The 455,928-nt window shown below is 62.2% G+C and carries 419 protein-coding genes, 15 tRNA genes, 3 rRNA genes, 3 pseudogenes and 1 riboswitch (2 of these 441 cut by a window edge); of the genes and pseudogenes, 178 read left to right on the forward strand and 262 right to left on the reverse strand.

Annotation, left to right across the window (positions count from 1 at the left end):
• From truA to leuC, 8 genes are all read right to left on the reverse strand, one after another.
• Positions 1 to 790, reverse strand: partial view of a tRNA pseudouridine(38-40) synthase TruA gene (gene truA / locus LOY22_RS18750; protein ID WP_045195741.1) — the 5' portion only. Its footprint begins 35 nt before the window's first position; 790 of the gene's 825 nt are visible here — the first part of the coding sequence; the start codon lies at positions 788 to 790; its stop codon lies beyond the left edge, outside the window.
• A 120-nt stretch (positions 791 to 910) separates the two neighbouring features.
• Entirely contained in the window at positions 911 to 3,649 is a 2,739-nt protein-coding gene (locus tag LOY22_RS18755; protein ID WP_258594418.1) for a FimV/HubP family polar landmark protein, read from the reverse strand.
• 70 nt (positions 3,650 to 3,719) lie between these two features.
• Positions 3,720 to 4,730: an aspartate-semialdehyde dehydrogenase gene (locus tag LOY22_RS18760; protein WP_258594420.1), complete on the reverse strand. Its 1,011-nt coding sequence runs from the start codon at positions 4,728 to 4,730 to the stop codon at positions 3,720 to 3,722.
• Positions 4,731 to 4,890: 160 nt separating this feature from the next.
• Positions 4,891 to 6,003: an aspartate-semialdehyde dehydrogenase gene (asd, locus tag LOY22_RS18765; RefSeq protein WP_045195108.1), complete on the reverse strand. Its 1,113-nt coding sequence runs from the start codon at positions 6,001 to 6,003 to the stop codon at positions 4,891 to 4,893.
• A 68-nt stretch (positions 6,004 to 6,071) separates the two neighbouring features.
• Complete coding sequence (gene leuB / locus LOY22_RS18770) at positions 6,072 to 7,154, reverse strand: 3-isopropylmalate dehydrogenase (protein WP_258594422.1); 1,083 nt, start codon at positions 7,152 to 7,154, stop codon at positions 6,072 to 6,074.
• A 52-nt stretch (positions 7,155 to 7,206) separates the two neighbouring features.
• Entirely contained in the window at positions 7,207 to 7,971 is a 765-nt protein-coding gene (locus LOY22_RS18775) for a class I SAM-dependent methyltransferase (RefSeq protein WP_093380612.1), read from the reverse strand.
• Between the two features lie 64 nt (positions 7,972 to 8,035).
• A complete protein-coding gene (leuD, locus tag LOY22_RS18780; RefSeq protein WP_045195114.1) occupies positions 8,036 to 8,680 on the reverse strand; it encodes a 3-isopropylmalate dehydratase small subunit in 645 nt (214 codons plus the stop codon).
• On the reverse strand, positions 8,677 to 10,110 hold the full coding sequence (gene leuC, locus LOY22_RS18785) for a 3-isopropylmalate dehydratase large subunit (protein ID WP_258594424.1): 1,434 nt from the start codon (positions 10,108 to 10,110) through the stop codon (positions 8,677 to 8,679). Before leuC ends, leuD begins: the two co-directional genes overlap by 4 nt.
• Positions 10,111 to 10,240: 130 nt before the next feature.
• Here leuC and LOY22_RS18790 point away from each other — a divergent pair, with 130 nt between their 5' ends.
• The 3 genes from LOY22_RS18790 to LOY22_RS18800 all read left to right on the forward strand — a co-directional run bounded on the left by LOY22_RS18790 (position 10,241) and on the right by LOY22_RS18800 (position 15,196).
• Positions 10,241 to 11,125 (forward strand): LysR family transcriptional regulator, encoded by an 885-nt coding sequence (locus LOY22_RS18790; RefSeq protein ID WP_093380610.1) that lies wholly within the window; start codon positions 10,241 to 10,243, stop codon positions 11,123 to 11,125.
• Between the two features lie 61 nt (positions 11,126 to 11,186).
• The gene (locus LOY22_RS18795) at positions 11,187 to 14,483 is read left to right on the forward strand and encodes a PAS domain S-box protein (RefSeq protein ID WP_258594426.1); all 3,297 of its coding nucleotides are present in this window, start codon (positions 11,187 to 11,189) and stop codon (positions 14,481 to 14,483) included.
• A gap of 26 nt (positions 14,484 to 14,509) precedes the next feature.
• A complete protein-coding gene (locus tag LOY22_RS18800; protein WP_258594428.1) occupies positions 14,510 to 15,196 on the forward strand; it encodes a DUF2268 domain-containing protein in 687 nt (228 codons plus the stop codon).
• Between the two features lie 461 nt (positions 15,197 to 15,657).
• Here the strand turns inward: LOY22_RS18800 and LOY22_RS18805 are convergent, their stop codons facing one another.
• The 10 genes from LOY22_RS18805 to gltX all read right to left on the reverse strand — a co-directional run bounded on the left by LOY22_RS18805 (position 15,658) and on the right by gltX (position 21,535).
• Positions 15,658 to 16,104: an Hsp20 family protein gene (locus LOY22_RS18805; protein ID WP_045195122.1), complete on the reverse strand. Its 447-nt coding sequence runs from the start codon at positions 16,102 to 16,104 to the stop codon at positions 15,658 to 15,660.
• A gap of 115 nt (positions 16,105 to 16,219) precedes the next feature.
• A complete protein-coding gene (locus LOY22_RS18810) occupies positions 16,220 to 17,179 on the reverse strand; it encodes a tRNA-dihydrouridine synthase (protein WP_258594430.1) in 960 nt (319 codons plus the stop codon).
• Between the two features lie 49 nt (positions 17,180 to 17,228).
• Complete coding sequence (locus LOY22_RS18815; RefSeq protein WP_045195126.1) at positions 17,229 to 17,669, reverse strand: thioesterase family protein; 441 nt, start codon at positions 17,667 to 17,669, stop codon at positions 17,229 to 17,231.
• A gap of 44 nt (positions 17,670 to 17,713) precedes the next feature.
• Entirely contained in the window at positions 17,714 to 18,547 is an 834-nt protein-coding gene (locus LOY22_RS18820; RefSeq protein ID WP_123567284.1) for an alpha/beta fold hydrolase, read from the reverse strand.
• A 28-nt stretch (positions 18,548 to 18,575) separates the two neighbouring features.
• Positions 18,576 to 19,115 (reverse strand): TetR/AcrR family transcriptional regulator, encoded by a 540-nt coding sequence (locus LOY22_RS18825; protein WP_045195130.1) that lies wholly within the window; start codon positions 19,113 to 19,115, stop codon positions 18,576 to 18,578.
• A gap of 178 nt (positions 19,116 to 19,293) precedes the next feature.
• Positions 19,294 to 19,369, reverse strand: a tRNA-Glu gene (locus tag LOY22_RS18830).
• A gap of 44 nt (positions 19,370 to 19,413) precedes the next feature.
• Positions 19,414 to 19,489: transfer RNA gene (locus LOY22_RS18835), tRNA-Ala, on the reverse strand.
• A 53-nt stretch (positions 19,490 to 19,542) separates the two neighbouring features.
• Positions 19,543 to 19,618: transfer RNA gene (locus LOY22_RS18840), tRNA-Glu, on the reverse strand.
• A gap of 79 nt (positions 19,619 to 19,697) precedes the next feature.
• Positions 19,698 to 19,773 (reverse strand) — tRNA-Ala (locus LOY22_RS18845).
• Positions 19,774 to 20,053: 280 nt separating this feature from the next.
• Entirely contained in the window at positions 20,054 to 21,535 is a 1,482-nt protein-coding gene (gene gltX / locus LOY22_RS18850; RefSeq protein ID WP_045195132.1) for a glutamate--tRNA ligase, read from the reverse strand.
• 144 nt (positions 21,536 to 21,679) lie between these two features.
• Between gltX and LOY22_RS18855 the strand changes: the two genes are divergently transcribed.
• A complete protein-coding gene (locus LOY22_RS18855) occupies positions 21,680 to 22,729 on the forward strand; it encodes an HlyD family secretion protein (RefSeq protein ID WP_045195134.1) in 1,050 nt (349 codons plus the stop codon).
• On the forward strand, positions 22,719 to 24,269 hold the full coding sequence (locus LOY22_RS18860; RefSeq protein WP_045195135.1) for an MDR family MFS transporter: 1,551 nt from the start codon (positions 22,719 to 22,721) through the stop codon (positions 24,267 to 24,269). The genes LOY22_RS18855 and LOY22_RS18860 overlap by 11 nt, the downstream gene beginning before the upstream one ends.
• A gap of 85 nt (positions 24,270 to 24,354) precedes the next feature.
• Here LOY22_RS18860 and uvrB read toward each other — a convergent pair whose 3' ends face one another.
• Positions 24,355 to 26,370, reverse strand: a complete 2,016-nt coding sequence (uvrB, locus tag LOY22_RS18865) for an excinuclease ABC subunit UvrB (RefSeq protein ID WP_213603597.1) — start codon at positions 26,368 to 26,370, stop codon at positions 24,355 to 24,357.
• A gap of 308 nt (positions 26,371 to 26,678) precedes the next feature.
• On the opposite strand from uvrB, the gene LOY22_RS18870 reads away from it, so the two are divergent.
• Both LOY22_RS18870 and LOY22_RS18875 read left to right on the forward strand, forming a co-directional pair.
• A complete protein-coding gene (locus LOY22_RS18870; protein ID WP_093380602.1) occupies positions 26,679 to 27,875 on the forward strand; it encodes an amino acid aminotransferase in 1,197 nt (398 codons plus the stop codon).
• A gap of 63 nt (positions 27,876 to 27,938) precedes the next feature.
• Positions 27,939 to 28,014, forward strand: a tRNA-Asn gene (locus LOY22_RS18875).
• A gap of 105 nt (positions 28,015 to 28,119) precedes the next feature.
• Here the strand turns inward: LOY22_RS18875 and LOY22_RS18880 are convergent.
• The 4 genes from LOY22_RS18880 to LOY22_RS18895 all read right to left on the reverse strand — a co-directional run bounded on the left by LOY22_RS18880 (position 28,120) and on the right by LOY22_RS18895 (position 31,097).
• A complete protein-coding gene (locus tag LOY22_RS18880; protein ID WP_258594435.1) occupies positions 28,120 to 28,680 on the reverse strand; it encodes a DUF1285 domain-containing protein in 561 nt (186 codons plus the stop codon).
• Between the two features lie 10 nt (positions 28,681 to 28,690).
• Complete coding sequence (locus LOY22_RS18885; RefSeq protein WP_258594437.1) at positions 28,691 to 29,296, reverse strand: DUF4823 domain-containing protein; 606 nt, start codon at positions 29,294 to 29,296, stop codon at positions 28,691 to 28,693.
• Positions 29,297 to 29,362: 66 nt separating this feature from the next.
• Positions 29,363 to 30,331, reverse strand: coding sequence for a GTP 3',8-cyclase MoaA (locus LOY22_RS18890; protein WP_045195144.1), 969 nt, complete (start codon positions 30,329 to 30,331; stop codon positions 29,363 to 29,365).
• Between the two features lie 127 nt (positions 30,332 to 30,458).
• Positions 30,459 to 31,097 carry a TetR/AcrR family transcriptional regulator gene (locus LOY22_RS18895; RefSeq protein ID WP_045195146.1) on the reverse strand — a complete coding sequence of 213 codons (639 nt, stop codon included), beginning with the start codon at positions 31,095 to 31,097 and terminating at the stop codon, positions 30,459 to 30,461.
• A 72-nt stretch (positions 31,098 to 31,169) separates the two neighbouring features.
• On the opposite strand from LOY22_RS18895, the gene LOY22_RS18900 reads away from it, so the two are divergent.
• Positions 31,170 to 32,303 (forward strand): aminotransferase class V-fold PLP-dependent enzyme, encoded by a 1,134-nt coding sequence (locus LOY22_RS18900; protein WP_258594439.1) that lies wholly within the window; start codon positions 31,170 to 31,172, stop codon positions 32,301 to 32,303.
• 235 nt (positions 32,304 to 32,538) lie between these two features.
• Here LOY22_RS18900 and LOY22_RS18905 read toward each other — a convergent pair whose 3' ends face one another.
• The 12 genes from LOY22_RS18905 to LOY22_RS18960 form a co-directional block, all read right to left on the reverse strand.
• Positions 32,539 to 33,321, reverse strand: coding sequence for a TatD family hydrolase (locus LOY22_RS18905; protein ID WP_093380593.1), 783 nt, complete (start codon positions 33,319 to 33,321; stop codon positions 32,539 to 32,541).
• 43 nt (positions 33,322 to 33,364) lie between these two features.
• Positions 33,365 to 34,351, reverse strand: coding sequence for a DNA polymerase III subunit delta' (locus tag LOY22_RS18910; RefSeq protein ID WP_258594441.1), 987 nt, complete (start codon positions 34,349 to 34,351; stop codon positions 33,365 to 33,367).
• The gene (gene tmk / locus LOY22_RS18915) at positions 34,344 to 34,976 is read right to left on the reverse strand and encodes a dTMP kinase (protein WP_045195155.1); all 633 of its coding nucleotides are present in this window, start codon (positions 34,974 to 34,976) and stop codon (positions 34,344 to 34,346) included. The genes LOY22_RS18910 and tmk overlap by 8 nt, the downstream gene beginning before the upstream one ends.
• 19 nt (positions 34,977 to 34,995) lie before the next feature.
• Positions 34,996 to 36,141 (reverse strand): endolytic transglycosylase MltG, encoded by a 1,146-nt coding sequence (gene mltG, locus LOY22_RS18920; RefSeq protein WP_093380587.1) that lies wholly within the window; start codon positions 36,139 to 36,141, stop codon positions 34,996 to 34,998.
• 3 nt (positions 36,142 to 36,144) lie between these two features.
• On the reverse strand, positions 36,145 to 36,960 hold the full coding sequence (gene pabC, locus LOY22_RS18925; RefSeq protein WP_093380584.1) for an aminodeoxychorismate lyase: 816 nt from the start codon (positions 36,958 to 36,960) through the stop codon (positions 36,145 to 36,147).
• A complete protein-coding gene (gene fabF, locus LOY22_RS18930; protein ID WP_045195160.1) occupies positions 36,960 to 38,204 on the reverse strand; it encodes a beta-ketoacyl-ACP synthase II in 1,245 nt (414 codons plus the stop codon). Before fabF ends, pabC begins: the two co-directional genes overlap by 1 nt.
• Positions 38,205 to 38,308: 104 nt before the next feature.
• Positions 38,309 to 38,545: an acyl carrier protein gene (acpP, locus tag LOY22_RS18935; RefSeq protein ID WP_003175607.1), complete on the reverse strand. Its 237-nt coding sequence runs from the start codon at positions 38,543 to 38,545 to the stop codon at positions 38,309 to 38,311.
• Between the two features lie 196 nt (positions 38,546 to 38,741).
• Complete coding sequence (gene fabG, locus LOY22_RS18940; RefSeq protein ID WP_038994156.1) at positions 38,742 to 39,482, reverse strand: 3-oxoacyl-ACP reductase FabG; 741 nt, start codon at positions 39,480 to 39,482, stop codon at positions 38,742 to 38,744.
• A 16-nt stretch (positions 39,483 to 39,498) separates the two neighbouring features.
• Positions 39,499 to 40,437, reverse strand: a complete 939-nt coding sequence (gene fabD, locus LOY22_RS18945) for an ACP S-malonyltransferase (protein WP_093380581.1) — start codon at positions 40,435 to 40,437, stop codon at positions 39,499 to 39,501.
• 129 nt (positions 40,438 to 40,566) lie between these two features.
• Positions 40,567 to 41,577: a phosphate acyltransferase PlsX gene (gene plsX / locus LOY22_RS18950; protein ID WP_082075402.1), complete on the reverse strand. Its 1,011-nt coding sequence runs from the start codon at positions 41,575 to 41,577 to the stop codon at positions 40,567 to 40,569.
• A gap of 3 nt (positions 41,578 to 41,580) precedes the next feature.
• Entirely contained in the window at positions 41,581 to 41,763 is a 183-nt protein-coding gene (gene rpmF / locus LOY22_RS18955) for a 50S ribosomal protein L32 (RefSeq protein ID WP_010223221.1), read from the reverse strand.
• Between the two features lie 13 nt (positions 41,764 to 41,776).
• On the reverse strand, positions 41,777 to 42,304 hold the full coding sequence (locus tag LOY22_RS18960; RefSeq protein WP_045195168.1) for a YceD family protein: 528 nt from the start codon (positions 42,302 to 42,304) through the stop codon (positions 41,777 to 41,779).
• 95 nt (positions 42,305 to 42,399) lie between these two features.
• Here LOY22_RS18960 and LOY22_RS18965 point away from each other — a divergent pair, with 95 nt between their 5' ends.
• Entirely contained in the window at positions 42,400 to 42,978 is a 579-nt protein-coding gene (locus LOY22_RS18965) for a nucleoside triphosphate pyrophosphatase (protein ID WP_258594447.1), read from the forward strand.
• Positions 42,979 to 43,030: 52 nt separating this feature from the next.
• Here LOY22_RS18965 and LOY22_RS18970 read toward each other — a convergent pair whose 3' ends face one another.
• From LOY22_RS18970 to rluC, 3 genes are read right to left on the reverse strand one after another with little or no spacing between them, the layout of a single operon-like run.
• Entirely contained in the window at positions 43,031 to 44,023 is a 993-nt protein-coding gene (locus LOY22_RS18970) for a S49 family peptidase (RefSeq protein ID WP_195884749.1), read from the reverse strand.
• Positions 44,016 to 44,708, reverse strand: coding sequence for an HAD family hydrolase (locus LOY22_RS18975; RefSeq protein WP_045195174.1), 693 nt, complete (start codon positions 44,706 to 44,708; stop codon positions 44,016 to 44,018). The genes LOY22_RS18970 and LOY22_RS18975 overlap by 8 nt, the downstream gene beginning before the upstream one ends.
• Positions 44,698 to 45,654 carry a 23S rRNA pseudouridine(955/2504/2580) synthase RluC gene (rluC, locus tag LOY22_RS18980; RefSeq protein ID WP_045195176.1) on the reverse strand — a complete coding sequence of 319 codons (957 nt, stop codon included), beginning with the start codon at positions 45,652 to 45,654 and terminating at the stop codon, positions 44,698 to 44,700. Before rluC ends, LOY22_RS18975 begins: the two co-directional genes overlap by 11 nt.
• Positions 45,655 to 46,398: 744 nt before the next feature.
• Between rluC and rne the strand changes: the two genes are divergently transcribed.
• Complete coding sequence (gene rne, locus LOY22_RS18985; protein ID WP_258594450.1) at positions 46,399 to 49,566, forward strand: ribonuclease E; 3,168 nt, start codon at positions 46,399 to 46,401, stop codon at positions 49,564 to 49,566.
• 66 nt (positions 49,567 to 49,632) lie between these two features.
• Here rne and murB read toward each other — a convergent pair whose 3' ends face one another.
• The 8 genes from murB to LOY22_RS19025 form a co-directional block, all read right to left on the reverse strand.
• Positions 49,633 to 50,652: a UDP-N-acetylmuramate dehydrogenase gene (gene murB / locus LOY22_RS18990; protein WP_258594452.1), complete on the reverse strand. Its 1,020-nt coding sequence runs from the start codon at positions 50,650 to 50,652 to the stop codon at positions 49,633 to 49,635.
• Positions 50,649 to 51,113: a low molecular weight protein-tyrosine-phosphatase gene (locus tag LOY22_RS18995; protein ID WP_258594454.1), complete on the reverse strand. Its 465-nt coding sequence runs from the start codon at positions 51,111 to 51,113 to the stop codon at positions 50,649 to 50,651. The genes murB and LOY22_RS18995 overlap by 4 nt, the downstream gene beginning before the upstream one ends.
• Positions 51,113 to 51,877: a 3-deoxy-manno-octulosonate cytidylyltransferase gene (kdsB, locus tag LOY22_RS19000; protein WP_093380567.1), complete on the reverse strand. Its 765-nt coding sequence runs from the start codon at positions 51,875 to 51,877 to the stop codon at positions 51,113 to 51,115. Before kdsB ends, LOY22_RS18995 begins: the two co-directional genes overlap by 1 nt.
• Positions 51,874 to 52,059 carry a Trm112 family protein gene (locus LOY22_RS19005; protein WP_038994143.1) on the reverse strand — a complete coding sequence of 62 codons (186 nt, stop codon included), beginning with the start codon at positions 52,057 to 52,059 and terminating at the stop codon, positions 51,874 to 51,876. Before LOY22_RS19005 ends, kdsB begins: the two co-directional genes overlap by 4 nt.
• Before the next feature lie 38 nt (positions 52,060 to 52,097).
• Positions 52,098 to 53,108, reverse strand: coding sequence for a tetraacyldisaccharide 4'-kinase (gene lpxK / locus LOY22_RS19010; RefSeq protein WP_258594457.1), 1,011 nt, complete (start codon positions 53,106 to 53,108; stop codon positions 52,098 to 52,100).
• Entirely contained in the window at positions 53,108 to 53,539 is a 432-nt protein-coding gene (locus LOY22_RS19015) for a biopolymer transporter ExbD (protein WP_045195189.1), read from the reverse strand. The genes lpxK and LOY22_RS19015 overlap by 1 nt, the downstream gene beginning before the upstream one ends.
• Positions 53,536 to 54,171, reverse strand: a complete 636-nt coding sequence (locus tag LOY22_RS19020; RefSeq protein WP_176794233.1) for a MotA/TolQ/ExbB proton channel family protein — start codon at positions 54,169 to 54,171, stop codon at positions 53,536 to 53,538. The genes LOY22_RS19015 and LOY22_RS19020 overlap by 4 nt, the downstream gene beginning before the upstream one ends.
• A 70-nt stretch (positions 54,172 to 54,241) precedes the next feature.
• Positions 54,242 to 56,464: a DNA internalization-related competence protein ComEC/Rec2 gene (locus LOY22_RS19025; protein ID WP_258594460.1), complete on the reverse strand. Its 2,223-nt coding sequence runs from the start codon at positions 56,462 to 56,464 to the stop codon at positions 54,242 to 54,244.
• A gap of 143 nt (positions 56,465 to 56,607) precedes the next feature.
• On the opposite strand from LOY22_RS19025, the gene LOY22_RS19030 reads away from it, so the two are divergent.
• Entirely contained in the window at positions 56,608 to 57,150 is a 543-nt protein-coding gene (locus LOY22_RS19030) for a DUF2062 domain-containing protein (protein ID WP_045195193.1), read from the forward strand.
• Here the strand turns inward: LOY22_RS19030 and LOY22_RS19035 are convergent.
• The 3 genes from LOY22_RS19035 to LOY22_RS19045 all read right to left on the reverse strand — a co-directional run bounded on the left by LOY22_RS19035 (position 57,118) and on the right by LOY22_RS19045 (position 59,604).
• A complete protein-coding gene (locus LOY22_RS19035) occupies positions 57,118 to 57,897 on the reverse strand; it encodes an ABC transporter permease (protein ID WP_045195195.1) in 780 nt (259 codons plus the stop codon). The two genes, LOY22_RS19030 and LOY22_RS19035, sit on opposite strands and share 33 nt — an antisense overlap.
• Entirely contained in the window at positions 57,894 to 58,826 is a 933-nt protein-coding gene (locus LOY22_RS19040) for an ABC transporter ATP-binding protein (RefSeq protein ID WP_045195197.1), read from the reverse strand. The genes LOY22_RS19035 and LOY22_RS19040 overlap by 4 nt, the downstream gene beginning before the upstream one ends.
• Positions 58,827 to 58,980: 154 nt before the next feature.
• A complete protein-coding gene (locus LOY22_RS19045; RefSeq protein ID WP_258594462.1) occupies positions 58,981 to 59,604 on the reverse strand; it encodes a glutathione S-transferase family protein in 624 nt (207 codons plus the stop codon).
• Positions 59,605 to 59,787: 183 nt separating this feature from the next.
• Here LOY22_RS19045 and LOY22_RS19050 point away from each other — a divergent pair, with 183 nt between their 5' ends.
• Positions 59,788 to 62,235 carry an acyl-CoA dehydrogenase gene (locus tag LOY22_RS19050; RefSeq protein ID WP_258594464.1) on the forward strand — a complete coding sequence of 816 codons (2,448 nt, stop codon included), beginning with the start codon at positions 59,788 to 59,790 and terminating at the stop codon, positions 62,233 to 62,235.
• Between the two features lie 68 nt (positions 62,236 to 62,303).
• Positions 62,304 to 62,711: a PA2817 family protein gene (locus LOY22_RS19055; protein WP_045195203.1), complete on the forward strand. Its 408-nt coding sequence runs from the start codon at positions 62,304 to 62,306 to the stop codon at positions 62,709 to 62,711.
• A gap of 103 nt (positions 62,712 to 62,814) precedes the next feature.
• Here the strand turns inward: LOY22_RS19055 and LOY22_RS19060 are convergent.
• The 5 genes from LOY22_RS19060 to LOY22_RS19080 form a co-directional block, all read right to left on the reverse strand.
• Positions 62,815 to 62,890, reverse strand: a tRNA-Gly gene (locus LOY22_RS19060).
• A 91-nt stretch (positions 62,891 to 62,981) separates the two neighbouring features.
• Positions 62,982 to 63,057 (reverse strand) — tRNA-Gly (locus LOY22_RS19065).
• A gap of 5 nt (positions 63,058 to 63,062) precedes the next feature.
• Positions 63,063 to 63,138: transfer RNA gene (locus LOY22_RS19070), tRNA-Glu, on the reverse strand.
• Between the two features lie 103 nt (positions 63,139 to 63,241).
• A tRNA-Gly gene (locus LOY22_RS19075) sits at positions 63,242 to 63,317 on the reverse strand.
• Between the two features lie 2 nt (positions 63,318 to 63,319).
• Positions 63,320 to 63,395 (reverse strand) — tRNA-Glu (locus LOY22_RS19080).
• A gap of 335 nt (positions 63,396 to 63,730) precedes the next feature.
• On the opposite strand from LOY22_RS19080, the gene LOY22_RS19085 reads away from it, so the two are divergent.
• A complete protein-coding gene (locus LOY22_RS19085; RefSeq protein ID WP_045195204.1) occupies positions 63,731 to 64,498 on the forward strand; it encodes a hypothetical protein in 768 nt (255 codons plus the stop codon).
• Positions 64,499 to 64,601: 103 nt separating this feature from the next.
• On the opposite strand, the gene LOY22_RS19090 is transcribed toward LOY22_RS19085, so the two are convergent.
• Positions 64,602 to 65,084, reverse strand: coding sequence for a GAF domain-containing protein (locus LOY22_RS19090; protein ID WP_093380555.1), 483 nt, complete (start codon positions 65,082 to 65,084; stop codon positions 64,602 to 64,604).
• A complete protein-coding gene (locus LOY22_RS19095) occupies positions 65,081 to 65,971 on the reverse strand; it encodes an ATP-binding protein (protein WP_045195206.1) in 891 nt (296 codons plus the stop codon). The genes LOY22_RS19090 and LOY22_RS19095 overlap by 4 nt, the downstream gene beginning before the upstream one ends.
• Before the next feature lie 82 nt (positions 65,972 to 66,053).
• Between LOY22_RS19095 and LOY22_RS19100 the strand changes: the two genes are divergently transcribed.
• Positions 66,054 to 68,414 carry a response regulator gene (locus tag LOY22_RS19100; protein ID WP_093380552.1) on the forward strand — a complete coding sequence of 787 codons (2,361 nt, stop codon included), beginning with the start codon at positions 66,054 to 66,056 and terminating at the stop codon, positions 68,412 to 68,414.
• Here the strand turns inward: LOY22_RS19100 and LOY22_RS19105 are convergent.
• Entirely contained in the window at positions 68,407 to 68,892 is a 486-nt protein-coding gene (locus LOY22_RS19105) for a glutathione peroxidase (protein ID WP_045195209.1), read from the reverse strand. The two genes, LOY22_RS19100 and LOY22_RS19105, sit on opposite strands and share 8 nt — an antisense overlap.
• Positions 68,893 to 68,907: 15 nt before the next feature.
• Positions 68,908 to 69,300 carry a peptide-methionine (R)-S-oxide reductase MsrB gene (gene msrB / locus LOY22_RS19110; RefSeq protein WP_045195211.1) on the reverse strand — a complete coding sequence of 131 codons (393 nt, stop codon included), beginning with the start codon at positions 69,298 to 69,300 and terminating at the stop codon, positions 68,908 to 68,910.
• A gap of 167 nt (positions 69,301 to 69,467) precedes the next feature.
• Between msrB and LOY22_RS19115 the strand changes: the two genes are divergently transcribed.
• Both LOY22_RS19115 and htpX read left to right on the forward strand, forming a co-directional pair.
• Positions 69,468 to 70,679 (forward strand): pyridoxal phosphate-dependent aminotransferase, encoded by a 1,212-nt coding sequence (locus LOY22_RS19115; RefSeq protein WP_123567230.1) that lies wholly within the window; start codon positions 69,468 to 69,470, stop codon positions 70,677 to 70,679.
• Positions 70,680 to 70,904: 225 nt separating this feature from the next.
• Positions 70,905 to 71,792, forward strand: a complete 888-nt coding sequence (gene htpX / locus LOY22_RS19120) for a protease HtpX (RefSeq protein WP_045195215.1) — start codon at positions 70,905 to 70,907, stop codon at positions 71,790 to 71,792.
• A 47-nt stretch (positions 71,793 to 71,839) separates the two neighbouring features.
• On the opposite strand, the gene LOY22_RS19125 is transcribed toward htpX, so the two are convergent.
• The gene (locus LOY22_RS19125; protein WP_093380546.1) at positions 71,840 to 72,490 is read right to left on the reverse strand and encodes a thiopurine S-methyltransferase; all 651 of its coding nucleotides are present in this window, start codon (positions 72,488 to 72,490) and stop codon (positions 71,840 to 71,842) included.
• A 104-nt stretch (positions 72,491 to 72,594) separates the two neighbouring features.
• On the opposite strand from LOY22_RS19125, the gene LOY22_RS19130 reads away from it, so the two are divergent.
• A complete protein-coding gene (locus tag LOY22_RS19130; RefSeq protein ID WP_258594469.1) occupies positions 72,595 to 73,362 on the forward strand; it encodes a class III extradiol ring-cleavage dioxygenase in 768 nt (255 codons plus the stop codon).
• A 104-nt stretch (positions 73,363 to 73,466) separates the two neighbouring features.
• Here LOY22_RS19130 and LOY22_RS19135 read toward each other — a convergent pair.
• Together LOY22_RS19135 and LOY22_RS19140 are read right to left on the reverse strand one after the other, a co-directional pair.
• Positions 73,467 to 75,162, reverse strand: a pseudogene (locus LOY22_RS19135) (DEAD/DEAH box helicase).
• Between the two features lie 321 nt (positions 75,163 to 75,483).
• Positions 75,484 to 76,239, reverse strand: coding sequence for a spermidine synthase (locus tag LOY22_RS19140; protein WP_045195222.1), 756 nt, complete (start codon positions 76,237 to 76,239; stop codon positions 75,484 to 75,486).
• A gap of 130 nt (positions 76,240 to 76,369) precedes the next feature.
• Between LOY22_RS19140 and LOY22_RS19145 the strand changes: the two genes are divergently transcribed.
• Entirely contained in the window at positions 76,370 to 77,716 is a 1,347-nt protein-coding gene (locus tag LOY22_RS19145) for a class II 3-deoxy-7-phosphoheptulonate synthase (protein WP_093380541.1), read from the forward strand.
• Here LOY22_RS19145 and LOY22_RS19150 read toward each other — a convergent pair.
• On the reverse strand, positions 77,697 to 78,938 hold the full coding sequence (locus tag LOY22_RS19150) for a winged helix-turn-helix domain-containing protein (RefSeq protein ID WP_258594472.1): 1,242 nt from the start codon (positions 78,936 to 78,938) through the stop codon (positions 77,697 to 77,699). The two genes, LOY22_RS19145 and LOY22_RS19150, sit on opposite strands and share 20 nt — an antisense overlap.
• Before the next feature lie 58 nt (positions 78,939 to 78,996).
• Positions 78,997 to 79,227, reverse strand: a complete 231-nt coding sequence (locus LOY22_RS19155) for a DUF1127 domain-containing protein (protein ID WP_123567225.1) — start codon at positions 79,225 to 79,227, stop codon at positions 78,997 to 78,999.
• A 97-nt stretch (positions 79,228 to 79,324) separates the two neighbouring features.
• Between LOY22_RS19155 and LOY22_RS19160 the strand changes: the two genes are divergently transcribed.
• The gene (locus LOY22_RS19160; RefSeq protein WP_093380535.1) at positions 79,325 to 80,179 is read left to right on the forward strand and encodes a LysR family transcriptional regulator; all 855 of its coding nucleotides are present in this window, start codon (positions 79,325 to 79,327) and stop codon (positions 80,177 to 80,179) included.
• On the opposite strand, the gene LOY22_RS19165 is transcribed toward LOY22_RS19160, so the two are convergent.
• Entirely contained in the window at positions 80,169 to 80,918 is a 750-nt protein-coding gene (locus LOY22_RS19165; protein WP_213603561.1) for a sulfite exporter TauE/SafE family protein, read from the reverse strand. The two genes, LOY22_RS19160 and LOY22_RS19165, sit on opposite strands and share 11 nt — an antisense overlap.
• A gap of 111 nt (positions 80,919 to 81,029) precedes the next feature.
• On the opposite strand from LOY22_RS19165, the gene LOY22_RS19170 reads away from it, so the two are divergent.
• The 3 genes from LOY22_RS19170 (at position 81,030) to LOY22_RS19180 (ending at position 83,060) form a co-directional block, all read left to right on the forward strand.
• Positions 81,030 to 81,986 (forward strand): LysR family transcriptional regulator, encoded by a 957-nt coding sequence (locus LOY22_RS19170; RefSeq protein WP_258594476.1) that lies wholly within the window; start codon positions 81,030 to 81,032, stop codon positions 81,984 to 81,986.
• Positions 81,987 to 82,042: 56 nt separating this feature from the next.
• Positions 82,043 to 82,504: a MarR family winged helix-turn-helix transcriptional regulator gene (locus LOY22_RS19175; RefSeq protein WP_093380528.1), complete on the forward strand. Its 462-nt coding sequence runs from the start codon at positions 82,043 to 82,045 to the stop codon at positions 82,502 to 82,504.
• A gap of 127 nt (positions 82,505 to 82,631) precedes the next feature.
• The gene (locus LOY22_RS19180) at positions 82,632 to 83,060 is read left to right on the forward strand and encodes an organic hydroperoxide resistance protein (protein WP_045195238.1); all 429 of its coding nucleotides are present in this window, start codon (positions 82,632 to 82,634) and stop codon (positions 83,058 to 83,060) included.
• A gap of 69 nt (positions 83,061 to 83,129) precedes the next feature.
• On the opposite strand, the gene LOY22_RS19185 is transcribed toward LOY22_RS19180, so the two are convergent.
• Both LOY22_RS19185 and earP read right to left on the reverse strand, forming a co-directional pair.
• The gene (locus tag LOY22_RS19185; RefSeq protein ID WP_038994110.1) at positions 83,130 to 83,702 is read right to left on the reverse strand and encodes an elongation factor P; all 573 of its coding nucleotides are present in this window, start codon (positions 83,700 to 83,702) and stop codon (positions 83,130 to 83,132) included.
• 48 nt (positions 83,703 to 83,750) lie between these two features.
• Positions 83,751 to 84,881 carry an elongation factor P maturation arginine rhamnosyltransferase EarP gene (gene earP / locus LOY22_RS19190; RefSeq protein ID WP_258594477.1) on the reverse strand — a complete coding sequence of 377 codons (1,131 nt, stop codon included), beginning with the start codon at positions 84,879 to 84,881 and terminating at the stop codon, positions 83,751 to 83,753.
• Positions 84,882 to 85,003: 122 nt separating this feature from the next.
• On the opposite strand from earP, the gene LOY22_RS19195 reads away from it, so the two are divergent.
• The gene (locus LOY22_RS19195; RefSeq protein ID WP_045195243.1) at positions 85,004 to 85,390 is read left to right on the forward strand and encodes a hypothetical protein; all 387 of its coding nucleotides are present in this window, start codon (positions 85,004 to 85,006) and stop codon (positions 85,388 to 85,390) included.
• Between the two features lie 4 nt (positions 85,391 to 85,394).
• Entirely contained in the window at positions 85,395 to 85,877 is a 483-nt protein-coding gene (locus LOY22_RS19200) for a transcription elongation factor GreAB (RefSeq protein ID WP_258594478.1), read from the forward strand.
• Between the two features lie 17 nt (positions 85,878 to 85,894).
• Here LOY22_RS19200 and LOY22_RS19205 read toward each other — a convergent pair whose 3' ends face one another.
• A complete protein-coding gene (locus LOY22_RS19205) occupies positions 85,895 to 86,827 on the reverse strand; it encodes a LysR family transcriptional regulator (RefSeq protein WP_045195247.1) in 933 nt (310 codons plus the stop codon).
• A gap of 123 nt (positions 86,828 to 86,950) precedes the next feature.
• Between LOY22_RS19205 and LOY22_RS19210 the strand changes: the two genes are divergently transcribed.
• Positions 86,951 to 87,700, forward strand: a complete 750-nt coding sequence (locus LOY22_RS19210) for a 3-oxoacyl-ACP reductase family protein (protein WP_258594480.1) — start codon at positions 86,951 to 86,953, stop codon at positions 87,698 to 87,700.
• A 6-nt stretch (positions 87,701 to 87,706) separates the two neighbouring features.
• Here the strand turns inward: LOY22_RS19210 and LOY22_RS19215 are convergent, their stop codons facing one another.
• Positions 87,707 to 88,594 carry a LysR family transcriptional regulator gene (locus LOY22_RS19215; protein WP_258594482.1) on the reverse strand — a complete coding sequence of 296 codons (888 nt, stop codon included), beginning with the start codon at positions 88,592 to 88,594 and terminating at the stop codon, positions 87,707 to 87,709.
• A gap of 106 nt (positions 88,595 to 88,700) precedes the next feature.
• Between LOY22_RS19215 and LOY22_RS19220 the strand changes: the two genes are divergently transcribed.
• Positions 88,701 to 89,894 (forward strand): MFS transporter, encoded by a 1,194-nt coding sequence (locus LOY22_RS19220; RefSeq protein ID WP_045195252.1) that lies wholly within the window; start codon positions 88,701 to 88,703, stop codon positions 89,892 to 89,894.
• On the opposite strand, the gene LOY22_RS19225 is transcribed toward LOY22_RS19220, so the two are convergent.
• Genes LOY22_RS19225 through LOY22_RS19245 form a run of 5 tightly spaced genes read right to left on the reverse strand, consistent with a single transcriptional unit; the run spans position 89,891 to position 96,220 of the window.
• Positions 89,891 to 91,231 carry a TolC family outer membrane protein gene (locus LOY22_RS19225; protein WP_404944443.1) on the reverse strand — a complete coding sequence of 447 codons (1,341 nt, stop codon included), beginning with the start codon at positions 91,229 to 91,231 and terminating at the stop codon, positions 89,891 to 89,893. The two genes, LOY22_RS19220 and LOY22_RS19225, sit on opposite strands and share 4 nt — an antisense overlap.
• A 12-nt stretch (positions 91,232 to 91,243) precedes the next feature.
• On the reverse strand, positions 91,244 to 92,542 hold the full coding sequence (locus LOY22_RS19230) for an HlyD family type I secretion periplasmic adaptor subunit (protein ID WP_093380515.1): 1,299 nt from the start codon (positions 92,540 to 92,542) through the stop codon (positions 91,244 to 91,246).
• Positions 92,539 to 94,281 carry a type I secretion system permease/ATPase gene (locus LOY22_RS19235; protein ID WP_258594485.1) on the reverse strand — a complete coding sequence of 581 codons (1,743 nt, stop codon included), beginning with the start codon at positions 94,279 to 94,281 and terminating at the stop codon, positions 92,539 to 92,541. Before LOY22_RS19235 ends, LOY22_RS19230 begins: the two co-directional genes overlap by 4 nt.
• Before the next feature lie 46 nt (positions 94,282 to 94,327).
• Positions 94,328 to 94,732 carry an AprI/Inh family metalloprotease inhibitor gene (locus LOY22_RS19240; protein WP_249744409.1) on the reverse strand — a complete coding sequence of 135 codons (405 nt, stop codon included), beginning with the start codon at positions 94,730 to 94,732 and terminating at the stop codon, positions 94,328 to 94,330.
• 24 nt (positions 94,733 to 94,756) lie between these two features.
• The gene (locus LOY22_RS19245) at positions 94,757 to 96,220 is read right to left on the reverse strand and encodes a serralysin family metalloprotease (RefSeq protein WP_093380511.1); all 1,464 of its coding nucleotides are present in this window, start codon (positions 96,218 to 96,220) and stop codon (positions 94,757 to 94,759) included.
• A gap of 459 nt (positions 96,221 to 96,679) precedes the next feature.
• On the opposite strand from LOY22_RS19245, the gene LOY22_RS19250 reads away from it, so the two are divergent.
• Together LOY22_RS19250 and LOY22_RS19255 are read left to right on the forward strand one after the other, a co-directional pair.
• A complete protein-coding gene (locus LOY22_RS19250) occupies positions 96,680 to 97,060 on the forward strand; it encodes a hypothetical protein (RefSeq protein ID WP_045195746.1) in 381 nt (126 codons plus the stop codon).
• Positions 97,061 to 97,287: 227 nt separating this feature from the next.
• Positions 97,288 to 99,423: a TonB-dependent siderophore receptor gene (locus LOY22_RS19255; RefSeq protein ID WP_258594487.1), complete on the forward strand. Its 2,136-nt coding sequence runs from the start codon at positions 97,288 to 97,290 to the stop codon at positions 99,421 to 99,423.
• A gap of 45 nt (positions 99,424 to 99,468) precedes the next feature.
• Here LOY22_RS19255 and LOY22_RS19260 read toward each other — a convergent pair whose 3' ends face one another.
• Both LOY22_RS19260 and LOY22_RS19265 read right to left on the reverse strand, forming a co-directional pair.
• Positions 99,469 to 99,984 (reverse strand): hypothetical protein, encoded by a 516-nt coding sequence (locus tag LOY22_RS19260; RefSeq protein ID WP_143013269.1) that lies wholly within the window; start codon positions 99,982 to 99,984, stop codon positions 99,469 to 99,471.
• A 71-nt stretch (positions 99,985 to 100,055) separates the two neighbouring features.
• Positions 100,056 to 100,145 (reverse strand) — tRNA-Ser (locus LOY22_RS19265).
• A 290-nt stretch (positions 100,146 to 100,435) separates the two neighbouring features.
• Here LOY22_RS19265 and LOY22_RS19270 point away from each other — a divergent pair.
• The 3 genes from LOY22_RS19270 to LOY22_RS19280 all read left to right on the forward strand — a co-directional run bounded on the left by LOY22_RS19270 (position 100,436) and on the right by LOY22_RS19280 (position 103,007).
• A complete protein-coding gene (locus tag LOY22_RS19270) occupies positions 100,436 to 101,125 on the forward strand; it encodes a crotonase/enoyl-CoA hydratase family protein (protein WP_045195264.1) in 690 nt (229 codons plus the stop codon).
• Between the two features lie 122 nt (positions 101,126 to 101,247).
• Positions 101,248 to 101,970 carry a 1-acyl-sn-glycerol-3-phosphate acyltransferase gene (locus LOY22_RS19275; RefSeq protein WP_045195267.1) on the forward strand — a complete coding sequence of 241 codons (723 nt, stop codon included), beginning with the start codon at positions 101,248 to 101,250 and terminating at the stop codon, positions 101,968 to 101,970.
• Between the two features lie 65 nt (positions 101,971 to 102,035).
• Entirely contained in the window at positions 102,036 to 103,007 is a 972-nt protein-coding gene (locus LOY22_RS19280) for a magnesium and cobalt transport protein CorA (RefSeq protein WP_045195270.1), read from the forward strand.
• A 9-nt stretch (positions 103,008 to 103,016) separates the two neighbouring features.
• Here LOY22_RS19280 and LOY22_RS19285 read toward each other — a convergent pair whose 3' ends face one another.
• Positions 103,017 to 103,745: an amidotransferase gene (locus LOY22_RS19285; protein WP_093380506.1), complete on the reverse strand. Its 729-nt coding sequence runs from the start codon at positions 103,743 to 103,745 to the stop codon at positions 103,017 to 103,019.
• A gap of 548 nt (positions 103,746 to 104,293) precedes the next feature.
• Between LOY22_RS19285 and LOY22_RS19290 the strand changes: the two genes are divergently transcribed.
• Positions 104,294 to 105,094, forward strand: coding sequence for a cytochrome c (locus tag LOY22_RS19290; RefSeq protein WP_258594491.1), 801 nt, complete (start codon positions 104,294 to 104,296; stop codon positions 105,092 to 105,094).
• A gap of 3 nt (positions 105,095 to 105,097) precedes the next feature.
• Here LOY22_RS19290 and LOY22_RS19295 read toward each other — a convergent pair whose 3' ends face one another.
• From LOY22_RS19295 to LOY22_RS19325, 7 genes are all read right to left on the reverse strand, one after another.
• Entirely contained in the window at positions 105,098 to 105,895 is a 798-nt protein-coding gene (locus LOY22_RS19295; RefSeq protein WP_045195277.1) for a transglutaminase family protein, read from the reverse strand.
• Positions 105,892 to 106,842, reverse strand: coding sequence for an alpha-E domain-containing protein (locus LOY22_RS19300; protein ID WP_045195278.1), 951 nt, complete (start codon positions 106,840 to 106,842; stop codon positions 105,892 to 105,894). Before LOY22_RS19300 ends, LOY22_RS19295 begins: the two co-directional genes overlap by 4 nt.
• Before the next feature lie 3 nt (positions 106,843 to 106,845).
• Positions 106,846 to 108,255: a circularly permuted type 2 ATP-grasp protein gene (locus LOY22_RS19305; protein ID WP_093380500.1), complete on the reverse strand. Its 1,410-nt coding sequence runs from the start codon at positions 108,253 to 108,255 to the stop codon at positions 106,846 to 106,848.
• 177 nt (positions 108,256 to 108,432) lie between these two features.
• Entirely contained in the window at positions 108,433 to 108,765 is a 333-nt protein-coding gene (locus LOY22_RS19310; protein ID WP_010226349.1) for a ribonuclease E inhibitor RraB, read from the reverse strand.
• 190 nt (positions 108,766 to 108,955) lie between these two features.
• On the reverse strand, positions 108,956 to 109,192 hold the full coding sequence (locus LOY22_RS19315; protein WP_045195283.1) for a hypothetical protein: 237 nt from the start codon (positions 109,190 to 109,192) through the stop codon (positions 108,956 to 108,958).
• A gap of 74 nt (positions 109,193 to 109,266) precedes the next feature.
• A complete protein-coding gene (locus LOY22_RS19320; RefSeq protein WP_258594494.1) occupies positions 109,267 to 110,601 on the reverse strand; it encodes a hypothetical protein in 1,335 nt (444 codons plus the stop codon).
• A 128-nt stretch (positions 110,602 to 110,729) separates the two neighbouring features.
• Positions 110,730 to 112,814: an LTA synthase family protein gene (locus LOY22_RS19325; protein WP_045195285.1), complete on the reverse strand. Its 2,085-nt coding sequence runs from the start codon at positions 112,812 to 112,814 to the stop codon at positions 110,730 to 110,732.
• 184 nt (positions 112,815 to 112,998) lie between these two features.
• Between LOY22_RS19325 and LOY22_RS19330 the strand changes: the two genes are divergently transcribed.
• The gene (locus LOY22_RS19330; protein ID WP_213603541.1) at positions 112,999 to 113,472 is read left to right on the forward strand and encodes a methylated-DNA--[protein]-cysteine S-methyltransferase; all 474 of its coding nucleotides are present in this window, start codon (positions 112,999 to 113,001) and stop codon (positions 113,470 to 113,472) included.
• A gap of 13 nt (positions 113,473 to 113,485) precedes the next feature.
• Here LOY22_RS19330 and LOY22_RS19335 read toward each other — a convergent pair whose 3' ends face one another.
• On the reverse strand, positions 113,486 to 113,677 hold the full coding sequence (locus LOY22_RS19335) for a PLDc N-terminal domain-containing protein (protein WP_045195289.1): 192 nt from the start codon (positions 113,675 to 113,677) through the stop codon (positions 113,486 to 113,488).
• Between the two features lie 128 nt (positions 113,678 to 113,805).
• Between LOY22_RS19335 and LOY22_RS19340 the strand changes: the two genes are divergently transcribed.
• Positions 113,806 to 114,747, forward strand: coding sequence for a ZIP family metal transporter (locus LOY22_RS19340; protein WP_045195291.1), 942 nt, complete (start codon positions 113,806 to 113,808; stop codon positions 114,745 to 114,747).
• Here LOY22_RS19340 and LOY22_RS19345 read toward each other — a convergent pair.
• Together LOY22_RS19345 and LOY22_RS19350 are read right to left on the reverse strand one after the other, a co-directional pair.
• Complete coding sequence (locus LOY22_RS19345) at positions 114,744 to 115,274, reverse strand: hypothetical protein (protein WP_258594497.1); 531 nt, start codon at positions 115,272 to 115,274, stop codon at positions 114,744 to 114,746. The genes LOY22_RS19340 and LOY22_RS19345 overlap by 4 nt on opposite strands.
• Positions 115,275 to 115,334: 60 nt before the next feature.
• A complete protein-coding gene (locus tag LOY22_RS19350) occupies positions 115,335 to 115,859 on the reverse strand; it encodes an ankyrin repeat domain-containing protein (RefSeq protein WP_045195295.1) in 525 nt (174 codons plus the stop codon).
• Positions 115,860 to 116,133: 274 nt separating this feature from the next.
• Between LOY22_RS19350 and LOY22_RS19355 the strand changes: the two genes are divergently transcribed.
• Positions 116,134 to 116,406 carry a DUF3509 domain-containing protein gene (locus tag LOY22_RS19355; protein WP_045195296.1) on the forward strand — a complete coding sequence of 91 codons (273 nt, stop codon included), beginning with the start codon at positions 116,134 to 116,136 and terminating at the stop codon, positions 116,404 to 116,406.
• Positions 116,407 to 116,466: 60 nt separating this feature from the next.
• Here the strand turns inward: LOY22_RS19355 and LOY22_RS19360 are convergent, their stop codons facing one another.
• From LOY22_RS19360 to aroC, 3 genes are read right to left on the reverse strand one after another with little or no spacing between them, the layout of a single operon-like run.
• Positions 116,467 to 116,985, reverse strand: a complete 519-nt coding sequence (locus LOY22_RS19360; RefSeq protein ID WP_258594499.1) for an acireductone dioxygenase — start codon at positions 116,983 to 116,985, stop codon at positions 116,467 to 116,469.
• The gene (locus LOY22_RS19365; protein WP_045195299.1) at positions 116,972 to 118,135 is read right to left on the reverse strand and encodes an MFS transporter; all 1,164 of its coding nucleotides are present in this window, start codon (positions 118,133 to 118,135) and stop codon (positions 116,972 to 116,974) included. The genes LOY22_RS19360 and LOY22_RS19365 overlap by 14 nt, the downstream gene beginning before the upstream one ends.
• A 38-nt stretch (positions 118,136 to 118,173) precedes the next feature.
• Positions 118,174 to 119,265: a chorismate synthase gene (gene aroC / locus LOY22_RS19370; protein WP_045195301.1), complete on the reverse strand. Its 1,092-nt coding sequence runs from the start codon at positions 119,263 to 119,265 to the stop codon at positions 118,174 to 118,176.
• Positions 119,266 to 119,398: 133 nt separating this feature from the next.
• Between aroC and LOY22_RS19375 the strand changes: the two genes are divergently transcribed.
• Positions 119,399 to 120,361, forward strand: a complete 963-nt coding sequence (locus LOY22_RS19375; protein WP_045195303.1) for an alpha/beta hydrolase — start codon at positions 119,399 to 119,401, stop codon at positions 120,359 to 120,361.
• Positions 120,362 to 120,467: 106 nt separating this feature from the next.
• Positions 120,468 to 121,265 carry a hypothetical protein gene (locus LOY22_RS19380; RefSeq protein ID WP_045195305.1) on the forward strand — a complete coding sequence of 266 codons (798 nt, stop codon included), beginning with the start codon at positions 120,468 to 120,470 and terminating at the stop codon, positions 121,263 to 121,265.
• Positions 121,266 to 121,310: 45 nt separating this feature from the next.
• Here the strand turns inward: LOY22_RS19380 and prmB are convergent, their stop codons facing one another.
• Positions 121,311 to 122,219, reverse strand: coding sequence for a 50S ribosomal protein L3 N(5)-glutamine methyltransferase (gene prmB, locus LOY22_RS19385; RefSeq protein ID WP_045195306.1), 909 nt, complete (start codon positions 122,217 to 122,219; stop codon positions 121,311 to 121,313).
• Positions 122,220 to 122,408: 189 nt separating this feature from the next.
• On the opposite strand from prmB, the gene LOY22_RS19390 reads away from it, so the two are divergent.
• The 5 genes from LOY22_RS19390 (at position 122,409) to LOY22_RS19410 (ending at position 125,049) form a co-directional block, all read left to right on the forward strand.
• The gene (locus LOY22_RS19390; protein WP_093380478.1) at positions 122,409 to 122,999 is read left to right on the forward strand and encodes a cysteine hydrolase family protein; all 591 of its coding nucleotides are present in this window, start codon (positions 122,409 to 122,411) and stop codon (positions 122,997 to 122,999) included.
• A 76-nt stretch (positions 123,000 to 123,075) separates the two neighbouring features.
• A complete protein-coding gene (locus LOY22_RS19395) occupies positions 123,076 to 123,396 on the forward strand; it encodes a hypothetical protein (protein ID WP_045195308.1) in 321 nt (106 codons plus the stop codon).
• 52 nt (positions 123,397 to 123,448) lie between these two features.
• Entirely contained in the window at positions 123,449 to 124,006 is a 558-nt protein-coding gene (locus tag LOY22_RS19400) for a Smr/MutS family protein (protein ID WP_038994072.1), read from the forward strand.
• A gap of 69 nt (positions 124,007 to 124,075) precedes the next feature.
• The gene (gene folE, locus LOY22_RS19405; RefSeq protein ID WP_045195310.1) at positions 124,076 to 124,621 is read left to right on the forward strand and encodes a GTP cyclohydrolase I FolE; all 546 of its coding nucleotides are present in this window, start codon (positions 124,076 to 124,078) and stop codon (positions 124,619 to 124,621) included.
• A 59-nt stretch (positions 124,622 to 124,680) separates the two neighbouring features.
• Positions 124,681 to 125,049, forward strand: a complete 369-nt coding sequence (locus LOY22_RS19410; protein WP_045195311.1) for a glutathione S-transferase N-terminal domain-containing protein — start codon at positions 124,681 to 124,683, stop codon at positions 125,047 to 125,049.
• A gap of 4 nt (positions 125,050 to 125,053) precedes the next feature.
• Here the strand turns inward: LOY22_RS19410 and LOY22_RS19415 are convergent, their stop codons facing one another.
• On the reverse strand, positions 125,054 to 125,656 hold the full coding sequence (locus LOY22_RS19415) for a glutathione S-transferase family protein (protein WP_045195312.1): 603 nt from the start codon (positions 125,654 to 125,656) through the stop codon (positions 125,054 to 125,056).
• Between the two features lie 147 nt (positions 125,657 to 125,803).
• On the opposite strand from LOY22_RS19415, the gene LOY22_RS19420 reads away from it, so the two are divergent.
• Positions 125,804 to 126,991 carry a benzoate/H(+) symporter BenE family transporter gene (locus LOY22_RS19420; RefSeq protein ID WP_045195313.1) on the forward strand — a complete coding sequence of 396 codons (1,188 nt, stop codon included), beginning with the start codon at positions 125,804 to 125,806 and terminating at the stop codon, positions 126,989 to 126,991.
• Between the two features lie 17 nt (positions 126,992 to 127,008).
• On the opposite strand, the gene LOY22_RS27135 is transcribed toward LOY22_RS19420, so the two are convergent.
• The 3 genes and pseudogenes from LOY22_RS27135 to LOY22_RS19430 form a co-directional block, all read right to left on the reverse strand.
• Positions 127,009 to 127,890: a methyl-accepting chemotaxis protein gene (locus LOY22_RS27135; protein ID WP_408980601.1), complete on the reverse strand. Its 882-nt coding sequence runs from the start codon at positions 127,888 to 127,890 to the stop codon at positions 127,009 to 127,011.
• Positions 127,870 to 128,979, reverse strand: a pseudogene (locus LOY22_RS27140) (HAMP domain-containing protein); the annotation flags it as partial. The pseudogene LOY22_RS27140 and the gene LOY22_RS27135, both read right to left, overlap by 21 nt.
• An 85-nt stretch (positions 128,980 to 129,064) precedes the next feature.
• Positions 129,065 to 130,462 (reverse strand): PLP-dependent aminotransferase family protein, encoded by a 1,398-nt coding sequence (locus LOY22_RS19430; RefSeq protein ID WP_258597831.1) that lies wholly within the window; start codon positions 130,460 to 130,462, stop codon positions 129,065 to 129,067.
• 113 nt (positions 130,463 to 130,575) lie between these two features.
• Between LOY22_RS19430 and LOY22_RS19435 the strand changes: the two genes are divergently transcribed.
• Positions 130,576 to 131,745, forward strand: a complete 1,170-nt coding sequence (locus LOY22_RS19435) for an MFS transporter (RefSeq protein ID WP_093380470.1) — start codon at positions 130,576 to 130,578, stop codon at positions 131,743 to 131,745.
• On the opposite strand, the gene LOY22_RS19440 is transcribed toward LOY22_RS19435, so the two are convergent.
• On the reverse strand, positions 131,738 to 132,499 hold the full coding sequence (locus LOY22_RS19440; protein WP_045195319.1) for an SDR family oxidoreductase: 762 nt from the start codon (positions 132,497 to 132,499) through the stop codon (positions 131,738 to 131,740). The genes LOY22_RS19435 and LOY22_RS19440 overlap by 8 nt on opposite strands.
• Before the next feature lie 230 nt (positions 132,500 to 132,729).
• Here LOY22_RS19440 and LOY22_RS19445 point away from each other — a divergent pair, with 230 nt between their 5' ends.
• Positions 132,730 to 133,734: an NADP-dependent oxidoreductase gene (locus tag LOY22_RS19445; RefSeq protein WP_195884787.1), complete on the forward strand. Its 1,005-nt coding sequence runs from the start codon at positions 132,730 to 132,732 to the stop codon at positions 133,732 to 133,734.
• Here LOY22_RS19445 and pyrF read toward each other — a convergent pair.
• Complete coding sequence (pyrF, locus tag LOY22_RS19450; RefSeq protein ID WP_038994059.1) at positions 133,724 to 134,425, reverse strand: orotidine-5'-phosphate decarboxylase; 702 nt, start codon at positions 134,423 to 134,425, stop codon at positions 133,724 to 133,726. The genes LOY22_RS19445 and pyrF overlap by 11 nt on opposite strands.
• Before the next feature lie 179 nt (positions 134,426 to 134,604).
• On the opposite strand from pyrF, the gene LOY22_RS19455 reads away from it, so the two are divergent.
• On the forward strand, positions 134,605 to 134,772 hold the full coding sequence (locus LOY22_RS19455) for a DUF2897 family protein (RefSeq protein ID WP_010224101.1): 168 nt from the start codon (positions 134,605 to 134,607) through the stop codon (positions 134,770 to 134,772).
• 30 nt (positions 134,773 to 134,802) lie between these two features.
• Here the strand turns inward: LOY22_RS19455 and LOY22_RS19460 are convergent, their stop codons facing one another.
• On the reverse strand, positions 134,803 to 135,597 hold the full coding sequence (locus tag LOY22_RS19460) for an SDR family oxidoreductase (protein WP_093380462.1): 795 nt from the start codon (positions 135,595 to 135,597) through the stop codon (positions 134,803 to 134,805).
• 151 nt (positions 135,598 to 135,748) lie between these two features.
• Positions 135,749 to 136,063: a helix-hairpin-helix domain-containing protein gene (locus LOY22_RS19465; protein WP_045195325.1), complete on the reverse strand. Its 315-nt coding sequence runs from the start codon at positions 136,061 to 136,063 to the stop codon at positions 135,749 to 135,751.
• A 220-nt stretch (positions 136,064 to 136,283) separates the two neighbouring features.
• On the opposite strand from LOY22_RS19465, the gene LOY22_RS19470 reads away from it, so the two are divergent.
• Positions 136,284 to 137,585: a right-handed parallel beta-helix repeat-containing protein gene (locus LOY22_RS19470; RefSeq protein WP_258594507.1), complete on the forward strand. Its 1,302-nt coding sequence runs from the start codon at positions 136,284 to 136,286 to the stop codon at positions 137,583 to 137,585.
• A gap of 65 nt (positions 137,586 to 137,650) precedes the next feature.
• On the opposite strand, the gene LOY22_RS19475 is transcribed toward LOY22_RS19470, so the two are convergent.
• Positions 137,651 to 138,292 carry an O-antigen ligase gene (locus LOY22_RS19475; RefSeq protein ID WP_258594509.1) on the reverse strand — a complete coding sequence of 214 codons (642 nt, stop codon included), beginning with the start codon at positions 138,290 to 138,292 and terminating at the stop codon, positions 137,651 to 137,653.
• A gap of 13 nt (positions 138,293 to 138,305) precedes the next feature.
• On the opposite strand from LOY22_RS19475, the gene LOY22_RS19480 reads away from it, so the two are divergent.
• Positions 138,306 to 138,662, forward strand: a complete 357-nt coding sequence (locus LOY22_RS19480) for a hypothetical protein (protein ID WP_258594511.1) — start codon at positions 138,306 to 138,308, stop codon at positions 138,660 to 138,662.
• 272 nt (positions 138,663 to 138,934) lie between these two features.
• Here LOY22_RS19480 and LOY22_RS19485 read toward each other — a convergent pair whose 3' ends face one another.
• The 15 genes from LOY22_RS19485 to LOY22_RS19555 all read right to left on the reverse strand — a co-directional run bounded on the left by LOY22_RS19485 (position 138,935) and on the right by LOY22_RS19555 (position 154,917).
• On the reverse strand, positions 138,935 to 140,308 hold the full coding sequence (locus tag LOY22_RS19485; RefSeq protein ID WP_082075420.1) for an undecaprenyl-phosphate glucose phosphotransferase: 1,374 nt from the start codon (positions 140,306 to 140,308) through the stop codon (positions 138,935 to 138,937).
• Positions 140,309 to 140,502: 194 nt separating this feature from the next.
• Positions 140,503 to 141,630, reverse strand: coding sequence for a glycosyltransferase family 4 protein (locus LOY22_RS19490; protein ID WP_258597833.1), 1,128 nt, complete (start codon positions 141,628 to 141,630; stop codon positions 140,503 to 140,505).
• A 58-nt stretch (positions 141,631 to 141,688) separates the two neighbouring features.
• Positions 141,689 to 142,984, reverse strand: a complete 1,296-nt coding sequence (locus tag LOY22_RS19495) for a hypothetical protein (RefSeq protein WP_213603527.1) — start codon at positions 142,982 to 142,984, stop codon at positions 141,689 to 141,691.
• The gene (locus LOY22_RS19500) at positions 142,981 to 144,216 is read right to left on the reverse strand and encodes a hypothetical protein (protein ID WP_213603525.1); all 1,236 of its coding nucleotides are present in this window, start codon (positions 144,214 to 144,216) and stop codon (positions 142,981 to 142,983) included. Before LOY22_RS19500 ends, LOY22_RS19495 begins: the two co-directional genes overlap by 4 nt.
• 2 nt (positions 144,217 to 144,218) lie before the next feature.
• A complete protein-coding gene (locus LOY22_RS19505) occupies positions 144,219 to 144,968 on the reverse strand; it encodes a hypothetical protein (protein ID WP_213603523.1) in 750 nt (249 codons plus the stop codon).
• Entirely contained in the window at positions 144,965 to 146,299 is a 1,335-nt protein-coding gene (locus tag LOY22_RS19510; protein WP_213603521.1) for a capsular biosynthesis protein, read from the reverse strand. The genes LOY22_RS19505 and LOY22_RS19510 overlap by 4 nt, the downstream gene beginning before the upstream one ends.
• 3 nt (positions 146,300 to 146,302) lie before the next feature.
• Positions 146,303 to 146,830 carry a DapH/DapD/GlmU-related protein gene (locus LOY22_RS19515; RefSeq protein ID WP_249744408.1) on the reverse strand — a complete coding sequence of 176 codons (528 nt, stop codon included), beginning with the start codon at positions 146,828 to 146,830 and terminating at the stop codon, positions 146,303 to 146,305.
• Entirely contained in the window at positions 146,827 to 147,714 is an 888-nt protein-coding gene (locus LOY22_RS19520) for a phytanoyl-CoA dioxygenase family protein (protein WP_213603520.1), read from the reverse strand. Before LOY22_RS19520 ends, LOY22_RS19515 begins: the two co-directional genes overlap by 4 nt.
• A 48-nt stretch (positions 147,715 to 147,762) precedes the next feature.
• Positions 147,763 to 148,821, reverse strand: a complete 1,059-nt coding sequence (gene pseI, locus LOY22_RS19525) for a pseudaminic acid synthase (RefSeq protein ID WP_249744407.1) — start codon at positions 148,819 to 148,821, stop codon at positions 147,763 to 147,765.
• Positions 148,818 to 149,438 carry a UDP-4-amino-4,6-dideoxy-N-acetyl-beta-L-altrosamine N-acetyltransferase gene (gene pseH / locus LOY22_RS19530; protein WP_258594517.1) on the reverse strand — a complete coding sequence of 207 codons (621 nt, stop codon included), beginning with the start codon at positions 149,436 to 149,438 and terminating at the stop codon, positions 148,818 to 148,820. Before pseH ends, pseI begins: the two co-directional genes overlap by 4 nt.
• Positions 149,377 to 150,489: a UDP-2,4-diacetamido-2,4,6-trideoxy-beta-L-altropyranose hydrolase gene (gene pseG / locus LOY22_RS19535; RefSeq protein WP_258594519.1), complete on the reverse strand. Its 1,113-nt coding sequence runs from the start codon at positions 150,487 to 150,489 to the stop codon at positions 149,377 to 149,379. Before pseG ends, pseH begins: the two co-directional genes overlap by 62 nt.
• Before the next feature lie 90 nt (positions 150,490 to 150,579).
• Positions 150,580 to 151,266, reverse strand: coding sequence for a pseudaminic acid cytidylyltransferase (pseF, locus tag LOY22_RS19540; RefSeq protein WP_093380444.1), 687 nt, complete (start codon positions 151,264 to 151,266; stop codon positions 150,580 to 150,582).
• Positions 151,263 to 152,423 carry a UDP-4-amino-4,6-dideoxy-N-acetyl-beta-L-altrosamine transaminase gene (gene pseC, locus LOY22_RS19545; RefSeq protein WP_258594521.1) on the reverse strand — a complete coding sequence of 387 codons (1,161 nt, stop codon included), beginning with the start codon at positions 152,421 to 152,423 and terminating at the stop codon, positions 151,263 to 151,265. The genes pseF and pseC overlap by 4 nt, the downstream gene beginning before the upstream one ends.
• Before the next feature lie 3 nt (positions 152,424 to 152,426).
• On the reverse strand, positions 152,427 to 153,425 hold the full coding sequence (gene pseB / locus LOY22_RS19550; protein WP_045195347.1) for a UDP-N-acetylglucosamine 4,6-dehydratase (inverting): 999 nt from the start codon (positions 153,423 to 153,425) through the stop codon (positions 152,427 to 152,429).
• 181 nt (positions 153,426 to 153,606) lie between these two features.
• On the reverse strand, positions 153,607 to 154,917 hold the full coding sequence (locus tag LOY22_RS19555; RefSeq protein WP_052676505.1) for a Wzz/FepE/Etk N-terminal domain-containing protein: 1,311 nt from the start codon (positions 154,915 to 154,917) through the stop codon (positions 153,607 to 153,609).
• On the opposite strand from LOY22_RS19555, the gene LOY22_RS19560 reads away from it, so the two are divergent.
• Positions 154,907 to 155,248 carry a hypothetical protein gene (locus LOY22_RS19560; protein ID WP_177329135.1) on the forward strand — a complete coding sequence of 114 codons (342 nt, stop codon included), beginning with the start codon at positions 154,907 to 154,909 and terminating at the stop codon, positions 155,246 to 155,248. The two genes, LOY22_RS19555 and LOY22_RS19560, sit on opposite strands and share 11 nt — an antisense overlap.
• A gap of 1 nt (position 155,249) precedes the next feature.
• Here the strand turns inward: LOY22_RS19560 and LOY22_RS19565 are convergent, their stop codons facing one another.
• The 24 genes from LOY22_RS19565 to mtnA form a co-directional block, all read right to left on the reverse strand.
• Positions 155,250 to 155,807: an O-acetyltransferase gene (locus LOY22_RS19565; protein WP_093380442.1), complete on the reverse strand. Its 558-nt coding sequence runs from the start codon at positions 155,805 to 155,807 to the stop codon at positions 155,250 to 155,252.
• Positions 155,808 to 155,905: 98 nt separating this feature from the next.
• Positions 155,906 to 157,909, reverse strand: coding sequence for a nucleoside-diphosphate sugar epimerase/dehydratase (locus LOY22_RS19570; protein WP_045195352.1), 2,004 nt, complete (start codon positions 157,907 to 157,909; stop codon positions 155,906 to 155,908).
• Positions 157,910 to 158,041: 132 nt separating this feature from the next.
• Positions 158,042 to 158,635 (reverse strand): sugar transferase, encoded by a 594-nt coding sequence (locus LOY22_RS19575; protein ID WP_045195354.1) that lies wholly within the window; start codon positions 158,633 to 158,635, stop codon positions 158,042 to 158,044.
• The gene (locus LOY22_RS19580) at positions 158,628 to 159,791 is read right to left on the reverse strand and encodes a DegT/DnrJ/EryC1/StrS aminotransferase family protein (RefSeq protein ID WP_045195356.1); all 1,164 of its coding nucleotides are present in this window, start codon (positions 159,789 to 159,791) and stop codon (positions 158,628 to 158,630) included. The genes LOY22_RS19575 and LOY22_RS19580 overlap by 8 nt, the downstream gene beginning before the upstream one ends.
• A 4-nt stretch (positions 159,792 to 159,795) precedes the next feature.
• Positions 159,796 to 160,422 (reverse strand): N-acetyltransferase, encoded by a 627-nt coding sequence (locus LOY22_RS19585; protein ID WP_184959555.1) that lies wholly within the window; start codon positions 160,420 to 160,422, stop codon positions 159,796 to 159,798.
• A complete protein-coding gene (locus tag LOY22_RS19590; protein WP_176794229.1) occupies positions 160,412 to 161,605 on the reverse strand; it encodes a glycosyltransferase family 4 protein in 1,194 nt (397 codons plus the stop codon). The genes LOY22_RS19585 and LOY22_RS19590 overlap by 11 nt, the downstream gene beginning before the upstream one ends.
• Before the next feature lie 59 nt (positions 161,606 to 161,664).
• Complete coding sequence (locus LOY22_RS19595; protein WP_258594525.1) at positions 161,665 to 163,068, reverse strand: mannose-1-phosphate guanylyltransferase/mannose-6-phosphate isomerase; 1,404 nt, start codon at positions 163,066 to 163,068, stop codon at positions 161,665 to 161,667.
• On the reverse strand, positions 163,065 to 164,114 hold the full coding sequence (locus tag LOY22_RS19600) for an EpsG family protein (RefSeq protein WP_045195365.1): 1,050 nt from the start codon (positions 164,112 to 164,114) through the stop codon (positions 163,065 to 163,067). The genes LOY22_RS19595 and LOY22_RS19600 overlap by 4 nt, the downstream gene beginning before the upstream one ends.
• 69 nt (positions 164,115 to 164,183) lie before the next feature.
• Entirely contained in the window at positions 164,184 to 164,651 is a 468-nt protein-coding gene (locus LOY22_RS19605) for a GDP-mannose mannosyl hydrolase (RefSeq protein ID WP_045195367.1), read from the reverse strand.
• A complete protein-coding gene (locus tag LOY22_RS19610) occupies positions 164,651 to 165,616 on the reverse strand; it encodes a GDP-L-fucose synthase (protein ID WP_093380434.1) in 966 nt (321 codons plus the stop codon). Before LOY22_RS19610 ends, LOY22_RS19605 begins: the two co-directional genes overlap by 1 nt.
• A 2-nt stretch (positions 165,617 to 165,618) precedes the next feature.
• The gene (gmd, locus tag LOY22_RS19615) at positions 165,619 to 166,740 is read right to left on the reverse strand and encodes a GDP-mannose 4,6-dehydratase (RefSeq protein WP_045195372.1); all 1,122 of its coding nucleotides are present in this window, start codon (positions 166,738 to 166,740) and stop codon (positions 165,619 to 165,621) included.
• Positions 166,741 to 166,755: 15 nt separating this feature from the next.
• Positions 166,756 to 168,090 (reverse strand): glycosyltransferase, encoded by a 1,335-nt coding sequence (locus tag LOY22_RS19620; protein WP_258594529.1) that lies wholly within the window; start codon positions 168,088 to 168,090, stop codon positions 166,756 to 166,758.
• A complete protein-coding gene (locus LOY22_RS19625) occupies positions 168,087 to 169,340 on the reverse strand; it encodes an O-antigen translocase (RefSeq protein WP_093380428.1) in 1,254 nt (417 codons plus the stop codon). The genes LOY22_RS19620 and LOY22_RS19625 overlap by 4 nt, the downstream gene beginning before the upstream one ends.
• Complete coding sequence (rffA, locus tag LOY22_RS19630; protein ID WP_093380425.1) at positions 169,337 to 170,476, reverse strand: dTDP-4-amino-4,6-dideoxygalactose transaminase; 1,140 nt, start codon at positions 170,474 to 170,476, stop codon at positions 169,337 to 169,339. Before rffA ends, LOY22_RS19625 begins: the two co-directional genes overlap by 4 nt.
• A 135-nt stretch (positions 170,477 to 170,611) precedes the next feature.
• Positions 170,612 to 171,664 (reverse strand): LPS O-antigen chain length determinant protein WzzB, encoded by a 1,053-nt coding sequence (locus tag LOY22_RS19635; RefSeq protein WP_093380422.1) that lies wholly within the window; start codon positions 171,662 to 171,664, stop codon positions 170,612 to 170,614.
• Positions 171,665 to 171,772: 108 nt separating this feature from the next.
• A complete protein-coding gene (locus LOY22_RS19640) occupies positions 171,773 to 172,015 on the reverse strand; it encodes a lipopolysaccharide assembly protein LapA domain-containing protein (RefSeq protein WP_258594532.1) in 243 nt (80 codons plus the stop codon).
• Between the two features lie 20 nt (positions 172,016 to 172,035).
• A complete protein-coding gene (gene ihfB / locus LOY22_RS19645; protein WP_045195381.1) occupies positions 172,036 to 172,332 on the reverse strand; it encodes an integration host factor subunit beta in 297 nt (98 codons plus the stop codon).
• A gap of 245 nt (positions 172,333 to 172,577) precedes the next feature.
• Positions 172,578 to 174,257 carry a 30S ribosomal protein S1 gene (gene rpsA / locus LOY22_RS19650; protein ID WP_045195383.1) on the reverse strand — a complete coding sequence of 560 codons (1,680 nt, stop codon included), beginning with the start codon at positions 174,255 to 174,257 and terminating at the stop codon, positions 172,578 to 172,580.
• A 125-nt stretch (positions 174,258 to 174,382) separates the two neighbouring features.
• Positions 174,383 to 175,069, reverse strand: a complete 687-nt coding sequence (gene cmk, locus LOY22_RS19655; RefSeq protein ID WP_093380420.1) for a (d)CMP kinase — start codon at positions 175,067 to 175,069, stop codon at positions 174,383 to 174,385.
• Positions 175,066 to 177,306 carry a bifunctional prephenate dehydrogenase/3-phosphoshikimate 1-carboxyvinyltransferase gene (locus tag LOY22_RS19660; protein WP_045195387.1) on the reverse strand — a complete coding sequence of 747 codons (2,241 nt, stop codon included), beginning with the start codon at positions 177,304 to 177,306 and terminating at the stop codon, positions 175,066 to 175,068. The genes cmk and LOY22_RS19660 overlap by 4 nt, the downstream gene beginning before the upstream one ends.
• 43 nt (positions 177,307 to 177,349) lie before the next feature.
• On the reverse strand, positions 177,350 to 178,444 hold the full coding sequence (gene pheA / locus LOY22_RS19665) for a prephenate dehydratase (protein WP_093380418.1): 1,095 nt from the start codon (positions 178,442 to 178,444) through the stop codon (positions 177,350 to 177,352).
• Positions 178,444 to 179,529, reverse strand: coding sequence for a 3-phosphoserine/phosphohydroxythreonine transaminase (serC, locus tag LOY22_RS19670; RefSeq protein WP_258594534.1), 1,086 nt, complete (start codon positions 179,527 to 179,529; stop codon positions 178,444 to 178,446). Before serC ends, pheA begins: the two co-directional genes overlap by 1 nt.
• A gap of 101 nt (positions 179,530 to 179,630) precedes the next feature.
• Positions 179,631 to 182,273: a DNA gyrase subunit A gene (gene gyrA / locus LOY22_RS19675; RefSeq protein WP_213603501.1), complete on the reverse strand. Its 2,643-nt coding sequence runs from the start codon at positions 182,271 to 182,273 to the stop codon at positions 179,631 to 179,633.
• 278 nt (positions 182,274 to 182,551) lie between these two features.
• Positions 182,552 to 183,628, reverse strand: a complete 1,077-nt coding sequence (mtnA, locus tag LOY22_RS19680; RefSeq protein WP_093380413.1) for an S-methyl-5-thioribose-1-phosphate isomerase — start codon at positions 183,626 to 183,628, stop codon at positions 182,552 to 182,554.
• A gap of 108 nt (positions 183,629 to 183,736) precedes the next feature.
• Between mtnA and LOY22_RS19685 the strand changes: the two genes are divergently transcribed.
• The 4 genes from LOY22_RS19685 (at position 183,737) to LOY22_RS19700 (ending at position 187,321) form a co-directional block, all read left to right on the forward strand.
• On the forward strand, positions 183,737 to 185,068 hold the full coding sequence (locus LOY22_RS19685) for a TRZ/ATZ family hydrolase (RefSeq protein ID WP_258594536.1): 1,332 nt from the start codon (positions 183,737 to 183,739) through the stop codon (positions 185,066 to 185,068).
• Positions 185,069 to 185,129: 61 nt separating this feature from the next.
• The gene (ubiG, locus tag LOY22_RS19690; protein WP_045195398.1) at positions 185,130 to 185,828 is read left to right on the forward strand and encodes a bifunctional 2-polyprenyl-6-hydroxyphenol methylase/3-demethylubiquinol 3-O-methyltransferase UbiG; all 699 of its coding nucleotides are present in this window, start codon (positions 185,130 to 185,132) and stop codon (positions 185,826 to 185,828) included.
• A gap of 2 nt (positions 185,829 to 185,830) precedes the next feature.
• Positions 185,831 to 186,502: an N-acetylmuramic acid 6-phosphate phosphatase MupP gene (gene mupP, locus LOY22_RS19695; protein ID WP_258594538.1), complete on the forward strand. Its 672-nt coding sequence runs from the start codon at positions 185,831 to 185,833 to the stop codon at positions 186,500 to 186,502.
• A 78-nt stretch (positions 186,503 to 186,580) separates the two neighbouring features.
• Positions 186,581 to 187,321, forward strand: a complete 741-nt coding sequence (locus tag LOY22_RS19700) for a YciK family oxidoreductase (protein WP_045195402.1) — start codon at positions 186,581 to 186,583, stop codon at positions 187,319 to 187,321.
• Between the two features lie 2 nt (positions 187,322 to 187,323).
• On the opposite strand, the gene LOY22_RS19705 is transcribed toward LOY22_RS19700, so the two are convergent.
• From LOY22_RS19705 to LOY22_RS19735, 7 genes are all read right to left on the reverse strand, one after another.
• Positions 187,324 to 188,118: a TenA family transcriptional regulator gene (locus LOY22_RS19705; protein ID WP_093380409.1), complete on the reverse strand. Its 795-nt coding sequence runs from the start codon at positions 188,116 to 188,118 to the stop codon at positions 187,324 to 187,326.
• Between the two features lie 36 nt (positions 188,119 to 188,154).
• Entirely contained in the window at positions 188,155 to 190,611 is a 2,457-nt protein-coding gene (locus tag LOY22_RS19710) for an EAL domain-containing protein (protein WP_258594541.1), read from the reverse strand.
• A gap of 105 nt (positions 190,612 to 190,716) precedes the next feature.
• On the reverse strand, positions 190,717 to 192,549 hold the full coding sequence (locus LOY22_RS19715; protein WP_093380404.1) for an ABC transporter ATP-binding protein: 1,833 nt from the start codon (positions 192,547 to 192,549) through the stop codon (positions 190,717 to 190,719).
• Positions 192,542 to 193,174, reverse strand: coding sequence for a DsbA family protein (locus tag LOY22_RS19720; protein WP_045195409.1), 633 nt, complete (start codon positions 193,172 to 193,174; stop codon positions 192,542 to 192,544). Before LOY22_RS19720 ends, LOY22_RS19715 begins: the two co-directional genes overlap by 8 nt.
• A 3-nt stretch (positions 193,175 to 193,177) precedes the next feature.
• On the reverse strand, positions 193,178 to 194,116 hold the full coding sequence (locus tag LOY22_RS19725) for a rhodanese-related sulfurtransferase (protein WP_045195410.1): 939 nt from the start codon (positions 194,114 to 194,116) through the stop codon (positions 193,178 to 193,180).
• 109 nt (positions 194,117 to 194,225) lie between these two features.
• On the reverse strand, positions 194,226 to 194,525 hold the full coding sequence (locus LOY22_RS19730; RefSeq protein WP_045195412.1) for a BolA family transcriptional regulator: 300 nt from the start codon (positions 194,523 to 194,525) through the stop codon (positions 194,226 to 194,228).
• 15 nt (positions 194,526 to 194,540) lie between these two features.
• Positions 194,541 to 195,065, reverse strand: a complete 525-nt coding sequence (locus LOY22_RS19735) for a DUF2059 domain-containing protein (RefSeq protein WP_093380399.1) — start codon at positions 195,063 to 195,065, stop codon at positions 194,541 to 194,543.
• A gap of 156 nt (positions 195,066 to 195,221) precedes the next feature.
• Here LOY22_RS19735 and LOY22_RS19740 point away from each other — a divergent pair, with 156 nt between their 5' ends.
• Positions 195,222 to 196,616: a class II fumarate hydratase gene (locus tag LOY22_RS19740; RefSeq protein WP_045195415.1), complete on the forward strand. Its 1,395-nt coding sequence runs from the start codon at positions 195,222 to 195,224 to the stop codon at positions 196,614 to 196,616.
• 1 nt (position 196,617) lies between these two features.
• On the opposite strand, the gene LOY22_RS19745 is transcribed toward LOY22_RS19740, so the two are convergent.
• Positions 196,618 to 197,574: a DMT family transporter gene (locus LOY22_RS19745; protein ID WP_093380397.1), complete on the reverse strand. Its 957-nt coding sequence runs from the start codon at positions 197,572 to 197,574 to the stop codon at positions 196,618 to 196,620.
• Between the two features lie 140 nt (positions 197,575 to 197,714).
• Positions 197,715 to 199,208 (reverse strand): polyphosphate:AMP phosphotransferase, encoded by a 1,494-nt coding sequence (gene pap, locus LOY22_RS19750; protein ID WP_045195420.1) that lies wholly within the window; start codon positions 199,206 to 199,208, stop codon positions 197,715 to 197,717.
• A gap of 135 nt (positions 199,209 to 199,343) precedes the next feature.
• Here pap and mnmC point away from each other — a divergent pair, with 135 nt between their 5' ends.
• The 5 genes from mnmC to LOY22_RS19775 all read left to right on the forward strand — a co-directional run bounded on the left by mnmC (position 199,344) and on the right by LOY22_RS19775 (position 206,539).
• Positions 199,344 to 201,359, forward strand: coding sequence for a bifunctional tRNA (5-methylaminomethyl-2-thiouridine)(34)-methyltransferase MnmD/FAD-dependent 5-carboxymethylaminomethyl-2-thiouridine(34) oxidoreductase MnmC (gene mnmC, locus LOY22_RS19755; RefSeq protein WP_093380395.1), 2,016 nt, complete (start codon positions 199,344 to 199,346; stop codon positions 201,357 to 201,359).
• 150 nt (positions 201,360 to 201,509) lie between these two features.
• A complete protein-coding gene (locus LOY22_RS19760) occupies positions 201,510 to 203,297 on the forward strand; it encodes an N-acetylglutaminylglutamine amidotransferase (RefSeq protein WP_045195423.1) in 1,788 nt (595 codons plus the stop codon).
• A 3-nt stretch (positions 203,298 to 203,300) separates the two neighbouring features.
• Entirely contained in the window at positions 203,301 to 205,046 is a 1,746-nt protein-coding gene (gene ngg, locus LOY22_RS19765) for an N-acetylglutaminylglutamine synthetase (RefSeq protein ID WP_045195425.1), read from the forward strand.
• A 14-nt stretch (positions 205,047 to 205,060) separates the two neighbouring features.
• Positions 205,061 to 206,245, forward strand: a complete 1,185-nt coding sequence (locus LOY22_RS19770; RefSeq protein WP_045195427.1) for an osmoprotectant NAGGN system M42 family peptidase — start codon at positions 205,061 to 205,063, stop codon at positions 206,243 to 206,245.
• A gap of 66 nt (positions 206,246 to 206,311) precedes the next feature.
• Entirely contained in the window at positions 206,312 to 206,539 is a 228-nt protein-coding gene (locus LOY22_RS19775; RefSeq protein WP_045195429.1) for a YheU family protein, read from the forward strand.
• Between the two features lies 1 nt (position 206,540).
• Here the strand turns inward: LOY22_RS19775 and csrA are convergent, their stop codons facing one another.
• The 3 genes from csrA to LOY22_RS19790 all read right to left on the reverse strand — a co-directional run bounded on the left by csrA (position 206,541) and on the right by LOY22_RS19790 (position 208,060).
• Complete coding sequence (csrA, locus tag LOY22_RS19780) at positions 206,541 to 206,723, reverse strand: carbon storage regulator CsrA (protein WP_045195430.1); 183 nt, start codon at positions 206,721 to 206,723, stop codon at positions 206,541 to 206,543.
• Positions 206,724 to 206,858: 135 nt separating this feature from the next.
• Positions 206,859 to 207,191, reverse strand: a complete 333-nt coding sequence (locus tag LOY22_RS19785) for a YnfA family protein (RefSeq protein ID WP_045195432.1) — start codon at positions 207,189 to 207,191, stop codon at positions 206,859 to 206,861.
• Between the two features lie 53 nt (positions 207,192 to 207,244).
• The gene (locus LOY22_RS19790) at positions 207,245 to 208,060 is read right to left on the reverse strand and encodes an SDR family oxidoreductase (protein ID WP_195884810.1); all 816 of its coding nucleotides are present in this window, start codon (positions 208,058 to 208,060) and stop codon (positions 207,245 to 207,247) included.
• 241 nt (positions 208,061 to 208,301) lie between these two features.
• On the opposite strand from LOY22_RS19790, the gene LOY22_RS19795 reads away from it, so the two are divergent.
• Complete coding sequence (locus LOY22_RS19795) at positions 208,302 to 208,454, forward strand: DUF3309 family protein (RefSeq protein ID WP_010224169.1); 153 nt, start codon at positions 208,302 to 208,304, stop codon at positions 208,452 to 208,454.
• Between the two features lie 129 nt (positions 208,455 to 208,583).
• On the opposite strand, the gene LOY22_RS19800 is transcribed toward LOY22_RS19795, so the two are convergent.
• The 3 genes from LOY22_RS19800 to LOY22_RS19810 all read right to left on the reverse strand — a co-directional run bounded on the left by LOY22_RS19800 (position 208,584) and on the right by LOY22_RS19810 (position 211,590).
• A complete protein-coding gene (locus LOY22_RS19800; RefSeq protein WP_045195438.1) occupies positions 208,584 to 210,242 on the reverse strand; it encodes a cation acetate symporter in 1,659 nt (552 codons plus the stop codon).
• Complete coding sequence (locus LOY22_RS19805) at positions 210,239 to 210,550, reverse strand: DUF485 domain-containing protein (RefSeq protein ID WP_038994010.1); 312 nt, start codon at positions 210,548 to 210,550, stop codon at positions 210,239 to 210,241. The genes LOY22_RS19800 and LOY22_RS19805 overlap by 4 nt, the downstream gene beginning before the upstream one ends.
• 191 nt (positions 210,551 to 210,741) lie before the next feature.
• Positions 210,742 to 211,590, reverse strand: coding sequence for a glycine betaine ABC transporter substrate-binding protein (locus LOY22_RS19810; protein ID WP_045195441.1), 849 nt, complete (start codon positions 211,588 to 211,590; stop codon positions 210,742 to 210,744).
• A gap of 224 nt (positions 211,591 to 211,814) precedes the next feature.
• Here LOY22_RS19810 and LOY22_RS19815 point away from each other — a divergent pair, with 224 nt between their 5' ends.
• Positions 211,815 to 213,371 (forward strand): beta (1-6) glucans synthase, encoded by a 1,557-nt coding sequence (locus LOY22_RS19815; protein WP_258594545.1) that lies wholly within the window; start codon positions 211,815 to 211,817, stop codon positions 213,369 to 213,371.
• Positions 213,372 to 213,469: 98 nt separating this feature from the next.
• Here LOY22_RS19815 and LOY22_RS19820 read toward each other — a convergent pair whose 3' ends face one another.
• Entirely contained in the window at positions 213,470 to 213,826 is a 357-nt protein-coding gene (locus LOY22_RS19820) for a hypothetical protein (protein ID WP_093380385.1), read from the reverse strand.
• Between the two features lie 242 nt (positions 213,827 to 214,068).
• On the opposite strand from LOY22_RS19820, the gene LOY22_RS19825 reads away from it, so the two are divergent.
• Together LOY22_RS19825 and LOY22_RS19830 are read left to right on the forward strand one after the other, a co-directional pair.
• Positions 214,069 to 215,367, forward strand: a complete 1,299-nt coding sequence (locus tag LOY22_RS19825) for a hypothetical protein (RefSeq protein ID WP_045195447.1) — start codon at positions 214,069 to 214,071, stop codon at positions 215,365 to 215,367.
• Positions 215,360 to 216,163 carry a VacJ family lipoprotein gene (locus tag LOY22_RS19830; RefSeq protein WP_045195448.1) on the forward strand — a complete coding sequence of 268 codons (804 nt, stop codon included), beginning with the start codon at positions 215,360 to 215,362 and terminating at the stop codon, positions 216,161 to 216,163. Before LOY22_RS19825 ends, LOY22_RS19830 begins: the two co-directional genes overlap by 8 nt.
• Positions 216,164 to 216,169: 6 nt before the next feature.
• On the opposite strand, the gene LOY22_RS19835 is transcribed toward LOY22_RS19830, so the two are convergent.
• Both LOY22_RS19835 and LOY22_RS19840 read right to left on the reverse strand, forming a co-directional pair.
• Positions 216,170 to 217,327 (reverse strand): patatin-like phospholipase family protein, encoded by a 1,158-nt coding sequence (locus LOY22_RS19835; protein ID WP_258594547.1) that lies wholly within the window; start codon positions 217,325 to 217,327, stop codon positions 216,170 to 216,172.
• Between the two features lie 103 nt (positions 217,328 to 217,430).
• Positions 217,431 to 218,363: a lipid A biosynthesis lauroyl acyltransferase gene (locus tag LOY22_RS19840; RefSeq protein WP_258594549.1), complete on the reverse strand. Its 933-nt coding sequence runs from the start codon at positions 218,361 to 218,363 to the stop codon at positions 217,431 to 217,433.
• A gap of 121 nt (positions 218,364 to 218,484) precedes the next feature.
• Here LOY22_RS19840 and minC point away from each other — a divergent pair, with 121 nt between their 5' ends.
• From minC to LOY22_RS19875, 7 genes are all read left to right on the forward strand, one after another.
• Positions 218,485 to 219,234: a septum site-determining protein MinC gene (gene minC, locus LOY22_RS19845; RefSeq protein WP_093387360.1), complete on the forward strand. Its 750-nt coding sequence runs from the start codon at positions 218,485 to 218,487 to the stop codon at positions 219,232 to 219,234.
• 97 nt (positions 219,235 to 219,331) lie between these two features.
• Positions 219,332 to 220,144, forward strand: coding sequence for a septum site-determining protein MinD (gene minD / locus LOY22_RS19850; RefSeq protein ID WP_045195453.1), 813 nt, complete (start codon positions 219,332 to 219,334; stop codon positions 220,142 to 220,144).
• A gap of 3 nt (positions 220,145 to 220,147) precedes the next feature.
• Entirely contained in the window at positions 220,148 to 220,402 is a 255-nt protein-coding gene (minE, locus tag LOY22_RS19855) for a cell division topological specificity factor MinE (protein ID WP_010224188.1), read from the forward strand.
• 108 nt (positions 220,403 to 220,510) lie between these two features.
• The gene (locus tag LOY22_RS19860; RefSeq protein ID WP_093380382.1) at positions 220,511 to 221,146 is read left to right on the forward strand and encodes an RluA family pseudouridine synthase; all 636 of its coding nucleotides are present in this window, start codon (positions 220,511 to 220,513) and stop codon (positions 221,144 to 221,146) included.
• A 121-nt stretch (positions 221,147 to 221,267) separates the two neighbouring features.
• Positions 221,268 to 222,557 carry a M18 family aminopeptidase gene (locus LOY22_RS19865; protein ID WP_045195457.1) on the forward strand — a complete coding sequence of 430 codons (1,290 nt, stop codon included), beginning with the start codon at positions 221,268 to 221,270 and terminating at the stop codon, positions 222,555 to 222,557.
• Between the two features lie 119 nt (positions 222,558 to 222,676).
• Positions 222,677 to 222,841: a hypothetical protein gene (locus LOY22_RS19870; protein ID WP_176794228.1), complete on the forward strand. Its 165-nt coding sequence runs from the start codon at positions 222,677 to 222,679 to the stop codon at positions 222,839 to 222,841.
• Positions 222,842 to 222,889: 48 nt separating this feature from the next.
• Positions 222,890 to 225,049, forward strand: a complete 2,160-nt coding sequence (locus LOY22_RS19875) for a mechanosensitive ion channel family protein (RefSeq protein ID WP_093380379.1) — start codon at positions 222,890 to 222,892, stop codon at positions 225,047 to 225,049.
• Here the strand turns inward: LOY22_RS19875 and phnR are convergent.
• Positions 225,046 to 225,759: a phosphonate utilization transcriptional regulator PhnR gene (gene phnR / locus LOY22_RS19880; RefSeq protein WP_213603493.1), complete on the reverse strand. Its 714-nt coding sequence runs from the start codon at positions 225,757 to 225,759 to the stop codon at positions 225,046 to 225,048. The genes LOY22_RS19875 and phnR overlap by 4 nt on opposite strands.
• A gap of 290 nt (positions 225,760 to 226,049) precedes the next feature.
• Here phnR and LOY22_RS19885 point away from each other — a divergent pair, with 290 nt between their 5' ends.
• From LOY22_RS19885 to LOY22_RS19910, 6 genes are all read left to right on the forward strand, one after another.
• Positions 226,050 to 227,114 (forward strand): ABC transporter substrate-binding protein, encoded by a 1,065-nt coding sequence (locus LOY22_RS19885; protein ID WP_093380373.1) that lies wholly within the window; start codon positions 226,050 to 226,052, stop codon positions 227,112 to 227,114.
• A 119-nt stretch (positions 227,115 to 227,233) separates the two neighbouring features.
• Entirely contained in the window at positions 227,234 to 228,040 is an 807-nt protein-coding gene (locus LOY22_RS19890) for an alkaline phosphatase family protein (protein WP_093380371.1), read from the forward strand.
• 5 nt (positions 228,041 to 228,045) lie between these two features.
• The gene (locus LOY22_RS19895) at positions 228,046 to 228,879 is read left to right on the forward strand and encodes an ABC transporter permease subunit (protein ID WP_176794327.1); all 834 of its coding nucleotides are present in this window, start codon (positions 228,046 to 228,048) and stop codon (positions 228,877 to 228,879) included.
• On the forward strand, positions 228,866 to 229,663 hold the full coding sequence (locus LOY22_RS19900) for an ABC transporter permease (RefSeq protein ID WP_093380368.1): 798 nt from the start codon (positions 228,866 to 228,868) through the stop codon (positions 229,661 to 229,663). Before LOY22_RS19895 ends, LOY22_RS19900 begins: the two co-directional genes overlap by 14 nt.
• Before the next feature lies 1 nt (position 229,664).
• Positions 229,665 to 230,654 carry an ABC transporter ATP-binding protein gene (locus LOY22_RS19905; protein ID WP_093380365.1) on the forward strand — a complete coding sequence of 330 codons (990 nt, stop codon included), beginning with the start codon at positions 229,665 to 229,667 and terminating at the stop codon, positions 230,652 to 230,654.
• Between the two features lie 25 nt (positions 230,655 to 230,679).
• Complete coding sequence (locus tag LOY22_RS19910; RefSeq protein WP_213603491.1) at positions 230,680 to 231,333, forward strand: HAD family phosphatase; 654 nt, start codon at positions 230,680 to 230,682, stop codon at positions 231,331 to 231,333.
• A 75-nt stretch (positions 231,334 to 231,408) separates the two neighbouring features.
• Here LOY22_RS19910 and LOY22_RS19915 read toward each other — a convergent pair whose 3' ends face one another.
• Positions 231,409 to 232,371 carry a zinc-binding dehydrogenase gene (locus LOY22_RS19915; protein WP_093380360.1) on the reverse strand — a complete coding sequence of 321 codons (963 nt, stop codon included), beginning with the start codon at positions 232,369 to 232,371 and terminating at the stop codon, positions 231,409 to 231,411.
• A gap of 140 nt (positions 232,372 to 232,511) precedes the next feature.
• Between LOY22_RS19915 and LOY22_RS19920 the strand changes: the two genes are divergently transcribed.
• The gene (locus tag LOY22_RS19920; protein WP_176794227.1) at positions 232,512 to 234,599 is read left to right on the forward strand and encodes a carboxy terminal-processing peptidase; all 2,088 of its coding nucleotides are present in this window, start codon (positions 232,512 to 232,514) and stop codon (positions 234,597 to 234,599) included.
• Positions 234,600 to 234,721: 122 nt separating this feature from the next.
• Positions 234,722 to 236,500 carry a bifunctional diguanylate cyclase/phosphodiesterase gene (locus tag LOY22_RS19925; RefSeq protein ID WP_045195476.1) on the forward strand — a complete coding sequence of 593 codons (1,779 nt, stop codon included), beginning with the start codon at positions 234,722 to 234,724 and terminating at the stop codon, positions 236,498 to 236,500.
• Here LOY22_RS19925 and LOY22_RS19930 read toward each other — a convergent pair.
• The 8 genes from LOY22_RS19930 to LOY22_RS19965 all read right to left on the reverse strand — a co-directional run bounded on the left by LOY22_RS19930 (position 236,476) and on the right by LOY22_RS19965 (position 247,373).
• Complete coding sequence (locus LOY22_RS19930) at positions 236,476 to 236,847, reverse strand: hypothetical protein (RefSeq protein ID WP_010224211.1); 372 nt, start codon at positions 236,845 to 236,847, stop codon at positions 236,476 to 236,478. The two genes, LOY22_RS19925 and LOY22_RS19930, sit on opposite strands and share 25 nt — an antisense overlap.
• Positions 236,844 to 237,182, reverse strand: a complete 339-nt coding sequence (locus LOY22_RS19935; RefSeq protein ID WP_045195479.1) for a helix-turn-helix transcriptional regulator — start codon at positions 237,180 to 237,182, stop codon at positions 236,844 to 236,846. Before LOY22_RS19935 ends, LOY22_RS19930 begins: the two co-directional genes overlap by 4 nt.
• Before the next feature lie 98 nt (positions 237,183 to 237,280).
• Entirely contained in the window at positions 237,281 to 237,721 is a 441-nt protein-coding gene (locus LOY22_RS19940) for a YkvA family protein (protein WP_258594559.1), read from the reverse strand.
• A 280-nt stretch (positions 237,722 to 238,001) separates the two neighbouring features.
• The gene (locus tag LOY22_RS19945) at positions 238,002 to 238,730 is read right to left on the reverse strand and encodes an FKBP-type peptidyl-prolyl cis-trans isomerase (protein ID WP_045195483.1); all 729 of its coding nucleotides are present in this window, start codon (positions 238,728 to 238,730) and stop codon (positions 238,002 to 238,004) included.
• A gap of 220 nt (positions 238,731 to 238,950) precedes the next feature.
• Positions 238,951 to 239,883 carry a pca operon transcription factor PcaQ gene (gene pcaQ / locus LOY22_RS19950; protein WP_093380356.1) on the reverse strand — a complete coding sequence of 311 codons (933 nt, stop codon included), beginning with the start codon at positions 239,881 to 239,883 and terminating at the stop codon, positions 238,951 to 238,953.
• A 508-nt stretch (positions 239,884 to 240,391) separates the two neighbouring features.
• On the reverse strand, positions 240,392 to 240,757 hold the full coding sequence (gene nirD, locus LOY22_RS19955; RefSeq protein ID WP_093380354.1) for a nitrite reductase small subunit NirD: 366 nt from the start codon (positions 240,755 to 240,757) through the stop codon (positions 240,392 to 240,394).
• Positions 240,757 to 243,315 (reverse strand): nitrite reductase large subunit NirB, encoded by a 2,559-nt coding sequence (gene nirB, locus LOY22_RS19960; protein ID WP_258594562.1) that lies wholly within the window; start codon positions 243,313 to 243,315, stop codon positions 240,757 to 240,759. The genes nirD and nirB overlap by 1 nt, the downstream gene beginning before the upstream one ends.
• 278 nt (positions 243,316 to 243,593) lie before the next feature.
• The gene (locus LOY22_RS19965; protein WP_258594564.1) at positions 243,594 to 247,373 is read right to left on the reverse strand and encodes a bifunctional nitrate reductase/sulfite reductase flavoprotein subunit alpha; all 3,780 of its coding nucleotides are present in this window, start codon (positions 247,371 to 247,373) and stop codon (positions 243,594 to 243,596) included.
• A 296-nt stretch (positions 247,374 to 247,669) separates the two neighbouring features.
• Here LOY22_RS19965 and map point away from each other — a divergent pair, with 296 nt between their 5' ends.
• From map to LOY22_RS19980, 3 genes are all read left to right on the forward strand, one after another.
• Positions 247,670 to 248,458: a type I methionyl aminopeptidase gene (map, locus tag LOY22_RS19970; RefSeq protein ID WP_045195491.1), complete on the forward strand. Its 789-nt coding sequence runs from the start codon at positions 247,670 to 247,672 to the stop codon at positions 248,456 to 248,458.
• 90 nt (positions 248,459 to 248,548) lie between these two features.
• On the forward strand, positions 248,549 to 249,244 hold the full coding sequence (locus LOY22_RS19975) for a DUF1266 domain-containing protein (RefSeq protein ID WP_093380348.1): 696 nt from the start codon (positions 248,549 to 248,551) through the stop codon (positions 249,242 to 249,244).
• Entirely contained in the window at positions 249,241 to 251,940 is a 2,700-nt protein-coding gene (locus tag LOY22_RS19980) for a DUF805 domain-containing protein (protein WP_093380346.1), read from the forward strand. Before LOY22_RS19975 ends, LOY22_RS19980 begins: the two co-directional genes overlap by 4 nt.
• Here the strand turns inward: LOY22_RS19980 and LOY22_RS19985 are convergent.
• The 3 genes from LOY22_RS19985 to LOY22_RS19995 form a co-directional block, all read right to left on the reverse strand.
• Positions 251,934 to 253,625, reverse strand: a complete 1,692-nt coding sequence (locus LOY22_RS19985) for a molecular chaperone HscC (protein ID WP_045195497.1) — start codon at positions 253,623 to 253,625, stop codon at positions 251,934 to 251,936. The two genes, LOY22_RS19980 and LOY22_RS19985, sit on opposite strands and share 7 nt — an antisense overlap.
• A gap of 157 nt (positions 253,626 to 253,782) precedes the next feature.
• Positions 253,783 to 253,859 (reverse strand) — tRNA-Asp (locus tag LOY22_RS19990).
• A 16-nt stretch (positions 253,860 to 253,875) separates the two neighbouring features.
• Positions 253,876 to 253,951 (reverse strand) — tRNA-Val (locus LOY22_RS19995).
• A 160-nt stretch (positions 253,952 to 254,111) separates the two neighbouring features.
• Here LOY22_RS19995 and rdgC point away from each other — a divergent pair.
• A complete protein-coding gene (gene rdgC, locus LOY22_RS20000) occupies positions 254,112 to 255,032 on the forward strand; it encodes a recombination-associated protein RdgC (protein WP_045195499.1) in 921 nt (306 codons plus the stop codon).
• Positions 255,033 to 255,207: 175 nt separating this feature from the next.
• Positions 255,208 to 255,525: a quaternary ammonium compound efflux SMR transporter SugE gene (gene sugE / locus LOY22_RS20005; protein WP_038993957.1), complete on the forward strand. Its 318-nt coding sequence runs from the start codon at positions 255,208 to 255,210 to the stop codon at positions 255,523 to 255,525.
• A gap of 15 nt (positions 255,526 to 255,540) precedes the next feature.
• Here the strand turns inward: sugE and LOY22_RS20010 are convergent, their stop codons facing one another.
• Positions 255,541 to 257,421, reverse strand: a complete 1,881-nt coding sequence (locus LOY22_RS20010; RefSeq protein ID WP_258594569.1) for an MFS transporter — start codon at positions 257,419 to 257,421, stop codon at positions 255,541 to 255,543.
• Positions 257,422 to 257,500: 79 nt separating this feature from the next.
• On the reverse strand, positions 257,501 to 258,646 hold the full coding sequence (locus tag LOY22_RS20015) for a TDT family transporter (protein WP_093380339.1): 1,146 nt from the start codon (positions 258,644 to 258,646) through the stop codon (positions 257,501 to 257,503).
• Between the two features lie 164 nt (positions 258,647 to 258,810).
• Here LOY22_RS20015 and LOY22_RS20020 point away from each other — a divergent pair, with 164 nt between their 5' ends.
• A complete protein-coding gene (locus tag LOY22_RS20020; RefSeq protein ID WP_093380337.1) occupies positions 258,811 to 259,995 on the forward strand; it encodes an MFS transporter in 1,185 nt (394 codons plus the stop codon).
• A 78-nt stretch (positions 259,996 to 260,073) separates the two neighbouring features.
• Here the strand turns inward: LOY22_RS20020 and LOY22_RS20025 are convergent, their stop codons facing one another.
• Positions 260,074 to 261,264 carry an MFS transporter gene (locus tag LOY22_RS20025; protein WP_213603483.1) on the reverse strand — a complete coding sequence of 397 codons (1,191 nt, stop codon included), beginning with the start codon at positions 261,262 to 261,264 and terminating at the stop codon, positions 260,074 to 260,076.
• Between the two features lie 91 nt (positions 261,265 to 261,355).
• Here LOY22_RS20025 and LOY22_RS20030 point away from each other — a divergent pair, with 91 nt between their 5' ends.
• A complete protein-coding gene (locus LOY22_RS20030) occupies positions 261,356 to 261,901 on the forward strand; it encodes a TetR/AcrR family transcriptional regulator (RefSeq protein ID WP_093380335.1) in 546 nt (181 codons plus the stop codon).
• Positions 261,902 to 262,021: 120 nt separating this feature from the next.
• A complete protein-coding gene (locus LOY22_RS20035; protein ID WP_093380333.1) occupies positions 262,022 to 265,498 on the forward strand; it encodes a PAS domain-containing hybrid sensor histidine kinase/response regulator in 3,477 nt (1,158 codons plus the stop codon).
• On the opposite strand, the gene rmuC is transcribed toward LOY22_RS20035, so the two are convergent.
• A complete protein-coding gene (gene rmuC, locus LOY22_RS20040; protein WP_176794326.1) occupies positions 265,470 to 266,858 on the reverse strand; it encodes a DNA recombination protein RmuC in 1,389 nt (462 codons plus the stop codon). The genes LOY22_RS20035 and rmuC overlap by 29 nt on opposite strands.
• 183 nt (positions 266,859 to 267,041) lie before the next feature.
• Positions 267,042 to 267,470, reverse strand: coding sequence for a tetratricopeptide repeat protein (locus LOY22_RS20045; protein WP_093387352.1), 429 nt, complete (start codon positions 267,468 to 267,470; stop codon positions 267,042 to 267,044).
• A 969-nt stretch (positions 267,471 to 268,439) separates the two neighbouring features.
• Here LOY22_RS20045 and LOY22_RS20050 point away from each other — a divergent pair.
• The 3 genes from LOY22_RS20050 to LOY22_RS20060 all read left to right on the forward strand — a co-directional run bounded on the left by LOY22_RS20050 (position 268,440) and on the right by LOY22_RS20060 (position 270,809).
• Complete coding sequence (locus LOY22_RS20050; protein WP_045195514.1) at positions 268,440 to 268,664, forward strand: hypothetical protein; 225 nt, start codon at positions 268,440 to 268,442, stop codon at positions 268,662 to 268,664.
• A 256-nt stretch (positions 268,665 to 268,920) separates the two neighbouring features.
• Positions 268,921 to 269,403 carry a hypothetical protein gene (locus LOY22_RS20055; RefSeq protein ID WP_045195516.1) on the forward strand — a complete coding sequence of 161 codons (483 nt, stop codon included), beginning with the start codon at positions 268,921 to 268,923 and terminating at the stop codon, positions 269,401 to 269,403.
• Positions 269,404 to 269,549: 146 nt separating this feature from the next.
• On the forward strand, positions 269,550 to 270,809 hold the full coding sequence (locus LOY22_RS20060; RefSeq protein ID WP_045195518.1) for an OmpP1/FadL family transporter: 1,260 nt from the start codon (positions 269,550 to 269,552) through the stop codon (positions 270,807 to 270,809).
• A 42-nt stretch (positions 270,810 to 270,851) separates the two neighbouring features.
• Here LOY22_RS20060 and LOY22_RS20065 read toward each other — a convergent pair whose 3' ends face one another.
• Positions 270,852 to 271,784 carry a LysR family transcriptional regulator gene (locus LOY22_RS20065; protein ID WP_045195520.1) on the reverse strand — a complete coding sequence of 311 codons (933 nt, stop codon included), beginning with the start codon at positions 271,782 to 271,784 and terminating at the stop codon, positions 270,852 to 270,854.
• Positions 271,785 to 271,898: 114 nt separating this feature from the next.
• Here LOY22_RS20065 and LOY22_RS20070 point away from each other — a divergent pair, with 114 nt between their 5' ends.
• Positions 271,899 to 272,162 carry a DUF2798 domain-containing protein gene (locus LOY22_RS20070; protein ID WP_093380331.1) on the forward strand — a complete coding sequence of 88 codons (264 nt, stop codon included), beginning with the start codon at positions 271,899 to 271,901 and terminating at the stop codon, positions 272,160 to 272,162.
• A 6-nt stretch (positions 272,163 to 272,168) separates the two neighbouring features.
• Here LOY22_RS20070 and LOY22_RS20075 read toward each other — a convergent pair whose 3' ends face one another.
• From LOY22_RS20075 to cobO, 14 genes are all read right to left on the reverse strand, one after another.
• Positions 272,169 to 272,720, reverse strand: coding sequence for a glutathione peroxidase (locus LOY22_RS20075; RefSeq protein WP_093380328.1), 552 nt, complete (start codon positions 272,718 to 272,720; stop codon positions 272,169 to 272,171).
• A 42-nt stretch (positions 272,721 to 272,762) separates the two neighbouring features.
• Positions 272,763 to 272,885: a hypothetical protein gene (locus tag LOY22_RS20080; RefSeq protein ID WP_256326709.1), complete on the reverse strand. Its 123-nt coding sequence runs from the start codon at positions 272,883 to 272,885 to the stop codon at positions 272,763 to 272,765.
• On the reverse strand, positions 272,882 to 274,084 hold the full coding sequence (locus tag LOY22_RS20085; RefSeq protein WP_045195526.1) for an MFS transporter: 1,203 nt from the start codon (positions 274,082 to 274,084) through the stop codon (positions 272,882 to 272,884). Before LOY22_RS20085 ends, LOY22_RS20080 begins: the two co-directional genes overlap by 4 nt.
• Positions 274,085 to 274,146: 62 nt before the next feature.
• On the reverse strand, positions 274,147 to 274,551 hold the full coding sequence (locus LOY22_RS20090; RefSeq protein ID WP_045195528.1) for a MarR family winged helix-turn-helix transcriptional regulator: 405 nt from the start codon (positions 274,549 to 274,551) through the stop codon (positions 274,147 to 274,149).
• A gap of 50 nt (positions 274,552 to 274,601) precedes the next feature.
• Positions 274,602 to 275,330 carry an adenosylcobinamide-GDP ribazoletransferase gene (locus LOY22_RS20095; RefSeq protein ID WP_093380326.1) on the reverse strand — a complete coding sequence of 243 codons (729 nt, stop codon included), beginning with the start codon at positions 275,328 to 275,330 and terminating at the stop codon, positions 274,602 to 274,604.
• A 1-nt stretch (position 275,331) separates the two neighbouring features.
• Positions 275,332 to 275,901: an alpha-ribazole phosphatase family protein gene (gene cobC / locus LOY22_RS20100; protein ID WP_093380324.1), complete on the reverse strand. Its 570-nt coding sequence runs from the start codon at positions 275,899 to 275,901 to the stop codon at positions 275,332 to 275,334.
• Positions 275,898 to 276,953, reverse strand: a complete 1,056-nt coding sequence (gene cobT / locus LOY22_RS20105) for a nicotinate-nucleotide--dimethylbenzimidazole phosphoribosyltransferase (RefSeq protein WP_093380322.1) — start codon at positions 276,951 to 276,953, stop codon at positions 275,898 to 275,900. The genes cobC and cobT overlap by 4 nt, the downstream gene beginning before the upstream one ends.
• Positions 276,950 to 277,471, reverse strand: coding sequence for a bifunctional adenosylcobinamide kinase/adenosylcobinamide-phosphate guanylyltransferase (gene cobU, locus LOY22_RS20110; RefSeq protein WP_213603476.1), 522 nt, complete (start codon positions 277,469 to 277,471; stop codon positions 276,950 to 276,952). The genes cobT and cobU overlap by 4 nt, the downstream gene beginning before the upstream one ends.
• Before the next feature lies 1 nt (position 277,472).
• Entirely contained in the window at positions 277,473 to 278,927 is a 1,455-nt protein-coding gene (locus LOY22_RS20115; RefSeq protein ID WP_045195538.1) for a cobyric acid synthase, read from the reverse strand.
• A complete protein-coding gene (cobD, locus tag LOY22_RS20120) occupies positions 278,924 to 279,916 on the reverse strand; it encodes a threonine-phosphate decarboxylase CobD (protein WP_093380313.1) in 993 nt (330 codons plus the stop codon). Before cobD ends, LOY22_RS20115 begins: the two co-directional genes overlap by 4 nt.
• A complete protein-coding gene (cbiB, locus tag LOY22_RS20125; RefSeq protein ID WP_045195541.1) occupies positions 279,909 to 280,817 on the reverse strand; it encodes an adenosylcobinamide-phosphate synthase CbiB in 909 nt (302 codons plus the stop codon). The genes cobD and cbiB overlap by 8 nt, the downstream gene beginning before the upstream one ends.
• A complete protein-coding gene (gene bluB, locus LOY22_RS20130; RefSeq protein WP_176794226.1) occupies positions 280,817 to 281,470 on the reverse strand; it encodes a 5,6-dimethylbenzimidazole synthase in 654 nt (217 codons plus the stop codon). Before bluB ends, cbiB begins: the two co-directional genes overlap by 1 nt.
• Positions 281,461 to 282,756, reverse strand: coding sequence for a cobyrinate a,c-diamide synthase (locus LOY22_RS20135; RefSeq protein WP_045195546.1), 1,296 nt, complete (start codon positions 282,754 to 282,756; stop codon positions 281,461 to 281,463). The genes bluB and LOY22_RS20135 overlap by 10 nt, the downstream gene beginning before the upstream one ends.
• Positions 282,753 to 283,364, reverse strand: a complete 612-nt coding sequence (gene cobO, locus LOY22_RS20140; RefSeq protein WP_010220352.1) for a cob(I)yrinic acid a,c-diamide adenosyltransferase — start codon at positions 283,362 to 283,364, stop codon at positions 282,753 to 282,755. The genes LOY22_RS20135 and cobO overlap by 4 nt, the downstream gene beginning before the upstream one ends.
• Positions 283,365 to 283,526: 162 nt before the next feature.
• A riboswitch (cobalamin riboswitch) is annotated at positions 283,527 to 283,751 on the reverse strand.
• 147 nt (positions 283,752 to 283,898) lie between these two features.
• On the opposite strand from cobO, the gene LOY22_RS20145 reads away from it, so the two are divergent.
• A complete protein-coding gene (locus tag LOY22_RS20145) occupies positions 283,899 to 284,477 on the forward strand; it encodes a hypothetical protein (RefSeq protein WP_045195550.1) in 579 nt (192 codons plus the stop codon).
• 68 nt (positions 284,478 to 284,545) lie between these two features.
• A complete protein-coding gene (locus LOY22_RS20150) occupies positions 284,546 to 285,862 on the forward strand; it encodes a sorbosone dehydrogenase family protein (protein ID WP_258594579.1) in 1,317 nt (438 codons plus the stop codon).
• Positions 285,863 to 285,873: 11 nt separating this feature from the next.
• Here LOY22_RS20150 and LOY22_RS20155 read toward each other — a convergent pair whose 3' ends face one another.
• The 6 genes from LOY22_RS20155 to LOY22_RS20180 all read right to left on the reverse strand — a co-directional run bounded on the left by LOY22_RS20155 (position 285,874) and on the right by LOY22_RS20180 (position 290,968).
• On the reverse strand, positions 285,874 to 286,521 hold the full coding sequence (locus LOY22_RS20155; RefSeq protein ID WP_258594581.1) for an O-methyltransferase: 648 nt from the start codon (positions 286,519 to 286,521) through the stop codon (positions 285,874 to 285,876).
• Positions 286,522 to 286,538: 17 nt separating this feature from the next.
• Positions 286,539 to 287,072 (reverse strand): C40 family peptidase, encoded by a 534-nt coding sequence (locus tag LOY22_RS20160; protein ID WP_093380304.1) that lies wholly within the window; start codon positions 287,070 to 287,072, stop codon positions 286,539 to 286,541.
• A gap of 134 nt (positions 287,073 to 287,206) precedes the next feature.
• The gene (locus LOY22_RS20165; protein WP_045195558.1) at positions 287,207 to 287,842 is read right to left on the reverse strand and encodes a C40 family peptidase; all 636 of its coding nucleotides are present in this window, start codon (positions 287,840 to 287,842) and stop codon (positions 287,207 to 287,209) included.
• Between the two features lie 115 nt (positions 287,843 to 287,957).
• Positions 287,958 to 288,662 carry a DnaA regulatory inactivator Hda gene (hda, locus tag LOY22_RS20170; RefSeq protein ID WP_010220358.1) on the reverse strand — a complete coding sequence of 235 codons (705 nt, stop codon included), beginning with the start codon at positions 288,660 to 288,662 and terminating at the stop codon, positions 287,958 to 287,960.
• 157 nt (positions 288,663 to 288,819) lie between these two features.
• Positions 288,820 to 289,893, reverse strand: coding sequence for an AI-2E family transporter (locus LOY22_RS20175; RefSeq protein WP_045195560.1), 1,074 nt, complete (start codon positions 289,891 to 289,893; stop codon positions 288,820 to 288,822).
• Positions 289,894 to 289,918: 25 nt separating this feature from the next.
• Entirely contained in the window at positions 289,919 to 290,968 is a 1,050-nt protein-coding gene (locus LOY22_RS20180) for a DUF2066 domain-containing protein (protein ID WP_093380302.1), read from the reverse strand.
• Between the two features lie 346 nt (positions 290,969 to 291,314).
• Between LOY22_RS20180 and purM the strand changes: the two genes are divergently transcribed.
• The 4 genes from purM (at position 291,315) to LOY22_RS20200 (ending at position 294,169) form a co-directional block, all read left to right on the forward strand.
• Complete coding sequence (purM, locus tag LOY22_RS20185) at positions 291,315 to 292,373, forward strand: phosphoribosylformylglycinamidine cyclo-ligase (protein WP_258594584.1); 1,059 nt, start codon at positions 291,315 to 291,317, stop codon at positions 292,371 to 292,373.
• Positions 292,373 to 293,026, forward strand: coding sequence for a phosphoribosylglycinamide formyltransferase (purN, locus tag LOY22_RS20190; RefSeq protein ID WP_093380297.1), 654 nt, complete (start codon positions 292,373 to 292,375; stop codon positions 293,024 to 293,026). Before purM ends, purN begins: the two co-directional genes overlap by 1 nt.
• An 8-nt stretch (positions 293,027 to 293,034) precedes the next feature.
• Entirely contained in the window at positions 293,035 to 293,745 is a 711-nt protein-coding gene (locus LOY22_RS20195; protein ID WP_045195566.1) for a DUF3108 domain-containing protein, read from the forward strand.
• 241 nt (positions 293,746 to 293,986) lie between these two features.
• On the forward strand, positions 293,987 to 294,169 hold the full coding sequence (locus tag LOY22_RS20200) for a hypothetical protein (protein ID WP_038993913.1): 183 nt from the start codon (positions 293,987 to 293,989) through the stop codon (positions 294,167 to 294,169).
• Positions 294,170 to 294,215: 46 nt separating this feature from the next.
• Here LOY22_RS20200 and LOY22_RS20205 read toward each other — a convergent pair whose 3' ends face one another.
• From LOY22_RS20205 to LOY22_RS20235, 7 genes are all read right to left on the reverse strand, one after another.
• On the reverse strand, positions 294,216 to 294,755 hold the full coding sequence (locus LOY22_RS20205; protein WP_045195569.1) for a DUF2058 domain-containing protein: 540 nt from the start codon (positions 294,753 to 294,755) through the stop codon (positions 294,216 to 294,218).
• A gap of 23 nt (positions 294,756 to 294,778) precedes the next feature.
• Entirely contained in the window at positions 294,779 to 295,609 is an 831-nt protein-coding gene (mazG, locus tag LOY22_RS20210) for a nucleoside triphosphate pyrophosphohydrolase (protein WP_093380294.1), read from the reverse strand.
• Between the two features lie 78 nt (positions 295,610 to 295,687).
• Positions 295,688 to 297,928, reverse strand: coding sequence for a GTP diphosphokinase (gene relA / locus LOY22_RS20215; RefSeq protein WP_045195574.1), 2,241 nt, complete (start codon positions 297,926 to 297,928; stop codon positions 295,688 to 295,690).
• A gap of 99 nt (positions 297,929 to 298,027) precedes the next feature.
• Complete coding sequence (gene rlmD / locus LOY22_RS20220) at positions 298,028 to 299,386, reverse strand: 23S rRNA (uracil(1939)-C(5))-methyltransferase RlmD (RefSeq protein ID WP_093380291.1); 1,359 nt, start codon at positions 299,384 to 299,386, stop codon at positions 298,028 to 298,030.
• The gene (cysM, locus tag LOY22_RS20225) at positions 299,386 to 300,288 is read right to left on the reverse strand and encodes a cysteine synthase CysM (protein ID WP_093380288.1); all 903 of its coding nucleotides are present in this window, start codon (positions 300,286 to 300,288) and stop codon (positions 299,386 to 299,388) included. The genes rlmD and cysM overlap by 1 nt, the downstream gene beginning before the upstream one ends.
• A gap of 173 nt (positions 300,289 to 300,461) precedes the next feature.
• Complete coding sequence (locus tag LOY22_RS20230) at positions 300,462 to 301,802, reverse strand: sensor histidine kinase (protein WP_258594589.1); 1,341 nt, start codon at positions 301,800 to 301,802, stop codon at positions 300,462 to 300,464.
• Position 301,803: 1 nt separating this feature from the next.
• On the reverse strand, positions 301,804 to 302,520 hold the full coding sequence (locus LOY22_RS20235; RefSeq protein WP_045195578.1) for a response regulator transcription factor: 717 nt from the start codon (positions 302,518 to 302,520) through the stop codon (positions 301,804 to 301,806).
• Between the two features lie 212 nt (positions 302,521 to 302,732).
• On the opposite strand from LOY22_RS20235, the gene LOY22_RS20240 reads away from it, so the two are divergent.
• The 4 genes from LOY22_RS20240 (at position 302,733) to LOY22_RS20255 (ending at position 307,422) form a co-directional block, all read left to right on the forward strand.
• Complete coding sequence (locus LOY22_RS20240) at positions 302,733 to 305,486, forward strand: response regulator (RefSeq protein ID WP_045195580.1); 2,754 nt, start codon at positions 302,733 to 302,735, stop codon at positions 305,484 to 305,486.
• Positions 305,487 to 305,562: 76 nt separating this feature from the next.
• Complete coding sequence (locus LOY22_RS20245; RefSeq protein WP_213603472.1) at positions 305,563 to 306,552, forward strand: 2-hydroxyacid dehydrogenase; 990 nt, start codon at positions 305,563 to 305,565, stop codon at positions 306,550 to 306,552.
• A gap of 31 nt (positions 306,553 to 306,583) precedes the next feature.
• On the forward strand, positions 306,584 to 307,021 hold the full coding sequence (locus tag LOY22_RS20250; RefSeq protein ID WP_045195583.1) for a hypothetical protein: 438 nt from the start codon (positions 306,584 to 306,586) through the stop codon (positions 307,019 to 307,021).
• Positions 307,018 to 307,422, forward strand: coding sequence for an META domain-containing protein (locus LOY22_RS20255; protein ID WP_371128638.1), 405 nt, complete (start codon positions 307,018 to 307,020; stop codon positions 307,420 to 307,422). The genes LOY22_RS20250 and LOY22_RS20255 overlap by 4 nt, the downstream gene beginning before the upstream one ends.
• 81 nt (positions 307,423 to 307,503) lie before the next feature.
• On the opposite strand, the gene LOY22_RS20260 is transcribed toward LOY22_RS20255, so the two are convergent.
• Complete coding sequence (locus LOY22_RS20260; RefSeq protein ID WP_093380276.1) at positions 307,504 to 307,968, reverse strand: TlpA disulfide reductase family protein; 465 nt, start codon at positions 307,966 to 307,968, stop codon at positions 307,504 to 307,506.
• Between the two features lie 86 nt (positions 307,969 to 308,054).
• Between LOY22_RS20260 and arsC the strand changes: the two genes are divergently transcribed.
• Genes arsC through LOY22_RS20275 form a run of 3 tightly spaced genes read left to right on the forward strand, consistent with a single transcriptional unit; the run spans position 308,055 to position 309,419 of the window.
• A complete protein-coding gene (arsC, locus tag LOY22_RS20265) occupies positions 308,055 to 308,408 on the forward strand; it encodes an arsenate reductase (glutaredoxin) (protein ID WP_258594593.1) in 354 nt (117 codons plus the stop codon).
• Positions 308,405 to 309,010 (forward strand): NAD(P)H:quinone oxidoreductase, encoded by a 606-nt coding sequence (gene wrbA / locus LOY22_RS20270; protein ID WP_093380271.1) that lies wholly within the window; start codon positions 308,405 to 308,407, stop codon positions 309,008 to 309,010. The genes arsC and wrbA overlap by 4 nt, the downstream gene beginning before the upstream one ends.
• Positions 309,003 to 309,419, forward strand: coding sequence for a DUF2069 domain-containing protein (locus LOY22_RS20275; protein ID WP_093380269.1), 417 nt, complete (start codon positions 309,003 to 309,005; stop codon positions 309,417 to 309,419). Before wrbA ends, LOY22_RS20275 begins: the two co-directional genes overlap by 8 nt.
• Positions 309,420 to 309,516: 97 nt before the next feature.
• Here LOY22_RS20275 and LOY22_RS20280 read toward each other — a convergent pair whose 3' ends face one another.
• Together LOY22_RS20280 and ttcA are read right to left on the reverse strand one after the other, a co-directional pair.
• A complete protein-coding gene (locus LOY22_RS20280) occupies positions 309,517 to 310,188 on the reverse strand; it encodes a DNA-3-methyladenine glycosylase I (RefSeq protein ID WP_093380267.1) in 672 nt (223 codons plus the stop codon).
• A gap of 5 nt (positions 310,189 to 310,193) precedes the next feature.
• Positions 310,194 to 311,018, reverse strand: coding sequence for a tRNA 2-thiocytidine(32) synthetase TtcA (gene ttcA, locus LOY22_RS20285; protein ID WP_038993896.1), 825 nt, complete (start codon positions 311,016 to 311,018; stop codon positions 310,194 to 310,196).
• A 267-nt stretch (positions 311,019 to 311,285) separates the two neighbouring features.
• On the opposite strand from ttcA, the gene LOY22_RS20290 reads away from it, so the two are divergent.
• Positions 311,286 to 311,885, forward strand: a complete 600-nt coding sequence (locus LOY22_RS20290) for a Yip1 family protein (RefSeq protein WP_093380265.1) — start codon at positions 311,286 to 311,288, stop codon at positions 311,883 to 311,885.
• A 138-nt stretch (positions 311,886 to 312,023) separates the two neighbouring features.
• Positions 312,024 to 312,518 (forward strand): SprT family zinc-dependent metalloprotease, encoded by a 495-nt coding sequence (locus LOY22_RS20295; protein WP_045195598.1) that lies wholly within the window; start codon positions 312,024 to 312,026, stop codon positions 312,516 to 312,518.
• Between the two features lie 122 nt (positions 312,519 to 312,640).
• Here LOY22_RS20295 and LOY22_RS20300 read toward each other — a convergent pair whose 3' ends face one another.
• The 4 genes from LOY22_RS20300 to LOY22_RS20315 all read right to left on the reverse strand — a co-directional run bounded on the left by LOY22_RS20300 (position 312,641) and on the right by LOY22_RS20315 (position 316,981).
• Positions 312,641 to 313,963 carry a dicarboxylate/amino acid:cation symporter gene (locus LOY22_RS20300; protein ID WP_045195599.1) on the reverse strand — a complete coding sequence of 441 codons (1,323 nt, stop codon included), beginning with the start codon at positions 313,961 to 313,963 and terminating at the stop codon, positions 312,641 to 312,643.
• A 271-nt stretch (positions 313,964 to 314,234) separates the two neighbouring features.
• Entirely contained in the window at positions 314,235 to 315,590 is a 1,356-nt protein-coding gene (locus LOY22_RS20305) for an ATP-binding protein (protein ID WP_093380262.1), read from the reverse strand.
• On the reverse strand, positions 315,587 to 316,264 hold the full coding sequence (locus LOY22_RS20310) for a response regulator (protein WP_045195602.1): 678 nt from the start codon (positions 316,262 to 316,264) through the stop codon (positions 315,587 to 315,589). The genes LOY22_RS20305 and LOY22_RS20310 overlap by 4 nt, the downstream gene beginning before the upstream one ends.
• Before the next feature lie 114 nt (positions 316,265 to 316,378).
• On the reverse strand, positions 316,379 to 316,981 hold the full coding sequence (locus tag LOY22_RS20315) for an outer membrane protein (RefSeq protein WP_045195603.1): 603 nt from the start codon (positions 316,979 to 316,981) through the stop codon (positions 316,379 to 316,381).
• Between the two features lie 142 nt (positions 316,982 to 317,123).
• On the opposite strand from LOY22_RS20315, the gene LOY22_RS20320 reads away from it, so the two are divergent.
• Complete coding sequence (locus tag LOY22_RS20320; protein WP_093380259.1) at positions 317,124 to 317,921, forward strand: dienelactone hydrolase family protein; 798 nt, start codon at positions 317,124 to 317,126, stop codon at positions 317,919 to 317,921.
• Positions 317,922 to 317,983: 62 nt separating this feature from the next.
• Entirely contained in the window at positions 317,984 to 318,685 is a 702-nt protein-coding gene (locus tag LOY22_RS20325) for a 4'-phosphopantetheinyl transferase (protein ID WP_258594596.1), read from the forward strand.
• A 3-nt stretch (positions 318,686 to 318,688) separates the two neighbouring features.
• Here LOY22_RS20325 and fhuF read toward each other — a convergent pair whose 3' ends face one another.
• Genes fhuF through LOY22_RS20340 form a run of 3 tightly spaced genes read right to left on the reverse strand, consistent with a single transcriptional unit; the run spans position 318,689 to position 321,557 of the window.
• Positions 318,689 to 319,225, reverse strand: a complete 537-nt coding sequence (gene fhuF / locus LOY22_RS20330; RefSeq protein WP_258594598.1) for a siderophore-iron reductase FhuF — start codon at positions 319,223 to 319,225, stop codon at positions 318,689 to 318,691.
• Positions 319,222 to 320,838 carry an ATP-binding protein gene (locus LOY22_RS20335; protein ID WP_093380250.1) on the reverse strand — a complete coding sequence of 539 codons (1,617 nt, stop codon included), beginning with the start codon at positions 320,836 to 320,838 and terminating at the stop codon, positions 319,222 to 319,224. Before LOY22_RS20335 ends, fhuF begins: the two co-directional genes overlap by 4 nt.
• Complete coding sequence (locus LOY22_RS20340) at positions 320,835 to 321,557, reverse strand: response regulator transcription factor (RefSeq protein WP_045195610.1); 723 nt, start codon at positions 321,555 to 321,557, stop codon at positions 320,835 to 320,837. The genes LOY22_RS20335 and LOY22_RS20340 overlap by 4 nt, the downstream gene beginning before the upstream one ends.
• A gap of 768 nt (positions 321,558 to 322,325) precedes the next feature.
• On the opposite strand from LOY22_RS20340, the gene LOY22_RS20345 reads away from it, so the two are divergent.
• The 4 genes from LOY22_RS20345 (at position 322,326) to LOY22_RS20360 (ending at position 329,443) form a co-directional block, all read left to right on the forward strand.
• Positions 322,326 to 325,214 carry a ribonucleoside-diphosphate reductase subunit alpha gene (locus LOY22_RS20345; protein ID WP_045195612.1) on the forward strand — a complete coding sequence of 963 codons (2,889 nt, stop codon included), beginning with the start codon at positions 322,326 to 322,328 and terminating at the stop codon, positions 325,212 to 325,214.
• A 232-nt stretch (positions 325,215 to 325,446) separates the two neighbouring features.
• On the forward strand, positions 325,447 to 326,694 hold the full coding sequence (locus LOY22_RS20350; protein WP_045195614.1) for a ribonucleotide-diphosphate reductase subunit beta: 1,248 nt from the start codon (positions 325,447 to 325,449) through the stop codon (positions 326,692 to 326,694).
• Between the two features lie 161 nt (positions 326,695 to 326,855).
• Entirely contained in the window at positions 326,856 to 328,634 is a 1,779-nt protein-coding gene (locus tag LOY22_RS20355; RefSeq protein WP_258594602.1) for a hypothetical protein, read from the forward strand.
• Between the two features lie 281 nt (positions 328,635 to 328,915).
• The gene (locus LOY22_RS20360; protein ID WP_258594603.1) at positions 328,916 to 329,443 is read left to right on the forward strand and encodes a Bro-N domain-containing protein; all 528 of its coding nucleotides are present in this window, start codon (positions 328,916 to 328,918) and stop codon (positions 329,441 to 329,443) included.
• An 8-nt stretch (positions 329,444 to 329,451) separates the two neighbouring features.
• Here LOY22_RS20360 and LOY22_RS20365 read toward each other — a convergent pair whose 3' ends face one another.
• Positions 329,452 to 330,372 carry a LysR family transcriptional regulator gene (locus tag LOY22_RS20365; protein WP_258594605.1) on the reverse strand — a complete coding sequence of 307 codons (921 nt, stop codon included), beginning with the start codon at positions 330,370 to 330,372 and terminating at the stop codon, positions 329,452 to 329,454.
• Positions 330,373 to 330,471: 99 nt separating this feature from the next.
• Between LOY22_RS20365 and LOY22_RS20370 the strand changes: the two genes are divergently transcribed.
• Complete coding sequence (locus LOY22_RS20370) at positions 330,472 to 331,134, forward strand: NADPH-dependent F420 reductase (protein WP_093380247.1); 663 nt, start codon at positions 330,472 to 330,474, stop codon at positions 331,132 to 331,134.
• A gap of 373 nt (positions 331,135 to 331,507) precedes the next feature.
• Entirely contained in the window at positions 331,508 to 331,810 is a 303-nt protein-coding gene (locus LOY22_RS20375; protein ID WP_045195772.1) for a hypothetical protein, read from the forward strand.
• Positions 331,811 to 331,863: 53 nt separating this feature from the next.
• Here LOY22_RS20375 and LOY22_RS20380 read toward each other — a convergent pair whose 3' ends face one another.
• From LOY22_RS20380 to LOY22_RS20405, 6 genes are all read right to left on the reverse strand, one after another.
• Positions 331,864 to 332,856 (reverse strand): asparaginase, encoded by a 993-nt coding sequence (locus tag LOY22_RS20380; RefSeq protein ID WP_258594608.1) that lies wholly within the window; start codon positions 332,854 to 332,856, stop codon positions 331,864 to 331,866.
• Positions 332,857 to 333,184: 328 nt separating this feature from the next.
• Positions 333,185 to 333,300 (reverse strand): 5S ribosomal RNA (gene rrf / locus LOY22_RS20385).
• A gap of 135 nt (positions 333,301 to 333,435) precedes the next feature.
• A 23S ribosomal RNA gene (locus LOY22_RS20390) occupies positions 333,436 to 336,325 on the reverse strand.
• Positions 336,326 to 336,539: 214 nt separating this feature from the next.
• Positions 336,540 to 336,615 (reverse strand) — tRNA-Ala (locus tag LOY22_RS20395).
• Positions 336,616 to 336,644: 29 nt separating this feature from the next.
• Positions 336,645 to 336,721 (reverse strand) — tRNA-Ile (locus tag LOY22_RS20400).
• Between the two features lie 66 nt (positions 336,722 to 336,787).
• A 16S ribosomal RNA gene (locus tag LOY22_RS20405) occupies positions 336,788 to 338,324 on the reverse strand.
• The 16S, 23S and 5S rRNA genes sit together here with 2 tRNA genes alongside, the layout of an rRNA operon.
• Positions 338,325 to 338,990: 666 nt before the next feature.
• Here LOY22_RS20405 and LOY22_RS20410 point away from each other — a divergent pair.
• A complete protein-coding gene (locus tag LOY22_RS20410) occupies positions 338,991 to 339,884 on the forward strand; it encodes a formate/nitrite transporter family protein (RefSeq protein ID WP_213603466.1) in 894 nt (297 codons plus the stop codon).
• On the opposite strand, the gene LOY22_RS20415 is transcribed toward LOY22_RS20410, so the two are convergent.
• Positions 339,881 to 340,981, reverse strand: coding sequence for an MBL fold metallo-hydrolase (locus tag LOY22_RS20415; RefSeq protein ID WP_093380238.1), 1,101 nt, complete (start codon positions 340,979 to 340,981; stop codon positions 339,881 to 339,883). The genes LOY22_RS20410 and LOY22_RS20415 overlap by 4 nt on opposite strands.
• A 129-nt stretch (positions 340,982 to 341,110) precedes the next feature.
• On the opposite strand from LOY22_RS20415, the gene LOY22_RS20420 reads away from it, so the two are divergent.
• Positions 341,111 to 342,184, forward strand: coding sequence for a diguanylate cyclase (locus tag LOY22_RS20420; protein ID WP_093380235.1), 1,074 nt, complete (start codon positions 341,111 to 341,113; stop codon positions 342,182 to 342,184).
• Positions 342,185 to 342,242: 58 nt separating this feature from the next.
• On the forward strand, positions 342,243 to 344,825 hold the full coding sequence (locus LOY22_RS20425) for an EAL domain-containing protein (protein ID WP_258594611.1): 2,583 nt from the start codon (positions 342,243 to 342,245) through the stop codon (positions 344,823 to 344,825).
• Here the strand turns inward: LOY22_RS20425 and LOY22_RS20430 are convergent.
• A complete protein-coding gene (locus LOY22_RS20430) occupies positions 344,822 to 345,403 on the reverse strand; it encodes a TetR/AcrR family transcriptional regulator (protein ID WP_093380232.1) in 582 nt (193 codons plus the stop codon). The two genes, LOY22_RS20425 and LOY22_RS20430, sit on opposite strands and share 4 nt — an antisense overlap.
• A 105-nt stretch (positions 345,404 to 345,508) precedes the next feature.
• Here LOY22_RS20430 and LOY22_RS26915 point away from each other — a divergent pair, with 105 nt between their 5' ends.
• Positions 345,509 to 345,715: a hypothetical protein gene (locus LOY22_RS26915; RefSeq protein WP_309475567.1), complete on the forward strand. Its 207-nt coding sequence runs from the start codon at positions 345,509 to 345,511 to the stop codon at positions 345,713 to 345,715.
• Complete coding sequence (locus LOY22_RS20435; protein ID WP_309475568.1) at positions 345,703 to 346,950, forward strand: amidase; 1,248 nt, start codon at positions 345,703 to 345,705, stop codon at positions 346,948 to 346,950. Before LOY22_RS26915 ends, LOY22_RS20435 begins: the two co-directional genes overlap by 13 nt.
• Positions 346,951 to 346,984: 34 nt before the next feature.
• Here the strand turns inward: LOY22_RS20435 and LOY22_RS20440 are convergent, their stop codons facing one another.
• Positions 346,985 to 347,308, reverse strand: a complete 324-nt coding sequence (locus tag LOY22_RS20440) for a DUF2025 family protein (RefSeq protein ID WP_045197857.1) — start codon at positions 347,306 to 347,308, stop codon at positions 346,985 to 346,987.
• A 189-nt stretch (positions 347,309 to 347,497) separates the two neighbouring features.
• Here LOY22_RS20440 and LOY22_RS20445 point away from each other — a divergent pair, with 189 nt between their 5' ends.
• Positions 347,498 to 348,712, forward strand: coding sequence for an ATP-binding protein (locus tag LOY22_RS20445; RefSeq protein ID WP_045197854.1), 1,215 nt, complete (start codon positions 347,498 to 347,500; stop codon positions 348,710 to 348,712).
• Here the strand turns inward: LOY22_RS20445 and LOY22_RS20450 are convergent.
• The gene (locus LOY22_RS20450; RefSeq protein ID WP_258594615.1) at positions 348,651 to 349,568 is read right to left on the reverse strand and encodes a LysR family transcriptional regulator; all 918 of its coding nucleotides are present in this window, start codon (positions 349,566 to 349,568) and stop codon (positions 348,651 to 348,653) included. The two genes, LOY22_RS20445 and LOY22_RS20450, sit on opposite strands and share 62 nt — an antisense overlap.
• A gap of 125 nt (positions 349,569 to 349,693) precedes the next feature.
• On the opposite strand from LOY22_RS20450, the gene LOY22_RS20455 reads away from it, so the two are divergent.
• Positions 349,694 to 350,452 carry an SDR family NAD(P)-dependent oxidoreductase gene (locus LOY22_RS20455; protein WP_258594617.1) on the forward strand — a complete coding sequence of 253 codons (759 nt, stop codon included), beginning with the start codon at positions 349,694 to 349,696 and terminating at the stop codon, positions 350,450 to 350,452.
• A gap of 4 nt (positions 350,453 to 350,456) precedes the next feature.
• On the opposite strand, the gene LOY22_RS20460 is transcribed toward LOY22_RS20455, so the two are convergent.
• The 7 genes from LOY22_RS20460 to LOY22_RS20485 all read right to left on the reverse strand — a co-directional run bounded on the left by LOY22_RS20460 (position 350,457) and on the right by LOY22_RS20485 (position 355,299).
• Positions 350,457 to 351,326, reverse strand: coding sequence for an HlyD family secretion protein (locus LOY22_RS20460; protein ID WP_093380221.1), 870 nt, complete (start codon positions 351,324 to 351,326; stop codon positions 350,457 to 350,459).
• 11 nt (positions 351,327 to 351,337) lie between these two features.
• A complete protein-coding gene (locus LOY22_RS20465) occupies positions 351,338 to 351,544 on the reverse strand; it encodes a DUF1656 domain-containing protein (protein ID WP_258594619.1) in 207 nt (68 codons plus the stop codon).
• The gene (locus tag LOY22_RS20470) at positions 351,531 to 353,519 is read right to left on the reverse strand and encodes an FUSC family protein (RefSeq protein WP_093380218.1); all 1,989 of its coding nucleotides are present in this window, start codon (positions 353,517 to 353,519) and stop codon (positions 351,531 to 351,533) included. Before LOY22_RS20470 ends, LOY22_RS20465 begins: the two co-directional genes overlap by 14 nt.
• Before the next feature lie 180 nt (positions 353,520 to 353,699).
• A complete protein-coding gene (ccoM, locus tag LOY22_RS26920; protein ID WP_010221102.1) occupies positions 353,700 to 353,816 on the reverse strand; it encodes a cytochrome c oxidase subunit CcoM in 117 nt (38 codons plus the stop codon).
• A gap of 134 nt (positions 353,817 to 353,950) precedes the next feature.
• Positions 353,951 to 354,115: a hypothetical protein gene (locus LOY22_RS20475; RefSeq protein ID WP_093380215.1), complete on the reverse strand. Its 165-nt coding sequence runs from the start codon at positions 354,113 to 354,115 to the stop codon at positions 353,951 to 353,953.
• A gap of 76 nt (positions 354,116 to 354,191) precedes the next feature.
• Positions 354,192 to 354,521, reverse strand: coding sequence for a hypothetical protein (locus tag LOY22_RS20480; RefSeq protein WP_045197844.1), 330 nt, complete (start codon positions 354,519 to 354,521; stop codon positions 354,192 to 354,194).
• A 91-nt stretch (positions 354,522 to 354,612) separates the two neighbouring features.
• On the reverse strand, positions 354,613 to 355,299 hold the full coding sequence (locus LOY22_RS20485; protein WP_258594623.1) for a M949_RS01915 family surface polysaccharide biosynthesis protein: 687 nt from the start codon (positions 355,297 to 355,299) through the stop codon (positions 354,613 to 354,615).
• Positions 355,300 to 355,418: 119 nt separating this feature from the next.
• On the opposite strand from LOY22_RS20485, the gene rapA reads away from it, so the two are divergent.
• Entirely contained in the window at positions 355,419 to 358,265 is a 2,847-nt protein-coding gene (gene rapA / locus LOY22_RS20490; RefSeq protein ID WP_258594625.1) for an RNA polymerase-associated protein RapA, read from the forward strand.
• A gap of 116 nt (positions 358,266 to 358,381) precedes the next feature.
• Here the strand turns inward: rapA and LOY22_RS20495 are convergent, their stop codons facing one another.
• Positions 358,382 to 359,734 (reverse strand): MFS transporter, encoded by a 1,353-nt coding sequence (locus LOY22_RS20495; RefSeq protein ID WP_093380206.1) that lies wholly within the window; start codon positions 359,732 to 359,734, stop codon positions 358,382 to 358,384.
• A gap of 278 nt (positions 359,735 to 360,012) precedes the next feature.
• On the opposite strand from LOY22_RS20495, the gene LOY22_RS20500 reads away from it, so the two are divergent.
• Positions 360,013 to 362,289 carry a bifunctional diguanylate cyclase/phosphodiesterase gene (locus LOY22_RS20500; protein ID WP_258594627.1) on the forward strand — a complete coding sequence of 759 codons (2,277 nt, stop codon included), beginning with the start codon at positions 360,013 to 360,015 and terminating at the stop codon, positions 362,287 to 362,289.
• Here LOY22_RS20500 and LOY22_RS20505 read toward each other — a convergent pair.
• Complete coding sequence (locus LOY22_RS20505; RefSeq protein ID WP_258594628.1) at positions 362,189 to 363,076, reverse strand: NAD(P)-dependent oxidoreductase; 888 nt, start codon at positions 363,074 to 363,076, stop codon at positions 362,189 to 362,191. The genes LOY22_RS20500 and LOY22_RS20505 overlap by 101 nt on opposite strands.
• Before the next feature lie 201 nt (positions 363,077 to 363,277).
• Here LOY22_RS20505 and LOY22_RS20510 point away from each other — a divergent pair, with 201 nt between their 5' ends.
• Complete coding sequence (locus LOY22_RS20510; protein WP_045197831.1) at positions 363,278 to 365,458, forward strand: hypothetical protein; 2,181 nt, start codon at positions 363,278 to 363,280, stop codon at positions 365,456 to 365,458.
• Positions 365,459 to 365,637: 179 nt separating this feature from the next.
• Here LOY22_RS20510 and LOY22_RS20515 read toward each other — a convergent pair whose 3' ends face one another.
• The gene (locus LOY22_RS20515; protein ID WP_045197829.1) at positions 365,638 to 365,943 is read right to left on the reverse strand and encodes a DUF2288 domain-containing protein; all 306 of its coding nucleotides are present in this window, start codon (positions 365,941 to 365,943) and stop codon (positions 365,638 to 365,640) included.
• A 362-nt stretch (positions 365,944 to 366,305) separates the two neighbouring features.
• Here LOY22_RS20515 and LOY22_RS20520 point away from each other — a divergent pair, with 362 nt between their 5' ends.
• The 6 genes from LOY22_RS20520 (at position 366,306) to LOY22_RS20545 (ending at position 371,697) form a co-directional block, all read left to right on the forward strand.
• Complete coding sequence (locus LOY22_RS20520; RefSeq protein WP_045197827.1) at positions 366,306 to 367,433, forward strand: branched-chain amino acid ABC transporter substrate-binding protein; 1,128 nt, start codon at positions 366,306 to 366,308, stop codon at positions 367,431 to 367,433.
• 227 nt (positions 367,434 to 367,660) lie between these two features.
• Complete coding sequence (gene livH / locus LOY22_RS20525) at positions 367,661 to 368,584, forward strand: high-affinity branched-chain amino acid ABC transporter permease LivH (RefSeq protein ID WP_028943524.1); 924 nt, start codon at positions 367,661 to 367,663, stop codon at positions 368,582 to 368,584.
• Complete coding sequence (locus LOY22_RS20530) at positions 368,581 to 369,837, forward strand: high-affinity branched-chain amino acid ABC transporter permease LivM (protein WP_045197825.1); 1,257 nt, start codon at positions 368,581 to 368,583, stop codon at positions 369,835 to 369,837. Before livH ends, LOY22_RS20530 begins: the two co-directional genes overlap by 4 nt.
• Complete coding sequence (gene livG / locus LOY22_RS20535) at positions 369,834 to 370,601, forward strand: high-affinity branched-chain amino acid ABC transporter ATP-binding protein LivG (protein ID WP_045197823.1); 768 nt, start codon at positions 369,834 to 369,836, stop codon at positions 370,599 to 370,601. Before LOY22_RS20530 ends, livG begins: the two co-directional genes overlap by 4 nt.
• The gene (locus tag LOY22_RS20540) at positions 370,602 to 371,303 is read left to right on the forward strand and encodes an ABC transporter ATP-binding protein (RefSeq protein WP_045197821.1); all 702 of its coding nucleotides are present in this window, start codon (positions 370,602 to 370,604) and stop codon (positions 371,301 to 371,303) included.
• Positions 371,304 to 371,448: 145 nt separating this feature from the next.
• Positions 371,449 to 371,697, forward strand: coding sequence for a hypothetical protein (locus LOY22_RS20545; RefSeq protein ID WP_258594632.1), 249 nt, complete (start codon positions 371,449 to 371,451; stop codon positions 371,695 to 371,697).
• Between the two features lie 3 nt (positions 371,698 to 371,700).
• Here LOY22_RS20545 and LOY22_RS20550 read toward each other — a convergent pair whose 3' ends face one another.
• Positions 371,701 to 372,609, reverse strand: a complete 909-nt coding sequence (locus tag LOY22_RS20550; RefSeq protein ID WP_093380195.1) for a LysR family transcriptional regulator — start codon at positions 372,607 to 372,609, stop codon at positions 371,701 to 371,703.
• Positions 372,610 to 372,716: 107 nt separating this feature from the next.
• On the opposite strand from LOY22_RS20550, the gene LOY22_RS20555 reads away from it, so the two are divergent.
• The 3 genes from LOY22_RS20555 to LOY22_RS20565 all read left to right on the forward strand — a co-directional run bounded on the left by LOY22_RS20555 (position 372,717) and on the right by LOY22_RS20565 (position 375,781).
• Complete coding sequence (locus LOY22_RS20555; protein WP_045197815.1) at positions 372,717 to 373,316, forward strand: short chain dehydrogenase; 600 nt, start codon at positions 372,717 to 372,719, stop codon at positions 373,314 to 373,316.
• Between the two features lie 70 nt (positions 373,317 to 373,386).
• Entirely contained in the window at positions 373,387 to 374,061 is a 675-nt protein-coding gene (locus tag LOY22_RS20560; RefSeq protein WP_045197813.1) for a COG3650 family protein, read from the forward strand.
• 106 nt (positions 374,062 to 374,167) lie between these two features.
• A complete protein-coding gene (locus LOY22_RS20565) occupies positions 374,168 to 375,781 on the forward strand; it encodes an NAD(P)/FAD-dependent oxidoreductase (RefSeq protein WP_045197811.1) in 1,614 nt (537 codons plus the stop codon).
• Positions 375,782 to 375,904: 123 nt separating this feature from the next.
• Here LOY22_RS20565 and LOY22_RS20570 read toward each other — a convergent pair whose 3' ends face one another.
• Positions 375,905 to 376,999: a PLP-dependent cysteine synthase family protein gene (locus tag LOY22_RS20570; RefSeq protein ID WP_045197810.1), complete on the reverse strand. Its 1,095-nt coding sequence runs from the start codon at positions 376,997 to 376,999 to the stop codon at positions 375,905 to 375,907.
• A 223-nt stretch (positions 377,000 to 377,222) separates the two neighbouring features.
• Here LOY22_RS20570 and nhaA point away from each other — a divergent pair, with 223 nt between their 5' ends.
• On the forward strand, positions 377,223 to 378,404 hold the full coding sequence (gene nhaA, locus LOY22_RS20575) for a Na+/H+ antiporter NhaA (protein ID WP_093380192.1): 1,182 nt from the start codon (positions 377,223 to 377,225) through the stop codon (positions 378,402 to 378,404).
• A 67-nt stretch (positions 378,405 to 378,471) separates the two neighbouring features.
• Here nhaA and LOY22_RS20580 read toward each other — a convergent pair whose 3' ends face one another.
• Entirely contained in the window at positions 378,472 to 378,936 is a 465-nt protein-coding gene (locus LOY22_RS20580) for a glycine zipper 2TM domain-containing protein (RefSeq protein WP_010221079.1), read from the reverse strand.
• 148 nt (positions 378,937 to 379,084) lie between these two features.
• Between LOY22_RS20580 and LOY22_RS20585 the strand changes: the two genes are divergently transcribed.
• Positions 379,085 to 379,321 (forward strand): hypothetical protein, encoded by a 237-nt coding sequence (locus LOY22_RS20585; protein ID WP_038999159.1) that lies wholly within the window; start codon positions 379,085 to 379,087, stop codon positions 379,319 to 379,321.
• Here the strand turns inward: LOY22_RS20585 and pdxH are convergent.
• The 5 genes from pdxH to dinG all read right to left on the reverse strand — a co-directional run bounded on the left by pdxH (position 379,318) and on the right by dinG (position 386,800).
• Entirely contained in the window at positions 379,318 to 379,965 is a 648-nt protein-coding gene (gene pdxH, locus LOY22_RS20590) for a pyridoxamine 5'-phosphate oxidase (protein WP_045197804.1), read from the reverse strand. The two genes, LOY22_RS20585 and pdxH, sit on opposite strands and share 4 nt — an antisense overlap.
• 18 nt (positions 379,966 to 379,983) lie before the next feature.
• Positions 379,984 to 380,964: an OmpA family protein gene (locus tag LOY22_RS20595; RefSeq protein WP_093380189.1), complete on the reverse strand. Its 981-nt coding sequence runs from the start codon at positions 380,962 to 380,964 to the stop codon at positions 379,984 to 379,986.
• Between the two features lie 99 nt (positions 380,965 to 381,063).
• Positions 381,064 to 382,209: a serine hydrolase domain-containing protein gene (locus LOY22_RS20600; protein WP_258594637.1), complete on the reverse strand. Its 1,146-nt coding sequence runs from the start codon at positions 382,207 to 382,209 to the stop codon at positions 381,064 to 381,066.
• A gap of 107 nt (positions 382,210 to 382,316) precedes the next feature.
• On the reverse strand, positions 382,317 to 384,575 hold the full coding sequence (locus LOY22_RS20605) for a beta-galactosidase (protein WP_258594639.1): 2,259 nt from the start codon (positions 384,573 to 384,575) through the stop codon (positions 382,317 to 382,319).
• Positions 384,576 to 384,655: 80 nt separating this feature from the next.
• On the reverse strand, positions 384,656 to 386,800 hold the full coding sequence (dinG, locus tag LOY22_RS20610) for an ATP-dependent DNA helicase DinG (RefSeq protein ID WP_045197794.1): 2,145 nt from the start codon (positions 386,798 to 386,800) through the stop codon (positions 384,656 to 384,658).
• Positions 386,801 to 386,896: 96 nt separating this feature from the next.
• On the opposite strand from dinG, the gene LOY22_RS20615 reads away from it, so the two are divergent.
• Entirely contained in the window at positions 386,897 to 387,355 is a 459-nt protein-coding gene (locus LOY22_RS20615; protein ID WP_213603449.1) for a CopD family protein, read from the forward strand.
• 70 nt (positions 387,356 to 387,425) lie between these two features.
• Here LOY22_RS20615 and LOY22_RS20620 read toward each other — a convergent pair whose 3' ends face one another.
• The 4 genes from LOY22_RS20620 to LOY22_RS20635 form a co-directional block, all read right to left on the reverse strand.
• Positions 387,426 to 388,184: a collagen-like protein gene (locus LOY22_RS20620; RefSeq protein ID WP_213603447.1), complete on the reverse strand. Its 759-nt coding sequence runs from the start codon at positions 388,182 to 388,184 to the stop codon at positions 387,426 to 387,428.
• Positions 388,177 to 388,452: a DUF1145 domain-containing protein gene (locus LOY22_RS20625; RefSeq protein WP_045197789.1), complete on the reverse strand. Its 276-nt coding sequence runs from the start codon at positions 388,450 to 388,452 to the stop codon at positions 388,177 to 388,179. Before LOY22_RS20625 ends, LOY22_RS20620 begins: the two co-directional genes overlap by 8 nt.
• 109 nt (positions 388,453 to 388,561) lie before the next feature.
• Complete coding sequence (locus tag LOY22_RS20630) at positions 388,562 to 389,281, reverse strand: OmpA family protein (RefSeq protein WP_093380174.1); 720 nt, start codon at positions 389,279 to 389,281, stop codon at positions 388,562 to 388,564.
• A gap of 90 nt (positions 389,282 to 389,371) precedes the next feature.
• Positions 389,372 to 390,064 carry an OmpA family protein gene (locus LOY22_RS20635; RefSeq protein WP_045197785.1) on the reverse strand — a complete coding sequence of 231 codons (693 nt, stop codon included), beginning with the start codon at positions 390,062 to 390,064 and terminating at the stop codon, positions 389,372 to 389,374.
• A 160-nt stretch (positions 390,065 to 390,224) separates the two neighbouring features.
• Between LOY22_RS20635 and LOY22_RS20640 the strand changes: the two genes are divergently transcribed.
• From LOY22_RS20640 to LOY22_RS20690, 11 genes are all read left to right on the forward strand, one after another.
• Complete coding sequence (locus tag LOY22_RS20640) at positions 390,225 to 390,719, forward strand: DUF6231 family protein (RefSeq protein WP_258594643.1); 495 nt, start codon at positions 390,225 to 390,227, stop codon at positions 390,717 to 390,719.
• Positions 390,720 to 390,723: 4 nt separating this feature from the next.
• A complete protein-coding gene (locus tag LOY22_RS20645) occupies positions 390,724 to 391,200 on the forward strand; it encodes a YchJ family protein (RefSeq protein WP_093380168.1) in 477 nt (158 codons plus the stop codon).
• 4 nt (positions 391,201 to 391,204) lie between these two features.
• Positions 391,205 to 391,675, forward strand: a complete 471-nt coding sequence (locus LOY22_RS20650) for an LEA type 2 family protein (RefSeq protein ID WP_258594645.1) — start codon at positions 391,205 to 391,207, stop codon at positions 391,673 to 391,675.
• A gap of 6 nt (positions 391,676 to 391,681) precedes the next feature.
• Complete coding sequence (locus LOY22_RS20655) at positions 391,682 to 391,882, forward strand: SEC-C metal-binding domain-containing protein (protein ID WP_010221064.1); 201 nt, start codon at positions 391,682 to 391,684, stop codon at positions 391,880 to 391,882.
• Between the two features lie 176 nt (positions 391,883 to 392,058).
• Positions 392,059 to 394,500, forward strand: a complete 2,442-nt coding sequence (locus LOY22_RS20660; RefSeq protein ID WP_045197777.1) for a penicillin acylase family protein — start codon at positions 392,059 to 392,061, stop codon at positions 394,498 to 394,500.
• A 194-nt stretch (positions 394,501 to 394,694) separates the two neighbouring features.
• Positions 394,695 to 396,734, forward strand: a complete 2,040-nt coding sequence (locus tag LOY22_RS20665) for a c-type cytochrome (protein ID WP_213603445.1) — start codon at positions 394,695 to 394,697, stop codon at positions 396,732 to 396,734.
• A 164-nt stretch (positions 396,735 to 396,898) separates the two neighbouring features.
• A complete protein-coding gene (locus tag LOY22_RS20670; RefSeq protein WP_093380157.1) occupies positions 396,899 to 397,681 on the forward strand; it encodes a transporter substrate-binding domain-containing protein in 783 nt (260 codons plus the stop codon).
• Positions 397,682 to 397,745: 64 nt separating this feature from the next.
• Positions 397,746 to 398,474: an ABC transporter permease gene (locus LOY22_RS20675; RefSeq protein WP_258594648.1), complete on the forward strand. Its 729-nt coding sequence runs from the start codon at positions 397,746 to 397,748 to the stop codon at positions 398,472 to 398,474.
• Positions 398,471 to 399,181, forward strand: a complete 711-nt coding sequence (locus LOY22_RS20680) for an ABC transporter permease (protein WP_038999132.1) — start codon at positions 398,471 to 398,473, stop codon at positions 399,179 to 399,181. The genes LOY22_RS20675 and LOY22_RS20680 overlap by 4 nt, the downstream gene beginning before the upstream one ends.
• Before the next feature lie 7 nt (positions 399,182 to 399,188).
• The gene (locus tag LOY22_RS20685; protein ID WP_093380152.1) at positions 399,189 to 400,304 is read left to right on the forward strand and encodes a succinylglutamate desuccinylase/aspartoacylase family protein; all 1,116 of its coding nucleotides are present in this window, start codon (positions 399,189 to 399,191) and stop codon (positions 400,302 to 400,304) included.
• A 23-nt stretch (positions 400,305 to 400,327) separates the two neighbouring features.
• Entirely contained in the window at positions 400,328 to 401,092 is a 765-nt protein-coding gene (locus tag LOY22_RS20690; protein WP_045197766.1) for an ABC transporter ATP-binding protein, read from the forward strand.
• Positions 401,093 to 401,095: 3 nt separating this feature from the next.
• Here the strand turns inward: LOY22_RS20690 and LOY22_RS20695 are convergent, their stop codons facing one another.
• Together LOY22_RS20695 and dcd are read right to left on the reverse strand one after the other, a co-directional pair.
• Positions 401,096 to 401,329: a hypothetical protein gene (locus LOY22_RS20695; RefSeq protein ID WP_213604360.1), complete on the reverse strand. Its 234-nt coding sequence runs from the start codon at positions 401,327 to 401,329 to the stop codon at positions 401,096 to 401,098.
• A 99-nt stretch (positions 401,330 to 401,428) separates the two neighbouring features.
• Positions 401,429 to 401,995: a dCTP deaminase gene (gene dcd / locus LOY22_RS20700; RefSeq protein WP_028943496.1), complete on the reverse strand. Its 567-nt coding sequence runs from the start codon at positions 401,993 to 401,995 to the stop codon at positions 401,429 to 401,431.
• A 351-nt stretch (positions 401,996 to 402,346) separates the two neighbouring features.
• On the opposite strand from dcd, the gene LOY22_RS20705 reads away from it, so the two are divergent.
• On the forward strand, positions 402,347 to 402,556 hold the full coding sequence (locus LOY22_RS20705) for a cold-shock protein (protein WP_010221054.1): 210 nt from the start codon (positions 402,347 to 402,349) through the stop codon (positions 402,554 to 402,556).
• A gap of 130 nt (positions 402,557 to 402,686) precedes the next feature.
• Here the strand turns inward: LOY22_RS20705 and apbC are convergent, their stop codons facing one another.
• Positions 402,687 to 403,781 (reverse strand): iron-sulfur cluster carrier protein ApbC, encoded by a 1,095-nt coding sequence (apbC, locus tag LOY22_RS20710; RefSeq protein WP_045197762.1) that lies wholly within the window; start codon positions 403,779 to 403,781, stop codon positions 402,687 to 402,689.
• Between the two features lie 156 nt (positions 403,782 to 403,937).
• Between apbC and metG the strand changes: the two genes are divergently transcribed.
• The 8 genes and pseudogenes from metG to LOY22_RS20750 all read left to right on the forward strand — a co-directional run bounded on the left by metG (position 403,938) and on the right by LOY22_RS20750 (position 410,523).
• On the forward strand, positions 403,938 to 405,977 hold the full coding sequence (metG, locus tag LOY22_RS20715) for a methionine--tRNA ligase (RefSeq protein ID WP_045197760.1): 2,040 nt from the start codon (positions 403,938 to 403,940) through the stop codon (positions 405,975 to 405,977).
• Between the two features lie 90 nt (positions 405,978 to 406,067).
• Positions 406,068 to 406,649: an Rnf-Nqr domain containing protein gene (locus LOY22_RS20720; RefSeq protein WP_045197758.1), complete on the forward strand. Its 582-nt coding sequence runs from the start codon at positions 406,068 to 406,070 to the stop codon at positions 406,647 to 406,649.
• Positions 406,646 to 407,482: pseudogene (gene rsxB, locus LOY22_RS20725) on the forward strand (electron transport complex subunit RsxB); the annotation flags it as partial. The gene LOY22_RS20720 and the pseudogene rsxB, both read left to right, overlap by 4 nt.
• A gap of 4 nt (positions 407,483 to 407,486) precedes the next feature.
• Complete coding sequence (locus tag LOY22_RS20730; RefSeq protein ID WP_093380146.1) at positions 407,487 to 408,467, forward strand: RnfABCDGE type electron transport complex subunit D; 981 nt, start codon at positions 407,487 to 407,489, stop codon at positions 408,465 to 408,467.
• Positions 408,464 to 409,081, forward strand: a complete 618-nt coding sequence (locus tag LOY22_RS20735; protein WP_093380143.1) for an RnfABCDGE type electron transport complex subunit G — start codon at positions 408,464 to 408,466, stop codon at positions 409,079 to 409,081. The genes LOY22_RS20730 and LOY22_RS20735 overlap by 4 nt, the downstream gene beginning before the upstream one ends.
• Positions 409,074 to 409,598 (forward strand): Rnf-Nqr domain containing protein, encoded by a 525-nt coding sequence (locus LOY22_RS20740; protein WP_045197749.1) that lies wholly within the window; start codon positions 409,074 to 409,076, stop codon positions 409,596 to 409,598. The genes LOY22_RS20735 and LOY22_RS20740 overlap by 8 nt, the downstream gene beginning before the upstream one ends.
• A gap of 4 nt (positions 409,599 to 409,602) precedes the next feature.
• Positions 409,603 to 410,241, forward strand: coding sequence for an endonuclease III (gene nth / locus LOY22_RS20745; protein ID WP_045197747.1), 639 nt, complete (start codon positions 409,603 to 409,605; stop codon positions 410,239 to 410,241).
• Between the two features lie 105 nt (positions 410,242 to 410,346).
• Complete coding sequence (locus tag LOY22_RS20750) at positions 410,347 to 410,523, forward strand: PA3496 family putative envelope integrity protein (RefSeq protein WP_045197746.1); 177 nt, start codon at positions 410,347 to 410,349, stop codon at positions 410,521 to 410,523.
• Positions 410,524 to 410,585: 62 nt separating this feature from the next.
• Here the strand turns inward: LOY22_RS20750 and LOY22_RS20755 are convergent, their stop codons facing one another.
• Complete coding sequence (locus LOY22_RS20755; protein ID WP_045197743.1) at positions 410,586 to 411,212, reverse strand: response regulator transcription factor; 627 nt, start codon at positions 411,210 to 411,212, stop codon at positions 410,586 to 410,588.
• Positions 411,213 to 411,667: 455 nt separating this feature from the next.
• On the opposite strand from LOY22_RS20755, the gene LOY22_RS20760 reads away from it, so the two are divergent.
• Positions 411,668 to 412,228 carry a hypothetical protein gene (locus LOY22_RS20760; protein ID WP_258594655.1) on the forward strand — a complete coding sequence of 187 codons (561 nt, stop codon included), beginning with the start codon at positions 411,668 to 411,670 and terminating at the stop codon, positions 412,226 to 412,228.
• A 54-nt stretch (positions 412,229 to 412,282) separates the two neighbouring features.
• Here the strand turns inward: LOY22_RS20760 and LOY22_RS20765 are convergent, their stop codons facing one another.
• Together LOY22_RS20765 and LOY22_RS20770 are read right to left on the reverse strand one after the other, a co-directional pair.
• Positions 412,283 to 413,500 carry an argininosuccinate synthase gene (locus tag LOY22_RS20765; protein WP_038999115.1) on the reverse strand — a complete coding sequence of 406 codons (1,218 nt, stop codon included), beginning with the start codon at positions 413,498 to 413,500 and terminating at the stop codon, positions 412,283 to 412,285.
• A 129-nt stretch (positions 413,501 to 413,629) separates the two neighbouring features.
• Positions 413,630 to 414,583, reverse strand: coding sequence for an OmpA family protein (locus tag LOY22_RS20770; RefSeq protein WP_045197739.1), 954 nt, complete (start codon positions 414,581 to 414,583; stop codon positions 413,630 to 413,632).
• 130 nt (positions 414,584 to 414,713) lie between these two features.
• On the opposite strand from LOY22_RS20770, the gene pyrC reads away from it, so the two are divergent.
• Positions 414,714 to 415,760: a dihydroorotase gene (gene pyrC, locus LOY22_RS20775; protein WP_093380133.1), complete on the forward strand. Its 1,047-nt coding sequence runs from the start codon at positions 414,714 to 414,716 to the stop codon at positions 415,758 to 415,760.
• A 56-nt stretch (positions 415,761 to 415,816) separates the two neighbouring features.
• Entirely contained in the window at positions 415,817 to 416,428 is a 612-nt protein-coding gene (gene rnt / locus LOY22_RS20780; protein WP_267954172.1) for a ribonuclease T, read from the forward strand.
• A 61-nt stretch (positions 416,429 to 416,489) separates the two neighbouring features.
• On the opposite strand, the gene LOY22_RS20785 is transcribed toward rnt, so the two are convergent.
• Positions 416,490 to 417,092: a peroxiredoxin gene (locus LOY22_RS20785; RefSeq protein ID WP_010221038.1), complete on the reverse strand. Its 603-nt coding sequence runs from the start codon at positions 417,090 to 417,092 to the stop codon at positions 416,490 to 416,492.
• Between the two features lie 234 nt (positions 417,093 to 417,326).
• On the opposite strand from LOY22_RS20785, the gene LOY22_RS20790 reads away from it, so the two are divergent.
• Positions 417,327 to 417,545 (forward strand): bacterioferritin-associated ferredoxin, encoded by a 219-nt coding sequence (locus LOY22_RS20790; RefSeq protein WP_010221037.1) that lies wholly within the window; start codon positions 417,327 to 417,329, stop codon positions 417,543 to 417,545.
• A 198-nt stretch (positions 417,546 to 417,743) separates the two neighbouring features.
• Positions 417,744 to 418,214, forward strand: a complete 471-nt coding sequence (gene bfr / locus LOY22_RS20795) for a bacterioferritin (RefSeq protein WP_045197734.1) — start codon at positions 417,744 to 417,746, stop codon at positions 418,212 to 418,214.
• Positions 418,215 to 418,283: 69 nt separating this feature from the next.
• Here bfr and grxD read toward each other — a convergent pair whose 3' ends face one another.
• Together grxD and LOY22_RS20805 are read right to left on the reverse strand one after the other, a co-directional pair.
• On the reverse strand, positions 418,284 to 418,619 hold the full coding sequence (grxD, locus tag LOY22_RS20800; protein ID WP_045197731.1) for a Grx4 family monothiol glutaredoxin: 336 nt from the start codon (positions 418,617 to 418,619) through the stop codon (positions 418,284 to 418,286).
• Positions 418,620 to 418,711: 92 nt separating this feature from the next.
• A complete protein-coding gene (locus tag LOY22_RS20805) occupies positions 418,712 to 420,820 on the reverse strand; it encodes a molybdopterin oxidoreductase family protein (protein WP_258594659.1) in 2,109 nt (702 codons plus the stop codon).
• A gap of 377 nt (positions 420,821 to 421,197) precedes the next feature.
• Between LOY22_RS20805 and argF the strand changes: the two genes are divergently transcribed.
• Both argF and LOY22_RS20815 read left to right on the forward strand, forming a co-directional pair.
• Positions 421,198 to 422,118, forward strand: coding sequence for an ornithine carbamoyltransferase (argF, locus tag LOY22_RS20810; RefSeq protein ID WP_045197728.1), 921 nt, complete (start codon positions 421,198 to 421,200; stop codon positions 422,116 to 422,118).
• Complete coding sequence (locus tag LOY22_RS20815) at positions 422,115 to 423,224, forward strand: ABC transporter ATP-binding protein (protein ID WP_213603439.1); 1,110 nt, start codon at positions 422,115 to 422,117, stop codon at positions 423,222 to 423,224. Before argF ends, LOY22_RS20815 begins: the two co-directional genes overlap by 4 nt.
• Positions 423,225 to 423,305: 81 nt before the next feature.
• On the opposite strand, the gene LOY22_RS20820 is transcribed toward LOY22_RS20815, so the two are convergent.
• Both LOY22_RS20820 and ybaK read right to left on the reverse strand, forming a co-directional pair.
• The gene (locus LOY22_RS20820; protein ID WP_195884872.1) at positions 423,306 to 424,088 is read right to left on the reverse strand and encodes a PhzF family phenazine biosynthesis protein; all 783 of its coding nucleotides are present in this window, start codon (positions 424,086 to 424,088) and stop codon (positions 423,306 to 423,308) included.
• A 93-nt stretch (positions 424,089 to 424,181) separates the two neighbouring features.
• Positions 424,182 to 424,652 (reverse strand): Cys-tRNA(Pro) deacylase, encoded by a 471-nt coding sequence (ybaK, locus tag LOY22_RS20825; protein ID WP_093380125.1) that lies wholly within the window; start codon positions 424,650 to 424,652, stop codon positions 424,182 to 424,184.
• 283 nt (positions 424,653 to 424,935) lie between these two features.
• On the opposite strand from ybaK, the gene LOY22_RS20830 reads away from it, so the two are divergent.
• The 11 genes from LOY22_RS20830 (at position 424,936) to LOY22_RS20880 (ending at position 437,076) form a co-directional block, all read left to right on the forward strand.
• Positions 424,936 to 425,787, forward strand: coding sequence for an MIP/aquaporin family protein (locus LOY22_RS20830; protein ID WP_045197720.1), 852 nt, complete (start codon positions 424,936 to 424,938; stop codon positions 425,785 to 425,787).
• Between the two features lie 67 nt (positions 425,788 to 425,854).
• The gene (gene glpK, locus LOY22_RS20835; protein WP_258594662.1) at positions 425,855 to 427,354 is read left to right on the forward strand and encodes a glycerol kinase GlpK; all 1,500 of its coding nucleotides are present in this window, start codon (positions 425,855 to 425,857) and stop codon (positions 427,352 to 427,354) included.
• A gap of 126 nt (positions 427,355 to 427,480) precedes the next feature.
• Positions 427,481 to 428,236 carry a DeoR/GlpR family transcriptional regulator gene (locus LOY22_RS20840; RefSeq protein ID WP_045197716.1) on the forward strand — a complete coding sequence of 252 codons (756 nt, stop codon included), beginning with the start codon at positions 427,481 to 427,483 and terminating at the stop codon, positions 428,234 to 428,236.
• A gap of 183 nt (positions 428,237 to 428,419) precedes the next feature.
• The gene (gene glpD, locus LOY22_RS20845) at positions 428,420 to 429,958 is read left to right on the forward strand and encodes a glycerol-3-phosphate dehydrogenase (protein WP_093380119.1); all 1,539 of its coding nucleotides are present in this window, start codon (positions 428,420 to 428,422) and stop codon (positions 429,956 to 429,958) included.
• A 287-nt stretch (positions 429,959 to 430,245) separates the two neighbouring features.
• Complete coding sequence (locus LOY22_RS20850; protein WP_258594665.1) at positions 430,246 to 431,178, forward strand: glutamate/aspartate ABC transporter substrate-binding protein; 933 nt, start codon at positions 430,246 to 430,248, stop codon at positions 431,176 to 431,178.
• A 100-nt stretch (positions 431,179 to 431,278) separates the two neighbouring features.
• The gene (locus LOY22_RS20855; RefSeq protein WP_045197710.1) at positions 431,279 to 432,025 is read left to right on the forward strand and encodes an amino acid ABC transporter permease; all 747 of its coding nucleotides are present in this window, start codon (positions 431,279 to 431,281) and stop codon (positions 432,023 to 432,025) included.
• Positions 432,022 to 432,690 carry an amino acid ABC transporter permease gene (locus LOY22_RS20860; protein WP_176794325.1) on the forward strand — a complete coding sequence of 223 codons (669 nt, stop codon included), beginning with the start codon at positions 432,022 to 432,024 and terminating at the stop codon, positions 432,688 to 432,690. Before LOY22_RS20855 ends, LOY22_RS20860 begins: the two co-directional genes overlap by 4 nt.
• Positions 432,687 to 433,421 carry an amino acid ABC transporter ATP-binding protein gene (locus LOY22_RS20865; protein WP_045197706.1) on the forward strand — a complete coding sequence of 245 codons (735 nt, stop codon included), beginning with the start codon at positions 432,687 to 432,689 and terminating at the stop codon, positions 433,419 to 433,421. The genes LOY22_RS20860 and LOY22_RS20865 overlap by 4 nt, the downstream gene beginning before the upstream one ends.
• Before the next feature lie 65 nt (positions 433,422 to 433,486).
• The gene (locus LOY22_RS20870; protein ID WP_093380110.1) at positions 433,487 to 435,394 is read left to right on the forward strand and encodes an ATP-binding protein; all 1,908 of its coding nucleotides are present in this window, start codon (positions 433,487 to 433,489) and stop codon (positions 435,392 to 435,394) included.
• Positions 435,391 to 436,716, forward strand: a complete 1,326-nt coding sequence (locus LOY22_RS20875) for a sigma-54 dependent transcriptional regulator (RefSeq protein ID WP_093380107.1) — start codon at positions 435,391 to 435,393, stop codon at positions 436,714 to 436,716. Before LOY22_RS20870 ends, LOY22_RS20875 begins: the two co-directional genes overlap by 4 nt.
• Positions 436,717 to 436,749: 33 nt before the next feature.
• The gene (locus tag LOY22_RS20880; protein WP_176794324.1) at positions 436,750 to 437,076 is read left to right on the forward strand and encodes a GlpM family protein; all 327 of its coding nucleotides are present in this window, start codon (positions 436,750 to 436,752) and stop codon (positions 437,074 to 437,076) included.
• A 22-nt stretch (positions 437,077 to 437,098) separates the two neighbouring features.
• Here the strand turns inward: LOY22_RS20880 and LOY22_RS20885 are convergent, their stop codons facing one another.
• Positions 437,099 to 438,091: an alpha/beta fold hydrolase gene (locus LOY22_RS20885; protein WP_093380104.1), complete on the reverse strand. Its 993-nt coding sequence runs from the start codon at positions 438,089 to 438,091 to the stop codon at positions 437,099 to 437,101.
• Positions 438,092 to 438,292: 201 nt separating this feature from the next.
• Between LOY22_RS20885 and LOY22_RS20890 the strand changes: the two genes are divergently transcribed.
• Complete coding sequence (locus LOY22_RS20890; protein ID WP_258594668.1) at positions 438,293 to 443,704, forward strand: dermonecrotic toxin domain-containing protein; 5,412 nt, start codon at positions 438,293 to 438,295, stop codon at positions 443,702 to 443,704.
• Positions 443,705 to 443,746: 42 nt separating this feature from the next.
• Here the strand turns inward: LOY22_RS20890 and metE are convergent, their stop codons facing one another.
• Positions 443,747 to 446,056 (reverse strand): 5-methyltetrahydropteroyltriglutamate--homocysteine S-methyltransferase, encoded by a 2,310-nt coding sequence (gene metE / locus LOY22_RS20895; protein WP_258594670.1) that lies wholly within the window; start codon positions 446,054 to 446,056, stop codon positions 443,747 to 443,749.
• 110 nt (positions 446,057 to 446,166) lie between these two features.
• On the opposite strand from metE, the gene metR reads away from it, so the two are divergent.
• Positions 446,167 to 447,084: a transcriptional regulator MetR gene (gene metR / locus LOY22_RS20900; protein WP_213603431.1), complete on the forward strand. Its 918-nt coding sequence runs from the start codon at positions 446,167 to 446,169 to the stop codon at positions 447,082 to 447,084.
• Positions 447,085 to 447,087: 3 nt separating this feature from the next.
• Here the strand turns inward: metR and LOY22_RS20905 are convergent, their stop codons facing one another.
• Positions 447,088 to 447,726, reverse strand: coding sequence for a LysE family translocator (locus LOY22_RS20905; RefSeq protein ID WP_045197690.1), 639 nt, complete (start codon positions 447,724 to 447,726; stop codon positions 447,088 to 447,090).
• A gap of 22 nt (positions 447,727 to 447,748) precedes the next feature.
• The gene (locus tag LOY22_RS20910) at positions 447,749 to 448,162 is read right to left on the reverse strand and encodes an NUDIX domain-containing protein (RefSeq protein ID WP_258594672.1); all 414 of its coding nucleotides are present in this window, start codon (positions 448,160 to 448,162) and stop codon (positions 447,749 to 447,751) included.
• A gap of 118 nt (positions 448,163 to 448,280) precedes the next feature.
• Here LOY22_RS20910 and LOY22_RS20915 point away from each other — a divergent pair, with 118 nt between their 5' ends.
• Positions 448,281 to 452,609, forward strand: a complete 4,329-nt coding sequence (locus tag LOY22_RS20915) for a DEAD/DEAH box helicase (protein WP_258594673.1) — start codon at positions 448,281 to 448,283, stop codon at positions 452,607 to 452,609.
• Here LOY22_RS20915 and LOY22_RS20920 read toward each other — a convergent pair.
• Positions 452,602 to 452,865 carry a type B 50S ribosomal protein L31 gene (locus LOY22_RS20920; RefSeq protein WP_045197685.1) on the reverse strand — a complete coding sequence of 88 codons (264 nt, stop codon included), beginning with the start codon at positions 452,863 to 452,865 and terminating at the stop codon, positions 452,602 to 452,604. The genes LOY22_RS20915 and LOY22_RS20920 overlap by 8 nt on opposite strands.
• Before the next feature lie 201 nt (positions 452,866 to 453,066).
• On the opposite strand from LOY22_RS20920, the gene LOY22_RS20925 reads away from it, so the two are divergent.
• Positions 453,067 to 454,686, forward strand: coding sequence for an FMN-binding glutamate synthase family protein (locus tag LOY22_RS20925; RefSeq protein WP_093380093.1), 1,620 nt, complete (start codon positions 453,067 to 453,069; stop codon positions 454,684 to 454,686).
• Between the two features lie 12 nt (positions 454,687 to 454,698).
• Here the strand turns inward: LOY22_RS20925 and LOY22_RS20930 are convergent, their stop codons facing one another.
• Positions 454,699 to 455,928 carry the 3' portion of a glucosyltransferase domain-containing protein gene (locus LOY22_RS20930; protein ID WP_258594675.1) on the reverse strand. Its footprint extends 297 nt past the window's final position, so only the last 1,230 of its 1,527 coding nucleotides appear in the window; its start codon lies beyond the right edge, outside the window; it ends in the stop codon at positions 454,699 to 454,701.

Raw genomic sequence — 455,928 nt, forward strand, 5'->3', positions numbered from 1 at the left:
GTGGGCCGATGTAACGCTCGGGCAGTTCGAACTCGTCGTGGTACTCGACCTGCACCAGGTACAGCCCATACGGATGCGCGGTCACCCCACCGGCGCGCCGCTCGCGGCTTTGCAGTACTTCCAGGGCCCACTCCGGCGGGCGCTCGCCAGCGCCGATGGTCATCAGCACGCCGGCAATGTTGCGCACCATGTGGTGCAGGAAGGCGCTGGCGCGGATGTCGAGGACGATCATCTGGCCGTGGCGGCTAACACGCAGGTGATGGAGGTTCTTGACCGGCGACTTGGCCTGGCACTGGCCGGCGCGAAAGGCACTGAAATCGTGGGTGCCGACCAGGTACTCGGCGGCCAGGGCCATGCGCTCGGCGTCCAGCGGCCGGTGGTTCCAGGTCACCTCTTCGCCCAGGTGCGCCGGGCGGATCTGGTCGTTGTAGATCACGTAGCGGTAACGCCGGGCAATGGCCTTGAAGCGCGCATGGAAGTGCGCCGGCATCTGCTTGGCCCAGGACACGCTGATGTCGTGCGGCAGGTTGATGTTGGCGCCCATGGTCCAGCCCTTCATGCTGCGCACCGCCTGGGTGTCGAAATGCACCACCTGGCCGCAGGCATGCACGCCGGCATCGGTGCGCCCGGCACAGTGCAGGGTGACCGGCGAATCGGCCACCCGCGACAAGGCTTCTTCGAGGGTTTGCTGCACGCTTGCCACGCCACTGGCCTGGCGCTGCCAGCCGCGGTAGCGCGAACCTTTGTACTCAACGCCCAGGGCGATACGAAAGAAGCCTTCGGCGGCCACTTCGGCAGCCGCGTTATCAATGATTTCCAAGGGGATACAGCCTGTCGGTTTAGCAGATGGCGGCAATTATAACGACAACGGCAGCCACTTGGGCTGCCGTTGGTTTTACACAGGGTGAACTCAGACCAGGCGCGAGAGCAGCTCGTCGGCTTCCTGGCGCTGGGCATCGCTGCCGTCCTTGCGCACTTCGTCGAGAATGTCGCGGGCGCCGTCATGGTCGCCCATGTCGATATAGGCCCGGGCCAGGTCGAGCTTGGTGGCCACTTCGTCGGCGCCGCCGAGGTAGTCGAAATCATCGTCGAGGTCGTCGCTGATCGCGGCGTCCGCTTCGCTGAAGTGCGGCTCGATCGACGGCTGCTCCAGGCTTTGCGACAGCTTGTCGAGTTCGGCGTTGACGTCATCGAGCTCCGAGGCAAAGTTTTTATCCGCCTGCGAGTCCTCCAGCGACAGCGACAGGTCGAAGTCTTCCGGCAGGTCCAGCTCGCTCAGCGGGTCGAACTCGGGCATGGTTTCATCGAACGCCGCCAGCTCTGCGGCGATATCGACGGTCTCGCTGTTCGGCGCCAGCGCCGGCTCGTCGCCAGCGACGTCGAGGTCGAAATCGGCGAGGTCGTCCAGGGCCTGCTCAGGCTCGGCAAGATGCTCTGCGAGCAAGGCGTCGAAGTCCGGTTGCGCCGGGCTGGCTTCGCTCGCGACTGCTTCGGCTTGTGGCGCTTCAACAGCCAGCGAGGGCTCGTCGAGCAGTGGCGGCGCGTCCAGCTCCAGGCCTTGCAGGTCGTCATCCAGGCTCAGGTCGAAGGCACTGTCCAGGTCGTCTTCAGGAACAGGCTCACGCTCGGCCAGCGATTCTTCAACCACAGGTTCAGGTTCAGGTTCAGGCTCGGCCCCTGCTTCTGGCTCAACGGCTGGCTCGACGGCTGGTTCGGCTTCTGCCAGCGGTTCGGCTGGCGCCTCGTCCTGCAGCAGCTCCTGGACATACTGGGCATCCAGTTCAGCCGCCAGCGCCGCCGCGCTGACGCCCGCCGCCGCGACGGCGAGCATGGCCGGGAAGCGGTTTTTCAGGGCTTCGACATCGGCATGGTTCTGGCCGGTGGCAATCAGCTGCCGCTCGTGGCCGACAAAGGCATCGCGATCACCCTGGCGGGCATAGACTTCCATCAGCTTCAGGCGCAGGTCGCTGCGCTCAGGGGCTGCGGCAACCGCAGGCTCGAGCAGTTCGGCGGCGTGATTGAGGCGACCACGGGCTATGCTCAACGCTGCTTCGTCGAGCACAGCGTCGCCGGTCGGGGCTGCCGGGCTGGCCGCCGGAGCAACCAATGGCGCGGCAATCGGGCCTTGCACCGGCTTGCTCGGCGCTGGCTCCGCCACCACAGGCGCCGGCTCTTCGGCAGGCAAGGCGGCGGCTGTGGCGGCGGCGGCAGATGCCGCGACCACTGCCGGTGCCAGGGTCACGCTCGGCGGCGCGATGTCCAGGCCTTCAAAACTGCTTGGCGGCAGGTCCAGGTCTGGGGCGCGCTCGCCCTCTTCGGCCAGGGCGCGGGCCATGCGCAGGTGTTTTTCCGCTTCCTGGTCGGCCTTGCGCTTGCGGGCCAGCAACAGCAGCAGAAGCAACAGCACCAACAACGCGGAACCGGCGATCAGCGCCAGCAACAACGGGTTGCCGAGCAGATCGTCGAGCATCTTGTTCGAGTCGGCCGGTGCCTGGTCGGCAGCAGGCTGCGCCGGATCAGCCGGTGCGGTATCGACCGCAGCCGGTGCCGGGGTGACCACCGGTTCGGCAGGAGCCGGCTGCAACTCGGCGGCAATGGCCGGCGGCTGGGCCGCGGCAGCTTCAGGTGCTGGTGCGTCGACGGCGCCCTGGGCTTCAAGCTTGGCCAGTTGGTCGTTTTTCAGCGCGATCAGGCGCTGCAGTTTGTCCAGCTGGCTCTGCAGGTCGGCCATGCGACTTTTCAGTTCTTCGTTGTCACGACGGCTGGTGTCCAGGCTTTCCTGGGCCACAGCCAGCTTGTCGTTGAGACCTTTGCCGTCCGCAGCGCCCTTGCTGCCGGGGGCAACCAGCTTGAGGTTGTCCTGGTTGGCGATACGTGCCGGCGCCGCCTCGGTGCCGCTGCGCCGGGTGGCGTCCAGCTGGCGTGCGCGCGGGCCCAGGCGCCGGCCTTCGCGCCAGGCAGCATACTGCTCGGCCACTTCGGTAACGGCCTGGGCCTGGGGAATACTGGTGATCTGCTGTTGATCGGGCAGGCGCAAGACCTGGCCGGTTTTCAGCAGGTTGATGTTGCCGTTGATGAAGGCATCCGGGTTCAGCGCCTGAATGGCCAGCATGGTCTGCTGCACCGACCCGCCCTGACGGGCTTTCGAGGCGATTTCCCACAGGGTGTCGCGACGCACGGTGGTGTAGTTGGCCGCGGTTACCGCAGGCGCAACGCCGGCCGGCGCCGGTTGCCCGGCCGGAGCGTTGAACTTGGCCGCGTCAATCAGCACGCTGTAGTCGCGCAGCAGGCGACCGCTCGGCCACATGACCTGGACCAGGAACTTGACCATCGGCGCCGGCAGCGGCTGGCTCGAGGTCACCCGCAACACGCTCTTGCCGTTGGGGTTGATCACCGTGGTAAAGGTCAGGTCATTGAGAAACGCCTGGCGCTCGACACCGGCCTTGGCGAACTCTTCGGCCGGCGCCAGGCTCGGCGCTACTTCGGCCGCGGTCAGGTCGCGGACATCGAGCAGTTCGATCTCGGCATCCAGGGGCTGGTTCTGCGCTGACTTCAAGGTCAGCTCGCCCAACCCGAGGGCATGCGCCATACCGGACGACAGCGCCGACGCCGCGGCTATTGCTAAGACCAGTTTGCGAATTCGAAGCATGACCTCTTCCTTTGAATGAACCTTCCCCGGCAAGCGAGAACAAGTGGAGCAAATTGTCGGCAAGTATCTTTTACACAAGGCCTTTTATCAACAATTGCGCCAGCTGGACCGCGTTCAGGGCCGCACCTTTGCGCACATTGTCGGTGGTCAGCCAGAGGTTGAGCTGCTCAACCTCGTCAATTCCACCCCGTACCCGTCCAACATAGACCACGTCCTGGCCCACTGCGTCACCCACCGGCGTCGGATAATCACCCTCCTCCACCAGTTCGATGCTGTCAGCGGCTTCCAGTGCGGCGTTGACCGCCGCCAGGTCGACCGGCGTGCGGCTTTGCACGGACACACTGTAGCTATCGCCGAAAAACACCGGGACTTGAACGCAGGTCACCGAAATCTTCAGTGAAGGCAAGCCGAGCACTTCGCGCAACTCACTGACCAGGCGGCGTTCAAGGGCGCCATGGCCGTCAGCATCGCTGGCACCGACCTGGGCCAACAGGTTGAAGGCCATTTGCCGGTCGAAGAAGCGCGGCTCCAGCGGGCGGGCGTTGAGCAGCTCGGCGGTCTGCCGGGCCAGCTCGTTGACCGCCTCGCGACCCTGGGCCGAGACCGCCAGGCACGCGGTGACATTAATGCGCTGAAGCTCCAGCAAGCCCTTAAGGGGCGCCAGGGTTACCGCCAGGGCAATCGCTGCGGCGCTTGGGCTGCTCAGTTGCTGCGGCGCCTTGAGGCTGTCGAGCACTGCCGGGTTGGCTTCCGGCACCACCGCCGGCGCCTGCTCGGCCGGCAAGCCGCCGGACAGGTCGATGACTGCGCAACCAGCCGCCTGGGCCCGTGGCGCGAAGCTGCGGGTCACTGCCGGGCCGGCGGCGAAGAAGGCCAGCTTGACCTTGCTGAAGTCGAAGCTGTCGACCTCGCGCACGCGCAGGCTCTTGCTGCGAAACATCACGCCGCTGCCCGCCGATTCGTTGCTGGCCAGCAGGTGCAGGGTGCCGACCGGGAAATCGCACTCGTCAAGGATCTGCACGAGGGTTTCACCGACAGTACCGGTGGCACCGATAACGGCGATATCAATAGGCTGGCTCATGGAAAAATCCTCTGCTGAAACGGCGGGAGCGGCACTTTACTTGGATTCTCATGCGCGGAACACCTGAATCGCGGGTCAACCCCGCTCCCACAGCGTGGACCACCCACAAAAAAGCCCGTGCTGTTTCCAGCACGGGCTTGGGTTCAACACTGCCTGGCGATCAACGCTCCAGGAGGATGCGCAGCATGCGCCGCAGTGGCTCGGCCGCGCCCCACAGCAGCTGATCACCAACGGTGAAGGCGCCCAGGTACTGGGAACCCATGTTCAGCTTGCGCAGGCGACCCACCGGGATGTTCAGGGTACCGGTGACGTTGGTCGGGCTGAGCTCCTGCATGCTGATTTCACGCTGGTTCGGCACCAGTTTCACCCAAGGGTTGTGCTGGCTGATCATGCCTTCGATGTCGGCAATCGGCACGTCCTTGTTCAGCTTGATGGTCAGTGCCTGGCTGTGGCAACGCATGGCGCCGATGCGCACGCAGATGCCGTCGACCGGGATCGGGCTCTTGAAGCGGCCGAGGATCTTGTTGGTCTCGGCCTGGGCCTTCCACTCTTCACGGCTCTGGCCGTTAGGCAGCTCTTTGTCGATCCACGGGATCAGGCTGCCGGCCAGCGGCACGCCGAAGTTCTCGGTCGGGTAGGCGTCGCTGCGCATGGCCTCGGCAACCTTGCGGTCGATGTCGAGGATGGCGCTGGCCGGGTTGGCCAGGTCATCGGCGACCGCGGCGTGGGTCGCGCCCATCTGGCGAATCAGCTCGCGCATGTTCTGCGCACCGGCGCCGGAGGCTGCCTGGTAGGTCATGGCGCTCATCCACTCGACCAGGCCGGCTTCGAACAGGCCACCCAGGCCCATCAGCATCAGGCTGACGGTGCAGTTGCCGCCGATGTAGTTCTTGGTACCGGCGTCGAGCTGCTGGTCGATGACCTTGCGGTTGACCGGGTCGAGAACGATGACCGCATCATCCTGCATGCGCAGGCTGGAGGCGGCGTCGATCCAGTAGCCCTGCCAGCCGGCTTCGCGCAGCTTGGGGAAGACTTCATTGGTGTAGTCGCCGCCCTGACAGGTCAGGATCACATCGAGGGTCTTGAGCTCTTCAATGCTGTAAGCGTCCTTGAGCGGAGCAATATCCTTGCCCACTGCCGGACCCTGGCCACCGACGTTGGAGGTGGTGAAGAACACCGGCTCGATAAGATCAAAATCCTGCTCTTCCAGCATCCGCTGCATGAGCACGGAACCGACCATACCGCGCCAACCGATCAGACCTACACGTTTCATCGCAACTACACCTTTGCTAAAAAGTGGGCCGCTGCTTCACTAGGAAAAACAGCAGCGGGCCCGAGAGATTACAGATTCCGCAGCGCTGCGACTACTGCGTCGCCCATTTCCTGCGTACCTACCTTGCTGCAACCGTCCGACCAGATGTCGCCGGTACGCAGCCCCTGATCCAATACCAGGCTGACGGCCTTTTCAATGGACTCGGCTGCCGCCTGCTGGTTGAAGCTGTAACGCAGCATCATCGACACCGACAAGATGGTCGCCAGCGGGTTGGCGATGCCCTGGCCGGCGATGTCCGGTGCCGAGCCGTGGCAAGGCTCGTACATGCCCTTGTTGTCGGCATCCAGCGACGCTGATGGCAGCATGCCAATGGAGCCGGTGAGCATGGAAGCCTCATCCGACAGGATGTCGCCGAACATGTTGTCGGTGACCATCACGTCGAACTGCTTGGGCGCACGCACCAGTTGCATGGCGGCGTTGTCGACGTACATGTGGCTGAGTTCGACGTCCGGGTAGTCCTTGGCGACTTCCTCGACGATCTCGCGCCACAGCTGGCTGGAGGCCAGGACGTTAGCCTTGTCGACCGAGCAGAGTTTTTTACCGCGCACGCGGGCCATGTCGAAACCGACCCGGGCGATACGGCGGATTTCGCTCTCGCTGTATGGCAGGGTGTCGTAGGACTGACGCTCGCCGCCTTCCAGCTCGCGGGTGCCGCGGGGTGCGCCGAAATAGATGCCGCCGGTCAGCTCGCGAACGATGAGGATGTCCAGGCCGGCGACGATTTCTGGCTTGAGCGACGAAGCGTCGGCCAGTTGCGGGTAGAGAATCGCCGGACGCAGGTTGGCGAACAGGCCCAGTTGCGAGCGGATTTTCAGCAGGCCGCGTTCAGGGCGAATGTCGCGCTCGATCTTGTCCCACTTCGGCCCGCCAACGGCGCCGAGCAGCACGGCATCGGCCTTGCGAGCGCGCTCCAGGGTCTGGTCGGCCAGCGGCACGCCGTGCTTGTCGATGGCGGCGCCGCCGATGACGTCGTGCTCCAGGCTGAAACCGAGCTGGAACTTGTCGTTGGCCAGTTCCAGCACCTTGACCGCCTCGGCCATGATTTCCGGACCGATGCCATCACCTGGAAGAATCAGAATCTGCTTGCTCATGCTTTCCTCTATTCAATTCAAGCGGCACGCCCTGTTGGCCTGCCGGAAAAACCTAGCGTTCGGCCCAGAGCACCACGACATCGGTGCTGAACGAGCCGTCGGCTTCAATCTGGTAATACTGCCGTACTTCTTCGCCCATCGCCTGCTGCAATTGGCGGATGGCGCCACGCATCACTTCAGGGGTGCGCATGCGCTCGACCCACGAGCTGTACTCCAGGCGCAGGCGCTGGCGGCTGTGGCTGCGGGTGAACAGGCCGGCTTCGCTGACCTGCTGCAGCCATTCGCTGGCCGAATAATCGCGTACATGGCTGGTGTCGCGCAGCACCTCGACGCTCTGCAGGTAAGTGTCGAGCAACGGGCTGCCCGGCGACATGACGTCGATGAAGGCTGCCACGCCGCCGGGCTTGAGCACCCGTTTCACTTCCCGCAGCGCCAGGCCCAGGTCGCTCCAGTGGTGCGCCGAATAGCGGCTGAAGACGAATTCGAACGATGCGTCAGCGAACGGCAGGCGCTCGGCGGCGCCGCGTTCGGTGACGATGTTCTCGAAGCCACGTTCGCTGGCAGCGGCGGCGACCACATCCAGCATCTGCTGCGACAGGTCGTAGGCCACCACTTCACGCACCAGCGGGGCAACGTGGAAACTCACATGGCCGGCGCCACAGCCAAGGTCCAGCAGGCGTGCCCGGCCTTGGCCGGCAAGTTCGGCCTGCAACAGGGCGAACTCGCTGCCCTGGGCATGCACGGCGCTGCTCAGGTAGGCACTGGCCTGTTCGCCGAACTGGCGCTGGACGACGTCCTTATGGGTGGTGCTGGTCATCTGCATCTCCTGGGGCCTTATCGCGGGGCATGTGAGAGCGGGCTTGCCCCGCGATTGGCATCAATCAAGCGTCACGAAACAACCAGGGCTGGCTGGCCCGGTGCTTGGCTTCAAAGGCGGCAATCGCATCGCCATCCTGCAAGGTCAGGCCGATGTCATCCAGGCCGTTGAGCAGGCAGTGCTTGCGAAATGCATCGATCTCGAAGGTCAGCACCTTGCCGTCCGGGCGGGTCACGGTCTGAGCCTGCAAGTCGATGCTCAACTGGTAACCCGGATCGGCTTCAACCTGCTTGAACAGCTCGTCGACTTCCTCATCGCTGAGGATGATCGGCAGCAAGCCGTTCTTGAAGCTGTTGTTGAAGAAGATGTCGGCATAGCTCGGCGCGATGATGCTGCGAAAGCCGTACTCTTCCAGAGCCCACGGCGCATGTTCACGGCTTGAGCCACAACCGAAGTTCTCGCGGGCGAGCAACACGCTGGCACCTTGATAACGCGCGTGGTTGAGCACGAAATCCGGGTTCTGCGGGCGCTTGCTGTTGTCCTGGTACGGCTGGCCGACATCCAGGTAACGCCATTCATCGAACAGGTTGGGGCCAAAGCCGGTGCGCTTGATCGACTTCAGGAACTGCTTGGGAATGATCTGGTCGGTGTCGACGTTGGCACGGTCCAATGGCGCGACAAGGCCGGTGTGCTGGGTAAAGGCTTTCATGCTGCGCTCCCTTGGATCAACTCGCGTACATCGACAAAACGGCCGGTAACGGCGGCGGCGGCGGCCATGGCCGGGCTCACCAGGTGGGTACGGCCACCGGCGCCCTGACGCCCTTCAAAGTTGCGGTTGGAGGTCGAGGCGCAATGCTCGCCACTCTCCAGGCGGTCGGGGTTCATCGCCAGGCACATCGAGCAACCCGGTTCACGCCACTCAAAGCCCGCTTCGAGGAAAATCTTGTCCAGGCCTTCTTTCTCGGCCTGGGCCTTGACCAGGCCCGAGCCCGGCACCACGATCGCCTGCTTGATGGTCGCGGCCACCTTGCGGCCCTTGGCGATCTCGGCGGCGGCGCGCAGGTCTTCGATGCGCGAGTTGGTGCAAGAGCCGATAAACACCCGGTCGAGCTGGATGTCGGTGATCGCCTGGTTGGCATTCAAGCCCATGTACTTCAACGCCCGCTCGATCGAGCCACGCTTGACCAGATCGGCCTCGGCAGCCGGGTCCGGTACGCGCTGGTCGACGGCCAGGACCATCTCCGGCGAGGTGCCCCAGCTGACCTGCGGCTTGATCTGCGCAGCGTCCAGCTCGATCACCGTGTCAAACACCGCATCGGCGTCGGAGACCAGGTCTTTCCAGGCTTCGACCGCTTTCGCCCACTGCTCGCCCTTGGGTGCATAGGGGCGGCCCTTGACGTACTCGACGGTTTTTTCATCGGTGGCCACCAGACCTACCCGGGCGCCGGCTTCGATGGACATGTTGCAGATGGTCATGCGCCCTTCGACCGACAACTCGCGAATCGCGCTGCCGGCGAATTCCATGGCATGGCCGTTGCCGCCGGCGGTGCCGATCTTGCCGATCACGGCGAGGACGATGTCCTTGGCAGTGACGCCGAACGGCAATGTGCCTTCAACGCGCACCAGCATGTTCTTCATCTTTTTGGCCACCAGGCACTGGGTAGCGAGCACGTGCTCGACCTCGGACGTACCGATACCGTGGGCCAGGGCGCCGAAGGCACCGTGGGTCGAGGTGTGCGAGTCGCCGCAGACCACGGTCATGCCCGGCAAGGTCGCACCCTGCTCCGGGCCGATGACGTGGACGATGCCCTGACGCACGTCATTCATCTTGAATTCGACGATGCCATACTCGTCGCAGTTTTCATCGAGGGTCTGAACCTGCAAACGCGAGACCTGGTCGACAATGGCGTCGATACCGCCCTTGCGCTCCGGGGTGGTCGGCACGTTGTGATCAGGCGTGGCGATGTTGGCATCGATGCGCCAGGGTTTGCGATTGGCCAGACGCAGGCCTTCGAAGGCTTGCGGCGACGTCACTTCGTGAATGATGTGACGGTCGATGTAGATCAGCGCCGAACCATCGTCGCGCTGCTTGACCAAATGCGAATCCCAGAGCTTGTCGTAAAGCGTTTTGCCGGCCATCAGACTGTTCCTCATCAGCGTCTTTCTATGCCAATAACCCCTTGGCTTGTACGGACGATGCTATGCCGGTAGATTGAATAACTCAAATTCATAATTTTTATGCTTTGGATAACCAAAAGGAATTCGAGTAGTGGACCTGGCCAACCTCAATGCCTTTATCGCGATTGCCGAGACTGGCAGCTTCTCCGGGGCCGGCGAGCGCCTGCACCTGACCCAGCCGGCAATCAGCAAACGCATCGCCGGCCTTGAGCAGCAACTGGATGTGCGCCTGTTCGACCGCCTCGGCCGCGAGGTCAACCTGACCGAGGCCGGGCGCGCCCTGCTGCCGCGCGCCTACCAGATCCTCAATGTGCTGGACGACACCCGCCGGGCGCTGACCAACCTCACCGGGGAAGTCAGCGGGCGCCTGACCCTGGCCACCAGCCATCACATCGGCCTGCACCGCCTGCCGCCGCTGCTGCGAGCCTTTACCCGCCAGTACCCGGCGGTGGCGCTGGATATCCAGTTTCTCGATTCGGAAGTTGCCTACGAAGAAATCCTCCATGGCCGCGCAGAGATCGCCGTCATCACCCTGGCCCCGGAGCCGCACCATCTGGTGCGTGCCGTGCCGGTATGGGACGATCCGCTGGACTTCGTCGCCGCCCCAGAGCACCCGCTGGCACGCAAAGGCGCGGTCAGCCTGGCCGACATTGCCCACCATCCGGCGGTGTTCCCCGGTGGTAACACTTTCACACACCATATCGTCCAGCGCCTGTTCGAAGCCCAGGGCCTGACGCCGAACATCGCCATGAGCACCAACTATCTGGAAACCATCAAGATGATGGTCTCCATCGGTCTGGCATGGAGCGTGCTGCCGCGTACTATGCTCGACGAGCAGGTTGCGCCCATCGCCTTGCCGGGCATACAGCTGTCGCGCCAGCTAGGCTACATTCTGCACACCGAACGAACGTTATCGAATGCCGCCAGGGCCTTTATGGCATTGCTCGACAGCCATGCAAGCCCCTTGAACCACTGAGGTAGTACCCGGGCACACCTGCCCGCTCAAGGACGCGTTATCTGCCAAAGGTCTGGTATCGATGCCCAAATCAGCAAACCGTTTTCCGCGCATGCCCCGAATTCATGCAGCGGACCCCCAGGAATCGGAGCAAACCTGGGAAAACGCCCCGCAACTGTTGGCGGCGCTTAACGGTGCGCGCCTGGGTGCCTGGTTCTGGGATGTCGAGACCGGGCAGATCAGCTGGTCGCGCGGCACCCAGGCGCTGTTCGGCTTTGACCCGCACCAGCCGCTGCCCAATGACCTGGACTACCTGGAACTGGTGCCCATGGAAGACCGCGCCCGCGCCCTGCAGGCCTTTCATGCGGTGGTCAACGGCGAGCCGGCCGAGCAAGCCCTGCGCCATCGCATCCGCTGGCCCGACGGCAGCCTGCACTGGCTGGAAATCAACGGCAGCATGACCAAGGACCGCAACGGCCGGCGACAGATGGTCGGGGTGATTCGCGAAATTACCCGCCAGCGTGAACGGGAAGCGGCGCTGATCAACTCGGAAAAGCGCTTTGCCACGCTCTTCCACCTGAGCCCCAATGTCATCCTCCTGACCCGCCGCGCCGACGGCATGATCTACGAGGTCAACCAGCACTTCGAGAACATCCTCGGCTGGCCGGGCCACCAGATCATCAACAAAAGCACCCTCGAACTTGGCCTGTGGGTGCATCCACAGCAGCGCCTGCAGGTGCTGGCGGCGACCAGCGGCACCAGCGGCCCGGTGACCCTCGAAGTGCAGTTTCGCGGCAGCAGCGGCGAAGTCCACGACGGTCTGCTCTGTACCCAGAACATCGACCTGGAAGGCACCGCCTACCTGCTCAGCACCTTCGTCGACACCAGCGAGCGCAAACGCGCCGAACAAGCGCTCAAGGACAGCCAGGAACGCCTGGACCTGGCCCTGGACTCGGCACAACTGGGCACCTGGGACTGGCACATCCCCAGCGGCATGCTCTATGGCTCGGCGCGCGCCGCCGAACTGCACGGCCTTGAGCCGGTGCCGTTTCACGAATCCTTCGAGTCGTTTTTCGAAGGCGTGCCGGAAATGGAACGCAGCAGCATGCGCCAGGCCTACCGCAGCCTACGCGAAGGTCCGGCCGGCAATTACCAGATCACCTACCGCATCCAGATGGAAGACGGCAGCTCGCGCTTCATTGAAAGCCGCGCGCGCCTGTACCGCGATGAACAGGGCAACCCGCTGCGCATGGCCGGCACCTTGCTGGACATCACCGAACAAGTGGAGCGCGAGCAGCGCCTGACCAGTTCCGAAGAAAAGTTCGCCAGCCTGTTCCAGGCCAGCCCCGACCCGATCTGCGTGACCCGCCAGGACAGCGGCCAGTTCATCGAGATCAACCCGGCCTTTACCCAGGTGTTTGGCTGGAACGCCGAACAGGTACTGGGCAACACCGCCGAACAGATCGGCCTGTGGGCCGAGTCGGCCGAACGCGCCCGGCGCATCGAACGGGTGATCCGCGACCAGGCCTTGAACAACGTCGCCGTGGTGGTCAACCACAAGGACGGGCAGCCGCTGACCTGCGTGATTTCCAGCCGCCTGATCAAGGTCGACAACCAGCCCTGCAGCGTCACCACCCTGCGCGACATCACCCAGCAGCAGCGCGCCGAAGCGGCGCTCAAGGCCAGCGAAGAGAAATTCGCCAAGGCCTTCCATTCAAGCCCCGACGCCATCACCATCACCGAACGCGACAGCGGCCGCTACTTGGAGGTCAACGACGGTTTCTGCCGCCTGACCGGCTACAGCGCCGCTGAAGTGATCGGCCAGACAGTGCACGACATCGGCATCTGGGCCGACGACAAACAGCGCGCCGCGCTGCTCAACGAATTCCACGACAAAGGCCGCGTGCATCACCGGGAAATGCTCGGGCGCAACAAGCGTGGCGACATTCTCACCGTCGAGGTTTCGATCGAGCCGATCAACCTCAACGAAACCGAGTGCCTGCTGCTCACCGCCCGCGACGTCAGCCAGTTGAAGAATGCCCAGGCGCAGATCCGCCACCTGGCCTACCACGACCCGCTGACCAACCTGCCCAACCGCGCCCTGTTGATGGACCGCCTGAGCCAGCAGATCGCCCTGCTCAAGCGCCACAACCTGCGTGGCGCCCTGCTGTTTCTCGACCTCGACCACTTCAAGCACATCAACGATTCGCTTGGCCATCCGGTCGGCGACACGGTGCTGAAGATCATCACCGCGCGCCTGGAAGCCAGCGTGCGCCTGGAAGACACCGTCGCGCGCCTGGGCGGTGACGAGTTCGTGGTGCTGCTCAGCGGCCTTGAAGGCAGCCGCGAGGAAGTCACGGAAAAAGTCCGCGAACTGGCCGACACCCTGCGCGAACTGCTGGCCGAGCCAATGTCGCTGGACGGCCAGCGCCTGCAGGTGACGCCGAGCATCGGCGTGGCGCTGATCCCCGACCACGGCTCGACCCCGGCCGATTTGCTCAAGCGTGCGGACATCGCCCTGTACAGGGCCAAGGACTCCGGGCGCAACACCACGCAAATGTTCCACACCACCATGCAAAAGGCTGCCAGCGAACGCCTGCGCATGGAAAACGACCTGCGCCTGGCCCTGGCCCGCGGCGAACTGGCCCTGCACTTCCAGCCCCAGGTCGACGCCCGCGACAACCGCATCGTCGGCGCCGAAGTGCTGTTGCGCTGGCACCACCCGCAACTGGGCCAGCAGCCGCCGGCGCAGTTCATTCAGGTACTGGAAGAAAGCGGGCTGATCCTCGAAGTTGGCAGCTGGATCCTCGACGAAGCCTGCGACGCCTGCGCCGGTATGCTGCGCGACGGCCTGATCGACCCCGACGACTTCAGCCTGTGCGTGAACATCAGCCCGCGCCAGTTCCGCCAGAACGACTTCGTCGAACGGGTAATGCGCAGCCTTGACGACTACCGCCTGCCGCACAAGATCCTCAAGCTGGAAATCACCGAAGGCATCGTCATCCAGAACCTCGAAGACACCATCAGCAAAATGCGCGAGCTCAAGGCCTTTGGCGTGAGTTTTGCCATGGATGATTTCGGCACCGGCTACTCCTCGCTGACCTACCTCAAGCGCCTGCCGGTGGATGCCCTGAAGATCGACCAGTCCTTCGTCCGCGACGCCCCGATCGACCCCAACGACGCCGAAATCGTCCGCGCCATCGTCGCCATGGCCCGCAGCCTGGACCTGGCGGTGATTGCCGAAGGGGTGGAGCTGTCGGAGCAACTGGAGTTTCTTGAGCGGCTGGGCTGCCACTTGTACCAGGGCTATCTGCATAGCCGGCCGTTGCCGCTGGGGGAGTTTCGGGCGATGTTGCTTGAGGCGCCGGCGGACCATTGATTGACCGGTACATCCGAGGGGGAGAAATGAATCCAGCAGGCTCAGCCAACTGGACGCTGCATTGGCTCCAGGCAAGTGGTGACCTGAGCAACTGGCAATCAGCGATAACCGAACAAGCTGTCGAGGCCAAAAACGCCATCGAGCGTCTATTGCCTGCCCCCGCTCTGGACATTCTGGTTCAAGCTCTGCCGGGCCAGGTCATTCCCGAAATCGGTCTTGTGGGATATGCCTTTCGCCACAACCTGTTCTCTCTGACGGTCGACCCGCAGAATCGCAACTTTGCTGCCAGCCTGAACAACGGCACTTTGCTGCGCCAGATCATCCACGAAGCGCATCACTGCCTGCGCATGGCCGGACCGGGATATGGTCACACCTTAGGTGAAGCGCTGGTAAGCGAAGGCCTGGCGGGGCGTTTTGTAAGCTATCTGCTTGGCAGCGAGCCAGAGCCCTGGGAGCGCGCTATTGGCTTGCCGGACCTCCTTGCAGCGCCTCCAGACAACAGCCAGCTGGCAAGGCGTGATTATGATCACGCTGCATGGTTCTTTGGCACTAACAGCGATTTCCCGCGTTGGCTGGGGTACAGCCTTGGGTACCAACTGGCTGATCATTGGCTTGCGCAGTCACCTGCCGTAAGTGGCGAAGAATGGATTTCAGTTGCTGCGGATACAGTAATTGCCGCTGGCATTCGAGCAGGGTTGGTTATCAAACCGTAGGGTACGCGGGTCGACGACTCGACTTGCCCTGCAATCGCGTCCTGCCTGCCACATCGCATCGCGGGTCAAGCCCGCTCCCACAAAAGCAACTCGAATCGTGCTCTTGATCTGCTTTTGATCTTGATCCACCTGGCCCCGTCAACCAGAAGGGCCGAGTGCAGGTGTTGCGAAGGGGCTAGTGCGCAGCACCTTCGGCGTTAGCCGAAGTTGCGAAACGTAGAGTTGCTTGCAACTCGTAGTTCGCAATGCCCCGTAGCGACACCGGAGCGAGGGAACCCGAAGCGCAGCGTAGGGCCCACTGGTGGGGCGAGAATTTTTGCTTACTTTTTTTTCGACTGAAAAAAGTAAGCCGCCGTAAGGGCGGAAAGGTGACTCAGCACCACCAAAACAATCGGATCAACACCCAAATCTCAGAGCCAAAAAAGGGTGCCCGAAGGCACCCTTTCCTGAACAAACAACAATCAATTCAGAGCAGGCTTGCTCTCACCATTGATAGGAATCCGCTTGGCCTTGGCCTCTTCCGGCACAATCCTCAGCAGATCAATGCTCAGCAGCCCGTTCGCCAGACCAGCCGCCTTGACCTCGATATGGTCAGCCAACCGGAACGACAACTTGAACGCCCGTTGGGCGATGCCCTGATGCAGATAGGTAACGCTATCAGCGTTGCTGTCACGCTTGCCGCCAGTCACGGTCAAAACGCCTTTCTCCACCTGCAGGTCCAGATCCTGCTCCTGGAAACCGGCCGCAGCAACGACGATTCGATAATGGTCATCGCCATGTTTTTCAACGTTGTAGGGAGGGTAGCTGCTACCCGCCTCATTACGCGCCGCAGATTCGAACAGGTCATTGAAACGGTCGAAACCCACGGAATGGCGGAACAGTGGAGCCAGAGAAAAAGCAGTAGTCATGATGCATCTCCTGAAAATCAGCGAGGTTGTGTAGTAGCGCGACCCGACTTCGGCATCGCGTACTCCCTAGATAAGGACCCTCGCCTGCTTTTCAAGCAACCCTGCAAAAATTTTTTCAGGCCGCCTCGCTGACCGGTACACCAATCAACTGCCCGACCCGATCGCAGTCGGTTTCCCGACGCAATTCGGTGAACAGCGCCACCGCTTCGGGGTAGGTGCGGGTCAGCATTGCCACCCATTGCTTGAGTCGCCCCGGCGCCTGGCGCGGGGTCATCTGCGCGCGGGCCTGGCCCCAGAAGTCCTGGATCAGCGGCAGCAAGCTCTGCCAGTCCATGGGCACGAACTCGACGCCATCGCGTTCGGCGGCAATCTGCCGGGCCAGGTCCGGGCGCGAAACCAGGCCACGCCCCAGCATGATGTCTTCAACGCCACTGACTTCGCGGCAGCGCCGCCAGTCTTCCAGGGTCCAGACCTCGCCGTTGGCATACACCGGCACCTTGACCACCTCTTGCACCCGCGCCACCCACTCCCAATGGGCCGGCGGCTTGTAGCCGTCAACTTTGGTCCGCGCGTGCACCACCAACTGCTCGGCGCCGCCTTCGGCCAGGGCCCGGGCACAGTCCAGGGCGCCGTCGGGGCTGTCGAAACCCAGGCGCATCTTGGCCGTGACCGGGATATGCGCAGGCACCGCGCGACGCACTTCACGCAAGATCGCGTGCAGCAGTTCCGGCTCCTTGAGCAGCACCGCCCCGCCGCGCGACTTGTTGACGGTCTTGGCCGGGCAGCCAAAATTGAGGTCGATCACCGGCGCGCCCAGCTCACAGGCCAGCACTGCGTTGTCGGCCAGGCACACCGGGTCGGAACCGAGCAATTGCACCCGCAACGGCACCCCGGCCGCAGTGCGGGCGCCCTGGCTCAGCTCCGGCGCGAGCTTTTCGAAGGTCGCCGCCGGCAGCAGGCGGTCGCAGACCCGAATGAACTCGGTGACACACCAGTCGATGCCGCCCACCTGGGTCAGTACGTCGCGAAGAATATCGTCGACCAGCCCCTCCATCGGGGCCAGGGCAATTTGCATGGGTTGCATCTCGGCTGGAAAAGGCCGGCAGTCTAGCAAAATCCGCGGCTTACAGCGCTCCGGCCATCAGCGCCGGGCCATAGCCGTCGATAAACTCGGCCGGCATGCGCTTGGGTCGCCCTGTGGATAACTCGATGCAGACGAAGGTGGTTTGCGCACGCAGCAAGGTGGTGCCGTCGCTGGGGCGGACCAGCTGGAAGCGCCGGGTCATTTTCAGCCGCTGGTCCCAGTCGACGATCCAGGTTGCCAGTTGCAGCTCGTCGTCTTCGTAGGCAGCGGCCAGGTAGTCGATTTCGTGGCGGACCACCGCCATGGCCCGGTCCAGGCGCCGGTATTCGGCCAGGTCCAGCCCCAGGCGCTGGGAGTGGCGCCAGGCGCAGCGCTCGAGCCAGGTGACGTAGACCGCGTTGTTGGCGTGGCCGAGGCCGTCGATGTCGTCGGCAGCGACCCGCAGGTCGATGATGAACGGTGTTGCCAGGTCCCAACTCATGCCCGCTCCAGATCCGTGGTTAACGGGCAGAGTGTACCGGATGCTCAGGCCGATTGCCGGGCCGGTGAACTGCTGCGCTGCAGCAGCGCCAGCACCCCTTCGCGCACTTGTGGGTCAGCCAGCACCCGCAGGTGACCACCGTCGGGCAGGCGCAGCAGGCGGCTGTCGAACCAGGCGCGGTGGATGGCGTCGGACTCGTCTACCGGTACCAACTGGTCGTCCTCGGCATGCACGATCAAGCCGGGCAGCTCCAGTTGGTAGCCGCTGACATCCAGGCGAGAAATCTGCACGCCGACATCGCGCTCAATCTGGCGAATGAACGCCGCCCGCGCCCGCGCCGGCATGCCCAGGTGACGAGCGAAACCGCGGATCACGCCAAGCAACTGCGCCGGCGCGGCGATGCTCACCGCCACTTCGGCGCGCAGCCCCCACTGCAACGCCAGGAGCATGCTGGCGCCGCCCATGGAATGGCCAACCACGGCCTTGAGCGGCGGCAGTTCGGCGGCGGCTTCCAGCAAGGCACGGGCGAACAGCACCACGTTAGCTTCGTTGCCCGGCGAGCGGCCATGGGCCGGGCCTTCCAGGGCCACGGCGGTGTAACCGGCGTCGACCAGGCTGTCGATCAGGTGGGCGAACTGGGTCGGGCGCCCTTCCCAGCCGTGCATCAGCAGCACGGTCGGGCCCTGGCCCCAGCGCAGTGCCGAGAGGCCGAAACGCAAGGTGATGCGCTCGGCGCGGGCCAGCAGCGGCAGCTCCCAGTCTCGCGGCGGCCGGTTGCGCGGGGTCATGAAGGCACGGCGCATCTTGCGTGCGATATGTTCCGGCGCCAGATGCCCGAGGGTGCCGTTAACACTACGAATCCAGCTCAAGGTATTCATCGCTTCACTCCGGTGGATATCGCGTAGTTCAGACAACCGCCGACTTGGCGGCGCGCAGGATGCGGTCAGACAGCTCGTCAGTGCCCAGGGCCCGGGCCAGGGCCAGGCCACCAATCATCAGGGCCATGTCGGCGAGCACCTTGTCGGCCTCTTCCGGGCTGTCGGCGAGGTTGGCCATCATCAGTTCAATGTGTTCGGCCAGCACTTCGCGGAAGGCTTCCGGAAGGCGCGCCATTTCGCCCAGCGAGGTGGGCAGCGGGCAGGCACGCTCGGTGGCGTCGCGGTGCTTGCGCGACAGGTAGAAGGCGGCAACCAGAGCCCGGCGCTCCTCGCCGCTCATGTTCGGGTCTACTTCGGCGAGCAGCGCCCGACGCTCGCCCAGCAACTGGCGAAAGGCTTCGAGCATCAACGCGTCCTTGCTGTCGAAATGGGCGTAGAAGCCACCGACGGTCAGGCCGGCGGCGCCCATCACCTGATTGACGCTGGGCTCGGCGGGGCCATGCTGGATCAGCGCACTGCAGGCAGCATCGAGAATCCGTTCGCGGGTCTTGGCCTTTTTGTCGTTCATGCTCGCCTCCAAAATATTATGGTTAGAATATTATTCTCATCATATTTTTTAGCAAGCAGAAATTGCTGCCGCTGGTCGCGTCAGGCAAGAAAGGCGTGAGGAGAAGTTTTTTCAAGACAAAAACAAAAGGCTCATTCAATAATCGAATGAGCCTTGAAATCCCACAAAGTGGGTAAAATGGCGTCCCCTAGGGGACTCGAACCCCTGTTACCGCCGTGAAAGGGCGGTGTCCTAGGCCACTAGACGAAGGGGACTTGTAACCTTCGTGCAGATCCGTTTTCACGAATCCTGGCAAAATTGGTGGAGCTAAGCGGGATCGAACCGCTGACCTCCTGCATGCCATGCAGGCGCTCTCCCAGCTGAGCTATAGCCCCAGATTTCTAGCCTCGCGGCCCAGCGACTTCTTTCGATGTCGCTTGTGTAAAACTGGCGTCCCCTAGGGGACTCGAACCCCTGTTACCGCCGTGAAAGGGCGGTGTCCTAGGCCACTAGACGAAGGGGACGAACCTTCTTACCTTACCAACCCGGTCGCTGGAACCCGGTTGATTCCGCAGTCAGTCTAGCTGACTGCGAATCGGAATTTGGTGGAGCTAAGCGGGATCGAACCGCTGACCTCCTGCATGCCATGCAGGCGCTCTCCCAGCTGAGCTATAGCCCCACAATGTCGCTTTGAACTTGAATCGCTTGGCTGGGTGCTTCGCGTTTCGTTTTCGTTCATCGCTGTGGACGGGGCGCATATTAAGATCGGATGGCGAACCTGTCAAATATATTTTCAACAAAATTCAAAAAAAATTTCCGAGATAACAAACACTTACCGCCCGAGCGGATGAAACACCCCGGTTTTACAGGGGTTTACGGGCCTCTTCGCGGGGCAAGCCCGCGCCTACTGAACAGGTAGGAGCAGGCTTGCCCCGCGAAGTTTTACCAAGGTCAGACAATCAGGCGATGGTGCCCAGGAGCTTTTCCCACTCTTTGTTTTCTTTCTTCGACACACCACCGAGCAGGTCCAGAGCCTGGCGCAGGCGGTAGCGGGTCAGGTCCGGGCCGAGGATTTCCATGGCATCGAGCACCGAAACCGAGCTGGCCTGGCCGGTGATGGCGGCAAACATCAGCGGCATGGCATCACGCAGCTTCAGCTCCAGGGCTTCGACCACCGCCTGGATGCAAGCGGTGATCCGCTCTTTTTCCCACTGGCGCAGGCTTTCGAGCTTCCACAGGATCAGCTGGATCACCTGGCGTACCTGGTCGGCCGAGAGCTTTTTGCTTTCGAACAGCTTGGCGTCGAGCTTGAGCGCACCTTCAAAGAAGAAGCCGCCCAGCGGCACGACCTGGCTGAAGGTCTCTACCCTGCCCTGCACGTGCGGCGCGATCTGCATCATGTAGTCGCTGTTGAACGCCCATTTCTGCAGGCGCGCAGCGAATTCCTCTACCGGCAGTTCGCGCAGCCACTGGCCATTGAGCCACGACAGCTTCTCGATGTCGAAGATCGGCCCGCCGAGGGACACCCGCGACAGGTCGAAGTGCTCGACCATCTCGGCCAGGGAGAATTTCTCGCGCTCGTCCGGCATCGACCAGCCCATGCGGCCCAGGTAGTTGAGCATGGCTTCGGGCATGAAGCCCATGCGCTCGTAGAAGGTCACCGAGGTCGGGTTCTTGCGCTTGGACAGCTTGCTCTTGTCCGGGTTACGCAGCAGCGGCATGTAGCACAGGGTCGGTTGTTCCCAGCCGAAGTACTCGTACAGCTTGATCAGCTTGGGCGCCGACGGCAGCCATTCTTCGCCGCGCAGCACGTGGGTGATGCCCATCAGGTGGTCATCGACGACGTTGGCCAGGAAGTAGGTCGGCAGGCCGTCGGTCTTCATCAGCACCTGCATGTCCATGCGGTCCCACGGGATTTCGACGTCGCCACGGAGCATGTCCGGGACCACGCAGACGCCTTCGCTCGGCACCTTCATGCGGATCACGTGCGGCTCGCCAGCGGCCAGGCGGCGCTGCACTTCTTCAGCCGACAGCAGCAAGGCGCGACCGTCGTAGCGCGGGGTTTCGCCGCGGGCCATCTGCTCGGCACGCATCTGGTCGAGCTCTTCGGCGGTGCAGAAGCACGGGAAGGCGTGGCCAAGGTCGACCAGTTGCTGGGCGTACTGCTTGTAGATATCGCCCCGCTCGCTCTGCCGGTAAGGGCCATGCGGGCCGCCGACGTCCGGACCTTCGCTCCACTCGATGCCGAGCCAGCGCAGAGCGTCGAAGATTTGCTGTTCCGACTCGCGGGTCGAGCGCAACTGGTCGGTATCTTCGATACGCAGGATGAACTCGCCGCCGTGCTGCTTGGCAAAGCAGTAGTTGAACAGGGCGATGTAAGCGGTGCCGACGTGGGGATCGCCAGTAGGCGAAGGCGCGATACGCGTGCGAACGGTGGTCATGGACAGTCTCGAACTAGAGATGAAACAAAGGCTGGATGTTAACAGGGAGCGGGCACCGGGCTCCAGCAATGGGCGCGATCGGCACTTGTAAGCACGGCTGCAAACGCTGTTAAATTTGCTTACATTTTTACAACGATCGTACCCATGCCTGCCCAACTCAAGCGTCGCCTGCTGATTTTTCTTGCCCTTGTCCTGCTGATTGCCCTCGCCTTCCTGGCCCACTGGTACTTCAAGGGACGCTTCTATGAAAGCACCGACAACGCCTACGTGCAGGGCGAAATAACCCGGGTTTCCAGCCAGCTGAGCGCGCGCATCGATCAAGTGCTGGTACAGGACAACCAGCACGTGGCCAAGGGCGACCTGCTGGTGCGCCTTGAGCCCGAAGATTTTCGCCTGGCCGTTGAACGCGCCCGCGCCGCCCTCGATACCCGCGAAGCCGAACGCCTGCAGGCCGAAAGCCGGCTCACCCAACAAGCCAGCCTGATTGCCGCAGGAAAAGCGCAGGTTGCCGCTAACCAGGCCACCCTCGGCCGTGCGCAACTGGACCTGAACCGCGCCGAGGCCCTGCGCAAACCGGGCTTTGTCTCGGAAGAACGGGTCACCACACTGTCAGCCGAAAACCACGTCGCCCGCTCCCAGGTGAGCAAGGCCCAGGCCGACCTGCAAGGCCAGCGCCAGCAGGTCAACGCCCTGGCCGCCGAGATCAAGCGCCTCGATGCGCAGATCGTCAACGCCCGCGCCGACCTGGCCCAGGCCGAGCTGAACCTGACCCGCAGCGAAATCCACGCCCCGATCAGCGGCATCATCGGCCAGCGCGCCGCGCGCAATGGCCAGGTGGTCCAGGCCGGCGCCTACCTGCTGTCGATCGTCCCCGATGAAGACATCTGGATTCAGGCCAACTTCAAAGAAACCCAGATCGGCCACATGCAGCCCGGGCAAAAGGCTGAACTGCTGTTCGACAGCTACCCGGACACCCCGATCGAAGCGCGGGTCGACAGCCTGTTCGCCGCCTCCGGCGCGCAGTTCAGCCTGCTGCCGCCCGACAACGCCACCGGCAACTTCACCAAGGTGGTGCAGCGCATTCCGGTAAAACTGACCTTCGCCGCCAACAACCCGCTGCACGGCAAGATCCGCCCGGGCATGTCGGTAACCGCCACCGTTGATATCCGCGACAACGCCGACCATGGCCGGTGACCAGTTGATCCGTCCCGCCGGCGAACCCAGCCGGCGCGACTGGATCGCGGTAATGAGCGTGATGCTCGGCGCCTTCATGGCGGTGCTGGACATCCAGATCACCAATTCCTCGCTCAAGGACATCCAGGGCGCGCTGTCGGCAACCCTGGAGGAAGGCTCGTGGATTTCCACCTCCTACCTGGTGGCCGAGATCATCATGATCCCGCTCACCGCCTGGCTGGTGCAGCTGCTGTCGGCGCGGCGCCTGGCGGTGTGGGTGTCGCTGGGCTTTCTGGCCTCATCGCTGCTCTGCTCCATGGCCTGGAACCTGGAGAGCATGATCGTCTTCCGCGCCATGCAGGGCTTTACCGGCGGCGCGCTGATCCCCCTGGCCTTCACCCTGACCCTGATCAAGCTGCCCGAGCACCACCGGGCCAAGGGCATGGCCATGTTCGCCATGACCGCCACCTTCGCCCCCTCGATCGGCCCGACCCTGGGTGGCTGGCTGACCGAGAACTGGGGCTGGGAGTACATCTTCTACATCAACATCCCGCCGGGGCTGATCATGATCGGCGGCTTGCTGTACGGCCTGGAGAAGAAAGAAGCCCATTGGGAACTGCTGAAAAGCACTGACTATGCCGGTATCGTCACGCTGGGCGTCGGCCTTGGCTGCCTGCAGGTGTTTCTAGAGGAAGGCCACCGCAAGGACTGGCTGGAATCGAGCCTGATCGTCACCCTGGGCAGCATCGCCCTGCTCAGCCTGATCACCTTCGTGATCCTGCAGTTTTCCAAACCCAACCCGCTGATCAACCTGCGCATCCTTGGCAACCGCAACTTCGGCCTGTCGAGCATTGCCAGCCTGGGCATGGGCGTGGGTTTGTACGGTTCGATCTACCTGCTGCCGCTTTACCTGGCGCAGATCCAGAACTACAACGCCCTGCAGATCGGTGAAGTGATCATGTGGATGGGCATTCCGCAGCTGTTCCTGATTCCGCTGGTGCCGCAGCTGATGAAGGTGATTTCACCGAAGATCCTCTGCACCCTGGGTTTCGGCCTGTTCGGCCTGGCCAGTTTCGGCTCCGGGGTGCTCAACCCGGACTTTGCCGGCGAGCAGTTCAACCATATCCAGATCATCCGCGCCCTCGGCCAACCGATGATCATGGTGACCATCTCGCTGATTGCCACCGCGTACATCCAGCCACAGGACGCCGGCTCGGCCTCGAGCCTGTTCAACATCTTGCGCAACCTGGGTGGCGCCATCGGCATCGCCTTGCTGGCGACCTTGCTGGATGCACGTACCAAGGTGTATTTCGATTACCTGCGCGAGTCGATCGTGCCGAGCAACCCGCAAGTCGCGGAGCGTCTGGCGCAACTGGCAGAGCGACTGGGCAGCGATGCGGCGGCGCTGGGCAAGCTGAGTGAAATCACCCACCAGCAGGCGATGATCATGGCCTATAACGATGCCTTTCACTTTGTCGGCATCGGCTTGGCGATCAGCATGCTGGCGGTGGTGATGACGCGCAAATTGCCGCAGGGGTTGAAGGCTGGGGAAGCGCACTAATCGCGGCGCCTTATCGCGGGTCAAGTCGAGGCGTCGCACCGCCGCTCCCACAGGTAAGGCAATCATAGGGCCAGCGATAAGGCCCTCAGGTGGTGATCATCCGCTCGCGCAGCGCGGTAATCTCGTCGCGCAACTGCGCCGCCGCTTCGAACTCCAGGTCCCGCGCCAGCTGGTACATTTTCTCTTCCAGCTGCTTGATGCGCTTGGCGATCTCGCCCGGTGAGCGCAGTTCGGCTTCGTAACGGGCGCTCTCCTCTGCCGCCTTGGCCATGCCCTTGCGCTTCTTGCTGCGCGAGCCAGGCACGTTGGCGCCTTCCATGATGTCGGTGATGTCCTTGACCACGCCCTTGGGCACGATGCCGTTGGCGGCGTTGAAGGCGATCTGCTTGTCGCGGCGCCGCTCGGTCTCGCCAATCGCCCGCTGCATGGAGCCGGTCATGTTGTCGGCATAGAGGATCGCCCGGCCATTGAGGTTACGCGCCGCGCGGCCGATGGTCTGGATCAGCGAGCGCTCGGAACGCAGGAAACCTTCCTTGTCGGCATCGAGAATCGCCACCAGCGATACCTCCGGCATATCCAGGCCTTCACGCAGCAGGTTGATGCCCACCAGCACATCGAAGGTACCCAGGCGCAGGTCGCGGATGATCTCGACCCGCTCCACTGTATCGATGTCCGAGTGCAGGTAGCGCACGCGCACATCGTGGTCGGCCAGGTAGTCGGTGAGGTCCTCGGCCATGCGTTTGGTCAGGGTGGTGACCAGCACGCGCTCCTCCACGGCCACGCGCTTGCGGATCTCCGAGAGCAGGTCGTCGACCTGGGTGGTGGCCGGGCGCACTTCGACCTGCGGATCGACCAGGCCGGTTGGGCGTACTACCTGCTCGACCACCCGGCCAGCATGTTCGGCCTCGTAGTTGCCGGGGGTCGCAGAAACGAAGATGGTCTGCGGGCTGACGTTTTCCCACTCGTCAAAGCGCATCGGCCGGTTGTCCAGCGCCGAGGGCAGGCGAAAGCCGTACTCGACCAGGGTTTCCTTGCGCGAGCGGTCGCCCTTGTACATGGCGCCGACTTGCGGAACGCTGACGTGGGATTCGTCAATTACCAGCAGGGCATCGTCCGGCAGATAGTCGTAAAGAGTCGGTGGCGCTGCCCCGGCCGGGCGCCCGGAGAGGTAGCGCGAGTAGTTTTCGATGCCGTTGCAGTAACCCAGCTCGAGGATCATCTCCAGGTCAAAGCGGGTGCGCTGCTCCAGGCGCTGGGCCTCGACCAGCTTGTTGGCCTTGTGCAGGTATTCAAGGCGCTGGGCCAGTTCCTCCTTGATGCCGTCCACGGCCTCGAGCAGGGTCTCGCGCGGGGTCACGTAGTGGCTCTTGGGGTAGAAGGTGAAACGCGGCAGCTTGCGGATCACCTCGCCGGTCAGCGGATCGAAGGCGGCGATGTTCTCGACCTCGTCGTCGAACAGCTCGACGCGGATGGCTTCCAGGTCCGATTCGGCCGGGAAGATATCGATCACATCACCGCGCACGCGGAAGGTAGCGCGGGCAAAGTCCATTTCGTTGCGGGTGTACTGCAGGTCGGCCAGGCGGCGCAGCAGCGCACGCTGGTCGAGCTTGTCGCCGCGGTCCACGTGCAGGACCATCTTCAGGTAGGTTTCCGGGCTGCCCAGGCCATAGATGCAGGACACCGTGGTGACGATGATCGCATCACGGCGCTCCAGCAGCGCCTTGGTCGCCGACAGGCGCATCTGCTCGATATGGTCGTTGATCGAGGCGTCCTTCTCGATAAAGGTGTCCGAGGACGGCACGTAGGCTTCGGGCTGGTAGTAGTCGTAGTAGGAAACGAAGTACTCGACGGCGTTGTTCGGGAAGAATGACTTGAACTCGCCATACAGCTGCGCCGCCAGGGTCTTGTTCGGCGCCAGTACCAATGTCGGGCGCTGCACCTGGGCGATCACGTTGGCAATGCTGAAGGTCTTGCCTGAGCCTGTCACCCCGAGCAGGGTCTGGTGCGCAAGGCCCGCCTCGATTCCTTCGACCATCAGGCGAATGGCCTCGGGCTGGTCGCCGGCCGGCTGGAAACGGGTGACGAGCTGGAACTCGGACATGACAAACCTCTGTGTGATCGCGATGGTTTCATCGCTGGCGCGGGCAACTGTATTTATAGACAGTAGTTATACCGAATTAAGGGCCCATTGCGCCAGTTTCAACTGAGTAACCCGGGCATTTCTGAGTATGGACCGGTGAAATCGACTAACGGTCGAAAAATATTCGGTCAAACAGCAGGAAAAGCTGCGGCAGACTGTCGCCGTGACCGAGCGGTATCACTATACTGACTCCCCGTTTGTGCACCGCTCTAGTGCAAGCGACTGGAGCGTGCGACCTCTTCCACTCTCCATTCAGAGCCAAGGTAATAATGAGCCTGTTTTCCGCTGTCGAGCTGGCACCACGCGATCCCATTCTGGGCCTCAACGAAGCTTTCAACGCCGATACCCGTAGCAACAAGGTCAACCTGGGTGTAGGTGTTTACTGCAACGAAGAAGGGCGTATCCCACTGCTGCGTGCAGTGATCGAAGCCGAAACCCAGCGCGCTGCCCAGCACGCTTCCCGCGGTTACCTGCCGATCGACGGTATCGTCGCTTACGACCAGGCCGTACAGAAGCTGCTGTTCGGTGCCGAGTCGCCACTGCTGAGCGCCGGTCGCGTAATCACCACCCAGGCCGTCGGCGGTACCGGCGCCCTGAAGATCGGTGCCGACTTCCTCAAGCAGCTGTCGCCGAACGCCGTCGTCGCCATCAGCGACCCGAGCTGGGAAAACCACCGCGCCCTGTTCGAAACCGCTGGCTTCCCGGTCCAGAACTACCGCTACTACGACGCCGCCACCCACGACGTCAACCGCAGCGGCATGCTCGAAGACCTCAACGCCCTGCCGTCCGGCTCGATCATTGTGCTGCACGCCTGCTGCCACAACCCGACCGGTGTCGACCTGACGCCAGAAGACTGGAAAAACGTCCTCGAAGTGGTCAAGGCCAAAGGCCACGTGCCGTTCCTCGACATGGCCTACCAGGGCTTTGGCGCCGGCATCACTGAAGACGCCGCCGCGGTACGCCTGTTCGCCGAGTCGGGCCTGGACTTCTTCGTCTCCAGCTCGTTCTCCAAATCCTTCTCGCTGTACGGCGAGCGCGTTGGCGCCCTGTCGATCGTCACCGAGTCCAAGGAAGAGGCCACCCGCGTGCTGTCGCAAGTCAAGCGCGTGATCCGCACCAACTACTCCAACCCGCCGACCCACGGCGCGACCATCGTCGCCACCGTGCTCAACAGCCCAGAGCTGCGCAAGATGTGGGAAGACGAGCTGGCCGAGATGCGCCAGCGCATCCACGGCATGCGCAAGCAGATGGTCGAGCTGCTGGCCGAGTACGGCGCCAAGCAGGACTTCAGCTTCGTCGGTCGCCAGTGCGGCATGTTCTCCTACTCGGGCCTGACCGTTGAGCAGGTCGCGCGCCTGAAGAATGAGTTCGGTATCTATGCTCTGGATACCGGTCGCATCTGCGTCGCCTCGCTGAACCAAAGCAACATCCATGTGGTGACCAAGGCGATCGTCGAGGTCCTGTAATTTACTCAATTGCATAGGGGAGGCTTGACTTCCCCTTAGCAATCAGTAAGATACGCCACAGATTCCGCGATAGCTCAGTCGGTAGAGCAAATGACTGTTAATCATTGGGTCCCAGGTTCGAGTCCTGGTCGCGGAGCCAAACACCTGAAAAACCTCCAGTTGCCCTGAGCACTGGAGGTTTTTTCGTTTCTGGCAGATTAAATCGCACAGCCCGGTCACCCCTCAGGGAAAACCGGGCGGACGATCAGGTCCGGCCGATGGGGTAGAAACAGCCACTACTCCAGACGCCCAGCCACTGCTGGCCATCGATCTGCCTGGGCACCGCCAGTTCGACCAACTGGTAGAAGACATTGCGATGGATCAACGCTTCGAGGTTGCTACGCATGTGCACGTACGGCGAAGGCTCCTGGGTCTGCGCGTCGATTTCAAAGCGCAGCGGATGCTCGGGGCCGGCCTCGACCTGGTCGTCGACATTGCTGGTAAAGCGCAACAATTGCTGCTCACCCTCGCCATGCACCTCCAGGCTAACCGCAACAAAGGGCGCGTCATCGACCTTGATGCCGACCTTCTCCACTGGCGTCACCAGGAAGTAGTCGTCACCGTCGCGGCGGATGATGGTCGAGAACAGCCGCACCATCGGCTTGCGCCCGATCGGCGTACCCAGGTAGTACCAGGTGCCGTCACGGGCGATGCGCATGTCGATGTCGCCGCAAAAATCCGGGTTCCACAGGTGCACGGGCGGCAGGCCCTTTTCTGCCTTGGGAATCTGCGCCAGCAGATCATTGGCCTTGCCGGTGTCTTGCATCACCCTCTCCTTAACGACTCATGCCCAACAGACTGCGAGCGTAATCCTCGAGTGGCGGGCGGAGCAAATCTTCCGGCTTGTTGTCGTGGAACGTCAGCAAACCGCCGCGGCTTTTGATCCGCGCGGTGTCGATCAGGTAACGGGTGCTGGTTTCAATCAGCATCAGCTGCACCACTCCAGTATCGATACCCAGACGATCGACCGCCTGCTCGTCATACCACTCATCGCCATTGCCGATGCGATCGTCGGTGCGGGCAAAACGGGTGTACAGCAGGTAATGGGCGCCGACTTCACGCGCTTCGATCAGCGCTTGCTCAAGGCCCAGCGGCGCAGGGGCACGGCGAACCAGCGGGAAGTACTCGACAAAGCCCTTGAAGGCTTCTTCAGCCACGACGTTGGGCCGCGGGTACGGGCCCTTGCCTGATGGCACGAAAGCACCCTGGCCAATGTAAATGAATGAATCAGGCTGCAGGCGCACCGACAGCGAACGACGGGTGTCGCTGTGATCGAGCAGACCGGCATCGCTCATGTGATAAAGGGCACCCTCGCCCATATCGCTGACATTCATGCAGCCGCCCAGCGCCGTCAGCGCCAGCAGCAAAACCAGGCTACGCATCTATCCTCCAGTGGCCGGTGACGGAAAACCGGCGAACAGCTGGCAGATGCAGCTTTTGCGCCAGTCTTAGCCGCCGATGATTTTCATCACCGTCGCGCCGCCCGAAAACGCCACCGGCTGCTTGTCGCCAAGGGCTTTGACCAGCAAGCCCTGTAGCGCCGGCAAGGCCTGGTGGCGCGGCTTGTCGAGCAGGTCGCCGATATAGTGACGGTTGCTCGACGACAGGCAACCGTGCAGCCAGCCGGTGGAGGACAGGCGCAAACGCGAACAGGTACGGCAGAACGGCACGCTCTCGTTGGCGATCACGCCAAAATAACCCTGGCCCGGGATCTGGTAGCGCAAGGCGGTGGCATCCACCGGCGCGTTGGCCTGCAGGTACTCGTACTGCTCGCCGATCAATTGCAGCAAGTGCTCAAGGCTGACGAACTGCTGCAAAAAGGCATTGCTGTCGCGCGCCAGGTGCCCCATGCGCATCAGTTCGATGAAGCGCAGCTCGTAGCCGTGGGCCAGGCAGTACTCCAGCAGCGGCAGCACCTGGTCGAAGTTCTGCCCGCGCAACGGCACCATGTTGACCTTGATCTGCATGCCGGCGGCGCTGGCCTGGCTCATGCCGTCGAGCACAGTGGCCAGGTCGCCGCCACGGGCAATACGCCGGAAGGCATCCGGATCAAGGGTGTCGAGGGAAACGTTGAGGCGACGGATACCCGCCGCGCGCAGCAACGGCAGCTTGCGCGCCAGCAACTGGCCGTTGGTGGTCAGGCTGATTTCATCCAGGCCCAGATTGGCAATGGAGCTGAGGAAGGTTTCCAGCTTGGGGCTGACCAGCGGCTCGCCGCCGGTGACGCGCACCCGCTCGATACCGGCGGCCTCGACCAGATAAGCCACGCCGCGGGCCATGGCCTCGGCCGAGAGCTCGTCCTGGGCCGCGACCAGACGCTTGCCGTCGGGCACACAATAGGTACAGGCGTAGTTGCAGGCAGCCGTGAGGCTGACACGCAAATTGCGAAAACGCCTGCCTTGGCGGTCGACGATCATGGGTGACTCCGGCATGGGTGAATCGGGCCTGCAAAACCTGACTCAAAAATCAGGTTTTTGCAAGCCTCATACCTGAGTATATTCCTCGCCACCCAATCCCAGTAGCGCCATGGTTTGGCTGAATGTCTCAGCTACCGGCGGTATCCGGGTCGCGCTTGCGCTTGTTGCCCATGCGCACGCCAATGTCCATGAGGAACTGGAAGAAGCCTTCCTGATCTTCCAGGACGTTGCTCCAGAACGGCGAGTGGTAGAGCGCCACGGCCCCATGCACAAGGGCCCAGGCCGCGCAGTAGTGGAAGTACGGCGGTACGTCCTCAAGCTTGCCTTCGCTGATGCGACCCTTGATCAGCAGGGTCAGGCGGTCGAAGTTGGAGGCGCGGATCTTGTGCAACTCCTCGACCATCTCCGGCACCTGGTTGCCCTTGACCACCTTCTCTTCGAGACGGTCGAACAGGCGGTAGCGCTGCGGATCACGCATGCGGAATTCGAAGTAGGCGCGCGACAGGGCTTCCTTGTCGCGGTCGACGTCGGCAGAGTGCAGCAGTTCGTTCAAATCGCGCTCGTAGTCGAGCATCAGGCGCAGGTAGATCTCCGCCTTGGATTTGAAATGCTTGTAGATCGTGCCTTTGCCGATACCGACGGCATCAGCGATCATCTCGACGGTGACACTGTCTTCACCCTGTTCGAGAAACAGCTTGAGCGCGGTATCGAGAATTTCTTGCTCTCGGCGACGAAACTCACGGACCTTACGAGGTTCTTTCTGCATAAGAAGGACTGGATCAAAATCGAAGCCGGTTATTATGCCTAACTTGCGCCAAAATGCACGGATCATCCAACCATGTCTATGTTTCTTGATGAGTTTGAACAGGCCCCGGGGCTTCGTTATCTGAACCATGCCGCGGTCGCACCCTGGCCCAAACGCGCCAGCCAGGCGGTTTCGCGCTTCGCCAGCGAGAACGTTTTGCTCGGTGCAAGGGACTATCCGGACTGGATGGCCATGGAGCAGCGTTTACGTGAACGCCTGATGCGCCTGACGAATGCACCGTCGACGGATGACATCGCATTGGTCAAGAACACCTCCGAAGCGCTGTCTTTCGTCGCCTTCGGTATCGACTGGCAGGCCGGCGACCAGATCGTCATCAGCGACGAAGAATTCCCCTCCAACCGGATTGTCTGGGAAGCCCTGGCCGACAAAGGCGTCAGCGTCATCCAGGTAAGCCTCAAGGGCAGCGACCCGGAGGCGGCCTTGCTCGCGGCCTGCGGCCCCAAGGTGCGCCTGCTGGCAATCAGCGCCGTGCAGTTTGCCAGCGGCCTGCGCCTTGACCTGGTGCGTCTGGGCCAAGGCTGTCGTGAGCGTGAGGTGTTGTTCTGCATCGACGCCATCCAGCAATTGGGCGCCCTGCCCTTCGACGTCCAGGCCTATCAGTGCGACTTTGCCATGGCCGATGGGCACAAATGGATGCTCGGCCCGGAAGGCCTCGGGGTGTTCTATTGCCGCGCCGAGGTCCGCCCGCTGCTCAAGCTCAGCGAGTACGGCTGGCACATGCTCGAACACATGGGCGACTACAGCCGCAGCGAATGGCAGCCGGCCCACAGCGCCCGGCGCTTTGAATGCGGCAGCCCGAACATGCTTGGTGCAGCGGCGCTGGAGGCAAGCCTGGCGCTGCTCGAAGAAGTGGGCATGGATCAGGTGGCCACAGCGCTGCTGGAGCGGGTGCACTGGCTCAACGAAGGCCTGGCAGCGATCCCTGGGGTCCGCGTACACAGCCCGCAGGAGCCTGCGCGTCGCTCAGGGATCGTGTCCTTCAGCATTGAGGGCGTCGAGAACGCCCAGGTTTATCAGCGCCTCAAGCAGGAACAGGTGATCTGCATTCCGCGTGGCCCCGGGGTGCGATTTTCCCCGCACTTCTACACACCTAGGCAGATAATCGACGAAACTCTGGCCATTGTGCGCGAGATCGCAGAGCGATGAGTGCTCAGCAGCGGCAGGCGTATTCCAAATCTGTTTAAAAAACGACCAGCTGTGGCTGGCGGCGCGTCAATCCTGGCCAATACTTCAGGTGTTGGCGCAGCGCATCCCCCCATGTGGCGCGCCGATAAAGGTGCTCAGGGACCGCGTGCCTTTGTTTTACTCCTAATGGTCTTAACCCGGATTCACCCCCCAGAACCCGGGTTTTTTTTGCCTGCGGTTTTTACCGCCCGCGGGCTCAGGCCACCCGCGCCAACGGAAACAGGCGCTTGAAGTTGGCCGTGGTCTGTTCAGCCAGTTGCTCATAACTTTCACCGCGCACCATCGCCACGAACTCCGCCACTTCACGCACGTACTCTGGCAAGTTGGCCTTGCCGCGGTAGGGGATCGGCGCCAGGTACGGCGAGTCGGTCTCGACCAGTAGCCGATCGGCGGGCACCTGGCGGGCCACATCGCGCAACGCATCGGCATTACGGAAGGTGACGATGCCCGACAGCGAAATGTAGTAGCCCAGGTCCAGCGCCGCCCTGGCCATGTCCCAGTCTTCAGTGAAGCAATGCAGAACGCCGGCCTGCTTGAGGTCCGCTTCACGCAGCAAGGCCAGAGTGTCGGCGCGCGCCGCGCGGGTATGGATGATCACCGGCTTGCCGGTTACCCTGGCTGCCTCCAGGTGCAGGCGGAACGAGTCCTGCTGCACCTGAGCCGCGTCCGGCTCGTAGTGATAGTCCAGGCCGGTCTCGCCAATCGCCACCACATGCGGGTGCTCCAGCTCCTTGAGCAGCCAGTCCAGCGGCGGAGCGCCATCGGGGGTGAGGTCGAGCGGGTGGATGCCCACCGAGCAGTCGACATCACTGTAACGCTCGCTCAGGTCCTTGACCGCCTGGGCGTTGTCGGCGCTGATGCCGATGCACAGGAAGTGGCCGACGCCGCGCGCGCGGGCAGCGTCCAGGGCCGCATCCAGGGAGCCCTGGTGGGCGGTGAGGTCAAGACGGTCGAGGTGGCAATGGGAATCTACAAGCATGGGTACATGACAACGCTGAAAAGAAATGAAGGAACGGCACAGCTCAACGCTGGCCCGGCAACATCGCCCAGGACGCCAGCAGCGCCTCGAGCAACAGCACCCGATTGAGGTTGGCCTTGCCCAGGACCTTCTGGCGCTGGGCCAGAATCCAGTCCTGGATCTCCAGGACCCTGGCCTGGCTGCTCTTCTGCGCCAGGTACTGGACCACCTTGCGCATATCGCTCAAGCCTAAACCCTCCTCGTCCTGGGTCAACTGATAACGCAGGACCAGGCTGGACCAGTCGCAGAACCAGTCGAACAGTTGCAGCAAGGGAATAGCATTCCAGGCGTCGGCCAGCTGGCTAGGCGATTGCTGCTGCTTGAGCAGCTTCTTCACCCCATCGACCACCAGCGCGCGCTGCTCGCGCACACCCTGGGCCTGCAGACTGACGGCCGCCAACGGCGAGCCGGCGGCCAGGCTGAGCAACTCCAGGCGCTCTTGCTCGTCGCAGTCGGGCAAGGCCTGTTCGAGCCAGGCCAGGCTTTGCTCGCGGCTCGGCAGCGGGCAGGCCTGCTGCTGGCAGCGGCTCTTGATGGTTGGCAACAGGCGGCTGGGCTGATGACTGACCAGCAGCAGAACAGTATTGCCCGAGGGCTCTTCAAGGCTTTTGAGCAAGGCGTTGGCGGCGTTGACGTTCATCGCCTCGACCGGCTCGATCAAGATTACTTTGCGCCCACCCAACTGCGCAGTCTGCACCACGAAAGACACCAGCTCGCGGACCTGGTCGACCTTGATCGGCTTGTCGGCCTCTTCCGGCTCCAGCACGTAGTTGTCCGGGTGGCTGCCGGCTGCGAGCAACAGGCATGACTTGCACTGCCCACACGCCTGCAGCCCTTGCACACGCTGGCACAGCAGCAAGGCCATCAGGCGCTCGGCCAGGGCCCGCTTGCCAATGCCTTGCGGACCGTGCAGCAGATAGGCATGGGCATGCTGGGTGCGCCCGGCCAGTTGCTGCCACAGCGCCTGCTGCCAGGGAAAGGCCTCAGCCACGGCAACGCTCCAGAATCTGCGGCAGCAAGGCGTCCAGCGCCTGCTGTACCTGGGCCAGCGGCAAAGCGGCATCAATCAGCCGGTATTGCTGCGGCGAAGCCTGGGCGCGAGCCAGGTAGGCCTGGCGCACGGCCTCGAAGAAGGCCTGGCCTTCCTGTTCGAAACGGTCCAGGCGGCCGCGGGCGGCAGCGCGCGACAGACCGATCGCCACCGGCAGATCGAACACCAGGGTCAGGTCCGGGCGCAGATCGCCCTGGACGAAATTCTCCAGGGTGGCGATGCGCTCCAGCGACAGGCCGCGCCCGCCGCCCTGATAGGCGTAGGTGGCATCGGTAAAACGGTCGCACAACACCACCGCGCCACGGGCCAGGGCCGGGCGAATGACTTCGGCCAGGTGCTGGGCACGGGCGGCAAACACCAGCAGCAGCTCGGTGTCGGCATCCATCTTCTCTTCACTGGGGGCCAGCAGCAGTTCGCGGATTCGCTCGGCCAGCGGCGTGCCGCCCGGCTCGCGGGTCAGCACGACATCCAGGCCGGCGCCGCGCAGGTGCTCGGCGAGGTACTCGCGATTGGTGCTTTTGCCCGCGCCTTCAGGGCCTTCCAGGGTGATAAACAAGCCGCTCACAGGCAGTCCTTACAGTGGGTCATTGCGGGGAGGCCGCGTCGCTGGCCGGCGCCGCTTGCTCGGTCGCCGGCTCAGGGCTGACATCCGGCGATTGCGGCGCCGACGGCTGGGCCTCGGGTTCAGGTTCGGTAACCGGGGCCGGGCTCGAACGGTAGTCGGCACGGCGCTTGATCTGGTACTCGCGCACGGCCGAATTGTGCGCATCGAGGTCATCGGAGAACACATGGCTGCCATCGCCACGCGCCACGAAATACAGGCTGCTGCCCGGCGTCGGGTTCAACGCGGCATGAATGGCTTCGCGGCCAACCATGGCAATCGGCGTCGGCGGCAGGCCGGCGTTGGTGTAGGTGTTGTACGGCGTCGGCTCGCGCAGGTCGGCGCGGGTGATCTTGCCGTTGTAGCGTTCGCCCATGCCGTAGATCACCGTCGGGTCGGTCTGCAGCAGCATGCCGATGCGCATGCGCCGCACGAACACCCCGGCAATTTGCCCGCGCTCTTGCGGTACGCCGGTTTCCTTCTCGACCAGCGACGCCATGATCAGCGCCTGGTACGGATCGCGATACGGCACATCGCTGGAGCGCTCAGCCCATTCCTTGGCCAGCACTTCTTCCAGGCGCGCGTAGGCCTGCTGGAGGAACTCGACATCGCTCATGCCACGCACGAAGCGATAGGTATCGGGGAAGAACCGACCTTCAGGGAACACCCCCGGATGGCCGAGCTTGTCCATGACCTCGGCATCACTCAGGCCGTCGATGGTTTTCTTGATCTTCTCGTGCCTGGCCAGCGCCGCACGCACCTGGCGGAAGTTCCAGCCCTCGACCAGCGTCAGGGTGTACTGCACCACATCACCGCGACGCCAGACCTCGAACAGCTCGCGCACGGTCATGCCCGGGGTCATGCGGTACTCGCCGGTATGCAGCGGCACGCCAGCCATGTTGAAGCGCCAGTACAGGCGTAGCCAGAAGGCGTCTTCCAGCACCCCGTCGTTCTGCATGCGGTAGAACATGCGGTTGGGGGTGGTACCGGTGGGCACGTCGAGCAACTGCTCCTGGGACACGTGCAGGGTCTGCTCCAGCGCCGATTTTACCTTCCAGGCCGAATAGCCCAGCGTCAGGCCGGCCAGGATCAAGCCGATCTCCAGCAGCACCAAGAATTTACGTCTCACAAATCAGGCATCCAGTAGCGTACGGGCAATGGCCTGCAGTTTACGGGTGAGCGGCCCCGGCGGCCAGTTCAGCGATGTAAAAGCCTGTACCGGCCAGATGCCGTAGACGCTGTTGCAGACAAACACTTCGTCAGCTTGCTGCAGGTCCTGCAGGCTCAGGTCGGTAATCTGCACAGCGATTGCGGCGTCCCTGGCGTGATCGAGCAAGGCTGCGCGCATGACCCCGGCCACGCCGCAGCGGCTCAGGTCGGCAGTCTGCAGTTGGCCGTCGCGCACCAGGAACAGGTTGCTGTACACCCCCTCGATGATGCGCCCGGAAACATCGCGCATCAAACCTTCGGCGTGCGCGGCATCCTGCCACTCGGCACGGGCCAGCACCTGCTCGAGGCGATTGAGGTGTTTCAAGCCTGCCAGCAAGGGTTGCTCAGCCAGACGGGTCTGGCAATCGAACAAGCGAACGCCCTGTTCGGCATGCCCTGCGGGATAGGTGGGCAAGGGATTGCCCTGGAGAATTCGTCGTGGCGCCACGCCAGCGGCCGGCGCGTAGCCGCGCTGGCTGTCGCCGCGGGTAACAATGAGCTTGAGCACGCCGTCACCCAGCAAGCTGGCATAACGGCATAGCTCGTCGCGAATCAGGCCGTGATCGGCGCTGATCGCCAGGCGCTGGCAACCCAGCGCCAGGCGCTCGAGGTGGTACTCGAGCAACGATGGCCGACCGGCGCGCACGGCGATGGTCTCGAACAGACCATCGCCATAGGCCAGCCCCCGGCTTTGCAGGGTTAGTGCATCTGCCGGCAGGCCATCGACCCAGCTGTGCATCAGCCGGCGAACCGGCGGAACACCAGCGAGCCGTTGGTGCCACCAAAACCGAAGGAGTTGGACAGCACCACCTCGATCGGCATGTTGCGCGCCTGGTGCGGCACGAAGTCGAGGTCGCAACCTTCGCTCGGCTCGTCCAGGTTGATGGTCGGTGGCGCCACCTGGCTGTTGATCGACAGCACGCTGAAGATCGCCTCGACGGCACCGGCAGCGCCAAGCAGGTGCCCGGTCATCGACTTGGTCGAGCTGACGGCCAGCTTGTAGGCGTGATCGCCAAACACCGACTTGATCGCCGAGCTTTCTGCCAGGTCGCCGGCCGGCGTCGAGGTGCCGTGGGCGTTGATGTAATCGACTTCGCCGGGGTTCAGGCCGGCATCACGCAGGGCGTTGGCCATGCAGCGCGCGGCACCGCTGCCATCTTCTGGCGGCGAGGTCATGTGGTAGGCATCGCCACTCATGCCAAAGCCTACCAGCTCGGCATAGATGGTCGCGCCGCGGGCCTTGGCGTGCTCGAGCTCTTCGAGTACCAGCGCACCGGCACCGTCGGCGAGGACGAAGCCATCACGGCCCTTGTCCCACGGACGGCTGGCGCGGGTCGGGTCGTCGTTGCGGGTCGACAGCGCCCGCGACGCACCGAAACCACCCATGCCCAGGCCACAGGCGGCCATTTCCGCACCGCCGGCGATCATCACGTCGGCTTCACCGAAGGCGATGTTGCGCGCAGCCATGCCGATACAGTGGGTACCGGTGGTGCAGGCGGTGGAAATAGCGTAGTTAGGCCCCTGTACACCCAGGTGGATCGACAGGAAACCGGAAATCATGTTGATGATCGAACCCGGCACGAAGAACGGCGAAATACGCCGCGGGCCCTGGTCATGCAAGGTCCGGCTGGTTTCTTCGATGTTGGTCAGGCCACCGATACCCGAGCCCATGGCCACGCCAATGCGCTCGCGGTTGGCATCGGTCACTTCCAGGCCGGCGTTACGCACTGCCTGAAAACCGGCTGCCAGGCCGTACTGAATGAACAGATCGAGCTTGCGGGCTTCCTTGACCGACAGGTACTGCTCGACTTCAAAGCCCTTTACCGAGCCGCCAAAACGGGTGGAGTAGGCAGACAGGTCAGTATGCTCGATCAGACCTATGCCACTGCGGCCAGCCAGAATGCCCTGCCAACTGCTCGGCACATCCGTACCCAGTGGCGACAGCATACCCATACCGGTGACCACGACGCGTCTACGCGACACAGCACTCTCCTTATTCAATTGACTACATCTCTTGTAAAGAAAAAACCGCACGCCGGCGAAGGCAGTGCGGTTTTTCCATGACAAGAAGCGACGACTACAACGTCTTAGGCCTGGTGGCTGGTGACGTAGTCGATAGCAGCTTGAACAGTAGTGATCTTCTCGGCTTCTTCGTCAGGGATTTCGGTCTCGAATTCCTCTTCCAGAGCCATCACCAGCTCAACGGTGTCAAGGGAATCGGCACCCAGATCTTCGACGAAGGAAGCAGTGTTCACTACTTCTTCTTCTTTAACGCCCAGTTGCTCGGCGACGATTTTCTTGACGCGTTCTTCGATGGTGCTCATACCTTGTTTTCACTCCTAATGGACATATGTCAGGCAGCTGGCCGGTGTGTAAGTGTATAGAAAGACGTCTGCTTTTCAAGCGCAACACGCCTTGCAAGACCACACCTGCCAACCGACTAGAATCTGGTTGCAGCTTTATAACGGATTTTAGACAGCTCGTATGACATTTTTTTGATGCAATCCGTCACATTCAATTTTACATGTACATGCCGCCGTTGACCGGAATGGTCGCGCCGGTGACATAACCTGCACCTTCGGAGGCCAGGAAAGCCACCACATTGGCGATCTCCTGAGCCTGGCCCAGACGCCCCAGGGGGATCTGGGTCTGTAGCGCTTCACGCTGAGCTTCAGGCAGCTCGCGAGTCATGTCGGTGTCGATGAAGCCCGGGGTCACCGAGTTGACGGTGATCGCGCGGGAGCCGACTTCACGCGCCAGGGCGCGGCTGAAGCCCTCCAGGCCGGCCTTGGCGGCAGCGTAGTTGACCTGGCCGACGTTACCCATGGCACCGACCACCGAGCCGATGCTGATGATACGACCCCAGCGCGCCTTGGTCATGCCGCGCAGCACGCCCTTGGACAGACGGTAGAGGCTGTTCAGGTTGGTGTCGATGACGTCGAACCACTCGTCGTCCTTCATGCGCAGCATGAGGTTGTCGCGGGTGATGCCGGCGTTGTTGACCAGAATGGTCGGCGCACCGAACTGCTCCTGGATCTTGGCCAGGGTAGCGGTGACCGACTCGTCGCTGGTCACGTTCAGCTCAAGGCCAGTGCCGGTGATGCCGTGCTCCTTGAGGGTCGCGGCGATACGCTCGGCGCCCGAAGCGGAGGTGGCGGTACCGATCACGGTAGCGCCCAGACGGCCCAGCTCCAGGGCGATAGCCTGGCCGATACCACGGCTGGCGCCGGTAACCAGGGCAACTTTACCTTGCAGGCTCATGCAAGTTTCTCCTAAATCAGGCCAGCGCCGCACGAGTGGCGGCGACAGCATCTGGGGTATTGAGGTTGTAGGTGGTCACGCCATCGGCGCAACGCTTGTTCAGACCGGCCAGAACCTTGCCCGGGCCGCATTCGACCAGGTTGACCGCACCATTGGCGACCAGGGTCTGCACGCACTCGACCCAACGCACTGGCTTGTACAGCTGCTCCAGCAGATCGCGCTTGAGGGTGTCGAGGTCCGCGGCAACGGCAGCGCTGACGTTTTGCACCAGCGGGATTTGCGGGGCCTGCCAGTCGATGGCATTGACCGACTCGGCAAAGCGCTCGGCTGCCGGGCGCATCAGCTCACAGTGCGACGGCACGCTGACCGGCAGTGGCAGTGCGCGCTTGGCGCCAGCAGCCTTACAGGCTTCCATGGCACGCTCAACGGCGGCCTTGGCACCGGCGATGACTACCTGACCTGGCGAGTTGAAGTTCACCGCGCTGACCACTTCGCCCTGGGCTGCTTTTGCGCAGATATCCACGACAGCGGCATCGTCCAGACCCAGGATTGCCGCCATGGCGCCCTGCCCGGCCGGTACGGCCTCTTGCATGAGCTCGCCGCGGCGCTTGACCAGTTTAACGGCGTCACCCAGGCTCAGGCTGCCGGCGGCGACCAGGGCGCTGTACTCACCCAGGCTGTGACCGGAAACGAACGCCGGACGCGCGCCGCCCTCAGCCAGCCACAGGCGCCACAAGGCGATCGAGGCGGTAAGGATGGCCGGCTGGGTTTTGTCGGTTTGGTTGAGTTGCTCTTCCGGACCGTTCTGGGTCAGCGCCCAGAGGTCATAGCCCAGAGCCTCGGAGGCCTCACGGAAGGTATCAATGACCAGCGGATGCTGGCCGCCCAGCTCGGCGAGCATGCCGAGGGACTGCGAACCTTGACCGGGAAAGACGAATGCGAGGGATGCAGACATTGAACAAGCCCCTAGTAATCTTGTCGTCGGAAATTAAGCGCCCAGCACCAGGCTGAGCACAAGAAACTGAAGAGTTGGATGGTAGCGAGGACCAAGCGGTCACATTTAACCACTTCCTGAGGCATATGCCTAAAGCAACAGGTCTTCCAGGCGCCCGTGCAAACGTTGCGGCAGGTTCTCCTGGATCTCGATCAAAGCGCGCTGGATAGCGCTCTGCAAGCCCTGCACCCCGGCAGAGCCATGGCTCTTGATGACAATGCCCTGCAGGCCGAGAAAGCTTGCGCCATTATGTCGCGCCGGCGCCAGGTCAGCCTGCAGGCGGCGCAGCAGGGGCATGGCCACGGCGCCGGCCAGGCGCGCGCCGAGCCCGCCCTTGAACAACGCCTCGATGCGCGAGCCGATCATGGTCGCCAGGCCCTCGCTGGACTTGAGCAGGATATTGCCGACAAAACCGTCGCACACCACCACATCCGCCTCGCCACGGTACAAGCCGTCACCTTCGACGAAACCGATGTAGTTCAGGCCGCGGGCGTTCTGCAGCAGGCTGGCCGCAAGCTTGACCTGCTGGTTGCCCTTGATGTCTTCAGTGCCAACATTGAGCAAGGCTACGCGCGGGCGCGAGATACCCAGGGCCTGGGCGGCCACCGAGCCCATCACGGCAAACTGATAGAGGTTTTCTGCACTGCAGTCGACATTGGCGCCCAGGTCGAGCAGCTGGCAATAGCCGGTCTGGGTGGGAATGGCGGCAACCATGGCCGGGCGATCGATACCGGGCAGGGTTTTCAGCACATAGCGCGAAAGGGCCATCAGCGCACCGGTGTTGCCGGCACTGACGCAGGCCTGAACCTTGCCATCACGCAATAATTCGAGGGCCACGCGCATGGACGAATCGGGCTTGCTGCGCAGCGCCTGTGACGGCCGCTCGTCCATGCCGATCACTTCGCTGGCGGCCACGATCTGCAGGCGCGCGCGATCCGCTGCCGACTGGCCAGCGATCAGATCTTCAAGGAGGGAGGGTTGACCGACAAGGGTCAGGTGCAGCGAGGGGGTAGCCGACAGGCAAGCAATACTCGCCTGAACAATGCTGCGGGGACCGAAGTCCCCGCCCATTGCGTCAATCGCGATGATCTGAGCGGACAAGGATTACTCGTCAGCGCCCTTGTCGATCACTTTACGACCACGGTATACGCCTTCTGGCGATACGTGGTGACGCAGGTGCACTTCACCAGTGGTTTTCTCTACGGACAGAGCGTTTTCCGAGAGGGCGTCGTGCGAACGGCGCATGTCACGGGCAGAGCGGGATTTTTTGTTCTGCTGAACAGCCATAATTGATTAACTCCTAAACGTTTGGGTCACGCTTTAACTGCGCCAATACACTGAACGGGTTGGACCGTGTTACCTCGTCCTTGCTCGGTTCGGGCTCATCGGCGCCCGCCGGCTGCTGGCATTCTTCCGGATGATGAGCAGGCACGATAGGCAAGGCGAGCAGAAGCTCTTCCTCGACCAAGGCCTGCAGATCCAAAGGATCTTCGCCCAGTTCCAGCACGTCATAACCTTTCGGCAACGACTGGGTATTCGCACCCTCCTTCACCACGGCGTAAGTACATTCGCTGTGGATCGGCAGGGTGACCAGCTCAAGACAACGCTGGCAAACCATCTTGACCTCGACGCGCAGGTCGGTGTGGATAACCACAGCCTTCTGCTCGTCGCGCTCAAAATCGAATTTAGCCTGCACCGTACCGACAGTGTCGGAAAGCGGGTCGCAGAGTCTCTCCAAATCGGCGAGCTGCAGTGTTCCTTCGAGGGAAACACCACGATCGGCCAATTTGCGCGGGTCAACGTGAGGTGGAATCGGGTCATTCAACATAGGCGCAGCATTCTAGGGATGACCCCCGCCCCTGTCAAAGGAAATTCGGCTCCGTTCAGCATGTTAGAATCGTTTCACCTGTTCAGGAGTCTATCATGCTGCCTTTATTACTGGCTTCCAGCTCACCCTATCGGCGCGAAATGCTCGAACGCCTGCGCCTGCCATTCAGCTGGGCCTCGCCGGATATCGACGAACATCGGCTGGACGAAGAGCCCGCCCTTGAGCTGGTCAAGCGCCTGGCCCGGGAGAAAGCCCAGGCCCTGGCCGGCAGCCATCCCGGGCAACTGATCATCGGCTCCGACCAGGTCGCGGTGCTCGGCGAGCAGATCCTCGGCAAGCCGCACACTTTCGAGCGCGCCTGCGAGCAACTGCTGGCAGCCAGCGGCAACCATGTGACCTTTCTCACCGGCCTGGCGCTGCTCAACAGCGCCACCGGCCACTGCCAGGTCGACTGCGTGCCGTTCACGGTAAACATGCGCGAACTGGACCTGCCACGCATTGAGCGCTACCTGCGCGCCGAACAGCCCTACGACTGCGCCGGCAGCTTCAAGGCCGAAGGCCTGGGCGTCAGCCTGTTCCAGAGCACCCACGGCGTGGATGCCACCAGCCTGATCGGCCTGCCACTGATCCGCCTGGTAGACATGCTGCTGGCCGAAGGCGTCAGCCTGCCCTGACGCGCACAAAAAAGCCGACCTCGAAGGTCGGCTTTTTCAATGCACCAGGCAATCAACGCAGCGATGGCCCCTGAAAGCCCATCCACATCGCCAGGTGCTCGGCCACACTGGCCCCCAGGCGCTTGGAGAAGCGATCGAACGGCGACTCCTCGACGGTAAAGTCAACCAGCTCCTTCTCCCCTACCACCTCGCGCGCCACGTAACCGGCGCTGCCCAGGCCATCCACCAGGCCCAGGGAGAGGGCTTGCTCGCCCGACCAGATCAGACCACTGAACAGCTCAGGGTGCTCCTTGTCCTTGAGGCGCTCGCCACGACCCTGCTTGACACTGGCAATGAACTGCTTGTGGGTGGTTTCCAGCACGCCCTGCCAGAACGCCGTCTCTTCAGGCTTTTGCGGCTGGAACGGATCAAGGAAGGCCTTGTGCTCACCCGCGGTATAGGTACGACGCTCGACGCCGAGCTTTTCCATGGTGCCGACAAAACCGTAACCGGCCGCCGTTACACCGATGGAGCCCACCAGGCTGGCCTTGTCGGCGTAGATCTGATCAGCGGCACTGGCGATATAGTAAGCGCCGGAAGCGCCGAGATCGCTGATCACCGCATACAGCTTGATCGTCGGGTATTCGGCACGCAGGCGGCGGATTTCATCGTAGATGTAACCTGACTGCACCGGACTGCCGCCCGGGCTGTTGATACGCAGGATCACCGCCTTGGTTTTCGGGTCCTTGAACGCTTCGCGCAGGCCGCTGACGATATTGTCGGCACTGGCCGGCTCCTGGTCGGCGATCATGCCGCGCACCTCGACCAGCGCGGTATGGCTGACGCTGCGCGAGGCCGCCTTGTCCATGTTCATCAAAGGCGTGAACAGGGCAAAAATGCCGAACAGGTAAACAAAGGTCAGCAGCTTGAAAAAGATCCCCCAGCGCCGCGCCCGACGCTGCTCCTGAACACCGGCCAGGAGGGTTTTCTCCAGCAGCTTCCAGCTCTTCTGCTCTTCGTTGCTGTCGTTACTTTCGGCGCTGGGCGCCTTCCACTCGTCAGCCATGCTCACCTACCCTGGAATGTACTGCTGCAGGCGTGCAGCGAAGCCAGGCCTGCAACTGTGAAAAATGATCGATACACACCTGTGGCCCGAAGGCACTCAAGGCCTCAAGCGACATGGCGCCGTAACCCACCGCCACCGAATGCATGCCGGCATTGCTGGCCATCAACAGGTCGAAGGAAGAATCTCCGACCATCAATGCACGCTGCGGTTCGACCTGGCAATGGGCAAGAATCTCCTCAAGCATCTGCGGGTGCGGCTTGCCGCGGCTTTCGTCGGCTGCACGGGTGATATCGAAGTAATCTTCCCAACCATTGGCGCGTAACACCCGATCAAGCCCGCGCCGGGCCTTGCCGGTCGCCACCGCCAGGCGATAGCCCTCGGCCCGAAAGGCCTCCAGCGACTCGACCACGCCCTCGAACAGCGGCGAAGGCTGGTCATCCAGGGCCATGTAGACGTCGGCATAGTGCTGGCGAAACTGCACGATCTGCTCGGCATCCAGCTGCGGATACAACACGCTGATGGCCTCGGGCAACGCCAGGCCAATGATACCTTTGACCGCGTCATCCGCGCAGATGGCATAGCCGGCGCGACCGGCGGCCAGGTGCATGGCCTCGACGATACGGCCAATGGAGTCGGCGAGGGTACCGTCCCAGTCGAAGATCAGCAGGTCGTAATTACGCTGCACCCAGGCGCTCCACGGTCTTGGCCCACATTTCGTCTACCGGCGCTTCGAGCTTGAGCTCGCCACCATCGGGCAGCGGCACGGTCAGGGCGTAGGCATGCAGGAACAGGCGCTTGCCACCCAGATCACGGATCTCACGGGTGAAATCTTCATCGCCATACTTGCTGTCGCCAGCAATGCAATGCCCGGCATGCAGGGCATGTACGCGGATCTGGTGGGTACGACCGGTGATCGGCCGCGCCTCGACAATGGTGGCAAATTCGCCAAAACGGCGCAGCACGCGGAAGATCGTCAGCGCTTCCTTGCCTTCGTCATTGACCTCGACCATGCGCTCGCCGGAGCGCAGGTTGCTCTTGAGCAACGGCGCATTGACCTGCTTCTTGGCGGTGGCCCAATGACCGCGGACCAGGGCCATGTAGCGCTTGTCGACACCGTCGCCGCGAAGGGCAGCGTGCAAATGGCGCAACATGCTGCGTTTCTTGGCAATCATCAACAGGCCCGAGGTGTCGCGGTCCAGGCGATGGACCAGCTCCAGCTCCTTGGCGTCCGGGCGCATCTGACGAAAGGCTTCGATCACGCCGAAATTCAGGCCGCTGCCACCGTGTACGGCGATGCCGGCCGGCTTGTTGAGCACAATCAGGGCCTTGTCTTCATAGACAATCGCCGCCTCAAGGCGCTGAAGCAAGCCCTGAGCCACCGGTACCGGCTCGTCGCGCTCGGGCAGACGAACGGGCGGCACGCGCACGATGTCGCCCGCCTGCAGCTTGTACTCGGGCTTGATCCGGCCCTTGTTCACGCGCACTTCGCCTTTACGCAAAATGCGGTAAATCAAGGTCTTGGGAACACCCTTGAGCTTCGTTACGAGGAAATTATCGATTCGTTGGCCGGCAAGTTCCGGCGCGACCTCGATCAGCTGGACGCCGGAGGTCGGAGGGGCAGTAGTCGTCATTTGCCAATCATAACAATTTTTTATGGATTTGAAGCACTTAATGATTGCTGCTATAGTCGCGAACGCCGCCAAAAGCGGCTGGCCAGCGGACTCACGGCTTTCAGCCGGCCCTGACCGACGCAATTCTCGAGGACGCGAGGCCGTCCGACGGGGCTTTCGCCAGTTTACAGAAATGCCTGGAATCGCCACCAGCGCCGTGCAGAGAAGACCGATAAAAAACTACAAGAGCGGTATTTCACCCTCCCCCACGTTTTTTTCGCTGCCACTCTGTCAGTGCCGTCAATTTCACGCAGTCATGGCGACGGCTTCGGAAATACCAGCCTTGGACATAAAAGGCGCGGGCTCCCGTATGGAGCTGGCGAAAATGCAACCCGTTGCGGATTCAGCGCGCGGCAGCACCCGAATTATCAGGGATACGTGTAGGGTGGAGATGCACAACCGTCGGACCGTGTAGTACTGCGTCCAGTCCACCGGCCTATTGGCCAGGCGACCGGACCCGGTCTTGATCAAGATGCCCCACGGGCGTCCACGGCCGAAGGCTGATTCCTCCTCCTGACTGAGTGCATTTGACACCACAGCAAGCAGGACGCGTCGTCGCGACTTCGGCAGTACTGGGTGACCAGTCGGACTCGAAAGTTGCTGGACACGGGGGTGGCCCGCCACCCCTTGCGCACCTGACACCGACCGTGAGAAGTCGTGTGTGCCGAACGCCGTTTCCGGCAGCCCGGAAACCGACGGTATTACATGAAAAGAATGCTGATTAACGCGACTCAACCCGAAGAGTTGCGTGTAGCTCTGGTGGACGGCCAACGTCTCTACGACCTGGACATCGAGTCCGGCGCGCGTGAGCAGAAAAAGGCCAACATCTACAAAGGCCGGATCACCCGGATCGAACCTAGCCTGGAAGCCGCTTTCGTCGACTTCGGCTCCGAGCGTCACGGCTTCCTGCCGCTGAAGGAAATCTCCCGCGAATACTTCAAGAAGTCGCCAGAAGGCAGGGTGAACATCAAGGAAGTGCTCAGCGAAGGCCAGGAAGTCATCGTCCAGGTCGAGAAAGAAGAGCGCGGCAACAAGGGCGCCGCCCTGACCACCTTCATCAGCCTGGCCGGTCGCTACCTGGTGCTGATGCCGAACAACCCGCGTGCCGGCGGCATCTCCCGTCGTATCGAAGGCGAAGAGCGCAACGAACTGCGCGAAGCCCTCAACGGCCTGGTCGCCCCTGCCGACATGGGCCTGATCGTGCGCACTGCCGGCCTTGGCCGCAGCAGCGAAGAAATGCAGTGGGACCTCGACTACCTGCTGCAGCTGTGGACCGCGATCAAGGAAGCTTCCCAGGACCGCGCCGCGCCATTCCTGATCTACCAGGAAAGCAACGTCATCATCCGCGCCATCCGTGACTACCTGCGTCAGGACATCGGCGAAGTACTGATCGACAGCATCGACGCCCAGGAAGAAGCCCTGACCTTCATCCGCCAGGTCATGCCGCAGTACGCCAGCAAGATCAAGCTGTATGAAGACAGCGTGCCGCTGTTCAACCGCTTCCAGATCGAAAGCCAGATCGAGACCGCCTTCCAGCGCGTCGTCGACCTGCCGTCCGGCGGCTCGATCGTTATCGACCCGACCGAGGCCCTGGTCTCCATCGACATCAACTCGGCGCGCGCCACCAAAGGCAGCGACATCGAGGAAACCGCCCTGCAGACCAACCTGGAAGCGGCTGAGGAAATCGCCCGCCAGCTGCGCCTGCGTGATATCGGCGGCCTGATCGTGATCGACTTCATCGACATGACCCCGGCCAAGAACCAGCGCGCCGTGGAAGAAAAAGTCCGCGAATGCCTGGAAGCCGACCGTGCCCGCGTACAGGTTGGGCGCATCTCGCGCTTCGGCCTGCTGGAAATGTCCCGTCAGCGCCTGCGTCCTTCGCTGGGCGAAAGCAGCGGCATCGTCTGCCCACGCTGCAGCGGCACCGGCATCATCCGTGACGTCGAATCGCTGTCGCTGGCCATCCTGCGCCTGATCGAAGAAGAAGCCCTGAAAGACCGCACCGCCGAAGTCCGCGCGCAAGTGCCGATTCCGGTTGCCGCCTTCCTGCTCAACGAGAAACGCAATTCGATCACCAAGATCGAGCTGCGCACCCGGGCGCGTATCGTCATCCTGCCGAACGACCACCTGGAAACCCCGCATTTCGAAGTCCAGCGCCTGCGCGACGACAGCCCGGAAGCCCTGAGCAGCCAGTCCAGCTACGAAATCGCCGCCGCCGAGACCGAAGAAGTCCAGCCGACTGCCGCTACCCGCACCCTGGTGCGCCAGGAAGCTGCGGTCAAGACCGCTCCGGCCCGCGCCAATGCTCCAGTACCTGCCGAAGCTGCCGCGCCAGTGGCTGCTCCAGTCCACGCTCCTGAGCCAAGCCTGTTCAAAGGCCTGGTGAAGTCGCTGGTCAGCCTGTTCGCCGGCAAGGACGAGCCTGCCGCCGCCCCTGTGGTTGCCGAGAAGCCCGCCACCGAACGCCCGCAGCGCAACGAAGAGCGCCGCAACGGTCGCCAGCAGAGCCGCAACCGCAACGGACGTCGCGACGAAGACCGCAAGCCGCGTGAAGAGCGTGCCGAGCGCGCCCCGCGTGAAGAGCGTCAGCCTCGCGAAGCCCGCGAAGAAGCACCGGCCCGCGAAGAACGTGCACCACGCCAGCCGCGCGAAGAGCGTCAAGCTCGCGCCCCACGTGAAGAGCGCCGCTCCCGTGAAGAGCGTCCGGTCCGCGAACTGCGCGAGCCGCTGGACGCTGCTACCCCGGCGGTCCGTGAAGAACGCCCTGAGCGCGCCCCACGTGAAGAGCGCCAGCCTCGTGAAGAACGTGCTCCACGCGAAGAACGCGCCCCACGTGAAGAGCGCGCACCGCGCGAAGAACGTGCACCGCGTGAAGAGCGTGCCCCACGCGAAGAGCGCGCTCCGCGCCCACCGCGTGAAGAACGCCAGCCGCGCCCGGCCGAACAGGCTGCCGACGCTGCTGAAGAGCAACTGCCGAACGAAGAGCTGCTGCAGGATGACAACCAGGAAGGTACCGAAGGCGAACGCCCCCGCCGCCGCTCCCGTGGCCAGCGTCGTCGCAGCAACCGTCGTGAGCGTCAACGCGATGCCAACGGTAACCTGGTAGAAGGTTCGGAAGACGGCAGCGACGAGCAGCCTCAAGCCAGCGAACTGGGTGCTGAACTGGCCGCAGGCCTGGCCGTGACCGCCGCTGTTGCCACCAGCAACATCAGCGCCGCTGCCGAAGCCCAAGCCAACCAGCAGGCTGAACGCGCCACTGCTACTGTCGAAGAGCAGGCGGTTGTTGAAGTCGCTGCCAGCGAAACCGTCGTCGAAGCAACTCAGCCAGTAGTTGAAGCGGCTGAAGTCGCCGAAGTGGTTCAAGCAACTGAAACAACCGAAGTGGTAGAAGCTGCCCAGGTCGCTGAAGTCGCTGCCGCGCCGGTTGTCGAACAGCCCTTCACTGCCCCGGTCGAAGCAGCAGAAGCCGTAGAAACCAGCAGCGCGCCGGTTATCGAAGCCCCTGTTGCTGCCCCGGCTGAAGTGGTCGAGCCGGTTGCTGCGGTCGAGCCAGCGCCTGAAGTCCAGGCACCTGTAGTGGCCGAGCCGGTAGTCGTTGCTGAGGTGGTCGAAGCGCCTGCGCCAGTAGTTGCCGAGCCTGCAGCGGTTGAAGAGCCAGCGATTGAAGCTCCTGCCAGTGCTCTGACCAGCAACGGTCGCGCACCGAACGACCCACGTGAAGTACGCCGTCGCAAGCGTGAAGCCGAAGCTGCCGCAGCCGCTGCTGCAGTGGCCGCCGCCGAAGCCAGCGCTGCTGTAGTCGCTGAAGAGGCGCCTGCTGCACCGGCTGAAGAAGTGGTTGAAGAGAAAGAAGAGCACAAACCGCTCGTCTGATCTTCCAGGCTGAAAAAAAGCCCCGCCAGGTAACTGGCGGGGCTTTTTTATTGCCGTTGGGAGCGGTTAATAAAGGTTTGGCTCCATCTCCAGCTCAACCCCGAAACGCTCGAGGATATCGGCCTGGATCTTCTGCGCCAACTGATGCAACTGCACACCGGTGGCCTGGCCATAGTTGACCAGCACCAGCGACTGCAATCGGTGCACCCCGGCATCGCCTTCGCGATGGCCCTTCCAGCCCGCCTGTTCGATCAGCCAGCCGGCAGCCAGCTTGAACTGGCCATCAGCCTGTGGATAAGCCACCAGCCCCGGATACTGCAAACGGATCTTGTCGGCCAGCACAGCTGCCACCACCGGGTTCTTGAAGAAACTTCCGGCATTGCCCAGCTCGACCGGGTCAGGCAGTTTTTCCCGGCGGATGCTGCAAATCGCATCACTGACATTTTGCGCCGTCGGCTGGCTGATGCCTTGCTCGTTCAGGCGCTGGCGCACCGGACCGTAGTCCAGGTGGGCATGCATGAGCCGGCTCAAGGCAAAGCGCACCCGCAGGATCAACCAGCGCCCAGGATTGCGCTTGAACAGGCTGTCGCGGTAGGCGAAGGCGCACTCTTCCAGACTGAAGTCGCGCAGCTTGCCCGTCTGGCGATCCAGTGCGGTGAGCCCGGCGAACACGTCCTTGATCTCGACGCCATAGGCGCCAATGTTCTGCATCGGCGCGGCGCCGACCGTGCCCGGAATCAGGCTGAGGTTCTCAAGCCCGGCCAGGCCTTGGGCCAGACTCCATTGCACAAACGGGTGCCAGGGTTCGCCAGCTTCGGCCTCGACCACCACCCGCTCACCATCGTCAGACAAGATGCGCAGGCCACGGCTGGCCATGCGCAGCACCAGCGCCTGGATATCGGCAGTCAGCAACAAGTTGCTACCGCCTCCCACCACCAGCACCGGTAATCCCTGATCAGCCGCCTGGGCCAAGGCCTGACGAGCCTCTTCGTCGTTGTGGGCTTCAGTGAAAAACTGGGCCTTAACGTCGATACCGAAGGTGTTAAACGGCTTGAGCGAAACTTGTTGCTGCCACTGCCCGCTCATAGACGACCCTTGAGTTCGGTGACCAAACGGCTGCAGGCGATTTCGATCAGGTCGAGGACCTGTTCGAAATCCTCCTCGGCGCCGTAGTAAGGATCCGGCACCTCATCCAGCGCGCCGTCATAGCGGCGCAGGAACAGGTCCAGCTCGGCTTTGGCCGTGGCCGGGCGCATGCCCTGCAGATGGCCAAGATTGCTCTTGTCCATGGCCAGGATCAGGTCGTATTCAGCAAAATGCACGGCCTTGATTTGTTGCGCACGCTGCTGCGACAAGTCATAGCCACGAATGCGCGCGGTGCGGCAGGTGCGCGCATCAGGCTGCTTGCCGACATGCCAGTCGCCAGTGCCAGCCGACGCCACTTCGACCAGTTCGGCCAGGCCTTCGGCGCGCAATTGCTGACGCAGCACACCTTCGGCGGTAGGCGAGCGGCAGATATTGCCCAGGCACACGAACAAAACCCGCATCAGGCCTCCAGCAAGCGCCGTACACGCTCCAGGTCTTCAGGGGTATCGACGCCCACGGGCGGCGCATCGATGGCATCGGCAACGTGAATACGCACGCCATGCCAGAGCGCCCGCAGCTGCTCCAGCGATTCGGCCTTCTCCAGCCAGCACGGGCCCCAGGCGACGAAGTCCTGCAGGAAGCCGGCGCGATAGGCGTACATGCCGATGTGGCGACGGTACGGCACGCCTTGCGGCATCTGCTCACGGTTCTGGGCAAAGGCATCCCGCGCCCAGGGCAACGGTGCGCGGCTGAACGTCAGGGCCAGGCCATTGCAATCGCTGACCACCTTGACCGCATTGGGATTGAACAGCGCTTCGACGTCACTGATCGGCTCGGCCAGGGTGGCGATGCCGGCCTCCGGATGGGCCGCCAGGTTGGCCGCCACCTGATCGATGATCACCGGCGGAATCAGCGGCTCGTCACCCTGCACATTGACCACAATGGCATCGGCAGCCAGGCCCAGCTTGGCGGCGACTTCAGCCAGGCGGTCGGTACCGGAGTCATGGTCTTCGCGGGTCATCAGCACTTCAGCGCCAAAGGCCTCGCAGGCCTTGAAGATATCCGCGTCGTCGGTGGCGATTACCACACGGTTGGCGCTGCTTTTGCGAGCCTGTTCCCAGACGTGCTGGATCATCGGCTTGCCGGCAATCGGCAGCAACGGCTTGCCGGGCAAGCGCGTGGAGCGCAGCCGCGCCGGAATCACAACGGTAAAGGCCAGGCTCATTTGTCCAGACGCTCGTCATCGGTCAGCGTACGGGCTTCGCTTTCGAGCATCACCGGGATACCGTCGCGGATCGGATAGGCCAGACCCGCGCCCTTGCTGATCAGCTCGGTCTTGTCGGCGCTGAGCTTGAGCGGGCCCTTGCAGATCGGGCAGGCAAGGATATCGAGCAGTTTAGTGTCCATGGAAATTCCTCAGGCCAGTGGCCGGAAAAAGAAACGAATCAGGAGGGCCGCGACCCGGGCAGCAAGCGTGCAAGCTGTGTGTCGAACCAGGCCTTGAAGGCCGGCGAAGGCACAGCATCGACCGCAAGGTACCACCAGTCGTCGGCAGCGAAGGCGCGGCATTTGACCGCGTCCTTCTCGGTCATGACCAGGGGCAGCGCAGGGCTGAAGCTCAGGGCCTGGGCGCTGTACTGGGCATGATCGGCAAAAGGGTGTAGCACAGGTCGCCAGTTTAGCCCCTGCAAGGTATTGAAGAAACGTTGCGGGTTGCCAATGCCAGCCACCGCGTGCACGGCCTGGCCTGGCTCAAAGAAGTCGAGGCCACGGCGCTCGCCACTGCGCAGGTTGACCAGTGCAGTAGGTTGCAGTGCAAAGGCAAAACCGTCTTCGCGGTCGGTCGTGGCGCCGTTGTAAAGCACTGCGTCGACGTCCTGCAGGCGTTCCACCGGCTCGCGCAGGGGGCCGGCCGGCAGGCAGCGGCGGTTACCCAGGCCACGGGCGGCATCAATCAGTACCAGCTCCAGGTCGCGGGCCAGGCGGTAATGTTGCATGCCGTCGTCACACAGGATCAGGTCCAGCGGCTCGCTGGCCAGCAATGCCTGAACCGCACGCGAACGGTCCGGGTCGATCATCAGCGGCACGCCGCTGCGCTGGACGATCAGCAAAGGTTCATCACCCGCCTCAGCCGCGCTTTGCTCGGCACGCACGCGCCACGGCAACTGTGGCGGCCTGGCGCCATAGCCACGGCTGACCACGCCGACACGCAGGCCCTGCTGGCGGCAATGCTCGATCAACCAGAGGATCATCGGTGTCTTGCCGGTGCCGCCGACGGTGATGTTGCCCACCACGATGACCGGCACCGGCGCGCGGTAGCTGGGGCTCTCGCCACTGAGAAAGCGCGCGCGCTTGCCCAGCACCACGCGACGATAGAGGGCTTCGAGCGGACGCAGCAGCGCCAGGGCCGGATGCCCGGCGTACCAGGCATCGAGCAGACGATCGGCAAAGGCCATCAGGGCGTCCCCTGAGCCGCCTCGACCGTGGTCATGCGCAACTGGCTGAAACCGAGCTTGCCGGCCGCATCCATGGCAGTCACCACCGCCTGGTGCGGGGTCTTGCCGTCGGCGCTGATCGACAACGGCAGTTTGGTGTCCCCTGCGGATTCCTGCTGCAGGGCTTCAATGAGGGTCGCCAGGTCGCTCTTGGGCAACAGGTGGTTGTTCACCGAATAGACGCCGTCGGCGCTGATGGTGATGTCCAGTTGCTTGAGCTCCGAATCCGGTGCCGGCGCGCCGCTGACCGACTCCGGCAGCTCGACACGCAACTGGGTTTCGCGAGTGAAGGTGGTGGTGACCACGAAAAACAGCAGCAGGATGAACACCACGTCGATCAGCGAGGCCAGGTTGATGTCCACGGTCTCCCGTGGCTTGCGCCGGAATTTCACGCCTTGCCCTCGGCCAGGTCGACATCACGGTCGCCCTGCACCACTTCGACCAGCTTGATCGCTTCCTGCTCCATACCGACCACCAGCTCGTCGATACGACGCTGCAGGAAACGATGGAAGAACACCGACGGAATACCGACCATCAGGCCGGCCGCGGTGGTGATCAGTGCCTTGGAGATACCGCCGGCGAGCACTGCGGCATTGGTGGTCATGCCGGTACCCATGAAGGCGCTGAAGATGTCGATCATGCCCAGCACGGTGCCGAGCAAGCCCAGCAGCGGCGCCATGGCGGCGATGGTGCCCAAGGCGTTGATGTAGCGCTCCAGCTCGTGAATGACACGCGCTGCGGCCTCTTCGATGCATTCCTTCATGATTTCGCGGCCATGGCGCGAGTTGGCCAGGCCTGCGGCAAGGATCTCGCCCAGCGGCGAATCGGCGCGCAGGGCCTTGAGCTTGTCACTGGTGAGCTGTTTGTCCTTGATCCACATCCACACCTGGCCCAGCAGGTGCGGTGGCGTGACCCGGCTGGCGCGCAAGGTCCAGAGACGCTCGGCGACGATCGCCATGGCAGCGATGGAACTCAGAATGATCGGCAGCATCATCCAGCCACCGGACTTGACCAATTCCCACACAGTAAGCATCCCCTCGAAAAAGTCCGCCACTTTACCATAGGACCCCAGGGGGCTCATCTGCCGAAGGTCGTCATCTCGGTTCACGCCAGAAACGCCGCTGGGCACGCAACCCCTCAGGCTCGCCGAACACACCCAGGCGCAGGCGCAAGGCACCGTGGTCGACATTGTCATAGGCCTGGATACCATGCGTCCGATAGCGCGCCATGACCTCCGGGTGCGGATGCCCGAAGGCGTTGTAGCGCCCGCGCGAAATCAGCACGCCGCGCGGGGTAGTAGCCTTTAACAAGGCCTCGCTGGAGGAGCTGCGACTGCCGTGATGGGGCGATTGCAGCCAGTCGACCGTGGTCGCCTGCCAGCCCCGCGCCCAGGCCCGTTCGCCACGGGCATCGAGATCGCCGGTGAGCAGCAGTTTTTCGCCGTTTGCCTCGACCAGCAGCACACAGGAATCCTGGTTGCTGTCGCCAGCATCCTGCCACTGCCACAGTGAAAAATTCACCCCGTCCCACTGCCAGCGTTCGCCGCTGCTGCACGGCTGCGCTTGCAGCACTTCAGGCAAGGCCGCAGCCTCACCAGCCTGCACCCGCAGCACCGGCAACCCGCGCTGCACGGCGCGGGCGCCCCCGGCGTGATCGGCGTCGGCGTGGCTGAGCAACATCAGGTCGAGCTTGCTTACCCCCAGCTTGCGCAAGCTGGGAAGCACTACCCGCTCGCCCAGATCGAGATCGCCCATGGCCGGGCCGGCGTCATACAACATGGCGTGGTGCCGGGTGCGCAGCACAAAGGCCAGCCCCTGGCCGACATCCAGCTGCCAGACCTCTACCTGCCCCTGCGGAACGCGCTCCCGGGGCGCAAACACCGCCAACAGCAACAATGGCCAGCCCAGCACCCGCATCGGTATGCCACGCGGCAACAACACCAGCAATGCCCCCAGGCATACCAGCAACCAGGCCCAGAACGGCAATGGTTCTGGCATCCAGGCCGGTTGCCAAACCGCCACATGCGCCAGCAAGCGAAACAAACCGTCGAGCAGGCCGCCGGCAAGCCACAGCAAGCCTTCCCCCAGAACCGGCACCGGCAGCAACACAGTGCCGAGCAACGCCATTGGCAACACCGCAAGGCTGATCCACGGCACTGCCAGCAGATTGATCAGCGGCGCCGTCAGGCTCACCGGCAAACCTTGCGCCAGCAGCACCGGCAACAAGCCGATGGCGATCAACCACTGGGCGCGACTCCAGGCCAGCCAGGGGTTCCAGGCGCCAAGGCGACCGCTGAAGGTGAAGATCAGAATGGCCACGGCCATGAACGACAGCCAGAAGCCCGGCTGCAAGCTGGCCAATGGTTCCCACAGCAGCACTGCATCGAGCGCCAGCAACAACGGCAGCCCGACACCCAGGTGACGAAAGCGCAGGCGCCAGAGCAGCACCATGGCCAGCATCATGCAGGCGCGCTGCACCGGCACCTGAAACCCGGCCAGCAAGCCATAGGCCAGTGCTGCGGCAAAGGCCAGCGCACAGGCCCAAGGCAGCCAGGGTAGCCGTTGCGGCCACCAGCCCAGGCGCGCCAGCCCGGCAATCAAGGTGTATACCAGCCCGGCCAACAGGCCAATATGCTGGCCGGAAATCACCAGCAAGTGCACCGTGCCGGTGGCCTGCAGCGCTTGCCAGTCCTGGCGCGCCAAAGCGCCGCCATCGCCGAGTATCAAGGCCACCAGCGCCGCCTCCCGGCCCTGGGCATCAACGCTGAGCAAGCGCTGGCGCAGATCATCCCGCCAGGCCGCCGTTGCCGGCAGCAGCCGCTCGCCGGCCTTGACGCTGCCGGTGGCGCCGATGCGCCGGGCCAACAAACTGGCCTCCTGGTCCGGGCCGTGAGGATTGAGCAAGCCTGCGGGGCGCTTGAGGCTGACTGCCAAACGCCAGTACTCACCGCTATTGACCGCCGGGCCGCCAAACCAGCTGAGCTGCATGCGCCTTGGCAATTGCCCCCGGCGCGACTCGGCATCGCTCAACTCGAACCTCACCGAGCGCGCGCCCTGCTCCGGCAAGCCAGTAACCCGGCCTTCTATCCACAGGGTTCGCCCATCGAACTGCACAGCCAGGCGCTCATCCAACGCCCATTGCGCCGAGACGCAGGCCCAGCTCAAGCCCAGCAGAAACAGCCCGGCGGGCCACAGCCGCGTAGGCAGGCAGCAAAGCCCGGCAATTGCCAGCAGGACAAGTATCCAGACGGGCGGCAAAGCCGGCAGGAACCCGAGGCTGAGCAGCCCGAGTGCAAGCGCCAACATCCCTGTGCGCATAAGCGTGAAGCTCCAGAAGTAAACCACCCCCTGAGGCTTAGATCAGTGACGGCAACCGCTCGCTAAATAATTGTCACAAAGTCTGAATAAGGCACTTTTAGAATCCGTGCATACTGGCACCCTTCAGATTGCCGAGACCCCACATGCCGCGTCGTCTCTTCAAACGCTACATGCCCGATCCGACCAGCATCAGGGAACACAAATCCTTACGCTTTCTCGGCCGGCTGTTGCACGACCCCAACCTCTGGCACCTCAACCGGCATTCGGTTGCGCGCGCCATGGCTGTCGGCCTGTTCGCCGCTTTCATTCCGATTCCGATGCAAATGCTGCTGGCCGCAAGCCTGGCGATCATGGTCCGCGGCAACATGCCGATCGCGGTCAGCCTGGTGTGGCTGACCAACCCGATCACCATGCCGCCGGTGTTCTTCTGCACCTACCAGATGGGCGCCTGGCTGATGCAGATCCCACCACGCACCCTGCCTGAAGAACTGACCTTCGAGTGGATCACCGACCAGCTGTCGACCCTGTGGCAGCCGTTCCTGCTCGGCTCAGTGGTGTGTGGCGTGCTGCTCGGCGCCCTCGCCTACTGCCTGACCATGCTCTACTGGCGCTGGTGGGTCGGCAGGCAGTGGCGCCGGCGCAAGGTCAAACAATCAGGTGCGCATTCCTCGCCCACTGACCAGTAACCGCGCGCAGCCGATATACAGCACTGCCGTGGCGACCAGCATGAAGCTGATGGCGACGCCGATGCGGATGTCCGACACGCCGAGAATGCCGTAGCGGAACGAGTTGACCATGTGCAATACCGGGTTGGCCATCGACACGGTCTGCCAGAACGGCGGCAACAGGGTAATCGAGTAGAACACCCCGCCCAGGTAGGTCAGCGGCGTCAACACGAAGGTCGGGATGATCGAGATGTCATCGAAGTTGCGGGCGAACACGGCGTTGATGAAGCCCAGCAGCGAGAAGATTGTCGCCGTCAGTAGCACCACGACAATGGTCACGCCCAGGTGATGAACCTGCAGGTCGGTGAAGAACAGCGACAGCAAGGTGACGATCACCCCTACCGCCAGGCCGCGCAACACGCCGCCCAGGGTGTAGCCGACGAGGATGGTATGCGGCGACACCGGCGACACCATCAGTTCCTCGATCGAACGCTGGAACTTGCTGCCGAAGAAGCTCGAGACCACGTTGCCGTAGGAGTTGGTGATCACCGACATCATGATCAGCCCCGGGACGATGTACTCCATGTAGGTGAAGCCGCCCATGTCGCCGATCTGCCGGCCGATCAGGTTACCGAAAATCACGAAGTACAAAACCATGGTGATCGCCGGGGGCAGCAGGGTCTGCGGCCAGATCCGGGTAAAACGGCGTACTTCGCGGTAGACGATGGTATTGAGGGCGACCAGGTTGGCGCTCAGTTCCGAACTCATACCGCCACCTTTGCCAGGTTTTTCTCAACCAGGGACACGAACAGCTCCTCGAGACGATTGGTCTTGTTGCGCAGGCTCTGCACCTCGATGTTCTGCAGCGCCAGCTGGCCGAACAGCGCAGTAATGCCCACTTCCTTGTCAACTTGCACTTCCAGGGTGTGCGGGGTGATCAAGCGGCACGGATAGCCGACCAGGTTTGGCGCCTGGGGCAGGTCCTGCTTGAGGTCGAGCAGGAAGGTCTCGACATGCAGCTTGCTCAGCAAGGCGCGCATGCTGGTGTTCTCGACGATGGTGCCGTGGTCGATGATGCCGATGTGACGGCACAACTGCTCAGCCTCTTCCAGGTAATGGGTGGTGAGGATGATGGTGATGCCTTTCTGGTTGAGCTCGGTCAAAAAGCTCCACATCGACCGGCGCAGCTCGATATCCACACCCGCGGTCGGCTCGTCGAGGATCAGCAGGCGCGGCTCGTGGATCAGCGCGCGGGCGATCATCAGGCGGCGTTTCATGCCGCCCGACAGCGAGCGCGACGGCACATCGCGCTTGTCCCACAGGCCCAACTGGGTCAGGTACTGCTCGGCCCGCTCCTTGGCGACCTTGGCCGGGATACCGTAGTAACCGGCCTGGGTGACGACAATGTCGAAGGTCTTTTCAAACTGGTTGAAGTTGAACTCCTGCGGCACCACGCCGATGCAGCGCTTGAGCGCGGCGGGCTGGCGATCGAGGTCGTGACCAAAGATGTTGACGCTGCCGCTGGTCTTGTTGACCAGGGTCGAGAGGATGCCGATGGTGGTGGATTTGCCGGCGCCGTTGGGGCCGAGCAAGGCGAAGAAGTCACCTTCGGCGACATCCAGGTCAATGCCCTTGAGGGCCTGGAAACCGTTGCCGTAGGTTTTGGTTAGCTGCCTTATGGACAGAGCAGAACTCATAGCGGGTCGCGTACCAGTGTGGAAAGTTCTAGACGCGGCCGGGCGAGGCCAGCCGCAGTGAATAGGAGCATGGTGCTTGTACAGACCAGACAAGTACAGTCATGTGTATCGATATTAACTATCAGCTTGACCGCACTTTCCCGGTAACCGTCAATCAGGTCAGCGCCGTCATCACCGCCGCCTGATAGGCCGGACGCTCTTGCAGGCGCTCATACCAGGCGCGCAGGTGGCGCATCTCGGGGCGCCCGATGGGCATCTCGAACCAGGCGTAGGCAAAGCAGCCCAGGGGGATATCGCCCATGCCCAGCTTGTCGCCAGACAAATACGGCTGGTGCGCCAGGGCCTGGTCGGCAATCGACAGCAACTGCGCGCAGGTCTTGTGTGCGGCATTGATTGCCACCCAGTCCTGCTGATCGGCAGGCGTGCGCAGGATGCCCCAGAACAACGGCCGGAACGGCGTGGCCAGGGAGGAAGTAACCCAGTCCATCCACTTGTCGGCCTCGGCACGCTTGCGTGCGTCCTGCTCATACCAGCCCGACTCGCAGCCGTACTGCGCCGACAGGTAGCGCACAATGGCATTGGACTCCCACAGCACCAGGCCGTCGTCCTCGATCATCGGCACCAGGCCGTTGGGGTTCAGCGCCCGGTACTGCGGCTCGTTGACCAGGCCGAAGGCGCCACCGGCATCGATCGACTCATACTCAAGACCAAGCTCTGCGGCGCACCACAGTGCTTTCCTGACATTCGACGAATTCTTCCTGCCCCAGATCTTGAGCATGTCGTTTCCCTGATGATTTGGCTGGTCGCCCAGTCTACTCCAGGCGCTCGCGCTGGCAATCGTTTGGCGTGCAGGCGAACTCCTGAGGTCATGTCCTGTCACTGTTCAGACAAGCCGTTTAGCCGATGCGGTCTAAGCTTCGATGGATGGCGAAATGCCCCGATGTTTCACGGAGGAATTCCTATGTTGCTGTTGTGGTTAGTGGTCCTGGTGATCGGCGTGGCTTACCTGGCCCACCGTCGCATCGCCGCCTTGCCGGCGTTGGGCATCGTTGCCCTGTACCTGCTGGCGATGGGCATTTTCAGCCACGCCCCAGGCTGGCTGCTGACGATTTTCTGGCTGCTGCTGGCCGCCGTCGCCGCGCCCCTGCTGCTCCCCGACCTGCGCCGCAAAGTGCTCACCGCGCCCCTGTTTGGCTGGTTCCAGCGCACCTTGCCGCCAATGTCGCAGACCGAACGCGAAGCCATCGACGCCGGCACCGTGTGGTGGGACGGCGAGCTGTTCAGCGGCCGACCGGACTGGAACACCCTGCTCGGCTACTCCAAGGCCGAACTCACTGAAGAAGAACAAGCCTTTATCGACGGCCCCACCGAAGAACTCTGCGCCATGGTCAGCGACTGGCAAATTGGCCAGGACCTGGATTTGCCCCCCGCGGCCTGGGAGCACATCAAGAGCCACGGCTTCTTCGCCCTGATCATTCCCAAGGAGTACGGCGGCAAGGGCTTTTCGGCCTACGCCCACTCGCAGGTGGCAATGAAGCTGGCGACCCGCAGCGGCGACCTTGCTTCCACCGTGATGGTGCCCAACTCCCTCGGCCCGGCCGAACTGCTGCTGCACTACGGCACCGACGAGCAGCGCAATCACTACCTGCCGCGCCTGGCCCGCGGCGACGAAATCCCCTGCTTCGCCCTCACCGGTCCGCTGGCCGGCTCCGATGCTGGCGCCATGCCCGACACCGGGATCATCTGCAAAGGCCAGTGGCAAGGCGAGGAAGTCATCGGCCTGCGCCTGAATTGGGAAAAGCGCTACATCACCCTCGGACCGGTCGCGACCCTGCTTGGCCTTGCCTTCAAGGCCTACGACCCCGAACACCTGCTGGGCGATAAAGAAGAACTGGGCATTAGTCTCGCGCTGATTCCCACCGACACCCCCGGCGTCGAAATCGGCAAGCGTCACCTGCCCCTGGGCGCGGCGTTCATGAACGGCCCCAACAGCGGCAAGGATGTGTTCGTGCCGCTGGAGTTTCTCATCGGCGGCCAGGACATGCTCGGCAAGGGCTGGATGATGCTGATGAACTGCCTGTCGGTGGGCCGCTCGATTTCCTTGCCAGCCGTGGGCACTGGTGCAGCCAAGTACACCAGCCTGGTGACCGGCCAGTACGCGCAGATCCGTGAGCAGTTCAACGTGCCGCTGGCGGCCTTCGAAGGTATCCAGGAATCCCTCGCGCGCATTGGCGGCAACGCCTTCCTGATGGACAGTGCGCGACTGCTCACCGCCAAGGCCGTGGACCTGGGCGAAAAACCCTCGGTGCTGTCGGCGATTCTCAAGTACCACCTCACCGAGCGCGGGCGCGAATGCATCCAGCACGCCATGGACGTGCACGGCGGCAAGGGCATCATCATGGGCCCGAACAACTACCTGGGACGCAACTGGCAAGGCGCGCCGATCTTCATCACCGTCGAGGGCGCCAACATCCTCTCGCGCAACCTGATGATCTTCGGCCAGGGGGCGATTCGCTGCCATCCGTTCGTACTCAAGGAAATGGCCCTGGCCGGTCGCGAAGACCACGACCAGGCGCTCAAGGAGTTCGATCACCTGCTGATGCAGCATATTGGTTTTGCCGTCGGTAACGCCGCCAGTACCCTGGTGCTCGGCCTGGGCCTGGGCCATTTCGAGAAAGTCCCGGGCGACGCGTTAAGCCAAGGTTACTTCCGCGCCCTCAATCGCCAGGCGGCGGCGTTCGCCTTGCTCGCCGACCTGTGCATGATGCTCCTGGGCGGCGAGCTCAAGCGTCGCGAGCGTTTGTCGGCGCGCCTGGGCGATGTGCTCAGTCATTTGTACCTCAGCTCGGCGGCGCTCAAGCGTTACCACGACCTGAATTCGCCCGAGTACCTGCAACCGCTGCTGCGTTGGGCCCTGGAGGAGAGCCTTGGCCAAGCCGAAAAAGCCCTGGACCGCTTGCTCGACAACTTCCCCAACCGCTTGCTCGGTTGCGCCCTGCGCCTGGTGGTGTTCCCCTTCGGCCGCCGGCATACCGGGCCAAGCGACGAACTGGACGCGGAGATTGCCGAACTGATCGGCCGCGCCAAGGGTGACCCGGCGCTGGAGGAGCTGCTTGCCGGTTGTTATCGGCCGCAAACGGACGGCGATCCGGTTGCCGCCCTGCAACAGGCCTGCGATTTACTCAGCGCCGGCGCGCCGCTGCGTAAAAAACTGCACCAGGCCGTCAAGAGTGGCCAGGTTGACCCTGCGCCAGGCGAGTCGATTATCGACGCGGCGCTGCACGCTGGCGTGCTGCAAGCCAGTGAGGCGCAAAGCCTGCATACCGCTGAGTCGGCCCGCCGGCGGGTGATCGATGTCGATGCCTTCGACAAGGAGCAACTGCTACCGGCCGACGGCAAGATTCGCTAAGGGCCGGGACATCGGGCGCCGGGAGCCGTATACTCCCGCGCCCGTTTTTGCTCAAGAGGACTGCCTGCATGGCTACCGATCGCCTGGAATACCATCTCGCCCTGCTCACCCACCTGCGCACCATCCTGGTTGCCCTGGGCGAAGCCGAGCAGGTGCCGGAAGAAAGCCACGCGTTGTTTCTGGAGCGCTTCGACGATCTGATGCTGCAACTGCCCGTCGACCCGGAAAGCACCTATCTTGGCCAGGACCTGATGTGCCAGGTCATCCAGCGTTATCCACAGGTCGCGCACCTGGTACCGCGCGACCTGCTGTGGTTCTTTGGCGGCGACTGCCTGCACTTCATGCCGGAGAACGAACTGGACATGTACCAGGAACTGGAAGAGCGCCGCTTCGAGGCCGAGCAGAATGATGAACCCTTCGACTGGAACCAGGAAAAACAGCTGCTGAGCATGTCGGACGACGACAGCAAGCATTAAGCGATGAAGCTGCGCAGGGCTGACAACAGCCCTGCCGCACGCAGACAGCGGATAAAATCGAGACGAAAAAAAACGCCGTTCAAACGAACGGCGTTTCTTTATTTGGAGCGGGAAACGAGACTCGAACTCGCGACCCCGACCTTGGCAAGGTCGTGCTCTACCAACTGAGCTATTCCCGCAAATTTGTAGCGACCGGCCGGACCGGCAAGAACAAGCACTGACGCCCTTGTTCCATCACTACAGCGTTATCAAACGCTGGAGCACCATATTTGGAGCGGGAAACGAGACTCGAACTCGCGACCCCGACCTTGGCAAGGTCGTGCTCTACCAACTGAGCTATTCCCGCAAAAATGGCGTCCCCTAGGGGACTCGAACCCCTGTTACCGCCGTGAAAGGGCGGTGTCCTAGGCCACTAGACGAAGGGGACGACGCCCGAAACATGCAATGCATGCTTCAGTTACCAACTCAAACCATAAAGATCTGACGCTGGGTTTTTACAAGCCCTGCCGTTAAGCAAAGCCTTTGTAAACTGGAGCGGGAAACGAGACTCGAACTCGCGACCCCGACCTTGGCAAGGTCGTGCTCTACCAACTGAGCTATTCCCGCATTGGCGTCCCCTAGGGGACTCGAACCCCTGTTACCGCCGTGAAAGGGCGGTGTCCTAGGCCACTAGACGAAGGGGACACGCTACAACATTCACTCCCTGCCGCGTTCCGCTGTGTGCTTTACGCTGCAAGTGGCGCGCATTCTAGGGATGCTTTGATAAGCCGTCAACCCCTCTGTATAAATTTATTTAAATCAATGACTTCCCGGCGCTTTGCAGCCTTGCGCCAGGGCAACGCGCGCCTGAGGCTTGACGATTATTTTCTGACGCCCTACCCGCCTTCGGCCCAGCAGCCACGGCGATCTACCAGCAAAAGGCCATCAATCGCCCCCGGGCAACCGCCAAACAGCTCTATCCGGCTAAAAGCTTAGCCACTACACTCAAACAGTAAATCATCCTGTATGAGGCGTTAACGGTGACACCACTTCTGATCACCCTGCTTATAGTAGCGGGGATCGCGTTATTGATCGTGATCGGCTACCTGAACAACGTGGTCGAGAACAACAAGCTCGAGCGTGCCCGGCTGAAGATCGAGCTGGCCGAACGTTTGCGCCGTTGTGGCGAAATCACCGAAACCTTTCCTGGCCAGTTGATGACCCCGGCCCTCAAGTTGCTGTTGACCCGCCTGGAACTCAACCTCAACCAGCGCCAGTTGGCCCTGGACAAGCACAGCCGCGATATTCGCGCACGGATCGCCGAACTCGAAGGGCTGATTGCCAAAGGTGAAGCACTGCCGGTGAACAACCCGCCGATGCCGATCCAGACCGAAGCCCGGGCCAAGGATGTGCGTTTTTTGCTGGAAGGCATGCACAACCAGATCACCCGCGCCGCCCAGGAAGGCTTCCTGCCGACCAACGAGGCCAAGTACTGGGTCAAGGAAATTCGCCACATCCTGGTGCTGCTGCACATCGAGTTCTTCAACAACCTCGGCCAGCAGGCGCTGCAACAGAACCAGCCCGGGCACGCGCGCCTGGCCTTCGAGCGTGGCGTGCAATACCTGCGCAAGCAGCCTGACCCGGTGATTTACCGCGAACAACTGGAATACATGGAGAAGCTGCTGGCCCGCGCCAATGCCCAGGTGTTGAGCCAGCTGGAACCGGCCGAGGACGAAACCAACGCCCTGACCGAAGGCCTGAAGACCGATACCACCGAAGACTGGAAGAAAAAGGTCATCTACGACTGAGTTCTAATTGACCCAATCGCCGGCAAGGCCGGCTCCCACAAGGTTCGCTACATACAAGACCTGTGAGAGCTGGCCTTGCCAGCGATCGAGTGCAAAGCGCTCGTCAGCAATCGGTCAGTCGCAGGAAAATCCCCGCCAAACGCTCCAGCCCCGCCTGATCCACTTCACTGAAACGTGCAAGCTTAGGGCTGTCGAGGTCCAGCACGCCAATCAACCGGCCATCCTTTACCAGCGGAATCACCAGCTCGCTGTTCGATGCACTGTCGCAGGCAATGTGCCCGGGAAACGCGTGCACATCTTCCACCCGCTGGGTTTCCCGGCTGGCCGCAGCCGCGCCGCATACACCACGCCCGAACGGGATGCGCACGCAGGCCACCTGCCCCTGGAATGGCCCCAACAGCAGTTGCTCGTTGCGGTTGAGGTAGAAGCCGGCCCAGTTCAGGTCTTCGACCTGACTGTAGAGAAACGCCGAAAACTGCGCGGCGTTGGCGATGAAGTCACGCTCATCGGCCAGCAGGGCTTCCAGTTGTGCCGCCAGCAGACCGTAGCCTTCGAGGCCGGCGCCGGTAGCGTTGAGGTCGATCATGATTTTTGCTCCAACAGTTTCAGTCCCACCCAATAACGGGCGAACTGGTAGGCACAACGGCCGTTACGGTTGCCGCGACCGGTTGCCCAGCGCACGGCGAGAATGTCCAGTTCCTCGTCGCGGCGCCAGGCCAGGCCAGCGCTCTGCGCCAGCTGGGTGATCCAGTGCTCGACCACGTTGAGGAAATGCTCCTGGGTGAAGGGGTAGAACGACAGCCACAGGCCGAAGCGGTCAGACAGGGCAATTTTGTCCTCCACCGCTTCGTTGGGATGCAGCTCGCCGTCAACCATCTTCCAGTTTTCGTTGTCGCTCTGTTTTTCCGGCACCAGGTGGCGGCGGTTCGAGGTGGCATACAGCAGCACGTTATCCGGCGCCTGTTCGAGCGAGCCATCGAGTACGCTCTTGAGCACCCGGTAGTCGCCCTCCCCGGCTTCGAACGAGAGGTCATCGCAAAACAACACGAAGCGTTGCGGCAGTTTCTGCAGTTGCTCGACCACCCGCGGCAGGTCGGCCAGGTGATCGCGCTCGATTTCGATCAGGCGCAGGCCGGCTTCGGCATGCTCGGCCAGCAGTGCGCGCACCAGCGACGACTTGCCGGTACCGCGCGAGCCCCACAGCAATGCGTGGTTGGCCGGCATGCCATCGAGAAACTGGCGGGTGTTGCGCCCCAGTTGCTCGCGCTGCTGATCGACGCCGATCAGGTCGGACAGGCGCATGTCGAGGCTGACCTGCAGCGGCAGCAGGTAGCCGCTACGGCCATCGCGCTGCCAGCGCGCAGCCAGGCATTGCGACCAGTCGATGCTCGGGCGTGGCGCCGGCAACAGGGGCTCAAGGCGCGCAAGTACGGTTTCGGCGCGCTCCAGAAAAGCATTCAAACGTGAGTCCACAAGAATTCCTCAAGACAGATGCAAGGACAAAAGCACAGCTGAATGTGTGACAGGGCGTGCCAGCAGCCGGGACTGATCGGCTATGCTTGCGCAGCGCACGGAACGTGAAACTGGCTCGGGACTCATGGATATCAAGTTCACCAATCGCCTGTCCTACAAGCAAGCCCGGCTGACGGTCCTGGTCGGCTTCATCCTGGGTACATTGCTCAGTCTCATCCAGATCGGTATCGATTATGCCAGTGAAGACGCCTCCATCAACCGCGAGATGCAGGCGCTGCTGCAAATCAGCCATAACCCGGCTTCGCGCATCGCCTATAACATCGATGCCGAACTGGCCCAGGAACTGACCCGCGGCCTGCTGCAATCGCCGGCGATCACCCGCGCCTGGCTGATCGACAACAACGACACCGTCCTCGCCGATGTTCAGCGCCCACGCCAGGAAAGCAGCTACCGGCTGATCAGCGATTTCCTCTTCGGCGAATCGCGCCAGTTTCGCGACCAGCTGTTTCTCAGCCATATGCCCGACGAATACCTCGGCACCCTGTACCTGGACGTCGATACCTTTGCCTTTGGCAGCCGCTTTCTCAAGCGCGCCGAAGTCACCCTGCTCAATGGCTTTGTGCGCAGCCTGGTCCTGACCGGGATTCTTCTCGGCCTGTTCTACATCATGCTGACCCAGCCGCTGGTGCGGGTGATCAGCGCCCTGAGCAACAGTGATTCGCGCAACCCGGCGCAGTCCAAACTGTCGTTTCCACCCGGCCACGAGCAGGACGAAATCGGCGTGCTGGTCAAGGTCGCCAACCAGCAGTTCGTCAGCATGGCCACCGAGATCCAGCAGCGGCGCAACGCCGAAAACCGCCTGACCGACTACCTCAACGAGCTGGAGAACATCGTCTCGGCGCGCACCAACGAGCTCAAGGCCAGCAACACTCGCCTCAGCCAGTCCAACGAAGAACTCGAAGACGCCCGGCGCCGCGCCCTGGACATGGCCCAGGCACGCGCGGCCTTTCTGGCCAACATGAGCCACGAGATTCGCACCCCGCTCAATGGCCTGCTGGGGATGATCGCGCTGTCACTGGACAGCCCGCTCAATGCCGAGCAGCGCCAGCAGCTGTCGATTGCCCACGACTCGGGCAAGGTTCTGGTCGAGCTGCTCAACGATATTCTCGACCTGTCCAAGTTCGATGCCGGGCAACTGGAGCTTGAACGCATTCCCTTCGACCTCGGCGCGCTGGTCGAAGACACCGCCAACCTGCTGTCGCAGAACGCCGCGCCCAGTGTCGAGCTGACCTGCCTGATCGACCCGCAGTTTCCCTCGATGGTGCTCGGCGACCCGACACGGGTACGGCAGATTGTCAGCAACCTGCTGTCCAACGCCTTGAAGTTCACTCGCTTTGGTCGTGTCGATGTGCGCCTTTGCAGCTACGCCGGCGGCGTTCGCCTGGATGTCTGCGACACCGGCATCGGCATCCCCAGCGAAGCCCAGGTACGGATCTTTCAGCCCTTCACCCAGGCCGGCGCCGGTATCACCCGCCAATACGGCGGTACCGGCCTGGGCCTGGCGCTGACCAATAACCTCTGCGAAGCCATGCAAGGGCGCCTGAGCATCAGTTCTGAAGCCGGCTTCGGCAGCCAGTTCAGCGCCGAGCTGCCATTGCCCAGCCATACCGCGGCGGTGCCCGCGCAACCTTTGCATGGCAGCGTTGCGGCCATCAGCAATGCCAGCAGCGGCCTGGCCGAACTGCTGCAGACACTGCTGCCCGGCTGGGGCCTGGACTACCAGCGCTACGACACGCCAGAGCAACTCAAGGACGCGACCCCGGACCTGCTGATCACCGACGACCTGGATTGCCTGTTCAGTTTGCGTCCGCAGATCAGTGCGCCAATCCTGCTGGTTACCGCCTATGGCAATTTCCTGCCCGGCGAACAGGCCGCGCACCTGGCGCCCTTGCAGCAGCAGGCCCGACCGCTGGCCCGCAACGCCCTGTATCAGACACTGCGGCGCACCCTGCACGGCGCCGACCACATCAACCAGTCACCGCTTGGCGGCGCCTCGCACAGCGAACGCCGTGCACGCATCCTGCTGGTCGAGGACAACCCGGTGAACCAGTTGGTGGCCAAGGGTATGCTGGCCAAGCTCGGCTGTGAGGTCAGCGTCGCCGCCCATGGCGCCGACGCCCTCGAACAGCTGGAGCAGTCACCCTTCGACCTGGTGCTGATGGACTGCAACATGCCGGTGATGGACGGCTATGAAGCCAGTCGGCGGATCCGCCAGAGCGGGCGCTGGCCAGACCTGCCGATCGTCGCCCTGACCGCCAACGCCATGCCCGAAGAGCGCGAGCGCTGCCGGGCTGCGGGGATGAGCGACTACCTGGCCAAGCCGTTTCGCCGCGAGGAATTGCTGGCGCTGATCGATCACTGGGTGCCGTTGACGGCTACCTGAGCAGTTTCTCGATCGAACCGGCCAAGGCGTCCGGCTTGGTGCTCGGAGCATAGCGGGTGACCTTGCCGGTGGCCGGGTCGAGCAGGAACTTGGTGAAGTTCCACTTGATGCCTTCGGAGCCGAACAGCCCCGGGGCTCGCTTTTTCAGCTCGATAAACAGCGGATGGGCTCCGGCGCCGTTGACTTCAATTTTGCGAAACAACGGGAAGCTGACCCCAAACTTGAGCTCGCAGAACTGCGCAATCTCGCTCGCATCGCCCGGCTCCTGCTTGCCGAACTGGTTGCAGGGAAAGCCCAGCACCACCAGCCCCTGCTCGCGGTAACGTTGCCAGAGCTGCTCCAGGCCCTTGTATTGCGGGGTAAATCCGCACTGGCTGGCGGTGTTGACCACCAGTACTGCCTTGGCCGGGTAATCGGCCAGGGCTTTTTGCTCGCCGGTCAGGGTAATGCAGGGAATCTTCAGCATTGCGTCGGCCATGACCTTGCTCCTTTGTCAGCGTGGCACCAGGTCCAGGCAGACCGAGTTGATGCAGTAGCGTAGCCCGGTCGGCGGCGGACCGTCGGGAAATACGTGGCCCAGGTGGGCGTCGCACTTGGCGCAGGTGACTTCGGTACGAATCATGCCGTGGGAGGTATCGCGAATTTCGATCATCGCGCTGTCGGCAATCGGCTCATAGAAGCTAGGCCAGCCGCACCCGGAATCAAATTTGCTGCTCGAATCGAACAGCGGCTCGTTGCAGCAGATGCAATGGTAGACGCCGTCGGTCTTGGTGCCGTTGTATTTGCCGCTGAACGGCCGCTCGGTGCCCTTCAGGCGGCACACGTTGTACTGCTCGGGGTCGAGCATGGCGCGCCATTCTTCAAGGGTTTTCGCGAGTTTTTCCATCATCAGGCCTCATCTGTCCAAAAACCCCGCGCCATGGCTTTTCCACAGGGCGGGCGGCACGTATATTATTGCGCCTCATCAGACATCAGTCTGGCACCCGCGTCATACGCATTTCAAACGTTTTCACAGCGCAATGCGCGGCGATCTTTTCTAATCGGGATCACATCATGCAGGTCAGCAAATCGAACAAGCTCGCCAATGTCTGCTATGACATTCGCGGCCCGGTGCTCAAGCACGCCAAACGCCTGGAAGAGGAAGGCCATCGCATCCTCAAGCTGAACATCGGCAACCCGGCGCCCTTTGGTTTCGAGGCGCCGGACGAGATCCTCCAGGATGTGATCCGCAACCTGCCGACCGCCCAGGGTTACAGCGACTCCAAGGGCCTGTTCAGCGCGCGCAAGGCGGTGATGCAGTACTACCAGCAAAAACAGGTCGAAGGTGTCGGTATCGAAGACATCTACCTGGGCAACGGCGTCTCCGAGCTGATCGTGATGTCGATGCAGGCGCTGCTCAACAATGGCGACGAAGTGCTGATCCCGGCCCCGGACTACCCGCTGTGGACCGCCGCGGTGAGCCTGGCCGGCGGCAACCCGGTGCACTACCTGTGCGACGAGCAGGCCGACTGGTTCCCGGACCTGGACGACATCAAGGCCAAGATCACCTCCAACACCAAGGCCCTGGTGATCATCAACCCGAACAACCCGACCGGCGCGGTGTACTCGCGCGAACTGCTGCTGGGCATGCTCGAGCTGGCCCGCCAGCACAACCTGGTGGTGTTCTCCGACGAGATCTACGACAAGATCCTCTATGACGAAGCCGTGCACATCAGCACCGCCTCGCTGGCCCCGGACCTGCTCTGCCTGACCTTCAACGGCCTGTCCAAGTCCTACCGGGTGGCGGGCTTCCGCTCCGGCTGGCTGGCCATCTCCGGGCCCAAGCATCACGCCATGAGCTACATCGAAGGCATCGACATGCTGGCCAACATGCGCCTGTGTGCCAACGTGCCGAGCCAGCACGCGATCCAGACCGCCTTGGGCGGCTACCAGAGCATCAACGACCTGGTACTGCCACAAGGCCGCCTGCTTGAGCAGCGCAACCGCACCTGGGAGCTGCTCAACAGCATCCCCGGGGTCAGCTGCGTCAAGCCGATGGGCGCGCTGTATGCGTTCCCGCGCATCGACCCGAAAGTCTGCCCGATCCACAACGACGAGAAGTTCGTCCTCGACCTGCTGCTGTCGGAAAAGCTGCTGATCGTCCAGGGCACTGCCTTCAACTGGCCGTGGCCGGATCACTTCCGCGTCGTGACCCTGCCACGGGTCGACGACCTCGAGCAGGCCATTGGCCGCATCGGAAACTTCCTGAAGACATATCAGCAGTAACCTACTGCGCATATCGAAACGTCTGCGCCGCCCTCGGCGCAGACCTTTCAGACCCAGCATTCAGCCCTTACATCACCCGCCGCTCTGGCGTGCGGGTTGCTGGAATTCGTCTGTAATAAAGGCAAGTACACAGTTTGAAATAGTCGCCCGGTTGAATCACTGCAGCGCGCACCTTATATACCCCGCATACGTGACACTTTTATCCGTCAGGAGAACGTAACAACCATGATGCGCATCTTACTGTTTGTGGCCACCAACCTCGCGGTTGTGCTGATTGCCAGCATTACCCTGAGCCTGTTTGGCTTCAACGGGTTCATGGCGGCCAACGGGGTTGACCTCAAACTCGACCAGCTGCTGATTTTCTGCGCGGTGTTCGGTTTTGCCGGCTCGCTGATCTCGCTGTTCATCTCCAAGTGGATGGCGAAGATGAGCACCGGCACCCAGATCATCAGCCAACCGCGCACCCGCCACGAACAATGGCTGCTGCAGACCGTCGAGGAACTGTCCCGCGAAGCCGGCATCAAGATGCCCGAAGTGGGTATCTTTCCGGCCTACGAGGCCAACGCCTTCGCCACCGGCTGGAACCGCAACGACGCCCTGGTAGCGGTCAGCCAGGGCCTGCTCGAGCGCTTCTCGCCCGATGAAGTGCGCGCCGTACTGGCTCACGAGATCGGCCACGTGGCCAACGGCGACATGGTCACCCTTGCCCTGGTGCAAGGCGTGGTCAACACCTTCGTGATGTTCTTTGCCCGCATCATCGGCAACTTCGTCGACAAGGTGATCTTCAAGAACGAAGAAGGCCAGGGTATCGCCTACTACATCGCGACCATCGTCGCCGAACTGGTACTGGGCATCCTGGCCAGCATCATCGTCATGTGGTTCTCGCGCAAACGCGAGTTCCGCGCCGACGAAGCCGGCGCCCGCCTGGCCGGCACCAACGCGATGATCGGCGCCCTGCAGCGCCTGCGCTCGGAACAAGGTGTGCCGGTGCACATGCCCGACACCCTCAACGCCTTCGGCATCAACGGCGGCCTCAAGCAGGGCCTGGCCGGCCTGCTGATGAGCCACCCGCCGCTGGAAGAGCGCATCGAAGCCCTGCGCCGTCGCGGCTGATCGGTAGCAGCAATAAAAAAGGGCGACTTCGGTCGCCCTTTTGCATTTCAGCGCTGCAGGCGGTACACCCGCTCAAATAGCATCGGCACCCCGGCCTGAACGAACTTCGGGCTCTCGGCGAGAATATCCCGCGCCTCAAGCTCATGCGGCTGCCAGTCAGCGAACAGTTGCCGCACCTGGGCATCAACCACCGCAAAGGGCGGGCCCGGCAGCAGGGCCTGGTCGTAATCCATGGTGATCAACAGCCCCCGACACCCGGACCCCAGATAGCCACTGAGCAGCGCGGCATAGCGCTGGCGCAACGCAGGCGGCAAGGCAATCACTGCGGCCCGGTCATACAGCGCGGTGCAGTCGGCGATATCCTCGGCGCTCAGGGCGAAGAAATCACCACACCACAGCTGCAGGTTGCCACTGCGATAGGTCTTGAACGCGCCCCGCTGGCCGACTTCGGGCGTCAACCGCTGTTCGTTGAAGAAATCCTCCACCGCCCGCTGGGACAGCTCGATGCCGAGCACCTGATGGCCCTGCCCGGCCAGCCAGGCCAGGTCGAGGCTTTTGCCACACAACGGCACCAGCACCTTGCTGCCGGGCGCCAGGCCCAGGCTGGGCCAGTACTGTTGCAGGTCGCCGTTGACCTGGCGCTGGTGAAAGCCGATCTGGTTGTCTGCCCAACGCTTGTGCCAGAACTCTGCCTGCATGGCATACCTCGAATTATTCGATCAGATTATGCGAAAACTTATATTGGAATCAGATCAATGATCTGCCGGAAGATGGACCCATCTTAACCGCCAGGACCCTCTCCATGCTGCCCAGCCTGTTTATTTCTCACGGCTCGCCCATGCTCGCCCTCGAGCCCGGTGCCAGCGGCCCGGCCCTGACGCGCCTGGCCGCAGAGCTACCGCGGCCCAAAGCCATCGTGGTGGTCTCGGCGCACTGGGAGAGCCGCGAGCTGTGGGTCAGCAGCCACCCGCAACCAGAAACCTGGCATGACTTCGGTGGCTTTCCTGCCGCCCTGTATGCCGTTCAGTACCCCGCTCCTGGCGAGCCGGCACTGGCCGAGCGCTTGATCGGCCTGTTGGGCGATGCCGGGCTAGCCGCGCGCCTCGACCCCAAGCGCCCGTTTGATCATGGCGTGTGGGTGCCGCTGTCGTTGATGTACCCGGCAGCCGACATCCCCGTAGTACAGGTGTCTCTACCAAGTCAGATGGGCCCGCAGCTGCAGGAGCAGGTGGGCAAGGCGCTGGCGCAATTGCGCGAGGTCAACATCCTGCTGATTGGCTCGGGGAGCATTACCCACAACCTGCGCGAGCTCGACTGGCAGGCTGGACCGGAAAGCGTCGAGCCCTGGGCCCTGGCGTTTCGCGACTGGATAATCGACAAGCTGGCAGCCGATGACACCCCCGCCTTGCACGACTACCGCCAGCAGGCGCCGTTTGCCGTGCGCAATCATCCCAGTGATGAGCACCTGTTGCCGCTGTATTTCGCCCGGGGTGCGGGCGGGCGATTCGGGATTGCCCATCAGGGGTTTACGCTGGGGGCGCTGGGGATGGATATTTACCGGTTCGATTGATCCTGTCGCTGGATTGCGACCGATCGCGGGTCAAGCCAACACATCACCTCGTACAGGCAAAAAAAATCCCCGAACCAGTCGGGGATTTTTTTATCGCTCGCGGATCAGTCTTCGCGGTAGCGGCGCAGCTTCAGCTGCTTGCCGGCAACACGAGTGTCCTTGAGCTTGGTCAGCAGACGCTCCAGACCTTCCTCCGGCAGCTCGACCAGGCTGAAGCTGTCGCGCACCTGGATGCGGCCGATCGCTTCGCGGGCCAGGCCGCCTTCGTTGAGGATCGCGCCCAGCAGGTTCTTGGCAGCGATACCGTCACGCGCGCCCAGCGCGGTACGGCAACGCGCACGACCTTCGCCCAGCGGCATGGGTGCACGACGCTCACGCTCGCCACGCTCTGGACGATCGCCAGTGCGCTCACGCGGAGTGTAGGTCGGAACCAGCGGCTGCTCTTTCTCGACCGCTTCCAGGGTCAGGGCCTGACCGTTGGTAGCCTTGCGCAGCAGGGCAGCGGCCAGGGCACGCGGGCTGCAACCGATGTCGGCGGTCAGGCGGTCAAGCAGATCACCGTGGGTCGACTCAGCGTCAGCAACCAGCGGCGCCAGGCTGTTGGTCAGCTTCTTGATGCGGGCATCGAGAACGGCCTGGGCGTTCGGCAGGCGAACTTCAGCAACCTTCTGACCGGTAACACGCTCGATCACCTGCAGCATGCGACGCTCGCGCGGGGTAACCAGCAGCAGCGCACGGCCTTCGCGACCGGCACGGCCGGTACGGCCGATACGGTGAACGTAGGACTCCGGGTCGTACGGCATGTCGACGTTGAACACGTGAGTGATGCGCGGTACGTCCAGACCACGGGCAGCGACGTCGGTAGCGACGACGATGTCCAGGCGGCCATCTTTGAGCGAGTCGATGACGCGCTCACGCTGGTTCTGGGCAATGTCACCGTTCAGCGCAGCGGCTTTGTAGCCTTTGGCTTCGAGGGCGCTGGCCAGGTCCAGGGTGGCTTGCTTGGTACGCACGAAGGCGATCAGCGCGTCGAACTCTTCCACTTCCAGCAAACGCAGGACAGCAGAAACCTTCTGGTCGGCGTGGACCATCAGGTGGGCTTGTTCGATAGCGGTAACGGTCTGGGTCTTGCTCTGGATCTTGACGTGCTTCGGCTCGCGCAGGTGGCGCTCGGCGATGGCACGGATGGATGCAGGCAGGGTGGCCGAGAACAGTACGGTCTGACGGCTTTCCGGCATGGCCTTGAAGATCACTTCGAGGTCATCCATGAAGCCCAGCTTGAGCATTTCGTCGGCTTCGTCGAGCACCAGGTGGTTGACGGTTGCCAGGACTTTCTCGTCGCGACGCAGGTGGTCGCAGAGACGGCCCGGGGTAGCAACGACGATTTGCGCGCCGTTACGGATAGCTTTCAGTTGTGGGCCCATCGGGGCACCACCGTATACGGCCACCACGGTTACGCCCGGCATTTGCTTGGCGTAGGTTTCAAAAGCGGTGGCTACTTGCAGCGCCAACTCACGGGTTGGCGCCAGGATCAGGGCTTGCGGCTCGCGCTTGCTCGGGTCGATGCGGTGCAGGATTGGCAGAGCGAAGGCAGCGGTTTTACCGGTGCCGGTCTGCGCCTGACCGATCATGTCGTGACCAGCGAGAATAATCGGGATCGATTGCTGCTGAATGGCGGACGGCTCTTCGTAGCCGGTAGCCAGCACTGCAGCAACAATGCTCGGATGAAGTTCGAGAGCGGCGAAGCCGCCGGTTTCCTGGGTCATGGGTCTGCCTCTAAGTGCATCCGCAAAGACCCATGCTCCAAAGCTGCACATGCCTTGTAAGACCCGAAGGTCACCCTGGCAGCTTTGTCGGCGGGGATTTGCGAAAACGATTGAAGAAAAAAAGGAACGTCAAGGAGAGTCCGCAGTGCGGACGCGCAGCCGAAGCTGGCTTCGGGGAATTGCACACCTTAAACGAGGTCCGGTGAAAGACCGGCGCGTACTATACCTGAATTCGCCATTCACGGGAGATTTTTTTCATGAAACACGCCAGCGCCAGGCCACGTAACGGCGGGCCCGGAAAGTGGACGACACTGGCGGCTGAATCGATTTTCCGCCAGTGACACAGTGACGCGCCTCAGGACGCCGGGCGAATCGCACCGATCAGCGGTTGCAACGAGTAGCCCAGTTGCGGCGCCAGCGCCTCGGCCCGCGCGGTCAGGCCCGGCAGATCGAGCTGCTGGTCGAGGTCAGCCGGGACCATGAGGATCACATTGCCCTCCTTGACCGGCAATTCCCAGTAATGCCGATGATAAAGGCCGCGCAGCAGCGCCGCACCCAACGGCTTGCCGTCGTCGCTGGCCCACTGGTTGATCACCAGCCAGCCACCAGGGTTCAGGCGTTTCTGGCAGTTCTCCAGAAAACTCCAGGCCAGGTGCGCGACCCCCGGGCCGTGGTCGGTGTAGAGGTCGACGAATATCAGGTCGGCGGATTCGGCCGTCTCCAGCAGTTCCATGGCATCGCCGATACGAATGTACAGGCGCGGGTCGTCATCCAGGCCCATGTACTCGATGGCCAGGCGCGGCACATCCGGGCGCAACTCGATGGCTTCGACGTCTTCCAGCGGCAGGAACTTCAGGCAGGCCTGGGTCAGGGTGCCGGCACCGAGCCCCAGGAACAACGCGCTCTCGGGCTCGGCGTGAGCCAGCGCGCCGATCAGCATGGCACGGGTGTAGTCGTACTCCAGCCAGCTCGGGTCGGCGGTGAACACGCAACTCTGCTCGATCGCCTCGCCAAATTCGAGAAAGCGATAGTCGTCGACTTCCAGCACGCTGATGGTGCCGTACTGGTCCTGCACCTGGGCCAGCAGTCGCTCTACCCGTTCCACTGTCATGCTGTCTCCCGGCAGACGCCGCCGTATCGCGCAAAAAACCGCCATTGTCTGTCAATAGCGCCAGTGCAACAAGGCATGCGCCACCTGTTAACATGGCAGACAGCCCCTTTCCGAACAGATCGAGCCCGCAATGAACCACCCCTGGAGTCCTGACAGCTGGCGCGCCCTGCCGATCCAGCAGCAACCAAGCTACCCCGATGCTGCCCATCTGCTCAAGGTCGAGCAGACCCTGGCCAGCTATCCGCCGCTGGTGTTCGCCGGTGAAGCGCGGGAGCTGCGCCGCCAGTTTGCCGAAGTCACCCAGGGCCGGGCCTTCCTGCTCCAGGGCGGTGATTGCGCCGAAAGCTTCGCCGAGTTTTCCGCAGCCAAGATTCGCGACACTTTCAAGGTCCTGTTGCAAATGGCCATTGTCATGACCTTCGCCGCCGGCTGCCCGGTGGTCAAGATCGGGCGCATGGCCGGGCAATTCGCCAAGCCGCGCTCGGCGGGCGACGAGACCATTGGCGGCGTCACCCTGCCGGCCTACCGTGGCGACATCGTCAACGGCATCGGTTTCGACGAAGAAAGCCGGATCCCCGATCCGGAGCGCCTGCTGCAGGCCTACCACCAGTCCACCGCCAGCCTCAACCTGCTGCGCGCCTTTGCCCAGGGCGGCTTTGCCGACCTGCATCAGGTGCACAAGTGGAACCTGGACTTCATCGCCAACTCAGCGCTGGCAGAAAAATACAGCCAGCTGGCCGACCGCATCGACGAAACCCTGGCATTCATGCGCGCCTGCGGCCTGGACAGCTCGCCACAGCTGCGGGAAACCAGCTTCTTCACCGCTCACGAAGCGCTGCTGCTGAACTACGAAGAGGCCTTTGTACGCCGCGACAGCCTGACCAACGACTACTATGACTGCTCGGCGCACATGCTCTGGATCGGCGATCGCACCCGTCAGCTCGATGGCGCCCACGTCGAGTTCCTACGCGGGGTGAACAACCCGATCGGGGTCAAGGTCGGGCCAAGCATGAACACCGAAGAGCTGATCCGCCTGATCGACGTGCTCAACCCCAGCAACGACCCCGGCCGCCTCAACCTGATCGTGCGCATGGGCGCCGACAAGGTCGGCGAACACCTGCCGGCGCTGATTCGCAGCGTCGAGCGCGAAGGCCGCCAGGTGCTGTGGAGTTCCGACCCGATGCACGGCAACACCATCAAGGCCAGCAGCGGCTACAAGACCCGCGATTTCGCCCAGATCCTCAGCGAGGTCAAGCAGTTCTTCCAGGTGCACCAGGCCGAAGGCAGCCATGCCGGTGGTATCCATATCGAGATGACCGGGCAGAACGTCACCGAATGCATTGGCGGCGCACGCCCCATCACCGAAGACGCCCTCTGCGACCGCTACCACACCCATTGCGACCCGCGAATGAATGCCGATCAGTCGCTGGAGCTGGCGTTCCTGATCGCCGAAACCCTCAAGCAGGTGCGTCGCTAACGTGGCCAGCGGCCAGCGCCACGCGCAAGCGTGCGGCGCTGGCGCGCGGGCAGTGCAACTGCACCTCGGCCAGGCCCAGCCAACTGGCCATGCGCTGCAGGTTGTCGGCCAGGGCCTGCATGCCCGCGTCATCCAGCCCCGGCTGCTCTTCATGCACCGAGTGGATTGCCAGGCAGTCATTGGCACGCTCGGCGCGCAGGTCGACCCGCGCGGCAATGCGTTCGTTGTGCAAAAACGGCAACACGTAATAGCCGTACACGCGCTTGGGCGCCGGCGTGTAGATCTCCAGGCGGTAACGAAAGTCAAACAGCCGCTCGGTGCGCTCACGCGCCCAGACCAGCGAGTCAAAGGGTGAAAGCAAGGCGCTGCTGCTCACTTTGCGCGGCACCTTTGGCGCCTCCAGGCAATACGCCGCTTGCGTCCAGCCCTGTACCGCACAGGCTTGCAATTGCCCCTCCTCGACCAGTTCGGCCAGGCGTGCGCGGCTGTCGCCGGGGGCCAGGCGAAAGTAGTCGCGCAGGTCCTTCTCGGTGGCCACGCCCAGCGCCTGTGCGGCATGCAATAAAAGCCCACGCTGAGCGTCGGCCTCCGGCAGTGGTGGTTGCTCAAGCAATGCAGCCGGCAGTACCCGCTCGGGCAAATCATACAAGCGCTCGAACCCGCGCCTGCCGGCGACATTGACCAACCCTGCGGCAAACAGCCATTCCAGCGCGTGCTTCTCCGCACTCCAGTCCCACCAGGGCCCGGCGCGCTCCTGGCGGGTCGACAGGCTGCCAGCGCCGAGGGCGCCGTGCTCGGTCACCGCTGCCAGCACACGGGTAATGGTCGCTTGCTGCTCGCGGCCAAAACGCGCCAGCTGTTGATAGATCCCCTGCCCCTGGCGCGCACGCTCCATGCGCCAGCGCAGCAGTGGATACAGCTGCAGCGGCAACAGCGAGGCCTCATGCCCCCAGTATTCGAAGAGTTTGCGTTGACGGTTGCGCCCCCAGGCCAGCTGATCGAGCAGCGCCTGTGGATAACTGCCGAGGCGGGAAAACAGCGGAAGGTAGTGCGAACGCACCAAGGCATTGACCGAATCGATCTGCACCACACCCAGGCGTTCGATCATCCGGCTAAGTTGCGCGGCACCGAGCGACGGGCTCGCCTGCCGATTGTTGAAGCCTTGAGCCGACAACGCCAGGCGGCGCGCCTGGGCCAGGGAAAGCGACTGTGTGGTGGGCATGCCCGGCTCCTTGTGAACAAGCCCACTTACACTAGTCGTGGCACCGCCATGATGCGACTCATTTTTTCAGCGGATCATCCCAGAACGGGCGCTCCACCTCGCGCAGGATATCGGCGCGGCTCAAGCCGATATCGTCCAGCGCCGCGTCACTCAGGCGCGCCAGTTCGCGGCGCTCACGGCGCAGTTGGCGCCAACGCAGCAGTTGCTGGGCCGCCCCCTGGGTGAGCTGGTAGATCCAGCTGTGCTGGGACGTTGAGTACTGCAGAACAAGCGATTTCTGACCTTTCATCGTCTTACCCTCCTGTTGGGATGACGACAGTGTCAGCTCGGGCATAAGATCAATCCAACGAATGTTTCTTATGTAATACATCTAGGAGATTGATGCCTTGTCCCAGTACCAGAGTATCGATTCCGACGTGCTGCGCACCTTTGTCGCCATCGCCGAACACGGCGGCTTCACCCGTGCCGGCGAAGTGGTCAACCGTACCCAGTCGGCGGTGAGCATGCAGATGAAACGCCTGGAGGAGGACATCATCCAGCGCCAGCTGTTCGAGCGCGATGGCCGCCAGGTGCGTCTGACCGCCGAGGGCCAGGTGCTGCTGGGCTATGCCCGGCGGATCCTCAAGTTGCACGGCGAGGTGTTCAATACCCTGCGCATGCCGCACATGGTCGGGGTGGTGCGCATCGGCACCCCGGACGACTACGCCATGCGTTTTCTGCCAGGCATCCTCTCAAGTTTTGCCCAGGCCTATCCGTTGGTGCAGGTCGAGGTGCACTGCGAAAGTTCGCGGCAGCTGATGCAACGCCAGGATCTGGACCTGACCATCGTCACTCGCGAGCCTGGCAACGAAATCGGCCAGTTGCTGCGCCGCGAGCGCGCAGTGTGGGTGCAGGCCCAGGGCTTCTGCCCGCATGAGCACAACCCGCTGCCGCTGGCGATGTTCAACTGCGATTGTTACTGCCGGACCTGGGCCTGCAACGCCCTGGATGCCATCGAGAAGGAGTACCGGATCGCCTATACCAGCGCCAGCACCGCGGCGATCATGGCCGTGGTCAGCGCCGGCCTGGCGGTCACCGCGCAGCTGCAGAGCCTGATCACCAGCGACCTGCAGATCATCGGCGAGGCCGAAGGCCTGCCCCCACTGCCCACCGCCAGCATCATGCTGCTGCGCAATCGCACCACGCAGTCGGAAATGACCGACTGCCTGGCCGACTACATCATCGAGGGCTTCAGATCTTGAACGCGAGCATTACCGCGCACAGCACCAGAAAGCCGCAGAACAGCGAACGCAGGACTTTTTCCGGCAAGGCGTGAGCCAGTTTCACACCCCAACTGATGCTCAGCAGGCCACCGATCGCCAGCGGGATGCCCATGCTCCACTGCACGTGTTGATGCAGACCATAAGTCAGCAAAGTAACGGCCGTACTCGGGGCCGCCAACGCCAGCGACAAACCCTGGGCAACCACCTGGGTGGTGCCGAACACGCTGGTCAGCACCGGCGTTGCCACCACCGCCCCGCCGACCCCGAACAAGCCGCCCAGCACCCCGGCGCCGCTGCCCAGCACGCCCAGCCACGGCCAGGGCTGGCGCAGTTCACTGGATGGCTGCGCCGTGCGCATGAACATCCGCGCCAGGTTCCAGGCCGCCAGCGCCACCAGAAACAGCACGAAGCCAAAGCGCATGGCCTGGGCATCGACGCCCACCGCCCAGATCGAACCCAGCCAGGCAAACACAAAGCTGCTCGCCGCCAGCGGCAGCGCATGCCTGAGCTCAATGCGATTGCGCTGGTGATACCGCCACAGTGCCAGCAGCACGTTGGGCACCACCATCACCAACGCCGTGCCCTGGGCCAGTTGCTGGTCGAGGCCGAACAGCACCCCCAACGCCGGAATCGCGATCAGCCCGCCACCAATGCCGAACAACCCGCCTACGGTGCCCAGTGCCGCGCCCAGCGCTATGTATATCGCCCACTCGATCATTGCTGTCTCTCTTAAGTGCCAAGCGCTGCATGCTACCGAGCCGGCGCTAGCGGGGAAACGCACAGCAACGCACAATGGCTGTGCCATTTACGCAAAAGCAGATCTGCCGCCATGAACCCCGACGCCCTGACCGAACAACTCAGCCTGTTTCTCGATGTGCTGGAAACCGGCAGCTTCTCCGCTACTGCCAGGCGTCATCCGTTGACGCCTTCGGCGGTGGCACGGCGTATCGACAGCCTGGAAAGCGCAGTCGGCAGCCGCCTGTTCGTGCGCAGTACCCATGCGCTAAGGCCGACGCCGGCGGGCAATGCCTTTGCCGAGCGCGCCCGGCGAATTGTCGAAGAACTGCGCCTGGCCCGGGCTGAAGCGGTGTCGCTGAGCAATGCCCCGGAAGGCCTGATTCGCATCGACGCCCCGGCCGCCTTCGGCCGCCGCCACCTGGCCCCGGCCATCGCCGATTTCCTCGTCGCCTATCCCGGCCTGGACGTACAACTGCGCCTGATCGACAGCTTCGTCGACCTGCACGGCGCGCACCTGGGCGAAGTCGACCTGGTACTGCGCGCCGGCCCGCTGGCCGACACTCGCCTGGTGGCCACGCCGCTGGCTTATATGGTGCGCATTGCCTGCGCCAGCCCCGGCTATCTGGCCCAGCGCGGCATTCCCGCCAGCCCGGCCGAACTGCCTGAACACGATGGCCTGGACTGGGACGGCCTGGCCCCGCCCTTCGCCTGGCGCTTCGCGGTCGAGGGGCAGATGCGCCTGTACCGCCCGACGCGCATGCGCATGAGTGCCAACAATGCCGAAACCCTGCTGTTCGGCGCCCTCGCCGGCCTGGGCATCGCCCACCTGCCCACCTGGCTGATCAGCGAGTACCTGCTGCGCGGCGAATTGCTGCCGCTATTCTGTGACAACGGATTGCCCAGCGCCGAAAGCAGCGGCATCTATGCCCTGCGCCTGGAACATGAAACGAACTCTCGCAGCCGTTTGCTGCTCGAATTCCTCAAGAGCCGCTTCAGCCCGATCCCTCCATGGGACCTAGCGCTGCAAAGCGAGCTGCGCTGGCAGTAAGTGCGCTAATGACTTGCGTGCTAAATTTAAAGGACTCAACCCATGAAAGGATGTGCATGAACGCCGACCCGAAAGCGCCCGCTCCCTGCGACGAACTGCGCCTGGATAACCAGGTGTGCTTTGCTCTGCATTCGACTTCGCTGCTGATGACCAAGGTCTACAAGCCGCTGCTGCACAAGCTTGGGCTGACGTACCCACAATACCTGGCGATGTTGGTGCTGTGGGAACAGGACGGCCTGACCGTCGGCGAGATAAGCCAGCGCCTGCTCACCGATCCAGGCTCGCTCACTCCCTTGCTCAAGCGCCTGGAAGCCGAAGGCCTGCTCAAGCGTACCCGCAGCCGTGAAGATGAACGGGTCGTGCTGGTGCAGTTGAGCGACCAGGGCCGCGCCTTGCAAGCCCGGGCCAAGGATGTGCCGCACTGCATCCTCGCCGCCAGTGGCGAGAACCTCCAACGCCTGCAAAAGCTGCAGGCCGACTTGCTGGAACTGCGCGCCAACCTGCAAAAAAGCCTCTGAGGGCTATGCTGGTAGATGACCGTTCGTAGGTCAGTCGAAAAATTATCTTGCGCACTAAATAATTGCGCGCTAATTTAATTTCCGTACCCACTCAGCGCCGCGGCGCCACTCACAAGCGAGGCTCATCATGCAAAAAGTCACTCCGCTGTACATTGCCCAAGCCACATCCACCGGTGGCCGCGACGGTAAATCGAGCTCCAGCGACGGCAAGCTGGAAGTCAAACTGAGCACCCCCAAGGAACTGGGCGGCGCCGGTGGTGACGGCACCAACCCCGAACAGCTGTTTGCCGCCGGCTATTCGGCATGCTTTATCGGCGCCCTGAAGTTTGTCGCTGGCCAGCAGAAAAAGGCCCTGCCTGCTGACAGCTCGATCACTGCCAAGGTCGGCATCGGCCAGATTCCGGGTGGCTTCGGTCTGGATATCGACCTGAACATCAACCTGCCGGGCCTGGACCAGGCTGAGGCGCAAGCACTGGTCGACGCCGCTCACCAGGTCTGCCCGTACTCCAATGCCACCCGTGGCAACGTTGATGTACGCTTGCATGTCACTGTCTGAGTGATAAAACCCCAGGCATAAAAAAACCCGGCCAAGGCCGGGTTTTTCGATTGCGCAGGAATGCCAGGCTTAGACCTTGGCACGGCCCTTGTAGGAGCCGCCTTCGCGAGTGTCGATCTCGATCCAGTCGCCGATTTCGATGAAGTCAGCAACGCTCAGCTCGGTGCCGTTCTTCAGCTTGGCAGGCTTCATGACCTTGCCCGAAGTGTCGCCGCGAGCGGAACCTTCGGTGTAGTCAACCTGACGCACGATGGTGGTTGGCAGGTCAACCGAAACCAGGCGCTCTTCGAAGAACACGGCTTCGCAGACGTCTTCCATGCCTTCTTCGATGAACGGCAGAACGGCCTCGATGTCTTCGGCGTTCAGCTCGTACATGGTGTAGTCAGTGGTGTCCATGAAGGTGTAGGTATCGCCGTTGATGAACGACAGGGTCGCTTCTTTGCGATCCAGGATTACGTCGTCCAGCTTGTCGTCGGCCGAGTAGACGGTTTCAGTCTTGTAGCCGGTCAGCAGGTTCTTCAGCTTGGTTTTCATGATCGCGCTGTTACGGCCCGACTTGGTGAACTCAGCCTTCTGAACCAGCCATGGATCGTTGTCGATACGGATCACGGTACCGGGTTTCAGTTCTTTACCAGTTTTCATTGCGATATATCCGAATTTGGATGGATTTACAAAAATCGAGGCCGCATATCATAGCCAATTTCGGTAAAACTGTACCAGCGCCGTGGCAAGGTCCGGCTGAGCGGCCTGCGCGGCGCTCCAGCGGCGGGCGTGCTGGTGGAGTTCGTCCCAGTGCAGCAGCACCTGCTGCCAGGCCTGGCCCATGTCGCAGTCCATGTTCCAGGCGCGCCACAATTGTACCAGCGCGTCGCCTGACGCAGCGCTCAGGCCCTGGATGTACAGATCAAGAAACGCTTCGAGTTTTTCCCAGTGGGCATACTCTTCCTGCACATAAATATGCCAAAGCAGCGGTCGTGCCGCCCATTGCGCGCGAACGAAAGAGTCTTCACCGCGCACTGCATTGAAATCGCAGCTCCACAGCAGCCGGTCGTAATCGTCCTGGCTGACGAACGGCAGGATCTGCACGGTCAGTGCGCCGCGCCGGGCAACACTGCCGACGCACAGCGGCTCGCCGAGCCAGGCCTGAACATCGCCCAGCACCCGGCCTTCGGGCACCAGTAGATGATTGGCGCGGCTGTCGCCAGCCAGGGCCTCGAGCCAGCTGGCCACGCCGGGGTTTTCGTAGGCGAACAGCGAAATCAGGCGGGCGTTTGCCGCTGTCGTCACGCCCAGGCTCTGCAGAAACGCGGTGCGTGCGGCAGGGTCCTGCTGCAGCACGTCGCGTTGTGCCAACAGGTTCGCCTCACGCAGCAAGCCGCCGGTTTTGCGGGTGAAGCCCGGAAAGAAAAACACCTTGCGCAAGCCATTGGCCTGGGGCGACGGCAAACCATGGCAGCCTTCGACCCAGTCTTCGGCGCTGAGATAATCCAGGTTCAGCCACAATGGCGCACGTGGCTGATCGAGCATCGCCTGCACATAAGCGGGCGGCAACTGACAAGCGAACGCGCCAATCACCACCTGCGCTACCGCCGTGTCCTGCCACTCGCCAGGCCATTGGCGCACATCCACGCCCTGTTGCCATTGCTGGGCGGCATCGGCCCGGGCCTCGGGACAAATACGCACGAACGCCTTAAGGTCATCCACCCACAGGCGCACCGCCTGGCCCTGCTCGGCCACCAATTGCCGGGCCAGGCGCCAGGTCACGCCGATGTCGCCGTAGTTGTCGACGACACAACAGAAGATGTCCCAGTGCGCTTTCATCGCGGGCCCCTTGGAAAAAGCGCCGATTGTCCGGGTAAATCATCGCAGACAAAAGCATGGCAGGTAAAAAACCTGCTGCACCATGCGACAATGGCCACCCGTGTCCTGGCCAGGAGGCCATCATGCCCCGCCCTCGCGAACTGAAGATCACCCTCAAGCCGCTGCAACTGATCCTGTGCATTGCCCTGGGCCTGTGGCTTGGCGCCGTGGCCATCGCCCTGAGCCTGTGGCTGGCCGGGCGCCTGCTTCCCGCGACGGTGCCGCCGATCGGCCAGGTGCTTGCGCCGCCCGCCATCGCCCCGGCGCCCCCGCCGGCGGCAGACCCGCAACAGCAGATGTTCGAGCAGTACCAGCAGATCCTGCGCAACCAGCAGGTACAGCAGGCCGAAGAACAGGCACAAGGCAGCATGCGCAACCTGTCCAACCCCAAGTGCCAGTTCTGGCTGCAGCAAAACCGCAACCTGCCCACGGAAAAAAGTCGCGCCCATGTCCTGGAATTTTGCAACTGACACCATGAACAAAGCCGACCTGTTGCAACGCATCATCGATACCCTGACCTTCGACCTGGACGTCGCCCAGCGCGCGGCGCAAACCGCCTATGAAGCGGCCACCGCCGAAGAGAACATCGCCGAGAACAAGTACGACACCCTGGGCCTTGAGGCTTCGTACCTGGCCACCGGGCAAGCCCGGCGCATGGAAGAGATCCGCCAGGCGCGGGCGGCGTACCAGCAGTTGCTGCTGCGCGACTATGACCCGCAACGCGGCATCCAGGTCAGCAACCTGGTGACCCTCGAGGCCGAGAATGGCAGTTGCCAGCAGTTATTCCTCGGCCCCGAAGGCGCGGGCCTGAAGATTGGCCAGGGCGAGCACCTGGTCACGGTGATCACCCCGCGCTCGCCACTGGGTCAGGGACTGCTCGGCAAGGTCGAAGAGGATGAGGTCAGCCTGGTGCTTGGCGGGGTGTCCCAGCGTTACTGCATCCTCAAGGTTCTGTGATCAGGAAGGCTGCGCCTTCACAAAGATCCCAAGGCATCAAAGCGCTGCGCCAACCCCTGGCTGGCAAACTGCTCGATGATAAAATCGACAAAGGCCCGGGTCTTGCCCGGCAACAGTTTGTGTTCGGCGTAGTACAGCGAGATGTTGCCGTCGTCCACATACCAGCCCGGCAACACTCGCAGCAGCCGCCCGGCCTGCAGGTATGGCACGGCAAATGGCATGCTCACCAGCGCTACGCCCAGACCCTGCTCCGCTGCCGCGCAGGCGGCTTCCGAATCGCTCATGGTCATGCGCAGGCGCAGGCTCAACGGACTTTGTTCCCGCTCGCGGCTGGTCAGCGGCCAGGAGCGCACGCGCCCGGTTTGCGGCGAACGGATGAGGATGCCATCGAGTGCGTGCAAGTCGCCAGGCTGGGTGATCGGCGGATGCTGCTGCAGGTAGGCCGGCGCCGCTACCAGAATCCGGTGCGCCGGAGTCAGCTTGCGCGCCACCACGCCTTGCGGCAGATCGAAGCCGCCGCCAATGGCCGCATCGAAACCCTGGCCAATCAGGTCGACCTGGCGGTTATCAAAATGCCAATCAGGGCTGATGGCCGGGTAGCGCCGCAGGAACTCAGCCAGCAACGGCACAATGTACAGACGGCCGAACACCGTGCCCATGCTCACTTTCAGGGTACCGGCCGGCTGCCCTTCGGCACTGGCAAGGTTAGCCACGGCGTACTGGATGGTCTGGAAACTCGCCGCTACCTCACCGAGAAAACGCTGGCCGGCCTCGGTCAGGGTCAGGCGCCGAGTACTGCGCTGGAACAAGCGCACACCCAGACGTGCCTCCAGGCGGGCGACGTTCTTGCCCACTGCCGCCGGGGTCAGGCTCAGGCGCCGCGCGGCTTCGGCAAAGCTGCCGACCTCGGCGCTGCGGACAAAACACTCGATACTGCTGAACGACTCCATCGCGGCGATTCCATACTTTTGGTTTACACAGACTATAGCGATTACTGGCTACCGGCAGGGTAATCAGCGGCCGATACTGAGCACCATCCAAGGCATCCGGCCTTGTTCTTTCGGGAGCACAGCATGTCGACCCAATCCAGCCTCAACGGTAAAGTAGCCCTGATCCAGGGTGGCTCGCGCGGTATCGGCGCTGCCATCGTCAAACGCCTGGCCGCCGAAGGCGCCAGTGTCGCCTTCACCTACGCCAATGCCACGGCCCAGGCCGATGCCTTACAGCAGAGCATCATCGCCGCCGGCGGCAAGGCCCTGGCAATCAAGGCCGACAGCGCCGATGCCAGCGCCGTGCAGCAGGCTGTGGCAAGCACCGTCGAGGCCTTCGGTGGCCTGGATATCCTGGTCAACAACGCCGGGGTACTGGCCGTCGGGCCACTGGCGGATTTCAGCCTGGAAGACTTCGACCGTACCCTGGCGGTGAATGTGCGCAGCGTTTTCGTCGCCACCCAGGCCGCTGCCCGGCACATGGGCCAGGGCGGGCGGATCATCAACATCGGCAGCACCAATGCCGAGCGCATGCCCTTCGCCGGTGGCGGCCCCTATGCCATGAGCAAGTCGGCGCTGGTCGGCCTGACCCGCGGTCTGGCCCGTGACCTCGGCCCCCTGGGCATCACCATCAACAACGTCCAGCCGGGGCCGGTGGACACCGACATGAACCCGGCCCAGGGCGAGTTCGCTGAAAGCCTGATGGGCTTGATGGCGGTGGGTCGCTACGGCCACGTCGATGAGATCGCCAGCTTCGTCGCCTACCTGGTCGGCCCGGAGGCGGCGTACATCACTGGCGCAAGCCTGAGCATTGATGGCGGCTTCGCGGCCTGAGGCCAGTCAATGACCGTCCCTGTCGGCCAGGCGCTGTTCAATCAACTGGACAAAGGCCCTGGCGGCCGGGGTCGGGTGCGTCGACCAGATCGCATAAACGTGACGCACCGGCGCATCCTCAACCGCTACCGACGCCACGCCATTGAAGCCGTTGGCAATTCGCGCCGGCACCAGGCCGATCGCCAGGCCGCGCTTGGCGAATTTCTCCACCAGGCGGATGTTGGTCATTTCGAACTGCACCCGATGGCGCACTCCGGCGGCAGCAAAGGCTTCGTCAGTTTGCCGGCGCGCGCCGCTACCGGCGGGAAAATCCACCAGCGGCTGGGCTTCAAGATCGGCCAGAGACAAGCGAGTCTTGCCTGCCAAAGGGTGCTCGACAGCCATCACCGCCACCAATTCTTCTTCGGCCAGCAGGCGGTACTCGACGCCTTCCAGCCGCTCGCCCGGCCAGATTCCGATAAAACCCACGTCCAGGCGTCGCTCGCGCACGTCGGCGATCAGCAACTCGCTCTTGGCCATCAGCCAGCGGATGTCCACCCGTGGATGTTGGGCATGAAAATCAGCCAGCAGATCGACCAGGTCCAGCTCGGTCAGCGAGGTGATCTCGCCGATCGACAATTGCCCGCGCACTTCACCGCAGGCGGCGGCAACATCCTCGGCAATCCTTCGGGTCGCCTCCAGTGCTGGCCGCGCGCTTTGCACAAAAGCTTCCCCCGCAGGCGTCAGGCGCACGCGCCGCGAGCTACGCTCGAACAGGCTGACGCCGAGGGTTTCTTCCAGCCGGGCAATCTGATGGCTCAAGGCCGACTGCACCACATGGCAGCGCTCGGCGGCGCGGGTGAAGCTGCCGGTGTCGACTACCGCCAGGGCATATTCAATCTGCTTGAGATTCATGGATCGATCTATTTTCAAGATGGATAGAATGAAAACGATACATTGGCGTCATGCTAGCGCATTTCCCATACTGTCACCTCCAACTGCCACTGATTAGAGACGGTCCATGACCTCTGCCACCCACCCCCTGAGCCGCGGCCTGATTTTGCTGATGGCCACTGCCACAGGCCTCGCGGTCGCCAGCAACTACTACGCACAACCCTTGCTGCACAGCATCGCCGAGCATTTCGGCCTGACCACCGCCAGCGCCGGGGCCATCGTCATGGCCGCACAACTGAGCTACGGCGCCGGCCTGTTGCTGCTGGCACCGCTGGGCGACCTGTTCGAACAACGCAAGCTGATCGTCAGCATGATTGCCATCAGCACCCTGGGCCTGCTGATCAGCGCCTTTTCGCCAAGCCTGATATGGCTGCTGATCGGCACCACCCTCACCGGCCTGTTTTCGGTGGTCGCCCAAGTGCTGGTGCCGATGGCGGCAGGCCTGAGTGATCCGGCGCAACGCGGGCGGGTGGTCGGCACGCTGATGAGCGGGCTGCTGCTGGGCATCCTGCTGGCGCGCACGGCTGCCGGCTTCATGGCTGAACTGGGTAGCTGGCGCAGCATCTACCTGTTGGCGGCAGGATTGATGGGGCTGTCGGCGATCGCCCTGCTCCGCGCCCTGCCCGAGCGTCACCAGCACGCTGGGCTCAGTTATCCGGCGCTGCTCGGCTCGGTGTTCCGCCTGTTCGTCGACGAGCCGATCCTGCGTTTGCGCTCGCTGCTGGGGCTGTTGTCGTTCAGCCTGTTCGCCTTGTTCTGGACGCCGCTGGCCTTTCTGCTGTCGGCCGAGCCTTACCACTATTCCGACGCAGTGATCGGCCTGTTCGGCCTGGCCGGTGCCGCCGGGGCCCTGTCGGCCAACTGGGCCGGGCGCCTGGCCGACCGCGGCAAAGGCCCGCTGGGCACCACGGTGGGCTTGCTGGTACTGCTGCTTTCGTGGGTACCGCTGGCCTTTGCGCAGTCGTCGCTGGCGGCATTGCTGGTTGGCGTGCTGTTGCTCGACCTGGCGGTGCAACTGGTGCACGTGAGCAACCAGAACGCGGTGATTGTCCTGCGTCCGGAAGCGCGCAACCGCCTGAATGCCGGCTACATCACCTGCTACTTCATCGGCGGCGCCCTCGGCTCGCTGCTCGGCACGCAGCTGTTCCAGCGCTATGGCTGGGACGGCATCGTCATCGCCGGCCTGAGCATCGGCGCCCTGGCCCTGCTGGTCTGGGGCCTGGCTGAGCGCCAGCGCGCCGTGCGCCCGGGTATCGCCTAACGGCGCACAAAGGCTTCATCGACCCTCGCCAGGTGCTCCTCGCGCAGGGTCCCGGCGTAGTAGTGCAGCTTGATCCAGGCCAGCAAATAGTCGTAGCGGGCCTGGGCCAGGTCGCGGCGGGTGGTCGCCAGTTGCTGCTCGGCATTGAGCACATCGAGGTTGACCCGCTCGCCACCCAGCACACTCTGGCGGGTCGATTGCACCAGCGCCTCGGCCGAAGTCAGCGCGCGCTGATAGGCACGCAGGCGGCTGACGCCGGACTGGCAGGCGTTGTACTGGCGGCGCAGCTCGATCAGGGTGGTACGGGTATTGCCGTCCAGTTCATATTCGGCCTGCTCCAGGTTGCGGCTGGCCTGACGGGTGGCCGCCGACACCCCGCCCCCGGCAAACAACGGCAGGCTGACTTCGATGCCGATGGTGTTGGTGTCATAGCGCTGGTTATAGGTGTTGCCACTGTCGGACTGCATTTGCCGAGAAGTCGCGTAAGCCGTGACCTTGGGCAGGTGCCCGGCCCGGTTGCGCTCCACCTCGAATCCGGCCACTTGCAGGGCCTGGCGCTGGGACGCCAGTTGCGGGTTGTTGGCCAGGGCCAGCTCATGCCAGGCCTCGTAGGTCGCTGGCTGCAGCGCCAGCAGGGCAAAGCCGTCGTTGAGCGGCGCCAGCTCGTCGATGCGCGCCGAAGGCTCGCCAATCAGCGCCCCCAGCTCGCGCAGGGCGGCGTCCTGGTCGTTACGGGCCTGGATCTCCTCGGCGTCGGCCAGCTCATAGCGGGCCTGGGCTTCGAGGATGTCGGTACGGGTGCCCTCGCCCTGCTGGAACAGTTGCTGGTTCTGCTGGAACTGCTGTTGATAGGCCTGCTTGCTGGCGACACTGATACTGATCTGGTCGTCGGCAAACAGCGCCTGGGTATAACTGGTCATCACCCGCACCAGCAGCTCCTGGCTCTTGTCGCGAAATGCTTCATCGGCGAACAGCGCCTGGGCCACGCCCTTGCGGTAACTGGCGTAGGCCTCGTAGTCGAGCAACGGCTGCTGAAGGATGAAGGTCGAGCCGTAGCTGTTGTAGTGGCGGTCTTCATCTTCGCGCCGCGAATCGCCCAGGTAGCGGGCCTTGGAATCGTTGCGGCCCTTGTTGTAGTTGTACGAAAGGTTTGGCAGCAAGCCGGCGCGGCCGATGGCGCGGTTTTCCTGCCCGGCGTCGCGGGCCTTGAGCGCGCCGAGGAACACCGGGTCCTTGCGCAGCGCCTGTTCATACACCTGAAACGGCCCCATGGCCTGCGCGCCCGCCCCTGTTGTCAGGGCGAACGCCGCCAGCAGCCCGGTCATCAAGCTTTTCATCCACGGGCTTCCTTATTGTTCGGTCAACGCGGTGCCTGCCCGGTCGAGCAGGGGTTTGAACAGGTAATTGAGCATCGAGCGCTCGCCGGTACGCACGAACAGTTCGGCCGGCATGCCCGGCTTGATCACCAGCCCGTCCAGGCGTGCCAGGGCCTGCTCACTGACGGTGCTGCGCAGCACGTAATACGGTTGGCCGGTCTTGTCGTCGAGCAACTGGTCGGCGGAAATCAGCGCCACCTCGCCCGACACCCGCGGCGTGCTGCTCTGGTTGAAGGCGGTGAAGAGGATATCCACAGGCAGCTGCATCGCGACTTTATCCACAAGGTTGACCGGCAGGCGCCCTTCCACTTCCAGGGCGGTGCCCTGGGGCACCACCTCCAGCAAGGTTTCGCCGGCGCGCACCACCGCGCCCTCGGTATGCACGCCAAGGTTGACCGCAATGCCGTCGGCCGGGGCGAGGATCTCGCTGTGCTGCAGGTCGAAACCGGCCGAGGTCAGTTGCTGCTCAAGGGTCAGGCTTTTCAGTTGCGCTTCGGCCAACTGGCTGCGCACCTCTTTCTGATATTCCTCGCGCCGCTGCTGCAGGTTCAGCCGCGACTCGACAATGCCCTGCTCCAGCCGCGCGCTGTCGCCGCTGTTTTGCGCCAGATCGCGCTGGACCTGGGACAACTGACGCTGATACTCGAGCAAGCGGTTGCGCGGAATGTAGCCCTGAATTGCCAGCGGCTTGAGGTTCTCCAACTGCTCACGCAGCGAATCGGCCTGGGCCTGCAGGTCGCCACGGGCGCGGCGCATGCCGGCCAACTGAGCCACGGCGCCGTCGATACTGGCGGTCAGCCCGGCCTGCTCGCGGGCCTGGGCATCACGGCGGCTGCTGAACAGCTGGCGCTGGCTCTCGAGCACCAGGCTCAGCTGCGGGTCGGGGTTGCTGGCAAGCTGCGCTGGAAAGATGATTGCGCCGAGGTTGTCGCGCTCGCTCTGCCAGCGCGCCAGGCTGGCCCAGGCCAAGCGGTACTGGGCCTGCAGCGATTGCACATCGGCCTGGACCTGGGTCTGGTCGAGGCGAAACAACGGCTGACCCTGTTTAACCAACTGGCCTTCGCTGACCAGGATGCGGCTGACCACGCCACCGGCCAGAGATTGCACCGCCTTGCGCTTGCCCGAGACCACCACGGTGCCCTGCACGGCAATGCCTTGATCGAGCGGCGCCAGGGTTGCCCAGGCAATGAACCCGCCAAAACCGACCAGGGTCAGCAGCCAGCCCAGGCGCACGTAAAACCGGGCACTGCGGCTTTTATCGACCTGGCTCATGCGCCACCTCCGGTTGCCAGTGCGGCATTTGCGGGCTGGCGCTGGGCCTGCTCCTGAGCCCGGCTCAGGGCCTGCATGACTTCATGGGTCGGGCCAAAGGCCTGCATCCGGCCCTCGCTGAGCACCAGCAGTTTATCCGCCTGGGCGAGGGCGGCCGAGCGGTGCGTAACCAGCACCACGGTGCGGCCCTGGGCTTTCATCTGGGCGATGGCAGTGGCCAGCGCCGCTTCGCCGCTGGTGTCGAGGTTGGAATTGGGTTCATCGAGCACGATCAGGCTCGGCCCGCCGTACAGGGCCCGGGCCAGGGCGATGCGTTGCTTCTGCCCACCGGACAAGTCGCCGCCGTCTTCGCCCAGGCGTGTGTCATAGCCTTGCGGCAGGCGCAGAATCAGTTCGTGCACGCCGGCCTGGCGCGCGGCTTCGACCACCTTGAGGCCGTCGAGCTCGGCAAAGCGGGCAATGTTCTCGGCAATGCTGCCGCGCAGCAGTTCGATGTTCTGCGGCAGGTAGCCGATATGCGGGCCGAGGGCCTCGCGGTCCCAGCGGTGCAGGTCGGCGCCGTCCAGGCGCACGGTACCGGCCAGGGTCGGCCAGACGCCGACCAGCACCTTGGCCAGGGTCGACTTGCCCGAGCCGGAGGTGCCGAGCACGCCAAGTACTTCGCCGGCACCCAGGTTGAAACTGATCTGCTGCAAGGTGGCCACGCGCTTGCCAGGCGGTCCGGCGCTGACCTGTTCGAAGCCCAGGCGCCCGCTTGGCGCTGGCAAGGCCATCGGCGCCGGCGGCTCGGGAAACGCGCGCAGCAGGCCATCCAGGCGCTGATAGGCCATGTGCGCGCCACTCCACTGCTTCCACACGGCAATCAGCTGATCGATCGGGCTGAGCACCCGGCCCATGAGGATGGAACCGGCGATCATCATCCCCGGGGTCATCTGCCCCTCGATCACCAGCAGGGCGCCCAGCCCTAGCACCAGCGACTGCAGGCACAGGCGCAGCGACTTGCTCACCGCGGTGATCACCGCCGAGGTATCGCTGGCCTGGTTTTGCAGGTTCAGAAAGCGCGAATGCAAGGCAAACCAGCGCTGGCGCAAGGCGCCAAGCATGCCCATGGCCTGGATGCTCTCGGCATTGTGCAACTGGCTGCTGGCCAGGTGTGTGGACTGCTGCTGGAAACCGCTGGCCTCGACCAGCGGCTTGTGAGTCAGGCGTTCGTTGAGCACCGCCAGGGCGATCAGCAGCAGCGCCCCGGCGCAGGCCATGACACCCAGCCAGACGTTGAAGAGGAAAATCACTGCCAGATAAATCGGAAACCAGGGTGCATCAAAGAAGGCAAACAGTGCAGGACCGGTGACAAATTGCCTCACTTGCGTGAGGTCGTTAAGTGCTTGCCCGGCCTGCCCGTCGCCTTGGCGCAAGTTACGCTCAAAGGCCGCCCGGTACACGTTGAGGTTAAAGCCCTGCTCCAGCTGGTTGCCAACCCGGATAACAATAAAACTGCGGATCGCTTCCAGCGCGCCGATAAATACGAAGAAGCCGACTACCATCAACGTCAACATCCACAGGGTTGTTTCGTTTTGCGAAGACAGTACCCGATCATACACTTGCAGCATATAAATCGAGGGCACCAACATAAGCAGGTTAATCAACGCGGTAAAACAACCCACACTCAATAGCGTGGACTTGTGATCGGCCAGTGCTGCCCACAGGGGCGCCCCGGCTTTATGAGTCGGCTTGTTCATTGTCCGCCTTTCTATCCCTGAAAAATCGGCAATCGCCTACAAGGCTTTATTCTTTATTCTTACGTTCCAGCAAGAGTATCTTTCCAGATATGGAAGTCCATTTGAAGATATCTGGCTTATAACGGTTAAAGTGCACCATCGCGCTACCGCTGCCATCAAGCAAAGCCAGCGTATCAGTGGTCGGCAGCCAGCCGCTGGGGCGCTGCCCAATCAGCCCTGCTACGCATTCGAGATCGCCGCGCAAGGTTTGCGCTGCATCCAGGTGCATTTTACAACCCGCGGCCCGATCGTTTTCGGGGTAAAGCATCCAGTCACCGGCCAGTTGCGCGGGCGTGGGGAGTAGCAGGCTGCTTGCCATACCGACCTCGGTCATCAACATCAGGGGAATCGCGCCAAGCGCGATCATTCGCTTCAAAGCCATTATCTGCCCGCCTCGGAAAGAGCGGCGCATGTGCGCCGCCCTTTCAGGTTGCTATCAGACCACGATATCCGTGGCGACCGCCTGACCTACAGTGGTCACCAGGAAATCAGACAGGCTGTTGCCGGTGAAGTCGATCGACAGGCTACCGAGGTTGCTTGCCTGATCGAAGCTCAGCACCGCTTCGCCGGCATGGCCGGTGAAGGCATCAACGAACTGCAGCGGCAGCTTGTTGACGGCAAAGGCCGACATTGCCGACAGATCGATTTTGTCCTGACCGCTGACGAAATCCATGATGCGGTCGGGATTGCTCGGGGTCGAATCGCTGCTGGCAGCGAAGATGAAGGTGTCGGAACCGGCACCACCCCAGAGTTTGTCGGCACCGCCGCCGCCGTAGATGATGTCGTTGCCGGCACCACCCTTGAGCTCGTTGGCCACGGCGTTGCCGATCAGCAGGTCGTTGCCCGAGCCACCGATGGCGTTCTCGACAATGGCACCCTTGGCAATGGAAATATTGCCGATCATGCCGCCGACGTCGGAGAACGACGCGTCATTGAGGTTGATCTTCTGGTTCTGGGTAAAACCGGAGAAGTCCAGGGTGTCGTTGCCGCCACCGTCCCACACCGAGAAGACGATTTTCGACGAGGCCGAGGTGGCCGAGTAGAAGTCGCGGTCAGCGGTGGAGTTGAAGCCGTACACGGTGTCGCCGGAGCGGGTCGCGTAGTTGGCGCCATAGAGCTTCTGGATGGCGGCGATGTCATCCATCAGCGGTGCCGAGGAGTACACCTGCACACCGCCCTTGGTGAAGTTCTGGCTGGTATTGCTCTCGCCCCAGTAACTCATGACGCTGTAGCCACGGGTGTCCTGGCCGTAGCTAGCATCGGCATAGGTCGGGTAGCCTTCGCCGGCGTTGTAGTCGCCGGGGTGGGACAAGCCCAGGACGTGGCCGATTTCGTGGGTCAGGGTCTGACGGCCGTAGTTGCCGTTTTCCGGGTTGACGTTGGCCTGGTACTGATTGTTGATCAGGTACCAGGATTCGCCCTTGTGCGAGCCCGGACCGTCGAACGGCAGGTAGGCGAATGCCGCGCCGCCGGTGCTGCCATCGCTGTAGTTGCCGAAGGTCATGTGACCGTCGCCGCCCGAGGCGCCTTCCTTGAAGGTGACCTTGGCCACGTCCGCCCAGGACTGCATGGACAGTTTGGCCTGGGCTTTCTGCTGCGCGGAAAAGGCGCTGAACGAGCCCAGCCCCTGACCATAGAAGTCAGAAGGTGCCTTGGTCAGGAAGGTATAGGTCAGGCTGATGGTGCCGTCCTTGTTCAGGTCTTTCCAGGCAGCGCCGTCGCGCAGCAACTGGGTAGCGGCCTGGTCGACCGAGAACGAAGGTTTGCCATTGACTGTCGCACTGCCGCCGCGATCATATTGATGGCCGAAACTATTGATCAGGCTGTAAGCGGAACTTGCACCGTGCGGTTGCAATACAGAGCCAGCTGAAACAATAGCGCTTTCTTTGACTTTCGACATACAGACACTTCCTTGTTTACAAAAAAGCAGTTGTTGTCCGATAGGACGCTCCTGCGGCGAGATCGTCCTATCACTCGCCTGAATGAGGCGGGGAAAAACTGACACAGGTGGAATTGAACTGTCCAGCTTTTTTTGACGTCAATTTTCAATAAGACTAATTGTTTATTGTCCTACACGCGCAAACCCTTGATTTAGCCAATGCGTATACATTTGCGCAAACGACGATATATCGAGACTGACAAAAACCCCGGCCCTAGACGAAAACTGACCCGACAGTTTTAGTTGCATAATCGAAGTTTAATTATAAGAATGCGACATGCCGTTATAACCCGCTGATTCTGAGCCTTTACTTTTTTGTGACAACTAGCGGGTGACCCTCCGTCGGCTGGCCATTGACTTGTGACGGGCCCGGGCGCTGAGTAGGGATTGGTCAACAGCCCTTTCAACCTGGATGCCACTATGACAAGACTCACGGTTCAATCCGGCGATTTCTTGCAAGGTGAAGGCGAGTACCGCAATGGATCGCTCACACTCAAGACCGCCCGCAGCCCCTCACCTGGCGAGAAAATCGCCCTGACCCGCATTACCGATCTGATCGTCGCCAATCAGGAATCCAGCCGCAGCCTGAGCAGTGCGCTGGGCTGGGGCGTTGCCGGCGCCCTGGTGGCCGGCCCGGTCGGCCTGATCGCCGGCCTTTGGCTAGGCGGCAAGGAAGAAGAAGTGACCTTCCTGGCGACCTTCAAGGATGGTCGCAAGCTGATGGCCATCACCGACAAGAAGACCTGGTCGAAAATCGACGGCAATTGGCGACGCCACAGCCAGGCGGCAGCGAACGGCTGAATCCGCACAGCCCTCGTACGTTCATGGTCATGACAATCGATTGAAAACAGGGGCGCCGCCAACCGGTCGCCCCTGCTAAGATTGCGCCCCCGCCTGCCCGGCGCAATACCCGGCAGGCTTTCGCCACCCGGGCTCGCGCCCCTCATCGCCTATCGGGCAAATACGCCCTGCCGGACAGCAGCCGATCGATAACGGCGCGTTCGCGTTCGTTTTCAAGGAGCTCCTGCATGACCCTGCCTCGCCCTCGCCTGCCCTTGCGCCTGCTCGGCCTGAGCCTGGCCCTGCCGGCTACACACAGCCTGGCCGAGGACAGCATCACCCTGGCCCCGCTGCAGGTGTCGCAGGTCTATAGCGAGGGGTACCAGGCCCGCGAAGCCGCGGTCGGCGGTTTCCAGCCGGCGCCACTGCTCGATACGCCGGCCTCGATTGCAGTGTTCAACGAGCAACTGCTGGCCGACCGCCAGGTGCGCAAGCTCAGTGAAGTGCTGCAAAGCGATGCCTCGGTGGGTGAAAGCTATGCGCCGATCGGATACTACGAAAACTTCAACGTGCGCGGCTTCGAGCTCAACGCCGCCAGCAGCTACAAGATCAACGGCCAGACCATCGCCGGCGAGCAGAACGTGGCGCTGGAGAACAAGCAACAGGTCGAGTTGCTCAAGGGCCTGTCGGGCTTGCAAAGCGGCGTGTCGGAACCCGGTGGCCTGATCAACTACGTGACCAAGCGCCCGGAGGATGTGCGCTCGGTGACGGTTTCAAGCAACGAACAAGGCGAGCGCTACCTGGCCACCGACCTCGGCGGCTGGTTCGGCAGCGAGCGTCAGTTCGGCCTGCGCGCCAACCTGACGCATGAGGACATCCGCAGCTACGTCGACCACGCCGACGGCAAGCGCGACTTCGCCTCGCTGGCCTTCGACTGGCAGATCAACCCCGACGCCGTGCTGCAGCTGGATGCCGAATACCAGCAGCGCGAGCAGCGTTCGGTGCCGGGCTACCAGTTGCTCGGCGGCAACAGCCTGCCCCACGGCATCGACCCGCATGACCGCCTGGCCTATCAGCACTGGGCCAACCCGGTGAGCATCGACTCGCTGAACCTTGGCGGGCGCTTCGAATATCGCTTCAGTGACAACTGGACCGGCAGCGTCAGCGCCTCGCGCAGCAAGGTGGTGATCGATGACTACAGTTCGTTTGCCTGGGGGTCAGGAGGCGGCATGGCTGCCCACTTCAGCCCGGAAGGCGACTATGACGTCTATGATTTTCGCAGCCCCGACGACACGCGCCGCATCGACGAAGCACAGGTGGCGTTGAACGGTCGCTTTGAAATGACCGGGTTGAGCCACGAACTGACCGTCGGCAGCGGTGCACAGCGGCGCACCCTCGACCAGCGACCAACCTTCAACCAGCTCATCGGCAGCGCTAACATCTACCAGGCGACCCCTGCACTGGAGCCGTTCGATGGCGTGCCAGGGCACTCCGAACGGCGCCTGGACAGCCGTCAGTACGGTATTTTTGCCAGCGATCGCATCACCTTCAATGAGCACTGGCAAACCCAACTGGGTGCACGTGTAGTGCGCCTGGACGAAAAAGCCTTCGATGAAGCTGGCAACGACCGTCGGCACACTCGCCAGTACGAACTCCTGCCCAATGCCGCGTTGATCTACAAACCTCGGGCCGACATCTCACTGTATACCAGCTACAGCAAAGGCCTTTCAGCGGGCAGTGCGGCGCCATGGTTTGCCCAGAACAGCCAGGACATCCTCGCCCCGACCACCTCGCATCAGATCGAGCTGGGCATCAAGCGCGACTGGCAACGCCTGAGCCTGAGCGCCGCGCTGTTCCAGCTGCGCCAGGCCTATCAGTATTCACAACCTGACGGTGCCGGTGGTTTCACCTATGTGCAGCAAGGCCAGCAAAAAAACATCGGCCTGGAGCTGGGCGCCAGCGGCTGGCTGACCTCCAACCTGCAGATCAACGCCAGTGCTGCGGCAATTCGCGCGCGGGTCAAAAACAGCGGCACAGCTGACTACGAAGACCACCAGGCGCTCAACGTACCGAACTTGCGCGCTGCGGTGCAGGCCGACTACAGCCTGCCGATCCCGGGCCTGGCCCTGCTCGGCGGTGCGCGCTACAGCGCCAGCAAGTACGCCAATCAGGCTGGAACGGTAGAGGTCGGCAGCTATGCGGTGTTTGACCTGGGCAGCCGTTACAGCACCAGGATTGGTGGTTACGACACGGTGCTGCGGCTGATGGTGGATAACGTCTTCGACAAACGCTACTGGCGCGATGCCGGGGAGTACCTGGGGGATGGTTATCTGTTTCAGGGGGCGCCGCGCACTGCACGGGTTTCGGCGTCTGTGAGCTTCTGAGGGGCTCATCGCGGGTCGACTTGACCCGCGATGAAGACACCGCCGTCAGAACGGCTCGCTACCCTCGCGGATTTCTACTTCCAGCACTTTGCCCAACGCCACCAGCTGCGTCGCCACGTCCCTGGTGGTAATGAAACCGCTGTAGCAGTCACCATCGGTAGACCAGTTCCACAGCACCAGGCCCTGCTTGTGCAGTTCGTCGTGGGCGGTGACCATCAGTTCGGGCACCGTGGTGCCTTCGAGGAAGTCTTCATCTTCCGCGTCCTCAACGCCGAACGTAACGTCGGCATCCCGTGCCTCGGCCAGCTGCTGCACGCTCTGCACAAAAGACTCGGTGTCTTTCCAGTCGACAAAGAACACCGACTCCCAGTCTGCCACGTCCTTGACGATGTACATCAGTTGCTGCGGATCGTCCTCGAATTCCTCGATGTCGTCTTCATCCAGCTCGACCTCGCGCAGGGCCTGGACATGCTGGCTGGCCATTGCCGCCGACGGGCTGACCAAGGTCAGCAATTGTTCGGCGGCGAGGATCTGCGCCTTGGTAAAACATTCTTTGAGCATCTGAAACATCCTTTTTCATGGGCAAAACAAAAAGCCCCCGACCTTGTTCAGGTCGGGGGCTTTTCTAGATATGGCGGTGAAGAAGGGATTCGAACCCTTGATACAGTTTCCTGTATACACACTTTCCAGGCGTGCTCCTTCAGCCACTCGGACACTTCACCGTTTCTCTTCAAGCAGTTCAGCCTGTCGAGGCGCGCTAATGTAGTCGAAAGAGGTTCTGATGGCAAAGGTTTTTTTCAGAATATTCATGCGCTTAAGCCATTCAAGCAAAAAACCACGGTACACAGGGCAAAGCCGCCATTCTCTGGCGTGCTTTGACAGCGCCGATTCACCTACTCCCGTCAGCACGAGCGAACGGGCCGTCAAGCTGACCGGTCAGTCAGTCACAGCGCTTTACCTCGGGCACTTGCCTGAGTAACGTCTGCCCCACTCCCCTTTAAGGAACTCTGTCATGAGTGAGCTGATTACCTACCACCTCGAAGACGGCATTGCCACCCTGACCCTGAACAACGGCAAGGTCAACGCCATCTCGCCTGACGTCATCAAGGCCTTCAATGCCGCCCTCGACCAGGCCGTGCAGGACCGCGCGGTGGTAATCATCACCGGCCAGCCCGGCATTCTGTCCGGTGGCTATGACCTCAAAGTCATGACCGCAGGCCCTAAAGAAGCCGTCAGCCTGGTCACCGCAGGCTCGACCCTGGCCCGGCGCATGCTTTCGCACCCGTTCCCGATCATCGTCGCCTGCCCGGGCCACGCGGTGGCCAAGGGCGCTTTCCTGCTGCTCTCGGCCGACTACCGCATCGGTGTCGAAGGCCCGTTCAGCATTGGCCTTAATGAAGTGCAGATCGGCATGACCATGCACCACGCCGGTATTGAACTGGCCCGCGATCGACTGCGCCGTGCAGCATTCCACCGCTCGGTGATCAATGCCGAGATGTTCGACCCGGTCAGCGCCGTGGACGCCGGTTTCCTCGACAAGGTCGTGCCGGTCGAGCAACTTCAGGAAGCTGCGCTGACTGCCGCCCGGCAGTTGAAGAAGATCAACATGAACGCCCACAAGCACACCAAGCTCAAGGTGCGCAAAGCTCTGCTGGAGCTGCTCGACGACGCGATCATCCGTGACCAGGAACACCTCGGCTGACCCCCTACCAAGGCCTGATTGCAACTAATTGTGTAATCAGGCCTGTCCCGCCCAATGAGCGTTTGCCGATAGAAGTGCACACCCGTACACTGCGCCGCGTTTGCCTGGTGTGAGTCGTACGAATGCTTTTTATTATCCGCATGTTCCTGTTGGGGCTGCATTTTCTCCTGGCCGGTGTTCTTGGTGTGCTGGTCGGCCTGTGCCGACCGTTCAACCCGGACAACAGCCGAATTTGTGCACGCCTTTACGGCCTGCCCGCCACCTGGCTGATGCGCCTTGAGATCAAGGCCGAGGTCGGCCCGCTGTTCGACCAGCCGCCGGGCTGCGTGATCATCGCCAACCACCAGTCCAACTACGACTTGTTCGTGCTCGGCCATGTGGTGCCGCCGCGCACCGTGTGCATCGGCAAGAAGAGCCTGAAATGGATCCCGCTGTTCGGCCAGTTGTTCTGGCTGGGCGGCAACGTGCTGGTCGATCGCGGCAATGCCTACCAGGCGCGCCGGGCCATGCAGACCACCACCCGCACCCTGAGCGAAGACGACACCTCGATCTGGGTGTTCCCCGAAGGCACGCGCAATGCCGGCGAGCATCTGATCACCTTCAAAAAGGGTGCCTTCCACATGGCCGTGGAAGCCGGTGTGCCGATCGTGCCGGTGTGCGTCAGCCGCTATGCCAGCCGCCTGAAGCTCAACGGCTGGCGGCGCAGCAAGGTCATCATCCGTTCGCTGGCGCCGATCGCCACCAGCGGCCTGACCCAGCAGGATGTGCCGGCCCTGGCCGAACAGTGCCGCCTGCAGATGCAACACTGCATCGATCGCATGGAAAGTGAACTGACCCAGGCGTGAACGGTTGCCGAATCGTGCCGGTCATACCAAGCTACTGGCACGGTTAACAGAAGAAGCGGACAACCATGGGTCGAGTCGTTGCGGCGGCGGTGTACAGCGCCGGCAGAAAAGTCACCAATATCAGCCTCGATGAAGGCAGCCAGTGGGCAAGCAAACCCGGGCATTTTGTCTGGATCGGCCTGGAAGAGCCCAACGCCCAGGAACTGGCCAACCTGCAACGCCAGTTCAACCTCCATGAGCTGGCCATCGAGGACGCGCTGGAAAAGCACAGCCGGCCCAAGCTCGAGACCTTCGGCGATGCGCTGTTCATCGTCACTTATTCGCCAGTGCGCCATGAAGGCAAGCTGGAGTTCATCGAAACCCACATCTTTGCCGGCAACGGCTACATCATCACCGCCCGCAACGGCCACTCGAAATCCTACGCCCTGGTGCGCCAGCGCTGCGAGGCCCGGCCGCTGCTGCTCGAGCACGGCGAAGACTTCGTGCTCTACGCCCTGCTCGACTTCGTCACCGAGAACTACCAGCCGGTCAGCGAAGCCATTCATGGCGAGATCGAGGAGCTTGAGCGCAGCGTGCTCAGCGGCTCGCTCAAGGAAGAAGACATCCAGCGCATCCACAGCCTGCGCCGCGACATCCTGCGCCTGCGCCGCTATGTGGCGCCGATGGTCGAGGTCAGCGAAGAACTGCAGCGTCTGACCTTCCCGTTCATCGACAAGAACATGCGCCCGTACTTTCGTGACGTGCAGATCCACGTCACCCGGCAGATGGAGGACCTGGCAGGGATTCGCGACATCGCCAGCCAGACCATCGAAATCGGCATGCTGCTGGAGTCGTCACGCCAGAGCATCGTGCAGCGCAAGTTCGCCGCCTGGGCGGCGATCCTGGCCTTCCCCACCGCCGTGGCGGGGATCTACGGGATGAACTTTCAGAACATGCCGGAGCTGAGCTGGCACTACGGCTACTTTGCCGTGCTGGGCGGGATCGCCGTGGGCTGCACGGCGCTGTACGCCAGCTTCAAGCGCTCCGGCTGGCTGTAACGGCAGGCCTCAGGCCGAACTGCCCTGGGGCTTGTGCGCGACGAAGCGCATCATCCATTCAGCCACCGTGCTGCCCTGGTGCTGCTGCGCCAGGCTGTCGATGCCCTTGCGGTAGACCTCCTGGCCGAGGCTGTCCTGGCGCAGCTCGAGCAGCGCCCGCGAATAGTCGTGGATGAACTCCGGGTGGCCCTGAAAGCACAGCACCTGGTCGCCGATGTGATAAGCGGCGTTCGGGCAGAAGTCGCTGGAGGCAATCACCGTGGCGTTCTCCGGCAGGCGGGTGACCTGGTCCTGATGGCTGATCAGCAAGGTCAGCTCTTCGACCTGTGGGCTCATCCACGGCGCCTTGGCGTTCATCACATAGCGGTGGGTACCCACCCCCCAGCCTTGGTGCGCGCGCTCGCTCTTGCCGCCCAGCAGCAGCGCCAGCAGTTGATGACCAAAACACACGCCAAGCAGTTTGTCGCCACGCTGATAGCGCTCCAGCAGGAACGCCTTGAGCTTGTGAATCCACGGATCATCACCGAACGAGTCGGCCTTGCTGCCTGTAACCAGGTAGGCATCGAACACTTGGTCATCATCGGGGTATTCGTCGTTCAACACGTTGTAGACGCGAAACTCGGCGGCGATTGGCTGGCGGGTAAACAGCTGCTCGAACATCCGTCCGTAGCCCTGATACTGCTCGACCAGCTCCGGTCGCAGGACGTCGGTTTCCAGGATGCAGATGCGTAGCGACATAGAGATAGTCCTGAACGACAAAGGCGGGATTGCCCCGTAAAGCCTGCCCCGAATAAGGCGCGCAGGCAAGTATGATGCTCGGACGAACGGTCATGAGCTTGGGATCCACTTGCCGATGTGGCGCAGGCGTCTAGCAAGGGGAATGCTGGTGGATGGCCAAAGGCCTCATAGCGAAAAACATCTGAAGCGCAATAAGTACAGATTAAAGCGTTCTAAAACACGGGTGACGTTGACCCTAAGGTTAGCTGTATACCCATTAGCAACGGTTCGCGACTTAATGTTTCACCACGTTAAATGATGTTCGCCAGATCGACGACAAGGAAGCCTCTGGGCACTCAGGAATAACAACAAAAAGGCGGTCAGCCATGTTCAAACAACACAAAGTACGTCAAGCCGGGCTCATTCTCTTCGCCACTACGCTGCTGTTGATCCTGCCGAACCTTTCACGCCTGTTCGGCTGAGCGGCATGCCCTCTTCCCGCGGTTTGTGCCTGGCACAAGCCGGTTGTGTGCAGGTAATCTGCCGACCCTGATGGTTGGAGACTGCCCATGCGCCACTGTTTCAGCTTGTTGCTCGCCCTGCTGTGCCTGCCCCTGCAGGCGGCGCAGTTGACCCTCGACCTGGGCAACGGCAGCCGCCACTGGCAGAGCGCCGAGTTGCTGGCGCATCCGCTGGCGCAGGATATCCAGATTGAAAACGACGTTTCCTACAAGCGAACCATGCATTACCGCGCGGTACCACTGGCTGTGCTCCTACAGGGAGTGCAGGCCGATGATCACCTGCAAGCCATTGCCCTGGACGGTTTCGCCGCCGAGATGCCCGCCGCGCCTTTGCTCAAGGACGGCCCTGCGCGGGCCTGGCTGGCCATTGAAGACCCGGCCAGACCCTGGCCGGCACTGGCCAAGGGCAAGCCCGGTGCCGGGCCGTTTTACCTGGTCTGGACCGACCCGCAAGCCGGGCGCATCAGCCCTGAGCAATGGCCTTTCCAGGTCGCCAGCATTCGCCGCCTGGCGGCAGTGGCCGAACGCTTCCCGGCCATGCGCCCGGCGCCAGGCATTAACGCCGACAACCCGGTCAACCAGGGCTTTGCCGTGTTCCAGAAGAACTGCCTGGCCTGCCATCGCCTCAACGGCGCCGGGGACGCCCAGTTCGGCCCGGACCTGAACCTGCCGCACAACCCGACCGAGTACTTCCAGGCCGATTTCCTCCGGCGTTACATCCGTGACCCGCAAAGCCTGCGCCAGTGGCCCCAGGCAAAAATGCCCGGGTTTGCCGCAGCGGTCATCAGCGATAGCGAGCTGGATGCGCTGCTGGCGTACCTGGCCCACATGGCCACGCGCAAACCCTGAGGCTCACTGCTGCTGGGCGTTGAGGGTCGGGGTCACCAGCACCTTGGCGTGCATCTGCTCGAAACCACCACCGCGGCGCATGCCGCGCACCGGGCAGGCATCCAGGTAGTCCAGGCCCACCGCCAGTTTCAGGTGGCGTTCAGGCCGGGCCAGTTGGTTGGTGACATCGAAGCTGTACCAGGCATCCTCCAGCCAGGCTTCGGCCCAGGCGTGGCTGGCCATCTGCTGGCTGTCGCTGTCGAACAGGTAACCGGACACATAGCGCGCCGGGATGCCCAGGCTGCGCGCGCAGGCCAGGAAGGCATGGGTGTGGTCCTGACATACCCCGGCGCCGCCGGCAAACGCCTGGGCGGCGCTGGTATCCACGGCGGTGCTGCCGGGCCTGTAGGCCATGCGCTGGTTCAGGGCATTCATCAGTTCGATCAACGTCGAGCGGTCACGGCGCTTGCGGCATTGCTGGCTGGCGAAGGCACGCAAGGCTTCGTCAGCTTCGGTCAGGCGGGTGAAGCGCAGGAACGGCAGCGGCGATTGCAACTCGTGCTCGGCCTCACGGCTTTCATCAATATCGACCAGGCCACGGGCGCCGATGACCAGGTCAGAATGTGGCTCTTCCAGGCTCAGCACATGCAGGATGTTGCCGAACGGGTCCAGTTGCGCGCGCACCGGCCGCGGCAGGTCCAGTTGCCAACTGAGCACCTGTTGACGCTCGCTGTCGTGAGGAGTCAGACGCAGGTACTGGATGCTGGCACGCACCTGGTCTTCGTAGTGGTAGGCAGTTTCGTGGCTAATGGTCAGTCTCATACGGCCTCCAGGTAGGCGCTGTGAATGGCGTTGCCCAGTTCACGCACCAGCGGGATGTAATGGGTCAGCCAGGGGTGCAGCCCTTCGGCAAGGATTTCATCGATCGAGGTGTAGCGCAGGCGCGCGTCCACCTCGGCGGCCAGGCGCTGGGCCGGGCGGCCGTTGCCGCCGGGCAGGCTGGCGAGGATCAAGTCGATTTCCTCGGTGCAGGCACGCAGCGAGCGCGGCACGTCGGCGCGCAACAGCAGCAGCTCGGCGACATGGCGAGCGGCCGGTGCATCACGGTAGATTTCGGTGTAAGCCTCGAATGACGACAGCGCGCGCAGCAAGGCGCTCCATTGGTAGTAACCGCGCGCCGAGCTGTCGCTGACCGCCTCGGCCTCGTCGCCAAGCATCTCGTAGCGGGCATCGAGCAGGCGCAGGGTGTTGTCGGCGCGCTCGATGAAGGTGCCCAGGCGAATGAAGCGAAAGGCGTCGTTGCGCATGATGGTGCCGTAAGTGGCGCCACGGAACAGGTGCGAGCGTTCCTTGATCCACTCGCAGAAACGGCTCATGCCATAACGGCCCAGGCCTTGCTCGGCGATGCCACGAATTTCCAGCCAGGTGGCGTTGATGTTTTCCCACATGTCGGCGGTGATCCGCCCACGTACCGCATGGGCACTGGCCCGCGCGGCACCCAGGCAGCTGTAAATGCTCGCCGGGTTTTCCGGGTCGAGGGCGAAGAAGTGCAGCAGGCGTTCGGCATGCAGCTGGCCATGGCGCTCGAGGTAGTCGTCGAGGGTACCGGTGATCAGCAGCGGCATGGCCATTTCATCCAGGCCGTCGCCGCGCCCGTCTTGCGGCATCAGCGACAGCGAATAACTGACATCGAGCATCCGCGCGAGGTTTTCCGCCCGTTCCAGGTAACGCGACATCCAGTACAAATCAGAGGCAGTTCTACTCAGCATGACTTAATCCTCGACCACCCAGGTGTCCTTGGTGCCGCCGCCCTGGGACGAGTTGACCACCAGCGAGCCCTCGCGCAGCGCGACCCGGGTCAGGCCGCCTGGCACCACCCGGGTCTCGCGCCCGGACAGCACGAACGGGCGCAGGTCGATATGCCGCGGGGCGATGCCGTTTTCGACAAAGGTCGGGCAGGTCGACAGCGACAGCGTCGGCTGGGCGATATAGGCCGCTGGCCGGGCCTTGATCCGGGCGGCGAACGCCTCAATCTCGGCACGGCTGGCCGCCGGCCCGACCAGCATGCCGTAGCCGCCGGAACCCTGGGTTTCCTTGACCACCAGCTCCGGCAGGTGCGCCAGCACGTGGGACAGTTCTTCAGGCTTGCGGCACTGCCAGGTCGGCACGTTCTTGAGGATCGGCTCCTCGTCGAGGTAGAAGCGGATCATGTCGGTGACATAGGGGTAAATCGACTTGTCGTCGGCCACCCCGGTGCCAATGGCATTGGCCAGCACCACGTTGCCGCAGCGATAAGCCGCCAGCAGCCCGGGCACACCGAGCATCGAATCGGGGTTGAAGGCCAGTGGGTCGAGGAAGGCATCGTCCAGGCGCCGGTAGATTACATCGACCGCCTTGGGGCCGTCGGTGGTGCGCATGAATACCCGCTCGTCACGCACGAACAGGTCGGCGCCCTCGACAAGCTCGACGCCCATCTCGCGGGCGAGGAAGGCATGCTCGAAGAAGGCGCTGTTGAAACGCCCGGGCGTCAACACCACCACGCTGGGGTTGTCCAGCGGGCTTGAGCTCTTGAGGGTATCGAGCAACAGGTTGGGGTAATGATCGATCGGCGCGATGCGCTGGGCAGCGAACAGCTCGGGGAACAGGCGCATCATCATCTTGCGGTCTTCAAGCATGTAGCTGACGCCGCTGGGGGTGCGCAGGTTGTCTTCGAGCACGTAGTAACTGCCATCACTGTCGCGCACCAGGTCGACCCCGGAAATGTGCGAATAGATGTCGCGGTGCAGGTCCAGGCCCTGCATCGCCAGTTGGTACTGCTCGTTGGCCAGCACCTGCTCGGCCGGAATGATCCCGGCGCGAATGATGCGCTGGTCGTGGTACAGGTCGGCTAGAAACAGGTTCAGCGCCTTGACCCGCTGAATGCAGCCCCGTTCGACCACCCGCCATTCACTGGCCGGGATGCTGCGCGGGATGGTATCGAAGGGAATCAGGCGCTCGGTGCCCTGCTCGTCGCCATAGAGGGTGAAGGTGATGCCGGCGCGGTGGAACAGCAGGTCGGCTTCACGTCGACGCTGGGCCAGCAGCTCTGGCGGGGTTTCGGCCAGCCAGCGGGCGAATTCCCGGTAGTGCGGACGGACCTGGCCGTCAGCGGCGTACATTTCGTCATAAAAGGTGCGGATCATGCCGAACTCCTTGTCACCCGTGCACCGGAGCCATCGCAAGCCCCGTGCCAGCGGCACAATTCCTTGTTATTCAGTATGTTGCGTTTTAAACGAAGAACGGTCGCACCAGATCTGTGCAACCGCTGCGCTCGCTTTGACGGCGGCGCCTCATTGCGAAGCGCCGCGCTTGCTTGCCGGTCAAGCCAGTTGACGTTCCTGCTTGACGCCCCAGCCTTCTATTTCTCCGCCCAGCGGGGCGATCACCGCCTCGAAATCCTGTTCGAATTCGCCGATACCGCCATAGGTTGCAAACATCACCTTGCTCAGCTCCAGGTGCCAGGCGCCATCATCACGCTCGTGGACCTGGGCACTGAGTGATTCGCCGCGAAACTTACCTGCCGCTCGCCGCGCCCGTGCCTCGTCCGGAAAGACCGCATAAAACTCGATGGGATGAATCTGCGCGAAGTTGAACCCGCCTTCTTTCATCCGACGCAAGACCGTGCTGCTGATGTCCTCGTATTGGCTGCTCATGAATCGTCCTCCTCATTACCGATGGATAGACTTTCAGTGCAAAACGCACCTGCCCGCCACACAAGCCGTGCGGGGGCAATTCGAGCTGTTGCGTGACGTGGATCGGCAAGCCCGGACAATCAGAAAAAATCGCCCGACCTTGTCTGCAGCGTAGCGCCTGATTGCCCAGCGTGCCAGCCGGCATGCGGGTTCAAGGCCCTTCAGTGATGGCAGTAATCTCCACCCCGTTCTGCTCCTTCAGCCATTTGGCCGTTGGCGAGGTTTCGCGGTCCTGGAAATCATTGAGGTCCAGCTCGCCCAGGACCGGAAACAGATGGGAGCGAATCAGCCGCGCCGCCTCTTCGATACTCGGTTCCAGCTCTGCGCTGAGCGGCAGCGAGGTACGCTCGCCCTTCTGGTCAACGAAGGTAATGACCCATGCTTTCATTGGACTCTCCTCTGTACAGATGTTCAGGGTGAATCGGGCTTACCTTCCGTTGACCTCGATACAGCGGTGGTTGTTCAGTCTTCTTGCGGCTCGAAGCGATGAGCGCCTGGCAGCGCGCGTATGCTTTGCAGCGTGCGTAGAAAATCGTCCCTGGAAGGCTCGAACTGCAGCGGCGGCTCGGAGTGTTCATCGGTCACTCCCAGCACCACAGTGGGCTGGTCGCCGGAGCCCAAGGCGCCGGCGACCATCCTGAACGTTTCTGTGGCCGCCGGCTTCAAACTGTCAGGCTCATAGACGCGAAAGCGTGCACCGCCGAACCTGCCCTTGGCGGCGCCGATCCGCACGCTTGAGGGCCCGAACTTATCGACGCTGATCTGCAGCGGAAACGGGTTGGCAATCAGTCGATCCAGCAGCATCGGCACCATCTCGACGGCCTTGTCACTGTCACTGCTCATGCTCAGGCGGTGCAACAGGTTCGGGTTGTCTGCGGGGTTGAGGCCCAAGGTGATGGCATGGCGCGGCGTGCCATCATCGGCAATGAAGCCGAAGGGCACACAGAAGCCGTTGTCCTGGGGAATTTCGTATTGCTTGCGGATGCGGAACGCGGCCAGCACAGCGCGCGCCCTGGGCTCCAGCCGGGCCAGCGCCGCGGTGTCTGTCGCGGTATTGGCGCCACTGTAGAACTTGAATCGGTAGATGCGTTGATCGCGCCACAGGTAGGCAGTCAGATTGCCTTCATACCAGTTTGCAGAGGCGTCTGGCACACCCAGCTCGATAAAGCGCTCATGCTCGTACTCTACATCGGTCGGCCATTGCGCCTGCTCCTCGAAGAAGGCATCGCGCTCGACCTGCAGCTTCGCCACCGACCGCCCCTCGCCAGTAAATTGCTTGATCATGTCGTCAAGCACCACCAGTTGCGAAGTCACATAGCCTATGCGCTGGAGCTTTTCACGCAAGTCGTAGTACTGATCACTCAGGGCCCTGTAGCGCGTTTCGTCGTCACGGCTCGCAGAGATGGCGGCATCCAGCGCCTCCATCTGCGCCTTCACCACCCGCTCCTGCGCCGGGCCACGGGTGAGGCCCTGCACATAGCGGATCTGTTCGTAGAGTGCACGGGTGGTCAACGGGCTGACCTCAATGTCGACCAGAAAGGGCAGCTCGCCGGTCAATCCTTCGCCGTAGGCAATCTGCTTGTCCCCAGGGGTGATTGTGGGAGTGGGGAGCTCGAAATTGTAGTACTGCCAGTAGCCACTGGAAGTGTGCCAGGCAATGTCCTTGGGCACATCGAACTGCACCCGGCCCATGCATTCGGTACGCCAGCCGGGGGGCGTCTGGTAATCCGCCGGTGCAACATCGGCCAGCGCCAACAGTGAATGGCACAGGCCGGCAAACAATACGAACACGCGCACGCAAAAATCCTTTTTTGATGGGCGCCGTTGCAGCCCCCGCTTCCTCAAGCGCGCGATTTGAGCATCCATGGCCCAGAAAGCCAAGACCCCGGCAAGCCGGGGTCCTGTTTACAGCACCAGCAACGTCGTTATTCCGGGGTGCCGTGCACTACACCCGCGGTGTTATCCAGCAGGCTCTTGGTCGCGGTCTGGATGAACGACTCAAGCTTGTGGGTCAGCTCGGTCTGGTCCGGGGCTTCGATCAGCTCGGCCTTGAAGTTGGCGCCCAGCTCGTAGCGGTACATGCGTGGCGACATGTCCTTGGACTCGATCAGGATCCGGTCGCCCTTGACCAGCCCGACGATCTGCTCGCTGCCCGATGGCTTGATCATGCCGAAGCCCTGGTCACCGGCTGGCAGGTTGAGCAGGTCACGGCCCCAGCACTGGTGACGGGTTTCGCCGCCCAGGCGGCCCATGATGGTCGGCACGATGTCGATCTGGGTACCCACGGTGTGGTTGACCGCACCGAACTTCTCCTGGATACCCGGGGCGATCAGCAGCAGCGGCACGTTGAAGCGCCCGAGGTCGAGCTCGGTGACCTGCTGGTGGTTGCCGAAGCCATGGTCGCCGACGATGACGAACAGGGTTTCCTTGAAGTAAGGCTCCTTGCGCGCTTTCTCGAAGAACTGGCCCAGGGCCCAGTCGGAGTAGCGCATGGCAGTCAGGTGCTCGTCCAGGCGGCCCTGGCCGGTAACCTTCTCGACCGGCAGATCCTTGGGCAGCGCATACGGCGTGTGGTTGGACAGGGTCTGCAGCAGCGCGTAGATCGGCTTCTTGCCATCGTGCTTGGCCAGCTCTTCGTTACCACGGTCGAACATGTCCTGGTCGGACACACCCCAGGTCGGGTCGGAAAACACCGGATTGACGAAGTCGTTACGGCCGATGAAGGTGGTCATGCCCTGGTTGCCGAAGAAACCGGACTGGTTGTCCCAGGCAAAGTCACCGTTGTAGACGTAGACGTCATCGTAGTCACGAGCACTGAGCAGCGCCGGCAGGCCGGACAGCTTGTGGCCACCTTCCGGGGTTTGCATCAGGTATTCGAAGCCCGGCAGGTTCGGGTAGCAGGCCATGGTGGCGAACATGCCCTGGTGGGTATGGGTGCCGTTGGAGAAGAAGCGGTCGAACAGCAGGCCCTCTTTCGCCAGTTTGTCGAAGTACGGGGTGATGTTGTTCGGGCTGCCCAGGGCGCCAACCGAATGACCGGCGAAGCTCTCCATGAGGATCACCACGACGTTCTTGATTGGCAGGGTGTTGTCCGCCGGCGGGGTGAAGTCACGGCGCACGGCGGCGCTGTCGGCATCGACCAGCTTGTCGTTGGCGGTCAGCAGCATGTCGCGCACGGTCTGGGTCGCCAGGCCTTGCTCGATGGTCGACTTCCAGATGTTGGCGCGGTCTTCGCCGAAACGGCTCTTGGCCGCGTCGATCAGGGTCAGGGTGCCGTTCAGGCCCAGCTGGTTGACGAAGTTCGAGTCGGTGGTGAAGGCATCGCCCCAACGCATCGGCGGGCCCTGGCGCAGGGTACCGCGAGCGGCGATGACCGCTACCAGCAAGACCATGAAGAACACCACGCCGCGCACGTACCAGGGCGCAACGCTGCGCGTGCCGGCTACCTGGCTTTCATACCCGCCAGCAGGCCGGGTCAGGCGGTCGATGCCCTTGAACAACAGGCTCAGCAGCCAGGTGCCAAAAGCCCAGGCCAGCAGGTAGCGCACCACCGGGAAACCGTACCAGAGCATGCTCAGCACGGTTTTCGGGTCTTCCTTGACGTACTGGAACACCAGGCCGTTGAGGCGCTGATGGAACTCGCGATAGAAGTCCATCTCCATCAGGCCGAGGAACATGACAATGCTCGAGGCGATGGTCAGCCAGGCCCGGAACAGGCCGCGGGCAGCCATGGCGCGGGCACTGAGGATCGCCAGCAGCAGCGGGATGCTCAGGTACACCACAACCCGCAGGTCGAACCGCAGGCCATTGAGGAAACCCTCGGCTACGGTCGAGGTCGGCGTGTCGCCGATCATGTCGCTGTTGTAGACCAGCAACGCGAGGCGGACCAGGCTGAGCATCAGCATGATCACCAGCCCGCACAGCAGGGTGTAGGCCAGATGCGATTTCAGCGTCGGTTGCAACGGGCGCGACGCAGCCCGCTGTTGACTCAAGGCGTCCGTGTTAGCCATGAATTGGAAGATCCTAGGGTTCAGGTTCGAGGAAGGCGGTAAAACGAATCGGCAAATGTGCCCTAAACGCGAGCGCGTTGCACGGTCATTCGGCGAACGGATAATTGCGCGCGCAAATTGTCGGCAATCGTTTGTGAAAATTTCGTAATAGAATCAGGGTTATCCGCAGGGAGATCATTACCCCATGTTTTTTCGCTACCTACCAAGCCCGCTAGGCCCGCTGCTGCTGGCAGGCGATGAACAGGGCCTGCGCCTGCTGCACATGGACGCCGCCCAGCCCTGGGAGCTGGCCGCGGACTGGCTGCCGGCCAGCAACCAGCTGGACGACGTGGCGCGCCAACTGGACGAGTATTTCGCGCGCAAGCGCGAGACCTTCGAAGTGCGTGTGGCGCCCTGCGGCACACCGTTCCAGCGCGAGGTTTGGCAGGCCCTGCAGCGCATTCCCTACGGCACCACCTGCAGCTACGGCGAACTTGCCCAGGCCATCGGCAACCCCAGGTCGGTACGGGCAGTGGGCACCGCCAATGGCGCCAACCCGATTGCCATCATCATCCCCTGTCACCGGGTGATCGGCAGCAATGGCACCCTCACCGGCTTTGCCGGCGGGATCGAGCGCAAGCAGATCCTGTTGGAACTGGAGGGGACCTGGCTGATCTGAAGATTATCTCGGGCTACAGCCGCACATTGCCCCGCGGCCCGGCTATCGCCCAGATAATCAGGCCCAGCACCGGCAGCAGCAGAATCAGCAGGATCCAGAGAATCTTGGCGCCCCCGCTGGCACCGCTTTTGATCACATTGATGATCGCCCAGATGTCCAGGGCGAGGATGATCAGCCCAACCAGGCTATTGAAGGTAGAACCCATGGTATTGCTCCCTTGGTCGCGTCTGCCCTCAGGATAGCTGGCTATCAGGCCCATAGAGGCGAATCGTTCGCCGCGCCCAGGCAGCGCTGGTTACACTCGAGTGATTGAATTGCGCCAGAGAGGTTCCTATGCCACCCGCCCACAGTCACAGCAGCCCCGCTCCCGTCCCCTTGTGGAACGCCTGGATGCAACAGGCACAAAGCAGCCCGTGGCTCAGCGCAGGTTTGGGCCTGAGCTTGCTGGCGGTGCTCGGCCTGCTGATCGCCAGCGCGTGGAATGCTGTGCATGGCGACCACCAGCAAAACCTGCACATGGCCATGCTCGGCGGCCTCGCCGGATTTGCCGCCACCGCCCTTGGCGCAGTCATGGCAGTGGTGCTGCGCGAGGTCAGCGCGCGCACCCAGGACGTGATGCTCGGCTTTGCCGCCGGGATGATGCTCGCCGCCAGCTCCTTCTCGCTGATTCTGCCGGGCCTCGACGCCGCGCGGGAGATCACCGGCAACGGCCCGTACGCGGCACTGACGGTGGTGGTCGGCATGGGCCTGGGGGTCTTGCTGATGCTCGGCCTTGACCGCTTCACCCCGCATGAGCACGAAAGTACCGGCCCCTGCGGCCCACAGGCGGAGCGGATCAACCGGGTGTGGCTGTTCGTCCTGGCCATCACCCTGCACAACCTGCCCGAGGGCATGGCCATCGGCGTCAGCTTTGCCAACGGTGACCTTAATGTCGGCCTGCCGCTGACCAGCGCCATCGCCATCCAGGACATTCCCGAAGGTTTGGCCGTGGCGCTGGCACTGCGCGCCACCGGTCTCTCGACCTTCAAGGCGGCGCTGGTGGCCATCGGTTCTGGTTTGATGGAGCCCATTGGCGCAGTGATCGGCCTGGGTATTTCCACCGGCTTTGCCATTGCCTACCCGGTGAGCATGGGCCTGGCAGCCGGGGCGATGATTTTCGTGGTGTCCCACGAAGTGATTCCGGAAACCCACCGCAACGGCCACCAGACCTCGGCAACCCTGGGCCTGATGGGCGGTTTTGCGGTGATGATGTTCCTCGATACCGCCCTGGGTTAAACGTGCACGGCCACCCGCAGCGCTTCCAGGGCCGGCGCTGCGGCGATGCCGACTTCGGCACACAGCTCCAGCACCCGCGGCAGGTCATCGTTGCCGACCAGCACCATCTGCAGCTCGTCATCGAGCAACTGGCTGAAGTTCATCAGCACATAGCCGCCGGCTTCCTTGTTCATCGCCCCCATCTGCACCTGGATGCGGTTAAGCGCGGTCAGCGCCTCGACTTTGGCCAGTTGCTTGGGCTTGAGGTTGAACGGCACGCTCTTGTCGAAAGAGTCGGTGATCTGCTGTAACAGGTCCTGATAGCTATCAGCCTGGAACAACACGGTGTCGGGCAGGCTGCCGACGACAATCCACTCACCCAGCGGGATAGGGAAACTGTCGTCGTAGTTGATGTCCGGGTTGGCGGCGAGAAACGCCTGCGGGTCGGCATAGGCCTGGGCGGCTTCGTCGGCGATACGCGCGACTTCGTCCTCGCCCATGCAGCCAGCGCTGATTTTGCCGATGAGTTCGGCCAGTTGGAGTTTCATGAAGGGGCCCTGCGACGCTGAAAAAAGTCGCCAAGGATAGCCGCAAAAGGCCCCGTGGGGTTAGCCGAGCAGCTTGAGCAACTGCTCGGTGGTCTCGGGCGCGCCCATGGTTTGCGCCGCGCCCAGGGCATCGGTGCCACGGGCGTCGCGATGGCGCGGGTTGGCGCCCTGGGCCAGCAGGTAGTCGACAATCACCGTGCGGTTGAACATCGCCGCCATCATCAGCGCGGTGCGTCCATCGGCGGACGCGCCATCGACCTCGGCGCCCTTGTCCACCAGCAACTGGACCATCTCCAGGTTACCCTTGAAGGCCGCGCCGGCAATCGGCAACTGGCCCTTGTCATTGGCGATCTGCGGGTCGGCGCCGTGCTCGAGCAGTACCGCCACGGCATCCAGGTGCCCGTGGTAGCTGGCAAGCATCAGCAAGGTGTCGCCATTGCCATTGCGCAGGTTCACTGGCAAGCCGTTTTCCAGCAAGCGCCCGAGTATCACCGCGTCGCCCTTGCGCGCCCGGTCGAAGACCTCTTCGGCAAACGCTGCCGCCTCGTCGTCGTTCATCGGCGTTGGCCTGCGTTGGTCAGACATGGGGAACCTCCTGGCTATCGGAAAGGCCCAAGTCTTGAGCAGGGAGCGCGGCGGGTCAACGGTGGATAAGTCATGGCCATGACAGAAGAAATCTATTGGCCAAGGCGATACTGCAAAATGCACTGTGCAAAATGCACGACCATGCAGAATGCACGGCACACCTTTCCCAACCAAATCCTAAGCCATTGATTTATAAAGTTTTTCTAAAATCAAAAAGCTGGCACAGTCGCTGCACCTGTCACTCCATGTCTGCCACTAACAGTCAGGAGCTGATATGGACCTCATCCAGGAAAAATTCGCCTCGGTATTCTCCGCCTACGATGTCACCACCCAGGCGCGCCCCGATGGCGGAATTCTGCTGACCCTGCGGGCAGCCGACGGTACCCAGACCAAGCGCTCGATTTCTTATGCCCAGCTGCATAGCGCCGAACAACTGTCGTGGGCGATCAGTGCGATTCGCCGCGACCTGGCTGAACAGGCCAGTGAGCTGCCGGTGATTTCGATGCTGCAAAGCCAGCAGCGGTTTGCCTTGCCGACTTATCGGTAACTTCGCGGGGGCAAGCCCGCTCCTACCTGTAGGAGCGGGCTTGCCCCGTGATGGCGTTTATCAGTCGTCAAGCCGCGGGAACATCTTGGCAATCGAATCGCCAGTAAACCGTACAAGCCCGCCTTCCGGCCGGTTGAACACCCGGATCGCCACGAACCGCGGCTCCTCGCCCATGTCGAACCAGTGCCGAACCCCTGCCGGCACGCCGATCAAATCGCCCTTCTCGCACAACACCGCATAGATGTAGTCCTCGATACGCAGGCTGACCAGCCCGCGCCCGGCGGCAAAAAAGTGCAGTCGCTCTTCGGCACAGGTGTGCTCATCGCGCAGGCTGGTATCCGCTTCGCGGCTTACCTCGACACGGGCGTAACCGGTCTCGGCTTTTAGCGCATCGATACTGGCTTGATAAGCGCCGATCAGTTGCTGGTCGCTGGCGCCCGCCTGAATCGGCGCGCCAGCCTGCCAACGGGCAAAACGCACGCCCTGCTCTTGCAGGGTCGCGGCGATGTCCTCCAGGTGAGTCAGAACCTTGTTTGGGGTGTCCGGGGTGGACTGGTGATACACGCTAAGGCTGCTCATCGGGGCAACTATCCTCTTTCATTCGAAGCGCAATGATAACGGCTGCAGCCAGGGCTGCGATGCTGGCAATACTAAAGGTGGTAGCCGGCCCCAGCAGGTTCCAGCTGTAACCCGAATACAGGGCGCCCAAGGCGCCGCCAGTGCCGGCCAGTGCGGCATATAACGCCTGCCCCTGACCTTGCTGGCGGGCCGCGAAGCTGCGTTGCACGAAGGCGATGGCGGCCGCGTGAAAACTGCCAAAGGTGGCCGCATGCAAGAGCTGGGCGAGCAACAGTACGCCCAAATGTTCGGCAAAATTGCCGAGCAACGCCCAACGCACTGCCGCCAGGGCAAAGCTGGCCAGCAGCACCCGGCGCAGCGATACCCGCGCCAGAATCCAGCTCATGGCCAGGAACATCAGCACCTCGGCCACCACCCCCAGCGCCCAGAGCATGCCGATGGTGCCGCGGCTGTAGCCCAGGTGCTCAAGGTGCAGAGTCAGAAAGGTGTAGTACGGGCCGTGGCTCAGTTGCATCAGCGCCACGCACAGGTAAAACGCGGCAACCCCGGGGCTGGACAGTTGCTTGAGAAAGCCGCCGCCGCTGGCCCGCTCATTCTGCCCCGGCGGCTGGGCATTGGGCACCCAGAGGCTGGCCAGGACGATACCGGCCATGATAATCACCAGCGCCAGCGGGTAGATGTCCAGGCTCAGCCAGTCGAACAAGCGGCCAAGCCCGACTACGGTGAGGATGAAGCCGATCGACCCCCACAGGCGGATCTGGCTGTAACGCGCGGTCTGCCCCTGCAGATGGGCCAGGGTGATGACTTCAAACTGCGGTAATACCGCATGCCAGAAGAACGCATGCAGGGCCATTACCAGCGCCAGCCAGGCGTAGCTCTTGGCGAAGAAGATCAGCGAAAAGGTCGCCAGGGTCGACAACGCCCCCAGGCGCACGATCAGCAGGCGCTGGCCACTGCGGTCACCCAGCCAGCCCCACAGGTTGGGGGCCACGCAACGCATCAGCATGGGAATGGCGACCAGCTCGCCGATGCGCGCGCTGGAAAAACCCAGATGATCGAAATACAACGCCAGAAACGGCGCGGTCGAACCAAGCAAGGCGAAGTAGAACAGGTAGAAGCTGGACAGCCGCCAGTAGGGAATCGCCGCCACGGCTCAGCGAGCCGCAGCGCGATTGGCCGAGGCCGGCATTACAGCTGGCCCAGTACCGGGGTGTTCACGCGTACCTCGGCATTCTGCCCGCGATGGCGCAGCAGGTGGTCCATCAGCACGATGGCCATCATCGCTTCGGCGATCGGCGTGGCGCGGATACCCACGCACGGGTCGTGACGGCCCTTGGTGATGACCTCGACCGGGTTGCCATCGACGTCGATGGAGCGGCCCGGGGTGGTGATGCTCGACGTCGGCTTGAGGGCCAGGTGGGCAACGATCGGCTGGCCGGAGGAAATACCGCCAAGAATGCCGCCGGCGTTGTTGCTGAGAAAACCCTCTGGGGTCAGCTCGTCACGGTGTTCGGTGCCGCGCTGGGCGACGCTGGCAAAACCCGCGCCGATCTCCACGCCCTTGACTGCGTTGATGCTCATCAGCGCATGGGCAAGCTCGGCGTCCAGGCGATCGAAGATCGGCTCGCCCAGGCCCGGCATGACACCTTCGGCGACCACGGTGATCTTTGCCCCGACCGAATCCTGGTCACGGCGCAGCTGGTCCATGTAGGCCTCAAGCTCCGGGACTTTGTCCGGGTCGGGGCTGAAGAAGGCGTTCTGCTCCACCGAATCCCAGGTCTTGAAAGGGATTTCGATCGGACCGAGCTGGCTCATGTAGCCGCGAATGCGAATACCCTGGCTGGCCAGGTACTTCTTGGCGATGGCGCCGGCGGCCACGCGCATGGCGGTTTCGCGCGCCGAGCTGCGGCCACCGCCGCGGTAGTCGCGCTCACCGTACTTGTGGTGGTAGGTGTAGTCGGCGTGGGCCGGGCGGAACAGGTCCTTGATCGCCGAGTAGTCCTTGGACTTCTGGTCGGTGTTGCGAATCAGCAAGCCGATCGAGCAACCGGTGGTGCGGCCTTCGAACACACCCGAGAGGATTTCGACTTCGTCGGCTTCCTGGCGCTGGGTGGTGTGGCGGCTGGTGCCGGGCTTGCGCCGATCGAGGTCGTGCTGCAGGTCGGCCAGGGAAATTTCCAGGCCCGGCGGGCAGCCATCGACAATGGCGACCAACGCCGGACCATGGCTTTCGCCAGCGGTGGTGACAGTGAACAGCTTGCCGTAGGTATTGCCGGACATGCAGGACGCTCCGCGAATCAGCCAGATTTGAACAAGGCCGCCAGTATACGCAGGCTAACCATTCAGTTCATCCCTGACGGCGAACCTTCTGCGCTGGCCCCGGTCCAAACCGCACTCTCTAGATAGTGGCCTGATGATGTTGCGTATTGTTGCAGTTATCGCCCTGCTGTTCAGTGGTCTGGTCCAGGCTGCTGCCCCCGTCGTGTTCCAGCGCCCGCTCAGCCTCGATACCGGCAGCGGCGTGCTGCACGGCAGCCTGCTGTTGCCGCGCACCGAGCAGCCGCCACCGGTGGTGCTGATCATTGCTGGCTCCGGGCCGACCGATCGCGACGGTAACAACCCCTACGGCGGCAATACCGACAACCTCAAGCAACTGGCCCTGACCCTGGCGAAAAACAATATCGCCAGCGTGCGCTACGACAAGCGAGGCGTCGCCGCCAGCCTGGCTGCTACGCCGGATGAGCGTGACCTGACGGTGGAACGCTATGTTGCCGACGCGGTGGCCTGGAGCCAGAAAATCAAGGCCGACCCACGCTTCGGCCGCCTGGTCCTGCTCGGCCACAGCGAAGGTGCGCTGATCGCCAGCCTTGCCGCCGAGCACAGCGGCGCCAGCGCGGTGATCAGCATTGCCGGCAGCGGCTGGCCGATCGACAAGGCGCTGCGCGCGCAGATGTTTGACCGCATCCCCGGGCGCTACATGGCCAGTGCCCATGACATCCTTGACCGCTTGAAAAACGGCAAGACTTCTTCCCGCGTGCCGCTGCCACTGCAGGACGTCCTGCGCCCGAGCGTGCAGCCCTACCTGATTTCGCTGTTCCGCCAGGACCCGGCCGAGGCCTTCGCCAAGGTCAAGGTACCGGCATTGATCATCCAGGGCACCCATGACTTCCAGGTCGGTGTCGATAACGCCGAGATCCTCAAGGCGGCCAAGCCGGATGCCGAACTGGCGTTGATCAAGGGCATGAACCACATGCTGCGCATCGCCCCCGAAGAAATGAGCCAGCAACGCGACAGCTACCTTGACCCGCAACTGCCGCAAGCGGCCGAACTTGGCCAGCGCGTTGTCGACTTCATTCAGCGGTTGCCCGCCAGCTGAGGCCAATTCGCAGAAATTACGCCTCCAGTCCAGGCCAATCCTGCCGATAAAGCGGTGCTGGCATCGTCAATGCGACCAGCCCGCTGCGCACATGAGGATTGCCGTGATGACCGAAGCCGCCCCCCAGGACACCGCCGAGACGACTGCCGAGCAGGCAGCAGCGGAAGTTGCCCCCCTGCCCTGGGCCGATGTTACCCCCGAACATTTCCAGATGCTGCGCCTGGCGCCGTTGCCGACCGACCGCAACAGCGGTGCGCGGCCGCTGCGCTTTGTCCAGTACGGTTATGCCGAACGCCACAGCAAGCAGACCAGCCTGCTGCGCATGGCCATCCAGCTGCCGGCGCAAAAAGTGCGCAAGGAACAGAACCACCTCGATGTGTGGGTCGACCATGAAGAAAAGCATGTGACCTTCACGCCCGACACCGGCTTGCAGATCGAGCCGCTGAACCGCGGCCTGGGGCGCTTTCTGCTCAACCAGGCGGTGCAGTGGGCGCAGCGCAAGTGGCCGCACTACCGGGTCGAAGGTGCGGCCCTGCCAAGCAAGGATGCGCTCAACGAAGACACTCGCCTGCGCCGCGACCATGTGCTGCGCAGCCATGGCCTGGAGGTCGAGTACGCCGATGCCCAGCACCTGAAGGGGCGCTTCGTCGATGTCCAGGTTGGCGAGCTAAAAGGCGGCTGGAACACTGACAAGGTGCAGCGGGTCGAGATCCTCGATGCCGCGCAGATGCTGCAACAGGCCGAGCAGACCTTGCAGGAAAAAGAGGCGCAACTGCGCGAGCGTGACGAGCGGGTCAGCAAGTACCGCCGTGAAGACAGCGGGCTGCGTTTTACCATCACTTGCCTGGTGGCCTTTGCGGTGTTTCAGGCGGGGTTGTTGATCTGGATTGCGACTCACCGCTGAATCTATCGCGGGGCAAGCCCGCTCCTACAGGAGCGGGCTTGGTGCTTACACCTTCGAGGCAAACAGCCCCTGGTGCTGGCGGCACTGCTCAGCCGTGAGCATGAACACCCCGTGGCCGCCGCGCTCGAACTCCAGCCAGGCGAAATCCACCTCCGGATACAACGCCTCGACATGCACCTGGCTGTTGCCCACCTCGACAATCAGCAACCCTTTGTCGGTCAGGTGATCGGCCGCTTCAGCCAGCATCCGTCGCACCAGGTCCAGGCCGTCGTTACCGCAGGCCAGGCCCAGCTCCGGCTCGTGGTGATATTCCTCGGGCATGTCGGCAAAGTCTTCGGCATCGACGTACGGCGGGTTGGACAGGATCAGGTCGAAACGCTGACCCGGCAGGCCGGCAAAACCGTCGCCCTGCACGGTATACACACGCTCTTCCAGGCCATGGCGCTCGATGTTCTGGTTGGCGACTTCCAGTGCCTCGAACGACAGGTCGGCCAGCACCACTTCAGCCTCGGGGAACACTTCGGCGCTGACGATGCCGATGCAGCCGGAGCCGGTGCACAGGTCGAGGATGCGCGCAGGTTCGCTGGCCAGCCACGGTTCGAAGCGTTTTTCGATCAGTTCGCCGATCGGTGAGCGCGGAATCAGCACGCGCTCGTCGACGATGAACGACAAGCCGCAGAACCACGCCTCGCCCAGCAGGTAGGCGGTCGGCACGCGGTCTTCGATGCGGCGCTTGAGCATACGCTGCAGGTTGACCAGCTCGTCGTCTTCCAGCTGGCAGTCCAGGTAGGCATCGGCGACTTCCCAGGGCAGGTGCACCGAGCCCAGCACCAGCAGCCGCGCTTCATCCCAGGCGTTGTCGGCGCCATGACCGAAAAACAGGCCATGCTCGTGGAAACGGCTGACGGCCCAACGGATATGATCGCGCAGGGTGCGCAAGCGAGAAGTGATCACAACAGACTCCTTGAAAGACGACCTGCGATTCTAACAGCCCGGCAAAAGAAATGATCGGCAAAAACACCCTGTAAGGATATCGCCAGGGTGGCTGCAGGCCACTAACGACGCTGCTTGTACGCGAAGCGATTCACATAACTGCTCAGGCAGGGGACAATAGGGTAAAAGCCCTATCCAAAGGAGCCCTTGATGTCTGTTCCAACGACGATGTTCCACCTCAGCGGCCGAGGCTATCCGCCGGCCAAGCTGAACAACGCCAGCCTGGTGATTATCGATGCGCAAAAGGAGTACCTCAGCGGTCCCCTGGCGCTCTCGGGCATGGACGCGGCCGTGGCCAACATCGCTAAAATGCTCGAGGCGGCCCGCAAGGCCGGGCGCCCGATCATCCACGTGCGTCACCTGGGTACCGTCGGCGGCATGTTCGACCCGCAGGGCCCACGCGGCGAATTCATCCCGGGCCTGGAGCCTGTGGGCGATGAAGTGATCATCGAAAAGCGCATGCCCAATGCCTTCAAGAACACCACCCTGCACGAGACCCTGCAAAAGTACGGGCACCTGGACCTGATCGTCTGCGGCTTCATGAGCCACTCCAGCGTCAGTACCACCGTGCGCCGGGCCAAAGACTACGGCTACCGCTGCACCCTGATCGAGGATGCCTGCGCCACCCGCGACCTGCCGTTCAAGGACGGCGTGATTCCGGCGGCGCAGATCCAGCAGAGCGAGATGGCGATCATGGCCGACAACTTTGCCTGCGTGGCACCAACCACCAGCCTGATCTGAGCGACCGCCCGGCAGCCGGGCGGAACCACCTCAAGGCTTTTCGGTCCAACGCCGGATATCCATAGAGGAAATCGGAATGAAAATATCCGATGGTTTTGATGCCAAACGCTTGCGCCCACGCACGCCCCGTAACTGGGGCATGCGCCTGGCGGCGGCGTTTTCGGCGTTGCTGGCAACCGCCGGCGTGCTGCTGGCCATGGCCGGCGCCGCCAGCCTGCTGGGCCACCCCGCTGCTCTGGGCGAGCTCAACGCCAACCCGGCCGGCGCCAGCGTCCTGCTGGGCCTTGGCCTGTTGCTGCTGTACCTGGGTGTGTGGTTCTGGCGCCGCAGCCGCTTGCGCCTGCGCCGCAGCCGCGAGCTCAACCTGTCACCGCACCTGATGAAAAAACACGATTGACTGCACGCTTTGGGGGAGTCGCGTAAACTACGCCGCCCTGGCGGAGGCTTACATGCAAGACGACGATTTTTCCCTGTTCAAAAGCGAGATGCGCGGCGTCAAGCCGATCACCCATGATCGCGCCGAAGTCGGCAAACCCAAGGCCGACCGCAAGAAACTGGCAAGCCTGCGCCAGGCCGCGACGGTCCGTAGCGACCAGACCGTGGTCGATGGCCTGTCGGACCAGTTTGTGATTGATGTCGGCCCCGAAGACGATCTGCACTGGAGCCGTGACGGCGTCCAGGAAAGCCAGATGCGCAAGCTCAAGCTCGGCCAGATCGGCTTCGAAGGCAGCCTCGACCTGCACGGCATGACCGTCGAAAAGGCCCGGGAAACCCTGTGGGCCTTCCTTGCCGAAGCCACCCGCTTCGAAGTGCGCTGCGTGCGCGTCACCCACGGCAAGGCAGTGCGCCTGGATGGCAAGCGACCGATGATCAAGAGCCACGTCAACACCTGGCTGCGCCAGCACCCTCAAGTGCTCGGTTTTACCTCATGTCAGGCCCGCCATGGCGGTACTGGCGCGGTGTATGTCATGCTCAAGCGAACCATGCTCGAAGGCCGTGACGAGTAACGCCGTACTTGCAGCGCCGCCGTCGCCGCCGTACCCTTCGCGTTTGCGATAAATCCCACAGGTAGATCCATGTCCCTGGAACAGAACTACACCGCGATCCTTGGCCAGCTTGGCGAGGATGTCTCCCGCGAGGGCCTGCTCGACACGCCCAAGCGGGCTGCGAAGGCCATGCAGTACCTTTGCCGCGGTTATGAGCAAACCCTGGAAGAAGTGACTAACGGCGCCCTGTTCAGCTCCGATAACAGCGAAATGGTCCTGGTCAAGGACATCGAGCTGTACTCGCTGTGCGAACACCACATGCTGCCGTTCATCGGCAAGGCCCACGTGGCCTACATCCCTGACGGCAAGGTCCTGGGCCTGTCGAAGGTGGCGCGGATCGTCGACATGTACGCACGCCGCCTGCAGATTCAGGAAAACCTCAGCCGCCAGGTCGCCGAAGCGATCCAGCAGGTCACCGGCGCCCTGGGCGTTGCCGTGGTCATCGAGGCCAAACACATGTGCATGATGATGCGCGGTGTGGAAAAACAGAACTCGACCATGATCACTTCGGTGATGCTCGGCGAATTCCGCGAAAACGCCGCGACCCGCAGCGAGTTTCTCAGCCTGATCAAGTAATCGGGCCAGACTGCAAGCCGACCTTTCGTGGTCGGCTTTTTTTATCCTTTGGAGTTGCCATGATCGTCAAAGCACTGCGTGTGGGCCTCGGCCAGTTGATTGTGTTCGGTGACTGGATCAGCCGCCCGGCCAAGCTCAAGCGCGACCCGGCCGCCCAGGCCCTGGTCGAGCAACAGGCCAAGGGCCTGAGCCTGTACCAGTTTCATGCCTGCCCGTTCTGCGTGAAAACCCGCCGCACCCTGCACCGCCTGAACGTGCCGGTGGCACTGCGCGATGCCAAGAACAACCAACAGGATCGCCAGGCCCTGCTTGCCGAAGGCGGCAAGATCAAGGTGCCGTGCCTGCGTATCGAGGAAGACGGCAAGACCACCTGGATGTATGAATCCAAGGTGATCATCGACTACCTCAACAAGCGTTTTGCCGCCTGATCGCTCAACCGAGCATGGTCACATGACGGGGATGGCTGGCCACACGCTCCAGCCATGCCTGGATGCCAGGGTAGCCGTCGAGGTCAAAGCCGCCCTGGTGGGCGACATGGGTGTAGGCGTACAGCGCGACGTCGGCGATCGAATAGCGATCACCCACCAGGTAAGGCGTTAGCTGCAGTTGCTTCTCCATCACCCGCAGGGCCTTGTAGCCGCCTTTGTGCAGGGTCTTGTACTCCTCCAGCCGCTCTTGCGGCAGCCCCAGGTAAAACTGGATGAAGCGTGCCACGGCGATGTACGGCTCATGGCTGTACTGCTCGAAGAACTGCCACTGCAGCACCTGGGTGCGCAAGCGCGGTTCGGTGGGCAGGAACTCGCTACCATCGGCGAGGAAGTTGAGAATCGCGTTGGACTCCCACAGGTAGGTGCCATCCTCGAGTTCCAGCACCGGCACCTTGCCATTGGGGTTCATGGTCAGGAACTCAGGGGTTTCCGTCTCGCCCTTGAGGATATCCACCGAATGCCATTCATAAGGCAGGTCGAGCAGGTGCAACATGAGCTTGATCTTGTAGCAGTTGCCCGACTGGTAGTCGCCGTAAACCTTGTACATCGCTCCCCCTCTTCGTAATGCTGAATCGAACCCGCGCCCATAGTTGGCGACTGTACGGCTAATTGCAATGCCTGCTGTATGGCAAAGATCAACAGTACGCACGGTAGTCTGAAAAAACTGCTTACATCCAGAACAAGGAATGCCCCCATGCCCGACGCCACGTCCGCGCAATTGCGCCCTTTGGCCGACTCCTCGCCGTCTGCGGTGGTGGCCGGCTTCATCGCCATGCTCACCGGTTATACCAGCTCCCTGGTGCTGATGTTCCAGGCCGGCCAGGCTGCCGGCTTGACCACGGGGCAGATCTCATCGTGGATCTGGGCGCTGTCGATCGGCATGGCGGTGTGCAGTATCGGCCTGTCGCTGCGCTATCGCACCCCGATCACCGTCGCCTGGTCGACCCCCGGCGCGGCGCTGCTGATTACCAGCCTGGGCGGGGTCAGCTACGGCGAAGCGATCGGTGCCTATGTCACCTGCGCGGTGCTGGTGGTGATCTGCGGCATGACCGGCAGTTTCGAGCGCCTGGTCAAACGCATTCCGGCCTCGCTGGCCTCGGCATTGCTGGCCGGGATCCTGTTCAAGATCGGCAGCGAGATTTTCATTGCCGCCCAGCATCGGACCGCGCTGGTGCTGGGCATGTTCTTCAGCTACCTGTTGATCAAGCGCGTTTCGCCGCGCTACTCGGTATTGGCAGCGTTGGTGGTCGGCACGGTGCTGTCCGGGGCCATGGGCCTGCTGGATTTCAGCGGTTTCAGCCTGGAAGTGGCCACCCCGGTGTGGACCACGCCGAGTTTCTCTCTGGCGGCGACCATCAGCATCGGCATTCCGCTGTTCGTGGTGGCCATGACCTCGCAGAACATGCCCGGTGTCGCCGTGCTGCGCGCCGACGGCTACCAGGTGCCGGCCTCGCCGTTGATCACGGTGACCGGCCTGGCTTCATTGCTGCTGGCACCGTTCGGCTCCCACGGCGTCAACCTGGCCGCCATCAGTGCAGCGATCTGCACCGGCCCGCATGCCCATGAAGACCCCAGCAAACGCTACACCGCGGCCGTCTGGTGCGGGATTTTCTACGGCATCGCCGGGGTCTTCGGCGCCACCCTGGCGGCGCTGTTCGCCGCCCTGCCCAAGGAGCTGGTGCTGTCGATTGCCGCCCTGGCATTGTTCGGCTCGATCATGAATGGCCTGACCGTGGCGATGAACGAGGCCAGGGAGCGCGAGGCGGCGCTGATCACCTTCATGGTCACCGCCTCTGGCTTTACCCTGTTCTCGATCGGTTCGGCATTCTGGGGGATCGTCGCCGGGGTGCTGACCTTGATGATTCTCAACTGGCGTAAATAGTCGTAGGGACGCCGCTGCTACAGGCGAAAATGCCCGACCATCCCCTTCAAGTCATTGCCCAACTGCGCCAGCTCGATACTTGAGCTGGCGTTGCCCTGCATGGCCAGCGCCGACTGATCGGCGCTGCTGCGGATCTGGGTGACACTGCGGTTGATCTCTTCGGCCACCGAGCTTTGCTGCTGCGCCGCCGCGGCAATCTGCTGGTTCATCTGCTGGATCAACGATACCGCCGCGGCAATGCTGCCCAAGGCGCTTTCCGTGTGCAGGGCATCGCTGACGGCCAGCTTGACCAACTCGGCACTGCCCTGGATCTGCGCCACCGAGGCCTGGGCACCGCTGCGCAAGCTGCTGACCAGGCGCTCGATCTCCTCGGTCGATTGCTGGGTACGCCGGGCCAGTGCCCGCACCTCGTCGGCGACCACGGCAAAACCGCGGCCCTGCTCGCCGGCCCGCGCGGCCTCGATGGCGGCATTGAGCGCCAGCAGGTTGGTCTGTTCGGCGACGCTCTTGATCACTTCAAGTACCTGGCCGATGTTCTGCACTTCGCTGCTGAGGTTGTCGATGCTCTGGCTGGCTGATTCAGCAGAGCTTGCCAGTTGCTCGATACGCTGCATGCTCTGGCGTACCACCTGCTGACCGCTCTCGACCTTGTCGTCCGCCGTTTGCGCCGCCAGGGCAGCCTCTTCGGCGTTGCGCGCAACATCATGCACGGTAGCGGTCATCTGCTGCATGGCGGTAGCCACCTGCTCGGTCTCATCCTTTTGGCTGTTGACCTCGCGATTGGTTTGCTCGGTAACCGCCGACAGCGACTGAGCATTGCTCGCCAATTGCTCGATACCGTTTTGCAGGCCACTGACGATGGCGCTCAAGCCCGAGCCCATCTGCTGCATGGCCAGCATCAGCTGACCGACCTCATCACGCCGATCGATACTGATTTCACCACGCAGGTCACCGGCGGCTATCTGCTGGGCGCGGCCCATCACCTGGCGCAACGGCCCGACCACCGCACGGGTGATCAGCCAGGCCGCCAGCACCCCGACCAACAGCGCCAACAGCGCAGCGCCAAGGATCAGCACGGCATTGCGCTGCAGCTCGCCTTGCATGGCCTGGTCTTCAGCGAGCCGGGCCTGGTCGACCTGGCGGGTGACCTGTTCGGCACGCGCTTGCAATTGCTGCTTGAGCTGTTGCTCACGGCCAAGCAAGTCGGTGTATTCAGCAAGTTTTTCAGTGAAACTGGCGATGTGCGTGCTGACCTCGCCGAGCACGGTCTGATAGCCAGCGTCGGTCACCGCGGTTTTCAATTGCTCGACCAGTGCTGCTGCCTGCTCGGTCTGTTCGATGCGGCCCTGGCGGGCATCGTCGGCGCCCTTGCGATTCTGCTCAAGACGCACGCGCGCTTCGTCCATGGCCTGCAGCATCAGCCGTGCGACTTGTGCCACCTGCCCGGCTTGCTCGACGAACTCGGCGCCCTGCTGGCCCTGGGTGTCCTTCAGGGTATAGGTGCCGTCATCGGCGAGCCCGGACTGCAGCACATCCAGGTTGTTGGCCACGCTTGAGACCGACCAGCTGGCCATGTCCAGCGCCAGCTCCTTGGCCTGGGTCAGTTCGACGAACTGGTCAAAGGCCTGGCGGTAGTCGTTCAGCGCCTGTTCGACGCCGCTCAGTTGCACCAGCGTCCGGGCTTGCTCTTGCAGGGCGTCGAGGCGCTGGTGCACCGCGTCTACCGACTTGGGATCGGAGCGCAGGGCGAATGCCTGTTCCTGCAAGCGGGTATCGAGCAGCGCGGTATTGAGCGCCGCCATCTGCTTCAAGCCATCGAAGCGCTGCCCGACGCCGTGCAGGGCGGCAACCCCCGCTGCCGCCACCACCGCCGTCAGCAGTAGCACCAGGGCAAAGCCCAGCCCGAGTTTGCGGGCCATGCCCAGGTTGGCGAAAAAACCACGCTTGGCCGAACTCATCGCACTACCCCCTGCTGCCCGCAAATGCATCAAGCCTCAAGAGTGGCAATGGCACGGCCAGCGGCACAAGATCCCGGCGTCGGAATAATGGCAAAAAGCTACAGTTGCGTCGTTTTCAGGACTGCCGAGGTCGTCCGGCGCGCTGAAAGAACGCCTGCGCGCGCTGGTCCTGGGCATAGGCGACATTAATCCGCAGCCAGTCACAGGCAGCGCCCTGGGGATCAAAGGCACTGCCCGGCGCCAACAGCACCGAACAGGCCTGGGCCTCGCGGCTGAGCTCGGCAAAACTGCGTCCCGGGCAGCGCGCCCAGACAAACATGCCGCCATAGGGCTCGGTAAACACCTCCCAGCCATAGGCCTCCAGTTGGCCCAGCGCCTTGGCCATGTGCTGGGCCAGGCGCAGGCGCAGACGCGCCGTGCTTTTGCGGTAGCTGCCGTTGCCGAGCATTTGCGCCACCACCTGCTCGGTAAACCGCGAAGTCCCCAGGCCACTGACCATTTTCAATTCCGCCAGGCGCGCAACCAGTTCCGCCCTGGCCACCAGGTAGCCAACCCGCAGCGAACTGCTCAGGGTCTTGGAAAAGCTCGCCAGGTAAATCACCCGCTGTTCAGCGTCCAGGGTTGCCAGACGCGTCACCGCACCGTCCTGAAAGTCCGCGTAGATGTCGTCCTCGATGATCAGCAGGTCATGTTCGCGTGCCAGCTCCAGCAAGCGATAGGCGACCTTGGGCGACAGGCTGCTGCCGGTGGGGTTCTGGTACAGGCTGTTGATGTACAGGCAACGTGGCCGGTGCTGCTTGAGCAGCGCCTCGAGCACCTGCAGATCAGGCCCCTGCGGGGTACGCGGCACTTCGAGCATGTCGACGTGATGCTGGCGCAACAGGCTGTAGAGGTTGTAGTAGCCCGGGCTTTCCACCAGCACCTTGTCGCCGGGCTTGAGCAACGTGCGCACCAGCAAATCGAGGGCATGGCTGGCGCCCTGGGTGGTGAGGATCTGCTCGGGCGCGGCGTCGATGCCGATCTGCCCCAGGCCCTTGTGCAGCTGGGTACGCAGGCTGGCCAAGCCCAGCGGCGGGCAATAGTCGATCAAGTCCTCGACCGCGCCGCGGCTGACCTGGCGCAGCGCCTGGGCAATGGCTTCGGTAGCGCGCCAGCTGGAAGGTACCCAGCCACAGCAGAGCTTGAGCAACTCGCCGGGGTCATCGGTGAACTGCTGCCAGCGGCTGTCGAAGGCCTCGTCATGGATCGGCTGATCAACCAGCGGCGCCTGCAGGCGCTGTTCGGCGACGAAGAATCCGGCGCCATGGCGCGCCTGCAGCCAGCCCGCCGCCACCAACCGGTCGTAGGCTTCGATCACGCAGGACTGGCTGACACCCTGCTCGCGGGCCAGTTGGCGAATCGACGGCAAGCGGCTACCCGGGCGCAGGCGCTGGTGTTCGATCCAGGCCTGCAATTGCTCACTCAGTTGCTGCACGAGCGGGCGGGAGGAGTGGCGATCGAGGCTCAGGTGCATGGCAAAGTGTTCGCTGATTTTATCCGAACAGTTAACCACAAAACCCTCGCCAGTGTGCCTTGTGACGCCCAGGCGATCACCGGATAGTCGGCCCATCGACAAGGAGCCGAACCATGCCCACCCCGCGCCACCCAGCCCTCCTGGCCTTCGCCCTGTGCCTGATCACCTTTGCGGTCAACCTGCAGGCACCGCTGTACACCGCTTACGCCGAGCTTTCCGGTGAGGGCGCCGGGGCCACGGCCATGGCCTTCTGCGGGTATGTGCTGGGGGTAATCCCGGTACTGCTGTTGCTCGGTGGCCTGGCCGACCGGGTCGGGCGGCGGCCGCTGATCCTCATCGCCCTGGCCCTGTCGATGCTTGCCACCTTGCTCATGCTCTTGGCGCCGGGGCTAAAGACCCTGGGCCTGGCGCGCCTGCTGCTGGGCATCGGCACTGCGCTGGCGTCGGCCACCGGCACTGCCTACATGGGCGAACTGATGCACGGCGGCGACAACCGCCATGCCGCCACCTGGGTCACCGCCAGCACTTCGCTGGGCTTTGGCCTCGGCGCGGCGCTGACCAGCCTGTTCCTGCTCAGTGGCCCAAGCCTGACCCCGGGCAGCTTCCACCTGCACCTGGCGCTGGCCTGCCTGGCGATGCTGGCGGTATGGCAATTGCCCGACCGGCGCCTGGCCCCACCTGCCGCGCTGTTGCGCCTGCCCTGCTACCCGGCCGGCAGCCTGCCCTACGGTTTGGCAATTCTGCTGGCCTGGGCCTGTGTCGGCCTGGTGATTGCCTTGCTGCCGTCGATCCTCAAACAGCATGGCCTGGCCAACTGGTCGGGGTTCTCGACCTTTTGCGTGATCAGTTGCGGGTTGTTGTTCCAGCCCCTGGCCAAGCGCCTGGCGCCGGTGCGGGCCACGGCCATTGGCCTGGTGATCTTGCCCTGCAGCTACGCGCTGCTGGCCTGGGGCGCCGACAGCGGCGCGCTGGCGGCAGTGCTGCTGGGCACCATCGCCGCCAGCAGTGCCTGTTATGGCTTTATTTACCTGGGCGGGCTGTCAGCGGTGAACACCCTGGCGGGCGAGGAAAAAACCCGCGCCAGCGCAGGCTTCTTCCTGTTGGCCTACATGGGCTTCAGCCTGCCAGTCATCCTTACCGGGCTGCTGGTCGATCGCCTCGGCCCGGGTAATGCCCTGCTGGTGTTCGGCCTGGTGTTAGTGGTTGGCTGCCTGCTGGTGGGCCTGGCCCTGGCACGCAGCCACAAGGCGCTCGCTCTGCCTGCGCTGGCAGGCGTCAAATAGCCGTGGCGCCGCCATCGACTGCCAGGGCCTGGCCCGTTGTAAACGCCGCACCATCGCTGCACAGGTAAAGCACCGCACTGGCGATCTCCTCGACCTTGCCGATGCGCCCGACCGGGTGCATGGCGGCGGCGAACTCGGCCTTGCGCGGGTCGGCCTCATAGGCGCGGCGGAACATGTCGGTATCGATCACCGCCGGGCACACGGCGTTGACGCGAATCTTCTTCTTGGCGTACTCGATGGCCGCCGATTTGCTCAGGCCGATCACCGCATGCTTGGAAGCGCTGTAGATGCTCATCTTCGGCGCGGCGCCAAGGCCGGCCACCGATGCCGTATTGACGATGGCGCCGCCGCCCTGGGCGAGCATCAACGGCAACTGGTACTTCATGCACAACCACACACCCTTGACGTTGACGCCCATGATCGCGTCGAACTCGGCCTCGCTGCCTTCGGCCAGGCGGCCCTGCTCGATCTCGATGCCGGCGTTGTTAAAGGCGTAGTCCAGGCGCCCGTAAGCCTCGACCGTGCGCCCCATCAACTGCCGCACATCGGCCTCGCGGGTGACGTTGCAACTGACGAACAGCGCCTCGCCGCCGCTGTTGCGGATCAGCTCGACCGTGCCTTCGCCACCTACGGCATCAAGGTCGGCCACCACCACTTTCAACCCCTCGGCGGCAAACGCCAGCGCCGTCGCCCGGCCAATCCCCGCAGCACCACCGGTGACCAGGGCAACCTGGCCAGAAAAACGCATGCTCATCGCTAGCTCCTGCAACAAAGTGAGGTCAGTGATCAGGAGTCTAGGCAGCGATCAGCGCCATTGGGCAGCATCATCAGGGCGCCGGTTGGCGCACTATCGGCCTGGGTGATTGTCTTCCCCAGGATCGATCAGCGCAGTGGATTACCGTGCATTCGCCAGGCGGGTAAACCTTGCCGCCTGGCCAAACAAGGTCTATCAACAAGCATTGCCCTTCAATCGAGAGCCTTGCCATGACTGCCCAGACCAACCGCCGCTTCCTGCTCGCCAAACGCCCGACCGGCGCCGTGACCCGCGACGACTTCAGCTACGAACAGGTGCCGGTGGCCGAACCTGGCGAAGGCCAGATCCTGGTAAAAAACCTGTATCTATCCCTGGACCCGGCCATGCGCGGCTGGATGAACGAAGGCAAGTCGTATATCCCGCCAGTGGCCCTGGGCCAGGTGATGCGCGCCCTGGGCGTCGGCGAGGTGATTGCCTCGAAACACCCGGGCTACGCCGTCGGCGATCACGTCAACGGCGCCCTGGGTATCCAGGACTATTTTGTCGGCGAGCCCCAGGGCTTCTACAAGATCGATCCGAAACTGGCGCCGCTGCCGCGCTACCTGTCCGCGCTGGGCATGACCGGCATGACCGCCTACTTCGCCCTGCTCGACGTCGGCACCCCGAAAGAAGGCGATACCGTGGTGATTTCCGGTGCTGCGGGCGCGGTCGGCAGCATTGCCGGGCAGATCGCCAGGCTCAAGGGCTGTCGTGTAGTGGGTATCGCCGGCGGCAGCGAAAAGTGCCAGTACCTTAAAGATGAACTGGGCTTTGACGGGGTCATCGACTACAAGGCAGAGGACGTCCTGGAAGGCCTCAAGCGCGAATGCCCGAAAGGCGTCGATGTGTTTTTCGACAACGTCGGCGGCGAGATTCTCGATGCCGTGCTCAGCCGTCTGAACTTCAAGGCGCGAGTGATCATCTGTGGCGCCATCAGCCAGTACAACAACAAGCAGGCGGTCAAGGGCCCGGCCAACTACCTGTCACTGTTGGTCAACCGTGCACGCATGGAAGGCTTCGTGGTCATGGACCATGCCGCCAACTACGGTAAGGCGGCACAGGAGATCGCCGGCTGGCTGGCAACCGGCAAGGTGAAGAGCAAGGAGGATGTGGTCGAAGGCCTGGAAACCTTCCCCGAGACACTGTTGAAGCTGTTCAGCGGGGAAAATTTCGGCAAGCTGGTGCTTAAGCCCTGATCTCGGCGACCACTGCTGCCAGCGCCTGGGCAGGGTCGGCGGCCTGGCTGATCGGGCGACCGATCACCAGGTAGTCGGAGCCGGCATCCAGGGCCTGGCGCGGGGTCAGGATGCGGCGCTGGTCGTCCTGGGCGCTGCCGGCCGGGCGAATGCCCGGGGTCACCAGTTGCAGTGACGGGTGCGCAGCCTTCAGTGCCGGCGCTTCCAGCGCAGAGCACACCAGGCCGTCCATGCCGGCCTTCTCGGCCAGGGCCGCCAGGCGTAGCACCTGCTCCTGCGGCTCGATGTCCAGGCCAATACCGGCCAGGTCTTCGCGCTCCATGCTGGTCAGCACCGTCACGCCGATCAGCAGCGGCTGCGGGCCGCTGCGCTGGGCCAGCACCTCACGGCAGGCCGACATCATGCGCAGACCACCGGAGCAGTGCACGTTGACCATCCACACGCCCATCTCCGCGGCGGCCTTGACGGCCATGGCGGTGGTGTTGGGAATGTCGTGGAACTTCAGGTCGAGGAACACTTCGAAGCCCTTCTCGACCAGGGTTTCGACAATGCCCGATGCGCTGCTGGTGAACAGCTCCTTGCCGACCTTGACCCGGCACAGGGCAGGATCGAGCTGATCGGCCAGCTTCAGGGCGGCGTCACGGGTAGGGAAATCCAGGGCGACGATGATGGGCGTCTGGCAGGCGGACATGGGCGGGTCTCTTGGCAAGTCTTGAACGGCGCGCATTGTAAACGAAGCGGCGGCCCGTGGGGGGCCGATGATCGCGAAATGGCCGCGGCCCACCCCTGCCCCTATAATTGAACCAATGAATGATGCTTTGGCTCCAATTTAGTGAAGCAGTGTCATTTGCTGTTTAAAAGGAGAATTACATGCCCTGGTATGCCTGGTTGATTCTGGTGCTCGCAATCGGCTCCATCGTCGGTGGTCTGATGTTGCTGCGCGATACCGCAAAAAAGCTGCCCCTGACCGAGGAGCAGCTCAAACGTGTGCATGAGCGCAATGCCGAGATGGATGCCAAGGATGCGCAGGATCGCTGAGCCTTCTGCACGGCCCGGCAACGCACGGCGTTACTTGTAGCGCGCCGCCGCCGAACTGCGCGAAAGATTCGGCCCCAGCGCATCCCGCGCCTTGATATACGCCTGCCAATCCGCCGCTTGCGGCAATGAAGGAATGGTTACCAGCTCGTTCTGGTCCAGCCCGCTCAGTGCCGCGTCAACCATCTCCCCTACTTCCATCACCATCTGCGGGTCGATCTGGTTCACGTCAAGGCCTGAACGCTCGAAGATTTCCGTACGGGTCACCCCGGGCAGTACAGCCTGAACCTGTATCCCCTTGTCTTTCAACTCACCGCTCAGCGTCTGGGTCAGGCTCAGGACATAGGCCTTGCTCGCGCTATAGACGGCGTTGAACATTTCCGGCGCCAGGGCCACGACTGAAGCGATGTTGATGAGGGTCCCCCGGCCGGCGTTGGCGAACTGTGTCGCAGCAGCAGAAGCCAGGCGGGTGACAGCGACGATGTTGAGTGCGACCACTGCATCGATCTGTTGCGCGGTAACCTCCGCCAGGGTGCCATGCAGGGCGATGCCAGCATTGTTGACCACTACCGCAATGCGGTGGTCGTCACGCAGACGCTTCTCGACCCGGGCAAGGTCGGCGGCTTCGACAAGGTCCGCAGTCAGCACTTCGACACTTACGCCATGACGAGCCTGCAACTCATTCGCCAGCGCCTGCAGGCGTTGGCCGTCCCGTGCGACCAGAAGCAGGTCGTGCCCGCGTGCAGCCAGGCGCTCGGCGTAGACAGCACCGATTCCTGACGATGCACCGGTGACCAGTGCCGTAGTGGTTAATGAAGAATTCGACATGACAGTGATCTCCAAAGGCTCGACGAAAGAGAGGAACAAGTGCGCCAGATAAAAATATTATGATCATAATATTTTATCAACCCGAGCCGACCAAAGGCATCGCACAGCCAAGAAAAAGCCGGTCAATGACCGGCTCCTTCCCTGTGGGTGATCAATTGACCGTGAGCTTGTCCCGATTGCGATCCAGCAGTGCCTTGCCAATACCCTTGATTTCGAGCAGTTCATCCACCGAGGTGAAGGCGCCGTGCTCATCACGGTAGGCGACGATGGCTTCGGCTTTGGTTTTGCCAATGCCGGTCAGGGTGGTTTGCAGGGTTGTGGCATCGGCCTGGTTCAAATCGAGCTTGGCAACCGGCAAAGTGACCATGGCGGCCGTCGGCTCGACTTGTGGTTGCGCCGCCATTGCCGAAAGCGAGACGGCAGTAAACAGTGGCAGAAAGAGGTACGACAGGACGGTGTTGCGCATGGGGAAACTCCTTGGCTATGAATTTGCAGAGCAGCATTTCCTTGGCTGCTACCGAAACCTAGACCGGCAAGAGAGTCGGCGCAAATGTGTCCACAGCGGATTGTTTTACCAAACAAGTCTCAACAGTATTCGAGCGTAGCTGTAGCACAAACGCTTGTGCAAACGCGCCCCACTACAACAGATGTAGTAAACTCCCGCGCACTTTGTGAGGGGGAGTCAAATGCGTAGAAGGGAATTTATTGTTGGCCTGGGCGTGGTTGCCCTGGCAGGGATCGCCACGAAAGTTATTGTTTCGGGTTCGTCGAATGCACTTAAAACACCAACCGGCATGGACTGGCTGCCGTTTGACTTGCTGGCCCTGAATGCCGATGGAACCGTTACAGTAAGTAAAGACGCGGCCAAGATCATGGACAAGATTTCCATGCTGCCGTCGGCCGATGCCGAGTCGCTGGCAGCCGGCGCGCATGATCCTTTCCAGATCCGCATCGACAACGGCTCGGGTGCCAGTGCTCGCAGTTTCATTGGCGCCAGCAATCCAAACCAAGGCCCGTTTGACCTGAGCAAGCTGACCGTCATCCGCGCGCCGGGGCCTGAGCCCAAAGCGCTGGACTGGGCCCAGGGCGGCAAGTTTTATCGCGCGTTGATTCCGGCCGGCTCCGATCCACGGGCCGTTACTGTATCGAATGTGCTGGACGAATACTCCCGGCCAAAGCCGCTGCGCGAGTTCGCCGACCTGGAACAGGCTGGCGAGGAAGGCTGGTTCTTTGATCAGAAAGAACGCACGCTCTATGTCAGCAAAAAACTTGCAACTAATGTCAACGCACTGAAAGATATCCTCGGCATTGTGTATCGCCAGCCCGGCACTACTACAATGCGCGTACAAGGCGGTGAAGCCTATTTCGAAAACCTATTGTTCCTCGGTGTCCTGCCGTGGGTACTGAATGCCTCTGGCCTGGTGTCCAAGGCGGTCTTCAAGAACTGCGCGTTCTGGTATTCCCCGGGTTCAGGTATCGCCAACGAAGGCGGCTATGTTGTTCTCGACAACTGTGAAATCTATCGCAGTCGGGATCATGGCATCAGTTCCCGCAAGAAAGATGACGCGCAACCTAAACATATCGCCATCAACACTAAAGTACGTTATGCCGGGGATATCGACACCCATGGCAATCAGCGCAGTGGCAAAAATGGCATGTCGATGAGCGACGGCGGCCTGGCGGCAGTTCTTGGCTGCGACATTCGACAGTCGCTTGGCACGAACATCGCCGACGGCGGCAGTATCGCTAGCCAGGGGATCTCCTGGTGGTATGGCGTGCATTGCGAAGACAGCCTGAGTGAACACTCGATCAACTTTAGTGTTCAGGGCTCACGTACCGTCTGGATGGAACACTGCAGCGAAGACAATACCCGTGGCATTTCAGTACGGGTTACCGGTGAAGGCTCGGTACTTCGTCACGCCAACAATAGTGTTGGCAAGTACCTGACCGACAATGGCGGTCAAGCTTTACCCTTCAGTGACGCCTGAATACTGACGCCTTGAGACCTTGAAAAAAGTCGCCCATGGGCGACTTTTTTCATGTAGTGAAGGCATCAGCAACGAGGGCCGATCACTCTTTGCCTGTGCAACTTCCGCGGTTTTTTGCCCTGATCAGTAACGGCAAGCAGCACTGCCAATGGCAACCAGACTATGGTCCAGTAATCGCCCGGCCGGGTGAAGATCCTCTCGACATCCGTCAGCATGACGATCAGTGCATAACACAGCGCGGGCAATGTAAGGCAGATCAACGGATCACGGCGCATGCTCCAGGCTTTCTTAAATACACAGGCCAACCCCGCCAATAGCAGTCCCAGCGCGATCAGGCCGCTGTCATACACTTGCTGCAAATACAGACTGTGTGCATGAGGTGACACCGTCTTGCCATCTGGCCAATGATAGGCGAAGGGAGTACCAAGCCCGTGCCCGACTAACCAGGAGCCGGACATACTGGAGAAAAAATACTCCCAGATGGGACTACGCCCGGAGAGACGACGCGTCAACAATTCGTTGAGTACATGATCTTTCCAGATCACCGCGACGCCCAGGGACACTAGCAGACCAGCACCAAGAATCCACCACCCAAGTTTTGAACGCTGGAGCAAAATGGCCACCAGACAACTCGCCGCTAAACCGATCCACGCGCCACGCGCGTAGGTCAACAGCACATAAGCTGCAAGCACCAGAAACACCGCCATCCAGGCAACAGCCTTGCGCAACGAAGTTGTTTCTATCGACTGCAAGCGCAAACGCCCAGCTGGCTATAGCGCCATGAAACATGCCGGCAGCGACCGGATAGCGATAATTGGCAAAGTCGCCGATGCCCAGGCGATCCAGGCGAAAGGCTCGGTAGTGCAAGGGGCGGTCCAGCCAATAGAACTGAAAGAACAACGTAGCCAATGCCCCCAGGGCAACGACGATGACCGCAGCGTAGAGCGCCTTGCGAAAGACCTGGGGCGACCCATTGACGAGGATGTGAACCGCAGCCATGAACAAGGCTATGAACACACCGCGCTTGGCCAGCGCCAGAACATCACGCTCACTACCGGTTGCCCACAAACCGGATAAGGCGACCCACACCAGGTAGCTCGACCAGATCCAATAGCACAAACCAGGCATGCGCACTTTTCTGCTTGCGATGGCGGCTATTGCATACACCAGGGCCGGCAACAGCAAGAGGAAATACACCTGACTGTTACGCGCGCTCCCTGAGGTCAACCATACCTTGCCACTGATCAGCACAAACAAGCCCAGTGCCAACACCCAGCCTGTCAGGTACCGCCAACGATTGTCATCATTCCAGTAGCTACCCATGGTCAGCACTCACATCAAACCGCCTTCTAGAACGCATTTTTGTTGATGAACCCCTTGAACACGGTGCTGGCAATGATCTTCAGGTCCAGCCACAGCGACCAGTTATCGATGTACCAGAGATCATGCTCCACCCGCTTCTGCATCTTCTCGAGGGTGTCGGTTTCACCACGAAAACCGCTGACCTGAGCCCAACCGGTGATACCCGGCTTGACTTTGTGCCGCTGCATATAAGACTCGACCAGGTCCTTGTAATACTCGTTATGTACCAGTGCATGAGGACGTGGCCCGACCAGAGACATGCGCCCCTGAAGGACATTGAAGAACTGTGGCAGTTCGTCAAGGCTGGTGCGCCGCAAGAACGCGCCCACTTTGGTCACACGCATATCGTTGCGCGTCGCCTGGGTTACATCCTTGTCATCGTGGACGACCATCGAACGGAACTTGTACACCTTGAAGCGCACCCCATTGATCCCAGTGCGGTACTGCTTGAACAACATCGGGCCAGGCGAGCTGAGCTTGACCACAATGCCGATGACGGCACATACCGGCAGGATCATCAGACTGATCAGGCCGCCGACCACCAGATCTTCCAGGCGCTTGACGATCTGCGCCGGCCCGTCGATCGGACTGCAGCTCAAGTCCAGCGAATACAGCCCGGCAATGTAGCTGACACGATGATTGAGCAAGCGGATATCGCCCCACTCCGGAATGAAGCGTACTGCCACCGTGTGATGCCTCAAGGCGTACATTACCGCCTGAATACCGCCGCCCTCGCTAAGCGGCAAGCACAGCCAGACTTCATGAGCCCCATGCCTTTCAACTTGTTCGACCAGCTCGGCCAACCAGCTTTCGTCTGCCCGATAGTTGAAGGACGTCGCCACCTTGAAGCCAAACTCGTTCAACTTGCGTGTACGGTTCAGGCGCCGTGCCGTTTCGCCACCGGTGTCTACCAGCAAAACAGACTTCAGGTTCATCCCCGAAGATCGCAGCTGGCGCAGGACCAGATAAACGATCACGCGAAACGACAGGCTGAATACTGCGCCCAGAATCAAGGTCGAAGAAAACCATATCCGCGAGTAATTACCCGACACTTTCAAGAAGAATGACAGCGACAACAAGATTCCCGCAGCAAGACACCAGCACGCCAGAAGAATGCCCAGTTGCCGCCAGATGGATACGCCACGTTGCGATCCATAGCCGCCGCCAAAGGTGATACACAGGACAACAACCGCCGCGATCAGCAGTGTCGTGGTGTTGTAGCGGCCTGCCATGTCAAACGTTGCAAATCGATAATCGTGGGCAAGCAAGGAGGCCACAATAACAATCAACATATCCAGCAACGCTACAACGAACGGTACCGGATAGCGCTCTGAAAACGTGGGCTGATAACGATTGATCAGTTCCATACCCTACACATCCTCCCCCATTCCGGAGCCTGACGGCCTCTTGGCCGCGCCCCGGAAGTCCTATAAAAATGTTGCTTGTTATTGCCCTATGGCGCCTGGGTTCTTTGCCCATGATCGCCATCGATGCAGCCAACCCGAAGTTGACTGGCTGCTGGTCTGCTCCCGACAGCACCAGCTTTCATCACACGTTATTGATGGTGTCGCCAGCCAGCGAAAAACGTCTGGCACTTGTCATCGACAAAACGCTTGAACCTCTCTCGAAAAATCTCGGGAGCAAATTGTTCGGCATGCGCACGAATGCTTGCCGGATCAAAATCCCCAGCGCTTTCAAACTGGCTGATGGCGGCACAAATCGCAGCCTCGGTCTGCTCATAGAAAAACATCCCGGTTTTCCCCTCGACGACGGTTTCGAGGGCACCGCCCTTACCGAAGGCAATGACCGGCGTGCCGCAAGCCTGGGCTTCGACCGGGGTGATGCCAAAGTCCTCCTCGGCAGCGAACACAAATGCCCGACACCGCTGCATATGGTCACGCAGGACCTCGAAAGGCTGATACCCCAGCACCTGCACATTCGGTCCGGCAGCCTGCGTGACTTTATCGAACTGCGGCCCGTCGCCGATCACCACCAGTTTCTTGTCGGGCATGGCACTGAAGGCCCTGACAATCAGGTCCATTTTTTTATAGGGGACCATGCGCGAAGCGGTCAGGTAGAAGTCTTCCTTGTCAGGCGTGAAAGCAAAGTCCTGAACATCCACCCCCGGGTAGATGGTGGTCGCCTCACGTTTGTAGACCTTGCCGATACGGCGGCCGATGTAATTGCTGTTGGAGACGAAATGCTCGACGTTGTTGGCCGTGCGCGCGTCCCAGTTGCGAATTTTGAACAGCAGGTAACGGGCCAGCCAGCTCTTGAGCCCTTCACTCTTGTTGGACTCGATCAGGTACTGGTTCTGCAGGTCCCAGGCGTAGCGGATCGGTGAGTGGCAATAACAGATGTGCAACTGGTCAGGGCCGGTCATCACCCCTTTGGCCACCGCGTGGCTGCTGCTGATGATCAGGTCATAACCCGACAGGTCCAGTTGTTCAATCGCCAGTGGCATCAACGGCAAGTACAGTTGATAGCGCTTGCGGGCCTGTGGAAGACGCTGGATGAAGGTCGTCGTGGCAACTTTGCCACCGATCTTTTTACGCTCGGCGTCAGAAAAGAAATCCACCACAGAGAACAGATCTGCCTGAGGCCAGAGACTGATAATTTCAGCCAACACCTTCTCTGCACCTGCGAATGTCACCAGCCAATCATGAACAACCGCTACCCTGATATTCACTACATCACCATCGCAAATTTTCAAAAAATCAATGTGTTGCCGCGACTGCCTGTTACACCGCGTCAGACGCTTTGAACAACGTTGAATAGAACACGCGGAGTATCAATCCCAGGAGCACTGCGGCAATCATTGCGTACTGCCCGATACCACTGACAAACAGATTGACGACCAGAAAGAACGGCAAGAACGAACAAAAAATCAGGTACATCGGCAACCAGGCGATACCCTGACGGCTCACGGCCCTGGCTACCAGCCCCAGCACCACGGCAAAGATCAGACATGCCAGAGCCCCACCCCAGATGCCAAAGTCATAGACCACGGGCCCGAACAACGTGGTGTAGACACCCGGGCGAATGACACCGTCAATCAACACCTCCTCGATATCCCCTTTACCCAGGGCCGACATGATGATCTTGGCGGGAATGTAGAAGCTCTGCAGCCCATAGGTACTGGCGCCATCAACTAACGAGGCCAGATAGAAAAACTCGTACAACCCGTGGGTGATGTATTGAGAAAAGTGGGTCAGCGCATAAATCAGTCCAGCCAGACCCGAGCTGTCGTTCTGCCCCAGATACTCCACGACCTGAGCGCTGGCTGGGGCAAATCGGGCATAACCGGAAAGCTCCATTGACGCTACCGGATCCAGACCCATTTGCTGGGTACGGATCCAGAAGACCATGCCCCCCAGCCAGATAAAAGCAACGGCCAGTGCAAGGCCAAGCAACAGGTTGCGCAGGGAAAGCCTGACATATCCGGTCATCAGTGCAGCGGTCAACGAAGTCGCCATGAACACCACCAGTCCACTTCTTGAGCCCTGCAGGACCATGTCGAAAACGGCAAACAACAGGCAGCAGAACAACATCGGAAAGTGATACCAGCGGCGCGCGCCGGCCACCCGCATCATGCAGATGAAGATGGGTAAGAATAGAAAGAATGAAGACAACACCGCACCGACCAGCGCAATGCTGCCCGAGCCACCGGTGGCAATCAGCTCGCGGTTTTCCATAAAATCGGAACTGATATTGCCGCCGGCCCGGATAAAGATCCGTTCGATAACCCGAAGCACCAAACCGACGCTTCCAAGGCCATAAACAAGCCACACCAGGCGGCCAATGGAGCGCGCATCACATTCAAGCGTCAGAACTTTCGCCCGGGTCAAGCCAGCCGAAAAAAACAAGGCCAGGAAGAACAGGTAGACATAGGCCACGAGGATAAAGAGCGAAGACGGGCCAGCTTCATACAGGTAGTCAATCGGGGCAAAAAACCAGATCAACAGACAGCACAAGCCACCCCAGAGAAAAATCCGGTAGGGCGGAAACACCGCAAGCCTTATCAACAACGGCGTCATCGCAAACCCACTTTCAATATGTTCTCCAGCCTGAAGGTGAACAGTTCCAGTTTCACTGCCCAATACAGTTGCATGCCCACGATCATCAGAAATCCGGCGATCCAGGCCAGCGTGATCAACCCAGTGAAGCTGACAGTCGGCAACAGGTAACCAATGCCTACAAACAGCACAAATACACTGATCCCCGCGGCGACACACAGGGTTTGCAAGCCCGGTCGTGCCGCACTGGCCAAAACGCCTTCAAGGCTTGCGCTGGTCGCCCAGAGCACCATGACCAGCGCCATGCTACTTACCAACCAGCGATCTTGCGGCAACGGCCAGGGAAGGCCGAGTTCGGCCCCGGGAACAAACCAGAGCACTGTCGCTATAACGGCCGCAGCCAGGGCAACCAGCGTCACGCAAGCCATGATCGCTGTACTTCTGAATGCGACCACGCTGCCATAGACGCGCCGGAAGAACACAGTGTTGATAAATTGATGCACGACAATGGCAATGGACAGCCAGCGAAATACAATTGAAAACGCCGCAACGGTGGTTTCTGTGTCCAGTACCCCGAGCACTATTCGCGGGCCGCCCATGAACGCGCCCATCAACACCCCTCCCAGCAGGAACTTGTAGCTGTGGCGAAATACTCCACGCAACGCACCCAAACGCAGCGCCTCACGCCCGGGCAGTTGCGAGACCTTGAGCAATACCCCGATCATGAGCACGCCACAGAGCGCCATGACCTGCACATAGAAGGCCATGAAGTCCACACCCAGCCAATGTGAGGCCAAGCCAAAAAGCAGGGTGAGATACAGGGCACTCTCGAATATCGACGCCACCGCGCCTTTGCCCAACGCTTTAAGCCGGGCTGAGGTTGCCAGTTGCAGCACGACAAGTGCACTTTGCAAGCCGATAACCGCGGCAGCAGCCAGCGATGGCTCCGTGACCAGATGAAATGCCAGCCAACTCGCAGCCATGACCGTCGCGCAGGCGATAAGCACATACGCGGTGGCAGTTTGTACGCCACTGGCTAAAGGTCCACCCAAGGTGCCGTAGGCGATGACGCCATGCATGCCCAGTGCAAGCAACGGCCCCAGCGCCATCGACACTGATAGCCACCACTCAACCGCACCATACTGGGCATTGCTCAACGTCCAGGCAGCGAGAAACGGCGCGAACAACACTGCTGATTTCGATAACCCGAAAAGACCTGCCTGTACCAGCAGCCGCTTGGCATGGATGAGCAACGCTAAATCCCCGGCTTCTTGTTATAGACCCGCTCCACCAATCCCCGGACTTCGACTTTGGGATGGCGAACCATGGCCTGCTCATAATCCAGGGCGATCCAGCGCAGCGGCTGCGCGACATACAGCCCTGGCTTGAGCAACGATTTGGAAACGCAGGAAGCGGCCCCGACCGTAACCCCATCGCTGATCGACACTGCTGCATTGACCACTGTCATCGAGCCGATGTAGACGTTGTCACCGATACGCACGCTACCATCGACCCGAAAACGATCCAGCCCCGAAGGCGCATGCATGTATCCATGCGTCCAGATCTGGCTGCCCGATCCAGCGAGCGTTGAGTAATCGCCAAAGCGAACACTTCGGGTACAGTCGACGATGTGTTTCGAGGTGATTTTCGAGTAGACCCCAAGCCGCAACACTGCCCGACCCCAGGTAACGCCACGGCGTGCCCGGTACACTTTGTTCATGTTGCCAAGTGCCGCATTCGGCAACAGGAACACCCAGATGTCGCCCTTCACCAGGTTGAAGTGCTGAATGTAAGCCGCCGGCCGCATGACCAGGCATTTGCAGTCCAGGTAGTTACCGTGGCCAACCGAAACCCGTTCGCCGAGCATGACCGATTCGGCACGAATCCAGGAAAAACCGATTCGGCACCCGGCACCGATATGCCAGCCCAGGGCGCGCAGGATCATATTCTTCAGGGCACATGCTGGCAGGCATAACCCCAACAGCGACGCCAAGGTGCGTTTCATCTGTGTTGCTCCGCCACTCGAACCAGGTTGTTTGCAATTTGCCGGACATTGTCCTGGTCGAGCACTGCTGGCAACGATGCAGGGTCGGAGACCAGCCCGGCAAAGGTGGTGGTATACAGCTTGCGGACCAACTGGGTTCTGGCCGCATCGTCGGCAAGCGTGAATGTTCCGCTTTCCACGTCCTGAATAACCTGCGAAATCCCTTCGACATCACTCAACTGTACGTATCCTGGCTCGCCGGCAAGCACGCCTGGACCGAATTGAACCAGTGGCTTGCGCGACAAGACCGCCTCCACGGCAATAGTCCCGGTAACGGTACAGATCAGTTTGACGTGCTCGAGCAGGGAACCCATTGCGACTTCGTAGGGAACCGGGATGATATTGTCCACGGATACGATCTGTTCAAGCAGGGCATCGTCCAGTTCATATTTGGTCTTGGGGTTAAGTTTGACCAGCAGTTTCCAGTGGGCGGGAAGCGCTCGTGCCAACGCTGCAATCAACTCGGCCTGGTTACGGAAATCCTGTCCCCACAGGTCGAGGTTGGATTCGGGTTGCATCTGCATTGGGTACAGCAGGTAATGTTGATCGGCATCCAGGCTGAAGCGCTCGCCACTGAGTTGCGCCCAACGCGCCAGCCGCGCTTTTACCGCCCGGTCCAGCAACCACTTCTTTACCGGTGAAGGCGTATTGAACCGCTCCCCCCCCAGGTAGCTTTTGATCAACGTCAGCCGGTTGGGCCAGGAACCGTGCAACGGAAACACCCGCCCCGGATCCGAAGGCAGGGCGGGACGCATGTAGTCCGGAACCTTCTCGCGCTTGCGAATAGCTTCAGCCAGGGCAAAACAGTCCTCGTCCGCCGGGCAGTCCGCGGACGTACCAATAGCCTCCTTGCTGTCTGCGGCGTAGATGCTGTAGCGCCCTCCCGGATAGCCGGGCATGGAGGGATGAAAAAAGGCTACTCCGCGAGCCTTGCACCATTCTACCGCCAGCAGTTCATGAAACAGCGTGGCCTCGCCAATGACCAGGTCCGGCTTGGCGTCATCCAGCGCCTGCCAGATGGCCTGCCGGTAGTAGTGGTAGTGGGTAGGCTGACCGCCAAAATAATTGACGAAACGATCTGACTGACGTGTCCGGGTGAACAGATCGTCGCCACCCAGCGGGCTGAAGTCCTTCCCTCGGGGAAAGCCGATCAGCCTGGCCTGACCATGGGCCGGTGCAAAAAGCGGGTTCTGTACAATCCACTGGACATTATGGCCATCAGCAATGAAGCACTTGGCCAGCGCATCCCAGAAATAGGTCTTGTACCTATTTTCTATCAGTACAATATTCATAGGTCAGTAGCTTTCTTTCCGCTCGATAAACCTGAATCCCGATCCGACTACGATCGAGTTTTCCGGGACACTTTTGCTGACCACGACGCCGGCACCAATCACTGAGTTACGGCCAATGGTTACCCCGGCCAGTACGATGCAATGCGCGCCCAGCCAGACCCCGTCTTCGATACAGACCGGCTTCGAGACATGCTGATAGGGCAACGGACCATTGATATCCAGGGAGGCCGTTTCAATATGCACACCCTGGGAAAGGCGCACTTCATTACCCAGGTGCACAGGTGATTTTGCCCCGATAACGCAATCGGGACTGATCATGACCCGGCCATGAAACTTGATGTTCTCGGGGTACTTCAGGACGACACTCCAGTGACAGTTGCTACCGCGTGGAATATCGGCGACAGCCCTGATTTTGACAAAGGTCCAGAACCGTCCCAGCAGATCAACTACATGAATCATCGCGCGCACCAGCGCCCTGACCAACGACAGTCGGAAAAAGCTTTCGAACAAGCGCTTCAGCGTGCCTTTCATTTGACGTACAACCGATTGATATAATTATCCAGGGGCGCACCCAGCTCGACGCTTACCGGTGCATATTCGTAAATACCTATGGGATGCAGTGAATACTGCGCCTGAAACAGCAACCGTGGCTTATGCGTCGGCAGTTGCCCCTTGTGCAGGCCAAAGGTGTTTTCCAGGAAGGCACTGCCCTGCTCTCCGGTAAAGTACTTGATCCCGTCTTGACCAAAGGCCTCGATCACTTCTGAATCGCTGTAACGTCGGATCTTGTTGAAACCATCATGTTTGTGACTGCCCGGCACGAAGACGTGGGGACCGGCGCCTTCGTCGACATCTGAAAGGTAGATAAACAACTTGATGAAACGCAGGTCATCAACATCGCGGTGAAAGCACTCGGCCTCTTGTGGGGTGTCATGACCGGGGTAAGACCACCACACGCTGAGGTTCGACAATGTCGGTTTGGCGCCCAGCCAGTTCTCAACAATCGCCAGCACGCGACTGTCGTTGGCCCATTTCAACGCCCATGGCGACTGCGCGATATCGGAATTGAGGAATGGCGCGGTATGGCAATCTGCAGGCGGATGCGCGGGATCGAACAACCCCGACGCCGCATTCCAGCGGTCGAATGCCTGCTTGTCCTGGAAGTATTCCTTCATCTGGGCAACCTGGTCGGAGGTGACCAGGTCGTCGAGCATGACATAACCGTTGCGGCCCAGTTCGCCCAGTTCATGTTGCGGCAATGGGCTCGAAGAAGACTTGGCTGGAAGTCGCTTGCAGGCCACCTCGGAAAGCGCTTCGCGGTGACCAGGCCTGGTGATCAGGCGCTGGGTAAAAAAGGCCAGCCGACGAAACGGATAGACCCTTCCGACAATCTTCTTCAATGTACTCCCAGCCATTTTCAACTCCTTGAACTACGGGTTCGAGCCCAGCGTGCACCGGGTTATTCAGTCAACATCGAGAGAGGCAAAATCGACAGGTGTGTTTTCCAGCACCGCAGTCTTTACTCGCTTGCCAACAACGTCATCGAAGTATTTCGGCGCAACACCACGCCCTGGACGGACGCTGCGGATCGCATCGGCGGTAACCACATCACCTGCGGCCAGTGACTTGACGAAGTAGAGCGAGCGACGGAACTGCACATTGCCCTGCTCGCTGGATTTGCGCGCGTAGTTGACGTCACCCAGTGCCGCCCATGCGGTTTTGCTGTCCTGACACAGCGCCTTGAGCTCCAGTGGCTCCAGCGAGAAACTGTCGTCCGGTCCTCCACCCTTGCGATCCAGGGTGAAATGCTTCTCGACGATCGAAGCGCCCAAGGTAACGGCGGCAATCGCAGTGGTGTTGTCCAGGGTGTGATCGGAAAGCCCGGTGACCAAACCAAAACGGCGAACCATGTCGGGAATGGTGCGCAAGTTGTATTCCGCAGCCGGCGCCGGATAGCCGCTGACACAATGAAGAATTGCCAGCTCCTTGCAGCCGCCCTCACGCGCGGCCTCGATCGCTTCGCTGATCTCTTCGGCATCGGCCATGCCGGTAGAAATGATCATGGGTTTGCCAGTGCCAGCCACATATTTGATCAATGGCAGGTCGATTGCCTCGAAGGAGGCAATCTTGTAAGCCGGGGCATTCAGGCTTTCCAGCAAGTCGACGGCAGTAAAGTCAAAGGGCGAACTGAAAATGGTGATACCCAGTTTGCGGGCATGCTCGAACAACGGCTGGTGCCACTCCCAGGGCATCTGCGCCTCCAGATAAAGGTCGTACAGGGTACGGCCATCCCACAGCCCCCCGTGAATGCGGAACTCTTCAGCATCGCTGTTCAGCGTGATGGTATCTGCGGTGTAGGTTTGCAGCTTGACCGCATCGGCGCCGGCTTTCTTCGCTTCCTCGATGATCCTCATTGCTGTTTCGAGCTTGCCATTATGGTTGGCAGACAGCTCGGCAATGATGTAAGGCGCATGCGCGGCACCGATTGCCCGCCCTGCAATGGATATCATCGGATTCATCATTGGCCTCGAATTAATTTATTCAGTTTTTCTTGCATGACATCACGGTGCATATCCCACTCACGGGACAGCAGCGCCAGCCTGTATATATCGACGTACGCGTCGTCCACACGGTGCTGCTCGCGAAAAATACCTTCCACCTGGAAGGCGAACTTCTGGTGAAGCTTGATGACGGCACTGTTGAATGCCAGCACCTCGCAATTGAGCTTGTTCAGCTGCAGCACGTTGAACGCATGCTCCAGCGCGAGAAACTCCATACGGCTGCCAGTGCCCTTGGCGGCATCCGGGGCGGCATAGAACGCCCAGCTGGCATTGGCGCTGTGGGTGTCGATGTCGGTGAAGCCGACAATCCCCGCAGCCCCCCCCTGCCACTCGTACATGAAGTACTGCTGGTCCTGGCGCTGCTGCAGGCGTTGCCACCATGCCAGGTGTTCCTGCTCGCTGATTACATGCCGGGTGTACATGTTGGCCCGCACGGCGGGTGCGTTTCGCCACTCAAGCATCAGGCCGACTTCGTCAGCCTCGATATTTCGCAGTTTTCCAAATGCCTGCACGTGTTCAATCCTTTTCCGATTCAGCCATAACCTGCGCGACGACCCGGCAGCCGGAGCCGTCGACAATCTTTCGTGCCTGCTGGCTCATTTGTTCCAACATGGACGGATCCCCACTCGCCTGTTCCAGATACCGGGCAAGGTCGCGGCCCAAAGTCTCATCCAGCGCCAGCGTCAGCACGGCGCCGGTAGCTGCCAGTTGTCGGGCGGCAAATACCTGGTTTTCCGCCAGCACAACCATCAGCGTCGGCAAACCCAGGCAGCAACGCTCCCATGAGGTTGCACCGGCCGCACCGATAGCAAGGTCAGAGGCAGCCATCAGCTCTGCCATGTTGCTGACATTGGTCTTGACCTCGGTGCTGAATGGCAGGGTCCGGGCTTGGGCACGAACCTCTTCGAGCCAGGGCGCGGTAGCCCCCATCACTACGGTTACCCGGGAGATAGTGGCCAGGGAAAGCGTTTCCAGGACCGATAAAATGCGTCCCGTGACGTTGTCCTTATCGACGCCACCCATGGTGATCAACACGTTCCTGAGGGCAAATGCCGCCCGGCGCTGCAGGCTATCGCCCCGCAACGCGGAAAAATCCGGTCGCAGCAATGCATGCTGTACACCGCACAGTAACCTGCAGTGCGCAGGCACCCATCGGCAATAATCCTGAGGCGAACGTCCCAACGACTGATCAAGCAACAGGTCGCACTGATGGGCTCGATCGGCTAGGTCGTCTATGACCATCAACTTGCGGGACAACCCCGCAATACTGCCCTCCCATTGCTGGTCCAGAGCGTAATGATCAACAACCAGCCAGTCCGGCCTGATGCTTTCAAGCAGCGCAGCACACGCAGCCGCATCCTCTGCCTGGCTGGCCCCCAGCCAATAACCGTAGATTCCGCGGTCCGCCCCCGGATTGCCGGCAATGCCGGTCACCACTTGCAGCGGATGGACCTGATAGCCGCGGGACCTGATCTGCTCGATCAGATTCCCGGTATGCGCCCGGCAAATGAAGTGACAGTGCGCGCCCTGTGCGGTCAGCTCATCGGCCAGGGTCAGGCAGCGCATGACATGCCCGATGCCAATCTCGACGGAGGCGTCTGCACGGAACACAACTTTCAATCGATCCACCCGCCTACCTCAATGATCTTACGCAGCATCACAACAACCCTGGCAACTTACCCTGAAAGCCCTTTCGCGACTCCTGAGCCGGATCAAGGTTTACCGGTTCATTTCCCGGAACATCCATTCAGCCCGAACCCAATCTTCAAGCGTGTCGATATCCTGGACCCTGTGGCCTGGCAGCACTACCGGTACCGAGCCGGGCCCAAACACGGGCTTGCCCAACCGCCAGGCCTGCGTACGCCCCCAATAGAACTGGCCAGCGTCATGAAAGGTTTCCTGTAGATCTTGCGAGCGGGTATTGAATTGCTCCGGATAGATCATTTCAATCCGGCCCTGGGTGTTGATCCGTACTGCCCGCTGGACAGGAAATGCATAGCGGGTAACGGCAAAGGCAAAATCGCATTGTTCACGGATCAAGGCGTCGAGCCCTGCCTGCAAATCCTCGGGCCTTACAAAGGGTGCCGTTGCGTAAAGGCAGCACAGGTAATCGATCTGCTGCCCGTCCTGTTCGAACCACTCAATGGCATGCTGAATCACCGGCACTGTGCCGCTGTGATCGTCAGCCAGTAGCGCGGGACGGATAAATGGCACCTGTGCCCCGGACTGGCGGGCCACCTCGGCGATCTCCAGATCGTCGGTCGAGACGATCACCCGGTCAAAAACACCGCTATTGAGGGCGGCCTCGATCGACCAGGCGATCATCGGCTTGCCGCAGAACATCTTGATGTTCTTGCGCGCAATACGCTTGCTGCCGCCACGGGCGGGAATGACCGCCAGTTTCATGCCTGCAAGGCCTTGGTCAGTGCAGCGACGACCACGTCCTGCTGAGACTCGCTCATGGTCTGGAACATCGGGATGCTGATGGCGTCCCGGTAATAGGCTTCAGCTTCAGGGAAATCGCCGCGGGCAAACCCCATGGCGGTGTAGTAAGGCTGGGTATGTACCGGAATGTAGTGAAGATTGACTCCGATACCCTGCTCCCGCAACAACTCGAAAACCTGGCGATGGGTCTTGTCGATCTTGTCCAGTTGCAGGCGAATCACATACAGGTGCAATCCGGAATAACTGTCTGGATGCTGCCACGGCAGGGTCAGCGGTAATGCTGCCAGCAGTTCATTGTAGCGCGCCGCCAGTTCATGCCGGCGAGCGATGAACTGATCGAGGCGCTGCATCTGGCTCACACCCAAGGCCGCCTGCAGTTCGTTCATGCGGTAGTTGAAACCCAGATCGATCTGCTGGTAGTACCAGGGCCCATCAGCTTCATGGGTCATCTGTTGCGGGTCGCGGGTGATGCCATGGCTGCGCAGCAAGGCCATCTTTTGTGCCAATGCGTCGTCGTTGGTGACCGCCATACCGCCTTCGGCGGTGGTGATGATCTTCACCGGATGGAAGCTGAACACAGTAATGTCACTGTACTTGCCGTTACCGATGAACTCGCCCTGGTATTGGCCACCAATGGCATGCGAGGCATCTTCGATGACTTTGAATCCGTATCGCACGGCCAACGCATGGATCGCCTGCATGTCGCAGGGCTGACCACAAAGATGCACCGGGACCACAACCTTGGGCAGCGTCCCCGCTTGCTCCGCCAGCTCCAACTTGCGCGCCAGGGCTTGTGGGCAGAGGTTATAGGTGCGTGGGTCGATGTCCACGAAATCGACCTGCGCCCCACAGTACAAGGCGCAGTTTGCCGATGCGACAAAAGTAACCGGGGTAGTCCACAAACGATCACCAGGCCCCAGCCCCAGGGCCAGGCAGGCAACATGCAATGCCGACGTTGCACTATTGAGCGCAAGTGCGTGACGCGCGCCTACATGCTGTGCAACCCGCTGCTCGAACTCCGGCACCATTGGGCCCTGAGTGAGAAAGTCGGACTGCAGGACGCTGACGACAGCGTCGATATCAGCCTGGCTGATGTCCTGGCGACCATAAGGGATCATGGCTCAGATGCTCCCGATTTTTTCTTTGTTGATGGTGATCCACTCTTGCAGATCGGCATCACTCATCCACTCCGTGTTGTTGTCACTGGCGTAGACGAAACCTTCCGGCACTTTCTTGCCGTCCTTGATGCGCTTCTCGCAGTTGGCCCAGTCATTGATGACCGGCAGGATCTTGAAGTGCTCGGCATACTCGTAGGTGTAATAAGCGTCTTCAGCACTGATCATCTGTTCATGCAGTTTCTCGCCCGGGCGGATACCGACGACTTTCTGCCGAGCCTCGGGAGCGACAACCCGTGCCAGGTCGGTCACCTTCATGGACGGGATCTTCTTCACATAGATTTCGCCGCCTTCCATATCTTCGAAAGCATGCCAGACCAGTTCCACGCCCTCTTCCAGGGAGATCATGAAGCGCGTCATACGCTCATCGGTGATCGGCAACTCACCCTTGTCCTTGATCGACATGAAGAACGGGATGACCGAACCACGCGAGCCCATCACGTTGCCGTAACGGACCACCGACATGCGCGTGTCATGGCCGCCAGCGTAGGAGTTACCGGCAACAAACAGCTTGTCGGAAGCCAGTTTAGTGGCGCCGTACAGGTTAACCGGGCTGCTGGCCTTGTCGGTGGACAACGCCACGACCCGCTTCACGCCCTTGTCGATGCAGGCGTCGATCAGGTTCATTGCACCATTGATGTTGGTCTTGATGCATTCGAACGGGTTGTACTCCGCAGTCGGAACAATCTTCGTTGCCGCCGCGTGCACCACGTAATCGACGCCATCCAGCGCCCGGTACAGACGATCCTTGTCACGCACGTCACCAATGAAGAAGCGCACGCGGGAATCACCTTCGAATTTCTTCGCCATGTCCCACTGCTTCATTTCATCACGCGAGAAGATGATGATCTTCTTGGGGTTGTACTTGGCCAGTGTCATCGGCACGAACGTGTTGCCGAAGGAGCCGGTACCACCTGTGATGAGAATGGTCTTGTTAGTGAACATGTAACGCGTCCCTATGTAAAATCTGACCAGTTGGTCTTGATGAACTGAATAATGCTGGCCGCGGCCCTTCAAGAAAGCCGTCTGCCGTGCACATTAACTTGAGAAGTAACCATGCCCCTTTCACGGAGCCAGGCAGCGGACCTGCCCGCAGCCCGTACAAGGGCTGCGAACCTGTGTTGACTTACTGGGGATTGCCCAATGGCTCGCCGCCCTTTGCCACCTTCGTCATCCGCAAGACGACAAAGTAACGAATGATCGCCAGCAACACCCCCAACATCCCCCCCACGGCCAGGCCCGCTAGAATCATCAGCGACTTTTTCGGCCAGACGGGTTTGAGTGGCTCCAGCGCGTACTGGTCAATGGTGACCAGATTCAAGCGCATAACATCGATATCGAGCTTTTTCAAGCGGGCCATTTCAGAACGCAACGGTTCGATGTTCTGCAAGAACACATCTTCGTTCTCTCGCTGTTTCAATGATTCGATCCGGCGATTGTTCTTCAGCAGCATGAGTTCTTTGCCGATCTGCGCCACCCGCGGGTCGGTGAAGTCATCGGAAGTTCGCTGACGGAGGGCCTTGCGCTCGGCCTCCAGGGCATCGGTACCCATGAAGTACAGCGGGATCTGCTGGTTATTGACCTCAGTACGGATCACATTGCCACCAGACTCGCCTTCGCTGGCCATGGCCGAAGGGGTAGACGGCTTCTTCAAGCCCAGCGAACGGGCGATGCTGATGGCTTCATCCAGCTGGGCGATTCGGTCGGCACGGCGCGCCTTGAGCTGAACGCGCAGTGCCCGAAGTTCATCTTGCAGTTGCGCGCGCGTGAGATTGTCCTTCTCCAGCAGCGTGGCAATTTGTGACTCCTTGCCTGCTTCATATCCGGCACGGGCTGCGTCGAGCTTGCCATCCAGTTCATTCAAGCGGTTCTTGATAATGACCGACAAGTCCGAGGCCACTTGCTGGCGCTCGCTTTCAATGGCGTATTTAACGAAGCCGTTGAGGATCTCGTCACCGTCGACATTCTTTGGATAGCGCAACTCCATGCCAATGTAGGCGCTGAGCAGGTCAACCTTCTTTTTGGGGTCCGGCTGCACCAGCTTGATGGAATTGCGGTTGAACTCTTCGAAAGCTTGTTCGTCGGTCTGGCCAGGCATGCGCAAAGGAGCGAAAAGCTGAGGATTGGCGCGAAAGTAACCCAGGCGCACATCGTAGGAATCAAGCGCGGCGCCGACGCGGGTGAGCGCCTGCTCACGCGGCAGCGAGTAAACACCAGAGCGGTTCAGGGCATCCAGATCGTTGAGCGCAGCAGGGCGCAGCGTGGTGCTGACCTGATACTCGGGAGTGGTGAGGAAGGCATAGGCTCCCGCCGCCGCCCCAACTGCCAGAGTGACAGCAACGATCAGAAATTTCTGCTTCCAGAGGCTTTGAACCACGGCAAAAAAATCGATATCGCTACTTTGGCTTACGGGGGGTATACGGGAAATGCTGGTCACGCACATGCCTGCCTGGTCGAGTAACAATGGCTCCAACGACAAGCGAGGTGTCACCAAAATCCTGGTAAGCAGCGCTCCCTGCCCCATTGACTCGATCCCGGAGAAACTTCCCTGTCATCAGACGAGAAAGGCGCGCATTGTGACAGTTTATGCAAAGGCAAACCACTCTCTGGCCAATCTTTGTAGGAAAAGTTCCCGACCAAAAGGTCGCAAAGCCCAGCAAAATAGGCACTTTTTCGGGTTTGCCCGTCAGAAACAGACGAACGGCAGGCAAGGTATTCCAGCACAATTGATCGACAATATCCTGGCGCGCCAGGGCGGCGCGTTTTGACTCAGGGTGTTGACAGGTACTGCGTTTCCAACTCGAGCAGGCCCTTGTTGCGATTCTTGATTCGCTTGGCCGGGATTCCGAAATAGATACCCCAGGCTTCAGTGGATTTGGTCACCAGGGTCATCGCCCCGACAGAACAGCCATCCTCGACGTTGACTCCGGGCACTACGATCGAGGAGGTGCCGATGATCACGTGACGACCAAGTCGGACCGCGGCCTTGGTTTCGCCCTTGAACTGCGCGGGGACCGTGGGATTGGTCATGGTCTTGCCGGAATAGTCATCGGACTGGGCAAATACATGACAGCCATAGGCCAGGCCGGAAAAATCTTCCAGGGTGATACCTGGCTCGCCCCCGGCAACATTGCAGAAAACGGCGATATGCACATTGCGACCGATCGACACCTTACCGGAGACGACACAGAAATCGTCAATTCGGGAGTTATCGCCGATCTCGATCTGGTCGCAATTGTAAATAGAGGCCTTGTCACTGATCAGTACGTTGGAACCCAGTTTCTTGAACCCTTTTGACGCCAGTTCAGCAGGTGTAAGGAATGCCATTAACGCCTCACCGTTTTATACGCTTCACGAAGAACCACCCTATCAACACTCCCAGATGAAGACAAGGCAGCGCGCGGCTCACAATTTAATGGTACAGATCACGGATCCAGGCGGCGCTGCTGATAGATCCAGTCGACAATTTCACCGTCCGGCGTATAGCCACTAACGGTTTCACGCAGCAACTGGCGAACCCGCCCGTAGTCATCACCGGCAACCGCCGCCAGTAACCGGTGCAGACGCTCCTTGAGCGTCTCCCAAGGCAGATGATCTTCGGCAGCGCTCATGATCATCGGGTGTCGGGTAGCAACGACGTTGTCACCGATCAGCAATTCTTCATAGAGTTTCTCGCCTGGACGCAGCCCGGTGAACTCAATAGCAATATCGCCGTGCGGATTCTTTTCAGAACGCACGCTTAGCCCGGAAAGGTGGATCATTTTTTCCGCGAGTTCGGCAATGCGGACCGGCTCGCCCATGTCCAGCACGAACACATCCCCACCCTGCCCCATGGAGCCGGCCTGGATAACCAACTGGGCCGCCTCGGGGATGGTCATGAAGTAGCGAGTGATCTTCGGGTGGGTGACCGTCAGTGGCCCGCCCGCCTTGATCTGCTTGTGGAACAACGGAATCACCGAGCCTGACGAGCCCAGCACGTTGCCGAACCGCACCATGGTAAAACGCGTCTTGTTGACCTGAGAGACTTTGTCCGAGTCACCAAACAGAACCGGCGCGAGCTCCTGGCTGAGCGCCTGCAGGGTCATTTCCGCCAGACGCTTGGTACTGCCCATGATATTGGTGGGACGAACCGCCTTGTCCGTGGAGATAAGGACAAAGTTGGCAACTCCGGCCTGCAATGCGCTTTGCGCCGTATTGAGCGTGCCGATGACGTTGTTCAACACGCCTTCGGCGATATTGTGCTCAACCATGGGAACATGCTTGTAGGCTGCAGCGTGATACACCGTATCGACACTCCAGGTCTTCATGACATCCAGCAACTGCGCCTGATTACGGATGGAGCCAAGAATAGGCAAGACCCTTACCGGCAACGAAGACCTGCTGATGGTCTGCTCCAGCTCGCTGAGAATGGTGTAGAGGTTGAACTCACTGTGCTCGAACAACAGCAAGGTAGTAGGTTGCGACTTGAGGATCTGCCGGCACAGCTCCGAACCGATCGAACCACCGGCCCCGGTCACCATTACCGACTGCCCCTTGATGCAACGTTCGATCAGGTCATCCTGTGCCGGAACCGCGTCGCGGCCCAGCAGGTCGGCGATATCCACTTCCTGGATATCATCGACCTTGACCCGGCCACTGGCCAGATCCATGAAGCCGGGCACACTACGCACATGCAGCGGGAAGCCTTCCAGGTAACTGAGTATCTCCCGCCGGCGCGCGCGCGTGGCAGACGGAATGGCCAGGAGAATCTCCTGGGCGCCGGTCATATCGACCATGCGCTGGATATGCTTGGACTTGAAAACCTGCAGACCGGAAATCGTCCGGTCAGTGATGCTGGCGTCATCATCGATGAATGCAACCGGACGCATCACCTTGCCCATGCGCAACGCGGCCACAAGCTGGTTGCCCGCAGCCCCGGCACCGTAGATGGCTACCTTGGGCAAACCATCGTCACGGTTGGTAAAAGGTACATTCTGAATGCCCGCGAACCAGTCACCGAGAAAATACTGACGCATGGCCAGGCGCAAGCCTCCGACCATGATCAGACTCAGCCACCAATAGTTGAACACGATCGAACGGGGGATCACGACTTGATGGTTGCTGTACCAGTAAACCGCTACGCCCAGTATCAGCGAGGACAGGCTCACCGCCTTGATAATGGTCACCAGCGCATCGTTGCCGAAGTAGCGCATCACCGCACGGTACATGCCGAAACGGATAAACAGCGGAATGGCAATCAACGGCGCGGTAACAAATATCCACAGGTGCGTGGTGAAAGGGTTGATGGCTTCTTCAATACCCAGGCGAACGACAAACGCCATCCACAGCGCAATCCAGACCAGTACCACGTCTGCCGCGACTTGAATCAACCGTTTGTAACGGCGCGGCAATGAAACCAGCCAGAGCCGTAGCCTATCGTATTTCACCATCTTCAAACTCCACTACGCCTGAGCCGACACTGCCATTGCTGCAGCATTCCATGTTCATACACCCCGTTCCCGGCGCTCCAGCGGTGGCAACAATTCATCACCACCCTGTGATTTACCAGGGTAACGGCTACCTCATCGAGAAACGATCTTTGCAAGTGTGGCAAAAATGATCTTGATATCGGTCACCACACCATGTTGCTCGACATACTCCAGATAGTACTTCTGCTTGATTGGCAGAATTACATCAATATAGGCCTGCCGAGGATCCGGGTACTGGCCCAGGATCAAACTTTCATCAACCATCTCGATGGATGCCCGATCAGTGATCCCTGGGCGCACCGAGAGCACTTTGCGGCGCACCGATTCTTCATAGCAGTTCATGAATTCTGGTACTTCCGGGCGCGGTCCGACCAGGCTCATGTCCCCCAGCAACACGTCGATGAGCTGCGGCAGCTCATCGATCTTGGTGCGACGTAAAAAACGACCGGAGCGGGTAATACGCGAATCTTCGCCAATGGTCAGGCGCCCGGCACTTTCCGCGTGCAGCTTCATGGTCCGGAACTTATGAATCCTGAACAGATTACCGAAACGTCCGACACGCTCCTGTCGAAAGAATACCGGCCCGGGCGAATCCAGCTTGACCCACAGAAAAATCGCCAACAGCAACGGCGACAGCACCAGGAGACCCAGCGCAGCACAGACAATGTCAAAGAGCCGCTTAAGCATTGGCCAACACCGATCGCACCGCCGCAATCACACGTTCCTGATCGGCTTCGGTCATCTTGGTGTAGAGCGGGATCGAAACCTCCTGCTCGAACAGGCTCTGGGCTACCGGGAACTGCTCGGGACTCAGGGCACAGCTTTCACGCCAGTAGGGTTGCAGGTGCAGCGGAATGAAATGCACCGAGCAACCAATGCCCAGTTCGGCCATCTTGATGATGAAGTCGTCGCGCTTGATATTTGCCTCTGCGCGCAGACGCAGCGGGAACAGATGCCATGCATGCATGTCGCCAGCAGCGGCCACTGGCGGCAACACCAATGGCAGATCGCTCAGCGCCTCAAGGTAACGCTCGGCCATGGCCTGACGCTTGAGTTGGAAGCCTTCAAGACGACGCAACTGGTGAATGCCCATGGCGGCGGCGACGTCGCTCATGTTGTATTTGAAACCGGGAGCGACAATTTCGTAGAACCAGGCCGGCGTCTTCGACACATAACGATCGAAGGCATCGCGACTGATACCGTGCAGGCGCATGATCCGGCAGCGCTTGGCCAGTTCCGCATTGCGGGTCACCAGCATGCCGCCTTCACCGGTGGTCATGGTTTTGTTGGCGTAGAAACTGAACACTGTGATATCGGACTCGAGGGTACCGATCTTGCTGCCTTTCCAGGTGGTTGGCAGTGCATGCGCAGCATCTTCCACCACCTTCAGGCCATGGCGACGGGCAATCTGCAAAATCGCATCCATGTCACAGCTCAGTCCGGCGAAGTGCACAGGCATGATCGCACGGGTCTTGTCGGTAATCGCCGCCTCGATCGCCGCCGGATCGATATTGAAGGTCTCTTCCAGCACATCCACGATAACCGGCGTGCCGCCCAGATACCGGACAACCTCGGCAGTTGCCGTGAAGGTATAGGACGGCAGAATGACTTCATCGCCTGGGCCGATACCAATGGCTTCCAGCGCCAGGTGCAGCCCGGCGGTTGCCGAGTTCACGGCAATGCTTTCAACATCACCACCAAGAAAACTGGAAAAGTCCGCTTCGAATTGCTTGGCTTTTGGCCCGGTGGTCACCCAGCCGGAACGCAGGGTGTCGACAACTTCATTGATTTCCTCTTCACCCAGTTCAGGAAGAGCGAAGGGCAGGAACGGAGTATTCTGCATAGGTTCACCGCAAGCGTTTGATGTAACGGTTCATGATGCGATTGCCACTTTTCTTCAGCGTGGACTCCAGCACATAACCATTGCGTTGATAAAAACCGTTGACCTCGACATTGGCATCGCGATCAGTTGTCAGGTACACAAAAGCGGCGCCGGATTCGGCAGCCCACGCCTCTACTTCTTGCAGCAGTTGCCTGCCCACACCCTGCCCCTGCGCCTGCGGCGACACCGAAATGGTGCTCAGCAGCACCGCATTCTCGGTATCGAGACTCTCGACCTGATCGCCTCGATAAAACACCGCCGCCCATAATTTTTTGGCGACGAACAACGGGTTCTTCAGCAGGCTCGGCAAGGCGCGCAAGGCAAATGCCAGCCAATGCTTGGCAAACAGGTCCTTGTAGAACAGCGATGGCTGGCGAATGGCAACCGCCAACCCCTTGGGCGCCCGGCCTGCCGAATCATCAGAGGCAAGGATGCAGGCGCACTGTTCGGACTGCAGGTAATGGGTGTAGAGCAAGGCCAGAAACTTCGGCCCCAACTGACTGAGAAAAAAGCCTGGAAACGCCTGAACATGCAAGTCGGCAAATGCCTGGACCTGAGCACTGTCAACCAACCTAACCCGTTCAAGCTTCATAGACATCCTCAACAATTGCCTTCAGTTTGGGCACTGCTCGCTCAGCCGAGTAAAACTCCTGGGCGTATTCACGACCGTTGCTTCCCATTGCGGCCAGACGCTCAGATGAGGCATTGAGCAAATAGTTCATCCCCTCCAGCACTGCCGCATTGGTACGCACACCAATGGTATGGCCCGCATCCGATTTGCCCAGCTCGATTGCCGACTCGCTACGCTCATCGGCCAGCAACAGAATGGGCCGGCCAGCCAGCATATAGGTGATCAGCTTGGAAGGCACTGAGGCGAACTCCTGACCTGCGGCGGTTGGCAGCAACAAAGCATCTGCGGCACCGAACACTGCCGGAGTCAGTTCGAACGGCCAAGGCGAAAGGAAGTGGCAACGGGACTCCAGACCGCGGGCCTGTAGCAACCGCTTGAGCTCCGGCACCAGCGATCCGTCACCTGCAAACAGGAACACTGCCCGTGGATCGACGCCATCCAGATAACCCATGAACTCATCCAGGCCGGAAGCGACGCCCATATTGCCGCCATACACGAAAAGAAACTGCTCAGGCGCCAGGCGCAAGCCCATCACCTTCTCAAGCTCCCCTCGCGCCTGCTCCTTGGGTAAGGCCTGAATCTGACTGCCTTGAACCCAGTTTCGGACAAGCGTCACCTTCGATGGATCGATTTTTCGCGTCTCGGTATAAGCACGATGGAATCCATCGGAAATCACCACCAAGTGATCGCAGTTACGCGCGATGAGCGTATCAAGCTTGAGCAGGCCGCGATAAATGCCGCCGGTTTCCTCGATACGCTTTTGCACGGCCAAGGACTCCGGATACAGGTCCTGGACACTGGCGACCACCTTGATGCCCTTGAGCCTGGCCGCCATCAGCAGCAGGCCGAGGGAGAACAACGGCCACACGTTGGCGTAGATCACATCAACCTTGCGCTGACGCAAGATGAAGAAAAATACTGACAACCCGAAAGAGATGTTCTCCAGAAATCGTGAGACGAAGCTGGATTTTTTCGAAGAAAAGGCAAACAGGCGTGACACCGGAAACGGCATGTTCAAACCGGCGATCTTCTCATCCAGCCCTTCGGCGGCGACGTTGCGGGTTGGTGTCGGACATGCCACCAGCACCTCATGCCCTTGGGCATGCAGGTACTGGGCGACATCAGCACTGGTTCTGGCACTCACCACCGGCTCCGGCGGAAAAACACAACTCGCAACTAAGACTTTCAACCGCAACCCCTCGCTTACGCCCGCCCGTAGATATCTTCGAAACGAACAATGTCGTCTTCACCCAGATAGGAACCCGATTGCACCTCGATCAGCTCGAGGGGCACTTTTCCTGGGTTCTCCAGGGCATGCACCTGACCGATAGGAATATAGGTCGACTGGTTTTCGGTCACCAGATAGGTTTCCTTGCCATTGGTGACCTTCGCCGTACCGCTGACCACGATCCAGTGCTCGGCACGGTGATGATGCATCTGCACCGACAGCTTGGCGCCCGGCTTTACAGTGATACGCTTGACCTGGTAGCGATGCCCCTGGTCTATGGCCTCGTAGCTACCCCACGGGCGATACACTTCGCTGTTGCAATGAAACTCCTGGCGCTGCTGGGCCTTGAGGTTCTCAACGATTTTCTTGACCCCCTGGACCTTGTCCTTGTGCGCTACCAGCAGAGCATCCTTGGTCTCAACGATGATCAGGTCGCGGACCCCTACGGCAGCCACCAGGCGGCTGGTCGACTTGATGTAGCTGTGCTCCACTTCATCAGCCATGACATCGCCGCTGACGACGTTGCCACTTTCATCCTTCTGGCCAACATCCCACAAGGCGGACCAGGAACCGATATCGTTCCAGCCGGCATTCATTGGCACTACTACCGCATCGGCAGTCTTTTCCATGACGGCGTAGTCGATGGAGTCGCTCGGGCAGCGTGCAAAGGCCTCGGCACCGACGCGGGTGAAATGCAGATCACGGGAACTTTGCTCCAGGGCTTCGGCGCAACAAGCATGGATCTGCGGAGCAAACGCCTTGACCTCGTCAAGCAGACGGCTTGCCTTGAACAGAAACATACCGCTGTTCCACAGGAACTTCTTGCTGGCCAGATAGCGTTGGGCGGTGGCCAGGTCAGGCTTTTCGACAAACCGTGCAATCGCATACCCAGAACCCACGGCCGGCCCCTGTTCGATATAGCCGTAGCCGGTTTCCGGAGACAGCGGCTGGATGCCGAAGGTGACTAGCTTGCCTGCCTGAGCCAGCGGCAATGCGCTGCGAACGCACTTCTGGAAAACTTCGGCATCACTGATCAAATGATCTGCCGCCAGTACCAACAGGAGCGGATCCTGACCGTCCTGTACGGCCTTCAGGGCAGCAAGCGTAATAGCAGCGGCGGTGTTGCGCGCCACAGGCTCGAGAAGTAGCTCGCAATCATCGAAACCCAACTGGCGCATCTGTTCCGCGGCAACGAAACGATGGGCTTCGTTGCAGATGATTTGCGGCTTCAGATCGGTAAGACCGGACAGGCGCTCGACCGTCACCTGGAGCATGGTGTGCTCATCTGCCAATGACAGGAATTGCTTCGGGTTGAGCTCACGGGACATTGGCCACAAACGCGACCCGGAGCCGCCAGCCATCACAATAGGTAAAATCATAAGCCACCCAGGACCGAAGTATACGGTTGCACAAAGCCTAGGACTTGCAACACATAGATGATTTGGAATGTTGATACTGCGAGCATCCCTGCAGCGCCGACAACGCGACCAAACAGAATGGCGTACGCAAGCAGCGAGAATACCATGAAATGATTGAAAATATCCGATATCCGGTAGGCCACAACCTGGGCATCGTGCAACGCCAGCAAGATCAGCAAGCCACTTAGATGGAGGATCACCGAGTAAGCAATAAAGGGCTGTTGGCGCTGTATACGAGCAAACATAAAGACCAACGGCGATAACAGCGCAAAATGAAATATCGCCCGAAAAAAGTTGATCGAACCACCCTGACCACTAAGAATATTATTAATATAAAAGTCGAGCCTAGGGTTCTCCAGCAGCGACAAGAGCTGTAAAAACCCTTTAAGCACACTGATGTCCAGCAAGTAGAGTGCAAACAGCGCGCAGCAACACAAATATATATAAAATACCGTACGCACCCCGGCTGCGCGGAGCAACATAAAGGGCAGAAACAGAATGGCCGAATAATGAAATAACACGGCCCCACACAAGACCGCCAGACTTTTCGACCACTGCCCATTAAACACCAGGTAAGCTGAACACATTACCAAGCCGGTGGCCACACCGATACGAATCTGCGTGAAGTCCTGCAGCAAGAAGAAGTAAGACAGGTAAATTGCAACACTCAACCAACGATACGGTGTTGCCCGCTCCATCACATAAAATTTGCTACCGACGCCCAAAACCGCGTAAAAAACAAACAGCAGTATCGCTGAACCCGTCAGTAGCGAAGACAGCTTCGCCAGAACGAAAAAAGTTGGCTCGACAAAAAACGGCCCAAATTCACCAGAAACAATACCTGCATAATAATCAAGGTAGTTCCCGTGATCGTCCGATACCCCGGGCGCCTGGAAGGCACACATGGCAATCAGCAAGGCGGCCAAGCCCCAGTAGCAAAGCTTGCGCTTGCCACCCAGCAACGAGAGTAGCGCCGAAACCATGAAAGGCAGATAGTAGAAAAGCATACGACGCAACCCTAGACAGAACCCCGAGCGACCATGTGAAACAGAGCAACTGCCCGCTTCGCTTAACCCTCAGCCCTGATCGAAATAGTCCAAGACATGCTGATGCACGCGCAACGAAGTTGTGCGCACGTCGACCCAGCGATATTCAGCATGCTGTTCACGTGGCAGGCTTTCAAGTGCCGAATCTGCCAGTAACAGGGTATAGGCGAGTACCACATAGTGAGTGCCCGAATCGTGCTCATCTGCCGAAAAGTAACTATCGCGGTAGAAGTGTTCGTACACACCGCGAAACGTCGCGCTCGCCATTAACAGTTGCACCCCGAGCTCGGAGTGACTGATGCGGCGAAACGCCTGTTCCAGTGACTCGTTCTTGCGCACCCGCCCCCCGGGGGTAAACCAGTATCCCTGGGCGGGACGATTCAAACGCTCGCCCAGAAGCACTTGCCCGTGCTCATTCAACACGAGCAGGTCAATCGCTATCAGAGGCGTATGCATGACGACTGTGCGGAATGCATCCGCCTGCAGATAGCCGGCCATTAGCGTCTGGCCGAACTTTCGTGATCGACAAACCACTGATAGGCATCGACCAGGCCATCTTCGAGACTGATAGAGGCCTGCCAGCCGAGGTTCTTCAAACGAGAGACGTCCAGCAGCTTTCTTGGCGTGCCATCAGGCTTGCTGGCATCAAAGCCAAGACGCCCCTGATAACCGGTCACTCGACAAATGGTTTCAGCCAGCTCACGAATAGTGCAGTCGACGCCTGTCCCCACGTTAATGTGTGACAAGGTCGGCTGGGTATGCTGCTGATACACCTGCGACTCCATGTTCATGACATGCAGGCAGGCCGCCGCCATATCATCTACGTGCAGAAACTCGCGCATCGGTGTGCCGCTGCCCCAGATGACCACCTCCTGGTCACCCCGCACCTTGGCCTCATGAAAACGACGAATCAGCGCCGGAATCACATGGCTGTTTTGCGGATGATAGTTGTCATGAGGACCGTACAGGTTGGTCGGCATGACACTGCGGTAATCCACCCCATACTGGCGGTTGTAACTTTCACACAGCTTGATACCGGCAATCTTGGCGATGGCGTAAGGCTCGTTGGTAGGCTCCAGTACGCCAGTCAACAACGCTCGCTCTTCAATTGGTTGCTCAGCGAACTTTGGATAGATACACGAAGACCCGAGAAACAGCAGCTTTTTTACGCCGCTGGCGTACGCGCCCTGAATGATGTTGGCCTCAATCATCAGGTTTTCATAAATGAACTGAGCTGGGTATTCATTGTTGGCATGAATACCCCCTACCTTGGCCGCTGCCAGGTAAACCTGATCGATCTGCTGCTCGGCAAAGAACGCACTGACCTGGCGCTGATCCAGCAGGTCGAGCTCTTCCCGGGTTCGCGTAACGATGTTGGTGTAGCCCTGCTGCTTCAATGCACGCATCAATGCCGAGCCGACCATACCGCGGTCACCGGCAACGAAAACCGTTTCTTTGCTCACGATTAACGCTCCACCGCTACATGCACGTCATGACCATGGGACTTGAGCAGCGCGTGGCGCTGGGCCACCTTGAGATCTTCGCTGACCATTTCCGCACACATTTCCTGAACGGTAATTTCCGGCACCCAGCCCAGCTTCTCTTTTGCCTTGGCTGGATCGCCCAGCAAAGTTTCTACTTCCGCAGGACGGAAGTAGCGCGGGTCGACACGCACAATGACATCGCCAACCTTCAGCGCTGGCGCCTTGTCACCTTCGATGGCGGAAACGATCGCAACCTCATCAACACCCGTGCCTTCGAAGCGCAACGAGACACCCAACTCCGCTGCTGACCACTCGACGAACTGGCGAACCGAGTACTGCACACCCGTAGCAATGACGAAATCATCAGCAACTTCCTGCTGCAGCATCATCCACTGCATGCGAACGTAGTCCTTGGCATGCCCCCAGTCACGCAGCGCGTCCATGTTGCCCAGGTACAGGCAATCTTCCAGCCCCTGACTGATATTGGCCAAGGCACGGGTAATCTTGCGGGTCACGAAAGTCTCGCCGCGACGCGGCGACTCGTGGTTGAAGAGAATACCGTTACAGGCATACATACCGTAGGCTTCACGGTAGTTGACCGTGATCCAGTAGGCATACATCTTCGCCACCGCATAGGGCGAACGCGGATAGAACGGCGTGGTTTCACGCTGCGGCGTCTCTTGGACGAGGCCATACAGCTCAGAGGTCGACGCCTGATAGAAGCGGGTTTTCTTTTCCAGGCCGAGCAAGCGAATGGCTTCGAGAATCCGCAGGGTACCCAAGGCATCGACATCCGCGGTGTACTCAGGCGACTCAAAACTTACCGCAACATGAGACTGGGCGCCCAGGTTGTAGACTTCATCAGGCTGAACTTCCTTGATGATGCGGGTCAAGTTGGAAGCGTCGGAAAGATCACCGTAGTGCAAAACGAAATTTTGATTGGCAACATGTGGATCCTGATAGATATGGTCCACACGCTGGGTATTGAATGAAGAAGCCCGGCGCTTGATTCCGTGAACTTCGTAACCTTTTTCCAGCAACAATTCGGCGAGATAAGAACCGTCTTGCCCGGTAACGCCAGTAATTAAAGCTTTCTTTTTCATTTCAATTATCCAGTTCTATATTTCAGCCGAAATCAAATCAGAAACCCTGTCAGCCCAGTGCAGATGGCTGAACACACGCGCTGCGCGCTCGTGAATGACGCCGGGTTGCTCGAGATCAGGCGCTTGCGCCCGGTAAACACTGAGGATACGTGCTGCCATTTGCCGGACATCAAGCCGGTCGACGATAAAACCATTGCGACCTTCTTCCACGAGCTCCGTGGCGATGCCGACATCAAATGCCACTACGGGTACGCCACACATTAGCGCTTCCCCTACCATCATAGGGCCAGCATCTTCGATTGACGTACTGACAAACAGATCAGCCTTACGATAAAGCGCCGCCAACGCGGCATCGCCTTGACAGTAGTCGAATTGGATCACTTTAACACGCTCAAGACCCAGATGAGAGAAGCGATCCGGCGCCAGGCACAGGAGACCAATCTCCTCCCCCGCGAGCAACTGCTGCTCCAGACAGACGAGCACTTGGGAGAGGTATTCAAAACCCTTGCGCGGGTCGTCAGCATCATTGGCATTGGTAAGCATCCGGAACTGCACCGAACGCTCCGGAGCACGCTGCGCCAGTTCTGGCTTGAACAGGTCGGCGTCCAGCGGCAGCGACAACAGCTGATGGTCAGCATATTGAATGGCAGAGCGCTTTCCGGCCTCATGAATGCGCTGGCTACCCGACAATAATGTCGCCTTCATCTGCAGAATATTCACCGACTTGGCGCGCAACTGATAAGCCGCATAATTTTTCTGGCGCTGATCGAGCGCCGGACAATCAGAGCAATCGACCTGGAAACCCGTGCACTGCCAGTAGTAGTGGCAGCCACCGGTCAGGTGCGCCATGTCCATTGAGGTGTAATACACCTTGCAACCAGTTTTTCTCTGGATCTGCAGGACATCGAAGCTGTTGGCAAAGCCCGCAACCCAGTGCACAAAGAGCACATCTGCCGAGGTAATACGCTGAACCAGCTCGGGATTGATGCCTTGAACCGCGGACTCGCCGACAGAAAAGAACAGGTACTTTCTTTTTGCCGAAAATCGCTCGCGAGCGGCAAAGTGGGCCCGCACCCTGGAGAACACTTTTGATGGCAAGTGCTTCCTGGCAAACGCCTTGATACGGACCTTGAACAGTTCGCTCACCACCCGCGTTACCGCCGGCACGGTATGGGACGATCGGGATTCAGCCACAAACAATTGCGAGTCGTGCCCGGCTGCCAGCAAGGACGCGTGAAAGCGCAAAGCCGCACTGCCGGCACCACCAAAATCATTGGTAGACAAGTGAATGACCCTGGCACTGAACGCTTGCTGCGCCCGCTCGGACGCACCGGTTTCCTTGAGACTCAACGCTGCTTCCTCATATAAACCCGCAAACCGATCAAGCAAATAACGAAGTACAGGATATAAGTAACAACGTATGCTTGCATAACACTTTCAACGCCCACCTGAGCGCGACTCATCAGCCAGGCACCCAACAAAAACAAACCGCCCTGGAGCACCTCGGCAATAATATATAACTTCGTTGCCGCCTTCGCCACGGCGATAAAACCGATTACATAGGCCGATATTTTGAAAAAGTCCCCCAGCAACTGATAAATAATCAGGTCGGCCAGCGGGCTAAACTCTTCGGAAAAAATAAGCTTTATGAAGAACGTTCGCCCCAGGTACAGCGTCCCCGCACCAAGGACAAAAATAGCCTGAACCAGATACAGGTGCCGGAGTGTCATCTTCACCACGACAGTACTGTCCTGTTCAGGGGAAATCCGTGGCACAAAATAGAAGGCCAGGAACATGGTAAAGAAACCCAGGTACGCCGCAGAAAAGCGAATCGCCGCCTGCCAGATCCCCGCATCGTGATAGCCCACCTGGGAAATCAACATGCTGCGCACAGTGATTTCTACCAGCGGGAATGCCAGCGTGCTGACCACCAGCATTGTGGTATAGGCAAACAATTGCCGGAACGACAGCCCATCAATCTTGAATAGGCGAATCCGCCCCCAAAAAGGTGAGCGACGGTAAAAGTACAGTGCTGGTAGCGCGCACAAGGATGAAGCCAGAACGATGGAAACCCCGGCCCCATACTCCAGATAACGGGAGATACAGAACCATAACAAAGGGACCGCCAAGACGTTGCCAAGAATCTGGCTGTAGGCGAAAACGTGGGTTACACGCAAGCCATTGGTGACACCGAAAACAACATTTGCAAACGCCAGTGCCAACTGGGCAATGGCCAGCAGAATGATGATCGACTGATAGTCATCGACACCAAATACAAACAGTGAAAGCGGCCGTGAAAGCACTATCCCCGCAATACAAACCAACAGAGAGAATAACAGGGCATAGGTGACCGCAGCCGAAATGAAACGCAGCAGTTTCCTGGGCGTCTGGTGGTACTCAGAACAGTACTTGACCAACGCATTGATGATGCCGCCTCCGGAAAGAATCGTCAGCACACTGACAACACTCATCAGGTGCCCGAGCTTACCCACGCCCTCCGGACCAAGATAAACAGCCATGACCTTAAGAAGGATGAAGCCCATGAGCACTTTCGATGCATGGGCGCCACCCGTGAACAGGGCTGAACGGACAGCACTCATTGAATTGAACTCAGCCCCTCGAGCGCTGCATCAATGACGGTAGCCACCATGGCATCAGTCATGTTGAACCAGACCGGAAGGCGAACCAGTCGTTCACTGTCACGAGTCGTTACTACGTCGTCACCGACAAACCTGCCGAACTGCTGGCCTGCAGGGCTGGCATGCAGAGGGATATAGTGGAATGGCGTCAAGATTTCGCGCTGACGCATATGGCTGATGAACTTCGCACGCTGGTCGAGCGACTGGAGTTTCAGGTAGTACATATGGCCATTGTGCTCGCAGCCCTCCGGAACCTGGGGACGCTGAACCAGCCCATGCAATTCCGAAGCCGCAAAGGCCTGGTGATACATATCCCAGATTTGCAGTCGACGGGCATTGATCTCTTTCGATTTTTCCAACTGTGCATAGAGGTAAGCAGCCTGCAACTCACCCGGCAAGAAACTTGAGCCAATGTCACGCCACGTGTACTTGTCGACCTGCCCACGAAAGAACTGCGAGCGGTTCGTACCTTTCTCACGAATGACTTCTGCACGCAAAACAAAGCGCTCGTCATTAATCAGCAGCAAGCCCCCCTCACCACCGCTGGTATAGTTCTTGGTCTCGTGAAAGCTGTAAGCCGCCAAATGCCCAATGGTGCCCAGCGGCCGTCCTTTGTAGGTCGACATCATGCCTTGAGCCGCATCTTCGACAACGAACAGGCCGTGCTTCTCGGCAATGGCCATCAACGTGTCCATTTCGCAGGCAACACCGGCATAGTGCACAGGAACGATCGCTTTTGTTCGTTCGGTAATCGCCTGTTCAACCAAGGTTTCGTCGATATTCATGGTGTCAGCCCGAACATCAACAAAGACAATTTTGGCACCGCGCAAAACAAAGGCGTTGGCGGTACTGACAAAGGTATAGCTTGGCATGATGACTTCATCGCCAGGGCCAATATCCAGAAGCAGTGCTGCCATTTCGAGCGCCTGGGTACAGGACGGCGTTAACAACGTGCGCAAGCAAGCAAAGCTTGTCTCAAACCACTGTTGGCAGCGTTGACTAAACTCGCCATCTCCGGACATTTTATCGCTGCGCATCGCCGCAATAACGTACTGATCTTCCGCACCGGTGTAAGGTGGTTTGTTGAACGGAATCATGCTACACCCTCGAAAATTCGCTTTCAGGCCGCCTTGCTGCACGATAGCAAAGCGGGCCTCACGATAAAACAGAGCCTGCCCCGGAAACACCAAAAGCGGCGCCGCCGCTTTTGGAGTCATGACCGAGCACTTTAATTATTGCGGTCGAACCGGCCGCCGGCGCATCGCTGCCGCCAACAGGACATAGCCTACACCCAGGAGCAATCCAGCCAGCGCAGCCATGGCCAGCACCACAGATTTTCTTGGCTTGATCGGGGCGTCAGGCTGTTCTATAGGACCGTCGATGCGAAAAACCGCTACACTCTCAGGGTTGACTTCAACACTCATATAGAACGCATACCGGGCCTGCAGGTCACGCAAACGGGTAATGAACGGATCGTCAGACCTGCGCTGCTCGAGGTTCTGAATCTCCGCCTCCAGCGCCTTGGTACCACGCATGTAGCTCAAGTGCCCATCCATACCCGCAGACACTTCGGTAGACAAATTCCCACTGATAATCGGCGGCTCTTTCAAACCAATTGCACGCGCAACATTCAGCGCCTCGCGCAACTGAACAATAAGGTCCTCGCGCACCTTCTGCCCACCTTCGCGCAAACGATCAATCTGTTGAGCCAGATTCCTCGCGCGAACTTCTGCTTCGCGGGTGACGTTCTTTATCATCTCTTCACGAGCCGAATCACCGGCGCGCATAACGTAAGTCTTGGCCCAGGCGACCACACGCTGTGGATCCTCGCCTTGCACTGTCAACGAATAGCGATCAGGGGAGTCTTTTCCACTGGGTGAAATCACCAACTCACGAGAAAATTTTTCGTAAAGTCGAGTTTGCGAACCCGCACGCTCTGACTCGCTGAGCGATGGCAGATAAAACTCTTCAAAAAAACTACGGCGCAACGATTCCGCTTGAAGATCACGCAAAAAAACCTCGTACACATCCTTGACCGAGTACGGTTTCAGCTCAGCCTCGGCAGTACGACCGTAGTTGAAATCGGCGATACCATTCTGGGTCGGCGGAATGACAAAAACCCGGGCTTCATAAACAGGCTTGGCGATGAACAGATAAATCACAGCTGCCAGGACGGCGAGGAACATGACTGACAAGATAATCAGTTTTTTCGCCCAAAGGCTTCCAAGTAACTCAAGCACGTCCAACTCTGGATCTAACCGATTACTCTCGGGGGTGTTGCGCATTTATAATTCAGTCCTTATCAGGTTTCGCTGCGCTCTTATCGTTGAGCGTTTTTACATCTATAACAGCCACGCCCTTGCCATTGGCAATCGCCAAGCAGGCTACGAAAATCAAACTTTAGCTCGCCCCCGCCCTTCTTTGCCAAGCAATCGGCCGGCCAGCACCAACAAGGGGCCCACAGCCAGACCAGCCAGCAATGCGATAAGTACAAATACAGCCAACGGCAGGGAAGGCAGTGTCCAGGCCATGAAATGCAATGACGCCGGCTGCTGATTATCCAGCACAAAAATCAGCACCATCGCTGCTAGCAGCAAAAGAAATACGACCAAAATCAACCGCTTGAAGTTCCGCACGGAGGCTTCCTTTTATCCGATTAGTGTTCTTGGGACTCTTCCTCATTCACCCGATCCCGCAGCTCCTTCCCCGGCTTGAAGTGTGGCACAAACTTGCCATCCAGGCTGACGGACTGACCGGTTTTTGGGTTGCGACCTACGCGGGGGGCACGATAGTGCAGGGAGAAGCTGCCAAAGCCGCGGATTTCGATGCGGTCGCCAGTGGCCAGGCACTGGGACATTTGCTCAAGCATGGTCTTGATGGCCAGCTCGACATCCTTGGATGAGAGCAGCCCTTGATGGGTGACAATACGTTCGATCAGCTCCGACTTCGTCATATTTTTCCCTTCTTTATCAAGCAGCTAGATCATTGCTCCGTTGTTTTTAGCATGACCTGAGGGATTTGAACAGGGCGGTTCTTGACTTAATCGGATTTTGAAGAAATACGCCTTGGCGTAATGGATGATAGCTGTTTGCCATTGATTACGCCGAAGCTCACTGGCGTAAGGGTTTCAGCCGCAAGCAAGAATCGCAGGCATAAAAAAGGGCGACCGAAGTCGCCCTTTTTTAACACCAGCAGAACTTAGTTCTGTTTGGCCATTGCCTGACGCAGCAGCGCAGCCATGGTGGTGTCAGCAGCAGCTTCCGGAGCGGATTCTTTCAGGCTCTGGATAGCTTCTTTCTCTTCAGCGTCGTCTTTCGACTTGATCGACAGCTGGATGACGCGCGATTTGCGGTCAACGCTGATGATCTTCGCTTCGATCTCTTCGCCTTCCTTCAGGACGTTACGCGCGTCTTCAACGCGGTCACGGCTGATTTCGGAAGCTTTCAGAGTGGCTTCGATGTCGTCGGCCAGGGTGATGATGGCGCCTTTGGCGTCAACTTCTTTTACAACACCCTTGACGATTGCACCCTTGTCGTTGCTAGCAACGTACTCGGAGAACGGATCGCTTTCCAGTTGCTTGATACCCAGCGAGATGCGCTCGCGCTCTGGGTCAACCGACAGGATGACGGTGTCCAGCTCGTCGCCCTTCTTGAAGCGACGTACGGCTTCTTCGCCGACTTCGTTCCAGGAGATGTCCGACAGGTGAACCAGGCCGTCGATGCCGCCGTCCAGACCAATGAAGATACCGAAATCGGTGATCGACTTGATGGTGCCGGAGATCTTGTCGCCCTTGTTGAACTGGCCAGAGAAGTCTTCCCATGGGTTGGACTTGCACTGTTTGATGCCCAGGGAGATACGACGACGCTCTTCGTCGATGTCCAGAACCATGACTTCCACTTCGTCGCCGACTTGTACGACTTTCGAAGGATGGATGTTCTTGTTGGTCCAGTCCATTTCGGAAACGTGTACCAGGCCTTCCACGCCTTCTTCCAGCTCTGCGAAGCAGCCGTAGTCGGTCAGGTTGGTAACACGCGCCATGACGCGGGTGCTTTCTGGGTAACGAGCCTTGATAGCAACCCATGGGTCTTCACCCAGTTGCTTCAGACCCAGGGATACACGATTGCGCTCGCGATCGTACTTCAGAACCTTGACATCGATCTCGTCGCCAACGTTGACGATTTCCGATGGGTGCTTGATACGTTTCCAAGCCATGTCGGTGATGTGCAGCAGGCCATCAACGCCGCCCAGGTCAACGAATGCGCCGTAGTCGGTGAGGTTCTTGACGATACCTTTGACTTGCTGGCCTTCCTGCAGGGATTCCAGCAGAGCTTCGCGCTCGGCGCTGTTCTCGGCTTCCAGGACGCTGCGACGGGAAACGACAACGTTGTTGCGCTTCTGGTCCAGTTTGATGACCTTGAATTCCAGCTCTTTGCCTTCCAGGTGGGTGGTGTCGCGCACTGGGCGGACATCAACCAGGGAACCAGGCAGGAACGCACGGATACCGTTAACGTCGACAGTGAAGCCGCCTTTAACCTTACCGTTGATAACGCCCTTGACCACTTCTTCGGCGGCGAAAGCTGCTTCCAGAACAATCCAGCACTCGGCGCGCTTGGCTTTTTCACGGGACAGTTTGGTTTCGCCAAAGCCGTCTTCGACCGCGTCCAGCGCAACGTGAACTTCGTCACCGACCTTGATGGTCAGCTCGCCAGCTTCGTTGTAGAACTGCTCGAGCGGGATGACGCCCTCGGACTTCAGGCCAGCGTGTACGGTAACCCAGTCGCCGTCGATGTCGACAACGATACCGGTGATGATCGCACCCGGCTGAAGATTGAGGGTTTTCAGGCTTTCTTCAAAGAGTTCTGCAAAGCTTTCGCTCATTTTAATTCCTGTAGATTAGGGCGGGACATACGCCCATCAGCCACATTCCAGACAATGTGGGTTTCGTTCATATAAAGGAAAGCCGACAGGACGTTGACTGGTGCCCCTGCCTGCTCTCCTGGTCATCAGGCGATATCGCGCAGGGCGATCTCGCTCTTGATGCGTTGCAACACCTGCTCGATGGACAACTCCGTGGAATCCAGCTGGATCGCATCGGCCGCCGGCTTGAGCGGGGCCACTGCGCGCTGGGTGTCGCGCTCATCGCGCGCACGAATCTCATCTAGCAGACTCGACAGACTAACATCTTCGCCCTTGCCCTTCAACTGCAAGTAACGACGGCGGGCACGCTCCTCGGCGCTGGCGGTCAGAAAAACCTTCAGAGGCGCATTCGGGAACACCACGGTGCCCATGTCGCGGCCGTCGGCAATCAGCCCCGGCGCTTCCTGGAACGCCCGCTGGCGCTGCAGCAAGGCTTCACGCACCGCCGGCAGCGAGGCGACCATGGAAGCACCGGCACCCACGGTTTCGGTACGGATGACATTGCTGACATCCTCACCTTCGAGAATGATCTGCTGCAGCTTGCCCGGCTCGGCGGCGATGAACTGCACATCCAGATGTGCGGCCAAGGCCTTGAGCAATTCTTCGTTGGTCAGGTCGACACCGTGGTTGTTGGCGTTGAAGGCCAGCAAGCGGTACAGCGCGCCGGAATCCAGCAGCTTCCAGCCCAGCTCGCGGGCCAGCAGGCCGGCGACGGTGCCCTTGCCCGAGCCGCTTGGCCCGTCAATGGTGATGACCGGTGCGTTGGAATTCACGACTTGCCCTCTTCTGCCACACGGATGCCGACTTCGGCGCACAGGGCGAGGAAGTTCGGGAACGAGGTCGCGACGTTGGCACAATCATGGATGCGGATCGGCGCGGTGGCGCGCAACGAGGCCACACTGAAGGCCATGGAGATGCGATGGTCGCCATGACCGTGCACTTCGCCGCCGCCGATCACGCCGCCGTCGATGATAATGCCGTCCGGGGTTGGCTCGCACTTTACGCCCAGGGCCAGCAGGCCGTCGGCCATGACCTGGATGCGATCGGATTCCTTGACCCGCAGCTCTTCGGCACCGCGCAGCACGGTACGGCCTTGGGCGCAGGCCGCAGCGACGAACAGCACCGGGAACTCGTCGATGGCCAGCGGTACCAGGTGCTCGGGGATCTCGATACCTTTGAGTTTAGCCCCGCGTACGCGCAGGTCAGCCACCGGCTCACCGCCGACTTCACGCTGGTTTTCCAGGGTGATGTCGCCGCCCATCAGGCGCAGGATATCGATGACGCCGGTACGGGTCGGGTTGATGCCGACGTGCTCGAGCAGCAGTTCAGAGCCTTCGGCAATCGATGCAGCCACCAGGAAGAACGCCGCCGAGGAAATATCCGCCGGCACTTCGATATGAGTTGCCGTCAGCTTGCCGCCAGATTCCAGCGAAGCCGTAGGACCCTCAACGTCAACGCTGTAGCCAAAGCCACGGAGCATGCGCTCGGTGTGGTCGCGGGTTGGCGCAGGCTCGGTAACCGTGGTCTTGCCTTGGGCGTACAGGCCGGCCAGCAGCAGGCAGGATTTGACCTGGGCACTGGCCATCGGCAGCGTGTAGGTCAGGGCCTTGAGGGTGTGGCCACCACGGATGGTCATCGGCGGACGACCTTCGGCGGCAGTTTCGATCACCGCGCCCATTTCCCGCAGCGGGTTGGCCACGCGATTCATCGGCCGCTTGGACAGCGAGGCATCGCCGGTCAGTACGGTGTCGAACGGCTGCGCCGCCAGCAGGCCGGAGAGCAGACGCATGGAGGTACCGGAGTTACCCAGGTAGATCGGGCCCGGTGGCGGTTTCAGGCCATTGAGGCCGACACCATGGATAGTCACACGGCCATGGTGCGGGCCTTCAATGACCACACCCATGTCGCGGAAGGCCTGCAAGGTTGCCAGGGCGTCTTCGCCCTCGAGGAAACCTTCCACTTCGGTGGTGCCTTCGGCCAGGGAGCCGAGCATGATCGAGCGATGGGAAATCGATTTGTCACCTGGTACACGAATACGGCCAGACACGCGGCCACCAGGATTTGCCAGGAAAATCAGGTCGTTGGAGTTCATAGCGTCCACATAGGCCCGGCGGGCCAGGATTTTACTGAAATGCTCGCGGGCAACACGGGCGCGCGTGAAGACGCCCAGCAGTTGATGCCCATCCCCTGCATCGACCGCGTCGCGCAAGGCGTCGAGGTCGCTGCGAAATGTATCCAGCGTGCGCAGGACAGCCTCGCGATTGGCGAGAAAGATGTCGTGCCACATGACCGGGTCGCTTCCGGCGATTCTCGTGAAATCGCGGAAACCTCCGGCAGCGTAACGGAAGATATCGAGGTTTTCATTGCGCTTGGCCAGGGAATCGACCAGGCCGAAGGCCAGCAGGTGTGGCAAGTGGCTGGTCGCGGCCAGGACTTCGTCGTGACGCTCGACCTGCATGTGCTCGACATCGGCCTCAAGCGCACGCCAGAGCTGATCGACCAGCGCCAGCGCAGCCGGCTCGGTTTCAGCCAGCGGCGTGAGAATGACTTTGTGGCGGCGGAACAGCGAAGCATTGGAAGCCTCCACCCCGCTCTGCTCGGAGCCGGCAATCGGATGCCCGGGTACAAAACGCGGCAATCGCGCACCGAGGGCCTCGCGGGCGGCGCGCACGACATTACCCTTGGCACTGCCGACGTCGGTCAGCACCGCCTGGCCGAGATCCAGTTGAGCCAGGCGCGCGAGGAGCTTTTCCATGGCCAGGATCGGCACGGCCAGCTGAATGACATCAGCGCCGACGCAGGCGGCAGCGAGGTCTTCTTCGCAGCGGTCGACCACGCCCAGCTCCACCGCCAGCTTGCGCGACTGCGGATCGAGGTCGACACCGACCACTTCGCGGCACAGACCGCTTTCACGCAAGCCCTTGGCGAAGGACCCGCCAATCAGGCCCAACCCGACCACCACCAGCCGGCCGATGATCGGCCCAGGCTTGTTTACCACGACTTCAACCACGGAGCTGGACCCTGTTCAAACCTGCATGCACGCCATTCATACCTCAGAGTACCGCTTTAGGGTAGGAACCCAGCACCTTCAGGGCCACGGCTTCCTGACTGATCTGCTCGAGCACGGCCTTGATCAGCGGATCGCGGTGGTGGCCGACGAAATCGATGAAGAACACGTAGGTCCATTTGCCGCTGCGCGACGGACGGGTCTCGATACGAGTGAGGTCAATACCATTCTCGTGGAACGGCACCAACAGCTCGTGCAAGGCACCCGGCTTGTTGCTCATGGAGACGATGATCGAGGTCTTGTCGTCGCCGGTCGGCGGCACTTCCTGGTTACCAATCATCAGAAAGCGCGTGGAGTTGTCCGGACGGTCTTCGATCTTCTCGGCCAGGCGCGTAAGGCCGTACAGGCCAGCCGCCATGTCGCCGGCAATGGCCGCCGAGTTCCACTCACCCTTGACCCGCTTGGCCGCTTCGGCGTTGCTCGACACCGCCACGCGCTCGACATTCGGGTAATGGGCATCCAGCCACTTGCGGCACTGGGCCAGCGACTGGGCGTGGGAGTAGATGCGGCTGATGCTGTCGGTCTTGGTGTTCTCACCCACCAGCAGGTGGTGGTGAATACGCAGCTCGACTTCGCCGCAGATCACCATGTCGTGCTCGAGGAAGCTGTCGAGGGTGTGATTGACCGCACCCTCGGTGGAGTTCTCCACCGGCACCACGCCGAAGTTGACGGCGCCGGCCGCCACTTCGCGGAACACTTCGTCGATGGCTGCCATCGGCTTGCTGATCACCGCATGGCCGAAATGCTTCATCGCCGCGGCCTGGGTGAAGGTCCCCTCAGGGCCGAGGTAGGCGACCTTCAGCGGTTGCTCCAGGGCCAGGCACGAAGACATGATTTCGCGGAACAACCGCGCCATCTCTTCGTTGCCCAGTGGCCCCTGGTTGCGCTGCATGACGCGCTTGAGCACCTGCGCCTCACGCTCGGGACGGTAGAACACCGGCGTCTCGCCTTCGGCCAGGGTCGCGGTTTTGACCCGCGCCACTTCCTGCGCGCAGCGAGCACGGTCACTGATCAGCTCGAGGATCTTCTCGTCGAGGCTGTCAATGCGCACCCGCAGCGCCTTGAGTTCCTGCTCCGACATCAGCCGTGCTCCTTCTCGAATTCAGCCATGTAGCCAACCAGCGCTTCGACCGCGTCCAGGCCCAGGGCGTTGTAGATCGAGGCACGCATGCCGCCGACCGAACGGTGCCCCTTGAGGTTGAGCAGGCCACGGGCGTCGGCACCGGCGAGGAAAGCCTTGTCCAGGCGCTCGTCGGCCAGGCGGAACGGCACGTTCATCCACGAACGGGCGTTGACGCTGATCGGGTTGGTGTAGAAGTCGCTGTTGTCGATGAAGCCGTACAGGCGGTCTTTCTTGGCCCGGTTGCGCTGCTCCATGGCCTCGACGCCGCCCTGCTCTTTCAGCCACTCGAAGACCAGCCCCGACAGGTACCAGGAATAGGTTGCCGGGGTGTTGTACATCGAGCCGTTGTCGGCCGCGACCTTATAGTCGAGCATGGTCGGGCAACTGCTGCGGGCGCGGCCGAGCAGGTCTTCACGGACAATCACCACCACCAGGCCGCTCGGGCCGATGTTCTTCTGGGCGCCAGCGTAGATCAGGCCGAAGTTGGAGACGTCGATCGGACGCGAGAGAATGTCCGAAGACATGTCGACCACCAACGGCACGTCACCGGTCTGCGGCACCCAGTCGAACTCCAGACCACCGATGGTCTCGTTCGAGGCGTAGTGCACGTAGGCGGCGTTGTCGCTCAGGTTCCATTCGTTCTGGCCCGGGATAGCCAGGTAGTCGTAGACCTTGGCGCTGGAAGCAACGTTGATGTTGCCGTAGCGGCGGGCTTCTTCGATGGCTTTTTTCGACCAGATACCGGTTTCGATATAGTCGGCGGTGCCGTCTTCAGGCAGCAGGTTGAGCGGAATCTCGGCGAACTGCTGGCTCGCACCGCCCTGCAGGAACAGCACCTTGTAATTGGAAGGAATGGACATCAGGTCGCGCAGATCCTGCTCGGCCTTCTCGGCAATGGCCACGTAGTCGTCGCTACGGTGACTCATCTCCATCACCGACAGGCCTTTGCCACGCCAGTTCAGCATTTCAGCCTGGGCGCGCTGCAGTACAGCGTCAGGGAGCGCAGCAGGGCCTGCGCAGAAGTTAAAGGCTCGTTTGCTCACATCCACTCTCGCTCTGCTCTTGATGTCCGCAGGAGCCGGTCGGGCAGCGAGCCGTGCCCGACTGCCGCGACCTCCCCCACCAGGATTGCGCTACTAATAGGTTATTCCGGCTGTGCCTCTTCGTCGGCAGCGGCATCGGCCTGTGGAGCCGCATCGGCGTCCACTTCGGTGCCATCCACGTCGGCGTCGAAGTCCTCGTCACCTTCCTCTTCGGATGGCTCCTGGACCCGTTCCAGACCCACCAGGGTCTCGTCGCTGGCCAGTTTGATGAGGGTCACACCCTGGGTATTACGGCCCAGGCTGGAGACTTCACCGACACGGGTACGGACCAGGGTGCCCTGGTCGGAAATCAGCATGATTTCTTCGCCGTCGAGCACCTGCACAGCCCCGACCAGACGGCCGTTACGCTCGTTGCTGACCATGGCGATTACGCCCTGACCGCCACGCTTGTACTCCGGGAACTCGCTAATGGCAGTACGTTTGCCGTAGCCGCGCTCGGAGGCAGTGAGGATCTGGCTGCCTTCTTCCGGGATGATCATCGAGATCAGCTTCTGCCCTTCGGCCAGGCGCATGCCGCGTACACCGCGGGCAGTACGGCCCATGGCGCGAACGTCGGACTCCTTGAAGCGGGTCACCTTGCCGGCGTCGGAGAACAGCATGACCTCACGCTCGCCATCGGTGATGGCCGCGGAAATCAGTACGTCGCCTTCGTCCAGCTCCAGGGCGATCAGGCCGACACTGCGCTGGCGGCTGAAGGATTCCAGCGGGGTCTTCTTCACGGTGCCGTTGGCGGTGGCCATGAAGATGAAGTGACCTTCGGTGTATTCCTCGACCGGCAGCATGGTCGAAATGTACTCGCCCTCATCCAGCGGCAGCAGGTTGACCAGCGGTCGACCGCGCGCGGCACGGGAGGCTTCAGGGATTTCATAGGTCTTGAGCCAGTACACCTTGCCCTTGCTGGAGAACAGCAGCAGGGTGGTGTGGCTGTTGGCGACCAGCAGGTGCGAGATGTAGTCCTCGTCCTTGACGCCGGTAGCCGACTTGCCTTTACCACCGCGACGCTGGGCCTGGTAGGCGGCCAGTGGCTGGGTCTTGGCGTAGCCGCCATGGGAGATGGTCACGACCCGGTCTTCTTCCGGAATCATGTCACCCAGGGTCAGGTCCAGTCGCGCATCGAGGATCTCGGTACGGCGCACGTCGCCGTACTCGGCGCGGATCAGCTCCAGCTCTTCACGGATCACTTCCATCAGGCGCTCGGCGCTGTTGAGGATGCGGATCAGCTCGCCGATCTGGTTGAGGATCTCCTGGTATTCAGCCAGCAGCTTCTCGTGCTCCAGGCCGGTCAGGCGGTGCAGGCGCAGGTCGAGAATGGCCTGGGCCTGTTCCGGCGACAGGAAGTACTTGCCATCGCGCAGACCGAACTGCGGATCAAGGTTCTCCGGACGGCAGGAGTCGGCGCCGGCGCGCTCGACCATGACCTGCACGGCACTGGATTCCCACGGCGTGCTGATCAGCGCTTCCTTGGCCTCGGAAGGCGTTGGCGAAGCCTTGATCAGGGCGATCACCGGATCGATGTTGGACAGGGCAACCGCCTGGCCTTCAAGGATGTGCCCGCGCTCACGCGCCTTGCGCAGTTCGAACACGGTACGGCGGGTAACCACTTCGCGGCGGTGGCGAACGAAGGCCTCGAGCAGCTCCTTGAGGTTCAGCACCCGTGGACGGCCGTCGATCAGCGCTACCACGTTGATGCCGAAGACGCTCTGCAGCTGGGTCTGGGCGTAGAGATTGTTGAGGATCACCTCAGGCACTTCGCCACGACGCAGCTCGATGACGATACGCATACCGTCCTTGTCGGACTCGTCGCGCAGCTCGGTAATACCTTCGAGCTTCTTCTCCTTGACCAGCTCGGCGATCTTCTCGATCAGACGCGCCTTGTTCAGCTGGTACGGCAGCTCGGTGACGACGATCTGCTGGCGGCCACCGACCTTGTCGATGTCTTCGACCATCGAGCGGGCGCGCATGTAGATACGGCCACGGCCGGTGCGATAGGCCTCGATGATGCCCTGGCGACCGTTGATGATCGCCGCGGTCGGGAAGTCCGGGCCGGGGATAAACTGCATCAGTTCGTCGACAGTGATGTCGGCGTTGTCGATCAGCGCCAGGCAACCGTCGATGACTTCACCGAGGTTGTGCGGCGGAATGTTGGTCGCCATGCCCACGGCGATACCGCTGGAACCGTTGACCAGCAGGTTGGGGATCTTGGTCGGCATGACCGCCGGGATCTGCTCGGTACCGTCGTAGTTGGGTACCCAGTCGACCGTCTCTTTATGCAGGTCGGCCAGCAGCTCGTGGGCCAGCTTGGTCATGCGCACTTCGGTGTATCGCATGGCGGCGGCATTGTCGCCGTCGACCGAACCGAAGTTACCCTGGCCGTCGACCAGCAGGTAACGCAGCGAGAACGGCTGGGCCATACGTACGATGGTGTCGTAAACGGCGGTATCACCATGCGGGTGGTACTTACCGATCACGTCACCGACCACACGGGCGGATTTCTTGTACGGTTTGTTCCAGTCGTTACCCAGTTCGCTCATCGCATACAGAACGCGGCGATGCACGGGCTTCAAGCCATCACGCGCATCGGGCAGTGCACGCCCGACAATGACGCTCATCGCGTAGTCGAGGTAGGACTGTCTCAGCTCGTCTTCGATATTGACCGGGAGGATTTCTTTGGCCAGTTCGCCCATGAGAAGCCTGATTCCTTTTTCTGGTGAAACCTCGTCACATCCATATGGGACGAACGAAGCTCGCCGCTGCAAAGTGACTCCTTGCAACGACTTACGACAAATCAACGAGTTATGCCATGGATCTGCGCAGTAAAGACAGCCCCGCAGGGCGGCCTTGGAAACCGTCGGATGTTACCACAATCGCCCAGAGGGTGGGAGTAGCCTGCGGCACTACTACCCTACTGCTCGTCGATAACGCCCGTTAGCCGCTACAACAGGCCGCAGACGACGGCAAAGACTCAATGCAAACGCTTGCGACACATCAGTTGCGCCATCTTCACCGTGTCCGGGCGCTCGACGATGCCTTTCTCGGTGATGATCACGTCGATCAGGTCGGCCGGAGTTACATCAAAGACCGGATTGAACGCCTCGAAGTCGGCGCCTAGCGACTCGCCGCCGAGCTCCAGCAACTCGCTGGGGCTGCGCTCTTCAAGGAGGATGTCGTCGCCACTTTCAAGGTTCATGTCGATGCTCGAGCTCGGCGCCACGACCATGAAGCGCACGCCGTGGTGCATGGCATTGACCGCCAGCTGGTAGGTGCCGATCTTGCTCGCCACATCGCCATTGGCAGTAATGCGCTCGGCGCCGACGATCACCCAGGTGATGCCCTTGGTTTTCATCAGGTGGGCAGCCGCCGAGTCGGCAGTGATGGTAGCCGGGATACCCTCGCCGGCCAGCTCCCAGGCGCTCAGGCGCGAGCCCTGCAGCCACGGGCGGGTTTCATCGACATAGACGCGCTCGATCATGCCTTCCAGGTAAGCGCCGCGCACCACCCCGAGGGCGGTACCGAAGCCGCCGGTGGCCAGGGCCCCGGTGTTGCCATGGGTGAGAATGGCCTGTTCGTTGCCCTGGTGCTTGCGGATCAGGTCGACGCCCAGCTGGGCCATGGTCAGGTTGGCTTCACGGTCGCTTTCATGAATGGCCACGGCCTCAGCCGCCATGATGGCCTGCACGTCATCGCCATCCTTGAGCCGCAGCAGGCGCTCACGCATGCGGTTCAGGGCCCAGAACAGGTTGGCGGCGGTCGGCCGCGCGTGCACCAGCAGCTCGAAATCCTCTTCCAGGGCCATTTCCCAGTCACCGCCGGCGGCCAGGCGCTGGGCAATCGCCATGGCCAGGCCGTAGGCGGCGCTGATGCCAATGGCCGGGGCGCCGCGCACCACCATTGTGCGGATAGCCTCGGCCACTGCGGCGGCGTCCTTGCAGGCCAGCCAGACCTGCGCCGACGGCAACGCGCGCTGGTCGAGCAGATAGAGGGTGCCATCCCGCCAATCGATGGCTTTCACCTTCTCTGCTGCCATTAGTCGATCGCGCATGCCTCACCCCATCATTCGGACATCAAAAGCGGACGATTATAGCGAGCCCCAGGCGCGGACGCTCGGGTATACTTCGCCCTCACCTTCTATCGCCCAGGGAAACCTGACATGCCCAAACCCGCTTTGCCGCTCGACCTGCTGCTCCTGCCTGCCTGGCTGGTGCCGGTCGAGCCTGCCGGGGTGGTTTTGCAGGACCATGCCCTGGGCGTGCGCGACGGGCAGATCGTGTTCATCGGCCCGCGCAGCCAGGCCCAGGCGTTCATCGCGGCGCAAACCCGCGAGCTGCCGGGCTGCCTGCTCAGCCCGGGGCTGGTCAACGCCCACGGCCATGCGGCGATGACCCTGTTTCGCGGCCTGGCCGACGACCTGCCGTTGATGACCTGGCTGCAGGAGCAGATCTGGCCGGCCGAAGAGCGCTGGGTCGACGAAGATTTCGTCCGCGACGGCACCGACCTTGCCATCGCCGAGCAGGTAAAAGGCGGCATCACCTGCTTCAGCGACATGTACTTCTACCCCAAGGCAGCCAGCGAGCGCGTGCACCACAGCGGCATCCGCGCGCAAATCGCCGTGCCCCTGATGGATTTCCCGATCCCTGGTGCGCGCAGCACCGAAGAAGCCCTGCAGCTGGGCATCGAGCTGTTCGGCGACCTGCGCCACCACCCGCGCATCACCGTGGCCCTGGGCCCGCACGCGCCGTACACGGTCAGCGACGCCAACCTGGAAAAGATCCGCGTCATCGCCGAAGAGCTCGACGCGCCGATCCACATGCATATCCATGAAACCGCCCTGGAGGTCGAGCAATCGCTGCACACCCGCGGCGAGCGCCCGCTGGCCCGGCTGGCTCGCCTGGGCCTGCTCGGGCCGCGCCTGCAGGCGGTTCACATGACCCAGGTCAGCGACGAGGATCTGGCCCTGCTGGTAGAAAGCAACACCAGTGTGGTGCACTGCCCGGAGTCCAACCTCAAGCTGGCCAGCGGTTTCTGCCCGGTCGAGCGCTTGTGGCAGGCCGGCGTCAACGTCGCCGTCGGTACCGACGGGGCGGCCAGCAACAATGACCTCGACCTGCTCGGCGAAACCCGTACCGCGGCGCTGCTGGCCAAGGCCGTGGCCGGCTCGGCCAGCGCCCTGGATGCCCACCGGGCGTTGCGCATGGCCACCCTCAACGGCGCCCGGGCACTGGGCCTGGAGGCGATCACCGGTTCGCTGGAAGTGGGCAAGGCCGCCGACCTGGTCGCGTTTGACCTTTCCGGCCTGGCCCAGCAACCGCTGTATGACCCGGTGTCGCAATTGATCTACACCAGCGGCCGGGACTGCGTGAAGCATGTCTGGGTCGCCGGCAAGCCACTGCTTGACGACCGGCGCCTGACCCGCCTGGACGAACAGGCCCTGCACGCCACCGCCTGTGCCTGGGGCCAGCGGATCGGCGCGCGCAACGAATAAACGTCCGGCAGCCAGTGCTGGCGGGCAAAAGCAAATTATCCAAGTTTCAGAGGACTGTTCCATGAGCAACGTCGACCACGCCGAAATCGCCAAGTTCGAAGCCCTGGCCCACCGCTGGTGGGACCGCGAAAGCGAGTTCAAGCCACTGCACGACATCAACCCGCTGCGGGTCAACTGGATCGACGAGCGGGTCAAGCTGGCCGGCAAGAAGGTCCTCGACATCGGCTGTGGCGGCGGCATCCTCAGCGAAGCGATGGCCCTGCGCGGCGCCACTGTGACCGGTATCGACATGGGTGAGGCGCCGCTGGCCGTGGCCCAGCTGCATCAGCTCGAGTCCGGGGTCAACGTCGAGTACCGGCAGATCACTGCCGAGGCCCTGGCCGAAGAGATGCCCGAGCAGTTCGACGTGGTCACCTGCCTTGAAATGCTCGAGCACGTGCCAGACCCTTCCTCAGTAATTCGCGCGTGCTTCCGTATGGTCAAGCCCGGTGGCCAGGTGTTCCTCTCGACCATCAACCGCAACCCCAAGGCCTACCTGTTCGCCATCATCGGCGCCGAATACATCATGAAGCTGCTGCCGCGCGGCACCCATGACTTCAAGAAATTCATCCGCCCGTCCGAGCTCGGCGCCTGGAGCCGAGACGCCGGCCTGACCGTCAAGGACATCACCGGCCTGACCTACAACCCGCTGACCAAGCATTACAAGCTGGCCAACGACGTTGACGTCAACTACATGATCCAGACCCTGCGCGAGGAATAAGCATGCGTTTGCGAGCGGTACTTTTCGACATGGACGGCACCCTGCTCGACACGGCGCCGGACTTCATCGCCATCTGCCAGGCCATGCTCGCCGAGCGCGGCCTGCCGGCAATCGAAGACCAGAAAATTCGCGACGTGGTCTCGGGCGGTGCCAAGACCATGGTCTCGGTGACCTTCAACCTCGACCCCGAGGACGAAGGCTTCGAGGCCTTGCGCCTGGAATTCCTCGAGCGTTACCAGCAAGGTTGCGCGGTGCACAGCAAGCTCTACGACGGCATGGCCGAACTGCTGGCCGACATCGAGAAAGGCAAGCTGATCTGGGGCGTGGTCACCAACAAGCCGGTGCGCTTCGCCGAGCCAATCATGCAGCGACTGGGTCTGAGCGAGCGTTCGGCGCTGTTGATCTGCCCGGACCACGTGAAGAACAGCAAGCCAGACCCCGAGCCGCTGATCCTCGCCTGCAAGACCCTCAACCTGGACCCGGCCAGCGTGCTGTTCGTCGGCGACGACCTGCGCGACATCGAGTCGGGCCGCGATGCCGGCACCCGTACTGCTGCGGTGCGCTACGGCTATATTCATCCAGATGACAACCCCAACAACTGGGGTGCGGATGTGGTGGTCGACCATCCGCTGGAGCTGCGCAAGGTGCTCGACAACGCGCTTTGCGGCTGCTGATTTCAGACACGCATCGCGGGGCAAGCCCGCTCCCACAGCCCCGCGATGAAGTCACACCCATTTCCAGGAGGTAACCCCATGTTCGATTACTCTGCCCGCCCCGACCTGCTCAAGGGCCGGACCATCCTGGTCACCGGTGCCGGTCGCGGCATCGGTGCGGCCGCGGCCAAGAGCTATGCCGCCCATGGCGCCACCGTCTTGCTGCTGGGCAAGACCGAAGCCAACCTGAGCCAGGTCTACGACGAGATCGAAGCGGCCGGCCACCCCAAGCCTGCGGTCATCCCGTTCAACCTGGAAACCGCCCTGCCGCACCAGTACGACGAACTGGCGGCGATGATCGAAGCCGAGTTCGGGCATATCGACGGCCTGTTGCACAACGCCTCGATCATCGGCCCGCGCACGCCGCTGGAGCAGCTCTCGGGCGACAACTTCATGCGCGTGATGCAGATCAACGTCAATGCCATGTTCATGCTCACCAGCACCCTGCTGCCGCTGCTCAAGCTGTCGGCCGATGCCTCGGTGATCTTCACCTCCAGCAGCGTCGGGCGCAAAGGCCGGGCCTACTGGGGTGCCTATGGAGTGTCGAAGTTCGCCACCGAGGGTCTGATGCAGACCCTCGCCGACGAGCTTGAAGGGGTGGCGCCGGTGCGGGCCAACAGTGTCAACCCGGGCGCCACCCGCACCAGCATGCGCGCCCAGGCCTACCCTGCAGAAACACCGGAAAACAATCCGCTGCCAGAGCAGATCATGCCGGTTTACCTGTACCTGATGGGCCCGGACAGCACCGGCATCAACGGCCAGGCGTTCAACGCCCAGTAAGCTCAGCCCTCGGCCAGCTCCGCCCGGGCCCGGGCGGGCTGCTGGCGCTGTTCCTGTTCTTGTTGCATGCAGCGTTCAAGGAACAGGAACATATAGTCGTAGCTCTTGCAGACGGCCCGGCGCAGTTCGGTTTGCAGCGCCGCCGACGGGTTGTTGCCGGCCAGGGTGCAGACGATCTCCAAAGCCTCCCACGGGTGCGCGTCATCGTACTGGGCGTGCATCTTCAGCCATTTCATGGCGCGCTTGCGACCCTCTTCCGGGAAGCCCTGGGCATAGACACCGGTTGAGCACACCACCGCCGACCACTCGCCGGTTGCGCCTTCGATGGCGTAGTTGGTGGCGGCAATCGCCACTACCAGCGCATCGGTCGCACAGGTGTGCCAGCACCAGTCGCTGAGGGCATTGAGTTCGCTGGGAACTTCCTGCGCCTGCAACTCTTCGAGGCTGACGCCATGGGCCTGGGCCCAGAACCGCCAGTAATCGGCGTGGTTGAGTTCGACACGGATGTTGCGCATCAGCCAGCGCCGCGCCATGTCTTCACCAGGGTGGCGGGCGTACTGGGTCTTGGTGAGGTTCTTGGCCATGTACAGCGAGAACTGCTCGACCACCGGCCAGCCACCAATCAGGTACTGGCGCATGGTCCGGCCACTGAGGCGGCCATCGCGCATGCGTTGATAAAGCTCGTGCTCCACCACCCGACGCTTGCTCTCGCTGCAGTCCTTGATCAACTGCTGGGCCCAAAGCGGGTAACTGCTGGGGTCCATCAATGGACCAGTACGTATGAACGCGTCAATCACTGTCAGCTCCTTGTTCCTTGTGATTATCGGTGGATCTCAGCGAAAGGTCCCCGGCGCCTTGAACAACAGGGGCCTTGCAGCAATCCGTTTGCGCTGCAAGCTGTCACAGGTGAACACCTGTGGCCGCTCGATCAGGTATCCCTGGGCGTAGTCGACGCCAATTTCCTGCAGGGCCTGCTCGATCAACGGGGTTTCGACAAACTCGGCAATGGTGCGTTTGCCCATCACGTGACCGATGTGATTGATCACCTCGACCATGGCCCGGTTGATCGGGTCATCGAGCATGTCCTTGACAAAACTTCCGTCGATTTTCAGAAAGTCTACAGGCAAATGCTTCAAATAAGCGAACGACGACATACCGGCGCAAAAGTCATCCAGCGAGAACCGGCAACCTAGGCCCTTGAGCTCGTTGATAAAGCGAATGGCGCTGCCAAGGTTGGCGATGGCGCTGGTTTCGGTTATTTCGAAACAAATCATGTGCGGCGGGATGGCGAACTCGCTGAACAGCCGTTGCAGGTATTCAAGGAATTTGTCGTCACCAATACTGCTGCCCGACAGGTTGATCGCGCACATGGCCAACGGGCCTTCGCGCTGCTCGTCCAGGCACTGGCGGATGACCTTGAACACACTGCGCACCACCCAGCGGTCCAGCGCAGTCATCAGGCCATAGCGCTCGGCGGCGGGGATGAAGCTGTCGGGCAGAATAATGCGCCCGCTCTCGTCATGCAGGCGCAGCAGAATCTCGATATGCCCGGCGCCCTCATGGGGGCCGAGGGCGGCAATTTCCTGGGCATAGAGGCAGAAGCGGTTTTCCTCCAGGGCCACGTGCAGGCGCTGGATCCAGGCCATCTCGCCAAAGCGCATGGACAGCTCGCTGTCGTCGGCGTGGTACACCTGTACGCGGTTGCGGCCCTTCTCCTTGGCCATGTAGCAGGCCATGTCGGCGGCCCGCAGCGAAGCTTCGAGGGTGGTCGGGCCCTGGGCGATATGCACCAGGCCCAGGCTCACGGTGGTCATGAACGGTCGCCCTTTCCAGACGAAATGCAGGCTCTGCACGGCCTGGCGCAAGCTCTCGGCAATGCGCTCGGCCTGCTCCTGCGGGCAGTTTTCGAGGAGGATGCCGAACTCGTCGCCGCCCAGCCGCGCCAGGGTGTCGCCTTCGCGCAGGCCGGCCTGGAGCACCGCACAGATATGGCGCAGCAGTTCATCGCCAGCGGCATGGCCGCAGGTATCGTTGACCAGCTTGAACTGGTCCAGGTCGAGGAACATCAGTGAATGCCGTGCCGGCTTGCGCGCCATGGCGTTGAGCGCCAGCTCCAGGCGATATTCGAACTCGCGACGGTTGGCCAGGCCAGTCAGGGCGTCGTGAGTCGCCTGCCAAGACAGGTTGGCGATGTACTGGCGTTCCTGGGTCATGTCGTGCAGTACCAGGACAATACCGCTGACCTTGCCTTCGGCCAGGATCGGCGCGCCCACCAGCGTCACTGACACGGTGCTGCCGTCCAGGCGCTGGATCAGCTTGGTGTGTTCGCTGCCACCCTTGAGGCCACCTTCAAGCACGCGCTCGACCAGGGTCAGGCTGTCTTTTTCGGCGTTCTCGTCGAGCAGGCTGAACAGCGCCGCCAGCGGCAGGCCCTGGGCCTGGGCGGCATGCCAGTGGGTCAACTGCTCGGCGGCCGGGTTCATGTAGGCGATGCAGCCTTCGACATCGGTGGTGATCACGCCATCGCCGATCGATTCGAGGGTGATCTGCGCCCGCTCCTTCTCCACCTCAAGGGCATTGGCAAAGGCCTGGCGCTGGGCCAGCAGCTTGCTCGAGCGCATCCAGGCCAGGGCAATCAGAAACAATGCAGTAGCGAGGTTAGTGACCAGCAGCACCCGCAGCAACATCCGCGAGCCTTCGCCCAGGGCATCGCTGAACGCCCGCGCGGCCGGGGTCACGGCATCGTTGATCGCGGCAATCTGCGCCTTCCAGCCGGCAACGCTGCGGGCGTCGGCCTGGCCGGTGCGAAAACCGCTGTGCATCTGCTCGGCCACTTCGTCCAGCTGGCGCAGAAATCCGTCACCGACTGCCCACAGCTCGATGGCCTTTTGCATATAGCTGACCTGATGAAAGTTCAGGTACAGCCAGATCACGCTGGAAACGTCGTCGGGATGGTTGCCGCCCTGGAGGATGCCACGGCGCGCGGCGTCGATATCCGGGCTCGGCAAGTCGAGGGCTACACGCAGGTCATGGCCGCCCTGGGGCACGGCGATGGCCTTGCGATACTTCTTGAAGACCGCCTCGTCGCGGCTGTCAGCGTATTGATTGAGGTAATAGATGGCGTCTTTCTGGCCCTTGGACCACAGGCTCTCGCCCGCCACATAACCACGCACTGCCGACAGCGCGTACAGGCTGATGCTCCCGAGCAAGGCCTGAAACAGCACCACAGCAACAAATGGCCAGATAATGCCCAACAACTTTGGCGCTTCGAGAGTCCGTTTTCGCTTCATGAGGTCCCTTGCAACAGAGCCGGATGAATCCCACCTACCAAAGCACAGCCTAGGCTATTTGCCATTAATCCTGCAGAGCTTTTCTCACTTGCTAACCAATTTGCCCTAACTCTGTTGCAAATGGCCGTACAGCTTGGCGTACAAGCCACCTTCGGCGATCAATTGCTGGTGATCGCCGTCCTCGGCGACATGGCCGCCGTCAAACACCAGCACCCGGTCGGCCTGCTTCACCGCCGACAGGCGGTGGGCAATGATCAGCGTGGTGCGGGCGCTGAGAAAACGGGTCAGGGCCTGGTGCAGGTTGTATTCGGTGGCCGCATCCAGGGCCGAGGTGGCCTCGTCGAGAATCACCACCTTGGGCTCGGCCAGCACCATCCGCGCAATGGCCAGGCGCTGACGCTGGCCACCGGACAAACGCACCCCGGAGCGACCAACCACGCTGTCCAGGCCTTGCGGCAAGGCGGCGATGGTAGCGTCGAGCTGGGCGATGTTCAGCGCCTGCCAGCAGGCATCATCGCTGCAGTCGCGGCCCATGGTCAGGTTGGCGCGCACCGTGTCGTTGAACAGCGACGGGTGCTGGAGTACCACCGCAACATGCTCGCGCAGGGTTTCCAGGCCGATTTCCTGCAGGGTCGAGCCACCAAAGCGGATGGTCCCGGCCTGGGCGCTGTACAGGCCCAGCAGCAGTTGCACCAGGGTGCTCTTGCCACCGCCACTGGCGCCGACGATGGCGACCTTTTCGCCGGGGGCAATCGACAGGTTGAGCTGGTCGAGCACCGGCTCGTCGTTGTAGGCAAAGCGCAGGCCCTGCACCTCGATGCCGACAGTGTCGCGGCCCTTGAACGGGTCGATGCCACCGGGGTATTGCGGCTCGTCGGCCCGCGCCAGCAGCTCGTTGAGCCGGCTCAGGGCGCCGCCAGCGGCGTAGTAGGCGTATTGCAGGTTGAGCAGTTGCTCGACCGGGCCGATCATGAACCACAGGTAGCTGAACACCGCCAGCATCTGCCCGATCGAGAGGTCGGAGAACAGCACCGTGAGCATCGCCGCGGCGCGGAAAATGTCGATGCCGAACTGGAACAGCAAGCCGCTGGCACGCCCGCTCGCGTCGCTTTTCCACTGCGAGGCGACGGCGTAGTTGCGTACCTCCTGGGCGCGCAGGCCAAGGCGGCCGAGGAAATAGCCCTGGCGGTTGCTGGCACGGATTTCCTGGATCGCGTCGAGGGTCTCGGTCAGCGCCTGGGTGAAGCGCGAGGTGCTGTCGTTCTCAAGCTTCTTCAGGTGCTTGACCCGCTTGCCCAACTGCACCGTGGCGAAGATCACCAAGGGGTTGAACAGCAGGATCAGCAACGCCAGCTTCCAGTGCATCCACATAAGGATGGCGGCGGTGCCGGTCAGGGTCAGCATGGCCACCAGGAAGCGGCTGAGGGTTTCGCCGACGAACTTGTCGAGGGTGTCCAGGTCGGTGACCAGGTGGGTGGTCACGGTACCGCTGCCCAGACTTTCGTATTCACTCAGGGAAATGCGCTTGAGGCGCTCGATCAGGCGAATGCGCAAGCGGTAGACGATGTCTTTGGCAAGGCCGGCGAACAGCTTGGCCTGCACCACGTTGAAGGCCAGGGCGGCGCAGCGCAGGGTCAGGGTGAATACCAGCATCAGGCCGATGTAGCCACCAGCAACCTGCCAGTTGCCGGGCAGGAACTGGTTCATCCATTTGAGCGCGGCATCGCCATGGCCGAGCAGCACTTCGTCAACCAGCAACGGCAGCAGCAAGGGGATCGGCACACTGCACAACGCCGCCAGCACGGCCACGCCGTTGGCGATCCACAGGGCTTTTTTATGGCGCAGGGCCAGGCGGCGGATTTCTGCCCAGCTCAAGCGATCAGCATGCACAGGGCCTGGCCCTGGTACCGGGTCGGGTGAACCCGGCAGGTCAAGCACAGGCGGCCTGCTGCAGCCAGCGGCCGAGCAGCGGCTCAAGCGATTCGAGGGCTTGATAGCCATTGGTCAGCAAGGCCAGCTGGCCATTGCGTTCGGCCAGCAGGGTCGGGAAACCGGCAATGCCCAGGTCCTGGACCCAGGTGAAGTCCGCCGCCGTGGCCGCGCGCTGTTCGGCGCTGGTAAAGGCTTCGGCAAAGGCGGCGCGCTGGTAACCGGCCTGCTCGGCCAGTTCTACCAGCAAGGGCGCACGAGTGACGTCTTCGCCGCGCTGGTAGAAGGCTTGCTGGATCAGCTTGAGCAAGGCACCCACGTATTGCGGGTCAAGGCTACGGGCGGTGACCAGGGCCCGACAGGCAGGCTCGGTGTCGTAGACAAAACCGTCAGGCAGTGCGCCTTCGAATTGAAAATCCTGCCCGGTGGCGTCGTGTACCGCCTGCCAGTGATCAAGTATGTAGCCGCGGGTCGAGGCATCCAGCGCACGGCTGCCGGAACGCAGGCCGCCGAGCACCACCCGGGTCGGCACGCCCGCCGCCTGTGCCTGGGCGATCAGGGCCTCGGCGACCGGGGCAAAGCCCCAGCACCATGAGCACATCGGGTCCATCACATACAGCAGGCGTGCGGACATCAATCAGGCCTCGGCAGCTTTGCGGTAGTTGTGACCGATCGGGTGAGGCTGATTGCGCGCCTTGGCCAGTTCGATCTGCTTCTGCCGGTCAATGGCGCTGCGCCGGGTCTTTTCGCTCAGGCTGTCCCAGCAATGCGGGCAGCTGATGCCTGGCGAGTAGTGCTCGGACGCACGGTCTTCCACGCTGATCGGGGTGCGGCAGGCATGGCACTGGTCGTAATCGCCCTCGGTCAGGTCGTGACGCACGGTGACCCGGTTGTCGAACACGAAGCAGTCGCCCTGCCAGCGGCTTTGATCCTGTGGCACCTCTTCGAGGTATTTGAGGATCCCGCCCTTAAGATGATAGACCTCTTCGAAACCCTCGCCGAGCATATAGCTGGAGGCTTTCTCGCAACGAATGCCGCCGGTGCAGAACATCGCCACTTTCTTGTGCTTGGCCGGGTCGAAGTTGGCCTTGATGTACTCGGGGAACTCGCGGAAGGTGGTGGTCTTGGGGTCGATCGCGCCTTCGAAGGTGCCGATCGCCACTTCGTAGTCGTTGCGGGTGTCGATCAGCAGCACTTCAGGGTCGCTGATCAGCGCGTTCCAGTCCTGGGGCTCGACGTAGGTACCGACCTTGTAGTTCGGGTCAACGCCCGCCACGCCAAGGGTGACGATCTCTTTCTTGAGCTTGACCTTGGTGCGGTAGAACGGCTGTTCGTCGCAATAGGACTCTTTGTGGTCGATATCCACCAGGCGCGCATCGCTGCGCAGCCAGGCCAGCAGGCCGTCGATGCCTTCACGGGTACCGGAGACGGTGCCGTTGATACCTTCCTCGGCCAGCAACAAGGTGCCCTTGATGCCATTGGCCATCATGCTCTCGAGCAGCGGCTCGCGCAGCTCGAGGTAATCTTTCAGGGTGACGAATTTGTACAGCGCCGCAACGACGATAGCTTGGGACATGCAGTAACTTCTCCAGGTGGTCACCCTCGCAAAGGGCGGACCGGATGCCAAATAAAAACGCGCCGACAAGCGGCGCGTTGATCATTCTAGCAAAAACCTGACGAGGAAATCAGTGCTTGCTGCCACCGGCGCAGGTCGGCGACGCCGGGGCGACACCGATTTTCTGCCATTCCTGCGGCGTATAGGTGTGCAGCGCCAGGGCGTGAAACTCGCTCATCAGCTCACCGAGGGTGGCATACACTTTCTGGTGACGCTTGACGCTGTTCAGCCCCTCGAACTGCTCGCTCACCAGCACCGCCTTGTAATGGGTCTGCTGCCCACGGCTGTGCATGTGGCTTTCATCGAGCACCTGCAAGTGCGTGGGTGCCAGCGCTTGCAGGCGGTGCTCGATCTTTTGCTGCATGGTCATGTCGGGCTCCGCTGCTTACTTCTTGGCTGGCGCGGCGGCCTTGCCGGCGTTCGGGTCGAGTTCCTTGGTCATGTCAGCCAGCAGCTTGTTGACCACCGGTACCGCGCTTTCCAGTTTCTGCTGGGTCAGCTGCGCCGATTGCTGGGTCACCTGCGGCATCTTCTCGAGGACTTTCTTGCCCAGAGGCGACTGGTAGAAGGCGACCAGGTCTTTCAGTTCGCTTTCAGTGAAGGTGGTGGTGTAGAGCTTGACCATGTCCGGCTTGAGCTTGTTCCAGCCGATGGCCTGGTCCAGGGCGGCGTTGGCCTTGGCCTGGTAGCTGTCGAGCACGGATTTCTTCGAGGCTGGGGCCTTGGTCTGTTCGAAACGCTGGGCAAACATCTGCTGCACCTGCATGTAGACCGGAGTACCGAGCTTGTCGGCATGCGCCATCATGAGGAATTTTTCAGCACTGGCGTTGTGGCTGGCGGTATCTGCAAGCACCTGGCCGCTGGCGCAGACCAGCGCTACAGCAGTGCAGAGGGCGCGAAGACGGGTCATCGGAATTCCTTCAATAGACAGAGGAGGTAGTACCCCAGAGTAGAGCATTCTGCGCCGACAGTGGCACAGTGCTCAAGTGGGTCGACGCGCGATGGAACCGCTACGCCAAATAAGGACCTAAACTGCGAATTCAGACCACAAGGGAGTGAGCGCAGCATGAGCCGTATCGAAACTGACAGCCTGGGGCAGGTCGAAGTTCCTGACCAGGCCTACTGGGGTGCCCAGACGCAACGCTCGCTGATCAACTTTGCCATCGGCAAGGAACGCATGCCGCTGGCGGTGTTGCATGCCCTGGCACTGATCAAGAAAGCCGCGGCACGGGTCAACAACCGCAACGGAGACCTCGCGGCGGACATCGCCCGGCTGATCGAACAAGCCGCCGACGAAGTGCTCGACGGGCAACTGGACGACCAGTTTCCGCTCGTCGTCTGGCAGACCGGCAGTGGCACCCAGAGCAACATGAACGTCAACGAAGTGATCGCCGGTCGTGCCAACGAACTGGCCGGCAATGGCCGTGGCGGCAAAACGCCAGTACACCCCAACGATCACGTCAACCGCTCGCAAAGTTCCAACGACTGCTTCCCCACCGCCATGCACATCGCCGCCGCCCAGGCCGTGCAGCACAAGCTGCTGCCGGCGATCACCGAACTGTCGTCGGGGCTGGCGGAACTCTCGGCGCGCCACCAGCACCTGGTGAAAACCGGTCGCACCCATATGATGGACGCCACACCGATCACCTTCGGCCAGGAACTCTCGGCCTATGTCGCCCAGCTCGACTACGCCCAGCGGGCGATTCGTTCGGCCTTGCCGGCGGTGTGCGAGCTGGCCCAGGGCGGCACCGCCGTCGGCACCGGGCTGAACGCCCCGCACGGCTTTGCCGAAGCCATCGCCGCCGAGCTCGCCGCGCTTTCCGGCCTGCCGTTTGTTACCGCACCGAACAAGTTCGCCGCCCTGGCCGGGCATGAACCGCTGACCACCCTCGCCGGCGGCCTGAAAACCCTCGCCGTGGCCCTGATGAAACTGGCCAACGACCTGCGCCTGCTCGGCTCCGGGCCGCGCGGCGGGATTGCCGAAGTACGCCTGCCGGCCAACGAACCGGGCAGCTCGATCATGCCCGGCAAGGTCAACCCGACCCAGTGCGAGGCCCTGTCGATGCTGGCCTGCCAGGTGCTGGGCAACGACACCGCGATCGGCTTTGCGGCAAGCCAGGGGCACTTGCAGTTGAACGTGTTCAAGCCGGTGATCATCCACAACCTGCTGCAGTCCATCGAACTGCTGGCCGACGGTTGCAGCAACTTCCAGCAGCACTGCATTGCCGGGATCGAACCGGATCCCGAACAGATGGCCGCGCACCTGGAGCGCGGGCTGATGCTGGTGACCGCGCTCAACCCGCACATTGGCTACGACAAGGCGGCAGAAATCGCCAAGAAGGCCTACAGCGAAGGCACCACCCTGCGCGAGGCGGCGCTGAGCCTGGGTTACCTGAGCAACGAGCAGTTCGACCAGTGGGTGCGCCCGGAAAAAATGCTCGAACCGGGCGCCAAGGGCTGAATCACCGGGCCAGGCGAACGCGCCTGGCCCGCCAGCCGGCCATGATCGAGGGGCCCAGGGCGGTCAGCGCCGAGCCCAGCACCACCACCAGCGCACCGATGTAGCCCAGGGTGTTGATCTGCTCGGCGTGGACAAAGTCGGGCCAGAACCAGGCTGCCAGGGCCACCGCCACGAAGGTGATCAGCGGCGTCACCGCCAGGGTCGCACTGACCTTGGAGGCTTCCCAGTGCGCCAGGGCTTCGGCAAACGCGCCGTAGGCCACCAGGGTGTTCAAACAGCAGGCAAGCAGCAGCCAGCCTTGCAGCGGGCTCAATTGCAGCGCCTCCAACGGATGCACCCAAGGGGTCAGCAAGGCTGCGCAAAACAGGTAGATCACCATCATCACCTGCATCGAGTTCCATACCGTCAGCAGCTGCTTCTGGCTCAGGGCATAGAACACCCAGATAGAGGTCGCCAGGAGGATGGTCAGCACGCCGGTGGTGTAGACGCTCAGGGAGGTGAGCAGCTCATCCAGGCGTTGATTGAAGAACAGGCCAAAGCCCAGCAGCAGGATCACCAGGCCCATGCCCTGCCCCAGGCTAAAGCGTTCCTTGAACAGGAACACGCTGGCCACCAGCAACAGCACCGGGCCCATCTGCACCACCAGCTGGGCGGTGCCGGGGCTGAGCAGCTTGAGCCCGACCAGGTACAGCACATAGTTGCCCACCAGCCCGCAGGTAGCCAGCAGCACCAGGCCCCAGCCCTTGCGCCCGAGGCCATTGAACGAGGGCAGGCGCTTGCTTGCCGCCAGCCAGGCCAGCAACAGGCCGCCGGACACCAGCAGGCGAAACCAGGTCACGGTGATCGGGTCCATCACCTGCAGCACCTGTTTGAGCTTGATCGGCAGGATGCCCCAGAGCACGGCGGTCAGCAGCGACAAGGACAGACCGTAGACCCAGCGTCCGGAAGAAATATGCATAACCAGCCTCGATAGCCCTTTGGTGGGGGGAAACTGGATTCTACGGGCTGGGTTGGTGGCGAGACAGGCAAGAATGCGGAAAAGAATTCAGTACTTCATTCCCTGAGCTCCTGCTGGGGCTGCTTTCGCAGCCCCAGCTATCATTTCTTGTGCTTCTTGAACGCCGCCTCCAGCGCCTGGTTGATGGTGCGCAACACCTTGACCCGCGCCCAGCGCTTGTCATTGGCCTCGACCAGGGTCCAGGGCGCAATCTCGGTGCTGGTACGGTCGACCATGTCGCCCACAGCCTCCGCGTACTGCCCCCACTTCTCGCGGTTGCGCCAGTCTTCCTCGGTGATCTTGAAGCGCTTGAACGGGATCTGCTCGCGCTCCTGAAAGCGCTCGAGCTGGGTCTGTTCGTCAATCGACAGCCAGAACTTCACCACCACCACGCCAGCATTGCTCAGTTGTTCTTCGAAGTCGTTGATCTCGCCATAGGCGCGCATCCAGTCGGCCTGGCTGCAAAAGCCTTCGATCCGCTCGACCAGTACCCGGCCATACCAGGAACGGTCGAACACGGTGAACTTGCCACGCGCCGGAATGTGCCGCCAAAAGCGCCACAGGTACGGCTGCGCGCGCTCTTCTTCGGTGGGCGCGGCGATCGGCACGATGCGGTACTGGCGCGGGTCGAGGGCTGCCGCCACCCGGCGAATGGCACCGCCCTTGCCCGCCGCATCGTTGCCTTCGAACACGGCAATCAGGGCGTGGCGGCGCATGCGCTTGTCACGCAGCAGGCCGGCCAGGCGCGCCTGTTCGGTAATCAGTTGTTCCTGGTAGTCGTCCTTGTCCAGGCGCAGGCTCAGGTCGAGGCTGCCGAGCAGGCTGCGCTGGTCGATGCTTTCACCCAGCGGCGCGATGTTGGCCTGGTGGATCGGCCCGTGATCGGACTTGAGCGCGGCCTGCAGCCCTTCGAGCAGAATCTTGCCCACAGCCAGGCTGCGGTAATGCGGATCGACGCCCTCGATCACATGCCAGGGCGCGTAGTCGCGACTGGTCTGGCGCAGCACCCGCTCGCCAAAGCGCACGAAACGGTCGTAGGTTTCGGACTGCTGCCAGTCCAGCGGGCTGATCCGCCAGCTGTGCAGCGGATCGTCCTTGAGCGCCTTGAGGCGGGCTTTCATCTGCTTCTTGGACAGGTGAAACCAGAACTTGAAGATCAGCGCGCCTTCATCGCAGAGCATCTCTTCGAGGCGCTCGGCGCCGCGGATGGCCTGGTCGAGCACGGCATCCTTGAACTGGCCATGCACGCGGCCCTGGAGCATCTGGCTGTACCAGTTGCCAAAAAATACGCCCATCCGCCCCTTGGCCGGCAGTGCCCGCCAGTAGCGCCAGGCCGGTGGACGGGCGAGTTCTTCGTCGGTTTGCTGGTCGAAGGTGCGCACCTCGATCAGGCGCGGGTCCATCCATTCGTTGAGCAGCTTGACCGTCTCGCCCTTGCCGGCACCTTCGATGCCGTTGATCAGTACGATCACCGGGAAACGCGCCTGCTGCTTGAGCTCGAACTGCGCCTCCAGCAACGCTTCACGCAGCGCCGGGACCTCGGCGTCATAGGTGTCTTTGTCGATGGCGTGACCAATTTCAGCGGATTCGAACATACCAGGCTCCCTACTTGGATAAGCAAGACTAGCGGATTGTCGAAACCTTTGTCGGCACAAAACAAAGCCTGCCACAGGTCAAACAGCCTGGCGCCGATCAGCTAAAATGGCCCTCTTGCCAATGCTGAGCCGAACATGACCGAAGTAACCCAATACGCCCAGATCGACTGGGACGACCAGGGCCGACCGCACTCGCGCCAATACGACGACATCTATTTCTCCAAGGAGCAGAGCCTGGAGGAAACCCGTCACGTGTTCATCGACCAGAACGACTTGCGCCAGCGTTTCAGCGCAATGCAGCCGGGCCAGTGCCTGGTGATCGGCGAAACCGGCTTCGGCACCGGCCTGAACTTCTTCTGCGCCTGGCAGCTGTTTGCCGAGTGCGCCCCGGCTGATGCGCGGCTGCACTTCATCAGCGTCGAAAAATACCCCCTGACCCGCGCCGACCTCAGTCGCGCCCTGGCCCTGTGGCCGCAGCTGGCGCCGTTCAGCAGCCAGTTGCTGAGCCAGTACGTGGCAGTGCACGAAGGCTTCCAGCCGTTCGCGTTCGAGCAGGGCCGGGTGCGCCTGACCCTGATGATCGGCGACGTGCTGGAGCAACTGCCGCAGCTCGATGCACAGGTGGATGCCTGGTTCCTCGACGGCTTTGCCCCGGCCAAAAACCCGGAAATGTGGACCCCGGAGCTGTTCGCCGAGATCGGCCGGCTGTCAGCGCCCGGCACCACCCTCGGCACCTTCACCAGCACCGGCTGGGTGCGCCGCGGCCTGATCGCCGTAGGCTTTAGCATGAAGCGCATTCCCGGCATCGGCAAGAAATGGGAAGTGCTGCGCGGCACCTTCAATGGCTGGCCGGCCGAGCAGCCGCAACCGGCCGCCAGCGCGCCGTGGTTTGCCCGGCCGCCTGCCCTGCGCGGCCCACGCCAGGCGCTGGTGATCGGCGCTGGCCTTGCCGGGTGCGCCAGCGCCGCCAGCCTGGCCGCCCGCGGCTGGCAGGTAAAGGTGCTGGAGCGCCATGCGACGCCAGCAGCAGAAGCTTCGGGCAACCCGCAAGGGGTGCTGTACCTGAAGCTGTCTGCACACGGCACGGCGTTGTCGCGCCTGATCCTCAGCGGTTTCGGCTACACCCGGCGGCTGCTCGAACGCCTGCAGCGCGGCCAGGACTGGGATGGCTGCGGGGTGCTGCAGCTGGCCTTCGACGCCAAGGAAGACCAGCGCCAGCAGCAACTGGCCGCAGCCTTCAACCCGCAATTGCTGCAACGCCTGGACCGTGAGCAGGCTGAACAACTGGCCGGGGTTGCCCTGGACAGCGGCGGGCTGTTCTACCCTGAAGGCGGCTGGGTGCATCCGCCGGCGCTGTGCCAGGCGCAACTGCAGCACCCGAACATCACCCTGCTGACCCATCATCAGGTACTGCAACTGCGTAAGGTCGACGGCCTCTGGCAAGCCTGGGAAAGCGACAAACTGCTGGCCAGCGCGCCGCTGGTGGTGTTGGCGACCGCCGCCGAAATCCACAACTTCGAGCCTTGCGCCGGGTTGCCGCTCAAGCGCATTCGCGGGCAGGTCACCCGCCTGCCCGTGACAGCGCAAAGCCAGGCATTGACCACGGTGGTGTGCGCCGACGGCTATGTCGCGCCGCCGCGCAATGGCGAGCACACCCTCGGCGCCAGCTTCGACTTTCACAGCACCGACCTCACGCCCACCCCCGGCGAGCACGTCGGCAACCTTGGCCTGCTTGAGGCGATCTCCAGCGACCTGGCCCAGCGCCTGGGCGCCCACAGTCTCGACCCGCATACGCTGCAGGGCCGCGCCGCGTTTCGCTGCACCAGCCCCGACTACCTGCCGATTGTCGGCCCGCTGGCCGAACAGGCGCAGTTCAACCAGGACTACGCCGTGCTGGCCCGCGATGCCCGGCAAATTCCCGCCACCCCCTGCCCCTGGCTAGAAGGCCTGTTCATCAACAGCGGCCATGGCTCGCGGGGGCTGATCACCGCGCCACTGGCGGGCGAAATGATCGCCGCCTGGGCCGACAACGCACCGCTGCCGGTGCCCCGCGCCGTGGCCGAAGCCTGCCACCCGAATCGCTTCATGTTGCGTGAATTGATCAGGAATAAAAAAGCAGCGACAAGCGCCAAGCCACACACTAAAAGCTGATTGACCCGGCGTGCTCTTGCAGCTTGAAGCTTGTCGCTTGCAGCTACCGCTTATAACCGATTGATCTAAAACTCTCGCTATCCGCACCGGTCAGTTTCCATGTGCCCGGGTTTCGGGCACCTTCCCCAACGGCAAAACCGGTAAGGACATATGTGCGGATTAGCTGGAGAGTTTCGTTTCACCCCTGTTGCCCACCCACCACGCCCGGCGGACCTCGCCGCGGTCGAGCGGATCACCCATCACCTGGCACCTCGCGGCCCTGACGCCTGGGGTTTCCATAGCCAGGGGCCGATTGCCCTGGGCCATCGCCGGCTGAAAATCATGGACCTGTCCGACGGCTCGGCGCAGCCCATGGTCGATAACCAGTTGGGCCTGTCGCTGGCCTTCAACGGCGCCATCTACAACTTCCCCGAGCTGCGCAGCGAGCTGGAAAGCCTCGGCTATGCCTTCTACTCGGATGGCGACACCGAGGTGCTGCTCAAGGGCTATCACGCCTGGGGCGCCGACTTGCTGCCGCGCCTGAACGGCATGTTCGCCCTGGCGATCTGGGAACGTGACAGCCAGCAGCTGTTCCTCGCCCGCGACCGCCTCGGGGTCAAGCCGCTGTACCTGTCGCGCACCGGCGAACGCCTGCGCTTCGCTTCGAGCCTGCCGGCGCTGCTCAAGGGCGGCGACATCAACCCGGTGCTCGACCCAGTGGCGCTCAACCACTACCTGAACTTCCACGCCGTGGTGCCAGCGCCACGCACCCTGCTGGCCAATATCGAGAAACTGCCACCGGCCAGCTGGATGCGCATCGATGCCCAGGGCCGCTGCGAGCAGCAAGTCTGGTGGCACCTACACTATGGCCCGCGCACCGACGAACAGGACCTGAGCCTGGAAGACTGGCGCGACCGCGTCCTCGACAGCACCCGCGAGGCGGTGGCGATTCGTCAACGCGCTGCGGTGGATGTCGGTGTGTTGCTGTCCGGCGGTGTCGACTCGAGCCTGCTCGTCGGCCTGCTGCGCGAGGTCGGTGTCGATGACCTGTCGACCTTCTCCATCGGCTTCGAGGATGCCGGCGGCGAGCGCGGCGACGAGTTCCAGTACTCCGACCTGATCGCCCGCCACTACGGTACCCGCCATCATCAATTGCGCATCGATGAGCGGGAGATCATCGAGCAGTTGCCCGCGGCCTTTCGCGCCATGAGCGAGCCGATGGTCAGCCATGACTGCATTGCCTTCTACCTGCTGTCGCGGGAAGTGGCCAGGCACTGCAAGGTGGTGCAAAGCGGCCAGGGCGCCGACGAGCTGTTCGCCGGTTACCACTGGTACCCGCAGGTGGACGGCGCGCGCGATCCGTTCGCGGCCTACCGCGAGGCGTTCTTCGACCGCAGCTACGACGACTATGCCGCCACCGTGCAAGCGCCTTGGCTGCTCGATCACGACGCCGCCGGCGACTTTGTCCGCCAGCACTTCGCCCAGCCCGGCGCCAGCGATGCGGTGGATAAAGCCCTGCGCCTGGACAGCACGGTGATGCTGGTCGACGACCCGGTCAAACGGGTCGACAACATGACCATGGCCTGGGGCCTGGAAGCGCGCACGCCGTTCCTCGACTATCGCCTGGTCGAGCTCTCGGCGCGCATCCCGGCGCGCTTCAAGCTGCCCGACGGTGGCAAGCAGGTGCTCAAGGAAGCCGCGCGGCTGGTCATCCCCAGTGAAGTCATCGACCGCAAGAAGGGCTACTTCCCGGTACCGGGACTCAAGCACCTGCAGGGCGCAACCCTGGACTGGGTGCGTGAGTTGCTGCTTGACCCCAGCCAGGACCGCGGCCTGTTCAACCCCGCCGCCCTCGACCGCCTGCTCAGCGATCCCCACGGCCAGCTGACGCCGCTGCGCGGCTCCAAGCTCTGGCAACTGGCTGCCTTGAACCTGTGGCTCAGCGAACAAGGAATCTGATCGATGAAAGCCCATGCCTCACCTTACGGCCAGCGCCTGCTGCGCGGCCAGGTGCCGTCCTATGAGCGACTGCAGGCGCAACTGGCCGGCGATGGCAGCCAGCCCCACGACCAGCCGCGTTCGCTGCACTGCGGCTGGGGGCGGCTGCTGATCGGCCACACCTACCCCGACCCGGCCAGCCTGGCCAGCGCCCTGCTCGACGAACGCCCCGGCGAGCGCGACATTGCCCTGTACGTGGCGGCGCCGCAGCAGGTGCTGGCCCAGGCCCCGCAGCAATTGTTCCTCGACCCGTCCGACACCCTGCGCCTGTGGTTCAGCGACTACCGCCCGGCGCAACGGGTGTTTCGCGGTTTTCGTATCCGCCGGGCGCAGAGCGACAGCGACTGGCAGGCGATCAACGCCCTGTACCAGGCCCGCGGCATGCTGCCGATCGACCCCGAGTTGCTGACCCCGCGCCATCAGGGCGGGCCGGTGTACTGGCTGGCCGAAGACGAAGACAGCGGCGCGATCATCGGCAGCGTCATGGGCCTGAATCATCACAAGGCCTTTGCCGACCCGGAACACGGCAGCAGCCTCTGGTGCCTGGCGGTGGACCCACAGTGCACCCGCCCGGGTGTCGGCGAAGTGCTGGTGCGGCATTTGATCGAGCACTTCATGAGCCGCGGCCTGACCTGCCTCGACCTCTCGGTGCTGCACGACAACCGCCAGGCCAAACGCCTGTACGCCAAGCTGGGGTTTCGCAACCTGCCGACCTTCGCGGTCAAGCGCAAGAACGGCATCAACCAGCCGCTGTTCCTCGGCCCAGGCCCTGAAACCGGGCTCAACCCCTATGCGCGGATCATCGTCGAGGAGGCGTACCGGCGCGGTATCGAGGTGCAGGTCGACGATGCCGATGGCGGCCTGTTCACCCTTATCCATGGTGGTCGGCGGGTACGTTGCCGCGAGTCTCTGAGCGACCTGACCACGGCGGTGAGCATGACCCTGTGCCAGGACAAAAGCCTGACCCACAAGGTACTGAGCGCCGCAGGCTTGCAGGTGCCGGCGCAGCAACTGGCCGGCAATGCCGATGACAACCTGGCCTTCCTCGAAGACCACGGCGCGGTGGTGGTCAAGCCGCTGGACGGTGAGCAAGGCAACGGCGTGGCGGTCAACCTGAGCACCCTCGATGAAATCAGTGCAGCGGTAGAAAGCGCCCGGCGCTTCGACAGCCGCGTGCTGCTGGAAAGCTTTCATGCCGGCCTTGACCTGCGCATCGTGGTCATCGGTTTCGACGTGGTCGCCGCCGCCATCCGCCACCCGGCGCAGATTGTCGGCGACGGCCAGCACGCCGTCGGCGCCCTGATCGAAGCCCAGAGCCGTCGGCGTCAGGCGGCAACGGGCGGTGAAAGCCGCATCCCCCTGGACCACGAAACCCAGCGCACCCTGCACGCTGCCGGGGTCGATTACGACAGCGTACTGCCTGCCGGCCAGCGCCTGGCTGTGCGCGGCACCGCCAACCTGCACACCGGCGGCTGCCTGGAGGACGTCACCGAGCGCCTGCACCCGGTGCTGGTCGACGCTGCCATCCGCGCCGCCCGCGCCCTGGACATCCCGGTGGTGGGCCTGGACCTGATGGTCAAGGCCGCCGACCAGCCCGACTACGTGTTCATCGAAGCCAATGAACGCGTCGGCCTGGCCAACCATGAACCGCAACCGACTGCCGAGCGCTTCGTCGACCTGTTGTTCCCCCACAGTCGACCCGCGCCATGAGCACAGGAGTTCGCATGCCCCAACAGCTTCCCGAACCGGACCTCACGTACTTGCAGAAAGTCCTGCTGGAAATGCTCGCCATTCCCAGCCCCACCGGCTTTACCGACACCATCGTGCGCTATGTTGCCGAGCGCCTCGAGGAGCTCGGCATCCCCTTCGAACTGACCCGTCGCGGCACCATCCGCGCTACCCTCAAGGGCCGCAAGAGCTCGCCCGACCGGGCGGTGTCCGCCCATCTGGATACCATCGGCGCCAGCGTGCGGGCGATCCAGGACAACGGCCGGCTGTCGCTGGCGGCGGTGGGCTGCTGGTCCAGCCGCTTTGCCGAAGGCAGCCGCGTCAGCGTGTTCACCGACAGCGGCGTGCTGCGCGGCAGCGTGTTGCCGCTGATGGCCAGCGGCCACGCGTTCAACACCGCCATCGATCAGATGCCGGTCAGTTGGGAGCACATTGAGTTGCGCCTGGATGCCTACTGCACCACCCGCGCCGATTGCGAGTCGCTGGGCATCGGCATCGGTGACTTCGTCGCCTTCGACCCACTGCCCGAGTTCACCGAAAGCGGCCATATCAGCGCCCGCCACCTGGATGACAAAGCCGGTGTCGCGGCGCTGCTGGCGTCGCTCAAGGCCATTGTTGAAAGCGGCGCACAGCCGTTGATCGACTGTCACCCGCTGTTCACCATCACCGAAGAGACCGGCTCCGGCGCCGCTGCCGCCCTGCCCTGGGACGTCAGCGAGTTCGTCGGCATCGATATTGCCCCGGTCGCGCCCGGGCAACACTCAAGCGAACACGCGGTCAGCGTCGCCATGCAGGATTCGGCCGGCCCCTATGACTATCACCTGACGCGCCACTTGCTCAAACTTGCCCGCGAACACGAACTGCCGGCTCGCCGCGATGTGTTTCGCTACTACTTCAGCGACGCGCATTCGGCGATCACCGCCGGTCACGATATTCGCACCGCCCTACTGGCCTTCGGTTGCGACGCCACCCATGGCTACGAACGCACGCACATCGACAGCCTGGCGGCGCTGAGCCGCCTGCTGACCGCCTACCTGCTCAGCCCGCCGGTGTTTGCCAGCGACTCGCAAGCCACCGGCAGTTCGCTGGAAAGTTTCAGCCACCAGCTTGAGCACGATGCACAGATGGAAAGCGATACCCGGGTGCCGGCCGTCGACAGCCTGGTCGGCAACAAAAACTAGCGCCTACACAGCCAGGACAGGTTTGGCGTAGCATGGCGCTACCTTTTCGCCAGACCTGTCCTGTTCATGCTGATTCCCTACGACCAACTGGAAGCCGAAACCCTCACCCGCTTGATCGAGGATTTCGTCACCCGCGACGGCACCGACAACGGTGACGACACCCCGCTGGAAACCCGCGTGCTGCGGGTGCGCCAGGCGCTGGCAAAAAAACAGGCGTTCATTCTGTTCGACCTTGAAAGCCAGCAATGCCAGCTGCTGGCCAAGCACGACGTGCCCAAGGAACTGCTCGACTGATTCAACCGGCCTGCTTGGCCAGTTGCTCGACGATACGCTTGTAGATCTCCGCCCGGTGCACCTCGATGTGCCGCGGCGCGCTGATGCCGAAGCGCACGGTGTTGCCGTCCACCGACAACACCTTGATCTTGATGTCATCGTCGATGGCGATGATTTCGCCTATTTCGCGGCCTATTACCAACATGCTCCGATCCTCCACAAATCAGGGAATTCGGAGACTGCACGGGGTGCCGGACGCCTTCAATGCTCCGACGGCGAATTAGACCCATCCCACTTAGCTGGGCGATTTTGCCTACAGATTTCTTGAGTTTTCGACCCTTCAGGCACTCTGCAAACGTGGCCCGAGGACGATGATGCTGGCCCCCAGCACGCACAACAACGCGCCGATCCAGTCAGTGCCCAGCGGCCGCGCCCGCTCGACCAGCGCCAGCCACAACAGCGAAGTGACGATGTAGATACCGCCATAGGCGGCATAGGCGCGCCCGGCATACGCCGCTTCGACCCGGGTGAGGATCAGCGCGAACAGGGTCAGGCTGAGCAAGGCCGGGGCAATCCACCAGGCGCTCTTGCCCAGGCGCAGCCACATGTAGAAGGCATAGCAACCGCCGATCTCGAAGATCGCCGCGAGGAAAAACCACAGGTAATTGATCACACCAGGTACTCAAGGCTGTTCAAAGGATGGCCAAGAATACCTGATGGCGACGCTCAAGCCTGGGACGGCCGCGCCTTGGCGCGCATTTTCTCGGCCATGCTGGCCATCTCGTCGTAGAGCATCTGCGGGTTGCGCTGCTTGAGCTTCCAGGCTTCGCGGCCCTGCTCATGAGGCAGGATCAGGAACTCGCCGGCGGCCACTTGCTGGTGGATGTAGTCGGCGATATCGGCGGCGCTGATCGGCGAGCTTTCCAGCAGCTTGCCGACCTGGGCTTTCATCGCCGGGGTCGGGCCACGGAACGAGTCGAGCAGGTTGGTCTGGAAGAACGACGGGCACACCACGTGCACCGCGACCTCCTGCTGGCGCAGCTCGATCAGCAAGCTTTCCGACAGGGCCAGCACCCCGGCCTTGGCGACGTTGTAGTTGCTCATCGCCGGGCCTTGCATCAGGGCGGCCATCGAGGCGATGTTGATGATCCTGCCCTTGCTGCGCTCGAGCAGTGGCAGGAAAGCCTTGCAGCCCTTGACCACGCCCATCAGGTTGATTGCGATCTGCCAGTCCCAGTCCTCCAGCGACAGCTCGGCGAAAAACCCGCCCGAGGCCACCCCGGCGTTGTTGACGATCACATCGATGCCGCCGAACTTTTCTTCGCAGGCCTGGGCCAGGGCGGTGAGCTGACTGTAGTCACGCACATCGCAGCGCTGCACGAAACCGTCGGCGCCGGCCTCGCGTACCAGCGCCAGGGTTTGCTTGAGGCCGGCCTCGTTGACATCGGCCAGGGCCAGTTGCCAGCCCTCGCGCGCCCAGCGCAAGGCAATTTCGCGCCCAAGCCCCGAGCCGGCACCGGTAATCATCATGCGCTTTTGCATAGCAGCTGCCTTGTACTGTTCTGGAAAGTTCAGGCCAGTGTAGCGAAGCCAAGGCCGCCACCCACTCAGTATCAGGATGCTGAATAGCCGGGGCAAACAGCGGTGAACGTGACTAATAAAGATGGGATAAAACTTTTAGCCACTGGCGGCAGTCGGAATTAACAGGCGGGCATGAAACACATGACCGAAGAGATGGATTGCAGCGTAACGCCTACTTCTCAAGCCAAACAAGGAAACTGCCATGGGCACCATACTTATCATCATCCTGATTCTGCTGTTGATCGGTGGCTTACCCGTCTTTCCGCACTCCAGAAGTTGGGGCTATGGGCCATCCGGCATCATCGGTACGGTGCTGATCATCCTGCTGATCCTGTTGTTGCTCGGCAAGATATAGAAAAGCTGCAAGCCATAAGCAGCAAGCCGCAAGCCGCAAGTCAAAGCAGTACGCGTACGGCTTCAACTTGCGGCTTGTGACTTGGAGCTTGCAGCCAAAAAGGCAGCCAAAGGCTGCCTTTTTGCTTACTTAGTGAGACACCGCACCGCTGGCACCCAGGCCAGTCTGCGAGCGCACGAACTGCGGGAAGAACAGCGCACGTTCGTCATCGGCGGCCTTGGACTTGTCGGTGATCGAGAAGAACCAGATACCGGTAAAGGCAATGATCATCGAGAACAGCGCCGGGTACTCGTACGGGTAGATCGCCTTCTCGTGGCCGAGGATCTGCACCCAGATGGTCGGGCCGAGGATCATCAGCGCCACGGCACTGATCAGGCCCATCCAGCCACCGATCATGGCGCCACGGGTGGTCAGTTTCTTCCAGTACATCGACAGCAGCAGTACCGGGAAGTTACAGCTGGCAGCGATGGAGAACGCCAGGCCGACCATGAAGGCGATGTTCTGGCTTTCAAACAGGATGCCCAGGCCGATCGCCAACACGCCAAGGGCGACGGTGGTGATCTTCGACACGCGGATCTCATCCTTCTCGTTGGCTTTGCCCTTCTTGATCACGCTGGCATACAGGTCGTGGGACACTGCCGAGGCACCGGCCAGGGTCAGGCCGGCAACCACCGCCAGGATGGTGGCGAAGGCCACTGCCGAGATGAAACCGAGGAACACGCTGCCACCCACGGCATCGGCCAGGTGCACCGCCGCCATGTTGTTGCCGCCGATCAGGGCGCCGGCAGCGTCCTTGAACTCAGGGTTGGTGCTGACCAGCAGGATCGCGCCGAAGCCGATGATGAAGGTCAGGATGTAGAAGTAGCCGATGAAACCGGTGGCGTACAGCACGCTCTTGCGCGCTTCCTTGGCGTCGCTGACAGTGAAGAAGCGCATCAGGATGTGCGGCAGGCCAGCGGTACCGAACATCAGCGCCAGGCCCAGCGAAAACGCCGAGATCGGATCTTTGACCAGCCCGCCCGGGCTCATGATCGCTTCACCTTTGGGGTGAACCTTGATCGCTTCGGAGAACAGCGCGTTGAAGTCGAAGTTGACGTGCTTCATCACCATCAGCGCCATGAAGCTAGCACCGGAGAGCAGCAGCACGGCCTTGATGATCTGTACCCAGGTGGTCGCGAGCATGCCGCCGAACAGCACATACATGCACATCAGGATGCCCACCAGGATCACCGCGACGTGGTAGTCCAGGCCGAACAGCAGCTGAATCAGCTTGCCGGCACCGACCATCTGCGCGATCAGGTAGAAGGCCACCACCACCAGCGAGCCCGAGGCCGACAGGGTGCGGATTTCCTTCTGCCCGAGGCGATACGAGGCGACGTCGGCAAAGGTGTATTTACCCAGGTTGCGCAGGCGCTCGGCGATCAGGAAGAGAATGATCGGCCAGCCGACCAGGAAGCCGATCGAGTAGATCAGGCCATCGTAACCGGAGGTGAACACCAGGGCGGAAATACCCAGGAAGGATGCGGCCGACATATAGTCGCCGGCAATCGCCAGGCCGTTCTGGAAACCGGTGATGCGCCCGCCGGCGGCATAGTAGTCGGAAGCGGACTTGTTACGCTTGGACGCCCAGTAGGTGATGCACAGGGTGGCACCGACGAAGGCGACGAACATGACGATCGCCGAGACGTTCAAGGGTTGTTTCTGCACCGCGCCGGTGAGGGCGTCAGCGGCCCAGACGGCGGGTGCAAAAACGCCGAAGGCCAGGGTTGCCAGTAGACGCCGGATCATTGCTGAGCCTCCTTGAGGATCGCCTTGTTCATCTCGTCGAACTCGCCATTGGCGCGACGCACGTAGATGGCCGTGAGGATGAAAGCCGAGATGATCAGACCGACACCAAGGGGAATACCCCAGGTGATCGACGAGTCAGGGCTGAGCTTGGCACCGAGAATATGCGGGCCATAGGCAATCAACAGGATGAAGGCGGCGTAGAGACCGAGCATGATCGCCGAGAGAATCCAGGCGAAACGTTCGCGTTTTGAAACCAGCTCCTTGAACCGCGGGCTGTTTTGTATCGAGAGGTAAATGCTGTCGTTCATTGTTTTTGTCCTCGCAGCACAGATTAGGTAGTACCCACTCCACTTTATGCTGCCTTCGAACGCACTCCAGACGACCTTAGTCTTAGATGCAAAACTCTTTTACCGATTCGGTAACAGCCTGAAACGACAAGGGCCGCACCGGCGTTTCGCGGGTGCGGCCCTGGAAGGTGCCAGATAGAGGCTTTAAGCCATTATTTGCCGGTCCACTCGGCTACGCGTTCCGGGTGCTTGGCCACCCAGTCCTTGGCTGCGGCTTCAGGTTTTGCGCCCTCTTGAATGGCCAACATGACCTCACCGATTTCATCCTTGGACTGCCACTGGAATTTCTTCAGGAACGCCGCCACTTCCGGCGCCTTGCTGTCCAGTTCCTTGCTGCCGATGCTGTTGACGGTTTCGGCGGCGCCATACACGCCTTTGGGGTCTTCGAGGAACTTGAGCTTCCACTTGGCGAACATCCAGTGCGGCACCCAGCCGGTCACCGCGATCGATTGCTGCTTGGCATAGGCGCGGCCAAGCTCTGCGGTCATCGCCGCGCCAGAGCTTGCCTGCAGTTTGTAGCCGGTGAGGTCGTAGTCCTTGATGGCCTGGTCGGTCTTGAGCATGACCCCGGAGCCTGCGTCGATGCCGACGATTTTCTGTTTGAAGCTGTCATCGGTCTTGAGGTCGGCCACCGAGCTGGCCTTGACGTATTCGGGGACGATCAGGCCGATCTTGGCATCCTTGAAGTTGGGGCCGTAGTCGACCACGTTGTCCTTGTTCTTGGTCCAGTATTCGCCATGGGTTACCGGCAACCAGGCCGAGAGCATGGCGTCGAGCTTGCCGGTGGCCACCCCCTGCCACATGATGCCGGTGGCCACGGCCTGCAGTTTGACGTCATAGCCGAGCTTCTGCCTGATGACTTCGGCGGCGACGTTGGTGGTCGCCACACTGTCGGACCAGCCATCGACATAGCCGATGCTCACTTCCTTGGCCAGCGCTTGCCCCGCGCCAATGGCCAGTACCAGGGCGGTGCCCACCCCCAGGAGTCGTCGCATTTTCATCCAAGCATCCCCTCGTCACGTCACGGAAGCTGCATCATCAACCGCGCATGGTCGCTGACCTGCTCTGGTAGCGACCTCGGGACAACGAGAAACGACATCACATCGCCAGCCATTGAAATCGTTACATCAAGCAACACCCACCCTGACGATCTTTGTAGCCCAAGGCTTTGGCCGGCGCCATTTGCGGGTACTATTGACGGCTTTGTTTCCAGACGGTCTGTTCCATGTCCTCGACTGCGCGCTTCCCGCTATTACCCTACCTGTTCGCCTGCCTGCTGGGCCTGTTCGCCCTCGGAGGGCTGTGGTACGGCCTGGGCAAGCCGGTGGTGCTGCCGGATGCGGCCAGCGCGTCGCACAAGCTGCAGTGCGCCTCCTACACCCCGTTCGACAAGGACCAGTCGCCGTTCGACCAACCGTTCCAGCTGCGCCCGGCGCGCATGGACGCCGACCTGGCCTTGCTGGCCGAGCGTTTCGAGTGCATCCGCACCTACTCGATGACCGGCCTTGAGGCCATCCCCGACCTTGCCCGCAAGCATGGCCTGAAGGTGATGCTCGGCGCCTGGATCAACGCCAACCCGGTGGATTCGCAAAAAGAGGTCAAGGCCCTGATCGCCTCGGCCAATGCCAACCCGGATGTGGTCAAGGCGGTGATCGTCGGCAACGAAACCCTGCTGCGCAAGGAAGTCACCGGCCCGCAACTGGCGGCGCTGATCAACCAGGTGAAAAGCCAGGTCAGCGTGCCGGTGACCTACGCCGATGTCTGGGAGTTCTGGCTGCAACACCCCGAGATCGCTCCGGCGGTGGACTTCCTGACCATCCACCTGCTGCCCTACTGGGAAGATGACCCGAAGAGCATCGACGATGCCCTGGTGCACGTCGGCGAGATCCGCCAGGTGTTCGGCAACCGCTTCGCGCCCAAGGAGATCGTCATTGGCGAAACCGGCTGGCCGAGCGAAGGCCGCCAGCGCGAAACCGCCCTGCCCAGCCGGGTCAACGAGGCACGCTTCATTCGCGGCTTCGTCGCCATGGCCGAACAGCACGGCTGGCAGTACAACCTGATCGAAGCTTTCGACCAGCCCTGGAAACGTGCCAGCGAAGGCGCCGTGGGCGGCTACTGGGGCCTGTATGACGCCGACCGCCAGGACAAGGGCATCCTTGAAGGGCCGGTGAGCAACCTGGCGTTCTGGCCGCAGTGGCTGGGCGCAGGTGTCGTGCTGTTCGCCGCCACCCTGCTGCTGGCCGGGCGCGTACGCGGCACTCGCAGCGCTTTGCTGTTGCCACTGCTGGCGGCCCTGGCTGCGGCCAGCCTGGGCCTGTGGGGCGAACAGTTGCGCATCAACAGCCGCTTTGTCGGCGAGTGGGTCTGGGCGATTGTGCTGGAGGGCCTGAACCTGCTGGTGCTCGCCCATGCTGCGCTGGCCTTGTCGCAACGCCAGGGCTGGCGCCAGCGGGCCTTCGCCTGGCTCCAAGCGCGTGGCGGCTGGTGGTTGCTGGCGGCGGGTTTTGCCGCGGCGGTGAGCATGCTGGCGCTGGTGTTCGACCCGCGTTATCGCAGCTTCCCCAGCCCCGCCTTGCTGTTGCCGGCAGTGGTGTACCTGCTGCGGCCGGTGGCGGCACGCCGGGGCGAAGCGGCCTTGCTGGCGTTGATCATCGGCGCCGGCATCGCCCCGCAGCTGTACCGTGAAGGGCTGAGCAACCAGCAGGCGCTGGTCTGGGCCGGGGTGAGCGTGCTGATGGTGGCGGCGTTGTGGCGTAGCTTGCGGGTTCGGGTTCAGCAGTGAACCATCGCGGGGCAAGTCGGATCGCCGCACCGCCGCTCCCACAGAGATCACTGTAGGAGCGGCGGTGCGACGACTCGACTTGACCCGCGATAAGACAACTAACGCCGTACCAGCCGCAACCCCGCCAGCACCACGGCAAACACGGCAATGCTCGCGGTGTACAGCACCAATGCCGGCACCCCGCACACCAGTGCCGCCACCGCCAGGCGCCAACCCGCGCGCCCTGGCACCAGCATGGCCAGCAGTGCCAGGCCCAGGGCCGACCAGGCCACGATCCTGAAGTGAATCATCAACCCCATCAGCGAACGCGCCTGGCAGCCCCACAGTTGTGCCTGGTCGGTGCAGGTCGCCACCCAGTGGGCATCTTCCATCAGCACATAACGCAGCCCATAGCTTGCCGCCAGCCACAAGGGCAGAAACACCAGCAATGCGATCAGCGGTAAACGGCGGGACATGCGACACTCCAGAAACATGAAAATCGGCGCCCAGCATAATCGTCCGGGGCGTCTATGCAAGGCAAAAGCGCCAGCCTCAGCTACTTTGTCCTGTAGATAAATGGAACCAATTGTTGCGAATCCTCATTGGACGGCGGCAACATCTGGGACGATAAATGCCGGAGCGCCAGGCAACTTTGCCGGGGCCACCATGGTCCTAGCCTGCGTAACGCACTTTGCTGCTGCATTTTTGGGGATCCGTCATGCTTCGTTCTCTGCGCCTCGCTGCCCTGTTGGGTGGCTTTATCTCGAGTGCGTGCGCTTGGGCACAAACCATCGACGCGGCCAGTTACGGCTATCCGTTGACCAACCCGTTCGAGGCGACCATCGCCACGACGCCGCCGGAGCTACGCCCGGAGCTGCCTAGCGACGACGACATCACCCAGTCCGACTACAGCCTGAACATGCGCCCGGAACGGGCCTTCACCCTGCCCGACAATTTCTGGCCGGTGAAAAAGCTCAAGTATCGCCTGGCCCGCCAGGACCACGAGGCGCCGCTGATTTTCCTGATTGCCGGCACCGGCGCGCCCTACTCCAGCAGCATCAACGAGTACCTGAAAAAGCTCTACTACAAGGCTGGCTACCACGTGGTGCAGTTGTCATCGCCGACCAGCTTCGACTTCATCACCGCCGCCTCGCGCTACGCCACCCCAGGGGTGACCAAGGAAGACGCCGAAGACCTTTACCGGGTGATGCAGGGCGTGCGCGCTCAGCACCCGCGCCTGCCGGTCAGCGAGTACTACCTCAGCGGCTACAGCCTCGGCGCCCTGGATGCGGCGTTTGTCAGCCACCTGGATGAAACCCGGCGCAGCTTCAACTTCAAGCGCGTGCTGCTGCTCAACCCGCCGGTCAACCTCTACACCTCGATCAGCAACCTCGACAAGCTGGTGCAGACCGAGGTCAAGGGCGTCAACAACAGCACCACCTTCTATGAGCTGGTGCTCAACAAGCTGACCCGCTACTTCCAGCAGAAGGGCTACATCGACCTCAACGATGCGCTGCTGTACGACTTCCAGCAGTCACGCCAGCACCTGTCCAACGAGCAGATGGCAATGGTCATCGGCACCTCGTTCCGTTTCTCGGCGGCCGATATCGCCTTTACCTCCGACCTGATCAACCGCCGCGGCCTGATCATCCCGCCCAAGTACCCGATCACCGAAGGCAGTAGCCTCACGCCGTTCTTCAAGCGCGCGTTGCAATGCGACTTCGACTGCTACCTGACCGAGCAGGTGATCCCCATGTGGCGTGCCCGCACCGACGGCGGCAGCCTGTTGCAACTGGTCGACCAGGTCAGCCTCTACGCGCTCAAGGACTACCTGCAACAGAGCCCGAAAATCGCCGTGATGCACAACGCCGACGACGTCATCCTCGGCCCTGGCGACCTGGGCTTCCTGCGCAGCGCCTTCGGCGATCGCCTGACCCTGTACCCCCACGGCGGCCATTGCGGCAACCTCAATTATCGCGTCAACAGCGACGCCATGCTGGAGTTCTTCCGTGGTTAAACGCCTACTGATCATTAGCGCGCTGCTGGCCTGCGGCCTGGCCCAGGCGGCTGAAGAAACCGCACCGCGCGCCAGCGTCATCGAAGCCGATCCGGTCGATGCCGATGGCTTCACCGAACCGCTCAAGGCACTCAAGTTCAACCCCGGCCTGGACCAGCGCGAATTCGAACGCTCGACCCTGGCGGCGCTGAACGTCTACGACCCGCTGGAATCGATGAACCGGCGCATTTACCACTTCAACTACCGCTTCGACCAATGGGTGTTCCTGCCGGTGGTCAACGGCTACCGCTACATCACCCCGCACTTTGTGCGCAGCGGCGTGAGCAACTTCTTCAGTAACGTCGGCGATGTGCCGAACCTGCTCAACAGCCTGCTGCAGCTCAAGGGCAAGCGCTCGATGGAAATCACCGCGCGCCTGCTGCTCAACACCACCATCGGCGTCGCCGGCCTGTGGGACCCGGCAAGCAAAATGGGCCTGCCGCACCAGAGCGAGGATTTCGGCCAGACCCTGGGCTTCTACGGCGTGCCGGAAGGCCCATACCTGATGCTGCCGATCATCGGCCCGTCGAACCTGCGCGATACCGGTGGCCTGGCGGTGGACTATGGCGCCGAGAACTGGATCAACTTCCTCAACGTCGCCGAAGTCAGCAGCAACCATCCGGAAGTCTGGGTACTGCGCGCCGTCGACAAGCGCTACACCACCAGCTTCCGCTATGGCCAGCTCAACTCGCCGTTCGAGTACGAGAAGGTGCGCTACGTCTACACCGAGGCGCGCAAGCTGCAGATCGCCGAGTAAGCGCCCTCAGCTGGGCGCCGGCAGGCCAAGAAAGCCGCACAGCTCGCGGCGCTTGGCCAGGGCGTCGCGGCGCCCGAGTTCGATCAGCTCGCTGCAATAGCCGGCTTCGAACAGCAGGTAGCTGAGCACCCCGGCGCCGCTGGTTTTGGTCGCCCCCGGGCCGCGCAGAAACAGCCGCAGCGCCGCCGGCAATTCACGTCGGTGGCGGGCGGCGATCTCGTCCAGCGGCTGGCTGGGCGCAACCACCAGCACCTCGACCGGCGCCAGGCCCAGGCGCCGGCGTTCCAGGTGCTCGGGCATCAGGTGGCTAAGGTGGTTGAGCCGCTGCAGCAGCTCGATATCGTCTTCCAGGCTGTCAATGAAGGTGCTGTTGAGCATGTGCCCGCCGATCTGTGCCAGGCTCGGCTGCTGGCCGCTGAAGATGCGCTGGCGCATTTCGCCTTCATGGGGCCGCTGCGGGTTGCCGCTGACCCCGACCACCAGTACCCGGCTGGCGCCCAGGTGCAGGGCCGGGCTGATCGGCGCCGACTGGCGCACCGCGCCATCACCGAAGAATTCCTCACCGAGCTTGACCGGAGCGAACAGCAAGGGGATCGCCGAACTGGCCAGCAGGTGCTCGACGCTCAGGCGGGTCGGCAGGCCGATACGCCGGTGGCGCAGCCAGGGGTCGATGGCGCCCTTGCCCTGGTAGAAGGTCACCGCCTGGCCGGACTCGTAGCCAAAGGCCGTCACCGCCACCGCGCGCAGGTGCTGCTGCTCGATGGCGTGGCTGATGCCGTTGAGGTCCAGGTGCTGGCTGAGCAGTGTGCGCAACGGCGAGCTGTCGAGCAGCGCCACCGGAACCGGCGCGCCGAGACCAAGCAGGCTGTGGCCGACGAAGCGGCTGGCCTGGCGGATCACCCCGGGCCAGTCGCTGCGCAGCACCTGATGGCTGCGAAAGCCCTGCCAGAAACTGGTCAGGCGGCGGATCGCGTCAGCAAAATGAGTGGCGCCGCTGGCCAGGGTCACGGCATTGATGGCGCCGGCCGAGGTGCCGACGATCACCGGGAAGGGGTTGGCGGCACCGGGCGGCAGCAGGTCGGCAATGCCGGCCAGCACACCGACCTGGTAGGCGGCGCGGGCGCCGCCGCCGGAGAGGATCAAGCCGGTGATCGGTTCAGCCATTTTACCTTCCTGGATTTTTGGTGAATTCATCGCGGGTCAAGCCCGCTCCCACAGATAGTTGTGGGAGCGGCGGTGCGACGACTCGACTTGACCCGCGATAGCCTCAACGCCGTTTTTCGTAGAGCTTCGGCGCCCCCGGCGGACGCGACTTGAAGCGCCGATGCGCCCACAGGTACTGCTCCGGGCATTCGCGCAGCGCCGTTTCGATCCACTGGTTGATGCGCAGGCAGTCGGCCTCTTCGGTCTCACCAGGGAAGTCCGCAAGCGGCGGATGAATCACCAGCCGGTAACCGCTGCCATCGGCCAGGCGCTGCTGGGTGAAGGGGATCACCCGAGCCTTGCCCAGGCGGGCGAACTTGGTGGTGGCGGTGACGGTCGCCGCTTCGATGCCGAACAGCGGCACGAACAGGCTCTGCTTGGCGCCGTAGTCCTGGTCGGGTGCGTACCAGATGGCACGGCCGGCGCGCAGCAGCTTGAGCATGCCGCGCACGTCCTCGCGCTCTACCGCCAGCGAATCGAGGTTGTGCCGCTCGCGGCCACGGCGCTGGATGAAGTCGAACACCGGGTTGCCGTGCTCGCGGTACATGCCGTCGATGGTGTGTTCCTGCCCCAGCAGCGCGGCGCCGATCTCCAGGGTGGTGAAGTGCAGGGCCATGAGGATGGCACCCTGGCCATCACGCTGGGCGGCCTGCAGGTGCTCGAGCCCTTCGATGTGCGCCAGGCGCGCCAACCGGGCCTTTGGCCACCACCAGCTCATGGCCATTTCGAAGAAGGCGATGCCGGTGGAAGCGAAATTTTCCTTGAGCAGGCGCTGCCGTTCGACGGACGGTAGCTTGGGGAAACACAGTTCCAGGTTGCGCGCCGCGATGTAGCGGCGTTCGCCGGCCACCAGGTACATCAGCGCCCCCAGGGCACGGCCGATCACCAGCAAGGCCCGGTACGGCAGCTGCACGATCAGCCACAGCAGGCCCAGGCCCAGCCACAGCGGCCAGAAGCGCGGGTGCAGAAAGTAACGACGAAAACGCGGGCGATCCATTAAAGATTCCGGAAAGACAAGGGCCGGGCATTCTACAACGGTTCGGCACGGGTTGCGGCCAACCGGTGTTCTCGTTATAAGTCTGGGCACTTTTTCGTAACAAGCCGCCCTAATGCAGACCATGAGCCAAACCCAAACGCCAGACCAAGACCCCGTGTTCCAGCTCAAGGGCAGCATGCTCGCCATTACCGTGCTCGAGCTCGCCAGGAACAACCTCGAAGGCCTCGACCGGCAGTTGGCGGCCAAGGTCGCCCAGGCGCCGAATTTCTTCAGCAATACCCCGCTGGTACTGGCCCTGGACAAGCTCCCGGCCGGCGAAGGCGCGGTCGACTTGCCCGGGCTGATGCGCGTCTGCCGCCATCACGGCCTGCGCACCCTGGCCATCCGCGCCAGCCGTATCGAAGACATTGCCGCGGCGATCGCCATCGACCTGCCGGTGCTGCCGCCCTCCGGTGCCCGTGAGCGGCCGCTGGAGCCGGAGCCGGAAGTGAAGAAGCCCGAGCCTGCGCCCGCCCCCGTGGCGCCGCCGGAGCCGGCCATCCGCCCGACCAAGATCATCACCACCCCGGTACGCGGCGGCCAGCAGATCTACGCTCAGGGTGGCGATCTGGTAGTAGTGTCGTCGGTCAGCCCGGGCGCGGAACTTCTCGCCGATGGCAACATCCATGTGTACGGTGCAATGCGTGGGCGGGCACTGGCCGGGATCAAGGGCAATACCCGGGCGCGGATCTTCTGCCAGCAGCTGACCGCCGAGATGGTCTCGATCGCCGGGCAATACAAGGTCTCCGAAGACCTGCGCCGCGATCCGCTGTGGGGGGCCGGGGTACAGGTCAGCCTGTCCGGTGACGTGTTGAACATCACCCGTCTTTAACGGATACTTGCCGCCATTTTCTGCGCAACTTTTTTCGATGTTGCCGTTTTTTGTATTTTTTGGGACTCGACGTCCTTTTCTTTAGGGGTGAAACACCTTGGCCAAGATTCTCGTGGTTACATCCGGCAAGGGTGGTGTGGGTAAGACCACCACCAGCGCCGCTATTGGTACCGGCCTCGCACTGCGCGGCCACAAGACTGTCATCGTCGACTTCGACGTCGGCCTGCGTAACCTCGACCTGATCATGGGCTGCGAACGCCGCGTGGTGTACGACTTCGTCAACGTCGTCAACGGCGAAGCCAACCTGCAGCAAGCGCTGATCAAGGACAAGCGCCTTGAGAACCTCTACGTGCTGGCCGCCAGCCAGACCCGCGACAAGGACGCGCTGACCCAGGAAGGCGTGGAAAAAGTCCTGATGCAGCTCAAAGAGGACTTCGAATACGTGGTCTGCGACTCGCCGGCCGGTATCGAGAAAGGCGCCCACTTGGCCATGTACTTCGCTGACGAAGCGATCGTCGTGACCAACCCGGAAGTCTCCTCGGTACGTGACTCGGACCGTATGCTGGGCCTGCTGGCGAGCAAATCGCGCCGCGCCGAACGCAACGAAGACCCGATCAAGGAACACCTGCTGATCACCCGCTACCACCCGGAGCGCGTCAGCCAGGGCGAAATGCTCGGCGTCGAAGACGTCAAGGAAATCCTCTCGGTGGCCCTGCTGGGCGTGATCCCTGAATCCCAGGCGGTGCTCAAGGCATCCAACCAGGGCGTACCGGTCATCCTTGACGACCAGAGCGATGCTGGCCAGGCCTATAGCGATACCGTTGACCGCCTGCTGGGCAAAAACGTGGAACATCGGTTCCTTGATGTGAAGAAGAAGGGATTCTTCGAGCGCCTGTTTGGAGGCAACTAACCAATGAACCTTTTTGACTTCTTTCGTGCCAGCAAAAAAGTAAGCACCGCCTCGGTCGCGAAAGAGCGTCTACAGATCATCGTGGCGCACGAGCGCGGTCAGCGCAGTACTCCGGACTACCTGCCAGCCCTGCAGAAGGAACTGGTGGAAGTGATCCGCAAGTACGTCAACATCGGCTCCGATGATGTGCAGGTCGCTCTGGAGAACCAGGGCAGCTGCTCGATCCTCGAACTCAACATCACCCTGCCCGATCGCTGATAGCGTTTTCGGGCACCCTGTGGGAGCGGGCTTGACCCGCGATTGCGATCTGCCAGTCATATCGCGTCGCGGGTCAAGCCCGCTCCCACAGCTATTTTGGAACACGCAATGCCGCTGTCCAACGTACACATCCTGCATGAAGATGACGCCATCCTGGTGATCAACAAGCCGACCCTACTGCTGTCCGTACCGGGCCGGGCCGAAGACAACAAGGATTGCCTGATCACCCGCCTGCAGGAAAACGGCTACCCCGATGCCCTGATCGTCCACCGCCTGGACTGGGAAACCTCGGGGATCATCCTCCTGGCCCGCGACGCCGACAGTCATCGCGAACTGTCCCGGCAGTTCCACGACCGCGAAACCGAGAAGGCCTACACCGCACTGTGCTGGGGCCAGCCGCAGCTCGACAGCGGCAGCATCGACCTGCCGCTGCGCTACGACCCGCCGACCAAGCCACGGCACGTGGTCGACCATGAGCAGGGCAAGCATGCCCTGACCTTCTGGCGCATCGTCGAGCGCTGTGGCGATCATTGCCGGGTCGAGCTGACGCCGATCACCGGGCGCTCGCACCAGTTGCGCGTGCACATGCTGTCGATCGGTCATCCGTTGCTGGGTGATCGCCTGTATGCCTGCCCCGAGGCGCTGGCGGCCCATGAGCGGCTGTGCCTGCATGCAAGCATGCTGAGCTTTACCCACCCGGTGTCCGGGGAGCGGTTGCGCTTCGAGTGTCCGGCGCCGTTTTGACGGTGCCAGCGGCAAGCTTCAAGCTTCAAGCTTCAAGCAGTCACCCTGCATTGAGTTGCGCCGCCTCTTGCAGCTTGCAGCTCACCCGCTAAAATGCCGCCACTGCTGTCTGGAGTGACCTATGCGCGATGCACTGAATCAAGGCCTGATCGACTTCCTCAAGGCCTCCCCTACGCCGTTCCATGCCACCGCCGCCCTGGCCCAGCGCCTCGATGCCGCCGGTTACCAGCGCCTGGACGAGCGCGACAGCTGGGCCACCGTGGCCGGCGGTCGCTACTACCTGACCCGCAACGATTCCTCGATCATCGCCTTCAAGCTCGGCCGTCACTCGCCGCTGCTCGACGGCATCCGCCTGGTCGGCGCCCACACCGACAGCCCGTGCCTGCGGGTCAAGCCGCAGCCCGAACTGCAGCGCCAGGGCTTCTGGCAGCTGGGCGTGGAAGTCTACGGTGGCGCCCTGCTGGCGCCGTGGTTCGACCGTGACCTGTCGCTGGCCGGGCGGGTAACCTTCCGCCGTGACGGCAAGGTCGAAAGCCAGCTGGTCGATTTCAAGCTGCCGATCGCAGTGATCCCGAACCTGGCTATCCACCTCAATCGCACCGCCAACGAAGGCTGGGCGATCAACCCGCAGACCGAGCTGCCGCCGATCCTGGCCCAGGTGGCTGGTGACGAGCGCGTCGATTTTCGTGCCCTGCTTACCGACCAGCTGGCCCGCGAGCACGGCCTGAACGCCGATGTGGTGCTGGACTACGAACTGAGCTTCTACGACACCCAGAGCGCCGCCCTGATTGGCCTGCATGGCGAGTTCATCGCCGGCGCACGCCTGGACAACCTGCTGTCGTGCTATGCCGGCCTGCAGGCGCTGCTCAACGCCGACAGCGATGAAACCTGCGTGCTGGTGTGCAACGACCACGAAGAGGTGGGTTCCTGCTCGGCCTGTGGCGCCGACGGGCCGATGCTCGAACAGACCCTGCGCCGCCTGCTGCCCGACGGCGACGACTTCGTCCGCGCGATCCAGCGCTCGCTGCTGGTCTCGGCCGACAACGCCCACGGCGTGCACCCCAACTATGCCGAGAAGCACGACGGCAATCACGGGCCCAAGCTCAATGCCGGCCCGGTGATCAAGGTCAACAACAACCAGCGCTACGCCACCAACAGCGAAACCGCCGGCTTCTTCCGCCACCTGTGCATGGCCGAGGAAGTACCGGTGCAAAGCTTCGTGGTGCGCAGCGACATGGGTTGCGGCTCGACCATCGGCCCGATCACCGCCAGCCACCTGGGCGTGCGCACCGTCGACATCGGCCTGCCGACCTTCGCCATGCACTCGATCCGCGAGCTGTGCGGCAGCCAGGACCTGGCGCACCTGGTGAAAGTGCTGACGGCGTTCTATCGCAGTCGCGATTTGCCTTGATGAAAGCATCGCGGGTCAAGTCGACCCGCGATGAGGCCCGCCAGCCTGACCCCGATCAACCCCTCGCCGGCGAATCCCGCTATGCTTGAGCCATAACTCTCAAGTAAGGACCTTGCCGCATGTCAGCCTTTGCCTCCCTGTTCCTTCCGGTCATCGCCGGCCTGATCCTGCTGACCGTAGGCTTCAACCTGCGCGATCGCAATATCGGCGTGTTGATGATGTGGGTCGGCACCCTGGGCATGATCGGCATCATGTGCTGGAAGATCCTCGAGAAACTCAACTGACAAATACACTACACTCGGACGATTGATCGTTTTGAGGTTGATTGTCCGGTGCCTGTCTTTTTCCGCGTTTTTCTCCTGCTCCTGCCCTTGCTCTTCGTTGCGCCCGCGCACGCCGCCGGCCTGCCGGGCCTGCTCGGTGGCGGCAGCAAGGCCCAGCCCGAAGCTAGCGAACCCCTGGGCCAGTCACTGGACGAAGTCATCAAGAGCCTGGAGAACGACCAGCAGCGGGCCAAGCTGCTGGCCGACCTGAAAAAACTGCGCGACAGCACCAAACAGGCGCAACCCAGCGCCGAACAAGGCGTACTGGGCCTTATCGGCACGACCTTCGGCGAGCTGGAAAAACAGTTCAGCGGTGAGGCCAGCCCGTTCAACCGCTGGACCCGCGAGCTGGAGCTGGCGCAGATCGAGCTCGACGCCCGACTGGTGCCCTGGCACGAATGGCCACCGATCCTCTTTGGCTTTGCCGCGATCATCGCCCTGTGGAGCCTGCTGGCCTACGCCCTGAACTGGGTCGGCCACCAGGTCCGGCTGCGCTTTGGCCTGACCGAAGAACTGCCACAACACCCGCGCACCTGGGATCTGGTGCGCTTCGCCTTGCGCAAGCTCGGGCCCTGGCTGGTGGCGCTGGTGATCACCGTGTACCTGAGCTTTGCCCTGCCCTCGTCACTGGGCAAGTCGATGGCCATGGTCCTGGCCTACGCGCTGGTGGTCGGTACCTGCTTCTCGGCAATCTGCGTCATCGCCTTCTCCCTGCTTGACGGCCCGCACCGCCACCGCGCCCTGCACATCCTGCGCCACCAGGCGTTCCGCCCGCTGTGGCTGATTGGCAGCTTCGCCGCCTTCGGCGAGGCCATGAACGACCCGCGCATGGCCAGCGCCCTGGGCGATCACCTCTCGCACACCCTGGCGACCCTGGCCAACATCCTCGCCGGGCTGTCGACCGGGTTGTTCATCCTGCGCTTTCGCCGGCCCATCGCCCACCTGATCCGCAACCAGCCGCTGTCACGACGGCTGACCCGCCGGGCCTTGAGCGACACCATCGAAATCCTTGGCACTTTCTGGTACCTGCCGGCGCTGGTGCTGGTGGCGATTTCGCTGTTTGCCACGTTCATTTCCGCCGGCGACACCAGCACTGCCCTGCGCCAGTCACTGATGTGCACGGTGCTGCTGATCTTGTGCATGGTCATCAACGGCCTGGTCCGTCGCCACGGGCTCAAGCCGCAACGGGCCAACCGCCGCCAGGCGGTGTACTCGGAGCGCTTGCGCAGCTTTGGCTACACCCTGGTGCACCTGGGCATCTGGCTGGTGTTCATCGAACTTGGCTTGCGCGTCTGGGGCTTTTCGCTGATCACCTTCACCGAGGGCGAAGGCCATGAGGTGGCGGTGCGCCTGTTCGGCCTGGCCGGCACCCTGATCGCCGCCTGGCTGGTGTGGATTCTCGCCGACACCGCCGTGCACCACGCCCTCACCCGCTCGCGCAAAGGCCTGGCCAACGCTCGTGCGCAAACCATGATGCCGCTGATCCGCAACGTGCTGTTCGTGACGATCTTCATCATTGCGGTGATCGTCGCCCTGGCCAACATGGGCATGAACGTAACCCCGCTGCTGGCCGGTGCCGGTGTCATCGGCCTGGCCATCGGTTTTGGCGCGCAATCGCTGGTCGCCGACCTGATCACCGGGCTGTTCATCATCATCGAAGACTCCCTGGCCATCGATGATTACGTCGATGTCGGCGGCCACCTGGGCACGGTCGAGGGCCTGACCATCCGTACCGTGCGCCTGCGCGATATCGACGGCATCGTCCACACCATCCCGTTCAGCGAGATCAAGAGCATCAAGAACTACTCCCGCGAGTTCGGCTACGCGATCTTTCGCGTGGCCATCCCGCACAGCATGAACATCGACCAGGCAATCACCCTGATCCGCGATGTCGGGCAGAAGATGCGCAACGACCCGCTGATGCGCCGCAACATCTGGTCGCCGCTGGAGCTGCAAGGGGTGGAGAGCTTCGAGTCGGGTTCGGCGATCCTGCGTGCGCGCTTCAAGACCGCGCCGATCAAGCAGTGGGAAGTGTCGCGAGCCTTCAACCTGGCGCTCAAGCGCCAGCTCGACGAATCCGGCCTGGACCTGGCTACCCCGCGCCTGAGCGTGCAGGTGATCACCGCCGACGCCAGCACACCGTTCAGCGAAAGCCCGCCCAAGTCCTAACCGGCTTGAGCCTTGATGCGGATTGCGTCATGGCGCCAGTACTCAAGGTCACAGTCGATCAGCCGCCCGTGCTGGTCGCTGTTGACCCGGGTAATGTGCAGGCCGGGGCTACCGGCCGACACTTTAAGCGCCAGCGCTGCCGCTACCGGCAAGGCGGTCGGCAGGATCTCGAAGCGCACCCGTCCGTACTCGATGCCGTAGTGGCCGGCATACAACTCGGTCAGCGAGCGGCTCAGGTCGTGCTCAAGAATGCCCGGGAAGTATTCGGGGTTCAGGTAGTGCTCGGCATACAGCACCGCCCGGCCATCGATCCGGCGTAACCGGCAGATCTGGATCACGCTCGACAGCGGCGCCAGTTGCAGCCGCGCACACACCGCTGCCGCTGCTGGCTGCAGGCGCGCCGACAACAACTCGGTACGCGCCTCGCGGCCCTGCTCGCGGACCATGGCATGAAAGTGGCTGCGCTCAATCAGGTCGTAGGTCAGGCGCTCGGGCGCGACGAACCAGCCGCGGCGTTCCTCGCGGTAAATCAAACCCCGCGCCTCCAGTTGCACCAGCGCCTCACGCAGGGTGATGCGCGTGGTGTCGAACACCTCGCTGAGCTTGCGCTCGGCCGGCAGCTTGCAGCCGGGCGACAGGAGGCCATGCTCAATCTGCTCCTGCAGGGCATGACAGATGGCTGTTACTGCTCGCGGTGGCAGTGGCTGCATCAAAGGTTACCTATCTGGACTAGTCCAGCCCCGGTAGCGCCCCAATCTGGCGCCGTAGGGCTATGAGAATAGTGCAAGCCTAGGCACTGCAGATGAATGCCAGATGACAGTGAGGGTGGTCTACGCTTGATTTCCAGGGGCAAAAGCCCGGCCGGGGCAATGCCTGGACATCAAATTGTCATGCAACAGGCCTACCTTGGCTCAGGTATTGCTGACCTAGACCAACCGAACCGCAACAACGTCCAACAACACCTTTTGCGTGTTGTACGGCACCCATCAAGGAGCTTCGGATGAAAAAGCTTTTTCTGGCGTCACTGTTAGGCTCGAGTATCGCGATGTGCACAGCGGCCATGGCCGCCGACACTGACCTCAAGGCCCTCGAGGACGCCGCCCGCAAGGAAGGCGTAGTCAACAGCGTGGGCATGCCCGATGCCTGGGCCAACTGGAAAGGCACCTGGGACGACCTGGCGACAAAATACGGCCTCAAGCACATGGACACCGACATGAGCTCGGCCCAGGAAGTAGCCAAGTTCGACGCCGAAAAAGACAACGCCAGCGCCGACATCGGTGACGTCGGCGCCGCCTTCGGCCCGATCGCGGTGGCCAAGGGCGTGACCCAGCCGTACAAGCCAAGCACCTGGGAGCAGGTCCCGGACTGGGCCAAGGACAAAGACGGCCACTGGGCCCTGGCCTATACCGGCACCATTGCCTTCATCATCAACAAGCAACTGGTGAAGGAGGCAGACATTCCGAAAACCTGGCATGACCTGGAAAAGGGCAAGTACAAGGTCGCCATCGGTGACGTCGGCACCGCCGCCCAGGCTGCCAACGGTGTTCTGGCCGCTGCCATCGCCTATAAAGGCGACGAGAGCAACATCGAACCAGGCCTGCAGCTGTTCACCAAGCTGGCCCAGCAAAAACGCCTGTCGCTGGCCAACCCTACCATCCAGACCCTGGAGAAGGGCGAGATCGAAGTCGGCGTGGTCTGGGACTTCAACGGCCTGAGCTACCGCCAGCAGATCGACCCGAAACGCTTCGAGGTGCTGATCCCGTCTGACGGTTCGGTGATGTCCGGTTACACCACCATCATCAACAAGTACGCAAAAAACCCCAACGCCGCCAAGCTGACCCGCGAGTACATCTTCAGCGATGCCGGGCAGATCAACCTGGCCAAGGGGCATGCCCGGCCGATCCGTGCCGAGCACCTGAAACTGCCGGCTGAGGTACAGGCCAAACTGCTGCCCAACGAGCAGTACAGCGCCGCGCAGCCGATCAAGAATGCCGAAGCCTGGGAAGCGACCTCCAAGGCCCTGCCGCAGAAGTGGCAGGAGCAAGTGATCATCGAGATGGAGTGAACCCATCGCGGGTCAAGTCGGATCGTCGCACCGCCGCTCCCACGGAGATCCCTGTGGGAGCGGCGGTGCGACGACTCGACTTGACCCGCGATGCGGCCACCACATAACCCGGAGATACCATGAACCACAACGTCATCCTGGTCCTGCTCGATGGCCTCAACCATCAGGTCGCGCACCACGCCATGGGCCATCTGCATGCCTATGTCGAAGCCGACCGTGCAGCGCTTTACCGGGTCGAATGCGAGCTGCCGTCGTTGTCACGGCCGCTGTACGAATGCATCCTCACCGGGGTCGCGCCGATCGACAGCGGCATCGTCCACAACAACGTCAACCGCCTGTCCAACCAGCGCAGCGTGTTCCACTACGCCCGCGAAGCCGGCCTGGGCACGGCCGCGGCGGCCTATCACTGGATGAGCGAGCTGTACAACCGCTCGCCCTTCGACCCGCTGCGCGACCGCCACACCCACGCCCCCAAGCTGCCGATCCAGCACGGGCTGTTCTATTACGCCGACCACTACCCCGATTCGCACCTGTTCGCCGACGCCGAGTACCTGCGCCGCCGTCATGCACCGAATTTTCTCCTGGTGCACCCGATGAACATCGACGACGCCGGCCACCGCCACGGCCTGGACAGCAGCCAGTACCGCAACAGCGCGCGCAGCGCCGATATCCTTCTGGCCGATTACCTGCGCACCTGGCTCGAAGAGGGCTATCAGGTATTGGTGACCGCCGACCACGGCATGAACAACGACCGCTCGCACAACGGCCTGCTGGCCGAAGAGCGCGAAGTGCCGCTGTTCGTCTTTGGCCAGGCGTTCAGCCTCGACCCGGCGGCCAAGCCGCTGCAGACCGAACTGTGTGGCACCATTTGCGAGTTGCTCGGCGTGCCCCACGACAAGCCGGTGTGCCGGGAGCTGCTCAAGTGAATTCGATCAAGCGCGGCAAATGGCTGGCCCTGCTCTGCCTGGTGCCTTTCGCGGTGTTTTTCATCATCTTCCAGATCGCCCCGCTGGCCTGGGTCATGCTCCACAGCGTGCAGGTGGAATCAAGCTGGGGCCTGGACAATTTCAGCAAGATATTCAGTTCCAGGTTCTACCGCCAGGCGATCCAGCACAGCCTGGAGATCAGCTTCTGGTCAAGCCTGTTCGGCATCCTCATCGCCATCCTCGGCAGCTACTCGTTGCGCCGGGTCGACTCGCGCCTGCGCGATTTCGTCAACGCCTTCGCCAACATGACCAGCAACTTCTCCGGGGTGCCGCTGGCCTTCGCCTTCATCATCCTGCTCGGCTTCAACGGCGCGCTGACCATGCTGCTGAAGCAGGCCGGGATCATCGAAGACTTCAACCTCTACTCCAAGACCGGGCTGATCATCCTCTACACCTATTTCCAGATCCCCCTCGGCGTGCTGCTGCTCTACCCGGCCTTCGACGCCCTGCGCGAAGACTGGCGCGAGTCCGCCGAGCTGCTCGGCGCTGGCGCCTGGCAATACTGGCGGCACATCGGCCTGCCGGTGCTGACCCCGGCGCTGTTGGGCACCTTCGTGATCCTCCTGGCCAACGCCCTGGGCGCCTATGCCACGGTCTATGCGCTGACCACCGGCAACTTCAACGTGCTGCCGATCCGCATCGCCGCGCTGGTGGCCGGCGACATCTCGCTGGACCCGAACCTGGCCAGCGCCCTGGCGGTCATCCTGGTCGGGCTGATGACCCTGGTGACCTTCGTCCATCAATGGCTATTGAAGCGGAGCTACCATGTCGCGCGCTGAACCGGGCACCTCGTCGCTGTACCACCGCCTGGTGGTCTACCTGCTGTTCATCATCCTCTTGCTGCCGCTGGCCGGCACCCTGCTCTACTCGCTGGCCACCAGCTGGTCGGCGAGCCTGCTGCCCAGCGGCCTGACCTTCAAGTGGTACCTGGCGCTATGGAGCGACCCGCGCTTTCTCGCCGCCTTCGGCCAGTCGCTGCTGGTGTGTGTCGGCGCCCTGCTGTTGTCGGTGCTGTTGATATTGCCGCTGCTGTTCGTGGTGCATTACCACTTCCCGCGCCTCGATGCGCTGATGAACATCCTCATCCTGCTGCCCTTCGCGGTGCCGCCGGTGGTGTCGTCAGTGGGCCTGCTGCAGCTCTACGGCTCGGGGCCGATGGCCATGGTCGGCACGCCGTGGATCCTCATCGGTTGCTACTTCACCGTGGCCCTGCCGTTCATGTACCGGGCAATCACCAACAACCTGCAGGCGATCAACCTGCGCGACCTGATGGACGCCGCCCAGTTGCTGGGCGCCAGCACCTTCCAGGCGGCGTTCCTGGTGGTGCTGCCAAACCTGCGCAAGGGCCTGATGGTGGCCTTGCTGCTGTCGTTCTCGTTCCTGTTCGGCGAGTTCGTGTTCGCCAACCTGCTGGTCGGCACCCGCTACGAGACCCTGCAGGTGTACCTCAACAACATGCGCAACAGCAGCGGCCACTTCAACAGTGCCCTGGTGGTTTCCTATTTCCTCTTCGTGCTGGCGCTGACCTGGGCAGCCAACCGCCTGAACAAGGACAAGTCCTGATATGAGCTTTGTCAGCGTACAGAACCTGCAAAAAAGCTATGCCGGCAGCCCGGTGTTCAACGACATCAACTGCCAGATCGAACGCGGCGAATTCGTTACCCTGCTCGGCCCGTCCGGCTGCGGCAAGTCCACCCTGCTGCGCTGTATCGCCGGGCTGACCGCGGTGGACAGCGGGCGCATCTTGCTCGATGGCACCGACCTGGTGCCGCTCAGCCCGCAAAAACGCGGGATCGGCATGGTGTTCCAGAGCTATGCGCTGTTCCCCAACATGACCGTCGAACAGAACGTCGCCTTCGGCCTGCGCATGCAGAAGGTCAACAGCGACGACAGCCAGGCGCGGGTCCGCGAGGTACTGCAACTGGTCGAGCTGCAGGACTTCGCCCGGCGCTACCCGCACCAGTTGTCCGGCGGCCAGTGCCAGCGCGTGGCCCTGGCCCGCTCGCTGGTCACCCGCCCGCGCCTGCTGCTGCTCGACGAGCCGCTGTCGGCGCTGGATGCGCGGATTCGCAAGCACCTGCGCGAGCAGATCCGCGCGATCCAGCGCGAGCTGGGCCTGACCACCATCTTCGTCACCCACGACCAGGAAGAAGCGCTGACCATGTCCGATCGCATCTTCCTCATGAACCAGGGCCGCATCGTCCAGAGCGGCGATGCCGAAACCCTCTATACCGCGCCGGTGGACGTGTTCGCCGCAGGCTTTATCGGCAACTACAACCTGCTCGACGCCGACAGCGCCAGCCGCCTGCTGCAGCGCCCGGTGAACAGCCGCCTGGCAATTCGCCCGGAAGCCATCGCCCTGAGCCTGGACGGCGAGCGGGAGGGGCTGGTACGCAGCCACAGCCTGCTGGGCAACGTGATCCGCTACCGGGTTGAAGCGCGCGGGGTAGAATTGCTGGTCGATGTGCTCAACCGCTCGTCCGCCGACCTGCACCCGGACGGCCAGCGGGTATCCTTGTCGATCGATCCCACCGCCCTCTGCGAAGTCGCCTGAGGGTTGCACAGGAGTTTTTCTGAATATGGCACTCGCGATTTTCGATCTGGATGAAACCCTGATCCACGGTGACTGCGCCACGCTCTGGAGCGAGCAGATGGGCCGTCTGGGCTGGGTCGATCCAGCGTCTTTCATGCGCACCAACAACGAACTGATGGACGCCTACAGCCATGGCAAGCTGCGCATGGAAGACTACATGGCCTTCAGCCTGGAACCTTTGATCGGCCGCACCCCGGAAGAAGTCGAGCACCTTGTAGCGCCCTGGGTGGAAGATTTCATCGAACCGATCATCTTCAGCGACGCCACCAAGACCATCGCCGCCCACCGCAAGGCCGGCGACCGGATCCTGGTGATTTCGGCTTCCGGCACCCACCTGGTCAAGCCGATTGCCGAACGTCTGGGCATCGATGAGATTCTCGGCATTGAGCTGGAGGTTGAGCGCGGTGTTTACAACGGCAAGACCAAGGGCGTGCTGACCTACCGCGAAGGCAAGATCACCCGTTTGCTGGAATGGCTCGACCAGGAAGAAGAGAACCTTGAAGGCGCGAGTTTCTACTCGGATTCACGCAACGATTTGCCGTTGCTGCTGAAGGTGGATTTCCCGCATGTGGTCAATCCGGATCCGGTGTTGCGCGAGCAGGCCGAGACTCAAGGCTGGCCGATTCATAGCTGGAAATGATTGAAGCCATCGCGGGGCAAGCCGCTCCTGTGGGAGCGGCGGTGCGACGACTCGACTTGACCCGCGATCGGCGGACTACACCAGACTCTCGTCAATAACCAACACCAGCTTGCCCGACACCTGATTGCCGGCAAGCTCGGCAAACGCCGCCTCGGCATCCTTGATCGGGAAGGCCCTGGCCAGTTGCGGCTTGAGCCGGCCTTCGCTGAACAGCGGCCACACTTGCTGGCCGAGGTCGCTGAGCAGGTCTGCCTTGAACTGGTCATCGCGGGTGCGCAAGGTCGAACCCAGGACCTGTATGCGCTTGCCCAGCAGTTGCGCCAGGTCCAGCTCGGCTTTACGCCCGCCCATCAAGCCGATGATCACCCAGCGCCCGTCACGGGCCAGCAGCTTGAGGTTGAGCTCGGCATAGTTGGCGCCGACCGGGTCGAGAATCACGTTGAACGGGGCAAAGTCATTCAAAGCCTCGAGGTCTTCACCGCGAACCACGCCGCCGCTGGCCCCCAGGCCTTCGCAATAGGCCAGCCGCTCGGCCGAGCCGACGCTGACCCAGCACGGGCTGCCAAAGGCCTTGCACAGCTGGATCGCCGCCGAGCCGACACCGCTGGCCCCGGCATGCAGCAAGACTTTCTCACCGGGCTTGAGCGCGGCCAGCTGGAACACATTGAGCCAGGCCGTGGCATACACCTCGGGGATTGCCGCCGCTTCCTGCAGGCTCAAGCCCTCGGGCACCGGCAGTACGTGGCGGCCATCGACCACCACTTCCTCGGCCATGCCGCCACCGGCGAGCAAGGCACAGACCCGATCGCCGACCTGCCAGGAAGAACCGGCGCCCACTTCGCTGATCACCCCCGAGCACTCCAGGCCGAGAAATTCGCTGGCCCCCGGTGGTGGCGGGTAGAGCCCGGCACGCTGGAGCAGGTCGGCGCGATTGAGGCCGGCGGCGGCCACGCGAATTCGTACTTGACCGATATCGCAAGTTGGACTTGTCGTCGCAACCCACTCCACATGTCCGTCAACGCCTTGCAATGCCTTCACAGTGCCTCCATAGTTGAGTCATGACTGAGCCCGGGAGCTGTAGCCCCGGGCTTTTTGCATTATGCGTCCGGTTTTCATGGAACCGGCGAATTCAAAGACGGCCTAATATGCGTGATCAATTGTCCCTACGTCGAATCAGCATGAAGCATTTTCTGCCAAGCACCACCCTCGCCCTGTTGATCGGTCTGGGCAGTCTGCCATTGGCGGGCAGTGCATGGGCCGCCAACAGCTGGGATAAGCTCCAGCCCGACCGCGATGAAGTGGTCGCCAGCCTGAACGTGGTCGAGCTGCTCAAGCGCCACCACTACAGCAAGCCGCCGCTCAACGATGCGCGCTCGGTGATCATCTACGACAGCTACCTCAAACTCCTTGATCCTGCGCGCAGCTACTTCACTGCCAGCGACATCGCCGAGTTCGACAAGTGGAAGACCCAGTTCGACGATTTCCTCAAAAGCGGCAATCTCGACCCCGGCTTCACCATCTACAAGCGCTACCTGGACCGGGTCAAATCGCGCCTGGACTTCGCCCTCGCCGAGCTGAGCAAGGGCGTCGACAACTTCGACTTCACCACCCATGAGACCTTGCTGATCGATCGCAAGGACGCCCCGTGGATGAAGAACCAGGCCGAGCTCGACGACCTCTGGCGCAAACGCGTCAAGGATGAAGTGCTGCGCCTGAAGATTGCCGGCAAAGAACCCAAGGCAATCCAGGAACTGCTGACCAAGCGCTACAAGAACCAGCTCACGCGCCTGGACCAGACCCGCGCCGAAGACATCTTCCAGGCCTATATCAACACCTTCGCCCAGTCCTACGACCCGCACACCAACTACCTGTCGCCCGACAACGCGGAAAACTTCGATATCAACATGAGCCTGTCGCTCGAAGGTATCGGCGCCGTACTGCAAAGCGACAACGACCAGGTCAAGATCGTGCGCCTGGTGCCGGCCGGCCCTGCGGCCAAAACCAAATTGGTAGCTCCGGCCGACAAGATCATCGGCGTGGCCCAGGGCAACAAGGAAATGGTCGACGTGATCGGCTGGCGCCTGGACGAAGTGGTCAAGCTGATCCGCGGGCCGAAAGGTTCGGTGGTGCGCCTGGAAATCATCCCGGCCAGCAACGCCCCTAACGACCAGACCACCAAGATCGTGCCGATCACCCGTGAAGCGGTGAAACTCGAAGAGCAGGCGGCGAAAAAGTCGGTGCTCAAGCTCAAGCAGGACGGCCGTGACTACAAGCTCGGAATCATCGAGATTCCGGCCTTCTACCTCGACTTCAAGGCCTTCCGCGCCGGCGATCCGGAGTACAAGAGCACCACCCGCGACGTTAAAAAACTGCTGACCGAACTGCAGAAGGAAAAAGTTGACGGCGTGGTCATCGACCTGCGCAACAACGGCGGCGGCTCGCTGCAGGAAGCCACCGAGCTGACCAGCCTGTTCATCGACAAGGGCCCGACGGTGCTGGTGCGCAACAGCGACGGCCGCGTCGACGTGCTTGAAGACGAAAACAGCGGCGCCTTCTACAAAGGCCCGCTGGCACTGGTGGTCAACCGCCTGTCGGCCTCGGCCTCGGAGATTTTCGCCGGCGCCATGCAGGACTATCACCGCGCGCTGATCCTCGGCGGGCAGACCTTCGGCAAAGGCACGGTGCAAACCATCCAGCCGCTCAATCATGGCGAGCTGAAGCTGACCCTGGCCAAGTTCTACCGGGTTTCCGGGCAGAGCACCCAGCACCAGGGCGTGCTGCCGGACATCGACTACCCGTCGATCATCGACACCAAGGAAATCGGCGAAAGCGCCCTGCCCGAAGCCATGCCATGGGACACCATCCGCCCGGCGATCAAGCCTGCGGTCGACCCGTTCAAGCCGTTCCTGGCCCAGCTCAAGGCCCGTCACGACAGCCGTACGGCCAAGGATCCGGAGTTCGTCTACATCCGCGACCGCCTGGCCCTGACCCAGAAGCTGATGAACGAGAAAACCGTCAGCCTCAACGAGGCCGAACGCCGTGCCCAGCACGCCGATATCGAAAGCAAACAGCTGGCGCTGGAAAACACCCGACGCAAGGCCAAGGGCGAAGAACCGCTCAAGGAACTGAAGAAGGAAGACGAAGACGCGCTGCCGGTCGAGCCGGACGATACCAAGCCCGAAGACGACGCCTACCTGAAGGAGTCCGGATTGATCCTGCTGGACTACCTGGGGCTGAATTCGCAGGTGGCGCGCAACAACCCGTAAACCGGTGATGGCAAAATAATGTGACCGCGCTTCATTGCGTCATCAAATAGTCATCAGACTGTCGTGAAATAAGGGACTGAGCGCCGCGGGTGCTCAGTCCCTTTTTTCTAGGTAGGCCTGCCATGACCATCAACGAACAGCTCAGCGCGTTGAGCACCATCCTGGCTCAAAGCGGCTTGCACAGCCTGTTCCAACCCATTGTCTGCCTTTCCGAACGGCGCATCCTCGGCTACGAAGCGCTGAGCCGCGGCCCGTCCAACAGCCCGCTGCATTCGCCGATCAACCTGTTTGCCGTGGCCCGCCAGGCCGGGCGCCTGACCGAGCTGGAAGTGGCCTGCCGCGAGAGCGCCTGCCGGCGCTTCAGCCAGCAGAACCTTGAAGGCAAGCTGTTCCTCAACGTCTCACCCGAGTCCCTGCTCGAACCGCAGTACCAGTCCGGGCGCACCCTGAAGATGCTCCACGAGCTGGGCGTGCCGCCCAGCCGGGTAGTGATCGAGCTCACCGAACAGACCCCCACCGACGATTTCCAGCTGCTGTTCAACGCCCTGCACCACTACCGCGACATGGGCTTTTCCATCGCCCTGGATGATCTGGGGGCCGGCTATTCGAGCCTGCGCCTGTGGTCGGAGCTGCGCCCGGACTACGTCAAGATCGACCGCCACTTCATCGACGGTATTCACCTGGATGCGGTCAAGCGCGAGTTCGTCGGTTCGATCCTGCAGATCGCCCGGGCCTCGCGGGCCCAGGTGATTGCCGAAGGCATCGAGCTGGCCGAAGAGCTCAAGGTGCTCACCGAGATGGGCGTCGACCTGGTCCAGGGCTACCTGCTGGGCCGCCCGCAGGAACAGGCGGCGCGCGATGTGCAAAGCATGCTCGGGCAGCCGGTACAGGCGCTGCAGAGCCTCAATGAAGACAGCGGCAACCTCGCCGCGCTACTGATCGAACAACCGGCGGTGAACCGCGAGGCGCCCACCCCGCAGGTGCTGGAACTGTTTCGCAGCCAGGCCAACCTCAATTCCCTGGCGGTGCTCGACGCGCATGGGCAGCCGTGCGGCATCGTTCATCGCCATTCGCTCTCCGACGCGCTGCTCAAGCCGTTTGCCACCGACCTGTTCGCGCGCAAGCCGATCAGCCGCTTGATGAGCGATGACTTTCTCGCCGTGGATCTGGGCCAATCGCTGCAACAGGTCAGCCGCCTGCTCACCAGCCGCGCCCGCCAGCGCATCGAGGAAGATTTCATCATCACCCACAACGGCCGCTACCTGGGCCTGGGGCGGGTGATCGACGTGCTCAAGCTGATCACCGAGCAGAAGATCCAACAGGCCCGCTATGCCAACCCGCTGACCCTGCTGCCGGGCAACGTACCGATCCAGCAATGCCTGACTCGCCTGCTGCAACAGCAACGCGCAGCGGCGATCTGCTACGTCGATATCGACAGCTTCAAGCCGTTCAACGATATCTACGGGTATGCCCGTGGCGATGAGGTATTGCTGTGCCTGGCCCAGTGCCTGGGCGAACGGGTCGACCCCAGCCGCGATTTCGTCGGCCATATCGGCGGCGACGATTTCATGCTTGTGCTCGGCTCAGATGATTGGCAACAACGCTTGCAGTTGTTGCTGGAGGACTTTCACAAACAGTGCCGGCGCTTCTACCGGGCCGAGCACCTGCAGGCCGGGTGCTTCATCGCCACCGACCGCCAGGGCCGGCGCCAGGAATTTGCCCTGCTGTCGTTGTCGATCGGCGTGGTGCAGTTGCACCCGCAAGCCTGTGCCGGGCTCGATGCCGGGCAACTGGCGGAGTTGGCCTCACAGGCCAAGCACCAGGCCAAGGATGTGCCTGGGCACAGCCTGTACCTGATCGATACCGCCCCTGGCGCTCAGGCTTCTTCGTGTTCGGGGTAGCTGTACTCGAACACCCGCACCACTTCCGAGGCGTGCCAGGAGGCTGCGGCCATGCCATCGGACGGGCCGGAGAAGCGCCCCAGGCGCTCGACGCATTCGAAGAACCCGGTGCGCGGCAAGCGGCTCGCGCCCTGGCTGATCACCAGCGAGCTGCGCAGCGGCTGCTCGGCGCGGGCGTCGAGCGCGGCCAGGTGCTCCAGCGCCGCGGTCAGCGTTTGCATGGCCGGGCTGGGCAATTGCAGACGCTCGAGCAAGGCCCGGTAGGTCAGCAGGTGGCGCTGGCGGCGGGCGACATCCAGCTCGCCGAGCAGGCCTTCCCAGTGCTGGCGGCTGATGCGCACGCTCACGACGGCTCGCTCCAGCCAGCCACACCCAGCTCCCAGGCCAGGCTGCGGCGAATCGCGGCATCCGGCTGGCGTTCACCGCTTTCGATCAGCGCCAGGTACACCGGGCTGATACCGACGCTGCGCGCCAGTTGCTCCGGCGCCAGGCCCTTGCCCTCACGCAAACGCGCCAGCTCGCTGAAATTCGGCAAGCTGGCGCTGTCGGTGGCGCTTGAAGCTGTGTTTGCGCCGGCAAGTGGCTCGCCTTGCCCGGCTGCTTTAAGCAGTGCCTGGTACTGCTCCCAGGGAACAACCGCGTACTCGGGTTGACCGTCCCGGCTGATGACCTGAATACCCATTACAACCCCCTTGTAGGATTACGATATGTAATCGGTAGGCATAATCCTTATGCCAATTATATTACCAGCCAACAAGGGTGTGCAGGGTCGTGATGTGATCAGCTTTTTTCCTGTTCCAGGCGCAGGGCTTCGGGGGTGTCGGGCAGGCGCTCGACCACCCGCAGTTTTTCCGGTGCCTGGCGGTTGCGCCAGGCGCTGAACGCGGCCAGTTCATCAGACACCGCCTTCATCACCCAGGCCAGCACGACGATGTCGTCGAGCATGCCGACGCCCAGCAGCCAGTCGGGGATCGCATCCAGCGGGCTGACAAAATACAGCAGCCCCGCCACCACGGTGATCAGTGCCTTGGGGCTGATTGCCCGGTACTCGCCGCGCCACCAGGCCAGGCACAGCGCCTGCATCAGGCGCACGTCCTCGCGCAGTTTGCCCAGCCGCGGACCTTTGCGCGCCACGGCAAAAATCAACGCCGGCAAACGCCCGCGGCTGAGCAGGCGCTCGGCCAGGGGCAGAAATCGGGCGAAATTCCACGGTGCTTTCATACGGCCTCCAGGGCCAGTGCCAAGGAAGGTTATCCACAATAATTGTGGATAACCTTGTGAACAGAGCTCAGTTTCAGGCTCAAGGCGCCCGCCCGGCAAGGGTCCGGGTTAAATCGGGCGTTTTTTACACACCTGTTTCAATTGCGCAAACGTTTTGCCCGCTGCGCCCTGATTCATCAACAGTTGCAGTGACTAAGACCGTGCATGGCCCTATGGGTTCGGTAAAACCCAGAAACGACAACGCCCCGTCGAGACGGGGCGTTGCAGGTATCAGCTGGCCTTACTCGGCAGCTGGATCGGCAGGCTCTTCAGCCTTGGCCGGGTCCTTGATGGCGATCAGTTCCAGATCGAACACCAGCACCGAGTTGGCCGGAATGGTCGGGCTCGGGCTCTGCGCGCCGTAAGCGAGGTCGGACGGGATGTACAGCTTGTACTTCTCGCCGACGTGCATCAGTTGCAGGCCTTCGACCCAACCCGGGATCACGCCGCTGACCGGCAGGTCGATCGGGCTGCCACGCTCGACGGAGCTGTCGAAGACCTTGCCGTCGATCAGCTTGCCTTCGTAGTGGACGGTAACCACGTCAGTCGGCTTTGGCTGGGCGCCGTCGGCCTTCTTGATGACTTCGTACTGCAGGCCCGAAGCGGTGGTGACCACGCCAGCCTTCTTGCCGTTTTCTTCGAGGAATTTCTTGCCGGCGGCAGCCGACTCTTCGCTCATTTTCACCAGGCGCTCTTCAGCGCGCTTCTGCAAGGCCGAGAAGGCTTCAACCAGCTCTTCGTCCTTGATCTTCTGTTCTTTCTTGCCAACGGCGTCTTCGATACCTTGAGCGACAGCTTTCGAATCAAGGTCGTCCATGCCTTCCTGAGCCAGGCTTTTGCCCATGTTCAGGCCAATACCGTAGGAGGCTTTCTGTGCCGGAGTCTTCAGCTCGACGCTGGTCTGCGAATCGCAACCCGCCAGTACCAGGCTAACCAGGGCAACCGCAGCCGCCAACCGATGCTGTTTCATGCTATTTCCTTGTTCATGCGCCAATAGGGCAATCGAGTAAAGCCGCGAGCTTATCAGGCGGCCACGACCAATGGCTACCGGCATGAGAGCAAGAAAACCCGGATAAGTTCAGCCAGATTAAACCTTCTTCATCCTCGGCTGCAGCCAGTGGCCAGTATTGACGGGACCGGGCGGTTGGGCAAATCCGCCGATGAGGTTTTGTAGCAGTTTGTATCGACGCTCAGGGATAACCGCCGTCGCGGTACTGCGCCGCCACTTCGCGCAAAACTTCGCACAGCCACTGTGCCGGCAAGGCCAGCGGCAAGGCGGCATTGCTGCAGATGCCGACCGAGCCGCCCGGCTCGCTGACGCCCAGGTCCAGCTCGCACAATTCACCCCGGCTGAGGTCGACGCGCACCGCATCGCGTGGCGCCACCCAGACCGCATCGCTGCCCTGTACATAACGACGGCTGAGGGCCGGCGACAGGGTTTCCAGGCGCTGCACGGGTTGCTCGATGGCGCACTGCACGAACAGACTGTCGGCGTGCTTGCGGATGGTCGTGCCGGCCAGCGGCAACACCAGCGGGTAGCGCCCGACCTGGCTGCGCTCGAGCGGCTGGCGGCCAAGCAAAGGATGGCCAGGGCGCACCACCAGCGACATCGACTCGCTGTACAGGTGCTCGAACATCAGCCCCTGGATCTGCGGGCTGTCGGTCATGCGCCCGATCACCAGGTCCAGCTCACCGACGTGCAACTGCCCCAGCAGGTGCGCGCTGGGGCCGGTGGCGACGCTGACCACCAGCGCCTCATGGCGCTGGTGCAGACGGCACAGCACTTCGGGCATCAGCAGGCTTTCGACGGTCGACAGCACGCCGACCCGCACCTGCGGCGGCGCATGCTCTTCACCGCGCAAGGTGCTGACGCCTTCGCGCAGGGCCTGCACGCTGGGGCCGGCGTAGCGCATGAAACGCACCCCGGCCGGGGTCAGCTCGACGCCCTGCTTGCTGCGCTCGAACAGCCGCGTTTCAAGCAGCGCTTCAAGCTCCTTGAGGGTCTTGGAGATCGCTGGCTGACTGATCGCCATGGCGTCGGCGGCCTTGGCGAAACTGCCCTGGCGGGCGATTTCGAGAAAGCACAGCAGGTGGCGGAATTTGATCCGGGTGTCGAGGTTCATCCAGGGAGTTTATCGGGGCTCGGCCCGGACTGCGACCGCTTCGCGCTCGATCGCGGGGCAAGGCCCGCTCCTACAGGTCCGGTGCATGCAGGCCTATTGTGGGAGCAACTGTCTTAAGCAGCTTGCAAGTATTGGGGCAGCCAGGCTGTGTTTGAGCTGATCCATTTGATGATGAGGCGCTGCCGGCGCCTTCCGCCCTTACGGCGGGTCACTTTTGCTTGGCGGCAAAAGTAACCAAAAACGCCCTGTCCCTTCATCGGCCCTGCGCTGCGCTCCGGGTTCCACTCGGCCTTCTGCAAGGGACGATCGGTGGCGTCTGCAATTACGTACATCTAGAAGCAGAGCGCTTTTTTGCTTTCGCTTCTCGTGCATCGCCGGTCCATTCGCCGACAAGACGCAAAGGTGAAGTGTGAGCAGCATCGCCAATGGATCAGCTCGCGCCTCTAAAGGCCTACGCTACCTGTGGGAGCGGCGGTGCGGCGACCCGACTTGACCCGCGATGAGGCCATCAACAGCGGCCCAATTCCACCTGCTCGCCACTGATGCGCACCGGCCACACCTGCAACGCCTGCTGCGGATCCTCCAGGCAACGCCCATCGCGCAAACAAAAATGCTGCTTGTACAACGGCGCCGCCACCACCAGCTCGCCCTTGAGCTCGCCCACCAATCCACGACCAATCACATTGGCACCGGACTTGGGGTCATGGTTGTCGACGGCGAACACCGGCGTGGCCTGCCCGGGCAGGTAGAACAGCGCCACCTGGCGCCCCTCGAACCACACCACCACCCCCGACTGGGCGACCAGGTCGGCACGGCTGCAAACCCTCTGCCAGGGTTGCGCTTGAACACTTACTGCTGCATTGGACGGGCTCATCAAAGCACCTCCTCGGTGGTCGAGATCAAGTGAAGTTCGCCGGCGCCGATGGGCCGGCGCTGGCCGCGTTCGCGGACAAAGTGCACACCCGGGTCGGGGCGCTGGTCGTTGACGAAGGTGCGAAAGCGCTTGAGCTTTTCAGGGTCTTTCAGGGCGTTGGCCCACTCGCATTCGTAGCGCTCGACCACCAGCTGCATTTGCGCTTCGAGCTCTGCGCCAAGGCCCAGGCTGTCGTCGAGGATCACCTGCTTGAGGTAGTCCAGCCCGCCCTCCAGGCTCTCGCGCCACACCGAGGTGCGCTGCAGCTTGTCAGCGGTGCGGATGTAGAACATCAGCACGCGGTCGATGGTGCGGATCAGGCTGGCGTCGTCCAGGTCGGTGGCGAACAGTTCGGCATGGCGCGGGCGCATGCCGCCGTTGCCGCAGATGTACAGGTTCCAGCCCTTCTCGGTGGCGATCACGCCGATGTCCTTGCTCTGCGCCTCGGCGCATTCACGGGTGCAGCCGGACACCGCGAACTTGAGCTTGTGCGGCGAACGCAGGCCCTTGTAGCGGTCTTCCAGGGTCAGGGCCATCTGCACGCTGTCCTGCACGCCATAACGGCACCAGGTGCTGCCGACGCAGGATTTCACCGTACGCGTCGACTTGCCGTAGGCATGGCCGGTCTCGAAGCCTGCGCCAATCAGCTCGGCCCAGATCTCGGGCAATTCGTGCAGTTGGGCGCCGAACAGGTCGATGCGCTGGCCGCCGGTGATCTTGGTGTAGAGGTCGTACTTTTTCGCCACTTCGCCGATGACGATCAGCTTCTCGGGGGTGATCTCGCCGCCGGGAATCCGCGGCACCACCGAGTAGGTGCCGTTCTTCTGCATATTGGCCATGAAGGTGTCGTTGGTGTCCTGCAGCGGCACCAGCGACGGCTCCATGATCGGCTGGTTCCAGCACGAGGCGAGGATCGAGCCGACCGTGGGTTTGCAGATATCGCAGCCGACGTGCCCGCGTCCATGCTTGGCGAGCATCTCGTCGAAACTGACAATGCCTTCGACCCGCACCAGCGCGTAGAGCTCCTGGCGGGTGTAGGCGAAGTGTTCGCACAAGCTCTTGTCGACGCTGACGCCGCGGGCGATCAATTCATGCTCGAAGACCTGCTTGAGCAGCGCCGCACAACCACCACAACCGGTACAGGCCTTGGTCTGCTGCTTGAGCTGGCCAAGCTCGCCGCAGCCACTGTCGATGGCGGCGCAGATCGCGCCCTTGCTGACGTTATGGCAGGAGCAGATAGTCGCGCTGGCGGGCAAGGCATCAGCGCCCAGTGCCGGCGCGCCGACCGACTGCGGCAGGATCAGCGCGGCCGGATCGGCGGGCAGGGCAATGCTGTTCTGCACGAATTGCAGCAGGGTGTCGTAATAGCTGTTGTCGCCAACCAGCACCGCGCCGATCACCCGTTTGCCACTGGCATCGACCACCAGCCGGCGGTAGGCCGACGCCGCTTCGTCGATAAAGCGATAGCTGCGCGCACCCGGGGTCACGCCGTGGGCATCACCAATGGAGCCGACATCGACACCGAGCAGCTTGAGCTTGGTCGACATGTCGGCCCCGGTAAAACTGCCCGCGTCTTCACCGGCCAGCGTCGCCGCAACTGTACGCGCCATGCTGTAGCCCGGCGCCACCAGGCCGAACACGCTGCCGTTCCACGACGCGCATTCGCCGATGGCGAAGATCCGTGGGTCGCTGCTGCGGCACGCGCTGTCGATCACCACACCGCCGCGTTGGGCGATTTCCAGGCCACTGCTGCGGCCCAGGGCATCCTGCGGGCGGATACCGGCGGAGAACACGACAAGGTCAGTTTCAAGGAACTCGCCGCCCTCGAAGTTCATCCGGTAGCGATAGTCTTCACCGGCAACGATGGCCTGGGTCGCCCGCGACAGGTGCACGCCAACCCCCAGGGCTTCGATCTGCGCCCGCAAGGCCGCGCCGCCCTCGCCATCCAGTTGCACCGGCATCAGGCGCGGGGCGAACTCCACCACATGAGCTTCCAGGCCCAGCGACTTCAAGGCATTGGCCGCTTCCAGGCCGAGCAGGCCGCCACCGACCACCACCCCACGGCGAGCGCTGGCGGCCGCGGTGCGGATCGCATCGAGATCATCAAGGGTGCGATAGACCAGCCGCGCCGCCCCTTGCGAGCCTTCAATGGGCGGCACGAACGGATAGGAGCCGGTGGCCAGCACCAGTTGATCGTAAGGGTAGCGCCCGGCGCAGGTGACCACCTCGCAGCGTTCGCGGTCGATCTCCAGCACCGGCTCGCACAGGTGCAAGTCAATGCCGTGCCGGGTGTACAAGCCTGCCTCGCCCAGGGCCAGGGTTTCGGCATCGCTGCCACTGAAGTATTCCGACAGGTGCACGCGGTCGTAGGCGCGCTGGCGCTCTTCACCGAACACCCGCACCTGGAAACGGCCCAGGGCACCGCGTTCGATCAGTTGCTCGACGCAGTGATGACCGACCATGCCGTTGCCGACGATGATCAGCTGTTGCCGCGCTTCGATGCTGGTAAACCCATTCATACCCGTTCCTCACTCAAGGCCAATCACGCTGGCTTTGCTGCTGGGGGCCAACCCCGAAAAACAAAAAAAGGCGCCTGGAGCCGAAGCTCCAGGCGCCTTTGCCTGGTCGTTTTTTTGTAGTCCCGGTTGCGAATCGCCATTGACCCGCGAGGACGTTGTAAATCTGTAAAAGCAGGGAGCGTGCCAACTGCCAAAGCCTTTGAAACCGGGGCTTGCGCGCGATCCACTGGCGCCGTTATCGACCCAGGCTGGTGCAGCGCTCCCCCTTATGGGGCACTTCAGTACACGTCACGCAGGTAACGCTTGGCGCGATTCAGTTCGCCGACATAAGCCTCGGCCCGTTCCACACTCATGCCACCGTGCTGCTGCACCAGTTGCTTGAGCGCCGTATCAACATCGCGGGCCATGCGCCCGGCATCGCCACAGATATAGAAGTGCGCGCCCTCCTCTAGCCAGCGCCACAGCTCGGCACCCTGCTCAAGCATGCGCTGCTGCACGTAGATCTTCTGCGCCTGGTCGCGGGAGAAGGCGGTGTCCAGGCGGGTCAGGTGACCGTCGCGCTGCCAGGCCAGCAACTCGTCGCGGTAGTAGAAATCGGTGGCCGCCTGCTGCTCGCCGAACAGCAGCCAGTTGCGACCGTGGGCCCCTTCGGCCTGACGTTCCTGCAGGAACGCGCGAAACGGCGCCACACCGGTGCCGGGGCCGACCATGATCACCGGCGCCGTGCTGTCGCCAGGCAGGCGAAAGTGTGTGGTCGGCTGCGCGAATATCTCGACCCGGCCAGGCTCGCTGCGGTCGGCCAGGTAGGTCGAGCACACGCCCTTGCGCTGGCCGTAACGGACAGTGGAAACCGTCAGGTGCACTTGATCCGGATGCAGCTTCTGGCTTGAGCTGATCGAGTACAGCCGCGGCTGCATGGGTTTGAGCAGGTCGAGCCAAGCCTGCAGGCTCAGTTGGGGCTTGCACGCATGTACCAGGTCGATCAGTTGCTTGCCCCACAGCCAGTCCTTGAGCGCAGCCTTGTTGTGCGGCTCAAGCAATGCGCGCAGTTGCGCATCACCCGGGGCGAAAGCCTCAAGCAACTGCGGGGTAATGCGGGCGATCTCCAGGTGCTCAAGCAATGCCTCGGCCAAGGGCATGTCGGCCTGGCCCTTGAGGCTGACGCAGTGCCCGCCATCGAAGCGGGTGGCGGTCAGTAGCTCATCGACCAGCGCCGGACAGTTGCGCGGCCATACACCCAAGGCGTCGCCGGCGTGATAGGTGAACCCGCTGTCGCCCAGATCGAACACCAGTTGCCGGGTTTCCTTGACCGCGCCAGGGCCGTTAAGCAGGCGGTTGCCGACCAGGGTGGTTGGCAACGGTCGGGTCTTGCTGAAACCGCTGGCCGTTGGCGTTGGCGCTTCGAGCAGCAGTTCGCCGTGGCCCAGTTTGCCCAGCAGTGCCTGCAGCCATTGCCCCGTCGATTCATGCAAATCGCCCTCGCAATCGACCCGTTCCAGCAAGCGCTTGGCGCCCAGTTCGGCCAGGCGCTGATCGAGCTTGCGACCAAAGCCGCAGAACTGCTCGTAGCTGGAATCCCCCAGGGCCAGTACCGCATAAGGCACGCCGACGCAGCGTTGGGCATGCTCGCCATGCAGGCCGCGCCAGAACGCCGCGCCGCTGTCCGGCGCATCGCCGTCGCCGAAGGTACTGGCGATCAGCAGCAGGCTGGCGGGGCGGTCCAGTTGCTCCAGAGCCAGGTCTTGCATGCAACTCAACTGCACCGGCAAGCCGACCTGGCGCAGGCGTGCGGCGCACTGCTCGGCCAGGGCCTGACTGTTGCCGGTCTGCGAAGCCCAGAGCAGCAGGTGCTGGTCCTGCACTGCCATGGTTTGACGATCGATCTGGGTGGCGTTGATGCGCTCGCCGGCAACCCGGCTCAGGGCCACCGCGCAGTACTTGAAGGCCGGTTGCAGCGACAGCGGATCGACCGCGTCGCTGGTGACGGCATTGATCGCCAGGTTCTCGCCATAAACGTCGTTCCAGTGAAACGGCGCAAAGCAGTTGCCCGGCAGCACCCGAGCGGTAATCCGTGCCGGCAGCAGCGCCTGCCCGCGTCGGGAGCGGATCTGCACCTGATCCTTGTCAGCGATGCCCAGGCGCTCGGCATCATCCGGGTGAATCTCTACGAACGGCCCGGGGTCGAGCTTGTTCAGCGCCGCCACCTTGCCGGTCTTGGTCAGGGTGTGCCACTGGTGCTGGACCCGACCAGTGTTGAGCACCAGCGGAAATTCGGCGTCCGGCAGCTCGGCGGCGGGCAGCCAGGGCCGGGCGAAAAAGCGTGCCTTGCCGCTGCGAGTGGGGAAGGCAATGGCCGGTACTTCGCCTTGGCCGTCGTGGCGCAGGGCCTGGCTGACGCCGTCGTTGCGATAGCGCAACGGGCTGCGGTCATTGTTGCGCCCAGGCTCACACGGCCACTGCCGCGGCGCCTCACGCAAACCGGCGTAGCTGACGCCGCGCACATCGTAACCGGTGGCCGGGTTCCAGGCCTGGCGCAGCTCGTCGAACACCGCTTCGGCATTGGCGTAACTGAAGGCCTCGGCGTAACCCATGGCGCAAGCGATTCGGGCGATGATCTGCCAGTCGGGCAGGCTCTCGCCCGGCGCCTCGACGGCCTGGTTCATCAAGGTCAGGTTGCGCTCGGAATTGACCATAACCCCCTCGCCTTCGGCCCACAGCGCGGCGGGCAAGAGGATATCGGCGTAACGGTTGGTCTCGGTGTCGAGAAAGGCGTCCTGGGTGATCACCAGCTCAGCCGCCTGCAACCCTTCGATCACCTGCTGGCGATTGGCGACGCTGGCCACCGGGTTGCTGCAGATGATCCAGCAGGCCTTGACCTGCCCGGCGGCGAGGTTTTCGAACAGCGCCACCGTGCCGTCACCGGCTTCGCTGCGCAGGCTGCCAGCGGGGATCTGCCACAGTTGCTCGACAAAGGCGCGATCGCTATCGACCAATGCCGAACGCTGCCCCGGCAAGCCCGGGCCCATATAGCCCATTTCTCGCCCGCCCATGGCGTTGGGCTGGCCGGTCAGCGAGAACGGCCCGCTGCCCGGCCGACAGATAGCACCAGTGGCCAGGTGCAGGTTGCACAGGGCGTTGCTGTGCCAGGTGCCATGGATGCTCTGGTTCAGGCCCATGGTCCAGCAACTCATCCACTCCGGGGCCTGGCCGATCCACTTGGCGGCCTGGCGGATATCGGCCTCGCTCAGCCCGGTGAGGGCGGCAACTCGCTCAGGTGTGTAGTCCTGCAAAAAGGCCGGCATGTCCTCCCAGCCTTCGGTGTAGCGCTGGATGAACTCGGCGTCGCACTGGCCGTTTTCCAGCAGCAGGTAGAGCAGGCCGTTGAGCAGCGCCAGGTCGCTGCCCGGTTTGATCTGCAGGAACAAATCGGCCTTGTCGGCGGTGGCGCTGCGCCGCGGGTCAACGACGATCAACCGGGCCCCGGCCTTGAGCCGGTCGAGCAGGCGCAAAAACAGGATCGGGTGACAATCGGCCATGTTCGCGCCGATCACCAGGAACACCTCGGCGCGGTCGAAATCCTGGTAGCTGCCCGGCGGCCCGTCGGCGCCCAGCGACAGCTTGTAGCCGCTGCTGGCGCTGGCCATGCACAGGCGCGAGTTGGACTCGACATGGCGGCTGCGGACAAAGCCCTTGGCCAGTTTGTTGATCAGGTACTGGGCCTCCAGCGACATCTGCCCGGAGACATAAAAGCCCAGGGCGTCCGGGCCATACTTATCAATGATCGCCCGCAGGCGCCGGGCCGCCTGTTCTATAGCGGTGTCGATGGCGCGCTGCACCGGGTCGCGCTGGCGCTGCTCGCGCACATAGGCATGCGTCATGCGCCCGGACGCACTCAACGGTTGATGGGCGGTGAGGCCCTTGGTGCACAGGCGGCCAAAGTTGCTGGGGTGCTGTTTGTCGCCACTGATCTTGGTCACCCGCCCGCCTTCGACGTTCATGACGATGCCACAACCGACGCCACAATACGGGCACACGCTGCGCACGCTGGTGCTGCTCATCGGCCTACCTCCTGATTGCGCAAACAAAAAGGCGCCCTGCTGCCCCGGCCTGAATGAACAAGCGGGGGCAACACGGCGCCTTTGTCGTGAACGGGGCAATCTGCGTTGATTGCCGGATGCTCAGGCTGTAGCAAGGGTCGCGCCACAATTGGCAGCGCCTTGTGCGGCGCGGTTCAGGCGTTCAGGGCGCCTGCCCGGCCGCACTGCATTGGGCCGGCCTGCACCATCGGATGGCACAGCCAGCGGGCCAGGCCTTATCATGGGCAGACATTCCGAGAGATGAAAAACCTCCTCCCATGAACCAAGTGGTTTTGAAAAACGCCGAACAACTGGCCCTGATGCGCAATGCCGGGCAATTGCTCAGCCAGGTGTTCGCCCACCTCGACAGCTTCATTGCTCCCGGGGTCAGCACCCTGCAGATCAACGACCGGGCCGAGGCCTTTATCGTCGATGTGCTCAAGGCGCGCCCGGCGAGCAAGGGCCAGTACGGTTTTGCCTATTCGCTCAATACCTCGGTCGACCATGTGGTGTGCCACGGCGTGCCGCATGCCGATGAGGTGCTCAAGGCCGGCTCGATCGTCAACGTCGACATTACCCTGGAACAAGGCGGCTACATTGCCGACTCGTCGAAGATGTACTGCCTGGGGCAGATCGATGCAGCCGCCCAGCGACTGGTCGACACCACCTATGCCGCGCTCTGGCAAGGCATTCGCCAGGTGCGTCCGGGCGCGACCCTGGGCGATATCGGCCACGCCATCCAGCGCCATGCCGAGGCAGCGGGCTACAACGTGGTGCGCGAATACTGCGGCCACGGCATCGGCCGGCAGATGCACGAGGCGCCCGAGGTTCTGCATTACGGGCACAAGGGCAGCGGCCTGCAGCTCAAGCCGGGGATGGTGTTTACCATCGAACCGATGATCAACCAGGGCGGGCGCGGGGTGCGCACGCTCAAGGACGGCTGGACGGTGATCACCCGCGACCGCAGCCTGTCCGCGCAATGGGAGCACACCATCGCCGTCACCGCCGAAGGTTTCGAAGTGCTGACCCTGCGCGAAGAAGAGCGCGCCATGCTGGTCCACGCTTAAGTCAGTTTGCCGCGCACCGCGCGGCTCTCTACAATCCGCGCCATTACGGCCGGCACCCGCACATTTTCCTACCGGCCCCGGAGCTTTTTCATGGAAGAAATCGAGCAGCACTGGCTGTACGCCCTTTCCGCCCCCATGGCCGCCCTCAACGGCGCCAGCTACACCGCCGCGACCTACTTCGAGACTTACGACGAAGACGAGACCGACCTCAAGAAGTGGTGGGGCATCCACAATCGCCAGGAGCTGCTGAACATGCTCAGCATGGCCGACACCGGCCATGCCCTGGAGCTCAAGGACGCCTATTGGCAAGCCGCCCGCTGCCTGCCCAGCGAATGGCCGCAGGTGCTCGAAGCGCTGACCCCGCGCCAGCGCATCCAGTACGAATTCGCCCGGCGCACCCTCGGCGACTGCGGCCAGGGTGGTGTGCGCGCCTGGGACCTGGGACGCATGGGCTACCTGCTGCGTGCCGGGTTGCGCAAAGGCTACCTGAGCATTCATGAAAGCCACTATCTGCAAGGCCGCCTGGCCGTGCGCGCCCGCCACTACTACAACGGCTGGGACCGCTACCTGGCCGGCTACCTGTTCGGCAAGGCGCTGTGGAACTGCTCCAGCGCCAGCGACGAAGAACTGGCGCAATGCCTGGAGCGCCAGGGCAGCGAACACTGGAACCGCTGCATCATGATGAACCTGAGCCACGACGCCCTGGGCTTTTTCGCCAGCATCCCCTGGGACCTGCCGCTGAACCTGCCGGAACGCCCTGACACCCTGCAAGGAGGCTGGTCATGAGTTGCTGGATTCACCTGGGCATCGAGCCGACCAACGATCCCGATGTCATCCGCGGCGCCTACCGCGCACTGCTGCCGCAGCACCACCCGGAAACCGACCCGCAGGGTTTCCAGGCCTTGCGCGAGGCTTACGAGCACGCCCTGCGCCTGGCCCGCGACGAGCCGGATGAGGCCGCTGAGGATGCACAGCACGACGATTCGGCGCCGGTGCGCAATGCCCTGATCGAACAGACCATGAGCGACTTTTCCAAGTTGCTCGGCGACCCTGCCCGCCGCTTCGATCCCCCGGCCTGGCAGGCCTTCATCGATGGTTTCAGCGGCCTGACCCTGGGTGACCAGGAGCAGGTCAGCTGGCACTTGCTGTACCGGCTGATGGAAACCGGGCCGTTGTCGCACGCCTGCGTGCAACTGATGGCCCGGCACCTGGGCTGGGAAAACGAAGTGCTGCGCCTGGAAGATCCGCGCCAGGCTGACGAATTCCTCGAGCGCATCAGCGAACCGGACCCGTTCGACACCAGCTTGATGAAGCACTGGTCGATGCCAGTGCAAGTCGAAACCCTGTGGTATGCCCGGAACCTGGATTTCCTCTACCACACCCGGCCGCTGTTCGAGTTCGAAAGCTTCGTCAGCCTGCACACCTGCCAGCCGTTCCCGGATGACCCGGCCTATATCCAGCGCCTGCTGGTCAAGCTGTGCCAGGCCGGCATCGGCAGCAGCAGCTTCTTTGCCCTGATCGCCGAGCAGCAACGCCAGGCGCCGGACGATATCGACCTGCTGTACCTGCTCGCCTGCCAGGCCAGCGACACCGGCCAGGAAGAACTCGCCCGCCAGTGCTGGACCCGCCTGTGGCGCGAGCACCAGCATCCGGAAGCCGCACGCTGGCTGCTCAACCTGTGCGCCAAGCATCAACCGCAGCGCTTGGCGCTGTTGATCCAGGCCCTCGACCGCCTGGAGCCGGTGTATGAATGGCCGCAAGACCTCAACGATCCGGCACAGATCTGGGGCAGCCCGTCGCAGCGCCCGGAAACCCTGACGCGCTGGTTCGACGCCGCCCGTGACGAGCAGGAAGGTATCGCCGGCGAGTTCATCAAGTGGCGCCTGGACGGCAAGGACGAACTGCCGCTGCTGGCCTGGCTGCTCGACGACCAACTGGATCGCCAGCTGCAGCGCCTGTACCGCCACGCGTGGGCCCTGCACCGCGGTGACAGTGGCCTGCTGCGACAGATCATGGCCGAGCCGCTGGGCGACGATCCGCTCGACCAGCTGATTATCGAAGGCTTCAAGTACCAGGCCGAACAGCAGTTGCGCTGGCTCGAGCAGTCACCGCTGGCCCTGGCCCTGACCGCCTTTATCAACAGCCCGGCGGCGCAACCGCAACTGCCCGAGGTGCTGCAGGAAGGCCCATGCCAGACAGTCGCCCGCGACTGGCTGCGGCGCATGCGCAGCTACCCGGCCGCGACCCTACCGAAGCTGACCGCGCTGATCAAGCCGGCCAACCTGATGCCGACGCCTTTTGCCCTGCAGCTGCTGTCCGACCTCGCCGAAGCCGGCATCGAACTGCCACGCCCGCCTGCCGACGACGGCCTGTGGACCTGGCACCGGCAGAACCTGTTCATGCTTGCCCTGGTCGAACAGCCCGAGCGTTGGCTGGCGATGGTGCCGGCGCAGTTGCTGGCCAGCCTGCCCTACCCGGCGGAGCATCCGTTCGCCCGCCTGCAGCAACTGTTGCTGCGCCTGCAAAGCCAGCAAGGCAATGTCGATGGCCTGCTCGGCTGGCTGGATGACAACGATCCGCTGCAGTGCTTTATCGGCCAGCGCCTGTCGACGGTGCAACAAGCCCTGGACAGCGCCAAGCTGCCCAGCAACCTGAAACTCTACGCCTGCCTTGAGAACGACCCGCGCGCCTTTGATGAAGACGTGCTGGGCATGATGGTGCTATGCGCCGTCCTCTATCACGACCCGACCCTGAACGCCGAACAGCATGGCAGCCTGCTGCGACGCATCTCTACCTTGACCTGCCCGGATGACTGGTTCGAGCCGTTTCGCAACGGCCTGATCAAGGGCGAGCCGGTGCGCCCGCCACGCAAGGTGCTGGAAGAAGACGAACTGATCAACAGCACGCTGTTCTACAGCATGCTCGACAGCCTCAAGGACCTGGCCCGCTACGGCCGCGCCGGGGTACCGCGGGCCAAAGTGCTCAAAGAGCTGCAGCGCGGCAAGGATTACCCGGGCATGGACGCCGGCATTCGCGCAGCGATCACCGCCTTGCTGTCGTGGTCCGAACGCCTGCTGCTGGAAAACTCCGGCAGCCAGCCGGTACCGGCCTCGCACCTGTGGAAACTGGGCAGCCGCCTGGGCCGCAAGGGTTATGGTGTGCAGGTGGCCGTGAGTGTCCTTCTCGGGCCGATCCTGACCTTGATGGCCGGCAGCGCGATCGAGCAGATATTCTTCGGCCTGCTGTTCGTCGGTGTGCTTGGCAGCGCCACGCTGCGCCGCCTGCACGACATTGGCCGGGGCATCCCGATGATGATCATCTTCGTGATGCTGATCCCGTTCCTGCAGTTCTTGCCGCTGGTGCTGTTGCTGCTACCGGGCGAACCGCTGCCCAACCGCTACGGCGTGCCGCCCGGCAATCAGCCGCAGGACACCTTGGAGGGTGGCCTGCAGGCCGCCTTGCGGCGGCTCAACGGTCAGTAACGCATGTCGTCCAGCGCCTCGATCAGGCGCTGGCGGGCCCCGGCGATCTCGCTCGACTCCTGACCGGCCAGGATCGCGCTGAACTCTTTGAGCCAGTCGCCGATCGCATCGCGCTCAGGCCCCAGGCTCTGCGCCCAGGCCCGCTCCAGGCGGGCCAGCAAGGTGCGGTTGGGCAAGGCGTCGCGCGGGTGGATCTTCAGCCCGGCCAGGCGCTCATGGCTGGCCTGGCGCGCCTCGTCGTCAAGCCCGGTGGGGCTGCGATCGATCACGTGGCTGAATTGCTCGCGCGTCTGCGGCAAGGTCACATCGACTTCCAGCAGGCCGTTGATGTCATAGCTGAAGCGCACGTCCAGGCGCTGGATCTTGCCGTTGGGGGTCAGCGGGATCGTGAAGGCGTCGACAAAGATGTTGTCTTCGACCCACGGCCGTTCACCTTGGTAGACACGGATGCTGATGGCTTTTTGCTCAACATGGGTGCTGTAGAACGGCTTGATCCGTGAGGTCGGGATCACCGTATTGCGGTCGATGATCGGCGCAAAGATCTCGGTCTGGTAGTCGCCATCCATTGCCGCAATTCCCAGGGTGTAGGGGCAGACATCGGTGAGGATCAGCTCTTCGATCGCCGAATCGCGCGCCTTGCATGCCGCCTGGGTGGCAGCACCGAGGGCAACGATGGTGTCCGGGTCGAGGTGGCGGTAAGGCAGGCGGCCAAACAGGGTCGAGACCATCTGCTGGACCACCGGCATGCGCGTGGCGCCGCCGACCAGCACCAGGCTGTCGAGGTCACTGGCACGCAGCCGCGCATCGCGCAGGGCCTGCTCGATCGGCGCGCGAATCCGCGCCAGCAACGGCGCCCAGATCTTCTGCGCGCGGGCTTCATCCAGCAGCCACTGGCGGCTGACGCCATCACCGTTCCAGCTCAGGTGCTGCTCGCCTTCGCCCAGCTTGCACTTGAGCTGCTCGATGGCGTCGGCAAGGCTGGCCAGGGCCTGGGGCGCGAGCATCGTCGGCTTGAGCTGCCAGTCTTGCAGGCAGGCCTGAAGCAAAGCGCCGGTAAAGTCTTCGCCACCGAGGAAGTTGTCGCCGGTCGAGGCATGCACCTCGATCAACGGCAGCGCGTATTCCAGCACCGTGACGTCGAAGGTGCCGCCACCGAGGTCGAAAATCAGCGTGCGTTCGAACTTCTGCTCGTGCAGGCCGTAGGCCATGGCCGCGGCGGTCGGTTCGTTGATCAGGCGCTGGACTTTCAGCCCGGCAAGCTCGGCGGCAAAGCTGGTGCGCTTGCGCTGCTCGTCGCTGAAATAGGCCGGTACGGAAATCACCGCTTCGCTGATCGGGCAGCCGAGGAAGGCTTCGGCATCAGCCTTGAGCGCACCGAGCACCAGCGCCGAGAGCTCTTCCGGGCTGAAGGCCTGCTCACCGAGGCTGATCTTTTTTTCGCTGCCCATGAAACGCTTGAAGGCAGCAGCCGTGCGTTGCGGGTGGGTGGTCAGGCGTGAACGCGCGGCCTTGCCAACCAGGATGCTGCCGTCTTCGTCGAGGCTGACCACTGAAGGCGTGAGCACGTCGCCCAGGGCGTTGGGGATCAGTTGTGCCCGGCCGTCCTGCCAGACCGCCACCAGGCTGTTGGTGGTACCCAGGTCGATACCCAGCATTGGCGCCGGGGAGGTGCTTGCATCCTGCATGTGTGATCTCTTGCTCAGAAGTGGGGCTGGCACGGAGAAAAACAGTAGCGTCCCAGCGTACTGGTGGATTCTGGACGAATTCCAGAAACAAAAAAAGCGACCCTAAGGTCGCTTTCTTTGTGGCTTCAGGGTGTTCAGTGGGCCCTGAAGCTAAATATGGCGCAGCGGACGGGACTCGAACCCGCGACCCCCGGCGTGACAGGCCGGTATTCTAACCGACTGAACTACCGCTGCGCGATACACTGAGAAGTGGTGGGTGATGACGGGATCGAACCGCCGACCCTCTGCTTGTAAGGCAGATGCTCTCCCAGCTGAGCTAATCACCCTTCGTCTCGGTGTGGCGCGCATTCTACGGAGCACCGAACACTCTGGCAAGCACTTTTTTAAAAAAATTTTTCAGGCGTTCCAAAGACTTAGCGGTGCTTGGCCTGAAGCGCCCGCTCGGAGTTTAATGCCCTCCTTATGTGTTGAGGAGAGATTCACCCCATGTGGTTCAAAAACCTGCTGACCTACCGCCTGACCCAGGACATCCCGTTCGACCCCGAGGCACTGGAAACCGCTCTGGCCAGCAAGCCGGCTCGCCCCTGCGCCAGCCAGGAGTTGACCACGTACGGCTTCGTCGCCCCGTTCGGCAAAGGTGAAGACGCGCCCCTGGTGCATGTCAGCGGTGACTTCCTGCTGATCGCCGCGCGTAAAGAAGAACGCATTTTGCCCGGCAGCGTCGTGCGCGATGCGGTTAAAGAGAAGATCGACGAGATCGAAGCCGAGCAGATGCGCAAGGTCTATAAGAAGGAGCGTGACCAGATCAAGGACGAGATCATCCAGGCCTTCCTGCCGCGTGCCTTTATCCGCCGCTCGATGATCTTCGCCGCCATCGCCCCCAAGCAAGGCCTGATCCTGGTCAACTCGGCCAGCGCCAAGCGTGCCGAAGACCTGCTGTCGACCCTGCGTGAAGTGATCGGCTCGCTGCCGGTGCGCCCGGTGACCGTCAAGATCGCCCCGAGCGCGACCATGACCGACTGGGTCAAAACCCAGCAAGCGGCGCCGGACTTCTATGTACTGGACGAGTGCGAGCTGCGCGACACCCATGAAGACGGCGGCATCGTCCGCTGCAAGCGCCAGGACTTGACCAGCGACGAGATCCAGCTGCACCTGGGTACCGGCAAGGTGGTCACGCAACTGTCGCTGGCCTGGCAGGACAAACTGTCGTTCGTGCTCGACGACAAGATGGTCATCAAGCGCCTGCGCTTTGAAGAACTGCTGCAGGACCAGGCCGAAGAAGACGGCGGCGACGAGGCCCTGGGCCAGCTCGATGCCAGCTTCACCCTGATGATGCTGACCTTTGGCGAGTTCCTGCCGGCGCTGTTCGAGGCATTGGGCGGGGAAGAGATCCCACAGGGGATCTGACTTTAAGCTGCACGCTTCAAGCTTCAAGCTGCAAGAGAGAGCAACAGCCACCCGCGCTGCCTTTGCTTGCAGCTTGTCGCTTGCAGCTGATAGCTTATGCCCCCTGTGAGGACGGCCTCACGACGCACCGCGTGACCATTCCGGGGACGGCCCCATCACTTGATGGAGACTCTGCATGTCCTGGATCATCCTGTTTTTCGCCGGCCTGTTCGAAGTCGGCTGGGCTGTCGGCCTGAAATACACCGACGGCTTTTCCCGCCCGCTACCCACCGTACTCACCGTCGGCGCCATGGTCATCAGCCTCGGCCTGCTGGGCCTGGCCATGAAGGAATTGCCGCTGGGCACCGCCTATGCCATCTGGACCGGGGTCGGCGCCGTCGGCACGGTGATCGCCGGGATCATCCTGTTCGGCGAATCCATGGCCCTGGTGCGCCTGGTCAGCGTGGCGCTGATCATCTGTGGCCTGGTCGGGCTCAAGGTCAGCGCCAGCTGACCCCGCCCTGCCCTGTCAGCGTGAGTCGCCGCGCAAGGCGCTGACCCGCTCACGCAACAACGCCGGCTCTGCCGCTTCCACCGGGACGGCAGAACCGGCCACCAGGGTCACCCGCGACCACAAGCGGCGAAAGAAACCCTTGGCCGGATCGCGGCTGAAGAAACTCCCCCACAAGCCCTGCAATGCCATCGGGATCACCGGCACCGGCGTCTGCTCGATGATCCGCCGCAGGCCGCCCTTGAACTCGTCGATTTCACCGTCACTGGTCAGCTTGCCTTCAGGGAAGATACACACCAGCTCGCCATCGGCCAGGTACGCGGCAATCTGCTTGAAGGCCCGCTCGTAGGTCTCGGCATCTTCATTGCGCCCGGCAATCGGGATCGCCCCGGCGGTGCGGAAAATGAAGTTGAGTACCGGCAAGCGGTAGATCTTGTAGTACATGACGAAGCGGATCGGCCGGCGCACCGCGCCACCGATCAGCAACGCATCGACGAACGACACATGGTTGCACACCAGCAGCGCTGCACCCTGGTCCGGAATCTGCTGCAGGTCGCGGTGCTCGACGCGGTACATGGAATGGCTGAGCAGCCAGATCATGAAGCGCATGGTGAATTCGGGCACGATGCGGAAGATGTAGAAGTTCACCGCAATATTGAGCAGCGACACCACCAGGAACAACTGCGGGATGCTCAGCTTGAGGACACTCAGCAGCACCACGCTGAAGACCGCCGAGACCACCATGAACAGCGCGTTGAGGATGTTGTTGGCGGCAATCACCCGCGAGCGTTGATCCTCGGGGGTGCGCGACTGGATCAGCGCATACAGCGGCACGATATAGAAGCCACCGAACACACCCAGGCCGAGAATCGACCCCAGCACCCACCAGGCCTGGCCAATGCCCAGCACCGCCAGCCAGTCATACGGCGCGGCCGCCGGCTGGATCTCGCCGGAGTGCCACCACCAGAGCAGGCCGAACAGGCTCAGGCCAAAGGAGCCGAACGGCACCAGGCCGATTTCCACCTTGTGCCCGCTCATGCGCTCGCACAGCAGCGAGCCGACAGCGATGCCCACCGAGAACAGGGTCAGGATCAGGGTCACCACGGTCTCGTCGCCATGCAGCCATTGCTGGGCGTAACCGGGAATTTGCGTCAGGTACACCGCACCGACGAACCAGAACCACGAGTTGCCGACGATCGAGCGCGACACCGCTGGCGTCTGCTTGAGGCCCATGCGCAAGGTGGCGATCGTCTGGCTGGCGATGTTCCAGTTGATTTTCAGCGCCGGCGTGGACGCAGCGGCGCGCGGGATGGCGCGGCTGGACAGGTAGCCGAGCACCGCCACCAGCAGCACTGCCGACGACGCCCAGACGCCGTAATGGGCGCTGGACATCAGCACCCCGGCACAAATGGTGCCGGCCAGGATCGCCAGGAAGGTGCCCATTTCCACCAGGCCATTGCCGCCGACCAGCTCTTCTTCGCGCAAGGCCTGAGGCATGATCGAGTACTTCACCGGGCCAAACAGCGCCGAGTGGGTGCCCATGCCGAACAACGCCAGGAGCATCAGCCCCGGAATCTGCTTCATGATGCCGATGGCGCCGACCGCCATGATGGCGATCTCGGCCAGCTTGATCACGCGGATCAAAGCGTCCTTGGCGTACTTCTCGCCAAACTGCCCGGCCAGCGCCGAGAACAGGAAGAACGGCAGGATGAACATCAAGGCACAGGCATTGACCCAGATGGCAGTGTCCTGGCCATGGGAGCTGGCGATTTTGTAGAGAAACAGCAGGATGACCGACTGCTTGAACAGGTTGTCATTGAACGCACCCAGCGACTGGGTGACGAAGAACGGCAAGAAGCGCCGTTTGCCAAGCAGGCTGAATTGTGAAGATTGACTCATCGTCCGTGTACCTGAGTGGGGCTTTGTTATTGGATACGCGCAGGCCGCACAAAGCCACAAACACTCAGGTAAATGCAATCTACTTGTTCAGCCCAGCAATGCACGGCGATACAAACAGCTCACCGCGCCAGGCGCCACGCAGGGTCAGGGCCGTGACCAGCAACCACATTGCCGCCAGCGCCAGCACCAGCAGCATGCCCATGTGCAGGAAGAAACCGAGGCCCAGCCAGGCCGCCAGCTTCAGGGTGGCCAGGGTGTACACCCCGAGCGGGAAGGTAAAGCCCCACCAGCCGAGGTTGAACGGCATGCCATGGCGGATGTAGCGCAGGGTGATCAGCACGGCGGTCAGCAACCACCAGAGCCCGGCGCCCCACAGCACGATACCGGCGATCAGGCCCAGGCCACGGGCGATTTCACCCAGGCTGCCGAGGCCGTTGGCAGCGAAAATCGCCGGGGCATCGGCGCCCAGCAGCAGCATGCCCAGCGCACCGGTACCGATCGGCCCCAAGGCCAGCCAGCTCGATGCGGCCATGTTGGCATGCGGCAATTTGTGCAGGGCCATGCGCAGCATGAGGATGGTGAGGATGCTGAACGCCACCGGCAACGACACCGCCCACAGCACGTAGCTGGTGATCAGCACCTGGAACTGCGCATGGGCATCCACCAGGTGCGGCGCCAGCAGGCCGCCGCTGGCAGCGGCGACTTCCGCGGCCACCACCGGCAGCAACCACACCGCGGTCATCTGGTCGATGCTGTGTTCCTGGCGGGTGAACATCAGGTAGGGAATGGCCACCCCGCACAGCAGCGCCAGGCCGACGTCGAACCACCACAGCGCTTCGACCCACGGCAGGATCCCTTCGCCCCAGCGATTGATGCCGAACACCAGGCAGCCGTTGAGGATGGTCGCCAGGCCCATGGGGATGGTGCCGAAGAACATCGATACGGTGGAATGGGCGAAAATCCGCCGCGCTTCATCGAAGAACATGACCCAACGCGCGGTGTACAGCAGGGTAAACAGCACGAACAGGCCGATGGTCAACAACCACAGCGATTCGGCCAGGCCACGCAGGCCGGGTACATCGACCTGTGCCAGGGCCAGGGCGAGCACGCCGGTGCCCATGGTCGCGGCGAACCAGTTGGGGGTGAACTGACGGATCACTTCACGCGGGTGCGCCAGCTGGCTCAGCGGGCGTAACGGCGAGGTGCGGGTTTGGCTGCAAGACATGATGGATTCTCCTGTCCTCCGGTGAGGTTGTATCCATCTTAGGCCGGGAAAATATATCTATATAACGGGTATTTTCTCTATCTGTTATCGGTTTTACAGATATACAGATTTCACTGCCCGCGGCGTATGCTCGGCAGCGATAACAACAAGGACGTGGTCACTCAATGCTCACCGCTATCAAAGGTTACTCGGCGCAGGTACGCCTGCTGCTGGCAACTACCTTCATCCTCACCCTCGCCCGTGCAATCACCCTGCCCTACCTGGTGGTCTACCTGGCGCAGAACTTCGCCCTGGATATCAGCGGCATCGGCCTGATGATCGGCGGCGCGCTGATTGTCGCCTCGTTGCTGAGCCTGTATGGCGGCTACCTGATCGACACCCTGCGCAGCTACACGGTGATCATCGCCGCGACCCTGACCTTTACTTTGGCCTTTGTCGGTGCGGTGGTCAGCCGCGAACTGAGCCTGTTCTTCACCTGCCTGGTGCTGATCAACCTGGCCCTGGCGGTGGTGGACATCGCCGCCAAAGCCGGCTTCTGTGCACTGCTGCCGCTGGAAGAACGCAGCGAGGTGTTCTCGATCAAGTACACCCTGAGCAACGTCGCCTACGCGGTCGGGCCCTTTGTCGGCGTGGCGCTGGTGCTGCTGGACGATCACTTGCCGTTCCTGCTCTCGGCGCTGCTGGGCCTGGCCATGTGCCTGAGCTACCAGCGCTGGGGCGAGCGCGCGGCGCGGGCGCGGGTCGAAGGCGGCGAACAGGCCGGTTTCTTTAGCGTTGGCGGACAACTGGTCAAAGATCGCCGGCTGATCTGCTTCACCCTCGGTGGCGCCTTGAGCGCGGTGGTGTTCGGCCAGTTCACCGCCTACCTGTCGCAGTACCTGGTGGTAACCAGCAGCGCCAGCGAGGCGGCGCGCTACATCAGCTACCTGGTAGCCACCAACGCGGTCACGGTAATTGCCCTGCAGTACGTGATTGGCCGGCGCATCAGCAGCCGCCAGTTGATGCCCTGGCTGATGGCCGGCATGGCGCTGTTTCTGGTTGGCCTGCTGGGTTTCTCGCTGGCGCAAACGCTGCTGGCCTGGTGCCTGGCGATGCTGGTGTTCACCCTTGGCGAGATCATCGTCATCCCCGCCGAGTACATGTTCATCGACAGCATCGCCCCGGAACATCTGCGCGGCGTGTATTACGGCGCGCAAAACCTGTCCAACCTCGGCGCGGCGCTGGGCCCGGTGATCTGCGGCTTTGCCCTCGCGCACCTGGTGCCGGTGGCGACCTTTTACCTGCTGATTCTTTCGGTGTTGCTGGCGGCGCTGTTCTATTACCTGGGGGCCCGGCGAGCGCCGAATTAAAGCATCGCGGGGTCTACGATGAACCAGTGGGAGCGGCGGTGCGGCGACCCGACTTGCCCCGCGATGAGGCCAGTACAGTCAGCCGCGGGACAAAGCCCGCAGCGGCAAACTCAGAACCGCCGCAACGGCGCACAAAATGATCACCGCCAAGGCATACACCTCGCCGGTCGGCACCAGGCCGAAGCTGCGCACCATCCACCCGGCCAGCATGGCCGGCACGCAGAACGCCAGGTAGCTCAGCACATAGAACGTCGCCATCAGCCCGGCGCGTTCGTGGGCCTCGGCCAGCGGCATGATGCTACGCAACGCTCCAAGGAAGCTGGCGCCAAAGCCGATGCCGGTGACTACAGTGGCGAGGAAAAACAGCCCCAGCTCACCGCGATGCAACGCCAGCAGGATCAACAGCATCCCGACCGGCAACACCCCTGTGCCCAGACGCAGGATCTGCCCGGCCGGACGCAGCCGCAGGTGGTAGATCGCCACGGCGCCGGTCACCGTCAACGCCGCCACCAGGCCGCCGCCCACCAAATTCGAGGTTGCCCCGGTGGCCTCGCGCGCCAGTGATGGCGCCAGCGACAGGAAGAACCCACCCAGCGCCCAACCGGCGACGTTCACCGGCAGCATACGCAGCACTGCAGCCCGCGCCTGGGGCGGTACATGCAGGGCCGGACGCAAGGATGCCAGGGCGCCGGGCTGGCGGCTGACGCTCTCGGGCAGATGCCACACCAGCAACGCCAGCGTGACGAACAAGCCGAGCAACAGCCAGTAGGCCAAACGCAGCGGCCACGGCGCAAATTCCACCAGCAGGCTGGTACCCAGGGCGCCGCTGGCCATGCCGAGCAAGGGCGTCAGGCTGTTGACCAACGGCCCCTGCTCGCGATCGATATCCAGCAACGCAGCGCCCAGCACGCTGGTAGCCATGCCGGTGGCGAAGCCTTGCAGAATGCGCGCAGCAATCAACCAGCCGACACTGTCGGCCTGCAGGAACAACAGCATGGAGACGCTTTCCAGCACCAATGCAGTGAAGATCAGTGGCCGCCGCCCCAGGTAGTCCGACAGCGAACCGACTGTCAGCAGCGCCGCCAGCAAGCTGACGGCATACACCGCAAAAATCAGCGTCAGGGTTACCGCCGAGAACTGCCAGGCTTGCTGGTACAGGTGATACAAAGGCGTCGGGGTGCTCGAGGCGGCGAGAAAGCCGAGCAAGGCAAGTGCCAGGAACATCAGACGAAAACGCCGTGAGGCCGGGGCTTTGAACAACATGAACATGATCAGCACTCCGCTAAAGCAATTATTTAGCTTTTGCGCAGTCTGCTCGCCTTCATTCCTTAACGCAAACCCTTTGTGTTAAGGTCGACCGATGGCGATTAAAGAAGGTATCCGCACGGGTGGGCGCAGCGCCCGTGTGCAGGCATCGGTACATGCGGCGGTACGCGAACTGCTCAAGGAGCAGGACCGCGCGAGCCTGACCGTGCCGCAAATTGCCGCTCGCGCCGGCGTCACCCCGTCAACTATCTATAGGCGCTGGGGCGAATTGGCCGCCCTGCTCGCCGATGTCGCCGTCGAACGCGTGCTGCCTGACGTGGCGCCGCTGGACACCGGCGAGCTGCGTACCGACCTGCGCGCCTGGACCGAACAGTACCTCGACGAAATCACCTCCGAACCAGGCCGCAACCTGATGCGCGACGTGCTCAGCAGCGCCTGCCCGGGTTACTGCACCAACATCCTGCGCGGGCAACTGCAGGTCATCCTCGACCGCGCCCAGGCGCGCGGCGAGGCCCTGCCAGACATCGAACGCCTGCTGGATCTGCTGGTCGCACCGACCGTCTACCGCACCTTGTTCGCCGAAGCCCCGCCGACCCTGGAACAGCTCTACAGCCTGCTTGACCTGGCCTTGCCCGGCTAAGGCCCTGCGACGCTCTGCCACTGCGACCATCGTCGGCGCTGACGAAGCCTTTGCGGCGTGCCAGACTGATTGATCGAGGTTCGCTGTCAGGCTGAATCACCCTTTTGTTTCGGAGTTGTCATGTCGCTGTCCAGTGGGCTGATCGCCGTGGTCGCCCTGGCCTATATGGCCATCATGTTCGCCATCGCCTTTTACGGCGACCGCCGCAGCACACCGCTGCCGCCGCGCCTGCGTGCCTGGGTGTACAGCCTGTCGCTGGCGGTGTACTGCACCAGCTGGACCTTCTTCGGCGCCGTCGGCCAGGCCGCCGAACAACTCTGGGCGTTCCTGCCGATCTACCTGGGCCCTGTGCTACTGCTGCTGTTCGCGCCCTGGGTGCTGCAGAAGATGGTGCTGATCAGCAAACAGGAAAACATCACCTCGATCGCCGACTTCATCGCCGCCCGCTACGGTAAATCCCAGAGCCTGGCGGTGGTGGTGGCGCTTATCTGCCTGATCGGCGTGCTGCCGTACATCGCCTTGCAGCTCAAGGGCATCGTGCTTGGCGTCAACCTGCTGATCGGCGCAGGCGCCGATGCTACTGGCAGCCGTGTGCAGGACACCGCGCTGGTGGTGTCGCTGGTGCTGGCACTGTTTTCGATTGTCTTCGGTACCCGTAGCCTGGACGTCACCGAACACCACCGCGGCATGGTCCTGGCGATTGCCTTCGAATCGCTGGTCAAGCTGCTGGCGTTCCTCGCCGTCGGCGCCTTCGTCACCTTCGGCCTGTTCAACGGTTTCGAAGACCTGTTCAGCAAGGCGCAACTGGCGCCACGCCTGGAAGGCTTCTGGAACGAAACCATCAACTGGCCGTCGATGATCGTGCAGACCGGCGTGGCGATGATGGCGATCATCTGCCTGCCGCGCCAGTTCCACGTCACCGTGGTGGAGAACATCGAACCCCAGGACCTGCGCCTGGCGCGCTGGGTGTTCCCGATGTACCTGATCCTCGCCGCGCTGTTCGTGGTACCAATCGCTCTGGCCGGGCAGATGCTGCTGCCCGACTCGGTGCTGCCCGACTCCTTCGTGATCAGCCTGCCGCTTGCCGAGGCGCATCCGGCGCTGGCCCTGCTGGCCTTTATCGGCGGCGCGTCGGCGGCCACCGGCATGGTCATCGTCGAGGCCGTGGCGCTGTCGACCATGGTTTCCAACGACATGCTGCTGCCCTGGCTGCTGCGGCGCAACAACGCCGAGCGACCGTTCGAAGCCTTCCGCCACTGGATGCTCTCGGTACGCCGGGTGACCATCGTCGTCATCCTTTTGCTGGCCTATGTCAGCTACCGCCTGCTCGGCTCTACCGCAAGCCTTGCGACCATCGGCCAGGTGGCGTTTGCCGCCGTGACCCAGCTGACCCCGGCCATGCTTGGCGCCCTGTACTGGAAGCAGGCCAACCGCCGCGGGGTGTTCGCGGGCCTGGCCGCCGGGGTGTTCCTGTGGTTCTACACCCTGGTGCTGCCGATTGCCGCCCATAGCCTGGGCTGGTCGCTGGAGCTGTTCCCGGGCCTGGCCTGGCTGCATGGCAACCCGCTGAACCTGCCGATCACGCCGCTGACCCAAGGCGTGGTGCTGTCGCTGGCGGGTAACTTCACCCTGTTCGCCTGGGTGTCGATCCTCTCGCGCACACGGGTGTCCGAGCACTGGCAGGCCGGGCGTTTCATCGGCCAGCAGACCAGCGCCCGCCCCAGCAGCCGGTCGCTGCTGGCGGTGCAGATCGACGACCTGCTGCACCTGGCTGCGCGCTTTGTGGGTGAAGAGCGCGCGCGGCAGAGTTTCATCCGTTTTGCCTATCGCCAGGGCAAGGGTTTCAACCCCAACCAGAATGCCGACGGCGAATGGATCGAACACACCGAGCGCCTGCTCGCCGGCGTGCTCGGCACCTCCTCGACCCGCGCAGTGGTCAAGGCCGCGATCGAAGGCCGCGACATGCAGCTTGAGGACGTGGTGCGCATCGCTGACGAAGCCTCGGAAGTGCTGCAGTTCAACCGCGCCCTGCTGCAAGGGGCAATCGAGAACATCAGCCAGGGCATCAGCGTGGTCGACCAGTCGCTGCGCCTGGTGGCCTGGAACCGCCGCTACCTGGAGCTGTTCAACTACCCCGACGGGCTGATCAGCGTCGGCCGGCCGATTGCCGACATTATCCGCTACAACGCCGAGCGCGGCCTGTGCGGCCCGGGCGAGGCCCAGGTGCACGTGGCCAGGCGCCTGCACTGGATGCGCCAGGGCCGTGCGCATACCTCCGAGCGCTTGTTCCCCAACGGCCGGGTGATCGAACTGATCGGCAACCCGATGCCCGGCGGCGGCTTTGTCATGAGCTTTACCGACATCACCCCGTTCCGCGAAGCCGAACAGGCGCTCAAGGGCGCCAACGAAAGCCTTGAGCAACGGGTCGCCGAACGCACCCACGAGCTGTCGCAACTGAACCAGGCACTGAGCGAAGCCAAGAGCCACGCCGAGGCCGCCAACCAGTCCAAGACCCGCTTCCTCGCAGCGGTCAGCCACGACCTGATGCAGCCGCTGAACGCCGCGCGGCTGTTCTCGGCGGCGCTGTCGCATCAGGGCGATGGCTTGTCGGCCGATGCCCAGCAACTGGTCCAGCACATGGACAGCTCGCTGCGTTCGGCCGAAGAGCTGATCAGCGACCTGCTGGACATCTCGCGCCTGGAAAACGGCAAGATCACCCCGGACGTCAAACCCTTCGCCCTCAACGAACTGTTCGACACCCTCGGCGCTGAATTCAAGGTTCTGGCCCAGCAGCAAGGCCTGGATTTCCGCCTGCGCGGCAGCCGCCTGCGGGTGCAGAGCGACATGAAACTGCTGCGCCGGATTCTGCAGAACTTCCTCACCAACGCCTTCCGCTATGGCAAAAGCCCGATTCTGCTCGGCGTGCGCCGCCAGCAGGGGCGCTTGTGGCTGGAGGTCTGGGACCGTGGCAGCGGCATCGCCGACGACAAGCTGCAGGTGATCTTCGAGGAATTCAAACGCCTGGACAGCCACCAGACCCGCGCGGAAAAAGGCCTGGGCCTGGGCCTGGCGATCGCCGATGGCCTGTGCAAGGTGCTTGGCCATCCGCTTGAGGTGCAGTCGTGGCCGGGCAAGGGCAGCGTGTTCCGCGTCAGCGTGCCGCTGGCCACGGCGCCGGCGGCCCCGGTGGCCAGCCCTGCCGAACAGGCCGGGCAGCCATTGGCAGGCCTGCAGGTGCTGTGCGTCGACAACGAAGACAGCATCCTTATCGGCATGAACAGCCTGCTCAGCCGCTGGGGCTGCCAGGTATCCATCGCGCGCAATCGCGCCGAGTGTGAAGCCTTGCTGGCAAGCGGCCTGCGCCCGCACCTGGCGCTGGTGGACTACCACCTTGACGACGGCGAGGTCGGCACCGAGCTGATGGCCTGGTTACGCACACGCCTGGGCGAGCCGGTCCCCGGCGTGGTGATCAGCGCTGACGGGCGCAGCGAGATGGTCGCCCAGGTGCATGCCGCAGGGCTCGACTACCTGGCCAAGCCGGTCAAGCCGGCGGCCTTGCGCGCCCTGCTCAATCGGCATCTGAGCCTGGTCCAGTAAGGGCGCTGGCAGCCAGCGGGTCGCCTTCGCTCATGGCGCGCTCGAGCAGGTCGGCCGGCAGGCTCTTGCTGGCCCGGGCACCGAGCAGCTTGAGCTGTTCGCTGCGGCTGATCAGGTTGCCGCGCCCTTCGCAGAGCTTGTTGCGCGCCGCGCTATAGGCTTTGTCGACCTGCTGCAGGCGGCTGCCAAGCTCGTCCAGGTCCTGGATGAACAGCACGAACTTGTCGTACAGCCAACCGGCACGCTCGGCGATCTCCCGGGCGTTCTGGCTCTGGCGCTCCTGCTTCCAGAGGCTGTCGATAACCCGCAAGGTGGCCAGCAAGGTGGTCGGGCTGACGATCACGATCTGGCGGTCGAAGGCTTCCTGGAACAGGTTCGGCTCTGCCTGCAAGGCGGCCGAAAACGCCGCCTCGATAGGCACGAAGAGCAGGACGAAATCCAGGCTGTGCAGGCCTTCGAGGCGGTTGTAGTCCTTGCCGGACAAGCCTTTGACATGGTTGCGCAGCGACAGCACGTGCTGCTTGAGCGCGGCCTGGGCAATCTCGCTGTCGTCGGCGCCAACGTACTGCTGGTAGGCGGTGAGGCTGACCTTGGAGTCGACCACCACCTGTTTGTCGCCCGGCAGCATGATCAGCACGTCGGGCTGAAAGCGCTCGCCGTCGGCGCTCTTGAGGCTGACCTGGGTCTGGTACTCGCGGCCCTTCTCAAGCCCGGCGTGCTCCAGCACCCGCTCCAGAATCAGCTCGCCCCAGTTGCCCTGGGTCTTCTGGCCCTTGAGCGCCTGGGTCAGGTTGGTGGCCTCATCGCTCAGGCGCAGGTTGAGCTGCTGCAGGCGTTCAAGCTCCTTGGCCAGCGAGAAGCGCTCGCGGGCCTCTTGCTGATAGCTGTCTTCGACGCGCTTTTCAAAGGCCTGGATGCGCTCCTTGAGCGGGTCGAGCAACTGCCCCAGGTGCTGCTGGCTGGTCTGGGCGAAGCGCTGTTCGCGCTCATCGAAAATCTTCGTGGCCATTTCGGCGAACTGCGCCCGCAGCTCGTCACGCGAGCCTTGCAGGTCGTCGAGGCGTTGCTGATGGCTTTCCTGCTGTTCGCGCAGCTCGGCGCTCAGGGCTGCGCTCTGGGCGTCCAGGCGACGCAATTCGGCTTCGCGGCTGGCGCGTTCGAGCTGCCAGGCATGGGCGGCATCGCGCGCTTCGTCGCGATCGATCTGCAGCAATTCAAGCTCACGGGCCTGAGCGGCCAGCGTCGCCTGCTTGGCGGCATTGGCCTGGCTCAGGTCGCTGATTTCGTCGCGGCTGGCATCGAGCTGGGCGAGCAAGCCTTCCTGAGCCAGCTGCACACTGCTCAGGCGCTCCTCAAGCAAGGCCGCGTCGGCCTGGCGCGCACTCAGGCGCCGTTGCACCTGCAGCACCAGCGCCAGCGACGGCACGGCCGCCACCACAATACCCAGCACAATGCTGGTCAGATCCACTGCCATAGCCACCCCGATCTCCCTCGGCCAACGATCAACGGCTCAGCTTATCAGCCTTGGGCGCACGCGCCGCATTCAGGCTTCAGGCAATTGCCTGAGCAGGCGCAAGGCCTCCTGCGAACCCTGGGCAGCGGCCTGTTCGAGCCAGTAGCGGCCCTGGGCGGGTTCGTTCAGTTGCCCCAAGGCGCACAGCCGGCCGTACTCGAGCTGGGCCCGGCGATCACCGGCGCGCGCCGCCTGGCGCAGCAGTTCGTGGCCGATCCGGCGGTCGCGGGCATTGCCACAATCACGGCAGAGCATCTGCCCCAGGCGGCTCTGGGCCACCACCACGCCCTGGCGCGCTGGCTGCTTGAGCAAGCGCCCGGCAAAGTGCTTGACGTTGGGGTTGTCACCCAGGCGCGGGCTGTCGAGCAACCACAAGGCCACTTTCAAGGAGAAGCGCTTGGGCTCGGGCAGAGGCGACTGGGCAGTGGGGGCAACGAGGTTTTTGGAGCGAAACTTCATAAAAAACAGCGGAGGCAACTCGAGAGGCGCGCCACTCTACTCCATTTTTCTGACAATGGCCCGGTGCTTTTCTGCACTTTTTTCAAAATATTTCAGTGTTTTTTTCTTGACGTCAGGACGGGTATTTTGTCCCTGACGGAAGACTGTCGAAGGATTGTCGGACACCGGCCAAAAAGCTGGCACGCCCGTCCTAGAGCAAGCGCTCGGGACAATCCACAGAAGCTGTGGATAACTCGGTGGACAACCCCCTAAACCTCCCCGCAAACCCCTATGGAATGGGGCTTTCAGTCAAACTGTCGATTTTTTCACCAGCTAAAATAAGTGTTTTTTTTCATTGACTTAAGGCAACGGCCAAGTCATTGGCGGCCACTTGCCGCCTTGTTGCAGCGCTGTAACAAGGGCTGCCCCAAGTGTGCACAACCGCCCTTTAGCGAGGCATTTCCCTGCACGAAATTGGCACGTTCCCTGCCTTGTTGCACTGCAAAGCCGGCGAATTAGCCCTTCACAGACAGCCTGGAACGCGACATACTGATCGGCTCGCCAGACGAAACGCCAAAAAGCTTGCCAGCAACGAAAAACTGCGGTAGTCTTGCCGCCGTTAGTACCAAGCTGAAAGTCAATTCTGGCCAAAGCAGTCCTTACAGTGCCCTGCCCCCTCACATCGGACAGGCCTGTTGAAACCAGGACCGGCCCACTCGATGGTTCCCCAGGTAAATCACTTCTTACTCTGACCGAACCAACCTGCAGATTGATCAGGATCTTCACCCAGCGGCATTGAACCCGACCCTGGCTGTTGCCTGTCCTCTGACGTACCTACCAGTCAGCCCCAGCGCCACATGATAAATGCGCCCAAAACTGGCTGCCCTGTTCCAGTCAGGTTCTTCGCACCGGCTTAAATGCTCGCGTTACTGGAACGTTTTATATGTGCACGGATCGAAACCGTGTCTATTGCAGGAACATCTAATAACTATGAATCACTCTACTCATACTCAGGCTGCCATTCGCACCCTTTCCCAGGCATTTGCCCCTCTGAACTGCTTGATCCTGGCGTCGCGCAAAGGCGGCTTCAGCTTCACCCTGGTCAACGAGCACGGCATTGCCCGGCACAGCGAGCGCCTGTACCCGGAGCAATACTCCGAAGCCGAGCCGCTGCAGGCCGTTATCGAGCGCACCCGTCAGGCCCTGGTGGCCTGATCCGCACGACGCTGCAAACGCTCAAGCCCCGCCCTCTGGCGGGGCTTTTTTATGCCTGGCGCCCAGCAATCACTAATTGCCGCACGGCATATGATTTATAACTAAAAGCCGCAAATGTTTTAAAAACAGGCCTTTACAGCGCGAATATGACACTACACTTCAACTCAAGCGGCAAAGGCCGCTTCCGGCGGGCCTGACCGACTCTCCAGCTGCCAAGCTCCAGCGTCCGCCGGCCAATTTCAAGTTCGAGGGCATCATGGGTATCGCCGCGAGCGAGTTGAGCCAGTTTGTCATTCGTCCGACCCTGATCTACCTGGGTCGCCACTGCGCCAGCGCCGAAGCCCTGCTGCTCGGCGTCGCCGCCAGCCAGTCAGCACTCGGCTCAGCATTGCACGACCGCCGCGGCCACGGCCTGTACCGCATTGGCGAACTGCGCCACCAAAGCCTCTGGGACCAGTTCCTGGCCCGCGACCCGGATCTCGCCAGCCTGGTCCGTGGCCTTGCCAGCCAGCATGCCTTCCTCAGCGGCCCGCACCTGGAACTGACCGTAAACCTGCGCTATGCCACCGCCATCGCCTGGATGCTGATCGAAGAACAAGCCCCCGAACTGCCCGCCGCCGACGATCTGCTCGGGCTTGCACGTATCTGGCGACAAACCTTCCAGCCTCAGGGGCGCCTGCGCGATTTCACCTGCGCCTGGCAAACCTGCATCGCCCCTGTGACTCTTCAGGCCTGCTGAGAGTCACTGCTTTCCATAATCGGAAAATTCCCGCCATTTTGGTCGGATTGTCCTACAAAACCGCTCTATCTCCTGCGATACAGCCTATAGCGCTGCGGGCGAACTGATGGTAATTTTCGCCCCGGAGATCCCAAGGAGTTCTAATAATGAAAAAAGTAATGCTCAAAACCTCTCTCAGCCTCGCCGTCACTCTCGCCTCGACTCAACTGTTCGCCAGCGGCTTTGCCCTCAACGAACAAAGCGTCAGTGGCATGGGCACAGGTTTCGCGGGTCGTTCTTCTTCTGCCGATGATGCCAGCACCGTATTCGGCAACCCTGCCGGTATGTCGCGCCTGAAACGCGAGCAGATCACCGTTGGCGGCGCAGCCGTCATCGCCAAGTCCGATATTTCCGGCGGCGGGCGCCCAGGTGGCACCACCGACGGCGACATGGTGCCGTTCGTCGGCGTGCCCATGGGCTACTACGTCAAGCCTCTGGATGATCACTGGACCGTCGGTTTCGGTGTCTACGCGCCGTTCGGCCTGGTCACCGATTACGAGAGCACTGCCGCCAGCCGTTACTGGGGCAAGAAAAGCCACGTTGAAGTGGTCACCTTCCAGCCAACCATCAGCTACGCCTTCAACGACAAGGTGTCGATCGGTTTCGGCCCGACCATCAACAAGATCAAGGGTGAGCTCAGCGCCAACACCCTCAACCCGCGCACCCCGGGTTTCAACGATGGCGAAGTGAAAATCAAGGGTGACGACACTGCTGTCGGCTACAACATCGGCGTGCTGGTCCAGGCCACCGACAAGACCCGCCTGGGCCTGACCTACCACTCGATGGTCGACTACAAGCTCGAAGGCAACACCAAGATCAACAACGCCCTGATCGGCCCGTTCAGCGGCAGCAAGTTCGACGCTGAACTGAAGATCAAGACCCCTGAATCGGTCGACTTCTCGGTTACCCACGAGCTGGATGACCAGTGGACTATCTATGCTGGTAGCACCTGGACCCGCTGGAGCCGCCTGGAAGCCATCACCGTCACCAACAAGGTTCCTGCCCCGCTGGCCGGCCAGTTCGGCACCATCAGCGAAGAGCAGAACTGGCACGACACCTGGGCCCACGCCATCGGCGCGTCCTACAAGCTGAACAAGGAGTGGGTACTGCGTACCGGCTTCACCGTCGACCAGTCGCCGACCAACAACCACGACCGTTCGCCACGCATCCCGACTGGCGATCGCAAGATCTTCAGCCTGGGCGCCGGCTACAGCCCAACCGACGACATGACCATCGACGTGGCGTACTCCTACCTGTGGGAAGAAGACACCAAGGTCAACCTGGCCAGCCCGACCAAGGGTTCGTACAACGCCAAGTACGAAAACAGCGCTCACGGTATTGGCGCGTCGCTGACCTATCGCTTCTGATAACAGCGCCGCAACGAAAAACCGCCGTCATCGGCGGTTTTTTTATGCCTGAGCAATCGGCCAGGCGTGCCCGACTTCCAGCTGGAGGTACTCCATGAACGCCCGCACCTTGGGGCTCAAGGCGAAACGGTCGGCCACGCACAGGTAGACATCCATCGGTTCGGTCTGGGCGTAGGCCCGTGCCGGCTGCGAATACTCGAACAACGCCACCAGCTGGCCGCGCTCGAGCAAAGGGCGGGCGACGAACTCGGCCAGGCGAGCGATACCGCCATCGCGCACCGCCATCTGCGTCAGTACGTCGATGTCATCGCTGATCAGCACCTTGTCGAACTCGGCATCAAAACGCAGCCCCTCGCGGATAAAGCCCCAGCGCAAAAAGCGCCCGTCCACCGGGTAGCGGAACACCAGGCAGCGGTGTTCCTTGAGCTGCTCGGGCGATTGCGGCCAACCGGCCGCCGCCAGATAGCCCGGGGAAGCGCAACAAATGAACGGCACCCGGGCAATGTGCCGGGCCAGCAGGCCGTCTTCGAGTTGTGGCTGGATGCGGATACTGACATCAACGCCTTCCTGGGCGTGGTTGACCCGCCGATCATTCGTAACCAATTCAATTGAAAGCTGCGGGTAGCGTGCACTGAAGGCCGGAATCAGCGGCGCCAGTACATGGCGGCCAAAGGCCGACGACGAAGCGATGCACAAGCGCCCCTTGGGCTCGCAGTCCGGGGCGGTGACCGCCTGCTGGGCCTGCTCGAGGTCGCGCTCGATGTGCTTGACCTTGTCGTAATACAGGCTGCCACTGGGCGTCAGCACCATACTGCGCGTGGTACGCGCCAGCAGGCGCACCTGCAGGTGGGCTTCCAGGCGGGCGATATTCTGGCTCACTGCGGCGGCACTCAAGCCCAGGCTGCGAGCGCCACCGGCGATGCTGCCGGCCTCGACCACCTTGATGAAACTCTTGATCGAACCGAGCAGGTTCATGACAGCATCCAGGCATTCGTAAGATCTTCTTTATAAAGACCTAAGTCCAGCTCGTCTACCGCAGTCCAACGCCCCCTTGCTAGGCTGCCCCCTCACCCACCAGAAGGAGTCAGCATGACCTTCCAGACCAGCGCCCGCGGCCGGCGCAAACTCGGCGTTCGCGCCACCCCCTACGTGTTTGCCTTCTACATGTCGGCAATCATGGCCCTGTTGATGTGCTTCGTGATTACCGCCGCCAACGCAGGCATCAACGAGCAGTACCTGGGCAACGTGCTCAAAGCCTATCAACTGGCCATGCCAGTAGCCTTTGCCTGTGTGCTGGTGGTGCGCCCGATCGTGCTCAAGCTGGTGGCCTGGACCGTGCACCCGAGCCACTGACGCCGCTCAGGGCCGGGAAGCAATGGCCTTTTCAATCGCCGCCTTGAACGCCGGGTCGTCCGGCTTGGTCAGGCTGGTGAAATTGGCCACAACCTTGCCCTGGCGATCAACCACGTACTTGTAGAAATTCCACTTCGGCGCACTGCTCTGCGCGGCCAGTTCCTTGAACAGCGGCGTGGCATCGTCGCCACGCACGGGCCGGGCCTGGGTCATGGTGAAGGTCACGCCATAGTTGGCGTAGCAGACCTTGGCGGTTTTCTCGGCATCGGCGTCTTCCTGCTTGAAGTCGTTGGACGGCACCCCGAGCATTTCCAGGCCCTGTTCGTGGTACTCCTTGTAGACGCTTTCAAGCCCTTCGAACTGCGGGGCAAAGCCGCAATAGCTGGCGGTATTGACCACCACCAAAGGCTTGCCGGCAAAGCGCTGGCACAGGTCGATCTGCTCCTTGCCGCGCAGCTCCGGCAACGAGCCCTTGAGCAGCGCCGGGCAATCGGCGGCCAGGGCATTGGCCGCAGCGGCCAAGGTCAACAACGGAACCAACATCCAGCGTGCGCGCATCGTCTCTCTCCCTCGAACGTTCCCGAAGTATTCAGAGTACTCCTAGCACACGCCCATGCCCAACTGCATCAACGCCAGGCCGCCCTCATGCCAGCCCCACCAGGCCAGCGCCAGCAGCAATAGCGCGGCGAGGCCGAGCACGCTGCCAATGGCGACCCGTTTCATGCTGCCTGCGCCTGCAAGCGCGCTACCGGGCGTTCGCGTACTGGCCAGTTCAGCGCTGCGGCGAGCAGGCTGAGGAGGATGGAAATTTGCCAGACCAAATCGTAGTTGCCGGTGCGGTCATACACCACCCCGCCCAGCCAGCCGCCCAGAAATGCCCCCAACTGGTGGAACAGGAAGACGATACCGCCGAGCATCGACAAATTGCGCACACCAAACAGGGTGGCCACGGTGCCGTTGGTCAAGGGTACGGTCGACAGCCACAGCAGGCCCATGGCAATGCCGAACAGGTAGGCGCTGAACTGGCTGATTGGCGCCCACAGGAACAACACGATGACTACCGCGCGCAGCAGGTACAGCGCGGTCAGCAGCCGCGGCTTGGACATGCGCCCACCCAGCCAGCCGGCGGTGTAGGTGCCGACGATATTGAACAGCCCGACCAGCGCCAGCACTGTGGTGCCGATGGTCGCCGGCAGGTGCTGGTCGACCAGGTAGGCCGGCAGGTGCACGCCGATGAACACCACCTGGAAACCACAGACGAAAAAGCCCAGGGCCAGCAGCCAGAAACCGGAGTGCGAGCAGGCTTCGCGCAGGGCCTGGCCGAGGGTCTGGTCATTGCCCTGACTGGGCAGCGGACGATCACGCAGCAGCCCTACCAGCGGCACGATAAAGGCCACCAGCAAACCCAGCACCAGCAAGGCCGCCGACCAGCCCAGCCAGCCGATCAGGCCGAGCGTACCCGGCAGCATGGCGAACTGGCCGAAGGAGCCCGCGGCGCTGGCAATGCCCATGGCCATGCTGCGTTTTTCTGGCGGCACGGCACGGCCAACCACGCCGAGGATCACCGAAAACGAGGTGCCCGACAGGCCGATACCGATCAACAAACCGGCACTGAGCGACAGGGTCAGGGCCGAGTCGGACATGCCCATCAGCACAAGGCCGGCGGCATAAAGAATACCGCCGACCATCACCACCTTGGCAGCACCGAGGCGATCGGCCAGGGCTCCGGCAAACGGCTGGGCCAGGCCCCAGATCAGGTTCTGCAAGGCAATGGCAAAGGCAAACACGCCGCGCCCCCAGCCAAAGTCGGCGCTCATCGGCGCCAGGAACAGGCCAAAGCCGTGCCGCACGCCCAGCGACAAGGCCAGGATCAGCGCCGCGCCAAGCAGAATCCACCCACTGGTTCGCCATACTGATGTCATTTTTGTTGTCTCCAGTGCCGCAAGGTTATGCGGGTATATACCCGCTTATACTCGTAAAAAGCTCAGGCCAACAGCTCCAGCAGGCGCACCAGTTCGTCACGCTGACCTTCGCCGAGGGTCTCGATCAAGCCGCTTTGCGCTTGCTCCCAGGCCGGCTCCGCCGCTTGCAGGCGTGCCCGGCCCTGCTCGGTCAGCAACACGATACGGTTGCGCAAGTCCTGCCCTTCGGCCAGGGCCACCAGGCCCTCGGCTTCCAGTACCCGCAGGTTGCGCCCCAAGGTGCTGCGGTCCAGGCCCATGGCCTCGGCCAGCGTGGAAATACTCGGTTGATCCAGGCGGCGTAAATGACGCAACAGGGAAAACTGCGCGACATTGATCCCGAAGCCTTCGAGGGCCTCGTCGTAGTGTCGGCTCACCCCACGGGCGGCGCGACGCAGGTGGGTGCAGATGCATTCGCTGGTCAACATAATGCGTGTATATACCCGCACTTTGGCAACTGCAAGCTTTTATTCGCCGCTCACAGCACCAAAGCGAGCAATACCGCCAGCTCCAGCAGCTCGAGCAGGGCCCCGGCGGTATCACCGGTGGTGCCACCCAGACGGCGCACCATCACGTGGCGCAGCCAGGCGAAGACGATGGCGGCAACCAGCAGCCCCCCTATACCCTTGAACCCTGCCAGCAGCACACAGGCCAACGCACTGACGAGCATCACCAGCTGGCCCGCCCGACGCGGCAAATGATCGGCAAGCGCCTGGCCGAGCCCGCCGCTGCGCACATAGGGCGTGCACAGGAACAAGCCCAGTAACCCCGCGCGGCCGATCAGCGGTGCGAGCACCAGCAGCAGCCCGTCACCGCGCTCGATCAACGCCAGCAAGGCGCAGAACTTGAGCAGCAGCACCAGCACCAGGGTGACCACGGCAATCGGCCCGCTGCGCGGGTCTTTCATGATCAGCAAGGTACGTTCGCGGTCGCCGAAACCGCCGAGCCAGGCATCGGCGCTGTCGGCCAGGCCGTCCAGGTGCAAGGCGCCGCTGAGCAGCACCCAGGCGCTGAGCAGCAAGGCGGCGTGCAACAGCACCGGGCTACCGGCCAGCAGCGCGTTCAACCCCCAGAGCACCACCCCGAACAACAGCCCTACCAGCGGGTAAAACAGCAATGAGCGGCCCATTTGTTCCGGCGCCGGCATGCCCGGCAGGCGCACCGGCAAGCTGCTGAGAAACTGCAGGGCGATCCAGAACCCCAGCATCTCAGCACACCTCGCGCAGGCTGCCGTCGGCCAGCAGTTCCAGGCGGCACAAGGCACCATGGGCCACTTCGACCTGCAGCAGCTGTTCACGCGGCAGGCCACGGGCGCGGGCCAGCAACAGGCGCATGACGCCACCGTGGGTGACCAGCAGCAACTGCTGGCCGGCATGGGCCTGGTGCAAGATGCTGATGGCCTGCAACACCCGTACGGAGAAATCCGCCACCGGCTCGCCACCTGGCGGTGTGTAGGCATAAGGGTCAGCCCAGAACCGGCCGAGCTCGGCTTCATGGGTGAGCATCAGCGCTGCCGCGCTGCGCCCTTCCCACTCACCGAAATGCAGCTCTTGCAGCCCCGGCGCCAGCTGCAGCGGCAGGTTCAACTGCGCGCCCAGCTCCTGGGCAAAGCGTGCGCAGCGCTGCAATGGCGAGCTGACCAATGCATCCCAAGGGCCGGCATCACTCACCGCCGCGCGCATCTGCGCCCAGCCATTGTCAGTCAGGGCATCGTCGAGGCTACCGCGCAGGCCGCCGCCCAGTTCGGTTTCTCCGTGGCGCAGCAGGTCGATGATCATGCCGGGCGGTCCGCTACCGCAGCTTCGGCGAAGGTCGCCATCTGCCCGTGCAGGTCACAGGCCAGGCGCAACAGCGGCACCGCCAGTGCCGCACCACTGCCCTCGCCCAGGCGCAGGCCCAGCTCCAGCAGCGGCTCGGCGTCGAGTTCGGCGAGCACCCGGCGATGACCGGGCTCGGCGCCGCGATGACCGAACAGCAGCCAGTCGCGGCAACCCGGATTGATACGCGTCGCCACCAGCGCGGCAACGGTGCAGATAAACCCATCCACCAGCACCGCAACACCAGCCTGGGCGCAACCCAGGTAGGCGCCGACCAGCGCGGCGATCTCGAAACCACCAAAACACAACAGCCGCTGCAGCGGGTCGTCGCCAAGATTGGCATGCTGCAGCAAGGCGCGCTCGATGACCTCGGCCTTGTGCCGCACACCGGCGGCGTCCAGGCCGGTACCCGGACCACTGAGCTCGCTGGCCGGACAACCGAGCACGGCGCAGGCCAGGGCGCTGGCGGCGGTGGTGTTACCGATGCCCATCTCGCCGCCGATAAACAACCGGGCGCCGCTGGCGGCCGCGCGCAGGGCACTCTCGCGCCCGCCTTGCAGAGCCTGCAGGCCTTGTTCGTAGGTCATCGCCGGTACCCGAGCGAAGTTGGCCGTGCCCGGGCCGACGCGCAGGTGGCGCACGTCCGGCAGGTCCAGGGCCAGGTCGATGGTACCCAGGTCGATCACTTCCAGTTGAGCATTCAGCTGCCGCGCCAGCACGCTGATCGCAGCGCCGCCGCTGACGAAATTGAGCAGCATCTGCCCGGTCACCGCCTGCGGGTAAGCCGAGATACCTTCGGCGACCACACCGTGATCGCCGGCAAAAATCGCGATCCACACCTGCTCGACGCTCGGCTTGAGCTGGCCTTGCAAGCCGGCCAGTTGCACTGCCAGCTGCTCCAGGCGACCCAGCGAGCCTGCCGGCTTGGTCAGTTGCTGTTGCCGCGCCAGGGCCTGTTCGCGAACAATCGGGTCGACAGCTCGACAGGCTTCACGCCACCAGGTTTGACTCATAGTGCAGGTCCTTTCAGGGTAAGCGGCAAGCCGGCGACAGTCAGCACCACGCGCTGGCAGCGCTCGGCAATGGCCTGGTGCAGCGCGCCTGCTTCATCGACATAACGGCGGGTCAGCTCGCCCATGGGCACCACGCCCAGGCCGGTTTCGTTGCTGACCAGTATGATTTCGCCCGGCAACGCTGCCAGGCACTCGAGCAGCGCCGTGCGTTCGGCCGCCAGGCGCTCAGGGTTGTCGAGCATCAGCAGGTTGGTCAGCCACAGGGTCAGGCAATCGACCAGCAGGCAGCGCTCGGCACTGGCAGTGGCACGCAGCACCCGCGCCAACTCCAGCGGCTCTTCGATCAATCCCCACTCGGCCGGACGCCGCTCGCGGTGCAACTGCACCCGTGCATTCATCTCGCCGTCGAGCGGTTCGCTGGTGGCGATGTAGGTGACCGCCAGGCCGCTCTGCACCGCCAGTTGTTCGGCCAGGCGGCTCTTGCCCGAACGGGCGCCGCCAAGGATCAGGTTGAGCATTTCAGTTCTGTCCGCAGAGTTGGCGCAGGCGCGCGGTGTCCAGGTGCTGCTCGACCAGGTCGGCCAGGCGCTCGATGTCGCGTTCGCGCAGGGCGTGGTAGTCGATCTGCTCGACCTCCTGCAGCCCGGCCCAGCGCAACAGCGCGGCGCAGCAATGCGGCGCCTCGAACAGGCCATGCAGGTAGGTGGCGAGGATCTGCCCGTCGGCGCTGATGGCGCCATCGGCGCGGCCGCCGTCGAGCAACACTGCCGGGCGCTCCAGCGCCGGCCCCTGGGTTACCCCGGCATGAATCTCGTAGCCGCTGATGGCCGCCTGCTCCAGCTGCAGGGTGCCGGCGACATTGCGCAGCTGCTTTTCGGCTTCGAGCACGGTGACAAAATCCAGCAGACCGAGGCCATCGCTGGCTCCTGCTGGGCCTTCCAGGCCCAAGGGGTCTTCCACCCGCTGGCCGAGCATCTGCAGCCCGCCGCAAATGCCCAGGACCTTGCCGCCGTAACGCAGGTGGCGACTGATCGCCTGGTCCCAACCACGCTCACGCAATTGCGCCAGGTCGCCGCGCACGCTCTTGGAGCCAGGCAAAATGATCAGGTCAGCGGGCGGAATCGGCTGACCGGGGCCGATAAACTGCAGATCGACCTGCGGGTGCAGGCGCAGCGGGTCGAAATCGGTGTGGTTGCTGATGCGCGGCAGCACCGGCACGATCACCTTGAGCTGGCGCCCGGCCTTGAGGCCCTGGCGCTGGTCGATACCGTCTTCGGCTTCCAGGTGCAGGTCCAGCACATAGGGCAGCACGCCCAGCACTGGCTTGCCGGTACGTTCTTCAAGCCAGTCCAGACCCGGCTGGAGCAAGGCGATATCGCCACGAAAACGGTTGATGACAAAGCCTTTGACCCGCGCCTGTTCGCTCGTCGAGAGCAACTCCAGGGTACCGACCAGATGCGCAAACACCCCGCCCCGATTGATGTCGGCAATCAGGATCACCGGGCAGTCGACTGCCTCGGCAAAGCCCATGTTGGCAATGTCGCCGGCACGCAGGTTGATTTCAGCCGGCGAGCCGGCGCCTTCGACCATTACCACCGGATAGGCCGCGCTCAGGCGCTGGTGCGAAGCCAGCACGGCCTGCATGGCGATGGCCTTGTAGTCGTGATAGGCCACGGCGTTCATGCTGGTGACCGCGCGGCCATGGACGATCACCTGGGCGCCGGTGTCGCTGTTGGGCTTGAGCAGCACCGGGTTCATGTCGGTGTGGGGCGCCAGGCCCGCGGCCTGCGCCTGCACCGCCTGGGCGCGGCCGATCTCGCCGCCCTCGGCGGTCACGGCACTGTTGAGCGCCATGTTCTGCGGCTTGAACGGCACCACGGCAATGCCCTGGCGCAACAGCCAGCGGCACAGCGCGGTCACCAGGGTGCTTTTGCCGGCATCGGAGGTGGTGCCCTGCACCATCAGGGTGGTCATGCTTGTTCCTTGCGGTAATCGCTGAAAGCCTGGGCCAGGCGCTGAAAGTCCGGTTCACTGGCCGGCAGGCCGAAACGCAGGCTCGGCGGCTGGCTGAACAGGCGCAGGAGGATGCCGCGCCGGGCCATGAATTCATGCAGGCGCGGCGCCTGCTCGGTGACCAGGTACTGGAACAGGTCGCAGCTGCCGCTGGGGGCGAAACCTGCCGCACTGAGCACCTCGGCCAGGCGCTGGCTGGCAGCGGCGCAGCGGATGATCTGCTGCTGATGGGCGGCGCCGTCGAGCAGGCAGGCCTGGCCGAGGATCCGCGTCGGGCCGCTGATGGTCCAGGGCCCGAGCTGTTCGGCGAGCAGTTGCAACAACTGGCGCTCGGCCAGAACAAAGCCCAGGCGTACGCCGGCCAAGCCGAAGAACTTGCCGAACGAGCGCAGCACGATCAACCCGCTGCGCTCGGCATGGGCGCCAATGCTGTGTTGCGGGGTGTTGTCCATGAACGCTTCATCAACCAGCAGCCAGCCGCCACGGCGGGCCAGGCGACCATGCCATTCCAGCAGTTGCTCGGCAGCAATCAGCTGCCCGGTGGGGTTGTTGGGGTTGACCACCACCAGCACGTCGAGGCTGTCGAGGTAATAATCGACCTGGTCCAGCGGCAACTCGCGCACCCGGTGCCCAGCGCGGCGCCAGCCTTCGGCGTGTTCGGCGTAGCACGGCGACAGCACCCCGACCGTGCCGGGGCGACGCAGGCGTGGCAAAGCCTGGATCGCCGCCTGGGAGCCGGCCACTGGCAACAGTTGCTCGACCTGATAGTAATCACGGGCCGCCTGCTCGAGGCCGTCTTCGGTTTCGGGCAAGCGCGCCCAGGCCCGCAGCGGAATCTCAGGGATGGAATAAGACCACGGGGCGATGCCGCTGGACAGGTCCAGCCAGTCTTCGCGGGCGATGCCGTATTGCTGCACTGCGCGTTGCAGGCGACCACCGTGTTCAAGCATAGAATTCAGCCCCCAGGCACAACAGCAGCAACCACAACCACACGCCCTGGCAAACCAGGCGCCAACCGCGTTCGATGGCGTCGGCATCGGCCTGCGGGCCTTCGCCCAGTTGCGGGCGCTCGTGCAGCTCGCCGTGATACACCGCCGGCCCGCCCAGCTCGACGCCCAGGGCTCCGGCCCCGGCCGCCATCACCGGCCCGGCATTGGGGCTGTCCCACAACGGCGCCTGGCGCCGCCAGCAGCTCAGGGCCAGGCGGGTCTTGCCCAGCAGCGCGTAAGTCAGCGCCACCAAGCGTGCCGGAATATAGTTGAGCACATCGTCGATCTTCGCCGCGGCCCAGCCAAAACGCTCGAAGCGTTCATTACGATAGCCCCACATGGCGTCGAGGGTGTTGCTCAGACGATAGAGCACCACCCCCGGTACGCCGGCAACGACAAACCAGAACAGCGCGGCGAACACCGCATCGCTGCCGTTCTCCAGCACCGACTCGGTGGCGGCGCGGGCCACGGCGGTTTCGTCCAGCTCGCGGGTTTCGCGGCTGACCAGATAACCGACGCGCTGGCGGGCTTTTTCCAGGTCGCCCTGGCGCAGGGCTTCGGCCACCGGCGTTACGTGCTCGCCAAGGCTGCGCAGGCCGAGGGCGCAGTACAGCGCCAAAACTTCAATCAGCCAGCCAATGTACGGCAGCCAGGACAACAGCATGGCGATGAAGGTTAGCGGCACCACCGCCAGGAACCAGGCGCTGACGCCGTGGCTGCGCCAGCCTCGGCCGCCGGCATTCAAGCGCTGCTCCAGGCGCCCGGCCAGGCGCCCGAAGGCTACCAGCGGATGCCGGCGCTTGGGCTCGCCCAGCAGCGCATCCAGCGCCACCCCGGCCACTGTCAGCAACGCCACGCTCATCAAGACTCCCCCCACTGGTTTTCAAACAGCATGTCGTGCAGCGGCCGCGCTGTGGTCCAGCCTTCAAGCACCAGCATCGGCGCCGGGTAAAATTCGTGAACCGGGCCCAGGCAGAGGATTGCCAACGGCTTGGCACCGGCCGGCATGCCGAGCAGCTCGGCCAGGGCCCGGGGCTCGAACAGCGACACCCAGCCCATGCCCAGACCTTCGGCGCGGGCCGCCAGCCACAGGTTCTGGATCGCACAGGACAACGACGCCAGGTCCATCTCCGGCAAGGTCCGGCGGCCGAAAATGTGCGCTTCGCGCCCATCCATCAGCGCCGCCACCAGCAGCTCGGCGCAGTCGTTGATGCCTTCGACCTTGAGTTTCATGAAGTCATCGGAGCGCTCGCCGAGCGCCTGCGCTGTACGCAGGCGCTCCTCTTCCACCAGGGCCTGGATCCGCTGGCGCAGCTCGCGCTGGGTGATACGGATGAAACGCCAGGGCTGCATCAGCCCGACGCTGGGCGCCTGGTGCGCGGCCTCAAGCAGCCGCGCGAGCAACTCGGGGGCGACTTCGCCGCCACTGAAGTGACGCATGTCGCGACGCTCGCCGATGGCGCGGTAGACCGCCGCACGTTCGGCCTCGGTAAAAGCATGTTCAGTCATGGACACAGCAGCGCCGCCGACGCCTGGGGGTTGGAAGCAAAATAGAAATGCACGTAGGAGGCGGTCAAGCGCCCCTGGCGGTACACCGCCTCGGCACCACGACCACCGTTGGGGCTCTGGCCGCGGGCAACCGGCTCAAGCTCGGTATGGGTCAGCGAATGATGATAGGTGTGCCCGCGCAAGGTGCCTTCAGGCAGCTCTACGGCCTGCAGGGCCAAGGCGGCCAGGCGCTTTTGCATCACTGCCTCGCCTGCCAGCAGGCCGAGCAGTTCGGCACGCTCGCCGGCAACATCGGTGAGCGCATCGAGCAGGTAGAGCATGCCGCCGCATTCGGCGAGCAACGGCTTGCCGGCGTGGTGATGGGCGCGGATAGCCTCGAGCATCGGTGTGTTGGCCGCCAGCGCCTGGTGATGCAATTCGGGGTAACCGCCAGGCAGATACAAGCTGTCGGCTGGCGGCAAGCTTGTGTCATGCAGCGGCGAGAAGAACGCCAGCTGCGCGCCCATGGCCCGCAGCAGGTCGAGGTTGGCGCCATAGGTAAAGGCAAAGGCTTCGTCGCGGGCAACCGCAATGCGCACACCTTGCAGCAACGGCTCGATGGCAAACTCGGTCGGCGCGGCAAAGCGCACCGCTGGCGGCAACGCCGCATCGCAACTGGCGCCCAGGGCCGCTGCGGCAGCATCCAGCCGCGCATCAAGGTCGTTCAGTTCACTGGCTTGCACCAGCCCCAGGTGACGGCTCGGCAATTCGATGCCGGTTTCTCGCGACAGCCCACCGTACCAGCGCAACCCCTCGGTCAGGCTGCCTTCAAGCAACTGGGCATGGCGCAGGGTACCGACACGGTTGGCCAACACCCCGGCAAACGGCAGGTCCGGCTGATAGCGCGCCAGGCCCAGGGCCAGGGCGCCGAAGGTCTGGGCCATGGCGGTGCCATCGATCACCGCCAGCACCGGCACGCCAAAATGCCGGGCCAGGTCGGCGCTCGATGGCGTGCCGTCGAACAGGCCCATGACCCCTTCGATGAGGATCAGGTCGGCCTCGCCCGCCGCCTCCCACAATAGCCGGCGGCTTTCCTGCTCGCCGACCATCCACAGGTCGAGCTGATACACCGGCGCACCACTGGCGCGCTCGAGGATCATCGGGTCAAGAAAGTCCGGGCCGCACTTGAACACGCGGACCTTGCGCCCCTGGTTGCGATGCAGGCGCGCCAGTGCGGCGGTCACCGTGGTCTTGCCCTGGCCGGAGGCCGGGGCGGCGATCAATACCGCCGGGCAATGGCGCGCATCACTCATAGTTCGACGCCCTTCTGGGCGCGGATGCCGGCCTGGAAGGCGTGCTTGATCATGCCCATTTCGGTGACGGTGTCGGCCAGTTCGATCATTTCGTCTTTGGCCGCGCGACCGGTGACGATCACGTGCTGCATCGGCGGGCGCGCCTGCAGGTCGCTGAGCACCTGGTCGAGGTCGAGGTAGCCGTGCTTGAGGGCGATGTTCAGTTCATCAAGCACCACGAAGGCGATCGACGGGTCCTGGAGCATCTGCCGCGACACTGCCCAGGCAGCTTCGGCGGCGGCGATGTCGCGCTGGCGGTCCTGGGTTTCCCAGGTAAAGCCCTCGCCCATCACGTGGTAGCGCACCTGCTCGGGAAAGCGCCGGAAGAACAGCTCTTCGCCAGTGCTGTTGCGGCCCTTGATGAACTGCACCACGCCACACTGCATGCCGTGGCCCATGGCCCGGGCAAGCATGCCGAAGGCCGAACTGCTCTTGCCCTTGCCGTTGCCGGTAAGTACCAGCAGCAAGCCGCATTCGTTGGGCGAGTTGGCGATGCGCTCGTCGATCACGGCCTTTTTGCGCTGCATGCGCGCCAGGTGGCGTTCGTCGCGCTCGGTGGATTCAGTCATGAGGTTCTCCGCAAACCACTGTCGGCCGATCTGCAACGAACGCAGCAGCCGACGGCTGCTCAGCGTATCGAAGGAACGGGCGTGACAGATGAATGGATATGGCAGACGGAAAACGCGCAGGGCTGCGGCACAGGCCGGAGGAACCGCGCATCACCCTCCGTGATGCCGTTGGCTGTTACAGGCCGGTCTCCGGGCTTGTGAGCGGGGCCATCGACACCCGGGGCTACGCGCCTTCCCGGGCATGAATGCCCAGTGGCCCTGCACAGCCTTGACTCACCTACCGTTGCGGGGGCAGCGCCGGATTCGCGCGTTTTACGCGCCCACCGGCTTCCCTGTTTCACCCTGCCAGGCCATCGCCTGCAGAGCACCTGAAACAAGTCGCGAAGGTTAGAGGGTTGCACCCGGAGCGTCAATGAAAGGCGCTGCACTGGCCTGGATCAATGGCGCCTTTGTCATCTTGTGCAACACTGACTTCAGTGATATCAAATAGCCACACCTCGGCTGTACTCGATCACAACTATAAGGGAGAGCAGCATGCAAGGCCTGATCATCAATAATGCGCGCCTGGAGTTCCTGCGCCCGGCCCTGGAACGCTGGGTCGATTGCATCGACCGCTTCAACCAGACCCTCGGTGACGGTGAGGCGCCCTATTGGCACGGCGCCCAAGCCAACCTCGGGCTGCTCTCGGCCGCCGCCTGGCAGGCCGAGCTGGTGACCCTGCAGCAGCACCAGAGCAAGAAGCAGCGCGATGACGGCGATCGCGAAGGCCGCTGCGACCTGTACATCGCCAACCGCGAAGAGGCCGCCTACCTGCAGGCCAGCCAGCGCTGGCCACGCATCGCCAAGCTCGACCTGAATAACGCCCTGGGCGAAACCGTCCAGGCTGCTCGGCAAATTGCCGCGCCCAGCCAGCTTAAAGTCGCTGCGCTGTTCGCCAGCCCCTGGAAAGCCGGCCAGCACGCCAGCCCCGAAGAGCTGCAGGACCTGGTCGACGACCTGCAAAAGCATAACGCCTGCGCCATCGCCTGGTACTTTCCCTACGCCTACCGCAAGCTGCACAACGAAGCCGGCCAGTATCACCCCGGCATCGCCCTGTTGCTCAAGCAGGCCTGACCCGGGGAACCTCCCACGCCTGGCGTGCCTCTACTGGCAATAGCGGCCATCATTGCGAGGGAAACGACATGGGTATCAAGCCGATTGCACTGCTGCTGGCAGTGACTGCGGGGTTAAGCGGCTGCGGCGAGAACGCCCGCCTTGAGGTCAGCGACGGGGTCGGCCCGTCGCCGCAATTGCCCGAACCGAACAAGACCCTGATCCCCACCGTCAACATCGCCCCCGCCATTGGCTGGCCCCAGGGCATGACGCCCAAGGCTGCGCCCGGCACCCAGGTGGCGGCCTTCGCCGCAGGCCTGGACCACCCGCGCTGGCTCTATGCCCTGCCCAACGGCGACATCCTGGTAGCCGAAACCAATGCCCCGCCCAAGCCCGATGACGGCAAGGGTATTCGCGGCTGGGTGATGGGCAAAGTCATGGACCGCGCCGGCGCCGGCGTGCCCAGCGCCAACCGCATCAGCCTGCTACGCGACAGCGACCACGACGGCGTGGCGGAAACCCGTACGACCTTTGTCGAGAACCTCAATTCACCGTTCGGCATGGCCCTGGTCGGCAATGATTTCTACGTTGCCGACACCGATCGCCTGCTGCGCTTTCACTATGAACCCGGCGCGACTTCGATCAAGGGCCCGGGTACAGCCGTGGCCGAACTACCGGGCGGCACGCTGAACCATCACTGGACCAAGAACGTGATCGCCAGCCGTGACGGCAAGAAGCTCTACGTCACCGTCGGCTCCAATAGCAATGTCGGTGAGAACGGCATGGACCAGGAAAAAGGCCGCGCGGCGATCTGGGAAGTCGACCCGGCCAGCGGCCAGACGCGGATCTTCGCCTCAGGCCTGCGCAACCCCAACGGCCTGGCCTGGGAGCCGCACACCGGACAGCTGTGGACCGCAGTCAACGAGCGTGACGAGATCGGCAGCGACCTGGTGCCCGACTACATTACCTCGGTCAAGGATGGCGGCTTCTATGGCTGGCCCTACAGCTATTACGGCCAGCACATCGATCAGCGGGTCAACCCGTCTGATCCGAACCTGGTGGCCAGCGCCATTGCCCCGGACTATGCGGTGGGGCCGCACACGGCGTCGCTGGGCCTGACCTTCGCCGAAGCAGGGGTGCTGCCGGCACCGTTCGAGCAAGGCGCGTTCATTGGCCAGCATGGCTCGTGGAACCGCAAACCGCACAGTGGCTACAAGGTGATCTTCGTACCCTTCAGCACTGCCGGCAAACCTGCGGGCAAGCCGATCGACGTGCTCAGCGGGTTTCTCAATGATGAAGGCAAGGCCATGGGCCGGCCGGTCGGGGTGATCAACGATCAGCGCGGCGGGCTGCTGGTAGCCGATGATGTCGGGAACACGATCTGGCGGGTGAGCAAGGCCCGGTAAGCCGGGGGAGCTCAGCGTTTGCGGCAGAGGGTCAGGCCATCGCCAATCGGCAGCATCGACAGGTCCACCCGTGGGTCGTCCTTGAGCTTTAGGTTCAATGCCTGGATGGCGCGGGTATCTTCGCTGTCCGGCTTTTGCTCAAGCACCCGCCCGCTCCACAGGGTGTTGTCGAACAGCACCAGCCCGCCGACCCGCAGCAGGCGCAGGGCCTCTTCCAGATAGTGCGGGTAGTTGGCCTTGTCGGCATCGATGAAGATCAGGTCGTAGCGCGCTGATGGCAGTGTCGCCAGGGTCTGCAAGGCCGGCGCCAGGCGCAGCTCGATGTGCTCGGCGACTCCAGCCTCCTGCCAGTAGCGCCAGGCCACGGCGTTGTAGCTGCCCTCAAGGTCGCAACAAAGCAACTGCCCATGCTCCATGGCCTGAGCCATGCACAAAGCGCTGTAGCCGGTGAAAGTACCCACCTCGATCACCCGCTCGGCACCGATCAGGCGCACCAGCAGCGCCAGCAACTGGCCTTGCTCCGGTGCCACCTGCCAGCGTGCTTCGGCCAGGGCCTGGGTTTCTTCACGCAAACGGGCGAGCAACGGCGTCTCGCGCAGCGACACGCTTTGCAGGTAGTGGTAGAGGGGGTCGTCGAGGTAGAGCGTCTGGGCGGTCATCGTCTACCTCGCACAGGTCAGGGGTTGCGCGCCAGGTGCGCTGGCTGCAGCACCCGCTTGGCGTTCAGGTAGGTCTTTTGCCAATAGCTGTTGGACAGGTAGTCCAGGCGCACCGTTCCGCCGGTGGCCGGGGCATGGACGAAGCGCCCTTCGCCGACATAGATACCGGCATGGCTGACCTGCGAGCCACCATTGGTGGCAAAGAACACCAGGTCGCCGGACTGCAGGTCGTTGCGCTCGATGCTCGGTGCGCGGATGCCGATCATCTCCCGGGTCGAACGCGGCAACGAGATGCCCGCAGCATCACGATAGACGTAGCCAATCAGGCCGCTGCAGTCGAAACCCGAATCCGGGGTGTTGCCGCCCCAACGGTACGGCGTGCCGACCAGGCCGAGGGCGCGGAACAGCACGTCTTCGGCAACCGGGGAGAAATACACTTGCGGGGCCATGACTGCCGGCTCGACCACTTTACGCGGGGCCGGGGCATGACTTGAGCAGGCACCGAGCAGTGCTGCGAGGGAAAGTAGAGCGAAGCGCGCCATCATCGCCATGGTCAGAACATCCTGTCTGAAGCCGCTTCGGCCAAGAGCCGAAAAGAGTTGAGAATTTAGATTAGACGCTTTCTGTAAACACGCACGGCGACGAGCTTTTCAGCTACGTCGCCGTGGTCAAACCTGTCGAAGGATCAGTTGCGCGAGAGCGTGGTCGCGGCCGGAGCCATGGCCAGTGCACGCTTGGCTTCGATGAAGGTCTTGCTCCAGTAGCGATCACCGAGCTTGTCGATGCGCACGCCACCGCTGCGGCGGCTGCTGGAGTGGATGAACTGATCGTCGCCGAGGTAGATACCGGCGTGGCTGACGCGGCCGCGACCATTGGTGCTGAAGAACAGCAGGTCGCCTGGCTTGAGGTTGTTGCGAGCAACCAGCGGGGCCTTGACGTTGATCATTTCGCGGGTAGAGCGCGGCAGGTTGAGGCCGGCTTCTTCGCGGAACAGGTAGCCGATGAAGCCGCTGCAATCAAAGCCGGTGTTCTCGGAGGTACCACCGAAACGGTAGCGGGTACCGATCAGCGACATGCCGCGCTCGAGAATGTTGTCGGCCAGGGCTGGCAGCTGGTAAGGCTTGCTGCTGGAGAAATCTTGCAGCTCTTCTTCGGTGGCCAGCTCTTCCTCGAACGTCGCCTGGACGGAGGACTTGGTCGAAACCTGAGCGGAAACCGGTTGCTGCTGAACCTGCTGCTGCGATACGGGACCGGTGGTCGCGCAGCCAAAAAGCAGGGTCACGAGTGCGAGGGGCACGAGGGGTGCGAAGCGATTTAGCATGGGCACGACCGTGTCTGGAATTTAAAGAAGTCGAGACTATGCCTTCTATCGCATCGATTTGCAAATTCAATCGAAAAAAATGTGACTTTTATGTGCCGAGGCTCTAGCCCCTGCCTTACCAGCCCAAAGTTTCTTTCAAGAACGGGATGGTGAGCTTGCGTTGAGCCTGCAAAGAGGCCTGGTCGAGGCGCTCGAGCAGGTCGAACAGTGCGCTCATGCTACGGGTGCCACGGGTGAGGATGAAGTGCCCGACCTCGTCGGTCAGGTGCAGGCCGCGGCGCGAAGCACGCAATTGCAGGGCGCGCAGCTTGTCTTCGTCCGATAGCGCACGCATCTGGAAGATCAGCGCCAGGGTCAGGCGCGACTTGAGGTCGGCGAGCTTGATCGGCAGTTCGCGGGGCGAGCTGGAGGCAGCCAGCAACAGGCGCCGACCACTGTCGCGCAGGCGATTGAAGAGGTGGAACATGGCCTCTTCCCACTCCGGCTTGCCGGCAATGACATGCAGGTCGTCGAGGCAGACCAGTTCGTACTGTTCGAGGTTGTCGAGCAATTCGACGCCGCGATCGAGCAATTGCGCCAGGGGCAGGTACACCGCCGGTTCACCCAGTTGCTCGAAGCGCAGGCAGGCGGCCTGCAGCAGGTGGGTGCGGCCCACGCCCTGTTTGCCCCACAGGTAGATCAGGCTTTCGGTCCAGCCGGCGTCGGCTTCGCAGAGTCGCTCGACGTAGCCCAAAGCGGCGGCGTTGGCACCCGGATAGTAGTTGATGAAGGTGGCGTCATCACGCAGACGCACACCCAGGGGCAACTGGATCGGTTTCATGCTGGCTGGGCAGTTCCGGGGAACCGCAAGGGGCCTTTTGTGAAAAGTCTGCAAAGTTTATACCCGTGGAGCCCCTCGCACAATCGGCGCAGACCACAAGTAAAATCAAAGGCTTGCATTAGCGGGTAAAGGCCAATGCAAGCCAGGTGCTATCAAGCTAGAGATCCGGGTCGATTTCGCCCGCGTAGATATCCGACTCTTTATACAGGTCATGCACATGGCGCAGCAGCACCATGATCACCGCCGCCACCGGCAAGGCCAGCAACACCCCGGTAAAACCGAACATCTCGCCACCGGCCAGGATCGCGAAGATCACCGCCACCGGGTGCAGGCCAATGCGATCGCCCACCAGCAGCGGTGTCAGCACCATGCCTTCGAGCGCCTGGCCGACCATGAATACGGCTGCGATGCCGAGCAAAGGATAAGGGTCGCCGCCGAACTGGAACAGCCCGGCAATCATCGCCGCGCCGATACCAATAATGAAGCCCATGTACGGCACGATCGCCGCCAGGCCCGCCAGCAGGCCGATCAGCAAGCCCAGCTCCAGGCCCACCAGCATCAGCCCCGAGGCATAGATGATACCCAGGGCCAGCATCACCAGCAGCTGGCCACGGACGAAGGCGCCCAGCACTTCGTGACACTCACCAGCCAGGGCCACCACCCGTTCCTCGCGCTGGCGCGGCAGCAGGCTGCGGATCTTGGCCATCATCAGGTCCCAGTCGCGCAGCAGGTAGAAGCTCACCACCGGGATCAGCACCAGGTTGGCCAGCCAGCCAATCAGGGCCAGGCCCGAAGCCGTGGCCTGGGACAGGATGACCCCGACGATGTCGGTGGTCTGGCCCATGTGCTCGCTGATGGCGGCCTTGATCTTGTCGAACTTCCAGAAGCCGTCGGCCAGGCCCAGGCGCGTCTGCACCCAGGGCAGGGCCTGGTGCTGCAGCCAGTCGAGCATCTGCGGCGCCAGCTCATACAGGCGCACCAGCTGTTTGGCCAGCATCGGCACCAATACCAGCAGCAACAAGGTCAGCAGCAGGGTGAACAGGGCAAACACCACCACCACACCCCAGGTGCGCGACAGGCCGGCGCGCTCCAGACGGTCGACCAGCGGATCGGCCAGGTAGGCCAGCAAAATGCCGACCAGAAACGGCGAAAGAATCGGGTGCAGCCAATACAGCAAGGCCGCGCACAGCAGCGCCCCGCCTACCCATACCCAGCGACGTGTATCAGTCATGAACGGCTCCCGGCCAGGTCAGGGTTTACCAACGAAAACGCAGCCCGTTGAAGGGTTGCGGGGCGGCGGCCTGGGTTGCCCCGGGGTTGGCCGGATCGACGGCTGCAGGTGCCGCGGGCGCATCGGCCGGCAGCTCCTGCAACTTGGCCAGGCCCAGTTGCGCGCGCAACTGATCGCTGTTGCCGGTGACCTGATAGGTCAGGGTATCGCCCTGCACCACCTTGAGCCGCGCGCCGTAAGGCTCGAGCACCCGGCCCAGTTCGGCATAACGTTCCAGGGTCATGCCCTGGACCTGCACCTGCATTTCGCTGCTGGCCCCTGGACGGGCGACGAAGCGCGGCGCCAGGCGGTTGCTGACGGCGAGCATCACGGCATCGGCCAGGGCCGCCTGATCAGCGCCCTCGGCAGTGCCCTGCTCGCGCTGCTCGCCCAGCCACAGGCGCCACTTACCCTGCCATTTGCCATCGGCTTCGCTGGCGTGCACCGCCAGCAAGGCATCGGCGCCGTAGCGCTCGGAAGCCTCGCGCAGCGGCGCCGGGTCGGTGCCTTCAAGATTCTTGCCGGTTGCCACCAGTTGCTCCTGCAGATCGGCCAGCGGCAAGCGCAGCGGCAGGCCGCGGTGCTGGGCGGCGCGACGCAGCGGTTCGGCGCTGCCCTGGCCGTCACCAACCAGGTTCGAACCTTCGACGCTGTCGTTCAACCACCAGCCGAGGATCGCTGGCCGGTTATTGCCCCACAGGGCCAGGCCCGCCTGACGCAAGGCGCGCTCGGTGCTGCCCGGGTCGAAGTCGACCAGCACGGTTTCCGGCGGGCCGGCCTCGAAGCCGAACTGGCTGATGATTTGTTGCGGGTCTTTGCGCAGCGCAGCCAGGCCCGGGCTTTGCACAGCCTTGGCGTCGCCGGTCAGGCGCAACACCAGGGTTTCGAGGGCTTTTTCGGTGGCCTGGGTACGGGCTTCGGCGCCCTGGCCGGTGACCGGTTCGCGGACCTGATAAAGGCCGGAGAGGGTTTCGGCCTGAGCCGAGAGGCCGAACAGGGCCAGACAGCCGGCGGCCAGGTAATTACGCAAACGCATGGAGGATTCCTGTCCAGGTAATAAAGAAGCGTGGGCGACAAAAACGGACGCAGCTCAGACCGCAGCACCCGGTAAAACATTCAACCGCTGGCGGCAAATTGCGCCCATCGCCTTTGCTATACCTTATACAGCCTGCGCCGTGGCAACCAGTCGCGCACTGTTAAAGCGTATTTTTCGCAACATTTAAGGCCCTGCCCGTCGGCCTGAGGATGGCCGCTACCGGGCAACCCTGATAAAATCGCGCGCCTTCGCAGACCGGCGACGGTCAGGCAGCCGGATTCCCTCCGCCTTGCCTGGCAGGTCACGGTCGATTCCCCTGAATCCCTCCCCCCTAAAGGCCTGGATCATGAGCAAGCAACCCTCCCTGAGCTACAAGGACGCCGGTGTAGACATCGACGCCGGTGAAGCATTGGTCGAACGCATCAAAGGCGTTGCCAAGCGCACGGCGCGCCCGGAAGTCATGGGCGGCCTGGGCGGTTTTGGCGCCCTCTGCGAGATCCCGGCCGGCTACAAGCAGCCGGTTCTGGTCTCCGGCACCGACGGCGTCGGCACCAAGCTGCGCCTGGCACTGAACCTGAACAAGCACGACAGCATCGGCCAGGACCTGGTCGCCATGTGCGTCAACGACCTGGTGGTCTGCGGTGCCGAGCCGCTGTTCTTCCTCGACTACTACGCCACCGGCAAACTCAATGTCGACGTTGCCGCTACCGTGGTCACCGGTATCGGCGCTGGCTGCGAACTGGCTGGTTGCTCCCTGGTCGGCGGTGAAACCGCTGAAATGCCAGGCATGTACGAAGGCGAAGACTACGACCTGGCCGGCTTCTGCGTTGGCGTGGTAGAAAAAGCCGAAATCATCGACGGCTCCAAGGTTGCCACTGGCGACGCGCTGATCGCCCTGCCATCGTCCGGCCCGCACTCCAACGGCTACTCGCTGATCCGCAAGATCATCGAAGTTTCCGGTGCCGACATCGAAACCATCCAGCTCGACGGCAAGCCGCTGACCGAACTGCTGATGGCCCCGACGCGCATCTACGTAAAGCCGCTGCTCAAGCTGATCAAGGACACCGGCGCGGTCAAGGCCATGGCCCACATCACCGGTGGCGGCCTGCTCGACAACATCCCGCGCGTCCTGCCAAAAGGCGCCCAGGCTGTGGTTGACGTGGCCAGCTGGAATCGCCCGGTGGTGTTCGACTGGCTGCAACAGCAAGGCAACGTCGACGAGCACGAAATGCACCGCGTATTGAACTGCGGCGTCGGCATGGTCATCTGCGTCGCCCAGGACCAGGTCGACATCGCCCTGAAGGTCCTGCGTGAAGCCGGCGAGCAGCCATGGGTCATCGGCCAGATCGGCATCGCCGCCGAAGGCGCTGCCCAGGTTGAGCTGAAGAACGTCAAGGCACACTGATGCCGAGCAAGACCTGTGATGTCGTGGTGCTGTTGTCCGGCACCGGCAGCAACCTGCAAGCATTGATCGACAGCACCCGCACCGGCGACAGCCCGGTGCGGATCTGCGCGGTCATCTCCAACCGCGCCGACGCCTATGGCCTGCAGCGCGCCAAAGACGCCGGTATCGCCACCGCCGTGCTCGACCACAAGGCCTTCGACGGCCGCGAGGCATTCGACGCGGCACTGGTCGAACTGATCGATGGCTACCGCCCGCAACTGGTGGTGCTGGCCGGTTTCATGCGCATCCTCAGTGCCGGCTTTGTCCGTCACTACCAGGGCCGCCTGCTGAACATTCACCCTTCCCTACTGCCCAAGTACAAGGGCCTGCACACTCATCAACGAGCGCTGGAAGCCGGCGATGCCGAGCATGGCTGCAGCGTGCACTTCGTCACCGAGGAACTCGATGGCGGACCGCTGGTCGTACAGGCAGTGATACCGGTAGAGTTGGATGACACGCCAGAACGTCTGGCACAGCGGGTTCACAGCCAGGAACACCTGATCTATCCGCTGGCGGTGCGCTGGTTTGCCGAGGGCCGTTTGCGCCTGGGCGAGCACGGTGCTCTACTGGATGGCCAGCCTCTGGCGGCCAGCGGCCACTTGATTCGACCCTAGGAGAAATTATGCGTCGTGCCCTGCTCTTCGCTCTCGCCGTGCTCGCGCTGCCGTTGCAGGCAGCCGATCTGAAGCCATTCTCGGCCAGCTACACCGCCGACTGGAAGCAACTGCCCATGAGTGGCACTGCCGAGCGCAGCCTGGAAAAGAACGCCAACGGTACCTGGAACCTCAATTTCAAGGCGTCGATGATGATTGCCAGCCTGATTGAGCAAAGTACCCTGAAGCTGGACAAGGACACCCTGCTGCCCCAGACCTACCACTTCGAGCGTGGCGGCCTGGGCAAGGCCAAGAAGGTCGATCTGGATTTCGACTGGAGCAGCAAGAAGATCACCGGCACCGACCGCGGCGACGCGATCAACCTGCCGCTCAACCGCGGCGTACTGGACAAGTCCACCTATCAACTGGCCCTGCAGCATGACGTGGCAGCCGGCAAGAAGAGCGTGAGCTACCAGGTGGTCGATGGCGACGAGATCGACACCTACGACTTCCGCGTCCTGGGCAGCGAGAAAGTCACCACCAAGACCGGCCAGGTCGATGCCATCAAGGTCGAGCGCGTGCGCGACCCGAGCCAGAGCAAGCGCATCACCGAGCTGTGGTTCGCCAAGGACTGGGATTACCTGCTGGTGCAACTTCGCCAGGTCGAGACCGACGGCAAGGAGTACGTGATCGTCCTGCAGGACGGCACGGTCGACGGCAAGACAGTCAAGGGCAACTGATTGCCTGACTGCTGGTAACACCCCAAACCCCGCCAAGTGCGGGGTTTTTTTTACACCCTTGGTAGGAGCGGGCTTACCCCGCGATCGCAGGCTACCCGTCACATCGCATCGCGGGGCAAGCCAGGCCCCACAGGGACATGAAAGATGTTTCATGCGCCGTTTATTTACTTAGCCTGCTAACAAATTCTATAAAAGAGACCTGCGACACGGTGCCGCAGTTAACTGAAAGTGGAGTTTGCAGATGACTGTCAAAGTAACTGAGCGCGACGAAAGCAAAATGTCTCACGAAGGCCTGGCTGCAGGCGTGCGCATCTGGGATGTGCATCAGCAGGGTGAGCTGGTCGGCATGTTCCACAACGAGCATGAGGCCCACAGCTACCGCATCGAGCTGGAATACCTCGAGAACAGACGGCAACAGCAATAACCCCCTCCAGAAAAAACAAACCCCGCCGAAGCGGGGTTTGTCGTCTTTACCACATCAGATCGTCAGGGATCACGTAGGCCGCGTACGGATCGTCGGCATCCGGCTCTTCAACCTGGGTGTTGAGCAGGACAATACGCTGCGGGTCGCGCTCCTGGATCTTCAGCGCCGCTTCACGAGGGATCACTTCGTAACCACCGCCATGGGCCACGATGGCCAGCGAACCGCTGCTCAGCTTGCTGCGCATCAGGGCGTTGACCGACAGACGCTTGACCTTCTTGTCGTCGACGAAGTTGTAGTAGTCCTCGGTGGTCAGCTTGGGCAGGCGCGAGACTTCGATCAATTGCTTGACCTGGGCGGCGCGGGCCTTCTGCTCGGCCTTCTCCTGCTGCTGGCGGTTGAGCTCCTGGTCGCGCTTGGCTTTTTCCGCCATGGCTTCCTTGGCCAGCCGCTGCTGGGTATCGTCGACCTCGACCTGGCCTTTGTGCTCCAGGCGCTTTTGTTTCTTCTGATCTTTACTGACCTGCTTGACCTGTTTCTGGTTGACCAGACCGGCCTTGAGCAATTGGTCGCGAAGGGAAAGGCTCATCGTTCACTCACTTATGCAACAGCTCAGCCGCAGCTGGGCAGGTTCTTTTCCTGACGTTTGGCTTCGCCCCAGAGCGCATCCATGTCTTCGAGGGTGCAATCTTCAATCGGACGGCCTATGTCGCGCAATGCCTGTTCGATAAAACGGAAACGTCGCTCAAACTTTTTGTTCGCCCCGCGCAGGGCGTTTTCCGGGTCGACCTTCAGGTGCCGGGCCAGGTTGACCGCCGCGAACAGCAAATCGCCAAGCTCGTCGGCCAGGGCCACGCTGTCGTCGTCGGCCATGGCCTGCAGCACTTCGTCGAGTTCTTCGCGAACCTTGTCGAGCACCGGCAAGGCGTGTGGCCAGTCGAAACCGACCTGGGCGGCACGCTTTTGCAGTTTGGCCGCCCGCGACAAGGCCGGCAACGCGGCCGGCACGTCGTCGAGCAACGACAACTGCTCGGGCTCGCCCTTCTCGGCGCGCTCCTGGGCCTTGATCTGTTCCCAGCGCTGCTTGACCTGGGCTTCGTCGAGCTTGGGTGTGTCGAGGGCAGCGTAGAGTTCACCGCTTGGGAATACGTGCGGATGGCGGCGGATCAGCTTGCGGGTGATGCTGTCGACCACGCCATCGAACTCGAAACGGCCTTCTTCGCGTGCCAGCTGACTGTAGTAGACCACCTGGAACAGCAGGTCACCGAGTTCGCCCTGCAAGTGCTCGAAGTCGCTGCGCTCGATGGCGTCGGCCACTTCGTAGGCTTCTTCGAGGGTGTAGGGGACGATGGTCGCGTAGGTCTGCTTGAGGTCCCACGGGCAACCATGCTGCGGGTCGCGCAGGCGGGCCATGAGGTGGAGCAGGTCGTCTAGGGTATACATCTTGGGTTCCTTATCGCGGGTCAAGCCCGCTCCCACAGAGGATGCCTGCAGGAGCGGGCCTGGCCCGCGATAGCAGTCTTACGGCGTACGGTTACGCCGCGTCTCGATGATGTTCGGCAGTTGCGAAATCCGCCCCAGCAGGCGCCCGAGGGCATCCAGGCCAGGAATCTCGATGGTCAGCGACATCAGTGCGGTGTTGTCTTCCTTGTTCGAGCGGGTGTTGACCGCCAGCACGTTGATCCGCTCGTTGAGCAGGACCTGGGAAACGTCACGCAGCAAGCCCGGACGGTCGTAGGCACGGATGATGATATCCACCGGGTAGGTCTGTACCGGCACCGGCCCCCAGCTGACCTGGATGATCCGCTCCGGCTCGCGCCCGGCCAGTTGCAGCACCGAGGCGCAGTCCTGACGGTGGATGGTCACGCCACGGCCCTGGGTGATGTAGCCAACAATCGCATCGCCCGGCAGCGGCTGGCAGCAACCGGCCATTTGCGTGAGCAGGTTGCCGACGCCCTGGATCTGGATGTCGCCACGCTTGCCCGGCTTGTAGCCGGTGGCCTTGCGCGGCACCAGCTCGACATGATCGCTGCGCTCGGGCTCGACCAGTTGCTGCGCGGCGTTGACCAGGTGCGCCAGGCGCAGGTCCCCGGCGCCCAGCGAGGCGAACATGTCCTCGGCGGTACGCAGGTTGGCTTTTTCCGCCAGGCGTTCGAAGTCGACCTGCGGCAGGCCTAGGCGGTTGAGTTCGCGCTCGAGCAGGGTCTTGCCGGCGGCGACGTTCTGGTCGCGGGCCTGCAGCTTGAACCAGTGGACGATCTTCGCCCGCGCCCGCGAGGTGGTGACGTAGCCCAGGTTCGAGTTCAGCCAGTCGCGGCTGGGGTTGCCGTGCTTGCTGGTGATGATCTCGACCTGCTCGCCGGTCTGCAGGCTGTAGTTGAGCGGCACGATGCGGCCGTTGATCTTCGCCCCGCGGCAGTTGTGGCCGATCTCGGTGTGCACCCGGTAGGCAAAGTCCAGCGGCGTGGCGCCCTTGGGCAGGTCGATGGCGTGGCCATCGGGGGTGAATACGTAGACCCGGTCCGGTTCGATATCAACGCGCAGCTGTTCGGCCAGGCCACCGATGTCGCCCAGCTCCTCATGCCATTCCAGCACCTGGCGCAACCAGGAGATTTTCTCCTCGTAGTGGTTGGAGCTGGGTTTGACATCGGTGCCCTTGTAGCGCCAGTGCGCGCAGACGCCGAGCTCGGCCTCTTCGTGCATGGCATGGGTGCGGATCTGCACCTCGAGGACCTTGCCCTCAGGGCCGATCACCGCGGTGTGCAACGAGCGGTAGCCGTTTTCCTTGGGGTTGGCGATGTAGTCGTCGAACTCTTTGGGAATGTGCCGCCAGAGGGTGTGGACGATACCCAGCGCGGTGTAGCAGTCGCGCATTTCCGGGACCAGCACGCGCACTGCGCGCACGTCGTAGATCTGGCTGAATTCCAGGCCCTTGCGCTGCATTTTGCGCCAGATCGAATAGATGTGCTTGGCCCGGCCGCTGATGTCGGCGTTGACGCCGGTGGCCAGCAGTTCGTTCTGCAGCTGGTTCATCACGTCGCTGATGAAGCGCTCGCGGTCCAGCCGGCGCTCGTGCAAAAGCTTGGCGATCTGCTTGTACTGATCGGGTTCGAGGTAGCGGAAGGACAGGTCTTCCAGCTCCCACTTGATATGACCGATGCCCAGTCGGTGGGCCAGCGGTGCGTAGATATCGAAGACTTCGCGGGCGACGCGATTGCGTTTCTCGTCGTCGGCGCCTTTGACCGCGCGAATCGCGCAGGTCCGCTCGGCCAGCTTGATCAACGCCACGCGCACGTCGTCGACCATTGCCACGAGCATCTTGCGCAGGTTCTCGACCTGCGCCTGCGAGCCCAGCACCAGCGACTGGCGCGGGCTGAGACTGGCACTGATGGCTGCCATGCGCAGCACGCCGTCGATCAGTTTGGAGACCACCGGGCCAAAACGCTGGCCGACTTCAGCCAGGGTCACCTTGCCTTCGCGCACGGCGCGGTAGATGACCGCGGCGACCAGCGAGTCCTGGTCGAGCTTGAGGTCGGCCAGGATTTCAGCGATTTCCAGGCCGGCCTGGAAACTCGACGTACCATCGGCCCAGGAATGCTTGGCCGGGTTGCCCTTTTTTTCGATGTCCTGGGCGAACTCGCAAGCGGCCTTGAGGGCCTCCCGGTCCAGCGCCAGGTCGACGCTCACCACATGATCCAGCCATGCTTCGAGATTGATACTGCCGTCGGTGTTGACCGGCTGGTGCACTCTCACCTGTACCATCTTTGTTTACCTTTCCCTACAGCGCATTCGCGATGCGCTTGAAATCACTGGTGCTGCCCCTGCCGGACCCAAGGTGCAGCGCCGAACGCGTCAGCCTGGCTAACCCGCTTCGAATAACGCCATGGCTTCGACATGCGCCGTCTGAGGAAACATGTCGAGAATCCCGGCACTTTTTAACCGGTAACCCTGCCTGACCAGTTCAACGGTGTCGCGGGCCAGGGTCGCCGGATTGCACGATACATAAACAAGACGTTTCGCGCCGAGGTCTGCGATTTTTCGCACAACCTCAAATGCACCATCACGCGGTGGGTCCAAGAGTACCGCAGAAAAGCCTCCTGCGGCCCAGCCCGACGCCGCCAAAGGCTGCGATAAATCGGCCTGAAAAAACTGCGTGTTATGCAAATTGTTGCTACGGGCATTGGCGGCGGCCCGCTCGACCATCGCCTGCACCCCCTCCACCGCCACCACTTCCTTGGCCTGCCGGGCCAGCGGCAAGGCAAAGTTGCCCAGGCCACAGAACAGGTCGAGCACGCGCTCATCGGCCTGCGGCGCCAACCAGGCCAGGGCCTGCTCGATCATCGCGGTGTTGACCTGGGCGTTGACCTGGACGAAATCGCCCGGCCGGTACGCAAGCTCCAGGTTCCACGGTTCAAGGCGGAAACCGAGGCTCTGACCGGCGTCCAGCGGCAAAGGTTCACCCTCGCCTTGCAGCCACAGCTGCGCACCGGCCTCGGCGCAGAACGCCTGCAGGCGCGCCAGGTCGCCCTCACCCAATGGCCCGGTGTGGCGCAACAGCAGCGCCAGCGCGGTACCGCTGAACAGTTCGACGTGACCCACCACTTGCGGCTTGCTCAGGCTGCGTAACAGCGTAGGCAGGTGACGCATGATTGATTGCAAGGGTTGTACCAGCACCGGGCAGTCGTCGATGGGGACGATGTCCTGGCTGGCTTCGGCGCGAAAACCGACTTCAAGCTGTTTTGCCTTGTTGTCCCAACGCACCGCAACCCGCGCCCGGCGCCGGTAGCCGAATTCCGGACCGCTCAGCGGCGCGGCCCAATGCTCGGGCTGCACGCCGGCAACCCGCTGCAACTGCTCGGCCAGCAGGCGTTGCTTGAGCGCCAGTTGCTCGGCATGGGGCAGGTGCTGCAGGTTGCAGCCGCCACAGCGGTCGAAGTGCTTGCACGGGGCCTCGCGGCGCGCCGGGCTGGCACTGAACACCCGCTCAAGGCGCGCCTCGACCACCTTGCCGTGGGTGTTGAGCACCCGCGCTTCGACCTCTTCCTCGGCCAGCGCGCCACTGACGAACCAGGTACGACCGTCGAGAAAGGCGATGCCCCGGCCGTCACCGGCCAGGCGCTCGATGCTCAGGCGCTGCTTTTTACCGGTGGGGATCTGTGGCGCGCGGGTGCCACCGGCCGGCTGAAAGCGCAGGCCGCTGTTACGTTTGTTCTTGGACATCAGTTCACTGAATCGAAAATGCCGGTCGACAGGTAACGGTCGCCACGGTCGCAAATGATCGCCACCATCACGGCGTTTTCCAGCTCGCGGGACAGGCGCAGCATGGCTGCCACTGCACCACCGGAGGACACACCACAGAAAATGCCCTCTTCCCGGGCCAGGCGGCGGGTGGTTTCTTCGGCTTCGCTCTGGGCCATGTCGACCACACGGTCAACGCGCTCGGACTGGTAGATCTTCGGCAGGTATTCCTGCGGCCAGCGACGGATGCCGGGGATGGCCGAGCCTTCCATCGGCTGCAGGCCGACGATCTGCACCGCCGGGTTCTGCTCCTTGAGGTAGCGCGAGCAGCCCATGATGGTGCCGGTGGTGCCCATGGAGCTGACGAAGTGGGTAATGCTGCCCTGGGTCTGGCGCCAGATTTCCGGGCCGGTGCTCACGTAGTGGGCTTCAGGGTTGTCGCCATTGCCGAACTGGTCGAGCACCAGGCCACGGCCTTCAGCCTGCAGGCGGTCGGCCAGGTCGCGGGCGCCTTCCATGCCATCTTCCTTGCTGACCAGGATCAGCTCGGCGCCATAGGCGGTCATCGCCGCCTTGCGTTCGGCGCTGGAATTGTCGGGCATGATCAGGATCATCTTGTAACCCTTGATCGCCGCCGCCATGGCCAGAGCGATGCCGGTGTTGCCCGAGGTCGCTTCGATCAGGGTATCGCCCGGCTTGATCTGCCCACGCAGCTCGGCGCGGGTGATCATCGACAGCGCCGGCCGGTCCTTGACCGAGCCTGCCGGGTTGTTGCCTTCAAGCTTGAGCAGGAGGGTATTGCTGGTTTCGCCGGCAATGCGCTGCAGGCGGACCAGAGGCGTGTTGCCGACGCAATCGGCGATGGTTGGGTACTGCAAGGTCATGGCGTATTCGCAATCCAGACTGCGGGGGCGCCTATCATACCGGCAAACGGGATTTGCCCATATCACGCAATGTGTTGGGGTTATAGCTGCGAGCTATAAGCTGGGATTGCGGAGCCTGTTGCAGCCCTATCGGGGGTCAAGTCGGGTCGCCGCACCGCCGCTCCCAAAGGAGATCACACTGCTGGCAGCTGCATGTTCAGGCGCAAGCCCTGCCCGGTGTTCTGCGCCCACAAGCGCCCGCCCTGGCGGACCACGGCATTGCGGGCAATGCTCAGGCCCAGCCCGAAGCCGCCATCGCCGGTGCGCGATCCGTCCAGGCGGGTAAAGGGTGCGAAAATGCGCTCCAGCTCGCTTTCGGCGACGCCACCACCCTGGTCTTCCAGCCAGATCAGCCAGGTATCGCCCTGGCGCCGCCCGTCCAGACGGATCACCCCCGTGGCCGAGGAATGCCGAATGGCATTGCGCAGGATGTTCTCCAGGGCCTGGGCCAGGCTGTTGAGGTTGCCTTGCACCCAGCACGAGGCATCCAGCCCGCAGCGCAGTTGCGCGGCCGGCCAGGCGCTTTCGTAGCAGGCGTCTTCAGCGAGCATTTCCCACAGGGCCTGGACCTGAATCGGCTCTTTGCTCAAGGGCGCCCGCTCAGTGTCGAGCCAGGCCAGTTGCAAGGCATCTTCGACCAGATGCTGCATGCAGTCGATTTCGCGCCCCAGGCGTACGCGTAGCTGATTGGCATCCGCCTCGCTGTCGCAGGCCACGCGCAAGCGGCTCAAGGGCGTGCGCAGCTCGTGGGAAAGGTCGCGCAACAGCTGCTGTTGCAAGGCCACCGTGCCCTGCAGACGTTCGGCCATGTCATCGAAGGCACGGCCCAGTTCGCCCAACTCGTCCTGGCGGCTGGTGGTGCTGCTGGCGACCCGGGCCGATAGCTGGTCGGCACGCCAGGCATTGGCCTGCTCGCGCAACTGGATCAGCGGCACAACCAGCATGCGGTAGAGGCCGACGCATAGCAGCAAGGTAAACAGCCCGGGGATGATGCCGTTGGTCACCACCCGCCACAGCACCCGGTACTGCCCCGGCGCCAGGCGCTGCGGCAGCTCCATGACCAAGGTGCCCAAATGTGGCTGTTGCGGGAACGGCAGGCGCATCCACGGCATGCCGATCGCGCGCGGGCTTACTGGCCAGTCGATGCCGCGCAGAAAGGTCAGGCGCCGGCTTTCAGCCTCGTTGAGCGGCGTGCTGCTCAACGACTGCAGGTTCGGGCCGATCACCCCGACCCAGCCGCTTTCCTTTTCACCCACCGCCGCCAGCCAGGCGTCGATACCGGCCTGCCCGCCTTGCAGCCAGGCCTGCTCGGCTTCGCTGGCATAGCCTTGCAGGATGCTTTTGGCCTGTTCGGAAAGGAAGGCGTTCTGGGTGTCCATGTGCCGGCCCCAGGTCCAGCTCAGGCCGATCATCAGCAGGCAGAAGCCCACCAGCAGGATCGCCAGTTTCCAGAACACGGAATGACGATTGGGCACCTCAGTGCACCTCAACGCTACTGAGCACGTAGCCCTTGCCCCACACCGTGCGCACCTCGCGCTCCAGGTAGCCGATGGCCTTGAGCTTGCGGCGGATCTGGCTGACGTGCATGTCCAGGCTGCGATCGTGGCGAGCATAGCCGCGCTGCAACACCTGCTGATAAAGGAAGGCCTTGCTCAGCACCTCTTCATCGCTGCGCTGCAGGGTGTCGAGCAGGCGGTACTCGCTGAGGGTCAACCCCGCCCACTGCTGGCCATAACAGACATCGCTGGCCTCTTCGTCGAAGCGCAGTTCACCGGCCAGCATCGCAGCCGGTTGCTGGTGGCGCCGCTCCAGCGCTACCCGGCGCAGGATCGCTTCGATGCGAACCTGCAGCTCGACCATACTGAAGGGCTTGGGCAGGTAGTCATCGGCGCCACGCTTGAAACCGCTGATGCGGTCGGCCTCGGCGCCCAGCGCCGACATCAGGATCACCGGCGTCGAGCTGCTTTTGCGCAACTGCGCCAGTACATCCAGGCCGTTGAGGCCGGGCAGCAGGATATCCATCAGCACCACATCAAAGCGGCTGCTCTGCGCGACCTGCAGGCCCTCCTTGCCATTCTGGCACCAGGTGACCTTGAAGCCGCCGCGTTGCAGCTCTTCGCGCAGGTAGGCACCCAGGACCGGATCGTCCTCGATGGCAAGGATGTTGGAGGTACTAATAGATACAGGAGTCATTGGCCGATGCTAGCAATTCTCAATCACGCGATTATTCGGCATTCCCCCTGCACAGGCAACCGCAGCTCGACCAAAGCCCCGGTTATCCTTGGCAATCGACAAAAGCAGATACAAATGAGTGCATTACGCGAGTAGGCGCGGTACTTTTCCGACTGGTCCGTCAGCAGGAGCTGGCGGAGGCTTACAGCGCTTACCGGGCACAGGAGAGTGGCGTGCTGAATAGATTGGGGATCAGAAGCCGCGTGCTGTTGCTCGCCTTGTTGCCAGCCGGCCTGATGGCGCTGGTGCTGGGCGGCTACTTCACCTGGTTGCAGCAGAGCGAGCTGCAGACCCAACTGCTGCAACGCGGCAAGATGATTGCCGAGCAACTGGCCCCGCTGGTGGCGCCGGCCCTGGCACGGCACGACCCGGCGCAGCTGGAGCGCATTGCCGCCCAGGCCCTGGAGCAGTCCGATGTGCGTGCCGTGGCTTTTCTCGGCCCCGACCGCAACGCCCTGGCCCACGCCGGCCCGAGCATGCTCAACCAGGCACCCACCGGTGGCGGCACGCAGTTGCTGCAGCGCACCGGCAATGACGCCACCCGTTACTTGCTGCCGGTGTTCGGCCGCCACCGCGACCTGGCCGGCGAGCTGATTCCCGGCGAAGCCGATCGCCTGCTCGGCTGGGTGGAAATCGAGCTGTCCCACGACGGCACCCTGCTGCGCGGCTACCGCAGCCTGTTTACCAGCCTGCTGCTGATTTTCCTCGGCCTGGCCGCCACCGCCCTGCTGGCCCTGCGCATGAGCCGCACGATCAACGGCCCGATCGGCCAGATCAAATACGCAGTCACCCAGTTGAAAGACGGCAACCTCGAAGAACGCTTGCCGGCAATGGGCAGTTACGAGCTTGATGAACTGGCTGCGGGGATCAACCGTATGGCCGAAACCCTGCACAACGCCCACGAAGAGCTGCAGCACAGCATCGACCAGGCCACCGAAGATGTGCGCCAGAACCTGGAAACCATCGAGATCCAGAACATCGAGCTGGACATGGCGCGTAAGGAGGCCCTGGAGGCCAGCCGGATCAAGTCCGAGTTCCTCGCCAACATGAGCCATGAAATCCGTACGCCGCTGAACGGCATTCTTGGTTTCACTCATTTACTGCAAAAAAGCGAACTGACCCCGCGCCAGCTCGACTACCTGGGCACCATCGAAAAGTCCGCCGGCAGCCTCTTGGGCATCATCAACGAGATCCTCGATTTCTCCAAGATCGAGGCCGGCAAGCTGGTGCTCGACAGCATTCCGTTCAACCTGCGCGACCTGATCCAGGACACCCTGACCATCCTCGCCCCGGCGGCCCACGCCAAACAGCTGGAGCTGGTCAGCCTGGTGTACCGCGATACACCGCTGTCGCTGGTTGGCGACCCGCTGCGGCTCAAGCAGATCCTTACCAACCTGGTCAGCAACGCCATCAAGTTTACCCGCGAGGGCACCATCGTCGCCCGGGCCATGCTCGAGGACGAGCGCGAAGACAGCGTGCAGTTGCGCATCAGCGTTCAGGACACCGGCATCGGCTTGTCCAGCCAGGATGTGCGGGCACTGTTCCAGGCCTTCAGCCAGGCCGACAACTCGCTGTCGCGCCAACCCGGTGGCACAGGCCTGGGCCTGGTGATTTCCAAGCGCCTGATCGAACAGATGGGCGGTGAGATCGGCGTCGACAGTACGCCCGGCGAAGGCTCGCAGTTCTGGATCAGTCTGAGCCTGCCCAAGGCCCGCGACGACGCCGAAGACCTGCCAACGCAACCGCTGGTGGGCCGCCGCGTAGCAATTGTCGACAGCCACGAGCTGGCGCGCCAGGCCCTGGAGCATCAACTGGAAGACTGTGGCCTGAGCGTCAGCCTGTACACCACGGTCGAACAACTGCTGCACGCGGTCGAAGCCGCCAGCCTGGCCGGGCAACCCTTCGAGCTGGCGGTGCTTGGGGTCAACCTCGACAGCCTCTCGCCGGAGCGCCTCGGTCAGTACATCCAGCAACTGGAAAACCTCGCCTGCCAGGCCCTGGTGCTGTGCCCGACCACCGAACAGGCGCTGTACCACCCTTACCTGCCCAATGCTCACGGCCAGTTGCAGGCCAAGCCTGCCTGCACGCGCAAATTGCGCCGGGCCCTGGTCGAGATGGTCCAGCCGCGGCGCCCGGGCAGCGAGAGCAAGCCGGTGTCCGACCAGCCGTTGCCGAAGGTGCTGTGCGTCGACGACAACCCGGCCAACCTGCTGCTGGTGCAAACCCTGCTCGAAGACCTGGGTGCCGAAGTGCTGGCGGTCGACAGCGGCTATGCGGCGGTTCAGGCGGTGCAGGACGAGCGCTTCGACCTGGTGCTGATGGACGTGCAGATGCCCGGCATGGACGGGCGCGAATGCACCGAGCAGATCCGCCAGTGGGAAACCAGCCAGAGCGGCCCGGCGCTGCCAATCGTGGCACTGACCGCCCACGCCATGGCCAACGAAAAGCGCGCCCTGCTGCACAGCGGCATGGACGACTACCTGACCAAACCGATCAGCGAGCGCCAACTGGCCCAGGTGGTGCTCAAATGGACCGGCATGGCCCTCGGTGCGCCGCGCCCGGAACGCCCGCTGGAGCGCACGCCGGACAGCAGCGAACTGAAGGTGCTCGACCCCGAGGAAGGCCTGCGCCTGGCTGCCGGCAAGCCGGACCTGGCCGCCGACATGCTGGCGATGCTGCTGGCGTCGCTGGAGTCCGACCGCGAAGCGATTCGTGTCGCCCGCGAGGCAGCCGACCGCAATGGCATGATCGAGCGCGTGCACCGCCTCAATGGCGCCTCGCGCTACTGCGGGGTGCCGCAACTGCGCGCCGCCTGCCAACGCAGTGAAACCTTGCTCAAGCAGGATGACCCACAGGCGCCGCAAGCGCTGGACGAACTGGACCGGGCCATCACCCGGCTGACTGCCCAGGCGCGCATGAGCGCCTGAACCCTGGCTGACCTGGGGCAAGGCCCGATCCTTGCCCCTTGGTTAAACTTTCAGGCAAAGCCTTCAGGAACATCCCATGCGCGTATTGTTTTTCAGCAGCCAGACCTACGACCAGGACAGCTTCACCAGCGCGGCACCGGCGCCGGAGATTGAGCTGCACTTTCAACCGGCGCGCCTTACCGAAGACACCGCGCCGCTGGCGGCCGGCCACGAAGTGGTCTGCGCCTTCATCAATGACGACCTTGGCGCTGCGGTACTGGAGCGCCTGGCGGCCGCTGGCACGCGCCTGATCGCCCTGCGCTCGGCCGGCTACAACCACGTCGACCTGGCCGCCGCCAAACGCCTGGGCCTGGCCGTGGTACGGGTGCCGGCCTACTCACCACATGCCGTGGCCGAGCATGCGGTGGCGCTGATCCTGGCGCTCAACCGGCGCCTGCACCGGGCCTACAACCGCACCCGCGAAGGCGACTTCACCTTGCACGGCCTGACCGGCTTCGACCTGCACGGCAAGACCGTCGGCGTGGTCGGTACCGGGCAGATCGGCGCGGCCTTTGCGCGGATCATGGCCGGTTTCGGTTGCCAGTTGCTGGCCTACGACCCCTACCCCAACCCCGAACTGCTGGCGCTCGGTGCGCGCTACCTGAGCCTGCCGCAGCTGCTGCGCCAGGCCCAGGTCATCAGCCTGCACTGCCCGCTGACCGACGACACCCGCCACTTGATCAACGCCCAGAGCCTGGCCGACCTGCAACCCGGGGCCATGCTGATCAATACCGGCCGCGGCGCCCTGGTCGACACGCCGGCGCTGATCGAGGCACTGAAAAGCGGCCAGCTCGGCTACCTGGGCCTGGATGTCTATGAAGAGGAAGCCCAGCTGTTCTTCGAAGACCGCTCCGACCTGCCCTTGCAGGACGACGTGCTGGCGCGGCTGCTGACTTTCCCCAATGTCATCGTCACCGCCCACCAGGCCTTCCTCACCCGTGAAGCGCTGGCGGCCATCGCCGCCACCACCCTGGACAACATAAGCCGCTGGGCGGCAGGCAATCCGCAGAACTTGGTCGAGGGTTGATGCTAGGATACGCGGCAGATTTGGAGGACCCATGGTCGAACACGATTTCCGCTACACCCTGTTTAACCCGCAACACACCCTGATCGAGTGCCGCGCCCTGGTGCCAGGTCGCTATCAAGTGACCGGCAACGGCGGCTCGATCCAGAAGAACGACGTTCTGCTGGTGACCCTCAAGGGCAGCAAGGACTTGTCCATGCGACTGACCGTGGAGTCGGTGCGCCACTTGATCAACCCGACCGGCCAATGGGTCGCGGTAGCCAGCGGCCCGGTGTTCGGCGAACTGGCGATCCACACCTGGGAGGTCAACTGCGACAGCTGCCAGGCCGCCCTGAGCTTCGAATTCGCGGTCGACGCCAAACTGGGTAAAAAAGCCCAGCAACCGGCCGCCAGCGCACGCATCGCCGAGCTTGGCTGGATCAGCCGCGGCGACAAACACCTGTGCCCGAAATGCAAGGAGACGGCCCAGTGAAAACGCTGTTGCTCTCAGCCCTGATCGGCACTGCCCTGCTGGGTTGCGCCGCCGAGCCGATGAAGCTGGAACAGGAACGCAGCTACCTGCTGGAATGGATTGGCGAGCGTCCGCTGATGGACTACAGCCACCTGACCCTGACCCTCGCCGCCGACGGCCGCGCCTATGGCAACGGCGGCTGCAACCACTGGTTCGCGCCGTACCAGCTGGACGGCGACAAGCTGAGCTTCGGCAAGGTCGGCAGTACCCGCAAGCTGTGTGCACCGGCGCTGATGGAGCAGGAAAGACGCTTCCTGCAGGCGCTGGAAACCGTGCAGCGCTGGGATATCTCGCCGATCGAGCAAGTGCGCTTCTGGCCCGCCGAGGGCAAGCCGCTGCGTTTCTGGCCTGAGGAGGGGTGACTTAAGCGGCAAGCCACAAGCTTCAAGCCGCAAGTAAGAGCAGACTGTACGCGCTCTGGCTCTATCTTGCAGCTTGAGCCGTCAGGCGCCTTTCAGCGCCTTGATCTTCTGGTTCAGGCCCTCCAGCGTCTGCTCGCCCAGCAACTGCTCACGCACCTTGCCCTTGTCATCGATGATGTAGGTCACCGGCAAGGCTTCGCTGCGCGGCAATTGGTAACGCTCGGCCGGGTCGCTGGCCAGTACGGTGAAGCCGATACCCAGGGCTTCGCTGGCCTTTTTCAGGTCTTCACCCTGCAGGCCGTCGAAGTTCACCCCCACTACCTGCACGCCCTGCCCCTGCCATTGCTTGGCCGCGGCGTTGAGTTCGGGAATTTCGATACGGCACGGGCCGCACCATTCCGCCCAGTAATTGAGCACCAGCCAGTGCCCTTCAATCTGCTCGGCTTTCACTGCCTGGCCGTGCTGGTCCAGGCCGTAATCTGCACCGCAACCGCCGAGCAACAGGCTCGCGGTGATGGCCAGTGCTGCTGCCAAACGCCTTGTCATGGGTCAATCCTTCTCGAAGATTCAAGCAAAATGCGAAGTCGCTGCGGTTAGAATAGCCGCCACACCCTGCTGGATGCGACCCGAACATGACTGACCTGACCCTCTATCACAATCCGCGCTGCTCCAAATCCCGTGGCGCCCTGGAGCTGCTCGAAGCCCGCGGCCTGGCCCCGACCGTGGTGCGCTACCTGGAAACCCCGCCGACGGCCGGCGAGCTCAAGGCCCTGCTCGGCAAGCTTGGCATCAGTGCCCGCCAGCTTCTGCGCAGCGGTGAAGACGAATACAAGACGCTCAACCTGGCCGATGCCAGCCTCAGCGAGGCGAAGTTGATCGAGGCCATGGTCCAGCACCCGAAGCTGATCGAGCGGCCGATCCTGATTGCCGGCGATAAAGCCGCGATCGGCCGGCCACCAGAGAAGGTGCTGGAGATCCTGCCGTGAGCGCGCCATATATCCTGATCCTGTTCTACAGCCGCCACGGCTCGACCAGCGAGATGGCCCGGCAGATTGCCCGCGGCGTCGAGATGGCCGGCCTTGAGGCACGTATCCGCACGGTACCGGCGATTTCCACCGAGTGCGAAGCCGTCGCCCCGGACATCCCCGACACCGGCGCCCTGTATGCCAGCCTCGACGACCTGCGCCACTGCTCGGGCCTGGCCCTGGGCAGCCCGACGCGCTTTGGCAACATGGCCGCACCGCTCAAGTACTTCATCGACGGCACCAGCAGCCTGTGGCTGAGCGGCGGCCTGGTCGGCAAGCCAGCGGCGGCGTTCACCTCCACCGCCAGCCTGCACGGCGGCCAGGAATCGACCCTGCTGTCGATGCTATTGCCGCTGATGCACCACGGCATGCTGATCATGGGCCTGCCCTACAGCGAGTCGGCATTGCTGGAAACCCGGGGCGGCGGTACGCCTTATGGCGCCAGCCACCATGCTGGCGCCGACGGCAAGCGCGACCTGGATGCCGACGAAATCGCCCTGTGCCGCGCCCTGGGCCAGCGTCTGGCGTCTACCGCCAAACTACTGGAGAACGGCCGTGGCTAAAAAGCCCAAGGTATTGCCGTCGCTCGAATGGCTGGCGCCGCGCCTGCGCCTGACCCGGGCGCTGAGCCTGGCGAGCTTTTTCGGCCTGGTCGCCCTGCTGACCCTGAACAACCTGCTGTTCGCCGACCTTCATGGTGCGCGGGTCGGGGTGATCCTGGCGATCGAGCTGGTGCCGCTGGCCCTGCTGCTGCCAGGCATGCTGCTGGGCAACGCCCGCGCCCATGCCTGGACCTGCTTTGTGGTCAATCTGTACTTCATCAAGGGCGTGCTCGCCGCCTTCGACCCGGCGCGGGCGCTGTTCGGCTGGCTGGAAGTGGCGATCAGCCTGGCGCTGTTCGTCAGTGCCTTGCTGTATGTGCGCTGGCGCTTTCAGTATGAGCGGCGGTTGGCCGGAGAAGGTTCGCACTAGGCGGTGAGTTCATCGCGGGGCAAGTCGGGTCGCCGCACCGCCGCTCCCACAGGGTTTTGCGGGAGTTGGCTTGCCAGCGATGGCGGCACCAGCGATTTCAGTGATTGACGGTGTGCGCCAGCATCACCGACAGCTGGCACAGCGGCCGCCCGCTCTGCGCATGCCACTGGTTGAAGGCTTCCTGCACCAGGGCCAGGTCGCGCTGGCTGGTCGGCGGCTTGTCGATGATGTCCTGGGCGATCAGCGCCGCGGCCATGTCATTGGTGGGGATGAAGGTGTCCTTGCCGCACATGCGCAAGAAACGCGGCGCCGACAGCCCGCCCAGCTGGTTGCCATGCTTGGCCAGGTACTTCCACAGACCGACGATGTCGGTCACCGGCCAGTCGGCAATGAACGCGCCAAAGCTGCCGTGCTGCTTCTCGATGTCGAGGATCATCTGCGCATTGCGCGGCACGCTCTTGAGCTTGCCCAGGTGGCGGATGATGCGCGTGTCCTGCATCAGCCGCTCCAGGTGCTCGGCACCCATCAGCACGACCTTTTGCGGGTCGAAGCCGAAAAACACCTGCTCGAAGGCCGGCCACTTGGCGTCCACCAGGCTGTGCTTCAAGCCGGCGCGAAACACCCGCAGGGCCAGGGTCGACAGGTAGCGGTCGGCGCCGATCTCACGCAACTGCGCGGGGCTTTTCGCCTGAGGCAGGTGCGCTTCGAGGGCGGCGGCCGAGCCGAAGCGGTTCAGGCAATACTCATGCAGCCATTGGTAATCGCGCATGGCCGTCAGATGTTCAGCACGTCGACAAAGCGCGGGGTGGCGGTTTCGTCGATCTTCAGGCTGGTGAAGTCGAACAGGTTGCGGTCAGCCAGCTGCGACGGCACCACGTTCTGCAGGCCACGGAAGATGTTCTCGGTACGCCCCGGGGTCTTGCGCTCCCACTCCACCAGCATGTCCTTGACCACCTGGCGCTGCAGGTTTTCCTGGGAGCCGCAGAGGTTGCACGGGATGATCGGGAATTCCTTCATGTCCGAGTAGGCCTGGATGTCCTTCTCGCTGCAGTAGGCCAGCGGGCGGATTACCACGTTGCGCCCGTCGTCGGCACGCAGCTTGGGCGGCATGGCCTTGAGGGTGCCGTTGAAGAACATGTTGAGGAAGAAGGTCTCGACGATGTCGTCGCGGTGATGCCCCAGGGCCATCTTGGTCGCGCCGATTTCGTCGGCGAAGGTGTACAGGGTGCCACGGCGCAGGCGCGAGCACAGCGAGCAGGTGGTCTTGCCCTCCGGGATCAGTTCCTTGACCACCGAGTAGGTGTCTTTCTCGACGATGTGGTACTCGACACCGAGCGCCTCGAGGTAGGCCGGCAGCACGTGCTCGGGAAAGCCCGGCTGCTTCTGGTCCATGTTCACCGCGACGATGTCGAACTTGATCGGCGCCACTTTCTGCAGGTGCAGCAGAACATCGAGCATGGTGTAGCTGTCTTTGCCGCCGGACAGGCAGACCATGACCTTGTCACCGTCTTCGATCATGTTGAAGTCGGTGATGGCTTCGCCGGCGAGACGACGCAGGCGTTTTTGCAGTTTGTTCTGGTTGACCGAAAGGGTGCCCATAGCGCTTGGAATCCGCGAGGTGTGACAAAAGCCGAGCATTTTACCCTTAAACCGCCAGTGGGCGTAGGCCAATCCGATAAAGACTGCATCGTGATTAAGCACGGCCCTGACAGCGCGATTTGCTCTAAAAAGCCGGCTTTATGCGGCGAACGCCTTCCTATACTGCGACATAAGGCCACACAAAGGTGACCTCCAACCTCTGGCCCAGACTTGGGGCCGCAAGCGCTCCGCTGGGGGGCGATGGCAACAACGAAAGGAGTGACCGGCATGATCCATCACGTTGTTGGGCTATTTACCCATCCCGATCAGGAATGGAAAGAAATACGCGGTGAAGAAGAAAGCATAAGCCACATGTACCTGACCCACACGCTGATCCTCGCCGCGATCCCGGCGGTTTCGGCGTTTATCGGCACCACCCAGGTCGGCTGGGTCATCGGTGATCGCGCGCCGGTCATGCTGACCCAGGAAAGCGCGCTGTGGATGACCATCATGTCCTACCTGGCCATGCTCGGCGGCGTGGCGGTGATGGGCGCGTTCATCCACTGGATGGCCCGCACCTACGATGCCAACCCAAGCCTGGCGCGCTGCATCGCCTTTGCCACCTACACCGCGACGCCCCTGTTCGTCGGCGGCCTGGCGGCGCTGTACCCTCACCTGTGGCTGGGCATGATCGTCGGCACCGCAGCGGTGTGCTACACGGTGTACCTGCTGTATGTCGGCCTGCCGACCTTCATGAACATTCCTTCCGATGAGGGCTTTCTGTTCTCGAGTTCGGTACTGGCGGTAGGGCTGGTGGTGCTGGTCGCCATCATGGCCTTCACCGTGATTGTCTGGGGACTGGGCGTGGGGCCCGTCTACACCAACTGACCTGCATTATTAGAAACAGCAACATAGGTGCACTCACCATCAGGCCGCCGCAAGGCGGCCTGATACTGTGCGCTGACAGGTGGCTCGGCAGCGCCGCCGCGGTTGCGGCATAATTGTCGGCCAGGAGTGTTCCCCGATATGCCCGAACTGCTCAAATCCCGCGTCGAAACCTGTTACCAGCAAGCCGAAACCTTTTTCAAACGGCCCTTCCCGCGCCCCGAAGTCAGCTTCAAGCTGCGCGGCCAGAAGGCCGGCGTCGCGCACCTGCACGAGAACCTGCTGCGCTTCAACCTGCAGCTGTACCGCGAAAACAGCGAAGACTTCCTCAAGCAGACCGTACCCCACGAGGTCGCCCACCTGGTGGCCCACCAACTGTTTGGCGAGCGTATCCAGCCCCATGGCGAGGAATGGCAGCTGATCATGCGCGGCGTGTACGAGCTGCCGCCACACCGCTGCCACAACTACGCGGTCAAGCGCCGCACGGTCACCCGCTACATCTACCGCTGCCCGTGCGCTGGCAGCGACTTCCCGTTCTCGGCGCAACGCCACAGCCTGGTGCGCCAGGGGCGGCGCTACCTGTGCCGGCGCTGTCGCCATACCCTGGTGTATAGCGGCGAGACCCGGGTGGAATAAAGCATCGCGGGGCAAGTCCGCTCCCCCCCATCTGCAGGAGCGGGCTTGCCCCGTGATGAAGCCCCCGCAGACACAAAAAAGCCCATCCGAAGATGGGCTTTTTGCGCTACGCAGCCTGCCGGTTAGCGAGCAGGGCCTTCAGCCACACCGAGGTCATCCATCGGGCGGGTGTCGGTCAGCGGCGAGCCGCCGGACGCCAGCTCGGCGTGCAGCTTGTCTTCGTCCAGTTCCTTGACCCACTTGGCCACGACCACGGTGGCCACAGCGTTGCCGATCAGGTTGGTCAGGGCGCGGGCTTCGGACATGAAGCGGTCGATGCCAAGGATCAGCGCCAGGCCGGCAACCGGCAGGTGGCCAACGGCCGACAGGGTTGCGGCGAGGACGATGAAGCCACTACCGGTAACGCCGGCAGCACCTTTGGAAGCAACCAGCAGCACCAGCAGCAGGGTGATCTGGTGGGTGATGTCCATGGTGGTGTCGGTGGCCTGGGCGATGAACACCGCGGCCATGGTCAGGTAGATCGAGGTGCCGTCGAGGTTGAACGAGTAGCCGGTCGGGATCACCAGGCCAACCACGGATTTCTTCGCGCCCAGACGCTCCATCTTGGTCAGCATGCGTGGCAGCGCCGACTCCGAGGAGGAGGTACCGAGGACGATCATCAGCTCTTCACGGATGTAGCGGATCAGCTTGAGGATGCTGAAACCGTGGGCGCGGGCGATACCGCCGAGCACCACCAGGATGAACAGCACGCAGGTGACGTAGAAGCAGATCATCAGCTGGCCCAGTTGCACCAGCGAACCGACGCCGTACTGGCCGATGGTGAAGGCCATGGCACCGAATGCACCGACCGGCGCCAGCTTCATGATCATGTTGATGATGTTGAACATGACATGGGCGAAGCGGTCGATCAGGTCCAGCAGCGGCTTGCCGTAGGCACCCAGGCGATGCAGGGCGAAGCCGAAGATCACCGAGAACATCAGCACTTGCAGGATGTCGCCGTTGGCGAAGGCGCCGACCACGGTGTTGGGGATGATGTTGAGCAGGAAGCCGACGGTGGTCTGCTGCGCGCCGGCGGCGGCGTAAGCGGCCACGCTGCTGGCGTTGAGGGTGCTGACATCGATGTGCATGCCGGCGCCAGGCTTGACCACGTTGACCACCACCAGGCCGATGATCAGGGCGATGGTCGAGACAATTTCGAAGTAGAGCAGCGCGTAGCCACCGGTCTTGCCGACCGATTTCATGTTCTGCATGCCGGCGATGCCGCTGACCACGGTACAGAAGATGATCGGGGCGATGACCATTTTGATCAGTTTGACGAACCCGTCACCCAGTGGCTTCAGGGCCACGCCGGTTTCAGGGTAGTAATGGCCCAGCAGGATACCGATGGTGATCGCTACTAACACCTGGATATACAGCGATTTGTACAGTGGCTGACGCGTCGTCATGGCTAATTCCTCAAGGGTACCGGCTCATCCTTCCCAGGATGCGGGGTACCTAAAGCGCGAACCCTCCTGCACTGGAGGGATTTGTTGTGTCGAGCTGCCTGGCAGAACTCTGATGAGTCCATAGCAAGCCCGATGCCAAAATGCGCTTTAACGGTGCAAGCCCCGGTTTTACGGGGCTGCGATGCACAAAGAGGTTGCAGGTCGAGGGGCTGGGGTTGGCGGATTTCCGCACGCCACGCAAAGGTTTGTGACAATGATGGCGGTAATCCGCCTAGGTATTTCGCTCCAGCTCAAAACGGATGCGAAAGGCCGCACCGCCCAGCGGCGAGTCATCGAGGGTCAGGGTGGCGTCGTAGCTTTCGATGATGTCCTTGACCACCGCCAGGCCAATGCCCTGCCCCGGGTTCTGCCGGTCGAGGCGCTCGCCACGCTGGAGGATGCGTTCGCGCTGGTCGGGCGGCACGCCCGGGCCGTCGTCCTCGATGCACAGCACCACCTGTGCCTCATTGGCCTGCAGGCTGATGCGAACCTGGCCCAGGCACAGGCGGTAGGCGTTCTCCAGCAGGTTGCCGAGCAACTCGAGCAAGGCGCCCTGCTCCATGGGCACCATGGCGTTGGCCGGCACGTCCACGCTGATGTGCACATGTTTGTCGCGGTAGACCTTGGCCAGGGTGCTGCACAGGCTGTCGAGCAATGGTCGCAACTGCACCTGGTGGCGCACCAGGCCGCTCTTGCGCAGGCTGGCGCGCTGCAACTGGTAGTCGATCTGCTGGCTCATGCGCTCGATCTGGCTTTGCAGCACCCGCGCCTGCTCACGGTCTTCGCGGCGCTGGGCCATGCTCTCACTGACGCCCTGGAGCACGGTCAACGGGGTTTTCAGGCTGTGGGCCAGGTCGCCGAGCGAATCCCGATAGCGCCGGCGCTGCTCGCGTTCGCTGCGCAGCAGGCGGTTGAGCGAGTCGGTCAGGCGCAGCAACTCCCGCGGGTGCTCACCGCTCAGGCCTTCGCGGGCACCGGATTCGACATCATCAAGCTCGCGGCTCATCTGCCGCAGCGAACGCAGGCCCCAGGTCAGGCCGGCCCAGAGCAGCACCAGCAACGCCAGCAACGCCGCGCCAAAGCCCAGGTAGAGTTTTTCGCGCAGCCCGTCGAGGGTGTGCTGGTATTCACGCACCGGTTGCAGGGCGACGATGCTGAAGGCGGCGGTCTTGCCGCCAAGCAGCTTGACCTCGACGTCGTAGACGAAGAACTCCTCGCCGTTGTCCTGGCGAATCCGCGCAAATTCGTTGCCGCGCCCGTCGTAGCGCGGGGTGTAGTTGATGTTCTCATCCGCCGTGGCCCGTGAGCGCCACACCAGGTTGCCCTGGCGGTCGTAGATGTAGCCGAGCAGGCGGCTGTCGGGCAGGTTGAATTTCTCGTCGGGTAACAGCACCGGCATCTGCAGGTTGCCTTTCTCGATGCGCGCGGCGGAAATCAAGGTAGTGACGTCCGAGGCCAGGCGCTGCTCGATCGATTCCTGCAAGGCCAGGCTGAAGGCCTTCTGCAAGGCCGGCAGCAAGCCGAGCATGAACAGCAGCGCCAGCACCGCAGCCGCCAGCATCAAGCGCAGTCGTAACGAACGGATCATCGGCAACGCTCGGTGAACAGATAACCCAGGCCGCGGACGGTATCGATCGGCTTGAAGCCGTTGCTGCCCTCAAGCTTGCGCCGCAGGCGGCCGACCAGCACCTCTATGACATTCGGGTCGCGCTCATCATCGTCCGGGTACAGCTGCTCCATCAGGCGGTCCTTGGCCACCACCTGCTGGTGATGACGCATCAGGTACTCGAGGATGCGGTATTCATAAGCGGTCAGCGCCAGGGGTTGTTCGTCGAGGGTTGCCTGTTTGCGATTGAGGTCGAGCACCAGGGGACCGGCAGCGATGGTCGACTGGGTAAAGCCGCTGGAGCGGCGCAGCAAGGCGTTGAGACGGGCTTCGAGTTCTTCGAACTGAAAGGGTTTGACCACATAGTCGTCGGCGCCGGCGGCCAGGCCTTCGACCTTGTCCTGCCAGTTACCACGGGCGGTGAGGATCAGGATCGGGAAACTCTTGCCCTGGGAACGCAATTGGCGGATCAGGTCGAGCCCGCTCATGCCCGGCAGGCCCAGGTCGATCACCGCCAGGTCATGGTTGAACTGCTCGGCCTGGTACAGGGCCTCCTCGGCATCGGCCACCGCTTCGACCACATGCCCGCTTTCCGTCAAGCGGCTGTACAAGTGATGACGCAAGAGTGCCTCATCCTCGACCACCAGCAGTTTCATACGCTCCTCCAGACCCGTGCCGGCCTTCATTGGCCAGTCAATTTTGTAGACGAATGCAGAATAACAGCGAACCGGCCGTGCGCATGCAGGCCGGTTCGGACATCGCCAGGCGACTTAGAACGCGTAGTTGGCCGACAGGTAGGTCTGGGCGCTGCTGTTCAGGCGCAGGCTGCCGACTTTCGGACCGTCATGCTCGGACAACTCGGTGCTGGCGTTGCTGCGCAGGTAACGGTAGCCCAGTTCCACCGAGGCATTGTCGCTGACTTGCTGCAGCACGCCGGCTTGCAGGCCGATGGCGTAACCGGTGTCGGTGTCGCGGCTGTAGCCGGAGGATTCCATGCTCATCTTGGTCAGGCCGGCGCTGGCGCCACCGAACAGCTTGGTGGTGTTGCCCAGCGGGTAGAACATGTCGTAGCTGCCCAGGAGGTTTTCCTGGCGTACTTTCAGGCCGCTGTGGTCGTTGGAGACGTTGTCGTAGGTCAGGTAGTAGCGGCCCTGGTCGTTCATCTGGCCGACGCGGATGCCGTAGGTGCTGTCCTTGCTGATGATGCCGTCGGTGTTCAGGTGATCGGTGTTGCGGGTCAACAGGCCGGACTTTTTCATCTTGTCGCTGGTCTGACCATAAGTGACGCCGGCGAAGGTGGTGTCAGCGGCCTGGGCGGCGGCGCTGGCGCCAAGGAAAGCAACGGTGAGCAGCAGGGTGTTGAGCTTTTTCATCGTGTGGTACTCCAGGTGATGCACTGTGTTGGTGTGGAAGCTAGAGTAAGCAAGCCCTCCTGAACCGCCGCTGAACCCTGGCTGAACCTCGGCTGAACAGCTGCACTGAGAGCAAAACCGACTGCAATCAAGGAGTACGACCATGCGTTGTCTGCTCGCTCTGGCCCTGATCGGTGCCGCCAGCCTGGCCCAGGCGGCGGTGCAAACCCGTGAGATTCCCTACCAGGATGCCGATGGCAAGCGCCTGGTCGGCTATTACGCCTACGACGACGCCGCCGAGGGCAAACGCCCGGGCGTGGTGGTGGTGCATGAATGGTGGGGGCTCAACGACTATGCCAAGCGCCGCGCCCGCGACCTTGCCGGGCTTGGCTACAGCGCCCTGGCCATCGACATGTATGGCGACGGCAAGCACACCGAGCACCCGGCCGATGCCCAGGCGTTCATGGCTGCCGCGCTGAAAGACCCGAGCGCGGCAGCCGAGCGCTTCGATGCCGGGGTTGAACTGCTCAAGCTTCAGCCACAGACCGATAAAGAGCAGATCGCCGCCATCGGCTACTGTTTCGGCGGCAAGGTGGTGCTCGACGCCGCGCGCCGTGGTGAAGCGCTGGCCGGGGTGGCCAGCTTCCATGGTGCGCTGGTCACCAACACGCCGGCGACAGCGGGCAGCGTCAAGGCCAAAGTGCTGGTAGAGCATGGCGCCAGCGACAGCATGGTGACCGCGGAGCAGGTGGAGAAATTCAAGGAAGAAATGGACGCAGCCGGGGCGACCTATGAGTTCGTCAGCATTCCCGGGGCCAAGCACGGCTTTACCAACCCCGATGCCGACCGCCTCAGCCATGGCGAGCATGGCGGGCCGGATATTGGCTACAACAAGGCGGCGGATGAAAGCTCGTGGGCGGACTTGCAGGCGTTCTTCAAGAAGATCTTCACTAAAGGTTGACCCCCGGCAAGCCCGCGCCTATACCGTGACACGTTGGCAGCAGCCACGGCACAATACCGGCCATGAACCGACTGCCCACCTGCTGCGCCCCGCTCCTGCACCACTGGCCCCTGCCGCGTCCGGTCCCCGGCGCGATCCTGGTCAGTTGCCCGTTCGACCCCGCCCTGCTTGCCAGCGACGACTTCGCTCGCGCCGGTATCGAGCAAACCGCCAGCCTGCAACGCTCGGTGGCCAAGCGCCAGGCCGAGTACCTGGCCGGCCGGGTGTGTGCCCGCGCCGCCTTGATGCAGCTCGATGGCCGCGACTATGTCCCCGGCACCGATGAAGACCGCGCGCCGATCTGGCCGGCCGGCATCTGCGGCTCGATCACCCACGGCAAAGGCTGGGCCGCCGCCGTGGTGGCGCGCAGCAGCGATTGCCAGGGCCTGGGCCTGGACCAGGAATGCCTGCTCAGCGACGAGCGCGCCGAACGCCTGGCCCGGGAGATTCTCACTGACGCCGAACTGCAGCGTATGGACCCCAGCCAGGTGGGCCTGACCGTGACCCTGACCTTCTCGCTGAAAGAAAGCCTGTTCAAGGCGCTCTACCCGATCGTCAAGCAGCGCTTCTATTTCGAGCATGCCGAAGTGCTGGAGTGGTCCGCAGACGGCCATGCGCGCCTGCGCCTGCTGACCGACCTGTCGGCGCACTGGCACCACGGCCGGGAGCTTGAGGGGCAGTTCTGCCTGCAGGATGACCAGCTGTTGAGCCTGGTCAGCGTCTGAGTTTCAGGGCAGCAACGGGCAATGCTCGCAATGCCCGACCCAGTCGACCTTGTAACTCAGGCAGCAGGTGCGGCGCCGACGCCGTCCTCGAGCATCCTGGCTGACGGCGGCATACAAAGGGCTGCCGGGCGTTGACAGCAGCACCTGCAAGCCTGAGCTGTCGCCACTGCCTTGCAGCAGTTGATCCAGGCAATCACCGGCATTGCCCCACAACACCGCCGTTGCCAGCGCGCCCCGCTCGGCCAGGCGCGCAACCAGCGGTTGCAGATGCTCAGCCAGCAAGTCCTGGCAGGGGGCGCCGTCGGCGATCAGCGCAAGCGGCAAGCCGCGCTCATCCAGCAGCAGCGATGTCTGGCTGAAAGCCGCCAGGCTTGCACCCTCGCGCAACGTCCGCCAGAGCAGCGCGAAATAGTACTTGGACCACTGCGAGACCAGCACCGGCCGCTGCGCTGGCATCAGTTCGGGGCCATACAATGCCAGCAGCAAGGCATCGAAGCGGGTTTCGTCGAGCAACGCCTGCAGGGTGATCGGCGAACTCATGCGCCGTCCTGGTTGCGCGGCCAGTTGAGGCTGAAGCAGGCGCCGCCCAGGCGCTCGCTGCGCCCCACAGACGCCCGCCCGCCATGCCAGTAAATGATCCGCCGCACGATAGACAAGCCCAGGCCATGCCCGCCAGAGGCACGCGTGCGGCTGTCGTCGAGGCGGGTAAAGGGGGTGAAGATGCGCTCCCAGACGCTTTCCGGCACGCCGGGGCCATCGTCCTCGACATCGATCCGGCACCGTTGCAGGCCCAGCTGATAGCTGAGGCTGACCTGTGATTCGGCGTGGCGCATGGCATTGCTGACCAGGTTCTGCAGCGCCCGGTGCAGGTAGCGCGGCTCGGCCTCGACCCACGGCCCCTGCCCGTCCGGGCCCTTTTCGCCGCCCTGGCAGGGACCGCGCAGCACCCGCACCTCGCGGCGCAGCGGCGCCAGCTCGGCGATCACCTGGTCGAGCAAGGCATCCAGGTCGACGCGCTGGAAATGCAGGGCCGGCGCGCCCTGCTCCAGGCGCGCGTAGGTGAGCATCTCATCGACCAGCTTGTCGAGGTCCTGGATATCGCCGTCCATGCCGGTCAGGTACTTGTCCCGGGCCTGGTCACTACTGGCGCTGGCGATCATCTCCAGGCCAAAGCGCAAGCGCGCAACCGGCGTGCGCAGCTCGTGAGACACCGCCCGCACCAGCTCGCGCTGGATGGTCAGCGAGCGCTGCAGGTGTTCGGCCATGCCATTGAACGCTGCGGCCAGGCGCCCGACCGAGTCGGCGTCGTCGGCCGCCACGCGGGTTTCCAGGCTGCCCTGGGCGATCAGCGTTGCCGCGGCCTCAAGCCCCGACAGGCGCCGCTCCAGCTGGCGCACCAACAGGTAGACGATCAGGCCGATCAGGCACAGGCCCAGCACCGCAATCAGTACCAGCAACTGCGGCGGATAGGGGTTCATCTGGTACAGCGGGCCGATTTCCAGTACCCAGGGCGTGCCGACCAAGCCGGCGAACACGCGGATCGAGTCACCGTCCTTGCCCAGGGCCATCACCGTGTCGCCTTCATCGATGCGCCGGCGCTGGTCTTCGTCCATGTCGGTCTGATTGACCCGCTGCAGGCGCAGGTCGAAGCCAAAACCCTTGCTCTGCTTGAGGGCGGCCAGGCGCTGGGGCTGCTCGGCCACCGGGTAGCGCACCAGTTCATCGGCGAGCAGATAAATAGTGGCGCGGGCCAGTTGCTCGCTGATCTGCTGCACTTCACCGACCAGCAGCAAATCCTGATCACCGACCTGGCGCAGCACCTTGGCCGCGTGCGGGCCGGTCTTCTCGACCAGTACCTGCCCACGCTGCAAGCCGCTGCGCTGGCTACCGTCCAGCGCAGTACTGCTCAGCGCCTGCAACTCCAGGGGAATCCCCAGCAGGCGCTCCCAGATCAACAGCGCGCGCTTGCGCTCGACAGCATCCAGCGGCGCCAGGTTGTCAGCCATCAGGGTAAAGGTGCCGTGGGCCAGGCGTTCGCGGTACTGGCCGGCGCGCACCTCGTTGAGCAGGTGCAGGCTGAGCACGCCAAGCACCGCCACCAGCACCAGGGCGGCGAGCATGCCGCCATAGATGCGCAAAAAGATCGAGTTCATGGCACCTGGCCCATGGCTTGGGCCGCTTCACGAACGAACAGGTAGCCTTTGCTGCGGATGGTCTTGATCATCCGTGGGTGCTCCGGGTCGTCGCCTATTTTCGGGCGGATGCGCGAAATACGCACATCAATGGAGCGGTCCTGGCCGTCATAGCCGACGCCGCGCAGGGAGGTGAAGATCTCCTCGCGCGACAAGGTGCGCCCGGCGTTGCTTACCAGCAGCCATAAAAGGTCGAACTCGGCGCTGGTCAGTTCGATGCCGCTGTCGTACAGCCAGGCCTCGCGCAAGGTGTTATCGACCCGCAACGGGCCGAACTGCAAAGCTTGCGGTACTTGCGGCTCGGCCGCAGCCTCGCTGCGCCGCAGCAGGGCGTTGATACGCGCCAGCAGCAAGCGCGGGCGCACCGGTTTGCACACGTAGTCGTCGGCGCCCAGGTCCAGGCCCTGGACCTGGTCGAGGTCGTCGCTGCGCGCGGTGAGCATCAGGATCGGCCCGGGGTACTGCTTGCGCACCTTGCGGCAGATACTCAGGCCGTCCTCGCCAGGCAGCATCAGGTCGAGGATCACCAGGTCGGGCTGCTCGGCGATGATTCGCGCCGCCGCCCGGGCGCCATCGCCCTCCACGTCCACGACAAAGCCATTGGCCTGCAGGTATTCACGGGTCAGGTCAGCCAGCCGCTGGTCATCCTCGACGATCAATACCCGACTGCTCTGCTCCACGGCTCACCTCAACAGCTTGTTGTTATAAAGAGTGCCCAGATCACCAAAAGGCAACATTGGCCCCGGATACTACGTCGGGTACCGGCGCCTGCCAACCGCCGTTACCCGCAGTAAAAAACCAGTGGGCAAGGCGCTCGGACAAGCCGATTTTTTGTGATAGGGTTCGCGCCCGCAAAATCCGCCTGCGACCCTTTGCCCCGCGAAAAAATCGGTGACGGGCGGTCATTGCGCGCTAAGACGCGGCCTACAAGGGGTTGAGTGAAATCACTCACAAAATACGCACAAGTTATCCACAGACCGCGACCTTGCATTACCCCCAAGACCGCATTATCTTGTATCCCAAGCGAAACAAAACACTACATCTTGGGGTTTCCTGAAAATCCCAAGCACAAGTCAAGCAGAGAACTCAAGCCCTCAACGGCTAGATTTTTTGCTGGAACTTTAGAAGAGATCAGCAGCCAAACCGCTCCTGCGCAGGCTTCCGTTGCAAACCCTTGGAGGGTGTTGTTTCGGGTACGGGTGTTGCAAGCCATCGGCACACCCGACAGCAACAGTTTTGAGTCGTAGATTCAAGACCTTTGACTTCGGCCAGGGAGCGGCAAGCATTTGCCCTAATTCCTGAACTGTCCCGAAGTGAGTATGCCCGACCTGTGCGGCATGCCGGAACGCTCGTTCCTGCGCGCCCTCAAGGTCGGTTGTTGGGCTTTCGGACGGAACGGTTGGCGCTCACAAAGCGCCTAAACATACTTAGAGAACGTGGAGACACCCATGCAAACCGACACAACTCGCGAGAACCCGCAGGCTTTGGCGCCGCAGGCCGCTGATTCGAACCAGGATCTGGCTGCCACCGCTCCGGGCCAACTGCGCGTGATCAAGCGTAACGGCACTGTCGTCGCCTACACCGATGACAAGATCACCGTGGCCATCACCAAAGCGTTCCTCGCAGTTGAAGGCGGCACCGCCGCCGCCTCGTCGCGCATCCACGACACCGTTGCCCGCCTGACCGAACAAGTCACCGCGACCTTCAAGCGTCGCATGCCTTCGGGCGGCACCATCCACATCGAAGAAATCCAGGACCAGGTCGAACTGGCCCTGATGCGTGCCGGCGAACAGAAAGTCGCCCGTGACTACGTGATCTACCGCGACCAGCGTGCCAAGGAGCGTGCCACCCGTGGCCACGCCGAAGACGCCGGCGTGCAGCCGCACCCAAGCATCCGCATCACCCGCGCCGACGGCAGCCTGGCGCCACTGGACATGAACCGCCTGAACACCATCATCAGCGAAGCCTGCGAAGGCCTGGCCGAAGTCGATGGCGACCTGATCCAGCGCGAAACCCTGAAGAACCTCTACGACGGCGTGGCCCTCACCGACGTCAACACCGCCCTGGTGATGACCGCCCGTACCCTGGTCGAGCGCGAGCCGAACTACTCGTTCGTGACCGCCCGCCTGCTGATGGACACCCTGCGCGCCGAAGGCCTGGGCTTCCTCGAAGTCGCCGAGAGCGCCACCCACCACGAAATGGCCGAGCTGTACGCCAAGGCCCTGCCTGCCTACATCGCCAAGGGTGTCGAGTTCGAACTGCTCAACCCTGCCCTGGCCGACTTCGACCTGGAAAAACTGGGCAAGGCGATCAACCACGAGCGCGACCAGCAATTCACCTACCTGGGCCTGCAGACCCTGTACGACCGCTACTTCATCCACAAGGATGGCGTACGCTTCGAGCTGCCTCAGGTGTTCTTCATGCGCGTGGCCATGGGCCTGGCGCTGGAAGAGAAAGACAAAGAAGCCCGTGCCATCGAGTTCTACAACCTGTTGTCGTCCTTCGACTACATGGCCTCGACCCCGACCCTGTTCAACGCCGGTACCCTGCGCCCGCAGCTGTCGAGCTGCTACCTGACCACCGTGCCGGACGACCTGTCGGGCATCTACCACGCGATCCACGACAACGCCATGCTGTCGAAATTCGCCGGTGGCCTGGGCAACGACTGGACCCCTGTGCGTGCACTGGGCTCCTACATCAAGGGCACCAACGGTAAATCCCAGGGCGTCGTGCCGTTCCTGAAAGTGGTCAACGACACCGCCGTCGCCGTTAACCAGGGTGGCAAGCGCAAGGGCGCTGTCTGTGCCTACCTGGAAACCTGGCACCTGGACATCGAAGAATTCATCGAGCTGCGCAAGAACACCGGTGATGACCGTCGTCGTACCCACGACATGAACACCGCCAACTGGATCCCTGACCTGTTCATGAAGCGCGTCTTCGATGACGGCAAGTGGACCCTGTTCTCGCCATCGGAAGTGCCAGACCTGCACGACCTGACCGGCAAGGCCTTCGAAGAGCGCTACGAGTACTACGAAGCCCTGACCGAGTACAACAAGATCAAGGTGTTCAAGACCATCCAGGCCAAAGACCTGTGGCGCAAGATGCTCTCGATGCTGTTCGAGACCGGCCACCCATGGCTGACCTTCAAGGACCCGTGCAACCTGCGTTCGCCGCAGCAGCACGTGGGCGTGGTGCACAGCTCGAACCTGTGCACCGAGATCACCCTGAACACCAACAAGGACGAGATCGCGGTCTGCAACCTGGGCTCGATCAACCTGCCGAACCACATTGTCGATGGCAAGCTGGACACCACCAAGCTGCAGCGCACCGTCAACACCGCCGTGCGCATGCTCGACAACGTGATCGACATCAACTACTACTCGGTGCCGCAAGCGCGTAACTCGAACTTCAAGCACCGTCCGGTCGGCCTGGGCATCATGGGCTTCCAGGACGCGCTGTACCTGCAGCACATCCCTTACGGCTCCGACGCTGCCGTCGAGTTCGCCGACAAGTCGATGGAAGCGGTCAGCTACTTCGCCATCCAGGCGTCCTGCGACCTGGCCGACGAGCGTGGCGCCTACGAGACCTTCCAGGGCTCGCTGTGGTCCAAAGGCATCCTGCCGCTGGATTCGCAACAGATCCTGATCGAAGCCCGTGGCCAGAAGTACATCGACGTCGACCTGAACGAAACCCTGGACTGGGCACCGGTACGTGCCCGTGTACAAAAAGGTATTCGTAACTCGAACATCATGGCCATCGCGCCGACCGCGACCATCGCCAACATCACCGGCGTATCGCAGTCCATCGAGCCGACCTACCAGAACCTGTACGTGAAATCGAACCTCTCGGGCGAATTCACCGTGATCAACCCGTACCTGGTTCGCGACCTCAAGGCCCGCGGCCTGTGGGACTCGGTCATGATCAACGACCTGAAGTACTACGACGGTTCGGTGCAGCAGATCGAGCGCATTCCGCAAGAGCTCAAAGACCTCTACGCGACCGCCTTCGAAGTGGAAACCAAGTGGATCGTCGATGCCGCCTCCCGTCGCCAGAAGTGGATCGACCAGGCCCAGTCGCTGAACCTGTACATCGCCGGCGCTTCGGGCAAGAAGCTCGACGTGACCTACCGCATGGCCTGGTACCGTGGCCTGAAAACCACCTACTACCTCCGTGCCCTGGCCGCGACCAGCACCGAGAAGTCGACCATCAACACCGGCAAGCTCAACGCCGTCTCCAGCGGTGGCGACAGCGCCCCGGTACAGGCAGCGCCAGCCGGCCCTGCTCCGGTACCAAAGGCCTGCGCGATCGACGAGCCGGATTGCGAAGCCTGCCAATAAGCGCCTGAAGGCCCGCTCCCTGTAGGAGCGGGCTTGACCCGCGAAAGGGCCGGCCCTGCCGCCCCCTTTCCAAAGCGCCGAACAACAAGGTCGGGGCCACCCCGACCTCCCCCGAGGGCCTCAGCCCGGGGAAGCATTCCAAGTTTTTGCGTGCACCGCAGTACCCAACCGCAAGCACCGCAACCAAGATCCACCGGCCATACTGATATGGCCCTCAAGCAGGAGACCCACCATGCTGAGCTGGGACGAATTCGATAAAGACGAAGGCGAAGAAGCCGCCAAAGGCACTACCGCCACTCAAGCTGCTGCCGCAGGCATCGACAAGCTCGATAACGCTGGCGGTGTGGCTGCCCTGGAAGCGCGCGCCGTGACTGCCGACGACTCCGAAGCGGTCAAACGCGCCAAGGCGGCCCTGGACAAACTCGACATCGCCGAAGGCCTGGCTGAGCTGGAAGGTTCTGCTGCCCGCGTCGCGGTTGACGAAAAGCGCATGATCAACTGCCGCGCCGACCTCAACCAGCTGGTACCGTTCAAATACGACTGGGCCTGGCAGAAGTACCTGGACGGCTGCGCCAACCACTGGATGCCGCAAGAGGTCAACATGACCGCGGACATCGCCCTGTGGAAAAACCCGGAAGGCCTGACCGACGACGAGCGTCGCATCGTCATGCGCAACCTGGGCTTCTTCTCCACCGCCGACTCCCTGGTTGCCAACAACCTGGCCCTGGCCGTATACCGCCTGATCACCAACCCCGAGTGCCGCCAGTACATCCTGCGCCAGGCCTTCGAAGAGGCGATCCATACCCACGCCTACCAGTACTGCATCGAGTCGCTGGGCATGGATGAAGGCGAGATCTTCAACATGTACCACGAGATCCCGTCGGTCGCTAAAAAAGCCGCCTGGGGCCTTAGCTACACCCGCGCGATCTCCGACCCTGAGTTCAACACCGGCACCGTCGAGACCGACAAAGAGCTGCTGCGCAACCTGATCGCCTACTACTGCGTCCTGGAAGGCATCTTCTTCTACTGCGGCTTCACCCAGATCCTGTCCATGGGTCGTCGCAACAAGATGACTGGCGTTGCCGAACAGTTCCAGTACATCCTGCGTGACGAGTCCATGCACCTGAACTTCGGTATCGACGTGATCAACCAGATCAAGATCGAAAACCCGCACCTGTGGGATGCCGAAATGAAGGAAGAAGCCTCGCAGATGATTCTGCAGGGCACCCAGCTGGAAATCGAATACGCCCGCGACACCATGCCGCGCGGCGTGCTGGGCATGAACGCAGCGATGATGGAGGACTACCTCAAGTTCATCGCCAACCGTCGCCTGTCGCAGATCGGCCTGAAGGAAGAGTACCCAGGTACCACCAACCCGTTCCCATGGATGAGCGAGATCATGGACTTGAAGAAAGAGAAGAACTTCTTCGAGACTCGGGTTATCGAGTATCAGACTGGTGGGGCGTTGAGCTGGGATTGATTAGCTCTCAAAGACAAAAAAAGGACAGCTCCTAGCTGTCCTTTTTTTGCTCTATCAAAAACTTCGTCACAACCAGAAAGACCTTCTGATTGATAATGGCCTATAGCCATGGTAAATATTAGAAAACGTATCCCTGGTCATCAAAGTGCAAAGGATTTGTAATGGCAACTCAAAAAGCAAAGCTGCGAGACATCGTAAAAGATACAGAGCTTGTCCAAAAAATCACGCAATCTTTCTCAGATTTACGAGCGGACTTCGACCTAAGCCTTGAAGCCTCTGCTGAAAAAATCATTGAGTTATCCGAAACACATGTTGATATCAAGGATCATCTCAACAAGCTGATATCTCACACCGGATCATCTAGCGGCGTTCTTCAAGGTTTGCGCGGAACAGGTAAAACACATTTACTTTTGCTCGCAAGACATCGCATCAATCAGGACCTATTCAAGAATGGTCACTTAGCTGTATATCTAAACTCCAAAAAGCTCAACATCCCAATAGACTGCACTCAAGAAATATTTAATCGTATTTTTTCAAGCTTTTTGATAACGAGTATTACAGAGCACCTTCAGAAGACATTAACAACCTCAACCAAAAACGGTACATTTGAAAAGCTAAGATCTCTTATTATTCCAGACAAGCTAACTCAGCGAATCAGTGAAACCCTAGATGTTCTGCTTGAGGCACAAAAACCTCTGTTGGCTGGGACGCACACCATAAAAAACTATGAGGCGGGCCAACAGAAAATTAATAGCCAGCTAAAAGACTTGATCGAAGCAATTGAGGAGTTCTCCCTTAAGGCATCTCCAACAGGCGCCGATCTAAATCTCGCAAGTAAAATAAAGCAAGTAGAAGAAACTACAATCTCACAAGAAGAACACTCGAAATACCTAAGTTATCTCGACATCTCTCACATCTCAACAACTATAAAGAAAATCATAGAAAAGCTAAAAATAAAATCTATAACCTTTTACATTGACGAGTGGGAAAAACTTTACTACGAAGGGAATGCGCAAAAACTTCTAGCAACTTACATAAATAAAATTATCGATAACCCAATATATTTCTGGATCGCCTATGTACCATACCGGGGTACTCTTCACCCTCTTTCGATAGGTAATGACTTACAGCACCTCATTGACTTAGATGAATCGCTTATATACGAAACCGACCAAAGCTCGTGCATTAAATACTTCCAGGACTTCATCGACAAACGCTTGCAACATCACTTGCTCAGAACTGACATTTCCAACTCCGTACTCATCAATAATAAAACCAACTTTGAGTTACTTATTATGGGGTCAATGGGAAACCCTAGAGACTTCGGCACCATATTGGTTCACGCCTGGAACGAATTTGTAACTTATAGAAATAACCCCCTGAAACGAGGCGGAGCATTTCAATACGTCTCAGCATCAATGATAAAAAGCGCTATTAAATCTGACGGAGAGAAAAAACTACTAAATTTCGAAGCCAGCTCACACGCAATGTCTGCCTGGCGAGACCTTGAAGATTTTGCAATTAAAAACAAAACTAGCCACATTGCGGTAGAAGAAAGTCCCGAAAACCATGCCGCGCTAGCAGAGAATGATTTTTCCGAGCTAATTTACCAACGCTTACTGCACAAGAGAACGGACCGTGTAAGCGCTAAAGAAAGTCACATACCAAATAAGCTTTCAATATTCGCACTTAGCTATTCATGCACATACGACCACCATCAAAAAGATAAGAAATTTCAATTTATTACAAAATATGAAGACATTCACAACAGAGTAAGGCGATACATCTACAATCCTGTGGCAGTTATCAAGAGTAGAAAGCTCAAAGCAGGTGAAATTTTCCCTTGCCCTACTTGCAAATTTGAGATCACACAAATAATGAAATTTGCGTGGGAAAAAAACATGTGCCCTGGATGCGGTGGACAAATAGTTAAACCTTAAGAATTACTCAATGCTCGGGGGCATCGCTCTCCCGAGCAAAGCTTATGTATTTAGTTGTCCAAACAATTTTTCAAGCGGACATTCACACCGAACCTTCCAGGAAATCACTAACAAGAAAAGAGCGTTCTGCTTGAAAATAAAAATGCAGAAACTTCCTACGCCCTGCAGATTGACCCGTAATCCAAGGCACTTTACTTTCTACTTTCGCGCCTAAGAAGCGCTCACGCAGCGGCCAACCGCTCTCGACAGCAGCGGCTTTTCATTTCAAAGGAAAGCCGGATATGACTAAGCACTACGAAGCTACACTTTTCCTACGCCACAACCGCCCTCTCCACGCCCTTTGGCTCGAATCCCAAGCCTGGTTCTGCGCTCGTGAACTCGGCCGGCTGATTGGCCGTTACCTCGACGAACATATCGTGCGCAAGCTCGATGCCGATCAACGGCGAACCTTGCCGCTGCTGCGCTACGGCGAGTACCGTGACACGGTGATGATCAGTGAGTCCGGGGCCTACACGGTGCTGGCTCATCACTACATTCCGGAGAATCGCAGCCTGCGGCGCTGGCTGACTTATGAGGTGATCGCGGTACTGCGGGACAGGCAGGATCTGCCAGAGCAGGACGTGCCGAGGATAGGCCAGATGGATTGGGGCAGGCATTCGCTCAGCGTGCTGCAGTGGCAGCACGAACCGTGGATTCGCATGCGCGATGTGCCAGAGGTACTGTTTGAGCCAGGCTGTATGGCGCATAGAAGCACCATCAAAGCATCGCCACCCTGGCGGCAGGTGGTGGCGCGCTGGCTGAGGCGTTGAGTCAGGGGCTAATGAGCTGCGTGGCCGGTTTCCGGGCTGACCGCAAAGCGATCCAGCACCGCATCGATGAACCGTCGCAGTTTGGCGGTTCTCTGCCGGTTGGCGGTATAGAGCAAATGCATCTGCCGGCTCGGCGGCTGGTAGTCAGCCAGCACCCGCACCAGCTCGCCACTTTGCAGCGCCGGGCGCAGAAAGTCTTCCGGCCCCAGCACAATGCCGAAGCCATCCAGCGCCGCTGCCATCAGCGCCCTGCTCTCGTTGACCTGCAAACGGCTGGCGACCTGCACCTTGTGCAGCATATCGCCCTGGACGAATTGCCATTCACGGTCGGCTGGGCGCGACCAGTAGGCGTAGCCCAGGCATTCGTGCTGTTCGAGATCGGCTGGCGTTCGTGGGATACCGTGGGCGGTCAGGTAGCGCGGTGAAGCGCAGGTCACCAGGCGGTAAGGTGCCAGGGGCCTGGCGGTGAGGCTGGAAGTGCCCAGGGGGCCGATGCGAAATGCCACTTCGAAGCCCTCCTCGACCAGGTCGACGAAACGGTCGGTCAGGTGCAGGTCAATTTCGACCTGCGGGTACTGGCGTAGAAAGTCGGTAACCATTGGCATCAGGCTGTAGGAGCCAAAGGTAACTGGCGCACTGACCTTCAGTTTGCCCCGCGGCGTATCATTCATGATCTGCGCCAGGGAGTCGGCCGCCTGCGCCTCACTGAGGATATGCTTGCAGCGCTCGTAGTAGGCGCTGCCAAGCTCGGTCAGGCTTTGCCGTCGAGTTGTACGGTTGAGCAGGCGCGCGCCCAGGCGATGCTCCAGAGCGGCTACATGCTTGGCCACCATCTGCGGCGACATGCCCAAACGCTGCGCCGCACTGGCGTAGGACCCCTCTTCAGCGGCCATTACAAAGGCGCCCATGCTGGTCAGGCGATCCATCATTCAACACTCCTGGTAACGACACTCGATACAGCTTGGTAATTTATCTACTACTGGTTGCCAATCATCATAAACGCTCCTATCACGCAACGGAGCAAGGACATGCGCATTGGCATAATCGGGGCAGGTTTTATCGGGCGGGCAGTGGCGCAGCTGGCGCTGGCCGCCGGGCATAAGGTGATGCTCAGCAACTCACGGGGGCCGCAGACCATGAGCAGCGTGCGCAGCGGCATTCTCGGCTGCGAAGTGGGCAGTGCAGAAGAAGCTGCACGGTTTGCTGACGTGGTACTGCTGGCAATTCCCTTCGCGCACTACCACAGCGTGCCCGCGCAGTGGCTGCAGGGCAAAATCGTCATGGACGCCAACAACTACTACCCGGACCGCGATGGTCTGTTTCCTGCGCTGGACCGTTTCGAAACCACTACCAGTCGCCTGCTTGCCGAGCATCTGCCGGGTTCGCGGGTAGTGAAGGTATTCAATGCAATTCTTGCCCAGGATTTGGAGAAAGACGCCCGTGGTAGCGGCGCAGCAGATCGGCGCGCCCTGCCTGTTGCCAGCGATGATGATGAAGCGAAATCGGTGGTTAGCAGGCTGCTCGACGACCTGGGTTACGACGCGGTCGATGCCGGGGGCCTGGATGAAAGCTGGCGGTTCGAACGGGCCAAACCGGCTTATTGCATACCTTTTGATGCCGAGGGCTTGAAGCGCGCCCTGGCGCAAGCCGAGCGGGAGGTTGAAGTGCCTGAAGGTGCCTGGCGACGTTGAACAACAGCACTCCAGTTGATCTGATCCGCATTTTGCCGCGCCATCTGAATCTGTTTCGGTAACAGCGCCAGAGCGAAAATAGTCCTGCGCCCCGCTCTACCGGGCGCATTTCGCGACTGCAGCCTGGCGCTGCACCGCAAAACCTTCATCTGGAGCGCTCCATGGGTAAGCTTGCAATCTTCGTCGTGGGTTTTCTGGCGCTGGCCATTGCGATTGGCGCACTCGGTACCATTTCTCCCCTGTAAACAACGCCGTTCTTCAACCTTCTGACTCAAGCCTCCAGCATCGCGTTGACGATGGCGCCGCATCCGCCGCCAACCTGTGCGAAAATAGGGGGCTTTTGTTCATATGTTTGGAGATGTACAGCTTGGTAATGCACTACTCAACCAGCGGCGATGCAGTCGCTTGCGGTCGCGCCGGTAATAACCTCACCAGCACCTCCACCCCTGACCAGGTTTCCTGCAAATCGTGTCAGCGGTCCCTGGTCAAGACGGAGTCGCCTGCGTCGGCCAAGAAATCCACCCCGTCCCTGGCAGAGCTGCGTAAACAACGCATGGCCAAGGCCAGCCCTGCCCCGAGCACGTTCTGCTTCAAGGCCAACTGGCGTGCACGCCTGAGCGCCCTGCCTGGCAGCAGCCGCCTGCCGCGCGGCGTAGCACCTCAGCGATTCGTCTAAGCGCCCCTGCGAAGACACGTGGGGCCGACACGCGGCCCCACGTGACCTTCCCCTCATCGCGGCTGACGATACCCGGCCAGCCAGTGCTCCAGCTCGTCATCCATCCCGCAGCCGATCAGCACCCACAGCAGTACCCGGCATTTGCGCGGACACAAGAAACCCGCCATCAGTGCGCCTTTGCGTTGCAGGTCCATTTCGCCGCCGTCGAAGCCATAGGTGTGATTTGCCGTAGGCCCCGAACCGGTTCGCGAGGCAATAATCACCGGCATCCGGGTGGTGATGTAACCCAAGCACTTGGCCCAGGCTGCCGACACATGCCCGGCGCCGAACCCGGCGATCACCAGCCCTTCATACCCAAGCCCGGCGACTTGCTCGAGCAGCAGGGTATCGGCGGCAAAATAAGCCTCCAGCAGCACCACACGCTGATCCAGGCGCCAGGGTTCGGGTAACGGCTGACGCGGCCGGGCGGGTTTCAGGTAACAGACACGCCCCTCTATCAGCAGGCCTTCGCAGCCGAAGTGCGGTGAGCTGAAAGCCGCCATGGCCAGGCTCTCGGTTTTACGCACATGGGCCGCGGCATGGATCTGATCATTGATCACTACCAACGCACCACGACCGCGGCTCTGCGCATCCAGCGCCACCCGCACCGCTGCCAGCAGATTGGCAGGGCCGTCAGCGCCGGGCTCGCTGGCGGCACGCATGGCACCGGTGAGGATCAGGGGCGCATCGAAGGGCCAGAGCAGTTCGAGAAAGTACGCTACCTCCTCCAGGGTGTCAGTGCCCTGGCTCAGCACCACGGCGTGGGCGCCCTCTTCCACCTGGACCTTGGCCCAGTACAGGACATCGATCAGTTGAATGAACGACAACGAGGCACTGGGTAACAGCTGCAGGGTTTTCGCCGAGATGTGCGCAAGATCTGCAAGCCCGGGCGCGTCGGCGAGCATCTGCAAGCTGTCCAGGCCCGGCGTGACACCTTCGCCTGCCGCTGACTGGAGCATGCTCAGGGTACCGCCCAGGGTTCCTATGGCGAGTTTGGGCAGGGTCATACGCCAGCTCCTGTAACCAGATGGCAGGCGCGAGAGAGACTGATCGGGGCAGCATTTGCAGACATGGGCGTTGGCCTTCTTATCGTTATGGAGGGACGCCAGTTAAGCGGACACTCGGTTAGATAAGACAGTCAGGCGGGTCTGAAGCTGGGGCGGGAATGGTCTTGGGTTGGGGAAAGGGCAATCATGCTAGCGGGTGTTTCCAGCTAATCAGGCGTTGCCTGCATCGCCGGCAAGGCCGGCGCCCACAGGGATCGCAACTAGCAGTTGAATCGCCAGAAAGACAAAACCCCTACCTGCATGCGCAGATAGGGGTTTCGGAATTTAATCTTGACGATGACCTACTCTCACATGGGGAAACCCCACACTACCATCGGCGATGCATCGTTTCACTGCTGAGTTCGGGATGGGATCAGGTGGTTCCAATGCTCTATGGTCGTCAAGAAATTCTGTTGCCAGAAGGTCTTGTTCAGACACTCCAGCGAATCGGGTATGTGATGTTTGTGAGTTACAAATCTTCGGCTGTGCAGTCTTCACAACACCGCAATCTGGCTTTCGCTCAAATTGCTTGGGTGTTATATGGTCAAGCCTCACGGGCAATTAGTATTGGTTAGCTCAACGCCTCACAGCGCTTACACACCCAACCTATCAACGTCGTAGTCTTCGACGGCCCTTCAGGGAGCTCAAGGCTCCAGTGAGATCTCATCTTGAGGCAAGTTTCCCGCTTAGATGCTTTCAGCGGTTATCTCTTCCGAACATAGCTACCCGGCAATGCCACTGGCGTGACAACCGGAACACCAGAGGTTCGTCCACTCCGGTCCTCTCGTACTAGGAGCAGCCCCTCTCAAATCTCAAACGTCCACGGCAGATAGGGACCGAACTGTCTCACGACGTTCTAAACCCAGCTCGCGTACCACTTTAAATGGCGAACAGCCATACCCTTGGGACCGGCTTCAGCCCCAGGATGTGATGAGCCGACATCGAGGTGCCAAACACCGCCGTCGATATGAACTCTTGGGCGGTATCAGCCTGTTATCCCCGGAGTACCTTTTATCCGTTGAGCGATGGCCCTTCCATACAGAACCACCGGATCACTAAGACCTACTTTCGTACCTGCTCGACGTGTCTGTCTCGCAGTCAAGCGCGCTTTTGCCTTTATACTCTACGACCGATTTCCGACCGGTCTGAGCGCACCTTCGTACTCCTCCGTTACTCTTTAGGAGGAGACCGCCCCAGTCAAACTACCCACCATACACTGTCCTCGATCCGGATAACGGACCTGAGTTAGAACCTCAAAGTTGCCAGGGTGGTATTTCAAGGATGGCTCCACGCGAACTGGCGTCCACGCTTCAAAGCCTCCCACCTATCCTACACAAGCAAATTCAAAGTCCAGTGCAAAGCTATAGTAAAGGTTCACGGGGTCTTTCCGTCTAGCCGCGGATACACTGCATCTTCACAGCGATTTCAATTTCACTGAGTCTCGGGTGGAGACAGCGCCGCCATCGTTACGCCATTCGTGCAGGTCGGAACTTACCCGACAAGGAATTTCGCTACCTTAGGACCGTTATAGTTACGGCCGCCGTTTACCGGGGCTTCGATCAAGAGCTTCGCGTTAGCTAACCCCATCAATTAACCTTCCGGCACCGGGCAGGCGTCACACCCTATACGTCCACTTTCGTGTTTGCAGAGTGCTGTGTTTTTAATAAACAGTCGCAGCGGCCTGGTATCTTCGACCGGCATGGGCTTACGGAGCAAGTCCTTCACCCTCACCGGCGCACCTTCTCCCGAAGTTACGGTGCCATTTTGCCTAGTTCCTTCACCCGAGTTCTCTCAAGCGCCTTGGTATTCTCTACCCAACCACCTGTGTCGGTTTGGGGTACGGTTCCTGGTTATCTGAAGCTTAGAAGCTTTTCTTGGAAGCATGGCATCAACCACTTCGTCGCCTAATGGCAACTCGTCATCAGCTCTCGGCCTTAAGATCCCGGATTTACCTAAGATCTCAGCCTACCACCTTAAACTTGGACAACCAACGCCAAGCTGGCCTAGCCTTCTCCGTCCCTCCATCGCAATAACCAGAAGTACAGGAATATTAACCTGTTTTCCATCGACTACGCTTTTCAGCCTCGCCTTAGGGACCGACTAACCCTGCGTCGATTAACGTTGCGCAGGAAACCTTGGTCTTTCGGCGTGGGAGTTTTTCACTCCCATTGTCGTTACTCATGTCAGCATTCGCACTTCTGATACCTCCAGCAAGCTTCTCAACTCACCTTCACAGGCTTACAGAACGCTCCTCTACCGCATCACCTAAGTGATACCCGTAGCTTCGGTGTATGGTTTGAGCCCCGTTACATCTTCCGCGCAGGCCGACTCGACTAGTGAGCTATTACGCTTTCTTTAAAGGGTGGCTGCTTCTAAGCCAACCTCCTAGCTGTCTAAGCCTTCCCACATCGTTTCCCACTTAACCATAACTTTGGGACCTTAGCTGACGGTCTGGGTTGTTTCCCTTTTCACGACGGACGTTAGCACCCGCCGTGTGTCTCCCATGCTCGGCACTTGTAGGTATTCGGAGTTTGCATCGGTTTGGTAAGTCGGGATGACCCCCTAGCCGAAACAGTGCTCTACCCCCTACAGTGATACATGAGGCGCTACCTAAATAGCTTTCGAGGAGAACCAGCTATCTCCGAGCTTGATTAGCCTTTCACTCCGATCCACAGGTCATCCGCTAACTTTTCAACGGTAGTCGGTTCGGTCCTCCAGTCAGTGTTACCTAACCTTCAACCTGCCCATGGATAGATCGCCCGGTTTCGGGTCTATACCCAGCGACTAAACGCCCTATTAAGACTCGCTTTCGCTACGCCTCCCCTATTCGGTTAAGCTCGCCACTGAATATAAGTCGCTGACCCATTATACAAAAGGTACGCAGTCACCTAACAAGTAGGCTCCCACTGCTTGTACGCATACGGTTTCAGGATCTATTTCACTCCCCTCTCCGGGGTTCTTTTCGCCTTTCCCTCACGGTACTGGTTCACTATCGGTCAGTCAGTAGTATTTAGCCTTGGAGGATGGTCCCCCCATATTCAGACAAAGTTTCTCGTGCTCCGTCCTACTCGATTTCATGACTAAGAGATTTTCGCGTACAGGGCTATCACCCACTATGGCCGCACTTTCCAGAGCGTTCCGCTAATCTCAAAGCCACTTAAGGGCTAGTCCCCGTTCGCTCGCCACTACTAAGGGAATCTCGGTTGATTTCTTTTCCTCAGGGTACTTAGATGTTTCAGTTCCCCTGGTTCGCCTCTTGCACCTATGTATTCAGTACAAGATACTCAGCTTATGCTGAGTGGGTTCCCCCATTCAGAGATCTCCGGATCAAAGTCTGTTTGCCGACTCCCCGAAGCTTATCGCAGGCTACCACGTCTTTCATCGCCTCTGACTGCCAAGGCATCCACCGTATGCGCTTCTTCACTTGACCATATAACCCCAAGCAATCTGGTTATACTGTGAAGACAACATTCGCCGAAAACTTGTAATTACTCACAAATTTTACCTTAGCCTGAACACACACCAGTGAAAGTGCTGTCCAGTCTATCTTTCTATCACATACCCAAATTTTTAAAGAACGATTCTGAAAAAGTTCAGAAATCAATATTCGATACGAATATTCATTTCTAAGCTTTGACGTAAGGTGGTGGAGCCAAGCGGGATCGAACCGCTGACCTCCTGCGTGCAAGGCAGGCGCTCTCCCAGCTGAGCTATGGCCCCGTATTGCTACAGGCTGCACCACATGTAATTGGTGGGTCTGGGCAGATTCGAACTGCCGACCTCACCCTTATCAGGGGTGCGCTCTAACCAACTGAGCTACAGACCCAATCGTCTTCTTCAATGAATCAAGCAATTCGTGTGGGAGCTCATAAGACAGCTGATGTCTGTCGATTAAGGAGGTGATCCAGCCGCAGGTTCCCCTACGGCTACCTTGTTACGACTTCACCCCAGTCATGAATCACACCGTGGTAACCGTCCTCCCGAAGGTTAGACTAGCTACTTCTGGTGCAACCCACTCCCATGGTGTGACGGGCGGTGTGTACAAGGCCCGGGAACGTATTCACCGCGACATTCTGATTCGCGATTACTAGCGATTCCGACTTCACGCAGTCGAGTTGCAGACTGCGATCCGGACTACGATCGGTTTTGTGAGATTAGCTCCACCTCGCGGCTTGGCAACCCTCTGTACCGACCATTGTAGCACGTGTGTAGCCCAGGCCGTAAGGGCCATGATGACTTGACGTCATCCCCACCTTCCTCCGGTTTGTCACCGGCAGTCTCCTTAGAGTGCCCACCATAACGTGCTGGTAACTAAGGACAAGGGTTGCGCTCGTTACGGGACTTAACCCAACATCTCACGACACGAGCTGACGACAGCCATGCAGCACCTGTGTCAGAGTTCCCGAAGGCACCAATCCATCTCTGGAAAGTTCTCTGCATGTCAAGGCCTGGTAAGGTTCTTCGCGTTGCTTCGAATTAAACCACATGCTCCACCGCTTGTGCGGGCCCCCGTCAATTCATTTGAGTTTTAACCTTGCGGCCGTACTCCCCAGGCGGTCAACTTAATGCGTTAGCTGCGCCACTAAAATCTCAAGGATTCCAACGGCTAGTTGACATCGTTTACGGCGTGGACTACCAGGGTATCTAATCCTGTTTGCTCCCCACGCTTTCGCACCTCAGTGTCAGTATGAGCCCAGGTGGTCGCCTTCGCCACTGGTGTTCCTTCCTATATCTACGCATTTCACCGCTACACAGGAAATTCCACCACCCTCTGCCCTACTCTAGCTTGCCAGTTTTGGATGCAGTTCCCAGGTTGAGCCCGGGGATTTCACATCCAACTTAACAAACCACCTACGCGCGCTTTACGCCCAGTAATTCCGATTAACGCTTGCACCCTCTGTATTACCGCGGCTGCTGGCACAGAGTTAGCCGGTGCTTATTCTGTCGGTAACGTCAAAATACTCACGTATTAGGTAAGTACCCTTCCTCCCAACTTAAAGTGCTTTACAATCCGAAGACCTTCTTCACACACGCGGCATGGCTGGATCAGGCTTTCGCCCATTGTCCAATATTCCCCACTGCTGCCTCCCGTAGGAGTCTGGACCGTGTCTCAGTTCCAGTGTGACTGATCATCCTCTCAGACCAGTTACGGATCGTCGCCTTGGTGAGCCATTACCTCACCAACTAGCTAATCCGACCTAGGCTCATCTGATAGCGCAAGGCCCGAAGGTCCCCTGCTTTCTCCCGTAGGACGTATGCGGTATTAGCGTTCCTTTCGAAACGTTGCCCCCCACTACCAGGCAGATTCCTAGGTATTACTCACCCGTCCGCCGCTGAATCGAAGAGCAAGCTCTTCTCATCCGCTCGACTTGCATGTGTTAGGCCTGCCGCCAGCGTTCAATCTGAGCCATGATCAAACTCTTCAGTTCAATACTGCTTGGGTTTTGAGAAAACCCTAAACTTGGCTCAGCAATCTCAAATGACTTACTTTCAAATCTTTCGATTTTCGTGTAGCCACTTGTGATGCTGATAATCTTTTTGACTATCAGTCTGAGCTCACAAGCACCCACACGAATTGCTTGATTCAGTTGTTAAAGAGCGGTTGGTTAAGAGCTTTTTCGTCTCAACCGAGGCGCGCATTCTACGCTTTCCTCAGAGCCTGTCAAGCGTTTATTTTGAAGTTTTTCGTTTCGCTTCAAACACTTGACTCGCTGCGATCTCTCGTAGCGGGAGGCGAATTCTACAGCGTTTCAAACCGCTGTCAACTGCCTTTTTCACCGCTGCCAATCTTTCGATCGAAGCACCTCCGGATGACCCTGGAACCGCTAACTCTTTGAAACTCAAGGAGTTTTCAGTTCCGACTGCGCCGGAAGTGGGGCGAATTATAGACACATCCGCGGGGGCGTCAAGGACTTATTTCAACTTTGTTTCAGCGGGGGCGTTTTGGCTATAAGCCACAAGCTTCAAGCTGCAAGTAAAAGCGGCAGCACCGCGCTCAACTTGAAGCTTGAAGCTTGCAGCTACCATCCTTTAAAGCAACTATTCAAAGCCGCGTTGATCTGTAGATAAGGCACCCTACAAGATGAGCCACCGCCATGAGTGAAGCGCAAAGCGGCAAGACCCCGGGCCTGTCTGCAGACGAAGAGCAGGAAGTCAGCCACAACCAGCCGCCCCGCGCGGCGGTGCTACACGAGATCATTCGTTATCAGGGTGATCAGGAACTGGAGCGCACCATTGCCGCACTGTTTTGGTCGGCGCTGGCTGCCGGCCTGACCATGGGCCTGTCGCTGATGGCCATGGGGCTGTTCTATTCGCGCCTGCCGCAAGGCGACAGCAGCCAAGTGATTGCCAGCCTCGGCTACTCGGCCGGGTTTCTCGCGGTGATCCTCGCCCGCCAGCAACTGTTTACCGAAAACACCCTGACGGCGGTGTTGCCGGTAATGACCGAACCGACCGTGCGCAACTTCGGCCGCTTGCTGCGTTTATGGTCGGTGGTGCTGGTCGGTAACCTGGCCGGCACCATCCTGGTGTCTTACGTGATGCTCAACCTGCCGATCTTCGACAGCAAGACCGACGTCGCCTTTCTCGACGTTGGCCGCAAGGTGATGGAGAACGACCTGAACCAGATGTTCGCCAAGGGCATCATCTCGGGCTGGATGATCGCCACCATGGTGTGGATGATCCCGTCGATGGAGACTGCCAAGGTATGGATCATCCTGATGATCACCTACCTGATGGCCCTGGGTGATTTCACCCATATTGTTGTAGGCTCGGTGGAAGTTTCCTACCTGGTCTGGGCCGGAGAGGTAAGCTGGGCGGCCTTCTGGCTGGACTTCGCAGCACCGACGCTGATCGGCAACATCATAGGCGGCAGCTTTATATTCGCCCTGATCAGCCACGCCCAAGTGCGCAGCGATAGCGGCAAGCCACCCTCCGCCCTGCCCCGCCGTGAGCCGCACAAACAACCGTCGGCAGACAAGGAGCCCTAGGGCTCGCGCGCCGCCAGCGCCCGCTCACCGCCCTTGCGTAATTCCCGTTGTGGCTTGGGCTGCCACCAGGCCGGCCCGCTGTGTGGCTGCTCGATACTGACCCGCTCGCCGATCTGCGGCGTGCTCAAAGGTACCTGCGCCGCGTTGGCCAGGGCCAGGATACGGTCGAAGGGTTCATGCCAGCTGTGGGTGGAGAGGTCGAAGGTGCTGTTATGAATCGGCAACAGCCAGCGCCCGCGCAGGTCGAGGTGCGCCTGCAGGCTTTGCTCGGGCTGCATGTGTACATCAGGCCAATTGACGTTGTAGGCGCCGGTTTCGATCAGGGTCAGGTCGAAGGGACCGTACTGCCTGCCGATTTCCTTGAAGCCGGCGAAATAGCCGGTATCGCCACTGAAGAACACTTTCAGCTGGTCATCGATCATCACCCAGGAGGCCCACAGGGTGCTGTTGCTGTCGAACAGGCCGCGGCCAGAAAAATGCTGCGCCGGGGTGGCGACAAATCGCACACCTTCGACGCTGGTTTCCTGCCACCAATCCAGCTGCCTGACCTTGGCCGCCGGTACGCCCCAGCCGATCAGAATATCGCCCACCCCCAAAGGCGCAATAAAGTGCTCGGCGCTAACGGCCAGTTGGCGTATGGCCTGCTCGTCGAGGTGGTCAAAGTGGTCATGGGAGAGGATCACCGCGGTCAACGGCGGCAACTCCTCGAGTTTCAGCGGTGGCGGGTGAAAGCGCAGGGGCCCGGCCCATTGCACCGGCGAGGCGCGCTCGGCGAACACCGGGTCGGTAATGAAGAAGCGCTCGCGCAGTTTCAGCAATACCGTGGAATGCCCCAGGCGCCAGACGCTGTGGTCCGGGGCCTCGAGCAACTGCTGGCGGCTCAGTGGCTGCACGGCGATGCTGACACTGGGGCGGGTATCGGCGGGCTTTTTCAGGAACAGGTACTTGAGGCCGATACGCAGTTTTTTCATCACCCCGTCCTGGGGCAACTGCGCCTGGTTGCGATAACGCCCATCCTGGCGTTGCGCCGGTTCACCGGCCTGGGGAGTCAGCGGGGCCATGAGCAGAAACACTCCAAGGATGAAGGTAAGTTTCATGGTACCCCACAGTGATTGCATCAACCGTGAAATGGCTTGTAAGGCCATTTTTCAACAGCCTGCGATTGTTCAACAATATTGACAGCATTTATGCGATAAACGGCGCCCCGGAACAGACCAGCATCCATGATGGAAAAGAAAAACGGCAAGGGACTTTCATTTGTACAGCGGATCTACCTGCCGCGCATCATCGGCCTGGGGATCGGCATGCTCAGCGTTATGGCCGGGATTTCCAGCCTGCCGGTGCCCGCCTGGGTATGGGGCCTGCTGCTGTTCAACGGCCTGGTGTGGCCGCACCTGGCTTATCAGATTGCCTTGCGCGCCAAGGTTCCGTATCACGCCGAGTACCGCAACCTGCAACTGGACTCGCTGATGGGCGGGTTCTGGACCGCCACCCTGCAGTTCAATCCCCTGCCCAGCGTGACCATCCTGGCGATGATGGCCATGAACAACTTCGCTGCCGGTGGCCAGCGCCTGTTCATCAAGGGCCTGCTGATCCAGGGCCTGGGCATGCTGGTGTCGATGGCCCTGTTCGGCCCCGGGCTGCAATTGCATGCCAGCACCCTGCAGGTCTATGCCTGCCTGCCGATGCTGACCCTGTATCCCATGGCCGTTGGCTGGGTCTGCTACCGCCTGGCGATGAAGCTGTCTGAGCACAAGCGCCGGCTAAGCGCCCTGAGCCGTACCGACAGCCTCACCGGCCTGCTCAATCACGGCTCGTGGAAGGACCTGCTGCAGCTCAAGTTCCAGATCTGCCAGCAGCAAGGCCGCGAGGCGGTGATCGCGATCATCGATATTGACCATTTCAAGGCCATCAACGACACCTACGGCCATGTGGTCGGCGATTGCGTCCTGCACCAGTTGAGCAACGAGCTCAAACGCACCCTGCGCGAAGATGACCTGGCCGGACGCTACGGCGGTGACGAGTTCTGCGTGATTCTGCCGGATACCCGCATGGAACACGCCAGTCAGGCCATGGAACGCCTGCGCGAGCGGGTTGGCAGCTACCGCAACCCGCAACTGCCGGAGCTGCGCATCAGCCTCAGTATCGGCCTGGCCAGTTGCAGCGCGGCCCTGCCCGACCCTGAAGCCTGGCTCAACGAGGCCGACAAAGCCCTGTACTGCGCGAAGAAAGCCGGGCGTAACCAGGTCAATTTCGCCCATTCGGACCTCAGCGCGCTGAAGCTGGCCTATCCTGACTGAACGTTCGTCCTTGCGGTACGGCCGCAGGGATGCTGCTTCATTAAGGAACAGCTCGCGTATGGACAGGATTGCCGATGTTCCGCCAGCCAGCCAGCGCCCCAGCCTGCAGACGCGCAAGCTTATTGCCGCGATTGCCGCGTTGTTCGCCCTGGCCTGCCTGATCGCCCTGGGGGCATTGTTCAACATCGCCACCACGCTCAATGCCAACGAGCGGGAAAAAAGCAGTTTCTACGCCCATAAAGCCCTGGACCAGCGCCTGGAGTCGTCGCGCCAGTTTCTCTCCAGCTATGCGGTATGGAACGCCGCTTACGAGCACCTCAATGCCAGCCCCGACCTGCATTGGGCCTATGACGAGAAGAACGTCGGCGATTCGCTGTACACCGCCAGCGGCTACGAAGGGGTGTTCGTCGTCGATGACCAAACCACCAAATACGCCCTGTTCAAAGGCCAGTTGATCAAGGCGCCAGCGAGCACCTATATAGAGAACCCGTTGGGCCCGATTATCGCCAAGGCGCGCAAAGTTGCAGCCGAGCGCCAGCAGATCACCGAGCATGTGTTGTTCAACGGCTGGCCCGCCGTGCTGGTTGCCGCCGCCATTCGCCCGGACGACGAGGTGCTGAGCATCGACCCGCAAACCACCTCGGTCATGCTCTTCGTCGATCAGCTGACCCCGGAAAAACTCACCCGCCTGGGCACCGGTGTCGGCCTTGCCGGCATGCACATCGAAAAAGCCGACGCGCCGCTGGCGGACCAGCCCAGCCTGATGCTCGGCGACACCGGCTACCGGCTCGACTGGATCACCCCGCGCCCTGGCGACCAACTGCTCTGGGCCGTGTTGCCGCCGCTGCTTGGCGCCATGCTGGTGCTGGGCCTGCTGATGGTGTACTTCTTCCGCTATGCCCTGCGCACTTCACGGCAAATCGATGCCAACCTGCGCCGCCTGCAAGCCAGCAACCTGGCGTTGGAAGCCAGCGAGCAACGCTTTCGCGCCGTGGCCGAGGCGGCCTCGGACTGGATCTGGGAAACCGACCGCCATCACCGCCTCAGCTACCTGTCCCAGCGCTTCGTCGCCGTGACCGGTTTTCAGAGTGAAGACTGGCTGGGCCAGCCGCTCAATCAATTGCTCAGTTGCGAGACCACGCCGCTGATCCAGTGGCTCGACAACCAGGCCGATTCCGACTCGCAGCAGGTCGCCAACCTGCGCTGCGCCTACCGCGACCATACCGGCCAGGTGCGCTTCTGCCGGGTCTCGGCGCGCTCGATCGTGTTCGATGGCAAGCTGGTCGGCTATCGCGGCACCGCCAGCGACATTACCGATGAGGTGGCGGCCCATGCGCGCATCCAGCACCTGTCGATGCACGACGCGCTGACGGGCCTGGCCAACCGCAACAAGCTCTCACGCTTTCTTGATCAGGCATTGCTCAAGGGCCAGGACGCCACTCCATTGACCTTGCTGTTGCTTGACCTGGACAGCTTCAAGCCGATCAACGATTCCCTCGGCCACGCTGCCGGCGACGCCGTGTTGCTTGAGGTAGCCGCGCGCCTGCGCGAATCGACCCGTGACGGCGACCTGGTGGCGCGGCTGGGTGGCGACGAGTTCGTGCTGGTGATGAACGGCATGGACAGCCGCAACGAAATCGACCGCTTTTGCGCGCGCTTGATCGACAGCCTGCACCAGCCGATCTACTTCGAAGAACAGGCCCTGCACATCGGCGCCAGCCTCGGTGTGGCGCAAACGCGCCTGCAGGGCTTCGATGCCGGCGAGCTGATCCGCTGCGCCGACATCGCCCTGTACCAGGCCAAGGCCGAGGGCAAGAACACCTGGCGTTACTTCTCGCCAGAGATGAACGAGCAGATCCAGTACCGCCGTCAATTGGAAAACGACTTGCGCAAGGCGCTGAAAAACAACGAGTTCATCCTTCACTACCAGCCCCGCTACCGCCTCGAGACCCTCGAGATCGTCTCGGTCGAGGCCTTGGTGCGCTGGCAGCATCCAGTCGAGGGTCTATTAGGCCCGGACACCTTCATCCCCTTGGCCGAGCAGACCGACCTGATCGTGCCTCTGGGCCGCTGGGTGCTACGCGAAGCCTGTGAAACCGCGCGCAACTGGCCGGCCGGCCTGCTGGTTTCGGTCAACCTTTCGCCTGCGCAGTTCTCGCGCAGCGACGTGGTCAGGGATGTTCACCAGATTCTGGTCGAGACCGGCTTCCCAGCCCAGCGCCTGGAACTGGAGATCACCGAGAACGTGATGCTCAACGATATCGAAGGTGCGCTGGGCACCATGAACGCGCTCAAGGAACTGGGCGTGCGCCTGAACATGGATGACTTCGGCACCGGTTACTCGTCGCTGGGCTACCTGCGTACCTACCCGTTCGACAGCATCAAGATCGACAAGCGCTTCATCGCCGGGCTCAGCAGCGATGGCAACGACCGCGCCGTGGTGCAGGCGATCATCAACCTGGGCAAGGCCATGGGCCTGACCGTGACCGCCGAAGGGGTGGAGACCGAGCAGCAACTCAAGGCCCTGGGCAAGGAGCAATGCCACGAGGTGCAGGGCTACTACCTGAGCAAACCGATCGACAAACTGGCTTTCGAGGCGCTGCTGCAATCTGCCGACAACAACCGCGCCAGCGTCTCCTAGGCCGCAGGTAACCCCAACCGCGCCCGCACCAGCTTGAGCAGGTTCGGCCCGACCTGGTCGAAGCCCTTGTTCTGCGCAACGATCTGTACCCCCTCAAGCAGCAGCGTCAGTTCGAACGCTGCCTGCTGCGGTTCTACCATCCCTGCCTCTTTGCACAAGCGCACCAGGCGCGCCGCCTGACGACGCTTGTGCGCCTCGATCAACTCGCGTGCCGGGCTGTCACACACCGGCAACTCCGCCAGGGTGTTGGTATAGGCGCAGCCACGGTGCGAAGACAGTAGCGGTTCCTGGACCAGGAATTCGGCAAATCCGAGGATCTGTCGCGTCGGCTGGCCGTTGAACTGTTCGGCCAGGCGCGCCCATAGTTCATCGTATTCGGCCATCAACAGACGCAACCACTCCACTACCAGCACGTCCTTGGATTCGAAATGCCGGTACACGGTCATCTTGGTGGTTTCTGCCTTGGCAGCAATGGCATCGACGGTGACACGGCTGATGCCCTCGTTGAAAAACAGCTCGTGGGCGGCATCCAGGACCCGCTCGCGCGGGGGCAAGCGGGCGATTCGTTGCGAACGCATGGGCAGACTCCGGTTGACGACGATACTAATCAGTATCATTCTATACTCTTGAGTATCGCTCGATACCCATCGGTATTTTATCGTCAATTGCCCCGGGAGTGCGCAATGAAGGTGAGTGAATATGTGCAATTCGATGCCATTGGCCTGGCCGAGCTGATTGCTCGAAGGCAAGTCAGTGCCGTTGAAGTGCAGGCGGCGGCGCAACAGGCCATCGCCAACGTCGAACCCGGCTCAATGCGCTGGCTGAACATTGGCAGGACGAACCTCTGCCAAGCGCTGCTGAAGGTCCGTTGTATGGCGTGCCGTTTCTGATCAAGGACCTGGCGATCAGCATGCAGGGCCGTGCTCATGAGTTCGGCAGCCGCCTGGCCCAGGGCACCGGCAGCAGTGCCGACTCGTTCCTGATGCAGCGGTTTCGCCGCGCAGGATTGCTCACCCTGGGGCGCACTACCGTCCCGGAACTGGCGATCAGCACCACCACCGAATCGCGCCTGTGCGGCCCGACCCGCAACCCCTGGGACCTGAACCACAGCGCCGGTGGCTCCAGCGGCGGTTCGGCAGCAGCGGTAGCCAGCGCCATGGTGCCGGTGGCCCATGCCACCGATGGCGGCGGTTCGATCCGGGTGCCGGCTGCAGCCTGCGGCTTGTTTGGCTTGAAGCCCAGCCGCGGGTTGATTTCCATGGGGCCGTTCCTGGACGAGGCCTGGAACGGCCTGGCGGTACAGGGGGTGCTCAGCCGTTCGGTGCGTGACAGCGCCCTGCTGCTCGATTGCATGGCCGGGGCAGAACCCGGTGACCCGTTCCAGGTGGCGCCAGCACAGGGCAGTTACCTGAGTGCGCTCAAGCAAGCGCCTGGGCCGTTGAAAATTGCCGTGCAGTTGCATCCGCTCAATGGCCAGCGCAGCGATCCGCTGATGCTCGAGGCGCTACAGGGCCTGGTCCGCACCCTTGAAGGTCTTGGCCACCGGTGCGAGCAGGTAGACCTGGACATCGGCCTGTCGTGGGATGCTTTTGTCGAGATGAACGCGCGCTTCTGGGCCAGCAATACCGCAGCCTGGCTCGACGCATTGAGTGCCCAGACGGGTCGCCCGCTCGATGCTGACTGGCTGGAACCGGCAACCTTGGCGCTTCACCGTTACGGCCAGGCGCTGCCGGCTACCGACCTGCTGGCGGCGATGGACCAGCGCAATCAGGTCAGCCGGCAACTGGGCGGGTTCTTCAAGCGCTTTGACCTGTTGCTGAGCCCGACCCTGAGTCAGTTGCCGCCGGTGATCGGCGCCTACAACGCCGGCCAGGAACAGCTCGACGGGTTGGGCTGGATGCACCGGGTGTTCAACCACTCGCCTTTCACCGCCCTGGCCAACATCGGCGGTACGCCGTCGATGTCGCTGCCGCTGTATCAGGATCCGGCCAGCGGCTTGCCGGTGGGTATGCAGTTTACCGCCGGGGCTGCGGGGGAGCGCCTGCTGCTGAGCCTGGCCGGGCAACTGGAGCAGGCGTTGCCCTGGCGCGGGCGCACCCCGCCGGTCTGGGCGGCGCATAGTTGAAAAGCACCGCCGGCAACGCCGGCGATGTGGCCGCTCAGGCCCGCAGCCGTCGCTGCGCGGCGATCTCCGGCAAATCCTTGCGGCGCAGGTAAACCCGCAGCGGCTCGGTCACATTCAACCGTTCATCGACGTTCTGCGCCAGAAGAATCTCGATCAAGGCTCGGCTCAAGGTCATGACCTCGGCCTCGGCGGCCTGCCAGACGAATTCGTTGCTCGGGGTGATGCTATCGTCAGCCACGTCCATGCCGAACGAGTCTTCGCTGAAACGCACGATGTGCTTGCCAAGCTTGCGATGAAAGCCGACAAAGCCCTTGAGCTGGTCAGCAGCGGCGCAGATATCCTGGGATGTGATGTGCATGTCAAACCTCACTTGAAAAAGGGGATTGGCACGCTGGGCGATAGGGGTTGCGCTCTGGCGGGCAACTCGGGGATCAAGGTTAATGGAAATTCATCGCATTCGGTAAAGGATTTTTTTACCCAAGCGGCAGTTGCTCGCTAGACTTATCTTTCTCAACGCCTTCCAGTAGTCAGCGAACGTGGATGATTCATGAGCACCGCCGTCACTTCCGATATCGCCACGATCAGCCGAATCAACGCAGTACCGGCCATCCTGCAGGTGATCTGCGAGACCACCGGCTTGCGTTTCGCCGCCGTCGCCCGGGTCACCGACAGCAGCTGGACGGCCTGCGCGGTGCTCGACTCGCTGGGCTTTGGCCTGGAGGTCGGCGGCGAACTCGACCTGATCACCACCCTGTGTCACGAGATCCGCGCCAGCCACCAGACCATCGTGATCGACAAGGCCAGCGAAGACGAGCTGTACTGCAACCACCACACCCCGCGTATCTACAAGTTCGAAAGCTATATTTCGGTGCCGGTGTTTCGCACCGACGGCAGCTTCTTCGGCACCATCTGCGCCCTCGACCCATTGCCGGCCAATCTCAAGGGCAGCGCCATCCAGCCGATGATGGAGTCCTTCGCCCGCCTGCTGTCGATCCAGATCGAAAGCGAAGAGAACGCCCAGCAAACCGAACAGGCCCTGGAAGAAGAACGCGCCATCGCCGACTTGCGTGAACAGTTCATCGCCGTGCTCGGCCACGACCTGCGCAATCCGCTGTTCGCCATCACCGCCGGTGCCGAACTGCTCAGCCAGCGCCTGCAGGACGAAAAAAGCCGCGCCATCGCCCAGCACATCCTGACCTGTGGCCGGCGCGCCAACCAGCTGGTCCGCGATGTCCTGGATTTTGCCCGTGGCCGCCTGGGCAACGGCATCATGATCAACGTCCAACCCTGCCCGGATCTGGCCGACGCCCTCAGCCACGTGGCTTCGGAGCTGCAACGGGTGCATCCGCAGCGCTTGATTCGGCTGAACATCGGCGATCTCGGCGACATCCAATGCGACCGTGAACGGGTCACCCAACTGCTGTCCAACCTGATTGCCAACGCCCTCACCCACGGCGCCGCCGACAGCCCGGTAAATGTCATGGCCGATATCCGCGAGCGGGTGTTCGTCCTCGGTGTGCACAACCTCGGTGAACCGATTGCACCCCAGGTGATGGCGCAGTTGTTCCAGCCCTTTTCACGGCCACGCGATGATGCGCCGCAACCCGGTCTGGGCCTGGGCCTGTATATCGCCAACCAGATTGCCCTGGCCCACGGCGGGCGCATGGAGGTGGTGTCGAGCGCCGAAGCCGGTACGCTGTTTACCTTTCGCTTGCCGCTTGATCGAGTGGTGCCTGAAGCAACTGCGCCAGCCAGTCCATGAATGCCCGCACCCGTTGCGGCAGGTGCAGTTGCCCGGCGTAAAGCAATGACACCGGCATCGGCGGCGCATTGAAGGCCTGCAGCACCGGTACCAGCTCGCCGCGCTCGATGTACTCGCGCAAACCTGCGGCCGGTGCCTGAATCAGCCCCAGCCCGGCCAGGCAGGCGCTTTCGTAGGCTTCGCTGCTGTTGACGGTGATGACCCCGGGCATGGCCTGGTAACGCGTGGCGCCATCCTGTTGATATTCGAAGCCCGGGCTGCGGGCGCCCATTTGCCTCACATAGTGAATCAACTGGTGGTTGGCCAAGTCCGACAGGCGGGTGGGTGTACCAAAGCGCTGCAGGTAGGCGGGGCTCGCGCAATTGATCATGGGCAAGCTACCCAGGGGCCGGGCGACCAGGTTCAGGTCGCTCAACATGCCGATGCGCAGCACGCAGTCAAAACCCTCACGCAGCAGGTCGACCTGGCGATCAGTGCAACTGATTTCCAGGGTCAGGCCCGGGTGGCGGTCAACGAACTGCGGCAAGTTCGGCAAGATGATGCGCCGTGCCACCAAGGTCGGCAGATCGATGCGCAAGCGTCCGCTGAGGGCGGCGGCATCCGTGCGAAACAGCCCCTCCAGCTCATCCATGCGCCCCAGCAGGTCTTTGCTACGCTCGTACAGTTGCAGGCCATCCTGGGTCGCCTGCACCCGCCGCGTGGTGCGATTGAACAGGCGCGCGCCAAGCAGCGTTTCCAGGGCCTGAACCTGTTCGGAGACACTCGAGCGCGGCAACCCCAGGCTCTCGGCGGCCAAGGTAAAACTTGCCAGCTCGCTGACCCGGACAAAGGTGCGCAGCAGTTCCAGCTTGTTCATGAAGGAGCATCCAACTGTTCGGATTATCCGACCAGTATTTCCGATTTCGGTGGATTTATCAGCCCATGTGCGACCAATAAACTCCTCCCGACTTCAGCCACCGGTTCGACCACGAGGACCACACCATGACCCGCAAAATCGCATTGATCACCGGCGCCAGCCGCGGCCTGGGCAAGAACACCGCCCAGCACCTGGCTGCCCAGGGCATCGATATCATCGGCACCTACCACAGCAAGGCCGACGAAGCCCAGGCGCTGGTCAAAACCCTTGAGGCCAGCGGCGTTCGAGCGGCCATGCTGCAACTGGACGTGAGCAATAGCGCCAGCTTCGAGGCCTTTGCCCACCAGCTGAGCGCCACCCTGCAACAGGTGTTTGGCCGTCAGCAGCTGGACTTTCTGGTCAACAATGCCGGCATCGGTATCAATGCACCGTTCAGCGAAACCAGCGAAGCGCAGGTCGAGCAGCTGTTCAATATCCAGCTCAAAGGCCCGTTCTTCCTGACCCAACGCTTGCTGCCGCTGATTGCCGAGCAGGGCCGGATCGTCAATATTTCTACCGGCCTGACCCGCTTTGCCCTGCCCGGCTATGCCGCCTATGCGGCCATGAAAGGCGCCATGGAGGTGCTGACCCGCTATCAGGCCAAAGAGCTAGGGGCGCGTGGCATTCGCGTCAACATCCTCGCCCCGGGGGCGATCGAAACCGATTTCGGCGGCGGCGTGGTGCGTGACAACACCGAGGTCAATGACTTTATCGCCGGCAACACCGCCCTGGGCCGGGTCGGCCTGCCAGACGACATCGGCGCCGCAGTTGCCCTGTTGCTTGGCGATGGCGGCGGCTGGATTACCGGCCAGCGTCTGGAAGTCTCCGGCGGCATGTTTCTTTAAGCGCTCAGCGCTGCACTTGGTCCTCGCGCACCTGCACACTGGCGGTCATGCCGGCGCTGAGGTTGACCCCTTCAGGCACCTGATCAAGCTTGATCCGCACCGGAATGCGCTGGGCCAGGCGCACCCAGTTGAAGGTCGGTTCTACTTCGGCGAGCAACTGGCTGTCGGGGTTGGCGTTGCGGTCGGTGATGCCGCGGCTGATGCTCTCGACATGCCCCTGCATAGGCTCGCCAGCGCTCATCAGCCAGACCTTGACCGGGTCACCGACGCGGATGCGTGGCAGCTTGGTCTCTTCGAAGTAGGCCTGGACGTAGAAGGTCGAGTCGTCCACCAGGGCCATCACCGACTGCCCGGCATTGACGTAGTTGCCTTCGGCCAGGCGCAGGTTGGTGATATGCCCGCTGCGCGGCGCCTTGACCTGGCTGCGCGCCAGGTTGATGGCCGCGACCTTGACCTCAGCCAACGCTTCGCGCAATTCGCCACGGGCAACGGCGGCGTTGATCTGGGCATTTTCGCGCAGTTCCGCGCTGATCGCCTGAGGGCCGAGGGCGGCACGGCGCGAGGCTTCGTGTTCGCGCAGGCGCAGTTGTTGCTGGCGGGTTTCGGCCACGGCGTTGGCTTTGTCCAGGGCGGCCTCGAAGCGGTCACGGTCGATCGACATGAGCAACTCGCCGGCCTTGACCTGCTGGTTGTCACGCACCTTCAGCTCACGTACCCAGCCAGATACGTCCGGGGCAATGATCACCACGTCGGCGCGAATCTTCGCATCACGGGTCCAGGGCGTGAGCATGTAGTACTGCCAGAGCTTCCAGCCGGCAAAAATCGCCACCGCCACCAGGCACAGGGTTACTGCGATACGTACAGCAGCACGCATGGTCACACTCCTTATAACGGCCCCAGCACGTGGGCCACCAGGGTCAGAATACAAACGAACAGCGCGCAGTCGAACAACGCCTCATGCCAGACCCAGCGCCCCAACGGCGTGTAGCGCAACAACAGGCGCAACACCCCGGTCAGCAGCAAGGCCAACAACACATACAGCAGAAACGGACTGAGCAACACACCGCCCAGCGCCCATTCACGCAAGCCCATGGATTTCCTCCTGTCGACGGCACCACTTGCCCCAGCTCTTCTGCAATTGCAGCACAGCACCGATGGCCAGGCGCAGCGGGTCACTCGAAGGCACGCTCTGCAGTGCGTCGATGAACTGCTCGCTGGCCGCATCCAGGCGCTGGCCACGCCCCGGGGCCGGGCCGCTGGCCAATACTGATTCAAGTTGTTGCAGGTACTGGCGCTCGGCGGCGGCCACCGGCGCCTGGGCGACTGCCAGGCACATGCGCAGGTGCAGTAGCTCGTCGCCGATATCCAGGCCGTGCAGGCCATCGTCCCAACGCCCGCGCTCCTGTTCGGGCAAGGCGCCGTAGTGCCGGGCCAGTTGCAACAGGCGATCGGCCATGCGTCCACCAAACCAGCTGTCGGCGCCGCGCAGGTCGCGGCGGGTCAGGCGCACCAGATCGCTTTGGGTGGCAGCGCGCAGGCGCTTGCCATGCCAGGCCGGGTTGCGCAGCACCAGCAACTTGAACGCCAGCACTGCGGCGCCGACCCCCATGAGCATGGCCTGGGCGCTGTTGAAGAAGTTGGCGACATCGAAACTCATGACATTGAGCGGCGCCACCAGCACGATAAAGTGCAGGCAATAAGAAGTAGCGGTGGCGCCAATACGCGGATTGGCCATGCCCAGGGCGCCAAAGAACAGCGGCACGCCCATGGCCAGGCAGAGCATGGCAAAACCGCTGAGCTCCGGCAGGAGGATCTGCCCGACCACGAATGCCACCGGTATCGCCAACAGTATCCCGCGCAAAAAACTCATGCCGATCTGCGCGCCATTCTCGCGGCTGGCGAACAAGCTGCAGACCACGCAGGTCAGCACCAGGCCACCGGGGGCAGCCTGCCAGGCAGTGGCCAACCAGAAGCTGGCCATGGCCAGGAACGCCAGGGCGCTGCGCGAGCCGAACAGCAGCGCCAGCGATACATCGCGGTGAACCGCCAGGCTGTCGGGTACATCGACGGCCGGCTTGCCCTCCTCTACCCCACGCAGGGCTAGGGTCGCAGCCATGGCGTTGTCCAGCAGCAAGGTCAGGCGCGCCAGGCAGTAATGCTCGGCGGAGCTGATTTGCTCATCGTGGGCTGCATCCCAGACACGCTGGCGCAACAGCAACAGGCTGGCCTGGTCGGGGCTGGCCAGCAGCGCCTGAACCTCTTCCAGCCACGGCGCCAGGTGCTGCGCCTGCTGTTCATCCAGTTGCCGCCATTGCCGGCGCACCGAACGGGAAATGCGCAGCAGCACCAGCAGTTTCTGGCTCAGCCCGCGAATCGCCCGGGCGCGCTGACGGCCGAGGCTGCCTTCGAACCAGGCATGTTCACGCTGGGAATCCACCGCCACGATGCGCCCGAGAATCTCCAGCAGGCCCTTGCGCCCCTGTTCTTCACCACTCAAGGCGGCGCTGGCGGCCTGCAGCCCGCTTTGCCAGGCCTGGCGCGCCTGCCCGCTCAGCTGTTGCTCGACGCGCATCGGCCAGAGCAAGGCGCTGGTGGCCGTGGCGCAGACAATCCCCAGGCAAATTTCGGTACAGCGCGCCACCGCCTGGTCGAACACCAGCAGCGGATGGTTGATGGCCGGCAAAGCGATGATTGCCACGGTGTAACCGGCCAGCACGAACGAATAAGCCCAGGCACTGCGCAGCAAGGTCGAGCAGGCGGTGCACAGCGCCAGCCACAAGGCCAGGGCGAACAGGAACAGCCACGGGGTCTGGGCGAAGGCGCCAATGAACAGCACCGACATGACCGTGCCGACCAGGGTGCCGAGCAGGCGCGCCAGGCCCTTCTGCACCACCATCCCCGACAGCGGCTGGGCAACGATGAACGCGGTCATCAGTGCCCAGGCCGGCTGCTCAAGCCCCCAGCGCAGCGCCAGCCACAGGGCCAGGCCGCCACCGAGCAGGGTTTTGAGGGCAAATTGCACAGCGGTTTTGTTTGGCGCCAGCAGGGCCTGCAACGTGATGGGCACGGGACGCACCTTGAACGACGGTGTAGTAAAGATAGTCAGGATGAAGCGAGAAGTTCAGGACTTAATTATTAGCTAGCTAACTATTAATAGTCCAGAGGTGCTGAAAGGTTTTTTCACCAGACAAAAAAATGGGCGACCGAAGTCGCCCTAAATGCCTTGCGTGCTCGTGACTGGAAAGGATCAGCGCTCTTTGCGCTTGTTCGAGTCTTTCCAGATGAATATTCCGAATCCGACGAAGAACATCAGCATCAGACCGACCGTAATCACTCCAGCGATAACCACATTATCGAAGAACATGTCGGCCTCCATTCGCCTGAACCTGTCCGATGGGCTTAAGGTAGCGAATGGTTCGGGGGAGGAAATTGACCGAGGTCAATAGCGCCCGGAACCGGGCGCGCAAGGCGGGTGCAGGCTTGACCTGCATCAAGTTTTCAGCGCTTCTTGGGTTTGCCCTTGGGCTTTTTCTTCTTGGCCTTGCCCAGCGGCATGGCCTGCTCGAACGCCTGACGAACTTCGTTCAGACGCTTTTCATTGAGGTCGTGGACCCGGCGTGCACGTTCGGCACCGAGGTCGATCAGGTTGTTTTCTTGGCTCATGGCGGGCTCGGAAAGCTGACTGCAGTGCTGCAATCATGAAGGCTGCAGCCGGCGCTGACCAGTGGCGCTTGTATCTTCAGACTTCGATGTCCACCAGCAGCCCCTGGCGCGGCTGCTCACCCATCAAGGGTGCCACCGGCACGGTGTTGTCGGCGTTGACTTCATCGCCGGGCAACGCCTGGTACAGCTCTTCGTCCTGGCTCGACGGGCGTCGGCGCTGCTGACGGCGCTGCTCTTCGCGCAAGAGGATCGCGGCCTGCTCCGGGTCACGCTGCTTGAGGTCAATGGTACTGTCGCTGGAGCTCGGTTGCGCCGGGACCACGGGCTTGATGTCTGGCGTCGGCTTTACCGGGTCCAGTTGTTGTGTCACGGGTGCAGCACTGAGCGGGATGAGGGGCGGCAGCATGGGATGATCTCCTGTCGCCAGTGTGTCGGCTGATGGCCACGGGCCTTGAGCCAGTGCCGGCAAAATGTGCGGGGCGCTTCACAGTTGCCGGCTACTGTTCTTCGTCCTCGTCCGTCGGGGCGGGCTGGGCTTCGCTCCACGGCCGTTTGAGCACTTTGTTCCAGACGTCGTTCACGTGATCGCGCAACACTTGTGGTGCATCCTTGAGCGACGGGCTGTCTTCGCGCTCACCGCCATATGGCTGCTCGCCCTCGATAGCGATCAGCGACTGGCCATTGATAGCATAGCTGGCCTGGCCCTCACGCAACTCGACACGCAGTTCATGGGGGTCGACGCCGCCGCCACAAAAGGCGTGGCTGGCGACCGTCAGCTCGGCCAGGCCGTTGTTGTCGAGGTCACTGACGCCGCTGACGTCGGTATAAAAGCCGACATCCAGGTCGAGCCCGGAGCAGGTGGTCTCGTTCTCGATCTTCCAGCGCGGCTTGAAGCTGTCATCGCCCTGGCGCTCATACAGCGTTGCCGTGAGCACCACGCGATCGACGTCCTGATCGGTCTCTTCATCGCTGACCTGGTCGTCATTGCGGCTGAGCACCAGCAAACCTTCGCCCTCGCGGTCGTGGTAATGCACGCTCTGCACCGGCGATTGCACGCCCAGGGCCTCGAGTTGCGCAGCGGGAATCGGCGCCAGAATTTCGAAACCTTTGTTGTCACAGGCAGCCAGCAGAAGCACGCCCGCCACGGCCAGCGTTCGGATGAACCACGGGTTGGAGATCGGCATGGCTGTATCGGGCCCTCAATGGCGACAGCGGTTTTCGTCGATGAAGTTGCTAGACTCTTTGGTCTGCACAGAGCTATCCGTTAAGATAGTCGGCTTTTTCATGGCGGGAGTCAGGCAGTATGGCGCAGCAGTATCAACCGGGGCAACGCTGGATCAGCGACAGCGAAGCCGAGCTAGGTCTGGGGACCGTTCTGGCACAGGACGGCCGCTTGTTGACCGTGCTCTACCCGGCCACTGGCGACACCCGCCAGTACTCCCTGCGCAATGCGCCCCTGACCCGGGTGCGCTTCTCGCCTGGCGACCAGATCACCCATTTCGAAGGGTGGAAGCTGACCGTGCGCGAGGTCGAGGATGTCGACGGCCTGCTGGTCTATCACGGCCTCGACGCGCAGAACCAGGCGCGTACCCTGCCGGAAACCCAGCTGTCGAACTTCATCCAGTTCCGCCTGGCCAGTGACCGCCTGTTCGCCGGGCAGATCGACCCGCTGCCGTGGTTCTCGTTGCGCTACAACACCCTCGAGCACACCAGCCGTCAGTTGCAGTCGTCGCTCTGGGGCCTGGGCGGCACCCGCGCGCAACCGATTGCCCACCAGTTGCATATCGCCCGTGAAGTGGCCGACCGTATCGCCCCGCGGGTTCTGCTGGCCGACGAAGTAGGCCTGGGCAAGACCATCGAAGCCGGCCTGGTGATCCATCGCCAGTTGCTCTCGGGCCGCGCCAGCCGTGTGCTGATCCTGGTCCCGGAGAACCTGCAGCACCAGTGGCTGGTGGAAATGCGCCGGCGCTTCAACCTGCAGGTCGCGCTGTTCGATGCCGAGCGCTTTATCGAAAGCGACGCCAGCAACCCCTTCGAGGATGCCCAACTGGCGCTGGTTGCCCTGGAATGGCTGACTGAAGACGAAAAGGCCCAGGACGCGCTGTTTGCCGCCGGCTGGGACCTGCTGGTGGTCGACGAGGCGCACCACCTGGTCTGGCATGAAGACCAGGTCAGCCCCGAGTACGCCCTGGTCGAGCAACTGGCCGAGGTCATCCCCGGCGTGCTGCTGCTCACCGCGACCCCGGAGCAACTGGGCCAGGACAGCCACTTCGCGCGCCTGCGCCTGCTCGACCCGAACCGATTCCACGACCTGGCCGCGTTCCGCGCCGAAAGCGAGCACTATCGCCCGGTAGCCGAAGCGGTCCAGGAGCTGCTCGACGAAGGCCGCCTGTCGCCCAAGGCCCACGCCACCATCGAGGGTTTCCTCGGTGCCGAAGGCGAAGCCCTGCTGGCTGCGGTCAACGATGGCGATACCCAGGCCAGCGCCCGCCTGATTCGCGAGTTGCTCGACCGCCACGGCACCGGCCGCGTGCTGTTCCGTAACACCCGCGCGGCGGTCCAGGGTTTCCCTGAGCGCAACCTGCACCCCTACCCGCTGCCCAACCCCGACCAGTACATGGAGCTGCCGCTGGGCGAGCACGCCGAGCTGTACCCTGAGGTTGCTTTCCAGTCCCAGAGCGAAGGCAGCGAAGAAGAGCGCTGGTGGCGCTTCGACCCTCGGGTCGACTGGCTGATCGACACCCTGAAGATGCTCAAGCGGGTCAAGGTCCTGGTGATCTGCGCCCACGCCGAAACCGCCATGGACCTGGAAGACGCCCTGCGCGTGCGTTCCGGTATCCCCGCGACGGTGTTCCATGAAGGCATGAGCATTCTTGAGCGCGACCGCGCTGCGGCCTACTTCGCCGACGAAGAATTCGGCGCCCAGGTGCTGATCTGCTCGGAAATCGGCAGTGAAGGCCGCAACTTCCAGTTCGCCCACCACTTGGTGCTGTTCGACCTGCCAGCCCACCCGGACCTGCTCGAGCAGCGAATCGGCCGCCTGGACCGCATTGGCCAGAAGCACACCATCGAGCTGCACGTGCCGCACCTGCAGAACAGCCCGCAAGAGCGCCTGTTCCAGTGGTACAACCAGGCCCTGAACGCCTTCCTCAACACCTGCCCGACCGGCAACGCCCTGCAGCACCAGTTTGGCCCGCGCCTGCTGCCGCTGCTCGAAAGCGGCGATGACGATGAGTGGCAAGCGCTGGTCGACGAGGCCCATGCCGAACGCGAGCGCCTCGAAGCCGAGCTGCATAGCGGTCGCGACCGTTTGCTGGAGCTCAACTCCGGTGGCGCCGGTGAAGGCCAGGAGCTGGTCGAGGCGATCCTTGAGCAGGATGACCAGTTCGCCCTGCCGATCTACATGGAAACCCTGTTCGACGCGTTTGGCATCGACAGTGAAGACCACTCGGAAAACGCCCTGATCCTCAAGCCGAGCGAAAAAATGCTCGACGCCAGCTTCCCGCTGGGCGACGACGAAGGCGTGACCATCACCTACGACCGCAACCAGGCGCTGTCACGTGAAGACATGCAGTTCATCACCTGGGAGCACCCGATGGTCCAGGGCGGCATGGACCTGGTGCTGTCCGGTTCGATGGGCAACACTTCGGTGGCGCTGATCAAGAACAAGGCGCTCAAGCCCGGCACCGTGCTGCTGGAGCTGCTGTACGTCAGTGAAGTGGTGGCTCCGCGCGCCCTGCAGCTGGGCCGGTACTTGCCGCCGGCCGCGCTGCGCTGCCTGCTCGACGCCAACGGCAACGACCTGGCTTCGCGGGTGTCCTTCGAGACCCTCAACGACCAGCTCGAGAGCGTGCCCAAGGCCAGCGCCAACAAGTTCATCCAGGCCCAGCGCGACGTGCTGGCGCCGCGGATCAACGACGGCGAAGCCAAGATCATGCCGCGCCATGCCGAACGTGTCGCCGAAGCCCAACGCCGGCTGGCGGCGCAAACCGATGAAGAGCTGGCGCGCCTGATCGCCCTGCAAGCGGTCAACCCGACCGTTCGCGACAGCGAAATCGACGCCCTGCGCAAGCAGCGTGAACAAGGCCTGGCGATGCTTGATAAAGCGGCGCTGCGCCTGGAAGCGATTCGGGTGCTGGTCGCCGGATAATTTGCATCGGTTCAATCGCGGGTCAAGTCGAGTCGTCGCACCGCCGCTCCCACAGAGATATTGATGATTCTGTGGGAGCGGCGGTGCGACGACTCGACTTGACCCGCGATGCTTTTTCAAGCCACCACAGGCTTGGCGGCCATCATTTCGCTGTCAGCCACCATCCCCTCGCGCATCCTCTGCGCATCCCGGCTGAAGCACCGCGAGGCCAGCAGCAGGAACACCAGCGTCAACATCAACGCCACCGGTATCAGGTACATCGCCCCGTGCAGGCCTTCAGCCTTGAATGCCTCGCTCATCTGCACCGCCCCCGCTGCCTGCATGGCCGCCACGGCAAAATGGTCCGAAAGCGCCCCCACCACCACCGGCCCCAGGCCGCCACCGAGCAGATAAAGCCCGGCAAAGAACAGCGCCATGGCCGTGGCCCGCAGACGCGGCTGCACCACATCCTGAATCGCGGTGTAGACACAGGTATAGAAGTTGTAGGCAAACAACCAGCCGACACCGAACACCGCCACGAACACGCCGATCTCGATCCGCCCGGCATGCAGTGCCCAGGCGGTGGCCAGGGTGGCGATCAGCATGCTCAGGGCACCGAACAACAAGCGCCCGTTGGCAAAGCGCTGGTGTACCTTGTCGGCAATCCAGCCGCCAAGGGTCAGGCCAACCAGCCCGGTCAGGCCGACAATGACCCCGGTGGCCACCGCGGCCTGCTGCAGCGAGAGCAAAAAGTAACGCTGCAGCATCGGCACCATGAACGAGTTGCAGGCGTAGGTGGCGAAGTTGAAGGTAAGGCCCGCAAGCACCAGCCAGCAGAAGGTCGGCACACTCAGAACCCGGCGCAACGGCCGGTCCACGGGCGCCTGGGAGATCGCCACCGACTCCGCCGCGCCGCGCGCCGGCTCGCGGATCATGAACATGAACAGCGCCAGCAACAACCCGGGCACTGCGGCGATAAAGAACGGCGCCCGCCAGCTGTCAAAGGCCTGCACCATCGCGCCGATGGTGAAGAACGCCAGCAACAGGCCCAACGGCAGGCCGAGCATGAAGATGCCCATGGCCCGCGCGCGCTTCTCGGCGGGGAACAGGTCGCCGATCAGTGAGTTGGCGGCTGGCGCATAGCTGGCCTCACCGATGCCTACGCCCATGCGCACCAGCAAAAAGCTCCAGAAGCTGCCGACCATGCCATTGACCGCTGTCAACCCGCTCCAGGCCATCAGCCCCCACCCCATCAGTTTGCTGCGTGAACCGTTATCGGCCAGGCGCCCCAGCGGCAGGCCGGCAATGGCATAGACCAGGGTGAAGGCGGTACCGATCAAGCCGATCTGAAAGTCGCTCAGGTGCCATTCCAGGCGGATCGGCTCGATGATGATGGCGGGAATGGTGCGGTCGAAGAAGTTGAACAGGTTGGCCAGAAACAGCAGGAACAGGATTCGCCAGGCGTTGGCCGCTTGAGTGGAGCTCTGCATCGATCAGTCCCTCGTTATTATTGTTCGGGGCTTTCCAGCACGCCGAACTGAATCTAGAGGGCACTTGCCGATCTGTCTGCCACCATTGACCGGACTGATACCGGGTAATTGTAACCATTTGCAGTTTTAGAACCTGGCGCTATTGGTTCAATGACCAAATCGTAGGAATCAATATGCCATTATTCAGGATGGACTAATGCTGAGTTCCTATACTCCTGCACAACGGTCTCCAAGCGGGCTATAGGGGGACGAGTGCCAACTCGAAAAAGAGGCATGCTATGGAGTGGCTGGGGCTGCAAATGCTCGCCGAACTTCCGGCAACCGGACAGATCCTTCTCGATTGCAGGCACAACCCCTACCTGGTGCTGCTTGCCTTTCTGATCGCCTGTGCCGGCAGCTTCGCCACCCTCGACATGGCCGAGCGCCTGAGCCACGTCGAGCAACCCGCGGCCCAGCGGCAATGGCGCTTGCTCGGCGCCTGCTGTCTGGCTGGCGGCATCTGGGCCATGCACTTCATCAGCATGCTGGCCCTGCAAACGCCGCTGGAGGTTCACTACGACGTGGCCCTGACCGGGGTCTCGCTGCTGATCATGCTGCTGGCCGGCTGGATGGTCATGAATACCCTGAGCCGCCAGCAACTGCTGCCGCGCCACTACCTGCAAGCGGCGGTGTGCTTCGGCCTGGGGATCATTGCCATGCACTACACCGGCATGGCCGCCATGCGCTCCAGCGCCCAGCAGTTCTATCGCCCCGACCTGTTCGCCGCCTCGGTCGCTGCCGCCATCGCCACCAGCCTCGCGGCGCTGCTGTTCGCCCGTTATTTGCGCAATGGCAGCGGCACCCTCTTTCAACTGATGAAATACGGCGCCAGCCTGCTGATGGCCGGCGGCATTGTCGCGACCCATCTGCTGGGCATGGCCGCCTTGACCCTGGTACTACCCGCGGACACCGCGCTGTCGCTGCCGGTCAGCGACAACAGCCTGCAACTGAGCCTGACCATCGCCTTCATTACCCTGTTGATCAGCGCCAGCAGCATCAGCGCCGCGCTCTCGGACAAGAAGCTGCAAAGCAAGGAGCACGACCTGCGCCGGGTCAACGTGCTGCTCAGCCAGCTCGACCAGGCCCGGGTGTCCTTGCAGCAGGCCGCCCACTACGACGCCCTGACCAACCTGGTCAACCGCCGCGGCTTCAACCAGGTGTTCGCCGAGCGCCTGGCCGAGCAAACCGCCAATGACGGCATGCTGGCGGTGATGTTCCTCGACATCGATCACTTCAAGCGCATCAACGACAGCCTCGGCCATGATGCAGGCGACGAGTTGCTCAAGGTGATTGCCGCGCACATCAAGACCGCCACCCGCAGCCAGGACGTGGTCGCCCGTTTCGGTGGCGACGAGTTCTGCATCCTCACCGCCCTGCACAGCCGCGATGAGGCCCGGCACCTGGCCCAGCGCATCATGCAGAAGATGAAGGAGCCGATCGACCTGGCCGGTCGGCGCATGGTCATGACCACCAGCATTGGTATCAGCGTGTTCCCCGATGATGGCCGCAGTTGTGACGAGCTGTTGAAAAACGCCGACCTGGCCCTGTATCAATCCAAGGGTTGCGGGCGCAACAACCTGAACTTCTTCAACAGCAACCTGAAAACCCGCGCCACCCTCGAGCTGCAACTGGAAGAAGAACTGCGCATCGCCCTGCTCGAAGAACGTGGCCTGCGCATCCACTACCAACCGATTTTCGACCTTCACAGCGGCCAGGTGGCCAAGCTCGAGGCCCTGGTGCGCTGGCAACATCCACAGCACGGGCTGCTCAGCCCGGACCGCTTCATCGGCATTGCCGAAGCCAACGGCCTGATCGCCGAACTCGACCTATGGGTGTTGCGCCATGCCTGCGAAGACCTGGCCCAGCTCAACCGCCACGGTTACGACGGGCTCAAGGTGACCGTCAACTGCTCGGCGTTGACCCTGGCCCGCGAAGAACTGGCCCAGGAAGTCGAAGATGCCCTGCGTCAGGCCGGCATTCCGGCGCGCCAGCTGGAGCTGGAAGTCACCGAAAACGCGCTGATGGGCAACATTCACAACACCATCGCCCTGCTCAAGCGCATCCGCGCCCAGGGCGTGTCGCTGTCGATCGATGACTTTGGCACCGGCTACTCGTCACTGGCCTACCTCAAGCGCTTGCCGCTGGACACCCTGAAGATCGATCGCTCGTTCATTCAGGATGTACCGCGTTGCCGCCAGGACATGGAAATCGTCCAGGCCATCATCGTCATGGCCCACACCCTGCACCTGCAGGTGATCACCGAAGGCGTTGAAACCACCGAACAGTACCAGTTCCTCGCCCAGCAAGGCTGCGATTACCTCCAGGGCTACCTGCTCAGCCGGCCCGTGCCACTGGGTGAACTGCGGCCGATCCTGGGCGAACTCAACCAGCGCCATGAACAGGCGCTGAGCAGCATCAATCCTTACGCCGGTACAGATCAATCAGTGTCGCCGGATCTTTTTGCAGATAGCCCTGGCTACCATGCAAGCGCATCAGTTGGGCGGCCAGGCCGCTGATCGGGGTCGACGAACCCTGTTCGCGGGAAAATTTCACCGCGCTATCCAGATCCTTGAGCAAGGTGCGCACGTGCCACTTCACCGGCTCGAAGCGACTGGCGGCCATTTGCGGGGCCAGGATCTGCAGCGGCCTTGAATCGGCGAAACCACCCGCCAGGGCCTCGGCGATCAGGCTGGCGTCGACGCCTGATTGCTCGGCCAGCGCCACCACCTCGGCAATCACCAGCGCATTGCAGGCAACGATCATCTGGTTGCAGGCCTTGGTTACCTGCCCTGCCCCGACCGGCCCCATGTGGGTCACGCGTTGACCAAGGGTCAACAACAGCGGGCGCACGCGCTCAAGGTCGGCCGCCTCACCACCGGCCATGATCGCCAAAGTGCCGGCTTCGGAGCCTGGCGTGCCGCCGGAGACCGGGGTGTCGAGCCAGTGCATGCCGGTTTTCGCCGCCAGTTCGCTGGCCATCTCACGGGTAGCGGTCGGCTCGAGGCTGGAAAAATCCACCAGCAACTGGCCGGCCTTGCCTGCGCCAGCAATGCCCTGCTCACCAAACACCACCTCGCGCACCACCGCCGTGTCGGCCAGGCACAGCATCAGCACCTCGGCGTGCTGGCACAGCTCGGCCGGAGTCGCCACCTGGCGGGCACCGGCCTTGACCAGTTCGGCGCATTTGTCCGCCGAGCGGTTCCACACCGTCAGCGGATAACCTGCGGCCAGCAACCGCCGACACATGGGCAAGCCCATCAGCCCGATACCGGCAAACCCCAACGAAGGACGTGCAGTGCTCATGTACAGCTCCAGACAGATTAAAGAAGTTGACTGATCGGACGATTCAGTTTGCAGGCGTGGCAAGGAAAACTCCTACACAGGCATCGGGTTAACCCCTATCGCCCACGCCAAATGCGCACTGATACAGTCGCGAACCTCATCCAGTGATGGCTCTATGCTACCTACTAGAACAGCCACCCACCCCCAGGCAAATGGCGCAAAATGACCTCCAAGACTACTTCTGCCAACGCGGTTTCCGAGCTGACATCACCCACTCCCGCGTACAGCGCTCCCGGCTCGAGCTACTACAGCCCGCGGGCGCTCAACCCGCAGCAGTACCTGTACTTCACCGAAACGGATATCCAGCGCATCCTCGACAACCTCGATGGCCTGCGTGACCTGGTGTTCCCGCCCAGCGTGCATGTCGAAGACGACACCCAGCTGCGCCTGGACCAGCAGTTCCCCTCGGTGTGCCTGATTGGCCTGGGCCGTTGTGGCTCGAACATCGCCCTGGATGTCGCAGAACTTGTATACAACGCCAGGACCTTCTACCTCAACGAATTCAACAACGAAGACCGCGCCGGCAGCGAACCGAACTACAGCCCGGCGCGCTGGATTCGCAACAACCTGCGCCTGGTGCAGAACAAGGGCACCAAGCCGGTGTTCCTGGTAGAGCCGCTGGTGATGCTCGGCGACCTCGACAAGGACATCGCCGGACGCATCCGTTTTTCGCGCAAGGGTGAGAAGAGCGGTTTTATCCGCGACTACAGCAAGATGAAAATCATGGACCTGTCGGAAGTCCATGCCGGTGGCGCCGGTAACGCGCCGATCCTCGGCCAGTACCTGGCCAAGATCATCCTCAACAAGGAAACCCACCGCTTCTCCAGCGCCGACTGGAAGCTGATCCACTCGTACCTGATCGACTCCTGCGGGATCAAGGCCAACCAGTCACGCCTGTATTTCTACATCTTCAGCGCCGGTGGCGGTACCGGCTCGGGCATGGCTTCGGAGTTCGGCCTGGCCCAGCAATATTCGTACATGAACAAGACTTTCGACACCAAGCCGGCCGACGAAAACGATGGCAAGAGCGGTCATTCGTTCGTCTTCGAGCCGATCTTCACCAGCGGTATCTGCGTGCTGCCGAACATCTCCGATCATCGCAGCGAAATGTCCGAAGCCCTGCACATCAACGCCGGCCGGTTGTTGTGCAAGTACCTGTCCGAGGAATGGGATTTCTCGTACAACTTCGACAATGAAGACAGCAGCGAGGCCAGCGTCATGGGCCGCATCCGCCCCTGGAACGCCATGATGCTGATCTCCAACGACATCATGCGCTACGCCGAAGAGAACGATGACGGCAACATCCAGAACATCGACGTCAACGCCATGGAGAAGCACGCCAACCAGTACATCTCCCAGCAGATCTTCAACATCCTCACCGCCCAGGCAGTGACCACCGACTACGACCAGAACTACTTCCGTCGTGCCGGCATCGACATCGGCGAAACCATCCGCCTGGATGCCAACGACCTGTTCATGAGCCTGGCAGGCCCCGTGGCCATCGCCTACGCCGAATCGGTAGTGCCGGAACAGCCCTCGCCCAGCTCGGACAAATTCAAAGTGTTCGAGAAAGAGCAGCCGCGGCTGAACATCGACGACCTGTTCTTCCGCTCCATCGACCTGCCGCACTTCAACAAGGTGACCCAGGCGATCGAAGGCATCAGCCTGCTGCCGATTGAATCCCGCCGCTACCGCGCCGCCCTTGAGCAATACCAGGCCTCCGGCTACGACGCGGCGGCGCTGCACGACCTGCATTTTTTCAAGAACTGCTCGTCGGTGGTGTCGATCGTGTCGCTGCCCAAGGACTACAAGCTGTCGTACATGGACCTGAACCGGCTCAAGACTCACCTCAACAGCCTGTTCCCCAACACCACGCTCAAGCGCTATGCGCTGGTGATCGGTGCCTCGGCGAACCTGTCGCTGACCACCCTGATCGCCAAGAGCCCGTGCCTGTCGGACGACTTCCTGACCCTGATCGTGGCCTTTATCAAGCGCTGTTTTGCGCGTAACCCGTACCGCTTCGACGATACCCTGGACAATGCCATCCTTGAGTTCATCACCAGCGATGCCTTCGATGAAGACCGCATCGATGACCTGCTCAACGAGTTCGAGAACCCGGCGAAGATCCTCGATACCAACTGGTACGCGATCAAACCGATGTACGAAAAGAAATACCGCGAGCTGATCAACGACAAGAGCAAGTTCGTCTCGATCAATGACATCCGGCTGTCACGCGAATGCGTGAAGAAAGCGGTGAAATACCTGCGTGAAATCTACCGTCACCGCATCGGCAAGACCCGGGTGATCTCGTTGAACAGCCATACCGGCAAAGTGGATTACTGATTGAAAGCATCGCGGGGCAAGCCCGCTCCTACATCGGTAGGAGCAGGCTTGCCCCGCGATCAGACTGTTACCGCACTGCCTTGGCACACCCAACTGTTACCAACAGCCACCCCGGCTGAACAGTCCCGCGCACCAAAACCATCCCGCTGTGCATTTTCACGCACCATTTTGGCGCGTGATCAGCCGTTGGTCTTTTCCTGAATCACAATAAACGGCGAGACCACCACGGCCCAGATCTCTGGATCGCGGCTCTGAAGGTCTAGTGCCTGCTCTGCAGTGACCGCTCCGACAGTGCCAGCATTACGCCATGCAGCGACGCTTTCGCTACGGTTTTCGGCCATTGCCTGTGCAACATCGATCAGGTCCAGGGTCGGCTCGACCCAAATCAGGTCACCCTTGGCCCAAAAACGCTCCAGCGCTTTCCACTCGATTATTGCTGTCTCGCCGAGCAATTTGGCATAGAGGGTGCTTGGTTGATCTGTCATGGGTTCCTACCAGAAATAATTCGACCGCGATAAAGGTCGGTATTTTTGCAGAAAAACCCAGTTTCAAAATAAGTAATTGATCGACAAGGTGGTAAATGCCCGGGTTTGACCAGAGAAACTGGCAAAACAACGGCGTTTTTCTATAACTTTCTGTCGATTAGGCGACACCCCTGGTTTTTGCCCCGGCGGGCCTGCTTTTCAAGCGACAAAGCAGCGCTCTACACTGTACCGGTACAGTTGCCAGGGCCGTTCCGGGGGTTATCCGGGTCCGTGACGAGGCGTGGCCTCTCATGGAACCTGATCCGGTCCTCAAGCTCTGGCCGCCAGGACTATAAAAATTACAACAGAATGAGTGGAGCACTATGAGTAAGGCTACTAAGCAGATTTCCAAACTGTTTGCCGCAATGGTTCTGGCCGGGGTTGCCAGCCATTCGTTTGCAGCCGATACCATCAAGATCGGCATCGCCGGCCCGAAAACCGGCCCGGTCACTCAGTACGGCGACATGCAGTTCATCGGTGCAAAACAGGCCATCAAGGACATCAACGCCAAGGGCGGCGTCGACGGCAAGATGCTTGAAGCCAAGGAATACGATGACGCCTGCGACCCTAAACAGGCCGTGGCAGTCGCCAACAAAGTGGTCAACGACGGCGTCAAGTACGTGGTCGGCCACCTGTGCTCCAGCTCCACCCAGCCTGCGTCCGACATCTACGAAGACGAAGGCGTGATCATGATCACCCCGGCTGCCACCAGCCCGGAAATCACCTCCCGCGGCTACAAGCTGATCTTCCGCACCATCGGCCTGGACAGCGCCCAGGGCCCTGCGGCTGGCAACTACATCGCCGACCATGTGAAACCGAAAGTGGTTGCGGTACTGCACGACAAACAGCAGTACGGTGAAGGCATCGCCAGCGCGGTCAAAACCACCCTCGAAGGCAAAGGTGTCAAGGTTGCCGTGTTCGAAGGCCTGAACGCCGGCGACAAGGACTTCTCCTCGATCATCCAGAAGCTCAAGCAAGCCAATGTCGACTTCGTCTACTACGGCGGCTACCACCCGGAGCTGGGCCTGATCCTGCGTCAAGCCAAAGAGAAAGGCCTGAACGCCAAGTTCATGGGCCCTGAAGGTGTCGGTAACGACTCCATCTCGCAGATCGCCCAAGGCGCTTCCGAAGGCCTGCTGGTGACCCTGCCGAAATCCTTCGACGCCGACCCTGCGAACAAGGCCATCGCCGATGCCATCAAGGCTGACGGCAAAGACCCAAGCGGCCCGTTCGTGTTCCCGGCCTACTCGGCTGTCGAGCTGATCGCCGAAGGCATCAAGGCGGCCAAGTCCGAAGACACCGACAAAGTGGCTGCAGCCATCCATGCCGGCACCTTCAAGACCCCGACCGGCGACCTTTCGTACGACGCCAAAGGCGACCTGAAAGACTTCAAATTCGTGGTCTACGAATGGCATTTCGGCAAACCTAAAACCGAAGTTTCCCCTCAGTAATCCCGTCTGACTATATGACTACAAGCCCACTGTGCGAGCAGTGGGCTTTGTTTTACGAGGTTCATGGGCCTGATTCCCGCGATCCGGGAGCAGGTTCACCTGAAAATCTTAAAACCGTCACCAGCGGTTCGCTGGCAGTTGCCTGTGCCGAAGTGGCCAAGACCACAAGACCAGGCCGGGGGCATCCCCACCAGTGAAATGCGTATCAGGTTTTTAGGAGCGCTGTAATGCCTGAGATCTATCACTTCTTCCAACAGCTGGTTAATGGTCTGACCATTGGCAGCACCTATGCCTTGATAGCCATTGGCTACACAATGGTTTACGGCATCATTGGAATGATCAACTTCGCCCATGGCGAGGTGTACATGATCGGTTCCTACGTGGCCTTCATCGCCCTTGCGGGCCTGGCCATGATGGGGATCGATTCACTGCCGATATTGATGACCGTCGCCTTCGTCGCCACGATCTTCGTTACCAGTGCCTATGGCTACAGTATCGAACGGGTCGCCTACCGTCCGTTGCGTAACAGCAACCGGTTGATCCCGCTGATTTCTGCCATCGGTATGTCGATTTTCCTGCAAAACACCGTATTGCTATCCCAGGACTCCAAGGACAAGTCCATCCCCAACCTGATCCCTGGGAGTATCTCCTTCGGCCCGGGCGGCGCAGAGGAAGTGCTGATCTCCTACATGCAGATCCTGGTTTTCGTAGTCACCCTGGTGGCCATGACCGGTTTGACCCTGTTCATCTCCCGCTCGCGTCTGGGCCGGGCCTGCCGGGCCTGTGCCGAAGACATCAAGATGGCCAACCTGCTTGGCATCAACACCAACAACATCATCGCCCTGACCTTCGTCATCGGTGCCGCCCTGGCGGCCGTGGCGGCCGTGCTGCTGAGCATGCAGTACGGGGTGATCAACCCCAACGCCGGTTTCCTGGTGGGCCTGAAGGCCTTTACCGCGGCTGTGCTGGGCGGCATCGGCAGCATTCCGGGCGCCATGCTCGGCGGGCTGGTGCTGGGGGTGGCTGAAGCCTTTGGCGCCGATATCTTCGGTGACCAGTACAAGGACGTCGTGGCATTCGGCCTGTTGGTTCTGGTGCTGTTGTTCCGTCCGACCGGCATCCTCGGCCGTCCGGAGGTTGAAAAAGTATGAACAAAAATCTTAAACAGGCGTTCTTCAGCGCCTTGCTGGTCTGGGCTGTCGCCTTCCCGGTGCTGGGCCTGAAACTCAGCATCGACGGCATCAACCTGATCGTTCACAGCCAAGGGCCTTTCACCCTCACGGTCATCGCCGTGTGTTCGGTGCTGATGTTCTTGCGCGTGCTGTTCGACAAGCAATGGAGCGCGGCAACCAGCCGCCGTTCGGGCCGTAAGTTGATCTCGCCGGCCATGAGCAACTTCCTGACCCTGCCCAAGACCCAGCGCTGGATCATCATCGGCCTGATCATGGTTGCACTGGTGTGGCCGTTCTTCGGCTCACGCGGCGCGGTCGACATCGCCACCCTGATCCTGATCTACGTGTTGCTGGGCCTTGGCCTGAACATCGTGGTCGGCCTGGCTGGCCTGCTCGACCTGGGTTACGTCGGCTTCTATGCCGTCGGCGCCTACAGCTACGCCCTGCTGTCGCACTACTACGGCCTGAGCTTCTGGATCTGCCTGCCGATTGCCGGCCTGATGGCGGCGACCTTCGGCTTCCTGCTCGGCTTCCCGGTATTGCGTCTGCGCGGCGACTACCTGGCCATCGTGACCCTGGGTTTCGGTGAAATCATCCGCCTGTTCCTGCGAAACCTCACCGGTCTTACCGGCGGCCCCAACGGGATCAGCAACATCGAGAAACCAACCTTCTTCGGCCTGACCTTCGAACGCAAGGCCGCCGAGGGCATGCAGACCTTCCACGAGTTCTTCGGCCTGCAGTACAACTCGATCAACAAGGTGATCTTCCTCTACCTGGTGGCGCTGCTGCTGGCGTTGCTGGCGCTGTTCGTGATCAACCGCCTGCTGCGCATGCCGATCGGTCGCGCCTGGGAAGCCCTGCGTGAAGATGAAATCGCCTGTCGCGCACTGGGCCTGAACCCGACCATCATCAAGCTCTCGGCGTTCACCCTGGGTGCCTGCTTCGCCGGTTTCGCCGGCAGCTTCTTCGCCGCACGCCAGGGTCTGGTGACACCGGAGTCGTTCACCTTCATCGAATCGGCCATCATCCTCGCCATCGTCGTGCTCGGCGGCATGGGCTCGCAACTGGGCGTGATCCTTGCGGCCATCGTGATGATCCTGCTGCCTGAGCTGATGCGTGAATTCAGCGAATACCGCATGTTGATGTTCGGTGCGCTGATGGTGTTGATGATGATCTGGCGTCCGCAAGGCCTGCTGCCTATGCAACGTCCACATATGGAGCTGCGTCGATGAGCCGCGAAATTCTGCAAGTCAGCGGCCTGAGCATGCGCTTCGGCGGCTTGTTGGCGGTCAACGGCGTGGCCCTGACCGTCAAGGAAAAACAGGTAGTGGCGTTGATCGGCCCGAACGGCGCCGGCAAGACCACGGTGTTCAATTGCCTGACCGGTTTCTACAAGCCGAGCGCCGGCAGCATCCTGCTCGACGGCCAGCCGATCCAGGGCCTGGCCGGCCATCAGATCGCCCGCAAGGGTGTGGTGCGGACCTTCCAGAACGTGCGTCTGTTCAAAGAGATGACCGCCCTGGAAAACCTGCTGATCGCCCAGCACCGGCACCTGAACACCAACTTCTTTGCCGGCCTGCTCAAGACCCCGTCCTTCCGCCGCAGCGAGCTCGAAGCAAAAGAGTACGCACGGTACTGGCTGGAGAAGGTCGACCTGCTCGAGTTCGCCAACCGCCCCGCCGGTACGCTTGCCTACGGCCAGCAACGGCGCCTGGAAATCGCCCGCTGCATGATGACCCGTCCACGGATCATCATGCTCGACGAACCGGCGGCCGGCCTCAACCCGAAAGAGACCGAAGACCTCAAAGCGCTGATCAGCGTGCTGCGTGAAGAGCACAACGTCACCGTGCTGCTGATCGAGCACGACATGAAACTGGTCATGAGCATCTCCGACCACATCGTGGTGATCAACCAGGGCACGCCCCTGGCCGACGGTACGCCGGAACAGATCCGCGACAACCCTGAAGTGATCAAAGCCTACCTGGGGGAAGCGTAAATGCTGCAGTTCGAAAACGTTTCCACCTTCTACGGCAAGATCCAGGCACTGCACAGCGTCAACGTCGAGATCCGCCAGGGCGAGATCGTCACCCTGATCGGTGCCAACGGTGCCGGCAAATCGACCCTGCTGATGACCCTCTGCGGCTCGCCGCAAGCGAGCAGCGGCAGCATCCGCTACCTGGGTGAAGAGCTGGTCGGCCAGCCGTCCTCGCACATCATGCGCAAGAGCATCGCTGTGGTCCCTGAAGGCCGCCGCGTGTTCGCCCGCCTGACCGTGGAAGAAAACCTGGCCATGGGCGGTTTCTTCACCGACAAGGGCGATTACCAGGAGCAGATGGACAAGGTCCTGCAACTGTTCCCGCGCCTGAAGGAGCGCTTCAGCCAGCGTGGCGGCACCATGTCCGGCGGCGAGCAGCAGATGCTCGCCATCGGCCGGGCGCTGATGAGCAAACCCAAGCTGCTGCTGCTCGACGAGCCATCGCTGGGCCTGGCACCGATCATCATCCAGCAGATCTTCGACATCATCGAACAACTGCGCCGTGATGGCGTGACGGTGTTCCTGGTCGAACAGAACGCCAACCAGGCGCTGAAAGTCGCCGACCGTGCCTATGTGCTGGAAAACGGCCGGGTGGTGATGGAAGGCACCGGTGAAGCGCTGCTGACCGACCCGAAAGTCCGCGACGCCTACCTGGGCGGTTGATGCCAGACGCTTTATGCCACAAATGAAAAAAGGCCTTCGGGCCTTTTTTCTTGCCTGCTGTAACGCCTCCAGGGCACCGGACTCTAGTGCTGCAGGTGGGCCAGAAGCGCTGGCTCTAACCTCCCCTTACTACTGGAGCCTCATCATGACCAAGTCCCTCAGCGCCGCCGCACTTATCCTCTCCCTGGGCTCGAGCCTGGCCTTCCTGCCTGTTGTCCACGCCGCCGACGACATGAAAATGAGCAAGGAAGCAAGCATGGAGAAAGACATGAAAATGGACAAGAAAATGGCCGACGACAAGAAGATGGACATGAGCAACGACATGAAGATGGACAAGAAGATGGACAAGAACGACAAGATGATGAAAAACGAAATGCACGACGACAAGATGTAACCCCTACAGGGTCCGCAAGGCCTGGCTGCTGCGCCTGAACCAGGCCAGCAGGTAATCGGCCAGCACCTGGACCCGCTGCGGCATCCCGCCTTGATAGGGGTGCACCAGGAACAACGGCACGCTGCGCGTCTGATAGTCGCGCAGCAACCACTGCAAGCGGCCGTCAGCCAGTTCTGCATGGAGCATGTACGACGGCAGACGGGCGACCCCGGCGCCCAGCAGCGCCGCCTTCTTCAGCAAACTGTAATGATTGCTGGCAAAGCTGCCCGCCACCTGCACCCGCAACAGTTCGTGCTGCTGGTGATACAACCACTCTTCACGGCCGCTGTAATGGCTGTTGAGCAGGCAGCGATGGCTGCTCAGTTCGCCCGGCACCATCGGTTCGCCATAGCGCTGCAAGTAGGCCGGGCTGGCGCAGGTCAGCTCCTGCATGGCCAGCACCGGGCGGGCAACCAGTCGCGCGTCATCCTGGACATCGGTGCGAATCGCCAGGTCAAAGCCGTCGCCCAGCAAGTCGCGATAGCCGTTATTGAGCTCAAGCTCCACTTGCAGGTCCGGGTAGCGAGCGGCGAACTCCAGCAGCAATCCTTCAAAAAACGTCTCGCCCAACGACACCGGCACGGTGATACGCACCGGTCCCGCCAGTTCGTCCTTGAGCATGGCCAGGGTTTGCCGCGCCCCTTCCATTTGCCGCACCAGTGCCTGCGCCTGGGGCAGCAACATGGCGCCGGCAGCGGTCAGGCTCAGCCGCCGGGTAGTGCGGTGCAGCAACTTCACCGAATGGCTGGCTTCAAGGGCGCTGATGCGCTTGGACAGTTGCCCCTTGCTCCAGCCCAGTTGTTGCGCGGCCAAGGTAAAGCTGCCGGCATCCATCAGCACGGCAAAGGCCGCCAGATCATCGAGGTCGCTCATGGATTGTTTCCATATGAAAACCAAAGGTTGCCTATTAGCACGCTTATCTACAGAAAAATCCACCCTAGACTTGAGCCTTGTCTACACACCCTACGAGGAATGGCTCAATGAAAATCCTGTTGATCGGCGCCAGCGGTACCATCGGTTCGGCGGTTGCCAAAGAGCTGGAGCAACGTCATGAAGTGCTGCGCATCGGCCGCAGCAGCGGCGACTATCAGGTGGACATCAGCGACAGCGCCTCGATCCGGCGCCTGTTCGAGCAAACCGGCCGCTTCGATGCCCTGGTCTGCGCCGCCGGCAATGTCACCTTCGCCGCCCTCGATGAAATGAACGCGGAGCACTTCGCCCTGGGCCTGAACGACAAGCTCATGGGCCAAGTCAACCTGCTGCTGATCGGCCGCGAGTTCATCAATGATGGCGGCTCGTTCACCTTTACCAGCGGCATCCTCAACCGCGACCCGATTCGCACCGGGGCCTCGGCCGCGCTGGTTAACGGCGCCCTCGATGCGTTCGTCAAGGCTGCCGCCATCGAATTGCCCCGTGGCCTGCGGGTCAACACCATCAGCCCCACTGTACTGGTCGAAGCCATGCCGGCCTATGCGCCATATTTTCGCGGTTTCAAACCCGTTCCGGCCGCCGACGTGGCACTGGCCTATGCCAAGAGCGTCGAAGGTTTGCAAACCGGCCAGACCTACCAGGTGGGCTAAGGCCTTGTGATCGGCGACCAGCCTGCGTAACGTGGCGGCACCTTTTGCTCGAGATGCTGGAGTTTGCTTGATGCGTGCCGCCCCTTCGCTGTTGCTTGTCGCCTTGTTGCCGCTGTTCGCCGGCTGCCAGATGCTGGCTGAAAAGCCGCAAGCCGCCTCTACCGCCGGCCAGACCCGCATGCAGGGCGAACTGACGGCCCAGGGCGGACAACTGCTGTTCAAGCCCTGTGAAGAGACCCGCCGCTTTGCCGTGACCGACAGCGGCAACACCGGCCTGCTGCAGGAAGCCAGCGCGCTGGCGGCCACCCCCGGCACCCTGTTCGCCGACGTGCGCGGTACCTTGTCGGCCAGCGCAAAGGCCGGCAACGACGGCCAGTTGAACGTACAACGCCTGTACCGCATCGAACACTCCAGCAGCGCCTGCAGCGACCCCAACTTCAAGCGCCTGACCCTGCGCGCCAGTGGCCACGAGCCGGACTGGAACCTCAAGGCCGGCGGCAAGGGCATGGTCCTCGAACGCCTCGGCCAGCCAACACTGGCGGTCCCTTTCCTGGAAGAACAGCTGCCCGACGGGCGCTTCAGCCTCAACACCGAGGCCAACGGCCAGAAAGTCGAGCTCTGGGTCGCTCCGCAACGCTGCGTCGACAGCGCCACCGGCAGTGTCCAGCATCTGATCGCCGAGCTACGGGTGGACGGCCAGACCCTGCGCGGCTGCGCCTACTACGGTGGCTCACGCAACGACTGATCATCGGCGCCTGCGTTTAACCTGCCTGCAAAGGCGGCGAACAGCTTATACTTGGCGGTTTGTGTAAAGCCGCCGGCCGTCCATGGCCGGGATACTGGACCCTGCCATGTTACGAATCACCGAACTGAAGCTGCCGCTGGATCATCCTGATGAAGCCCTGCGCGAGGCCATCGTGCAACGCCTTGGGATCAGCGACGAGCAACTGCTGGACTTCACCCTGTTCAAGCGCAGCTACGATGCGCGCAAGAAGAACAGCGAGCTGCTGTTCATCTACACCATCGACCTGCAGGCGAGCAACGAAGCCGAACTGCTGCAAAAGTTCGCCGACGATCACAACGTCAACGTCGCCCCCGATGTCAGCTACAAAGTGGTTGGCCAGGCACCTGCCGACCTGCAGGAGCGGCCCATTGTGGTCGGCTTCGGCCCGTGCGGGATCTTCGCCGGCCTGCTGCTGGCGCAGATGGGCTTCAAGCCGATCATCCTCGAGCGCGGCAAGGAAGTTCGCCAGCGCACCAAGGACACCTGGGGCCTGTGGCGCAAAAGCGTGCTCAATCCCGAGTCGAACGTGCAGTTCGGCGAAGGCGGCGCCGGGACCTTCTCCGACGGCAAGCTGTACAGCCAGATCAAGGACCCGCAGCACCACGGCCGCAAGGTATTGCACGAGTTCGTCAGAGCCGGTGCACCGGACGAGATCCTCTACGTCAGCAAGCCGCACATCGGTACCTTCCGCCTGACCGGCATGGTCGAAAACATGCGTCAGGAAATTCAGGCGCTGGGCGGCGAAGTACGCTTCGAACAGAAGGTCACCGACCTGTTGATGGACGACGGCCAGCTCAATGGCGTAGTCCTGGAAAGTGGCGAACAGCTGCACTCGCGCCACGTCGTCCTGGCCCTGGGCCACAGTGCCCGTGACACCTTCCGCATGCTACACGCCCGTGGCGTGTTCATGGAAGCCAAGCCGTTCTCCATCGGTTTTCGGATCGAGCACCCGCAATCGCTGATCGACCAGGCGCGCCTGGGCAAGTATGCCGGCCACCCGAAACTCGGTGCAGCCGATTACAAGCTGGTGTACCACGCCAAGAACGGCCGTTCGGTCTACAGCTTCTGCATGTGCCCGGGCGGCACCGTGGTTGCCGCTACCAGCGAGCCGGGCCGGGTAGTCACCAACGGCATGAGCCAGTACTCGCGTAACGAGCGCAATGCCAACTCCGGTATTGTTGTCGGCATTACCCCCGAGCAGGACTACCCGGGTGGCCCGCTGGCCGGTATCGAGCTGCAGGAAAAACTCGAAGCCCACGCTTACGTGCTGGGCGGCAGCAACTACCAGGCACCTGCGCAGCTGGTCGGTGACTTCGTTGCCGGGCGGCCGTCCACCGCCATCGGCAGTGTCGAGCCGTCCTACAAACCGGGGGTGAACCTCGGCGACCTGGCGCCAAGCCTGCCGGATTTTGCCATCGAAGCCATTCGCGAAGCATTGCCAGCCTTCGATCGGCAGATCAAGGGCTACAACCTGCCAGACGCGGTGTTGACCGGGATCGAAACCCGCACCTCATCGCCGCTGCGCATCACCCGTGATGCCAGCATGCAGAGCCTGAACCTCAAGGGCCTGTTCCCGGCGGGTGAAGGTGCTGGTTATGCCGGCGGGATCCTTTCGGCAGGTGTCGACGGGATTCGCATTGCTGAAGCGGTGGCGCGCAGCATGCTCGGTCTGCAGGCCTAAGTAGCTATCGCGGGTCAAGTCGGGTCGCCGCACCGCCGCTCCCACAGAGATATCTGCAATCCTGTGGGAGCAGCGGTGCGACGACTCGACGTGATCCGCGATGGGCTGCAAGGCAGCCCGCCTTCAAACACCCTCGCGCAACACCGACTCCGGCAACGCCTCACCGCGCTCGACACACGCCGTCACCGCCGCGATCATCCCCTCCAGCTGATACCCCTGCCCGCTCAACCAGTCCTGGTCATAGTAGGTAGTGGCGTAGCGATCGCCGCCGTCGCAGAGGATCGCCACGATCGAGCCGGCCTCCCCCGCCGCGCGCATGTGTTGCGCCGCCGCCAGGGCGCCGATCAAGTTGGTGCCGCTGGAGCCGCCGACCCGCCGCCCCAGGCGCTGGGCCAGGTAATGCATGGCCGCCAGTGACAGGGCGTCCGGCACCTTGACCATGGCGTCGATCACCTGCGCCAGGAACGACGCCTCGACCCGCGGTCGGCCGATGCCTTCGATGCGCGAACCACAGTCCAGGCGCAGCGAGCGGTCACCGGTCTTGTAGCAGTCGAAAAATACCGAGCGCTCGGCATCGGCGCACAACACCCGGGTGGCGTGCTGGCGATAACGCACGTAACGGCCCAGGGTCGCGGTAGTGCCACCGGTACCGGGGCTGGAAATCAGCCAGCTCGGTTCGGGAAATTGCTCGAAGCGCATCTGGGCAAAGATCGACTCGGCGATGTTGTTGTTCGCCCGCCAGTCGGTGGCGCGCTCGGCATAGGTGAACTGGTCCATGAAGTGTCCGCCGCTTTCCCGGGCCAGACGCTCGGACTCGGCGTAGATCTGCGTCGGATCCTGCACCAGGTGGCTCTGGCCACCATAGAAGGCGATCTGGGCGATCTTTTCCTGCGAGGTACTGGCCGGTACCACGGCAATGAAGGGCAGCCCAAGCAAGCGCGCAAAGTAGGCTTCGGAAATCGCCGTCGAGCCGCTCGACGCCTCGATCACCGGCGCGCCCGGACGCAACCAGCCGTTACACAGGGCATAAAGAAACAACGAACGCGCGAGCCGGTGCTTGAGGCTGCCGGTGGGGTGGCTCGACTCATCCTTGAAATACAGCTCGACCTCAGGAAACCCAGGCAGCGGCAGCGGGATCAGGTGGGTATCGGCGCTGCGCTGGAAGTCCGCTTCGATGATGCGGATGGCTTCACGGGCCCACTGGCGGTGATCGGTCATAGTCGATTCTCGGGCAAAAAGTTCGAAGTTCAGCAGAACATGTTAGGAAAATTCTGATAATTGCTACAGATACAGCCACGGTGAATTATCGACTGCAACTGCTAGGCTGCATGGCGTGAGTTGGTTACAGCTTATAACAAAAAAGAATATAGTTTTTGTTTTAAAGAATATCACCACAGGGTAGGGTGTGCCCCTATCAGAACCTTCAGGATGGAGAGCGCCCTTGCCCCTGCGTAGCACTTTCACTCGTTTCTTTCAGTTGGAAGCTGCCAGCGGTCTATTACTGATTGCTGCAGCTGCCCTGGCCTTGATCATCAACAACTCGCCCTTGTCGTACCTGTACAACGGCTTGCTGGATGTTCCCGTAGTCGCCCAGATTGGCGCGCTGAAAATCGCCAAGCCCCTGTTGTTATGGATCAACGACGGGCTGATGGCCCTGTTCTTTCTGCTGATTGGCCTGGAGGTCAAGCGCGAGGTGGTCGACGGGCATCTGTCCAAGCCTTCGCAGATCGTCTTGCCCGGCGCAGCCGCTATCGGCGGCATGGTGGTACCGGCGCTGATCTACTGGTTCCTCAACAAGGACAACCCGGCTGCCGTGGCTGGCTGGGCAATCCCCATGGCCACCGACATCGCCTTCGCCCTCGGCGTGCTGGCCTTGCTCGGCAAGCGCGTACCGGTTTCACTCAAGCTGTTCCTGATGACCCTGGCGATCATCGACGACCTGGGGGCGATCATCGTTATCGCCCTGTTCTACTCGGGTACCCTGTCGAGCCTGTCGCTGGGCCTGGCGGCAGCTTGCCTGCTGGTACTGATCGCGATGAACCGCATGGGCGTGGTCAAGCTTGGCCCGTACATGGTGGTCGGCCTGATCCTCTGGGTCTGCGTGCTCAAGAGCGGTGTGCACGCCACCCTGGCCGGTGTCACCCTGGCGCTGTGCATTCCGCTGCGCACCAAGAACGCCGAGCCTTCGCCGCTGCTGAGCCTGGAGCATGCCCTGCACCCCTGGGTTGCCTATGGCATCCTGCCGCTGTTCGCCTTCGCCAACGCCGGTGTGTCACTGGCCGGGGTCAGCCTCGAAAGCTTCACCCATCACGTGCCGATGGGCATTGCCGTAGGTTTGCTGGTGGGCAAGACCCTCGGCGTGTTCGGCTTCGCCTGGGTGATGATCAAGGCAGGCATGGCCGCCTTGCCGGCGGGTGCCAACTGGGGCCAGGTGCTGGGTGTGGCGATTCTCTGCGGCATCGGCTTCACCATGAGCCTGTTTGTCGGCTCCCTGGCCTTCGTGCCGGGTAGCAGCGAATACGCCGGCATGGACCGCATGGGCATTCTCACCGGCTCCATTCTGGCCGCGCTGATCGGCTATGGCATCACCGCGCTGTCGAGTCGCAAGCCCGTCACGGCCTGAGTCTCAAGGCAATAAAAAACCCCGACCGGCTTTGCCGAGTCGGGGTTTTTAATGGGTGGTGCAAAACTCAGTGAGTGACGCGACTGGTGCCGTCGACGGTCATGATCCGCACACGCTCGCCGACGCGGAAGATCTCGTTCTGCTGCACGGCCTGCACGTAGGCACGCATGCTGCCGTCATCTTCACGCACGGTGATTTCCACGCCTTGGGTGCGGGTCAGGCCTTCTTCGGCGGCGGAGCCTGCCAGGCCACCGGCCACGGCGCCGATCACGGCGGCAACGATACTGCCGCGGCCACCACCTACCGCACTGCCGGCGACGCCACCGACGATGGCACCGGCGCCGCCGCCGATCGGGGTCTTGGTCCCTTCGATTTTTACCGGCCGCAGAGACTCGATGGTGCCCATGCGCACGGTCTGCACACGGCGCGCTTCATCACGGGAGTACGAATCGCCGGTCAGGCTCGAGGCACAACCACCAAGCAGCAGCGACATTGTGGTGAAGCTTGCCACCAGCAGAACAGATTTACGCATTGGATGATCTCCGTAAGACAGATGCTCATTAGACTCCGCGCATTGACGACTGTCACGACACATGCGGGGTAAAATTGCTTCCATTCAGCTTCCGTACAGCCTGTTGCTATCGGGGCAGCCTGTAGAAACTTCTAGCGCAAGGATAGACATGGATTACTTCATCGTCGTCATAACCACCGTGGCAGGCCTGTACTTCCACTGGTGGATCTACGTTCGCATCAAGCGCTGGATGGACCGTGACCTGGCCTTGTCGCTGGCAGGCCAGGACGAAGGCAAGAAAGCCTTCATGCTACAACGTCTTGACAGCGCCAAGGCGCAAAAGGTCAAACGCAGTGAACTGGCGGCCTGGCTGGAGCGCGAGGCCGCCGGTTACCAGGCCGATTAAGGCGCGAGGCGCTCACGCAGCCAGTTACCTTGCTGCAAGCGATAGTTGAGGCGGTCGTGCAGGCGGCTGGCGCGGCCCTGCCAGAACTCTATGCGCTCGGGTAGCAGGCGGTAGCCACCCCAGTGCTCCGGGCAGTGTGGCTGGTTGTCGCTAAAGCGCTGTTCGGTGGCCTTGACCAGGCCCTCGAGCTCGGCGCGGTTGGCGATCACCCGGCTCTGCGGTGAGGCCCAGGCGCCCAGGCGGCTGCCCAGCGGGCGCACCTGGTAATACTCGTCCGATTCTTGCGGGCTGACCTTGACCACCCGGCCCTCAATACGCACCTGACGCTCCAGCGCCGGCCAGAAGAAGGTCATGGCCGCGAACGGGTTGGCCAGCAGCTGCTGGCCCTTGGCGCTGTCGTAGTTGGTGAAGAAGGTAAAACCCTCCTCGTCCAGGCCCTTGAGCAGGACGATCCGGCAATGCGGGCGGCCTTCGCTATCCACCGTCGCCAGGGTCATGGCGTTGGCTTCCACCGGTGGCTGCTCGGTGTTCAGGGCATCATCGAACCATTGACGAAACAACGCGAACGGCTGCGCCGGAGCCTGGGCTTCGGTCAGGCCATCGCGGGTGTAATCGCGGCGCATATCGGCCAGGGACTGGGTCATTACTGCGTTCCTTGACGATCAGTTAGTCTTCGCAGGGCTGGTGTTGGCGGCGACTTTTTTCGCCACCGGTGCCGCCGCCTTCTTCGCCGCAGGCTTGGCGGCAGGCTTCTTGGCAGCGGCCTTGGCCGGCGCGGCTTTCTTGGCCACAGTGGCCTTTTTCGCTGGCGCCTTGGCTGCAGGCTTGGCAGCCGGTTTCGCTGCAGCCTTGGCCGGAGCCTTGGCATCCTGTACGGCAACCAGTTCGGCCGGGCTCGGGGTTGGCTGCTTGTACTTGGCCAGCAGGGCAACCATGGTGTTCTGCGGGGTCAGTACCAGTTCAACGCGACGATTCAAGGCGCGGCCTTCAACGCTGTCGTTGGCTGCACGCGGCATTTGCGAGCCCATGCCGCGCAGCATCAGGCGATCACGCTCCAGGCCGCTGAGGCGGAAGATCGCCGCCACGGAACCGGCGCGCTCCTGGCTGAGTTTGGTGTTGGTGGCGGCAACACCGCTGGTGTCGGCATGCCCCAGGACCAGCACGGCAGTCTGCTTGTCGGCCTCGACGGCTTTGGCTACGCGAGTGATCGGGCCGAGGGTGACCGGCAGCAGCATCGCTGGGCGATCCGGGTTGTAGGAGCTGTCGACCGGCACGGTCACGACCAATACGTCTTCACGGCGCTCGACTTCGAACTTGCTGTCCTTGATCGCTTCGCGCAGCTTTGGCTCGTAGCTGTCGAGCCAGGCCTGGGTGGCCTTGTGGTCGATTTTCGGTACGGCAGCGGTCTTGCCCTTGGCGTCGTCACCAAACGGCCACCACCAGCGGCTGGCGCTTTCCGACTTGGCGTCGGCCTTGGCGACTTTTTCGGTGACCACTTCCTTAACTTCCTTGTCGACGACCTGGTCCGAGCCAAACGGCCACCAGTTGAAGCCGGCATCTGCGGCGCCATCTTTCTGAGGATGCTGCGCGCAGCCGGTCACGGCCAGGCACAGGGCGAGAGCTAAGGATTTATGCGAAGACATCAGCGATACACCATGAAAATGAAAGAAATTTGGCCCAGCAATGCAGGGCTTTGGAATTCAGAATAGCCAAAGGGTTCAGGCCCCATGGGGGTTAACCGATCAAAGGCAGCTGGCCAATACCCGCACCAGCTTCTGCGCCCGAGGGTCCATAAGCACGTAAGGGCCCAGGGTATTGGTAACAAAACCAAAGGAAACATCGTGTTCCGGATCGGCAAAGCCCACCGAACCGCCCGCCCCCGGGTGACCGAAGGCGCGCGCGCCCAGACCAAAGGTCGCGTTGGCGACGCTCGGCTGGTCAAGCATGCAGCCAAGACCGAAACGGGTCGAGGTCAACAAGGTCCGATCCTGGCCAAGGCTGTGCTCGCGGGTCAGCTCATCGAGCAGCTCCGACTCCAGCAAACTGCCATCGAGCAGGCCTGCGTAGAAACCGGCGAGGCTGCGGGCGTTGCCGTGGCCGTTGGCCGCCGGTTGCTGCATGCGCCGCCACTCGGGTTTGTTGACGCTGGTAAGCATCCCCGGCGGGTTGGTAAAGGCCCGGGTCGACAGGGCTTGCGGCTCGCGCAGGGTGACCTGGAGCAGGCGCTGGGCCGCCTCGTCGCCCATGTTGCCTTTGCTGCGGGCGATATGCGCAACGCGGGGGAAGTCTTCTTCGCCAAGGCCGATATGAAAGTCCAGGCCCAGCGGCCTGGCCGTGCGGGCAACGATCGATTCGCCTGGCTCGCGGCCATCGGCACGGCGAATCAGTTCGCCGATCAACCAGCCAAAGGTAATGGCCGCATAGCCGTGGGCCGTACCCGGGGTCCACCACGGTGATTCGCCAGCCAGTGCCTGGACCATGGCGTGCCAGTCGTAGAGGGCTTCGGCCGGCATCAGCTCACGCAGGGCCGGCACACCGGCGCGATGGCTGAGCAGTTGCCGCAAGGTGATCGATTGCTTGTCGGCCTGGGCGAACTCCGGCCAGTACCGCGCCACCGGCGCATCCAGGGCCAGCTTGCCTTCGCCGACCAGCTGCAGGGCGGTTACGGCGGTGAACATCTTGGTGCAGGAGAACAGGTTGGCAATGGTATCGCTGTGCCAGGCCTCGGCGCCGTCTTTATCGGCGCTGCCGGCCCAGAGGTCGATGACGGTTTCGCCGCCAACCTGGATGCACAGCGCCGCGCCACGCTCCTGAGGATCGTCGAACAGCGCCGCAAAGGCTTCACGTACCGCTTCAAACTTAAGCTCGTAATGACCCTGAATCTGCACCCAGCAACTCCCGCGAAACCGGCTTATCAAATGGCTGTGCATTGTTTCAGCCTGCGCACGATTTGGGAACAGACAGAAGCCGGGCGGTGCATGCCCGGCAGCAGGTGTCAGGGAGTCTTCGGCGCTTTTTCCGGGGTCACCAGGGTTTTACCGAACTGTTCCTGGGTTTGCAGATTGCTCCTGCGCACGCCGTCGACAAAGCCCTGGAACGGTACATCGGTAATGCCGACCAGGCCGAAATGGCCGTTCTCGCCATCGAGCAGGCGCCCGCTGGCAGGTTGGTCGAGGTACTGGAACCAGTGCACACCGACGATTGACGGTTCATCCAGCGCGGCCTTGATGAAGCTGGCATAGGCCGGCGCCCTGCCCTCTTCCTTGGCCACCTCCATCGGCCCCGGCCAGAACGGGCCACGGTCGCGGGAACCGAACTGGAACTCGGAGACCAGCACCGGCTTGTCCAGCGCCTTGAGCTGGTTGAAGTCGTAGCCGTCCTGCGGTTTGGGCGTGTAGAAATTGAAGCTGATGACGTCGCAGTACTCGGCACAGGCGCCGACTGCTTCCGGGGTGCTCACGGCATAACGGCCGCCAAGCAACAGATGATTGGGCGCATGCCACTTCAGCGAGTCGGAAATGGTCTTGAAATAGGTTTCGGCGAAGACCTTCTGGAAGTATTTGAAGTCGGCCTCGATTTCCGGGTGCTCAGGGCTTGGCAGCGGCGGTTCGAACCCTGGGTCTTCCATCAGCTCCCAAGCGGGCAGATCGATGCCCCAGGCCTTGGACAGGCCGGCCTGGTTGCGGTACTTGTCGCGCAACTGCTTGAGGAAGGCACGCTTGGCCGGTACATCGGTGGTCAGGCGCAAGGTGCCGTAGGCCAGGGCGTAGCGGGCCTTGGGATCGTCACCGGGGGCGGCCCAGGCCAGCTCGTTGTCGGCAAAGTAGCCGATCAGCCAGGGGTCGTCGCGGTGATCGCGGGCGGCAATCGCCACCGCACGCTCGGTGGCCATGGCAAAGCGCGGGTCGAACGGGTCAGGCATGCCGCCCCACCAGTCCATGCCGGTGCTGATGCTGGTGTAGTCACCAACGATCGACAGCGGCAAGGTGTACGGCATGCGATTGGCCTGGCCAAGCGTCGGCTCGCTCCAGTTGCCCAGGGTATTGAAGCCCCAGGCTTGCAGGCGGTCGAGGGTGTGGCCCTGCCAGCGCTGCTTGTCGAAGCTGGCGGGTGGACAGTCCACCGCCGCGCCTTTGTCACTGGCCGCCACCGGCGTGCATGGGGTGGAGTGGCTGCGCTCGATGTTGGCGGCATAGAAGTCGAACCAGCGCCCCTGGTTGAAGTTGCGACCACGGGCCGAGCCATTGCCGTCGTTGTTGTTGCCTTCACCGTAGAACTGCGCCAGCGCCTCACCTGCTTGCGGCAGTGCGCTGAACATGCTCTCGCGCCCTGCCACATAGGTGCGGCCACCGTCGGCTGCCACGGTGTTGACGCCCAGGGAATAGAACGGATGGCCTTCGGGGGTCACCAGGTACCAGCGACCTTCGCGTTTCTCGGTGCGAAAGAAGCCCTTGGCCTCGAACGCCGGGCCTTCGCTGATGCCACCGAACTTGTCGAGCTTGAGCTTGCTGCGTTCGCCCAGCCAGCCTTTGAGCTGCAGCTGTTCGCGGCCGGCGGCGGCCTTGAGCTGGTCATCGCTGACGATCTTTTCCGGCCAGCGACCGCGGGTCGACTGGCCATAGCCGTCGATCAGGCCGGTGTACACGGCCTTTTGCAGTTGCTCGTCATCCTGGGTGCCGACGCGCTCGATGAGGATGCTCTGGGCGACGTTGGGCTTGTTCATCGACAAGGTCACCGACACCACCTGCTTGAGATCGACCTCGCCAGCGCTGCTGGTCAGCAGTACCCGCTGGCCCTCGTGCACCCAAGGCATCGGCGGCCCGGCGCGCATGCCCTGGCTCAGCGGCGAACTGGCCTTGAGCGGTACATAGACGGTTTGCGCCGGGCCCGCCGGCAGGTCGATGCGGCTGGTGAGGGTCTTGCCGTCGCTGCTTAGCACCGTGACATCGACGGTCAGCGCCCAGTCCATGGCGCTTTGCAGACGCAAGGTCAGGGCCGTGGCGCTGGACCAGTCCCAGGCCCCGGCCTGCGGAGTCAGGCGCAGCTTGGGCTGCGCCACCGGGTTGAACACCACGCGGCGCAGCACCTCGCCCTCGGCCGTCTGCTCTGCATTGTACTGCGGCAGGCTGGCATCTTCGGTCAGCACATTGACCACGGCGGCCGGGCGAACGAAGCTGAACAGCGTCTGTTGCCCAGCCAGCAACGGCGTGCTGAACAACAGTGCGAATACGGCAGGCAAGGTACGGCGAATCATAGGGCTGGAGCTCTCCTTGAGGGCCCATGGGGCCTTGAACTGAGTGATAGACAACGCCCGGAGCATTGCGCTCCGGGTTTTCAGGAAATTTCCCGGCGAAACGGTGGCAACGCATTGAGAATAGCCTTGCCGTAGCGCTGGGTGACCACCCGCCGGTCAAGCAGGGTGATGGTGCCGCGGTCCTCTTCGGTGCGCAGCAGCCGCCCGCAGGCCTGGATCAGCCGCAACGAGGCGTCCGGCACGGCAATTTCCATGAACGGGTTGCCACCACGGGCCTCGATCCATTCGGCCAGGGCGGCTTCGACCGGGTCATCCGGCACGGCGAAAGGAATCTTGGCGATCACCACGTGCTCGCAATATGCGCCCGGCAGGTCGACGCCTTCGGCGAAGCTGGCGAGGCCGAACAGCACGCTGGAATCACCGCCATCGACCCGCGCCTTGTGCTTGTTGAGGGTTTCCTGCTTGGACAGGTTGCCCTGGATGAACACCTGCTTGCGCCAGTCGCGGTCCAGGCCATCGAACACGTCCTGCATCTGCTTGCGCGAGGAAAACAGCACCAGCGAACCGCGCGAGCCTTCCACCAGCTCCGGCAGGTCGCGGATGATCGCCGCGGTGTGGGCGGCGGCATCGCGCGGGTCGGCACGCAGGTCTGGCACCCGCAGCACGCCGGCGTCAACGTGGTGGAAGGGGCTCGGCACAACACTGGTAACGGCGGTCTTGGGCAGCCCGGCACGCATGCGAAAACGATCGAACTTGCCCAGTGCCGTCAGAGTCGCCGAGGTCACCAGGGCGCCGTGGGCGACGTTCCACAGGTTGCGCCGAAGCATTTCGGCGGCAAGGATCGGGCTGGCATTGACCTCGATATCGAACAACGCGCCGCTTTCGGCCAGGGTCAGCCAGCGGGCCATGGGCGGGCTGTCTTCCGGGTCTTCGGCGGTGAAGGCGGTCCACAACTCCCAGTTGCCCTGGGCGCGCATCAGCAGGCTGCCGAACAGCGGGTACCACTCCTCGGCCTGATGGCTGGCGATGCCGATATTGACCTCGCCATCCATGCCTTCCTTGAGCAGCTCGGTCAGGCGGGTGAACAGGTCGCTGAGGCGCGAAAAGCCCTTTTTCAGCTCGATGCCCATCTCGCGCATGTGCTCAGGCACCACGCCGCCTTCGAAACGATGACGAGGCCGCTCACGGCCTTCCATGTCTTCGCCCGGGCGGAAATCGGCAACCTGCTCGCAGGCGCTGAACATGAACTGCTGCTGGGCCTTGATCTCACGGGCCAGCTCCGGCACCTGCTCGATAAATTTGCCCAGGTCGCCCGGCAGCGGATGCTGGGCCAGCAGCTTGGTCAGGTTCTTGGCGGTTTGCTCGAGCCAGTCGGCAGTCGAGCGCAAACGGGTGTAATGGGCGAAATGGCCGATGGCCTTGTCGGGCAGGTGGTGGCCTTCGTCGAATACATAGATGGTGTCGCGCGGGTCCGGCAGCACGGCGCCGCCGCCCAGGGCCAGGTCGGCGAGAACCATGTCGTGGTTGGTGACGATTACATCGACCTTGCCCATGCCTTCGCGGGCCTTGTAGAAGGTGCACTGGCCGAAGTTCGGGCAATGGCGCCCGGTGCACTGGCTGTGGTCGGTGGTCAGGCGCGCCCAGTCCTGGTCTTCCAGAGCCTGGGGCCAGCTGTCACGATCGCCATCCCAGCGGTTGCCGGCGAGCTTTTCGATCATGCTGGTAAAGAGCTTCTGGCTGGCCTCGTCGACCTCGATCCGGAAGCCTTCTTCCTCGAACAGCTGGGCAGTGGCCGATTGCGCCTGGCCTTCCTGCAGCAGCACGTCGAGTTTCGACAGGCACAAGTAGCGGCCACGGCCCTTGGCCAGGGCGAAGCTGAAATTGAGGCCGCTGTTGCGCATCAGGTCGGGCAGGTCCTTGAAGACGATCTGCTCCTGCAGGGCAACCGTGGCGGTGGCGATCACCAGGCGCTTGCCGGCCGCCTTGGCCGCCGGAATCGAGGCCAGGCTGTAGGCCACTGTCTTGCCAGTACCGGTGCCGGCCTCGACCGCGACCACCGCTGGTTCACCGACGCGCCGGCCTTCGTCGTCACAGTCGATATCGCCGAGCACCTTGGCCACTTCGGCAATCATCAGACGCTGGCCGTAGCGCGGCTTGAGGCTCTTGGCTTCGAGAAAACGCGAATAGGCGCCCTGAATCGTGGTTTTGAGTTCGTTGCTGATCATGGTGTCGGGCGCCCGAAGGGCTGGATAAATTTTCAGTGTTTCGATTGGGTCGCTATCATACCCCGCTATTGCCCTTTGCGCCGAATGGAGATCCCCATGCCCGTCTTTGCCCTGTCTTACAGCCTGCATGTTCTGGCCGCCCTGGTGTGGGTCGGGGGGATGTTCTTTGCCTGGCTGATCCTGCGCCCGGCGGCGGTTGCAGCCCTGGAAGGCCCCGCTCGCCTACGCCTGTGGGTAGAAGTGTTTCAGCGTTTTTTTGGCTGGGTATGGATCGCAATCGCGGTGCTGGCGATCAGCGGCATGTTAATGGTCAACACCCGTTTTGCCAGCTTCGAGACCACGCCACGGCATGTCCAGGTGATGATCGGCGGTGCAATTGCGATGTTTGCCGTGTTCTTTCGTGTCCAGTCGTTGCTGTACCCGGAACTGCGCCAGGCGGTGCAGGCTGAGGACTGGCCGGCGGGTGCGGCGGTGATGGCGAGGATTCGGCGGATGGTCGGGCTTAACCTGGTGCTGGGGATTGCGGTGGTGTTGTCGGGTGGGGTGCTGTGGTGAACCAGGTCAAGGGGCTGCTTTGCAGCCCGTCGCCGGCAAAGCCGGCTCCAACAGGGGCCGGCGCGTGCTTTTACAGGCGCTGCAAGATCAACTCTCCAACTGCACCCGCCGCTCCCGGCTGACCCGCAGCCCCAGGTTTGCCTGCCGCACCACCCGCAGTGCTGTACACCAGGCAGCCCTTGCTTGCGCCACCGGCCCCCGGCTTGCCGGCTGCACCCGCCACGCCTGGCGCACCGCCATCAAGCTGGACCACGATGCGCTCAGCAGGAAAACCTGCCGGCAACGCCAGCCGCACCCGGCCACCCGGCGCGCCGTCATGGCCATTGCCACCGTTGTCGCCATTGGCGCCGCGGCTGGCCTGGCCCCAGGTGCAGCCCCCCGGCTTGCCATTGGCGCCATCAAGGCCGACATAACCCGGCGCACCGGCGCCGCCACGGGCATCAATGGCCAGGGTCGAGGCTTTGAGCTCATGCAGTTGCAATTCCAGGTTGCGCCCGGCCTTTGCCGCTTTTTCGTAAGTGCCCGGGGCACCATGGGCAACGATCTGGCTGCCCTCGCCGAAGCTGGCCCGTTGCACTTCAAGCTGCAGGGTGGTTTCGGCCGGCACGATGGCAATTCGCGCCTCCTGGCCCAGGTGCAACTCATCGATCCTGAGATCGACCAGGCTGGCGGGCAGCACCAGGGTGGCGGAATCAGCAACCTCCAGGCGCTGCAAATGCACGACGCTGGCCTTGTTTGGCAGGCGCAGCACCGAATGGGCCGCCACGCTGATGGCGTCGGCCAGGGCCAGAGGGCTGAACAATGCAGCCAGAATGATCAATTTACGCATTAGCAGCTTCCTTGCGGGGTGCCGGAATTGAAAGAACATGAAAAATACCGACCAGCAGGATCTGCAAGCGATCGAACCAACGATGGCTGCGCTCACGCAGGCAACCATTGAACATCAATACTTCCAGCAAGTGCAGGCCAAGCAGGGCGGCACCGGCGGCATTGATCAGCAGGTGGAAGGGGTGCTCCAGCGGTATCAGCAAATTGACCAGTACCACCCACCAGAACACCACGGTCAGGGCCTTGGCCAGCCCCAGTAACCCTTGCATAGGCGCCCCCCGTTGTTATTTTTCGGTGGCGATGCCAGGGGTGCTGGCATCGCCTGCAACAGTAACGGCTGACACGCTCCTTGTGCCAGTCCTTGTGTCAGTGGCCCGATCAATTAAGGTGCAGTTCCACCCTGCGGTTCTGCGCCCGCCCGGCATCAGTGTCGTTATCGGCAACCGGCTGGCTTTCACCCTGGCCCTGGCTGGTGACCTTGGCGGGCGACAGGCCCTGGCTGATCAGGTACTCGGCAACACTGCTGGCTCGCCGTTCGGACAGCGCCTGGTTGTAGGCGTCCGAGCCCTGGCTGTCGGTATGGCCGACGACTTTGACGCTGGTTACATTGGCGCCATTGAGCTTGCTGGTCAGCGCCTGCAACTGCTGTTGGGCCGCGCTGGTCAACTGCGCCGAGTCAAAGGCGAACATCACCGCGCCCTGGTCGCTGAGGGTAATCACTTCCGAGGTCGGTGCAGGCTCCGGCGCTTTCTGGCTCGCTGGGTATTGCGGCAGCGGGCAACCGGTATGGCTGACCGGGGTGTTGGCCGGCGTGTCGGGGCAGAGGTCGCGACGGTCGAACACGCCGTCTTCATCCTCGTCACCGTCCTGGGCATAACAGATCAGGCCGCCGGCAATCGCGCCGGCAGCACCGGCACCGGCTGCCCAGGCGGAACTTTCGATGGCACCCAGACCGCCACCGACCAGACCGCCAAGCAGGCTGCAGATAGGCCAGGTCCTTTGATTGAGTGGGGCGCTGCCATCGCTGTGGGTCGCACAACCGGAGAGCAGGCTTGCGGCCAGAAGGACCGGCAGTGTGGCCTTGAAGAGAACACTCATGAGAATTGCTCCTGTGTCACCGGCCTCTACCGGTCACACAGGAGTAAAGACCGGCCTGCGGTACTTCTCAAGCCGCAGGCCGCTGGCGCTTCAGCGCTCGATGCGAATTTCCGTACGACGGTTCTGCGCCCGGCCATCGGCAGTGGCGTTGTCGGCAACCGGCTGGGTCTCACCGGCACCGCGCACCGAGACGAAGCTGGCACGTGGCACGCCGCTCTCGATCAGGTATTCGGTGACCGAATGCGCGCGGCGCTCCGAGAGTTTCTGGTTATAGGCATCGGAGCCTTTGCTGTCGGTGTGGCCAGTGACACTCAAGCGCGCGCTCGCCGCTTCGTTTTTCAGGCGCGTGGCAATGGTATTGAGGCGCTCCTTGTCGGTTGCGGTCAGCTTGGCCGAATCGAACTCGAAGTGAACATCGCGAATGACAATGACCTCTTCCTTGACCACGGCGACTTCTTCGACCACGGCGACAGGCTCCGGCGGGCATCCGTTGGCATCGACCTGCACGCCACGTGGCGTGCCCGGGCACTTGTCGCGGCTGTCCGGCACGCCATCGCCGTCTTCGTCGCCATCGCCGTGGGCCCAGCAGTAACCGGCGGCCATGCCCGCGCCAAGCAGCGCGCCCCAGCCTGCCCAGCTGGAGCTCTCGATAGCGCCCAGGGCTGCGCCGCCTACGCCCCCGACGGCAGCACACTTCGGCCAGTCGGTTTTTTGCAAACCTGCACAACCAGTCAACACGCTGGTTAGCAGAACCAGAGGTAATGCTGTGCGTACTATGCTCATTTTGTTGCATCTCCTAGGGGGAATCGGTGCAAAACCGATGCTCTGGGAGTAAAGACCGCCTCATTGATATCCGCCAGCAATAGGCCATGATGCGGCGCCGCGGCACTATGCCAAGTGGCGCCAGACCGTTAGTCTTGCCCCATCTGACCGAGGATTCCCGATGATGGACGGTTTTTCCCAGCGCACCCCGCAACAGGCCCTGGCCGCCCTGCTTGATCGCTATGCGCCACAACGCCTGCTATTGATAGGTGAGCGCTTTCCGGCTCTGGAGGCTTTCGCCCAGGCGCACCCGCAGGCGCAAATCGCCGTGGCCAGCCCTGGCGAGCTGCCGGCCGAGCTTGCGGCGCAACGCTTCGACCTGGCGCTGCTGGTCGATTGCCTCGAGCACCTGAGCAAACGCGATGGCCTGCAATTGCTCGGCGGCATCCGCAACCTCAATGCTAGCCGCGTGGCGGTGCTGGCCGACCTGAGCGCCTGCGATTGGCAAGAAACCGACTTCTTCGCCCTGGCCCTGCAAGCCAGTGAAAAATTCCAGCGCGATGCGCAGGTTTTGAACCTGTTCACCTATGATCTACGTGAATACAAACAGGTCCCGGACTGGCTCAACGCCAAGTTCTGGGCCAACCCGGAAAATTTTGGCAAGTACTGGTGGTGAAGCAATGAGTGTCTCGGTTTGTCCTTGCGGTAGCGGCGATCTGCTCGATACCTGCTGCGGGCATTATCACGCTGGGCTCCCCGCCCCCGACGCGCAGACCCTGATGCGTTCGCGCTACAGCGCCTACGTGCTGGGGCTGGTCGACTATCTGGTGACCACCACCCTGCCAGCGCAGCAAGCCGGGCTCGACCGCGAGGCGATCCGCAACTGGAGCCAGCAGAGCACCTGGCTGGGCCTTGAAGTCGAAGGCGCCGAGGTGTTCGGCGGCAAGCCCGAACATGCCTTTGTCACCTTTACCGCTCGCTGGCACGACAGCGATGGCGAGCATTGCCATCGCGAACGCTCGGCCTTTGTGCAGAACCACGGCCGCTGGTACTTCATTGACCCGACCGTCGGCCTCAAGGTCACGCGCAACGATCCCTGCCCATGCGAAAGCGGGCAGAAGTTCAAGAAGTGCTGCTCCAGTTACCTGGGTAGCTGAGCTGATGGCCCGCCTGCTGCTGATCAGCGCTCTGCTCCTGCAACTGGCGGGCTGCGCCAGCTGGCTGGACAGCGACTACCAGGACCCACAGGTGCATCTGCTCAAGGTTGAACCGCTGAAGATGCGCCTGCTGCAGCAGGAATTCGTACTGCATGTCCAGGTCGACAACCCCAACGACAGCCGCCTGTTCATCCGTTACCTGGGCTACAAGGTGCTGATCAACGACCTGCCGTTGACCGAAGGCGAGGCCAGCCTGTGGCGCAGTGTCGGCCCGCACGCGCGGCGCATCTTCAAGATCCCGGTGCGCACCAACCTCTGGCAGCAGGTCAAACCCCTGGCCAAACTGCTCAAAGGCAGCGAAGGCCCACTGCGCTATCGCCTGGAAGGTGAGATGAGCAGCGGATTATTCTTCGCCCGCGACCTGCACTTGTCGCGCAGTGGTGAGATAATTCCCGGCGATCTTATTCCGGAGTAACCCAAGATGACCCAGCAACCCCATGTCCATGGCCCTGACTGCAACCACGATCATGATCATCACGACCATGACCATGGCCATGTACACGGCCCGCACTGCAACCACGGCCACCAGGAGCCGGTGCGCAACGCCCTGAAGGACGTCGGCCGCAACGATCCGTGCCCATGCGGCAGCAGCAAGAAGTTCAAGAAGTGCCACGGCGCCTGATCGCGGCCTTTTGCTAGTGGTCGGCGCTTGCGCAGTACGCCGGCGCGACCGCTAGCTCCCCTGCCGGCCCGACGCCTCGTCAGCTGGTGAAAATAAAGGCTGCGCCCCGCTTGCATGGTGTGATCGCGCTCACTAACGTAGCGCCTTTTACCGCCACGCCCTGCAGGAGCCTGATCATGGCCGCGCCAGCCCTTCCCCCTTTTACCCCCCGGTTCGGCGTAGCCGCTGCGATGCTCGGGCTGCTCAGCCTGGGTGGCTGCCAGATGGCCGGCCAGCGCGACAGCGTGCTGCCTGCCACGGGCGTGCAACCGCTCAAAGGCCTGGCACAGAATGTGTCGGTGCGCCGCAACGCCCTGGGCATGCCGCTGATCGAATCGAACAACTTCCACGACGCGCTGTTCGCCCTGGGCTATATCCACGCCGGTGACCGCATCGGGCAGATGGTTGGCATGCGCCTGCTGGCTCAAGGCCGGCTGGCGGAAATGGCCGGTGCCGACGTGCTGGAAGTCGACCGCCTGATGCGCGCGGCCAACCTCAAGGCCAGCGCCAACCAGCTGTATGCCGATGCCTCGCCACGCCTCAAGCGTTTCTTCGAGGTGTATGCCCGTGGCGTCAACGCTTATATGTTCCGCTACCGCGACAAGCTGCCGGCACCATTGGCGCAAAGCGGCTACCGTCCGGAATACTGGAAGCCCGAGGACTCGGCGCTGATCTTCTGCCTGTACAACTTCAGCCAGTCGGTCAACCTGCAGGAAGAACTCGCAGCCCTGGGCCTGGCGCAAAAAGTCGGTACCGACAAACTGGCCTGGCTGCTGCCAAGCTACCCTGACGAACCGCTGGCGCTGAGCGAAACCGACAAGCTCAAAGGCCTGAACCTGAACACCCAGCTCGCGGGCCTGGCACCGTTGACCGCAGTCAGCGAGCAACTGGCCGCACTCAACCTGCTCGGCAGCGCCGGCTCGAGCAACTGGGCGATTGCCCCGCAGCGCAGCCGCAGCGGCAAGAGCCTGATGGCCAGCGATACCCTTGGTGCCTGGGCGATGAGCCCGGTGCAGATCCGTTCGCCCAAGTACCAGGCCGCTGGCGTATCCATCGCCGGCCTGCCGCTGGTGCTTTCAGGCTACAACGGCAAGCTGGCCTGGAGCGCCAGCGCGGTGATGGCCGACAACCAGGACCTGTTCCTGGAAAAACTGCGCAAGGAAGGCAGCCGCCTGATGTACCAGGCCGACGGTAAATGGCTGCCAGCCCAGGCCCGCAACGAAACCTTCTTCATCAAGGGCCAGCGCCCGCTGCGTGAAACCCTGTACGACACCCGCCACGGCACCCTGCTCGGCCAGCCGCAGAACGCCAGCCTGGGCCTGGCCCTGCGCATGCCCGAGCTCAAGGGCGACCAGAGCCTGGATGCGTTCTTCAACCTGTCGCGGGCGCAGAATGTCGAGCGCGCCTTCGACAACACCCGCGAGATTGGCGCTGCGGCGCTGAACTTCGTATTTGCCGACGCCAGCAATATCGGCTGGCAGGTCAGCGGGCGCTTCCCCAACCGCCGCGAGGGCCAGGGCCTGCTGCCGTCGCCGGGCTGGGACGGTCGCTACGACTGGGACGGCTACGCCGACCCGATGCTCCACCCCTACGACCAGGACCCGCCCCAAGGCTGGATCGGCAATGCCAACCAGCGCAGCGTGCCCAAAGGCTATGGCATGCAGCTGTCCAACAGCTGGTACTACCCCGAGCGTGCCGAGCGCCTGGCGCAACTGGCCGGCAACGGCAAGCACGACAGCCGCAGCCTGATGCTGATGCAAAGCGACCAGACCACGCTGTTTGCCGACAAGCTGAAGAAAATGTTCCAAGCCCCCGGCATGGCCCAACCGCTGAAGCAGGCAATCGACGCCCTGCCTGCCGAGCAACGGACCAAGGCACGCGAAGCCTACACCCGGTTGATGGCCTTCGACGGCCGACTGAGCACCACCTCGGCAGATGCCGCCCTGTACCAACTGTTCCTGCAGGAAAGCGCCAAGCTGACCTTCCTCGACGAGCTCGGCCCTGAATCCAGCCCGAGCTGGCAGGCTTTTGTCGGTAACGCCCGGCTGTCGTACTCGGCCCAGGCCGACCACTTGCTCGGCCGCGAAGACAGCCCGTTCTGGGACGATCAGAACACCGCGCAAAAAGAAGACAAGCCGGCCATTCTCGCCCGCAGCCTGGCAGCAGCAATCACTGCCGGCGAAGCGCAACTGGGCAATAATCAGCGCGCCTGGCAATGGGGCAAACTGCACCAGTACCGCTGGCCGGCGCCGACTTTTCATGGCCTGGGTGACGCGGTCAGTCGCGGCCCGCTGGCCACGGGCGGCGACCACAGCACCCTGAACCTTGCGCCCTACGCCTGGGGCAAGGACTTCAACGCACAACTGGCACCGTCGCTGCGCATGGTGGTGGACTTCGGCCAGATTGAACCGCTGCAACTGCAAAGCAGTAGCGGCCAGTCCGGCAACCCGGCCAGCCCGCACTTTGCCGATGGCCTGGATGCCTGGTTCAAGGGCCGCTACATGAGCCTGCCGCTGCAACCACAAAACTTCGACCGCGCCTACGGCAACAAGCGCCTGACCCTGGTACCGGGCAGGTAAAACCGCGCAATCCGCACGCGCAGCCGGTGCAATGCCGGCTGCGCTGATCCATATCAACAGCCCCCGCCGACAAATCCCTTACAACGAAACTGAGGCAGGTTTCGTTACCTGCCTCTGCCTGATGAACCATAAAAACGATTGCAGCCCTGCGCCCAGGGGACCACCCCAGGCCAGGTGACTAAAGGAATAATGCAATGGCATCTGCCTTCTCCCGTCTGGCCCTGGTGGCCACGACCGTGTTCTCGTTCTCCGTATTCGCCAGCGAACCGCCCCCGGCAGCGGCGGCCGACAGCGAACTGCTTGCCCGAGGCAAATACATCGCCCAGCTCGGCGACTGCATTGCTTGCCACACCGCACCGCAAGCACCGGAAATGGCCGGTGGCCTGCAGCTGAAAACGCCGATGGGCACCATCTACTCAAGCAACATCACCCCCGACCCGGACACTGGCATCGGCCGCTACAGCTTCGAGCAGTTCGACAAGGCCATGCGCGAAGGCGTGACCCCGGACGGCACCAACCTGTACCCGGCAATGCCCTACCCGTCCTACGCGAAAATGAGCGAAGCGGACATGCGCGCCCTGTACGCCTACCTGATGCAGGGCGTGACGCCGATCAGCCAGTCCAACCAGGAAGCGGACATGAGCTGGCCGTTCAACATGCGCTGGGGCCTGTCGCTGTGGAACTTCGCCTTCGTCGACAGCGAGCCCTTCGAGCCCGATCCCGCCAAGGACGAAGTGCTCAATCGGGGCGCCTACCTGGTGCAGGGCCTGGGCCATTGTGGTGCCTGCCATACCCCACGCGGCATCGCCTTCCAGGAAAAGGCCATGAGCGACGCCGGCCGCAGCGGCAAGCACTTCCTCGCCGGTGAAACCGTAGAGCACTGGCAGGCCCTGAGCCTGCGCAACCTGTGGACCGTGCAAGACACCGTGCAATTGCTCAAGACCGGGCAGAACCGCTTCGCCACGGTGTCGGGCAACATGGCCGACGTCATTCATCACAGTACCCAGCACTTCAGCGACGGCGACCTGGTGGCCATCGCCAGCTACCTGAAATCGCTGCCGCCGGGCAAGGATGACCTGCCGATGCCGGATATCCCGCTGGCCGCAGCCGTCGCCCCGGATGACCTGTTCAGCAGCCGCGGCGGCCTGGGCTACACCCAGTTCTGCAGCGATTGCCACCGCCCGGACGGGCGTGGGGTCCCGGGCCTGTTCCCGCCACTGGCCGGCAACCCGAGCATCGCCTCGACCAACCCGACCTCGCTGCTGCACATCACCCTCACCGGCTGGGAAACCGCGCAAACCGCCACCCATTCGCGGGTCTACACCATGCCCGGCTTCGCCCGCCTGGCCGATCAAGAGATCGCCGAGATCCTCACCTTCGTGCGCGGTCGCTGGGGCAACAACAGCTCGCCGATCACTGCCAAGCAGGTGAAAACCCTGCGTGACCAGCTCAACCCGCAGACCACCGACTCCAGCGCCTTTGAAACCCCGCGCCTGGCCAACCTGCTCGCCGCAGCCAACGCCGAGCAGGTGATCCGCGGCATGCGCTTGCACCTGCAAACCCGCGAGCTGTTGCCGGACAACGTCGGCAACGCGCTGAACTGCACCAGCTGTCACCTCAACGCCGGCACCGTGGCCGACGGCTCGCCGTTTGTCGGCGTCTCGGCGTTCTTCCCCAGCTACGCTCCGCGGGCGGGCAAGGAAGTCACCCTTGAAGAGCGCATCAACGGCTGCTTCCGGCGTTCGATGAACGGCAAGCCGATACCACCGCAATCGGCGGACATGCAGGCGATGGTGGCCTATTTCGACTGGATGAAGATGAACACCCAGCCGGGCGACAAGGTGGCCGGGCGCGGGGTCGGCAAGATCGACACGGCGATCAAGCCAGACCTGGACAACGGCAAGCAGGTGTATGCCGAGCAGTGCGCGGTGTGCCATGGCAGCAATGGCGAGGGCCTGGCCCGAGAAGACGGCAGCCTGGTGTACCCGCCGCTGTGGGGCGATCAGTCATTCAACATCGGCGCCGGCATGGCCCGCACCTATACCGCCGCAGCGTTCGTCAAACGCAACATGCCGATCGGCTTTCACGAGAAATTCCCCCTGGGCCAGGGCGGCTTGAGTGACCAGGAGGCAGTGGACGTCGCGGCCTGGTTCTCGCAACAGCCACGGCCGGACTTCCCGGACAAGGTCAAGGACTGGCCCAACGGCGGCAAGCCGGTGGATGCGCGATACTGAGGCTGTTCGGGGCCGCGCTGCGGCCCCTCGCAGGCAAGGCCAGTTCCCACTGAATGTGGGGCTGGCCTGGAATATGGTGTGAAACTTGCTATCACTGTGTTGTCTGGCATCGACCGGTAACGGCCCTTTGCCACCCCAACACTTTGCGAATCCAAGGACACACAATGAAAAAAGCATGGCTGACGCTTTCCGCACTCGCGTTGTGTCTGGCTGCGGGGAACACCCTGGCCAAGGAATACAAGGAGCTGCGCTTCGGCGTCGATCCGTCTTATGCACCGTTCGAATCGAAAGCCGCCAACGGTTCCCTGGTGGGCTTCGACATCGACCTGGGCAATGCCATCTGTGCTGAGCTCAAGGTCAAGTGCAAGTGGGTGGAAAGTGACTTTGACGGCATGATTCCGGGGCTCAAGGCCAACAAGTTCGACGGTGTGATCTCGTCGATGACCGTTACCCCGGCCCGGGAAAAAGTCATCGATTTCTCCAGCGAGCTGTTTTCCGGCCCTACCGCCCTGGTGTTCAAAAAAGGTGCAGGCCTGACCGCCGACCCGGCCTCGCTCAAGGGCAAGACTGTCGGCTACGAGCAAGGCACCATCCAGGAAGCCTACGCCAAGGCCGTGCTGGACAAGGCCGGGGTCAAGACCCAGGCCTACCAGAACCAGGACCAGGTCTATTCCGACCTGACCTCCGGACGCCTGGATGCCTCGATCCAGGACATGCTCCAGGCCGAACTGGGCTTTCTCAAGTCGCCACAAGGCGCCGACTATGAAGTCAGTGAGCCGGTCGACAGCGAATTGCTGCCGTCCAAGACCGCAGTCGGTATCAAAAAAGGTAACACTGAGCTCAAGGCACTCCTGGACAAAGGTATCAAAGCGTTACACGACGACGGCACCTACGCCACGATCCAGAAAAAGCACTTCGGTGACCTGAACCTCTACAGCGGCAAATAACCACTGCGGGAACCGGCAAACGCCGGTTCCCGCATGATCGCGTCCACTGGCATAGGTTCGCTTCATGTTCGAAGACCTGCTGCAGTTCCTGGGGCTCTCGGCATTCAGCTTGAAGGGCTTCGGCCCCTTGCTGCTGCTGGGCACCTGGATGACCCTCAAACTGTCCTTCATGTCGCTGCTGGTCAGCGTTGGCCTGGGCCTGCTCGGCGCCAGTGCCAAGCTCTCGCCGCTGCGCCCGCTACGCCTGATCGCCCAGGCCTACACCACGCTGATTCGCGGCGTGCCTGACCTGGTGCTGATGCTGCTGATTTTCTACAGCCTGCAAACCTGGCTGACCAGCCTCACCGACGCCATGGAGTGGGAATACATCGAGATCGACCCGTTCGCCGCCGGGGTCATCACCCTGGGCTTCATCTACGGCGCCTATTTCACCGAAACCTTTCGCGGCGCAATTCTCGCCGTGCCGCGCGGCCAGGTCGAAGCGGCCACTGCTTACGGCCTCAAGCGCCTGCAACGCTTTCGCTTCGTGGTCTTTCCGCAAATGATGCGCTTCGCCCTGCCCGGCATCGGCAACAACTGGATGGTGATGCTCAAGGCCACTGCTCTGGTGTCGATCATCGGCCTGGCCGACCTGGTCAAGGCCGCCCAGGACGCCGGCAAGAGCAGCTACCAGTTGTTCTACTTCCTGGTGGTCGCGGCGTTCATCTACCTGTTGATCACCAGCGCCTCCAACGTCGCCCTGCGCTGGCTGGAACGGCGCTATAACGTCGGCACCCGGGAGGCCATCCGATGATCGAGCTCTTGCAGGAATACTGGCGCGCCTTCCTCTACACCGACGGCACCCACATCACCGGCCTGGCCATGACCCTGTGGTTGCTCACCGCAGCCCTGGCGATTGGCTTCGTGGTTTCGATCCCGTTGTCGATTGCGCGGGTTTCGCCGCGTTTCTGGGTTCGCTGGCCCGTGCAGTTCTATACCTACCTGTTCCGCGGCACGCCGCTGTATATCCAGTTGCTGATCTGCTACACCGGGATCTACAGCCTGGAAGCGGTGCGCGCGCAGCCGCTGCTCGACAGCTTTTTTCGCGATGCGATGAACTGCACCATCCTCGCCTTTGCCCTCAACACCTGCGCCTACACCACGGAGATTTTCGCCGGGGCGATCCGCAGCATGAACCATGGTGAAGTCGAGGCCGCCAAGGCCTATGGCCTGCGCGGCTGGAAACTTTATGCTTATATCATCATGCCGTCGGCGCTGCGCCGCTCGCTGCCCTACTACAGCAACGAAGTGATCCTGATGCTGCACTCCACCACGGTGGCCTTCACCGCCACCGTGCCGGACATCCTCAAGGTCGCCCGCGACGCCAACTCGGCCACATTTCTGACCTTTCAGTCGTTCGGCATCGCCGCGCTGATCTACCTGTGCGTGACCTTCGCCCTGGTAGGGCTGTTTCGCATCGCCGAACGTCGCTGGCTGGCTTTTCTAGGACCGACACACTAGGACTGATATGCATCACTCGACTCATGACATTCTGGCACCGGTTCCCGGCATTGCCCGCCAGATCCACAGCTTTCACTTCGGCCCCCGCGGCGCCGGCAAAATCTACATCCAGGCCTCGCTGCATGCCGATGAACTGCCCGGCATGCTGGTGGCCTGGCACCTCAAGCAACGCCTGACCGAACTTGAGGCCCAGGGCCTGCTGCGCCGCGAAATCGTGCTGGTGCCGATCGCCAACCCGGTAGGCCTGGAACAGGTACTGATGGATGTGCCGCTGGGCCGTTACGAGCTGCAAAGCGGCGAGAACTTCAACCGCCATTTCGTTGACTTGAGCGACCAGATCGGCGACCAGATTGCCGATCACCTGACCCAGGACCCGCAGCACAACATTGCCCTGATCCGCGAAAGCCTGCGCCGCGCCCTGGATGCCCATGCTGCCCACACCCCGCTGCAATCCCAGCGCCTGACCCTGCAGCGCCTGGCCTGCGACGCCGAGATGGTGCTCGACCTGCATTGCGACTTCGAAGCCGTGGCGCACCTGTACACCACGCCCGAAGCCTGGCCGCAGGTCGAACCGCTGTCGCGCTACCTGGGCGCCCAGGCCAGCCTGCTGGCCACCGACTCGGGCGGGCAGTCCTTCGATGAATGTTTCACCTTGGTCTGGTGGCAATTGCAGCAGCGCTTCGCCAAGCAGTTCCCGATCCCCCAGGGCAGCTTTTCGGTGACCGTCGAATTGCGTGGCCAGGGCGATGTCAGCCATCCGTTGGCGGAACAGGACTGCACGGCGATTCTCGAGTACCTGACCCGTTACGGCGCCATTGAAGGCGAACCTGCCACCTTGCCCGCCCTCAGCTACCCGGCAACGCCGCTGGCCGGGGTGGAACCGGTGGCAACGCCGCTGGGCGGCCTGTTGGTGTTCCACGCCAAGCCGGGCCAGTACCTGCAGGCCGACCAACTGATCGCCGAAGTTATCGACCCGCTCAGCGACCGGGTCACCCCGGTGCGCAACAGCCAGCCCGGCCTGCTCTATGCCCGCTCGCTGCGGCGCATGGCCACCGCCGGCATGGTCATCGCCCATGTGGCAGGCAACCAGGCCTACCGCAGCGGCTACCTGCTGTCGCCTTGACCCCTTACCTTTAGAGCCTGCGCATGTACAAACTGACCATCGAAGACCTGCACAAACGCTACGGCGAGCACCATGTGCTCAAGGGCGTATCGCTCAAGGCCAGGACCGGCGACGTGATCTGCCTGATCGGCGCCAGCGGCTCGGGCAAGAGTACCTTCCTGCGCTGCATCAACTTCCTCGAGCAACCCAACGAAGGCAGCATGACCCTCGATGGCAAGCCGGTGCACATGACCCAGGACCATCATGGCCTGCACGTCACCGATCCGGACGAGCTGCAGCGCCTGCGCACGCGCCTGGCCATGGTGTTCCAGCACTTCAACCTGTGGAGCCACCTGAGCGTGCTGGACAACATCGCCATGGCGCCGCGACGGGTGCTGGGCGTGAGCAAGCACGAGGCCGAGGAGCGCGCCCGGCGCTACCTGGACAAAGTCGGCCTGGCACCGCGGGTGGCCGATCAATACCCGGCATTTCTCTCCGGCGGCCAGCAGCAACGGGTGGCTATCGCCCGGGCACTGGCCATGGAGCCGGAAGTCATGCTGTTCGACGAGCCGACCTCGGCGCTGGACCCGGAGCTGGTCGGCGAAGTGTTGCGGGTGATTCAGGGCCTGGCCGAAGAGGGCCGGACCATGATCATGGTGACCCACGAAATGGCCTTCGCACGCAAGGTGGCGAGCCAGGTGATGTTCCTCCACCAGGGGTTGGTGGAGGAGCAAGGGCCGCCGGACGAGGTACTGGGCAATCCAAAAAGCGAACGCCTGCGTCAGTTTCTCAGCGGCAACCTCAAGTAGCGGTCAGGCGACGGGGGCCGGTGGCGGCTCGTCAGGCAGAGTGGGCTCACCCGGCTCCATCGGCGGATTTTCCCCCGGTTGCGGTGAATCAGGGGTGTCTGGATCAGGCTGACCGGGCACGCCGCCCGCGTGGAGGATGTGCGGGTGCGGATGGGCCAGCAGCGACCAGGCCAACATCCCAACGCTGTTGGGCTGCAGCACGGCCAGCTTGGCACTGATGGTCGGGTCGAGTTTCATGGGCGGCTCCTGGTTGACGTCCGCCTGGCGTGTTGCCGGGCGGAACAGTTCAACTCATTGGAGTACGCCGCAGGCAAGGAATTCCCTCGCCTTGTCGCCTCAGGTGCGTGGCAGGGTAACGCCGCGCTGGCCCTGGTATTTACCGCCACGATCCTTATAGGACACTTCGCATTCTTCGTCGGATTCGAGGAAGAGCATCTGCGCCACGCCTTCGTTGGCGTAGATTTTCGCCGGCAGCGTGGTGGTGTTGGAGAACTCCAGGGTCACGTGACCTTCCCACTCGGGCTCAAGCGGGGTGACGTTGACGATGATGCCGCAGCGGGCGTAGGTGCTCTTGCCCAGGCAGATGGTCAGCACGTTGCGCGGGATACGGAAGTATTCGACGGTGCGGGCCAGCGCGAAGGAGTTCGGCGGGATGATGCAGACGTCGCTCTTGACGTCGACAAAGCTGCCGGCGTCGAAGTTTTTCGGATCGACGGTCGCCGAGTTGATGTTGGTGAACACCTTGAATTCGTCGGCGCAGCGCACGTCGTAGCCGTAGCTGGAGACGCCGAAGGAGATCAGCCGGTTGTCGCTCTCACCGCGCACCTGGCGCTCGACGAACGGCTCGATCATGCCGTGTTCCTGCGCCATGCGGCGAATCCACTTGTCCGATTTGATGCTCATGGCGGGGTGTCCTGAAATTGCGTGGTGAAAAAATTCTGTGGCGCATCTTACCGGGCCCGGCGCCGGGTTCAAAGTTCCATGCAGCATCAACCGTCGGATCCCCGTACCACGGGGCCTGCACGGGAGCGCGAGGCACCGTCAGTCATGAATTATGAGAAAGCGTCACAAGACCATTGGCACGTTCTGGAAAAAGGGTTAAGGTGACGCCACTGTGCTGCACGTGTCACTGAGAATATCTACCTGATGCAAGATTTCGATCAACCCATCTTCATGAATTTTCTGCCTCTTTGCACTCAGTCTCGGCCAGGGCGTTTCCTGAGTCGTAGTTAACTTTGTCCAAGGAGACAGACCATGTCCAATCGCCAAACCGGTACCGTTAAGTGGTTCAACGATGAAAAAGGCTTCGGCTTCATCACCCCACAATCCGGTGACGACCTGTTCGTACACTTCAAAGCCATCAAAGCTGACGGTTTCAAAAGCCTGAAAGAAGGCCAAGCGGTCTCTTTCATCGCTACCCGCGGTCAGAAAGGCATGCAGGCTGAAGAAGTAGAAGTTATCTAACTTCCGCTTTACAGCTTGAAGAAAGCCCCGCCCTTAACAGGTGGGGCTTTTTTTATGCCCTGGATTTTGACCTCATCGCGGGGCAAGCCCGCTCCTACGGTAGGAGCGGGCTTGCCCCGCGAAAATCACCTCAGTCCTCGCTGATAGTGATATTCGGCATCGCCGGCGCCGCCGCTTCCTGCAACACGATCCGTGCACCGACCTGACGGGCCAGCTCCTGGTAGACCATGGCGATCTGGCTTTCCGGCTCGGCAATCGCCGTCGGCTTGCCGCTGTCGGCCTGTTCGCGGATCAGCATCGACAGCGGCAACGAGGCCAGCAGTTCGACACCGTACTGCGCCGCCAGCTTCTCGCCACCGCCCTCACCGAACAGATGCTCGGCATGGCCGCAGTTCGAACAGATGTGCACGGCCATGTTCTCGACCACGCCCAGCACCGGGATATTGACCTTGCGGAACATCTCCACGCCCTTCTTGGCGTCAAGCAGCGCCAGGTCTTGCGGGGTGGTAACGATCACCGAGCCGGCCACCGGGACTTTCTGCGCCAGGGTCAGCTGGATGTCGCCGGTGCCAGGCGGCATGTCGATCACCAGATAGTCGAGATCGTCCCAGGCGGTCTGGGTCACCAGTTGCAGCAAGGCCCCGGAGACCATCGGACCGCGCCAGACCATCGGCGTGTTGTCGTCGGTCAGGAAAGCCATGGACATGACCTCGACACCGTGGGCCTTGAGCGGCACGAACCACTTTTGCTCGCGAATCTGCGGGCGGGTGCCTTCGGCGATACCGAACATCACGCCCTGGCTCGGGCCATAGATGTCGGCATCGAGAATGCCTACCCGCGCGCCTTCGCGAGCCAGGGCCAGGGCCAGGTTGGCGGCGGTGGTCGATTTGCCGACACCGCCCTTGCCGGAGGCCACGGCGATGATGTTCTTGACGTTGGCCAGGCCCGGGATCTGCGCCTGGGCCTTGTGTGCGGCGATCACGCAGTTGATTTCGACCCGCGCCGAGGTAACCCCGTCGAGACCTTCGACAGCCGTTTGCAGCACCTGCGCCCAGCCATTTTTGAACAGGCCGGCGGCATAGCCCAGTTGCAGCTGCACGCTGACGCGATCGCCCTGGATATCAATGGCCTGGACACAGCCGGCGCTGACCGGGTCCTGGTTCAGGTATGGGTCGGTGTACTGGCGAAGAACGGCTTCGACGGCTGCGCGAGTGACGGCACTCATGGAGACTCCCGTGATAAAGACTGAGCAAAACAGACCACTATGCTAACCCGTCATCCCTCTTCAGATACGTCCATGGGGTGAAATATATTTCCCGGCGTTTTATAGTGGCCGATCACCGTTTCATCTCAAGTAGCCGAAAAAAGTAGCCGAGCCCCCATGTCCGAGCCACGTCAGATTCTCGTCACCAGCGCCCTGCCCTATGCCAATGGTTCCATTCACCTTGGCCATATGCTCGAGTACATCCAGACAGACATGTGGGTGCGCTTCCAGAAGCTTCGCGGCAACCAGTGCATTTATGTCTGCGCTGACGACGCCCACGGCTCGGCCATCATGCTGCGCGCCGAGAAAGAAGGCATCACCCCCGAGCAACTGATTGCCGCCGTCCAGGCCGAGCACAGCGGGGATTTCGCCGACTTTCTGGTCGACTTCGACAACTTCCACTCGACCCACGCCGAAGAAAACCGCGAACTGTCGAGCCAGATCTACCTCAAGCTGCGTGACGCCGGGCACATCGCTACCCGCTCGATCACCCAGTATTTCGACCCGGACAAAAAAATGTTCCTGGCCGACCGCTTCATCAAGGGCACCTGCCCCAAGTGCGCGGCTGAAGACCAGTACGGCGACAACTGCGAAAAATGCGGCGCCACCTACGCACCAACCGAGCTGAAGAACCCCAAGTCGGCGATTTCCGGCGCCACCCCGGTGCTCAAGGATTCGCAACACTTCTTCTTCAAGCTGCCGGACTTCCAGGCCATGCTCCAGCAGTGGACCCGCAGCGGTACCCTGCAGGACGCGGTGGCCAACAAGATCGCCGAATGGCTGGATGCCGGCCTGCAGGAATGGGACATCTCCCGTGATGCGCCGTACTTCGGCTTCGAGATTCCCGACGAGCCGGGCAAGTATTTCTACGTCTGGCTGGACGCCCCGATCGGCTACATGGCCAGCTTCAAGAACCTGTGCGCCCGCCGCCCGGAGCTGGACTTCGACGCGTTCTGGAACAAGGATTCGAAAGCCGAGCTGTACCACTTCATCGGCAAGGACATCGTCAACTTCCACGCCCTGTTCTGGCCAGCCATGCTCGAAGGCGCCGGCTACCGCAAGCCGACCGGCATCAACGTGCACGGCTACCTGACCGTCAACGGTTCGAAGATGTCCAAGTCGCGCGGCACCTTCATCAAGGCCCGCACCTACCTGGATCACCTGGCGCCGGAATACCTGCGTTACTACTACGCCTCCAAACTGGGCCGCGGCGTCGACGACCTCGACCTGAACCTTGAAGACTTCATCCAGAAGGTCAACTCCGACCTGGTTGGCAAGGTAGTCAACATCGCCAGCCGCTGTGCAGGCTTCATCCACAAGGGTAACGACGGCGTCATGGTGGCCGGCGACGCCGCACCGGAACTGACCGAGGCCTTCCTCGCTGCCGCCCCGGGTATTGCCGAAGCCTACGAAGGCCGCGACTTTGCCCGTGCCATGCGCGAAATCATGGCCCTGGCCGACCGCGCCAACGCCTGGATCGCCGACAAGGCGCCGTGGTCGCTGGCCAAGCAGGAAGGCAAGCAGGACGAAGTCCAGGCGATCTGCGCCCAGGGCATTAACCTGTTCCGCCAGCTGGTAATCTTCCTCAAGCCGGTGCTGCCGGTGCTGGCCGCCGACGCCGAGGCGTTCCTCAATGTCGCGCCACTGACCTGGGCCGATCACCAGACCCGCCTGAGCAACCATCAGCTCAACCCGTTCAAGGCGCTGATGAGCCGCATCGACCCGGCCAAGGTCGAAGCCATGACCGCCGCTTCCAAGGAAGACCTGGCCGCCAGCCAGACCAGCGTTGTCACCGGCAATGGCGAACTGGCCAAGGATCCGCTGTCGGCCGAGATCGACTTCGACACCTTCGCCGCGGTCGACCTTCGGGTGGCCCTGATCCTCAAGGCCGAAGCCGTCGAGGGCGCCGACAAGCTGCTGCGCCTGACCCTGGACATCGGTGACGAGCAACGCAACGTGTTCTCCGGCATCAAGTCGGCGTACCCGGACCCGGCCAAGCTCGAAGGTCGCCTGACCATGATGATCGCCAACCTCAAGCCGCGCAAAATGCGTTTCGGCATCTCCGAAGGCATGGTCATGGCCGCAGGCCCCGGCGGTGAAGAAATTTACCTGCTCAGCCCTGACAGCGGCGCCAAGCCGGGCCAGCGCATCAAGTAAGGCTCACGCCCCGGCCGATTGCGGCCGGGGCGTTCTCATCTTCGCGTCATTGCCGGATAATGGCGGACAGCCTCAGCATTCGGCCCCCTCATGAGCGAATTCTTCCTGGCCCTGGTCAGCGCTGCGCTGATCAATAACCTGGTCCTGCACCAGGGGCTGGCCATCGACCCCTTGCTGCGCAGCGACACCGATCCGGATCGGCGCCAGGTGCATGCGTTGGGCCTGGCGACCCTGGTGTCGCTGGTAGTGGCGGTCGGGCTTGGGCAACTGATTTATCACCTGGCGTTGCTGCCCCTGCAGCTTGAATACCTGCGCCTGTTCGTGTTCCTGGCGCTGTGCGTGTTACCGATCAAGCCGCTGCTCGCAGTGCTGACACGCCTGCTGCCAACCCTGCCCTTCGACGGTTTGTTGCCCCTGATGGTGGGTAACCTGGCGCTGCTAGGCTTGAGCCTGCAAGCCAGTGAAGGCAGCTATGGGATTTTGCAAACCCTGGGCTGGAGCCTGGGCGGTGGCCTGGGTTTCTGGCTGGCCCTGGGCCTGTTCAGCGACCTGCGCCAGCGCAGCGACCACGATGACATCCCCCTGGCCTTTCGCGGCCTGCCGATCGAGCTGATCGGCGCCGGGATCATGGCCATGGCGTTTCTCGGATTCAACGGACTATTCAACCCATGAGCTTGATTCAACGCATCGACGCCCTGTTGCCGCAGACCCAATGCGGCAAATGTGGCCATCCTGGTTGCCGGCCTTACGCCGAAGGCCTGGCGGCGGGCGAAGCGATCAACAAATGCCCACCCGGAGGCGGCGAAACCATCGCAGCCTTGGCCAAGCTGTTGCACGTGCCGGTGATCGAACTCGACCACGAGCGCGGCCGTGCACCGGCGCAAGTCGCCTATATCCGTGAAGCCGAATGTATCGGCTGCACCAAATGCATCCAGGCCTGCCCGGTGGACGCCATCATCGGTGCCGCCAAGCTGATGCACACCGTGATCAGCGCCGAATGCACCGGCTGCGACCTGTGCGTGGCACCGTGCCCGGTGGACTGCATCGACCTGCTGCCATTGACCGCCAACAGCAACATCGTGCCGATTGTCGGTGGCCTGGCCGAAGACACCCAGACCCTCGAGGCCCGCAGCCACAAACGTAACCAGGCGCGGCGGCGCTTCGAGCAGCGCAACAACCGCCTGCAGCGCGAAGAAGCCCGCAAGCAGGCCGACCGCCTGGCCCGCAGCCAGCGTGCGGCCACTGCCACAATCACCACGCCGGGCGCCACTGTCGACGACCCGATCAAGGCCGCCATCGAACGGGTCAAGGCGCAGAAAGCCGCGGCCGCCGATGCAGCGCTGAAGCAGGCAAAAATCGCCGCCGCCATGAGCCGGGCGCAACTGAGCAAGGCCCGAAGCGCCTTTGGCGAGGCGCCGAACCAGGCCCAGCAAGCACAATTGGCTGAACTTGAGCACGAAGCGCAACAGGCCCAGGCTCGCCTGCAAGCACTGCAACCGGCGGCCGCCAATGGCCACGGCTGATAGCAGCGAGCGCCTGCGCAGCACCATGGCCATGGTGCTGCTGGCCAGCGCACCCGGGTTGCTGACCCTGCTGTGGCTGCATGGCTGGGGGCTGCTGCTGAACCTGCTGCTGTGCGCCGTTGCGGCGCTGGCGACTGAAGCGGCGCTGCTGCGACTGCAACAACGGCCAGGCCTGCCGGCGCTGAACGACGGCAGCGCCCTGGTGACTGCGGTGCTGCTGACAGCGGCACTGCCCGCCTACGCGCCCTGGTGGCTGCCAGCAATTGCCGCCAGCAGTGCCATTGCCCTGGGCAAGCAACTGTACGGCGGCGTCGGCAAGAACCTGTTCAACCCGGCGATGCTCGGCTATGCGCTGGTGTTGCTGTCGTTCCCGCAGCACATGACCCAGTGGCCGGTCACCCAGGTGCTGGGCCTGACCGACACGCTGCAGCAAGTGTTCGGCCTTGATTTGGGCAACCAGCCCGACGCCTGGGCGCAAGCCACGGTACTCGACGGCCTGCGCAACAACCGCAGCCTGACCATCGATGAATTGTTCGCCAGTCATCCAGGCTTCGGCCACCTTGGCGGTCGCGGCAGCGAATTCGTCAACCTGGCCTTTTTGCTCGGCGGCTTGCTTCTGGTGCAACGCAAGGTCATCAGTTGGCATGCGCCGCTCGGCCTGCTGGCCAGCCTGTTCGTGGCCAGCCTGCTGTGCTGGAACGGCTCGGGCTCGGACTCAAACGGCTCGCCGTTGCTGCACCTGCTGTCCGGTTCAACCATGCTGGTGGCGTTCTTCATTGTCACCGAGCCGGTTTCAGGAGCGAAAAGCCCGAAGGCCAAGCTGCTGTTTGGCGTCGGCGCGGGCTTGCTCATCTACCTGATCAGAACCTGGGGCAGCTACCCCGACGGCGCCGCCTTCGCGGTCCTGCTGATGAATCTTTGTGTTCCGTCCCTGGAGCGCTGGGCAGAACGCGGGCAAACATCATGAGCACCTCGTCGATTCGCACCACCGCCCTGCTACTGAGCCTTGCCGTGCTGGCCGTGGGTGGTACGGTGCTTTGGCAACAGTTCACCACCGCGCGCATCACTGCCGCCGAGCAGCAACTCAAGGCCCAACGCTGGCTGAGCGTGCTGGCGCAGCAGGCCTACGACAACCAACCGCTGCAACAGCCCCTGACTCTGGGCGCCACCAACCTGGACCACAGCCGGCTGCTCGCAGGCTATCTGGCAACCTTGAAAGGCCAGCCGAGCGCCGTTGTGCTGCACAGCCAGAGCCAGGGTTACGGCGGCCCGCTGGACCTGCTGATTGCCATTGATGAGGGGGGTCGCCTGATCGGCGTCAAGGTGCTGCAACAACAGGAGACGCCAGGCCTGGGCGGCAAGCTGATGGAACCCGGCAACACCTGGCTGCAAGGCTTTGTCGGCAACAGCCGGCAAAACACGCCTGATTCAGCCTGGGCGCTCAAGCGTGACAACGGCCAGTTCGATCAGTTGGCCGGTGCCACCGTCACCTCCCGCGCCGTCATTCAAGCCACCCACGATGCCCTGCGCTATTTCGACGAGCATCGCCAACAGTTGCTAAGCGCAGGTGCGGATGAATAGACAATGGCTCGCTGCAATAAGCCTGGCGCCCGTGCTGGGCGCCACCCAGACATTGCTGCAGGCCAGCACCATGGCGCTGCTAAGCCTGCTGGCCGTTGGCCTGCACCGTCTGTGCATGACACCCCTGCGCAAACAGCTGGACGCTGACGCCCGCCTGTTCGCAAGCGTGCTGATGGCCGCCCTGCTGGTCACCTGCCTTGAGCTAGGCTTGCGCGCCTGGGCCCTGCCGCTGGCACTGGAGCTGGGCCGCTATCCGGCATTGATCGCCGTACAATGCCTGCTGTTCGAGCTGGCCCTGGGTAACAGTGCCCGCTGGCGTACCGCAGCTACCACACTGGCAGCATTTGCTGCGCTGTGCATGGCCGCGGGGTTCACGCGCCAGCTGCTCAGTGAGTTTGCCAACCTGCGCCTGGCCGGCATGTTGCCCGGCGCCTTGATCCTTCTGGGCCTGATACTCGCCCTGTATAACCGGGTTTGCCAACGGCGAGCCCTTTCCCGTCGTCAAGGAACGCTTTGACCCCATGAATGCCGCCAAACGCCTGGAAATTTTTCGCAGGTTGCATGAAGACAACCCCGAGCCGAAAACCGAGCTGGCCTACACCAATCCTTTCGAACTGCTGATTGCGGTCATCCTCTCGGCACAGGCTACCGACGTCAGCGTGAACAAGGCCACGGCCAAACTGTACCCGGTCGCCAATACCCCGCAAGCCATCCATGCCCTGGGTGTTGACGGCCTGTCGGAGTACATCAAGACCATCGGCCTGTACAACAGCAAGGCGAAAAACGTCATCGAAACCTGTCGCCTGCTGATGGAGCAACATGGCAGCCAGGTACCAGAAACCCGAGAAGCGCTTGAAGCACTACCCGGGGTTGGCCGCAAGACCGCCAACGTGGTGCTCAACACCGCCTTTCGGCAACTGGCCATGGCCGTTGATACGCATATTTTCCGGGTCAGCAACCGCACCGGCATTGCCCCGGGCAAGACCGTTCTGGAAGTTGAAAAGGCCTTGATGAAGTTCGTGCCCAAGCCGTACCTGCTTGACGCCCACCATTGGTTGATCCTGCACGGGCGCTATGTGTGCCAGGCGCGCAAACCCCGTTGCGGTAGTTGCCGGATCGAAGATTTGTGCGAGTACAAGCAGAAAACTTCGGACGATTGAGCCGATAGTGAAAAGACAGCTTGGTCGATTGAAAAAATCTTTTTTACCCGGTCAAAATTTCTCGCTATAAGGTGCGCCAATGGCCCTCTTGGCTTGGAGTGACTTATGAGCACCGATAAAGAAGACCTGGTTGTAGATGATGACATCGTCACTGAAGACGCAGACGACGAGGTCCCGGTTGAAGTGGCAAAAACCAACCTGAGCAAACGCCGCACCATCGACAACCTGCTGGAAGAGCGTCGCTTGCAAAAACAGCTGGCCGATTACGACTTCGACCTCTGAAGGATCGATACCGACAGATCACAAAAGCCTCCTTGATGGAGGCTTTGTTGTTTCCGGGCATTTCAAACAAGCCCGTTGCGCTGGGCCAGTTCGATCAGGTCAACCAACGAGCGAGCATTGAGTTTGAGCAATAATCGCGTTTTGTAGGTACTCACCGTCTTGTTGCTGAGGAACATGCCATCGGCAATCTCCTTGTTGGTTTTTCCGCGGGCCAGTTGCTGCAGCACCATCATCTCCCGGCCTGACAAACGCTCGACCATGTCCGCCTCGCTGGCGCCGCCCAGGTTCGAGCGAACCGAATGCAGCGCCTGGTTGGGGAAGTAGCTATACCCGGAAAGCACTGCCTTGATAGCGCTAAGCAACTCGGTCAGGTCCTGCTGCTTGCAGACATAGCCCGCAGCCCCTGCCTGCATGCAGCGCATGGAAAAATGCCCGGGCGCCTGCGAGGTCAATACCAGCACTTTGATGCTGGCATTGTTGGCGGTCAGCCGGGCGATCACCTCAAGGCCGTCAAGTTTGGGGATGCCGATGTCCAGGATAACGATATCCGGACCATGCTCGCGTGCCAGCTGCAATGCGTCCACGCCGTTATCCGTCTCGGCAATGACTTCATAACCATGCCGCTCCATCAACATGCGTACAGCCAGGCGAATGACCGGATGATCATCCACGATCAGGACTTTATTCATGGGCAAAATCCAATTGTTCGCTGTTCTATTTTTTGAGCCAGCACAATAGCCTAGTTACACGACATATTGTATTGCGCCATTAACAAGCAAATGCACACAAGGACACAACCTACAACCATTAAAGAATTATCCTACAAGCGGGAAATACCAATAACTCTTTAAGGAATCAACACCTCGCTGGTAATTGCAGACCGTGTAAAGGCCGTACAAAACTTTCTCTATCACGGTAGCACCAGAGAATAAAATAACCTATAAAACCCAGCCTTATTACCTGAAGGAAATGTCCTATAGACTTGTTTGATAAAACCAATATTGCAATCTGTGTATAATCGTTACATATCCGTATTGGACACATTACCCAACCGAGAAACACAGCATGCTGCCTGGCATGGCGCAGCCCATGTAAACCTCGCAGCCACTGCGAACTTGCCCCGGTGGGCACATGGGAATCCTGGATGAGCAAAATCGAGCCGAAAAGCCCTTTGACGATCATTGCGATTTTCGCCGGCATCATCGAAGCCTCGGCGCTAGCCTCGCTGCCATTTCTGGGTGAAGACAGCCAGGGTATTTATACCTGGTTCCTGGTGGGCTTTCCGTTCTTCCTCACGGTATTGTTTTTCCTGACCCTTAACTTCAACTACAAATCCCTTTACTCACCTGAGTTGAACAAGCCGATACCTGGCGTTACTCCAACACCTGACACTGCCGACTCAAAAACTACTCTTGAGCCTCCAGTACCCGCCCTTGTTACTTCCAGTCCGGTTGATACTCCAGCCGACCGCCCCATAGAAACTCCGAAAGCAATCGAAACAGCGAATGCACCCGCCATTAATAGCGGATGCACTACCGTCACGATTGCGCTGCGCGGCCCGGCAGCGGCCGACTTGATAAGCTACTTCGCCTTGCACGCACTCAAATCCCCGCCCGCACCGGACAGCAAATGGATTTTGTGCAACCTCGATAGCAGCAGGCAAACCGTGTTGCTGACGCGGCCGTTGAATGGTCCGGCACACTAATGTTCAGGCAAAAAAAACCCCGGCACAGGCCGGGGTTCTTCTGCACAACAAGCCTCAGACCAGCTTGCGGCCCTTGTTCGCAGCAATACGCATGCGCAGGGCATTGAGCTTGATGAAGCCCGCTGCGTCGGCCTGGTTGTAGGCGCCGCCATCTTCTTCGAAGGTGGCGATGTTGGCGTCGAACAGCGAATCGTCGGACTTGCGGCCGGTGACGATGACGTTGCCTTTGTACAGCTTCAGGCGCACGACACCGTTCACGTTGACCTGCGAAGCGTCGATCATCTGTTGCAGCATCAGACGCTCAGGGCTCCACCAGTAGCCGGTATAGATCAGGCTGGCGTACTTGACCATCAGCTCATCTTTGAGGTGAGCGACTTCGCGGTCCAGGGTGATCGACTCGATCGCCCGGTGGGCGCGCAGCATGATGGTGCCGCCTGGAGTTTCGTAGCAGCCGCGGGACTTCATGCCGACGTAACGGTTTTCGACGATGTCCAGACGACCGATACCGTTCTCGCCGCCGATGCGGTTGAGGGTGGCCAGCACCGTGGCCGGCGACATTTCAACGCCGTCCAGGGCAACGATGTCGCCGTTGCGGTAGGTCAGTTCCAGGTAGGTCGGAACGTCCGGAGCGGTTTCTGGCGACTTGGTCCAGCGCCACATGTCTTCTTCGTGCTCGGTCCAGGTATCTTCCAGCACGCCGCCTTCATACGAGATGTGCAGCAGGTTGGCGTCCATCGAGTACGGCGACTTCTTCTTGCCGTGACGTTCGATCGGGATGCCGTGCTTCTCGGCGTAGTCCATCAGTTTTTCACGGGACAGCAGGTCCCATTCACGCCATGGCGCGATGACCTTGACGCCTGGCTTGAGGGCGTAGGCACCCAGTTCGAAACGGACCTGGTCGTTGCCTTTGCCGGTGGCACCATGGGAAATGGCATCGGCGCCGGTTTCGTTGGCGATTTCGATCAGGCGCTTGGCGATCAGCGGACGAGCGATGGAAGTACCCAGCAGGTACTCGCCCTCGTAGACGGTGTTGGCGCGGAACATCGGGAACACGAAGTCGCGTACGAACTCTTCGCGCAGGTCATCGATGTAGATTTCCTTGACGCCCATGGCCTGGGCCTTGGCGCGGGCCGGTTCGACCTCTTCGCCTTGTCCAAGATCAGCGGTGAAGGTCACCACTTCACAGTTGTAGGTATCCTGCAGCCACTTGAGAATCACCGAAGTATCAAGGCCGCCGGAATACGCCAGTACGACCTTTTTTACGTCCGCCATGCCATCACTCCACGGGGTTGTACGGAAAGCCGTCGATTCTACCGGCCTTGCGACAAAATTTACAGTGGGGCGACAGCTTGTGACGACAAAGCGACAGGAACTGTCGAGAGCGCGACGGACGGTCGCACCTCAGGACGTGGCGACGGGCTTCGCGGTACTGGCTGCGGCAGCAGGTGCGGCCGGTGGTTTGGCTGCAGGTTCAACGGGCTTTTCCAGGGGTTTTTCGACAGGCGTAACCCGATCAAGCTGAATATTCACCCGTCGGTTGCGCGCGCGGTTGGCTGCGCTGTTGTTGCGCGCCAGCGGATAACGCTCGCCATGGAAGCGCACGGTGATCTGCTCTTCGGGAATACCGTGGGCCTTGAGGTACTCCATCACCGCCAGTGCCCGGCGCCGCGACAGGTCGCGGTTGGTCAGGCGGTTGCCGCTGTTGTCGGAGTGCCCGTCGAGTTCGATATGGTTAACAGTGGGGTCGGCCTTGAGGAAGTCGAGGATCACGTCCAGGCGTGCCCGGGCATCGGCATCCAGGTCAATGCCGCCGCCCGGAAAGCCGACCCGCGCCTGACGCACCTGGTCATAATTCATCGGCAAAAGTTTTGCCGCGCAGGCCTGATAGTCGCCGTAGGCCTTGCTGAACTTGACCGGCAACACCCGCACTTCCATGGTTCGCCCGGCTTCACCGGCGTAGTTGCGCACCACGGTGCTACGGCCATCGAGCAGGCCGTTGATCAAGCGGCTGGCCTGGCCCTGGGAACTGGTAAAAAGCACGCCGCTGCGGGCCATGCGCACCGCGCCCAGGTTGATATCGCCACGTCCGGGCTGCCACGGCGCGGCCGCCGCCAGCAGGGTGGCGGAACCGGCACCAAGGACGTTACTGCTTGAGCGCAGCTGGAAAGTTGGCTGCTCGCCGGCCCGGCGAACGAACTCGCCGCTGCCGAAATCGGCAATGGGTTGAACCAGCCGACATTCGAACTGATCGCCTTCGACCTTCCACTCGACGTTCTCCAGACGGGTCTGGAAAGTGAGTGCCATGGCGGGCATGCTGGCAAACACACTGAGCAGGGCTAGATAACGCTGGCGCACGGGCGGCTCCACAGATTTTCACGGTATACCTGCACGCTATCGGTCGGTCGCGGCAAAACTTGATAGCGAGTGCTCGTAACCGGCTTTTCCGGTAGCATTCACCTTGAGTTCGACCCGCCTGGAATCCCCAATGTCCGACCGCCTGACCCTCCTGCGTCCCGACGACTGGCACATCCATCTTCGTGATGGCGCTGTATTGCCGCATACCGTCGGTGACGTTGCGCGCACCTTTGCCCGCGCAATCATCATGCCCAACCTGGTACCACCGGTGCGCAACGCCGCCCAAGCCGGTGCCTACCGTGAGCGCATCCTTGCCGCACGCCCTGCCGGCAGCCGTTTCGAGCCGCTGATGGTGCTGTACCTCACCGACCGCACCCAGCCCGAGGAAATCCGCGCGGCCAAGGCCACCGGTTTTGTCCATGCCGCCAAGATGTATCCAGCCGGCGCGACGACCAACTCCGATTCCGGCGTCACCAGTGTCGACAAGATCTTCCCGGTGCTCGAAGCCATGGCCGAGGTCGGCATGCCACTGCTGGTGCACGGTGAAGTAACGCGCCCCGAGATCGACGTGTTCGACCGCGAGAAGCTGTTCATCGACGAGCACCTGCGCCGTGTGGTCGAGCGCTTCCCGACCCTCAAGGTGGTGTTCGAACACATCACCACCAGCGAAGCCGTGCAGTTCGTCAACGAGGCCCCGGCCAACGTCGGCGCGACCATCACTGCCCAGCACCTGCTGTACAACCGCAACCACATGCTGGTGGGCGGCATTCGTCCGCACTTCTATTGCCTGCCGATCCTCAAGCGCAACACCCACCAGGTGGCTTTGCTGGACGCCGCCACCAGCGGCAGCAGCAAGTTCTTCCTCGGTACCGACTCGGCGCCCCATGCCCAGCACGCCAAGGAAGCCGCCTGTGGCTGTGCCGGCTGCTACACCGCCTATGCCGCGATCGAGCTGTACGCCGAGGCATTCGAGCAGCGTAACGCGCTGGACAAGCTCGAAGGCTTCGCCAGCCTGCACGGCCCAAGCTTCTATGGCCTACCGGCCAACACCGATACGATTACCCTGGTCCGCGACAGCTGGACCGCCCCAAGCAGCTTGCCGTTCGGCGAGCAGACCGTTATCCCGCTGCGCGCCGGTGAGCAACTGCGCTGGCGCCTGCTGGAGGAAACTGCGTGAGCGAAGATCAGTACGAAGACGACCAGGAAGGTCATGGCGGCGGTCCGCGCCACCCGATGGCTGAACGCTTTCGCGGTTACCTGCCGGTAGTGGTCGACGTCGAGACCGGCGGTTTCAACAGCGCCACCGACGCCCTGCTGGAAATCGCCGCAGTCACCATCGGCATGGACGAAAAGGGCTTCCTGTTCCCGGAACACACCTATTTCTTCCGCGTCGAGCCGTTCGAAGGCGCCAACATCGAGCAAGCGGCTCTGGAGTTCACCGGGATCAAGCTCGATCACCCGCTGCGCATGGCCGTCAGCGAAGAGTCGGCACTGACCGACATCTTCCGTGGCGTGCGCAAGGCGCTCAAGGCCAATGGCTGCAAACGGGCGATCCTGGTCGGCCACAACAGCAGCTTCGACCTGGGCTTCCTCAATGCCGCCGTGGCCCGCCACGACATGAAGCGCAACCCGTTTCATCCGTTCTCAAGCTTCGACACCGCCACCCTGGCCGGCCTTGCCTATGGCCAGACCGTGCTGGCGCGGGCCTGCCAGAGCGCCGACATCGACTTCGATGGCCGTGAGGCGCACTCGGCGCGTTACGACACCGAGAAGACTGCCGAGCTGTTCTGCGGCATCGTCAACCGCTGGAAGGAAATGGGCGGCTGGCAGGACTTCAACGACTGAAGCCTGTGCACCGCGCATAAAAAAACCGGCCATCAAGGCCGGTTTTTTTATGCCTGGCAAATTACAGCTTGCCAGCGTTCTCGCTCAGGTAAGCAGCAACGCCTTCTGGCGAAGCGGTCATGCCCTTGTCGCCTTTTTTCCAGTTGGCAGGGCAGACTTCGCCGTGCTCTTCGTGGAATTGCAGGGCGTCGACCAGACGCAGCAGTTCGTCCATGTTACGGCCCAGTGGCAGGTCGTTGACGATCTGCGAGCGGACAACGCCCTTGTCGTCGATCAGGAACGCGCCACGGAAAGCTACGCCGCCTTCGGACTCTACGTCGTAGGCCTTGGCGATGTCGTGCTTCATGTCGGCAGCCATGATGTACTGGACCTGACCGATGCCGCCGGCATTGATCGGGGTGTTGCGCCAGGCGTTGTGGGTGAAGTGCGAGTCGATCGACACGGCGATCACTTCAACGTTACGCGCCTTGAATTCGGCCATGCGGTGGTCCAGGGCGATCAGCTCGGACGGGCAGACGAAGGTGAAGTCCAGCGGGTAGAAGAACACCAGGCCGTACTTGCCCTTGATGGCCGAAGCCAGGTTGAAGCTGTCGACGATTTCGCCGTTGCCCAGAACAGCTGGAACGGTGAAGTCCGGGGCATTTTTGCCAACGAGTACGCTCATGCGATATCTCCTGATGGGGTGGAATCATCTTGCACAGGCCAGCATGCACTGGCCTGGCAGCGAAATGGCCGACCATCATACACCGCCCGGCGCCGCTCGCCGAATTTCAGTCCGAACGCTCGACAATCTGCCGTCGGTCGCTCTAGTTCGCCTATTACAGAAAGAGTTTTGACAAGCATTCTCATTAACATTAAGCTTCTTCGCATTGAGCCTTAACCAGCGATGGTCAGCCCTATGTATGTGTGTCTTTGTGTTGGTGTGACCGACGGACAGATCCGCGATGCGATCTATGAAGGATGCTGCAGCTACAAGGAAGTCAGAAGCGCCACCAACGTGGCCAGCCAGTGTGGCAAATGTGCCTGCCTGGCCAAGCAGGTGGTGCGCGAAACCCTCACCGAGCTTCAGGTCAGCCAGGCTGCCCTGCCCTATCCTGTAGAATTTACTGCAGCATAATTCAACGAATTCCAAGAACCGGACCCAGTGTCCGGTTTTTTTATGCCTGTAATTCAAGTAGTTAGGGGTTTAACGCGGAACACAAACATTCTTATTCCGATTAATTTTCATTTATTATTCAATAACTTAGGTTTGACAGTAGAAGTTGCGGGGCTCAGACTTGCCTTTATAGACACACTTACAGGGCAGGACCCCATCATGAAAGGCGACGTTAGCGTCATCCAGCATCTCAACAAGATCCTCGGAAACGAGCTGGTCGCAATCAACCAATACTTCCTGCATGCGCGCATGTACGAAGACTGGGGTCTGGAGAAACTCGGCAAGCACGAGTACAAAGAATCCATCGAAGAGATGAAACACGCTGACAAACTGATCAAGCGTATTCTGTTCCTCGAAGGCATCCCCAACGTCCAGGACCTGGGCAAGTTGCTGATTGGTGAACACACCAAGGAAATGCTCGAGTGCGACCTGAAGATCGAGCAAAAAGGCCTGGTCGACCTCAAGGCCGCCATCGCCCACTGTGAGACCGTCGGCGACTTCGGCAGCCGTGAGCTGCTCGAAGACATCCTCGAAGCCGAGGAAGAGCACATCGACTGGCTGGAAACCCAGCTGAGCCTGATCGACAAGGTCTCCCTGGAGAACTACCTGCAGTCGCAGATGGGCGAGTAAGTTCGCTGCCCTGCCCTACAGGCACAAAAAAGCCCCGCACTGCGGGGCTTTTTTTGACCAAACCTGGGGTCAGGCCTTGGCCGCCTCAGCCTTGGCTGCAGCGTCCTTGATCAGGGTCTGCAGTTCGCCGTTGGCAAACATCTCAGCCATGATGTCGGAACCGCCAACCAGCTCGCCGGCAACCCACAGCTGTGGGAAGGTAGGCCAGTTGGCGTATTTTGGCAGGTTGGCGCGGATTTCCGGATTCTGCAGGATATCCACGTAAGCGAATTTCTCGCCGCAACCCATCACGGCTTGCGCCGCCTTGGCCGAAAAACCGCACTGCGGGGCATTCGGCGAGCCTTTCATGTAAAGCAGAATGGTGTTGTTGGCAATCTGCTCTTTGATTGTTTCGATGATATCCATGAAGCACCTCGCGGCTGAACTTTCCGACCTGGTTGTCGGCACGGTGACGCATTGTATCGGAAAGCCGAGCAGGACGCTCGGCCTTGCCGATATCAGGCCGCAACCACCTGCACTGGCACGCCGTTAAGCGCCGCATTACCCGACACCGCATCGAGCTGGCGCTCATCGGTGAGGTCGTTGGCGCTGGCGCCGGGCTGGCCCTGGGCGATTTCCATGCGCACCCCGGCACGGGCATGGCCAAAGCCATGCGGCAGGCTGACCACCCCCGGCATCATGTCGCTGCTGGCCTGCACTTCGACCTCGATTTCGCCGACCCGCGAGCTGACACGCACACGCTGGCCATCCTGCAACTGGCGACCCGCCAGGTCGTCCGGGTGCATCAACAACTGATGACGGGGTTTGCCTTTCACCAGGCGATGATAGTTGTGCATCCATGAATTATTGCTGCGCACATGGCGGCGCCCGATCAGCAGCAGTTGACCCGCTGCCAGCGGCTGCTGCCCGGCAAAGCGCTGCAGGTCGCCGAGGATCTCCTGGGGTGCGGCCTGAATCCGTTGGTTAGCCGTCTTCAGGCGTGCTGCAAGGTTGGGCTGCAGCGGGCCCAGGTCGATACCATGGGGGTGCTGGTCGAGGGTCTCAAGCGACAGCTTGAACGCCGAGGCCTCGCCATAGCGGCCCTGGCGCAGGCCGATATCGATCATTTGTGCCGGCGGCAGGGTCGGTTTCAAAGGCTTGTCGCTAAGGGCGGCAAAGGCCTTGGCCAGGCCGACGAAGATTTCCCAGTCATGCAAGGCACCTTCGGGCTTGGGCAGGATGGCCCGATTGAAGCGGCTGACATTGCGCACCGCAAACAGGTTGAAGGTGGTGTCGTAGTGATCGTTCTCCAATGCCGAGGTGGACGGCAGGATCAGGTCGGCGTAACGGGTGGTCTCGTTGATGTACAGGTCGATGCTGAGCATGAACTCAAGACCGTCCAGGGCGCGTTCAAGCTGGCGGCCATTGGGCGTGGACAACACCGGGTTGCCCGCCACCGTCACCAGCGCGCGAACCTGCCCCTGGCCTTCAACCAGCATCTCTTCGGCCAGGGCCGCCACCGGTAATTCGCCGCCATACTCGGGCAGCCCCGAGACCCGGCTCTGCCAGGCATTGAAATGCCCGCCTGAAGTACTCGCCACCAGATCCACCGCAGGCTCGGTACACAGCGCGCCACCGACACGGTCGAGGTTGCCGCTGACCAGGTTGAGCAACTGCACCAGCCAGTGGCACAAGGTGCCGAAGGCCTGGGTCGAGACACCCATGCGCCCGTAGCAGACGGCCTTGTCGGCGCTGGCGAAATCCCGCGCCAACTGGCGTATCACCGTGGCGTCGACACCGCATAGGGCGCTCATGGCCTCGGCGGTGAACGGCGCAATGGCCGCTTGTACCCTGTCCAGGCCATCCACCGGCAAGGCCGAGGGGCGAGTCAGGCCTTCGCCAAACAGGGTGTTGAGCAGGCCACAGAGCAGCGCCGCGTCAGTGCCGGGGCGAATGAACACATGCTGGTCGGCCATCGCCGCAGTCTCGCTGCGGCGCGGGTCGACCACCACCAACTTGCCGCCACGGGCCTGGATCGCCTTAAGGCGTTTCTCGACGTCCGGCACGGTCATGATGCTGCCGTTGGAGGCCAGCGGGTTGCCGCCCATGATCAGCATGAACTCGGTGTGGTCGATGTCAGGGATCGGCAACAACAAGCCGTGGCCGTACATCAGGTAGCTGGTCAGGTGGTGCGGCAGCTGGTCCACCGAGGTGGCGGAGAAACGATTGCGGGTCTTGAGCAGGCCGAGGAAGTAGTTGCTGTGGGTCATCAACCCGTAGTTGTGCACGCTGGGGTTGCCCTGGTAGACCGCCACGGCGTTCTGCCCATGGGCCTGCTGGATGGCCCAGAGCTTTTGCGCAGCCAGTGCAAAGGCCTCCTCCCAGCTGATGGCTTGCCAGCTGTCACCGACACGCTTGTGCGGCGCGCGCAGTCGGTCAGGATCGTTCTGGATATCCTGCAGGGCCACCGCCTTGGGGCAGATGTGGCCGCGACTGAAGCTGTCTTCGGGGTCGCCCTTGATCGAGCTGATACGCAGTGGGGCGTCGGGCTCGTGGGTGATTTCCAGGGTCAAGCCGCAGATGGCTTCGCACAGATGACAGGCACGGTGATGCTGGGTCTTGTTCATGGCCACCTCTTGCTCGGGTGTCTGGGATCAACCGACTATGAGCCTGACCCGAACTTGCGGCCAGTGAGGTTCGTCGCGTGAATCTTCGTCCATCAGGCAAGGCGATTCAGCGCAGGCCCGCTACCGGGTTTGCCAAGGCGCTGGCAGGCAGTGTAAAACCCTTGTGCAGCGTATAAAAAAAGCTTCAGCCCAATGGGTTACGACACTGCCTGAAACATCGGCGACGAAACCCCCTCTTGGTATGACGCGACATTTAATTATAGTATTGCGTCTTCCCCTAATTCGTCGCCCCGTGCGGCTTTCGCCGCAGGTCACTTCCGTTGTTAAAAAAAACCGGTATGGCTGATCTGCGGTCTGTTGCAAAAAGGTAGTCAAACATGAGCGCTAGGCACTTTCTCTCCCTGATGGATTTCACACCCGAAGAACTGCTCAGTGTGATCCGTCGAGGTATCGAGCTGAAGGACCTGCGTAACCGCGGCGTACTGTTCGAACCGCTGAAAAATCGCGTGCTGGGGATGATCTTCGAGAAGTCCTCGACCCGCACCCGCCTGTCGTTCGAAGCCGGCATGATCCAGCTCGGCGGCCAGGCCATCTTCCTCTCGCCACGGGACACCCAGCTGGGCCGCGGCGAGCCGATCGGCGATTGCGCCATCGTCATGTCGCGCATGCTCGATGCGGTGATGATCCGCACCTTTGCCCACAGCACCCTGACCGAATTCGCCGCCAATTCGCGCGTACCGGTGATCAACGGCCTGTCCGACGATCTGCACCCGTGCCAGCTGCTGGCCGACATGCAGACCTTCCTCGAGCACCGCGGCGCCATCCAGGGCAAGACAGTGGCCTGGATCGGCGACGGCAACAACATGTGCAACAGCTATATAGAAGCGGCCATCCAGTTCGACTTCCAGCTGCGCATCGCCTGCCCGGCCGAATTCGAGCCCAATCCGCAGTTCCTGGCCCAGGCCGGTGACCGCGTGCAAATCTTCCGTGAACCCAAAGAAGCCCTGCAGGGCGCCCACCTGGTGAGCACCGATGTCTGGACTTCCATGGGTCAGGAAGAGGAAACTGCACGGCGCCTGGCCTTGTTCGCGCCTTACCAGGTAACCCGCGAACTGCTCGACCTGGCAGCACCCGATGCCCTGTTCATGCACTGCCTGCCCGCCCATCGCGGCGAGGAAATCAGCCTGGACCTGCTCGACGACCCCCGTTCGGTCGCCTGGGACCAGGCCGAAAACCGCTTGCATGCACAGAAGGCGCTTCTCGAATTTCTTGTTGAACCGGCCTATCACCACGCATGAGTCAACCTTTACTGCTTAACCTGCGCGAGCTCGCCTGTGGCTATGGCGAGCAGCGCATCGTCCAGAACCTCAACCTGCACCTGAACGCCGGCGACATCGGTTGTCTGCTGGGCTCATCCGGCTGCGGCAAGACCACCACCCTGCGCGCCATCGCCGGTTTCGAGCCGGTGCACGAGGGCGAAATCCAGCTGGGTGGCGAAGTCATCTCCAAAGCCGGGTTCACCCTGGCACCGGAGAAACGCCGGATTGGCATGGTGTTCCAGGACTACGCGCTGTTCCCGCACCTGACTGTGGCCGAGAACATCGCCTTCGGCATCGGCAAGCACCCGCAGCAGCGCCAGGTGGTCGACGAGATGCTCGAGCTGGTCAAGCTCGGCGGCCTGGGCAAACGCTACCCGCACGAGCTTTCCGGCGGCCAGCAGCAACGTGTGGCCCTGGCCCGCGCGCTGGCGCCCGAGCCACAACTGCTGCTGCTCGACGAGCCGTTTTCCAACCTCGATGTCGAGCTGCGCCGACGCCTGAGCCACGAGGTGCGCGACATCCTCAAAAGCCGCGGCACCAGCGCAATCCTGGTCACCCACGACCAGGAAGAAGCCTTTGCCGTCAGCGACCACGTCGGGGTGTTCAAGGAAGGTCGCCTGGAGCAGTGGGATACACCCTACAACCTCTACCACGAACCACTGACACCGTTCGTAGCCAGCTTCATCGGCCAGGGCTATTTCATTCGTGGCCAGCTGACCAGCCCGGAGTCGGTACGCACCGAGCTCGGCGAGCTGCACGGCAACCGCGCCTATACCCTGACGCCCGGCAGCGCCGTGGATGTGCTGCTGCGTCCGGACGACATCATTCATGCACCGGACAGCGAGCTCAAAGCGCTGATCGTCGGCAAGAGTTTCCTCGGCGCCTCGACCCTCTACCGCCTGCAACTGCCGACCGGCAGCCAGCTGGAAGCGATTTTCCCGAGCCACAATGACCATCAGGTCGGCAGCGAAGTGGGGATCGAAGTAGCGGCGGATCACCTGGTGGTGTTTGCCGTGCCTGGCAGTGTCGCAGCGCAGTTGCCGGTGCCGGAGAACGGCGTTCGTCGGTATAGCTCGGCGGTCTGACAGCGGGGCTGCGTTGCAGCCCATCGCCGGCAAAGCCGGCCCCCACAAGGTCTGCGTTCTACCCTGCGGGCGTAGGCCTTGTCAGTCCAGCGTCAAAACCCCGCTGGCCACACGTCTGGCGTACCCGCCAATCTTCACCCGTTCCCCCTCCAGCCGGCAGAACAATTCGCCGCCGCGACTCGAACACTGGAACGCCCGCAGCTGATTCTTGCCCAGGCGTTGCGCCCAGTACGGGATCAGGCTGCAATGGGTAGAGCCGGTCACCGGATCTTCAGGAATGCCGATACCCGGCGCAAAGTAGCGCGAAACAAAATCGTGTTCGATACCCGGCGCGGTAACGATCACCCCCAGCCCCGGCAATTGCGCCAGTGCCGTCATGTCCGGGGTACAGGCACGCAACACCTGCTCGGATTCGACCCGAACCAGCAGCTCACTGGTTTTCCACACTTCCAGCACCGGGCAGCCCAGTGCTTCGGCCACCGCTACCGCTTCATTCAACGGCTGTGGCTCGACCCGGGGGAAATCCAGTTGCAGGCGCGGACCGTCACGGCTGACGCTCAGCGGACCGGACTTGCTCTGGAACAACAAGCGCTCACCCGGCTCTTTATAGACCTCCCACAGCACATGAGCGCTGGCCAGGGTTGCATGGCCACACAGCGGCACTTCGGTGCTCGGGGTAAACCAGCGGATCTGCCAGCCTTCGGCATGGGGGACGACGAACGCGGTCTCGGCCAGATTGTGTTCGGCGGCAATCTGCTGCATCAGCTCATCGGCGAGCCAGCTGTCGAGGCGATAGACCATGGCCGGGTTGCCAGCGAAAGGACGGTCGCTGAAGGCATCGACCTGATGGAATTCAAGCGGCATGAGGTGAATCTCAGAGTGGCGGGCCGCAGAGCATGCCCGCCAGACAGCCTCGGCCGACAGAGACAGAATCAAGCGATTTTGAGCATACAGATGTCAGTCGCGGCCAATGGCGGCGAATTTACCCTGGGTATGCTCGGCCAGCACTGCCGCAGCTAGCTCGACTTCCAGGCCGCGGCGGCCAGCGCTGACGAAAATTGTTTCAAAGGTTTGAGCGGTTTCATCAATAAAAGTGCGCAGGCGCTTTTTCTGTCCCAAGGGGCTGATCCCGCCCAACAGGTAACCGGTCGAACGCTGCGCCGCCGCCGGATCGGCCATCTCGCACTTCTTCACCCCGGCCGCATGGGCCAGGCCTTTCAGATCCAGACTACCGACTACCGGCACTACCGCTACCAGCAACTCACCCTTTTCGCTGCAGGCGAGCAAGGTCTTGAACACCCGTGCGGGCTCTAGGTTGAGCTTTTCCGCCGCCTCCAGGCCGTAGGACGCAGCCTTGGGGTCATGTTCGTAACTGTGGATGTGGTGTTCGGCGCGAACCTTTTTCAGCAGATCCAGGGCGGGGGTCATGCAGGACTCCAAGCAGAAGGGTGAATGCCATTTCGCCGGTTACTTTAGGGCAAAAGCCCAGGCGCAACCAACGCCCATCAGCGCCACCAATAGTCAGATTGTGAACGGTGGTTCACTTTCGACCTTTGACATAAGCGTTTCTTGTCTATATTTTTTCGATTCTGAATATAGCTATGCCCCGATAAGGTGCATTTCCTGCCGCCGCCCGACCGAAATGGGGATTTCTGTCGGGTTTTTGTCGAGCGCTCACTGCGCCTCACAACAACAAGAACCGAGGTAACGAATGACGACTGCTCTGCGACAACCAACACTTTCAAGCCAGTGCATGGCCGAATTTCTCGGCACCGCGCTGCTGATCTTTTTCGGCACTGGCTGCGTTGCTGCGCTCAAGGTTGCGGGTGCCAGCTTCGGCCTGTGGGAAATCAGCATCATCTGGGGCGTCGGCGTGAGCATGGCGATTTACCTCACCGCCGGGGTGTCCGGCGCGCACCTGAACCCGGCCGTGAGCATCGCCCTGTGCCTGTTCGCCGGTTTCGAGAAGCACAAACTACCGTTCTACATCGTTGCCCAGATCGCCGGCGCCTTCTGTGGCGCGGCTTTGGTTTACACGCTGTACAGCAACCTGTTCTTCGATTTCGAACAGGCCCACGCAATGATCCGCGGCAGCCAGGCCAGCCTTGAGCTGGCCTCGGTGTTTTCCACCTACCCGCACCCGGCGCTGTCCACCAGCCAGGCCTTCCTGGTCGAAGTGATCATCACCGCCGTACTGATGGCGGTGATCATGGCCCTGACCGACGACAACAACGGCTTGCCGCGTGGCGCCATGGCACCCCTGCTGATTGGCCTGCTGATTGCCGTGATTGGCAGCGCCATGGGCCCGCTGACCGGCTTTGCGATGAACCCGGCGCGGGACTTCGGGCCCAAGCTGATGACTTTCCTCGCCGGCTGGGGCGAAGTCGCCTTTACTGGCGGTCGTGATATTCCCTATTTCCTGATTCCGATTTTTGCGCCGATCATAGGAGCGAGCCTTGGGGCCGCCCTGTACCGCGGCGTGATCGCCCGCAACCTGCCGGTTGCCGAGAGCGAAAACGCCCAGACCGACGCCAACCCTCAGGGCAAGACCCAGGCATCCTGATGCCTGCGGTGGCGAGCCAGGCTCGCCGCGCCCTGATCTCTACCCCATTTAGTGCAAGGCCAACGACATGACAGACACCCAGAACAAGAACTACATCATTGCCCTGGACCAGGGCACGACCAGTTCGCGGGCCATCATTTTCGACCGTGACGCCAACGTGGTTGGCACCTCGCAGCGCGAATTCGCACAACATTACCCTCAAGCCGGCTGGGTCGAGCACGACCCGATGGAAATCTTCGCCACCCAGAGCGCGACCATGGTCGAAGCCCTGGCCCAGGCTGGCCTGAGCCATGACCAGGTCGCCGCCATCGGTATCACCAACCAGCGTGAAACCACCGTGGTCTGGGACAAGGAGACCGGCCGCCCGGTGTACAACGCCATCGTCTGGCAATGCCGGCGCAGCACCGAGATCTGCGAGCAGCTCAAGCGTGACGGCCTGCAGGACTACATCCGCGAAACCACCGGCCTGGTCACCGACCCCTACTTCTCCGGCACCAAGCTCAAGTGGATTCTCGACAACGTTGAAGGCGCCCGCGAGCGCGCCGAGCGTGGCGACCTGCTGTTCGGCACCGTCGACAGCTGGCTGATCTGGAAATTCTCCGGCGGCAAAGTGCACGTCACTGACTACACCAACGCCTCGCGCACCATGCTCTTCAACATCCACACCCTGCAGTGGGACGAGAAGATGCTCGAGGTGCTGAACATCCCTCGGCAGATGCTGCCCGAGGTGCGCAGCTCCTCGGAAGTCTACGGCCGCACCAAGAGCGGTATCGCCATTGCCGGTATCGCTGGCGACCAGCAGGCCGCGCTGTTCGGCCAGATGTGCGTGGAGCCCGGCCAGGCCAAGAACACCTACGGCACCGGCTGTTTCCTGCTGATGAACACCGGCGACAAGGCAGTGACCTCCTCCCACGGCCTGCTCACCACCATCGCCTGCGGCCCGCGCGGCGAAGTGGCCTACGCCCTGGAAGGCGCGGTGTTCAACGGCGGCTCCACCGTGCAGTGGCTGCGTGACGAACTGAAGATCGTCAACGATGCCCACGACACCGAGTACTTCGCCAGCAAGGTCAAGGACAGCAACGGCGTATACCTAGTGCCGGCCTTCACCGGCCTCGGCGCACCGTACTGGGACCCGTACGCCCGCGGCGCGCTGTTCGGCCTGACCCGCGGGGTCAAGGTCGATCACATCATCCGCGCGGCGCTGGAGTCGATCGCCTACCAGACCCGCGACGTGCTCGACGCCATGCAGCAGGATTGCGGCCAGCGCCTGAGCGAACTGCGGGTTGACGGCGGCGCTGTCGCCAACAATTTCCTCATGCAGTTCCAGGCCGACATCCTCGGCACTTGTGTCGAGCGCCCGCAAATGCGCGAAACCACCGCCCTCGGCGCCGCCTACCTGGCGGGCCTGGCCTGCGGTTTCTGGAGCGGCCTGGATGAACTGCGCGGCAAGGCGATCATCGAGCGCGAGTTCACTCCGCAACTGGACGAAGTGGCCAAAGAGAAGCTGTATGCCGGCTGGCTGAAGGCCGTGGATCGCACCCGCGACTGGGAACCGCACGAAGAGTAGGCAGTAGACGCAAGCTGTAAGCTACAAGCTGCAAGTGCGTAAGACGCGAATCATCTTGTGGCTTGCAGCTTGTAGCTTGAGCTGTTTTCATGGCGCAATTTGCCCGGCTGCCCCAAAGGACCGCCCATGAATCTGCCCCCTCGCCAACAACAAATCCTCGAACTGGTCCGCGAACGCGGTTATGTCAGTATCGAAGAAATGGCGCAGCTGTTCGTCGTCACCCCGCAAACCATCCGCCGTGATATCAACCAGCTGGCGGAGGTCAATCTGCTGCGCCGCTACCACGGGGGCGCGGCCTACGATTCCAGCATCGAAAATACCGCCTATGCCATGCGCGCCGATCAGATGCGCGATGAAAAGCAGCGCATCGCCGAAGCGATTGCCGCGCAGATTCCCGACCACGCTTCGCTGTTCATCAACATCGGTACCACCACCGAATCCATCGCCCGCGCCCTGCTCAACCACAACCACCTGAAAATCATCACCAACAACCTGCACGTGGCGTCGATCCTCAGTGCCAAGGACGATTTCGAAGTGTTGCTGGCCGGCGGCAACGTGCGCCGTGACGGCGGCGTGGTCGGCCAGGCCAGTGTCGACTTCATCAACCAGTTCAAGGTCGATTTCGCCCTGGTCGGTATCAGCGGCATCGACGAGGACGGCAGCCTGCTGGATTTCGACTACCAGGAAGTGCGTGTCTCCCAGGCGATCATCGCCAATGCCCGCCAGGTGATCCTGGCCGCCGACTCGAGCAAGTTCGGCCGTAATGCCATGGTGCGCCTGGGCTCGATCAGCCTGATCGACTGCCTGGTGACCGACCAGGCGCCGGTCCCCGCCCTCAGCCAATTGCTCAACCAGTACAAGATCCGCCTCGAAGTGGTCTGAGCCGGCGCACGCTGCCACCGCAACGGTGGCAGCTCGAATGTTCGTTATTTTTCATTTATTTGTCATCTGATCAGTATTTTCTATGGGAAGTGACTGGCGAGCCGCATTCTGTTGCGCTAGTATTTTCGAAAATGAACATTAATGTTCAGATTCGATGTCGGAAAGACCTTCAGGAGGCCACCCGTGTCCCAATCCAGCTTGCCATCGCCCGCCCTTGCCGAAATCTATGACCTCGCTGTAATCGGCGGTGGCATCAACGGTGTGGGGATTGCCGCCGATGCAGCCGGACGCGGTCTTTCGGTGTTCCTTTGCGAAAAGGACGACCTGGCCAGCCATACCTCCTCGGCCAGCAGCAAGCTGATCCACGGCGGCCTGCGCTACCTCGAGCATTACGAATTCCGCCTGGTGCGTGAGGCTCTGGCCGAGCGCGAAGTGCTGTTGGCCAAGGCGCCGCACATCGTCAAGCCGATGCGCTTCGTGCTGCCGCACCGCCCACACCTGCGCCCGGCCTGGATGATCCGCGCCGGCCTGTTCCTCTACGACAACCTGGGCAAGCGCAAGCAGCTCGGTGCGTCGCGCAGCCTGCGTTTTGGCCCGGGCAACCCGCTCAAACCGGCGATTACCCGTGGCTTCGAATATGCCGACTGCGCCGTCGATGACGCCCGCCTGGTGGTGCTCAACGCCATGGCCGCCCGCGAAAAAGGCGCCGACATCCGGACCCGCACGCGCTGCATCAGCGCCCGCCGGGTCGATGGGGTGTGGAACGTGCAACTGGAAAACGCCGATGGCAGCCAGCAGTCGATCAAGGCCCGCGCGCTGGTCAATGCCGCAGGCCCTTGGGTGGCCAAGTTCATCGAGGACGACCTCAAGCTCGATGCACCGTACGGCATCCGCCTGATCCAGGGCAGCCACCTGATCGTGCCAAAACTGTACGACGGCGAACATGCCTACATTCTGCAGAACGAAGACCAGCGCATCGTCTTCGCCATTCCGTACCTCGAACGCTTCACCCTGATCGGCACCACCGACCGCGAGTACACCGGCGACCCGGCCAAGGTAGCTATCACCGAGGGCGAGACCGATTACCTGCTGAAAGTGGTCAACGAGCACTTCAACCACCAGCTCAGCCGCGCCGATATCCTCCACACTTATGCCGGTGTTCGCCCACTGTGCAACGACGAATCCGACAATCCGTCGGCCGTCACCCGCGACTACACCCTGGCGCTGTCGGCCAGCACCGGCGAAGCACCGCTGCTATCGGTGTTCGGCGGCAAGCTGACCACCTACCGCAAACTGGCCGAGTCGGCCATGAGCGAACTGGCGCCGTTCTTCACCCAGATGCGCGGCAGCTGGACCGCCACCGCTCCCCTGCCGGGCGGTGAAGACATGAGCACCCCGCAGGCGCTGGTGGATGCCATCCTGGCCCGCTGTGGCTGGTTGCCGGTGGAGATTGCCAAGCGCTGGGCACGCACCTACGGTAGCCGCGTCTGGCGCCTGCTCGAAGGCGTACAGGGCCCGCAAGACCTGGGTGAGGCGATTGGCGGCGGCTTGTTCACCCGCGAGGTGGATTACCTGTGCAGCGAGGAATGGGCGGTGAATGCCGACGACATCCTCTGGCGCCGGAGCAAGCTGGGGCTGTTCACTACCGCCGCCGAACAGCAGGCGTTGCAGGATTACCTGCAGCGCCTGGAACTGAACCGCGCGCGGGTTCAGGCGGCCTGATCGCTGAACATCATCGCGGGGCAAAGCCTCGCGATGAACTCATCCATTCGGATTTCCGAACACTAAACACCACCTCATTCGGCCATCCGGACGAATCCTACCTTCCGCAAACCGTCAAAAAAGATTAATCCCCCGATTTTTCATGGCGTTATGATCGAAATCAGGGCTTGGCACGAGTCATGCTCTACACTCAGTACCCGAATGCGCAAAACGCTTCACTGCAGTGTTCGCTGAACGAAAGAGCCGGCCAACGGCTCCATAAAAAAAACAACGTCGAGGAAATTTTGATGCGTATCGTTCCCCATCTGTTGGGCGCCGCTGTTGCGGCCGCTTTGATCAGCGCGCCAGCCTTCGCTGCCGAACTGACCGGCACCCTGAAAAAGATCAACGACTCGGGCACCATTACCCTGGGGCACCGCGACGCTTCCATTCCGTTCTCCTACATCGCCGACGCTTCGGGCAAACCCGTCGGTTATTCCCATGACATCCAGCTGGCAATCGTCGAGGCCCTGAAAAAGGACCTGAACAAGCCGGACCTGAGGGTCAAATACAACCTCGTCACCTCCCAGACCCGTATCCCGCTGGTCCAGAACGGCACCGTTGACGTCGAGTGCGGCTCGACCACCAACAACGTCGAGCGCCAGCAGCAGGTCGACTTCTCGGTCGGTATCTTCGAGGTGGGCACCCGCCTGCTGACCAAAGCAGAAGACGGCAAGCCGGAAAACGCCAAGTACAAAGACTTCGCGGACCTGGCCGGCAAGAACGTGGTTACCACCGCCGGTACCACTTCCGAGCGCATCCTCAAGGCCATGAACGCCGACAAGCAGATGAAGATGAACGTCATCTCGGCCAAAGATCATGGCGAGTCGTTCCAGATGCTTGAATCCGGCCGTGCCGTGGCTTTCATGATGGACGACGCACTGCTCGCCGGTGAAATGGCCAAGGCCAAGAACCCGAAGGGCTGGGCAATTGTCGGCACCCCGCAGTCCTATGAAATCTACGGCTGCATGGTCCGCAAGGACGATCCTGCGTTCAAGAAAGCCGTCGACGATGCCATCGTCGCCCTCTACAAGTCGGGCGAGATCAACAAGATCTACGACAAGTGGTTCAACCAGCCAGTGCCACCTAAAGGCCTGAACCTGCAGTTCCCGATGAGCGACGAACTCAAGAAGCTGATCGCCGAACCAACCGACAAAGCTGCAGACGAAAAGAAGTCCTGATCCCCAGCTAGTTAGTGTCTAACCTTTCATCCGAGGGTGCCTCGCGCACCCCCGGATGCTCGAAGGTGCCCGTGAAAAACTGATCTGAGGGGAGATCCCGATGAATTACAACTGGGACTGGGGCGTATTCTTCAAGTCCACTGGCGTGGGCAGCGAAACCTATCTGGACTGGTACATCACCGGCCTGGGCTGGACCATCGCCATTGCCATTGCCGCCTGGATCATTGCCTTGCTGCTGGGTTCGATACTCGGCGTCATGCGTACCGTGCCAAACCGTCTGGTGTCGGGCATTGCCACCGCCTACGTGGAACTCTTTCGTAACGTACCGCTGCTGGTGCAGCTGTTCATCTGGTACTTCCTGGTGCCCGACCTGCTGCCAGAGAACCTGCAGGAGTGGTACAAGCAGGACCTCAACCCGACCACCTCGGCGTTGATCAGCGTGATCGTCTGCCTGGGCCTGTTCACTGCCGCGCGTGTTTGCGAGCAGGTGCGTACCGGCATTCAGGCGCTGCCCCGCGGCCAGGAAGCCGCCGCCCGCGCCATGGGCTTCAGCCTGCCGCAGGTGTACTGGAACGTGCTGCTGCCGCAAGCCTACCGGATCATCATTCCGCCGCTGACCTCGGAATTTCTGAACGTGTTCAAGAACTCCTCGGTGGCCTCGCTGATCGGCCTGATGGAGCTGCTGGCGCAAACCAAACAGACCGCCGAGTTCTCGGCCAACCTGTTTGAAGCCTTCACCCTGGCGACCCTGATCTACTTCACCCTGAACATGGGCCTGATGTTGCTGATGCGCCTGGTCGAGAAGAAAGTCGCCGTGCCCGGCCTGATCTCCGTGGGGGGTAAATAATGGACTTCAGTGGAATCATTCCTGCCCTGCCGGGCCTGTGGAACGGCATGCTCATGACCCTGCAGCTGATGGTCATGGGCGTTGTCGGCGGTATCGTGCTGGGCACCATCCTGGCCCTGATGCGCCTGTCGTCGAACAAGCTGCTGTCGAACGTGGCCGGCGCCTACGTCAACTACTTTCGCTCCATCCCGCTGCTGCTGGTGATCACCTGGTTCTACCTGGCGGTACCGTTCGTGCTGCGCTGGATCACTGGCGAAGACACCCCGATCGGGGCGTTCACCTCCTGCGTCGTGGCGTTCATGATGTTCGAGGCGGCGTATTTCTGTGAAATCGTCCGCGCCGGCGTGCAGTCGATCGCCAAGGGCCAGATGGGCGCCGCCCAGGCCCTGGGTATGACCTACGGCCAGACCATGCGCTTGATCATCCTGCCCCAGGCGTTTCGCAAGATGACCCCGCTGCTGCTGCAGCAGAGCATCATCCTGTTCCAGGACACCTCGCTGGTCTACACCGTCGGCCTGGTCGACTTCCTCAACTCGGCACGGGCCAGTGGCGACATCATCGGGCGCTCCAACGAGTTCCTGGTGTTTGCCGGCGCCGTGTACTTCGTCATCAGCTTCTCCGCTTCCTTCCTGGTCAAGCGTCTGCAGAAAAGGATAACCGTATGATCTCCATCAAGAACGTCAACAAGTGGTACGGGGACTTCCAGGTTCTGACCGACTGCAACACCGAGGTCAAGAAAGGCGAGGTGGTTGTCGTCTGCGGTCCGTCGGGCTCGGGCAAATCGACCCTGATCAAGTGCGTCAACGCCCTGGAACCCTTCCAGAAGGGTGACATCGTGGTCGACGGCACCTCGATCGCCGACCCCAAGACCAACCTGCCCAAGCTGCGTTCGCGGGTCGGCATGGTGTTCCAGCACTTCGAGCTGTTCCCGCACCTGACCATCACCGAAAACCTGACCATTGCGCAGATCAAGGTGCTCGGCCGCAGCAAGGAAGAAGCCACCAAGAAGGGCCTGCAACTGCTTGAGCGGGTCGGCCTCTCGGCGCATGCCCACAAGCACCCGGGCCAGCTCTCCGGTGGTCAGCAACAGCGCGTGGCGATTGCCCGCGCCCTGGCCATGGACCCGATCGTCATGCTGTTCGACGAACCGACCTCGGCACTGGACCCGGAAATGGTCAGCGAAGTACTCGACGTCATGGTCCAGCTGGCCAACGAAGGCATGACCATGATGTGCGTGACCCATGAAATGGGCTTTGCCCGCAAGGTCGCCAACCGGGTGATCTTCATGGACAAGGGCAACATCATCGAAGACTGCACCAAGGAAGAGTTCTTTGGTGACCAGAGCGTGCGCGACGAGCGTACCCAGCACTTCCTCAGCAAGATCCTGCAACACTGAGGTGATCATCACGCTCTGTCCGGTGTACGCCGGCAGAGCGTGCTGGCCGTACCAAGGCTACTGTGATGAAATGCGACCCTACGCTCTTTCGCCCTGCCAAGCCTGCCCTTGCCGTGAAACCCCGTCTGATTCGCCAGCTGCTGTTACCGCCACTGATCATCCTGCTGATGATCGGCCTGGGCGTGGCCGGCTTCATGATCAGCGAACACAACGGCATCCGCACCTTGAGCGAAAACGGCGAGCGACAGCTCGAGCTGCACGCGCGCGCGGTCGAGAGCGAGATCAGCAAGTACACCTACCTGCCAAGCCTGCTGGAGCTTGAAAACAGCGTTTCCAGCCTGCTCACCGAAGCCGATGGCGAACACCGCCAGGCGGTCAACGAATACCTTGAAGGCCTGAACCGCCGCAGTCGCAGCCGGGCGATCTTCGTCCTCGACACCAGCGGCCGGGTCCAGGCCACCAGCAACTGGCGCGATGTCGATAGCTTCCTCGGCGAAGACCTGTCGTTCCGCGCCTATTTCCAGGACGCCGTGCGCGGCCAGCCGGGGCGCTTTTATGGCATCGGCAGCACCACCGGGGAGCCGGGTTATTTCCTCGCCCACGGCCTGGAAGAACACGGCAAGATCATCGGTGTGGCGGTGATCAAGGTGCGCCTTGAGGCCATGGAAGAGCGCTGGCAACGGGCTCGCCTGGAGGCGTTCGTCAGCGACGAGAACGGCATCATCATCCTTTCCAGCGACCCGGCACGGCGGCTCAAGTCGGTGCGCCCGCTGACCCCGGAAATCAAGGAACGCCTGGCGCGCAGCCTGCAGTACTACTGGTGGCCGCTGAATGAACTGGAGCCGCTGTCGCGGGAGAAAATCGCCGACGGCGTCGAGAAGCTGAGCTTCCCGGCCAATGCCGAACTCGGCGATGGCCGCCGCGAAGTGGCGTACCTGGCGCAAACCCGGCGCCTGAGCGACACCCCCTGGCACTTCACCCTGCTCACGCCGCTGCAGGATCTGCGCCGCGAATCCATGGTCCAGGGCATCCTGGTCGGCGTCGCCTTTGCCCTGCTGGCGATCCTGCTGATTGCCTGGAACGAACGGCGCAAGGTGATCGCCACGCGCCTGGCCGCCCGTGAAGCGCTGGAAGAAGCCAACAGCCAGCTGGAGCGCAAGATCGCCGAACGCACCGCCGACCTGCGCGCCAGCAATGAACGCCTCAAGGGCCAGATCCGCGAACGCCGGCATGCCGAGCAGACCCTGCGCCACGCCCAGGACGAGTTGGTCCAGGCCGGCAAGCTGGCCGCCATCGGCCAGATGTCGACCAGCATCGCCCACGAACTGAACCAGCCGCTGGCGGCCCTGCGCACTTTGTCGGGCAACAGCGTGCGCTTCCTCGAACGCGGCGCGCTGGAAACCGTCAGCACCAACCTGCGCACCATGAACGACCTGATTGACCGCATGGGCCGCATCACCGCCAGCCTGCGCTCCTTCGCCCGCCGTGGCGAAGACAGCGGCAAGGCCTCGCTGGGCAAGGCCGTCGAGGCCAGCCTGCAAGTGCTGGGCAACCGCATCGCCGGCTGTCACCTGCAGTTGCACAGCAACTACGAAGACCAGAAGCTGGCCATTGACCAGACCCGCCTGGAGCAGATTCTGGTCAACCTGATCGGCAACGCCCTCGATGCCATGGCCGCGCAACCGATGCCGCAGCTGTGGCTGGAAGGCGAGCTGCAGGGCGACAAGTACCGCCTGCGCGTACGCGACAACGGTCACGGTATCGATGACGAAGCACGCAAGCACCTGTTCGAACCGTTTTTCACCACCAAACCGGGAGAGCACGGCCTGGGCCTGGGCCTGACCCTGTCTGCCAGCCTCGCCGCCGCCGCCAAGGGCAGCCTCAGCGTCGAACACCCCGCCAGCGGCGGTACTGCGTTCGTGCTCGGCCTGCCGCTGGTCAATGCCCCCACAGAATCAGCCGAGTCCCTATGAACCAAGCGCCCCTAACTGTCCTGATCGTCGAAGACGACCCGCATGTGCTGCTCGGCTGCCAGCAGGCGCTGGCCCTGGAAGACATTGCCTGCGAAGGCGTTGGCAGCGCCGAAGAGGCCCTGCAGCGCATCGGCGATGACTTTGCCGGCATCGTTGTCAGCGACATCCGCCTGCCCGGCATCGATGGCCTGGAACTGCTCAGCCGCCTCAAGGCCCGCGACCGCAGCCTGCCGGTGGTGCTGATCACCGGCCACGGCGATATCGACATGGCGGTCGGCGCCATGCGCAACGGCGCCTACGACTTCATGGAAAAACCCTTCGCCCCGGAGCGCCTGGTCGAAGTGGTGCGCCGTGCCCTGGAGCAGCGCGGGCTGTCCCGCGAAGTGTTTGCCCTGCGCCGGCAACTGGCCGGGCAGAGTACCCTTGAAGGGCGAATCATCGGCCGCTCGCCGGCCATGCAGAACCTGCGTGAACTGATCGCCAACGTCGCCGATACCTCGGCCAACGTGTTGATCGAGGGCGAGACCGGCACCGGCAAGGAACTGGTCGCCCGTTGCCTGCATGATTTCAGCCGCCGCCAGGGCGCGCCGTTCGTGGCCCTGAACTGCGGCGGCCTGCCGGAGAACCTGTTCGAAAGCGAGATTTTCGGCCACGAAGCCAACGCCTTTACCGGCGCCGGCAAGCGCCGGATCGGCAAGATCGAGCACGCCAACGGTGGCACGCTGTTCCTCGACGAAGTCGAAAGCATGCCGCTGAACCTGCAGATCAAGCTGCTGCGCGTGCTGCAGGAGCGCACCCTGGAACGCCTGGGCTCGAACCAGAGCATCGCCGTCGATTGCCGGGTGATCGCCGCGACCAAGTCCGACCTCGACGCCCTGGGCCAGAGCGGGCAGTTTCGCAGCGACCTGTATTACCGCCTGAACGTGGTGACCCTGGAACTGCCGCCGCTGCGCGAACGCCGCGAAGACATCCTGCAGTTGTTCGAACACTTCCTGCAGCAGTCGTCATTGCGCTTCGACCGGGAAGTCCCGCAACTGGACAGCCAGACCCTGTCGCGGCTGATGGCCCACGACTGGCCAGGCAACGTGCGCGAACTGCGCAACGTCGCCGAGCGCTATGCCCTGGGTTTGCCGGCATTCAAAAAGGCCGGTGCCAGCGCCAACCAGGGCCTGGGCTTTGCCGAAGCGGTCGAGGCCTTCGAGCGCAACCTGCTCGGCGATGCCCTGCAACGTACCGGCGGCAACCTCAGCCAGGCCAGCCAGGAGCTGGGCATGGCCAAGACCACGCTGTTCGACAAAGTGAAAAAGTATGGCCTGGGCTGACCGGCCGCAGAAACGGAACAAAACGTGGACCTGATCCTCAAAGCCTGCCTGGGTGCGGCCGTGGTGGTGATCCTTGCCGCCCTGGCCAAGACCCGCAACTACTACATAGCCGGCCTGGTGCCGTTGTTCCCGACCTTCGCCCTGATCGCCCACTACATCGTCGGCAAGGGGCGTTCACTGGAGGACCTGAAGACCACCATCCTGTTCAGTGCGTGGTCGATCATCCCCTACTTCGTTTACCTGGCGACGCTGTACCTGCTGGTCGAGCGCCTGCGCCTGGAAACTTCGCTGGCCCTGGCGACCCTGGCCTGGCTGGTGGCGGCGACGGTGCTGGTGAGTGTCTGGGTCAGGTTGCATTGACCTGTTCAGGGCAGCAGCAGTATCAATACACCGCCACATGGGTATCGGCCAGGCGCTGCGTGTTCAGATACGGCAACACCGCACCCAGCAACGGCCCTTTGAACTGCTCCTGAAAGCGATGCGCCAGGCCTGGAATCAGGCGTAGCTGGCTGCCCTTGATGTGCGCGGCCAGGTGTACGCCATGCATCACCGGCAGCAGCGGGTCGGCGGTGCCATGCACCACCAGGGTCGGCAGGCGCAGGTTGTTGAGCAGCTCAACCCGGCTCTGTTCGGCGAGGATCGCCATGATCTGGCGCTTGACCCCTTCGGGGTTGAAGGCGCGGTCGTAGGCTATCGCGGCCTGCTCAAGCAGCGCCTGACGATCATCCTTGACCTCGGGGCTGCCTAAGGCGGCCAGCAAGTCGGCCTGCTGTTCAAGCGCCACCTCGCGATTCGGCGCACCGCGCCTGGCCAGCAACTGCACCAGCGCCGGGCTTGGTGCCGGCAGGCCCTGGGCACCGGAACTGGACATGATCAGGGTCAGGCTCTCGACCCGCTGCGGTGCCAGCGCCGCCAGATGCTGGGCGATCATGCCGCCCATGCTCACGCCCAGGACATGAAAGCGCTCGACCTGCAGGGCATCCATCAACCCCAGGCCGTCTTCGGCCATGTCGCTCAGGGTGTAAGGCGCGGCCACCGGCAAACCCAGCTTGTAGCGCAGTACTTCGAAGGTCAGGTTGGCGTCGTCTGGCGCCTGGTTCCAGCTGGACAGGCCGACATCGCGGTTATCGTAGCGGATCACCCGAAAGCCCTGCTGACACAGGGCCACCACCACTTCATCGGGCCAGTGGATCAGTTGCCCGCCCAGGCCCATGACCAGCAGCAAGACCGGGTCCGAATCACGCCCGATGCTCTGGTAAGCCAGGCTGACCTGCGCCAGCTCGACCCGTTCAGTGGGCACGTTGACGTCGCAACGCGCCGCTGCAAAAGAAGGAATGGCGCACATCAGCGCCAGAAAAAAAACCAAAGCCCGCATGAGCGAAACACCAGAATGCAAATCCCCAGTAGAGCGCGAGTCTGATGAAATTCGTTCAAGCGCGCTGCCACAGTTGCGTGACAGTTTGATGAATGTCGCCCGACGGTTATCCGCAGTACCTATGTACCGCATCTAGCGGCAACGCCTCGCGCCCAATGTGAACGCCATTTCCGGCCATAACTTCACGTTTGGGATACCGCCATGAGCGATTTGCCAGAAGTCCCCGCCCCTCACTCTCCTGTGGATTTCATTTCAGTCATAAACCACGACACTGCGTTGCTGGCAGATGCCAGCAAACGCTGGAAAGACCACCGCGATACTTTCACCACCTTGCTTGCACAAGCACCCGGCGTTTACCAGACACTACAGGACGTAGTACGCGAACAGCTGGGTGTCGATCCACTGAGCACTGCCCTGCGATTCCGTATCTCCGATGCACACGACAGCGATGTCAGCCTGGTCGCCCTGGCGCTACACACGCGCCAGTATCCCCAGCCGCCCGCTGATCTTGACCAGCACGCCCAGGTGACCGCTCAGGGCCCCGATCATCCGACCTTGCGCCTGACACCCACACAACTGCTCGCCAGGCTTGCGCAACTGGACCTTCCCGCAGCGGTCCGACGCCAGTGGGATCGCTACTGGCAAGCGCGGGCCGCCGATACCGTCGTCAGCCGCCGTACCCATGCCCAGCACCAGTACCTGGATATTTTCAAGGCCAGTTGGGATGTGGCGCTGGCAACCGGCAAATTCGATAGGCAACAGCAGCGCGCGGTCCAAGAGGTGCTCGACAACCCTGAATGGCAAAGCCAGCAAGGTATCGAGATCCAGACCGTCGCGATAGACGGACAGGCAATGCCAGGAGCGCTGCTGTTCAAAATCGAAGACGAACCACAGCTGATGCTGTATCGCCCCGACAGCGGCTTCAGTACCCACGCGTCCCAGGCGGACCTGGAGGCGGCCATTGGCGCCACGGTCTCCAGCGTCAGCTATGAAAGCCACGGCAGCCTTTCAGGCGGTTTCAGCCCGCTGTTCAACAGCCTGCTCAATGAGCGTTTGAGCGCGCTGGACTTCAAGCCCGGCGAAGATATTCGCCAGTTTGGCGAACTTGCGCTGTCGATGGTCCACTGGGTCGATACTCAGCAGCGCAGTTCAAGCATCTTCAGCCTGCCGCCTGCCCTTGAATCAACCGACAGCGAAGACGCCTCGCAGCGTTCGCTCTACGACTTTGGCAGCTTGAACCTCGACATCCCTTATTCCATCCGCCTGCAACAGATCAACACCCAGCGGGCACTGATGGCCAGCATTGCCGAAACCGATCTGCAAGCGCTCAAGGATCATCAGCAAACTCTTGGCGATGCCTGCCAACAAGCGGAACAGGCCATTGAGCAGCAACTGAAGGCCGACACCTGGCACCAGGAGCAATCCCCCGCCGCCAATGCTGCGCTGCTCCAGGCGCATTACCACGGCTTGCGCGCCCACGCGCGCTTTCAGAACCTGCTGGGGCAAATCGATAACGAAGAATTGAGGTGGCTCGAAAGCCTTCTCGATCAACCCGACACCTTCCCGCGCCTGGGCTCCAGTATTGTCGCGGCGCATCCAGTGCTCAACACAACGTCGATGGACAATGGCGTCCAAATCTCTACCAGCACCACCCTCAATGATTGCCTGGTCGTGACCCTGCAGGACGGTGACAACCCGCAGAGCCTGCTGCTGTACTGGCCGGGTGAAGCCGGCGGGCTGCTGCGCTGCGCCAACCAAGCGGAACTGACCCGCTGCTTCGCCATCAACGATCAGAGCGAGCAGTCACTGAGCCTGAGCCCGGTGACCGGCGATGTCCTGGCCGTGGTTCTGGCCCACCATTTAAGCCAGGCCAAGACTGCGCTGACCACCGAGGAGGCGCCCGCGGCGGTGAAAGAAGCACTGACCCGGCGCCTGCAGGTCCCCCGCCACGCCGCGCGCGAGTACGCGTTCAACCTGATCCAGGAACAGGAAACCAGTGCCACGTTGACGGGCGCTCCCCTGAACTGGCTGGACAAGTTGTCGGCCAGCGATCGCGCGATGCTCAAGGCCGGCACCCTCGGCTTCATCGCGGCCATGCACCGGGCCCAGGCCCTGGTCGCCCGCGACCTGCCCCACCGCGAACTGTTCTGCCGCCAGCTCATCAGCCAACGCCTGAAGCAGGACTTCCCTGGCTACGACGACAGCCCCATCACCCTCTACCTGCCAGAGAGCACCTCGTGGGTGCCCATTGTGGTTGACAGCACCAGCCCCCAGGGCATTGCCACCAAGCCGACGCTCAAGGCCAGCAACAAATGGGTCGACCTGACGCTGGATGCCTTGTTGCTGGACAACATCGACGAGGCCATGAAAGAGCGTCTGAGTTTTCTCAAGCTGAAGCTCAACACATCGAATCAGGCGCTTGTTCAACAGCTCAAGGACAGCATCGACAAAACCTACCTGAGCGGCTTGGCCACCGACCTTGACCTGGCCCAGCAATACGAAAACAAGATCACCGAGGCGTATCGGGGCACTCACGAAGGCGCTTTTTCCCGGGCCTATCGGCGTCAATGCCTGGGTGAACCTTTCCGCCAGATGCTCATCATGCATAGCGCCCAGGCCAGGGCCAAGGGCGAGCTGGACGACAGGGGCCAGACGATCTTCAATATCGCCATCGACGCCGACAGCAAAGCGGCCTACCAAGCCGACGGCCATGATATTGAACTGATTTCTGCCCGGCTGACCGCAGGCGGCGAAGACACCGACAGCTACGGCACTACGCTGTCCGGGGTCACCTTCATCAGCGATCAGAACAGCGGCATCACCGTACTCTACCGACCCGAGCATCCCACCCGCCTGGTACGCCAGTACAGCAGCCTGGAAGCGGCCCGTTCCGGGCTGTATGACCTGAGCAAGCAGAGCGGCGAAATCGACTACCTGGCCGGGCGCGCCTTGCTGGGCAACCCGGACGCACACCGATCGCGGATGCGCCAGGCCATCAAACATCGCTTCGACGGCATTATTGGCCTGGGCACGACATGGCCCTCGACCACCTCACTGGCCCAGCACCTACTCGACGCCCAGGGTGGCCGCATTCTCGAAGCCCATCGCGCCACCTCGCGCTCGAACCGCGACCTGTGGCTGGAAAACTTCGCCTACCAGAGCGGCATGATCTTTAACTACATCAAGATGGCGCTGGGCTTCATTCCGGTAATCGGGACCGTCGTCGCCGTCTACGACTTCTTTGAAGCCAGTGCCCGACTGGTCAGCGCATTGCGCCAGGATGAGGTGTACAAGGCGCTGGAGGCGCTGCAACAAGTGCTGCTGGCTTTCGTCGATGCTGCCATCGACCTCGCGCCCGGCCTGCCCCTCAAGGCCCTGAGCGCCCGTCAGCTGACCCGCCAGCGTCAGTTGCAACTGTTGCAAGCAGGCCCGGCGGCGGGCTTTGCGCCCGGCAGCGCCCAACGCCTGTCGCGCTTTGAAGGTTACGAATACCAGACGCCGTTGTCGCTGGCCGGGATCGAGCCGGGGCGCCACGGCAAGTACAAAGGCATCTACCAGCACGCCAAAGGCGACTTCATCCTGGTGGGCGACCGCCCCTGCCAGGTGCAATGGCTGGAGACGGAACACACCTGGCGTCTGCGTGGCACACAGTTCAAGACCTGGCGGAAAAATATCGCGCTGAATGAAAACGGCCAGTGGGACACCCATTTCGCGCTGTATGGCGTGCACCTGCGCGGCGGCGGTGCAGGCGGCGGCCAGGTACTGGGGCATCTGGCGGATGTATTGGCACCGTACTGGCCGGCGGCGATTCGCGAGCGGCTACCGATATCATGGACGGATGTACGTCAGCGCCAATACCAAAGGCTTTTAAACAAGTTAAGGTCAGACGGTGAAGCCTTTCAACTGCAAACACGCAGAGTCAATGACAAACACCGCCAAGGGCTCGCTGTCACAGAACAAGAGCTCGAAAAGGACATCAAGGACGCAATTGCGCTGTACACAACCTACGAAGACTTCCTGGCACTGGCAACCCGCTCCAATGCCCAGGCAACAAAAGATCAAATGAGCGTCACAGCGAAAATGCTGACCAGCCGTTACCACCTCAGATTGAACAACGCCATCACACGCATCGAGTCTATTAATACCGAAATAGCGAACATCGGCCTGGAGGTCAACAGACTGGTCCAGAGAATCCCGCAAACCCTGGCGGCGGACGGAACCGCAGGAGAGGCTTTTTACACCCTTGCCCGTCAAATGGCGCAGAAGAGAAATCAGGCTCTGCCCCTTCGCCGCAACATTCTTGAAGCGCTTGAACTGATGGCACGCCATCTCGACAACATGAGGATCTGGAAACTCAAAATCACCCAGGGCATTGACCGAAGGGACTTTATCAGCGACATCGATCGCGTGACCGATACCCTCACACCCGTGGTGCTCAACGGCCTGCGAATCGACCAGCTCAAAGAGTTGATCAGTAAACCGCTAAGCGGTTTCGACCTAGGCTGGGCCAATCTTCAGATAAAATTGTCAGCACCGCGCAATCGCCTTGACCGGATGCTCTATGCCCTGAGCCAGCTTGCTTCGGTCAGCCATAGCAGAGCGCAACGCAGTGCAATACTCAAACAAGGGGTCGATGAACTTCAAGCCTTCAAGAACAATCTGCGCTACTGGAGCATCAGCGATGATGAGTACTTCGACGCCGCTGTTGTAAAGGTACTAGAGAGTCGCCTCGACGACAGCATCAATTACTACAGCCGCTACTTGAATACACCCACCGAAAATCTTCCAACCGTGCCGAAAAACCAGCCCACAAGCGCTCGGGTGTTTCAGACCACTGACGACCTTTACCTTATTGGTACTCCCACACAACAGCGCAACACCTACACGCTCACGGGTATCAATGGCCGTGACGAAATCTACATTCAAGGCGCCGACGGTAAGTTCATCCTGCAAAACCCCGACACGTCCGCAGGTTCAGCCAGTCAACCGTCGCTTTCACAAAGCCGTTCCGAGGCACGCAAGTTTCTCGACGGATCCTCTGCGTTTCGCAACAAAGTAGATGGTTATGCCACTCAAAATCTGGAACCCGCCAGCCTTGAGGACTTGATGCTCAAACGGGCCGACGACCTGAATGCTGCCGCCAACACAATCGAACGCCTAAGCCCCACCGACGACTTGATCAACGAACTGCGCGAAGCCGCAAGACAGCTGGTGAACGATGGACGTCAACTGCGCGTCCAGCAAATTCTGCAAACCAAACAGCCTAACGGCGGCCACCTTGAGTACTTAGAGAATCAACGGGGTGTGGTGGAGATCGAAAAGGTTGGCGGCCTTGTGGAACTAAGAAAACGCCCCGATGGACGTCCGGACTTTCTGCAGGAGTACGTCATCTATGATCGCACCCAACAACCGCGACGTACCCTCTGGTATGCGCACTTCCATTACAACAAGCAGAAGCCGCGCTTTGCCGAGTTCGACAAAGCCCATTTGAAAATACCGGCCCAGCGCAAACTGGGCACAGAATGGCAAAGCAGCCAGATCGAAGAAGTGCAAATCTGGCGAGGTGACCTGGGCCGGCCATTGGCCGAACGTGTCTTCGCCAACCTCTTCTGAAACCACACCGGGCATCCTTGAACAGGATGCCCGGTTCGCGCTCTACGCCAGTTCGCTGCGCAATTGCCGCGCCGCCGCGACCATGTTGATAAGTGCCGCTTCAGTCTCCGGCCAGGCACGGGTCTTCAGGCCGCAGTCCGGATTGACCCACAGGCGTTCAGCCGGGATGCGCTTGACCGCCTTGCTCATCAACTTGACCATCTCGGCCGTGTCCGGCACCCGCGGTGAGTGGATGTCGTAGACGCCCGGGCCGATGTCGTTGGGGTAGTCGAAAGCTTCGAAGGCCTCCAGCAACTCCATGTCCGAACGTGAAGTCTCGATGGTGATGACGTCGGCGTCCATGGCCGCGATCGCTTCGATCACATCGTTGAACTCGCTGTAGCACATGTGGGTGTGGATCTGGGTTTCATCGCGCACGCCGCTTGAGCACAGGCGGAAGGCTTCCACCGCCCAACCCAGGTATTGCTGCCATTGCGCCCGGCGCAGCGGCAGACCTTCACGGAACGCGGCTTCGTCGATCTGCACGATCTTGATGCCGGCGGCTTCCAGGTCCTGCACTTCGTCACGAATGGCCAGCGCCAGTTGCTCGGCCTGGACCTTGCGCGACACGTCTTCGCGCGGGAACGACCACATCAGCATGGTCACCGGGCCCGTCAGCATGCCCTTCATGACCTTGCTGGTCAGGCGCTGGGCGTATTCGATCCAGGCCACGGTCATGGCCTGCGGACGGCTGAGGTCGCCGTAGATGATCGCAGGCTTTACGCAACGCGAACCGTAGCTCTGCACCCAGCCAAAGCGGGTGAAGGCATAGCCGTCCAGTTGCTCGGCAAAGTACTCGACCATGTCATTGCGCTCGGCTTCACCGTGCACCAGCACGTCCAGGCCCAGGCGCTCCTGGACCTGCACGGCATGGCGAATCTCGCTGTGCATGGCATCGGTGTAATCGTTGGCCGAGAGCTTGCCCTGCTTAAAGGCCTGACGCGCCAGGCGGATCGCCGAGGTCTGCGGGAAAGAACCGATGGTGGTGGTCGGGAACGCCGGCAATTGCAGGCGCTGACGCTGGGCTTCGATACGCTGGGCGAAGGCCGACTGACGCCGGCTATCGGCAGCGGTGACGGCGGCCAGGCGCGCCTGGACCTGCGGCTTGTGAATGCGTGGCGACTCGGCACGGCTTTTCTGTACCGCGCGGCTGTGGCTCAGGGCGTTTTGTACTGCTGGCAAGTGCGGGGTATCCAGGGCCTTGGCCAGCACGGCGATCTCTTCACACTTTTGCACGGCGAAGGCCAGCCAGCTTTTCAGCTCGGCATCGAGCTTGTCTTCACGGGACAGGTCCACGGGACTGTGCAGCAACGAGCAGGAACCGGCGACCCAGAGGTTGGCACCGAAGCGCTGCTGGGCCTGTTGCAGCTGCTCCAGGGCCTTGTCCAAGTCGCAGCGCCAGATGTTGCGGCCGTTGACCACACCCAGCGACAGTACCTTGTAGGTTGGCAGGCGATCGAGCACGGCCGGCAGTTGTTCCGGGGCGCGCACCAGGTCGATGTGCAGGCCATCCACCGGCAGGCCGACGGCCAGGCCGAGGTTGTCTTCCAGGCCACTGAAGTAGGTGGCGACCAGTTTCTTCAGGGGCGAGTACTGGAGGATGTGGTAGGCACGTTCGAAGGCGTTCTTCCATTCCTGCGGCAGGTCCAGGCCAAGGATCGGCTCGTCGATCTGCACCCACTCCACACCCTGGCGCGACAGGCGGCTGAGGATTTCACCGTACACCGGCAGCAGGCGCTCAAGCAGGTCGAGCTTGTCGAACTCGCCGCCTTTGGCCTTGCCCAGCCACAGGTAGGTCAGCGGGCCGATCAGCACCGGTTTCACCGCGTGGCCGAGGGCCTGGGCTTCGGCGACTTCTTCGAACAGTTGCTCCCAACTGAGCAGAAAGCGCTGGTCAGCACTGAATTCCGGGACCAGGTAGTGGTAGTTGGTGTCGAACCACTTGGTCAGCTCTTGCGCATATTGCGTCTGGCCGTGGCTGGCACCGCAGCAGGTGCTGGCGCCACGGGCCATGGCGAACAGGGTATCGAGGGTCGGCAGGCCGTTATCACCGGTAACCTGGGCGAAGCGCTCGGGAATTGCACCGAAGGTCAGCGAGTGAGTCAGCACCTGGTCGTACCAGGCAAAGTCGCCAACCGGCAGCAGCTCGATCCCGGCGTCTTTCTGCACCTGCCAGTGACGGGCACGCAGTTCGCGGCCAACGGCTTCAAGGCCGGCCTGATCGAGATCGCCTTTCCAGTAGGCTTCTTGTGCTTTTTTCAGTTCGCGGTCAGCGCCGATGCGCGGGAAACCAAGGTTGTGGGCCAGTGCCATGAGAAAACGTCCTCCCTGTAAAAGATGACGCTATTGTCGACAGTCAGACCAACATGAGACAAACTCAATAAATTCGTGTTCATCTCAAAGTTTACTCATGGAGCCCCTCGGTGCTGGAAATTCGCCACCTGAAAACCCTGCACGCCTTGCGCGAAGCCGACAGCCTGGTCGAGGCCGCTGAACGCCTGCACCTGACCCAGTCGGCACTGTCCCATCAGTTCAAGGAGCTCGAGGAGCGCCTGGGCATGCCGCTGTTCATGCGCAAGACCAAGCCGCTGCGTTTTACCAGCGCCGGCCTGCGCCTGCTGCAGCTGGCCGATGCCACCCTGCCATTGTTGCGCGGCGCCGAGCGTGACATCGCCCGCCTGGCCGGCGGCACTGCCGGGCGCCTGCACATGGCCATCGAATGCCATAGTTGCTTCCAGTGGCTGATGCCGACCATCGACCAGTTCCGCGATGCCTGGCCGGAGGTCGAACTGGACCTGGCCTCGGGCTTTGCCTTCGCCCCGCTGCCGGCGCTGGCCCGCGGCGACCTCGACCTGGTGGTGACCTCCGACCCGCTGGAGCTCAGCGGCATCACCTACGTGCCGCTGTTTACCTACGAAGCCATGCTTGCCGTGGCCAACCAGCACCCGTTGGCGCACAAGCCGTACATGGTGCCGGAAGACCTGGCCATGGAGACCCTGATCACCTACCCGGTAGAACGTGACCGCCTGGATATCTTCACCCGCTTCCTGGAGCCGGCCGACGTCGAGCCCGCGCAGGTGCGCACGGCCGAATTGACGGTGATGATGATGCAACTGGTGGCCAGCGGCCGCGGGGTCTGCGGCATGCCGCACTGGGCCTTGCACGAGTACAGTTCGCGCGGCTACGTGAAGGCCAAGCGCCTGGGCGAGAAAGGCCTGTTCGCCACACTCTACGCGGCGGTGCGCAGCGACATGCTCGATGCGCCGTACATGCGCGATTTTCTGCTGACCGCCAAGGACACCTCGTTCTCGACCCTCGATGGCGTCAGCGCGGTACGCTGAGCCTTACACGGCCCGGCGTTGCTCCTGCACCAGGCGCAACGCCAGGCCGGCCAGGACGAAACCCATCACGTAGCGCTGCAGCATCAGCCACAGCGGGTAGCGCACAAACCAACCGGCGATGCCGGCGGCGAACAATGCGATCAGCAGGTTGACCGAAAAGCTCACGGCGATCTGGGTCAGGCCCAGGGCCAGGCTCTGGAGCAGCACCGAGCCGTTTTCCGGCGAGACGAACTGCGGCAGCACCGAGAGGTAGAACACCGCCACCTTGGGGTTGAGCACGCTGGTCAGAAAACCCATCAACACCAGTTTGCGCGGTGAGTCCGGCGCCAGCTCGCGAGGCTCGAACGGCGAACGGGCACCCGGCTTGACCGCCTGCCAGGCCAGCCACAGCAGGTAGCCGGCACCGGCCCACTTGAGCAGGTCGTAGGCCAGCGGCACGGCCATGAACAAAGCAGTCAGGCCAATGGCTGCGGCCGTCATGTGCACCAGAAAGCCGCCGACCACCCCCAGCAGCGACGTCACCCCAGCCATGCGGCCCTGGCAGATCGAACGGGAAATCAGGTAGATCATGTTCGGCCCGGGGGTGAGCACCATCAGCAGCGCGGCGCCGATAAACAGCAGCCATTCATGGGTGGGGATCATCGGCATTCCTTTGCAAGTGAGATCAGGCAGGTGCTGTAGTTAACTGCCGGTACAGCGGCAGAATCAAGTCCCGGGTCAACGGCGCCAGCTCAAGGGTCAGTTGTTTGCGCGCCGAGACCCAGACCACCTCTTCGATTTCCGCGGCAGGCTCGACCGGCATGGCGGTGTGCACCTTGAAAATCTCGGCCTGGACGACAAAACCCGGCTCGTTGGCGGCCGGGGCACTGAACTGCCCCAGGTACTCGGCGTCCTCCGCCTCGATCGCCAGGCCCAGCTCCTCGAACAGCTCGCGGGCCAGGGCGCTGACCGGCTGCTCGTCGGCCTCGATCTTGCCGCCCGGCTGCATGAACGCCTGGGTACCGCGCTTGCGCACCAGCAGGGTACGGCCTTGCGGGTCAAGCAGGAGGGCGGCGGCGATGCGGATGGTTTTGCTCATGGGACGCTCGTGAACAGGAAAGCGCGCAAGGATCACATGTTGGCAGGTGCCTTTCAATCCTGGGCCGGTCTGACGAACGCCCCTTGCAAGCCCGCGCCATTGGCCGCATAAACAGGCCATGAATCTTCCCGCCTGCAAGCACCCGGAACTGGACGCCTTCCACCGCGCGGTCCGCACCTGGTTCGAGCGCCAGTTCCCGACGGTCACCGCCGCCCAGGCCCGAGCCTGGCCGTTGATCGGCAGCGGGCAATCGTTGTTGGTGGCAGCGCCTACCGGCTCGGGCAAAACCCTCACTGCCTTCCTGGCCATCCTCGACGAGCTGTTCGTGCAGGGCCTGGCCGCCGGCCAGTTGCCGGACCAGACCCAGGTGGTCTACGTCTCGCCACTCAAGGCGCTGTCCAACGATATCCAGATCAACCTGCAGGCGCCGCTGGCCGGGATCAACGCGGTACTGGCCGAGCAAGGCCTGGCGCCGCTGGAAATCCGCACGGCGGTGCGCAGCGGCGATACCCCGCAAAAAGAACGCACAGCCATGCGCCGCCAGGCGCCGCATATTCTGGTGACCACCCCCGAATCGCTGTATGTGTTGCTCGGCTCGGCCTCCGGGCGCCAGGGCCTGGCCAGCGTGCACACGGTGATCGTCGACGAAATCCACGCCCTGGCCGGCAACAAGCGCGGCAGCCATCTGGCCCTGAGCCTGGAACGCCTTGAAGCGCTGTGCGGGCGGCCACTGCGGCGCATCGGCCTGTCGGCCACGCAACGCCCGGTCGAGCGCGTGGCGCAGTTTCTGGTGGGCCAGGGGCGCGAGTGCGCGATTGTCGATATCGGCCATGCCCGCCCCCGCGACCTGGGCCTGGAAGTGCCGCCGGTGCCGCTTGGCGCGGTGATGGCCACAGATGTCTGGGGCCTGGTCTACGATCGCCTGGCGGCCTTGGCCCGCGAGCACCGCACCACCCTGGTGTTCGTCAACACCCGGCGCCTGGCTGAGCGCCTGACCCGCCATTTGAGTGAACGCCTGGGCCGCGACGCCGTGGCCGCGCACCACGGCAGCATGGCCAAGGAGTACCGCCTGGACGCCGAGCAACGGCTCAAGCGTGGTGAGCTGCAGGTCCTGGTAGCCACCGCCTCGCTGGAGCTGGGCATCGATATCGGTGAGGTCGAGCTGGTCTGCCAGATCGGCTCGCCCGGCTCGATTGCCGCGTTTTTGCAAAGAGTCGGGCGCTCCGGGCACCAGGTCGAAGGCACGCCCAAGGGCCGGCTGTTCCCGCTGTCGCGCGATGACCTGATCGAATGCGCAGCGTTGCTCGATTGCGTACGGCGCGGCGAGCTCGATCGCCTGCAGGTGCCGCAGGCACCGCTGGACGTATTGGCGCAACAGATCGTCGCCGAAGTCAGCAGCCAGGAATGGCATGAACAGGCGTTGTTCGACTGCCTGCGCCGGGCCATGCCCTACGCCGAGCTGGATCAAGGCCACTACCAGGCGCTGCTGCGCATGCTCGGCGAAGGCTTCAATGGTCGCCAGGGTATCCGCAGCGCCTATCTGCACCGCGATGCGGTCAACGGTACCCTGCGCGGGCGCCGTGGCGCGCAACTGACGGCGCTGACCAGCGGCGGCACCATCCCCGATAACGCCGACTACAGCGTGGTGCTCGAACCGCAGAGCTTGAACATCGGCACGGTCAACGAAGACTTCGCGGTGGAAAGCATCGCTGGCGATATCTTCCAGCTGGGCAACGCCTCTTACCGCATCCTGCGCGTGGAAAGCGGCCGGGTGCGGGTCGAGGACGCCAAGGGCCTGCCGCCGAGCATCCCGTTCTGGCTCGGTGAAGCGCCGGGGCGCAGTGACGAGTTGTCGGCAGGCGTGGCACGCTTGCAAGGCGAGATCGACCAGCGCCTGGGCGCTGCCGACGGCCAGTTGCAACCGCTGCTCGACTGGCTGACGACCGAGCTGAGCCTGGGCCTGGACAGCGCCGAGCAATTGCTTGAATACCTGGCCCATACTCGCCAGGTGCTCGGCGCCCTGCCCTCGCAGCAGACCCTGGTGATGGAGCGTTTTTTCGACGAGTCCGGCGGCACCCAGCTGATCATCCACTCACCGTTCGGCAGCCGCATCAATCGCGCCTGGGGCCTGGCCCTGCGCAAGCGCTTCTGCCGTACCTTCAACTTCGAGCTGCAGGCGGCGGCCAGCGAAGATGCGATTGTCCTGTCGCTGTCGGCCAGCCACAGCTTTGCCCTCGAAGAAGTCTGGCGTTACCTGCACAGCAACAGCGCCGAGGCGGTGCTGATCCAGGCCCTGCTCGATGCGCCGCTGTTCGGCGTGCGCTGGCGCTGGAATGCCGGCACCGCGCTGGCCCTGCCGCGCTTTGTCGGCGGGCGCAAGGTGGCGCCGCAAATCCAGCGGATGAAAAGCGAAGACCTGATAGCCGCAGTGTTCCCCGACCAGATTGCCTGCCTGGAAAACCTCGCCGGCGAGCGGCAGATTCCCGATCACCCACTGGTCGAGCAGACCCTCGACGACTGCCTGCACGAAGCCATGGACAGCGAAGGCTGGCTGGCGCTGCTGCGGCGTATCGAACACGGCCAGATCACGCTGATTGCCCGTGACCTGCCCGCGCCTTCGCCGCTGGCCTCGGCCATTCTCAACGCCCGGCCCTATACCTTCCTGGATGATGCGCCGCTAGAAGAACGACGCACCCAGGCCGTACTCAATCGCCGCTGGAACGAGGCGCAAAGCAGCGATGACCTCGGCGCGCTCGACCCGCAGGCCATCGCCGCCGTACAAAGCGAGGCGTGGCCGACGCCCACCCGCAGCGATGAAATGCATGAGGCTCTGATGAGCCTGGCCTGCATCAGCCAGGCCGAAGCCGAGGCCAATGACGGCTGGCAAGAGTGGCTGGCGGCGCTGGGCAATGAAGGCCGCGCCTGCCGCCTGCAACTGAGCGGTGGCCAAGCATTGTGGCTGGCCCGCGAACGCCTGATGCTGCTGCGCGCCCTGTACCCAAACGCGCCCCTGACACCCGACGTCAGCGCCCTGCCCGGCTTTGATCAGGCCATGGACGCCGAAGCCGCATTGGTCGAGCTGCTGCGCGCACGCCTGAGCGGCTTCGGCCCGCTGACGACCGAGGAGATTGCCGCGCCGCTGCAACTGCCGGTCAGCGCCATCGAGCAGGCCCTGGCCCGCCTGGAAGGCGAAGGCTACGTGATGCGCGGGTACTACTTTCAACCAAATCAGCAACCAAATCAGCAACCGAACCAGCAACCGGGCCAGCAAGCGCTGCAATGGTGCGAACGGCACCTGCTGGCGCGGATTCATCGCTACACCATCAAGCGCCTGCGCCGGGAAATCGAACCGGTCAGCCTGCAGGACTTCACCCGCTTTCTGTTCGACTGGCAGCACCTGGCACCCGGCTCGCGCCTGCAAGGCCAGGCCGCGCTGAGCGCCGTGCTCGATCAGTTCGAAGGTTACCCCGCAGCGGCGGCGGCCTGGGAAAGCGACCTGCTGCCCACCCGGCTCAAGGACTACAGCCCGCGCTGGCTCGACGAAGCCTGCCGCGCCGGCAAATATGCCTGGGCGCGCCTGGCCCCGAGCGCCGCGGCGAGCACCCTGCGCAGCACGCCGCTGGTGCTGTTGCCACGCCCCCGCCTGGGCTTGTGGCGGGCCCTGAGCCCGGCGCTGGACAGCAGCGAACTGGGCCTGCGTGCCCAACGCGTACACACGGTGTTGAGCGAACACGGCGCATTGTTCTTCGATGAGCTGGTGCACGACGCCCACCTGCTGCCCAGCGAACTGGAAAACGCCTTGCAAGAGCTGGTGGCCGCCGGTTTGATCAGCGCCGACAGCTTTGCCGGCCTGCGTGCACTGATTACCCCGGCGAGCAAACGCCAGGGCCGTAGCCATCGCCGCGGTCGCGGGCCGTTGTTCGGCGGTATGGAAGACGCCGGGCGCTGGGCGCTGTTGCGCAAACCCACTGCCAAGCGTGACGAGGACCTTGAACACATCGCCCGCACCTTGCTGCGCCGCTATGGCGTGATGTGCTGGCGCTTGCTGGATCGCGAGGCCGACTGGCTGCCCAGCTGGCGCGAGCTGCTGCGCTGCTACCACCGCCTGGAAGCCCGCGGCGAAATCCGTGGCGGGCGCTTTATCAGCGGCCTGGCCGGCGAGCAGTTCGCCCTGCCCGAGGCCGTGGCACTGCTACGCGAAGTGCGCCGGCGCCCGCTCGATGGCAGCCTGGTGGCGATCAGCGCCAGCGACCCGCTGAACCTGGTCGGCACCCTGCTGCCGGGCAGCAAGGTGCCTGCAGTCAGCGGCAATCGCCTGCTTTATCGCGATGGTGTGCCGGTGGCGACGCTGATTGCCGGCAAGCTCCAGTTCAATGCAGAAGATGAACTGGCGGCGCATGGCGAATGGCGCGAGCGCCTGATCCGCGATGCTGCTCTGGTCACTTGACCTGCGGCGCGGCGAACCCGGCAAAGCGCTTGTTGAATCCGGCCACCCGACCTTCGACCGTGGTCTTGCGTTGCTGGCCGGTATAGATCGGATGCGAAGCGCTGGAAACATCCAGGGCCACGTAGGGGTAGGTTTTGCCGTCGCTATGGGTGTGGCTGCGGTCAGTGTCGACGGTCGAGCCGATCAGGAAGTACACATCGGCGGCAGTGTCGTGGAACAGCACGGGGCGATAGTCGGGGTGAATGCCGGGTTTCATGGCCAAGCCTCTTGGGAAAATGAACGAACAAGAGCTGATACTATATAACATATCAATTGCTCGCAAATACAAATGATTTTCGATTCCAAGATGAAGCTTGCAGCCCTTGCGCGCTGCGGGCTGGCGCTGGAAACCCCAACCGGGCTAAGGTCGGGGTTTGTCCAGGCCCTGAGCCTGACCGTGCCATCGCAAGGAAACCGTATGAGCCTGTCACTTCTCAGCCGCTACGCCTTCTTCGCTGCCTGTGTGTTGTTCACCCTGGTCAGCCTGCCCTTCCTCCACCACGAATGGCTGTGGCCGTTCACCCTGGTGACCGCCGTGCTCAGCCTGATCGGCCTTGGCGACCTGCTGCAAAGCCGTCACGCGGTGCGCCGCAACTACCCGATCCTGGGCAATATCCGCTACCTGGTCGAAGGCATTCGCCCGGAAATCCGCCAGTACTTGCTTGAAGCCGACAGCGATGCCCTGCCGTTTTCCCGGGCGCAGCGCTCGCTGGTGTATGCGCGGGCCAAGAACGAAGCTTCGGACAAGCCTTTCGGCACCCTGATCGACGTGTACCAGTCCGGTTTCGAGTTCATCGGCCACTCCATGCGCCCGGCGCCGCTCAGCGACCCGTCGAGCTTTCGGGTAATCGTCGGCGGCCCGCAGTGCACGCAGCCCTACTCGGCGTCGGTGTTCAATATCTCGGCGATGAGCTTCGGCTCACTCAGCGCCAACGCCATCCGTGCCCTGAACCAGGGGGCCAAGCTGGGCAACTTCGCCCACGACACCGGTGAAGGCAGCATCAGCCCCTACCACCGCGAGCACGGTGGCGACCTGACCTGGGAACTGGGCAGCGGCTACTTTGGCTGCCGCACCTCGGACGGGCGCTTTGACCCCGAGCGCTTTGCCGAGCAGGCGCGCAACCCGCAAGTGCGGATGATCGAAATCAAGATGAGCCAGGGCGCCAAACCCGGCCACGGCGGCATCCTGCCCAAGCACAAGGTCACCCGCGAAATCGCCGAAACCCGCGGGGTAATGATGGGTGAAGACTGCATCTCGCCGTCACGCCACAGCGCGTTCTCTACCCCGATCGAGATGATGCAGTTCATCGCCCAATTGCGTGAACTGTCGGGTGGCAAACCGGTGGGCTTCAAGTTCTGCCTCGGCCACCCCTGGGAGTTCATGGGCATCGCCAAGGCCATGCTGGAAACCGGCATCCTGCCTGACTTCATCGTCGTCGACGGCAAGGAAGGCGGCACCGGCGCGGCGCCAGTGGAGTTTACCGACCATATCGGCGTGCCACTGCGCGAAGGCCTGCTGTTCGTCCACAACACCCTGGTGGGCCTGAACCTGCGCGACAAGATCAAGCTCGGCGCCAGCGGCAAGATCGTCAGCGCCTTCGACATCGCCAGCGTCCTGGCCATCGGCGCCGACTGGGCCAACTCGGCGCGCGGCTTCATGTTTGCCATCGGCTGCATCCAGTCGCAAAGCTGCCACACCAACAAGTGCCCGACTGGCGTTGCCACCCAGGACCCGCTGCGCCAGCGCGCCCTGGTAGTGCCCGACAAGGCCCAGCGGGTGCACAACTTTCACCACAACACCCTCAAGGCCCTGGCTGAAATGCTCGCCGCCGCCGGCCTCGATCACCCCTCGCAACTGCAAGCCAAGCACCTGGTGCGGCGCATCTCGGCCACCGAGATCAAGCTGTTCTCGCAGATGCATGTGTTCCTCAAGCCGGGTGAATTGCTCAACGGCGAGGTCAACGGCGAGTTCTATTCGCGGATGTGGCAGATGGCGCGGGCGGACAGCTTCGAGCCGCAAGAGGTGGCGGCGGCCTGAAGATCGGTAACGCTAGGGGACGCGGGGCCAGTTGTGATTGTAGTTTTCATCTTCCAGGATGGGCTTCATGACAATGAAGCCCTGCTCACCGGTGACGTAGATCGAATAGAACCGGTTGTCCACCAGCGGCGCGCCCACGCCCCCTGCCGCCACCAACCGCTCAAAGTCCGAGCGTTCACCGCCAATGACATTATTGATCCCCAGCCGGGGAAAAAACTGCGCATGCAACACCGAATTGGAGCCGCTGAGGATGTATCTCAGTAGCGGCATGTGGGTGATGGCGCCATGTCCTCTGGGCAACCAGTTACCGTCACCGGGTGCCCTCAGGTAGTTGTACCTGTTTACGTCGCGCAGCTCACTGCGTGATACCAGGTCATTGGCAATGTAGTGCGCCATGGCTGATTCAAGTTCTTTCTTGGCGATGATCACCTGGCCATAGGCATAGCTGAAGGCAAACATGAACAGCGTTGGCAAGATCAACAGCCAGCGCAATCCCGGCCAGACCCGCCCCAGCAACTCGTGACTGAACAACAACAGTAAAACCAGCACTGGCGAAAAGCCGATGAAGTTTCGAGCCTCAAGGTTGGGCTCGACAAGAAACAGCATCATGCCCGGCACACTCCAGACCAGGGCCACCGGGCTGAGCAGGTACAGCAGCGCAACGCCAAACCTGGCGGACGGCCGCCCGTGCATCTGGCGAATGTTTCCCATGAGCAATACAAAACCGGCACCTGCCCCCAATAGCAGGGCAAGCGTCAGCACATTGCCCGCAGAGGCCATCAGCAAGCCCAGCATCTGCATTGAGACGCACAACTTCTGCCACACCACACCGAGCCACTGCTGATCAACGGGCAGGTGGCTGCCGCGGGTATCGACAGCCAGTGGGTAGACGGTAAGAAAATACATGAGGCCACCGACTACCAGTTGCACAAGCCGCTCCACAAGCATCACCAGCACTGCCTGGAGCGCAACCTTGTCTCTTACCCCGCGGATGAACTCGACAATGCACAAGCCAATAAACAGGCTGATGCTCAGTTGATATAGGCTCAGCGTTACGGCAATCAACAGGGCCGCCAGCAGCGTGCGAATAGTGCGATGTTCAAGCCGGCAGGTTATTGCATAGATCACCGCGACCAGCGCCAGCACCATCCCCGGACCGTCGTATTGATAGGTCAGATTGCCGAGGAAAAACGGATTGCATAGCACTGGCAGGATCACCAGGCAGCTGGTAATCCCGGGGCG

This window comes from Pseudomonas sp. B21-035, from assembly GCF_024748945.1.
Taxonomy (GTDB): domain Bacteria; phylum Pseudomonadota; class Gammaproteobacteria; order Pseudomonadales; family Pseudomonadaceae; genus Aquipseudomonas.

Coding starts and splice junctions, on each gene's coding strand:
- LOY22_RS18755 (WP_258594418.1), bottom strand. CDS start 3,649: ATGCTTCGAATTCGCAAACTGGTCTTAGCAATAGCCGCGGCGTCGGCG.
- LOY22_RS18760 (WP_258594420.1), bottom strand. CDS start 4,730: ATGAGCCAGCCTATTGATATCGCCGTTATCGGTGCCACCGGTACTGTC.
- asd (WP_045195108.1), bottom strand. CDS start 6,003: ATGAAACGTGTAGGTCTGATCGGTTGGCGCGGTATGGTCGGTTCCGTG.
- leuB (WP_258594422.1), bottom strand. CDS start 7,154: ATGAGCAAGCAGATTCTGATTCTTCCAGGTGATGGCATCGGTCCGGAA.
- LOY22_RS18775 (WP_093380612.1), bottom strand. CDS start 7,971: ATGACCAGCACCACCCATAAGGACGTCGTCCAGCGCCAGTTCGGCGAA.
- leuD (WP_045195114.1), bottom strand. CDS start 8,680: ATGAAAGCCTTTACCCAGCACACCGGCCTTGTCGCGCCATTGGACCGT.
- leuC (WP_258594424.1), bottom strand. CDS start 10,110: ATGGCCGGCAAAACGCTTTACGACAAGCTCTGGGATTCGCATTTGGTC.
- LOY22_RS18795 (WP_258594426.1), top strand. CDS start 11,187: ATGCCCAAATCAGCAAACCGTTTTCCGCGCATGCCCCGAATTCATGCA.
- LOY22_RS18800 (WP_258594428.1), top strand. CDS start 14,510: ATGAATCCAGCAGGCTCAGCCAACTGGACGCTGCATTGGCTCCAGGCA.
- LOY22_RS18805 (WP_045195122.1), bottom strand. CDS start 16,104: ATGACTACTGCTTTTTCTCTGGCTCCACTGTTCCGCCATTCCGTGGGT.
- LOY22_RS18810 (WP_258594430.1), bottom strand. CDS start 17,179: ATGCAAATTGCCCTGGCCCCGATGGAGGGGCTGGTCGACGATATTCTT.
- LOY22_RS18815 (WP_045195126.1), bottom strand. CDS start 17,669: ATGAGTTGGGACCTGGCAACACCGTTCATCATCGACCTGCGGGTCGCT.
- LOY22_RS18820 (WP_123567284.1), bottom strand. CDS start 18,547: ATGAATACCTTGAGCTGGATTCGTAGTGTTAACGGCACCCTCGGGCAT.
- LOY22_RS18825 (WP_045195130.1), bottom strand. CDS start 19,115: ATGAACGACAAAAAGGCCAAGACCCGCGAACGGATTCTCGATGCTGCC.
- gltX (WP_045195132.1), bottom strand. CDS start 21,535: ATGACCACCGTTCGCACGCGTATCGCGCCTTCGCCTACTGGCGATCCC.
- LOY22_RS18855 (WP_045195134.1), top strand. CDS start 21,680: ATGCCTGCCCAACTCAAGCGTCGCCTGCTGATTTTTCTTGCCCTTGTC.
- LOY22_RS18860 (WP_045195135.1), top strand. CDS start 22,719: ATGGCCGGTGACCAGTTGATCCGTCCCGCCGGCGAACCCAGCCGGCGC.
- uvrB (WP_213603597.1), bottom strand. CDS start 26,370: ATGTCCGAGTTCCAGCTCGTCACCCGTTTCCAGCCGGCCGGCGACCAG.
- LOY22_RS18870 (WP_093380602.1), top strand. CDS start 26,679: ATGAGCCTGTTTTCCGCTGTCGAGCTGGCACCACGCGATCCCATTCTG.
- LOY22_RS18880 (WP_258594435.1), bottom strand. CDS start 28,680: ATGCAAGACACCGGCAAGGCCAATGATCTGCTGGCGCAGATTCCCAAG.
- LOY22_RS18885 (WP_258594437.1), bottom strand. CDS start 29,296: ATGCGTAGCCTGGTTTTGCTGCTGGCGCTGACGGCGCTGGGCGGCTGC.
- LOY22_RS18890 (WP_045195144.1), bottom strand. CDS start 30,331: ATGATCGTCGACCGCCAAGGCAGGCGTTTTCGCAATTTGCGTGTCAGC.
- LOY22_RS18895 (WP_045195146.1), bottom strand. CDS start 31,097: ATGCAGAAAGAACCTCGTAAGGTCCGTGAGTTTCGTCGCCGAGAGCAA.
- LOY22_RS18900 (WP_258594439.1), top strand. CDS start 31,170: ATGTCTATGTTTCTTGATGAGTTTGAACAGGCCCCGGGGCTTCGTTAT.
- LOY22_RS18905 (WP_093380593.1), bottom strand. CDS start 33,321: ATGCTTGTAGATTCCCATTGCCACCTCGACCGTCTTGACCTCACCGCC.
- pabC (WP_093380584.1), bottom strand. CDS start 36,960: ATGCACAGCTGGGTCGATGGCCTGCCGGCAGATGCACTAACCCTGCAA.
- acpP (WP_003175607.1), bottom strand. CDS start 38,545: ATGAGCACCATCGAAGAACGCGTCAAGAAAATCGTCGCCGAGCAACTG.
- fabG (WP_038994156.1), bottom strand. CDS start 39,482: ATGAGCCTGCAAGGTAAAGTTGCCCTGGTTACCGGCGCCAGCCGTGGT.
- fabD (WP_093380581.1), bottom strand. CDS start 40,437: ATGTCTGCATCCCTCGCATTCGTCTTTCCCGGTCAAGGTTCGCAGTCC.
- rpmF (WP_010223221.1), bottom strand. CDS start 41,763: ATGGCTGTTCAGCAGAACAAAAAATCCCGCTCTGCCCGTGACATGCGC.
- LOY22_RS18960 (WP_045195168.1), bottom strand. CDS start 42,304: ATGTTGAATGACCCGATTCCACCTCACGTTGACCCGCGCAAATTGGCC.
- LOY22_RS18965 (WP_258594447.1), top strand. CDS start 42,400: ATGCTGCCTTTATTACTGGCTTCCAGCTCACCCTATCGGCGCGAAATG.
- LOY22_RS18970 (WP_195884749.1), bottom strand. CDS start 44,023: ATGGCTGACGAGTGGAAGGCGCCCAGCGCCGAAAGTAACGACAGCAAC.
- rluC (WP_045195176.1), bottom strand. CDS start 45,654: ATGACGACTACTGCCCCTCCGACCTCCGGCGTCCAGCTGATCGAGGTC.
- rne (WP_258594450.1), top strand. CDS start 46,399: ATGAAAAGAATGCTGATTAACGCGACTCAACCCGAAGAGTTGCGTGTA.
- murB (WP_258594452.1), bottom strand. CDS start 50,652: ATGAGCGGGCAGTGGCAGCAACAAGTTTCGCTCAAGCCGTTTAACACC.
- LOY22_RS18995 (WP_258594454.1), bottom strand. CDS start 51,113: ATGCGGGTTTTGTTCGTGTGCCTGGGCAATATCTGCCGCTCGCCTACC.
- kdsB (WP_093380567.1), bottom strand. CDS start 51,877: ATGAGCCTGGCCTTTACCGTTGTGATTCCGGCGCGGCTGCGCTCCACG.
- LOY22_RS19005 (WP_038994143.1), bottom strand. CDS start 52,059: ATGGACACTAAACTGCTCGATATCCTTGCCTGCCCGATCTGCAAGGGC.
- lpxK (WP_258594457.1), bottom strand. CDS start 53,108: ATGGCCTTTGCCGATCGTCTGCTCGATGCCTGGTACGCCGGGCATCCG.
- LOY22_RS19025 (WP_258594460.1), bottom strand. CDS start 56,464: ATGCGCACAGGGATGTTGGCGCTTGCACTCGGGCTGCTCAGCCTCGGG.
- LOY22_RS19030 (WP_045195193.1), top strand. CDS start 56,608: ATGCCGCGTCGTCTCTTCAAACGCTACATGCCCGATCCGACCAGCATC.
- LOY22_RS19035 (WP_045195195.1), bottom strand. CDS start 57,897: ATGAGTTCGGAACTGAGCGCCAACCTGGTCGCCCTCAATACCATCGTC.
- LOY22_RS19040 (WP_045195197.1), bottom strand. CDS start 58,826: ATGAGTTCTGCTCTGTCCATAAGGCAGCTAACCAAAACCTACGGCAAC.
- LOY22_RS19045 (WP_258594462.1), bottom strand. CDS start 59,604: ATGCTCAAGATCTGGGGCAGGAAGAATTCGTCGAATGTCAGGAAAGCA.
- LOY22_RS19050 (WP_258594464.1), top strand. CDS start 59,788: ATGTTGCTGTTGTGGTTAGTGGTCCTGGTGATCGGCGTGGCTTACCTG.
- LOY22_RS19055 (WP_045195203.1), top strand. CDS start 62,304: ATGGCTACCGATCGCCTGGAATACCATCTCGCCCTGCTCACCCACCTG.
- LOY22_RS19090 (WP_093380555.1), bottom strand. CDS start 65,084: ATGATCGACCTCAACGCTACCGGCGCCGGCCTCGAAGGCTACGGTCTG.
- LOY22_RS19100 (WP_093380552.1), top strand. CDS start 66,054: ATGCTTGCGCAGCGCACGGAACGTGAAACTGGCTCGGGACTCATGGAT.
- LOY22_RS19105 (WP_045195209.1), bottom strand. CDS start 68,892: ATGGCCGACGCAATGCTGAAGATTCCCTGCATTACCCTGACCGGCGAG.
- msrB (WP_045195211.1), bottom strand. CDS start 69,300: ATGGAAAAACTCGCGAAAACCCTTGAAGAATGGCGCGCCATGCTCGAC.
- LOY22_RS19115 (WP_123567230.1), top strand. CDS start 69,468: ATGCAGGTCAGCAAATCGAACAAGCTCGCCAATGTCTGCTATGACATT.
- htpX (WP_045195215.1), top strand. CDS start 70,905: ATGATGCGCATCTTACTGTTTGTGGCCACCAACCTCGCGGTTGTGCTG.
- LOY22_RS19125 (WP_093380546.1), bottom strand. CDS start 72,490: ATGCAGGCAGAGTTCTGGCACAAGCGTTGGGCAGACAACCAGATCGGC.
- LOY22_RS19130 (WP_258594469.1), top strand. CDS start 72,595: ATGCTGCCCAGCCTGTTTATTTCTCACGGCTCGCCCATGCTCGCCCTC.
- LOY22_RS19140 (WP_045195222.1), bottom strand. CDS start 76,239: ATGACAGTGGAACGGGTAGAGCGACTGCTGGCCCAGGTGCAGGACCAG.
- LOY22_RS19145 (WP_093380541.1), top strand. CDS start 76,370: ATGAACCACCCCTGGAGTCCTGACAGCTGGCGCGCCCTGCCGATCCAG.
- LOY22_RS19150 (WP_258594472.1), bottom strand. CDS start 78,938: ATGCCCACCACACAGTCGCTTTCCCTGGCCCAGGCGCGCCGCCTGGCG.
- LOY22_RS19155 (WP_123567225.1), bottom strand. CDS start 79,227: ATGAAAGGTCAGAAATCGCTTGTTCTGCAGTACTCAACGTCCCAGCAC.
- LOY22_RS19165 (WP_213603561.1), bottom strand. CDS start 80,918: ATGATCGAGTGGGCGATATACATAGCGCTGGGCGCGGCACTGGGCACC.
- LOY22_RS19170 (WP_258594476.1), top strand. CDS start 81,030: ATGAACCCCGACGCCCTGACCGAACAACTCAGCCTGTTTCTCGATGTG.
- LOY22_RS19175 (WP_093380528.1), top strand. CDS start 82,043: ATGAACGCCGACCCGAAAGCGCCCGCTCCCTGCGACGAACTGCGCCTG.
- LOY22_RS19180 (WP_045195238.1), top strand. CDS start 82,632: ATGCAAAAAGTCACTCCGCTGTACATTGCCCAAGCCACATCCACCGGT.
- LOY22_RS19185 (WP_038994110.1), bottom strand. CDS start 83,702: ATGAAAACTGGTAAAGAACTGAAACCCGGTACCGTGATCCGTATCGAC.
- earP (WP_258594477.1), bottom strand. CDS start 84,881: ATGAAAGCGCACTGGGACATCTTCTGTTGTGTCGTCGACAACTACGGC.
- LOY22_RS19195 (WP_045195243.1), top strand. CDS start 85,004: ATGCCCCGCCCTCGCGAACTGAAGATCACCCTCAAGCCGCTGCAACTG.
- LOY22_RS19200 (WP_258594478.1), top strand. CDS start 85,395: ATGAACAAAGCCGACCTGTTGCAACGCATCATCGATACCCTGACCTTC.
- LOY22_RS19205 (WP_045195247.1), bottom strand. CDS start 86,827: ATGGAGTCGTTCAGCAGTATCGAGTGTTTTGTCCGCAGCGCCGAGGTC.
- LOY22_RS19210 (WP_258594480.1), top strand. CDS start 86,951: ATGTCGACCCAATCCAGCCTCAACGGTAAAGTAGCCCTGATCCAGGGT.
- LOY22_RS19215 (WP_258594482.1), bottom strand. CDS start 88,594: ATGAATCTCAAGCAGATTGAATATGCCCTGGCGGTAGTCGACACCGGC.
- LOY22_RS19220 (WP_045195252.1), top strand. CDS start 88,701: ATGACCTCTGCCACCCACCCCCTGAGCCGCGGCCTGATTTTGCTGATG.
- LOY22_RS19225 (WP_404944443.1), bottom strand. CDS start 91,231: ATGAAAAGCTTGATGACCGGGCTGCTGGCGGCGTTCGCCCTGACAACA.
- LOY22_RS19230 (WP_093380515.1), bottom strand. CDS start 92,542: ATGAGCCAGGTCGATAAAAGCCGCAGTGCCCGGTTTTACGTGCGCCTG.
- LOY22_RS19235 (WP_258594485.1), bottom strand. CDS start 94,281: ATGAACAAGCCGACTCATAAAGCCGGGGCGCCCCTGTGGGCAGCACTG.
- LOY22_RS19240 (WP_249744409.1), bottom strand. CDS start 94,732: ATGCGCCGCTCTTTCCGAGGCGGGCAGATAATGGCTTTGAAGCGAATG.
- LOY22_RS19245 (WP_093380511.1), bottom strand. CDS start 96,220: ATGTCGAAAGTCAAAGAAAGCGCTATTGTTTCAGCTGGCTCTGTATTG.
- LOY22_RS19250 (WP_045195746.1), top strand. CDS start 96,680: ATGACAAGACTCACGGTTCAATCCGGCGATTTCTTGCAAGGTGAAGGC.
- LOY22_RS19255 (WP_258594487.1), top strand. CDS start 97,288: ATGACCCTGCCTCGCCCTCGCCTGCCCTTGCGCCTGCTCGGCCTGAGC.
- LOY22_RS19260 (WP_143013269.1), bottom strand. CDS start 99,984: ATGCTCAAAGAATGTTTTACCAAGGCGCAGATCCTCGCCGCCGAACAA.
- LOY22_RS19270 (WP_045195264.1), top strand. CDS start 100,436: ATGAGTGAGCTGATTACCTACCACCTCGAAGACGGCATTGCCACCCTG.
- LOY22_RS19275 (WP_045195267.1), top strand. CDS start 101,248: ATGCTTTTTATTATCCGCATGTTCCTGTTGGGGCTGCATTTTCTCCTG.
- LOY22_RS19280 (WP_045195270.1), top strand. CDS start 102,036: ATGGGTCGAGTCGTTGCGGCGGCGGTGTACAGCGCCGGCAGAAAAGTC.
- LOY22_RS19285 (WP_093380506.1), bottom strand. CDS start 103,745: ATGTCGCTACGCATCTGCATCCTGGAAACCGACGTCCTGCGACCGGAG.
- LOY22_RS19290 (WP_258594491.1), top strand. CDS start 104,294: ATGCGCCACTGTTTCAGCTTGTTGCTCGCCCTGCTGTGCCTGCCCCTG.
- LOY22_RS19295 (WP_045195277.1), bottom strand. CDS start 105,895: ATGAGACTGACCATTAGCCACGAAACTGCCTACCACTACGAAGACCAG.
- LOY22_RS19300 (WP_045195278.1), bottom strand. CDS start 106,842: ATGCTGAGTAGAACTGCCTCTGATTTGTACTGGATGTCGCGTTACCTG.
- LOY22_RS19305 (WP_093380500.1), bottom strand. CDS start 108,255: ATGATCCGCACCTTTTATGACGAAATGTACGCCGCTGACGGCCAGGTC.
- LOY22_RS19310 (WP_010226349.1), bottom strand. CDS start 108,765: ATGAGCAGCCAATACGAGGACATCAGCAGCACGGTCTTGCGTCGGATG.
- LOY22_RS19315 (WP_045195283.1), bottom strand. CDS start 109,192: ATGAAAGCATGGGTCATTACCTTCGTTGACCAGAAGGGCGAGCGTACC.
- LOY22_RS19325 (WP_045195285.1), bottom strand. CDS start 112,814: ATGGCTAACACGGACGCCTTGAGTCAACAGCGGGCTGCGTCGCGCCCG.
- LOY22_RS19330 (WP_213603541.1), top strand. CDS start 112,999: ATGTTTTTTCGCTACCTACCAAGCCCGCTAGGCCCGCTGCTGCTGGCA.
- LOY22_RS19335 (WP_045195289.1), bottom strand. CDS start 113,677: ATGGGTTCTACCTTCAATAGCCTGGTTGGGCTGATCATCCTCGCCCTG.
- LOY22_RS19340 (WP_045195291.1), top strand. CDS start 113,806: ATGCCACCCGCCCACAGTCACAGCAGCCCCGCTCCCGTCCCCTTGTGG.
- LOY22_RS19345 (WP_258594497.1), bottom strand. CDS start 115,274: ATGAAACTCCAACTGGCCGAACTCATCGGCAAAATCAGCGCTGGCTGC.
- LOY22_RS19350 (WP_045195295.1), bottom strand. CDS start 115,859: ATGTCTGACCAACGCAGGCCAACGCCGATGAACGACGACGAGGCGGCA.
- LOY22_RS19355 (WP_045195296.1), top strand. CDS start 116,134: ATGGACCTCATCCAGGAAAAATTCGCCTCGGTATTCTCCGCCTACGAT.
- LOY22_RS19360 (WP_258594499.1), bottom strand. CDS start 116,985: ATGAGCAGCCTTAGCGTGTATCACCAGTCCACCCCGGACACCCCAAAC.
- aroC (WP_045195301.1), bottom strand. CDS start 119,265: ATGTCCGGCAATACCTACGGCAAGCTGTTCACTGTCACCACCGCTGGC.
- LOY22_RS19375 (WP_045195303.1), top strand. CDS start 119,399: ATGATGTTGCGTATTGTTGCAGTTATCGCCCTGCTGTTCAGTGGTCTG.
- LOY22_RS19380 (WP_045195305.1), top strand. CDS start 120,468: ATGACCGAAGCCGCCCCCCAGGACACCGCCGAGACGACTGCCGAGCAG.
- LOY22_RS19390 (WP_093380478.1), top strand. CDS start 122,409: ATGTCTGTTCCAACGACGATGTTCCACCTCAGCGGCCGAGGCTATCCG.
- LOY22_RS19395 (WP_045195308.1), top strand. CDS start 123,076: ATGAAAATATCCGATGGTTTTGATGCCAAACGCTTGCGCCCACGCACG.
- LOY22_RS19400 (WP_038994072.1), top strand. CDS start 123,449: ATGCAAGACGACGATTTTTCCCTGTTCAAAAGCGAGATGCGCGGCGTC.
- folE (WP_045195310.1), top strand. CDS start 124,076: ATGTCCCTGGAACAGAACTACACCGCGATCCTTGGCCAGCTTGGCGAG.
- LOY22_RS19410 (WP_045195311.1), top strand. CDS start 124,681: ATGATCGTCAAAGCACTGCGTGTGGGCCTCGGCCAGTTGATTGTGTTC.
- LOY22_RS19415 (WP_045195312.1), bottom strand. CDS start 125,656: ATGTACAAGGTTTACGGCGACTACCAGTCGGGCAACTGCTACAAGATC.
- LOY22_RS19420 (WP_045195313.1), top strand. CDS start 125,804: ATGCCCGACGCCACGTCCGCGCAATTGCGCCCTTTGGCCGACTCCTCG.
- LOY22_RS27135 (WP_408980601.1), bottom strand. CDS start 127,890: ATGCTGGCCATGCAGCAGATGGGCTCGGGCTTGAGCGCCATCGTCAGT.
- LOY22_RS19430 (WP_258597831.1), bottom strand. CDS start 130,462: ATGCACCTGAGCCTCGATCGCCACTCCTCCCGCCCGCTCGTGCAGCAA.
- LOY22_RS19435 (WP_093380470.1), top strand. CDS start 130,576: ATGCCCACCCCGCGCCACCCAGCCCTCCTGGCCTTCGCCCTGTGCCTG.
- LOY22_RS19440 (WP_045195319.1), bottom strand. CDS start 132,499: ATGAGCATGCGTTTTTCTGGCCAGGTTGCCCTGGTCACCGGTGGTGCT.
- LOY22_RS19445 (WP_195884787.1), top strand. CDS start 132,730: ATGACTGCCCAGACCAACCGCCGCTTCCTGCTCGCCAAACGCCCGACC.
- pyrF (WP_038994059.1), bottom strand. CDS start 134,425: ATGTCCGCCTGCCAGACGCCCATCATCGTCGCCCTGGATTTCCCTACC.
- LOY22_RS19455 (WP_010224101.1), top strand. CDS start 134,605: ATGCCCTGGTATGCCTGGTTGATTCTGGTGCTCGCAATCGGCTCCATC.
- LOY22_RS19460 (WP_093380462.1), bottom strand. CDS start 135,597: ATGTCGAATTCTTCATTAACCACTACGGCACTGGTCACCGGTGCATCG.
- LOY22_RS19465 (WP_045195325.1), bottom strand. CDS start 136,063: ATGCGCAACACCGTCCTGTCGTACCTCTTTCTGCCACTGTTTACTGCC.
- LOY22_RS19470 (WP_258594507.1), top strand. CDS start 136,284: ATGCGTAGAAGGGAATTTATTGTTGGCCTGGGCGTGGTTGCCCTGGCA.
- LOY22_RS19475 (WP_258594509.1), bottom strand. CDS start 138,292: ATGGCGGTGTTTCTGGTGCTTGCAGCTTATGTGCTGTTGACCTACGCG.
- LOY22_RS19495 (WP_213603527.1), bottom strand. CDS start 142,984: ATGACGCCGTTGTTGATAAGGCTTGCGGTGTTTCCGCCCTACCGGATT.
- LOY22_RS19505 (WP_213603523.1), bottom strand. CDS start 144,968: ATGAAACGCACCTTGGCGTCGCTGTTGGGGTTATGCCTGCCAGCATGT.
- LOY22_RS19510 (WP_213603521.1), bottom strand. CDS start 146,299: ATGAATATTGTACTGATAGAAAATAGGTACAAGACCTATTTCTGGGAT.
- LOY22_RS19515 (WP_249744408.1), bottom strand. CDS start 146,830: ATGAAAGGCACGCTGAAGCGCTTGTTCGAAAGCTTTTTCCGACTGTCG.
- LOY22_RS19520 (WP_213603520.1), bottom strand. CDS start 147,714: ATGGCTGGGAGTACATTGAAGAAGATTGTCGGAAGGGTCTATCCGTTT.
- pseI (WP_249744407.1), bottom strand. CDS start 148,821: ATGATGAATCCGATGATATCCATTGCAGGGCGGGCAATCGGTGCCGCG.
- pseF (WP_093380444.1), bottom strand. CDS start 151,266: ATGAAACTGGCGGTCATTCCCGCCCGTGGCGGCAGCAAGCGTATTGCG.
- pseC (WP_258594521.1), bottom strand. CDS start 152,423: ATGATCCCTTATGGTCGCCAGGACATCAGCCAGGCTGATATCGACGCT.
- pseB (WP_045195347.1), bottom strand. CDS start 153,425: ATGTTCACTAACAAGACCATTCTCATCACAGGTGGTACCGGCTCCTTC.
- LOY22_RS19560 (WP_177329135.1), top strand. CDS start 154,907: ATGCTGGTCACGCACATGCCTGCCTGGTCGAGTAACAATGGCTCCAAC.
- LOY22_RS19565 (WP_093380442.1), bottom strand. CDS start 155,807: ATGGCATTCCTTACACCTGCTGAACTGGCGTCAAAAGGGTTCAAGAAA.
- LOY22_RS19570 (WP_045195352.1), bottom strand. CDS start 157,909: ATGGTGAAATACGATAGGCTACGGCTCTGGCTGGTTTCATTGCCGCGC.
- LOY22_RS19575 (WP_045195354.1), bottom strand. CDS start 158,635: ATGCTTAAGCGGCTCTTTGACATTGTCTGTGCTGCGCTGGGTCTCCTG.
- LOY22_RS19580 (WP_045195356.1), bottom strand. CDS start 159,791: ATGCAGAATACTCCGTTCCTGCCCTTCGCTCTTCCTGAACTGGGTGAA.
- LOY22_RS19585 (WP_184959555.1), bottom strand. CDS start 160,422: ATGAAGCTTGAACGGGTTAGGTTGGTTGACAGTGCTCAGGTCCAGGCA.
- LOY22_RS19595 (WP_258594525.1), bottom strand. CDS start 163,068: ATGATTTTACCTATTGTGATGGCTGGCGGCTCCGGGTCGCGTTTGTGG.
- LOY22_RS19600 (WP_045195365.1), bottom strand. CDS start 164,114: ATGCTTTTCTACTATCTGCCTTTCATGGTTTCGGCGCTACTCTCGTTG.
- LOY22_RS19605 (WP_045195367.1), bottom strand. CDS start 164,651: ATGGCCGGCTATCTGCAGGCGGATGCATTCCGCACAGTCGTCATGCAT.
- gmd (WP_045195372.1), bottom strand. CDS start 166,740: ATGAAAAAGAAAGCTTTAATTACTGGCGTTACCGGGCAAGACGGTTCT.
- LOY22_RS19625 (WP_093380428.1), bottom strand. CDS start 169,340: ATGAGTGCTGTCCGTTCAGCCCTGTTCACGGGTGGCGCCCATGCATCG.
- rffA (WP_093380425.1), bottom strand. CDS start 170,476: ATGATTCCGTTCAACAAACCACCTTACACCGGTGCGGAAGATCAGTAC.
- LOY22_RS19635 (WP_093380422.1), bottom strand. CDS start 171,664: ATGCGCAACACCCCCGAGAGTAATCGGTTAGATCCAGAGTTGGACGTG.
- ihfB (WP_045195381.1), bottom strand. CDS start 172,332: ATGACGAAGTCGGAGCTGATCGAACGTATTGTCACCCATCAAGGGCTG.
- rpsA (WP_045195383.1), bottom strand. CDS start 174,257: ATGAGCGAAAGCTTTGCAGAACTCTTTGAAGAAAGCCTGAAAACCCTC.
- pheA (WP_093380418.1), bottom strand. CDS start 178,444: ATGTCGGAGCAGGAACTCAAGGCGCTGCGGGTGCGCATTGACAGCCTC.
- gyrA (WP_213603501.1), bottom strand. CDS start 182,273: ATGGGCGAACTGGCCAAAGAAATCCTCCCGGTCAATATCGAAGACGAG.
- mtnA (WP_093380413.1), bottom strand. CDS start 183,628: ATGCGCGATCGACTAATGGCAGCAGAGAAGGTGAAAGCCATCGATTGG.
- LOY22_RS19685 (WP_258594536.1), top strand. CDS start 183,737: ATGCCCAAACCCGCTTTGCCGCTCGACCTGCTGCTCCTGCCTGCCTGG.
- ubiG (WP_045195398.1), top strand. CDS start 185,130: ATGAGCAACGTCGACCACGCCGAAATCGCCAAGTTCGAAGCCCTGGCC.
- mupP (WP_258594538.1), top strand. CDS start 185,831: ATGCGTTTGCGAGCGGTACTTTTCGACATGGACGGCACCCTGCTCGAC.
- LOY22_RS19700 (WP_045195402.1), top strand. CDS start 186,581: ATGTTCGATTACTCTGCCCGCCCCGACCTGCTCAAGGGCCGGACCATC.
- LOY22_RS19710 (WP_258594541.1), bottom strand. CDS start 190,611: ATGAAGCGAAAACGGACTCTCGAAGCGCCAAAGTTGTTGGGCATTATC.
- LOY22_RS19720 (WP_045195409.1), bottom strand. CDS start 193,174: ATGTCCGCACGCCTGCTGTATGTGATGGACCCGATGTGCTCATGGTGC.
- LOY22_RS19725 (WP_045195410.1), bottom strand. CDS start 194,116: ATGTCCCAAGCTATCGTCGTTGCGGCGCTGTACAAATTCGTCACCCTG.
- LOY22_RS19730 (WP_045195412.1), bottom strand. CDS start 194,525: ATGACCATGCAGCAAAAGATCGAGCACCGCCTGCAAGCGCTGGCACCC.
- LOY22_RS19735 (WP_093380399.1), bottom strand. CDS start 195,065: ATGACCCGTCTTCGCGCCCTCTGCACTGCTGTAGCGCTGGTCTGCGCC.
- LOY22_RS19740 (WP_045195415.1), top strand. CDS start 195,222: ATGAGCCGTATCGAAACTGACAGCCTGGGGCAGGTCGAAGTTCCTGAC.
- LOY22_RS19745 (WP_093380397.1), bottom strand. CDS start 197,574: ATGCATATTTCTTCCGGACGCTGGGTCTACGGTCTGTCCTTGTCGCTG.
- pap (WP_045195420.1), bottom strand. CDS start 199,208: ATGTTCGAATCCGCTGAAATTGGTCACGCCATCGACAAAGACACCTAT.
- mnmC (WP_093380395.1), top strand. CDS start 199,344: ATGACCGAAGTAACCCAATACGCCCAGATCGACTGGGACGACCAGGGC.
- LOY22_RS19760 (WP_045195423.1), top strand. CDS start 201,510: ATGTGCGGATTAGCTGGAGAGTTTCGTTTCACCCCTGTTGCCCACCCA.
- ngg (WP_045195425.1), top strand. CDS start 203,301: ATGAAAGCCCATGCCTCACCTTACGGCCAGCGCCTGCTGCGCGGCCAG.
- LOY22_RS19770 (WP_045195427.1), top strand. CDS start 205,061: ATGCCCCAACAGCTTCCCGAACCGGACCTCACGTACTTGCAGAAAGTC.
- LOY22_RS19775 (WP_045195429.1), top strand. CDS start 206,312: ATGCTGATTCCCTACGACCAACTGGAAGCCGAAACCCTCACCCGCTTG.
- csrA (WP_045195430.1), bottom strand. CDS start 206,723: ATGTTGGTAATAGGCCGCGAAATAGGCGAAATCATCGCCATCGACGAT.
- LOY22_RS19790 (WP_195884810.1), bottom strand. CDS start 208,060: ATGCAAAAGCGCATGATGATTACCGGTGCCGGCTCGGGGCTTGGGCGC.
- LOY22_RS19795 (WP_010224169.1), top strand. CDS start 208,302: ATGGGCACCATACTTATCATCATCCTGATTCTGCTGTTGATCGGTGGC.
- LOY22_RS19800 (WP_045195438.1), bottom strand. CDS start 210,242: ATGATCCGGCGTCTACTGGCAACCCTGGCCTTCGGCGTTTTTGCACCC.
- LOY22_RS19805 (WP_038994010.1), bottom strand. CDS start 210,550: ATGAACGACAGCATTTACCTCTCGATACAAAACAGCCCGCGGTTCAAG.
- LOY22_RS19810 (WP_045195441.1), bottom strand. CDS start 211,590: ATGAAAATGCGACGACTCCTGGGGGTGGGCACCGCCCTGGTACTGGCC.
- LOY22_RS19815 (WP_258594545.1), top strand. CDS start 211,815: ATGTCCTCGACTGCGCGCTTCCCGCTATTACCCTACCTGTTCGCCTGC.
- LOY22_RS19820 (WP_093380385.1), bottom strand. CDS start 213,826: ATGTCCCGCCGTTTACCGCTGATCGCATTGCTGGTGTTTCTGCCCTTG.
- LOY22_RS19825 (WP_045195447.1), top strand. CDS start 214,069: ATGCTTCGTTCTCTGCGCCTCGCTGCCCTGTTGGGTGGCTTTATCTCG.
- LOY22_RS19835 (WP_258594547.1), bottom strand. CDS start 217,327: ATGGCTGAACCGATCACCGGCTTGATCCTCTCCGGCGGCGGCGCCCGC.
- LOY22_RS19840 (WP_258594549.1), bottom strand. CDS start 218,363: ATGGATCGCCCGCGTTTTCGTCGTTACTTTCTGCACCCGCGCTTCTGG.
- minC (WP_093387360.1), top strand. CDS start 218,485: ATGAGCCAAACCCAAACGCCAGACCAAGACCCCGTGTTCCAGCTCAAG.
- minE (WP_010224188.1), top strand. CDS start 220,148: ATGAACCTTTTTGACTTCTTTCGTGCCAGCAAAAAAGTAAGCACCGCC.
- LOY22_RS19860 (WP_093380382.1), top strand. CDS start 220,511: ATGCCGCTGTCCAACGTACACATCCTGCATGAAGATGACGCCATCCTG.
- LOY22_RS19865 (WP_045195457.1), top strand. CDS start 221,268: ATGCGCGATGCACTGAATCAAGGCCTGATCGACTTCCTCAAGGCCTCC.
- LOY22_RS19870 (WP_176794228.1), top strand. CDS start 222,677: ATGTCAGCCTTTGCCTCCCTGTTCCTTCCGGTCATCGCCGGCCTGATC.
- phnR (WP_213603493.1), bottom strand. CDS start 225,759: ATGCAGCCACTGCCACCGCGAGCAGTAACAGCCATCTGTCATGCCCTG.
- LOY22_RS19885 (WP_093380373.1), top strand. CDS start 226,050: ATGAAAAAGCTTTTTCTGGCGTCACTGTTAGGCTCGAGTATCGCGATG.
- LOY22_RS19890 (WP_093380371.1), top strand. CDS start 227,234: ATGAACCACAACGTCATCCTGGTCCTGCTCGATGGCCTCAACCATCAG.
- LOY22_RS19900 (WP_093380368.1), top strand. CDS start 228,866: ATGTCGCGCGCTGAACCGGGCACCTCGTCGCTGTACCACCGCCTGGTG.
- LOY22_RS19905 (WP_093380365.1), top strand. CDS start 229,665: ATGAGCTTTGTCAGCGTACAGAACCTGCAAAAAAGCTATGCCGGCAGC.
- LOY22_RS19910 (WP_213603491.1), top strand. CDS start 230,680: ATGGCACTCGCGATTTTCGATCTGGATGAAACCCTGATCCACGGTGAC.
- LOY22_RS19920 (WP_176794227.1), top strand. CDS start 232,512: ATGAAGCATTTTCTGCCAAGCACCACCCTCGCCCTGTTGATCGGTCTG.
- LOY22_RS19925 (WP_045195476.1), top strand. CDS start 234,722: ATGACCATCAACGAACAGCTCAGCGCGTTGAGCACCATCCTGGCTCAA.
- LOY22_RS19935 (WP_045195479.1), bottom strand. CDS start 237,182: ATGGGTATTCAGGTCATCAGCCGGGACGGTCAACCCGAGTACGCGGTT.
- LOY22_RS19940 (WP_258594559.1), bottom strand. CDS start 237,721: ATGAAAGCACCGTGGAATTTCGCCCGATTTCTGCCCCTGGCCGAGCGC.
- LOY22_RS19945 (WP_045195483.1), bottom strand. CDS start 238,730: ATGAAACAGCATCGGTTGGCGGCTGCGGTTGCCCTGGTTAGCCTGGTA.
- pcaQ (WP_093380356.1), bottom strand. CDS start 239,883: ATGAACCTCGACACCCGGATCAAATTCCGCCACCTGCTGTGCTTTCTC.
- nirD (WP_093380354.1), bottom strand. CDS start 240,757: ATGAGCCCGTCCAATGCAGCAGTAAGTGTTCAAGCGCAACCCTGGCAG.
- nirB (WP_258594562.1), bottom strand. CDS start 243,315: ATGAATGGGTTTACCAGCATCGAAGCGCGGCAACAGCTGATCATCGTC.
- LOY22_RS19965 (WP_258594564.1), bottom strand. CDS start 247,373: ATGAGCAGCACCAGCGTGCGCAGCGTGTGCCCGTATTGTGGCGTCGGT.
- map (WP_045195491.1), top strand. CDS start 247,670: ATGAACCAAGTGGTTTTGAAAAACGCCGAACAACTGGCCCTGATGCGC.
- LOY22_RS19975 (WP_093380348.1), top strand. CDS start 248,549: ATGGAAGAAATCGAGCAGCACTGGCTGTACGCCCTTTCCGCCCCCATG.
- LOY22_RS19980 (WP_093380346.1), top strand. CDS start 249,241: ATGAGTTGCTGGATTCACCTGGGCATCGAGCCGACCAACGATCCCGAT.
- LOY22_RS19985 (WP_045195497.1), bottom strand. CDS start 253,625: ATGCAGGATGCAAGCACCTCCCCGGCGCCAATGCTGGGTATCGACCTG.
- rdgC (WP_045195499.1), top strand. CDS start 254,112: ATGTGGTTCAAAAACCTGCTGACCTACCGCCTGACCCAGGACATCCCG.
- sugE (WP_038993957.1), top strand. CDS start 255,208: ATGTCCTGGATCATCCTGTTTTTCGCCGGCCTGTTCGAAGTCGGCTGG.
- LOY22_RS20010 (WP_258594569.1), bottom strand. CDS start 257,421: ATGAGTCAATCTTCACAATTCAGCCTGCTTGGCAAACGGCGCTTCTTG.
- LOY22_RS20015 (WP_093380339.1), bottom strand. CDS start 258,646: ATGTCTTGCAGCCAAACCCGCACCTCGCCGTTACGCCCGCTGAGCCAG.
- LOY22_RS20020 (WP_093380337.1), top strand. CDS start 258,811: ATGCTCACCGCTATCAAAGGTTACTCGGCGCAGGTACGCCTGCTGCTG.
- LOY22_RS20025 (WP_213603483.1), bottom strand. CDS start 261,264: ATGTTCATGTTGTTCAAAGCCCCGGCCTCACGGCGTTTTCGTCTGATG.
- LOY22_RS20030 (WP_093380335.1), top strand. CDS start 261,356: ATGGCGATTAAAGAAGGTATCCGCACGGGTGGGCGCAGCGCCCGTGTG.
- LOY22_RS20035 (WP_093380333.1), top strand. CDS start 262,022: ATGTCGCTGTCCAGTGGGCTGATCGCCGTGGTCGCCCTGGCCTATATG.
- LOY22_RS20045 (WP_093387352.1), bottom strand. CDS start 267,470: ATGAAGTTTCGCTCCAAAAACCTCGTTGCCCCCACTGCCCAGTCGCCT.
- LOY22_RS20050 (WP_045195514.1), top strand. CDS start 268,440: ATGAATCACTCTACTCATACTCAGGCTGCCATTCGCACCCTTTCCCAG.
- LOY22_RS20055 (WP_045195516.1), top strand. CDS start 268,921: ATGGGTATCGCCGCGAGCGAGTTGAGCCAGTTTGTCATTCGTCCGACC.
- LOY22_RS20060 (WP_045195518.1), top strand. CDS start 269,550: ATGAAAAAAGTAATGCTCAAAACCTCTCTCAGCCTCGCCGTCACTCTC.
- LOY22_RS20065 (WP_045195520.1), bottom strand. CDS start 271,784: ATGAACCTGCTCGGTTCGATCAAGAGTTTCATCAAGGTGGTCGAGGCC.
- LOY22_RS20070 (WP_093380331.1), top strand. CDS start 271,899: ATGACCTTCCAGACCAGCGCCCGCGGCCGGCGCAAACTCGGCGTTCGC.
- LOY22_RS20075 (WP_093380328.1), bottom strand. CDS start 272,720: ATGCGCGCACGCTGGATGTTGGTTCCGTTGTTGACCTTGGCCGCTGCG.
- LOY22_RS20080 (WP_256326709.1), bottom strand. CDS start 272,885: ATGAAACGGGTCGCCATTGGCAGCGTGCTCGGCCTCGCCGCGCTATTG.
- LOY22_RS20085 (WP_045195526.1), bottom strand. CDS start 274,084: ATGACATCAGTATGGCGAACCAGTGGGTGGATTCTGCTTGGCGCGGCG.
- LOY22_RS20090 (WP_045195528.1), bottom strand. CDS start 274,551: ATGTTGACCAGCGAATGCATCTGCACCCACCTGCGTCGCGCCGCCCGT.
- LOY22_RS20095 (WP_093380326.1), bottom strand. CDS start 275,330: ATGCTGGGGTTCTGGATCGCCCTGCAGTTTCTCAGCAGCTTGCCGGTG.
- cobC (WP_093380324.1), bottom strand. CDS start 275,901: ATGATCATCGACCTGCTGCGCCACGGAGAAACCGAACTGGGCGGCGGC.
- cobT (WP_093380322.1), bottom strand. CDS start 276,953: ATGAGTCAAACCTGGTGGCGTGAAGCCTGTCGAGCTGTCGACCCGATT.
- cobU (WP_213603476.1), bottom strand. CDS start 277,471: ATGCTCAACCTGATCCTTGGCGGCGCCCGTTCGGGCAAGAGCCGCCTG.
- LOY22_RS20115 (WP_045195538.1), bottom strand. CDS start 278,927: ATGACCACCCTGATGGTGCAGGGCACCACCTCCGATGCCGGCAAAAGC.
- cobD (WP_093380313.1), bottom strand. CDS start 279,916: ATGCTTGAACACGGTGGTCGCCTGCAACGCGCAGTGCAGCAATACGGC.
- cbiB (WP_045195541.1), bottom strand. CDS start 280,817: ATGAGCGTGGCGTTGCTGACAGTGGCCGGGGTGGCGCTGGATGCGCTG.
- LOY22_RS20135 (WP_045195546.1), bottom strand. CDS start 282,756: ATGAGTGATGCGCGCCATTGCCCGGCGGTATTGATCGCCGCCCCGGCC.
- cobO (WP_010220352.1), bottom strand. CDS start 283,364: ATGACTGAATCCACCGAGCGCGACGAACGCCACCTGGCGCGCATGCAG.
- LOY22_RS20145 (WP_045195550.1), top strand. CDS start 283,899: ATGCAAGGCCTGATCATCAATAATGCGCGCCTGGAGTTCCTGCGCCCG.
- LOY22_RS20150 (WP_258594579.1), top strand. CDS start 284,546: ATGGGTATCAAGCCGATTGCACTGCTGCTGGCAGTGACTGCGGGGTTA.
- LOY22_RS20155 (WP_258594581.1), bottom strand. CDS start 286,521: ATGACCGCCCAGACGCTCTACCTCGACGACCCCCTCTACCACTACCTG.
- LOY22_RS20160 (WP_093380304.1), bottom strand. CDS start 287,072: ATGGCGATGATGGCGCGCTTCGCTCTACTTTCCCTCGCAGCACTGCTC.
- LOY22_RS20165 (WP_045195558.1), bottom strand. CDS start 287,842: ATGCTAAATCGCTTCGCACCCCTCGTGCCCCTCGCACTCGTGACCCTG.
- hda (WP_010220358.1), bottom strand. CDS start 288,662: ATGAAACCGATCCAGTTGCCCCTGGGTGTGCGTCTGCGTGATGACGCC.
- LOY22_RS20175 (WP_045195560.1), bottom strand. CDS start 289,893: ATGACTGATACACGTCGCTGGGTATGGGTAGGCGGGGCGCTGCTGTGC.
- LOY22_RS20180 (WP_093380302.1), bottom strand. CDS start 290,968: ATGCGTTTGCGTAATTACCTGGCCGCCGGCTGTCTGGCCCTGTTCGGC.
- purM (WP_258594584.1), top strand. CDS start 291,315: ATGAGCAAGCAACCCTCCCTGAGCTACAAGGACGCCGGTGTAGACATC.
- purN (WP_093380297.1), top strand. CDS start 292,373: ATGCCGAGCAAGACCTGTGATGTCGTGGTGCTGTTGTCCGGCACCGGC.
- LOY22_RS20195 (WP_045195566.1), top strand. CDS start 293,035: ATGCGTCGTGCCCTGCTCTTCGCTCTCGCCGTGCTCGCGCTGCCGTTG.
- LOY22_RS20200 (WP_038993913.1), top strand. CDS start 293,987: ATGACTGTCAAAGTAACTGAGCGCGACGAAAGCAAAATGTCTCACGAA.
- LOY22_RS20205 (WP_045195569.1), bottom strand. CDS start 294,755: ATGAGCCTTTCCCTTCGCGACCAATTGCTCAAGGCCGGTCTGGTCAAC.
- mazG (WP_093380294.1), bottom strand. CDS start 295,609: ATGTATACCCTAGACGACCTGCTCCACCTCATGGCCCGCCTGCGCGAC.
- relA (WP_045195574.1), bottom strand. CDS start 297,928: ATGGTACAGGTGAGAGTGCACCAGCCGGTCAACACCGACGGCAGTATC.
- rlmD (WP_093380291.1), bottom strand. CDS start 299,386: ATGTCCAAGAACAAACGTAACAGCGGCCTGCGCTTTCAGCCGGCCGGT.
- cysM (WP_093380288.1), bottom strand. CDS start 300,288: ATGACCTTGCAGTACCCAACCATCGCCGATTGCGTCGGCAACACGCCT.
- LOY22_RS20235 (WP_045195578.1), bottom strand. CDS start 302,520: ATGACTCCTGTATCTATTAGTACCTCCAACATCCTTGCCATCGAGGAC.
- LOY22_RS20245 (WP_213603472.1), top strand. CDS start 305,563: ATGCGCGTATTGTTTTTCAGCAGCCAGACCTACGACCAGGACAGCTTC.
- LOY22_RS20250 (WP_045195583.1), top strand. CDS start 306,584: ATGGTCGAACACGATTTCCGCTACACCCTGTTTAACCCGCAACACACC.
- LOY22_RS20260 (WP_093380276.1), bottom strand. CDS start 307,968: ATGACAAGGCGTTTGGCAGCAGCACTGGCCATCACCGCGAGCCTGTTG.
- arsC (WP_258594593.1), top strand. CDS start 308,055: ATGACTGACCTGACCCTCTATCACAATCCGCGCTGCTCCAAATCCCGT.
- LOY22_RS20280 (WP_093380267.1), bottom strand. CDS start 310,188: ATGCGCGATTACCAATGGCTGCATGAGTATTGCCTGAACCGCTTCGGC.
- ttcA (WP_038993896.1), bottom strand. CDS start 311,018: ATGGGCACCCTTTCGGTCAACCAGAACAAACTGCAAAAACGCCTGCGT.
- LOY22_RS20290 (WP_093380265.1), top strand. CDS start 311,286: ATGATCCATCACGTTGTTGGGCTATTTACCCATCCCGATCAGGAATGG.
- LOY22_RS20295 (WP_045195598.1), top strand. CDS start 312,024: ATGCCCGAACTGCTCAAATCCCGCGTCGAAACCTGTTACCAGCAAGCC.
- LOY22_RS20300 (WP_045195599.1), bottom strand. CDS start 313,963: ATGACGACGCGTCAGCCACTGTACAAATCGCTGTATATCCAGGTGTTA.
- LOY22_RS20305 (WP_093380262.1), bottom strand. CDS start 315,590: ATGATCCGTTCGTTACGACTGCGCTTGATGCTGGCGGCTGCGGTGCTG.
- LOY22_RS20310 (WP_045195602.1), bottom strand. CDS start 316,264: ATGAAACTGCTGGTGGTCGAGGATGAGGCACTCTTGCGTCATCACTTG.
- LOY22_RS20315 (WP_045195603.1), bottom strand. CDS start 316,981: ATGAAAAAGCTCAACACCCTGCTGCTCACCGTTGCTTTCCTTGGCGCC.
- LOY22_RS20320 (WP_093380259.1), top strand. CDS start 317,124: ATGCGTTGTCTGCTCGCTCTGGCCCTGATCGGTGCCGCCAGCCTGGCC.
- LOY22_RS20325 (WP_258594596.1), top strand. CDS start 317,984: ATGAACCGACTGCCCACCTGCTGCGCCCCGCTCCTGCACCACTGGCCC.
- fhuF (WP_258594598.1), bottom strand. CDS start 319,225: ATGAGTTCGCCGATCACCCTGCAGGCGTTGCTCGACGAAACCCGCTTC.
- LOY22_RS20335 (WP_093380250.1), bottom strand. CDS start 320,838: ATGAACTCGATCTTTTTGCGCATCTATGGCGGCATGCTCGCCGCCCTG.
- LOY22_RS20345 (WP_045195612.1), top strand. CDS start 322,326: ATGCAAACCGACACAACTCGCGAGAACCCGCAGGCTTTGGCGCCGCAG.
- LOY22_RS20350 (WP_045195614.1), top strand. CDS start 325,447: ATGCTGAGCTGGGACGAATTCGATAAAGACGAAGGCGAAGAAGCCGCC.
- LOY22_RS20355 (WP_258594602.1), top strand. CDS start 326,856: ATGGCAACTCAAAAAGCAAAGCTGCGAGACATCGTAAAAGATACAGAG.
- LOY22_RS20360 (WP_258594603.1), top strand. CDS start 328,916: ATGACTAAGCACTACGAAGCTACACTTTTCCTACGCCACAACCGCCCT.
- LOY22_RS20365 (WP_258594605.1), bottom strand. CDS start 330,372: ATGATGGATCGCCTGACCAGCATGGGCGCCTTTGTAATGGCCGCTGAA.
- LOY22_RS20370 (WP_093380247.1), top strand. CDS start 330,472: ATGCGCATTGGCATAATCGGGGCAGGTTTTATCGGGCGGGCAGTGGCG.
- LOY22_RS20375 (WP_045195772.1), top strand. CDS start 331,508: ATGCACTACTCAACCAGCGGCGATGCAGTCGCTTGCGGTCGCGCCGGT.
- LOY22_RS20380 (WP_258594608.1), bottom strand. CDS start 332,856: ATGACCCTGCCCAAACTCGCCATAGGAACCCTGGGCGGTACCCTGAGC.
- LOY22_RS20410 (WP_213603466.1), top strand. CDS start 338,991: ATGAGTGAAGCGCAAAGCGGCAAGACCCCGGGCCTGTCTGCAGACGAA.
- LOY22_RS20415 (WP_093380238.1), bottom strand. CDS start 340,981: ATGAAACTTACCTTCATCCTTGGAGTGTTTCTGCTCATGGCCCCGCTG.
- LOY22_RS20420 (WP_093380235.1), top strand. CDS start 341,111: ATGGAAAAGAAAAACGGCAAGGGACTTTCATTTGTACAGCGGATCTAC.
- LOY22_RS20425 (WP_258594611.1), top strand. CDS start 342,243: ATGGACAGGATTGCCGATGTTCCGCCAGCCAGCCAGCGCCCCAGCCTG.
- LOY22_RS20430 (WP_093380232.1), bottom strand. CDS start 345,403: ATGCGTTCGCAACGAATCGCCCGCTTGCCCCCGCGCGAGCGGGTCCTG.
- LOY22_RS26915 (WP_309475567.1), top strand. CDS start 345,509: ATGAAGGTGAGTGAATATGTGCAATTCGATGCCATTGGCCTGGCCGAG.
- LOY22_RS20440 (WP_045197857.1), bottom strand. CDS start 347,308: ATGCACATCACATCCCAGGATATCTGCGCCGCTGCTGACCAGCTCAAG.
- LOY22_RS20445 (WP_045197854.1), top strand. CDS start 347,498: ATGAGCACCGCCGTCACTTCCGATATCGCCACGATCAGCCGAATCAAC.
- LOY22_RS20450 (WP_258594615.1), bottom strand. CDS start 349,568: ATGAACAAGCTGGAACTGCTGCGCACCTTTGTCCGGGTCAGCGAGCTG.
- LOY22_RS20455 (WP_258594617.1), top strand. CDS start 349,694: ATGACCCGCAAAATCGCATTGATCACCGGCGCCAGCCGCGGCCTGGGC.
- LOY22_RS20460 (WP_093380221.1), bottom strand. CDS start 351,326: ATGCGTGCTGCTGTACGTATCGCAGTAACCCTGTGCCTGGTGGCGGTG.
- LOY22_RS20465 (WP_258594619.1), bottom strand. CDS start 351,544: ATGGGCTTGCGTGAATGGGCGCTGGGCGGTGTGTTGCTCAGTCCGTTT.
- ccoM (WP_010221102.1), bottom strand. CDS start 353,816: ATGTTCTTCGATAATGTGGTTATCGCTGGAGTGATTACGGTCGGTCTG.
- LOY22_RS20475 (WP_093380215.1), bottom strand. CDS start 354,115: ATGAGCCAAGAAAACAACCTGATCGACCTCGGTGCCGAACGTGCACGC.
- LOY22_RS20480 (WP_045197844.1), bottom strand. CDS start 354,521: ATGCTGCCGCCCCTCATCCCGCTCAGTGCTGCACCCGTGACACAACAA.
- LOY22_RS20485 (WP_258594623.1), bottom strand. CDS start 355,299: ATGCCGATCTCCAACCCGTGGTTCATCCGAACGCTGGCCGTGGCGGGC.
- rapA (WP_258594625.1), top strand. CDS start 355,419: ATGGCGCAGCAGTATCAACCGGGGCAACGCTGGATCAGCGACAGCGAA.
- LOY22_RS20495 (WP_093380206.1), bottom strand. CDS start 359,734: ATGCAGAGCTCCACTCAAGCGGCCAACGCCTGGCGAATCCTGTTCCTG.
- LOY22_RS20500 (WP_258594627.1), top strand. CDS start 360,013: ATGGAGTGGCTGGGGCTGCAAATGCTCGCCGAACTTCCGGCAACCGGA.
- LOY22_RS20505 (WP_258594628.1), bottom strand. CDS start 363,076: ATGAGCACTGCACGTCCTTCGTTGGGGTTTGCCGGTATCGGGCTGATG.
- LOY22_RS20510 (WP_045197831.1), top strand. CDS start 363,278: ATGACCTCCAAGACTACTTCTGCCAACGCGGTTTCCGAGCTGACATCA.
- LOY22_RS20515 (WP_045197829.1), bottom strand. CDS start 365,943: ATGACAGATCAACCAAGCACCCTCTATGCCAAATTGCTCGGCGAGACA.
- LOY22_RS20520 (WP_045197827.1), top strand. CDS start 366,306: ATGAGTAAGGCTACTAAGCAGATTTCCAAACTGTTTGCCGCAATGGTT.
- livH (WP_028943524.1), top strand. CDS start 367,661: ATGCCTGAGATCTATCACTTCTTCCAACAGCTGGTTAATGGTCTGACC.
- LOY22_RS20530 (WP_045197825.1), top strand. CDS start 368,581: ATGAACAAAAATCTTAAACAGGCGTTCTTCAGCGCCTTGCTGGTCTGG.
- livG (WP_045197823.1), top strand. CDS start 369,834: ATGAGCCGCGAAATTCTGCAAGTCAGCGGCCTGAGCATGCGCTTCGGC.
- LOY22_RS20540 (WP_045197821.1), top strand. CDS start 370,602: ATGCTGCAGTTCGAAAACGTTTCCACCTTCTACGGCAAGATCCAGGCA.
- LOY22_RS20545 (WP_258594632.1), top strand. CDS start 371,449: ATGACCAAGTCCCTCAGCGCCGCCGCACTTATCCTCTCCCTGGGCTCG.
- LOY22_RS20550 (WP_093380195.1), bottom strand. CDS start 372,609: ATGAGCGACCTCGATGATCTGGCGGCCTTTGCCGTGCTGATGGATGCC.
- LOY22_RS20555 (WP_045197815.1), top strand. CDS start 372,717: ATGAAAATCCTGTTGATCGGCGCCAGCGGTACCATCGGTTCGGCGGTT.
- LOY22_RS20560 (WP_045197813.1), top strand. CDS start 373,387: ATGCGTGCCGCCCCTTCGCTGTTGCTTGTCGCCTTGTTGCCGCTGTTC.
- LOY22_RS20565 (WP_045197811.1), top strand. CDS start 374,168: ATGTTACGAATCACCGAACTGAAGCTGCCGCTGGATCATCCTGATGAA.
- LOY22_RS20570 (WP_045197810.1), bottom strand. CDS start 376,999: ATGACCGATCACCGCCAGTGGGCCCGTGAAGCCATCCGCATCATCGAA.
- LOY22_RS20580 (WP_010221079.1), bottom strand. CDS start 378,936: ATGCGTAAATCTGTTCTGCTGGTGGCAAGCTTCACCACAATGTCGCTG.
- LOY22_RS20585 (WP_038999159.1), top strand. CDS start 379,085: ATGGATTACTTCATCGTCGTCATAACCACCGTGGCAGGCCTGTACTTC.
- pdxH (WP_045197804.1), bottom strand. CDS start 379,965: ATGACCCAGTCCCTGGCCGATATGCGCCGCGATTACACCCGCGATGGC.
- LOY22_RS20595 (WP_093380189.1), bottom strand. CDS start 380,964: ATGTCTTCGCATAAATCCTTAGCTCTCGCCCTGTGCCTGGCCGTGACC.
- LOY22_RS20605 (WP_258594639.1), bottom strand. CDS start 384,575: ATGATTCGCCGTACCTTGCCTGCCGTATTCGCACTGTTGTTCAGCACG.
- dinG (WP_045197794.1), bottom strand. CDS start 386,800: ATGATCAGCAACGAACTCAAAACCACGATTCAGGGCGCCTATTCGCGT.
- LOY22_RS20615 (WP_213603449.1), top strand. CDS start 386,897: ATGCCCGTCTTTGCCCTGTCTTACAGCCTGCATGTTCTGGCCGCCCTG.
- LOY22_RS20620 (WP_213603447.1), bottom strand. CDS start 388,184: ATGCGTAAATTGATCATTCTGGCTGCATTGTTCAGCCCTCTGGCCCTG.
- LOY22_RS20625 (WP_045197789.1), bottom strand. CDS start 388,452: ATGCAAGGGTTACTGGGGCTGGCCAAGGCCCTGACCGTGGTGTTCTGG.
- LOY22_RS20630 (WP_093380174.1), bottom strand. CDS start 389,281: ATGAGTGTTCTCTTCAAGGCCACACTGCCGGTCCTTCTGGCCGCAAGC.
- LOY22_RS20635 (WP_045197785.1), bottom strand. CDS start 390,064: ATGAGCATAGTACGCACAGCATTACCTCTGGTTCTGCTAACCAGCGTG.
- LOY22_RS20640 (WP_258594643.1), top strand. CDS start 390,225: ATGATGGACGGTTTTTCCCAGCGCACCCCGCAACAGGCCCTGGCCGCC.
- LOY22_RS20645 (WP_093380168.1), top strand. CDS start 390,724: ATGAGTGTCTCGGTTTGTCCTTGCGGTAGCGGCGATCTGCTCGATACC.
- LOY22_RS20650 (WP_258594645.1), top strand. CDS start 391,205: ATGGCCCGCCTGCTGCTGATCAGCGCTCTGCTCCTGCAACTGGCGGGC.
- LOY22_RS20655 (WP_010221064.1), top strand. CDS start 391,682: ATGACCCAGCAACCCCATGTCCATGGCCCTGACTGCAACCACGATCAT.
- LOY22_RS20660 (WP_045197777.1), top strand. CDS start 392,059: ATGGCCGCGCCAGCCCTTCCCCCTTTTACCCCCCGGTTCGGCGTAGCC.
- LOY22_RS20665 (WP_213603445.1), top strand. CDS start 394,695: ATGGCATCTGCCTTCTCCCGTCTGGCCCTGGTGGCCACGACCGTGTTC.
- LOY22_RS20670 (WP_093380157.1), top strand. CDS start 396,899: ATGAAAAAAGCATGGCTGACGCTTTCCGCACTCGCGTTGTGTCTGGCT.
- LOY22_RS20675 (WP_258594648.1), top strand. CDS start 397,746: ATGTTCGAAGACCTGCTGCAGTTCCTGGGGCTCTCGGCATTCAGCTTG.
- LOY22_RS20680 (WP_038999132.1), top strand. CDS start 398,471: ATGATCGAGCTCTTGCAGGAATACTGGCGCGCCTTCCTCTACACCGAC.
- LOY22_RS20685 (WP_093380152.1), top strand. CDS start 399,189: ATGCATCACTCGACTCATGACATTCTGGCACCGGTTCCCGGCATTGCC.
- LOY22_RS20690 (WP_045197766.1), top strand. CDS start 400,328: ATGTACAAACTGACCATCGAAGACCTGCACAAACGCTACGGCGAGCAC.
- LOY22_RS20695 (WP_213604360.1), bottom strand. CDS start 401,329: ATGAAACTCGACCCGACCATCAGTGCCAAGCTGGCCGTGCTGCAGCCC.
- dcd (WP_028943496.1), bottom strand. CDS start 401,995: ATGAGCATCAAATCGGACAAGTGGATTCGCCGCATGGCGCAGGAACAC.
- LOY22_RS20705 (WP_010221054.1), top strand. CDS start 402,347: ATGTCCAATCGCCAAACCGGTACCGTTAAGTGGTTCAACGATGAAAAA.
- apbC (WP_045197762.1), bottom strand. CDS start 403,781: ATGAGTGCCGTCACTCGCGCAGCCGTCGAAGCCGTTCTTCGCCAGTAC.
- metG (WP_045197760.1), top strand. CDS start 403,938: ATGTCCGAGCCACGTCAGATTCTCGTCACCAGCGCCCTGCCCTATGCC.
- LOY22_RS20720 (WP_045197758.1), top strand. CDS start 406,068: ATGAGCGAATTCTTCCTGGCCCTGGTCAGCGCTGCGCTGATCAATAAC.
- LOY22_RS20730 (WP_093380146.1), top strand. CDS start 407,487: ATGGCCACGGCTGATAGCAGCGAGCGCCTGCGCAGCACCATGGCCATG.
- LOY22_RS20735 (WP_093380143.1), top strand. CDS start 408,464: ATGAGCACCTCGTCGATTCGCACCACCGCCCTGCTACTGAGCCTTGCC.
- LOY22_RS20740 (WP_045197749.1), top strand. CDS start 409,074: ATGAATAGACAATGGCTCGCTGCAATAAGCCTGGCGCCCGTGCTGGGC.
- nth (WP_045197747.1), top strand. CDS start 409,603: ATGAATGCCGCCAAACGCCTGGAAATTTTTCGCAGGTTGCATGAAGAC.
- LOY22_RS20750 (WP_045197746.1), top strand. CDS start 410,347: ATGAGCACCGATAAAGAAGACCTGGTTGTAGATGATGACATCGTCACT.
- LOY22_RS20755 (WP_045197743.1), bottom strand. CDS start 411,212: ATGAATAAAGTCCTGATCGTGGATGATCATCCGGTCATTCGCCTGGCT.
- LOY22_RS20760 (WP_258594655.1), top strand. CDS start 411,668: ATGAGCAAAATCGAGCCGAAAAGCCCTTTGACGATCATTGCGATTTTC.
- LOY22_RS20765 (WP_038999115.1), bottom strand. CDS start 413,500: ATGGCGGACGTAAAAAAGGTCGTACTGGCGTATTCCGGCGGCCTTGAT.
- pyrC (WP_093380133.1), top strand. CDS start 414,714: ATGTCCGACCGCCTGACCCTCCTGCGTCCCGACGACTGGCACATCCAT.
- rnt (WP_267954172.1), top strand. CDS start 415,817: ATGGCTGAACGCTTTCGCGGTTACCTGCCGGTAGTGGTCGACGTCGAG.
- LOY22_RS20785 (WP_010221038.1), bottom strand. CDS start 417,092: ATGAGCGTACTCGTTGGCAAAAATGCCCCGGACTTCACCGTTCCAGCT.
- LOY22_RS20790 (WP_010221037.1), top strand. CDS start 417,327: ATGTATGTGTGTCTTTGTGTTGGTGTGACCGACGGACAGATCCGCGAT.
- bfr (WP_045197734.1), top strand. CDS start 417,744: ATGAAAGGCGACGTTAGCGTCATCCAGCATCTCAACAAGATCCTCGGA.
- grxD (WP_045197731.1), bottom strand. CDS start 418,619: ATGGATATCATCGAAACAATCAAAGAGCAGATTGCCAACAACACCATT.
- LOY22_RS20805 (WP_258594659.1), bottom strand. CDS start 420,820: ATGAACAAGACCCAGCATCACCGTGCCTGTCATCTGTGCGAAGCCATC.
- argF (WP_045197728.1), top strand. CDS start 421,198: ATGAGCGCTAGGCACTTTCTCTCCCTGATGGATTTCACACCCGAAGAA.
- LOY22_RS20815 (WP_213603439.1), top strand. CDS start 422,115: ATGAGTCAACCTTTACTGCTTAACCTGCGCGAGCTCGCCTGTGGCTAT.
- LOY22_RS20820 (WP_195884872.1), bottom strand. CDS start 424,088: ATGCCGCTTGAATTCCATCAGGTCGATGCCTTCAGCGACCGTCCTTTC.
- ybaK (WP_093380125.1), bottom strand. CDS start 424,652: ATGACCCCCGCCCTGGATCTGCTGAAAAAGGTTCGCGCCGAACACCAC.
- LOY22_RS20830 (WP_045197720.1), top strand. CDS start 424,936: ATGACGACTGCTCTGCGACAACCAACACTTTCAAGCCAGTGCATGGCC.
- glpK (WP_258594662.1), top strand. CDS start 425,855: ATGACAGACACCCAGAACAAGAACTACATCATTGCCCTGGACCAGGGC.
- LOY22_RS20840 (WP_045197716.1), top strand. CDS start 427,481: ATGAATCTGCCCCCTCGCCAACAACAAATCCTCGAACTGGTCCGCGAA.
- LOY22_RS20850 (WP_258594665.1), top strand. CDS start 430,246: ATGCGTATCGTTCCCCATCTGTTGGGCGCCGCTGTTGCGGCCGCTTTG.
- LOY22_RS20855 (WP_045197710.1), top strand. CDS start 431,279: ATGAATTACAACTGGGACTGGGGCGTATTCTTCAAGTCCACTGGCGTG.
- LOY22_RS20865 (WP_045197706.1), top strand. CDS start 432,687: ATGATCTCCATCAAGAACGTCAACAAGTGGTACGGGGACTTCCAGGTT.
- LOY22_RS20870 (WP_093380110.1), top strand. CDS start 433,487: ATGAAATGCGACCCTACGCTCTTTCGCCCTGCCAAGCCTGCCCTTGCC.
- LOY22_RS20875 (WP_093380107.1), top strand. CDS start 435,391: ATGAACCAAGCGCCCCTAACTGTCCTGATCGTCGAAGACGACCCGCAT.
- LOY22_RS20885 (WP_093380104.1), bottom strand. CDS start 438,091: ATGCGGGCTTTGGTTTTTTTTCTGGCGCTGATGTGCGCCATTCCTTCT.
- LOY22_RS20890 (WP_258594668.1), top strand. CDS start 438,293: ATGAGCGATTTGCCAGAAGTCCCCGCCCCTCACTCTCCTGTGGATTTC.
- metE (WP_258594670.1), bottom strand. CDS start 446,056: ATGGCACTGGCCCACAACCTTGGTTTCCCGCGCATCGGCGCTGACCGC.
- LOY22_RS20905 (WP_045197690.1), bottom strand. CDS start 447,726: ATGATCCCCACCCATGAATGGCTGCTGTTTATCGGCGCCGCGCTGCTG.
- LOY22_RS20910 (WP_258594672.1), bottom strand. CDS start 448,162: ATGAGCAAAACCATCCGCATCGCCGCCGCCCTCCTGCTTGACCCGCAA.
- LOY22_RS20915 (WP_258594673.1), top strand. CDS start 448,281: ATGAATCTTCCCGCCTGCAAGCACCCGGAACTGGACGCCTTCCACCGC.
- LOY22_RS20920 (WP_045197685.1), bottom strand. CDS start 452,865: ATGAAACCCGGCATTCACCCCGACTATCGCCCCGTGCTGTTCCACGAC.
- LOY22_RS20925 (WP_093380093.1), top strand. CDS start 453,067: ATGAGCCTGTCACTTCTCAGCCGCTACGCCTTCTTCGCTGCCTGTGTG.